At 68.0% G+C, this 449,137-nt stretch carries 454 protein-coding genes, 8 tRNA genes, 1 other RNA gene and 2 pseudogenes (2 of these 465 running past the window's edge); 210 read left to right on the top strand and 255 right to left on the bottom strand.

Annotation, left to right across the window (positions count from 1 at the left end; genetic code table 11):
* Positions 1-800, top strand: the 3' end of a protein-coding gene (gene uvrA, locus DOS48_RS27120) for an excinuclease ABC subunit UvrA (protein ID WP_127118694.1). 2,152 nt of this gene lie to the left of the window's left edge; the window shows 800 of its 2,952 coding nt (coding positions 2,153-2,952); the start codon falls outside the window, past its left edge; it ends in the stop codon at positions 798-800.
* A gap of 61 nt (positions 801-861) precedes the next feature.
* Here uvrA and DOS48_RS27115 read toward each other — a convergent pair whose 3' ends face one another.
* Positions 862-1,887: a response regulator gene (locus DOS48_RS27115; protein WP_127118693.1), complete on the bottom strand. Its 1,026-nt coding sequence runs from the start codon at positions 1,885-1,887 to the stop codon at positions 862-864.
* Positions 1,888-1,962: 75 nt separating this feature from the next.
* Positions 1,963-3,957, bottom strand: a complete 1,995-nt coding sequence (locus DOS48_RS27110; protein WP_127118692.1) for a helix-hairpin-helix domain-containing protein — start codon at positions 3,955-3,957, stop codon at positions 1,963-1,965.
* 112 nt (positions 3,958-4,069) lie between these two features.
* Here DOS48_RS27110 and larE point away from each other — a divergent pair, with 112 nt between their 5' ends.
* Together larE and DOS48_RS27100 are read left to right on the top strand one after the other, a co-directional pair.
* Complete coding sequence (gene larE / locus DOS48_RS27105) at positions 4,070-5,014, top strand: ATP-dependent sacrificial sulfur transferase LarE (RefSeq protein ID WP_127118691.1); 945 nt, start codon at positions 4,070-4,072, stop codon at positions 5,012-5,014.
* Positions 5,015-5,122: 108 nt separating this feature from the next.
* Positions 5,123-5,326, top strand: a complete 204-nt coding sequence (locus DOS48_RS27100) for a hypothetical protein (RefSeq protein ID WP_127118690.1) — start codon at positions 5,123-5,125, stop codon at positions 5,324-5,326.
* 95 nt (positions 5,327-5,421) lie between these two features.
* On the opposite strand, the gene DOS48_RS27095 is transcribed toward DOS48_RS27100, so the two are convergent.
* A complete protein-coding gene (locus DOS48_RS27095) occupies positions 5,422-6,606 on the bottom strand; it encodes a CBS domain-containing protein (protein WP_127118689.1) in 1,185 nt (394 codons plus the stop codon).
* A 99-nt stretch (positions 6,607-6,705) separates the two neighbouring features.
* Here DOS48_RS27095 and DOS48_RS27090 point away from each other — a divergent pair, with 99 nt between their 5' ends.
* Entirely contained in the window at positions 6,706-7,098 is a 393-nt protein-coding gene (locus DOS48_RS27090; RefSeq protein WP_127118688.1) for a cupin domain-containing protein, read from the top strand.
* Between the two features lie 15 nt (positions 7,099-7,113).
* Here the strand turns inward: DOS48_RS27090 and DOS48_RS27085 are convergent, their stop codons facing one another.
* Both DOS48_RS27085 and DOS48_RS27080 read right to left on the bottom strand, forming a co-directional pair.
* A complete protein-coding gene (locus DOS48_RS27085) occupies positions 7,114-7,917 on the bottom strand; it encodes a succinylglutamate desuccinylase/aspartoacylase family protein (protein WP_127118687.1) in 804 nt (267 codons plus the stop codon).
* An 82-nt stretch (positions 7,918-7,999) separates the two neighbouring features.
* The gene (locus DOS48_RS27080; protein WP_127118686.1) at positions 8,000-8,527 is read right to left on the bottom strand and encodes a DUF309 domain-containing protein; all 528 of its coding nucleotides are present in this window, start codon (positions 8,525-8,527) and stop codon (positions 8,000-8,002) included.
* A 138-nt stretch (positions 8,528-8,665) separates the two neighbouring features.
* Here DOS48_RS27080 and DOS48_RS27075 point away from each other — a divergent pair, with 138 nt between their 5' ends.
* From DOS48_RS27075 to DOS48_RS27045, 7 genes are all read left to right on the top strand, one after another.
* Positions 8,666-9,001, top strand: a complete 336-nt coding sequence (locus DOS48_RS27075; RefSeq protein ID WP_127118685.1) for a hypothetical protein — start codon at positions 8,666-8,668, stop codon at positions 8,999-9,001.
* A 63-nt stretch (positions 9,002-9,064) separates the two neighbouring features.
* Positions 9,065-9,982, top strand: a complete 918-nt coding sequence (locus DOS48_RS27070) for an EamA family transporter (protein ID WP_127118684.1) — start codon at positions 9,065-9,067, stop codon at positions 9,980-9,982.
* A 117-nt stretch (positions 9,983-10,099) separates the two neighbouring features.
* Positions 10,100-11,194, top strand: a complete 1,095-nt coding sequence (locus tag DOS48_RS27065; protein WP_127118683.1) for a HAMP domain-containing sensor histidine kinase — start codon at positions 10,100-10,102, stop codon at positions 11,192-11,194.
* Between the two features lie 30 nt (positions 11,195-11,224).
* A tRNA-Leu gene (locus DOS48_RS27060) sits at positions 11,225-11,308 on the top strand.
* 341 nt (positions 11,309-11,649) lie between these two features.
* Positions 11,650-13,305: a CTP synthase gene (locus tag DOS48_RS27055; protein WP_127118682.1), complete on the top strand. Its 1,656-nt coding sequence runs from the start codon at positions 11,650-11,652 to the stop codon at positions 13,303-13,305.
* Positions 13,306-14,223: a glutamine-hydrolyzing GMP synthase gene (gene guaA / locus DOS48_RS27050; protein WP_127118681.1), complete on the top strand. Its 918-nt coding sequence runs from the start codon at positions 13,306-13,308 to the stop codon at positions 14,221-14,223.
* A complete protein-coding gene (locus tag DOS48_RS27045; protein WP_127118680.1) occupies positions 14,223-14,609 on the top strand; it encodes a CTP synthetase in 387 nt (128 codons plus the stop codon). The genes guaA and DOS48_RS27045 overlap by 1 nt, the downstream gene beginning before the upstream one ends.
* 21 nt (positions 14,610-14,630) lie before the next feature.
* On the opposite strand, the gene htpX is transcribed toward DOS48_RS27045, so the two are convergent.
* Positions 14,631-15,500 carry a zinc metalloprotease HtpX gene (gene htpX, locus DOS48_RS27040; protein ID WP_127118679.1) on the bottom strand — a complete coding sequence of 290 codons (870 nt, stop codon included), beginning with the start codon at positions 15,498-15,500 and terminating at the stop codon, positions 14,631-14,633.
* A 108-nt stretch (positions 15,501-15,608) separates the two neighbouring features.
* On the opposite strand from htpX, the gene DOS48_RS27035 reads away from it, so the two are divergent.
* Positions 15,609-16,547 (top strand): NAD(P)-dependent oxidoreductase, encoded by a 939-nt coding sequence (locus tag DOS48_RS27035; protein ID WP_127118678.1) that lies wholly within the window; start codon positions 15,609-15,611, stop codon positions 16,545-16,547.
* A gap of 447 nt (positions 16,548-16,994) precedes the next feature.
* On the opposite strand, the gene flaJ is transcribed toward DOS48_RS27035, so the two are convergent.
* From flaJ to DOS48_RS26985, 10 genes and pseudogenes are all read right to left on the bottom strand, one after another.
* Complete coding sequence (flaJ, locus tag DOS48_RS27030) at positions 16,995-18,731, bottom strand: archaellar assembly protein FlaJ (protein ID WP_127118676.1); 1,737 nt, start codon at positions 18,729-18,731, stop codon at positions 16,995-16,997.
* Position 18,732: 1 nt separating this feature from the next.
* Entirely contained in the window at positions 18,733-20,406 is a 1,674-nt protein-coding gene (locus DOS48_RS27025; protein ID WP_127118675.1) for a type II/IV secretion system ATPase subunit, read from the bottom strand.
* A 71-nt stretch (positions 20,407-20,477) separates the two neighbouring features.
* Positions 20,478-21,226, bottom strand: a pseudogene (locus tag DOS48_RS27020) (ATPase domain-containing protein).
* A 1-nt stretch (position 21,227) separates the two neighbouring features.
* On the bottom strand, positions 21,228-21,719 hold the full coding sequence (locus tag DOS48_RS27015; RefSeq protein WP_127118674.1) for a flagellar protein G: 492 nt from the start codon (positions 21,717-21,719) through the stop codon (positions 21,228-21,230).
* Complete coding sequence (locus DOS48_RS27010) at positions 21,720-22,193, bottom strand: flagellin (protein WP_127118673.1); 474 nt, start codon at positions 22,191-22,193, stop codon at positions 21,720-21,722.
* Complete coding sequence (locus tag DOS48_RS27005) at positions 22,183-23,985, bottom strand: FlaD/FlaE family flagellar protein (RefSeq protein ID WP_127118672.1); 1,803 nt, start codon at positions 23,983-23,985, stop codon at positions 22,183-22,185. The genes DOS48_RS27010 and DOS48_RS27005 overlap by 11 nt, the downstream gene beginning before the upstream one ends.
* 115 nt (positions 23,986-24,100) lie before the next feature.
* Entirely contained in the window at positions 24,101-24,619 is a 519-nt protein-coding gene (locus DOS48_RS27000; protein ID WP_127118671.1) for a chemotaxis protein CheD, read from the bottom strand.
* Entirely contained in the window at positions 24,616-25,815 is a 1,200-nt protein-coding gene (locus DOS48_RS26995) for a chemotaxis protein CheC (RefSeq protein WP_127118670.1), read from the bottom strand. Before DOS48_RS26995 ends, DOS48_RS27000 begins: the two co-directional genes overlap by 4 nt.
* Complete coding sequence (cheY, locus tag DOS48_RS26990; protein WP_099256126.1) at positions 25,815-26,171, bottom strand: chemotaxis protein CheY; 357 nt, start codon at positions 26,169-26,171, stop codon at positions 25,815-25,817. Before cheY ends, DOS48_RS26995 begins: the two co-directional genes overlap by 1 nt.
* A 165-nt stretch (positions 26,172-26,336) precedes the next feature.
* Positions 26,337-28,670, bottom strand: coding sequence for a BGTF surface domain-containing protein (locus DOS48_RS26985; RefSeq protein WP_127118669.1), 2,334 nt, complete (start codon positions 28,668-28,670; stop codon positions 26,337-26,339).
* A 224-nt stretch (positions 28,671-28,894) separates the two neighbouring features.
* Between DOS48_RS26985 and DOS48_RS26980 the strand changes: the two genes are divergently transcribed.
* On the top strand, positions 28,895-29,362 hold the full coding sequence (locus tag DOS48_RS26980; RefSeq protein ID WP_127118668.1) for a zinc ribbon domain-containing protein: 468 nt from the start codon (positions 28,895-28,897) through the stop codon (positions 29,360-29,362).
* A gap of 76 nt (positions 29,363-29,438) precedes the next feature.
* Here the strand turns inward: DOS48_RS26980 and DOS48_RS26975 are convergent, their stop codons facing one another.
* The 4 genes from DOS48_RS26975 to DOS48_RS26960 form a co-directional block, all read right to left on the bottom strand.
* A complete protein-coding gene (locus tag DOS48_RS26975; protein WP_127118667.1) occupies positions 29,439-30,098 on the bottom strand; it encodes a hypothetical protein in 660 nt (219 codons plus the stop codon).
* 85 nt (positions 30,099-30,183) lie between these two features.
* Positions 30,184-30,885 carry an archaellin/type IV pilin N-terminal domain-containing protein gene (locus DOS48_RS26970; RefSeq protein ID WP_127118666.1) on the bottom strand — a complete coding sequence of 234 codons (702 nt, stop codon included), beginning with the start codon at positions 30,883-30,885 and terminating at the stop codon, positions 30,184-30,186.
* A gap of 2 nt (positions 30,886-30,887) precedes the next feature.
* Positions 30,888-31,484 carry an archaellin/type IV pilin N-terminal domain-containing protein gene (locus DOS48_RS26965; RefSeq protein WP_127118665.1) on the bottom strand — a complete coding sequence of 199 codons (597 nt, stop codon included), beginning with the start codon at positions 31,482-31,484 and terminating at the stop codon, positions 30,888-30,890.
* A 368-nt stretch (positions 31,485-31,852) separates the two neighbouring features.
* Positions 31,853-32,191 carry a hypothetical protein gene (locus DOS48_RS26960; RefSeq protein WP_127118664.1) on the bottom strand — a complete coding sequence of 113 codons (339 nt, stop codon included), beginning with the start codon at positions 32,189-32,191 and terminating at the stop codon, positions 31,853-31,855.
* Positions 32,192-32,375: 184 nt separating this feature from the next.
* On the opposite strand from DOS48_RS26960, the gene DOS48_RS26955 reads away from it, so the two are divergent.
* The gene (locus DOS48_RS26955) at positions 32,376-32,714 is read left to right on the top strand and encodes a helix-turn-helix domain-containing protein (RefSeq protein WP_127118663.1); all 339 of its coding nucleotides are present in this window, start codon (positions 32,376-32,378) and stop codon (positions 32,712-32,714) included.
* 39 nt (positions 32,715-32,753) lie between these two features.
* Here the strand turns inward: DOS48_RS26955 and DOS48_RS26950 are convergent, their stop codons facing one another.
* Positions 32,754-33,482: an ATPase domain-containing protein gene (locus DOS48_RS26950; RefSeq protein ID WP_127118662.1), complete on the bottom strand. Its 729-nt coding sequence runs from the start codon at positions 33,480-33,482 to the stop codon at positions 32,754-32,756.
* 144 nt (positions 33,483-33,626) lie between these two features.
* Between DOS48_RS26950 and DOS48_RS26945 the strand changes: the two genes are divergently transcribed.
* Positions 33,627-34,190, top strand: a complete 564-nt coding sequence (locus tag DOS48_RS26945; RefSeq protein ID WP_127118661.1) for a response regulator transcription factor — start codon at positions 33,627-33,629, stop codon at positions 34,188-34,190.
* Between the two features lie 20 nt (positions 34,191-34,210).
* On the opposite strand, the gene DOS48_RS26940 is transcribed toward DOS48_RS26945, so the two are convergent.
* The gene (locus DOS48_RS26940) at positions 34,211-35,632 is read right to left on the bottom strand and encodes a DHHA1 domain-containing protein (RefSeq protein ID WP_127118660.1); all 1,422 of its coding nucleotides are present in this window, start codon (positions 35,630-35,632) and stop codon (positions 34,211-34,213) included.
* Between the two features lie 154 nt (positions 35,633-35,786).
* Here DOS48_RS26940 and DOS48_RS26935 point away from each other — a divergent pair, with 154 nt between their 5' ends.
* The 3 genes from DOS48_RS26935 to DOS48_RS26925 all read left to right on the top strand — a co-directional run bounded on the left by DOS48_RS26935 (position 35,787) and on the right by DOS48_RS26925 (position 40,198).
* Complete coding sequence (locus DOS48_RS26935; protein ID WP_127118659.1) at positions 35,787-37,085, top strand: O-acetylhomoserine aminocarboxypropyltransferase/cysteine synthase family protein; 1,299 nt, start codon at positions 35,787-35,789, stop codon at positions 37,083-37,085.
* Between the two features lie 4 nt (positions 37,086-37,089).
* Positions 37,090-38,388, top strand: a complete 1,299-nt coding sequence (gene metX / locus DOS48_RS26930; RefSeq protein ID WP_127118658.1) for a homoserine O-acetyltransferase — start codon at positions 37,090-37,092, stop codon at positions 38,386-38,388.
* A 157-nt stretch (positions 38,389-38,545) separates the two neighbouring features.
* The gene (locus tag DOS48_RS26925) at positions 38,546-40,198 is read left to right on the top strand and encodes a long-chain fatty acid--CoA ligase (RefSeq protein WP_127118657.1); all 1,653 of its coding nucleotides are present in this window, start codon (positions 38,546-38,548) and stop codon (positions 40,196-40,198) included.
* A gap of 47 nt (positions 40,199-40,245) precedes the next feature.
* Here DOS48_RS26925 and DOS48_RS26920 read toward each other — a convergent pair whose 3' ends face one another.
* The gene (locus tag DOS48_RS26920; RefSeq protein WP_127118656.1) at positions 40,246-40,686 is read right to left on the bottom strand and encodes a DUF5807 family protein; all 441 of its coding nucleotides are present in this window, start codon (positions 40,684-40,686) and stop codon (positions 40,246-40,248) included.
* A 309-nt stretch (positions 40,687-40,995) separates the two neighbouring features.
* Here DOS48_RS26920 and DOS48_RS26915 point away from each other — a divergent pair, with 309 nt between their 5' ends.
* On the top strand, positions 40,996-43,443 hold the full coding sequence (locus DOS48_RS26915) for a DEAD/DEAH box helicase (protein WP_127118655.1): 2,448 nt from the start codon (positions 40,996-40,998) through the stop codon (positions 43,441-43,443).
* 31 nt (positions 43,444-43,474) lie between these two features.
* Here DOS48_RS26915 and DOS48_RS26910 read toward each other — a convergent pair whose 3' ends face one another.
* The 6 genes from DOS48_RS26910 to DOS48_RS26885 form a co-directional block, all read right to left on the bottom strand.
* Positions 43,475-44,587: a molybdopterin-dependent oxidoreductase gene (locus tag DOS48_RS26910; RefSeq protein ID WP_127118654.1), complete on the bottom strand. Its 1,113-nt coding sequence runs from the start codon at positions 44,585-44,587 to the stop codon at positions 43,475-43,477.
* Positions 44,588-44,620: 33 nt separating this feature from the next.
* On the bottom strand, positions 44,621-45,448 hold the full coding sequence (locus tag DOS48_RS26905; protein ID WP_127118918.1) for an MBL fold metallo-hydrolase: 828 nt from the start codon (positions 45,446-45,448) through the stop codon (positions 44,621-44,623).
* Positions 45,449-45,511: 63 nt separating this feature from the next.
* Entirely contained in the window at positions 45,512-46,015 is a 504-nt protein-coding gene (locus DOS48_RS26900; RefSeq protein ID WP_127118653.1) for a Tfx family DNA-binding protein, read from the bottom strand.
* A 179-nt stretch (positions 46,016-46,194) separates the two neighbouring features.
* Entirely contained in the window at positions 46,195-46,677 is a 483-nt protein-coding gene (locus tag DOS48_RS26895; RefSeq protein WP_127118652.1) for a TRAM domain-containing protein, read from the bottom strand.
* Between the two features lie 124 nt (positions 46,678-46,801).
* Positions 46,802-47,149, bottom strand: coding sequence for a hypothetical protein (locus tag DOS48_RS26890; RefSeq protein ID WP_127118651.1), 348 nt, complete (start codon positions 47,147-47,149; stop codon positions 46,802-46,804).
* A 74-nt stretch (positions 47,150-47,223) separates the two neighbouring features.
* Positions 47,224-49,086 (bottom strand): acetyl-CoA carboxylase biotin carboxylase subunit, encoded by a 1,863-nt coding sequence (locus tag DOS48_RS26885; RefSeq protein ID WP_127118650.1) that lies wholly within the window; start codon positions 49,084-49,086, stop codon positions 47,224-47,226.
* A gap of 140 nt (positions 49,087-49,226) precedes the next feature.
* Between DOS48_RS26885 and DOS48_RS26880 the strand changes: the two genes are divergently transcribed.
* Complete coding sequence (locus DOS48_RS26880; protein WP_127118649.1) at positions 49,227-49,496, top strand: hypothetical protein; 270 nt, start codon at positions 49,227-49,229, stop codon at positions 49,494-49,496.
* A gap of 142 nt (positions 49,497-49,638) precedes the next feature.
* Here the strand turns inward: DOS48_RS26880 and DOS48_RS26875 are convergent, their stop codons facing one another.
* The gene (locus DOS48_RS26875; protein WP_127118917.1) at positions 49,639-49,953 is read right to left on the bottom strand and encodes a hypothetical protein; all 315 of its coding nucleotides are present in this window, start codon (positions 49,951-49,953) and stop codon (positions 49,639-49,641) included.
* A gap of 5 nt (positions 49,954-49,958) precedes the next feature.
* Positions 49,959-51,503: an acyl-CoA carboxylase subunit beta gene (locus DOS48_RS26870; RefSeq protein WP_127118648.1), complete on the bottom strand. Its 1,545-nt coding sequence runs from the start codon at positions 51,501-51,503 to the stop codon at positions 49,959-49,961.
* 289 nt (positions 51,504-51,792) lie between these two features.
* Here DOS48_RS26870 and DOS48_RS26865 point away from each other — a divergent pair, with 289 nt between their 5' ends.
* The 5 genes from DOS48_RS26865 to DOS48_RS26845 all read left to right on the top strand — a co-directional run bounded on the left by DOS48_RS26865 (position 51,793) and on the right by DOS48_RS26845 (position 54,639).
* Positions 51,793-52,431, top strand: coding sequence for a 50S ribosomal protein L1 (locus DOS48_RS26865; RefSeq protein WP_008847380.1), 639 nt, complete (start codon positions 51,793-51,795; stop codon positions 52,429-52,431).
* Positions 52,428-53,471 (top strand): 50S ribosomal protein L10, encoded by a 1,044-nt coding sequence (locus DOS48_RS26860; protein WP_127118647.1) that lies wholly within the window; start codon positions 52,428-52,430, stop codon positions 53,469-53,471. Before DOS48_RS26865 ends, DOS48_RS26860 begins: the two co-directional genes overlap by 4 nt.
* A gap of 18 nt (positions 53,472-53,489) precedes the next feature.
* Positions 53,490-53,828 carry a 50S ribosomal protein P1 gene (gene rpl12p, locus DOS48_RS26855; protein ID WP_127118646.1) on the top strand — a complete coding sequence of 113 codons (339 nt, stop codon included), beginning with the start codon at positions 53,490-53,492 and terminating at the stop codon, positions 53,826-53,828.
* A gap of 116 nt (positions 53,829-53,944) precedes the next feature.
* Positions 53,945-54,136 (top strand): hypothetical protein, encoded by a 192-nt coding sequence (locus tag DOS48_RS26850; protein ID WP_127118645.1) that lies wholly within the window; start codon positions 53,945-53,947, stop codon positions 54,134-54,136.
* A gap of 269 nt (positions 54,137-54,405) precedes the next feature.
* On the top strand, positions 54,406-54,639 hold the full coding sequence (locus DOS48_RS26845) for a hypothetical protein (RefSeq protein ID WP_127118644.1): 234 nt from the start codon (positions 54,406-54,408) through the stop codon (positions 54,637-54,639).
* Positions 54,640-54,669: 30 nt separating this feature from the next.
* On the opposite strand, the gene DOS48_RS26840 is transcribed toward DOS48_RS26845, so the two are convergent.
* The 3 genes from DOS48_RS26840 to DOS48_RS26830 form a co-directional block, all read right to left on the bottom strand.
* Entirely contained in the window at positions 54,670-55,830 is a 1,161-nt protein-coding gene (locus DOS48_RS26840) for a DNA primase (RefSeq protein ID WP_127118643.1), read from the bottom strand.
* Between the two features lie 119 nt (positions 55,831-55,949).
* On the bottom strand, positions 55,950-56,618 hold the full coding sequence (locus DOS48_RS26835) for an HVO_2922 family protein (RefSeq protein WP_127118642.1): 669 nt from the start codon (positions 56,616-56,618) through the stop codon (positions 55,950-55,952).
* Positions 56,619-56,770: 152 nt separating this feature from the next.
* Positions 56,771-56,844: transfer RNA gene (locus tag DOS48_RS26830), tRNA-Val, on the bottom strand.
* A gap of 61 nt (positions 56,845-56,905) precedes the next feature.
* On the opposite strand from DOS48_RS26830, the gene DOS48_RS26825 reads away from it, so the two are divergent.
* From DOS48_RS26825 to DOS48_RS26815, 3 genes are read left to right on the top strand one after another with little or no spacing between them, the layout of a single operon-like run.
* A complete protein-coding gene (locus tag DOS48_RS26825; RefSeq protein WP_127118641.1) occupies positions 56,906-57,451 on the top strand; it encodes a DUF192 domain-containing protein in 546 nt (181 codons plus the stop codon).
* Positions 57,448-57,861 carry an SHOCT domain-containing protein gene (locus tag DOS48_RS26820; RefSeq protein ID WP_127118640.1) on the top strand — a complete coding sequence of 138 codons (414 nt, stop codon included), beginning with the start codon at positions 57,448-57,450 and terminating at the stop codon, positions 57,859-57,861. Before DOS48_RS26825 ends, DOS48_RS26820 begins: the two co-directional genes overlap by 4 nt.
* Before the next feature lie 57 nt (positions 57,862-57,918).
* Positions 57,919-58,599 (top strand): DUF4013 domain-containing protein, encoded by a 681-nt coding sequence (locus tag DOS48_RS26815; RefSeq protein ID WP_127118639.1) that lies wholly within the window; start codon positions 57,919-57,921, stop codon positions 58,597-58,599.
* A 28-nt stretch (positions 58,600-58,627) separates the two neighbouring features.
* Here the strand turns inward: DOS48_RS26815 and DOS48_RS26810 are convergent, their stop codons facing one another.
* The 4 genes from DOS48_RS26810 to DOS48_RS26795 all read right to left on the bottom strand — a co-directional run bounded on the left by DOS48_RS26810 (position 58,628) and on the right by DOS48_RS26795 (position 63,084).
* Positions 58,628-59,779, bottom strand: coding sequence for an ABC transporter ATP-binding protein (locus DOS48_RS26810; RefSeq protein WP_127118638.1), 1,152 nt, complete (start codon positions 59,777-59,779; stop codon positions 58,628-58,630).
* A 159-nt stretch (positions 59,780-59,938) separates the two neighbouring features.
* A complete protein-coding gene (locus DOS48_RS26805) occupies positions 59,939-60,880 on the bottom strand; it encodes a carbohydrate ABC transporter permease (protein WP_127118637.1) in 942 nt (313 codons plus the stop codon).
* Positions 60,877-61,896, bottom strand: a complete 1,020-nt coding sequence (locus DOS48_RS26800) for a carbohydrate ABC transporter permease (RefSeq protein WP_226929148.1) — start codon at positions 61,894-61,896, stop codon at positions 60,877-60,879. The genes DOS48_RS26805 and DOS48_RS26800 overlap by 4 nt, the downstream gene beginning before the upstream one ends.
* A 30-nt stretch (positions 61,897-61,926) precedes the next feature.
* Positions 61,927-63,084 (bottom strand): ABC transporter substrate-binding protein, encoded by a 1,158-nt coding sequence (locus DOS48_RS26795; protein ID WP_244629402.1) that lies wholly within the window; start codon positions 63,082-63,084, stop codon positions 61,927-61,929.
* Between the two features lie 404 nt (positions 63,085-63,488).
* On the opposite strand from DOS48_RS26795, the gene DOS48_RS26790 reads away from it, so the two are divergent.
* Positions 63,489-64,535, top strand: coding sequence for an AAA family ATPase (locus tag DOS48_RS26790; RefSeq protein ID WP_127118635.1), 1,047 nt, complete (start codon positions 63,489-63,491; stop codon positions 64,533-64,535).
* Between the two features lie 2 nt (positions 64,536-64,537).
* Positions 64,538-65,170 carry a protein sorting system archaetidylserine decarboxylase gene (locus DOS48_RS26785; protein ID WP_127118634.1) on the top strand — a complete coding sequence of 211 codons (633 nt, stop codon included), beginning with the start codon at positions 64,538-64,540 and terminating at the stop codon, positions 65,168-65,170.
* A gap of 49 nt (positions 65,171-65,219) precedes the next feature.
* Here the strand turns inward: DOS48_RS26785 and DOS48_RS26780 are convergent, their stop codons facing one another.
* Positions 65,220-65,903: a haloacid dehalogenase type II gene (locus DOS48_RS26780; protein ID WP_127118633.1), complete on the bottom strand. Its 684-nt coding sequence runs from the start codon at positions 65,901-65,903 to the stop codon at positions 65,220-65,222.
* Positions 65,904-65,995: 92 nt separating this feature from the next.
* On the bottom strand, positions 65,996-66,778 hold the full coding sequence (locus DOS48_RS26775; RefSeq protein ID WP_127118632.1) for a pirin family protein: 783 nt from the start codon (positions 66,776-66,778) through the stop codon (positions 65,996-65,998).
* A gap of 202 nt (positions 66,779-66,980) precedes the next feature.
* Between DOS48_RS26775 and sod the strand changes: the two genes are divergently transcribed.
* Positions 66,981-67,580: a superoxide dismutase gene (sod, locus tag DOS48_RS26770; protein WP_127118631.1), complete on the top strand. Its 600-nt coding sequence runs from the start codon at positions 66,981-66,983 to the stop codon at positions 67,578-67,580.
* A gap of 117 nt (positions 67,581-67,697) precedes the next feature.
* Here sod and DOS48_RS26765 read toward each other — a convergent pair whose 3' ends face one another.
* The 6 genes from DOS48_RS26765 to DOS48_RS26740 all read right to left on the bottom strand — a co-directional run bounded on the left by DOS48_RS26765 (position 67,698) and on the right by DOS48_RS26740 (position 76,243).
* Positions 67,698-68,666, bottom strand: a complete 969-nt coding sequence (locus tag DOS48_RS26765) for a helix-turn-helix domain-containing protein (protein ID WP_127118915.1) — start codon at positions 68,664-68,666, stop codon at positions 67,698-67,700.
* Between the two features lie 83 nt (positions 68,667-68,749).
* Positions 68,750-69,565, bottom strand: a complete 816-nt coding sequence (locus DOS48_RS26760) for a hypothetical protein (RefSeq protein ID WP_127118630.1) — start codon at positions 69,563-69,565, stop codon at positions 68,750-68,752.
* The gene (locus tag DOS48_RS26755; RefSeq protein ID WP_127118629.1) at positions 69,562-69,900 is read right to left on the bottom strand and encodes a hypothetical protein; all 339 of its coding nucleotides are present in this window, start codon (positions 69,898-69,900) and stop codon (positions 69,562-69,564) included. Before DOS48_RS26755 ends, DOS48_RS26760 begins: the two co-directional genes overlap by 4 nt.
* Positions 69,901-70,037: 137 nt before the next feature.
* A complete protein-coding gene (locus DOS48_RS26750) occupies positions 70,038-70,325 on the bottom strand; it encodes a hypothetical protein (RefSeq protein ID WP_127118628.1) in 288 nt (95 codons plus the stop codon).
* Positions 70,326-75,791 carry an LAGLIDADG family homing endonuclease gene (locus DOS48_RS26745; protein ID WP_127118627.1) on the bottom strand — a complete coding sequence of 1,822 codons (5,466 nt, stop codon included), beginning with the start codon at positions 75,789-75,791 and terminating at the stop codon, positions 70,326-70,328.
* Positions 75,792-75,880: 89 nt separating this feature from the next.
* Positions 75,881-76,243, bottom strand: a complete 363-nt coding sequence (locus tag DOS48_RS26740) for a TRAM domain-containing protein (protein ID WP_127118626.1) — start codon at positions 76,241-76,243, stop codon at positions 75,881-75,883.
* A 172-nt stretch (positions 76,244-76,415) separates the two neighbouring features.
* Here DOS48_RS26740 and DOS48_RS26735 point away from each other — a divergent pair, with 172 nt between their 5' ends.
* A complete protein-coding gene (locus DOS48_RS26735) occupies positions 76,416-78,758 on the top strand; it encodes a DEAD/DEAH box helicase (RefSeq protein ID WP_127118625.1) in 2,343 nt (780 codons plus the stop codon).
* A gap of 130 nt (positions 78,759-78,888) precedes the next feature.
* Entirely contained in the window at positions 78,889-79,653 is a 765-nt protein-coding gene (locus tag DOS48_RS26730; protein WP_193309442.1) for an endonuclease NucS domain-containing protein, read from the top strand.
* Positions 79,654-79,673: 20 nt separating this feature from the next.
* On the opposite strand, the gene DOS48_RS26725 is transcribed toward DOS48_RS26730, so the two are convergent.
* The 3 genes from DOS48_RS26725 to panB all read right to left on the bottom strand — a co-directional run bounded on the left by DOS48_RS26725 (position 79,674) and on the right by panB (position 83,764).
* Positions 79,674-80,660, bottom strand: a complete 987-nt coding sequence (locus DOS48_RS26725) for a tyrosine--tRNA ligase (RefSeq protein WP_127118624.1) — start codon at positions 80,658-80,660, stop codon at positions 79,674-79,676.
* A gap of 93 nt (positions 80,661-80,753) precedes the next feature.
* A complete protein-coding gene (locus tag DOS48_RS26720; RefSeq protein WP_127118623.1) occupies positions 80,754-82,802 on the bottom strand; it encodes a DUF460 domain-containing protein in 2,049 nt (682 codons plus the stop codon).
* A gap of 155 nt (positions 82,803-82,957) precedes the next feature.
* Positions 82,958-83,764 (bottom strand): 3-methyl-2-oxobutanoate hydroxymethyltransferase, encoded by an 807-nt coding sequence (gene panB / locus DOS48_RS26715; protein WP_127118622.1) that lies wholly within the window; start codon positions 83,762-83,764, stop codon positions 82,958-82,960.
* A gap of 118 nt (positions 83,765-83,882) precedes the next feature.
* Here panB and DOS48_RS26710 point away from each other — a divergent pair, with 118 nt between their 5' ends.
* Positions 83,883-84,281, top strand: coding sequence for a DUF5822 domain-containing protein (locus DOS48_RS26710; protein WP_127118621.1), 399 nt, complete (start codon positions 83,883-83,885; stop codon positions 84,279-84,281).
* Positions 84,282-84,295: 14 nt separating this feature from the next.
* Here DOS48_RS26710 and DOS48_RS26705 read toward each other — a convergent pair whose 3' ends face one another.
* The 10 genes from DOS48_RS26705 to DOS48_RS26660 form a co-directional block, all read right to left on the bottom strand.
* Positions 84,296-84,940, bottom strand: coding sequence for an HAD family hydrolase (locus DOS48_RS26705; protein WP_127118620.1), 645 nt, complete (start codon positions 84,938-84,940; stop codon positions 84,296-84,298).
* Entirely contained in the window at positions 84,937-86,097 is a 1,161-nt protein-coding gene (locus DOS48_RS26700; RefSeq protein WP_127118619.1) for an acyl-CoA dehydrogenase family protein, read from the bottom strand. The genes DOS48_RS26705 and DOS48_RS26700 overlap by 4 nt, the downstream gene beginning before the upstream one ends.
* A gap of 72 nt (positions 86,098-86,169) precedes the next feature.
* A complete protein-coding gene (locus DOS48_RS26695) occupies positions 86,170-87,153 on the bottom strand; it encodes an AIR synthase family protein (protein ID WP_127118618.1) in 984 nt (327 codons plus the stop codon).
* Entirely contained in the window at positions 87,150-88,460 is a 1,311-nt protein-coding gene (locus tag DOS48_RS26690; RefSeq protein WP_127118617.1) for an alanine--tRNA ligase-related protein, read from the bottom strand. Before DOS48_RS26690 ends, DOS48_RS26695 begins: the two co-directional genes overlap by 4 nt.
* 78 nt (positions 88,461-88,538) lie before the next feature.
* The gene (locus DOS48_RS26685) at positions 88,539-89,195 is read right to left on the bottom strand and encodes a hypothetical protein (protein WP_127118616.1); all 657 of its coding nucleotides are present in this window, start codon (positions 89,193-89,195) and stop codon (positions 88,539-88,541) included.
* Positions 89,192-90,088, bottom strand: a complete 897-nt coding sequence (locus DOS48_RS26680; protein WP_127118615.1) for a GAF domain-containing protein — start codon at positions 90,086-90,088, stop codon at positions 89,192-89,194. The genes DOS48_RS26685 and DOS48_RS26680 overlap by 4 nt, the downstream gene beginning before the upstream one ends.
* 229 nt (positions 90,089-90,317) lie before the next feature.
* Positions 90,318-90,518, bottom strand: coding sequence for a dodecin (locus tag DOS48_RS26675; protein WP_127118614.1), 201 nt, complete (start codon positions 90,516-90,518; stop codon positions 90,318-90,320).
* Positions 90,519-90,580: 62 nt separating this feature from the next.
* Positions 90,581-90,919, bottom strand: a complete 339-nt coding sequence (locus tag DOS48_RS26670; RefSeq protein WP_127118613.1) for a hypothetical protein — start codon at positions 90,917-90,919, stop codon at positions 90,581-90,583.
* Between the two features lie 134 nt (positions 90,920-91,053).
* Positions 91,054-91,299, bottom strand: coding sequence for a DUF5816 domain-containing protein (locus DOS48_RS26665; protein ID WP_127118612.1), 246 nt, complete (start codon positions 91,297-91,299; stop codon positions 91,054-91,056).
* Positions 91,300-91,352: 53 nt separating this feature from the next.
* The gene (locus DOS48_RS26660; protein WP_127118611.1) at positions 91,353-91,718 is read right to left on the bottom strand and encodes an iron-sulfur cluster assembly accessory protein; all 366 of its coding nucleotides are present in this window, start codon (positions 91,716-91,718) and stop codon (positions 91,353-91,355) included.
* Positions 91,719-91,901: 183 nt separating this feature from the next.
* On the opposite strand from DOS48_RS26660, the gene DOS48_RS26655 reads away from it, so the two are divergent.
* The gene (locus DOS48_RS26655; RefSeq protein WP_127118610.1) at positions 91,902-94,172 is read left to right on the top strand and encodes a glycoside hydrolase family 32 protein; all 2,271 of its coding nucleotides are present in this window, start codon (positions 91,902-91,904) and stop codon (positions 94,170-94,172) included.
* On the opposite strand, the gene DOS48_RS26650 is transcribed toward DOS48_RS26655, so the two are convergent.
* Positions 94,157-95,488, bottom strand: a complete 1,332-nt coding sequence (locus DOS48_RS26650) for a glycoside hydrolase family 68 protein (RefSeq protein ID WP_127118609.1) — start codon at positions 95,486-95,488, stop codon at positions 94,157-94,159. The two genes, DOS48_RS26655 and DOS48_RS26650, sit on opposite strands and share 16 nt — an antisense overlap.
* A 256-nt stretch (positions 95,489-95,744) precedes the next feature.
* Between DOS48_RS26650 and DOS48_RS26645 the strand changes: the two genes are divergently transcribed.
* Entirely contained in the window at positions 95,745-96,815 is a 1,071-nt protein-coding gene (locus tag DOS48_RS26645; protein ID WP_127118608.1) for a TrmB family transcriptional regulator, read from the top strand.
* A 120-nt stretch (positions 96,816-96,935) separates the two neighbouring features.
* Here the strand turns inward: DOS48_RS26645 and DOS48_RS26640 are convergent, their stop codons facing one another.
* The 4 genes from DOS48_RS26640 to DOS48_RS26625 are packed head-to-tail and all read right to left on the bottom strand — an operon-like array spanning position 96,936 to position 101,378.
* A complete protein-coding gene (locus tag DOS48_RS26640) occupies positions 96,936-98,063 on the bottom strand; it encodes an ABC transporter ATP-binding protein (protein WP_168654268.1) in 1,128 nt (375 codons plus the stop codon).
* 3 nt (positions 98,064-98,066) lie between these two features.
* Entirely contained in the window at positions 98,067-99,032 is a 966-nt protein-coding gene (locus DOS48_RS26635; RefSeq protein WP_127118607.1) for a carbohydrate ABC transporter permease, read from the bottom strand.
* Complete coding sequence (locus DOS48_RS26630; protein WP_210755421.1) at positions 99,029-99,967, bottom strand: carbohydrate ABC transporter permease; 939 nt, start codon at positions 99,965-99,967, stop codon at positions 99,029-99,031. The genes DOS48_RS26635 and DOS48_RS26630 overlap by 4 nt, the downstream gene beginning before the upstream one ends.
* A gap of 52 nt (positions 99,968-100,019) precedes the next feature.
* Positions 100,020-101,378: an extracellular solute-binding protein gene (locus DOS48_RS26625; protein ID WP_127118912.1), complete on the bottom strand. Its 1,359-nt coding sequence runs from the start codon at positions 101,376-101,378 to the stop codon at positions 100,020-100,022.
* A 282-nt stretch (positions 101,379-101,660) separates the two neighbouring features.
* On the opposite strand from DOS48_RS26625, the gene DOS48_RS26620 reads away from it, so the two are divergent.
* The 4 genes from DOS48_RS26620 to DOS48_RS26605 all read left to right on the top strand — a co-directional run bounded on the left by DOS48_RS26620 (position 101,661) and on the right by DOS48_RS26605 (position 105,295).
* A complete protein-coding gene (locus DOS48_RS26620; RefSeq protein ID WP_127118605.1) occupies positions 101,661-102,098 on the top strand; it encodes a hypothetical protein in 438 nt (145 codons plus the stop codon).
* A 51-nt stretch (positions 102,099-102,149) separates the two neighbouring features.
* Positions 102,150-102,944, top strand: coding sequence for a hypothetical protein (locus tag DOS48_RS26615; RefSeq protein ID WP_127118604.1), 795 nt, complete (start codon positions 102,150-102,152; stop codon positions 102,942-102,944).
* A 136-nt stretch (positions 102,945-103,080) separates the two neighbouring features.
* Positions 103,081-103,413, top strand: a complete 333-nt coding sequence (locus DOS48_RS26610; RefSeq protein WP_127118603.1) for a hypothetical protein — start codon at positions 103,081-103,083, stop codon at positions 103,411-103,413.
* Between the two features lie 97 nt (positions 103,414-103,510).
* A complete protein-coding gene (locus DOS48_RS26605) occupies positions 103,511-105,295 on the top strand; it encodes an alpha-glucosidase (RefSeq protein ID WP_127118602.1) in 1,785 nt (594 codons plus the stop codon).
* 46 nt (positions 105,296-105,341) lie between these two features.
* Here the strand turns inward: DOS48_RS26605 and DOS48_RS26600 are convergent, their stop codons facing one another.
* From DOS48_RS26600 to DOS48_RS26545, 12 genes are all read right to left on the bottom strand, one after another.
* The gene (locus DOS48_RS26600; RefSeq protein ID WP_127118601.1) at positions 105,342-106,529 is read right to left on the bottom strand and encodes a mechanosensitive ion channel family protein; all 1,188 of its coding nucleotides are present in this window, start codon (positions 106,527-106,529) and stop codon (positions 105,342-105,344) included.
* A 103-nt stretch (positions 106,530-106,632) separates the two neighbouring features.
* Complete coding sequence (locus tag DOS48_RS26595) at positions 106,633-107,406, bottom strand: HAD family hydrolase (protein WP_127118600.1); 774 nt, start codon at positions 107,404-107,406, stop codon at positions 106,633-106,635.
* Positions 107,403-108,197 (bottom strand): phosphonate ABC transporter, permease protein PhnE, encoded by a 795-nt coding sequence (gene phnE / locus DOS48_RS26590; protein ID WP_127118599.1) that lies wholly within the window; start codon positions 108,195-108,197, stop codon positions 107,403-107,405. The genes DOS48_RS26595 and phnE (DOS48_RS26590) overlap by 4 nt, the downstream gene beginning before the upstream one ends.
* Positions 108,197-108,997 (bottom strand): phosphonate ABC transporter, permease protein PhnE, encoded by an 801-nt coding sequence (gene phnE / locus DOS48_RS26585; RefSeq protein WP_127118598.1) that lies wholly within the window; start codon positions 108,995-108,997, stop codon positions 108,197-108,199. The genes phnE (DOS48_RS26590) and phnE (DOS48_RS26585) overlap by 1 nt, the downstream gene beginning before the upstream one ends.
* Positions 108,998-109,828 carry a phosphonate ABC transporter ATP-binding protein gene (gene phnC, locus DOS48_RS26580; RefSeq protein ID WP_127118597.1) on the bottom strand — a complete coding sequence of 277 codons (831 nt, stop codon included), beginning with the start codon at positions 109,826-109,828 and terminating at the stop codon, positions 108,998-109,000.
* Positions 109,829-111,058, bottom strand: a complete 1,230-nt coding sequence (phnD, locus tag DOS48_RS26575) for a phosphate/phosphite/phosphonate ABC transporter substrate-binding protein (protein ID WP_244629346.1) — start codon at positions 111,056-111,058, stop codon at positions 109,829-109,831.
* A 165-nt stretch (positions 111,059-111,223) separates the two neighbouring features.
* Positions 111,224-112,501, bottom strand: coding sequence for a histidinol dehydrogenase (hisD, locus tag DOS48_RS26570; protein ID WP_127118596.1), 1,278 nt, complete (start codon positions 112,499-112,501; stop codon positions 111,224-111,226).
* A gap of 71 nt (positions 112,502-112,572) precedes the next feature.
* Positions 112,573-112,782, bottom strand: a complete 210-nt coding sequence (locus tag DOS48_RS26565) for a hypothetical protein (protein ID WP_127118595.1) — start codon at positions 112,780-112,782, stop codon at positions 112,573-112,575.
* Positions 112,783-112,787: 5 nt separating this feature from the next.
* Positions 112,788-113,753, bottom strand: coding sequence for a phytoene/squalene synthase family protein (locus tag DOS48_RS26560; protein WP_127118594.1), 966 nt, complete (start codon positions 113,751-113,753; stop codon positions 112,788-112,790).
* A gap of 126 nt (positions 113,754-113,879) precedes the next feature.
* Positions 113,880-114,023, bottom strand: a complete 144-nt coding sequence (locus tag DOS48_RS26555) for an HVO_2523 family zinc finger protein (protein ID WP_168654267.1) — start codon at positions 114,021-114,023, stop codon at positions 113,880-113,882.
* A gap of 116 nt (positions 114,024-114,139) precedes the next feature.
* Positions 114,140-114,703, bottom strand: coding sequence for a hypothetical protein (locus tag DOS48_RS26550; protein ID WP_127118593.1), 564 nt, complete (start codon positions 114,701-114,703; stop codon positions 114,140-114,142).
* A 96-nt stretch (positions 114,704-114,799) separates the two neighbouring features.
* Entirely contained in the window at positions 114,800-115,375 is a 576-nt protein-coding gene (locus DOS48_RS26545; protein ID WP_127118592.1) for a cysteine hydrolase family protein, read from the bottom strand.
* Positions 115,376-115,673: 298 nt separating this feature from the next.
* On the opposite strand from DOS48_RS26545, the gene DOS48_RS26540 reads away from it, so the two are divergent.
* Positions 115,674-117,398, top strand: coding sequence for an Hvo_1808 family surface protein (locus tag DOS48_RS26540; RefSeq protein ID WP_127118591.1), 1,725 nt, complete (start codon positions 115,674-115,676; stop codon positions 117,396-117,398).
* Between the two features lie 102 nt (positions 117,399-117,500).
* Positions 117,501-118,667: a nicotinate phosphoribosyltransferase gene (locus DOS48_RS26535; protein WP_127118590.1), complete on the top strand. Its 1,167-nt coding sequence runs from the start codon at positions 117,501-117,503 to the stop codon at positions 118,665-118,667.
* A 30-nt stretch (positions 118,668-118,697) separates the two neighbouring features.
* On the opposite strand, the gene DOS48_RS26530 is transcribed toward DOS48_RS26535, so the two are convergent.
* Positions 118,698-120,272, bottom strand: a complete 1,575-nt coding sequence (locus DOS48_RS26530; protein WP_244629345.1) for an NAD(P)/FAD-dependent oxidoreductase — start codon at positions 120,270-120,272, stop codon at positions 118,698-118,700.
* Between the two features lie 103 nt (positions 120,273-120,375).
* On the opposite strand from DOS48_RS26530, the gene DOS48_RS26525 reads away from it, so the two are divergent.
* Positions 120,376-121,434 (top strand): Brp/Blh family beta-carotene 15,15'-dioxygenase, encoded by a 1,059-nt coding sequence (locus tag DOS48_RS26525; protein WP_127118589.1) that lies wholly within the window; start codon positions 120,376-120,378, stop codon positions 121,432-121,434.
* A gap of 63 nt (positions 121,435-121,497) precedes the next feature.
* Here DOS48_RS26525 and DOS48_RS26520 read toward each other — a convergent pair whose 3' ends face one another.
* Positions 121,498-122,100 carry a TIGR00296 family protein gene (locus DOS48_RS26520; RefSeq protein WP_127118588.1) on the bottom strand — a complete coding sequence of 201 codons (603 nt, stop codon included), beginning with the start codon at positions 122,098-122,100 and terminating at the stop codon, positions 121,498-121,500.
* A gap of 157 nt (positions 122,101-122,257) precedes the next feature.
* Between DOS48_RS26520 and rnpB the strand changes: the two genes are divergently transcribed.
* Positions 122,258-122,570: RNase P RNA component (rnpB, locus tag DOS48_RS26515), an RNA gene on the top strand.
* Between the two features lie 548 nt (positions 122,571-123,118).
* On the opposite strand, the gene DOS48_RS26510 is transcribed toward rnpB, so the two are convergent.
* From DOS48_RS26510 to DOS48_RS26500, 3 genes are all read right to left on the bottom strand, one after another.
* Positions 123,119-124,060 carry a CPBP family intramembrane glutamic endopeptidase gene (locus tag DOS48_RS26510; protein ID WP_127118587.1) on the bottom strand — a complete coding sequence of 314 codons (942 nt, stop codon included), beginning with the start codon at positions 124,058-124,060 and terminating at the stop codon, positions 123,119-123,121.
* Positions 124,061-124,128: 68 nt separating this feature from the next.
* A complete protein-coding gene (locus tag DOS48_RS26505; RefSeq protein WP_127118586.1) occupies positions 124,129-124,674 on the bottom strand; it encodes an NUDIX domain-containing protein in 546 nt (181 codons plus the stop codon).
* A gap of 54 nt (positions 124,675-124,728) precedes the next feature.
* On the bottom strand, positions 124,729-126,144 hold the full coding sequence (locus DOS48_RS26500; RefSeq protein ID WP_127118585.1) for a helix-hairpin-helix domain-containing protein: 1,416 nt from the start codon (positions 126,142-126,144) through the stop codon (positions 124,729-124,731).
* A 116-nt stretch (positions 126,145-126,260) separates the two neighbouring features.
* On the opposite strand from DOS48_RS26500, the gene DOS48_RS26495 reads away from it, so the two are divergent.
* The 4 genes from DOS48_RS26495 (at position 126,261) to DOS48_RS26480 (ending at position 130,568) form a co-directional block, all read left to right on the top strand.
* Positions 126,261-128,063, top strand: a complete 1,803-nt coding sequence (locus DOS48_RS26495) for a PAS domain S-box protein (RefSeq protein WP_127118584.1) — start codon at positions 126,261-126,263, stop codon at positions 128,061-128,063.
* A 77-nt stretch (positions 128,064-128,140) separates the two neighbouring features.
* A complete protein-coding gene (locus DOS48_RS26490) occupies positions 128,141-129,454 on the top strand; it encodes an MFS transporter (protein WP_127118583.1) in 1,314 nt (437 codons plus the stop codon).
* A 34-nt stretch (positions 129,455-129,488) separates the two neighbouring features.
* Positions 129,489-129,767 (top strand): zinc ribbon domain-containing protein, encoded by a 279-nt coding sequence (locus tag DOS48_RS26485; protein WP_127118582.1) that lies wholly within the window; start codon positions 129,489-129,491, stop codon positions 129,765-129,767.
* Between the two features lie 135 nt (positions 129,768-129,902).
* Positions 129,903-130,568 carry a phosphate ABC transporter permease gene (locus DOS48_RS26480; RefSeq protein WP_127118581.1) on the top strand — a complete coding sequence of 222 codons (666 nt, stop codon included), beginning with the start codon at positions 129,903-129,905 and terminating at the stop codon, positions 130,566-130,568.
* Between the two features lie 26 nt (positions 130,569-130,594).
* On the opposite strand, the gene DOS48_RS26475 is transcribed toward DOS48_RS26480, so the two are convergent.
* Positions 130,595-131,452 carry a 3-hydroxyacyl-CoA dehydrogenase family protein gene (locus tag DOS48_RS26475; protein ID WP_127118580.1) on the bottom strand — a complete coding sequence of 286 codons (858 nt, stop codon included), beginning with the start codon at positions 131,450-131,452 and terminating at the stop codon, positions 130,595-130,597.
* A gap of 233 nt (positions 131,453-131,685) precedes the next feature.
* Between DOS48_RS26475 and DOS48_RS26470 the strand changes: the two genes are divergently transcribed.
* The 3 genes from DOS48_RS26470 to DOS48_RS26460 all read left to right on the top strand — a co-directional run bounded on the left by DOS48_RS26470 (position 131,686) and on the right by DOS48_RS26460 (position 135,273).
* Complete coding sequence (locus tag DOS48_RS26470) at positions 131,686-132,489, top strand: class I fructose-bisphosphate aldolase (protein ID WP_127118579.1); 804 nt, start codon at positions 131,686-131,688, stop codon at positions 132,487-132,489.
* Positions 132,489-133,385, top strand: coding sequence for a class 1 fructose-bisphosphatase (locus DOS48_RS26465; protein ID WP_127118578.1), 897 nt, complete (start codon positions 132,489-132,491; stop codon positions 133,383-133,385). Before DOS48_RS26470 ends, DOS48_RS26465 begins: the two co-directional genes overlap by 1 nt.
* An 82-nt stretch (positions 133,386-133,467) precedes the next feature.
* Complete coding sequence (locus tag DOS48_RS26460; protein WP_127118577.1) at positions 133,468-135,273, top strand: acyl-CoA carboxylase subunit beta; 1,806 nt, start codon at positions 133,468-133,470, stop codon at positions 135,271-135,273.
* Here the strand turns inward: DOS48_RS26460 and DOS48_RS26455 are convergent.
* A complete protein-coding gene (locus DOS48_RS26455; protein WP_127118576.1) occupies positions 135,268-135,816 on the bottom strand; it encodes a DedA family protein in 549 nt (182 codons plus the stop codon). The genes DOS48_RS26460 and DOS48_RS26455 overlap by 6 nt on opposite strands.
* A gap of 159 nt (positions 135,817-135,975) precedes the next feature.
* Here DOS48_RS26455 and DOS48_RS26450 point away from each other — a divergent pair, with 159 nt between their 5' ends.
* Entirely contained in the window at positions 135,976-136,503 is a 528-nt protein-coding gene (locus DOS48_RS26450; protein ID WP_127118575.1) for a redoxin domain-containing protein, read from the top strand.
* Positions 136,504-136,653: 150 nt separating this feature from the next.
* Positions 136,654-137,754 (top strand): D-xylose 1-dehydrogenase Gfo6, encoded by a 1,101-nt coding sequence (gene gfo6, locus DOS48_RS26445; RefSeq protein WP_127118574.1) that lies wholly within the window; start codon positions 136,654-136,656, stop codon positions 137,752-137,754.
* A 34-nt stretch (positions 137,755-137,788) separates the two neighbouring features.
* On the opposite strand, the gene DOS48_RS26440 is transcribed toward gfo6, so the two are convergent.
* Entirely contained in the window at positions 137,789-138,622 is an 834-nt protein-coding gene (locus DOS48_RS26440) for an aldo/keto reductase (protein ID WP_127118573.1), read from the bottom strand.
* A 402-nt stretch (positions 138,623-139,024) separates the two neighbouring features.
* Positions 139,025-139,095, bottom strand: a tRNA-Gly gene (locus tag DOS48_RS26435).
* 307 nt (positions 139,096-139,402) lie between these two features.
* On the opposite strand from DOS48_RS26435, the gene DOS48_RS26430 reads away from it, so the two are divergent.
* From DOS48_RS26430 to secY, 25 genes are read left to right on the top strand one after another with little or no spacing between them, the layout of a single operon-like run.
* The gene (locus tag DOS48_RS26430; protein ID WP_127118572.1) at positions 139,403-140,269 is read left to right on the top strand and encodes a putative RNA uridine N3 methyltransferase; all 867 of its coding nucleotides are present in this window, start codon (positions 139,403-139,405) and stop codon (positions 140,267-140,269) included.
* A 4-nt stretch (positions 140,270-140,273) separates the two neighbouring features.
* Positions 140,274-141,290: a 50S ribosomal protein L3 gene (locus DOS48_RS26425; RefSeq protein WP_127118571.1), complete on the top strand. Its 1,017-nt coding sequence runs from the start codon at positions 140,274-140,276 to the stop codon at positions 141,288-141,290.
* 3 nt (positions 141,291-141,293) lie between these two features.
* Entirely contained in the window at positions 141,294-142,040 is a 747-nt protein-coding gene (gene rpl4p / locus DOS48_RS26420; RefSeq protein ID WP_127118570.1) for a 50S ribosomal protein L4, read from the top strand.
* Positions 142,037-142,291, top strand: a complete 255-nt coding sequence (locus tag DOS48_RS26415) for a 50S ribosomal protein L23 (protein WP_127118569.1) — start codon at positions 142,037-142,039, stop codon at positions 142,289-142,291. Before rpl4p ends, DOS48_RS26415 begins: the two co-directional genes overlap by 4 nt.
* Position 142,292: 1 nt before the next feature.
* Positions 142,293-143,015, top strand: coding sequence for a 50S ribosomal protein L2 (locus DOS48_RS26410; protein WP_004047227.1), 723 nt, complete (start codon positions 142,293-142,295; stop codon positions 143,013-143,015).
* Positions 143,012-143,437 (top strand): 30S ribosomal protein S19, encoded by a 426-nt coding sequence (locus DOS48_RS26405; RefSeq protein WP_127118568.1) that lies wholly within the window; start codon positions 143,012-143,014, stop codon positions 143,435-143,437. Before DOS48_RS26410 ends, DOS48_RS26405 begins: the two co-directional genes overlap by 4 nt.
* A gap of 3 nt (positions 143,438-143,440) precedes the next feature.
* Positions 143,441-143,905 carry a 50S ribosomal protein L22 gene (locus DOS48_RS26400; protein ID WP_127118567.1) on the top strand — a complete coding sequence of 155 codons (465 nt, stop codon included), beginning with the start codon at positions 143,441-143,443 and terminating at the stop codon, positions 143,903-143,905.
* On the top strand, positions 143,905-144,843 hold the full coding sequence (locus tag DOS48_RS26395) for a 30S ribosomal protein S3 (RefSeq protein ID WP_127118566.1): 939 nt from the start codon (positions 143,905-143,907) through the stop codon (positions 144,841-144,843). Before DOS48_RS26400 ends, DOS48_RS26395 begins: the two co-directional genes overlap by 1 nt.
* Positions 144,844-145,056, top strand: a complete 213-nt coding sequence (gene rpmC, locus DOS48_RS26390) for a 50S ribosomal protein L29 (RefSeq protein ID WP_127118565.1) — start codon at positions 144,844-144,846, stop codon at positions 145,054-145,056.
* A 2-nt stretch (positions 145,057-145,058) separates the two neighbouring features.
* Entirely contained in the window at positions 145,059-145,517 is a 459-nt protein-coding gene (locus tag DOS48_RS26385; protein ID WP_127118564.1) for a ribonuclease P protein component 1, read from the top strand.
* Entirely contained in the window at positions 145,508-145,852 is a 345-nt protein-coding gene (locus tag DOS48_RS26380) for a 30S ribosomal protein S17 (protein ID WP_127118563.1), read from the top strand. Before DOS48_RS26385 ends, DOS48_RS26380 begins: the two co-directional genes overlap by 10 nt.
* On the top strand, positions 145,852-146,250 hold the full coding sequence (locus tag DOS48_RS26375; protein ID WP_094521931.1) for a 50S ribosomal protein L14: 399 nt from the start codon (positions 145,852-145,854) through the stop codon (positions 146,248-146,250). The genes DOS48_RS26380 and DOS48_RS26375 overlap by 1 nt, the downstream gene beginning before the upstream one ends.
* 2 nt (positions 146,251-146,252) lie before the next feature.
* On the top strand, positions 146,253-146,609 hold the full coding sequence (rplX, locus tag DOS48_RS26370) for a 50S ribosomal protein L24 (protein ID WP_127118562.1): 357 nt from the start codon (positions 146,253-146,255) through the stop codon (positions 146,607-146,609).
* A complete protein-coding gene (locus tag DOS48_RS26365) occupies positions 146,606-147,325 on the top strand; it encodes a 30S ribosomal protein S4e (RefSeq protein WP_127118561.1) in 720 nt (239 codons plus the stop codon). The genes rplX and DOS48_RS26365 overlap by 4 nt, the downstream gene beginning before the upstream one ends.
* On the top strand, positions 147,318-147,842 hold the full coding sequence (locus DOS48_RS26360) for a 50S ribosomal protein L5 (RefSeq protein ID WP_127118560.1): 525 nt from the start codon (positions 147,318-147,320) through the stop codon (positions 147,840-147,842). The genes DOS48_RS26365 and DOS48_RS26360 overlap by 8 nt, the downstream gene beginning before the upstream one ends.
* Positions 147,839-148,012 carry a 30S ribosomal protein S14 gene (locus DOS48_RS26355; RefSeq protein WP_127118559.1) on the top strand — a complete coding sequence of 58 codons (174 nt, stop codon included), beginning with the start codon at positions 147,839-147,841 and terminating at the stop codon, positions 148,010-148,012. The genes DOS48_RS26360 and DOS48_RS26355 overlap by 4 nt, the downstream gene beginning before the upstream one ends.
* Before the next feature lie 2 nt (positions 148,013-148,014).
* Positions 148,015-148,407: a 30S ribosomal protein S8 gene (locus tag DOS48_RS26350; protein WP_004597419.1), complete on the top strand. Its 393-nt coding sequence runs from the start codon at positions 148,015-148,017 to the stop codon at positions 148,405-148,407.
* 2 nt (positions 148,408-148,409) lie between these two features.
* Positions 148,410-148,943, top strand: a complete 534-nt coding sequence (locus DOS48_RS26345; RefSeq protein ID WP_050025364.1) for a 50S ribosomal protein L6 — start codon at positions 148,410-148,412, stop codon at positions 148,941-148,943.
* Between the two features lie 3 nt (positions 148,944-148,946).
* Complete coding sequence (locus tag DOS48_RS26340; protein WP_127118558.1) at positions 148,947-149,657, top strand: 50S ribosomal protein L32e; 711 nt, start codon at positions 148,947-148,949, stop codon at positions 149,655-149,657.
* Entirely contained in the window at positions 149,650-150,111 is a 462-nt protein-coding gene (locus tag DOS48_RS26335) for a 50S ribosomal protein L19e (RefSeq protein WP_127118557.1), read from the top strand. Before DOS48_RS26340 ends, DOS48_RS26335 begins: the two co-directional genes overlap by 8 nt.
* Positions 150,111-150,668 (top strand): 50S ribosomal protein L18, encoded by a 558-nt coding sequence (locus DOS48_RS26330; protein ID WP_127118556.1) that lies wholly within the window; start codon positions 150,111-150,113, stop codon positions 150,666-150,668. Before DOS48_RS26335 ends, DOS48_RS26330 begins: the two co-directional genes overlap by 1 nt.
* Complete coding sequence (locus DOS48_RS26325) at positions 150,661-151,308, top strand: 30S ribosomal protein S5 (protein WP_127118555.1); 648 nt, start codon at positions 150,661-150,663, stop codon at positions 151,306-151,308. Before DOS48_RS26330 ends, DOS48_RS26325 begins: the two co-directional genes overlap by 8 nt.
* Positions 151,308-151,772 carry a 50S ribosomal protein L30 gene (locus DOS48_RS26320; RefSeq protein ID WP_127118554.1) on the top strand — a complete coding sequence of 155 codons (465 nt, stop codon included), beginning with the start codon at positions 151,308-151,310 and terminating at the stop codon, positions 151,770-151,772. Before DOS48_RS26325 ends, DOS48_RS26320 begins: the two co-directional genes overlap by 1 nt.
* Positions 151,769-152,266, top strand: a complete 498-nt coding sequence (locus tag DOS48_RS26315; protein WP_127118553.1) for an uL15m family ribosomal protein — start codon at positions 151,769-151,771, stop codon at positions 152,264-152,266. Before DOS48_RS26320 ends, DOS48_RS26315 begins: the two co-directional genes overlap by 4 nt.
* A 3-nt stretch (positions 152,267-152,269) precedes the next feature.
* Positions 152,270-153,748 (top strand): preprotein translocase subunit SecY, encoded by a 1,479-nt coding sequence (gene secY / locus DOS48_RS26310; RefSeq protein ID WP_127118552.1) that lies wholly within the window; start codon positions 152,270-152,272, stop codon positions 153,746-153,748.
* Positions 153,749-153,822: 74 nt separating this feature from the next.
* On the opposite strand, the gene DOS48_RS26305 is transcribed toward secY, so the two are convergent.
* The 4 genes from DOS48_RS26305 to DOS48_RS26290 form a co-directional block, all read right to left on the bottom strand.
* Entirely contained in the window at positions 153,823-155,166 is a 1,344-nt protein-coding gene (locus tag DOS48_RS26305; RefSeq protein ID WP_127118551.1) for a M20 family metallopeptidase, read from the bottom strand.
* A gap of 85 nt (positions 155,167-155,251) precedes the next feature.
* Entirely contained in the window at positions 155,252-155,686 is a 435-nt protein-coding gene (locus tag DOS48_RS26300) for a YeeE/YedE family protein (protein ID WP_127118910.1), read from the bottom strand.
* Positions 155,687-155,703: 17 nt separating this feature from the next.
* Entirely contained in the window at positions 155,704-156,228 is a 525-nt protein-coding gene (locus tag DOS48_RS26295) for a YeeE/YedE family protein (protein ID WP_127118550.1), read from the bottom strand.
* Between the two features lie 69 nt (positions 156,229-156,297).
* Positions 156,298-157,500 (bottom strand): MBL fold metallo-hydrolase, encoded by a 1,203-nt coding sequence (locus DOS48_RS26290; RefSeq protein WP_127118549.1) that lies wholly within the window; start codon positions 157,498-157,500, stop codon positions 156,298-156,300.
* A gap of 223 nt (positions 157,501-157,723) precedes the next feature.
* Between DOS48_RS26290 and DOS48_RS26285 the strand changes: the two genes are divergently transcribed.
* Together DOS48_RS26285 and DOS48_RS26280 are read left to right on the top strand one after the other, a co-directional pair.
* Entirely contained in the window at positions 157,724-157,978 is a 255-nt protein-coding gene (locus DOS48_RS26285) for a sulfurtransferase TusA family protein (RefSeq protein ID WP_127118548.1), read from the top strand.
* 1 nt (position 157,979) lies between these two features.
* Positions 157,980-158,567 carry a DsrE/DsrF/DrsH-like family protein gene (locus tag DOS48_RS26280; RefSeq protein ID WP_127118547.1) on the top strand — a complete coding sequence of 196 codons (588 nt, stop codon included), beginning with the start codon at positions 157,980-157,982 and terminating at the stop codon, positions 158,565-158,567.
* 6 nt (positions 158,568-158,573) lie between these two features.
* Here the strand turns inward: DOS48_RS26280 and DOS48_RS26275 are convergent, their stop codons facing one another.
* From DOS48_RS26275 to DOS48_RS26235, 9 genes are all read right to left on the bottom strand, one after another.
* Positions 158,574-159,578 carry a Gfo/Idh/MocA family protein gene (locus tag DOS48_RS26275; protein WP_127118546.1) on the bottom strand — a complete coding sequence of 335 codons (1,005 nt, stop codon included), beginning with the start codon at positions 159,576-159,578 and terminating at the stop codon, positions 158,574-158,576.
* A 130-nt stretch (positions 159,579-159,708) separates the two neighbouring features.
* Positions 159,709-160,389 carry a DUF1641 domain-containing protein gene (locus DOS48_RS26270; protein WP_127118545.1) on the bottom strand — a complete coding sequence of 227 codons (681 nt, stop codon included), beginning with the start codon at positions 160,387-160,389 and terminating at the stop codon, positions 159,709-159,711.
* Between the two features lies 1 nt (position 160,390).
* A complete protein-coding gene (locus tag DOS48_RS26265) occupies positions 160,391-161,536 on the bottom strand; it encodes an NAD(P)/FAD-dependent oxidoreductase (protein WP_127118544.1) in 1,146 nt (381 codons plus the stop codon).
* A 1-nt stretch (position 161,537) separates the two neighbouring features.
* A complete protein-coding gene (locus DOS48_RS26260; RefSeq protein ID WP_127118543.1) occupies positions 161,538-161,780 on the bottom strand; it encodes a sulfurtransferase TusA family protein in 243 nt (80 codons plus the stop codon).
* Between the two features lie 159 nt (positions 161,781-161,939).
* Positions 161,940-162,191, bottom strand: a complete 252-nt coding sequence (locus tag DOS48_RS26255; RefSeq protein ID WP_127118542.1) for a hypothetical protein — start codon at positions 162,189-162,191, stop codon at positions 161,940-161,942.
* Between the two features lie 74 nt (positions 162,192-162,265).
* Positions 162,266-162,481 carry a CbaC protein gene (locus DOS48_RS26250; RefSeq protein WP_127118541.1) on the bottom strand — a complete coding sequence of 72 codons (216 nt, stop codon included), beginning with the start codon at positions 162,479-162,481 and terminating at the stop codon, positions 162,266-162,268.
* Positions 162,478-164,268 carry a b(o/a)3-type cytochrome-c oxidase subunit 1 gene (locus DOS48_RS26245; protein WP_127118540.1) on the bottom strand — a complete coding sequence of 597 codons (1,791 nt, stop codon included), beginning with the start codon at positions 164,266-164,268 and terminating at the stop codon, positions 162,478-162,480. Before DOS48_RS26245 ends, DOS48_RS26250 begins: the two co-directional genes overlap by 4 nt.
* On the bottom strand, positions 164,265-164,780 hold the full coding sequence (locus tag DOS48_RS26240; protein WP_127118539.1) for a cytochrome c oxidase subunit II: 516 nt from the start codon (positions 164,778-164,780) through the stop codon (positions 164,265-164,267). Before DOS48_RS26240 ends, DOS48_RS26245 begins: the two co-directional genes overlap by 4 nt.
* Before the next feature lie 7 nt (positions 164,781-164,787).
* Entirely contained in the window at positions 164,788-164,964 is a 177-nt protein-coding gene (locus DOS48_RS26235) for a hypothetical protein (RefSeq protein ID WP_168654266.1), read from the bottom strand.
* A gap of 97 nt (positions 164,965-165,061) precedes the next feature.
* Between DOS48_RS26235 and DOS48_RS26230 the strand changes: the two genes are divergently transcribed.
* Together DOS48_RS26230 and DOS48_RS26225 are read left to right on the top strand one after the other, a co-directional pair.
* Positions 165,062-165,262, top strand: coding sequence for a hypothetical protein (locus tag DOS48_RS26230; protein WP_127118538.1), 201 nt, complete (start codon positions 165,062-165,064; stop codon positions 165,260-165,262).
* A gap of 123 nt (positions 165,263-165,385) precedes the next feature.
* On the top strand, positions 165,386-167,842 hold the full coding sequence (locus tag DOS48_RS26225; protein ID WP_127118537.1) for a heavy metal translocating P-type ATPase: 2,457 nt from the start codon (positions 165,386-165,388) through the stop codon (positions 167,840-167,842).
* Positions 167,843-167,914: 72 nt separating this feature from the next.
* Here the strand turns inward: DOS48_RS26225 and DOS48_RS26220 are convergent, their stop codons facing one another.
* The 4 genes from DOS48_RS26220 to DOS48_RS26205 form a co-directional block, all read right to left on the bottom strand.
* Complete coding sequence (locus DOS48_RS26220) at positions 167,915-168,157, bottom strand: SelT/SelW/SelH family protein (RefSeq protein ID WP_127118536.1); 243 nt, start codon at positions 168,155-168,157, stop codon at positions 167,915-167,917.
* Between the two features lie 91 nt (positions 168,158-168,248).
* Positions 168,249-169,652, bottom strand: a complete 1,404-nt coding sequence (locus DOS48_RS26215) for a heme o synthase (RefSeq protein WP_127118535.1) — start codon at positions 169,650-169,652, stop codon at positions 168,249-168,251.
* A gap of 89 nt (positions 169,653-169,741) precedes the next feature.
* Positions 169,742-170,194, bottom strand: a complete 453-nt coding sequence (locus DOS48_RS26210) for an adenylyltransferase/cytidyltransferase family protein (protein WP_193309383.1) — start codon at positions 170,192-170,194, stop codon at positions 169,742-169,744.
* Positions 170,191-170,712, bottom strand: coding sequence for a Mov34/MPN/PAD-1 family protein (locus DOS48_RS26205; RefSeq protein ID WP_127118533.1), 522 nt, complete (start codon positions 170,710-170,712; stop codon positions 170,191-170,193). The genes DOS48_RS26210 and DOS48_RS26205 overlap by 4 nt, the downstream gene beginning before the upstream one ends.
* A 164-nt stretch (positions 170,713-170,876) precedes the next feature.
* On the opposite strand from DOS48_RS26205, the gene DOS48_RS26200 reads away from it, so the two are divergent.
* A complete protein-coding gene (locus DOS48_RS26200) occupies positions 170,877-172,823 on the top strand; it encodes a DHH family phosphoesterase (protein WP_127118532.1) in 1,947 nt (648 codons plus the stop codon).
* Between the two features lie 20 nt (positions 172,824-172,843).
* On the opposite strand, the gene DOS48_RS26195 is transcribed toward DOS48_RS26200, so the two are convergent.
* Together DOS48_RS26195 and DOS48_RS26190 are read right to left on the bottom strand one after the other, a co-directional pair.
* Positions 172,844-174,451 (bottom strand): phospholipase D-like domain-containing protein, encoded by a 1,608-nt coding sequence (locus DOS48_RS26195; protein ID WP_127118909.1) that lies wholly within the window; start codon positions 174,449-174,451, stop codon positions 172,844-172,846.
* Between the two features lie 171 nt (positions 174,452-174,622).
* A complete protein-coding gene (locus DOS48_RS26190) occupies positions 174,623-176,047 on the bottom strand; it encodes a HEAT repeat domain-containing protein (protein ID WP_127118531.1) in 1,425 nt (474 codons plus the stop codon).
* 233 nt (positions 176,048-176,280) lie between these two features.
* Here DOS48_RS26190 and dpsA point away from each other — a divergent pair, with 233 nt between their 5' ends.
* Complete coding sequence (gene dpsA / locus DOS48_RS26185; protein ID WP_127118530.1) at positions 176,281-176,829, top strand: DNA starvation/stationary phase protection protein DpsA; 549 nt, start codon at positions 176,281-176,283, stop codon at positions 176,827-176,829.
* Positions 176,830-176,869: 40 nt separating this feature from the next.
* On the opposite strand, the gene DOS48_RS26180 is transcribed toward dpsA, so the two are convergent.
* A complete protein-coding gene (locus tag DOS48_RS26180) occupies positions 176,870-177,307 on the bottom strand; it encodes a DUF5809 family protein (protein ID WP_127118529.1) in 438 nt (145 codons plus the stop codon).
* Positions 177,308-177,404: 97 nt separating this feature from the next.
* A complete protein-coding gene (locus DOS48_RS26175; protein WP_127118528.1) occupies positions 177,405-177,896 on the bottom strand; it encodes a DUF5810 domain-containing protein in 492 nt (163 codons plus the stop codon).
* A gap of 213 nt (positions 177,897-178,109) precedes the next feature.
* Here DOS48_RS26175 and DOS48_RS26170 point away from each other — a divergent pair, with 213 nt between their 5' ends.
* From DOS48_RS26170 to DOS48_RS29570, 9 genes are all read left to right on the top strand, one after another.
* Positions 178,110-179,354, top strand: a complete 1,245-nt coding sequence (locus tag DOS48_RS26170; RefSeq protein WP_127118527.1) for a translation initiation factor IF-2 subunit gamma — start codon at positions 178,110-178,112, stop codon at positions 179,352-179,354.
* Between the two features lies 1 nt (position 179,355).
* Positions 179,356-179,781 carry a PIN domain-containing protein gene (locus DOS48_RS26165; RefSeq protein ID WP_210755384.1) on the top strand — a complete coding sequence of 142 codons (426 nt, stop codon included), beginning with the start codon at positions 179,356-179,358 and terminating at the stop codon, positions 179,779-179,781.
* A 22-nt stretch (positions 179,782-179,803) separates the two neighbouring features.
* Entirely contained in the window at positions 179,804-180,379 is a 576-nt protein-coding gene (locus tag DOS48_RS26160) for a DNA-directed RNA polymerase (RefSeq protein WP_127118525.1), read from the top strand.
* Positions 180,379-180,576, top strand: a complete 198-nt coding sequence (gene spt4 / locus DOS48_RS26155) for a transcription elongation factor subunit Spt4 (protein WP_127118524.1) — start codon at positions 180,379-180,381, stop codon at positions 180,574-180,576. The genes DOS48_RS26160 and spt4 overlap by 1 nt, the downstream gene beginning before the upstream one ends.
* A gap of 44 nt (positions 180,577-180,620) precedes the next feature.
* Complete coding sequence (locus tag DOS48_RS26150; RefSeq protein WP_127118523.1) at positions 180,621-181,202, top strand: GTP-dependent dephospho-CoA kinase family protein; 582 nt, start codon at positions 180,621-180,623, stop codon at positions 181,200-181,202.
* Between the two features lie 80 nt (positions 181,203-181,282).
* A complete protein-coding gene (locus DOS48_RS26145) occupies positions 181,283-181,591 on the top strand; it encodes a 30S ribosomal protein S24e (RefSeq protein WP_004047156.1) in 309 nt (102 codons plus the stop codon).
* 9 nt (positions 181,592-181,600) lie between these two features.
* On the top strand, positions 181,601-183,289 hold the full coding sequence (locus tag DOS48_RS26140; protein WP_127118522.1) for a bifunctional N(6)-L-threonylcarbamoyladenine synthase/serine/threonine protein kinase: 1,689 nt from the start codon (positions 181,601-181,603) through the stop codon (positions 183,287-183,289).
* 92 nt (positions 183,290-183,381) lie between these two features.
* Positions 183,382-183,672 (top strand): DUF5808 domain-containing protein, encoded by a 291-nt coding sequence (locus tag DOS48_RS26135; RefSeq protein ID WP_127118521.1) that lies wholly within the window; start codon positions 183,382-183,384, stop codon positions 183,670-183,672.
* Positions 183,673-183,790: 118 nt separating this feature from the next.
* Complete coding sequence (locus DOS48_RS29570; protein ID WP_004597316.1) at positions 183,791-183,925, top strand: hypothetical protein; 135 nt, start codon at positions 183,791-183,793, stop codon at positions 183,923-183,925.
* Between the two features lie 60 nt (positions 183,926-183,985).
* On the opposite strand, the gene DOS48_RS26130 is transcribed toward DOS48_RS29570, so the two are convergent.
* The 4 genes from DOS48_RS26130 to pyrH form a co-directional block, all read right to left on the bottom strand.
* A complete protein-coding gene (locus DOS48_RS26130) occupies positions 183,986-185,008 on the bottom strand; it encodes a sensor histidine kinase KdpD (protein WP_127118520.1) in 1,023 nt (340 codons plus the stop codon).
* Positions 185,009-185,085: 77 nt separating this feature from the next.
* Positions 185,086-185,274: a hypothetical protein gene (locus DOS48_RS26125; RefSeq protein ID WP_127118519.1), complete on the bottom strand. Its 189-nt coding sequence runs from the start codon at positions 185,272-185,274 to the stop codon at positions 185,086-185,088.
* On the bottom strand, positions 185,275-187,023 hold the full coding sequence (lysS, locus tag DOS48_RS26120; protein ID WP_127118518.1) for a lysine--tRNA ligase: 1,749 nt from the start codon (positions 187,021-187,023) through the stop codon (positions 185,275-185,277).
* Positions 187,020-187,745: a UMP kinase gene (pyrH, locus tag DOS48_RS26115; RefSeq protein ID WP_127118517.1), complete on the bottom strand. Its 726-nt coding sequence runs from the start codon at positions 187,743-187,745 to the stop codon at positions 187,020-187,022. The genes lysS and pyrH overlap by 4 nt, the downstream gene beginning before the upstream one ends.
* A gap of 114 nt (positions 187,746-187,859) precedes the next feature.
* Here pyrH and DOS48_RS26110 point away from each other — a divergent pair, with 114 nt between their 5' ends.
* From DOS48_RS26110 to DOS48_RS26095, 4 genes are all read left to right on the top strand, one after another.
* On the top strand, positions 187,860-188,702 hold the full coding sequence (locus tag DOS48_RS26110) for a molybdopterin synthase (protein ID WP_127118516.1): 843 nt from the start codon (positions 187,860-187,862) through the stop codon (positions 188,700-188,702).
* 324 nt (positions 188,703-189,026) lie between these two features.
* Positions 189,027-189,284, top strand: coding sequence for a hypothetical protein (locus tag DOS48_RS26105; protein ID WP_127118515.1), 258 nt, complete (start codon positions 189,027-189,029; stop codon positions 189,282-189,284).
* 254 nt (positions 189,285-189,538) lie between these two features.
* Positions 189,539-190,690, top strand: a complete 1,152-nt coding sequence (locus tag DOS48_RS26100) for a site-2 protease family protein (RefSeq protein WP_127118514.1) — start codon at positions 189,539-189,541, stop codon at positions 190,688-190,690.
* Positions 190,691-190,694: 4 nt separating this feature from the next.
* Complete coding sequence (locus tag DOS48_RS26095; protein ID WP_127118513.1) at positions 190,695-191,558, top strand: FkbM family methyltransferase; 864 nt, start codon at positions 190,695-190,697, stop codon at positions 191,556-191,558.
* A 31-nt stretch (positions 191,559-191,589) separates the two neighbouring features.
* Here DOS48_RS26095 and DOS48_RS26090 read toward each other — a convergent pair whose 3' ends face one another.
* The 3 genes from DOS48_RS26090 to DOS48_RS26080 all read right to left on the bottom strand — a co-directional run bounded on the left by DOS48_RS26090 (position 191,590) and on the right by DOS48_RS26080 (position 194,818).
* A complete protein-coding gene (locus DOS48_RS26090; RefSeq protein WP_127118512.1) occupies positions 191,590-193,263 on the bottom strand; it encodes an AarF/ABC1/UbiB kinase family protein in 1,674 nt (557 codons plus the stop codon).
* Between the two features lie 3 nt (positions 193,264-193,266).
* Positions 193,267-193,686: an Hsp20/alpha crystallin family protein gene (locus DOS48_RS26085; RefSeq protein WP_127118511.1), complete on the bottom strand. Its 420-nt coding sequence runs from the start codon at positions 193,684-193,686 to the stop codon at positions 193,267-193,269.
* 346 nt (positions 193,687-194,032) lie between these two features.
* On the bottom strand, positions 194,033-194,818 hold the full coding sequence (locus DOS48_RS26080; RefSeq protein WP_127118510.1) for an alpha/beta fold hydrolase: 786 nt from the start codon (positions 194,816-194,818) through the stop codon (positions 194,033-194,035).
* 224 nt (positions 194,819-195,042) lie between these two features.
* Here DOS48_RS26080 and DOS48_RS26075 point away from each other — a divergent pair, with 224 nt between their 5' ends.
* Positions 195,043-195,294: an Hsp20/alpha crystallin family protein gene (locus DOS48_RS26075; protein WP_127118509.1), complete on the top strand. Its 252-nt coding sequence runs from the start codon at positions 195,043-195,045 to the stop codon at positions 195,292-195,294.
* Complete coding sequence (locus tag DOS48_RS26070) at positions 195,291-197,558, top strand: CDC48 family AAA ATPase (protein ID WP_127118508.1); 2,268 nt, start codon at positions 195,291-195,293, stop codon at positions 197,556-197,558. The genes DOS48_RS26075 and DOS48_RS26070 overlap by 4 nt, the downstream gene beginning before the upstream one ends.
* Before the next feature lie 35 nt (positions 197,559-197,593).
* Here DOS48_RS26070 and DOS48_RS26065 read toward each other — a convergent pair whose 3' ends face one another.
* Positions 197,594-197,833, bottom strand: a complete 240-nt coding sequence (locus DOS48_RS26065; RefSeq protein ID WP_127118507.1) for a hypothetical protein — start codon at positions 197,831-197,833, stop codon at positions 197,594-197,596.
* Between the two features lie 425 nt (positions 197,834-198,258).
* Here DOS48_RS26065 and DOS48_RS26060 point away from each other — a divergent pair, with 425 nt between their 5' ends.
* Positions 198,259-201,405, top strand: coding sequence for an adenosylcobalamin-dependent ribonucleoside-diphosphate reductase (locus DOS48_RS26060; RefSeq protein WP_127118506.1), 3,147 nt, complete (start codon positions 198,259-198,261; stop codon positions 201,403-201,405).
* 158 nt (positions 201,406-201,563) lie between these two features.
* Here the strand turns inward: DOS48_RS26060 and glnA are convergent, their stop codons facing one another.
* A complete protein-coding gene (gene glnA / locus DOS48_RS26055) occupies positions 201,564-202,934 on the bottom strand; it encodes a type I glutamate--ammonia ligase (RefSeq protein WP_127118505.1) in 1,371 nt (456 codons plus the stop codon).
* Between the two features lie 126 nt (positions 202,935-203,060).
* Between glnA and lrp the strand changes: the two genes are divergently transcribed.
* Complete coding sequence (gene lrp / locus DOS48_RS26050) at positions 203,061-203,522, top strand: HTH-type transcriptional regulator Lrp (protein ID WP_127118504.1); 462 nt, start codon at positions 203,061-203,063, stop codon at positions 203,520-203,522.
* 5 nt (positions 203,523-203,527) lie between these two features.
* Here the strand turns inward: lrp and DOS48_RS26045 are convergent, their stop codons facing one another.
* Both DOS48_RS26045 and gap read right to left on the bottom strand, forming a co-directional pair.
* Entirely contained in the window at positions 203,528-204,748 is a 1,221-nt protein-coding gene (locus DOS48_RS26045; RefSeq protein ID WP_127118503.1) for a phosphoglycerate kinase, read from the bottom strand.
* Positions 204,749-204,838: 90 nt separating this feature from the next.
* Complete coding sequence (gene gap, locus DOS48_RS26040; RefSeq protein WP_127118502.1) at positions 204,839-205,891, bottom strand: type I glyceraldehyde-3-phosphate dehydrogenase; 1,053 nt, start codon at positions 205,889-205,891, stop codon at positions 204,839-204,841.
* A gap of 285 nt (positions 205,892-206,176) precedes the next feature.
* Here gap and DOS48_RS26035 point away from each other — a divergent pair, with 285 nt between their 5' ends.
* On the top strand, positions 206,177-206,554 hold the full coding sequence (locus DOS48_RS26035; protein ID WP_127118501.1) for an Hsp20/alpha crystallin family protein: 378 nt from the start codon (positions 206,177-206,179) through the stop codon (positions 206,552-206,554).
* A 12-nt stretch (positions 206,555-206,566) separates the two neighbouring features.
* On the opposite strand, the gene DOS48_RS26030 is transcribed toward DOS48_RS26035, so the two are convergent.
* A complete protein-coding gene (locus tag DOS48_RS26030) occupies positions 206,567-207,445 on the bottom strand; it encodes a RimK family alpha-L-glutamate ligase (protein ID WP_127118500.1) in 879 nt (292 codons plus the stop codon).
* 51 nt (positions 207,446-207,496) lie between these two features.
* Positions 207,497-207,784, bottom strand: a complete 288-nt coding sequence (gene eif1A / locus DOS48_RS26025) for a translation initiation factor eIF-1A (RefSeq protein ID WP_127118499.1) — start codon at positions 207,782-207,784, stop codon at positions 207,497-207,499.
* 117 nt (positions 207,785-207,901) lie between these two features.
* Here eif1A and DOS48_RS26020 point away from each other — a divergent pair, with 117 nt between their 5' ends.
* Together DOS48_RS26020 and DOS48_RS26015 are read left to right on the top strand one after the other, a co-directional pair.
* Positions 207,902-208,081 carry a hypothetical protein gene (locus tag DOS48_RS26020; protein WP_127118498.1) on the top strand — a complete coding sequence of 60 codons (180 nt, stop codon included), beginning with the start codon at positions 207,902-207,904 and terminating at the stop codon, positions 208,079-208,081.
* Positions 208,082-208,170: 89 nt separating this feature from the next.
* Positions 208,171-208,416 carry a hypothetical protein gene (locus tag DOS48_RS26015; RefSeq protein WP_127118497.1) on the top strand — a complete coding sequence of 82 codons (246 nt, stop codon included), beginning with the start codon at positions 208,171-208,173 and terminating at the stop codon, positions 208,414-208,416.
* A 21-nt stretch (positions 208,417-208,437) separates the two neighbouring features.
* On the opposite strand, the gene DOS48_RS26010 is transcribed toward DOS48_RS26015, so the two are convergent.
* Positions 208,438-210,108 carry a cryptochrome/photolyase family protein gene (locus tag DOS48_RS26010; protein WP_127118496.1) on the bottom strand — a complete coding sequence of 557 codons (1,671 nt, stop codon included), beginning with the start codon at positions 210,106-210,108 and terminating at the stop codon, positions 208,438-208,440.
* Positions 210,109-210,200: 92 nt separating this feature from the next.
* On the opposite strand from DOS48_RS26010, the gene DOS48_RS26005 reads away from it, so the two are divergent.
* The 3 genes from DOS48_RS26005 (at position 210,201) to DOS48_RS25995 (ending at position 212,016) form a co-directional block, all read left to right on the top strand.
* Positions 210,201-210,398, top strand: a complete 198-nt coding sequence (locus tag DOS48_RS26005) for a hypothetical protein (protein ID WP_127118495.1) — start codon at positions 210,201-210,203, stop codon at positions 210,396-210,398.
* 59 nt (positions 210,399-210,457) lie between these two features.
* The gene (locus DOS48_RS26000; protein ID WP_127118494.1) at positions 210,458-211,432 is read left to right on the top strand and encodes an aldo/keto reductase; all 975 of its coding nucleotides are present in this window, start codon (positions 210,458-210,460) and stop codon (positions 211,430-211,432) included.
* Positions 211,433-211,575: 143 nt separating this feature from the next.
* The gene (locus tag DOS48_RS25995) at positions 211,576-212,016 is read left to right on the top strand and encodes a hypothetical protein (protein ID WP_127118493.1); all 441 of its coding nucleotides are present in this window, start codon (positions 211,576-211,578) and stop codon (positions 212,014-212,016) included.
* A gap of 33 nt (positions 212,017-212,049) precedes the next feature.
* Here the strand turns inward: DOS48_RS25995 and DOS48_RS25990 are convergent, their stop codons facing one another.
* The 3 genes from DOS48_RS25990 to DOS48_RS25980 form a co-directional block, all read right to left on the bottom strand.
* Entirely contained in the window at positions 212,050-213,054 is a 1,005-nt protein-coding gene (locus DOS48_RS25990; protein ID WP_127118492.1) for a phosphatase PAP2 family protein, read from the bottom strand.
* 15 nt (positions 213,055-213,069) lie between these two features.
* Positions 213,070-214,353 (bottom strand): YihY/virulence factor BrkB family protein, encoded by a 1,284-nt coding sequence (locus tag DOS48_RS25985; RefSeq protein WP_127118491.1) that lies wholly within the window; start codon positions 214,351-214,353, stop codon positions 213,070-213,072.
* A gap of 61 nt (positions 214,354-214,414) precedes the next feature.
* Entirely contained in the window at positions 214,415-215,533 is a 1,119-nt protein-coding gene (locus tag DOS48_RS25980) for a tRNA (guanine(26)-N(2))-dimethyltransferase (RefSeq protein ID WP_127118490.1), read from the bottom strand.
* Positions 215,534-215,770: 237 nt separating this feature from the next.
* Here DOS48_RS25980 and DOS48_RS25975 point away from each other — a divergent pair, with 237 nt between their 5' ends.
* Positions 215,771-216,793, top strand: coding sequence for a DUF445 family protein (locus tag DOS48_RS25975; RefSeq protein WP_127118489.1), 1,023 nt, complete (start codon positions 215,771-215,773; stop codon positions 216,791-216,793).
* A gap of 101 nt (positions 216,794-216,894) precedes the next feature.
* On the opposite strand, the gene DOS48_RS25970 is transcribed toward DOS48_RS25975, so the two are convergent.
* Together DOS48_RS25970 and DOS48_RS25965 are read right to left on the bottom strand one after the other, a co-directional pair.
* Positions 216,895-217,602 carry a universal stress protein gene (locus DOS48_RS25970; RefSeq protein ID WP_127118488.1) on the bottom strand — a complete coding sequence of 236 codons (708 nt, stop codon included), beginning with the start codon at positions 217,600-217,602 and terminating at the stop codon, positions 216,895-216,897.
* 64 nt (positions 217,603-217,666) lie between these two features.
* Positions 217,667-218,428 (bottom strand): Lrp/AsnC family transcriptional regulator, encoded by a 762-nt coding sequence (locus tag DOS48_RS25965; RefSeq protein WP_127118487.1) that lies wholly within the window; start codon positions 218,426-218,428, stop codon positions 217,667-217,669.
* Between the two features lie 333 nt (positions 218,429-218,761).
* On the opposite strand from DOS48_RS25965, the gene DOS48_RS25960 reads away from it, so the two are divergent.
* The 8 genes from DOS48_RS25960 (at position 218,762) to DOS48_RS25925 (ending at position 224,378) form a co-directional block, all read left to right on the top strand.
* Positions 218,762-219,031 (top strand): hypothetical protein, encoded by a 270-nt coding sequence (locus DOS48_RS25960; protein ID WP_127118486.1) that lies wholly within the window; start codon positions 218,762-218,764, stop codon positions 219,029-219,031.
* Positions 219,028-219,294, top strand: a complete 267-nt coding sequence (locus tag DOS48_RS25955; protein WP_127118485.1) for a hypothetical protein — start codon at positions 219,028-219,030, stop codon at positions 219,292-219,294. Before DOS48_RS25960 ends, DOS48_RS25955 begins: the two co-directional genes overlap by 4 nt.
* A gap of 55 nt (positions 219,295-219,349) precedes the next feature.
* Positions 219,350-220,201, top strand: a complete 852-nt coding sequence (locus DOS48_RS25950) for an NAD(P)-dependent oxidoreductase (RefSeq protein ID WP_127118484.1) — start codon at positions 219,350-219,352, stop codon at positions 220,199-220,201.
* A 68-nt stretch (positions 220,202-220,269) separates the two neighbouring features.
* Positions 220,270-221,490 carry a pyridoxal-phosphate dependent enzyme gene (locus DOS48_RS25945; protein ID WP_127118483.1) on the top strand — a complete coding sequence of 407 codons (1,221 nt, stop codon included), beginning with the start codon at positions 220,270-220,272 and terminating at the stop codon, positions 221,488-221,490.
* Between the two features lie 124 nt (positions 221,491-221,614).
* Positions 221,615-222,085 carry a peptidylprolyl isomerase gene (locus tag DOS48_RS25940; protein WP_127118482.1) on the top strand — a complete coding sequence of 157 codons (471 nt, stop codon included), beginning with the start codon at positions 221,615-221,617 and terminating at the stop codon, positions 222,083-222,085.
* Between the two features lie 160 nt (positions 222,086-222,245).
* A complete protein-coding gene (locus DOS48_RS25935; protein ID WP_244629344.1) occupies positions 222,246-222,992 on the top strand; it encodes a hypothetical protein in 747 nt (248 codons plus the stop codon).
* Between the two features lie 173 nt (positions 222,993-223,165).
* Positions 223,166-224,179 (top strand): site-specific integrase, encoded by a 1,014-nt coding sequence (locus tag DOS48_RS25930; RefSeq protein WP_127118480.1) that lies wholly within the window; start codon positions 223,166-223,168, stop codon positions 224,177-224,179.
* Positions 224,180-224,219: 40 nt separating this feature from the next.
* Complete coding sequence (locus DOS48_RS25925; RefSeq protein ID WP_158283848.1) at positions 224,220-224,378, top strand: hypothetical protein; 159 nt, start codon at positions 224,220-224,222, stop codon at positions 224,376-224,378.
* Positions 224,379-224,439: 61 nt separating this feature from the next.
* On the opposite strand, the gene DOS48_RS25920 is transcribed toward DOS48_RS25925, so the two are convergent.
* The 8 genes from DOS48_RS25920 to DOS48_RS25885 form a co-directional block, all read right to left on the bottom strand.
* The gene (locus tag DOS48_RS25920) at positions 224,440-225,099 is read right to left on the bottom strand and encodes a hypothetical protein (protein ID WP_127118479.1); all 660 of its coding nucleotides are present in this window, start codon (positions 225,097-225,099) and stop codon (positions 224,440-224,442) included.
* Between the two features lie 810 nt (positions 225,100-225,909).
* Positions 225,910-226,242, bottom strand: coding sequence for a hypothetical protein (locus DOS48_RS25915; protein ID WP_127118477.1), 333 nt, complete (start codon positions 226,240-226,242; stop codon positions 225,910-225,912).
* A gap of 929 nt (positions 226,243-227,171) precedes the next feature.
* Positions 227,172-227,984 (bottom strand): uracil-DNA glycosylase family protein, encoded by an 813-nt coding sequence (locus DOS48_RS25910; protein ID WP_127118475.1) that lies wholly within the window; start codon positions 227,982-227,984, stop codon positions 227,172-227,174.
* A 135-nt stretch (positions 227,985-228,119) separates the two neighbouring features.
* On the bottom strand, positions 228,120-229,031 hold the full coding sequence (locus DOS48_RS29665) for a hypothetical protein (protein ID WP_127118474.1): 912 nt from the start codon (positions 229,029-229,031) through the stop codon (positions 228,120-228,122).
* Entirely contained in the window at positions 229,018-229,221 is a 204-nt protein-coding gene (locus tag DOS48_RS25900; protein WP_168654265.1) for a hypothetical protein, read from the bottom strand. The genes DOS48_RS29665 and DOS48_RS25900 overlap by 14 nt, the downstream gene beginning before the upstream one ends.
* 1,338 nt (positions 229,222-230,559) lie before the next feature.
* A complete protein-coding gene (locus tag DOS48_RS25895) occupies positions 230,560-232,266 on the bottom strand; it encodes a hypothetical protein (RefSeq protein WP_127118473.1) in 1,707 nt (568 codons plus the stop codon).
* A gap of 292 nt (positions 232,267-232,558) precedes the next feature.
* A complete protein-coding gene (locus DOS48_RS25890; RefSeq protein WP_127118472.1) occupies positions 232,559-234,067 on the bottom strand; it encodes a glycosyltransferase family 2 protein in 1,509 nt (502 codons plus the stop codon).
* Positions 234,068-234,474: 407 nt separating this feature from the next.
* Positions 234,475-234,549: transfer RNA gene (locus DOS48_RS25885), tRNA-Val, on the bottom strand.
* Between the two features lie 82 nt (positions 234,550-234,631).
* Between DOS48_RS25885 and DOS48_RS25880 the strand changes: the two genes are divergently transcribed.
* On the top strand, positions 234,632-235,144 hold the full coding sequence (locus DOS48_RS25880; RefSeq protein ID WP_127118471.1) for a hypothetical protein: 513 nt from the start codon (positions 234,632-234,634) through the stop codon (positions 235,142-235,144).
* Between the two features lie 4 nt (positions 235,145-235,148).
* On the opposite strand, the gene DOS48_RS25875 is transcribed toward DOS48_RS25880, so the two are convergent.
* The 5 genes from DOS48_RS25875 to phoU form a co-directional block, all read right to left on the bottom strand.
* Positions 235,149-235,427: a hypothetical protein gene (locus tag DOS48_RS25875; RefSeq protein ID WP_127118470.1), complete on the bottom strand. Its 279-nt coding sequence runs from the start codon at positions 235,425-235,427 to the stop codon at positions 235,149-235,151.
* 94 nt (positions 235,428-235,521) lie between these two features.
* The gene (locus DOS48_RS25870) at positions 235,522-236,055 is read right to left on the bottom strand and encodes a cob(I)yrinic acid a,c-diamide adenosyltransferase (RefSeq protein ID WP_127118469.1); all 534 of its coding nucleotides are present in this window, start codon (positions 236,053-236,055) and stop codon (positions 235,522-235,524) included.
* A complete protein-coding gene (locus DOS48_RS25865) occupies positions 236,052-236,291 on the bottom strand; it encodes a glutaredoxin family protein (protein WP_127118468.1) in 240 nt (79 codons plus the stop codon). Before DOS48_RS25865 ends, DOS48_RS25870 begins: the two co-directional genes overlap by 4 nt.
* Before the next feature lie 79 nt (positions 236,292-236,370).
* Positions 236,371-236,766: a thioesterase family protein gene (locus DOS48_RS25860; protein ID WP_127118467.1), complete on the bottom strand. Its 396-nt coding sequence runs from the start codon at positions 236,764-236,766 to the stop codon at positions 236,371-236,373.
* Between the two features lie 188 nt (positions 236,767-236,954).
* Positions 236,955-237,629 carry a phosphate signaling complex protein PhoU gene (phoU, locus tag DOS48_RS25855; protein ID WP_127118466.1) on the bottom strand — a complete coding sequence of 225 codons (675 nt, stop codon included), beginning with the start codon at positions 237,627-237,629 and terminating at the stop codon, positions 236,955-236,957.
* 135 nt (positions 237,630-237,764) lie between these two features.
* Here phoU and DOS48_RS25850 point away from each other — a divergent pair, with 135 nt between their 5' ends.
* Positions 237,765-238,154 (top strand): co-chaperone YbbN, encoded by a 390-nt coding sequence (locus tag DOS48_RS25850; RefSeq protein WP_127118465.1) that lies wholly within the window; start codon positions 237,765-237,767, stop codon positions 238,152-238,154.
* 116 nt (positions 238,155-238,270) lie between these two features.
* Here the strand turns inward: DOS48_RS25850 and DOS48_RS25845 are convergent, their stop codons facing one another.
* From DOS48_RS25845 to DOS48_RS25805, 9 genes are all read right to left on the bottom strand, one after another.
* Positions 238,271-238,537, bottom strand: a complete 267-nt coding sequence (locus DOS48_RS25845) for an elongation factor 1-beta (protein ID WP_127118464.1) — start codon at positions 238,535-238,537, stop codon at positions 238,271-238,273.
* A gap of 2 nt (positions 238,538-238,539) precedes the next feature.
* On the bottom strand, positions 238,540-238,719 hold the full coding sequence (locus DOS48_RS25840) for an HVO_2753 family zinc finger protein (RefSeq protein WP_004047107.1): 180 nt from the start codon (positions 238,717-238,719) through the stop codon (positions 238,540-238,542).
* 83 nt (positions 238,720-238,802) lie between these two features.
* The gene (locus tag DOS48_RS25835) at positions 238,803-240,038 is read right to left on the bottom strand and encodes a tripartite tricarboxylate transporter permease (protein ID WP_127118463.1); all 1,236 of its coding nucleotides are present in this window, start codon (positions 240,036-240,038) and stop codon (positions 238,803-238,805) included.
* Between the two features lie 114 nt (positions 240,039-240,152).
* The gene (locus DOS48_RS25830; RefSeq protein ID WP_127118462.1) at positions 240,153-240,347 is read right to left on the bottom strand and encodes a 30S ribosomal protein S17e; all 195 of its coding nucleotides are present in this window, start codon (positions 240,345-240,347) and stop codon (positions 240,153-240,155) included.
* Between the two features lie 74 nt (positions 240,348-240,421).
* Positions 240,422-241,081, bottom strand: coding sequence for a DUF447 domain-containing protein (locus DOS48_RS25825; RefSeq protein ID WP_127118461.1), 660 nt, complete (start codon positions 241,079-241,081; stop codon positions 240,422-240,424).
* Positions 241,078-242,106 (bottom strand): triphosphoribosyl-dephospho-CoA synthase, encoded by a 1,029-nt coding sequence (locus DOS48_RS25820; protein ID WP_127118460.1) that lies wholly within the window; start codon positions 242,104-242,106, stop codon positions 241,078-241,080. Before DOS48_RS25820 ends, DOS48_RS25825 begins: the two co-directional genes overlap by 4 nt.
* Entirely contained in the window at positions 242,103-242,933 is an 831-nt protein-coding gene (locus tag DOS48_RS25815) for a tRNA-dihydrouridine synthase (RefSeq protein WP_127118459.1), read from the bottom strand. Before DOS48_RS25815 ends, DOS48_RS25820 begins: the two co-directional genes overlap by 4 nt.
* Complete coding sequence (cofD, locus tag DOS48_RS25810; RefSeq protein WP_127118458.1) at positions 242,930-243,952, bottom strand: 2-phospho-L-lactate transferase; 1,023 nt, start codon at positions 243,950-243,952, stop codon at positions 242,930-242,932. The genes DOS48_RS25815 and cofD overlap by 4 nt, the downstream gene beginning before the upstream one ends.
* Before the next feature lie 109 nt (positions 243,953-244,061).
* Positions 244,062-244,955, bottom strand: coding sequence for an isoaspartyl peptidase/L-asparaginase (locus DOS48_RS25805; RefSeq protein WP_127118457.1), 894 nt, complete (start codon positions 244,953-244,955; stop codon positions 244,062-244,064).
* Between the two features lie 104 nt (positions 244,956-245,059).
* Between DOS48_RS25805 and DOS48_RS25800 the strand changes: the two genes are divergently transcribed.
* From DOS48_RS25800 to DOS48_RS25775, 6 genes are all read left to right on the top strand, one after another.
* Positions 245,060-246,616 carry an HTTM domain-containing protein gene (locus DOS48_RS25800; RefSeq protein ID WP_127118456.1) on the top strand — a complete coding sequence of 519 codons (1,557 nt, stop codon included), beginning with the start codon at positions 245,060-245,062 and terminating at the stop codon, positions 246,614-246,616.
* Between the two features lie 66 nt (positions 246,617-246,682).
* A complete protein-coding gene (locus DOS48_RS25795; RefSeq protein WP_127118455.1) occupies positions 246,683-247,660 on the top strand; it encodes a glycosyltransferase in 978 nt (325 codons plus the stop codon).
* 90 nt (positions 247,661-247,750) lie between these two features.
* A complete protein-coding gene (icd, locus tag DOS48_RS25790; RefSeq protein ID WP_127118454.1) occupies positions 247,751-249,013 on the top strand; it encodes an isocitrate dehydrogenase (NADP(+)) in 1,263 nt (420 codons plus the stop codon).
* Between the two features lie 353 nt (positions 249,014-249,366).
* Entirely contained in the window at positions 249,367-250,341 is a 975-nt protein-coding gene (locus DOS48_RS25785; RefSeq protein WP_127118453.1) for a TAXI family TRAP transporter solute-binding subunit, read from the top strand.
* Between the two features lie 93 nt (positions 250,342-250,434).
* On the top strand, positions 250,435-250,929 hold the full coding sequence (locus tag DOS48_RS25780; RefSeq protein ID WP_127118452.1) for a DUF1850 domain-containing protein: 495 nt from the start codon (positions 250,435-250,437) through the stop codon (positions 250,927-250,929).
* Complete coding sequence (locus DOS48_RS25775) at positions 250,926-253,736, top strand: TRAP transporter permease (protein WP_127118451.1); 2,811 nt, start codon at positions 250,926-250,928, stop codon at positions 253,734-253,736. Before DOS48_RS25780 ends, DOS48_RS25775 begins: the two co-directional genes overlap by 4 nt.
* A gap of 95 nt (positions 253,737-253,831) precedes the next feature.
* On the opposite strand, the gene DOS48_RS25770 is transcribed toward DOS48_RS25775, so the two are convergent.
* Entirely contained in the window at positions 253,832-254,245 is a 414-nt protein-coding gene (locus DOS48_RS25770) for an Lrp/AsnC family transcriptional regulator (protein WP_127118450.1), read from the bottom strand.
* Positions 254,246-254,341: 96 nt separating this feature from the next.
* On the opposite strand from DOS48_RS25770, the gene carA reads away from it, so the two are divergent.
* The gene (gene carA / locus DOS48_RS25765; protein ID WP_127118449.1) at positions 254,342-255,403 is read left to right on the top strand and encodes a glutamine-hydrolyzing carbamoyl-phosphate synthase small subunit; all 1,062 of its coding nucleotides are present in this window, start codon (positions 254,342-254,344) and stop codon (positions 255,401-255,403) included.
* A gap of 140 nt (positions 255,404-255,543) precedes the next feature.
* A complete protein-coding gene (gene surE / locus DOS48_RS25760; protein WP_127118448.1) occupies positions 255,544-256,440 on the top strand; it encodes a 5'/3'-nucleotidase SurE in 897 nt (298 codons plus the stop codon).
* 26 nt (positions 256,441-256,466) lie between these two features.
* Here surE and DOS48_RS25755 read toward each other — a convergent pair whose 3' ends face one another.
* Positions 256,467-256,706 (bottom strand): hypothetical protein, encoded by a 240-nt coding sequence (locus tag DOS48_RS25755; RefSeq protein ID WP_193309325.1) that lies wholly within the window; start codon positions 256,704-256,706, stop codon positions 256,467-256,469.
* A gap of 343 nt (positions 256,707-257,049) precedes the next feature.
* On the opposite strand from DOS48_RS25755, the gene DOS48_RS25750 reads away from it, so the two are divergent.
* A complete protein-coding gene (locus DOS48_RS25750) occupies positions 257,050-258,822 on the top strand; it encodes a glutamate--tRNA ligase (RefSeq protein ID WP_127118447.1) in 1,773 nt (590 codons plus the stop codon).
* A gap of 102 nt (positions 258,823-258,924) precedes the next feature.
* The gene (locus tag DOS48_RS25745; RefSeq protein WP_127118446.1) at positions 258,925-259,254 is read left to right on the top strand and encodes a ferredoxin family protein; all 330 of its coding nucleotides are present in this window, start codon (positions 258,925-258,927) and stop codon (positions 259,252-259,254) included.
* Between the two features lie 38 nt (positions 259,255-259,292).
* Here the strand turns inward: DOS48_RS25745 and tmcA are convergent, their stop codons facing one another.
* Positions 259,293-261,608, bottom strand: coding sequence for a tRNA(Met) cytidine acetyltransferase TmcA (gene tmcA, locus DOS48_RS25740; RefSeq protein WP_127118445.1), 2,316 nt, complete (start codon positions 261,606-261,608; stop codon positions 259,293-259,295).
* Positions 261,609-261,740: 132 nt separating this feature from the next.
* On the opposite strand from tmcA, the gene DOS48_RS25735 reads away from it, so the two are divergent.
* The gene (locus tag DOS48_RS25735; protein WP_127118444.1) at positions 261,741-262,187 is read left to right on the top strand and encodes a UPF0179 family protein; all 447 of its coding nucleotides are present in this window, start codon (positions 261,741-261,743) and stop codon (positions 262,185-262,187) included.
* A gap of 20 nt (positions 262,188-262,207) precedes the next feature.
* Here DOS48_RS25735 and DOS48_RS25730 read toward each other — a convergent pair whose 3' ends face one another.
* Positions 262,208-262,933, bottom strand: a complete 726-nt coding sequence (locus tag DOS48_RS25730) for a nucleoside phosphorylase (RefSeq protein WP_127118443.1) — start codon at positions 262,931-262,933, stop codon at positions 262,208-262,210.
* 177 nt (positions 262,934-263,110) lie between these two features.
* Here DOS48_RS25730 and DOS48_RS25725 point away from each other — a divergent pair, with 177 nt between their 5' ends.
* The 5 genes from DOS48_RS25725 to DOS48_RS25705 all read left to right on the top strand — a co-directional run bounded on the left by DOS48_RS25725 (position 263,111) and on the right by DOS48_RS25705 (position 268,480).
* Positions 263,111-263,308 (top strand): hypothetical protein, encoded by a 198-nt coding sequence (locus DOS48_RS25725; RefSeq protein ID WP_127118442.1) that lies wholly within the window; start codon positions 263,111-263,113, stop codon positions 263,306-263,308.
* Between the two features lie 76 nt (positions 263,309-263,384).
* On the top strand, positions 263,385-264,548 hold the full coding sequence (locus DOS48_RS25720) for a hypothetical protein (protein WP_127118441.1): 1,164 nt from the start codon (positions 263,385-263,387) through the stop codon (positions 264,546-264,548).
* 388 nt (positions 264,549-264,936) lie between these two features.
* Positions 264,937-266,484, top strand: coding sequence for a carboxypeptidase regulatory-like domain-containing protein (locus DOS48_RS25715; RefSeq protein ID WP_127118440.1), 1,548 nt, complete (start codon positions 264,937-264,939; stop codon positions 266,482-266,484).
* 62 nt (positions 266,485-266,546) lie between these two features.
* Complete coding sequence (hmgB, locus tag DOS48_RS25710; RefSeq protein WP_127118439.1) at positions 266,547-267,890, top strand: hydroxymethylglutaryl-CoA synthase; 1,344 nt, start codon at positions 266,547-266,549, stop codon at positions 267,888-267,890.
* A gap of 134 nt (positions 267,891-268,024) precedes the next feature.
* Positions 268,025-268,480, top strand: coding sequence for a 30S ribosomal protein S19e (locus tag DOS48_RS25705; protein ID WP_127118438.1), 456 nt, complete (start codon positions 268,025-268,027; stop codon positions 268,478-268,480).
* Between the two features lie 264 nt (positions 268,481-268,744).
* On the opposite strand, the gene ppc is transcribed toward DOS48_RS25705, so the two are convergent.
* Positions 268,745-271,447, bottom strand: coding sequence for a phosphoenolpyruvate carboxylase (gene ppc, locus DOS48_RS25700; protein ID WP_127118437.1), 2,703 nt, complete (start codon positions 271,445-271,447; stop codon positions 268,745-268,747).
* Between the two features lie 199 nt (positions 271,448-271,646).
* On the opposite strand from ppc, the gene DOS48_RS25695 reads away from it, so the two are divergent.
* Together DOS48_RS25695 and DOS48_RS25690 are read left to right on the top strand one after the other, a co-directional pair.
* Positions 271,647-272,489, top strand: coding sequence for a ubiquinol-cytochrome c reductase iron-sulfur subunit (locus DOS48_RS25695; RefSeq protein WP_127118436.1), 843 nt, complete (start codon positions 271,647-271,649; stop codon positions 272,487-272,489).
* 61 nt (positions 272,490-272,550) lie between these two features.
* Entirely contained in the window at positions 272,551-272,898 is a 348-nt protein-coding gene (locus DOS48_RS25690) for a hypothetical protein (RefSeq protein ID WP_127118435.1), read from the top strand.
* Here the strand turns inward: DOS48_RS25690 and DOS48_RS25685 are convergent, their stop codons facing one another.
* From DOS48_RS25685 to DOS48_RS25675, 3 genes and pseudogenes are all read right to left on the bottom strand, one after another.
* Complete coding sequence (locus DOS48_RS25685; RefSeq protein WP_127118434.1) at positions 272,899-273,330, bottom strand: hypothetical protein; 432 nt, start codon at positions 273,328-273,330, stop codon at positions 272,899-272,901.
* On the bottom strand, positions 273,327-274,340 hold the full coding sequence (locus DOS48_RS25680; protein ID WP_127118433.1) for a PGF-CTERM sorting domain-containing protein: 1,014 nt from the start codon (positions 274,338-274,340) through the stop codon (positions 273,327-273,329). Before DOS48_RS25680 ends, DOS48_RS25685 begins: the two co-directional genes overlap by 4 nt.
* A 70-nt stretch (positions 274,341-274,410) precedes the next feature.
* Positions 274,411-274,940: pseudogene (locus DOS48_RS25675) on the bottom strand (DUF5817 domain-containing protein).
* A 193-nt stretch (positions 274,941-275,133) separates the two neighbouring features.
* On the opposite strand from DOS48_RS25675, the gene trxA reads away from it, so the two are divergent.
* From trxA to DOS48_RS25660, 3 genes are read left to right on the top strand one after another with little or no spacing between them, the layout of a single operon-like run.
* Positions 275,134-275,475: a thioredoxin gene (trxA, locus tag DOS48_RS25670; protein ID WP_127118432.1), complete on the top strand. Its 342-nt coding sequence runs from the start codon at positions 275,134-275,136 to the stop codon at positions 275,473-275,475.
* Entirely contained in the window at positions 275,476-276,615 is a 1,140-nt protein-coding gene (locus tag DOS48_RS25665; protein ID WP_210755383.1) for an aminotransferase class V-fold PLP-dependent enzyme, read from the top strand. It begins immediately after the preceding gene.
* A gap of 45 nt (positions 276,616-276,660) precedes the next feature.
* Positions 276,661-277,230 (top strand): class I SAM-dependent methyltransferase, encoded by a 570-nt coding sequence (locus tag DOS48_RS25660; protein ID WP_127118431.1) that lies wholly within the window; start codon positions 276,661-276,663, stop codon positions 277,228-277,230.
* A gap of 68 nt (positions 277,231-277,298) precedes the next feature.
* Here the strand turns inward: DOS48_RS25660 and DOS48_RS25655 are convergent, their stop codons facing one another.
* Both DOS48_RS25655 and DOS48_RS25650 read right to left on the bottom strand, forming a co-directional pair.
* Positions 277,299-278,180: a homoserine kinase gene (locus tag DOS48_RS25655; RefSeq protein WP_127118430.1), complete on the bottom strand. Its 882-nt coding sequence runs from the start codon at positions 278,178-278,180 to the stop codon at positions 277,299-277,301.
* Positions 278,181-278,323: 143 nt separating this feature from the next.
* The gene (locus DOS48_RS25650) at positions 278,324-278,575 is read right to left on the bottom strand and encodes a hypothetical protein (RefSeq protein ID WP_127118429.1); all 252 of its coding nucleotides are present in this window, start codon (positions 278,573-278,575) and stop codon (positions 278,324-278,326) included.
* 178 nt (positions 278,576-278,753) lie between these two features.
* Between DOS48_RS25650 and DOS48_RS25645 the strand changes: the two genes are divergently transcribed.
* The 3 genes from DOS48_RS25645 (at position 278,754) to DOS48_RS25635 (ending at position 283,071) form a co-directional block, all read left to right on the top strand.
* Positions 278,754-280,031 carry a TIGR00341 family protein gene (locus tag DOS48_RS25645; protein ID WP_127118906.1) on the top strand — a complete coding sequence of 426 codons (1,278 nt, stop codon included), beginning with the start codon at positions 278,754-278,756 and terminating at the stop codon, positions 280,029-280,031.
* A 50-nt stretch (positions 280,032-280,081) separates the two neighbouring features.
* The gene (locus DOS48_RS25640; RefSeq protein ID WP_127118428.1) at positions 280,082-282,244 is read left to right on the top strand and encodes a formate/nitrite transporter family protein; all 2,163 of its coding nucleotides are present in this window, start codon (positions 280,082-280,084) and stop codon (positions 282,242-282,244) included.
* A gap of 68 nt (positions 282,245-282,312) precedes the next feature.
* Positions 282,313-283,071, top strand: coding sequence for an SIMPL domain-containing protein (locus tag DOS48_RS25635; RefSeq protein WP_127118427.1), 759 nt, complete (start codon positions 282,313-282,315; stop codon positions 283,069-283,071).
* Between the two features lie 54 nt (positions 283,072-283,125).
* On the opposite strand, the gene DOS48_RS25630 is transcribed toward DOS48_RS25635, so the two are convergent.
* On the bottom strand, positions 283,126-284,112 hold the full coding sequence (locus DOS48_RS25630) for a GTPase (RefSeq protein ID WP_127118426.1): 987 nt from the start codon (positions 284,110-284,112) through the stop codon (positions 283,126-283,128).
* Between the two features lie 227 nt (positions 284,113-284,339).
* Between DOS48_RS25630 and DOS48_RS25625 the strand changes: the two genes are divergently transcribed.
* The 3 genes from DOS48_RS25625 to DOS48_RS25615 all read left to right on the top strand — a co-directional run bounded on the left by DOS48_RS25625 (position 284,340) and on the right by DOS48_RS25615 (position 286,804).
* A complete protein-coding gene (locus tag DOS48_RS25625; protein ID WP_127118425.1) occupies positions 284,340-285,797 on the top strand; it encodes a Na+/H+ antiporter NhaC family protein in 1,458 nt (485 codons plus the stop codon).
* 69 nt (positions 285,798-285,866) lie between these two features.
* Positions 285,867-286,373 carry a DUF2240 family protein gene (locus DOS48_RS25620; protein WP_127118424.1) on the top strand — a complete coding sequence of 169 codons (507 nt, stop codon included), beginning with the start codon at positions 285,867-285,869 and terminating at the stop codon, positions 286,371-286,373.
* Positions 286,373-286,804 carry a hypothetical protein gene (locus DOS48_RS25615; protein WP_127118423.1) on the top strand — a complete coding sequence of 144 codons (432 nt, stop codon included), beginning with the start codon at positions 286,373-286,375 and terminating at the stop codon, positions 286,802-286,804. The genes DOS48_RS25620 and DOS48_RS25615 overlap by 1 nt, the downstream gene beginning before the upstream one ends.
* A gap of 13 nt (positions 286,805-286,817) precedes the next feature.
* On the opposite strand, the gene DOS48_RS25610 is transcribed toward DOS48_RS25615, so the two are convergent.
* Positions 286,818-288,740, bottom strand: a complete 1,923-nt coding sequence (locus DOS48_RS25610) for a methyl-accepting chemotaxis protein (protein WP_127118422.1) — start codon at positions 288,738-288,740, stop codon at positions 286,818-286,820.
* 211 nt (positions 288,741-288,951) lie between these two features.
* Between DOS48_RS25610 and DOS48_RS25605 the strand changes: the two genes are divergently transcribed.
* Together DOS48_RS25605 and DOS48_RS25600 are read left to right on the top strand one after the other, a co-directional pair.
* Entirely contained in the window at positions 288,952-290,244 is a 1,293-nt protein-coding gene (locus DOS48_RS25605; protein WP_127118421.1) for a DNA double-strand break repair nuclease NurA, read from the top strand.
* Positions 290,245-291,168: 924 nt separating this feature from the next.
* Entirely contained in the window at positions 291,169-292,251 is a 1,083-nt protein-coding gene (locus DOS48_RS25600) for a TrmB family transcriptional regulator (protein WP_127118420.1), read from the top strand.
* Here DOS48_RS25600 and DOS48_RS25595 read toward each other — a convergent pair.
* The 3 genes from DOS48_RS25595 to DOS48_RS25585 are packed head-to-tail and all read right to left on the bottom strand — an operon-like array spanning position 292,242 to position 297,539.
* Entirely contained in the window at positions 292,242-294,473 is a 2,232-nt protein-coding gene (locus DOS48_RS25595; protein WP_244629343.1) for a glycoside hydrolase family 3 N-terminal domain-containing protein, read from the bottom strand. The genes DOS48_RS25600 and DOS48_RS25595 overlap by 10 nt on opposite strands.
* A gap of 32 nt (positions 294,474-294,505) precedes the next feature.
* On the bottom strand, positions 294,506-296,212 hold the full coding sequence (locus tag DOS48_RS25590) for a CRTAC1 family protein (RefSeq protein WP_127118419.1): 1,707 nt from the start codon (positions 296,210-296,212) through the stop codon (positions 294,506-294,508).
* 1 nt (position 296,213) lies between these two features.
* Positions 296,214-297,539 (bottom strand): hypothetical protein, encoded by a 1,326-nt coding sequence (locus DOS48_RS25585; RefSeq protein ID WP_127118418.1) that lies wholly within the window; start codon positions 297,537-297,539, stop codon positions 296,214-296,216.
* A gap of 207 nt (positions 297,540-297,746) precedes the next feature.
* On the opposite strand from DOS48_RS25585, the gene DOS48_RS25580 reads away from it, so the two are divergent.
* The 7 genes from DOS48_RS25580 to DOS48_RS25550 are packed head-to-tail and all read left to right on the top strand — an operon-like array spanning position 297,747 to position 305,724.
* Complete coding sequence (locus tag DOS48_RS25580; RefSeq protein WP_127118417.1) at positions 297,747-299,513, top strand: ABC transporter substrate-binding protein; 1,767 nt, start codon at positions 297,747-297,749, stop codon at positions 299,511-299,513.
* Positions 299,514-299,534: 21 nt separating this feature from the next.
* Positions 299,535-300,539 carry an ABC transporter permease gene (locus DOS48_RS25575; protein ID WP_127118416.1) on the top strand — a complete coding sequence of 335 codons (1,005 nt, stop codon included), beginning with the start codon at positions 299,535-299,537 and terminating at the stop codon, positions 300,537-300,539.
* Entirely contained in the window at positions 300,526-301,542 is a 1,017-nt protein-coding gene (locus DOS48_RS25570; RefSeq protein WP_127118415.1) for an ABC transporter permease, read from the top strand. The genes DOS48_RS25575 and DOS48_RS25570 overlap by 14 nt, the downstream gene beginning before the upstream one ends.
* On the top strand, positions 301,543-302,634 hold the full coding sequence (locus DOS48_RS25565; protein ID WP_127118414.1) for an ABC transporter ATP-binding protein: 1,092 nt from the start codon (positions 301,543-301,545) through the stop codon (positions 302,632-302,634).
* A complete protein-coding gene (locus tag DOS48_RS25560) occupies positions 302,631-303,731 on the top strand; it encodes an oligopeptide/dipeptide ABC transporter ATP-binding protein (RefSeq protein WP_127118413.1) in 1,101 nt (366 codons plus the stop codon). Before DOS48_RS25565 ends, DOS48_RS25560 begins: the two co-directional genes overlap by 4 nt.
* 45 nt (positions 303,732-303,776) lie before the next feature.
* A complete protein-coding gene (locus tag DOS48_RS25555) occupies positions 303,777-304,706 on the top strand; it encodes an NAD(P)-dependent oxidoreductase (protein WP_127118412.1) in 930 nt (309 codons plus the stop codon).
* Between the two features lie 46 nt (positions 304,707-304,752).
* Positions 304,753-305,724, top strand: a complete 972-nt coding sequence (locus DOS48_RS25550) for an aldo/keto reductase (protein ID WP_127118411.1) — start codon at positions 304,753-304,755, stop codon at positions 305,722-305,724.
* A 38-nt stretch (positions 305,725-305,762) separates the two neighbouring features.
* Here DOS48_RS25550 and DOS48_RS25545 read toward each other — a convergent pair whose 3' ends face one another.
* The gene (locus tag DOS48_RS25545) at positions 305,763-306,860 is read right to left on the bottom strand and encodes a Gfo/Idh/MocA family protein (protein WP_244629342.1); all 1,098 of its coding nucleotides are present in this window, start codon (positions 306,858-306,860) and stop codon (positions 305,763-305,765) included.
* A gap of 91 nt (positions 306,861-306,951) precedes the next feature.
* Between DOS48_RS25545 and DOS48_RS25540 the strand changes: the two genes are divergently transcribed.
* Both DOS48_RS25540 and DOS48_RS25535 read left to right on the top strand, forming a co-directional pair.
* Positions 306,952-307,959, top strand: a complete 1,008-nt coding sequence (locus tag DOS48_RS25540) for an NAD-dependent epimerase/dehydratase family protein (RefSeq protein ID WP_127118410.1) — start codon at positions 306,952-306,954, stop codon at positions 307,957-307,959.
* 79 nt (positions 307,960-308,038) lie between these two features.
* Positions 308,039-308,770 carry a sugar phosphate isomerase/epimerase gene (locus DOS48_RS25535; protein WP_127118409.1) on the top strand — a complete coding sequence of 244 codons (732 nt, stop codon included), beginning with the start codon at positions 308,039-308,041 and terminating at the stop codon, positions 308,768-308,770.
* Positions 308,771-308,804: 34 nt separating this feature from the next.
* Here DOS48_RS25535 and DOS48_RS25530 read toward each other — a convergent pair whose 3' ends face one another.
* Positions 308,805-309,266 carry a universal stress protein gene (locus tag DOS48_RS25530; RefSeq protein WP_127118408.1) on the bottom strand — a complete coding sequence of 154 codons (462 nt, stop codon included), beginning with the start codon at positions 309,264-309,266 and terminating at the stop codon, positions 308,805-308,807.
* A gap of 114 nt (positions 309,267-309,380) precedes the next feature.
* Here DOS48_RS25530 and DOS48_RS25525 point away from each other — a divergent pair, with 114 nt between their 5' ends.
* Positions 309,381-309,608, top strand: coding sequence for a hypothetical protein (locus tag DOS48_RS25525; protein ID WP_127118407.1), 228 nt, complete (start codon positions 309,381-309,383; stop codon positions 309,606-309,608).
* Positions 309,609-309,622: 14 nt separating this feature from the next.
* On the opposite strand, the gene DOS48_RS25520 is transcribed toward DOS48_RS25525, so the two are convergent.
* From DOS48_RS25520 to DOS48_RS25485, 8 genes are all read right to left on the bottom strand, one after another.
* Positions 309,623-310,522: a hypothetical protein gene (locus DOS48_RS25520; protein ID WP_127118406.1), complete on the bottom strand. Its 900-nt coding sequence runs from the start codon at positions 310,520-310,522 to the stop codon at positions 309,623-309,625.
* A gap of 349 nt (positions 310,523-310,871) precedes the next feature.
* A complete protein-coding gene (locus DOS48_RS25515) occupies positions 310,872-312,827 on the bottom strand; it encodes an archaea-specific SMC-related protein (RefSeq protein WP_127118405.1) in 1,956 nt (651 codons plus the stop codon).
* Between the two features lie 135 nt (positions 312,828-312,962).
* Positions 312,963-313,589, bottom strand: coding sequence for a rod-determining factor RdfA (gene rdfA, locus DOS48_RS25510; protein WP_127118404.1), 627 nt, complete (start codon positions 313,587-313,589; stop codon positions 312,963-312,965).
* A gap of 607 nt (positions 313,590-314,196) precedes the next feature.
* Positions 314,197-314,361, bottom strand: coding sequence for a hypothetical protein (locus tag DOS48_RS25505; protein WP_158283847.1), 165 nt, complete (start codon positions 314,359-314,361; stop codon positions 314,197-314,199).
* 108 nt (positions 314,362-314,469) lie between these two features.
* Entirely contained in the window at positions 314,470-315,198 is a 729-nt protein-coding gene (locus DOS48_RS25500) for a CPBP family intramembrane glutamic endopeptidase (RefSeq protein WP_127118403.1), read from the bottom strand.
* A 78-nt stretch (positions 315,199-315,276) separates the two neighbouring features.
* On the bottom strand, positions 315,277-316,569 hold the full coding sequence (locus DOS48_RS25495; protein ID WP_127118402.1) for a glucose-6-phosphate isomerase: 1,293 nt from the start codon (positions 316,567-316,569) through the stop codon (positions 315,277-315,279).
* Between the two features lie 71 nt (positions 316,570-316,640).
* Complete coding sequence (locus DOS48_RS25490) at positions 316,641-317,552, bottom strand: acyltransferase (RefSeq protein WP_127118401.1); 912 nt, start codon at positions 317,550-317,552, stop codon at positions 316,641-316,643.
* Between the two features lie 65 nt (positions 317,553-317,617).
* Positions 317,618-317,806, bottom strand: coding sequence for a hypothetical protein (locus tag DOS48_RS25485; protein WP_127118400.1), 189 nt, complete (start codon positions 317,804-317,806; stop codon positions 317,618-317,620).
* 132 nt (positions 317,807-317,938) lie between these two features.
* Between DOS48_RS25485 and DOS48_RS25480 the strand changes: the two genes are divergently transcribed.
* Positions 317,939-319,012, top strand: coding sequence for an aldo/keto reductase (locus tag DOS48_RS25480; protein ID WP_127118399.1), 1,074 nt, complete (start codon positions 317,939-317,941; stop codon positions 319,010-319,012).
* Between the two features lie 285 nt (positions 319,013-319,297).
* Here the strand turns inward: DOS48_RS25480 and DOS48_RS25475 are convergent, their stop codons facing one another.
* From DOS48_RS25475 to DOS48_RS25455, 5 genes are all read right to left on the bottom strand, one after another.
* On the bottom strand, positions 319,298-320,239 hold the full coding sequence (locus tag DOS48_RS25475) for a TIGR03571 family LLM class oxidoreductase (protein ID WP_127118398.1): 942 nt from the start codon (positions 320,237-320,239) through the stop codon (positions 319,298-319,300).
* Between the two features lie 9 nt (positions 320,240-320,248).
* Positions 320,249-321,223 (bottom strand): hypothetical protein, encoded by a 975-nt coding sequence (locus DOS48_RS25470; RefSeq protein ID WP_210755382.1) that lies wholly within the window; start codon positions 321,221-321,223, stop codon positions 320,249-320,251.
* A gap of 115 nt (positions 321,224-321,338) precedes the next feature.
* Positions 321,339-322,181 (bottom strand): translation initiation factor eIF-2B, encoded by an 843-nt coding sequence (locus DOS48_RS25465; RefSeq protein ID WP_127118397.1) that lies wholly within the window; start codon positions 322,179-322,181, stop codon positions 321,339-321,341.
* A gap of 123 nt (positions 322,182-322,304) precedes the next feature.
* Complete coding sequence (locus DOS48_RS25460) at positions 322,305-322,661, bottom strand: RNA polymerase Rpb4 family protein (RefSeq protein WP_127118396.1); 357 nt, start codon at positions 322,659-322,661, stop codon at positions 322,305-322,307.
* Between the two features lie 6 nt (positions 322,662-322,667).
* Positions 322,668-322,961: a 50S ribosomal protein L21e gene (locus DOS48_RS25455; RefSeq protein ID WP_127118395.1), complete on the bottom strand. Its 294-nt coding sequence runs from the start codon at positions 322,959-322,961 to the stop codon at positions 322,668-322,670.
* Positions 322,962-323,168: 207 nt separating this feature from the next.
* On the opposite strand from DOS48_RS25455, the gene mptA reads away from it, so the two are divergent.
* A complete protein-coding gene (mptA, locus tag DOS48_RS25450) occupies positions 323,169-324,101 on the top strand; it encodes a GTP cyclohydrolase MptA (RefSeq protein ID WP_127118394.1) in 933 nt (310 codons plus the stop codon).
* Positions 324,102-324,182: 81 nt separating this feature from the next.
* Here the strand turns inward: mptA and DOS48_RS25445 are convergent, their stop codons facing one another.
* From DOS48_RS25445 to cheB, 12 genes are all read right to left on the bottom strand, one after another.
* On the bottom strand, positions 324,183-324,989 hold the full coding sequence (locus DOS48_RS25445; RefSeq protein WP_127118393.1) for a TrmB family transcriptional regulator: 807 nt from the start codon (positions 324,987-324,989) through the stop codon (positions 324,183-324,185).
* A gap of 141 nt (positions 324,990-325,130) precedes the next feature.
* Entirely contained in the window at positions 325,131-326,789 is a 1,659-nt protein-coding gene (locus tag DOS48_RS25440) for a DUF255 domain-containing protein (protein WP_127118392.1), read from the bottom strand.
* 147 nt (positions 326,790-326,936) lie between these two features.
* Positions 326,937-327,158: a hypothetical protein gene (locus DOS48_RS25435; protein WP_127118391.1), complete on the bottom strand. Its 222-nt coding sequence runs from the start codon at positions 327,156-327,158 to the stop codon at positions 326,937-326,939.
* Positions 327,159-327,362: 204 nt separating this feature from the next.
* Positions 327,363-328,469, bottom strand: coding sequence for a carbohydrate kinase family protein (locus DOS48_RS25430; protein ID WP_127118390.1), 1,107 nt, complete (start codon positions 328,467-328,469; stop codon positions 327,363-327,365).
* A complete protein-coding gene (locus DOS48_RS25425; protein WP_127118389.1) occupies positions 328,466-329,437 on the bottom strand; it encodes a ribose 1,5-bisphosphate isomerase in 972 nt (323 codons plus the stop codon). The genes DOS48_RS25430 and DOS48_RS25425 overlap by 4 nt, the downstream gene beginning before the upstream one ends.
* Positions 329,438-329,532: 95 nt before the next feature.
* On the bottom strand, positions 329,533-330,216 hold the full coding sequence (locus DOS48_RS25420) for a class II aldolase/adducin family protein (protein ID WP_127118388.1): 684 nt from the start codon (positions 330,214-330,216) through the stop codon (positions 329,533-329,535).
* Positions 330,213-330,926 (bottom strand): HAD family hydrolase, encoded by a 714-nt coding sequence (locus DOS48_RS25415; RefSeq protein WP_127118387.1) that lies wholly within the window; start codon positions 330,924-330,926, stop codon positions 330,213-330,215. The genes DOS48_RS25420 and DOS48_RS25415 overlap by 4 nt, the downstream gene beginning before the upstream one ends.
* Positions 330,927-330,989: 63 nt before the next feature.
* Positions 330,990-331,862, bottom strand: a complete 873-nt coding sequence (locus DOS48_RS25410; protein ID WP_127118386.1) for a CheF family chemotaxis protein — start codon at positions 331,860-331,862, stop codon at positions 330,990-330,992.
* On the bottom strand, positions 331,863-333,077 hold the full coding sequence (locus DOS48_RS25405; RefSeq protein ID WP_127118385.1) for a HEAT repeat domain-containing protein: 1,215 nt from the start codon (positions 333,075-333,077) through the stop codon (positions 331,863-331,865).
* A complete protein-coding gene (locus DOS48_RS25400) occupies positions 333,077-333,886 on the bottom strand; it encodes a protein-glutamate O-methyltransferase CheR (protein WP_127118384.1) in 810 nt (269 codons plus the stop codon). The genes DOS48_RS25405 and DOS48_RS25400 overlap by 1 nt, the downstream gene beginning before the upstream one ends.
* Positions 333,883-336,141: a chemotaxis protein CheA gene (locus DOS48_RS25395; RefSeq protein ID WP_127118383.1), complete on the bottom strand. Its 2,259-nt coding sequence runs from the start codon at positions 336,139-336,141 to the stop codon at positions 333,883-333,885. The genes DOS48_RS25400 and DOS48_RS25395 overlap by 4 nt, the downstream gene beginning before the upstream one ends.
* Entirely contained in the window at positions 336,141-337,250 is a 1,110-nt protein-coding gene (gene cheB, locus DOS48_RS25390; protein ID WP_193309276.1) for a chemotaxis-specific protein-glutamate methyltransferase CheB, read from the bottom strand. The genes DOS48_RS25395 and cheB overlap by 1 nt, the downstream gene beginning before the upstream one ends.
* 102 nt (positions 337,251-337,352) lie before the next feature.
* Here cheB and DOS48_RS25385 point away from each other — a divergent pair, with 102 nt between their 5' ends.
* The 4 genes from DOS48_RS25385 to DOS48_RS25370 all read left to right on the top strand — a co-directional run bounded on the left by DOS48_RS25385 (position 337,353) and on the right by DOS48_RS25370 (position 339,748).
* Positions 337,353-337,838 carry a chemotaxis protein CheW gene (locus DOS48_RS25385; protein ID WP_127118381.1) on the top strand — a complete coding sequence of 162 codons (486 nt, stop codon included), beginning with the start codon at positions 337,353-337,355 and terminating at the stop codon, positions 337,836-337,838.
* Between the two features lie 170 nt (positions 337,839-338,008).
* Positions 338,009-338,704: an RAD55 family ATPase gene (locus DOS48_RS25380; protein WP_127118380.1), complete on the top strand. Its 696-nt coding sequence runs from the start codon at positions 338,009-338,011 to the stop codon at positions 338,702-338,704.
* A complete protein-coding gene (locus tag DOS48_RS25375; RefSeq protein WP_127118379.1) occupies positions 338,704-339,096 on the top strand; it encodes a hypothetical protein in 393 nt (130 codons plus the stop codon). Before DOS48_RS25380 ends, DOS48_RS25375 begins: the two co-directional genes overlap by 1 nt.
* Positions 339,097-339,139: 43 nt before the next feature.
* Positions 339,140-339,748, top strand: coding sequence for a hypothetical protein (locus tag DOS48_RS25370; protein WP_127118378.1), 609 nt, complete (start codon positions 339,140-339,142; stop codon positions 339,746-339,748).
* Between the two features lie 21 nt (positions 339,749-339,769).
* Here the strand turns inward: DOS48_RS25370 and DOS48_RS25365 are convergent, their stop codons facing one another.
* Positions 339,770-340,372, bottom strand: coding sequence for a hypothetical protein (locus DOS48_RS25365; RefSeq protein ID WP_127118377.1), 603 nt, complete (start codon positions 340,370-340,372; stop codon positions 339,770-339,772).
* Positions 340,373-340,489: 117 nt separating this feature from the next.
* Between DOS48_RS25365 and glmM the strand changes: the two genes are divergently transcribed.
* Positions 340,490-341,851, top strand: a complete 1,362-nt coding sequence (gene glmM / locus DOS48_RS25360; RefSeq protein ID WP_127118376.1) for a phosphoglucosamine mutase — start codon at positions 340,490-340,492, stop codon at positions 341,849-341,851.
* Positions 341,852-341,876: 25 nt separating this feature from the next.
* On the opposite strand, the gene DOS48_RS25355 is transcribed toward glmM, so the two are convergent.
* The 4 genes from DOS48_RS25355 to hemC form a co-directional block, all read right to left on the bottom strand.
* Positions 341,877-342,275: a hypothetical protein gene (locus DOS48_RS25355; protein WP_127118902.1), complete on the bottom strand. Its 399-nt coding sequence runs from the start codon at positions 342,273-342,275 to the stop codon at positions 341,877-341,879.
* Positions 342,276-342,474: 199 nt separating this feature from the next.
* Positions 342,475-343,296, bottom strand: coding sequence for a uroporphyrinogen-III synthase (locus DOS48_RS25350; protein WP_127118375.1), 822 nt, complete (start codon positions 343,294-343,296; stop codon positions 342,475-342,477).
* Positions 343,293-344,090, bottom strand: coding sequence for a uroporphyrinogen-III C-methyltransferase (gene cobA, locus DOS48_RS25345; protein ID WP_127118374.1), 798 nt, complete (start codon positions 344,088-344,090; stop codon positions 343,293-343,295). Before cobA ends, DOS48_RS25350 begins: the two co-directional genes overlap by 4 nt.
* Positions 344,083-345,309, bottom strand: coding sequence for a hydroxymethylbilane synthase (hemC, locus tag DOS48_RS25340; RefSeq protein WP_127118373.1), 1,227 nt, complete (start codon positions 345,307-345,309; stop codon positions 344,083-344,085). The genes cobA and hemC overlap by 8 nt, the downstream gene beginning before the upstream one ends.
* Before the next feature lie 417 nt (positions 345,310-345,726).
* Here hemC and DOS48_RS25335 point away from each other — a divergent pair, with 417 nt between their 5' ends.
* From DOS48_RS25335 to DOS48_RS25320, 4 genes are all read left to right on the top strand, one after another.
* Positions 345,727-347,004 carry an aminotransferase class V-fold PLP-dependent enzyme gene (locus DOS48_RS25335; protein ID WP_127118372.1) on the top strand — a complete coding sequence of 426 codons (1,278 nt, stop codon included), beginning with the start codon at positions 345,727-345,729 and terminating at the stop codon, positions 347,002-347,004.
* Between the two features lie 226 nt (positions 347,005-347,230).
* Positions 347,231-347,776: a response regulator gene (locus tag DOS48_RS25330; RefSeq protein ID WP_127118371.1), complete on the top strand. Its 546-nt coding sequence runs from the start codon at positions 347,231-347,233 to the stop codon at positions 347,774-347,776.
* A 131-nt stretch (positions 347,777-347,907) separates the two neighbouring features.
* Positions 347,908-348,330 (top strand): Fe-S cluster assembly sulfur transfer protein SufU, encoded by a 423-nt coding sequence (gene sufU, locus DOS48_RS25325; RefSeq protein WP_127118370.1) that lies wholly within the window; start codon positions 347,908-347,910, stop codon positions 348,328-348,330.
* Positions 348,331-348,406: 76 nt separating this feature from the next.
* Positions 348,407-349,075: an Sjogren's syndrome/scleroderma autoantigen 1 family protein gene (locus DOS48_RS25320; protein WP_127118369.1), complete on the top strand. Its 669-nt coding sequence runs from the start codon at positions 348,407-348,409 to the stop codon at positions 349,073-349,075.
* A 3-nt stretch (positions 349,076-349,078) separates the two neighbouring features.
* On the opposite strand, the gene DOS48_RS25315 is transcribed toward DOS48_RS25320, so the two are convergent.
* Positions 349,079-349,672, bottom strand: coding sequence for a class I SAM-dependent methyltransferase (locus tag DOS48_RS25315; protein ID WP_127118368.1), 594 nt, complete (start codon positions 349,670-349,672; stop codon positions 349,079-349,081).
* Positions 349,673-350,004: 332 nt separating this feature from the next.
* On the opposite strand from DOS48_RS25315, the gene DOS48_RS25310 reads away from it, so the two are divergent.
* Both DOS48_RS25310 and rdfA (DOS48_RS25305) read left to right on the top strand, forming a co-directional pair.
* The gene (locus tag DOS48_RS25310) at positions 350,005-351,933 is read left to right on the top strand and encodes an archaea-specific SMC-related protein (protein ID WP_127118367.1); all 1,929 of its coding nucleotides are present in this window, start codon (positions 350,005-350,007) and stop codon (positions 351,931-351,933) included.
* A 191-nt stretch (positions 351,934-352,124) separates the two neighbouring features.
* A complete protein-coding gene (gene rdfA / locus DOS48_RS25305; RefSeq protein ID WP_127118366.1) occupies positions 352,125-352,751 on the top strand; it encodes a rod-determining factor RdfA in 627 nt (208 codons plus the stop codon).
* A 233-nt stretch (positions 352,752-352,984) separates the two neighbouring features.
* Here rdfA (DOS48_RS25305) and DOS48_RS25300 read toward each other — a convergent pair whose 3' ends face one another.
* Together DOS48_RS25300 and DOS48_RS25295 are read right to left on the bottom strand one after the other, a co-directional pair.
* Positions 352,985-354,634 carry a hypothetical protein gene (locus tag DOS48_RS25300; protein ID WP_127118365.1) on the bottom strand — a complete coding sequence of 550 codons (1,650 nt, stop codon included), beginning with the start codon at positions 354,632-354,634 and terminating at the stop codon, positions 352,985-352,987.
* A gap of 66 nt (positions 354,635-354,700) precedes the next feature.
* Positions 354,701-354,928, bottom strand: a complete 228-nt coding sequence (locus tag DOS48_RS25295; protein ID WP_127118364.1) for a hypothetical protein — start codon at positions 354,926-354,928, stop codon at positions 354,701-354,703.
* Positions 354,929-355,038: 110 nt separating this feature from the next.
* On the opposite strand from DOS48_RS25295, the gene DOS48_RS25290 reads away from it, so the two are divergent.
* Positions 355,039-355,260 (top strand): hypothetical protein, encoded by a 222-nt coding sequence (locus DOS48_RS25290; RefSeq protein ID WP_127118363.1) that lies wholly within the window; start codon positions 355,039-355,041, stop codon positions 355,258-355,260.
* A gap of 15 nt (positions 355,261-355,275) precedes the next feature.
* A complete protein-coding gene (locus DOS48_RS25285) occupies positions 355,276-355,491 on the top strand; it encodes a hypothetical protein (RefSeq protein ID WP_127118362.1) in 216 nt (71 codons plus the stop codon).
* Between the two features lie 127 nt (positions 355,492-355,618).
* On the opposite strand, the gene DOS48_RS25280 is transcribed toward DOS48_RS25285, so the two are convergent.
* Positions 355,619-355,693: transfer RNA gene (locus DOS48_RS25280), tRNA-Glu, on the bottom strand.
* Positions 355,694-355,813: 120 nt separating this feature from the next.
* Positions 355,814-356,878 (bottom strand): M42 family peptidase, encoded by a 1,065-nt coding sequence (locus DOS48_RS25275; protein WP_127118361.1) that lies wholly within the window; start codon positions 356,876-356,878, stop codon positions 355,814-355,816.
* Between the two features lie 114 nt (positions 356,879-356,992).
* On the opposite strand from DOS48_RS25275, the gene DOS48_RS25270 reads away from it, so the two are divergent.
* The gene (locus DOS48_RS25270; protein ID WP_127118360.1) at positions 356,993-358,027 is read left to right on the top strand and encodes a zinc-dependent metalloprotease; all 1,035 of its coding nucleotides are present in this window, start codon (positions 356,993-356,995) and stop codon (positions 358,025-358,027) included.
* A gap of 60 nt (positions 358,028-358,087) precedes the next feature.
* On the opposite strand, the gene DOS48_RS25265 is transcribed toward DOS48_RS25270, so the two are convergent.
* Positions 358,088-358,552 (bottom strand): OsmC family protein, encoded by a 465-nt coding sequence (locus DOS48_RS25265; RefSeq protein WP_127118359.1) that lies wholly within the window; start codon positions 358,550-358,552, stop codon positions 358,088-358,090.
* A 62-nt stretch (positions 358,553-358,614) separates the two neighbouring features.
* Positions 358,615-359,115, bottom strand: a complete 501-nt coding sequence (locus DOS48_RS25260; RefSeq protein WP_127118358.1) for an HPP family protein — start codon at positions 359,113-359,115, stop codon at positions 358,615-358,617.
* 139 nt (positions 359,116-359,254) lie between these two features.
* Between DOS48_RS25260 and DOS48_RS25255 the strand changes: the two genes are divergently transcribed.
* On the top strand, positions 359,255-359,524 hold the full coding sequence (locus tag DOS48_RS25255; RefSeq protein WP_127118357.1) for a hypothetical protein: 270 nt from the start codon (positions 359,255-359,257) through the stop codon (positions 359,522-359,524).
* A gap of 31 nt (positions 359,525-359,555) precedes the next feature.
* On the opposite strand, the gene DOS48_RS25250 is transcribed toward DOS48_RS25255, so the two are convergent.
* Positions 359,556-359,709, bottom strand: a tRNA-Met gene (locus DOS48_RS25250).
* Positions 359,710-359,897: 188 nt separating this feature from the next.
* Between DOS48_RS25250 and DOS48_RS25245 the strand changes: the two genes are divergently transcribed.
* Both DOS48_RS25245 and DOS48_RS25240 read left to right on the top strand, forming a co-directional pair.
* Positions 359,898-361,160 carry a hypothetical protein gene (locus DOS48_RS25245; RefSeq protein ID WP_127118356.1) on the top strand — a complete coding sequence of 421 codons (1,263 nt, stop codon included), beginning with the start codon at positions 359,898-359,900 and terminating at the stop codon, positions 361,158-361,160.
* A 76-nt stretch (positions 361,161-361,236) separates the two neighbouring features.
* Positions 361,237-362,457, top strand: a complete 1,221-nt coding sequence (locus DOS48_RS25240; protein ID WP_193309256.1) for a mechanosensitive ion channel family protein — start codon at positions 361,237-361,239, stop codon at positions 362,455-362,457.
* A 54-nt stretch (positions 362,458-362,511) separates the two neighbouring features.
* Here DOS48_RS25240 and DOS48_RS25235 read toward each other — a convergent pair whose 3' ends face one another.
* The 3 genes from DOS48_RS25235 to mutS form a co-directional block, all read right to left on the bottom strand.
* A complete protein-coding gene (locus tag DOS48_RS25235) occupies positions 362,512-363,030 on the bottom strand; it encodes a hypothetical protein (RefSeq protein ID WP_127118355.1) in 519 nt (172 codons plus the stop codon).
* A 144-nt stretch (positions 363,031-363,174) separates the two neighbouring features.
* The gene (gene mutL / locus DOS48_RS25230) at positions 363,175-364,926 is read right to left on the bottom strand and encodes a DNA mismatch repair endonuclease MutL (RefSeq protein ID WP_127118354.1); all 1,752 of its coding nucleotides are present in this window, start codon (positions 364,924-364,926) and stop codon (positions 363,175-363,177) included.
* A complete protein-coding gene (mutS, locus tag DOS48_RS25225; RefSeq protein ID WP_127118353.1) occupies positions 364,916-367,753 on the bottom strand; it encodes a DNA mismatch repair protein MutS in 2,838 nt (945 codons plus the stop codon). Before mutS ends, mutL begins: the two co-directional genes overlap by 11 nt.
* A 100-nt stretch (positions 367,754-367,853) precedes the next feature.
* Here mutS and DOS48_RS25220 point away from each other — a divergent pair, with 100 nt between their 5' ends.
* Both DOS48_RS25220 and DOS48_RS25215 read left to right on the top strand, forming a co-directional pair.
* Positions 367,854-368,579: a hypothetical protein gene (locus DOS48_RS25220; RefSeq protein WP_244629341.1), complete on the top strand. Its 726-nt coding sequence runs from the start codon at positions 367,854-367,856 to the stop codon at positions 368,577-368,579.
* A 57-nt stretch (positions 368,580-368,636) separates the two neighbouring features.
* Positions 368,637-369,176, top strand: a complete 540-nt coding sequence (locus DOS48_RS25215; protein WP_127118352.1) for a J domain-containing protein — start codon at positions 368,637-368,639, stop codon at positions 369,174-369,176.
* A 61-nt stretch (positions 369,177-369,237) separates the two neighbouring features.
* On the opposite strand, the gene DOS48_RS25210 is transcribed toward DOS48_RS25215, so the two are convergent.
* Entirely contained in the window at positions 369,238-369,927 is a 690-nt protein-coding gene (locus tag DOS48_RS25210; protein WP_127118351.1) for a molybdenum cofactor guanylyltransferase, read from the bottom strand.
* 165 nt (positions 369,928-370,092) lie between these two features.
* Between DOS48_RS25210 and pdxS the strand changes: the two genes are divergently transcribed.
* On the top strand, positions 370,093-371,001 hold the full coding sequence (gene pdxS, locus DOS48_RS25205) for a pyridoxal 5'-phosphate synthase lyase subunit PdxS (RefSeq protein WP_127118350.1): 909 nt from the start codon (positions 370,093-370,095) through the stop codon (positions 370,999-371,001).
* A gap of 806 nt (positions 371,002-371,807) precedes the next feature.
* Here pdxS and DOS48_RS25200 read toward each other — a convergent pair.
* From DOS48_RS25200 to DOS48_RS25160, 9 genes are all read right to left on the bottom strand, one after another.
* On the bottom strand, positions 371,808-372,584 hold the full coding sequence (locus tag DOS48_RS25200; RefSeq protein WP_127118349.1) for an IclR family transcriptional regulator: 777 nt from the start codon (positions 372,582-372,584) through the stop codon (positions 371,808-371,810).
* Positions 372,585-372,655: 71 nt separating this feature from the next.
* Positions 372,656-374,041, bottom strand: coding sequence for an MmgE/PrpD family protein (locus DOS48_RS25195; protein ID WP_127118348.1), 1,386 nt, complete (start codon positions 374,039-374,041; stop codon positions 372,656-372,658).
* Positions 374,042-374,104: 63 nt separating this feature from the next.
* On the bottom strand, positions 374,105-375,433 hold the full coding sequence (locus DOS48_RS25190; protein ID WP_127118347.1) for an MmgE/PrpD family protein: 1,329 nt from the start codon (positions 375,431-375,433) through the stop codon (positions 374,105-374,107).
* Positions 375,423-376,502, bottom strand: coding sequence for a branched-chain amino acid ABC transporter permease (locus tag DOS48_RS25185; protein WP_127118346.1), 1,080 nt, complete (start codon positions 376,500-376,502; stop codon positions 375,423-375,425). The genes DOS48_RS25190 and DOS48_RS25185 overlap by 11 nt, the downstream gene beginning before the upstream one ends.
* A complete protein-coding gene (locus DOS48_RS25180) occupies positions 376,495-377,466 on the bottom strand; it encodes a branched-chain amino acid ABC transporter permease (RefSeq protein WP_127118345.1) in 972 nt (323 codons plus the stop codon). The genes DOS48_RS25185 and DOS48_RS25180 overlap by 8 nt, the downstream gene beginning before the upstream one ends.
* Before the next feature lie 5 nt (positions 377,467-377,471).
* Complete coding sequence (locus DOS48_RS25175; RefSeq protein ID WP_127118344.1) at positions 377,472-378,794, bottom strand: ABC transporter substrate-binding protein; 1,323 nt, start codon at positions 378,792-378,794, stop codon at positions 377,472-377,474.
* Between the two features lie 140 nt (positions 378,795-378,934).
* Positions 378,935-380,590: an ATP-binding cassette domain-containing protein gene (locus DOS48_RS25170; RefSeq protein WP_127118343.1), complete on the bottom strand. Its 1,656-nt coding sequence runs from the start codon at positions 380,588-380,590 to the stop codon at positions 378,935-378,937.
* A gap of 121 nt (positions 380,591-380,711) precedes the next feature.
* Positions 380,712-381,479: an SDR family NAD(P)-dependent oxidoreductase gene (locus DOS48_RS25165; RefSeq protein WP_127118342.1), complete on the bottom strand. Its 768-nt coding sequence runs from the start codon at positions 381,477-381,479 to the stop codon at positions 380,712-380,714.
* Positions 381,476-382,930 (bottom strand): FAD-dependent oxidoreductase, encoded by a 1,455-nt coding sequence (locus DOS48_RS25160; protein ID WP_210755381.1) that lies wholly within the window; start codon positions 382,928-382,930, stop codon positions 381,476-381,478. Before DOS48_RS25160 ends, DOS48_RS25165 begins: the two co-directional genes overlap by 4 nt.
* Before the next feature lie 175 nt (positions 382,931-383,105).
* Between DOS48_RS25160 and DOS48_RS25155 the strand changes: the two genes are divergently transcribed.
* From DOS48_RS25155 to DOS48_RS25120, 8 genes are all read left to right on the top strand, one after another.
* The gene (locus DOS48_RS25155) at positions 383,106-383,483 is read left to right on the top strand and encodes a nuclear transport factor 2 family protein (RefSeq protein WP_127118341.1); all 378 of its coding nucleotides are present in this window, start codon (positions 383,106-383,108) and stop codon (positions 383,481-383,483) included.
* Positions 383,480-384,496, top strand: coding sequence for an LLM class flavin-dependent oxidoreductase (locus DOS48_RS25150; RefSeq protein WP_127118340.1), 1,017 nt, complete (start codon positions 383,480-383,482; stop codon positions 384,494-384,496). Before DOS48_RS25155 ends, DOS48_RS25150 begins: the two co-directional genes overlap by 4 nt.
* An 84-nt stretch (positions 384,497-384,580) precedes the next feature.
* Positions 384,581-385,246, top strand: a complete 666-nt coding sequence (locus DOS48_RS25145; protein WP_127118339.1) for an isochorismatase family protein — start codon at positions 384,581-384,583, stop codon at positions 385,244-385,246.
* Positions 385,243-386,637 (top strand): dihydroorotase family protein, encoded by a 1,395-nt coding sequence (locus DOS48_RS25140; RefSeq protein ID WP_127118338.1) that lies wholly within the window; start codon positions 385,243-385,245, stop codon positions 386,635-386,637. Before DOS48_RS25145 ends, DOS48_RS25140 begins: the two co-directional genes overlap by 4 nt.
* A 176-nt stretch (positions 386,638-386,813) precedes the next feature.
* Positions 386,814-388,097: a CaiB/BaiF CoA-transferase family protein gene (locus DOS48_RS25135; protein ID WP_127118337.1), complete on the top strand. Its 1,284-nt coding sequence runs from the start codon at positions 386,814-386,816 to the stop codon at positions 388,095-388,097.
* Complete coding sequence (locus DOS48_RS25130; RefSeq protein ID WP_127118336.1) at positions 388,094-389,038, top strand: hydroxymethylglutaryl-CoA lyase; 945 nt, start codon at positions 388,094-388,096, stop codon at positions 389,036-389,038. The genes DOS48_RS25135 and DOS48_RS25130 overlap by 4 nt, the downstream gene beginning before the upstream one ends.
* On the top strand, positions 389,035-390,348 hold the full coding sequence (locus DOS48_RS25125) for a 3-isopropylmalate dehydratase large subunit (RefSeq protein WP_127118335.1): 1,314 nt from the start codon (positions 389,035-389,037) through the stop codon (positions 390,346-390,348). The genes DOS48_RS25130 and DOS48_RS25125 overlap by 4 nt, the downstream gene beginning before the upstream one ends.
* Positions 390,345-390,872 carry a 3-isopropylmalate dehydratase small subunit gene (locus DOS48_RS25120; protein WP_127118334.1) on the top strand — a complete coding sequence of 176 codons (528 nt, stop codon included), beginning with the start codon at positions 390,345-390,347 and terminating at the stop codon, positions 390,870-390,872. The genes DOS48_RS25125 and DOS48_RS25120 overlap by 4 nt, the downstream gene beginning before the upstream one ends.
* 377 nt (positions 390,873-391,249) lie before the next feature.
* Here DOS48_RS25120 and DOS48_RS25115 read toward each other — a convergent pair whose 3' ends face one another.
* Positions 391,250-392,281: a hypothetical protein gene (locus tag DOS48_RS25115; RefSeq protein WP_127118333.1), complete on the bottom strand. Its 1,032-nt coding sequence runs from the start codon at positions 392,279-392,281 to the stop codon at positions 391,250-391,252.
* 339 nt (positions 392,282-392,620) lie between these two features.
* On the bottom strand, positions 392,621-392,827 hold the full coding sequence (locus DOS48_RS25110) for a hypothetical protein (protein WP_127118332.1): 207 nt from the start codon (positions 392,825-392,827) through the stop codon (positions 392,621-392,623).
* A gap of 266 nt (positions 392,828-393,093) precedes the next feature.
* Between DOS48_RS25110 and DOS48_RS25105 the strand changes: the two genes are divergently transcribed.
* From DOS48_RS25105 to DOS48_RS25095, 3 genes are read left to right on the top strand one after another with little or no spacing between them, the layout of a single operon-like run.
* On the top strand, positions 393,094-393,687 hold the full coding sequence (locus DOS48_RS25105; RefSeq protein ID WP_127118331.1) for a DJ-1/PfpI family protein: 594 nt from the start codon (positions 393,094-393,096) through the stop codon (positions 393,685-393,687).
* Between the two features lie 21 nt (positions 393,688-393,708).
* Entirely contained in the window at positions 393,709-394,494 is a 786-nt protein-coding gene (locus DOS48_RS25100; RefSeq protein WP_127118330.1) for a hypothetical protein, read from the top strand.
* Between the two features lie 59 nt (positions 394,495-394,553).
* Positions 394,554-394,979 (top strand): DoxX family protein, encoded by a 426-nt coding sequence (locus DOS48_RS25095; RefSeq protein WP_127118329.1) that lies wholly within the window; start codon positions 394,554-394,556, stop codon positions 394,977-394,979.
* A gap of 241 nt (positions 394,980-395,220) precedes the next feature.
* Here the strand turns inward: DOS48_RS25095 and DOS48_RS25090 are convergent, their stop codons facing one another.
* From DOS48_RS25090 to DOS48_RS25065, 6 genes are all read right to left on the bottom strand, one after another.
* A complete protein-coding gene (locus DOS48_RS25090; protein ID WP_127118328.1) occupies positions 395,221-397,719 on the bottom strand; it encodes a PAS domain S-box protein in 2,499 nt (832 codons plus the stop codon).
* 246 nt (positions 397,720-397,965) lie between these two features.
* Positions 397,966-399,042 carry a CNNM domain-containing protein gene (locus tag DOS48_RS25085; protein ID WP_127118327.1) on the bottom strand — a complete coding sequence of 359 codons (1,077 nt, stop codon included), beginning with the start codon at positions 399,040-399,042 and terminating at the stop codon, positions 397,966-397,968.
* 54 nt (positions 399,043-399,096) lie between these two features.
* Positions 399,097-400,419: a histidine--tRNA ligase gene (gene hisS / locus DOS48_RS25080; RefSeq protein WP_127118326.1), complete on the bottom strand. Its 1,323-nt coding sequence runs from the start codon at positions 400,417-400,419 to the stop codon at positions 399,097-399,099.
* Between the two features lie 56 nt (positions 400,420-400,475).
* Positions 400,476-400,931, bottom strand: coding sequence for a ferritin-like domain-containing protein (locus DOS48_RS25075; protein WP_127118325.1), 456 nt, complete (start codon positions 400,929-400,931; stop codon positions 400,476-400,478).
* 81 nt (positions 400,932-401,012) lie between these two features.
* Entirely contained in the window at positions 401,013-401,606 is a 594-nt protein-coding gene (locus tag DOS48_RS25070; RefSeq protein ID WP_127118324.1) for an asparagine synthase-related protein, read from the bottom strand.
* Positions 401,607-401,960, bottom strand: coding sequence for a DNA-binding protein (locus tag DOS48_RS25065; RefSeq protein WP_127118323.1), 354 nt, complete (start codon positions 401,958-401,960; stop codon positions 401,607-401,609).
* A gap of 123 nt (positions 401,961-402,083) precedes the next feature.
* On the opposite strand from DOS48_RS25065, the gene DOS48_RS25060 reads away from it, so the two are divergent.
* Entirely contained in the window at positions 402,084-403,190 is a 1,107-nt protein-coding gene (locus tag DOS48_RS25060) for a 60S ribosomal export protein NMD3 (RefSeq protein ID WP_127118322.1), read from the top strand.
* A gap of 69 nt (positions 403,191-403,259) precedes the next feature.
* Here DOS48_RS25060 and DOS48_RS25055 read toward each other — a convergent pair whose 3' ends face one another.
* From DOS48_RS25055 to DOS48_RS25045, 3 genes are all read right to left on the bottom strand, one after another.
* Complete coding sequence (locus DOS48_RS25055; RefSeq protein WP_127118321.1) at positions 403,260-403,451, bottom strand: UPF0175 family protein; 192 nt, start codon at positions 403,449-403,451, stop codon at positions 403,260-403,262.
* 385 nt (positions 403,452-403,836) lie between these two features.
* Positions 403,837-405,699, bottom strand: a complete 1,863-nt coding sequence (locus DOS48_RS25050; RefSeq protein WP_127118320.1) for a helicase C-terminal domain-containing protein — start codon at positions 405,697-405,699, stop codon at positions 403,837-403,839.
* Between the two features lie 69 nt (positions 405,700-405,768).
* A complete protein-coding gene (locus DOS48_RS25045) occupies positions 405,769-406,314 on the bottom strand; it encodes a hypothetical protein (RefSeq protein ID WP_127118319.1) in 546 nt (181 codons plus the stop codon).
* Positions 406,315-406,428: 114 nt separating this feature from the next.
* Between DOS48_RS25045 and DOS48_RS25040 the strand changes: the two genes are divergently transcribed.
* From DOS48_RS25040 to DOS48_RS29415, 3 genes are read left to right on the top strand one after another with little or no spacing between them, the layout of a single operon-like run.
* Positions 406,429-408,498, top strand: a complete 2,070-nt coding sequence (locus tag DOS48_RS25040) for a long-chain fatty acid--CoA ligase (protein ID WP_127118318.1) — start codon at positions 406,429-406,431, stop codon at positions 408,496-408,498.
* A gap of 52 nt (positions 408,499-408,550) precedes the next feature.
* Positions 408,551-409,153: a hypothetical protein gene (locus DOS48_RS29420; RefSeq protein ID WP_244629340.1), complete on the top strand. Its 603-nt coding sequence runs from the start codon at positions 408,551-408,553 to the stop codon at positions 409,151-409,153.
* A gap of 36 nt (positions 409,154-409,189) precedes the next feature.
* Positions 409,190-409,660, top strand: a complete 471-nt coding sequence (locus tag DOS48_RS29415; RefSeq protein ID WP_244629339.1) for a sensor histidine kinase KdpD — start codon at positions 409,190-409,192, stop codon at positions 409,658-409,660.
* Between the two features lie 40 nt (positions 409,661-409,700).
* Here DOS48_RS29415 and DOS48_RS25030 read toward each other — a convergent pair whose 3' ends face one another.
* The 5 genes from DOS48_RS25030 to sucC all read right to left on the bottom strand — a co-directional run bounded on the left by DOS48_RS25030 (position 409,701) and on the right by sucC (position 416,164).
* Positions 409,701-411,008: a tRNA (N(6)-L-threonylcarbamoyladenosine(37)-C(2))-methylthiotransferase gene (locus tag DOS48_RS25030; protein ID WP_127118317.1), complete on the bottom strand. Its 1,308-nt coding sequence runs from the start codon at positions 411,006-411,008 to the stop codon at positions 409,701-409,703.
* A gap of 57 nt (positions 411,009-411,065) precedes the next feature.
* Positions 411,066-411,395 (bottom strand): winged helix-turn-helix domain-containing protein, encoded by a 330-nt coding sequence (locus DOS48_RS25025; RefSeq protein WP_127118316.1) that lies wholly within the window; start codon positions 411,393-411,395, stop codon positions 411,066-411,068.
* 102 nt (positions 411,396-411,497) lie between these two features.
* A complete protein-coding gene (locus DOS48_RS25020; RefSeq protein WP_127118315.1) occupies positions 411,498-414,047 on the bottom strand; it encodes a GAF domain-containing protein in 2,550 nt (849 codons plus the stop codon).
* A gap of 105 nt (positions 414,048-414,152) precedes the next feature.
* Positions 414,153-415,022, bottom strand: coding sequence for a succinate--CoA ligase subunit alpha (sucD, locus tag DOS48_RS25015; protein ID WP_127118314.1), 870 nt, complete (start codon positions 415,020-415,022; stop codon positions 414,153-414,155).
* On the bottom strand, positions 415,019-416,164 hold the full coding sequence (gene sucC, locus DOS48_RS25010; protein WP_127118313.1) for an ADP-forming succinate--CoA ligase subunit beta: 1,146 nt from the start codon (positions 416,162-416,164) through the stop codon (positions 415,019-415,021). Before sucC ends, sucD begins: the two co-directional genes overlap by 4 nt.
* A 126-nt stretch (positions 416,165-416,290) precedes the next feature.
* On the opposite strand from sucC, the gene DOS48_RS25005 reads away from it, so the two are divergent.
* The gene (locus DOS48_RS25005) at positions 416,291-416,674 is read left to right on the top strand and encodes an ACT domain-containing protein (RefSeq protein ID WP_127118312.1); all 384 of its coding nucleotides are present in this window, start codon (positions 416,291-416,293) and stop codon (positions 416,672-416,674) included.
* A gap of 26 nt (positions 416,675-416,700) precedes the next feature.
* Here DOS48_RS25005 and DOS48_RS25000 read toward each other — a convergent pair whose 3' ends face one another.
* The 5 genes from DOS48_RS25000 to DOS48_RS24980 all read right to left on the bottom strand — a co-directional run bounded on the left by DOS48_RS25000 (position 416,701) and on the right by DOS48_RS24980 (position 421,525).
* On the bottom strand, positions 416,701-418,110 hold the full coding sequence (locus DOS48_RS25000; RefSeq protein WP_127118311.1) for a class II fumarate hydratase: 1,410 nt from the start codon (positions 418,108-418,110) through the stop codon (positions 416,701-416,703).
* 44 nt (positions 418,111-418,154) lie between these two features.
* A complete protein-coding gene (locus tag DOS48_RS24995) occupies positions 418,155-418,610 on the bottom strand; it encodes a hypothetical protein (RefSeq protein WP_127118310.1) in 456 nt (151 codons plus the stop codon).
* A 40-nt stretch (positions 418,611-418,650) separates the two neighbouring features.
* Positions 418,651-418,974, bottom strand: coding sequence for a BolA family protein (locus DOS48_RS24990; protein WP_127118309.1), 324 nt, complete (start codon positions 418,972-418,974; stop codon positions 418,651-418,653).
* A 98-nt stretch (positions 418,975-419,072) separates the two neighbouring features.
* Positions 419,073-420,074 (bottom strand): DUF4382 domain-containing protein, encoded by a 1,002-nt coding sequence (locus DOS48_RS24985; protein WP_127118308.1) that lies wholly within the window; start codon positions 420,072-420,074, stop codon positions 419,073-419,075.
* A gap of 125 nt (positions 420,075-420,199) precedes the next feature.
* Positions 420,200-421,525: a 5'-deoxyadenosine deaminase gene (locus DOS48_RS24980; RefSeq protein WP_127118307.1), complete on the bottom strand. Its 1,326-nt coding sequence runs from the start codon at positions 421,523-421,525 to the stop codon at positions 420,200-420,202.
* A 131-nt stretch (positions 421,526-421,656) separates the two neighbouring features.
* On the opposite strand from DOS48_RS24980, the gene DOS48_RS24975 reads away from it, so the two are divergent.
* Positions 421,657-422,292, top strand: a complete 636-nt coding sequence (locus DOS48_RS24975) for a non-canonical purine NTP pyrophosphatase (RefSeq protein ID WP_127118306.1) — start codon at positions 421,657-421,659, stop codon at positions 422,290-422,292.
* An 18-nt stretch (positions 422,293-422,310) separates the two neighbouring features.
* Here DOS48_RS24975 and DOS48_RS24970 read toward each other — a convergent pair whose 3' ends face one another.
* From DOS48_RS24970 to prs, 4 genes are all read right to left on the bottom strand, one after another.
* Positions 422,311-423,651, bottom strand: coding sequence for an aminotransferase class III-fold pyridoxal phosphate-dependent enzyme (locus DOS48_RS24970; protein ID WP_127118305.1), 1,341 nt, complete (start codon positions 423,649-423,651; stop codon positions 422,311-422,313).
* A 289-nt stretch (positions 423,652-423,940) separates the two neighbouring features.
* Positions 423,941-424,216, bottom strand: coding sequence for a PadR family transcriptional regulator (locus DOS48_RS24965; RefSeq protein ID WP_127118304.1), 276 nt, complete (start codon positions 424,214-424,216; stop codon positions 423,941-423,943).
* Between the two features lie 414 nt (positions 424,217-424,630).
* Entirely contained in the window at positions 424,631-424,777 is a 147-nt protein-coding gene (locus tag DOS48_RS24960) for a hypothetical protein (RefSeq protein WP_168654264.1), read from the bottom strand.
* A 141-nt stretch (positions 424,778-424,918) separates the two neighbouring features.
* A complete protein-coding gene (gene prs, locus DOS48_RS24955; RefSeq protein ID WP_127118303.1) occupies positions 424,919-425,773 on the bottom strand; it encodes a ribose-phosphate diphosphokinase in 855 nt (284 codons plus the stop codon).
* A gap of 147 nt (positions 425,774-425,920) precedes the next feature.
* Here prs and DOS48_RS24950 point away from each other — a divergent pair, with 147 nt between their 5' ends.
* On the top strand, positions 425,921-426,571 hold the full coding sequence (locus tag DOS48_RS24950) for an HVO_0476 family zinc finger protein (RefSeq protein WP_127118302.1): 651 nt from the start codon (positions 425,921-425,923) through the stop codon (positions 426,569-426,571).
* Between the two features lie 118 nt (positions 426,572-426,689).
* On the opposite strand, the gene fer is transcribed toward DOS48_RS24950, so the two are convergent.
* Positions 426,690-427,079, bottom strand: coding sequence for a ferredoxin Fer (gene fer / locus DOS48_RS24945; RefSeq protein ID WP_127118301.1), 390 nt, complete (start codon positions 427,077-427,079; stop codon positions 426,690-426,692).
* Positions 427,080-427,250: 171 nt separating this feature from the next.
* On the opposite strand from fer, the gene DOS48_RS24940 reads away from it, so the two are divergent.
* Both DOS48_RS24940 and DOS48_RS24935 read left to right on the top strand, forming a co-directional pair.
* A complete protein-coding gene (locus DOS48_RS24940) occupies positions 427,251-428,120 on the top strand; it encodes a CheF family chemotaxis protein (protein ID WP_127118300.1) in 870 nt (289 codons plus the stop codon).
* An 82-nt stretch (positions 428,121-428,202) separates the two neighbouring features.
* Positions 428,203-429,096, top strand: coding sequence for a hypothetical protein (locus DOS48_RS24935; protein WP_127118299.1), 894 nt, complete (start codon positions 428,203-428,205; stop codon positions 429,094-429,096).
* 30 nt (positions 429,097-429,126) lie between these two features.
* On the opposite strand, the gene DOS48_RS24930 is transcribed toward DOS48_RS24935, so the two are convergent.
* The 3 genes from DOS48_RS24930 to psmA form a co-directional block, all read right to left on the bottom strand.
* Complete coding sequence (locus DOS48_RS24930; RefSeq protein WP_127118298.1) at positions 429,127-429,669, bottom strand: hypothetical protein; 543 nt, start codon at positions 429,667-429,669, stop codon at positions 429,127-429,129.
* Positions 429,666-430,577 (bottom strand): MOSC domain-containing protein, encoded by a 912-nt coding sequence (locus tag DOS48_RS24925; RefSeq protein WP_127118297.1) that lies wholly within the window; start codon positions 430,575-430,577, stop codon positions 429,666-429,668. Before DOS48_RS24925 ends, DOS48_RS24930 begins: the two co-directional genes overlap by 4 nt.
* 127 nt (positions 430,578-430,704) lie before the next feature.
* Positions 430,705-431,463, bottom strand: coding sequence for an archaeal proteasome endopeptidase complex subunit alpha (psmA, locus tag DOS48_RS24920; RefSeq protein ID WP_127118296.1), 759 nt, complete (start codon positions 431,461-431,463; stop codon positions 430,705-430,707).
* Between the two features lie 211 nt (positions 431,464-431,674).
* Between psmA and DOS48_RS24915 the strand changes: the two genes are divergently transcribed.
* From DOS48_RS24915 to DOS48_RS24905, 3 genes are read left to right on the top strand one after another with little or no spacing between them, the layout of a single operon-like run.
* Complete coding sequence (locus DOS48_RS24915; protein ID WP_244629397.1) at positions 431,675-433,051, top strand: hypothetical protein; 1,377 nt, start codon at positions 431,675-431,677, stop codon at positions 433,049-433,051.
* A complete protein-coding gene (locus DOS48_RS24910) occupies positions 433,044-433,862 on the top strand; it encodes an ABC transporter ATP-binding protein (protein WP_127118294.1) in 819 nt (272 codons plus the stop codon). The genes DOS48_RS24915 and DOS48_RS24910 overlap by 8 nt, the downstream gene beginning before the upstream one ends.
* Positions 433,859-435,019, top strand: a complete 1,161-nt coding sequence (locus DOS48_RS24905; RefSeq protein ID WP_127118293.1) for an ABC transporter permease — start codon at positions 433,859-433,861, stop codon at positions 435,017-435,019. The genes DOS48_RS24910 and DOS48_RS24905 overlap by 4 nt, the downstream gene beginning before the upstream one ends.
* 27 nt (positions 435,020-435,046) lie before the next feature.
* Here the strand turns inward: DOS48_RS24905 and DOS48_RS24900 are convergent, their stop codons facing one another.
* The 4 genes from DOS48_RS24900 to DOS48_RS24885 all read right to left on the bottom strand — a co-directional run bounded on the left by DOS48_RS24900 (position 435,047) and on the right by DOS48_RS24885 (position 438,137).
* The gene (locus DOS48_RS24900; RefSeq protein WP_127118292.1) at positions 435,047-435,562 is read right to left on the bottom strand and encodes a dihydrofolate reductase; all 516 of its coding nucleotides are present in this window, start codon (positions 435,560-435,562) and stop codon (positions 435,047-435,049) included.
* A 4-nt stretch (positions 435,563-435,566) separates the two neighbouring features.
* On the bottom strand, positions 435,567-436,595 hold the full coding sequence (thyA, locus tag DOS48_RS24895; RefSeq protein ID WP_127118291.1) for a thymidylate synthase: 1,029 nt from the start codon (positions 436,593-436,595) through the stop codon (positions 435,567-435,569).
* Positions 436,596-437,284: 689 nt separating this feature from the next.
* Positions 437,285-437,355: transfer RNA gene (locus tag DOS48_RS24890), tRNA-Gly, on the bottom strand.
* 86 nt (positions 437,356-437,441) lie between these two features.
* Positions 437,442-438,137 carry an enoyl-CoA hydratase/isomerase family protein gene (locus DOS48_RS24885; RefSeq protein ID WP_127118290.1) on the bottom strand — a complete coding sequence of 232 codons (696 nt, stop codon included), beginning with the start codon at positions 438,135-438,137 and terminating at the stop codon, positions 437,442-437,444.
* A gap of 59 nt (positions 438,138-438,196) precedes the next feature.
* Here DOS48_RS24885 and DOS48_RS24880 point away from each other — a divergent pair, with 59 nt between their 5' ends.
* The 6 genes from DOS48_RS24880 to DOS48_RS24855 all read left to right on the top strand — a co-directional run bounded on the left by DOS48_RS24880 (position 438,197) and on the right by DOS48_RS24855 (position 442,006).
* Positions 438,197-438,862 (top strand): hypothetical protein, encoded by a 666-nt coding sequence (locus DOS48_RS24880; RefSeq protein WP_127118289.1) that lies wholly within the window; start codon positions 438,197-438,199, stop codon positions 438,860-438,862.
* Between the two features lie 94 nt (positions 438,863-438,956).
* Positions 438,957-439,028 (top strand) — tRNA-Thr (locus tag DOS48_RS24875).
* 92 nt (positions 439,029-439,120) lie between these two features.
* Complete coding sequence (locus tag DOS48_RS24870; protein ID WP_127118288.1) at positions 439,121-439,768, top strand: hypothetical protein; 648 nt, start codon at positions 439,121-439,123, stop codon at positions 439,766-439,768.
* Between the two features lie 25 nt (positions 439,769-439,793).
* On the top strand, positions 439,794-440,789 hold the full coding sequence (locus DOS48_RS24865; RefSeq protein ID WP_210755380.1) for an A/G-specific adenine glycosylase: 996 nt from the start codon (positions 439,794-439,796) through the stop codon (positions 440,787-440,789).
* A 169-nt stretch (positions 440,790-440,958) separates the two neighbouring features.
* Complete coding sequence (locus DOS48_RS24860) at positions 440,959-441,357, top strand: DUF5778 family protein (protein WP_127118287.1); 399 nt, start codon at positions 440,959-440,961, stop codon at positions 441,355-441,357.
* A gap of 22 nt (positions 441,358-441,379) precedes the next feature.
* On the top strand, positions 441,380-442,006 hold the full coding sequence (locus DOS48_RS24855) for a CocE/NonD family hydrolase (RefSeq protein WP_127118286.1): 627 nt from the start codon (positions 441,380-441,382) through the stop codon (positions 442,004-442,006).
* A 53-nt stretch (positions 442,007-442,059) separates the two neighbouring features.
* Here the strand turns inward: DOS48_RS24855 and DOS48_RS24850 are convergent, their stop codons facing one another.
* From DOS48_RS24850 to DOS48_RS24840, 3 genes are all read right to left on the bottom strand, one after another.
* Positions 442,060-443,607 carry an FAD-binding domain-containing protein gene (locus DOS48_RS24850; protein ID WP_394353607.1) on the bottom strand — a complete coding sequence of 516 codons (1,548 nt, stop codon included), beginning with the start codon at positions 443,605-443,607 and terminating at the stop codon, positions 442,060-442,062.
* A 232-nt stretch (positions 443,608-443,839) separates the two neighbouring features.
* Positions 443,840-444,397 carry a hypothetical protein gene (locus DOS48_RS24845; RefSeq protein ID WP_127118284.1) on the bottom strand — a complete coding sequence of 186 codons (558 nt, stop codon included), beginning with the start codon at positions 444,395-444,397 and terminating at the stop codon, positions 443,840-443,842.
* A gap of 4 nt (positions 444,398-444,401) precedes the next feature.
* Positions 444,402-444,731 carry a transcription factor S gene (locus DOS48_RS24840; protein ID WP_127118283.1) on the bottom strand — a complete coding sequence of 110 codons (330 nt, stop codon included), beginning with the start codon at positions 444,729-444,731 and terminating at the stop codon, positions 444,402-444,404.
* Between the two features lie 93 nt (positions 444,732-444,824).
* On the opposite strand from DOS48_RS24840, the gene DOS48_RS24835 reads away from it, so the two are divergent.
* Positions 444,825-445,820, top strand: coding sequence for an aldo/keto reductase (locus tag DOS48_RS24835; protein WP_127118282.1), 996 nt, complete (start codon positions 444,825-444,827; stop codon positions 445,818-445,820).
* Between the two features lie 12 nt (positions 445,821-445,832).
* Here the strand turns inward: DOS48_RS24835 and DOS48_RS24830 are convergent, their stop codons facing one another.
* Complete coding sequence (locus DOS48_RS24830; RefSeq protein ID WP_127118281.1) at positions 445,833-446,669, bottom strand: hypothetical protein; 837 nt, start codon at positions 446,667-446,669, stop codon at positions 445,833-445,835.
* Positions 446,670-446,769: 100 nt separating this feature from the next.
* Here DOS48_RS24830 and DOS48_RS24825 point away from each other — a divergent pair, with 100 nt between their 5' ends.
* On the top strand, positions 446,770-447,159 hold the full coding sequence (locus DOS48_RS24825; RefSeq protein WP_127118280.1) for a CopG family ribbon-helix-helix protein: 390 nt from the start codon (positions 446,770-446,772) through the stop codon (positions 447,157-447,159).
* Between the two features lie 41 nt (positions 447,160-447,200).
* Here the strand turns inward: DOS48_RS24825 and DOS48_RS24820 are convergent, their stop codons facing one another.
* From DOS48_RS24820 to DOS48_RS24810, 3 genes are all read right to left on the bottom strand, one after another.
* Positions 447,201-447,557 carry a hypothetical protein gene (locus DOS48_RS24820; protein WP_244629337.1) on the bottom strand — a complete coding sequence of 119 codons (357 nt, stop codon included), beginning with the start codon at positions 447,555-447,557 and terminating at the stop codon, positions 447,201-447,203.
* A 226-nt stretch (positions 447,558-447,783) separates the two neighbouring features.
* Complete coding sequence (locus DOS48_RS24815) at positions 447,784-448,149, bottom strand: winged helix-turn-helix domain-containing protein (protein WP_127118279.1); 366 nt, start codon at positions 448,147-448,149, stop codon at positions 447,784-447,786.
* A 203-nt stretch (positions 448,150-448,352) separates the two neighbouring features.
* Positions 448,353-449,137, bottom strand: the 3' portion of a protein-coding gene (locus tag DOS48_RS24810; RefSeq protein ID WP_127118278.1) for a sulfurtransferase. It continues 136 nt past the right edge of the window; the window shows 785 of its 921 coding nt (coding positions 137-921); its start codon lies beyond the right edge, outside the window; it ends in the stop codon at positions 448,353-448,355.

Raw genomic sequence — 449,137 nt, 5'->3', positions numbered from 1 at the left:
CGCCGCGCTCGAACCCCGCGACGTACACCGACGTGTTCGATTACGTCCGCGAACTGTTCGCGGAGACCAAACTCTCCAAGCGCCGCGGCTACGAGAAGGGTCGCTTCTCGTTCAACGTGAAGGGCGGGCGCTGCGAGGAGTGTGGCGGACAGGGGACCGTCAAAATCGAGATGAACTTCCTCTCTGACGTGTACGTCCCCTGCGAGCAGTGCGGCGGCGCGCGCTACAACGACGAGACGCTCGACGTCACGTATAAAGGTGCGACCATCTCCGACGTGCTCGATATGAGCGTCGACGAGGCGTACGACTTCTTCGAGAGCCACCGCGGGCTCCAGCGCCGCCTCAAGCTCTTAAAAGACGTTGGGCTCGGCTACATGGAGCTCGGCCAGCCCTCCACCACGCTCTCCGGCGGGGAGGCCCAGCGCGTCAAACTCGCCGAGGAACTGGGCAAACGGGCGACCGGCGACACGCTCTACCTCCTCGATGAGCCGACGACGGGGCTTCACAAGGAGGACGAGCGCAAGCTGATCGACGTCCTCCACCGCCTCGTCGACGCGGGCAACACGGTGGTCGTCATCGAACACGAGCTCGACTTAGTGAAAAACGCCGACCGCGTCATCGACCTCGGTCCCGAGGGCGGCGACGGCGGCGGCGACCTCGTCGCGACCGGCACCCCCGAAGCGGTCGCTCGCGACGACGACTCACACACCGGCCGCTACCTGCGCGACATGCTCCCGGACGTGGACTTGGAAGGCCCTCGCGACGACCGCCGGAAGCCCGCTGCCGCAGACGACGACTGAGTTCACCGGTCGCCGCCCGGCGTCTCGACCGCCCCGCCCGGTGTATCGACCGCCCTGCTCGTCACCGAACGGCCTTCTCGATCCGTTCGACGAGCGTCTCGTACTGTTTCGGGCCGACCTCTTTCTCGACGTAGTCGGTCACGTCGTCGAGGATCGCCTTCTTCGCTACCGTCTCGCTGCCCCGCCCGGTGTACAGGATAAAGGGGAGCGTCGGATGGCGGTCCCGGACGGCGCTGAGGAACTCGATGCCGTCCATCTCCGGCATCTTGTAGTCGCTGACGATACAGTCGATCCGCGCCGCGCGACGCGGGTCGGAGAGCCGTTCGAGCGCCGCAAGCGGGCTCTCAGCCTCGGTTATCGAGAGCCGGTCCGACTGTTCGCTTAAGAATACGCGGGTCATCTCGCGGCTCTGCTCGTCGTCGTCGACGAGCAGCACCTCGATGGCGCCGCTCCCGTCCGACACCGACCCGAGCGCGTCGACCGCGAGCAGGTCGGCGCGGAGGTACCGCCCGAAGAGGTTCAACAGGCGGAACGACGGGAACCGGACGCCGAGCCGCTCCGCCCGGTCCGCCGCGCTCAGGTACAGGACGACCGCCGGCGCGTCGGTCCCCGAGAGGCTGAACCGGGTGACATCGTCCCGGTGGACGGTGATCCGGTCGCCGCCGTCCGTCGGTTCGAACCGTATCTCCGTGGCCGAGACGGCGAGCCGGCAGGGCCGCCTGTCGTCGGTCTGGTCGTCCGCGCGCCGGTGGGCGACGGACACCGCCGCGTCGACGAGCAGCTGCCGGAAGAGCAGGCGCTGGAACTTCACGAGCGTCGCGGCGTCGGCCTGCACGGCGAGCGTCTCGCGCCGACCGCCGCTGTCGAACGCGAGCGTGACGGTCTCAGTCGAGTCGGCGGCGGCGGCCATCGAGACGTCCCGCACGATGTCGAAGACCTCGTCGACGTCGATCCGGCGCGTCACCTCCCCGGACCGGACGCGGATCTGTGCGGGCGTCATCGCGATGCGCCCGCGACTCGGCGCGCCGCTCGTCGAACGACTAAAATCGACGACGGCCCCGAACTCGGCGATGATCGAATCGGTCAACACCTAATAATTGACAGAATAGATAATAAGCGTACTGCTACGACCGGTTTTCGGCTCACCCGGACGCCCTCCGCCTCAGAACTTCTCTAACAGCGCCTCGTAGAAGTCGCTGTCGCGGTCGCCGGCGAGTTTCTCGACGATGAGCTCCGGCGTCGACCGCGCGAGGTGCCCCTTTCGCGGCGAGCGGTTCACCTCGAGTTCGCCGTCGACGAGCCCGGCCGCCTCGATGCCGTCGACGGCGACCGCGAAGTCGGCGGCGTCGCGGATCTCCCGCGCGAGGTGCGAGACGAAGACGGCGGTGGCGTCCTGTTCGTCGAGCGCTTCGAGGATCCCCGCGATGATCTTCGCCGAGGCGCCCGGCTCCGTGATCGATTCGAGTTCGTCGACCAACACGAGCCGCCCGTCCGCGCCCTCGACGAGGTCGCCGAAGTCCCGGAGCGTCGCCTCGAACGCGCCCGCGTCGAGGGTGCCCTGCGATTTCGCGTAGTAGTGGACCTCTTCGAACCGCTCGACGGTCGCCGACTTCGCGGGAACGGGCATCCCCATCTGCGCTAAGACGACCACGAGCGCGACCAGATCGAGCGTCGAGGTCTTCCCGCCGGAGTTAACGCCGGAGAGGAGCGTCGCGCCCGACACCCCGTAGTCGATCGGTTCGGCCTCGCTGAAGTCGACGTCGAGGAGCGGGGAGCGCCCGCCCTCGATCCGAAACCCGCCGCCTTCCGCCCCCGCCGCGTCCGGCCCGACCACGTCGGGCAGCACGCAGTCGAAGTCGCGGGCGAACCGCGCGACGGCGAGCTCCACGTCGAGTTCGAGGGCGTCCCGCACCAACTCCTCGACCGGCTCTCTGAGCGCGCCGAGGTCGGTCGCGAGCTCCGCTTTCAGGCGGGCGGCCCGCCGGTCGCGCGCCGCCGAAAGCTCCGTGCGGAGCCGCGACACCGCGGTCTCGTCGTGTTCGACCGGGAACGAGGGGTCGTCGCCGAAGACCCGCGCGGCCAGCTCCGCTTCGTCCGGTTCGAGCCGGAGCGCGTCGACTAGGTGTTCGCGGGCGCGCTCGATTGCGGCGTCGTACTCGTCCGCGAGCTCCCGGTCGAGCAGCGAGTCGACCCGCGCGCCCTGCTCGACGAGGGAGAGGAAGTCGGTCCCCTCGATGGTCACGTCGCGCTCGCGGATCGCGTCGCGCAGCCGGTCGTCGGCGACGGACTCCGCGGTCGACACCGCGGCGTCTAAGTCGTCGACGGCGGCCGTCAGCCGTTCGAGTTCCGCGTCGCCGACGATCGTCCCGTCGTCGTCGAGCCGGTCGAGCGCGCCTCGGAGCGCGTCGAGGTCGGCGGCCGGAGCGAGGTCCGCCGCCTCGTGGACCGCCGCCGCCGCCGCCAGCCGCTCGCGGTTCGCGGCGAAAAAGGCGAGCAGGCGCTCGGGGACGGTCTCGGCCGGGTTCTCAAGTGCGTCCGGCCGGACGTGCACGTCGCCGTCCACGTCGAGCCCGGCGAACGACTCGTCTAAGACGATCACGGTCGCGTACGACCGCGCCAGCTCGGAGACGTCGCGGGCATCGTCGACGGTCTCGACCGACAGCTCCGGCACCGCGGACTCCGCGCGGGCGAGCGTCTCGGCGTCGGCCGTCGCGAGACAGCGGTCGCGGACCCGGACTGTCTTCGGGTCGACGAGGGGTTCGACCCCGGCGAGCGCCTCCCGGACCGCGGGAGCGGGCTCGCGCTCGACCGCCGACTCGACGAACGCCTGCGCCTCCTCGATCCGCGAGGCCGCCGCACTCGGGTAGAACGTCTCCAGCCGCTTCGCGGCGTAGTCGGTGACGGTGCGCTCGCGCAGGAGATCGATCGCCGAGCGGTACACCTCGCGGGCGCGATCGGTCGCCAACACCCGCCCGTCGTCGCCGTGTCGCCGCCGGATCGCGCCGCGGGCGATGCGGGCGGCCCGCGCCTCGTTCACGCCCGGCGCGCGAGCGATCGCTGCCACGTCGCCGGATTCGACGGTCGCCACCGGGTCGTCGAGCTCGCGGAGCGACGCGGCCGTCTTCGCGCCGACGCCGGGGATCGCCTCTAACTCCATTCACTCGCGGGTATCGCGGCTACGCGCAAAAGGATAGGGGGTCGAAGGCGCCCCGAGATCCCGAACGGCCGCGGCCGACGCGCTTTTTCGCGCCGCCCACGAACCCGGTGGCATGAGTCAGCACCCCCTCGCCGCCGCCGACAGCGACCTCGCTCCGGAGACGGCGGCGAAAGCGGCGACCGCCCGCGACGCGCTCGCCGAGCGCGACGCCGTCCTCGTGGCGTTCTCGGGCGGCGTGGACTCCGCGGTCGTCGCGGCGCTCGCGTCCGACGTGCTCGGCGACGACGCGGTCGCCTGTACGGCCCGGAGCGAGACGCTGCCGGCCGCGGAGCTCGACGACGCGAAGCGGGTCGCCGACGAGATCGGGATCTCCCACGAGGTGGTCACCTTCTCCGAGCTCGACGACCCGAACTTCGTCGCCAACGACGGCGAACGCTGTTACCACTGCCGCACGATGCGGCTCGGTCGGATGTACGAGACGGCCGCGGAGCTGGGCATCGAGACGGTCTGTGACGGGACGAACGCCGACGATCCGGGCGAGGGCCACCGCCCCGGCCTCCGCGCGGTCGAGGAACTGGACGTGGTCTCGCCGCTCTTGGAGGCGGGACTCACCAAAGACGACGTGCGGGCCGTCGCCGACGCGTACGGGCTGTCGGTCGCGGATAAACCGTCGATGGCGTGTCTCTCCTCCCGAATCCCGACCGGACTGGAGGTGACGAAGGCGCGGCTGACGCGCGTCGAGAAGGCCGAGCGCGTGCTCCGCGAGTGGGGGTTCGAGGGGTTCCGCGTCCGCGACCACGACGGGCTCGCCCGCGTCGAGATCGCCCCCGACGAACTGGAGCGCGCGCTCGACCCGGCCTTCGCCGACGCGGTCCACGAACACCTCACCGACGTGGGGTTCGACTACGTGACCCTCGACATGGCCGGCTACCGCACCGGCAGCGTGAGCCCGGACGGCGAGAGCGAGGCCGAGGGCGCCGCGGAGGCCGAGGGCGACGACGCCCACGCCGGGTCCGACGACTCCGCTCCCGACCTCGGCCGCCAGTACCCGCGCTGAGCCGGCCGCGGTCGCCGGGCGCCCCTCGCGCCGCGCCCGTCAGCCCCCGTTATCACCGGAGAGAACCTGACGCGAACGCTTATCACCGCTGTTGGGAAATCGACACCTATGAGCGAGGCGCAGACGCTTGCGGTCATCGCTGGCGGCGTGGGCGGGTCTGTCGGCGCGTTCGTCGGCGTCTCCATCGGTGGCGACGCGTTCGGCGTGACGCTGACGACGCTCGTCGTCGCCACCCTCGTCGGCGTGGCGGTGATCGGAAGCGCGATCATCGCCGGCGACGTGGAGTTCTTCGCGAACGCCGACGGCGAGTGAGGCGGTCACGGCGGGTCACCGACGCCCGGTCCAGTGACTACGTAATGCCAATTTAGTGACTACGTAATGCCGATTCAGTGATTACTCACTGCCGGTCAGAACACGCCGGGGCCGCCGTCGGACTGCTGTCGCCGGCCGGTGATGATACTCGGCGTGCCGCCCGTCTGGATGATGTTGAACGCGGTCATCAGGTCCGACCGCGAGATGAGCCCGACCAGCTGCTCCTGCCGGTCGACCACCGGGAGCCGCCCGACGCCGTGTTCCTGCATCGTCTGTAGCGCGGTCATCGCGTCGGTCTCGGGGCCGACGCCGACCAACTGCGTCTCCATCACGTCGCTCACCTGGTAGGCGTCGCGCTCGACCTCTCTGATCGAGCGGGCGTCGGCCAGCGTCACCATCCCGACGAGGCTGTCGCCGTGGATCACGGGATAGCCGGTGTGACGCTCCTCGAACATCCGGTTCATCAGCGTCGCCACCGAGGTGTCTTCGGTGACGGTGTGGAGTTCCTCCCGAGGAGTCATCACGTCGGCGACGGTCACGTCCTCGAAGGCCGCTCTCAGCGTCGTCTGCTGGGCCTCGCCCGAGGCGGCGATGTACACGAAGAAGGCCAACACGATCAACAGCAGTTGGAACGTGAACACGCCGAGAAGCCCCATGAAGAAGGCGAACACCTTCCCGACCGCCGCGGCGCGCTGGGTCGCCTGCGCGTGCGGCTGGTTCCGCGCGAGGATCGCTCGGAGGACGCGCCCGCCGTCCATCGGGAACGCGGGCAGCATGTTGAACACCGCGAGGACGACGTTTAACAGCGCCAGGTAGCCGAAGACGAACAGCACGGCGTTCGCGCCGCTCGGCGCGAGTTGGAACACCACGTAACAGACGGCGCCGACCCCGACGCTGACGAGCGGGCCGGCGATCGCGATCCAGAACTCGTGTTTCCAGTCTTCGGGGAACTCGGCGAAGCTCGCGATCCCGCCGAGCAGCCACAGCGTGATCGATTCGATCTCGTAGCCGTACCGCATGGCGACGATCGAGTGGCCGAACTCGTGGAGGAGGACGCCGCCGAACAGCCCGAGGGCGGCCGCCAACCCGAGCGTCCACGGGGTGATACCCGCGCCGACCGCGGCGGGGTCGATGCCGGCGCCGAACGCGTCGTTCATCACCCCGGCGATCATGCCGACCTGCGAGCCGATGAGATAGGCGAAAAGCGGCAGTACGATCAGAAACGTCCAGTTGAGCCTGATCGGGATTCCCAGCGCCGTCCCGACCTTGATTCCACGCATAGCCGCGAGTTAGACGGGTGGCCGGTTAAACATCCGGGGGGAGACGACGGGCCGACTCGCCGCCGGCGTTTATAAGTCCCCGACGGCCGATCGGCCGGTATGCGCGACACCACCGACGACGCGGCGGCCCCGACGCCCGTCGTGAGACGCGGCGACGACGTCGACTACGCGGCGGTCGAGGCCGCTGCCGGGCTCACGAAGGGCGTCCTGCTCGACGAGTCCGACGGCGCCCCGAACTTCGCGATGCGCCGCTTCGAACTCGCGGCCGGCGCCGAGGTCCCGCGACACACGAACGCGGTCGAACACGAGCAGTACGTCCTCGCCGGCGAGTACGTCGTCGGCATCGGCGAGACGGAACACGTCGTCGAGCCCGGCGACGCGCTCCTCATCCCCGCCGGCGTCGAACACTGGTACCGGAACGAGGGCGACGAGGCCGGCGCGTTCATCTGTGCGGTGCCGAACGGCGACGACGACATCGAACTCGTCGAGTAGCCGGCTCGCCCGGCGTCACTCGATGGTGCCGACCCGGTCAGCGACGTAGCCGAACTGGTCGCGGTAGCCGTACGGCGAGAGCAGGACGGGGTAGAACGGCTCGTCCGCGCGGAGCTGTTCGTCGCCGGCGGCGGCGAAGGCCTCGCCGGCCTCGACGCGCTCGAAGTTGCGGGCGAACACCTCGTACGCCTCCGCATCCGGTTTGGGGATCCGGTCGCGGAGCCGGAACACCTCGACCGCCTCGCGTCCCCCGGCGTCGACGACGCCCTCCGCGCCCGGCGCCGGGAGGACGCCGGTCGCGGCCAGAAACGCCCGCGAGAGCCAGTACGCGTTGTCAGCGGCGCCGTCGGAGCCCTGCAGGCCGGCCTCCACTTCGAGGGTGTGCGGGTGTTCGATGAGCCGGCCCTCGGTGAACGCGTCGGTCTGGATCACGGTGTCGACCGGGAGGTGCGGGGCGACCGCGCGGGCGACCTCGTCCATGGAATCGACGACGGCGAACGGCTCGGCGTACGACTGCGTCGAGTGAATCGCCAGCGTCGAACAGCCGGCGAGCGCGTCGAGCAGGTCGGCGGCGAGCCGCTCCTCGTGGGCCGCCGCGTCCGGGTCGCCGGGGAACGCCCGGTTGAGGTCGGCGTCGAGGTAGCGAACGCCGGCGTCGAGCGCCGCCTCGTTGGCCACGATCAGCCGCACCGGGCGCTCGACGTCGGGGTCGGCATCGAGCAGGCGTCGGACCGCACGCGCGCCGCAGGGCTCGTCGCCGTGGATCCCGCCGACGACCGCGACCTCCGGCTCCCCGCTGCCCAGGTCGTATACGTCCATACGACCGACAGGGGCCGCGCTGATAAGTCGTGATCGGATCGCCGGCGCGGGCGCGCTCCGGACTCGACTCCGCCGCCGCGAGTCAGTGACCTTCGTCGATCCGCTCCGCGTACTCGTAATCCGCCGGGTACGCCTCCGGGCGAGCGCCGTCGATGGAAATCTTCCACCCGTCGATCGCGGCCGGGCCATCGCAGGCGGCTCGGAGCGTCTCGCGAACCTCCTCGAGGTCGACCCCGTAGAAGTCGTCGGGGAGCCCGCGGAGGTACGCCAGCGCGGTCTCGAAGAGCGACCGCATCCCGTCGTCGTTCCCGAAGTCGACGTGTTTGTACGCGCCCGCCGCGACCTGCACCATCCCGTGCAGGAACGCGCTCTCCGGGGTGCCGCTGCCGTAGTTGTACCACTCGTCTTCGAAGCAGTCGTGCGACTCGTGGTACTCGCCGGCGTTGAACAGCCGAACGCCGTGTTCCGTCGCCCGCCGAAGCGTGGCGTGTTCCCAGTACCCGCCGGCGAGCCGCGCGTCGTCTGGCGCCGACGCGTCGTCGGCCGCGTGCCACCCGGTCGGGTTCCCGAGCGGCGGGGCGACGCCGGGATCGCGGGTGTGATCGTCCATGCGCCAGTAACTGTCGGCGACGGTGCTAACACTTTCGTGCCGGCGTCGACCGGGCGGTCCCCGCCGACGCTCCCCTCGCCGATCGCACGCGCATGGAATCCGCACAGCGTTCATGAGTCTCGGGCGCGAATTACCGGTATGTTCGACAGCGACGAGATGCCCTGTCGCAACGTCGACGACGGGTCGAAACGCAAGGCCGGCGCGCTCCTCGCGATCGGACAGGGGCTCCTCACCGCGCTCCTGCCGGGGCTCAGCGTGCGCCTCACGCGGAAACTGCTGAGCAAAAACTTCGAGAACGCGGAGGCGCTCGAAGCGAAACCGGCGTACCGCCGACAGCTTCGCGCGCTCGGAATCGGCGCGGCCGCGGCCGGGATCGCCGGCTACGCGATGGAGGTCGCCAGCGAGAACGCGGCGGCCGAGGCGGCGGCCGCAGACGACGCCGACGAGCCGGACGCAGACGCCGCAGCCGCGTAACCGCCGACGCGTCGGTCGCCGGAACCGAACCCTTCTTTCCCCCGCCGGGCATCGAATCGCTCGATGGACGCCGGCCTCCCTGCCGCGATCGGCGCTGCGCTCGTCTGGGGGACCTACATCTTCGTGCTGAAGCGCTCGTTCTCCGGCTACCCGCCGGCCGGGCTGACGGTGCTCCTCAACGCCGCCGCGCTCGCGTGGTTCCTCCCCGTCACCGCCGCGACGATCGATTTCGCTCCCGCCGGGTCCGGTTCCGGACTCGCCGGCGTCGCCGCCGGAGTCTTACAAGCGGTGGCGACCGTCGACCCCGCCGCCGTCGGCGTCGTCGCCCTGACCGCGTCGGCGACCGCGGCCGCGTTCGTGCTGTTCCTCAAAGCGATCGAGGGGGGTGACGTCTCGTACGTGACGCCGATCAACAAGGTGATCCCGATGTTCGTGCTCCCGCTCGAGGTCCTGCTGCTCGGCGAGGTGCTCGCGCCGATACAGGTCGCGGGCGTCGTCGTCGCCACCGCCGCCGTGTACGTCGCGAACTACGAGCCGGGGAGCCTGCTCGCGCCGCTGTACGGCGCCGTCCGCTCTCGGCCCGCCCAGCTCGCGCTGTTGAGCGCGGCCTGTTACGCCGTCGGCGACCTCGGCAAGCGGGTGGCGCTCCAGGAGCTCGCGATCCCCGGCACCCTGTGGGTGCCCCTGCTGCTCGCGGGCGCCGGCCTCATCCTGCTGCCCGCCGCCGTTCGGAACCCGGCGAGCGTGACGCGCGGCGACCTCCCGAAGTTCCTCGCCGCGGGCGGGTTGGTCGCGCTCGGCGAGTACCTGACGACGGTCGCGTTCGCGGCGCTGCCGGCGAGCGTCGCCTCGCCCGTGATCAACACGCAGGCCATCGTCGCCGTCGTCCTCGGCGGGATCATCCTCGGCGAGCGCTACTTCCGGATCCGGCTCGTCGCCGCCCTCCTCGCGGTCGTCGGCGTGACGATGATCGCTTTATAAGATCGGAGCGAATCGCCGTCGGATCGCCGTCGGATCGTCGGCGGATCGTCGCCGGCTGTCCGTCCCCATCCCGATCTGACCCGCAAAACACGTCGCGATAGGGGTCGAAGGTGACGTATGGCCCGTGACGACGCCGTCCCGACATACGCCGAGTCGATCGTCGCTGCCCTCGGCGACGGTGCGTACGTCCTCGATACGGACCGGAACCGCGTGTTCGTCAACGACCGGCTCCGGGAGGTGACGGGGTTCGACGAGGCGGTCCTCCACGGCAAACACCCGGAGCGGATCGTCGCCGAGGGGCATTGGGACGAGGCGGCGGGCGACCGATTTCGCGCCGCCACAGAGCGCGTCCTCGCCGGCGAATCCGACGACGAGCGCGTCCAGTTGACGACGCGGCTCGCCGACGGATCGACGATCACGAGCGAGACGCGGCTCACGCCGTTGACCGCCGACGGGGTGAGAGACGGCAACGAGAAGGGAGCCGACGACGGGAACGACGCCGCACCCGGCGAGATCTGCGGCGTCATCGGCGTGATCCGCGACGTGACGGACCGCGTCGAGCGCGAACGCGAGCTGTCGCGGCTCAACGAGCGGCTGGAACGCCTCGCCGCGTTCCTCTCGCACGACCTGAAGAACCCGCTCTCCGTCGCCCGCGGGTACGTGGAGCTGACCCGCGACACCGGAGACGTGGACCGACTCGACCCCGCGGACGAGGCGCTCGAACGCATGGAGGCGCTGATAGACGAGGCGCTCGTGCTGGTCCGCGACCCCTCTGCGATCGACGTCACCCTCGAACCGGTCGACCTCGCCGCGCTCGCGACGAGCTGTTGGGAGTCGGGCGACGCCGGGACGCCGCCCGCGGACGCGACGCTCGTCGTCGAGGACGCCGGACCGGTCACCGCGGACCGCGCCCTGCTCCGGCGGGCGGTCGGAAATCTGCTGAAAAATGCGTTCGACCACGCGGGCGACGCGCCGACGATCCGGGTCGGCGTCGACGACCGCGGACTGTACGTCGCCGACGACGGGCCGGGAATCGCCGCCGCCGACCTGGACGAAATCACCGAGTTCGGCGTCTCGAAGGACGGCGGAACGGGGATCGGGCTCGCCATCGTCGACCGGGTCGCGGCCGCTCACGGCTGGGAACTCGTGGTCGACGAGTCCGACGCAGGGGGGTTCCGGGCGACGTTGGTCGGTGCGGAATCGACGACGTAAAGTCGCGGGGTGTCGAACTCCTGTCCGCGTGCGAGGGTAGCCAAGCCCGGAAACGGCGGCGGATTCAAGCTCCGCTCCTGTAGAGGTCCGTGGGTTCAAATCCCTCCCCTCGCATGAGCGCGTCCACAACGCGCGAATGCACACGAGAGGAGGATTCGAATCAGGGAGCGCCTCTGGCGCGACCGTGGTTCAAATCCCTCCCCTCGCATCGCCGGGGTCCACCCCCGTGATGCGGAAGACGCTCTCGGAGCGCTCTTCCCTCGCAAAATTCCTCGAACCCCCGAGCAGCGGCTATTGATACGCGGTATCGTCCAGCCGAACAGGTACGGACCACGGGTACTGCATTCATGCTCCGCCCACCGATCCCACCTCCCCGTTCCCCGTCAAAACGTCACGAACGTCCACTGAAACGGCGGGTCCGAAACGGTTTTGGAGGCCCCTGACGGACGGTCGATATGCCAACGGATCCCGACACCGGGTACGACCCCTCGCTGGGTCGGAAGTTCGTGTTCGTCACGGGCGGGGTGATGTCCGGGCTGGGCAAGGGTATCACCGCCGCCAGCACCGGTCGCCTCCTCGCGAACGCGGGCTTCGACGTCACCGCCGTAAAAGTAGACCCCTATCTCAACGTCGACGCCGGGACGATGAACCCGTACGAACACGGCGAGGTGTACGTCCTCAAAGACGGCGGCGAGGTCGACCTCGATTTGGGCAACTACGAGCGCTTCCTCGGCACCGACATGACGTTCGACCACAACGTCACCACGGGGAAGACCTACCAGCACGTCATCGAGCGCGAGCGCGCCGGCGACTACCTCGGGAAAACCGTCCAGATCATCCCGCACATCACCGACGACATCAAGCGGCGCATCCGGGAGGCCGCCGAGGGCAGCGACGTCTGTCTCATCGAAATCGGCGGGACGGTCGGCGACATCGAGTCGATGCCGTTCCTCGAAGCGCTCCGCCAGTTCGCCCACGAGGAGGACGACGAGGATATCCTCTTTACCCACGTCACCCTGGTCCCCTACTCGAAGAACGGCGAGCAGAAGACGAAGCCCACCCAGCACTCGGTGAAGGAGCTGCGGTCGATCGGGCTCCAGCCGGACATCTTAGTCGGCCGCTCTGAAGACCGGCTCGACCCCGAGACGAAAGAGAAGATTGCCCTGTTCTGTGACGTGCCCACGGACGCCGTCTTCTCGAACCCCGACGTGGAGGATATCTACCACGTCCCGCTGATGGTCGAAGACGAAGGACTCGACGAGTACGTGATGGAGCGGCTCGGGCTCGCCGACGAGGCGCTCCCGAAGGCCGAGCGCTCGACGGAGTGGCGCGAACTGGTCACCCGCGACCGCGATCGCGAAATCGACGTGGCGCTCGTGGGCAAGTACGCCCTCGAAGACGCCTACATGTCCATCCACGAGGCGCTGAAACACGCCGGGATCCAGACCGAGACCGAAGTGAACGTGCTGTGGGTCGACGCCGACGAGACCCGCGCCGAACACGAGGAGCGCCTCGCCGGCGCGGACGCCGTCGTCGTTCCCGGCGGGTTCGGCTCCCGCGGCACCGACGGGAAGATCGAGGCGATCCGGTACGCCCGCGAGAACGACGTGCCCTTCCTCGGGCTCTGCTTAGGCTTCCAGATGGCCGTCGTCGAACACGCGCGCAACGTCTTGGGACTGGAGGGCGCCCACTCCGCCGAGATCGACCCCGACACCCCCTACCCGGTCATCGACCTGCTCCCCGACCAGTACGAGACGGAAGATATGGGCGGGACGATGCGGCTCGGCGCCCACGAGACGGACATCAAACCCGACACGCTCGCGGCGCGGGTGTACGACGCCGACGCCTGCACCGAGCGCCACCGCCACCGCTACGAGGTGAACCCCGAGTACATCGACGACTTGGAGGCGGACGGGCTGACCTTCTCCGGGAAGGCCGACAACCGGATGGAGATCCTCGAACGCGAGAGCCACCCGTTCTTCTTCGGGACGCAGGCACACCCCGAGTTCCGGTCGCGGCCGGATCGCGCGAGTCCGCCGTTCGTCGCCCTCGTGGAGGCGGCGCTGGGATCGACGGACACAACCGAGCGGAACGCAGATGTGAGGCTATAGATGGTCGAGACGGACGAATTCATCGCGGAGGCGAAAGCGGAGATACAGGAGGCGATCGGCGACGCGAACGCCGTCATCGCCTTATCCGGCGGGGTCGACTCCTCGGTCGCGGCGACGCTCGCGTACGAGGCGGTCGGCGACCAGCTCACTCCGGTCTACGTGGACACGGGACTGATGCGGAAAGGGGAGACCGAAGAGATCCGCGACACGTTCGACTTCATGGAGTCGCTGCGAGTCATCGAAGCACAGAACCGTTTCTTCGACCGGCTCGCGGGCGTCACCGACCCCGAGGAGAAGCGCCACGTCATCGGCGAGGGGTTCATCGACGAGTTCGAGACGGTCGCGCGCGACGTCGGCGCCGACTTCCTCGTGCAGGGGACGATCTACCCCGACCGCATCGAGTCCGAGGGGAACATCAAATCACATCACAACGTCGGCGGACTCCCCGACGTGGTCGACTTCGAGGGGATCGTCGAACCCGTCCGCGACCTATATAAAGACGAAGTTCGCGAGGTCGCTCGCGCGCTCGGCTTGGAGGAGATCATCTCCGAGCGGATGCCGTTCCCCGGTCCCGGTCTCGCCGTCCGCATCGTCGGCGAGGTGACCCCCGAGAAGGCCGATGTCGCCCGCGAGGCGACGCACGTCGTCGAGGAGGAACTGGAGGAGTACGACCCGTGGCAGGCGTTCGCCGCGGTTCTCGGAAAGGCGACCGGGGTCAAAGGCGACAACCGCGTCCACGGCTGGGTCGTCGCTGTCCGCTCGGTCGAGAGCCGGGACGGGATGACCGCCAGAGCGCAGGAGCTCGACTGGAGCACGCTCCAGCGCATCCAGAGCCGGATCACCGGCGAGAACGAGAACGTCGCCCGCGTCGTCTACGACGTGACTCACAAACCGCCCGCGACGATCGAGTACGAGTGATGGCGGACTGCTCTGCTCGCGCCGACGGCGGTCATACTGAGGAGCGGCTCGCGCTCGTCGCGGGACCGGACGAACACGGCCTCGGCGAGGAACTCGCCGCGCTCGGCGTCGAGATACGCCGAATCGAGGGGCTCGTCACCGCCGACACGCTCTCCGAGTCGGGGATCGACGAGGCGACGTACCTCGTCCTCACGGACGTCGACGAGGCGACCGGGATTCCGGTCGCGAAGGAGGCGAACCCGGACGTTCTCGCGGTGACGTACGCGGACCGGTCGCTGCCGGAGTTCGTCGCCGGCGTCGCCGACCTCGCTATCGACCCGGCGCTGATGGGGCCCGAGACGGTCGCAGAAGAGTTGGTTGCTGACGACGCCGAGCGGACGGAATAGCGGCGTCGACGGGACGAGTTTTTAGGCGGTCTCCATCTCGCGTTCGAGCTCTTGGAGCCGGTCGATCCGCTTTTGCGTCGAGGGGTGCGTCGAGGCGATTCGCCCGACGAAGCCCGCCTTGACCGGGATGATGAAGAACGCGTTCATCTCGGCTTCCTCGCGCAGATCCTCTTTCGGGACCCGATCCATCCGCCCGTCGATCGTCATGAGCGCGGACGCGAGCGCGCCGGGTTTCCCCGTGATGAGCGCCGCCCCGCGGTCGGCGGAGTACTCGCGGTACCGCGAGAGCGCCCGGATCAGCAGGAACGAGACGATCCAGACGAGTATCGACACGACGATCGCGACGATGACTGGCGCGCCCTGACGGTTGTCGCCGCTGAACAGCCAGCCCCACCGAACGATGAAGAAGGCGATAGTCGAGAGGAACGAGGCGATGGTCATCACCATCACGTCGCGGTTCTTGACGTGGGCGAGCTCGTGGGCGAGCACGCCGTCGAGCTCGTCGTCGTCCAGCGCCCGAAGCAGACCGGTGGTGACGGCGACGGTCGCGTTCTTCTTGTTCCGGCCGGTCGCGAACGCGTTCGGCACCTGCGTGTCCGCGACGGCGACGGTCGGTTTCGGCAGGTCGGCCTGCTGGCTCAGCCGCTCGATCCGGCGGTGGAGGTCGGGGTGCTCTTCGGGGCTCACCTCGCGGGCGCCCATGCTTCGCAGGGCAAGTTTATCGCTGAAGAAGTACTGGGCGATCGAGAACCCGCCGAGCATGATCAGCGGGAAGAGGAAGTCGCCGAAGTACACGGTCAGCACGCCGACGAACACGACGTAGAGGGCGAAGAGGAGGAACATCGTGAACGCCATCCGTCCACGCAGTCCCCAGTCGGTCTTCCATTCCATACCCGTAAATTACTCCTCGGCGCGTTAAAGCCTGCCGGACCCCCGAACGCCCCGGAGTCGCCCGACGGCGACGGCAGCGCTTTTCACTCGCCCCGGCCACGCGCACCCATGGAGACTGTCCTCGTCACCGGCGGTCGCGGCGCCTCCGGGCGCTGGGTCGTCGACCGGCTCGCGGGCGACTACGAGGTCGTCGTCGTCGACTACGACCACCCCGGCCCGGACGCCGACCCGGCCCCACACGTCTCGTTCCGCGCGGCCGACCTCGCCGACCGCGGAGAGGCGCTTGACGTCGTCCACGCGGTCGACCCCGACGCGGTCGTTCACTGGGCGGCGATTCCCGTCGCCGGCACCCACCCCGACGGTCGCGTGTTCGAGACGAACGTCCACGCCGCGAAGAACGTCCTCGACGCCGCCGGACGCGCTGATGCCCGGATCGTCCAAGCCTCCAGCGACGGCGCGTACGGCTTCTTCTTCGCCGATCCGACGCCGTTCCCCGACGAACTGCCGATCACGGAAGCCCACCCCCTCGAACCCGAAGACCCGTACGGGCTCTCGAAGGTGACGGCGGAGGCCGCGGCGGGGGCCGTCGCCCGGCGCGAGGGCGTCCCGGCGGTGTCGATCCGGCCGTCGTGGATCCAGTATCCCGGCGCGTACGCCTGCCGGAGCGACGACTACGTCGGCGACCTCGACGCGGGCGCCGGCAACTTCTGGTCGTACGTCGACGCTCGCGACGTGGCGGACCTCGTCGCGGCCGCGCTCGCGGGCACGACGGGGACTGCCCCGGCGGTGGCTCCGGGTACCCACGAGGCCGTCAACTGCGTCGCCGCCGACAACGCGCTCGGACGGCCGCTCCTCGACCTGTTGCGCGAATCGTACGGCCTGATACCGGACGACTGCGCGGTCGATGAGGCGGCGATAGCGGACGGCGACGACCGGAGCGCCTACGCGACGCGAAAAGCCGAGCGGCTGTTCGACTGGGCGCCCGCCCGTTCGTGGCGCGAGGCGGCCGAAGAGGACGATTCCGAGCCGACGCTGTTCGATCGGTAGCCCGCGAGGGACGATTTATATTATATATCACAGTGCGGTGGCGCGCGCCTGTGAGCGGCCCGAAGGGCGCGAACAGCGCGCGCGAGGGACGCGGCGACCGGAGGGAGCCGCGAGGCTGGGGAGGCGTGAGGTGCGGTGCTGTGCGGGGCGGGCGGGACTCAAAGGGGCAGCCGCGAGGACGAAGCACACCGACGTAAGGACCGCAAGGAGCGAACGTAGTGAGCGACTGCGGACCGCAGCGAGGTGCGCGAGTCGTCGCGGCTGGGGCTTTGGCGGTGTTCAGGGTCGATCCGCCAACAACGATTTATAAACGAGCGGCTGGGGCTTTGGCGGTGTTCAGGGTCGATCTGCCAGCAACGATTTATAAACGAGCGGCTGGGGCTTCGGCGCCACCCCCGCCGCTCCGAACTCGATCAGGTATAACTGATCGACATCTCGACCCGACGCTCAAATCGACAGGATGGCGTTGACGAGCGTCCGCGTCGCGACGGCCGTCGCCGCGCCCAGCCACGTCAACAGCACGAAGTGAATGTACCCGTTCGCGGGGTTACCGCCGTCGATCCGCCGGATCATCTGCGAGGAGAGCGCGGCGTTGAAAAGCACCACCGTCAGAAGGAGGTACTCGATGAGCGGGATGTCGTACGCGCCGGGGTAGACGATCTGTCCGATATCCATCTCGTCGAGTTGGAAGTCGGCGGTCAGCTCCGCGAGGATGGCGACGATCTCCAGCCCGATGAAGAAGGCGAACGTCGCCGCCGCCGTGATCCCGTAGAGGAGCCCCACGAAGGTCATCGCCGCCTGGCGGCGCTGTTCGCGGAGCTGGTTGACGGCGTTCATGTTCTTCGAGATCAGCTCGCCGAGCATCTTGGGGTCGCCGCCCATCTGCCGCCCCACGAGGTACATCTCGGAGAACTTCTGGATGAGGTACGACCGCGTGTCGTACGTGAACTGCTCCCACGCCCCCTCGGTGCTGATTCGCATGTTGAGCCGCCGGTAGAGCCGCTCTATCGACGGCGAGAGGGCGCCGAAGTTCTTGTCCCGCAGGGTGGTCAACACGTCGGTCGTCGTCGACTGCTTCGCGCTCTCCGTCGCGCCGAGCGCACGGATAAACGAGGGGAACTCGTTGTCGCGGGAGGTGATGGCCTGCTCTGCGTTGCGGAGGACCACCCCCGTGATGAAAAGCGGCGAGATCGGGACCGCGAGGTACAGGGGCAGCCGCACGTCGTCGATGAAAAACAGGAGCCCCGGCAGCCCCGGTCCGTACCCGAACATGCCGGCGGCCGTGATCCCGATGATGAGAAACGAGAGCCCGCCGCCGATCCCGAGCGACGCCCACAGTTTCAGGTCGCCCGGAGCGCGCTCGTCCGGGTGAAACCAGATCGGGTCGTACGGCGAGGTCGCCCGTATCATCGCGTAGAACCCGAGCTGGACGAACACGAAGAGGACGATGACGGCCGCCACCGTCGCGGTCGGGTCGTTCCCCGTCAAGATCGGGAGGACGATGGCGAACACCAGCGCGAACGTCATCGAGAGGATCATCGACATGTACAGGTCCTTCATGACCTCCAGGTTCGACAGCGAGGACTCGTACAGCGTCTCGTACTTGGCCAGCATGACGTCCTGTTCGGAGACGAGGAACTCCTCTAAGGACTGTCCCGCCCCCATCGTGTAGCCGAGCCGGTCGAAGAAGTCGGCCATGGCGTCGGAGGGGACCTCCTCGGCGCGCCGGCGACACGCGTCGTCGAGGCTCTGGTTCCAGGTGTCGACGAGGTGGACGACGCGCCCGATCTCTTCGGCGGCGACGCCGTACTCCTCTTCTTTCGCCAGCGTCCGGAACACCTCCATGCGGTCGATGTTCGTCGTCGACAACACCGTCATGTGCGTCATGACCAGGTGCAGCTGGTTGTCGATCTTGGTCTCTAAACTGGAGAGATAGATCTTCGGGTAGATGACCGCAGAGACCAACACGAGCCCGCCGAACATCGGGACGGGAACCCGCGCCGCGAACGGCAGCGGAAGGACGAACAGGCCGACGACGCTCGCGGCGAAGATCAGGACCGACGGGATCAACACGAGCCCGATGTACTTCGTCTTCGAGATGTCGAGCTTCTCGTAGGACGCGAGGATCTCCGAAGTCAATTCGGCCGCGGTCGCCAGCCCGTTCCCGACCTCCTTTACCGCCATGCTATCTGACGTTCCGGTGCATATCGAAGGGCAGTCCCTCGACGCCGTCGCGCTGGAAGGAGTTGATCGCGTCGTTGACCTCGTGGTAGCCCAGGATGCCCTCCTGGATCATCCGTTCGATCAGCTCCGCGCGGAACTTGAGGTCGTCGTAGATGTCGCGGGTGTCCGCGTATCCCAACAGCGTCGCGATCTGTTCTTCCAACACGTAGGAGTTGTTCATCCCCTGGAAGACGATCTCGTCTTCGACGGGGTCCCAGCTGAACACCTCGCGGGTGACGACCCCCTCCATCTCCTTCGAGTACCCCTCGATCTCCTGGACGCTCGTCACCCGACGCAACACGTTATCGCCCTGTTTCACCCGGTTCTGGAACAGTGCCACGTCGGCGTTGTCCATGAACGTCTCCGGGACGTTGATCGGCTCGGAGGTGAACCGCTGGATCATCGAGACGATGTCGGACGCGTGGAACGTCAGCATGACCGGGTGCCCCGTCTGGGCCGCCTGGAACGCCATGCGCCCCTCGGCGCCACGAACCTCACCCACGATGATGTAGTCGGGACGCGACCGAAGCGCGGCGGCGACGAGGTCGAACATGTCGACGTCCGAGGAGCCCTCGCCGCCGCCCTCGCGGGTCAACAGCTGCTGCCAGGTGCTGTGGGGCGGGATGACCTCCGCGGTGTCCTCCGCGGTGTATATCTTCGAGTCGTCCGGGATGTACGACAGGATGGCGTTCAGCGTCGTCGTCTTCCCTGACGCCGTCTCCCCGACGACGAACACCGTCTGTTCGTTCTCCAGACAGAGCCAGAGGTACGCCGCCAACTCCGGTGAGAGCGTCCCCCAGTTGGTGATCTGGTTGATCGACAGCGGCACCTCCTCGCCCTGCCGGATCGTGAGCGAGGAGCCCTTCAGCGACACGTCGTCGGAGTAGATGATGTTGATACGCGACCCGTCGGGCAGCGTGGAGTCGACGATGGGGTCGGAGTCGGAGAGGGGGTCGCCGATCCGCTCGCCCATGTTGCGCAGCCAGTTGTCGAACTCCTTCGGCGTCCCGAAGTCGACGGTCGTCTCCAGCATGCCGTAGGTGCCGTGATCGACGTGGCACTCCTTGGGGCCGATGACGTGAATGTCCTCGTTGGCCGGGTCACGCATCACCGGCTCTAAGGGACCGAGCCCGACGATGTCCCGATTGAGCCGGTAGCGGATGTTCTCGTAGGTCTCCTCGGTGACCGACAGCTTCCCCATGTTGAGCAGCTTCGAGACGTTGCCGCGGAACCCCTGGTTTTGCCCGTCGATGTGGGTGACCTCCTCTAACAGCTCCTCGATGAGGTCGTCGTACTCCGCCTCGCTGTCGGGCGCGCTGTGTTGGCCGCTCACCCTGAGCAGCCGGTTTTTGACCTCGTTGAGGATCTCCGCCTGCGGGCCCGACACCTCCGGTTCGATGGCGTAGTACTTGGTGTCCTGGCCGAGGTCGCCGTAGATGTGGCTGTAAATCGGCCCGCCGACCGGGTAGATGACGTTCGGCCGGTTCGACTCGTACTCGCCTTTCGGCTCTTCGATGAAGAGCGGGAACTCCCCGGTGATCTGTTTGAACTCCCGCAGGTGTTCCCGGAGGTGCGGCCGGCGCATCGCCGCCTTGCGGAGTTCGTCCGACGGTTTGGCGGTTCCGTGTTCGGTCATCTGTCTGGCCGTCCCTCCTGTCGGATCGGTCGCGTCCCGACCGTCGGGACGACTGTACGTCGGCTCATGGGTTAGGCTACGCTACGGCTCTCGATGACAATTCCGGTTCCGGAACGGACCGAGAACCCGATCGTGTCGCCGACCTGCTCGCCCATCCCCGCGAACCGCTTCACGTTGACCTGGCGGCGGATGTCGTTGCCGACCTCGATCATCTCCAGTTCGAGGAAGACGTCCGCGATGGAGCGGAACGGCCCGATGGCGTCGTCGTCGACCGCCGAGGGGTCGACGGTCAACACCACGACCTTCCCCTGCGAGATGATCTCGCGGAAAAACGAGATGATCTCGAGGGCGGCCTGTCGCTCCTCGTTTTTCCGGACCAGCGCCTCGAACGTCGGGTCGTTCCGGAAGATGGCGTCGAAGGTGTCGAGGAAGACGACGTCGGAGTTCCACATCGCCTCCGCGTTCATCAGCCGTTTGAGAAGCTCCTTGCGCTCCCCGTCGGTGTCGGAGAAGGCCCCGCCCGAGTCGAAGTCGGCGTGGAGGAAGAGCAGCTTCTCTTTTAACAGCGGCTTCACGATGTCGTACTCGAGCGAGTGCATCTGGTCGATGAACCCGCGGACGGTGAGCTCGGTCGACATCATCGTCACCGACGCGCCCTCCTCGACCAGCCCGTAGGCGAACCGCTGGGAGATGGCGCTTTTCCCGGCCCCGTAGTCGCCTTCCATGAGCACGATGCTCCCGCGGGGGATCCCCCGCCGAGCTCTTTGTTCAGCCGGTCGCGCTCGCCCAACCCGAGCGAGAGGAGGTTGTCGTGTGGCATCTCAGGCGCCCTCCACGCGGAACTGGAACAGCTCCTCGTCGCCGTTGGCGGTGACGTACACGCGGTGATCGCCGTTTTCGAGCCCGCCGCTCGTCCCGTCGAGGGCGGTCACGTCGATCGTGAGCCGCAACACGTCGCCGCGGCTCCACGCCGCGCCGTCGTCCACGGAGACGAGTTCGCCGGTGGTCGCGCTCGGCCGGACGTACCGGCCGTCGAAGACGATGTCGAGATCCGAGCCGTCGGGCGCGAGCCGGTAGGTGCCGGTGTTTTTGATCAGGAGCGTCACGTTCTCCTCGCTCGCGTTGTACACCCCCGCGCTCGCGTCGGAGATGATCGTCACGTCGGTCCGGAGCTGCTCGGTCGCGTCCAACCCGGCGTCGTCGACGGCGGCGCTCACGCGGTCGACGCCCGTGGTTATCGTGCCGACAACGCCGGCGGCTATCACGAGACTCGCGATGAACAGGATCAGGTGTGAGATCGGGACGCTGGCCATTTACGTGGTCACCTCCGTCACCGTCGCCGCGTCGCGAACGCCGGACTCGACGACGAGGACGACACGCGTGCCGTCCCCGATGGTCGTCGCCGTGTCGCCCTGGGCGACCGTCACCTCGAGGGTCTCCCCGCCGAGCCACAGCGCGGTGTCGCCGTTGCCGTCGACGGTCGTGATGGCGTTCGAACCGCCCACGTCGACGTACTCGTTGCCCACGACGAGCGTCGCGTCGTCCGCGACGAGCCCCAGCGAGCCGTCGTTGGTGGCGGTGACGGTGAGCACATCATTCGTCGTGTCGTACGTCGCGTTCGAAACCGCGAACGCCGTGTTCTGGCGTTCGAGCGCGCGCTCGCCCATGCTGTGTTGCGCGTCGCCGACGCGGTCGAAACTGTTCGCCGCGACGGGGTAAAACGTCGTAAACGCGAAGAACATCCCCGCGACGATGATGGCCGTCGACGCCGAAACGCTAACGCCCATCGCCCCACCCTCCGTCGGCCGGGTCGGCGCGGTCGGAACGCGGGTTCGGGTCGTTCATCGGTCGTGAGGAGCCGCCGTTGCGCTCGCGGCCTTCGGCGCCGGCGTCCGCGCGGCCGTCCCGCCGTTCCCCGCGCCCGTCCCGTCGCTCTGTCTCGCCGTGCCCGTTCTCGCCCGGGCGCCGCCCGTCGCGGTCGTTCCGCTCTTCGCGCGGGGCGTGACCGCCGCGGCGGTCAGCCTGGCGGCGGTCGCGTCCACCGTGTCTGCCGCGGCCGCCAGCGTTGACCGGCGGCGGGCCGCCGCCGACCAGCGACCCCCCGGCGAGGTCGTCCCACCGGTCGAGGAGCAGGAGGTGGCCGCTCGTCCCGTTCAGCTGGGTCACGTATCGGAGGCTGCGCGTGTGGTGTTCGCGGACCAGGTGGTCGGTCCCCGGCCGGTCGACGAGGTTGCGGTCGATCGTGCCGAACCCGGAGAGGAAGTCCCGGAGCCGCGCGGCCGCGTCGGCGCCGACCCACTCGATGCGCTCGTAGTAGTTGATGGCGCGCACCGCGTCGGTGACGTCACTCTCGGAGACGAGGAACTCCAGCCACTCCATCACGAGGAGGTCCCCGACGTAGTCGCCGGGCAGCTCCGTGAGGTACGGCTTCCCCCGCGTGCCCGACAGGTCGTCTTCGCGGACGTACTCGAAGCCGCCGGCGTTCGCCTCTGCCGGGTCGCCGCCGGGCTGCTGGCCGCGCGAGCGGTCGGGCTCGGGTTCCGGCTCCGGCTCCGGCTCCGGCTCGTGGCCGTTCGCCGCCGGCTCGTCGACCGGTTCGTCGTCGAACCCCATCTCGTCGTCGAACGAGTCGCCGGCGTCGGCCGGCTCGTCGTCGAACGGGTCCGATTCGCCGCCGAGGTCCTCGTCGAACGAGTCGTCTCCGTCGTCGAACGGGTCCTCGTCTTGGGTCGCCTCCGTTTCGGCGCCGTCTTCGTCGGCCCAGTCGGCCTCCCCGGCGTCGTACTCCTCTTTCAGCTCGCTGAAGCTCTTTCCATCGTCGTTCATGTCGTCTCCGTCGTCCGCCGCCGCGGTTTCGGACGCGGCGTCGGCGGGGTCGCCGTCGTCCGTGTGGTCGTCGCCCGGTTCCTCGTCCAGCTCGCCGAACTCGTCGTCGTCCTCGAAGTCGTCGTCGAGCAGGTCGTCGTCGAAGAACCCGTCTGCGTCCGCGTTCGCGACGTCTTCGTCGAGGTCGTCGTCCGCGTCCGCGTCGCCCTCCTCGTCGTCGAAGAGGCCGAACGACCCCTCGCCGCCGCCGTCGACCCCGTCGAAACCGCTGGAGTCGTCGACGAACGGGTTGATTCCGCGGGTGACCATCTCGTAGATGTCGAGTAAGTTCCGCACGTCCTCCTCGATGTCGTCGACGGCGGCCGAGATCTCCTCGTTTTCCGACCGGACCGTCGAGACCGTCGACGAGAGCGACGCGACCTCGTTTTCTAAGTCGTCGAGTCGCTTCTCTAACTCGTCGGTGTCGGACCCGCCGCCGCCACCGCCGTCGTCGAACTCGTCGTCCCACTCGTCCATTCCGTCGAAGTCGTCGAAGCCGTCGCCACCGCCGCCGCCGCCTCCCATCCCACCGCCACCGCCGCCGCCTCCCATCCCACCGCCGAATGGGTCGTCGTCGCCGTCCATGCCTCCGGAGTCGTCGTCGGAGTCGCCATCGTCGAGGAACCTGTCGAGGACGCTCGCACCGACGAGCCCCAGTGTGGCGACTATCCATGCGGCCGTTGGAGCTCCCCACACCGGTAGTTCGAGGCCCATTATCGTGTACGACCCGCAGAACACACTTCAATTCACCCCTCAAAATATCAGTCGTGAGAAGGTAACCCGTGGTGCGTCGGCGGCGACGGCGCGTCGCTCCGCCCCGCGTCCGGTCTCACAGAACGCGTTCGAACCCGTCCGCCGCCCGCACGACCAAGCGACCGTCCGCCCGGAACCGGACGGTTCGGCCCACGCCGTCTCCGACGGCTCGCTCGACGACCGGGATCCCCGCCGCTTCGAGGTACTCCTCGGTGCGCTCGACGTTTCGCGGCCCGATCGCGTCCGTGATGTCGAGCATCTCCGCGCCCCCGGCGACGCGCGCTTCGAGCCGGCCGGGGTCCGCGCCCGCCGTCTCGAGTTCGGCGATGAGCGTCTCGATGCCGGTGTCGACGTACTTCCCCGGCCGTTCGATGCCGGTGTCCGTCTCGGCGCTGGTCGGCAACATTGCGTGGACCAGTCCGCGGACGCCCGTCGTCTGGTCGGCGAGCGCGACGGCGACGCAGGAGCCGAGCCCGCTCGTCGTCAGCGTCTCGCCGTCGGTCGCGACCGCCAGATCGCTGACGCCAACCTTGATCCGACCCCCGTCGAGGTCGCCGCCGAGCGCTCCTCCGCGGGACGACGGACGATGGGTCACGACTCCGAGAGGCGGTCGAGGGCCCTCGCTAACTCGCGCTCGTCAGGGAGCGCGTACACGTCACACCGGGTCTCGACGCCTTCCGTCTGGATCGCGGCGTCGATGACGAACCCGTAGTCCTGCCGCTGGCTCAGCTTGGCGACCAGCGGGCTGATCGTCGCCGACCCGATGTCGTGGACGAACTCCGGGGGCGAGTGGCTGATCGACGTGCCTAGCACGTTCGCCCACCCGTCGATGAACCCGCTCGTCATCACGTTGCCGAGCTCACAGAGCGCGTTCTCCGCCATCCCGCCGAGCGGCTCGTCCGGCTCGGTCGGCAGCATCGAAGCTGCGATCTTCGCCGCTGACTCCTCTTCGAACAGGATCGCCAGGTAGCCGCTCGGCTCCCCTTGGAGTTCGAAGACGGTCCCCGCGTACGGCTCGACGCCCACCTCGGCCGGCACGTCCGCGAGGGGCACGAACCGGAGCCGACTCACGTCGACGGTCGTCTCGAGGCCGGTCATCATCGCGATGTTGTCCGCGGCGTTCGCGGACCCGCGCTTCGCCAGCGACGCGAACGTCGACAGCGACTCGTACGGGACCGCCGTGCTGTCCGCGCCGCTCTTCCTCGCGCCCCCGTCTGCGCCCGGCGCCGCGGCCGGTGCGGTCTTGCCCACGACGAGGTCGCGGAACTGCCCGGAGTCCGGGAGCATATAAATGGAGAAGTCGAGATCCGTCGTCGTCGCGTCGAGCCGGCTCTCGAAGAGGAACACGCCGTCGCCAGCGAGCGCCCCGTCCGGGAGGACGGCGGCGCCATCGGCCTCAAAGTAGCGCGGCGGCGTCATGTCGATCCCCTTCCCGAGGTAGTTCGCCCACCCGTCGAGGAAGCCGCCCAGCGCGATGTTGCCGACCTCCGTCACCGCGCTCCGCCCCATCGACGCCCCGCCCGGAAGCAGCGAGAGCAGCGCCTCGACGTTGGCGGCGTCGAACGCGAGGACTGCCTCGCCTTCCAGCCCGCCGCGGAGGCCGATGCTCACGCCGATCGACTCCCGGCCGGCGAACGCCTCGGCGAGGTCCTCGCCGCTCGCGACGCTGGCGCCCGTGACCTCCACCGAGAGGTCCGTCCCCGTCAGGTCGGTGAGCGCGCCGGCGGCCTGCGCGGCCCCTCGCTCGGCCAGCCGATTACAGGCGCCGAGCGCCCGGACGTCGACCCGCATTATACCGCCGATCCGATGGCGTCGAGCACGTTCGGCTTCTGGAACGGCTTGGTGATGTACCCCTCAGCACCGGCCTTGATGGCCGCCTTCATCTTCTCTTCTTGTCCGACGCTGGTACACATGATCACCGTCGCCTCCGGGTTCTCTTCGAGGATCTCCGTCGTGGCCTCGATGCCGTCTCGGATCGGCATCACGATGTCCATCATCACGAGGTCGGGGCCGTGTTCGTCGTACATGTTCACCGCCTCCACGCCGTTTTCGGCCTCTCCGACGATCTCGAACTCCCCTTCGAGGATCTCACGGAGCAGGTTCCGCATGAACTCTGAGTCGTCTGCAATAAGCACGCGCGTTGCCATAGTTACCTGAAAGGCGGGACAGCGTTCACTTAATCACTCCCCCGCGGTTCTCACGGCTGAGAACCGACGGCGGGCGCCGCGTTCGGCTCACGACGCGACCGGGGCCGACGCCCGCGGAGCCACCGGACCGGGCGGCTGACGCCCGCGGAGCCATCGGACCGGGCGTCAGACCCAGTGACCGAGGAGGTACGTCGCGCCGACGAGGACCGTCCCCCCGAACGTCTCGCGAGTTCCGATACCGAAGGGGAGGAACGTCGCCGGCCCCTCCTCGTCCGGCGTCTCTCCGCCGTCTCCGGGAGCACCCGAGGTCGCACCCGTCTCCTCGCCGCCGTCGTCCGCGGCCTCTCCCGTCTCCTCGCCCGTGTCGGCGTCGCTCTCACCACTCTCGTCGGTCGACACGTCGCCGGACGAGTCACTCTCGCCGGACGAGCCGCTCTCGTCGAGCCGTGTCACCGCCGGATCGGCTCTCACGTTCAGGGTCCCGTTCACGCTGTCCCCGTCGATTGCGAGCGTGTACTCGTACTCGCCCGGCTCCAGATCGACTGCCGTCTCCGCGAACGTCTCGTTTTTCGTCCGCTGCGGACCGACCGTGACGTACCGCTCCTCGACTATCTCCCCGTCGTCGACGTCGAGGGTCAGCTGCTCTCGGTTCTCTAGCTGTCCGACGTTCTGGATCGCCGCGGAGAGGTTCGCGAGCGACTCGCCCCGCGTCACCGTCAGGTTCGTCGTCGTCGTCTCGTTTCGGAACCAGAGTTTCGCGGGGCTCGTGGCGTTTTCCACGACGAGGACCGGCCGACTGTCCTGTAGCGACTGCCCGCGATACAGCCGGTAGCTTGCTCTGGTTCCCGGCGCGACGCCGGCGAGACCGCTGTCAACTGAGAAGCTCTCGTTGGCCACCGTCAGTTCGGACTCTGTCCGATTCGGGGCGTCGTCGGTGTCGCGAACGACCGTCGCCGACAGCTCTGCCGAAGGGAGGATGGAGGTCGTCCCCGTAATGGTCCCGTTGCCCGCCTCGACGAGGATCGTGCGGTCGTCTGTCACGTGGTCGTACCGGAGGAACCGCTCTTTGATACTGAACGTCGCCTCGGCGCTGACCCGTCCGTCGTCTATGCCGTGGTACGGGTACTGCTCCCCGACTCGGTCGTCCGACGCGGGTGCCGGGTCGAACGCGGCCGGCGGCCCGCCGCCGTCGAACGCGTATCGCTCGCCTTCGGTTCCCTCCAGCGCGAACTCGACCGCGTACTCGTCGCCCGGCTCGGGGTCGTCGGTGAACGGCCCGCCGTCGCTCGTGTCGATGGCGAGGTAGAACCGGCTCGGCGCCCGGTCGACCTCGCCGCGTTCGAGTTCGGTTCCGTCCGCGAGGAAGACCCTCACGTCGTCTGCGTCGGCGTCCGACAGGTCGAACGTCGCCGCCCGATCGTTCCGCCCCGGATTCGTCTGACGGATCTCAAGCGAGACGCCCTCTTCGGCGGTAAGAAGCCTCTCCAGGGCGGTGTGGTTCATGCTCGTATCCGATTCGAGGGGCCCCTCCGACGCCGCGAAGTGTGACAGCGCACCCCAGATGCCCGTCGACTCGAAGCCGAGGACGACGCGGTCGCCCTTCGTCACCGCCGTCCGGTCGGTCCCGTACGTCCTGAGGTCCGCGAGGGTCTCCGTGTCGTCTCCCTCGCCGTCGGCGATCACGTCGCCGTCGGCGGTCGTGAACACCTCGACCTCGTCGTGGAAGGTCGGGCTCCGTAAGACGAGGTCGGACTCGGCGGCCACCTTGACGGGGTCGACGGCGCCGTTGTCCCGGACGATGAACGTGCCGTTGGTGACGGCGAGCCGGTACCGCTCGGGAGCGAGCGGTCGAGCGAGGCCCGCAGCGCCGGTCGCTATCGACCGCTCGTTGTGAAGGGCCGAGAGGTTCTCGGCGATCACCTCACCGTCGTTGTTTTTAAATGTGAGATCGCAGGTCACGTTGGCACAGCTGTCGACGTTGCTCTCGTCCGTGCCCATAAGCCGGGTGTTGATCACCGTCGACGAGCCGGTCACCTTCAGCACGTCGACGAACCCAACCGTTCCGCCCGAGTCGGTGAGGCGGTTGCCGCCGACCAGCATGTAGGCCGTGTCGTCCCCGGAGGCGTCGGCAACGTGTCTGATCTCTACCGGATCCCCCGCGGTCCCGGTAAACATGTCCCTGCTGAACCCACCGCTAATCTCTCGACTGACCGCCTCGCTCGCACCGGATTCCAATGCGGGGGTCACAATGTCGCCGGCGGTCGCCTCCCCGCCGGCCGCTGCGCCGTCGTCGTCGGCGACCGCGGCCGCGGCCGGGCCTGCGACCGCTCCGCCGAAGAGCGACAGCACCACGGCGAGTGCGACCAACACGACGCGAAGGGCGGCCAGCCGCGAGCGAAGCGTGGACTCGCGACGCGAAGCACCGCGTCCGCTGGAGGGCGCATCGGTCGTCGTTCGGGGGGGCCGCGCTGTGCCGTCCGGTGAATCTCTGGAGGTCATCGTGGTATCGGAGTCGTCGTAACGAGGCCCCACACCGCGGACGGCCCGTCGTTGTCGATAGTCCGGATCTCACCGACTAAAGCGTACCCTCCCAATTATCGCAGCGGAGAACGCCAACCGGACGCCGCGACCCGTGACCGAGCGAATCGGCAGACCGAACGCGGGTCGAACCGTCGGCACGGCTCCGAAGAGTTAAGTTCGGTCGCGGTGCCGTTTCGATGAGGATGAAGACCTGTCCCCGCTGCGACTCGTCGCTCGACGACGAGGATCGCTTCTGCGTCGAGTGCGGTGCCCCCCAGACGGAGGATGCGGCCGAAGAACTGGACGAGTACGTGCAGCGACAGGCACAGCAGGTGGCCGCGGAGTCGGGCGGCGGAGTCGGAGGCGGAATGGGCGGCGGCGAGTCCGGCAGCGAGGACGAGTCCGGCTTCGTTCCGACCGCACAACTCTCCGACCGCGAACAGCTCTGGCGACGCGGCTGTTACGTCGCCGGATACGGGACCATCGTCGTCGCGCTCACGCTGGTCCCGCAGATCGGCGCGTTTCCCCTGATTCTCGGCGGGATCGCGATCTTACCGCCGATCCGCCGGCTCACCGCGGAGCCGCTCGGGAGCCCGTTGAAACGCGAGGTGATGGCCGGTCTGTACGCGGTCTTCGTGCTGATCGGGGTCGTGCTGCTCGTACTCTTATAAGGGCCGCTCGACGAACTCCGAACGCATCGCTTTTCTCGGCGCTCTCGGCGCCCGCCAATCGATTTAAAAAGAGCCGTTATTCGATCCGGAAGCCGCCGGCGTCCTCGGCCGCGCGTACGAGGTCGCCGATGCTGTCGCTCGCCGTGAGCCCCTGGCTCGCCGCGAACCGCTTTATCGCCACCGGCGGCACGTCGACGGTCATCTCTGCCGCGACGAGCAGGAGGCCGAGCGCCTCGGGCGTCGGCGAATTCGGGCCGGCGTTCGACGCGAACCACGTCACGAGCGAGTCGAACGTCGCCGTCACGTCGTTCGACACCATCCGCTGGCGGGTGGTGTCCCCGTTGGCGTGGAGCGTCGCGTCGATGCCGTACGCGAACCCGTCGCCGTCGAAGGAGGAGGCCAGCCAGCGACTCACCGACTGCCGGTCGACTGCGGGCGCCGCCTGCCCGCCCTGCGCTTGGGGGCTGACGGGCTGAGCGCCCGCGGGCTGCGTGGACCCGCCGGCCTGCGGCTGCCCGCCGCCCGGCCCCGGTGGGCGTTGCTCGCCTGGATTCGTCGGGTCGGCCGGGGCGAATCCGCCCCCGTCGTCGGGCGCGGGGTCCGGCTGTGACCGGGGGACCTTCGGCCGGCCGTTCGTTCCGACGACGTAGCGGCCCTCCCCGATCTCGACGACATTCTCGTCGTCGGTGAAATCGAGCTCTTTCGGGTCGGCCGGCGGTGCGTCGTGGTCACTCATGCCGTGATTGTGGTGGCGCGATAAAATAGGTGTTCCGGGCGGCCGAGTCCGCCGGGGAAGTGGTTGGGGGGCTGTTCGAGGCTCGTTAGAGCCGGACCGCTTCGCCGTCGGTGGTGAAGAGGTCAGGTGCGTTCAGTTCGACGGATGTCGTCGCCGACGACGGCGAGACAATCTCGAGTGACGAGGTCTGACCCTCTCCGAACGCGTCGTCGGTTTGCAAGTGTGCGTAGTTGTACGAACCACCTTCATAGACGCTACCCTCTGCGATGCTCCCGAACGGCTCCGCACCGGGGTTCAAGACGATCGTGTAGTCCGTATCGTCGCTGAGCACGGCATTGCCGGAATCAACGAAATTACCTTCCGGATCTTGGACGGCGAACTCGCTCGCGTTAATTTGACTCGCGTTCGCGATCGATCCTCCACCATTAGCATTCGTATCGGTAAAGACAAGATTTGCTTGTCCGTTCGGCCCAACTGCTTGGAGTGTGGTCTCTGACAGGTCGATCTGAGAAGCACCGGCAGCGCCGGATACACTAATCTTGATAGCCTTCAGTTCACCCGTGGAGTTGTTGCCGACGATACCGACCTCGCTCGTCACGTCAATGCGTTCGGACACGAGGTCCGTACTCTCTTGACCGGTTGCCTCCGCCTGCGACTGGAGGAACCCGGCGGTGTTGATCAGGACGCCGGCGGCAATCGCCGCCACCAGCACCATCGCGATGAACACGATGAGCGTGCCGATACCCACCTGACCGCGGTCGTCGTGGTTGTTGATAAACTCGAACATTGTTACAGCCTCACCGAAGTCTGTTCATCCGTCAGCGTGGTCGGGACACGTAGTTCCGCGGTCGTGGTAGCGCCTGACGCCGTCGTGAATGTTATCTGGAGCCGGTCACCTCCCTCAAGATTTCCGTAGACACCAGTTGTCGTACTCGTATTGAGGTTTATGCCGACATCAGCGCGATCGCTGGCGTCTGTCAGAACGACATCTCCCGGACTCCCAGTGTAGATGTCGATTGTCGCGTTTGGAGCGTCAAGCTGGAAGTTCTCTTGTCCTTGCGTACCGATGAGCTCAACGGTCGTCTCGTTAAGATCGATGTTACCTGCTCCCGGTGACTGCGCCACCGTAATATTCAGCTGGTCGACAACTCGAGTGCCACTGGAATCGTCCGATACGTTACCAGACTGACTCACGATCTGCAGCCGGTCACTGACCTGACTTGTACTCTCTTCGCCCGTTGCCTCCGCCTGCGTCTGAAGGAACCCGGCGGTGTTGATCAGGACGCCGGCGGCGATCGCCGCCACCAGCACCATCGCGATGAACACGATGAGGGTCCCGATCCCCACTTGCCCGCGCTCTTCCTCGTCCAGTATTGTTTCGAACATTGTGTGTTGCGTTGGCCCCCGGCCTGCCCGGCGGGCGTTATCGCTAGGGAGTGGGATTTCCCTATTAAAGACTCCGTGCCGATTATTCGAACTGATAAACTGCCGCTGTCTAGCGATTTTGCGGTTATTTTTTGATTAGTAGTTTCTGGAACTATTAACGACGGGCGGATCAGGTTATCACGTCTGGATCTTACGGTACCCCGTCTATCGCGTCGGAATAGACGCGTTTTGGTGAGACAGTCGCGCCGCTCTCGCGTGCGATGACTAAACAATCCCTCCCAGTCACAGAACAACCCCTTCCAGTCACAGCCAATACAACGCACCGCGTTCCGTACCCGACGTTTCCCGATAGACGCCGCCCGGTTCCCTCAGCGGTCTTGGATGCGCGACAGCTCCGATTCGGGGATCACGAACTCCTTCGTCCCCGGTTCGTACACGGCGAGGCTCCCGGCGATGAGCGCCATCGACGTCGCCAGCAGGCCGGTGTTGACGAGCAGCAGCGCCTCCGGGTTCGCGAACGACGTCCGGAAGGCCGCGACGGGCGTCGCCACCGCGGCGAGGACGACCAGCGCGAACCCGGCCGCGAGATACACCATCGCTGTCCGCCCCGACGACCGGTACGCCGAGATCGCAAACGCGAGCAGCGTCGCGCTCGCGCCCGCCAACACGGTGGTCGTCACGAGATACAACGCCTCGATAAGCTCCATACGCTCTGTGACATGAGTTGCGGTATAAACCTACGGTGGTGGGTATCACCGCCGATAACACACCTCCGCTCTCGTCGGCGTCTGGCCTCCACAGACGCTCGGCGACGGCGTTTCACGCGGCGTCACTCGCGACGCCGGCCACCGGTACCCTTTTAAGACGCAATAATCAATAGCGATAATGTGAATGGTGGGGGACGATCTGATAACCGTACTCGGGAACAAGTACAACACGGACATCCTGACGGCGACCGGCGACCCGATGTCCGCACAAGACATCAGCGACGAGCTCGACGTCCCGATCGCGACGTGTTATCGCCGGATCAACGAACTTGAGGACGCGGAGCTGCTGGAGCTTCACGACCGGCCGCTCTCGGATGAACACCGCCGCGTGAAGGTGTACTGCCGGAAAGTCGACGGCGTCGAAGTCGACTTCCGTGACGGGCTCACCGTCGAAGTCGAAGAGCGCTCCGCGGTAAAGAACCGCCTCGACGACGTGTGGCGCGACCTCTCGTCGAGCAAATAACCACTCCCCCTGCCTGCGGGACCGTCCCCCGCTCTCAATTCAGAACGACGGCTCGTCGGACCGACCCATCATCGAGAAGCCGCCGGCCCGTTCGTGGACCGTAATGCCGCCCTCGCCGATCTCCATCGGGAAGATGTCGGTGTCGATGTCCTGTTTCCGCATCTTCGCCACCCAGACGTAGCGGTTGACGCCGGAGTCGGTGGGCGTCTGGATGAAGTAGATGTTCCCGTCGGTGAGGAAGTTCTCCAAGCCGACCTCGGTGTCGGGGAAGACGGCGCCCTGCTCGTTGATGAGCAGCGAGGTCAACCCGTTTGCCTTGAGGATGTCCGAGAACTTCAGGAGGTACGTTCGCTTCTCCTGTTCGGCGTCGAAAAAGAGCTGGAACATCGAAAGCGAGTCGAGCACGAGCCTGTCGAAGTCGCCGTCCTCGATGGTGTCGAGGAGCTTGTCGACCGCCGTCGAGAAGTCGGTCTCTCGCAGCATCTCGCGTTTGTCGAGGATCACGATGTCGCCGTCGTCGACGAGTTCGCCGAACCCCTCGAAGCCGATCGAGTCTGCCGCGCCCCGGATGTCCGCTTCGTCCTCCTCGAAGGAGACGTACACGCCGCGTTCGTCGTGTTCGGTGACGCCGTGGTAGAGATACTGGATCCCGAAAATACTCTTACCGGTACCGGGGTTACCGGAGACGAGGACCGTCGATCGCTCCGTGATGCCGCCGGTGAGGATCGAGTCGAGCCCCGCGACCCCCGTGGAGACGAGTTCTGACATTCGTGCCGTTGTTGGCAGCCGGAGTATATAAAAGACGACCCGATAGATCCACCGCGCGAACGGCGACAGGTTTATTGGTCGATACATCCCCCCTTCGTGTATGCCCGGTGAAGCGTGTCCCGTCGACTTCGACGGTGATCGGCGGTGAGCGATCCCTCCGTCCTCGTCGTCGAAGACGAGCCAGACATCGCCGCCCTGTACGCCGGCTTCCTCGAAGCGGACTACGACGTGGATCTGGCCAAGACCGCGGCCGACGCGATCGAACGCGTCGACGGCTCGGTCGACGTCGTGCTGCTCGACCGGCGACTCCCCGACGGGAGCGGCGACGAAGTCCTCGAACACATCCGCGAGGCCGGCCACGACTGCCGCGTCGCGATGGTGACGGCGGTCGAGCCCGACTTCGACATCATCCACATGGGGTTCGACCTGTACCTCACGAAGCCTGTCAGCCGCTCGAAGCTGCTGGCGGCGATCGAGACGCTGTTGACCCGCACGGAGTACGACGACCTCATCCAGGAGGCCGCGGCGTTAGCGAGCAAGCGCGCCGTGTTGAACGCGCAGAAACCGGCCGCGCAACGCGAGGGCAACGAGGCGTACACCGAACTCGTCGACCGCCTCGAACGCCTCGACGCCGACATCGACGAGCTCGGCGAGACGCTCTCCTCCGACGACTACCGCGCGATGTTCCGCGATCTGGGCGAAGCCTGAGTTAGGCGTCGGCCGCCCGGTCACGAGAGCTGTTCGCCGACGATCCGGTCGGCTGCTTCGAGGAACGCGTCGCGCTGGTCGCTCGGGATGGTCGCGCCCGCCGCCACGTCGTGGCCGCCGCCGTCGCCGCCGACCGCTTGACTCGCCTCGCGCATCACCCCCGAGAGGTCGAGTCCCTGTCGGACGAGAGTGTGAGAACCCCTCGAAGAGACTTTGAGCGCCTCGGCGCTCTCCTCTGCGAACGCGATCACGGGCTTCGAGCGGTCGACCGCCGGCGAGCCGACCGCCATCCCGGCGACGATGCCGACGATCGTCTCGCGGATCCGCGAGCCGGCGTCGAACCACTGGAGGTGTTGCTCGTGCGTGACGCCCTCGTTTTTCACCCACTGTAACCCCTCGGAGAGGTTCTTTCGGTGGTTCCGGAGGAGGCGGCGCGCCTCGGCCAAGGCGTCGCCGCGGTCGCCGAGGCACACCGCCAGCCCCACGTCGGCGCGCTCGTATCTGGCGGTGGCGTTGAGCAGCGTGGAGAACTCGCTCACGTCCCGTAACTCGGTGCCGGGCTCTTCGTCGACGAGGGTGTAAGCGGTGCCGACGAGCGCCTCGATCCGGTCCGCCGGGACGCCGGAGGCGACGGCGCGGCGCATCAGCCCCGAGGCGAGCACCTGCCGCTCCTCGTCGTCGAGGTCGACCCACCGCCGCCACTCGCCGTCGCGTTTCACGGTGACATCGAGGTCTGCGAGAAACGCGATCGCACCCGCCTCGTCGTTCGAGATTCCGGGAATCTTCACGTCGGAGGCGTACTCTAACAGCTTCGGGAGCGGGCGCGTCTGCCGGCCGTACAGGTTGAGGTCGGTGCGCGTCTCCAGTACCCCCGCGTCGACGCCGTCGGCGACGATCGCCTCGTTGGCGCCGACGAGCCCGCCATCTGTATCCTGCATGTCCCCGACCGCGCCGACGACCGCGAGCGCGGCGAGGTCGCGGTTGTCTCTGTCTGGGCCCTCCAGCGCGCGGGCGAGGACGTAGCTCGCGCCCGCACCGGACAGCTCGCTGGCCCCGTTTACCCCCTCCAGCAAGGGGTTGAGGTGGAACTCCGTGTCGCGGTCCGCCGGCTGGTGGTGGTCGGCGATCACGGGGACGAAGTCGCCGTCGGCTTCGTGGTCGGCGATCACGTCCAACTGTCCGGAGCCGAAGTCGGTGAACAGCACCACGTCGAACTCGCGGGCGGCGATGCCCGCGATCGACTCGGCGTCGAGCTGTTTCTCGAAGACCACCTCGTGGTCGATTCCGGCGCGCGCGAGCGCCGTCGAAGCGATTGCGCCGCTTGTGAGCCCGTCGGCGTCGATGTGGGACGCGAGCAACACGCGGTCCGCGGCGCGGAGCCGCTCGGCGCAGGCGCTCGCGCGCGCATCGAGTTCGGGCACGGGAGAGTCGGCGACTGCCATACGGGTCGTTGGCTTGCGACCGGGGATAAACTCACGCTTCGGCCGGTTCGCGAGGCGGTTTCCTCGCTGCGCGTCGCGTGCTACCGCCGCAGACTGAGGCATCACTTGCCGTAACTGAGGGTTATAGACGTTTGTAGATATATGCACTACACACATGACACGTGGGTTCAACACCCGGAGTCTCCACGCCGGCGCCGCCGCCGACCCGGCGACCGGGTCGCGCGCGACCCCGATCCACCAGACGACCTCGTTCACCTTCGACGACGCGGACACGGCGGCGGAGATGTACGCGCTCCGGACGGACGGCCACGTCTACTCGCGGATCTCGAACCCGACCGTGAGCGTCCTCGAAGACCGGCTCGCCGACCTCTCGGGGGGCGCCGACGCGGTCGCGACCGGCTCCGGCATGGCCGCGTTCGACGCCATCGTCACCGTCCTCGCGAGCGCGGGCGACAACATCGTCGCCAGCGCCGAGATGTACGGGGGCACCGCCGGCTACCTCACGAGCATCGCGTCCCGCCGCGGGATCGAGACCCGTCTCGTCGACACGCTCGACACCGAGGCGTACGCGGACGCCATAGACGACGACACCGCCTTCGTCCACGCCGAGACGCTCGCGAATCCTTCGCTCGTCACGCCCGACTTCGAGCGGCTCGCCGACATCGCGCACGACCGCGCCGTCCCGCTCGTCGTCGACAACACCTTCGCCACCCCGGCGCTCTGTCGGCCGTTCGAACACGGCGCCGACATCGTCTGGGAGTCGACGACGAAGTGGATCACGGGCAACGGGACGACCGTCGGCGGCGTCGTCGTCGACGGGGGCCAGTTCCCGTGGGACCACCCGGACGCCGACTACGACGAACTCGACGGGCAGTCGCCCGCGTATCCGATCGACTTCGTGGAGCAGTTCGGCGACGCCGCGTTCGCCAACGTTGCCCGTCATCGCGGGGTGCGGCCGACCGGCGGGCAGCAGTCGCCGTTCGACGCCTGGCAGACGCTCCAGGGGCTCAACACCCTCCCGCTCCGGATGGACCGCCACTGCGAGAACGCCCGACTTGTCGCCGAGTTCCTCCGCGACGACGACCGCGTCGACTGGGTGGCGTACCCCGGATTCACAGACCATCGCAGCCACGACAACGCGTCCGCGTACCTCGAAGCGTTCGGCGGGATGGTCACCTTCGGCGTCGAGGGGGGCTACGAGGTCGCCAAGACGTTCTGCGAGACCGTCGACCTCACCAGTTTCCTCGCGAACATCGGCGACGCGAAGACGCTCGTCATCCACCCGGCGTCGACGACCCACGCGCAGTTGGACGAAGCCCAACAGCGCTCCGCCGGGGTCCACCCGGAGATGCTCCGCCTCTCGGTCGGGATCGAAGACCCCGACGACGTGATAGCCGACCTCGACCGCGGGCTGGCGGCGGGCGAGCACACCGCGGTCGGCGGGGAGGTGTGACCGCATGAGCGCCGTCGAAACCGACCACGGCGTCGCCTCGCTCGGGGAGTTCACCTTCGAGTGCGGGCAGTCGGTCCCGGATCTCGAGGTCGCCTACGAGACCCACGGCGAGTTCGACGGCGACAACGTCGTCTTGGTCTGTCACGCGCTCACCGGCAGCCAGAACGTGGCCCGCTCTCCCGCGCCCGAGCGCGACGACGCCACCCGCGGCGCCGGGCAGGCCGGGCAGGCCCGCGCGTGGTGGGACGACATCGTGGGGCCGGGGAAGGCGATAGACACGACCGAGTACTACGTCGTCTGCGCGAACGTCCCCGGCTCCTGTTACGGCACGACGGGTCCGGCGAGCGAGCGGCCCGCCGACCTCGACCTCCCGTCCGAGCCCGACCACGACCGCTGGGGGACCGCGTTCCCGCCGGTGCAGGTCGAAGACTGGGCGCGCGCACAGCGCCGCCTCTTGGACCACCTCGGCGTGGGGCGGCTCCGCGCCGTCGTCGGCGGCAGCGTCGGGGGGATGAACGCCGTCGAGTGGGCGAAACGCTACCCGGACGACGTCGACCGCGTGGTCGCCATCGCGACCGCGGGGCGGCTCGACGCGCAGTGTCTCGCGCTCGACGCCGTCGCTCGACGGGCGATCCGTGCGGACGCCAACTGGAACGAGGGCCACTACTACGGCGAGGGGAAGCCGTCGCCCGACGAAGGGCTCGCCTTGGCCCGCCAGATCGGGCACATCATGTACCTCTCGAAGGCGTCGATGGAGCGGAAGTTCGGGCGGCGCTCGGCGGGCCGCGACTCGCTGACCCGCGAGGAGGGCGACCTCGGGCTCCCGCCGGAGCCGACGGCGGGCTTTTTCCCGTACCGCGAGGTCGAGTCGTACCTCGACTACCAGGCCGAGGGGTTCAGCGACCGGTTCGACGCCAACAGCTACCTCTACCTCACGCGGGCGATGGACGAGTACGACCTCGCCGCGGGCCACGGGAGCGACGCCGACGCGCTCGCCGCGTTCGAGGGCGAGGCGCTGTTGATGAGTTTCACGGCCGACTGGCACTTCACGGTCGAGCAGTCGGCGTCGCTGGCCGACGCGTTCCGCGTCGGCGACATCCCGGTCGCACACCACGTGATAGACTCCGACCACGGCCACGACGCGTTCCTCGTCGAACCCGAACACGTCGGGCCGCCGCTTCGTGACTTCCTCGCCGAGGGGACCTCGGGTCGCGCCGTCTCGGACGACGGCGGCGACGGGGACGACTCCGCGCGGCCGGAGCCCGACCACGCGCCCGTCCACGCGAGCCTTTTTAAGGGATAGCCGCTCGCGGCACCGCCGTTTATCAGGGAAACGCTGTCGGCGCGCGATTCGGGCGGTCTACTTATAAGCGGTCGCCTCACGTCCGGAGCGATTGCGACCGAACATCACGATCAACCATGATAACGTTCATAGTTCTCGACGCCGTGGTCTGTGAGGTATGCCCGGCGGACACTCCCAGACGCTCAAGCCGTTCTTGTGGCGCGCGAAACGACTGTACCCCGACACCGAAATCGTCTCCCGGACCCACGAGGGACGCACCCGGCACACGTACGCCGAGTACGGCGACCGGACCGCCCAGCTCGCGAACGCGCTCGACGCGTACGGCATCGAGCGCGGCGACAGGGTAGCGACGTTCTGCTGGAATCACACCCGTCACTTCGAGACGTACTTCGGCGTCCCGAACACCGGCGCACAACTGCACACGATCAACCCGCTCCTGCCCGACGAGCACATCCGGTACATCGTCGACGACGCGCAAGACGAGATCATCTTCGTCGACCCGTCGCTGGCAGAGAAGATCGCCGGCGCGGCCGAGGGCGCCGCGGAGTTCGACGGCGTCGACTTCGTCGCCATGGGCTCCGAGGGGATCGACGCGCTCGACGCCCCCGCCTACGAGGAGTTCATCGAGGGCCACTCGACCGACTACGACTGGCCCGACCTCGACAGCGACCAGCCCGCCGGCCTCTGTTACACCTCCGGCACGACGGGGAAGCCGAAGGGCGTCGAGTACACCCAATCGATGCTGTGGAGCCACACGATGGCCTCACAGACGCCACAGGGGATCCCGATGGAGGACTCCGACGTGGTCATGCCGGTCGTCCCCATGTTCCACGTCAACGCGTGGGGGATGCCATTCACCGCGACCGCCGCGGGCGCGAAACACGTCTACCCCGGCCCGTCGCCGGGCCCCGAAGATCTTGCGGCCCTGATCGAAGAGGAGGGCGTGACGATCTCCGCGGGCGTCCCGACCGTCTGGCTCGGCCTTCGCGAGTACATCTCCGCGGGCAACGACGTCGACCTCTCGTCGCTCGACACCGTGATCGTCGGCGGTGCGGCCGCCCCGCAGGCGATGATCGAGTGGTACGACGACCGGGGCGTCGAGGTGCTCCACGCGTGGGGGATGACCGAACTCTCGCCGATCGGCACCGTCTCGCACCTCAAGAGCGACCTGCGCGACGCCGACTACGAGACGCAGGTGAACAAGCGCTCGAAGCAGGGGCTCGTCGCCCCCGGACTGGAGTTCGAGGTCATCGACGAGGACGGCGAGGAGATCCCGTGGGACGGCGAGGCGTTCGGCGAACTCCGCGTCCGCGGCCCGTGGGTCACGAAGGAGTACTTCAAGCGCCCGGAGGCCAACGAGGAGGAGTTCGTCGACGGCTGGCTGAAGACCGGCGACGTGGTCACCGTCGACGAGGACGGCTACATGCAGCTCGTCGACCGGACGAAAGACGTGATCAAGTCGGGCGGCGAGTGGATCTCCAGCGTCGAGTTGGAGAACGCGATCATGGCCTACGACGGCGTCAGCGAGGCGGCCGTGGTCGGCGTCCCCCACGAGCGCTGGCAGGAGCGCCCCGTGGCGTTCGTCGTCGTGGCCGAGGGCGTCGACCGCGACGACCTCGTCGAGCAGATCGAGACCGGCCTCCGCGACGACTACCCGAAGTGGTGGGTGCCCGACGCGGTGGAGTTCATCGACGAGGTACCGAAGACCGCCACCGGGAAGTTCTCGAAGAAGGACCTCCGAGAGCAGTACGGCGACCAGTCGCTCGTCGAGGGCGCCGTGCCGGAAGACGACGCGCCAGACGCGGAGTAACGGCGGCGTAGCCCGGATTCGGCGGACTCAGTCGTCGCGGTCGTTTTTCAGTCGTCGCGGTCGCCGACGACCCACTTGTGCGAGTAGCTCTCCCCGCACGTGCAGTGCGCGTACGCGTGAACCACGTCGCCCTCGGCGTAGAGGCCGCCGACCTCCTCGTTTTGTGCCTCCGCGAACGCGAAGACGAACCGAACGTCGTGGTCGTCGTCGGGATCGTCCTCCGTGAACGGGCACGCCCCGGCGTCGAGCGAGCGAGCGATGTCGCCTTCGGCGCCCATCGCCGTCTTCGCGAACTCCATCGCGCCCATGCCGGTGCCGGCCTCGAACGCGGACCGCCCGGTCTCGCCGTCGAGGATCAGTCGGACGCCATCGTCGGTCTGGGTCCCGACCGTGCGGAGCCGAGAGTCGTCGTCGAGGTACGCGTCGCTCAGGTAGAAGACCACGTCCTCGAGCCGCTCGCCGGCGAGGAACTCGTCGAGGTTGCTCATGGCGGCCCGACGCGCGTGAGCGGTAAAAGGCGTACGAGTCGGAGTCGCCGCGGTTTCGGGAGCCGCGCTTACGGCCCGGAGCGGGGTGACCCATCCTAATTCGTGTAGAATCGGGGTAACGCTTAAGAGGGATTACTGAGATCCGTCTGCTGATGAGCGCCCAAACACCATCCGGAGACCGCCTCGCCGAGTGGGCGAAGCTGGTCGACGAAGACGTTCCGGAAGAGCTCCGAGAGGAGCGCTCCGCCGATCGATAACTTTCACCCCGCTTCGCGAAGCCTTTAGGCCGGCGGCGGCGTAGGCCCGCCGATGGCGACCGAGGCCGCCGGAATCGACCAACCCCTGCTCGTCGACGACTTCCTTCAGCGACGCCGCTACCAACTCCAACTGGCGGACGCCGCCGTCGACGAACACACCCTTGTCTGTCTGCCGACCGGCCTCGGCAAGACGACGGTCAGCCTGCTCGTTACCGCCGAACGGCTCCACGAGGCCGGCGGCAAGGCGCTCTTCTTAGCCCCCACCAAACCCCTCGTCCAGCAGCACGCCGACTTCTACCGCGAGGCGCTCTCGATACCGGACGACGACATCGTCGTGTTCACCGGCGACGTGAAGCCCGACGACCGCGCCGCGCTCTGGCAGGACGCCCGGATCGTGATCGCGACCCCGCAGGTCGTCGAGAACGACCTGGTCGGCAACCGGATCTCGCTTCGCGACGTGACCCACTGCACCTTCGACGAGTGTCACCGCGCGACCGGCGACTACGCGTACGTCTACATCGCCGAGCGATACCACGCCGACGCGGCCGACCCGCTCGTCACCGGGATGTCGGCCTCGCCCGGCGGCGACACCGAGGAGATCGAAACGGTCTGTGAGAACCTCGGGCTCGTCAACGTGGAGGTGATGACGGAGGCGGACGCCGACGTCGACGAGTACACCCACGACACCGAGGTCCAGTGGGAGCAGGTCACGCTCCCGGACGAGGTGCTCGACATCCGCGACGCGCTCAACGAGGTGATAACCGATCGGTTAGAGAAACTCAAGCAGTTGGGCGTGACGAACACGACGAACCCCGACCTCTCACAGAAGGACCTCAACAAGATGCGCGGGCAGCTGAAGAAGATGATGGACAACGACCAGTCGGAGGGGTACAAGGGGATGAGCACCCACGCCGAGGTGATGAAGCTCCGGCGCGCGACCGAACTGGTCGAGACCCAGTCGGTCGAGTCGGTCCGGCGCTACTTCGAGCGCCAGCGCGAGGCGGCCCGGTCGTCGGGGGCGTCGAAGGCGAGCCAGCGCATGGTCGCCGACCCGAAGGTCCGCGAGGCGATGCGGAAGGCGGAGTCGTTCGACGGGCTCCACCCGAAGTTCTCGAAGGCCCGAATCCTCCTCGCGGAGACGCTCGGGATCAACGACGGCGAGCGCGCGATCCTGTTCACCGAGTCCCGCGACACCGCCGAGGCGCTCGTGGAGTTCCTCTCCGCCAGTTTCGACGTGCGGAAGTTCGTCGGCCAGGGCGACAAGGAGGGCTCCGACGGGATGAGCCAGAAACAGCAACAGGAGACATTAGAGGAGTTCAAAGCCGGCGCGTTCGAGGTGCTCGTCTCCACGAGCGTCGCCGAGGAGGGGCTCGACGTCCCCGAAGTCGACCTCGTCTGTTTTTACGAGCCGGTCCCCACCGCGATCCGCTCGATCCAGCGCAAGGGGCGGACCGGCCGGCAGGCCGAGGGGAAAGTCGTCGTCCTGATGGCCGAAGACACCCGCGACGAGGCGTTCTTCTGGATCTCGCGGCGCCGCGAGAAGAAGATGGCCAGCCAGCTCACCGAACTGAAGGAGGCCACCGACGACATCGAAGAGACCGTCGGCGACGACGGGCAGGCCGGACTCGACGCGTTCGGCGGAGGCTCCGATGGCGACGACGGTTCGGAAGGCGACGAGAGCAGTGTGACCGCGGTCGGCGCGAGTGACGACGGTGCGACCGACGACAACACCGACGACGGACTCACCGACTTCGCTGCGGATGCCACAGGTGAGAACGACGCCGACAGCGAGGAAGACGACGACACCGAATCTGACGACGACGGCGTCGTCGCGACCGCCGGCGTCGACGACGGCGTCGAGATCGTCGTCGACCAGCGCGAACTCGACTCGTCGATCGCCAAGAGCCTCTCGACGCGAGAGGGGCTCGTCACCCGGCTGGAGACGCTCGCCGTCGGCGACTACGTCCTCTCTGACCGGGTCGCCGTCGAGCGTAAGTCCGCGGCGGACTTCGTCGACTCGATGCTCGACGCCGACCGATCGATGTTCGAGCAGGTCGGCGAACTCTCGCGAGCGTACGCCCGCCCCGTGATGGTCGTCGAGGGGACGAACCTCTACGGCCAGCGCGACATCGCCCCCAACGCTATTCGGGGCGCGCTCGCGTCGCTCGCGGTCGATTTCGACGTGAGCATCCTCCGCACCGAAGACGAGGACGACACCACTGAACTGCTCGCGACGATCGCCAAGCGCGAACAGGAGACGCGCGACCGCGAGGTGAGCGTCCACGGCGAGAAGACGACGAAGACCCGCGCGGAACAGCAGGAGTACGTCGTCTCCGCCATCGCCGACATCGGTCCCGTCACGTCGCGCACGCTGCTCGAACACTTCGGCACCGTCGAGGCCGTGATGACCGCGCCGGAAGACGACCTCTTGGAGGTCGACGGCGTCGGCCCGGTGACCGCCGAGCGCATCCGCGAGGTCGTCGGCAGCGAGTACGAGTGATCCCCCGCAGGACTCGACCCGCGCTCCCCGGTCAGTCGAACCCGCTTACCAGCGTGACGACCCACTGACCGAGGTCGTACTCCGACCTGACCTCGACGCGAGTCACCCACTTCACCCACTGAAACCCGCGGCGGTCGGGAGCGACCAACCGGGCGGGCGCGCCGTGCCCGTGGGCCAGCCGCTCGCCGCCGACGTGGGTCGCAAGTAGGGCGTCTTCGGCCTCCTCGATCGGGAGGCTCCAGCGGTAGCCGGTGACGGAGGTGAACCGGACGTAGGCGGGCTCTTGATCGGGATCATCGGCGGTCGCCCCGCCGGCCGCCGCCAACAGGTCACCGACGCGGACGCCGCTCCACTCTTGGACCGTGTACCAGCCGCTCGTGCAGTCGAGCAGCGCCTCCGTCTCGTGGCCGGCCGCGAGTTCGTCGGCGTCGAGTTCGAGGGGGTCGCTCACGAGGCCGTCGACCGCCAGCCGGTACTCGTCTCGGTCGATCGGGTCGGGGTCGTCGGCGACCCACGAGGTGATCGGGAAGGAGCCGTTACCCGTCCCCTCGCGCGGCTGTGACCCGGTGAAGCGCCGGTCGGCGCCGGGCGTGTCGAGCGCGCCGTTGATCGCCTGCTGGAGCCGATAGGTCGCGCCGCCGGCGGCGAGCAGGACGGTGTACCGGAGCGCGGTCCGCCGGCGCTCGAAGTCGACCCGCCGCGGGAGCCGAAATCGGGTCGCCGCGTGGGCGGCCATGAGCGGGACCAACGCGAGGCCGAACCCCACGTGGACGGAGAGGAGCGTCCAGTAGGACACCCGCACGTCGAGCCCGAACACCCACGCGACGCCGGTCGCGAGCGCGCCGACCGCGGCGACGAGCGTCAGGACGGACAGCGCGGTCGACCGCCGCCACAGACCGGGATCGGTGAGCCGGCGCCGGACGCGCATGAGTTTCCACGCGAGCAGGACGACGATTCCGACGCCGAGCGCGCGGTGGAGCCAGAACACCGGCCAGCCCTCGGGGACGCCCACGGTAAACGAGACCAACCCCGTCACGGCCTCGGCGAGGACGAACGCGAACAGCGACCAGTCGACGGCGCGCGGCGGCGGCGCTGCGCGGTCGAACCAATCGCGGAGCGCGCCGAACACGCGCCGAGTCCTCATCTCGAACGTGATACGTGCTACCGAGGCTTAAGGCTACAGCTCGTACGTCTCGCCGTCGACCGCGAGCGGCTCTTCGAACGCCTCCTCGGGCGGGTAGTAGTGCGCGAGGTGGACGAGTCGGGTTCGGTCGGCGTCGAGCTCGTCGGCGAGCGCGAGCGCCCCTTCTCGGGTCATGTGCTTCGTGCCAAAGGTGCGCGGGACGCCGTCCGGCCCCTCGTGGCGCCCGCCGATCGGGTGGTGTTCACAGAGCGCCGCCGGCACGATGGCGTCGGCGAGCAACAGGTCGGCGCCGGCGAGCGCCTCGCGGGACCGCTCCGGAACGTCGTAGCTCGTGTCGCCGGTGAGCGCGAGCGTCCCGCCCGTCTCGGGGTCTTCGATGACGACGCCGTAACACAGAAGCGGCGGGTGGTCGACGGGGACGAATCGTACCTTGAACCCGCACGTCTCGAACGGCTCGAACGGGGCGCGGGCGTGGACGCCGATCCGGTCTTCGAGGTAGTCGTACTTGGCGCGGATCGTCTCCGCGACGCTCTCGTCGGTTGCCGGATCCGTCTCCGACGGCGCGTGGACCGGGAGCCCGTCGACGAGCCGGTAGACGTTGCCGAGGCCGTCGAGGTGATCGAAGTGGATGTGCGTCACGAGGCCCGCGTCGGGCAGCGGAACGTCGTTGTCGAGGAACTGGCTCCGGAAGTCGGGGCTGAAATCGACGAGCAGCGACTCGCCGGTGCGCTCGTTGGCCACGTGGACGGAGAACCGCGAGCGCGACACGTCTCGCTCGCGCGCCGCGGCGCAGGTGTCGCAGTCGCAGCCGACCGTCGGCGTCCCGGTCGTGTCGCCGGTGCCGAGCAGGGTGACCCGCATCTCTGTTCGCACTCGACCGCCCATCGACTTAGCGTCCGTGGTCGGGACACCGGCCTCCCGGTCTCAGGGCCGCCGCACCCGAATCGTCCCCGCGGCGTCGACGGTCACGAACAGCCGGTCCCGGACCTCGCGACCGTGAACCGCGTCGCCGGCGCGCTCGCCGATCGTCTTCATCAGGTCCGGCGCCGTCTGGTTCACCTTCACGCCGGCCTCGTCACAGGCGTCGTACACGCGCTTCGGGGCGTCGTAGAGGTCGGTTCCCGCCTCGATCTCCACCCGGACCGGGGCGGCGAGCGCCTCCGCGAACGCCACCGTCTCGCGGGCGTTCGCCACGTTGCTGCGGGCGCTGGCCTCGACGCTGGAGACGTTCGCGCGCGACGTGCCGAGTCGGTCCGCGATGTCCGACTGCCTGAGCCCCCGCTCGCGGAGCGCCAGCACTTCGGCCTGTCGGCGGGTGAGCACGCTCTCGTCGGCATCGAACCCCGCACGCTCCAACAGCGTCGCGGCGTCGACGCCGTCGGGATCGGGAGCCGCATCGGCGCCGGTGGCTCCGTCGTCTGCGACCATACACCACCTCTGGGGACGCGCGCTCAAAAAACGGCGGTTTCGGTGTGGGACGCGACGGCGCAGAAAAGCGGAGACGCGACGGCGTACAAGGCGGGGGCACGACGGCGTACGAAGGCGGAGCCGCGGCGGATCGGTAGCGTTTGGACTGTCCGTGGGGTGGGGTCCGAGTCGCCGCGGCGCTACTTGCCCCAGAAGTTCTCTCGGCTTCCGAGCCGTTCGCGGTCTGGACGGTCGCGGCGCCGGCCGCCCTCGTCGTCCTCGTCTGCGTCGTCGCCGTCGGCGTCCCCATCGACGTCGCCGTCCGCGTCGTCCGCGTCCTCAGGGTCCTCGGGGAGCCGCTCGACGACTTCCTGGGCGGTCGCGTGGCTCGACTTCACGCGGTGGATCCGGACCTCGGCGCGGGCCGGGGGAAGCAGGCCGTCGACGAGGACGATGAAGCCGTCGTCGGTGCGCCCCACGCCGGCCCCGCTCTCGTGGATGTCGTCGACCTCGACGACGACCTGCTCGCCGGGCTGGACCGGCTGCTGTTTCAGTTCGTAGATGGGCATGTCGTAGTGGTTACACCACTCGGCACCGCCTTTGTTGCCGTAGTGTTGACACCCCATCCCCTGGATTCGCTCGTCGAAACTCGGGCAGTCGTCGGCGAGTGGACAGTCCGCCATACCGTAGGGGAGACCGGCCGCCGTTGTAAACGTTTTCGACTGGTCGGGAGGAAACCCCGGAGTTTGGGCGATTCATCCGGGTGAGCGGCGGCTACCCGGTTCCCCGCCGGTCGCGGCCGCCCGATTAGAGAAACTCCCTGACCTCCGAGTACCACATGTCGTGGTGGTCGACCGCGCCGACCGCGTCCGCCACGTCGACCGCGATCGCGTGCCAGCACCGCTCCGAGGGGTTGTCGGCGTTGAGGTTGTAGGTCGCGTCCGCGCAGGTGCACTCGCCGTCTTCGACGACGTACTCGTCGTCGTGACCGACGACGACCGTGAAGTCGCGGTAGCGTTTCACCCGGCCTTCGCCGACCGCCTCGATGGCGCGCGTCCCGCGGTCGCCGTGTTCGTCGACGAGGGCGGTGGCGATGGGGCCGGTCAACTCTCCGGCCGCCTCTATCGCCGCCTGCCAGTCGTCGACCGACTCCATGCCGTCCTGTTCTTCGGCGGTCGGTTAAACACCGTCGGTCAGACGGGTGGGATTATAAACGCTCTCGGGCGCCGCTACTCGAGGACGACCAGCGGGTCGCCCATGTCGACGCTGTCGCCCTCGCCGACGTGGACGCTCTCGACGGTCCCGCCGCGCTCGGCGACCACGTCGTTTTCCATCTTCATCGCTTCGAGGACGCAGACCACGTCGCCGGCGGCGACCTCGTCGCCCTCGTCGACGTCGACCGAGAGGATCGTTCCCTGCATCTCCGCGGTCACCGCCTCGCCGCCCTCGGCGATGTCGACGCCGTCGTCGGCATCGCCGTCGTCGGTCGCCTGCGGGGGGCGCTGGCCGCCGCCGTCGCCGCCGGCCTCCGGCACTTGGATCGCCGGCGCGCCGCGCTCTTCGAGCTCCACCTCGAAGCGCTTGCCGTTCACCTCGACGGTGAACTCGCGTTCCGACACCTCCTCGTCGTCGCTCCCGCTCGTCGACTCGGTGCCCCACTTCTCTTGGGCCTCCGTAATCTTCGCCTCGTCTAACTCCTCGTCCAGGTAGTTCGTCGTGTGCGTGCCGGCGACGAATCGCTCGTCGTCGAGCATCAGCCGGTGGAACGGGACGATGGTGACGACGCCGTCGAGTTCGTACTCCGCGAGCGCGCGCTTCGAGCGTGCGAGACACTCCTCGCGATCACTGCCCCACACGATCAGCTTCGCGATCATCGAGTCGTAGTCCGTCACGAGTTCGTCGCCCTGCCGGAGCGCGTCGTCGACGCGAACGCCGATCCCGCCCGGCGGGTCGTAGGTCTCTAGCCGCCCCTCGTTGGCAGGCTGGAAGTCGGCGGCCGCGTTCTCGGCGTTGATCCGGAACTCGATCGCGTGGCCGTCGAGTTCGACGTCGTTCTGCGCGACCGAGAGCCCCTCCCCGGCGGCGACTCGAAGCTGCTCTTTTACGATGTCGATCCCCGTCAGCTCCTCCGTGACGGTGTGTTCGACCTGAATTCGGGTGTTGACTTCGAGGAAGTAGAACGGCGTGTCGGGACCGAGCGGCTCCGCGGGGTCGCGTTCGACGTTCTCTTCGACGAGGAACTCCACCGTGCCGGCGTTGGTGTAGTCGGCGGCCGCGACGCCCCGACGGGCGGCCTCGCCGATCTTCTCGCGCAGTTCGTCGGAGAGCGCGGGCGAGGGCCCCTCCTCTATCACCTTCTGGTGGCGGCGCTGGAGCGAGCAGTCGCGCTCGCCGAGGTGGACTACGTCGCTCTCGTCGAGCGAGCCGTCGCCTTCGGGGTCGTCCGCGACGATCTGGACTTCGATGTGGCGCGGGTTCTGCAGGTAGCGTTCGAGGTAGACGGAGTCGTTCGAGAAGTACGCCTCGCCCTCGCGTCTCGCGGATTCGAGCGCTTCCTCGGCCTCGTCGGCGCTCTCGACGACCTTCATGCCGCGACCGCCGCCGCCGCCCTCTGCCTTGATGGCGACGGGGTAGCCGTGCTCGTCGCCGAACTCGGTCACCGCGCCGACCTCTGTGACCGGCTCCGTCGTCCCCGGAACGATGGGGACGTCGGCGTCGTCCATCACGCGCCGCGCGTGCGTCTTCTCGCCGAGTCGCTCCATCGCGTCGCTCGACGGGCCGACCCAGGTGATCCCGTCCGTCGACTCGACGCGGGCGGCGAAGTCGGCGTTCTCGGCGAGGAACCCGTATCCGGGGTGGATCGCGTCGGCGCCGGCCGCCTGCGCGGCCTCGACGACCGCCTCCCCGTCGAGATACGAGTCGGCCGCGCGGGCCGGTCCCACGTTGTAGGCCTCGTCCGCGTGTCGGACGTGACCCGCGTGTTTGTCCGCGTCGCTGTACACGGCGACGGTGTCGACACCCAGCTCCGCACAGGCGCGCATCACCCGAACCGCTATCTCCCCGCGGTTCGCGACCAGAACCTTGTCGAACATTCCTGCACGTTCCTTCCACCATAACCTACCTCATTCTATCGGTCCGCGACGACGATCGGTAACGACGATCGTCGTACTCCGTCGCTGCCGATCGCGAGGTCCCGAGACGATTAAGAGCCTGCCGACCGCCACGTTCGCACATGATATCGCCCGAGAACCCATACATGCTGCCGTCGGTGTTGGTCGCCGCCGTCGCGTATCTCGCCGTGACGCTTCTCACCGACGCCTCGCTGCTCGTCCGGATCGGGATCCTCGTCCTCCTCGCCGGCGTCCTCCCGGTTATGCTCAGCCTGCTTCTCGGCGGCGGTTCGGCCGAGGACGGGTACGAGGAGCCGCTCCAAGAGTCGGCCGCGGAAGACGGAGACGAGACGGCGGACGGCGGAGACACCAACGAATCACGCGGCGCGTGATCGCGGCCGGCGTTCCATCAGTTCGCCAACAGATTTATGCGTAACTGCCCGAATACTTCGGGTACACCCTACGGGGGTACGATGGAGACTGGCGCGCCGGCGGCCGCGGCGCACGGACTCCGGGGGAATGCGCGCGTCCGGTTCAGAACCGGTCGGCGCGACCGGCCGCGGTCCACGGGTCGGTCGGCGCGTTGACCGGGACCCGAACCGACCGATTCTGCAGCCGATCCACTCGACCGGCGAACGCCCAGCGCTCGCCCTCCCACGCCGGTTCGTCGCCTTCTGCCGCCGCCGCGGCCGCCGCGCGCTCGCCGTCTCGGAGGTGCGCCGCCACCGCGGCCGCGATGGCGGCCGCCTCCGCGTCGTCCGCGTCGTCCGGGATCGAGAGCCCGTCTACGGCGACGCCGTCGGCTCCTTCGTCGTCCGCCGTTCCGGCTGCTCGCTCGGGTGCCTCCATCGCCATCAGATCGGGATGTTTCCGTGCTTCTTCTCGGGCGCGTCCGAGCGCTTCCCTTTGAGCATCGTCAGGTCGTCGATCAGCCGCGCGCGGGTCTCCGCGGGCTCGATGACGTCGTCGACGAAGCCGCGGTCGGCGGCGCTGTACGGGTTCGCGAACTCCTCGCGGTACTCGTCGATGAGCTCCTGCCGGCGCGCGTCGGGGTCGTCGGCCTCGGCCAGTTCCTCGCGGTAGAGGACGTTGACCGCGCCTTTCGGCCCCATCACGGCGATCTCGGCGGTCGGCCACGCGTAGTTCACGTCGCCGCCGATGTGCTTCGAGGACATCACGCAGTAGGCGCCGCCGTACGCCTTCCGGGTGATGACGGTCAAGAGCGGCACCGTCGCCTCCGAGAACGCGTACAGCAGCTTCGCGCCGTGGCGGATGATCCCGTTGTGCTCCTGGTCGGTGCCGGGCATGAAGCCGGGTACGTCCTCGAAGGTGACGATGGGGATGTTGAACGCGTCACAGAAGCGGACGAACCGCGCGCCCTTCTGGCTCGACTCGATGTCGAGCGTGCCGGCGTTCACGCGGGGGTTGTTGGCGACGATACCGACCGAGTGGCCGTCGAGGCGGCCGAACCCGACGACGATGTTCTTCGCGAAGTCCTCCTGGACCTCGAAAAAGGACCCCTCGTCGACGACGCTGCCGATCACGTCTTTCATGTCGTACGGCTTCCGCGGGGCGTCGGGGACGATGTCGCCGAGGTCCTCGTCGGCCCGCTCCGGGTCGTCCCACGGCTCGACGCGCGGCGGGTCCTCCACGTTGTTGGCGGGGAGATACGAGAGCAGCCGCGCGATGTCGTCTAACGCGTCCTCCTCGCTCTCCTCCGCGAAGTGCGCGACACCCGAGGTCGACGAGTGCGTGACCGCCCCGCCGAGTTCTTCGAAACTCACCTCCTCGCCCGTGACGGTCTCGATGACGTCCGGGCCGGTGATGAACATGTGCGAGGTGTCCTTGACCATGAACGTGAAATCCGTAATCGCCGGGGAGTAGACGGCACCGCCGGCACACGGGCCCATGATCGCCGATATCTGGGGAACCACGCCGGACGCCTCGGTGTTTCGCCGGAAGATTTCCGCGAACCCGCCGAGGGAGGCGACGCCCTCCTGAATCCGAGCGCCCGCGGAGTCGTTCAGCCCGACGACGGGCGCGCCCACGTCCATCGCTTTGTCCATCACCTTACACACCTTCTCCGCGAACACCTCGCCGAGCGACCCGCCGAAGACGGTGAAGTCGTGCGCGAAGACGAACGTCTTCCGGCCGTTCACCTCGCCGTAGCCGGTGACGACCCCGTCGCCCGGTATCTGCTGTTCCTCGGTTCCGAACTTGTGGTTCCGGTGGGTGCGGAACCGGTCGAACTCGTGGAACGTCCCGTCGTCGAGGAAGTAGTCGATGCGCTCGCGCGCCGTCATCTTCCCCTTGTCGTGTTGGGACTCGATCCGCTCTTCGCCGCCGCCGAGCGCTGCCTCCTCGCGGCGCTCGCGGAGATTCTCGATACGGTCGTCCATCGTCACGCCGGACCACCCTGAGTCATTACCTCGTCGGTCGGAGAGTGGCATCAAAAGGGTTCCCCTATGCGACGTTTTCGCCTTCGACGCGTGTCGATACCGCGCGGTTCGGGTCGCCGTCGGCGCCCGGCGCGGCCCCCGCTCGACCGCCCGTACGCGCCCTGTCGCCGGTTCACACGCCGAACGGCGGTTCGACGCTTTTAAACCTCCGATGGACCACTCTCCGGTGAGACAGGCTTCGCCTGTTTCACTGACCCGTAGGAGCGACCTGCGTACTACGGAGGTGAAAATGGCAGACACAATACAAGAGGCCGTAACCCTCGCACTCGACGATGCGCCCGAGCGGAACTTCCGCGAGACCGTGGACATCGCTATCAACCTGCGAGATCTCGACCTCAACGATCCGTCGAACCGCATCGACGAGTCCGTCGTGCTGCCGGCTGGAACGGGGCAGGAGACACAGATTGTCGTCTTCGCGGAGGGCGAAACCGCCGTCCGCGCTCAGGAAGTTGCTGATCAAGTGCTTGACAGCGACGACCTCGAGGACCTCGGAGACGACGACGACCGCGCTAAGGATCTGGCCGGCGAGACCGACTTCTTCGTCGCAGAGGCCAACCTGATGCAGGACATCGGTCGGTACCTCGGTACCGTCCTCGGTCCGCGCGGGAAGATGCCTACCCCACTGCAGCCGGACGACGACATCGTCGACACAGTCAATCGGATGAAAAACACGGTGCAGCTCCGGTCGCGTGACCGGCGCACGTTCCACACTCGTGTCGGTGCCGAGGATATGGGCCCCGACGCGATCTCGGACAACATCGACGTCATCATCCGCCGACTCGAAGCGAGCCTCGAGAAGGGGCCGCTCAACATCGACGGGATCTACGTGAAGACCACGATGGGTCCCGCGAAGGAGGTGCCCGTATGAGCTCGGTTCGTCAAACCGAGACGATTCCGGAGTGGAAACAGGAGGAAGTCGACGAGCTCGTCGATTTCATCGAGTCGTTCAACTCCGTCGGGATCGTCGGCGTCGCCGGCATCCCGAGCCGTCAGCTTCAGGCCATGCGCCGCGAGCTGCACGGCTCCGCCGACGTTCGGATGAGCCGCAACACGCTCACCGTTCGCGCGCTCGAAGCCGTCAACGACGGCGTCGAGGACCTGACCCAGTACGTCTCTGGACAGGTCGCGCTCATCGGCACGAACGACAACCCCTTCGGCCTCTTCAAGCAGTTGGAGGCCTCGAAGACGCCCGCCCCGATCAACGCGGGCGAGGTCGCCCCCAACGCCGTCGTCATCCCCGAGGGTGACACGGGCGTCGACCCCGGCCCGTTCGTCGGCGAGCTCCAGACCGTCGGAGCCGCCGCGCGCATCCAGGACGGCTCGATCATGGTCACCGAGGACTCACAGGTCCTCGACGAGGGCGAAGTCGTCGACGACGACCTCGCCAACGTCCTGACCGAACTCGGCATCGAGCCGAAGGAAGTCGGGCTCGACCTCAAGGGCGTCTACTCCGAGGGCGTCCTGTTCGAGCCGGACGAGCTGGAAATCGACGTCGAGGAGTACGAGGCGGACCTCCGCTCGGCGGCCGCCGCCGCGCGGAACCTCTCCGTCAACGCCGCGTACCCGACCGCCGCCACCGCCGGGACCCTTCTCGCGAAGGCCTCCGGCGAGGCCAAGTCGGTCGGCCTGTTCGCGGAGATCGAGAGCCCGGACGTCGTGCCCGACCTCATCGGGAAGGCCGACGCCCAGCTCCGCGCGCTCGCGGCGCAGATCGACGACGACGAGGCGCTTCCCGAGGAGCTACAGGGCGTCGAAGCCGCCCCGGCTCCCGAGACGGACGACACCGAAACAGCAGAACAGGCGGAGGAAGAAGACGACACGGACGATGCTGAGGCAGCCGACGCCGACGACGCCGACGACGATGGCGACGACGACGGCGGCGAGGGTCTCGGCGCGATGTTCGGATAACACTACGAGGATACACCAATGGAATACGTTTACGCTGCGCTCATCCTGAACGAGACTGGCGAAGAGATCAACGAAGAAAACGTCACCGGCGTGCTCGAAGCCGCCGGCGTCGACGTCGAGGAATCCCGCGTCAAGGCGCTCGTCGCCGCGCTGGAAGACGTCGACATCGAAGAGGCCATCCAGACGGCCGCCGCGGCTCCCGCCGCCGGCGCCGCCGCGGGCGGCTCCGCTGACGCCGACGAGGCAGACGAGGCCGACGAGGCCGACGAGGCCGAGGAAGCCGCCGACGAGGCGGACGACGACGACGACGAAGACGAAGACGACGGCGGCGAGGGCCTCGGCGAGCTCTTCGGCTAACGCCGGGAACTCCCGACGCTCCGACCGCGTTAACCGACCCTCTCTTTATGAACTCGCTATCCGGAGTGATAACGCCGTCCGCGAATTTATATACGGATCTCGGGAACTGAACCGTGATGAAGATTGTCGACGGCGACAAAGTCGAGTGCGATCGGTGCGAGTCGGTGTTCCCCATCGAGAACGTCTCGCTGCTCGAAAAAGAGACGAACCGAGACTACGAGCGAGCCCTGTGCGACGACTGCCTCGGCGCCGTCGGGGTGCCGAAAGGGTACACGCTCCGCCGGGACATCACTCACCTCGCCGGGTGAGCCGGTCGGTCGTGCGGTACTCTAACACGCTCTCTCCGGTCGAGGGATAGTCCCCATTTGTCACCCGAACTCTCCCCGACCGTCTCCCGACCGCGGCGCCGTCCGCCTCGCGTGCGGGGCCCGCGCGACGCTCTTTTGCCCTCCGGGTGGGCCACTTTCCGCCGTCTGCGTGATCGACTCTCGACACGGCTCGTCTCGCTCGCGCACGGCTCACCGCCGCTGCCGCCCTCATCGAAGTCCTTTTTTAGCGGCGACGGGAACTCGCTGGCATGGAAATCGACGCGGAACTCCGCCGACAGATTCTGGTCTCGCTGTCGGCGGCCGCTGTCTTCGTCGTTGGGTTGGTCGGCGTCGGGACCGCGTTCGGTCGCGAACTGCCGAGCGCCGACGCGATCGAACTGACGAGCACCGGCGCCATCGCGCTGGTCGGACTGCTCACCGGATTCGTGCTGTTGATGGCGCTCGTCGGCGCGTACCTGATCCGCAAAGGCGACGACGCGTAACGACCCGCCTGCGGTCCTTTTTCCGTCCTGTCACTTGCCGTCCGCCGCCGCGTGCTGTTCCCGCCAGTCAGTCACGCTCTCGGCCTCCTCCACGCGCGTCTCGTAGTAGGCGAGCGGGTCGGCGGCGACCTGCATGTGGTCGTCTTCGTTGTGACAGATACCGTAGTTCGCGAGCGTCTCGCAGGTCGGCGGTGGGTACTGGCTGCCTCGGTCGTCGCTTAAGTACTCGGTCTGGTAGCGAATTCCTTCGGCGTCGAGGCTCGTGTCGGCACAGAACGCGACCACTTCGTCGGGCGACATCCCGATCCCGACGAGAAACGCCATCAGCGCGAACGACTCCGGCGGGGTCAGATCCGTCCCGCGCTCCGTCTTCGCGATCAGGTTCTGCATACAGGGCGGGAACAGGTCCGGCGCGACCACGTCGACGGGGCCCGAGTACGTCCGCTCGGAGAGCAGTCGCTTGAGATCCGCGACGCCGGACTCCAGCTCGGCCGCGATACCCTCGCCGGCCGCCAGTTCGAACGGGAGCCCCTCCCCGACTCGGTCTTCGATCGCGGCCTCGAGCGCGTCTAACAGCTCCTCGCGCGACACCCGGACCTCCCCGTCGGCGAGCGCGCGGTTGACGAGCCGCCACGACGGCCCCCACGACGGCGACGTGAGCCGGAGGTACGGCCCCACGCCGATCCAGTACTGATCCGGGTCGCGCCCGCTCTGTGATCCGGCTCCCGCCCCGGCCGGACCGCCGGCTCCCGCGCTCGGTCGAACCGGCTCCGCCCGCACCGCGTCAGCGAGGTCGAACTCGGCGAGCACGTCGTCGAGGTCGACGGTCGGCGTCGACATCGATCGCAGTTCGCCGTCCGTCGCGAGGTCCTCGCGGATCCGATGTATCGCCGTCGACGCCTCCGCCGCGGCGTACTTCTCGATGGCGGGCTGTGAGTCCAAAAGCGAGACCAGGATCCGCGCGATCGGGTACGAGAGCAGCTCGGCCTGCACGTCGTACGCCGACTCGGCGGGGAAGGCGCCGCTCTCGGAGACGATAGTCCCGTCGAGTAAGGCGCGTTCGACGCGTTCGCGTGCGCGCTTGACCGCCGGCGCGTCGGCCGCGACGAGCTCCGGCAGCGACACCGCGGCGTCCGCGACCGCCTCTCGGGCGGTCGCGAAGAACGGGTACTTGGCGTCGAGCGCGTCCATGTCCGGCCCGAGGTAGCAACGGGCGGCGAATAAGCGGTGCGGTCCGCGGCGAGGTTCCCGCCGCGCTGCTCGGCGCCCGATCGCCGCCGGCTTTGACGCGGCGTCGACGCGCCCGCCGCTTACTCCGTCGTCGCGTCGTCCGGGGACGACTCGTTGACGGCAGCGCCGACCGCGTTCGATTTCACGCTTTCGAGCCCCTGTTCCGCCTTCTGTTTGGAGGCGTACCCCTGCCCGCTGTCGGCGATGATGTTCCCGTTGTCGTGGGTGAGCCGCCAGCGGTGTTTCTCCGCCGCATCACGGAACAGCTCGAACGTCGCGTTGCTCCCCCCGTCGTCCGGCGCCTCCTCGTCGGCGTCGGCGTCGACCACGTGGGCGCCCGCCGCGTTTCGCTGGACGCTCTCGATTCCAGCCTTGGCGTCGCGCTTGTCGGAGTACCCCTCGCCGCCGTCGGCGATGATGTTCCCGTTGACGTGGGTGAGCCGCCACCGCCACTTGCCGGCGGTGTCCTCGTACAGTTCGAAGTCCGCCTTGCTCGCGTCGGCGTCGGCGTCGATTTCCCCCTCCGCCTCCGGCCACTCCATCTCGAGTTCGAAGCGTACCGCGTCGTCTTCGCGTTCGAGTTCGACTTCGACCGCCTGCTCCGCCGGCGGATCGACGGTCACCGTGCCGGCGTCGTCGACGGGAACCGGTTCCCCTCGGCCGAGCGCCGCTGCGATGCGCCGAAAGTAGGTCGCGAGCGCCTGTCGGCTCCGTGATTCCCGCGATTCGTGGACGGTTTCATCGACCATACGCAGCACCGTCACGGCGAGTGTACAAAACGCTGTGGCCGATTTCGGACAGATCGGACGCGCTTCGGGCGCAGCAGTCCGACAGGCGGTTCGAACCCGCCCTCAAACAGTCACAGCGGCGCCGCTCACGAATTGTTCGCGGCGCCGACAAGTGGGCTCGGGCGGGTTCGAACCGCCGACCTCAGCCTTGTAAAGGCCGCGTCATGACCAGCTAGACCACGAGCCCTCACGATTTCAAACCCGCCGGGAGCGGAAAACGGTTTCTTTCTGGCCCGCCAGAGTCGACTGTGAACCGCCGCTTGCTCGTCATCGTCGGCACACTCGCCGGTGTCTCCCTCCTGTCTGTCGCCGCGCTCGCGGCGAACCCGGCCCTGCTCGTCGCTGACTACGAGACGACGACGGTCGAGGTCGTCGACGGCGAGACGGGCGCCTCGCTCGCGACGGTCGAGGCACGGGTCGCAGACGGGTTCCGCAAGCAGTACGTCGGCCTCTCCGCGACCGACGAGTTGGCCGACGACGAGGGGATGCTGTTCGTCCACGACCGGTCCGCCGAGCGCGCCTACGTCATGCGCGGGATGTCGTTCGGACTCGATATCCTCTTCGTCGCGCCCAACGGCACCGTCACCCGAATCCACGAGGCGACGCCCGAACGGCGCCCGTACACCCGGTACACGGGCACCGGCCGGTACGTCCTCGAAGTGCCCCGCGGCTGGACCGAGCGACACGGCGTCACCCCCGGCGACCGGCTCCGATTCGACCGAATCGCCGCTGCGACCCGCGCGTCGGCCGCGACGAAACCGATTTCACCTTCGCAGGCGTCGACTCAGACATGACCGGTCTGCTCCGCCGGGTCGCGTGGAACGTTCGCCACCGCTGGCGGCGGATCTTCGTGGTCCTCGTCGTCGGCGCCGGCGTCGCCGCCCCCTTGGTAACCGGCCTCTGGTGGTCGCTGCCGCTCGTCTGGTTCTTCGGGCTGTTCGTCCTGTTGCCCGTCTTCCACACGCTGACGAAGCCGGTTCCTGACGCTGACGGCGACGACGCCGACGCGCCAGCCGACCCCGCCCTCCGCGCGCTCCGCGAGCGCTACGCTCGCGGCGAGATAGACGACGCGGAGTTCGAGCGCAAACTCGACCGGCTCCTGGCGACCGAAGACGCGGAGACGGTCGACCGCAGCAGCAGCGACGTCCTCGCCGAGCGCGTCCGCGACGGCCTCCGGCGCGAAGTCGAGCGCGTCCGAGAGTGACGCTGCGTTCAGACTCGACCGGCGCCGTTTTACGCCGCGCTGGCGAGAGTTGCTGACGTGTTCATCGACGCGCTCCGGTACCCGTTCGCCGACCGAACGCGACTGGACGGCACCGTGAAATGCCTCGCGGCGCTGCTGTTTTGCGGGACGCTCGTCCGGTTCGCGGCCCGCCTCTGGCCCGACTGGTCGCTCGTCGGGCCGCTCGTCGTCGCCGTCGGCCCGCTGTTCGCGTGGCTCGGGCTCCTCGGGGGCGTCCTCGCCGGTCGCGGCTTCCCTCGCGTGCGACGGCGCGCCACGCTTCGGCTCGCCGCTCGCGTCGCCGGCGTCGCCGTCGTCTACCTGCTCCCCGCAGTCGTCACCGTGGTCGGCGCCGGCTACGTGGTCGCGAGCGGGTCGGTTCCGAACGCGCTCGGCGGCGTCACTCTCGCGACGCTCGCGACCGCCGCCCTCCTCGTCACCGTCGCCTGCGGCTACCTCTTTCCGGCGGCGGCCGTCGTGAGCGTCCGAGACGGACTCCGAGCGGGCCTCAGCCGCGACGCGCTCCGCGGGACGGCGTCGAGCACGTACTTTCTCGCGTGGGTCGGCGCGACCGTCCTCGTCGTCGTCGCCTGGAGCGCGCTCGCGGCGACGGCCACGCGAAGCGTCGCCGCCCTGCTCGCGCTGAGCTGGTGCGCCTACGCGCACGTCGCGGCCGCGGCGCTGCTCGCCGACGGCGTCGATCGGACCGCCTACTGGTGACCGCTCGGAAAAAATCAGCGCGCGCCGCTCAGCCGAGGTCGACCTGGTCTGCGGCGTCTTCCATCGACCGATTGTGGAGCGCTTCACCGGTGATCCGGTCGAAGAGGTGGATCGCGTCCTCCGGCACGTGTGCGATCACCGTGTCGCCCTCGCTGACCCGCGTGAACCCGTCGATGGTCGCGACGAGCGGTTCGGCGCCTTCGGGGGTTGCGTCGGGGTCGAAGTGGAGGTACACCGTGTTCTCGTCGCCCATCGGCTCGACGACGTCGACCGTCATCTCGAACTCGTGCGCGTCGGTCTGCGTCTCGACGAGTTCGATCGCCTCCGGCCGGACCCCCATGACGAGGTCGGTCGTCTCGCCGAGGCTCGCCCGTACCTCGTCGCTGAGCGGGTACTCGAAGGCGTCGGCGTGCAGGCGGTCGCCGTCGAGCGACACGTCGAAGAAGTTCATCGAGGGCTCTCCGAGGAAGCTCGCGACGAACTGGTTCGCCGGCTCGTGGTAACACTTCAGCGGCGACGCGATCTGCTGGAGCTCCCCGCCGTCGAGGATGGCGATCCGGTCGCCCATCGTCATCGCCTCGGTCTGGTCGTGGGTGACGTACACCGTCGTCACGCCGAGGTCGTTCTGGAGCCGCTGGAGCTCCGTCCGCATCTCCGCGCGGAGCTTCGCGTCGAGGTTGCTGAGCGGCTCGTCCATCAGGAACACCTCGGGGTCGCGGACGATCGCCCGACCGAGGGCGACGCGCTGCTGTTGGCCTCCGGACAGGTCGCTCGGCTTGCGGTCGAGCAGCGGCGAAATACCGAGCATCTCGCCGGTCTCCGTCACCATCCGGGCGATCTCGTCGTCCGGCAGATCGGTCGACTCCTCCAGTCCGAACGACATGTTCTCTTGGACGCTCATATGCGGGTAGAGCGCGTACGACTGGAACACCATCGCGATGTCCCGGTCCTGCGATTTCACGTCGTTGATGACGCGGTCGCCGAGCGCGATCGTTCCGGACGTGATCGTTTCGAGCCCGGCTATCATCCGCAGCGTCGTGGACTTGCCACACCCTGACGGGCCGACGACGACGAGGAACTCCCCGTCGTCGATCGACATCGAGATGTCGTCGACGGCGACGACCTCCTCGTTGCCGTCCTGAAACGTCTTCGTTATCGAATCGAGTTCAAGCGTTGCCATATCTGTGAGTTGTGATCGCTGTCGAATCGTGGATTCCGCGCCGCACCGACCGTTTGCTCTGTTCCGTGTCGAAGACGCCCGGCGCCTGCACGGGGTTCTGTTCGTCGCTGCCGGGCGTTCGCACGCGGCTCGCGCCGGCTTCGGGCCGTGTCACGCGCGTCACGCCGCCACCCCCTCGGCGAACTCGTCGCCGAAGAGAATGTACACCGCGAGCGTCGGGAGCGCCGCGAAGAACGCCCCGGCCATCCGGAGCGCGAAGTCTTGGCCCTCCATCGAGGTCCCGAGTCCCGCGAGGATCAACACGACCGGAGCCGCGGCGCTCGACTCCGTCGAGACGAGAACCAGCGTGAACAGCAGGTCGTTCCAGATCTGGGTGAACTGGTAGATGAGCACCACGGCGAACATCGGACCCGAGAGCGGCAAGACGATCCGCCGGTAGACGCGGCGGAGCGACGCGCCGTCGAGGCGGGCCGACTCCATCATCTCGTCGCTCATCGTCTTGTAGTACGTCCGGAACAGGAGCGTACAGATCGGGATCCCGTACGCGACGTGGGTGATCACGAGCTCGACTATCCCGACATAGTCGTCGGGGATGCCGAGCGCCCAGACGAACGACAGTATCTCTCCGAGTTGGACCCACTGCGACCAGAACTGCGTCAGCGGAACCAACACCGCCTGGTACGGGATGAAGATCCCCGCGATGATGATCGCGAGGACCAACGCCTTGTACGACGGCTTCCAGTTCGGAATCGTCAGTCCGTACGCCGTGATGCTCCCGACGAGCGCCGAGATGATCGTGGCCGGAACGGCGTACAAGAGGCTGTTCCCCATCCCGCGCAGCAGGGCGTCGATCGCGGTCTGCCACTTTTCGAGCGTGAAGCCGGACCCGCCCGGCGGCGCGAACGGGGCCGTCTCGATTATCGCCGTCCCGGTCTTAAACGAGGTGACAAGTCCGGACTCGATGGGAACGAGGTAGAACGCCGCCGCAAGCGTCAACACGCCGTACAGCGAGGCTTCTCCGGCCGTCATCTCGCCGAGCGTCCGGCGCGCTCTGCTCACCGCCGCTGTCCCGCCGTCAGTTCGAAGTGCGTCGTCGCTCATAGGTTGTCCCTCCGGTACTCATACACGAGGTACGGGCCGATGACCGCCAGCGCCATCCCGAAGAGGACGATGGCGATGGCCGCGCCGTACGCCCACTCGAGGTTCGCGTACGCCTCCCGCACCATCTTCGTCGCGAGGATGTCGGCGCCGTTCGGCGGCCGATACCCGCCGACGAGCGAGTAGAGGAAGTCGAAGGCCTTCATGCCGAACACCATGAGCACGACGGCGGCGCTGATGGTCGCGCCTTTTAACTGCGGGATGATCACTCGCCAGTACATCTTCAGCGTCGACGCGCCGTCGACTTTGGCCGCCTCGTAGTGTTCGTCCGGAATCGCGCGGAGTCCGGCCAGGTACACGACCATCGCGTACCCCGAGAACTGCCACATCAACGCGAAGATGACGGCGTACAACACGATCGCCTGATTGCCGAGCCAGCTCACCGGTCCGAGTCCGAAGACCCCGATGACGCCGTTCGCGATCCCGTTGTTGAAGTTGTATATCCACAGCCAGAACTGTGCGGTCACGACGAACGAGAGGCTCATCGGCAGGAGGTAGATCGTCCGGAACGTGTTCTCGAACCGGATCCCCCTGTCTATCAAGATTGCGAGGATGAGGCCGATCGTGAGCGTTCCCACGGTGAACGCGATCAGCAGGATGAGCGTGTTGATCGCGGCGTCGATGAACCCGGAGTCCGCGAGCGCGCGAGTGTACATCCCGAAGTCGAGATTTGAGTAGTCGGGCGCGTTCGCGAATCCCTGGTAGTCGGTGAGCGAGATGAACAGGTTCCAGATGACCGCGCCGTACACGAAAAGCGCCATCAGCAGGAACGGCGGGAGCCAGAAGATCGACGACTCGACGAAGTCGCTGCCGAAGCGGCGATCGATCTCGCTTCCGATCCGGTCGACGACCCCCGAGTCCGCTCCCGGATCCGACGCTGCAGGAGCGTCCTCGCTCACGACGCCGCCGTCGGTTCGGGCGTCCTCGTCGCCTGCGGACGGGCTGATCGCACGGTGCAATCGACGGTAAAAATTGAACATCTGCGAGTCTCAGTTCGACATCGCGTCCAGGAACCCCTGCGTCGCCGCGCCGACGTTGTAGGGTCCGGTGAACTCCGACGAGATGACTTCGTTGAGCGCCGTCATCGTCTGTGAGGTGGCGCCGAGTCCGTGCTGGAGGTTCGGCGGGCGGTACTCCGCGTTCGCGAAGTCCTCTGCCGTCTCCTGCAGGTACGGACCGAACTCGTCCATGCTCACGTCGGTCCGGGTCGGGATCGACCCCTTGAACTGGTTGAACGCGATCTGTGCCTCTGCGCTGCCGACGAACTCTAACCAGGTCTTCGACGCCTCCGGCGTCGGGTTGTTGCTGGGGTAGAGGAACGAGTCGAAGTGGAGGGTGTACATCCCCTCGGTGCCGGGGAACGTCTTGAAGCCCCAGTCGTCCTCGTAGTTGAAGTCCTCGGCGTTCCGGAAGGCACCGGCCGCCCAGTTGCCTTGGTGGATGAAGGCGGCGTCGCCGTTGATGATCTTCTGGTTCGACTGCGTGAGGTTCAGCGAGGCGGCGTCGTCGCTGATGTGGTTTTCCAGCATCTCGGCCGTCGTCTCGAAGGCCGACCGGACCGCGCTCTCGTCGCCGTCGCCCGCGAGGAAGTCCATGTACGGCTGGTAGCCGTTCACGCCGAGCATCACGGCGGCCCACAGCTGGGTGGTCGTCCAAGTGCCGGACATCGCGTGCGTCATCGGCACGGCGTCGGTCTCGCTCGCGACGGTCTCGAAGGCGCCGATGAGCGCGGAGGGACTGTCCAGCGAGTCCACGTCGATGCCGGCGTCCTCGACGACGGAGACGTTATAAAAGAGGCAGTTCAGGCGGTGCGAGCCGAGCGGCACGGCGCGATAGCTCCCGCCCTGCTTGTGGAGGTCGACGGCCTCCTGGACCATCACGTCCTCGAAGCCGTTCTCCTCCCAGACGTCGTCGACCGTCCCGAGGGCCCCCTCGTACCGTTCGAGGTTCGGGCCCGGCCAGTTGGCGAACGAACCGGGCGCGTCGTTGCTCTGCAGCCGGTTCGCGACGACCGCGTCGAGGTTCGCGTTCCCGCCGCCGCCGATCGGATTCATTTCGAGGCCGGTGTCCGGGTACGCCTCGTTGAACGCCTCCTCTAGCGCGTCGGCCGCGGCGGCGCCGTCGCCACCGGTCCATCCGTGGAGCACTTCGACCGGCGCGGAACTCCCGCCGCCGCTTCCGTCGCTCCCGTCGCCGCCGTCGCCACCGTCACTTCCGTCGCCACCGTCGCTCCCGTCGCCGCCGTCGCCACCGCCGGAACATCCGGCGATCCCCACGGTTGCGAGCGCGCCGGTGCCGGCCACGTAGTGGCGGCGCGTCAAGCGGCTGTCGTCGGATCGATTGTCGTTTGCCATGTACAATGGTGATCTATTCTCCCGGTATTTAACAGTTGGTGTTCTTTTACTTCGATTGTTAATAATTCCTTTATGGCGACCGGATCGGCGCGGCTCGCGGTTTCCGCTCCGGGACCCTCCAGCGACGGAGCCAACCCGACCGTACAGGCGGTGACCGAACCGACCGATTCTTGACCGCGTGGGCCCGCAAATTCGGTATGGAGGGACCACTGTGGACCGACGCGCACGCGCCGACGCTCGCCGAGATTCGGCAAGACGAGGCGCGCGAGCGGTTAGAGCGCGCGGTCGACGAGCCGATGAACATCGTCGTCCAGGGCCCGTCCGGCGTCGGGAAGACGGCGGCGACGCGGGCGCTCACGCGGGCCGCCCACGCGGATCCCGAGAGCGACCTGATCGAGATCAACGTCGCCGACTTCTTCGGACGAACGAAAAAAGAGATCCGGACGGACCCCCGCTTCGAGGGCTTTCTCCAGGGCCGCAGTCGCATGGCCAAACGCGACATGATAAATCGCGTTTTAAAAGAGTCTGCGTCGTACGCGCCGATGTCGGGCGAGTACAAGACGGTGCTCTTGGACAACGCCGAGTCGATCCGCGAGGACTTCCAGCAGGCGCTCCGCCGCGTGATGGAACAGCACCACCGGACCACGCAGTTCGTGATCGCCACCCGGCAGCCCTCGAAGCTCATCGCGCCGATCCGGTCCCGGTGTTTTCCGGTTCGCGTCCGCGCGCCGACCACCGACGAGACGATCGACGTCCTCGAAACGATCTGCGAGCGCGAGGGCGTCGACTACGACGCCGACGGACTGGAGTTCGTCGCCAGCGCCGCCGCGGGCGACCTCCGAGCCGCGATCCTCTCGGCGCAGGCCACCGCCGTCGAGGGCGACGAGATAACGATGTCGACCGCCTACGAGACCCTCGGCGAGGTCGGCGACGACGACGCGATCCGCTCGGTGCTCGTCGACGCGCGTGCGGGCGACTTCGCCGACGCGCGGGGGACCCTCGACGACCTGCTCGACGAGGGGGGGTACGACGGCGAGGAGCTGCTCCGTGAGATCCTCCGGGTCGCTCGCTCGGGCTCCGAGTACGGGGGTGACGACCTCGCACGGCTCCACGTCCTCGCCGGCGAGGCCAGCCTCGACCTCGTCGACGGCCTCGACGACCGAACCCATCTGGTCCACCTGCTCGCGTCGTGGGCCGCGGGCCGCACCGATCTCCGACCGCCGCTCCGCGAGGCGGGGGCGTAACGATGGCTCGAAACCCACCGCTCGCGGCGGTCCTCCCGTTCGACGTCGTCGACGACGCGTGGCGGCTGGCGCTCGTGCCCGCACTCGCCGCCGGCGCGACGCTACCCCTCCTCCCGCCGGTCGGGATCGGCCTGCTGGCGCTCGCGTTCGGCGTGCTCTGGTTCCACCGCGACCCCGACCGCTCCACGCCAGACGCCGAGGGAACCGTCGTCGCGCCCGCGGACGGGACCGTGAGCGTCGTGCGCGAGGAGGGCGAGCGGCTTCGCGTCGGGATATTCATGAACGTCACCGACGTGCACGTGAACCGCGCGCCCCTCGCGGGCACCGTCCGCGAGGTTCGACACCGGCCCGGCGCGAACCGCCCCGCGTTCGACAAGGAGTCCGACCGGAACGAACAGGTCGTGATCGACTTCGGGGCGTACGAGCTGCTGGTCATCGCCGGCTGGTTCGCCCGGCGGATTCACCCCTCGGTCGAACCCGGCGACACCGTCGACCGCGGCGACCGCGTCGGCCACGTGTCGTTCGGGTCGCGGGCGGACGTCGTCCTCCCCGCGGACGTCGACGCGGACGACCTCCTCGTGAGCGAGGGCGACTCGACGCGCGCCGGCGAGACGATCATCGCCGAGCGCGACTGAGCCCGGCGGCGGCGCGTAGACGACCACTTCGGAGGTCGAGACGCCCGACTCAGACACCGAGCGCGTCGGCCAGCTCGTGGATCGACGCGACCGTGCGGTCCGGCTCCCCCGCGAACGGCTCCCACGGCGTTCCCTTTCTGTCGACGCGCACCGCCTGCATCCCCGCGTTCGACGCGCCCAGCACGTCGAACCACCCCGCGGTGACGTGGACGACCTCGTCGATCGGCGTCCCGGTTCTGGCGGCGCCGTGGCGGTACAGCGCCGCCGCCGGCTTGAACGTCTCCACCTCGTCGGCGCTTATCGTGTCGGCGACGAGGTCTCCGATCCCCGCGTGTTCGACCATCGAGTCGAGCATCTCGGGGTTCCCGTTCGAGAGCACGTACGGCTCGTACCCCCCGTCGCGCAGGCGCTCGACCCCCGACCGCACGTCGTCGAACACCTCCAGTTCGTGGTACACCGCGAGGATCTCGTCGCGCTCGGCGGCCGACAGGTCGACGTCGTGAGCCGCCAACGCGTACGTCAGCGCGTCGCGGTTCATCTCGTAGAAGGGCTGGTAGGCGTCGACCGCGTTCGCGACGAACGTGTAGGCCAGCGACCGCGACCGCCAGAGCCGCGACACCGGTCCGGGGTCGGCGACGCGGTCGGCGAGCGCCGCCTCGGCCGCCTCCACGTCGACGAGCGTGCTGTACGAGTCGAACGTCACGGTCCGAACGCGGTCCGGATCGAGTGGCATTCCGTCCTCCCCTTTGGCGGCCCGCGTTATCATCCCTCGCTCGCGGCCGACCGTCGCACCTCGGCGGGCGCTACAGCGCGAATCGGCGGGCGCTACAGCACGAACGGTCCCTGCTGTCGGATCGGCTCCCCGTGTGGCCGCCCGGAGACGGCGACGAACTGGAACTGCCCCCCGTCGCTCTCGACCGTCACGTCTCGCGCGTCCGCGTTCGGAAGTACGTCGCCCGCGCCGAACTCGCGGGTCGCGTTCGCGTCACCACCGGCGTCGGCGCCGCTCACTGCGCCGCTCCCCTCGACGCCGTAGAGGAACCCGGACCACCCGTCGGGGACCGACCACGTCCACGCGTCGGCGACCCGGACGTCGAGGTACTCCATCGGCGTGTGCAGTTCGATCGGCGACCCTTCGCCGACGACGGTCGTGAGGGTCGCCCCGTCGAGGTCGGCCGTGGGGAGTTCGTCGGCGCTCGCGTCGACGTAATCCGGGTCCGCCTCCTTCTCCTCGCGGGGTAGGTTCACCCAGAGTTGGAGTCCGTTGCACGCCGTCCCGTCGGCGGGGAACTCGGAGTGTCGGATCCCGCTTCCGGTCGTGATCCGCATCGCCTCGCCCTCGCGGGCCGTGTGTTCGACCCCGAGCGAGTCCGCGTGGTCCATACCCCCCTCGATCATGTACGAGACGATCTCGAACCCCTTGTGGGGGTGCATCGGGAACCCCCGATCCGGGTCGATGTAGAACCGCTCGAACAGCACGAACGGGTCGAGGTTGTCGGGGTAGGCGTTCGTCGGGAACGCTCGGTCGGAGTTCACGCCCGTTCCGTGCCGGACCGCCTCGCCGGAGCGCGGCTCGACGCCGCCCGCGGCGCGCTCGTCTGGTGTCATAACCGATCTGCTGTGTCTGGCACTGATAAGCGTCGCGTCGGCGGTAGCCGAGACCTGACAGCGTGAGTATGTTCGTATTGTTTAAAAAGACTTTACGAGTGTTTCGGGCGCTCCGTGTCGTTTATAAATATCACAGAATGCTTACTGAAAAACGCTACAGAGAACGCTCTTGACCGTCCCGTGCGTGAGGTGGAGTGTAGACATGAGTTACGAACTCGATCCGCTCCCGTACGAGTACGACGCGCTGGAACCGCATATCTCCGAGCAGGTGCTCGAATGGCACCACGACACCCATCATCAGGGGTACGTAAACGGCTGGAACGCGGCCGAGGAGACGCTCGAAGCGAACCGCGAGGAACACGACTTCTCCTCGTCGAGCGGTGCGATCCGGAACGTGACCCACAACTCGTCGGGGCACATCCTCCACGACCTGTTCTGGCAGAACATGAGCCCGGAGGGCGGCGACGAACCCTCCGGTGACCTCGCCGACCGAATCGAGGAGGACTTCGGCTCCTACGAGGCGTGGAAAGGCGAGTTCGAAGCGGCGGCCTCCGCGGCGAGCGGCTGGGCGCTGCTCGTGTACGACACGTTCTCGAACCAACTGCGCAACGTCGTGGTCGACAAACACGACCAGGGCGCGATCTGGGGCGGCCACCCGATCCTCGCGCTGGACGTGTGGGAACACTCCTACTACCACGACTACGGCCCGGCCCGCGGCGAGTTCGTCGACAACTTCTTCGAAGTCGTCGACTGGAACGAGCCCGCGACCCGCTACGAACAGGCCGTCGAACGCTTCGAGTAGCGACTCAGCCCGCGTCGGCCCGACGCTGACCGACTTCCCCGAGGTATTCTACTGTCCGCCGGGTCGCTCGGCCCGCCCGGCGGTCGCTCTCGTCGCGCGAGCGACGCCGCTCCCCATTTACTCCACCAGCGTCGTCTCGATCACGTCCACCGACTCGTCGACGACCACGCGGAGTTCGTCGCCGTCGCGGGGAAGCGAGAGCCGAACCCGAAGCGGGTCCTCGGAGACGACCGCGGTCCGCTCGTCGCTCACACACCAGTCGAACCCCCAGAACGGCTCGGTGTTCAGGTCAACGCCGCGCTCGGAGAAGAACAGCAGCGTCTCCGCGTGGTCGAGCAGCGTGACGCCCACCGTCGACCGCAGCCGGTAGTTACACCGCCCGCAGACGTGTTCGACGGCGACGTCGAGGTCCTCCTCGTCGGGGTCGCGGACGAGCGTCGTCTCGACCGCGCCGGTACACTCGGGACAGACCCCGTCGGCGGCCAGACAGTAGTGGTGGCGGACGTAGTGGTGGAACGCCTGCAGCAGTTCGTCGGTCGTGCGGTCGTCCAGCCCACCGGAGGGGAAGGGGTAGCTCACCTGGATCGTGCCGCAGTCGGCACACCCCACGGTGAGGGTGTCGTCGACGTACCAGCCGTGGAGGTCGCCGTCGCAGTCGTAACACGCGCCCTCGACCGGGAAGAACCCGACCTGCGTGCGCTCGGTGAGCGTCCCGGTGAAGATGGCGCTGACGACCTTCCGGCCGGGGTACCGGAACTCGTAGCCGTCGTCGCTCCGCTTGACGAAGTGGCCGGTGAGCTGCCGGAGGTGGTAGTTGAAGTTGGCGCTGTCGCCGATGTCGACCCGTTCGAAGAGGTCGGTGAAACTCACCGGGGCCTCGTCGGCGCCGAGTTCGAGGAGGGCCCGAAGGATGTCGACACGGGTGTCGTTGCCGAGGGTGGCGAACACCTCCGCCGGCAACACCTGCGACTCCGTTCGGAGAGCGGCCGTCAGGTCACCGTTGGTTTCGGGTTCTGCCTCGGTCTCCGCTCCCGCGTCGGCCTCGCTCTCCGCCTCCGCGCCGGCGGTCCGATCGAACTGACTCACACCGGAATCACGCGGCACGTCCGGATAAACCCCGTCGAACGGGACGACGCGCTCTTCCCCGACCGCCCGCCGAACGCGCTCCGTCAGCGCCCAGGCTTCCGGCACGGACGGAGTACCGCCGCGTCGACCACCGACTCCGGCGCCGTCCCCCCGCGATCGGCGATCCACGCGACCGCCTCCGTGCCGAGCACGACCGGCCGCTCGACCCTCGCGAGTCGAACCGCCGCCAGCGACCCCGCGAGCGCCGGCCCGGCGTACCCCCCGAGCCGCTCGCCGGCGTCCTCGGGGTCGCCGCCCGGAACCGCCCCCAGCGCCTCGCGAAAGGCCGGGTAGACCTCCCGAGCGAGCTCTCGGCGGGCGTCCCGGCGGCGATTCCGGAGGCGGTCTCGGAGTTCGAGGCGTCGCTCGCGGGCGTCGCGGGCGTCGGCGGCCCGTTCGCGGGCGCGCCGAAGCGCCTGCTCGGCGGCGACGCGCTCGCTCTGTGCGACCGACAGCTCCGCGGCCGCCGACTCCAACTCGCCGAGGGCGTCGTCCGTCTCCGCTCCGGTCTCGCGGCGCGCCTGCACCCGTCCGCGCAGCGCGGCGACTCGTTCTTTCAACCGCTCTTCCTCGCCGCTCGCGGCCGCGACCCGGCGTCTGGCCGCGTCGAGGTCGACGGCTTCGATCTCGATCGCCGCGATGGCGTCGCTGATATCGACGAGTTCGTCCCTCACTGACGACGACAGCCCGCGCGTCCGAGCCGCCGCGGCGAGTTCGCGTCCGAGGCTCGTGCGGGTCGGAACGCGACCGAGCACGGCGGCCGGATCGGGGACTGCCGGTTCGGTCTCGGTGGCGGCGCCGCCGCAGTCTGGCGCTTCGCTCGCGACGCTCTCGCCGGGCCGTTCGCGCTGCCCGCTCACAGATCTTCGCCTCGCATCGTCTCCGGGTCCGGGTGGTCGGTCCCGGCGGCGAAAGCGGCGTACGGCGTCGACTTCGCGTCGCGGTTCGCGTACGCGCTCGCCGCCTCACGGACCGGCTCGTCGAGCGTGGCGAACTCGTTGAACGGCTCGGTCCGCTCTATCTGTACGTCTCCGCCGTGCGACGCTCGCAGTCGGAGCGCGAGAAACGCGGCGTACACCGTGGCGTCGAGAAGTGCCGCCCGTCCGAACCGTCGCACGACGACTCCCTCGTGGCGGCGACACAGGTTCCGGAGCGCGGTGCGGGCCACCGCCGAGTACGTCACGACCAGCAGCACGGACGCGGCTGATCGGTTTCGCCACTTACCGGTTCCGGACCGGAACGTTTCAGTCGCGTGTAGCAAAGCCGCCTCAGTCGGTCTCGACGAACCTCGGCGTCGCAGTCGGTCGTCCGTGGCCGCGTCCGCGGGGCGGTTCAGACGCGCTCGACCTCGAAGGTCGGCCCGTCGTCACCCTCCGGATCGAGGCCGTTCACCGCGAGGAGGCGCTCGCGGGCCGCCGGCGTCGAGGGCGCGACGACGACCGTCCCGTCGACCGGCTCCTCGCCGACCGCGCGGAACACGTCGTCGTCGCCGTCGAACTCGGTCGCGTACGTCCGGAGGACCGCCGCCACCCGTCGCTCGGTGTCGGCGAGGTCGGCGTCGCCGGCCTCGAACGCGCGGAGCGCGTCCTCGACGTTCCGTATCGCTGAGATCCGGTCCATCTACGTCGTCCGGAGGTGGCCCTGCTTGGGCTCGTACACCTCGCCTTTCGTGCGGAGTTTTTCGATCTCCTGTTCGGCTTTCGACGAGTCCATCCCGATCTCGTCGGCGCGGTCGAGCACCTCCTCTATCGGCGCACCCTCCTCGAACTCCGACTCGATGTCCGCGATCAGCGTCTTGATGTTCTTGATGCGGTCGCGCTGGCTCTTCGAGGTGCCCGTCTCGACGACGTCGGCGTCGAACTGCCCCGTCTCCGGGTCGACGCCGATGTCTTTGAGACACGACTCGACGATGTCGGTCGCGCGGTCGGCGTCCTCGCGCTCGACGGTGTCCGAGAGCCGGACCCGCGCGCTCGCCTCCGAGAGTCGGACCATCGCTTCGAGTTTCCGGGCGGTGACTGGCACCGGGGCGTCCTCGTCGGCCCCCTTCGAGCGCAAGTCGACGTAGAACTCCTCTATCAGCTCTTTCGCCTCCTCCGTCATCGTCGGGTAACAGGAGCGTTTCGCGTGGGCGATGTACTTTCTGAGCAGTTCGGCGTCGATCTCCGGGGCGACCTCCTCGGTCACCTCCGCAACCTGCTCGGAGGTGAACTCCGAGGTCGCCAACTCCTCGCGTTGGGTGTTCAACTCGCCGGCGTAGTTCGTCTTGATGATGTGTTTCGCCAGCCGGGAGTCGTGTTCCGGGTCCGGACTGTCCGTCACCGTGAAGATCAGGTCGAACCGGGAGATGAGCGCGGGCTCTAAGTCGATCTGCTCGCCGATCGGCTCGTACTGATCGAACCGGCCGTACTTCGGGTTCGCGGCGCCGAGGAGCGAACACCGCGCCTTGAGGGTGGCGTTTATCCCCGCCTTCGAGACCGAGATCTTCTGCTGTTCGAGCCCCTCGTGCATCGCGGAGCGGTCGGAGGAGTTGTGCACGACGAGCCCGTTCGCAACGAAATTGTGCGTCTCCTCGACCGTCAGGTCGTACACCTTCGGTCGCTCCCCGTCCTCGATCCGCGCCAGTATCGACCGCAGTTCCGCCTTCACCGCGTCGACCTCCGCCGCGACGGCCTCGCGCAGGTCGTCGAGACGGTCCGTTTCGACGGTACCGGACAGCCATCGCGACACGGTCGCTTGGCTCACGTCGAGTCTCGGCGTCACGGCCGCCTGACTGACGCAGTATGCGTCGAGCGCCGCCGACAGTTCCGTCCGCGTTTCGCCGACTGGATCGCGATCAAGTAGTTCGCGAGCCCGCTCTTCGGCCGTCTCCACCGGCCCCCCGATGACGTCTGCGAGACGTTGCCGGAGCACCTCGCCGCGGTGTTCAGTCGACTCCGGTGGCACCGTCTCGACCGACTCGACCCGTCGCCACTTCACGTCGCCACGGACGAACTCGCGAAGGTCGTCGAGGTCGGTCTCCGCGACTCTGGTGAGAATCTCTCGGAGCCGCTCGGTCACCGCCCGACGGACCTCGTCGCTGTCGCCCCAGTTGCGAGAAATCCGCTGTTGTGACAGCGCCGTCCCCTCGGCAAGATCGGACTGCGAGACGTGGTATCGGTGCCGAAGCTCCGAGAGCGTCTCCCACGTCAACTCCTCGTTCAGCCGACGCCGGTCCTCGTCGGCCCTCTCTCGTCGCTCCTCGAACGCTGTGAGGACCCGGCCGGCGCGGTCAAGCGAGACGTTCGCGTCCCCGCGCTCGAAGTCGTGGTACGTGACCGCGTTGAGGCCGCACTCGCGCTGGTGAAGCCGGAGCGACTCGCGACACCGTGCGAGCACGCCGTCGATCGCCGGGATCACGTCGAGAATCGTGCGATCCCCATCGGCCGAATCGACGACGCGGTCGAGCGCCTCGGCCTTTCGTGTGGCCGTGAATCCGACGAAGCGCCGGAACGCCGCGAGCGAGTCGGCGTCGGTCACCGTGAGGTAGTACACGTCGCGACCGCCGTTTCGCTCGCTCCGCTGGAGCTGACTCGACACGCCGAACTGTAAGAGGAGGGTCCGCGTGCCGCGGAGCAGGTCTCGGCTCGCGGACGCTATCCGAACGTTGCCGGCCGACTCGTCGACGTGTCCCTCGCTGTCGGCGAGCGCTCGGACGAACGCGGCCTTCGCCGCACGCCCCCCGGCCGAAACGGGAGCCGGGAAGCACTTCTCGTCGTACCGACCGAGGTTCATTCCCGCGTCGAGAACGGCGTCGGCGTGTTCCTTTCCGGTGACGCGGACCGTTTCGGCGCCGCCCTCGCGCTTCTCGCTCGGCGGACGGACCGGAGCCGCGTCGAACGCCTCGCGCGCCGTGCGTTCGAAGTCGTCTAATAGTTCCTCGTCGGTGTTGGTGAACCGGACGCCGTAGACGCCCTCGTCGCGGTCGTAGTAGACGTTCCCGTCGCCGGAGAGGTACCCGAGGACGCTCGCCATCGCGGCGCTGACCTCCCCGTCGTCACCGACGACCTCGGCGGCGTCGGCGGTACCTCCCGTCGCCGCCACCGCTCCCGCGCCGTCCGCCGCCTTCGTCGGAATCTCTCTGGGGACGTACACCCAATCGCCCTCGTCGAGCGCGGCCGCCTCGCACTCGGCGCGCTCTCCGCCGTCAAGGACGAAGAACGGGTGGTCGGCCGTCGCGGTCAGCGACTCGCCGGTCTCCATCGTCACTCGGGTCAGCTTCGAGGGCGCGTCGTACTCGTGGACCGAACGCACGGGACGTTCGACCAGCCGCCCGTCCTCGTCCATCGACCAGACGTCGAGGTCGACGTCGCGGATCTTCCGGCCGTTCGAGAGATCTTCGATATCGCCACTTTGGGCGGCCTCTCTCGCCAGTTCGTCGATGCGCTCGACGCGTCCGTCCGCGAGCGAGACCAGGGAGTCACCGGTGACGCAGTCCATCTTGTCCAGCTCGTCGACTGCCGCGATCCCTTTATCAGCTAAGACGAGCGCGCCGGCTTCGAGCGACCACTGCTGGCCGTCGCCGAAGTCGTCGCGGACGGCCGCCGCAGTTAACCCCGCCGCGCTGCTGCCTTTCCCGGACGTGTAAACCGATCTGGGGGCGATGTTCTCGACGTACGAGATCATCTGTGAGTTGTGTGAGATGACCCCGTTCGAGACGTAGTTGTGTGTTCCCTCGACTTCGAGATCGTACACCCAATCGTCTTCGGGCTCAACCTGCTCGATGGATTCGATCTGATCCCACCGAATATCTCCCTCGGCGAGTCGACGGAGTGCGGCAATATCGCTCACGGTGGAGCCGCCGTCTGTCTTCGCGAGAGCGTCGCTTTGAGAGTTGACCGGAGAGTGGCACGCGTCCTCAAACGCGTCGATGATCCGACCGAGTGCGTCTCGGCTCGGATTACGGTTCCCGGCCTCGTAGTGTCGGTACGTGTTCCGCGGGACACCGCACTCGTACTGCGTTAGTCCGAGGGAGTCACGCAATCGACGAAGCGTCGGACCGACGTTCGGGATCACGTCTACGTTCGTGTTCTGATCGGTTTCGAGATGCTCCTCCGCTGCGGACTGTTTTCGGTCAGTAACGAACCCGATTTTGGTCACGTAGCGGTCGAACTGTGCGCCGCTGATACGGAGCCGGTAGCTTCCGTCGTGCCGCTCGTGCAACTGGGACGTAATGCCGTGTTGAAGCAGGAGTGACCGAACTCCTTCCAAGAGCACCTCGCTCATCGACGCGACGGTTATCTCGCCTTCCGACGCAGAGACGTGCCCTTCTCCCTCGATGAATCCCTTAACGAAAGCCGCGGTGATTTCGTCAGATGCGCCTGCGATGCTCGACGGGACCCGCTGCTCCGCGGAGCTTTTCAGTAGTGCTTCATCGATCTCGTCGAGGAAACTGACAAACTCGCCCGCGGAACACAGCAACTCTCGCGCACTCTTCCTGTCGTGCGGCTCTCGGGTAGTCGTTTCGAGGTTGAGGTCCTGGAGCGTGCTGCGGGCGTCATCGAGGACCCCCTCGTCGTTGTTCGTGATCGAAACGAATCCCGAGTGATCGTCGCGTTGCTCGACGTAGCCCTCGGCAACGATGTATCCGACGAGCCGGGAGCACGCTGGTGTCCAGCGTTCGGGAGCGTCGAGACGGACGGCGTTGTGCGACTGCGCCCTTCGGAAATCGATGTCGAGCGCGTCGTTGGCGTCTACCTCAAGCCGGGTGGGTGTCGCTACGAACTCGCCTGCTTCCAGCTCCTCGGCGCGGACCGGAGCGAACTGTCCGTCCCGCTGGGTGAACAGCGGGTGGGAAGGCGTCACGTCGAGTTCACGGCCCGACGCCGTCTCGACCCGATACATCTCTGCTGGCGCCTCTCTCTTCCAGACTTTCGTCGCGCGGGAGGCCCCGACAGTGCCGTCCGCCTGAAGTGCGGGGACTTCGAAGTCAACACTGTCCCAGACGCCGTCGTCGACTGGCTTCGGATCGTCGAGGTTCCGCTCAACTAGTTCGCGTATCGGAACCTCTCGGCCATCGTTGAGGACGACCTTTGTGTCGCCACTGAGACACTTACCCGTACCCGGATCACCGATGAGAAGCATGTGCAGGTCGCCCCGGATCCGCGACCCGTCGGGGAGGTGTTTGGTGACGCCGGAGAACAGCTGGAGGATCATCGCAAGCTTCTCCTCCTCGTAGCCGTAGATGGCGGGCGCGATGGAGCCGACCATCGCCTCGTAGATATCCTCGCGGTTGGAGAGCTCGATGATTTCGCGTTTGTCCGCCTCGGTGATGTCCATGTCCTCGAACTCCTCGTCCTCGATGGCGATGGAGACGCCGTCCATGTACAAATCGAAGATGGCGGACTTCTCGTTGCCCTGCTCGACCTGCTCGATGTGGAGGACCCCGACGCAGGTGACGTGGTCGCCGGGACTCACTTTGCCCGTGATGTCGTCGACGATATCCACGTCGATGTTCTGAGGCGTCTCGCCGCCGCGGAGCCCCTCGGGCGACTCCTGGATGCGGAGCTTCTGTGAGTCGACGAACTCGGACTGATCGAAGTTCACCCGGAAGGGTCCTTGTCGTTCACACCCCTGACACTCGTGGGGCTCCTGAAACCCGCCGTCGCTCTGGGGAATGTACGTCATCGTCCCGCAGCGCTGACACTCGAAGGCGGCTTCGGTCACCTTCGGTCGCACGTCGGTCGCCTTGCGAACGATTCCCTTGATCGAGACGAGTCGCCCGATGTGGTCGTCGTGGACCCGAATACCGCGGATGTCGATCCCCTCGGGGAGGTTTTCGATCCGAACGTGTGCGCGTCCGAGGCTCACGTCGGCGGGGAGGTCGTAGAGCCGCAGCGCCTCCTCGGCGTACTCGCGCATCTGGTCCGGCTTCGTCCGAAAGTCCTCTGCGAGGTCGCGGTCGAACTGGAACAGATCGTCGTAGTCGATGTACAGCGAGCGCTGCTCGTTCGGGTATCGCTGTGCGAGGGTGCCGATCGCCTCGCGGTAGTAGTTGCGGTAGAACTGAATGAACCGCTCCGTGAGGTCCTGATTCCCGGCCTGAGCCATTACGAAACCACTTCGACGCCACCACGTATGAACTTCATGCTCGGGGCGGAGGTGGACAACCCCGAGCGCTCAGATCCGTTCCGGCGCTCTCACGCGCGTCCCACGAACGTCGCGTCGGCGGAGGTGCGCCCCTCGTTGAACGAGAGCACCTTCGCGCGGATCACGTCGCCCGGTTCGAGGCCACCCGGCACGTCCTCGGTGAAGAGGACGAACCCCTCGACTTTCCCGACGGCGACCTCCTCGCCCGAGTGGTGGTCCGTGAGTTCGGTGACGCCGAACTCGTAGGTCTCGCCGATATCGACGGGCGGGTCGCGCTTTTGGGCCGCCTCGTGTGCGCGCTTCGATTTTCGCGCCTCGGCGGACGGGCCGCGCAGCCGACGTATCACCACCGCGACGACGAGCAGGGCGATCACGGCGGCAGCACCGACGACGACCGGTGACGACGGGAGCATACGGGGCGGTCGATCCGCGGTGACGTAAACGTCCGGGTTCGGTGGCGACGCTCTCGGCTCTCCGCGGTCGCGGGCGACCACATGAGAAACGCCTTTGCTCTGGAAGCCCCCGTCTTGACGTGATGCGAACGACTCTCGGTCGCCGTCGACTCTCCCGCGGGCGTGGTCCGGCGTGAAGGTCGCCGACGCGGTGCCGGCGTTCGCCGACGCCTTCGGGTTCGAGGAGTTCAATCGGATGCAACGCGAGGCGCTTCCGGGGCTCTTAGAGACCGACCACAACGTGGTCGCCTCGGCGCCGACGGCCTCGGGGAAGACCGCGCTCGCCGAACTGGCGATCTGCAAGACGCTCTCGGAGGGCGGCACGGCCCTCTTCGTCGCGCCCCTCCGCGCGCTCACCAACGAGAAGGAAAGCGAGTGGGAGCGATTCGAGGACCTCGGCTACTCGGTCTACGTCGTCTCCGGCGAGCGCGACTTAAATCCCCGCCGCGCCGAGCGCGCGGACGTGCTCGTGACGACGCCGGAGAAGGCGGACAGCGCGACGCGCAAACACGACTCCGGCCGGTACTCGTTTATCACCGACGTGGACTGCGTCGTCATCGACGAGGTCCACTTACTCGACAGCGAGAAGCGCGGCGCCGTCCTCGAAGTCACCGTCTCCCGACTGCGCCGGCTTCAGGACCCCCGCGTCGTCGCGCTGTCCGCGACGATGCCGAACGTCGGCGACGTCGCGGAGTGGCTTGACGCCCCCGCGGAGACGACCTACGAGTTCGGCGACGACTACCGCCCGGTCGACCTCGAAACGGGCGTGAAGACGTACTCGCACGGCTCGAACGCCTTCGCGGACAAGTACCGCCGACTCTACCGCGCGCTGGATCTGGCCGAGCCGCACGTCCGCGAGGACGGGCAGGCGCTCGTGTTCGTCTCCTCGCGACAGGACACGGTACAGGCCGCGAAGAAGGCCCGTGACGAGATCACGGACCGCGACATTCCGATCGATTCGCGGGGCGACTACGACTTCCACAACGAGGCGAAGGAACTCACCAACGACACCCTCCGGCAGTCCGTCACCGACGGCGTCGGCTTCCACCACGCCGGGTTAGGGAAGTCGGACCGCGACCGCGTGGAGGAGTGGTTTAAACAGGGGAAGATCAAGTTCCTCTTCTCGACGTCGACGCTCGCGTGGGGGGTGAACCTCCCCGCCCGCTGTGTGGTTATCCGCGACACGAAGTACCATGACCCGCTTGAGGGAGAAACTGACATCTCGCCGCTCGACGTGCTCCAGATGCTCGGGCGCGCCGGCCGCCCCGGCTACGACGACGTGGGATACGGCTGGGTCGTCTGTGACCGCGCCGACGCCGACACGTATCGGTCGCTTTTAAAAGAGGGGAAGCCGATCGAGTCGCGGCTCGCCGCGGAACTGGAGTCACACCTGAACGCGGAGATCGCGATGGGAACCATCCGCGGGCTCGAAGACGTGATGGAGTGGTTAGAGACCACCTTCTACTACGTCCGCGCCGAGTCGAAACCCGAGAAATACGACTTCGCCACCCTCCGTGACCGCGTCCGCGGCACCCTCGAATCGCTCGTCGACGACGGGTTCGTCGCGGCCGACGACGACCTCGCGATCGAGCCGACCGCGCTGGGACGGCTCGCCTCGAAGTACTACCTGCGACTCGACACCGCCCGCCGGTTTAAACGGCTCGCGGACCGGGAGACGCTGACCGTCGACTCGGTGTTGGCGACCGTCGCGGCCGCCGGCGAGTTCGACTCCGTCTCCGCGCGCGCGGCCGAGTCGGACGCGATCGACCGGATCCTCGACGATCGCGACACCGACTTGGCGGACGGCCACCGCAAGGTGTTCGCCATTCTCCGCGCCGGGATGGCCGACTCGATCCCCTCGGATCTGCGCTCGGACGCGTGGGTAATCCGCCAGAATGCGCTCCGCTTACTCGCCGCGCTCTCGGAGTTCCTCGACCGATTCGCCGGGCCGCGCGCAGCCAATCTCGCGTGTCGCGTCGAGGCCCGCGTCGAACACGGCGTCTCGCGGGAGGCGGTCGCGCTCACCGCGATCGACGGCGTCGGCTCCGGTCGCGCCGAACGCCTCGCGGACGCCGGGCTCACCTCCCCCGGCGACGTCGTTGACGCCGGCGCTGACGCGCTCGAAAACGCCGGCATGAGCGGGTCGGTCGCCGACCGGATCGTCGCCGCCGCGCGCGACTGCCCGCGGATCGATGTCGACTGGGGCGAGTTCCCCGACACCATCGCCGTCGGCGAAAACGAGATGTGCGAGGTCGCCGTGGCCGCGGTCTCTGGAAGCGCCCGCGCGGGGATCCGAGTCACCGTCAACGACGTGGAGATGTCGTCGACGACGACGTATCTCGACGGGGAGACGACGGTCCCCGTCGGCGTGTTCGGGCCGCCGGACGCCGACGAACTCGAGTTCGTCGTCGAGGTCGCGTTCCCGGACCTCCCGCTGATGCCCGTCAGGGCGACGCGGACGGTTCGGGTGGCGTAGGCCGCAGTCCGCCGAACCGGTTCTCGCGAACCGTCGGCGCCGACGAGCGGTCGTGACGCAGCGCCGCCCTGTATCCCATTTAAACCCCGGCTCCGACCGCTTAAGACCCATACTGGCCCCATCCGGCCGTATGCCCGAACGACTCCGTGTGTTCGCCGGCGACTGTCGAGTGACCGAACGCGGCGACCGCTCCCGGACCCACCGGGGGCGCGTCGTCGTCATCGTCAAACCCGACGACACCACGCTCGTCCACGACGCCGACGGCTACCAGCCGGTCGCGTGGCTCACGCGCCCCGAGAGCGTCGTCGTCGAAGGCGACGGGGACGGCTTCTCCGTGACCGCCCGCGACGGCTCGCGTCGGCTCCGCGTCGTCGCCGAGACGGCCACCGCGGACCGCGCGCTCCCGGTCACGGAGGCCGGTCTGCCGGTCGGGACGTGCCCTGACGACGGCGGGGTTTTGATTCGCTCGCGCGGCGACGTGGTCTGTCTCGACTGCGAGCAGCGGTGGGGGCTCCCGGCCGGCGCGAGCGTCACCGACGGAACCTGCGACGACTGCGGGCTCCCGAAGATTCGAATCGAGCGCGGCGAGCCGTTCCACCTCTGTCTCGACCCCGCCTGCGACCCCATGGCGACCGCGGTCAGCGACCGGTTCTCCCGCGTCTGGGACTGCCCGGACTGTGAGGGAGCGCTCACCGTCCAGTCTGCGCCCGGCCGCGTCTATCTCGCCTGCGAGAATCGTCCGGCGTGTGAGACGACCTTCTCGATTCCGTCCGGCGTCGTCGTCGACGAGTGCGACTGCGGGCTCCCCGTCTTCGAGACGGCCGCCGGCCGCGGCTGTCTGGACGGGACCTGTGAGTACGGGGGACACACAGCAGACGGGAAAATTAGCGGCTGAACGACGTATAACGCGGCTACCTACTCGGCCAACTGTTCGCGACCCGGCGCGATGAGCCGGTCGAGGTACTCGGCGAGCGCCCCCTTCGCGTCGGCGGGATGGAGCTCTCCGGACTCGAGATCGTCCTCTAACTCGTCGTACGCGCCGTACGCCAAGTCGCCGCCGTACTCCTCGGGGCGCTCGACGACCACGGTCTCGAACCGCGGGAACACGTGGTACTCGAACACCTGCAGGACGGGGTTCTCCCTCTCGCCGCCGTCGTCGGCCGGTTCGGGGTCGGCCGTCGGCGGACAGTACGCGTCGTTCACCTTCGATTCGATGTCTGCGCGGGAGTCCTCCATCGAGATGGTGACGCCCTCGCTGGAGGACATCTTCCCGCGACCCGTCCCCAAGTCGGCGATGAGCGGGGTGTGGAGGCTCGTCGGCGGCTCGCGATCGATGCTCGGCAGCACGTCGCGCGCGAGCATGTGGACCTTCCGCTGTTCCATCCCGCCGACCGCCAAGTCGACGCCGAGGTACGGGATGTCGAGCGCCTGCATCAGCGGGTACACCGCCTGCGACACCTTCACCGAGTCGCCGGAGGTGATCTCCGCCATCGCGCGCTCGGCTCTCGCGAGCGTCGTTTCGAGCTCTAACGAGTGGAGATCCAGCGTGTAGTCGTCGTCGAGTTGGAAGTCGGAGCCGAGAACGAACTGCGTGTTCGACTCGTCGAGCCCGTACGCGATGAACTGGTCGCGCATCCGCTCTGCGGTGTGGCGGATCTCCTCGAAGGAGCCCTTGTCGTTGAGGTAGGCGTGTACGTCGGCCAAGAGGACCGTCACCTCGAAGCCGGCCGCCTGGAGGTCGATGAGCTTGTTCGCGGTGAGCATGTGTCCGATGTGGAGAACCCCCGAGGGCTCGTAGCCGACGTACGCCCGCTTTCCGTCCGGGTCGTCGGCCAGCGCCTCGATCTCCTCCTCGGTGACCACCTCGGCCGCGTTCCGGGTGATCCGCTCGTAAGCGTCCATAGGCACGACTGCGCGGTTGTCGGACATATGACTTCTGGAAGCGTGCGCGCGGCCGGCGGCGGTGGCGGTCGCCCCGACACGCCGCCACCAGTCTTACTCCTCGGTCTCCGGGAGCGTTCGCCCCGCCCGGTGCTCCGAGATGATCCGGTCGAGGTGCTCCTGTTTCTCGGCCTTCCGGCGGCGCTCGGCGCGGCGCTCCCAGTCGTCGAGGGCGGCCACGACGGCCTCCTCGCTCGCGACCGCCAGCTCGTCGACCTCGCGCACGGGGACCGCGTCGGCCGGGAGCACCGGCACGTCGTGGTCGAAGAGGACCTGATCGGCCACCTCGGAGAGGTTTCCGTCGCGGATCACGGCGCGCGGCTCCGTCTCGGCCAGTCGCTCCGCGGTCCGCCGCCCGGCGCCGGAGGCGTCGCGCAAGTAGACCACGTCGCCGGCGACGAGCCCGTACTCTTCGTCTGCGGTTTCGATGGCGTCGAGCGTGAACTGCTCGACGACTTTCACGCTCACGAGCCCCCGGTCGTCGGCCACGTCGTCGAAGTTCGAGTGGTCGAGCCGCCACAGCTCCTTGAGCGTCTCTACCTTCGTTTCCAGCGTCTCGACGGTCTCTCTCGCCTCGTCGCGTTCGCGTTCGAGCCGGTCGGTCTCGCGTTCGAGCCGCGAGACGGCGCGACGGGTTCGCGCCTCGATCCGCTCTTCGCGTTTCGCCTCCTCTAACTCGCCTTCCAGTTCCGCGATCCGCTCGTCGCGCTCGTCGAGGTCGTCTTCGAGCGACTCCGCGTGCGACTCCAGCCGGTCGACGCGCTCGCGGAGTCGCCGAATCGTCTCCTCCTCTTCGGTCCGCTCGGGCTCCGTGGGGTCCGTCTCGTCGTCGCTCCCGCCGCCGTCGCCCCCGTCGCCGTCGTCGTCGTTCAGCGACTCGATCACGGCCTCGACGGACGACCCGCCGGCGACGACGCCGGCGATCACCGCCTCGCGGTCGAGCCGGGGCGGGGTCTTCGCGGCGATCCGTTCGAACTGGTCTTCGTGGTCGTCGTAGGCGTACAGCGCGGCCGCCAGCGCGTCGCGCTCGTGGTCGTTGTCGTAGTTCGCCTCGCGGGTTCGGTGGAGTTTTTCGTCCACCGGGAGGTCGGTCGTCGGCTTCCACCCGGCGGCGTCGAACGAGCGCCGGAACTTCTCGACGGTCTCCGGCATCGGCTCCACGTCGGCGGCGACGATGATCGGTCGGCCCTGCTCGACGATCCATTCAGTCACGTCGGCGGTGTCGGACGTTCGCGAGGAGTAGAGCGCGTGGACGGTCCCGTCGAGGCCGACGACTGCGGCCGCGGTGGTCGTCCCCGGATCGATCCCGACTATCACCCGGTCGCGCCGCTTGACGAGGGGCTCGTACTCGATCCCGTCGCGCCGCTCGCGCTCGACCTCGACGCGGACGTCGCCGGCCCGCGAGTTCGACACGGGGATGTCCTCGGGACGGGCCTCGACGGTGAACGTCGCGTTCGCGTAGCCGCCGTATTTTTCGGTCACGTCGCGCTCGAACGAGAGGTTCGCCTCCTTCAGCTTCGACTGGACCTGCCGGGTCCGCTTCCGGACGTTGCCGTGGATGCGCCGGGTGTACCGGTCCTGGCTCCATCCGCCCTTCCCGGTCGACCGCCCGCGGGACACCTTCACCCGCGTCTCGTCGGTGAACGCGGTCACCTCGTGGCCGACGTTGGCGGCCGCGAGCCGGGCGGACGCCTCCGCCTCCTTCATCGGCTCTTTCCCGTACGGGATGCCGTGTCTGGAGGCGACCCGCGAGAGGGGTTCGGGTCGCTCCGCGCCGGTCACCTGCACCAGTCGCGTGCCGTCGGGCAGCGACCGGAGGAAGCCGACGAGCTCCCCCTTGTCCGCCGCCAGCTCGTAGGCGTTGTCGGTGGCGACGTACAGCGGCTCGCGGTCGTCGATCAGCCGACAGAGCTTCCGGAACGACACCACGTCGCGGGTGATCCGCGCCATCGGGCCGTCGGCGTCGGGCGCGTCGGGGTCGTCCTCGTCGACGGGGTCTAAGATCACGAGGGCGTAGGAGGGGTCGTCGCCGCGAACGTCGCCGCTGTGGACGTCGACGCCGAACACCGGCCGGTCGCGGGCGCGGATGGTCCGGGTTGTCACGAGTTCACGTAGGCCGTTGGCGCGTATATACCCCACGCCGGGTGCGGCGATTTCGACGCGGGACCCGGTTCAGCTATCGCCGACCGAGCGGGCGGTTTCGCTCCGCGACCGCGACACGGTATATAAACCCCCGCGAGCGCGGGACTCCGATCGGCTCAGTACAGGTCTTCGAGGTCCGACTCGACGTGTGAGTGCTCCTCGGCCGGGAACTCGCCGCTCGTCACCGCGTCGCGGTACGCTTCGACCGCGTCGCGCATCTCGCCGCGCACGTCGCCGAACTGCCGGGAGAAGGGCGGCGACCACTCGCCCAGTCCGACCGCGTCGTTGATCACGAGGACCTGGCCGTCGCAGTCCGGGCCTGCACCGATACCGATCGTGGGGATGTCGAGCGCCTCCGTCACCGCCCCGGCGAGGTTCGCGGGAACGTGTTCTAAGACGAGCGCGAACGCGCCCGCTTCGGCGTGAGCGCCCGCGAGGTCGATTATCTCCTCTGCGGCCGCCTGATCAGTCCCCTGTCGTGTGTACCCGCCGACGCGGTTGACGTGTTGGGGGGTCAAGCCGAGGTGCGCCATCACCGGAATCCCGATCGCGGTCATCCGCTCGGTCATCTCGACGGTGTGTGGGCCGCTCTCGATTTTCACCGCGTCGGCATCGGCCTCTTTTAAAAGGCGTCCGGCGTTGCGCACCGATTCCGCCTCGTCGACGCCGAACGAGAGGAAGGGCATGTCGGCGACGACCAGCGCGTCCTCGGTCGCGCGGGCGACCGCGGCGGTCCGGCTGGCGACCTCCTCGAAGGTTACGGGCAGCGTCGAGTCGTAGCCGAGCGCGGTGTTGCCCATGCTATCGCCGACGAGCACCACGTCGATGTCGGCCTCGTCGATCACCGCCGCCGTCGGGGCGTCGTAGGCGGTCAACATCGTGATCGGATCGTCGCCCTCCCGCAGTCCCCGCGTCGTGGTCATATCTCGACTACAGCCGGGCGACCGGGTAAAATTGGCGGGATCAGGAAATCTGACCGGCACAGTGCTCTCCCGGTCGCGGACCGTCACCGATTTGCACGTTCGCCACGAACCGCTCGTCGTGCAACCCGTCGAGCGGGCCGAGTACGAGGGAATCGACTACGGCTGGGTGATGCAGACGACGTTCGTCCTCACCATCCTCGTGGGGGCGCCGGTCGTCGCCGTCCTCTCCGCGTTCGTCACCCTCGAATCGTGGTCGGCCCGCGCGGCCTTCGCGGTCAGAGTCGGCGCGCCGATCTGGTTTCTCACCGCCGTCGCCGTCGCGCTCTACGCGCGCCGGACCGACGCGGGCGACGGTAGTTCAACGGACGGAGACGCCGCCAGCCCCGACCTCGACGGCGGGGACGCCACCTCCGCCGACGACAACGTCGATAGCGACCCGACCGCCGCCGACACCGCCGTCGACGAGACCGAACCCACTGGTCCTACCGACAAATCCCCCCCGACAGAAGAGCCGTAATCCGCCGCCCGCCCTCAGCGCTCGTTCAGGTCCGTCGCCCACGCGAAGGGGACGCCCGCGCGCTCGGAGGCCACGGCGTCGCGCCGCGAGTCGCCGACGAACAGCGCGCGCTCAGGGTCGCTCCCGAGTCGATCGACCGCGGCGAGTACCGATTCCGGGTCCGGTTTATACGTCTCGACCGTGTCCCGCCCGACGATGGCGTCGGCGTCGAGCGCGTCGCCGAATCCGTGCGTCTCGATCGCAACCCGACACGCCTCCTCGCAGTTGAGCGAGCAGACGCCCGCGGGCGGCCCCGCCTCGTGGGCGCCGTCGATCAGTCGGCTCCCAAGCGGGAGCAGGACCGACTCGCGCGCGCCGGCCCGCTCGCGGTCGGCGATGGCGGCTTCGACCGGGTCGCTGACGCCGTACTCGTCGGCGGCCCCGAGTAACCCCCACAGCTCGTCGGTCGGCGGGATGATCGCGTGTTCGGCGTACACGTCGAGGACCGACTTCGCGGTGGCCTCCCAGTCGACCGCGAGCTCGACGAGGGTGCCGTCGAGGTCGTAGACGACGGCGTCGTACGCGCCCAGATCGATCGGCGGGTCCACGCTCGGCACGCCGCGGGCGGCGCGCTTCGGGGCGTCGCCGCCCGTCTCGGTCGCTCGGTCGTCGGTCGTCACTCGCCTAACACCCCCCGAGCGATGATCGTCTTCTGGATCTCCGTCGTCCCCTCGTATATCTCCGTGATCTTCGCGTCGCGGTAGAAGCGCTCGACGTCGAACTCGGTGGTGTAGCCGTACCCGCCGTGGATCTGGATCGCCTCGTTAGTCACCGACATCGCGGTCTCGCTGGCCCGGTACTTCGCCTTCGAGGCCGCGACGCGGTTGTCCTCGCCCGCCTCGGCCTGCCGGCAGGCCTCGCGGACCAGCAGGCGGGCCGCCGAGATGCCGGTCGCCATCTCCGCGAACTTGTGCCGGATCGACTGGATGTCGTCTATCGGGCCGCCGAACTGCTCGCGCTCCGCGGCGTACGCCTTTGCTTCGTCGAAGGCGGCCTGCGCCAGCCCGACCGCCTGCGCCGCGATACCGATGCGGCCGCCGGTGAGCGTCTGGAAGGCCGCCGAGAGTCCGGACCCCTCCTCGGTGAGCCGGTTCTCGGCCGGGATTCGGCAGTCGTCGAAACTGATCGCGGTCGTGTCCGAGGCCCGGAGTCCGAGCTTCTCCTCTTTTCTCCCCACCTCGAACCCCTCCGTGTCGGCCGGGACGAGGAACTGGGTGATCGACGCGTCGTCGTCGCCGTCGGTCTTCGCGAACACGACCGCGACCCCGCCGCGCTGCCCGTTCGTTATCCACTGCTTTTCGCCGTTGAGGACGTACTCGTCCGTCTCCGAGTCGTACTCGGCGGTCGTCGACATCGCCGCCGGGTTCGACCCGGCGTGCGGTTCGGAGAGACAGAACATCCCGACCGGTCGCCCCTCGTTCGCCATCGCCGGGAGCCAGCGCTCTCGCTGGGCCTCGCTCCCGAACTCGGCGATGCAGGACGCCGCGAGACAGTGGACGGAGAGCGCGGTCGCGACCGCCAGATGGCCGTACGCGAGCTCCTCGTTGACGACCGCGTACGTCGTCTCGTCGGCGCCGAAGCCGCCGTACGATTCGGGGACCGTCAGGCCGGTCACGCCGAGCTCGGCGAGCCCGTCCCACACGTCCTCCGGGAACGACTCGGCCTCGTCGGCCTCGCCGGCGCCGGGCCGGACCTCCTCGGCCGCGAACTCGCGAACGAGGTCGCGTATCGCCGTCTGTTCGTCGGTGAGCGCCGAGCCGACGCGCGTGCCAGTCATGCCACAGCGTTCACCGGCACAGGGAAAAAGTTGCGCGATCGGGGTGAGGGTCGGCGATCTCGCGACCGAACGCTACTCCCACAGCGGGTACAGCTCGTCTCGCGGCGCCTCGTCGATCCGGTCGCCGTCGAGGCGGACGCTCCCGGCGTCGCGCTCGTCGGCCGCCCGAACGTCGCCGATCACGGCCGCGTCGATGCCGGCGTCCGCCAGGGAATCGAGCGCGTCGTCGACGCGCTCTGGGGGTACCGCCGCGAGCAGCGCGCCGGAGCCGAACGTCGCCAGCGGGTCGACGCCGAGCGCGTCACAGCACGCCCGCGTTTCGGGTCGAACCGGGACGCGTTCGCGTTCGACCGCCAACTCGGTCCCGCTCGCGCTCGCGGTCTCGACGAGCGCAGTTAGCAGGCCGCCCTCGGTCGGGTCGTGCATGGCGGTCGCGGCGTCGCGCACGGCCGCCGCGTCGGGAACGACGCTCACGTCGTCGAGGAACGCGGCGGCCGCGTCGAGCGTCTCGGTCGCGACCCCCGCCTCGGCGCACGCCTCGCGGAAGTCGCTCGCGAGGATCGCGGTCGCCTCGATCCCGGCCCCCTTCGTGAGCAGGAGTCGGTCGCCCGGCTCGGCCCCGCCGCTCGACACGAAGCGGTCCGTCGTCCCGAGCGCGGTCATCGAACAGAGCGGCCTGTCGAGCGACGGCAACACCTCGGTGTGTCCGCCGACGATCGCAACGCCCAGATCACGGGCGGTCGCGTCCACCTGCTCGATGACGGTTCGGCGACGCGCAGCGTCGGCGTCGGGCAAAAAGAGCGTGTGCGTGAGCCATCGCGGGTCCGCCCCGCTCGCGGCCACGTCGTTGCAGGCGACGTGGACCGCCAGTTCGCCGACCGCGTCGGCCGCGAGCGACAGCGGGTCGGCGGCGACGACGAGCGTCCCGCTTGCGCCGGACAGATCGATCGCGGCCGCGTCCTCGCCGTAGGCCGCCCCCACCTCGACCGCGGCGTCGTCGGCCCCCGTCGCCGCGAGCACCTCCGCGAGCGCGTCGGGGCCGAGTTTTCCCGTCATCGCTCGCGAAGCCACGCCACGACGGCTTCCGGGTGGGCGTCGAGCCCGCCCCCCTGCGCGAACGTCGGACCGCCGCCACCGCCGCCGCCGAACTCGTCGGTGACCGCCTCGACGACCGCGCCGGCGTCCGGCCCGTCGCCCGCACCGGCCGCGTCGTCCGCCACCGCGGCGACCACGAACGGCGCGTCGCCGGTCCCGACGGCCGCGATCGCGTCCGGCGCGTCCGCCGCGGCGAGGACGCGCTGTGCCGGCTCGCGCAGGTCGTTCGGCGACGCGTCGTCGACCGTGCCGACGCCCCACGTCGCCCCGTCCGCGTCGACGACCGCGAACTCCCGCAGGCGCGCGGCGAGCAAGTCGGTCGTGACGGTCTGGAGGTCGGCTTCGAGGTCGTCGGCCCGTTCTCGGAGCCGGTCGACGGCGTCCGGGAGGTCCCCGATCCGGGCGTCGAGGGCCGTCGCCGCGGTGAGCGCCGCGTCGTGGACCGCCGCCTCGTGATCGATCGCGGTCGGGCCGACCGCGAACTCCACGCGGGTCACGCCTTCGCCGGGGTTCGACCGGTCGAGGACCGATATCGGGCCGATCTCGCTGGTGTTCCGCACGTGCGTCCCGCCGCAGGCGGCCACGTCCCACGGCGGCGCGCCCGCCCCGCCGGGACCGCCGGCTGCTCCGTCCGCCCCGCCGGGACCGCCGGCTGCTCCGTCCGCCCCGCGTGCCCCGTCGATCGTCACGACGCGGACCGCCTCGCTCCCGCTCATCGCCCCCTCCTCGGTCTTCGTATTAAAAGCGATCCCGTCGAGTGCGCGCGCCTCCGCCTCCGGCATCGTCTCCCACGACACGGGCAGCGAGTCCCAGACGGCGCGGTTGGCGAGCCGTTCGAGTTCGACGAGGTCGGCGTCGTCGAGCGGCTCCGCGGTCGTCAGGTCGACGCGGACCTTCGTCTCGGAGATGTCGAAGCCGGCGTAGCCGAGGTCCTCGCAGGTCCGGCGCGCCGCGCCGTACAACACGTGCGAGGCGGTGTGCGCGCGGGTGCAGTAGCGCCGGAACGCGTCGTCGACCATCGCCGAGACGGTCTCGCCGACCGCGGGGACGCCCCCGGACTCGTCGTCGAGGACGTGGACGACTCGCCCGTCGCGCTCGAACACGTCTGCCACGAGGGTGCCGTCTATCGTCCCTCGGTCCGCCGGCTGCCCGCCCGACTCGGCGTAGAAGTACGTCTCGTCGAGGACGACCGAGCGGTCGTCGACCGATTCGACCGTCGCCTCGAACGCGCGAACGTCGGGCTCCGCGGGAGCGCGTGACGCAGTCATACGCGAGTGGTGGTCGCGGTCGGATAAATAGGTGGGCGCCTCGCCGGTTGCGGCGGTTCTATCGGGTCGCGGCGTCGGCTACCACGACACCTCGATGGTGCCGTCGTTGTCCCCGAGGCCCGACACGTCGAGCGTCGCCTGCTTCCGCCCGGTCGACTCGACGTCGATGCGCGCGCTGAAGGAGGTTTCGAGCCCGACGACCGTGCTGTCGATGTCCGCCCCGATGTCGGCGCTCATGTCGATGGCGCAGACGCCGAGGGCCTTGCTGCGGCGCAGTTGGCTCAGGAAATTCGAGTTGAGGAACCGGTACACCGAGCGGGTGTCGTCCACTTCGCCCATGATCGTCGAACACAGCAGGATGCCCGCCCGAAGCGGCGCCTCCGTCTGCTGGGCCTCCGCGAAGAGCTCCGAGAAATCCATGCCGAGTCGGGTGAGGTCGCCGAGCTCCGCGACCGACTGGACGCCCTCGCCGCGGTCCGGCCCCTCGCAGGTGAGCATCGTGCTCCGGTCGTCGGCGCCGCGGATCGCGTTCTTCAGCGAGCGCTTGGTGGACCGGCCGCTGGACTCGGTCGCCAACACCACCGACTGCTCGTCTTCCGGCGCGGCGACGAGCCGGTAGAACACGGCTTCGAGGGCGTCGGAGTCGTCCGACGTGAGCAGGATGCTCGTGTTACCGGGGATGTCGTCTATCGCCAGCGAGTCGACGCCGAACGTCTGCCGACCGGCGAGACTCACGCTTCCACCTCCACGCCGCGGGCGTTCCGAAGGCTCTGTCTGAGTTCGAGAATCTCCATCGCCGTCGCGGCGTACTGCTGGAGGCTCTCGCGCTCCGCCGCCGAGTACTCCCGGCGCTCGTGGTCGATCACGCACACCTGCCCGATGACCTCGCCGTCTTTGTTCGTCATGTTCGCGCCGGCATACGAGACGATACCGAGGTTCTGTAGGGCGTCGTTGTTTGCGAACCGCTTGTCCTCGTTGATGTCCTCGACGACCATCACGTCCTCTTGGAGCATACTGTGGGTGCAGATCGTGTCCTCGCGGGTGATGCTGTCCCAGTCCGAGCCGGTACACGCGAGCACGTTCTCGACGTCCTTCTCGATGAGGCCGATGAACGACACCGCCACGTCGAAGCGGTCGGCGATGAGGTCGGTGAGCCGGGAGAAACTCTCTTCGATGGGGAGTTCGTCGACGTCGTACTCCGCCAACGCTTCGAGCCGCGAGCCCTCGGAGTCGGGGACGAGGAAGCCGACCTGTGCGCTGTGGGAGATCACGTCGTCGACGATGAAGCCGAGTCGATCGTGGGCGTCCGGGAGGTCCCTGTTGAGGTACTCGACTATCATCTCCTCGAAGGAGGCGGTGTCTATCTCGCTCGGCGAGACGCCGGTGAACAGGACGACCGGCGTGTGGGGGTCATCGCGTCGCAGGTGCCCGACGACGTCGAGACCCGTGCCGTCCGTGAGGTCGTACTCGGTGACCACGCAGTCGACCGCCTCCGACTCGATCCGATCGCCGGCCTCGGCGACGGTCGTCGCCGTGGTCGGTTCGAGGCCGTCTTCGCCCCGTATCGCCTCCGCCATCTCCTCGACACCCTCCTCTTTATCAACGCAAAGCACAGTTCGTGTACCCATACGGATCACAGCGCCGTTCCGCGCATAAGTGGGGGGTCCAAATTATCACGAGGCGTGACTGTAGTAAATCCCTGAAATGTTTGATTCCGTTTATCCGTCGTAATACGGGCGAAAGAGTGCTGCATCCGGGTGATACAGCGCGTCGATCAACGGGCGACGCTGCGTGACAGCGTCCGAGAATTACCGCCGTAAAACCGAGCGGGCCGCGTCGGTGCCCCCGGTGTCGCTCTCAGCCTTCGAGTTCGAACGCGACCTCGACTTCCGCCTGATACTCCCGGTCGGCCGCGCTGTCCAACTCGACGCCGAACTCCTGTACCTCGGCCCAGTAGACGTTCTCCAGCGTGTCCTCGGCGCGGTCGATCGCCTCGTCCGCGGCGGCGTCGAAACTCTCCTCGCTGGTCCCGATCAGCGTGATCTTTTTGAACACCATGTCACACGCTAGTTGGACACACGCTGATATAAAAGGCGGCGGTCACGCGACGCGAGGCGCGCTCAGGGGCTTCCCGGTGCGCCTTCCATGACGGCGAAGTCCTCGCCGTCGGCCTCGATGCCGATCACCGCCCAGTCGTACGGGGGTTTCGTCGAGACGAGCCGGTCCCTGAGGTCGCCCGCGCGATTGCGCCACGTCACGAAACACCGGAGGCGAGGCGTGTCCTCGGTCCCCGTCAGATACGGTTCGAGGTCGTCGGTCTCCATACACAACACGGTCACGAGCACGCGCCGCCACTTTCGTTCCGCGATGAACTCCTGTCCGCCCTCGGAGACGGTGTACCCGAGTTCGCGAAAGACGTCTCTGGCCTCCGTCGTCGGTGGAATGCTCGCAGTGGCCATCTACCTCACCGTTGGCCGGCTTCCGTGATAAAGTTTCTCACGATTTCGATTCGGCGCGATACCGCTGGCACACGCTCCGAACCGGCGTTGCTCGGGAGCGCTCACCCGACGCTGTGGCCCGGTTCGCCCAGCCGTCACTCGTGGGCGGCGTCCCACTCGTCGGGCTTCCGGAGGTTCCCGCACTCCGTACACTGGATCCGGCCCATCGTGTCCATCGCGGTGTCAAAGGAGTCGCAGTTGCCACACCGGAACCCCCACCGAGCCGACCCGTCCGCGTCGGCGAACACGACGTAAAAGGGCCCCTCTGCGCCCCGTTCGACCTTCGTGTGGTCGGTGTACACCTGCTCGCCGTCGCCCGTCGTCGAAGCGTCGAGACTCATGGCCGGTACTACCGCGCGGATCCGTTTAAAAGCGTGAGTCGGCGACGGGCGAACTACGTCCGGAACGACTCGCCGCAGCCGCACTCGGAGACGACGTTCGGATTCTCGACCTCGAAGCCGGCCGCCTGCAGGCCGTGTTCGTAGTCGAGTTTGCTCCCGCCGATGTAGTTCCGGCTCGCGGGGTCGACGAACACCCGCAGCCCGTGGTGTTCGACGACCAGGTCGTCTTCTTCCGGCTCCGTGTCGAACCGCATCCCGTACGAGAGGCCCGCGCAGCCGCCCTGCTGGACGAACAGCCGGAGCCCCGCCTCCGCCGTGTCGAGGCCCTCGCCCTCCAAAAGTGAGAGCGCCTCCGACGCGGCGTCCGGGGTCACCTCGATCGCCGGGTCGCTCCCAGTGTCGGCCGTTTCGGTACTCATGGGAACTCCTTCCGTTCGCACGGTAAAAACCCTGCCGGCGGACCGAAAGCGAATGTAACCGCGGACGGCAACGTTCGCTCGGACGACTCTCCGGGTCGCCCCGCCGGGTTCGCGACCGCCGCGAGACGAGCGCGCCGCAGCCGGGACGATACGGTTTTGCTTCGGTAGCGAGTGAACGCGGGTATGACCGATACGTCGATTCGCGTCGGGCTGTTAGTCGACGGCGACCCCACGGCCGAACAGCGCGCCGCCGAGGCGTGGATCGGCGCCCGCGACGGGGCGGCCGTCGAGGTCGTGTCGTTCGAGGCCCTCGCCGCGGGCCAGGCGCTCGCCCCGCCGGCGTCGCCGGAACCGGGCGACGCCGACGGCTCGCGGTCGCTCGGGGAGTCGTATCCGGGCGCCGGCGTCGGGGACGGTGCCGGGCGGTTCGACGTCCTCTGGTGGCACCGCGACCGCCCGCTCGGCGGCGCGAACCCCCTCGCCGACGCGGCGCCCGCGGTCGAGGCCTTCCTCGCGGCCGGCGGCGGCCTCTGTCTCAGCCTCTACGCGTTCGCGGCGGTCGACGCGCTCTCGGTCGAGTCCGTCCCGCCGGACCGCGTCGGCGACGACGCCCTCGGGGAGCCGACGGGAGTGCTCTGGCGCTCGCTGCACGCCGACCACCCCGCGCTCGACGCGCTCGACGGCCTTCGCCACCCCCTCCGGCGACGCGGGACGGTCCCCGGCGTCCGCTACGAGCGCGTGCTCCCCCGAGCGGGCGAGCCCCTCGCCTCGACGGTCCGCGGCGACACGGCGGTCCCGGAGGAGGTGACGGTCGTCTCGTGGCCCGCCGGCGACGGCGCCGTCCTCGGGGTCGGCGCGCCCGTGCTGTTCGCCGAGCCACCGACGGACGGTCACACCGAACACGACCCGCGCCTCGACGCGGCTCGGGACCGACTGTTCGCGGGGTGTCTCAGGAGCCTCGCGTCGCCCGAGGCGGTCCCGAGCCGTCCGGAGAGCGCCGACGACATGCGCCGGCTCCGCGAGCGCGTGGACGAGGCGGGCGAGGACGGTCCCGGCGGCCGGCCCGCGTACCACCTCACGGCGCCCGCGAACTGGCTGAACGATCCGAACGGGCTCATCAGGTGGAACGGGCGGTACCACGTCTTCTACCAGTACAACCCCGGCGGCCCGTACCACAACAGCATCCACTGGGGCCACGCCGTCAGCGACGACCTCGTCACGTGGCGCGACGAGCCGGTCGCGCTCGCCCCCTCTCCCGACGGCCCCGACCGCGACGGCTGCTGGTCCGGCTGTGCGGTCGACGACGACGGCACGGCGACGCTGCTGTACACGGGCGGGGCCGGCCGCGATCAGCTCCCCTGTCTCGCGACCACCGACGACCCCGGCCTCCGGTCGTGGGAGAAGTACGAGGGCAACCCCGTCATCGAGGCGCCGCCGGCCGACCTCGGCGTCCTGGAGACGGACGCCTGGCGCGCGGAGTTCCGCGACCACAACGTCTGGCGCGAGGACGGCACGTGGTACCACCTCGTCGGCACGGGGCTCTCCGACGGCGGGGGCGCCGCGCTGCTGTACACCGCCGACGACCTCCGCGAGTGGACCTACGAGGGTCCGCTCCTCACGGGCGGCCCGGACGCCGGCGCCGTCTGGGAGTGCCCCGAACTCCTCGACCTCGGCGACCGGCGGCTCTTCCACGTCTCCGACTACGAGAACGTCGTCTACTTCCTCGGCACCCTCGAAGACGGCGAACTCGTCGTCGACTCCGAGGGGCTGCTCGATCACGGCGACTTCTACGCGCCGCAGTCGCTCGACGACGGCGACCGGACGCTCACCTGGGGGTGGCTCCCCGAGGCCCGCGACGTGGCCGACCAGTGGGACGCCGGCTGGTCCGGCGCGCTGTCGCTCCCGCGGGTGATCGAACTGGGCGACGACGGGGGCCTCCGGCAGCGACCGGCCGAGGAAGTGACCGACCTCCGCACGGAGCAGATCGCCGACCACCGCGACGTGCGCCTCGACGCCGGCGACCGGCGTCGGCTCGACGCCGCCGGCGCGACGATCGAGATCGACGCGGAGATCGCCTTAGACGACGCCGAGGCGGTCGAACTGTCGGTGTTCGAGACGCCGGACCGCGCGGAGCACACGCCGATCCGCTACGAGCGCGACGGCACGCTGACCGTCGACCGGGCGCCGTCGAGCGGCGACTCCGAGTCGTTCACCGACCCGCAGTCGATGTCGGTCCCGCCGTACGACGAGCCGCTCTCGCTGCGGGTGTTCGTCGACCGGTCGGTCGTCGAGATATACGCGAACGGTCGGCACTGCCTGACGAGCCGGGTGTACCCGACCCGCGAGGACGCGGTCGACGTCTCTGCGGTCGCCGAGGGCGGGCGCGCGTCGCTCACCCGGCTGACCGCGTGGCGCCTCGACGGCCTGATGGAGCCGTCTCAGAACTCGCCGTAGTACCCCGCCGCGAGGCCGGTCCCCGCCTCGGCGACGCCCTCGTCGAAGTCGGCGGGGAGCTCTGACCCGTCAGCCGGCGGGAGCGACTCGTCCGGGGTCGGGACCCGCCACGCGTCGAGCGCTCCGAGCAGCCGAGTCCGGTCGCCGTCGACCGCCAACCGGAGGGTCGGCGCGAGCGTCCCGCCGAAGCGGTCCCGCTGTTCGGCCTCCGGCAGTTCGGCGACCGCGTCGAGCGAGTCGCCCGCGAAGTCGTGGTAGTTGAGGAAACTCTGTATCAGCACCTCCTCGTCGTGGGCGAACGTCATCCACGAGTACGCCTGGAACGGCGCGCTCGGCGGGTTCGTGGCGACGAGCCCCGAGCCGTTGAGCGGCCGGTACTCGCCCCCGAACGCGTCGGCGACGAACCCGTACAGCCCGTCGGGGCCCGTGACGCCCGGCGCGAACGTGTGGACGTGGCTACAGACGAACAGGTAGTAGCGACCGTCGGCGACGACGACGTGCGGCCGCTCTAACTCCTGGTTCACTTCGAGCGAGTCGAGGAGCGGCGGCCGAAGTTCCCACGACAGCGGGTCGCCGGACGGGGAGGCGGCGACGCCGATACAGCCGTTGAACGCCCGTCTCTCGGTCGTCTCGGCGTCGTCGCCCTCGCGTTCCGGCGCCGGGACGTTCGCCTCGAAGAGGAGGTGCGTCTCGCCGGTCGCGGGGTCCTCGAAGAACCACGGGTCGCGGAACGTGTAGGTCATTCCGCGCGACTGCGCCTCCGTCTCGTACCAGTCGCCGTCCGGCTCCAGCAGCGTCTCGTGGGTCCACGGGCCCGCGAGCTCGATCCCCTCGTCGGTCGCGGCGACCGTGCCGCCGTGCGCGACCGCGATCCGCTGGGTGTAGGTCAACTCGTCGGCGTCGTCGCGGCCGGCGGCCGTGTAGTAGAGGTAGAGATCGCCGTCGTCGTACAGCGCCGAGCCGGCCCACTGCCGCTGCCCGAGCGCGCCGCCGTCGAAGACCGCCCCGGCGTCGCGCCAGGTCTCGCCGTCGGCCGAGTAGAAACACCGGATCTCGGCCACGTCGTGGCGCGTCCCCGGAAGTAGGTCCGCGGGCGCGGTAAGCGAGAAGGCCAGCCGATACCCGTCCACGTCGGCGATCTCGCCGTGCCGGTCGCGCAGGAGCCACGTGTCCCAGACGTGTAACTCCGGGAACGGGTCGACCGTCGGCGGTCCCGCCGGCGGCGCGACGTTTCCGTGTCGACGCTCGATGGACGCGGCTTGGCCCCTGGTCCATCGCGACCGATGGGGGCCGTCGCCGCCGGACGTCTCGTGCATACGTTCTCTCCGCGACGAACCGAATAAAGCCTTTTCAGTCGGCGCCTCGGTGGCCGCCGCCCGCGGTTCGTCGCGGGTCCGTCACGGAAATAAAACATTTTACCATGGCCGTGGTAAAGTACATCATGATTAATCGATCTCCCGGTCGAGCCCGAGCGAGCGGTGGGCTCTCTGAGCGCTCCGTTTCGCTCTGCGCCGCCGGCAATCGTGACGGTGTGTCAATCACGTGTCGCCGTCCGGCCGGGGAGCGGTGAACATGGACCGGGCCGAACTCACCGAGACGCTGGAGGACGCCGGCCTCTCGCCGTACCAGGCCGACGCCTACGTCACCGTGCTCGAACTCGGCGCGGCGCCGGTGACGCGCGTCGCCGACGCCAGCGGCGTCCCCGACCCGCGGATCTACGACGTGTTACGCGACTTAGAGAGCGCCGGCTACATCGAGACGTACAAACAGGAGTCGCTGTACGCCCGCGCGAACGACCTCGACGAGATCACCGGCGACCTCCGGACGCGCGCGAGCCGGTTCACCGCGGCGACCGAGGAGATAGAGCGGCGCTGGAACGAGCCGTCCGTCGAGCAGTCGACCGTGAGCATCGTGACGCGGTTCGAGACGGTGATCAAAAACGCCGCCGAGTTCATCGGCGACGCCGAGACGCAGGTGAACGTTTCGCTCGGCATCGAGCACTTCGACCGGCTCCGCGGCGCGCTCAAGGCCGCCACCGAGCGCGGCGTCCGCGTCAACCTCTCGCTTCACACGCCCGACGGCGACCCCGCCGACCTCCCCGGTCCCGACGCGCTCGCCGAGGTCTGCTCCGAGGCGCGCCACCGCCGGCTCCCCTCGCCGTTCGTCGTCATCGTCGACCGGACGAAGACCTGCTTCGCGCCGCACGCGGGCTCGACCAACGAGTACGGCGTGCTCGTCGACGACCGCACCCACTCGTACGTGTTCCACTGGTACTTCCTGACGACGCAGTGGGACACGTGGGAGTCGATATACACCTCCCGCAGCGACGACCCGCCGATCGACTACATCGACATTCGGTACTGCGTCCGGGACGTCGCGCCGCTCCTCCGGGACGGGGCGAGCGTCAAACTCCGTATCGAGGGCACCGACACCCAGAGCGGGGCGGACCGCGTCGTCGAGGGGCTCCTCTCCGAGGTCATCGTCACCGGCGACGGCGCGGTCGACGCGGAGACCATCGCCAGCTACGGCGGGCAGGTCGGGCTCATCGTCGAGACCGCCGACGGCACCGTCGAAGTCGGGGGTTGGGGGGCGATGGTTGAGGCGGTCGAGGCCCACCAGATAACGGTCGAAGCGGTCGACTGAGGCGAGCGCCCGCCGGTCGACGCGTACGTCGCGTCGCGCCGCTCGCCGTCGCTCGTCGCGAGCCGCCGACAGAAGAAGGGATCCGCATCGCCCGCTCTCGCGAGCGCGTGACCGCGTTGGCTACTCCAGCGAGTGGGTGACCGCGTCGCCGCTCGCCCGGTCGAAGAGATGGACGTTCTCGCGATCCATCACGATCCGGATGTCGTCACCCTCCGCGATGTCGGTGTCGGGCGCGAGGTTGATGAGCAGCTGGCCCTCGCCGCGCCCCTCGGCGCTCGCCTCGACGTCGCGGTCGAACAGGAGGTAGGCGTTGACCTCCTTCCCCATCGGCTCGATGACGTCCACCACGGCGTCGAACGCCTTCGTCGGGGAGGCCGCCTTCCGGGCGTCCTCCTCTAAGAACACGTCTTCGGGCCGGATGCCGACCGTGATGTCTTGTCCCGGCGACACCCCGTGGTTCGCCGGGTCGAAGTCGACCTGCGCGTACTCCGAGTCGAAGCCGCCGTCGATGACCTCGCCCTCGATGAAGTTCATCGCGGGCGACCCGATGAAGCCGGCGACGAACAGGTTCGCCGGCTCGTTGTAGCACTCCAGGGGCGGCGCCACCTGCTGGAGGACGCCGCCGTTGATCACGGCGATGCGGTCGGACATCGTCATCGCCTGCGCCTGGTCGTGCGTGACGTAGATGATCGTCGTGTCGAGTTCGCGGTGGAGCCGCTGGAGCTGGGTGCGCATGTGGACCCGCAGCTCCGCGTCGAGGTTCGCCAGCGGCTCGTCCATCAGGAACACGTCCGGCTCCCGGACGATGGCGCGGGCGATGGCGACGCGCTGCCGCTGCCCGCCGGACATCTCCTTCGGCATCCGGTCCATCATCCCCTCCAACTGCACGACGTCGGCCGCCTCCTCGACGCGCCGGTCGATCTCCTCCTGGTCGTACTTCCGGAGCCGGAGCCCGAAGGAGATGTTCTCGTACACGTCCATGTGCGGGAACAGCGCGATGTTCTGGAACACCATCGAGATGCCCCGGTCTTTCGGCGGCAAGTCGGTGACGTCCCGGTCGCCGATGTTGATCGCTCCCTCGGTCGGCAGCGTGAGGCCGGCGATGGTCTCCATCGTCGTCGACTTCCCGCACCCCGACGGTCCGACGAAGGTGATGAACTCACCGTCGCGGATCTCGAGGTTCATGTCGTTGACGGCTGTTACGTCCTCGTACTGTTTCGTGATATCTTGCAGTGTTACGGATGCCATGGTTTACTCTTTGACCGCCCCCGCGGTCAGTCCGCTGACGATCTTCTCCTGTGCGACGATGACGAGTATCGCGACCGGCAGCACCGCGACGATACTGGCCGCCGCCATGAGGTTGAACAGCACCTCGAACTCGCCTTGGAAGCGTAAGATCCCCTCCAACATCGGGGCCCAGCTCCCCGGCCGCCCGTCGGTCATCAACGAGGAGAAGAAGTACTCGTTGTAGACGGTGATGAACGTCAACACGCCGGCGGTCGCCACGCCCGGCGCCGAGAGCGGCACGATGATCCGGAACAGCGCGCCGAGACGCGTCGTTCCCTCGACCCGAGCGGCGTCTTCGAGGCCGTCCGGGATCTGCGAGTAGAACGTCATCAGGATGAAGATCGACAGCGGCAGGTACAGCGCCGAGAGCGGAATGAAGATCGCGTACGGCGTGTTGTACAGCGATCCGTCCTGCATCAGCGGCCGTAGGATGTCGATGTTCTGATTGAACAGTCGGTTCAGCGGCACGAAGAAGGCCGCGGGCGGGAAAAACGAGGTGACGAGCACGCTGAGCAACAGCACGTTCTTCGCGCGGAACCGGAGCCGTCCGAAGACGTACCCGGCGAGGCTCGCGACGAACAGCACGATGACGGTCGCGACGACCGCGATCAGGAAGCTGTTGAAGATGTACCGGTGGAACGGCAACCGGGTGAATATCTCGATGAACGCGCCCGGATTGAACCCGCCGGGCGTGAGAACGCCGACGCTGCTGAGGTCGCTCCGCGGCGTCAGCGCCACCATCAGCAGCCAGTAGAACGGGAACAGCGTGGTGACGAGGAAGAATATCGTCGCCACGTAAAACGTCGCCCGGTAGGCGCGCTCGGGGTTCGAGATCATCTTCGCGGCCCACGCCTCGATCATGCCGCGGTCGAGGTCGGGCTCTTCCTCCTTCTCCATCGCCGCCAGGTCGGTTCGGTCTTGCTCGCTCATGTGACACCAGCCTCCGTGTCGCGCAGGCTAACCAGGTACAACAGAACCAAGACGCCGATGACGACGGCCGTCAGGAACGCGACCGCCGACGCGGTCGCCCAGCGTCGCGTGTTCTGTAACGCGGTGATGACCAGACAGCTCATCGACGGCACCGTCTGACAGCCCGCCGTCGCGTCGATGAGCCCGTAGATTCGCATCGCGTCCATCGTCCGGAACAGCATCGCCACGAGCAGCGCCGGCGCGATGAGCGGGAGCGTGATGTACTTGAACTGCTGCCACGGCGAGGCGCCGGAGACGCGGGCGACGTCGTAGAGCCCGCGGTCGATGCTCTGGAGCCCGGCGAGAATGAGCAGCGCCATGAACGCCGACGTCTTCCAGATGTCGGCCACCAACACGATGATAAACGAGTCGGTGGCGTTCGTCAGCGGGTTGTTCCCGAAGACGCCGATCCCCTGCATGAACTCCGCCGCGAAACCGACGGTCGGGTTGAACATGAGGTAGAAGATCATCGCCTGGATGACGATGGGAATGGCGTACGGGATGATGATCGCGACGCGAACCCAGCGTCGACCGTAGAACTCCTGATCGAGAACGATCGCCTGTCCGAAGCCGATCAGCGTCTCGAACAGCACGCTGAGGATCGCGAACGCGAGCGTCACGAAGAGCGCCTGCTGCAGTATCGGCGTCGCGAACGACGGGTCGAAGAACTGCTGTGGCAACAGCGCCTCGCCCGTCAGCAGCGCGGCGTAGTTGTCGAACCCGATGAACTCGCCGAACGGCGTCGGCGCGGCCGTCTGATCGGCCAGCAGCGAGAACGAGAACGTCCGCAACAGCGGGTAAAAGGCGATGACGGCCAAGAGCAGGAACGCCGGCGCTAACAGGACGTAGGCGAACGTCGCCTCGCTCTGGGTTTCGAGCCAGTTCAGCGGTCGCATGAGCAGCCGCGTGTCGGTGTCTTGTTTCGATGTCACGGTTGGCTACCGGGCGTTATTGACCTTCGTTCTCGATGTCGGCGAGCTCCGATTCGAGGTCCGCCATGGCGTCCTCGGGCGACTTCTCGCCGCGGTAGGCGTCGCTGATCTGGCCCGAGATGAGCGGCGACTCGTCGGGCCACGCCGTCGTCACCGGCCGCGGGACCGTGTTGTCGGCGGCGACGGCGAACGTGTCGAGGAAGTTCGCCAGGTCGCCCACCTGGTCCTCCGTGGCCGACTGCGTGACCGAGGCGACCGGCGGGAGGTTCCCGAGCTCCTCGAACACGGTCAGCATCACGGACTCGTTGGCGAACGCCTCCAGCACCGAGATGGCGTCGCCGAGGCGCTGGCTGTTCGGGTTGACCGTGAGGTGCCATCCGCCGAGCGCGTGGCTCGTTCCGCCGGTTCCCGCGTAGTTCCCTTCGCCCTCCTCGACGCCGTACGGCATCGGCATCACGTCGTAGTCCTCGCCCGCGGTGAACCCCTCGTCGAGGTTGATGTTGATGGCGTACGGCCAGTTGCGCATGAACGCCGCGTTGCCGCTCGTGAACGGCTCGCGCGAGGGCTCTTCGGTGAACTCCACGAGGTCGCTGTTGCTGATCTGCGGGATGTCCGGGTTGGCGTTCTCGGCGTCCGGCCCGTACATGAACGAGCGCATCATCCTGATGGTCTCGTAGAGGGGCTCCTCGTCGACCGTGATCGGCCGGTCGCCGACCGGCCCGAACAGGTTCTCGTGGTCGCCGAAGTACGCGCCGCCCATCGAGGTCATCATCTCGTTGAACGTACAACAGGAGGTGCCCTCGTAGTCGGCGCCCTGCGTGGTGAACCCGTAGTCCACGTCGCTCTGTTCGACGACGTCGGCGGCCACCTCGGCGAACTCGGTCCAGGTCATCGGCTCCGTGCTCCAGTTGGAGGTGTCGTAGCCGGCGTCCTCGACGAGGTCCTTTCGGTAGTGCATCACCGGGTAGTCGGGGAACACCGGGAGGCCGTACAGGTCGCCCGTCTGGGGGTGACTCGCGGTGCTGACCGCCGCGGAGAGGTAGTCGCTCTGGACGTAGTCTAACGTGTCAGAGGACAGCTCTTCGCTGAGGTTCACCAGCTGTTCGCGGACGATGAACGGAATCGTCCACCCGGAGTCCATCATGAAGATGTCGGGGCTCGACCGCCCGGCGTCCAGCGCCGACGTGAAGTCCGTCTGCCGCGCGCCCGTCTCGAAGTCGCCCGGAAGGAACTCGACGTCGATGTCCTCGCTGAGCCCGGCGTCGTACAGCGCTTGGACGACCGGCTCCTGCGCGTCGGCCCACTCGCCGTCCATCGACATCTGGATGGCCTGGCTGCCTCCGTCGCCGCCGCCCATACAGCCGGCGACGCCCATCGCGGCCCCCGTGCCCGCTGCGCCGAGGAACTTCCGTCTCGATACACCGCTCTCACCTGCCTCTTGGTCTGGACGAACCATTACAGGTGTGGTTAATTCTCATGATTAATATAACTAATGGGGACCACTCGGACTGTTGTAAATTTCTACTCGACGGCCGACGACGGTGAAAATCGCATTTATCGGCGGCACACGGGCTCTTATACGCGCTTTGTGCGAGTTGTGGTGTCGACGCCGCCGAACGACTTATGACTCTCCGGTTGAAACCGACGCGGACTAACGATGAGTGCATGGCACACGCGGTTCTTCGACTGGTTGGAGGGGATCTTCTTCGGCGGGATGGAGCTCTCCTTCCTCTCGTCGCCGGGGTTCGCGCTCGTGGTGGTCTTTCAGGACGTGTATCCCGACGCGGTGCCGATCGCCGGACTGCTCGCTATCGGCTTCGGGAGCCTCGCGCTCGCGGAGTTCCGCAACCGGACCGTCGACGTCGGCGCGTGGCCGCGCCGGAGCGAGCTGACCTCGATCCCGCTTCGCGTCGGCTACTTCAGCCTCCTGTTCCTCGTCTCGTCGATGGGCGTCGCCGCCGTCGTGATCGCCTCCGGCAACTGGTGGCTCACGCTGCTCGGCGCCGCGGTGCAGGTCGCGGGGCTCGCCGCGTTCCCCACCGCGTACAACCTCGTCTACGGGGAGCCGCTCGGCGACAGCGCGCTCCGCGCCTGACCGCCTGCCCGTGCCGGTGATTTATTGCGCCGCGGCCTCCCACTTATGTCGATGACTGGATTCGAGTCGCTTCGCCGAACCGCCGAGCGCCTCCGTCGTCCGGAGCACACCGGCGAAAACCGCTGTCTCCCGTGTACCGTCCTCAACACCGCTATCGTCGGCGTCGCCGCGATCGCGCTCTCTCGCCGGAGCCGCCCGCTCGGGGTGCTCGCGCTCGCGGTCGGTCTCGCGCTCGTCTCGCTGCGCGGGTACGTCGTGCCGGGGACGCCGCGGTTCGCGCCCGCGCTCGTCGACCCCCTCCCCGTCGCGTTCGGTCACGAGTCGCCCGCGGGCGTCGAGTCGGGCTCGCTCGCGGACGAGGGCGACCCCGAGGCCATGATGGAGGCGCTCGTCGAGGCCGGCGTCATCGTGCCGGACGGTGACCAGCTCTACCTCGACGACGACTTCCGGACCGCGTGGGAAGACCGGATGGCCGACCTCCGCGACCGCTCGGGCGAGGAGCTCGCCGTCCGCACGGCCGCCGCCTCGCACAGTTCGGTCGAGGGCGAGTTCCACGGCGAGCGGGTGCTGTTGGCCGGCGACCGAGACGCGTGGCTGAGCCCGGCGATCGCGATCGCCGAGACGGCGGCCGTCGAAGCGCTGGCCGACCGGGGTATCTCGCACGAGCTGCGGGTACAGGCGGCCGAGCCGCTGCGCACCTTCGCCCGCACCTGTCCGGTCTGTGCCGGCCGCGTCACCGACACGACCCTCCGGAACTGCTGTGGCGGTCCCGGCGGCGTCAGCGGCGACCCCGAACGCCCCGTCAGGGCCTGTGCCGAGTGCAACGCGGTCGTCTTCGCCGAGTAGCGATTCGAACCCCGCCGCTTCTCCTCCTTTATACTCCGTCTTCGCGCGTTTCCCATCCTCTCCGGTCCGTCCTCGCGTCCTCCCCGTCGACGGGCGCCGCCGACAGCTACAATCCGGTCCGGTCCTAGCGGATCGTATGGGTGTCGGTAGCACGGCCGAACTCGGCTTCCGGCTCGCGGTCGCCGCGGTCGTTATCGTCGGTCCGACCCTGCTCTACCTCGGGCTGTGGCGGTTCCTCTCGTGGCTCCGCGACGACGCGCTGATCGACCGGCTGGCGACCCGCGGCGCGGTCGAGGCGCCCCGTCCGGCGCCGGCCGACGTCCTCGCGTCGGCGACGGCCGCCCTCGACCGACGGCGCTGTCCGGCCTGCGGGACTCGCCTCGTCGCCGGCGCGTCACGCTGTCGGAACTGCCTCCGCGAGCCCGCAGACGAGACCGACTCCGGGGAGGGCGCCCCCCGCCGCGACTGACCGTCGATTTATCAGTCGGCGTCGCGCCCGACCCCATCGTTCCCGCAGCCGCGGCGGTCCCGCGTGGTTTTTTCACGCTCGTGAGCGGACGGCGCCTATGGAGTCCGACGGGGCGCCGGAGCGGCGGTGGTGGAAGGAGGCGGTGGTGTATCAGATATATCCGCGGAGCTTCAACGACACCGACGGCGACGGGGTCGGTGACATCCCCGGAATCACGGAGAAGGTCGACTACTTGGACGAGTTGGGGGTCGACGTGGTGTGGCTGTGCCCGGTGTACGACTCGCCGAACGCGGACAACGGCTACGACATCCGGGACTACCGCTCCGTGATGGACGAGTTCGGGACGCTGGCCGACTGGGCGGACCTGCGCGACGCGCTCCACGAGCGGGGCATCCGGCTCATCATGGACCTGGTGGTCAATCACACCTCCGACGAGCACGAGTGGTTCCGGCGCTCCCGCCGCCGAGAGGGAGCGTACGAGGACTACTACTGGTGGCGCGAGGGACGTGACGCGGCCGCGGTCGACTGGGGGTCGGACCGGGGACCGGACGGGGAGGTCCCGCCGAACGCCTGGCAGTCCTTCTTCGGCGGTCCGGCGTGGTCCTACGACGACCGCCGCGAGGAGTGGTACCTCCACCTGTTCGACCGCAAACAGCCGGACCTGAACTGGCGGAACCCCCGCGTCCGCGAGGCGGTGTTCGACCTCATGGACTGGTGGCTCGACCGGGGCATCGACGGGTTCCGAATGGACGTGATCAACCTCATCTCGAAGCCCGACGGGCTCCCGAACGACTTCGACGGCCCGTTCAACGGGGCGATGACCGGCGCGGCGAACGGGCCGCGCGTCCACGAGTACCTCGCGGAGATGAACGAGCGGGTGCTCGACCGCGACCTGCTCACCGTCGGCGAGATGGTCGGGTCGCCGCTGCCGATGGAGCACGCGCGACGGTACCTCGACCCCGACGAGGGCGGCCTCTCGATGCTGTTCCACTTCGAGCATATGCTGCTCGACCGCGGCGAGAGGGTCTGGGAGCGCGACGAGTGGACGCTCTCGGAGCTCAAGGCGGTGTTCAACCGATGGGACGAGGGGCTGAGCGAGACGGGGTGGAACGCGCTGTACCTCAACAACCACGACCAGCCCCGGATGGTGTCGCGGTTCGGCGACGACGGCGAGTACCGCCGCGAGAGCGCGACCCTGCTCGCGACGCTGCTCCACACGCTCCGCGGCACCCCGTACGTCTACCAGGGCGAGGAGCTGGGCATGACGAACTACCCGTTCGACTCGATGGACGAGCTCCGCGACGTCGACACCCTCAACCCGCTTCGGCAGGCCATCGAGGGCGGCGAGGTGGCGTCGTTCGACGCGGTCCGAGACGGGATTCGGGCGAACTCTCGCGACAACGCTCGCACGCCGATGCAGTGGTCGGCGGCCGAGCACGCCGACTTCACCGACGGAGAGCCGTGGATCGGCGTCAACCCCGACCACGACGAGGTCAACGCCGAACGGGAGCGCGCGGACGACGACTCGGTCTGGCGCTACTACCAGGATCTCATCGCCCTCCGCGAGGAACACGACGCGCTCGTGTACGGCGACTACGACCCCCTGTTCCCGGACGACGACGAGGTGTGGGTGTACACGCGGAGCCTCGACCTCGGCGACGACGGGGCGGGCGACAGCGCCGACGACACGGGGGTGCGGCTCCTCGTCGCGCTGAACGTCACCGGGGACGACCGCGAGGTGCGCCTCCCGCCGGGCGTCGCGAGCGACGAGGGCGCCCTGCTGATCGGGAACTACCGGACCGACGACGCGCTCCGGGAGTTCGCTGCCGGCGAGCTTCGACTCAGGCCCTGGGAGGCGCGGGTGTACCGCGTCGCGGCGTAACCCTGCTGGAGGATCGCTGACGGCGCCGCCGCCGAAATCGGTGGTCTCAGTTGCCGTCGCGCTCGGCCGCACTCTCGCCGTCGCGCTCGGCCGCACTCTCGCCGTTGCGCCCGGCCGCGGTCCCGCCGTCGACGGCCGCCTGCCCGGCTCCTCGCTCGTCCGGGACCTCGACGCTCGGGTCCGGGCCGGTCGTGACCGTCACGTCGCGTTTCGGGTACGGGATCTCGATGTCGGCGTCGTTCAGCGCTTTATATAACGCGCGGTTGAGTTCGTGCTGCGCGCGGCGGCGACGCGTCGGCCCGTTCACCCAACAGAGGATCTCGTACTGGAGCGCCGAGTCGCCGAACGACCGGAGCCGGGCTCGCGGCTTCGGGGAATCGAGGACGAGCGATTCGGCCTGCACCACCTCGATCGCGAGCGCCTCGAACGCGTCGATGTCCGTCCCGTAGGCGACGCCGATCGGGACCCGGACGCGACGACGACGCTGTGGCGCCGACTCGTTCGTCACCTTCGCGGCGTTGAGCGCGGCGTTCGGTACGGTCACCAACACCTCGTCGCGGGTGAGCAGCGTCGTCGAGCGCACGCCGACCTTGATGACGGTGCCGGCGGTGCCGTCGTCTAAGACGATGTAATCGCCGATCTTGTAGGTGTCGTCGAAGTACAGCGCGATCCCCCCGAAGAAGTTCGCGACGGTGTCTTTCGCGGCGAAGCCGACCGCGATGCCGGCGACGCCGGCCGCGCCGAGCAGCGGGGTGATCTCGATGCCCCACAGCCACAGCAGGGTCCCCGCGCTCCCCACGAGGACCGCGAGCGTCCAGACGTTCGAGAAGACGGGCGCGAAGTCGAAGCGGTTCCCCTCCTCGTTGACCGCGGCGACGAGCCGGTTCACGACGGCGTTGGCGGCGTGTGCCCACACGAGGATGATCACGGAAAGCGAGGGGCGACCGAAGATGTCGTCGAGCAGCTGCGGGTCGACGAGGACGGAGGCCCGGACCGTCGGCACCTGCGTGAGGACGTACACCCCGGCGAGCGCGGCGGTGACGACCAGCGGGGCGCGAAGCGACGCGATGATGATGTCGTCGTACTTCGACTCGGTGGTCGAGACGTAGCGGCGGGCGATTCGCAAGACGACGAACTCCATCCCCAGCGCGGCGACGACGGAGATGGCGAGGACCGCGACCGTCGCCTCGACCGCCGAGAACCCCTCGAACAACGCGGAAAGCGACGGTATCATTCCAGTACCGACGCCACGGCGGGAGATAACCGTTTCTGGCGGCGCGTGGCGGGCGCGGGACCGGAGCCGCGCGAGCGGGCAGGTGGGAGCCGCCGCGCCCGCTCTACTCGGACGAACCCGACGAGCGACCCCGGTCGGTCTGCGAGTCCGACGAGCCGGCGGGGTCTGATCGAGTTGCGGGCGCGTCGGAGGGCGAGGCGTCGGGGATGTCCAAGAGGTCCCGGAGGCTCTCGATCTCGACGGTCGGCTCCACGCTGAGGTCTCGGTCGGCGTTGTGGTCGCGCCGCAGGAACGCGCTGTCGATCCCGGCTCGCTCGGCGGCGAGCACGTCGGTCGCGCGGTCTCCGACGTAGATCCCGTCGGTCGCGTCGAGAGCGTTGAGGGCCTCCTCGAGGTAGTGCGGGTTCGGCTTGCGCCGCCGGAATCCGTCTGGGCCGGGGTCGCGGCCGCGGACGAACGCGAACGTGTCGAGCCGGAAGTGATCGACGACGAACTCGACGGTGGGGTGGTAGTTGTTGCTCACCAGCCCGAGCGTCGCGCGATCGGACAGCACGTCGAGGGCCTCGACGTCCCGGTGGAGGCGCCGCGCCCCGGCCGCCAACCGCTCGATTGCGCGTTCCGCGCTCCGCTCCTCGCGCGCCCGGAAGAGGGGTCTAGGGTCGACCGCCAGTTCCTCGCAGGCCGCGCGGAACGCTTCGTCGTACGCGTCACGTTCCAGCCGCTCGCGAAGTGCCGACGGTACGGTCAGACCACGGTCGTCGAGCACGTTGTCCAAGGCTCGCGAGCGGATCGCGGGGTCGATACCGGGGCTTTCCAACACGACGCCGTCCATGTCGAACAGCACCACGTCGTACGCGTCGGGTCTGAACGAACTCATCGAACCAGCCCCCGCGTGTACGCCGATAGGCTCTCGGTGACGACCACCACCCCGAGGATGACGATCAACACCATCGCGACCGACTGCCACGCGAAGGCGTTGACCGCGCGGAACAGCTCCACGCCGATGCCGCCGGCACCCACGAACCCGAGCACCGTCGAGTCGCGGATGTTGATGTCCCAGCGGTAAATCGACAGCCCGACCAGCGCGGGCTTGACTTGCGGGAGGATGCCGTAGAGCAACACTTGCGCCTGTGACGCGCCGGACGCGCGGACCGCCTCGACCTGACCGAAGTCTATCTCTTCGATCTCCTCTCCGAGCAGCTTCCCGAGGAAGCCGACAGAGCGGAACACGATGGCGACGGCGCCGGCGAGCGGACCCGATCCGAACAGCACGACGAAGAACAGGGCCCAGATGATGGTGTTGACCGACCGGCTTACCGTTACGATGAGCTTCCCGAGCCAGAATGTCGCGCCGTTCGGCGTGGTGTTCTCGGCCGCGAGCAACGCCACCGGGATCGCGAGCACGAAGGCGCCGAGCGTTCCGAGCGCGGCAATCTGGACCGTCTCGACCAGCGGCTGGACGATCTGAGTGGTGTACGCCACATCCGGCGGGTACATCCGAGTCAAAAGGTCGCTCACCTCTCGCGGGATCGTCTCCGGCCTGGCGACGCCGGTATCCATGAACCGCCACGAGGCGATCACGGTGACGGCGGCGGTCAGCAGGAGGACGAACCGGGCGATACGCCGCCGCCGGTCGAACCGCTGCCAGCTCGGTTGTTCGATCGCCATCAGTTGTACCTCCGTCTGACGACCGCGCTGACTCCCTCAGCCACGAGGACGACGGCGATGATCGCAAGCAGGATGGCCGTGACGTACTGGTAATCGTACCGGTTGAACGCGGTCAGGAGCACGGATCCGATCCCGCCGGCTCCGACGATGCCGATGATGGTCGAGGTGCGGATGTTGATGTCCCACCGGTACACCGAGAGCCCCGCGAACCGCGGGATTATCTGCGGTACCACCCCGTACAAGAGCGTCTGAATCGGTGAGGCGCCCGCGGCCCGCACCGCGTTGACCGACCCCATGTCGATGTCCTCTAGATCTTCGGCCAGGAGCTTCGAGAAGAAGCCGACCGTCTTGAACGTGATCGTGAGGATGCCCGCGAGCGGTCCGAACCCGATGGCCTTGACCGCGATGATGCCGACGATGATCGCGTTGAACGCCCGAGAGACGGAGATGAACCCCCTGTTGATCGCGTACAGCGGCTTCGGCGAGAGGTTCTCCGCGGCCATGAACGCGATCGGGACGCTGAGCAGGATTCCGGTGAGCGTCGACACCATCGCCATCGCGACGCTTTCGAGCATCTTGTCGAGAATCCGCTGGGCCTGTCGCGGGGTCGCCGAGGGCGGGAGGAAGTCGCCGACGAGCGACCCGGCGCTGCCGAGCCCCTGAGCGATCCGTGCAGGGTCGGCTCCGACCCCGACACCCGACCAGAGGAAGAATCCCACGACGCCGGCGTACACCGCCCACTTCACCCCCCGATTCGGGAAGACGGTTGGCCGCTCCCAAGTACGGTTGCCGGCGGCCATTCAGGTCTCCCCCGCGAGCGGACGGTCCACGTCCGACAGCGCGTCTCCGCCCGAGTCCGGCTTCGATCCCTGTTTGTCGGCGTTTTCGGGGATCGCTGCGCCCCGATACACTTGGTCTAGCCCCTGCTGGTCGAGCTCAGAGGGCGATCCCTCGAACACGAGCTCGCCGTCGTGGAGCCCGACGATCCGGTCGGCGTGCTCCATCGCGAGGTCGACCTCGTGGATGTTGATCAACACCGGCACTTCCCGTTCGGCGGCGATGTCTGTCAACAGCCGCATCACCGTGTCCGAGGTCTCTGGGTCCAGACTCGACGTCGGCTCGTCGACCAGCAGGATCTTCGGCTGCTGTATCACCGCCCGCGCGATGCCGACGCGCTGGCGCTGGCCGCCGGAAAGCTCGTCGACGCGTTTGTTCTCCATGTCGCCCAGCCCGACCCGGTCGAGGATGCGGTACGCCCGCTCGACGTCATCGGGGGGAAACGACCGCCGGAACGCCTGCCACGCGGAGACGTACCCCAGCCGCCCCGTGAGAACGTTCTCCATCACGGTCAGCCGCTCGACCAAGTTGTACTCCTGGAAGATCATGCCGATGTCGCGACGGGCCGACCGCAGCGCGTCGTCACCGAGCCCGGTCAACTCCGCGTCGTCGAGGTGGACCTGGCCGCCGCTCGGCTCGGTTAGCCGGTTGACACACCGGATAAACGTCGACTTCCCGGCTCCGCTCGGGCCGATCATCGCGACGGTCTCGCTGCCCTCGACCGACATCGTGACGCCCTGTAGCGCCTCGTCGCCGGTCGAGTACGTCTTCCGGAGGTCGGTGACTCGAAGCATTTACGATCCGAGCGCGCTCCGTTCGTACTCGACGCCGTTGTACCGCTGGATGATCATGATGTCCTTCCAGACCGTCTTGTAGTCGATCGGGACGAACTTGTTGTACCCCGTCCGCTTCTCGTAGGCCGTCCCCGAGAAGTCGGATTCGAGATACGCTCGCTCGATCCCCTCTTGAATCTCCGGCTTGAGGTTGTAGCGGTACGCGACGGGGCCGCTCGGGAACGGCGCCGACGCCCACACCACTTTGAAGTCGTCGAAGCTGAGGTCGCTCTGGGCCTCAACCGTGTCGACCATACACGTCGAACAGATTGGCCCGGCGTCGTAGTCGCCGGCCGCGATGCCGCGGGTGGTGTTGCCGTGACCGCCCGAGAAGTTGACCTTGTAGTCCTCTTCGGCCGTCACGTCGAAGTACTGGTCGAAGAGCGCCGAGGGGGCTTGGTGCCCGGAGTTCGAGGCGGGCTCGGAGTGGCCGACCTTCACCTCCTCGCGGGCGAAGTCGTCGACGCTCTGGATGTCGTCCGCGTCGGCGCGGGTGGTCGCGAACAGCCGGTATCCGAACTCTTCTTCCGGGGTAAGCCCGACCGCGAACGGCACCGCGCCGCCGAGGTTGACCGCGAACGCGGTCGTCCCGGTCGAGAAGTTCGCGATGTGGGCGCGCTCCGAGCGCATCGCCTCGACGGACGCCGCGTAACTGTCGACCTTACTGAACTCGACCGGCTTTCCGGTCTCCTCCTCGATCCGGTCGAAGACCACCTCGAAGTCCTCTTCGAACCGCCCTTGGACGTCCTCGCTCGGGCTCTCGGTGAACACCAGCGTGTCGGGATCCAACAGCTCGCTCTCGTCGCTGGGGGTCTCCTGGACCGGCTGACCGTGGGGGACCTCCTCGACCTCCCGGTTCCGCATATTCTCCAGGTCGGTCGTCGACCCGCGCTGGTAGCCAGCGTCGACCAGCGCCGACGACAGGTAGTTGTTCCCCTCCCACGTCGGTTCCGCGGGGTCGAACTCGCTGTTTTCGGCTAACATCGGGTCGCCGGACTCGCCGCTGCTGCCGTCGCTCCCGCTGGTGCTCGAACCGGTGCCGTCGCTCCCGTCGGAGCCGTCCGACCCGTCGCCCCCCGAGTTCGACCCGCCGGAACAGCCGGCGAGCCCGGTGAGGGCGGCCGCGCCGCCGGCGATGAGGAACTTCCGTCGCGAGTTCGATTCCTGCCGTCCGTCGGTGTTGTCCACCATTACGGCCCAAACAGGCGTGGTTGTGAGCAAGAAGGCTGCTATGAGCCCAATACGGCGGTCGATACCCGTCCAGACCGCAGCGTACCGGTATTGGTGTTTCCAAGGTAATATGTTTTCTCAATAAAGTATATACCTCCTATTGAGGCCGGACGGGGATACGAACGGCTACTCGAACCGCCGCCTGACGCTCTCGGCGTGGGCCTCTAACCCCTCGGCCTCGGCGAGGGTCGTGACGGTCTCCGAGAGGTCGTCGAGCGCGTCGCGGTCAAGCCGCTGGACCGTCGACGACCGGAGGAAGGTGTCGACGGAGAGCCCGCCGTAGCGTTTCGCGCCGCCGTTGGTCGGCAACACGTGGTTCGTCCCGGTCGCGTAGTCGCCGGCGGCGACCGGCGAGTACGGGCCGAGGAACACCGAGCCGGCGTTCGTGATCCGACTCAAGAGCGCCTCGCCGTCGGCGGCGACGATAGAGAGGTGTTCGGCCGCGTACTCCTCGGCGAATAACACGGCCTCCGGCATCGATCTGGCGTGGAGGACCCCCGAGGCGTCGTTGTCGAGGGCGGCCCGGATCGTCTCCTCGCGCTCGCGTCCGGCGGCCTGCGCCTCGACGGCCTCCGAAACTGCGTCGGCAAGGGTCTCGTCGTCCGTGACGGCGACCACGGAGGCGTTCGGGTCGTGTTCCGCCTGCGCGACGAGGTCGGCCGCGACGAGGTCGGGGTCCGCCGTCTCGTCGGCGAGGACGAGCACTTCGCTTGGGCCGGCGAGGAAGTCGATCTCCACGTCGCCCTGCACGACCGCCTTCGCGGCGGTGACCCACTTGTTGCCGGGGCCGACCACCTTCTGGGCGTTCGTCACGGTCTCCGTCCCGTACGCGAGCGCGGCGATCGCCTGTGCGCCCCCGACCTGATACACGGCGTCGGCGCCGGCCTCGTGGATCGCCGCGAGCGTGACCGGGTTCAGGTCCTCGGCCGGCGGCGTCGCGACCGAGACGTGGCCGACGCCCGCCACGGTCGCGGGGATCACGCCCATCAGCGCGCTGGAGGGGTACGCCGCCGAGCCGCCGGGCACGTACGCGCCGGCCCGGTCGAGCGGGCGGAACCGGCGCCCGAGTTCGCGGTCGCCGAACGTCTCTCGCCAGTCGTCGGGGCGCTGCCGCTCGTGGAAGGCTCGGATGTTCGCGGCCGCCTCGCGGATCGCGTCGAACACCGGGTCGTCCGCGTCGTCGAGATCGGCGTGTGCGCGCTCCGCGTCGTCCGTAACGTCGATGTTGCCGACCGTGACGCCGTCGAACTCCTCGGAGAACTCTCGCAGCGCCACGTCTCCCTCTTCGCGTACCCGGCCGACGATTTCGCTCACGTCGTCGCGGACCGCTCCCACGCCCGCGTCGCGGTCGAAGAACGCGCGGCGCTCGGCCGGGGAGAGGTCGGCGACGGTTCGTACGTCCATGCGGCCACTGGGAGCCGCGGTCAAAAGGGCGTTCCGACTCTCACTCGGTCGCTCCGGCCGCCCGAGGGCGACTACTCCATCGGGCGAATCCCCGTCACGTCGAGCGCCGCGAGCGCCACCAACCCGACCAACAGCGCGGCGGCGACGAAGAGGATCGGCGCCGAGAGCATCACGGCGACCTCGTACGGCGCGACGAGTCGCGTCGTGCCGCGGACGATGAACGACAGGAAGACCAGCCCGAACGCGGCGAACGCGAGGCCGACGAACCGAGACCTGTTCACGGCTCTCAGTCCGACTGGGCGGCTCCCGGCCCGTGTGGCCCGTGTTCACGCGGGTCGTGGGTTCCCCCGAAGTCGCCGCACATCTCGTGGAACACGGCTTCCGGATCCTGGTTCCACTGCCACTTCCAGCGGGTCCGGACGAGCAGCGACATCTTCCGGAGGAAGGAGAGCTCCGGCGTCGTCGACACCGTGTCGAACCCCAGGTCTCGGACCAGTCGGTGGTGGTCCGCGTACAGCACCGCCGAGAGCAACACGGCGAGTTGGCAGCCCTCCGGGAGGTACTTGATCCCGGCGACGCCCTCCTCGTACAGCTTCTCGGTCCGGGTCAGCTCCTCGCGTATCGCGGCCGCCACGTCGTCGTCGAACTCCAGCTCCAGGATCTGGCGCTCGCTCACGCCGTGCCGCCGGAGCGTCTCGAGCGGGAGGTACACCCGATCGCGCTCGACCACGTCCTCGCGGACGTCTCGGATGAAGTTCGTCATCTGGAACGCCTCGCCGAGTTTCGTCGCGTGGGGGAGCGCCTTCGCCTCGGCCTCGTCGTCGAGCTCCATGATCGCCGTCATCATCCGACCGACGGCGGCCGCGGAGCCGTCCATGTACGTCTCCAACTCGTCGTACGTCTCGTACCGGTCGGTGTCGATGTCGGACGCCATCGCGTCGACGAACGCGTTCACGTCCTCGTCGGGGATGCCGTGTTCCTCGCAGACCGCGGCGAACGCCTCCAACACCGGGTCGTCGGTCGTCGTCTCGCCGAGCGCGGCCCGTCGGAGCCGGTCGAGTTCCGCGCGCTGCTCGTCCGGCGGCGCGGTGTCTTCGGCGTCGACGACCTCGTCCGCGATCCGGAAGAACCCGTACAGCACGTACGTCGGGTGCCGGATCCGCTCCGGGAGCAGTCGGGTCGCAACGTGGAACGTCTTCCCCGTCTGGCGCTGGATCCGCTTTCCTCTGGCAACCTGCGTCTTCTCTACCATGCTGGCCTCTGGCAGTCGGTAGGGAGGATCGAGAGCGGGTCGCCGATCATAACATACGAGTCGAACCCCAAGAACATAACAGTTCGCACAACATAGTTTGGTATCCAACCGGCGGGCTCTCGACCATCAGTAAAACGTGTCACTGCAGTCGTACACGACGCCGTGTTCGGGGCACACGTACTTACAGTGGCGGTGATACATCGGCGTCTCGCACAGTGGGCAGGGCCGCCCGCCGACATCGCCGGCGGACGCGCCCTCGGCGTCGCTCATATAACCTCTACGAGCGCCGCCGTCATAACCGCTGTCCTCGGAGGCCCACAACGCGCCCGTTCGGAAACAATCGCGACGGCTATGGGTTAAGAACGACGGCTATAGGTTACATACGGTCACTCGTCGGCCAGCGAGTCGTACACCGACTGCGCGACCGTCTGCTCGCCGAACGGGAGCGTCACGACCCCGCCCCACTCCTCGTCGGTCAGCGCCGACACGGTCGCCTCGTCCAGTTCGACCCGCCTGACCTCGGTGCCGTCGAGCGTCATCGACACCACGAACCGCTCCGGCTCGTCGGTCGCGCCCGCGTCTTCCAACCCCGTCCGGAGCCCCTCGACGCCCGCCTCGCCGAGCGAGACGTACACGAGGTGTTCGTCGTCTTCCGTGATCACGCCCTGAACGCGGGCCAGATCGCCGGCGCCGAAGAGCCGCCGGTCGTCCTCGCCGTCGCGGAGCAGCCGCGCCTCGAACGGGGCGTCGGGGTCGACCGGGACCGAACCGCCCTGTTCGCCGTCGTCGCCCGCGCCGACGCTCGCGTCGCCGCTCACCGGGTTGTCGGGGCCGGTCCCGCCGGCCGCCGCGTCGTCGTCCGTCACCGAGGCGGCGCCGGCGAAGCCGACGACACCGACCGCCACCGCGGCCCCGACCCCGCCCAAGATGCCGCGCCGAGAGAGTTCCATACGCGTCTCGACCGCATCGCGGCTAAAAAGGCTTACACGCCGATTCACGCGGCTGATAACCGGCCGCGCGTCGCGGTCGTCCGCCGGTTTCCCCTCCTACGAGTCGAACGCGACGGCGTCGCGGGTCGTCGTCTCCCCGAACAGCCAGTCGGCGTGGTCGACGGCGTACTCCCGGTGGTCCTCGGTGATGTAGCCGAGCGCGTCCTCGACGACGACGGGCCGGTAGTCGCGGAGCCCCGCGCTGCCGGCCGTATGGAGCACGCAGACGTTCGCGAGCGTCCCGCAGATGAGCAGGTCGTTGATCCCGTGCGCGTCGAGATACCCCTCCAGATCCGTCCGGTAAAAGGCGTCGTAGGTGTGTTTCTCGACGACGTGGTCCGCCTCGCGCACGTCGAGGTCGGCGACGAGTTCGGCGTCCCACGACCCCTCGACGACGTGTTCGCCCCACCGCTCGAACTCGTCGTAGTAGTGGGCGTCGTCGAACTGCTCCGGCGGGTGGACGTCGCGGGTGTAGACGACGCTCGCGCCGGCCTCGCGGGCCCGGTCGACGAGCGCCGTGACCGGCTCGACGGCCGCCGCGCTCGGCTCGGCGTAGAGGCTCCCGTCGGGGTGACAGAAGCCGTTCTGCATGTCGACGACGATAACCGCGGTCTCGGTCGGATCATACGGCATGGGCGCCGGTAGGACCGCGAGACGCAAAAACTCCCGTCGCCGCGTCGGCGGACGGCGGCCGCTCCGCGACGAGGTCGCCGCGCGGTCAGGTCGGCCATTTATATATCGCCCGCTCGCCTCCACCGGACGTATATAAACGGCCGTCGCGGTCTGCCGGCGTCGCCGTCGACGCCCTCCACCCGGCAGGCGCACGTCGACGCCCTCCACCCGACAGGCGCACGTCGACGCACCCCACCCGACGGGTGCCCCACCGTTCCCCACCGACAAACTACTTACCGAGTCGACCGTAATCGGAGTTATGCGACGGGTCCTCGCCCTTTCGGTCGTCGCCGCCGTACTGCTCCTCGCGGTCGGCGCCGGCGCCGGCGCCGGCGCCGCCGTCGAGACCGCGCCAGCCAGCCCCACCGGGTCGGCCGCGATCCACGCCGGGGCGCCGACCAGCGCGACCCCCGCCGAGTGCGACGCCGGCGACGGCCCCGAGCTCGTCGGCTGCTGGAACGGGACCCACTACGAGGACGCGGTGGCCTTCGACCAGGCGGACGGGCTGACGCAGGCCGAACTCGCGGCGCTGACGGACCTGACGATGGCGCAGGTCGAGCACATCCGCGAGCGCCCCTTCCGCCGCGACGTGCCGGTCGAGACGGTGGCCCGGTCCGACTTCATGAACGACTCCGCCGCCGGCGGGTTCGGCGGCTCGGACCCCGAGTTCCAGCGCTGGAACGACCAGGTGTGGAAGGCGCTGTTCGTCGTCGGCGAGGCGGAGAACACCTCCGACGCCATCGGCGGTGTCTACGGTAGCGCGGTCTCCGGGTTCTACTCGCCGGCCCAAGACCGGATCGTGCTCGTCATCCCGGCGGACGAGGACCCCCAGATCGCCCCCTCCACGCTGGCACACGAACTGATCCACGCGATGCAAGACCAGTACCACGACCTCTCGCGGCCCCGCTACGCCGGCGAGACGCAGGACGGCGACCTCGCGATAAACGGGATCGTCGAGGGCGAGGCGGTACACGTCGAGGAGCGCTACGCCGCCCGCTGTGCGGACAACTGGACCTGTCCCGACCCGCCCGAGTCCGGCGGCGGGGGCGGTTCGGGGGCCGACTACAACTTCGGCATCCTCCAGACGATCCTCCAGCCGTACGGCGACGGCGCGCTCTACGTCCGCGAACTCGTCGCGGCCGACGGGTGGCGCGCGGTCAACGAGACGATGAACGACCCGCCGGGGTCGACCGCCGAGGTGATCCATCGCGACCCGGACTACGAGACCCGCGATATCGAGTTCGAGGACACCGCCACCGGCGGCTGGGAGACCTACCCCGACCAGGGTGTCGAGGGCGCCGACACCGCCGGCGAGGCGTCGATGTTCGTGATGTTCTGGTACCAGAGCTACGAGTACGGCTACTCGATCTTCGACCCGTCCGCGAGCGTCCGAGAAAACGTGCAGGTCCACACCCAGACCGACGAGCGCCTCGAGACGCGGTTCACCTACAACTACGAACACCCCGCGACCGCCGGCTGGGCCGACGACGAGCTGTACCCCTACCGAAACGGGGATCGCGACGGCTACGTCTGGGCGACGGAGTGGCAGACGACCGCGGACGCGACCGAGTTCCGCGAGGCGTACCTGCGGATGCTCACCGCCCACGGCGGCGACGAGTTCACCGCCGGCGAGGTGTACGAGATCCCCGACGGCGACTTCCGCGGGGCCTACGCCGTCGAGCGCACCGGGACTCGCGTGACGATCACGCACGCCCCCGCCCCCGACGGCGTCCGCGACCTCCGGCCGAACGCCGACCTCGCCGTCCCCACGACCTCCGACGGCGACGAGGCGGGCGACACCGACGGCGACGACGCGGACGGGGCAGACACCGACGACCCCGACATCGGGTCCGGCGACGACGGCGGCGACGACGCCGGCCCCGACGCCGGCACCGGCGACGGCACGCCCGGGTTCGGCGTCACGGCCGCGCTCGTCGCCCTCCTCGCGGTGGTGGCGTTGGGCGCGCGTCGCGTCCGGCCCTGACCGATCGGCGTCGTCGCCCGCTCTTTGACCGCCCTCTGCTCTCTCCTGTTCCACTCGGAAGACTCGGATGGCTTTTCTCCCCACGCGGTCGAACTGTCGGGTATGACGGAGTTCGACATCGTCGACGCGGCCGCGATCCGGGAGGGTCGGGCGACCGACGCGTACTTCGAGCGGACCGCGGCCGCCCTCGAACACGCGGGGCGGAACCCCCGCGTCGTCGCCGAGGTGACCGCAGATCAGTTCCCCGACGGCGACTTCGAACTGTTCGCCGGGCTGAAAGACGCGGTCGCGCTCTTGGAGGGCCGCGACGTCGACGTCGACGCGATCCCGGAGGGCCGCCTGTTCGACGGCGGCCCGGTGATGCGGATCGAGGGGCCGTACCTCGCGTTCGCGCGACTGGAGACCTCGCTGCTCGGATTCCTCTCGCACGCGTCCGGCGTCGCGACCGCCGGGCTGGACTGCCGCGTCACCGCGCCGGACACCCAACTGCTCTCGTTCGGGGCGCGTCACGTCCACCCGTCGATGACCGCGATGGTCGAGCGCTCGGCGCTCGTCGCCGGCTTCGACGGGTTCTCGCACGTCGCCGCCGGCGAGACGCTCGGCCGGGAGGCGTCGGGGACGATGCCGCACGCCCTCGCCATCTGCTTCGGTCGGGGCGAACAGGAGGCGGCGTGGCGCGCCTTCGACGCGGCCGCCGACGAATCGGTCCCCCGGATCGCCCTCTGTGACACCTACTCCGACGAGGTCGACGAGGTGTTGCGCGCGGTCGAGACGCTCGGCGACCGGCTCGACGGCGTCCGGCTCGACACCACGGGCTCGCGGCGCGGCGACTTCAGGCACATCATCCGGGAGGTGCGCTGGGAGCTGGACGTTCGGGGGCACGAGGACGTCGACGTGTACGTCTCCGGCGGTCTCGGTCCCGCCGACCTCCGTGAGCTGCGCGACGTCGTCGACGGGTTCGGCGTCGGCGGGTACGTCTCCAACGCCGAGCCGGTCGACTTCGCGCTCGACGTGGTTGAGGTCGACGGGGAGCCGGCCGCGAAGCGCGGCAAACTCTCCGGCACGAAGGCCGTCTACCGCACCGCGGACGGCGCGCACGCGGTCGGACTGGCGGGCCGCGCGGGCCCCGACGGCGCCGAGTCGCTCATGGAGCCGGTGATCCGCGACGGCGAGGTGGTCGCGGACGAGCCGTTCGACATCGACGCGGCCGCCGAGCGCGCGCTCGCCGACGCGGCGGCTGTCGGGTACGATTCGGAACCGACGGCGTGATTCGCCCGGCGCGGGGTCGCTCGCCAGCCGTCACCGCGACCGGGGCGGCGTCGCCGAGCCGGCCGGCTCCGACCCGGTCGGGTGTGCCGCGTCGAGCGTCAGCCCGTCGCCGCCGAGGGCTTCGGGGTAGTCCTCTCCGAGGGCGGTCGCCGCGTGCTCGCCGCTGATGAGACACATCGGCATCCCGATTCCCGGCCCCGTGAACGAGCCGACGTAGTAGAGGCCGTCGAGGCCGGCGCGGTGGCCGGGGCGGAGCGGCCCCGTCTGGAAGAGCGTGTGTGCGAGCCCCAGCGCCGTCCCCTGCGGGTCGCCGTAGCGGTCGGCGAAGTCGCTGACGCAGGCGGTCGTCTCGGAGACGATCCGGTCGCGGAGGTCGACGCCGGCGTGTTCGGCGAGGTCGGCCAACACCTTCTCGCGGTAGCGCTCGCGCACCGCCGGCCCGTCCTCTAAGCCGGGCGCGATGGGGACCAGCGCGACGACGGCGTGGTGGCCGTCGGGCGCGACCGTCTCGTCCGTCTCGGAGGCGACGGAGAGGTAGTAGGCGGGGTCGTCCGGCCAGCGCGGCTCCTCGAAGATGGCCTCGAAGTGGTCGGACCAGTCGGTCGGTAAGACGAGCGAGTGGTGCGCGAGCGGCCCCACGTCGCCCTCGACGCCGAGGTACAGCATGTACGCGGAGGGCGCGTAGGTGCGGTCGTCCCAGTAGCCAGGGTCGTGGTCGCGGTCGCTCGGGTCGAGCAGTTCCTGCTCGACGTACGCCGGGTTGGCGTTGCTGACGACGAGGTCCGTCCGTCGCGTCCCGGCGTCGGTCGTCAGGTCGAACGCCCCGGCTCGGCCGTCGATGGACCGCACCTCGACGCCCGTCTCTATCCTAACTCCCCGCTCGCGAGCGAGGGTCGCGAGCGCGTCGACCACCCCGGCGATGCCGCCCTCGGGGTAGAAGACGTTCATGTTCAGGTCGACGTGGCTCATGATGCTGTACAGCGCCGGCGTGTTGTACGGCGAGCCGCCGAGGAACACCAGCGTGTACTCCAACAGCTGTTTGAGCTTCGGATGGTCGACGTACCGCCCCACGTAGTCGTCCATGTTCCCGAACAGGCGGTATCGCGGGGCCAGCGGGAGGAGGTCGGTGTCGACGTAGTCGCGCAGCCGGTCGCGGCCCTCGTACACCACCCGGTCCATCGCGAGGTCGTAGTTGCGCTCGGCGCGGTCGAGGTACTCGGCGAGCGCGTCGCCGGCGCCGGGCTCGTAGGACTCGAACACCTCGTGGACGTTCTCGCGGTTCGGCGCGATGGTGGCGCGGTCCCCGTCCTTCCAGAACACTCGGTACTGGGGGTCGAGCCGCTCCAACTCGTAGTAGTCTTCGGGCTCTCGGTCGAAGTGCCCGAAGAAGCGCTCGAACACGTCCGGCATCAGGTACCACGACGGCCCCGAGTCGAACCGGAAGCCGTCACGTTCGATCACGCCGGCGTGGCCGCCGACGCGGTCGTGGCGTTCGAGCAGCTCCACCTCGCCTCCGGCGTCGGCGAGGTACGCGGCGGCCGCGAGGCCACCGAACCCCCCGCCGACGACGGTGATCGTCGGGTCGTCGCGAAGCTGGTCGGCCATATCCGATCGGTACGTGACCCCGACCCTTGGCAATTCGTGCCGTTCCCGGAGCGTGGGATCGCGCCCGGACGGATTTTGTTATCCCGTCCGTACGTCCGCTGTAATGTCCCTGACCGTTCAAAAGCGGCTGTGGCGGTCGGTCGGCGGGACGCGGACCCACCCGTCGATCGGGCTCTCGCGGGCGGCGCTCGCGGCGCTCATCGCCGGGTTCGGCGCGGTCGCGCTCGCCGGCGTGTCCGTTCCGATCGAGGCACAGATGATCGTCTACCTCGTGGGGATGATCGCCCTGAACCTCCCGCACGGCGGGTACGAACACTTCGAGAACCTCAGGCGGCGGCGACCGTCGTTCCGCTGGCGGTACGTCGCCGCGTACCTCGGCGGGATCGCCGGCTTCGTCGGCCTGTTCCTGATCGCCCCGGTCGCCGGCCTCGGTCTCGCGCTGGTCGTCGCGATGGCGAAGGGCGGAATCGGCGGGGTTCGCGTCCTCGAAGCGACCGTCGGCGTCCCGCACCTCCAGACGCGGCCGCAGCGAGCGCTCGCCGCCGCGGTCCGGGGCGGCGCCGTGATGCTCGTGCCGATGGTGTTCCACAGCGACACCTTCTACGCGTTTAGCACGCTCATGGTCGGCCTCGTCGACGCCGGCGCGCTCACGCGCGGCCCCACCGACACGGTTCGCGGGGTGATCCTCGCCGGCTACGCCGCCGCGCTCGTCGCGCACATCGCGCTGGGCTACGTCCGCGGCGGCGGTCGGGCGTGGCTCGTCGACGCCGGCGAGAGCGTCCTGCTGGCCGTGTACTTCGCCGTCGTCCCGGTGCTCGTCGCCGTCGGGCTCTACTTCCCGTTCTGGTACTCCGCCCGCCAGGTCGCGCGGACGGCGACGGTCGAGGCCGAGCCGGTCGGCGAGGACGACTGGGACCTCGTGGGGGGTGACTCCGTGTCGGCGGCCGCGCTGCGGGCGTGGGCGCTGATGGCGGTCGGCGCGCTCGCGACGTTCACCGTCGTCGCCGCGCTGTACGTCGCGTTCCCGAACCCCTTCGCGGGGTCGTCGCTGCTGCCCGGCGCGGTGGCGTTCTGGAGCGTCGCGATCAGCATCATCGCGCTTCCGCACGTCGTCGTCGGCGACCTGTTCGACGCCGACAGGGGAATCTGGTACGTCCCGTGACGTGCGGGCGGCTCGCCGCTCGTCGTCGGGCGGAGAAACGGGGTCGTCGTTGCGGTCGAGTCGTTACAGCTCTTCGACGGCGCCGCCGTCTGCGCGCTCGCGGAACACCTGTCCCTCGATGAGCGTCACCATCGTCTCCTCGTCTTCCCACGCGTTCGGCGCGAGCTTGGCCTTCCGGCAGGCGCGCGAGAGGAACTCGGCGCCGGACCAGTTGTTCTCGACGGGCACCGTCGGGTAGAGCCAGCCGTGCGAGTTCCCGCCGTCGACGGCGACGCCGTGGGTGCCGATCTGTAAGTCGGCGAGCGGGTCGTTGGTGAGGACCGTGTTCGAGACGATGAACACGGAGACGGTGATGTTGTCGAGCTCCTTCGGCTCGACCTCGGAGCCGCAGGAGTCGCCGGACGCGGCCTTGATGGCGGCCTCGACGATGGCGTGACCGAGCTGATCGGACGTCTCCCACGCGCCGGCGCAGCCGCGGAGCCGACCGCGTCCCCGTGTGGACTCCAGTCGCACGAATGCGCCGGTGCGGGCGTAAAACGCCTCCCGCATGCTACCGGGTTGTTCACGTTGTCCGTGTCGGACGAACGACTCGACCGCCTCCCGCGCGAGTTCGACCGCTCGTGCACCGTCGTCGTACGACAGCTGAACGGTCTGAGCCTCGGACATGATAGTCCCTTACGTTGCTGACGACTTGAACGCTTCCCTTGAGAATCCGACTGTTCGACCCCGTTCGACGGGGGGATCCGGACGGCCGACCGTCATGATCGACCCGGCCCCGCGAGTACCGAACGGCTTATTCGCGGGCGTTGGTAACACGCGGTCGGACAGAGGGAGCCCGACTCCCGTGCCCTCGGCATGAGGAAAGTCCCCCCACCGGCCGGACAGGCGACCGGGCACACGCCCGGAGTCGGAGACGGCTGGCTCTGGAACAGCAACGACACCCCCCACCCCGACCCGTGATTCGCGCGAACCGACCCGTAAGGGAAGGGAGCTAACCCGATGAGGATTGACGGGTGGGAACGGATGGAACGGCGAATCCTCGCCGGTGCAAGTTCGCGCCATAAGGTAGTCCGGCCACGGCGCGGACGCTGAGCCGAATGTCGGGACGAACCGAAGGGGGCTTACTCCCCTCAGTCCGCTTTCGTACTCGTGAGTCGTGGGTGTCGCTGACGACGTGTTTTTTATAAACCGCTACTCGTTGCTCGACGACTCTTCGGTGACCACCTCCAACGCCCCAGTCTCCGTTATACGTGATTGACGATTCGCCGATGAACACCCCCAACGCCCCAGCCGCTCGCTTATAAATAGTCGACCGCAAATCGAGAACAGACACTTCCAACGCCCCAGCCGCTCGCCTATAAACGGTCGACCGCAAATCGAGAACAGACACTTCCAAAGCCCCAGCCGCGACGACTCGCGCGACTCGCTGCGCTCCTCACCCGCTCACTTCGTTCGCGGTTTGCGGTGCTTGCGTCGTCGAGCGTCGTCCTCGCGGCTGCCCCTTTGCGTCCCACCCCGCACAGCACCGCAGCCTCGAACCTCCCCAGCCTCGTCAGTCGCCTCCGCTTCGCTCCGGCGACTGACTCCCTCGCGCGGTGCCGTTCGCGGTCGCCGACGGCGACCGCTCACGGGCACGCGCCACCGGCTCGTTCATCAAACTAACAGCGACAGCGCCGCGACCGGTTTATAATGGCACCAGCGACAGCGCCGCGGCCGCCTGTCCGGCCCCCTCCATCTCGGGACCGTACGTGATGGCGATGTAGCCGATGGTGAGGAGGAAGCTGTTGTACAGCCCGTGCATCACGGCGACGACCGGGAGGTTGTTCGTGTACTCGTACACCGCGCCGAAGATCAGGCTCGGGACGAAGAGGATGCTGATCGACGTGATCATCGCGCTCACGCCGCCGCTCAGCGAGACGATGTGCGCCGGCGCGAACACGGACGCGGTGAGCAGGATGGCGGGTATCGCGGAGAGGGTCTCCCGCGCCCGGCTCTGAATGACCCCGCGGAACAGGATCTCCTCGCACGGCCCCACGACGAGCAGCATGGCCACGATCATGATCGGGATGATGGACGGGTTCTGGAGCGTCATCTGCGCGCCCTGATTCTGTGCCGGCTGCGTTCCGGTCACCAGCGCCAGCGAACTAACGACGAAGACGGTGAATATCACCGCGACCGGCCCGACGACCGCGATCACGGTCTCGACGATGGTCGGCCGCCGGACCCCGAGGTACGCCACGATCTCCTCGCGACTCAGCCCGCGCCATCGCAGGTATCCGAGCCCGACGCCGAGGAACGCGACGATCTGCCCGACGACGAACGGCACGACGAAGGAGAGCAGGAGCGGCGGCTGCTGTCCCGTGACCTCCGAGACGAGGAAGACGCCGCCCCCGATGATCGCGGTGACGATGATGAGCCCGAGGATGCCCGCCACGCCCAGCCCGAAGGCGACGCCGACCGTCCGGAGCAGGGGGCGCTTCGACCCCTCGTCGGCCGGGTCGGCGCTGTCGACCGTCGCGTGTGCGGTGCCGGGCTCGCCGCCGTCTTCGATCGCGGCGTCTTCGTGCTCGTCGCGCGCTCGCCCGCCGTCACCGGCCCCGGTGTCGAACTCGGAGGGATCGCTCATTAGCCTCGGTAGGGGCCGATCGCAGAAATGCCTGTCCGTCGATCGGACGCGCCGGCGTCGACGCCGGTTCAGCGGTGGAGCAGTTCGTACCACAGCACGGCCGTCACGGTCCGGCCGTCGCGGAGCCCCTCGTCGACGACGGCTTCGAGCAGGTCGTCGTACGCCACCGTCTCGACCGCGATCGACTCGTTGTGGTCGAGGTCCTGCTCCGCGGTCGGCTCACACCCCGTCGCGAGGAAGTGGTGGTGGACCGAGTTCGCCAGCCCGTTCGTCGGCTCCACCGTCGTGAGTCGCTCGAAGGCGTCGGCCTCGTAGCCGGTCTCTTCGGCGAGTTCGCGCGCCGCGGCGCGTTCGAGGGCCGCCGCGTCCTCGGGTTCGACCGACCCCGCCGGGAGGGCGCGGTTGACCCGCCCGACCGCCTGCCGCCACTCGTCGATGACGACGACGTCGCCGTCGGGCGTCAGCGGGAGGACCACGACCGCCGGCGACTCGTCCACGTAGTGGTACCCGTCCGTCTCGCCGTCCGGGAAGCGCACCTCGTCGCGGCGCACCTCGAAGCCGGGGCAGCGGTAGTCGATGTCGGTGTCGAGCGTCTCCCACGCCAAGTCGTCCATGCCTCGGCGTCGGCGCTCGGCCACCTAAATCCCCCTATCGCGGCGAGCGTCCGGCTACGACCAGTCGCCGAGCGAGGCCTGCCCGTCGCCGGTGCGTCTGTCGGCCGCCGTCTCGTCGTCCTCATCGCTCTCGGCGCCGGTCGGCTCGCCGCCGATCCAGTCGGTGAGCTTCCCGCCGTCGCCGCCGGTGTCGACCGCGCCGCGACCGCCCTCGGCGTCGCGCCCCTCGCGTGCCCCGTCGCCCGGCTCGAACCCGCCGAGCGTCGCCTGATCGCTCTCGGCGAAGTCGAGCTTCGAGACGCGAACCCCGAGTTTGCGAACCCGGTCGCCGGCGAACTCGTCGAGGAGGTCCAGCGCCACCGACTCGACGAGGTCAGGGTCGTCGACGGGGCCGGGGAGGCTCCGAGCGCGGGTGTTCACCTCGTAGGGCGGCTCGACTGCCTTTATCCCGATCGTGCGATAGAGGCACCCCCGCTCGCGGGCGCGTCGGGCCACGTCGGCGGCCAGCGCGCGGACCGTCTCCCGCTTCGTCTCCTCGTCGGCCGTCGCCGACAGCGACGACTCCCGCGAGAGGCTCTTCGGGAGGCCGGTCGGGGTGACCGCCCGGTCGTCGTCGCCGCGAGCGCGGCGGTGGAGGTCGGGGCCGCGCTCGCCCAACTCCTCGGCGAGCCGGTCGGGGTCGGCCGCGGCGAGGTCGCCGGCGGTCTCGATGCCCATCTCCGCCAGCGTCCGCTCCGTCACCGGGCCGACGCCGTGGATGTCCGCGGTCGGCAGCGACGCGAGGAACGGCGCCACCTCGCCCGGCGGCACGACCACCAGCCCGTCCGGCTTGTCGGCGTCGCTCGCGACCTTCGCGGTCGACATGTTCGGGGCGACGCCGACGCTCGCGGGGACGCCGGCCTCGCGCTCGATGCGCTGTTTCACGTGTCTGGCGTACCCCTCGGCCAGCGTTCGGGCCGCCGCGGGGCCGCTCGCGGCGCTCGGCGGCGGGTCGTCGGGGTCGCCGGCGGCGTCCCACGCCGTCCGGTCGGTGACGTCGAGGTACGCCTCGTCGATGCTCACCTCGCGGACCACATCGGCGCAGTCGCGGAGGACCGCCTTCACGTCGCTCGCGACCTCCTTATAAAAGTCGAGGTCGACGGGGACGTACCGCCCGGCGTCGGCCGGGTCGGGCGCGTCCGGGTCGTCGGGGTCGGCGTCGGCGCGCCGCGGGAGCAGGTCGAGCGCCTCCGAGATGGGCATCGCGCTCTCGACGCCGAACGCGCGCGCCTCGTAACTCGCCGTCGCGACCGCGCCGATGGTCTCGCCCGCCTCGTAGCCCATGCCGACCACGACGGGTTCGCCCACGAGGTCGGGGCGACGCAGGCGCTCGCAGGAGGCGTAAAAACAGTCCATATCGACGTGGAACACGACGCGGTCGCTCCCCGCGTCGTCGTCCGCGTCGGTTCCGGGGAGCGTCCCGCCCGCCATCGCTCTGGGGTCCGCGCCGCGCGCCCTTAAGAATCAGCCACGACGACACCGCCGACGAAACTCAGGACTGATATTTTCGCCGGTATTCGTTTACCTGCCGAGCGACAGAAGAGATCATGGCTGAACGCATCGACGTGTTGCACGTCGACGACGACGCTTCCGTACTCGACCTCACGGAGGCCTACCTCGAACGGGAACTGGACGCGGTTGCAGTCACGAGCGTCACGACGCCGTCGGCCGCGCTGGAGGAACTCGACGACGACCGCTTCGAGTGTATCATCAGCGACTACGACATGCCCGAGATGGACGGGTTGGCGCTTTTCGAGCGGATCTGTGAGACCGACTGCTCGACCCCCTTCGTCCTCTACACCGGGAAAGGCTCCGAAGAGATCGCCAGCCAGGCGCTCAACGCGGGCGTCACCGGCTACTTCCAGAAGGGCGGTCCAGAGCAGCTGCGCCGGCTCGCGAACCGGGTCGGGCAGGCGGTCGAGGAGCACCGGACCCGCGAGATCGCCGACCGCTACTCGACCGTCATCGACGCGCTCGGGTATCCGGTCTACGTCGTCGACGAGACGGGCACCTTCGAGTTCGTCAACGAGCCGTTCGCGGAGTTGGCCGGCTACGACGTCGAGGAGATCGTCGGAAGCAAGCCCGGATTGATAAAGGGCGACGACGCGGTCCACGAGTCCGAAGACCGGCTCGGAACCATCCTCTCCCGTGACGGGCCGGACATCCAGCGGTTCCGCGTCGACATCGAGCCGAAGGAGGGCGACCCGATCCCCTGTCGCGACCACATGGCCGCGCTGCCGTACGAGGGCGAGGAGTTCGACGGCAGCGTCGGCATCCTGCGCGATGTCTCGGAGGACGTCGAGCAGCGCGAGGAGCTGGAGACGAAGACCCGCGCGCTCGACGAGGCCCCGGTGGGGATCACCATTACCGACCCGGAACTGCCGGACAACCCGATGGTGTACGTCAACGACCGGTTCGTCGAGATGACCGGCTACGACCGCGACTACGCGGTCGGCGTGAACTGCCGGTTCCTGCAGGGGCCGGACACCGACGAGGCCGCGGTCTCGACGCTTCGCGACGCCATCGCGGCGGAAGAGTCGACCAGCGTCGAACTGCTGAACTACCGCCAGGACGGCACCGAGTTCTGGAACCGCGTCAGCATCGCCCCCATCACCGACGCCGCCGGTCGGGTCACGGAGTGGGTCGGCTTCCAGGAGGATATCACGGAGTTTAAAACCCGCGAGGCGGCGCTCAAACGCCAGAACGAGCGACTCGACTCGTTCGCGTCCATCGTCTCGCACGACCTGCGAAACCCCCTCAACGTCGCGCAGGGGCGCGTCGAGCTCGCGGAGACGACGGCCGACGAGGACGCCGAGATCGACGAGCACCTCGACGCCACCGCCGCCGCGCTCGACCGGATCGAGTCCATCATCGACCACACCCTCACGCTCGCCAGAGAGGGGGAGACGGTCGGCGACACCGAGCCGGTCTCGCTCGCGACGGTCGCGACCGACAGCTGGGAGACGGTCGAGACCGGCGCCGCGACGCTCACGGTCGAGACCGACAGGGAGGTGTCGGCCGACCCGGACCGGCTGCGGAACCTGTTCGAGAACCTCGCGCGGAACGCCGTCGAACACGCCGGGCCGGACGTGACGATCCGGGTCGGCGACCTCGACGACGGGTTCTACGTCGCCGACGACGGGCCGGGGATCTCGGAGTCGGTCGCGGACGACCTCTTCGAGCCCGGACAGAGCAGCGCCGAGGGGAACACCGGCTTCGGGCTGGCGATCGTCCAGGAGATCGCCAGCGCCCACGGCTGGACCGTCGAGGCGACCGCGTCGGACGAGGGCGGCGCGCGCTTCGAGATCCGCGGGATCAAACGACACTACGCGCCGCTCCCGGAGCCGTAATCGCCGGTCCCGCGCGAAACCGGAACGATACCCCCCGTTCACAAACGCCTTTGCGGTCGCGGCCGAAGCGGGGATAGATGGGCCTCGTCTCCGGCGTCCTCGACACCGATCGGCGGGTCATCGTCCTCGCGCTCGCCCGGATGGTCGGCGCCGCCGGGAACTCCTTTCTCATCGTCGTGTTGCCGCTGTACATCGCGAGCGATCTGGTCGACATCGAGTCGCTCCTCGGGTCCGCCGTCGGCGTCGGCGCGGCCTCGGTGACGCTCACCGAACCGCTGCTCATCGGCGTCGTCCTCTCGCTTTTCGGGTTCCTCAACAGCCTTTCACAGCCCCTGACCGGGCGGCTCTCGGACCGGACCGGCGCCCGTCGCCCCTTCGTGCTAGCCGGCATCCTGCTCTTGGGGACCGCAAGCGGGCTGTACACCGTCGCGGACGCCTACTGGCAGCTGATCGCCCTTCGCGCGGCACAGGGGTTCGGCGCGGCGCTCATCATCCCGGCGACCGTCGCGCTGGTCAACGAGTACGCCGCGAGCGACGCGGACCGCGGGGGCAACTTCGGCGTGTACAACACCTTCCGGCTGATCGGGTTCGGCTTCGGCCCGGTTCTCGCCGGCCTCGTGGTCGATCGCGGACCGTACGACCTCTCGGCGGTCGGTCTCCCCGTCCTCGACGGGTTCGACGCCGCGTTCGTGGCGGCCTGTGCGGCCGCGTACCTCAGTTTCGTGCTCGTCTTCCTGCTCGTCCGGGACGCCGCCGAGTCGAGCGCGGCGAGCGACGACCTCTCGATCCGCGTCCGCGGGGACGGGCGACTGCTCGACCCGGTGTTCGCTCTGGGGCTGGCGACGGTCGCGATGGGGATCTGTATCGCGCTGTTCGCGACCCTCCAGACGCAGGTGAACGCCCGCCTCGATCAGGCGCCGGTGTGGTTCGGACTCCAGTTCGCGGCGGTCACCATCGCCAACGTCCTGTTTCAGGTGCCGGTCGGACAGGCGAGCGACCGGATCGGGCGTCGTCCGTTCCTCCTGGTCGGGTTCGTGCTGCTCGTCCCCACGACGCTCCTCCAGGGGATCGTCACCGACTCGGTGGTGATGACGCTCGTGCGGCTGGCACAGGGGATCGCCGTGGCGTGCGTGTTCGCGCCGTCGCTCGCGCTTGCTGGCGACCTCGCGCGGGAGGGCGAGTCCGGGACGACGCTGTCGGTGCTCACGATGGGGTTCGGCTTCGGCGTCGCGGTCGGGCCGCTGGCCTCCGGCTGGCTCTACGGGTTCGGCTTCGTCGTCCCGTTCGCGGCCGGCGCCGGCCTCGCGGTCGTCGCGCTCGTGACCGTCGTGACGCAGGTCCAAGAGACGCTGGAGACGGGCGGCGAGTCGGCGACGGCGACGGCGGACTGATATTTATAAGTCGCCGACGGTCGAACCGGCGGCCGTGTCCCGCGACCGCGTCCACTGCGTCGACTGCCGGGAGCCGATCCCGAGCGACGCGCGGATCTGTCCCCACTGTGAGGCCGTCCAGCCCTCGCCGCTCCTCGACGCCGGGGTCGTCGTCGCCGGCGTGTTCGCGTTCGTCTTCGGCGTGATCCTCGCGGTGATGACGCTCGGTACGACCCGCCTGCTCGGCCTCGTCCTGATCGTGCTCGGCTTCGGCCTCGCCGTCGGCGGCTACACTCGGTACCTCGACCGGCAGTCGGGCCGGCAGGGGCGCTGAGGCTCGCGCGGGCGTCGGTCGCCCTGCTCGACTCCCGTCGCCATCTGCCTCCCGTCGCTGCCACCTGCCTCCCGTCGCCGCCATCGCCCTCTCGTCTCGCGACCTTTTAAGTCGGCCCGCGCTCCACCTGCTGGCATGATCACGCCACTCTCGGCCGGGATCGTTCTCGCGGGACTGCTCCTCGCGTTCGTCGGGGCCGCGGTCTCCGTCTACGCCGTCACGCTGACCGGGGTCCTCGTCGGCGCCGGCGCCGGCTACGTCGCCGCTCCGAGCCTCGCCGGGCTGATCGCCGTCGACGGCCTCCTCCTCACCGGCGCGGCCGCCGCGCTCGGCGCCGCGGTGGGCGGGTTCCTCGCGTACGCCGGGCTCTCCTTCGCGGTCGTCGCCATCGGCGGACTGGTCGGCGGCTTCGCCGGTCGGTTCGCCGTCGGGCCGATGTACGCGGCCGACGCGACCGGTATCGAGGGGACGCTGCTCCTCGTCGGCGCGACGCTGGCCGGCGTCGCGGTCGGGGCGCTGTTCGGGTTCGTGTTGAGCCGGACGACGCTCGTCGTCTCGACGGCCTTTATCGGCGCGGCGTTCGCGTCGCGGTCGATCACCCCGGCCACGCTGGACGCGGCCACCGCACAGACGTCGGTCGAGCCGCTGCTGTTCGACGTGACCGCGCCCCTCTTTCTCGCCGTCTTCGTCCTCGGCGCGCTCTCGCAGGTCGGGCTGTTCCGGTTCGGCTACGTGACGAAACTGGTCGGGCTGCTCCCCGGCGCGCGCCGGTGGACCGCGGGCGACGAGAAGGACTCGTAACTCGCCGTGCCGGTGTTCGACGCGCTCTACTCGTACTCGTAGAACCCGCGGCCGGTTTTTTTCCCGAGGTCGCCCGCCTCTACCTTCCGTTTCAGGAGGTACGCCGGCTTGTACCGGTCGCCGAGTTCGTCGTACAGCGTCTCGCTGGCGTTGACCACCACGTCGAGGCCGATGTGGTCGGCGAGTTCCAGCGGCCCCATCGGGACGTTCGTCCCGAGTTTCATCCCCCGGTCGATATCTTCCTTGTCCGCGACGCCCTCGTCGTACGCCCGGACGCCCTCGTTTATCCACGGCATCAGAATTCGGTTCGTGACGAAGCCGGGCTTGTCGTCCGCCTCCCACGTCTCCTTGCCGAGGTCCTCGGCGAAGGCGTGCGCGAAGTCGACGACCGCGTCCGTCGTGTGTTCGCCCACGACGACCTCCACGCCGTCCATTATCGGGACCGGGTTCATGAAGTGGAGGCCGACCACGTCGCTCGCGCGGTCGGTGGCGCTCGCGACGGCCGTGATAGAGAGCGTCGAGGTGTTGGTCGCGAGGACCACGTCGTCGTCGGTCACCGCGTCGAGGTCGGCGAATATCTCTCGTTTCACCGCAAGATCTTCGACTGCGGCCTCGACGACCACGTCGGCTCCCGCGAGGGCGTCGAGGTCGGTGGTGCCCGTTATTCGGTCCCGGATCGCTTCCGGGGCGTCGTCGAGCCGCCCCTTCTCGTCGAGCCGGGCGAGGCTGTCGTCGATGCTGTCGAGCCCGCGCTCGACGTACTCGGGCTCGATGTCGCGCATGGTGACCTCGTAGCCGGCCGTCGCCGCGACCTGCGCGATCCCGTTGCCCATCGTCCCGGCGCCGACGACGCCCACGACGTCGATGTCTGCTAACGCTCGCATGCGGCACGCTGTCGCGCCGGGCGTGGTAAGTATTGCGGCTTCCTGCCCGAGACGACCACCCACGGGAGGCGCGTTCGTCCTGCGTGCCATAATTAACTATTTGAGTAGTAAGTATGTTCTCTCTCAATCTCCGTTAGAAACCGTCAAGACGCGCGGAACCGGCCGAATTCAATTCTTTACGCCCGCCCGTCCGACCATAGTGTTTTTTACCGATGTAACGGGAGTATGAATCGATGCTCCCACACGCCGCCGACAACATCTCGCGGGACGGTAAGTCGCTCATCTTGGCGTACGACCACGGGATCGAACACGGGCCGGTCGACTTCGAGCCGAATCCCGAGACGGCGGACCCCGAGCGGATCTTCGAACTCGCCACGCACGAGGCGGTCACCTCGCTGGCGGTCCAGAAGGGGCTCGCCGAGGCGTACTACCCCGACTACGAGGACGACGTCAACCTCCTTTTGAAACTCAACGGGACCTCGAACCTCTGGCGGGGCGAGCCGAACAGCGCGGTCAACTGCACGCCCGAGTACGCGGCCGAGTTGGGCGCCGACGCGATCGGATTCACGGTCTACGGCGGCTCGAACCACGAGATTGAGATGGCCGAGGAGTTCCGGACCGCACAGGAGGGCGCCCGCGAACACGACATGGGCGTCGTCATGTGGTCGTACCCCCGCGGGCAGGGCCTCCGCAACGACGGCAGCCCCGACGTGATCTCGTACGGCGCGCGCCTCGGCTTGGAGCTCGGCGCCGACGTGGTGAAGGTGAAGTACCCCGGCTCCGCCGAGGCGATGGGTCACGCCGTCGAGATGGCCGGTCCGGCGGACGTGGTGATGTCCGGCGGGACGATGCGCGACGACAAGGCGTTCCTCCGGAACGTCGCGAACGCCATCGACGCGGGCGCCACCGGCGTCGCTGTGGGGCGGAACGTGTTCCAGCGTGACGACCCCGAACGCATCCTCGACGCGCTGGAAGCCGTGATCTTCCAAGAGGTAGCGCCCGACGAGGCGCTGGCGATCGCCGAGAGCGACGACTGATGGCCGACCCTGCGTCGGACGGCGGCGCCGACTCGACCGTCGAGGCGGTCTTCGACGCGGTCGCGGCCACCGCCCCCGAGATCCGCGCCGCGCTCCCCGGTCGCCGCGTCGAGAGCGGGACGGAGAACGCCTCCGGCGAGTCCGTGCTGGCCGGCGACCTCTACGCCGACGAACTGCTCGGCGAGGCGATCACGGCGGTCGACGGCGTCGGCTCGTTCGTCAGCGAGGAGCGCGAGGCCGCCGTCGACGCCGGCGGCGCGGTCGGCGAGGGCGCGTACGCGGTCGCCATCGACCCGCTCGACGGCTCCTCGAACCTCCGGTCGAACAACGCGATGGGCACGGTCGTCGGCGTGTACGACGCCCCGCTTCCGGCGACCGGGCGCGACCTCGTCGCCGCCGGCTACGTCCTGTACGGCCCGATCACGACGATGGTCGTCGCCGACGCGTCCGGCGTCCGCGAGGAGGTGGTCGCGGGCGACGGCGAGGGCGTCGAGCGGTCCGTCGTCGAGGCCGACCTGCGACTCCCCGACGACCCGCTCGTCTACGGGTTCGGGGGGCGCGTCCCCGACTGGCCCGCCGACTTCACCGCCTACGCCCGCGAGATCGAGGACGAACTGAAACTCCGGTACGGCGGCGCCATGGTCGGCGACGTGAACCAGGTGCTCACCTACGGCGGCGTCTTCGCGTACCCCGCGCTGGTCGACGCGCCGGACGGGAAGCTCCGGCTCTCCTTCGAGGCGAACCCCATCGCGTACATCATCGAGCGGGCGGGCGGGACGGCGACCGACGGCGAACAACACATCCTCGACGTCGAGCCCGAGGGCGTCCACGACCGCGTGCCGCTGTACGTCGGCAACGAGGAACTGGTCGAACGGCTGCAGGCGGCGCTGGCGTAGCGCGGCGCGTCTTTTCGAGCCGCCGGGGCGACCGCGAACCCGCATGGAAAACTGTTTAGGATCTACCGCAAATCTTGCGTCCATGAAAGTCCACGTCGGCGCGGCGGCGACGCCCGAAGAGGCCGAAGCGATCGCGAAGTCGCTCGCCGAACATCTCGGCGTCGGCGTCGACGTTCACGTCGGCGAGCGCGCGGAGCCCGCCGCGAGCGCCGACCCGCCGGCGGTCGACTACCCGCTCGACGACGACCTCGGCCCGACGGACCGCGAGCGCGCGCTCCGGGAGGAGATCGACGACATCCTGGAGGGCGGTCCGGAGAAGTACCGCCAGCGACTCCCGGAGCAGGGCAAACTGTTCGTCCGCGACCGGCTCGACCTCTGGTTCGGCGGCGAGGGCGGCACGCGGGGGGCCGGCGACGCGAGCGCGACCGACGGCGACCCCGCGGGACTCCACTTCGAGGACGGGAAGTTCGCCGCCTTCGACGACTGGCACCCGAACGCTCCGACAGGCGACGAGGAGGACGCGGCCACCGACGACCGGCTCCCCGGCGACGGCCTGCTCACCGGCGCGGCCGAGTTCGAGGGTCGCGACGTTCACTTCATGGCCAACGACTTCACCGTGAAGGCGGGGTCGATGGCGGCGAAGGGCGTCGAGAAGTTCCTCCGGATGCAACAGCGCGCGCTGAAAACCGGGAAGCCGATCCTCTACCTGATGGACTCCTCGGGCGGTCGGATCGACCAGCAGACCGGCTTCTTCGCCAACCGCGAGGGGATCGGGAAGTACTACTACAACCACTCGATGCTCTCCGGCGCCGCCCCACAGATCTGCGTCTTGTACGGCCCCTGTATCGCCGGCGCCGCCTACACGCCCGTCTTCGCCGACTTCACCGTGATGGTCGAGGGGATGTCGGCGATGGCCATCGCCTCGCCGCGGATGGTGAAGATGGTCACCGGCGAGGAGATAGAGATGGACGACCTCGGCGGCCCGCGGGTCCACGCCGAGGAGTCCGGCTCCGCGGATCTCGTCGCCCGCGACGAGGAGCACGCCCGCGAACTCGTCGCCGACCTCGTCGGCTACCTCCCCGACAAGGCGGGCGAGAAGCCCCCGAAACGGGAGCCGAAGCCCCCGAAGTTCTCGCCCGAGGGGATCGACGAGCTGATCCCCGCCTCGCCGAACCGACCCTACGACGTCCGCGACCTCCTCGACCGGATCGCCGACGCGGAGTCCGTCTTCGAGCTGAAGGAGGGGTACGGCTCGGAGATCGTCACGGCGTTCTGTCGGATCGACGGCCGGCCTGTCGGCGTCGTCGCCAACGACCCCACGGTTCGCTCGGGCGCCATCTTCCCGGACGCGGCGGAGAAGGCGGCGGAGTTCATCTGGACCTGCGACGCCTACGAGATCCCCCTGTTGTACCTCTGTGACACGCCGGGGTTCATGGCGGGGTCGGGAGTCGAGAAGGACGCGATCTTAGAGAAGGGCAAGAAGATGATCTACGCCACCTCCTCGGCGACGGTCCCGAAACAGACCGTCGTCACCCGGAAGGCGTACGGCGCGGGCATCTACGCGATGGGCGGCCCCGCCTACGACCCCGAGAGCGTGATCGGGCTCCCGTCCGGCGAGATCGGTATCATGGGGCCGGAGGCCGCGATCAACGCCGTCTACGCCCGGAAGCTCGCCGCGATCGACGACCCCGAGGAGCGCGCCGAGACCGAGGCGCGCCTACGCGAGGAGTACCGCGAGGATATCGACATCCACCGGATGGCCAGCGAGGTCGTCATCGACGAGATCGTCGCGCCCTCTTCGCTCCGCGAGGAACTGGCCGCGCGCTTCGCGTTCTACGAGGATGTCGAGAAGGACCTCCCGGACAAGAAGCACGGCACGGTGTTATAAATACGCGACCGCGCCGGCGCCGAACGCGCCGAGGGCGTCACCGAACCCGAACACCACGGCGACGCCGACGGCGGCCAGCGCGCCGACGTAGGCCACGGACCCGACGAGCGACGCGGCGGCGAACCGCGGCGCGGAGACGGACGAGGCGTTCGCGGTTGGGACGGCGAGCCAGCCGCGGGTGCCGGGGACCGCGTTCGAGGCCGCCACCGCCGGCAGGCCCCATCGGTCGAACCAGCGCCCCACGCCCTCCAACTGCCCCTCGTCGACCGGGACCAGCCTGAGCGACGTGGGGTCCGCGTCGAACCGGCGCACCGCGACGAACACCACCGACTGGCCGACGGTCGCGCCGACCACCGCCGCGGCGAACACCGGCAGCACCGCGACCGCCTCGACGCCGACGGCGACCACGGCGGTGACGAACAGGGTCCGCGCCGGGAGCATCTTCCCGACGAGCGCGCCTTCGAGCGCGAAGACCGCGAAAATGGCGATCGCACCGTAGCTGTCGACGAGGGCGAGCGCCGTGGCGGCGTGAGAACCGAACACGACACCAGTCGGTCGTCGGGACGTAAAACTCTTACACCGTGAAATACGCTCGCAGGTGTCGTCCCGTCCGTTTAGCGCTTCGATCGGCGTTTCGGGTGCGCGGATACGCCGACGAGGCCGGGGGTGAGTATTTATCAGTGGCAACCAAACGTGTCACCCATGATCGATGTCGGCGTCACGGCTCCCGACTTCATCGCCCCCGCGGTCACCGCCGGGACCGCCGCGGAACTGGAGCTGTTCCGGCTCGTCGACCGCCACGATGCGGTCGTCTGCTGTTTCGCGCCCGCGAACTTCGTCCCGACCTGTACCGCGGCGCTCGCCGGTGTCCGCGACGCGGGCTGGCACGGCCGCGACGACCTCGCCGTCGTCGCCCTCACCGGCGACTCGCTGTACGCGGGGTTCGCGTACGCCGACCGGTTCGAATTCCCCTTCCCGATTGTCTCAGACTTCCACGGGACCGTCGCCGAGTCGTACGACCTCCTCGCCGAATCGTGGGAGGGTCACTCGCAGATACCGCGCCGGGCGGTCGTCGTGATCGGCGGCGACTGGACGGTGCGGTTCGCCGAGGCGACGATCGACGCGCTCGACCGCCCGGCGCCCTCGCCCGTCCAGAACGCCACCGCCGCACTTCGCGATATCGGCATCGACGTCGACCGCCCGCGAGTGGACTACGACGGGCCGTGGTGAGCGTTCGACGGCACCTCCGCGTGTCGTCGAGTCTCGCCTCGTCGGGGATTGCGTGCTCTGCATCGTCGATTTTTGCGCGTTTCGCGTCGCCGGGGTTCGGGCCGTCCGCGTCGCCGGGGTTATTTCACGTCCGCACGCGGACGGGCACGCATGGAAACCGCCCTGGCGGAGTACCTCGATGGGTTCACGCGCCGCGACTGGGAGACGCTGGACCGGGAGGCCGTCACCGACCCTGTGAGAGTCGCTGTCGTCGGCCTCGGCTGGTTCGCCCGCGAGTGGGCGCTGCCGGGAATCGCCCGGTCGGCGTACACCGAGGCGACCGTCGTCACCGACATCGACGCGGACGCGGTGGAGACGGTCGCCGCCGAACACGACGTGACCAAGGTGGATCCCGACGCGTTCAGATCGGGCGCCGTCGCGGACGCGTACGACGCGGTGTACGTCGCGACGCCGAACGCGACCCACCTTGGGTACGTTCGCGCGGCCGCAAAACAGGGGAAAGCGATTCTGTGCGAGAAGCCGCTGGAATCGACGCTGGACCGCGCTCGCCGCCTCGTGGATGTCTGTCGGGAGGCCGACGTGCCGCTGATGGTCGGCTACCGCATGCAGACCGACCCCGCCGTCCGCCGGCTCCGTGACCTCCGCTCGGCGGGCGTCGTCGGCGACGTGGTTCACGTCCACGCGACGATGTCCCAGACGATGCTCGGGGAGCTCGCCGGCGACACCGATCAGTGGCGGCTCGACCCCGAACTGTCCGGCGGCTGTGCGCTCATGGATCTGGGCGTCTACCCGATCAACACGACCCGATTCGTTCTCGACGAGGACCCGGTGCAGGTGTCGGGCCGGACCCGAACGCGCCACGAGGCGTTCGCGGGCGTCGACGAACACGCCAGTTTCCGGCTGGCGTTCCCCGACGGCGTCGACGCGCTGTGTACGGTGAGCCAGAACGCCGAGCACGCGAGCCGGCTGGAGGTCACCGGCACGGACGGGCGCCTGATCCTCGATCCGGCGTTCTACGAGCGCGAGGACAGGGGGTTCGCCGTCGTCCGCGACGGCACGCGCGTCGACGTCGACTTCGAGCAGGTCCACCAGATCGAAGCGGAGTTCGCCTACTTCGGCCACCAGCTTCTGGCCGGCGAACCGTTCCACCCGGACGGGGACCACGCGCTCACGGACGTGCGCGCTATCGACGGCATTTATCAGTCGGCCGAGACGGGGGAGCCCGTCGACCTCGATACGGATCGGTCGTAAGCGCAAGGCTCGCGGCCGGCGCGAGAGGCGTCGGCTACTGCTCGATCCCGTACACGTCGCTCGTCCAGTCGCGCGCCGGGGTGTCGTACACCGGTTCGTCGCGGTCGCGCCCGTCGAGTCGCCGCCGGTCGGCGGCGTCGAGCTCCCAGTCGAGGTCGGCGTTGGCCCGGACGTGTTCCGGGGTCGCCGACCGCGGTAACGCGACCACGTCGTTGTCGAGCGCCCACCGCAACACGACCTGCGCGGGGTGTTTGTCGTACGTCTCGGCGAGGTCGGCGACGACCTCGTCGTCGAACACCGCCGTCCGCGCGAGCGGGGCCGCGGCCTCGATCACGGTGTCCGACTCGTGGCAGTAGTCGACGAGATCCGGGCGCTGGAACCAGGGATGGTACTCGATCTGGTTGACCGCGATCGGCACGTCCGCGACGTGGTGCGCGCAGCTGAGTTGGTAGGCGCTAAAATTCGAGACGCCGACGTCGCGGACGAGCCCCCGGTCGTGGAGTTCGGCCATCGCCTGCAGCGTCTCGCGCAGCGAGATTGCCGGGTTCGGCCAGTGGATGAGGTATAAATCGAGATAGCCGGTGCCGAGTCGGTCGAGCGAGGCCTCACACGACTCGATCACCGACTCGTAGTTGAGGTTCTTCGCGAGCACCTTCGAGGTGAGAAACACCTCGTCGCGGTCGTACTCGGCGAGCGCCTCGCCGATCGCCGCCTCGTTGTGATACCCTTCGGCGGTGTCGATGTGGGCGTAGCCGGCGTCGAGCGCCGCACGGACGCTGTCTGCCGTGTGGTCGCCGAGGTCGTACGTCCCGAGTCCGAGCGCCGGCAACTCGGCGCCGCTCGGGAGCGTCTTGGTTGGAACGGTCATATCCAACCGGTTCGGCGGATCGCCGATTGAAACTACCGGTCGCGGAGAAGTGGCGGTCGGTTCGCTCGCCGGCGGCTCACGCTTTCATTTAAATGGATGAATCATACCGGCCGAGACTCCCGTGAGCAGCGAGAGACCTCTGGTCTCTCTGGCAGCCGGCGCGCAGCGCCGGCGACGCAGCGAGCGGGAAGCCGGGCGGCACACGACCGTAGGGAGGCACCGGCAGAGATTTGAACGCAGAATCAGACGTGCTCGCTCGCTTCGTCCGCTGCGCGCGACTGATAGCGTTCAAATCTCTCTCGGTGATTGCTTACGTTGTGTGAGAAAAGCACCGGCCGAGACTCCCCGCGAGCGCAGCGAGCGGGGAGTCAGGCCGGTGTATCTTCGAGCGTAGCGAGAAGATGCACCGGCCGAGATTTGAACTCGGGTTGCAACCATGGCAAGGTTGCGTGATACCACTACACTACCGGTGCGTGCTTCGCAATTTCACATAGCCCGAGTCGGAGGTATAAGCGTTCCGAACGACGCTCGACGACGCACCCTCGGCGCCGACCGGAACCGCCCGACCCGTCCCCCTTTTCGCCGCCATTTGCGTGTTGTGACGGCCGTGGGGCGGCCGCGTCGGCAGTACCCCCTTGCGACGGCCGACCGTGTGAACGCCTGTCTCGATCGAGAGCCGAAAACGCCCGCGAGACCCCGTGTGAACGCGCCACAGCCCGAAAGCGGGACCGCTATCCTTTTACGACGCCGTCTGAAATCGAGGGGTACAGTCTCGCCACGATGCGTACCGAAGACGGACTCACGATATGTATTCCGTCTTCGGTCGTCCGGGAAGCCGAAGACGACCGCGAGGCAACTCGCAAACTCGGCTACGTCGCCCGTGCGGCGGCGGTGTTCCGGGCGGATCGACTGGTCGTCTTCCCCGACGGGGAAGGCGAGCGGCGACGGGGCGGCGAGTACGTTCGGACCGTGCTGGGGTACGCCGCGACCCCTCCGGGGCTCCGAAAGGATCTCTGGGGGGAGCGCGACGAACTCCGGTACGCCGGCGTGCTCCCGCCGCTCCGCGTGCCGTGGCGGACCGGCTCGACCCCTAGCGGGGAAGAGTCGAAAACACAGGGACTCGTGACCGAGGTCGGACCTGAAGGCCGCGTCCGGGTCAATTCCCCGCTGCGGGAACACCCGATCTCCCTGCTCGTGCCCTCCGGAATGGAGGTCGAGCAGGGGGAGCGCGTCACCATCAGGGTCTCTTCGAGAGAACCGGTCCGCGCCCGCATCACCGGGAAGCCGGAGGACGGTTTCCAGGTCGTGGAAGCGGACCTGTCGGAAGCGCTCGCCGGCGACGGCTTGGCCGTCGCGACGTCGCGACACGGGGAGGAACTCTCCGTCTCGCGGCTCGGCGGCATCGTCTCGGACGCGCGGGAGGTCGGCGGCTACACCGTCGCCTTCGGCGCGCCCGAACGAGGGCTTCCGGAGATGCTCGGGCTTTCGCCCGACGACATTCGGGCGGCCGTTTCCGACGGCCGCTCGGTCGAACCCGATCCGGGGTTCGACCTCTGGCTGAATACGATCCCGGCACAGGCGAGCGAGGTCGTCCGAACGGAGGAGGCTCTGTTCGTGACTCTCGGCTCGCTCACACTCACGGAGTAAACACATGCCACAACCAAGCCGACCACGAAAAGGCTCGCTGGGCTACGGCCCGCGTACCCGCGCAGACCGAGAGGTCCCGCGCATTCGATCGTGGCCCGACGACGACGGAGCCCCAGCACTGCAGGGGTTCGCCGGCTACAAAGCCGGTATGACGCACGTCGTTATGGTCAACGACGAGGCGAACTCGCCGCGTGAGGGAATGGAAGAGTCCGTTCCCGTCACCGTCGTCGAGACGCCGCCGATGTACGCCGTCGCCCTGCGCGCCTACGAACAGACGCCGTACGGAAAGAAGCCGGTCGAAGAGGTATGGGCGACCGAGTTCCACGAGGAGCTCGACCGCGCGCTCGACCTCCCGGCGGAAGACACCTTCGAGGAAGACGCCGACGAACTGCGTGCGCTTTTAGACGAGGGCGCGGTCGACGACGTCCGCGTCATCACCCACACCGTCCCCTCGGAGCTCCAGAACGTTCCCAAGAAGAAGCCCGATGTCATGGAGACGCGCGTCGGCGGCGGCTCCCTCGAGGAGCGCGTCGACTTCGGACTCGATCTGGTCGCCGAGGGCGGCGCCCACGAGTTCGGTGACGTCTTCCGCGCCGGTCAGTACACCGACGTTTCGGGCATCACGAAAGGGAAAGGGACCCAAGGCCCCGTCAAGCGATGGGGCGTTCAAAAGCGGAAGGGCAAACACGCCCGCCAGGGATGGCGGCGCCGGATCGGCAACCTCGGTCCGTGGAACCCATCCCGCGTCCGCTCGACCGTTCCCCAGCAGGGGCAGACCGGCTACCACCAGCGCACCGAGCTCAACAAGCGCCTCATCGACTTCGGCGAGGGCGACGACGCCAGCGTCGACGGCGGCTTCGTCAACTACGGCGAGGTCGACGGCGACTACGCGCTCATCAAGGGCTCGCTGCCTGGTCCGGACAAGCGCCTGCTTCGCTTCCGCCCGGCCATCCGGCCGAACGACCAGCCGCGCCTCGACCCCGAGGTCCGGTACGTATCCACCGCATCCAACCAGGGATAATACATGAACGCAACAGTACACGACCTGGACGGCGGGGACGCGGGCAGCATCGAGCTGCCGGCGATCTTCGAGACCGCGTTCCGACCGGACCTCATCGGTCGGGCAGTCTCCGCCGCACAGGCTAACCGGAAACAGGCCTACGGTGCCGACGAGTTCGCTGGGCTGCGAACCCCCGCGGAGTCGTTCGGCTCCGGGCGCGGGCTCGCACACATCCCCCGCTCCGAGAACGTTGCCCGCCGCGTCCCGAGCGCCGTCTCGGGCCGCGCCGCGCACCCGCCGAAGGCCGAGAAAGACCAGACGAAGAGCCTCAACGACAAGGAGCGACAGCTCGCCATCCGGTCGGCCATCGCGGCCACCGCCGACGCCGAGCAAGTCGCCGAGCGCGGTCACGCGTTCGACGAGGACCTCGACCTCCCGCTCGTCGTGAGCGACGAGTTCGAGGACCTCAACAAGACCCAGGAGGCCCTGGGCGTGCTCGAAGCCGTCGGCGTCGACGCCGACATCGAGCGCGCCGAGGAGGGTCGCTCCGTCCGAGCCGGTCGCGGGAAGACCCGCGGTCGAAAGTACAGCCAGCCGAAGTCCGTCCTGGTCGTCACCAGCGAGGAGCCGTCCCGCGCCGCCCGAAACCTTTCGGGCGTCGACGTCGCGACCGCGCGAGAGGTCAACGCGGAAGACCTCGCGCCGGGCGCGCATCCGGGCCGACTCACGCTGTGGACCGAGAGCGCCATCGAAGAGGTGGCTGACCGATGAACTCCATCATCGAGCATCCGATAGTCACCGAGCAGGCGATGAACGAGATGGACTTTAAGAACAAGCTGCTGTTCCTCGTCGACATCGACGCGACCAAACCCGAGGTCCGCGAGGAAGTGCAGGACCGGTACGACGTCTCCGTCACCAACGTGAACACGCAGGTGACTCCGCAGGGAGCCAAGAAGGCGACTGTCACGCTCTCCGCGGACGACGACGCGACCGAGATCGCATCGCGCATCGGGGTGTTCTAAGATGGGACGACGAATCCAAGGACAGCGGCGTGGACGCGGCGGCCCGACGTTCCGGGCCCCCTCCCACCGCTACAAGGCGGAACTGTCGCACAAGAAGCTCGAAGACGTGGACACGATCACCGGCGAAATCGTCGGGATCGAACACGACCCCGCTCGCTCGGCTCCGCTCGCGGAGATCGAGTTCGAGGACGACGACCGTCGGCTCGTGCTCGCGCCGGAAGGCGTGCGCGTGGGCGAGACGATTCAGGTCGGCGTTTCGGCGGAGATCAAGCCGGGGAACACGCTCCCGCTGGCCGAGATCCCCGAGGGTGTCCCGGTCTGTAACGTCGAGAGTAACCGCGGCGACGGCGGGAAGTTTGCGCGCGCCTCCGGCGTGTCCGCGACGCTTCTCACCCACGACCGCGATGTCGCGGTCGTTCAGCTTCCCAGCGGCGAAGTGAAGCGCCTCGACCCGCAGTGCCGCGCCACGATCGGCGTGGTCGCCGGTGGCGGTCGGACGGAGAAACCCTTCGTCAAGGCCGGTAACAAACACCACAAGATGAAAGCGCGCGGGACCAAATACCCGCGCGTGCGCGGCGTCGCGATGAACGCCGTCGACCACCCCTTCGGTGGGGGCGGTCGCCAACACCCCGGCCAGCCGAAGTCGGTCTCGCGGGACGCCCCGCCGGGACGGAAGGTCGGTGACATCGCATCCAAGCGCACCGGACGAGGTGGCAACAAATGAGTTCAGATTACCGCACCGGCCGCGAGGGCAAGGAGTTCGCCTACCGCGGTCACTCGCTCGACGAGCTACAGGAGATGGACGTAGAGGAAGTCGCGGAACTGCTCCCCGCTCGCCAGCGGCGAAGCATCGTTCGCGGCCTCGGCACCGAACAGCAGAAGCTGCTGGAGACGGTCCGGAGCCGCGACAAGGAGACGACGGCGGACAACCCGATTCGAACGCACCTGCGCGATATGCCGGTGCTGCCGGAGTTCGTCGGCGTCACCTTCTCCGTGTACAACGGACACAGCTTCGAGCGCGTGCAGGTCGAACCCGAGATGATCGGTCATTACCTCGGTGAGTTCCACCTGACTCGAAGCACCGTCGAACACGGTCAGGCCGGCATCGGCGCGACCCGGTCCTCGAAGTTCGTGCCCCTCAAGTAATCCATGGGAATCAACTACAGCGTCGAGGCCGACCCGGAGACCACCGCCAAGGGGATGCTCCGCGATCGGCCCATCAGCGTGAAGGACAGCAAGGAGATCTCCCGAGAGATCAAAGGCGAAACCGTCGCCGACGCCGAGGAGTTCCTGCAGGAAGTCATCGACGAGGAGACCTCGGTGCCGATGCGCCAGCACAACGCCGGCGCGGGCCACCGCTCCGACATCGACGGCTGGGACGCGGGTCGCTACCCGGCGAAGGCTTCGAAGGACTTCCTCAAGCTCTTAGAGAACGTCAAGAACAACGCCATCGAACAGGGGTTCGACGGCGAGGAGATGATCATCAAACACGTCGCCCCTCACAAGGTCGGCGAACGACCCGGTCGGAACCCGCGAGCCGCGGGCGCGACCCAGTGGAATACCACCCTCGCCGATGTCGAACTCATCATCGAGGAGCCGGAGGCTGACGAATAATGGCTGACGAACACCAATTCATCGAGGACGGCCTGCGCCGTTCACAGATCAACGAGTTCTTCGCGGACGAGCTCGGCCGCGCCGGCTACGGCGGCATGGACGTCGCTCAGACGCCGATGGGCACGCAGATCGTCCTGAAGGCCGAAAAGCCCGGCATGGTGATCGGGAAGGGCGGGAAGAACATCCGCAAGATCACCACCGAGCTCGAGGACCGCTTCGACATGGACGACCCGCAGATCGACGTTCAGGAGGTCGACGAGCCCGACCTGAACGCGCAGATCGTCGCGGACCGTCTCGCGAACGCACTGGAACGCGGCTGGTACTTCCGGAAGGCCGGTCACACGACCATCGACCGGATCATGGACGCCGGCGCCCTCGGCGCCGAAATCGTCCTGAGCGGGAAGGTCACGGGTGCACGCTCGCGCGTCGAGAAGTTCAACCGCGGCTACATCAAACACAACGGCGAGCCCGCAGAGGAGGTCGTCGACCACGGCCAGGGCGTCGCGGTGATGAAGCTCGGGACGATCGGCGTCAACGTGAAGATCATCCCGCCGGGCGCACAGCTCCCGGACGACTTCGACATCCGCGAGGACGCCGAGGTCCCAGAAGTCGAGCAGGCGACCGTCGACGTCGGTGACGACGAGGGCGTCGAATCGCTCCTCGAAGAGGAGCCCGAGGAGGTGCCGGACGTCGGCGCCGACGAGGAGGTCGACGTGCCCGACGAGGACCCCGCCGACGTCATCGACGAGGAAGTCGTCGAAGAGGTCGTCGAGGAGACGCAGGACACGGCTGCGGACGCGACCGACGTTGCCGCCGAAGAGCCGGTCGGCGACGCCGACGCGGACGATGTCGACGAGCTCGACGAGGAGATCGAATCGGAGGCGGCCGACCTCGTCGCAGAGATGGAAGCGGCCGACGAAGACGAGGGGGACGAATAAATGGCGATCCTCTACACCGACGAGATCCGCGACATGACGGCAGCCGAGCGCCAGGTCGAACTGGAAGAGCTCGAAACCGAGCTGCTCAACTCGAAGGCGCAGCGGGCGGCCGGCGGAATGCCGGAGAGTCCCGGCCGCGTCAAGGAGATGAAAAAGACGATCGCGCGGATCAAGACGATCCAGCAGGAAGAAGGCGACTTCGACGACGAATAACGATGATCTCCCCCGACACACTCTCCCGGCACGAACTCGTCGGCCTCCCGGTTCGGGTGGCCGACGCCGCCAGCGACGCCCACGTGGGTATCGCCGGGCGCGTGCTGTCGGAGACGTTCGGGACCCTCGTGGTCCGAACCCCGTCGGGGGACAAACGCGTGCCCAAAGCGGGCGCGATGTTCGAGTTCGCGGTCGTCGATCGACCGACCACACGCACAGATGAAGCCGCCGGCGACGACCAGTCGTCGGGGTCTGCGTCCCAACTCGGGTCGGATACTACGGGGGTTCGCCCCCGTCAGTCTGGCCCGTCCGGATCCACAACCGTCGTCGCCGGTGACGACGCGGGTCCGGCGAGCCAACGCGGCGAGTGCAAAGACGTGGTCTACGCGACGGTGGATGGCGAGCGGTTACGGCATCGACCCGCCGAACGCACCGAACGAGGTGTCACACAATGGCGATAGGAATCGACGTACCCACGCCTCCGGAGCCAGACAACCCGGAGGATTACGACTACGAGAAGTGCCCCTTTTACGGGCAGCTCTCCGTCCGCGGCCAGACCCGTGAGGGAACGGTCGTGTCGACGGATATGGAAAAGACCGTCATCGTCGAGCGAGAATACGACGTGTTCGTACCGAAATACGATCGGTACATGAAGCGTCGGTCGCGCATCCCGGCTCACGTGCCGGGCGTGCTCGACTCGCTCGAAGTCGGTGACGAAGTAAAAATCGCGGAAACGCGACCGCTCTCGAAGACGAAGTCCCACGTCGTCGTCGAGAACCTGTCGGGTGATCTGTGATGGAGGCGCTCAAGGCCGACGTCACGCAAGGGCTCTCGAAGGGCTCGCTCATCACGTGCGCCGACAACACCGGCGCCCGTGAGCTGAAGGTTATCTCCGTGGCCGGCTACTCCGGCACGAAGAACCGTCACCCCAAGGCAGGTATCGGCGACAAGGTGACCGTCTCGGTCACCAAAGGGACCCCGGAGATGCGGCGGCAGGTGCTGGAGGCGGTCGTCGTCCGCCAGCGCAAGCCGATCCGCCGTCCGAGCGGGACCCGAGTAAAGTTCGAGGACAACGCGGCCGTCATCATCGACGACCTCGAGGAGCCGCGGGGCACGGAGATCAAAGGCCCCGTCGCTCGCGAGGTCGCCGAACGATTCGGGAGCATCGCCTCGACCGCGACGATGATCGTCTAACCATGACGAAACAGCCACGCAAACAGCGAAAACGGTCGGAGACCGCGCCGCTCCACGAGCGGCAGAGCCAGGTTCGAGCCACCCTCACGGACGACCTCCGTGCGGAGTACGGGCAGCGGAACGTCCGCGTCAACGCCGGCGACACCGTCGAGGTGCTTCGCGGCGACGCGGCCGGGACGGAGGCAGACGTTGTCGCCGTCGACCTGTCCGCGGAACGGATCACCGTCGAGGGCGTTACCGTCGAGAAGGCGGACGGAGAAGAGGTTCCCCGTCCGCTTCCGGCGAGCAACGTCCGGGTGACCGAACTGGACCTGGAAGACGAGCGCCGGGAGGCGCGGCTCCAGGAGGATAACGAATGACGCGACATCAGAAGCGACTGGCAGTACCGAACTCCTGGCCGGTCGAGCGGAAGACGAACACGTTCACCGTCAAGGCCGGCGCCGGCCCCCACGGTGAGGCGGGCGTTCCGCTCGTCGTCCTGCTGCGGGACGTGCTCGGCTACGTCGACTCGACCAAGGAGGCGCGCTACGCGCTGAACAACGACTCGATTCTCGTCAACGGTGACGCGGTTTCGGACGAGCAGCGTCCGATCGGGATGTTCGACATCCTGGCGTTCCCGGAGCGAGAGGAGTCCTTCCGCGTCTTCCCCGACGAGGGCGGTCGGCTCGCGCTGACCCCCGTCGACGAGGAGGCCGCCGGGAGCCGGCTCGGGAAGATCACGAACAAGTCCGTCGTCCCCGGTGGCGACGTGCAGCTGACGCTCCACGACGGGACGAACGTCCTCGTGGACGCGGACACCGAGTACGACACGAAAGACTCGATCGTCGTCGACAACGAGTCGAAGGAGATCGTCGCCCACTTCGAGTACGAAGAGGGCGCGCTCGTCACCGCCGTCGCCGGCCAGCACGCCGGCCGCATCGGCGAAGTGGCGGACATCGACGTGACGCTCGGTTCCGGCTCGAACACGGTCTTCGTCGGCGACGACGAGGACGGGTACGAGACGGTCGAGGAGTACCTCGTCGTCATCGACGAGAACTTCACCGGCGACGACGAGACGGGTGATTCGGATGAGTGAATCCGAAGCCGCCGCTCACGAGATGCGCGAGCCGTACCTCGAGAAGGTCGTCGTCCACATGGGCGTCGGACAGGGCGGTGAGCCGCTCGCGGACGCAGAAGAGATCATCGAGGAGATCACGGGCCAGCAGTCGGTCCGAACGACCTCGAAGCGCACCATCGCCGAGTTCGGGATCCGCAAGGGCGACCCGATCGGCGTCAAGGTGACGCTGCGCAGCGAGGACGCACACGAGTTCCTCGCGACCGCGCTCGACGTCGCTGACGTCTCGCGGAACCAGTTCGACGACACGGGGAACCTGAGCTTCGGAGTCGAAGACCACACCGACTTCCCGAGCCAGGAGTACGACCCGAACATCGGTATCTACGGCCTCGACGTGACGACGACCATCGTCCGTCCCGGCTACCGCGTGTCGAAGCGGGACAAGGCGACCGCCTCCATCCCGCAGAAACACCGGATGACCGCCGAGGACGCGGCTGCGTTCCTCGAAACGAACTTCGACGTTGAGGTAACGGAATGAGCGAAGCGAACAACGACACGGGCGAACACGCGTCGAACCGCACCGACTCCCGGCACACGTGCCGGCGGTGCGACCGCGAGCAGGGGCTCGTCGGCAAGTACGACATCAACCTCTGCCGGCAGTGTTTCCGCGAGGTCGCCCGAGACATGGGATTCGAGAAGTACAGCTGATCATGACGGGAAACGATCCATTCACCAACGCGCTGGCCGGCATGGACAACGCCGAGAGCGTTGGCCACCTGTCGTACACGGTTGAGCCCGCCTCCAACATCATCGGCTCCGTCCTCGAGGTCCTCTACGACCGCGGGTACGTCGACGGCTTCGAGTACGTCGACGACGGGAAAGCCGGGAAGTTCGAGGTCGAACTAAAAGGAGCGATCAACGAGTGTGGCGCCGTCAAGCCCCGCTACTCCGCGGGTGCAGACGAGTTCGAGAAGTGGGAGAAGCGATACCTCCCCGCCCGTGACTACGGGACGCTCATCGTCACGACGAGCCACGGCGTCATGAGCCACTACGAGGCCCGCGAAGCGGGCATCGGCGGCCAAGTGATCGCATACGTCTACTAACAATGAACAGAGTCGAAATCGAGATTCCGGACGACGTCTCCGCCGAGACCGACCACCTCGAACTCACCGTCGAGGGTCCCAACGGAAGCGTCACGCGACGCCTCTGGTACCCCGACGTCGAGGTCACGGTCGAAGACGGTGTCGTCGCGATCGCTTCCGAGAACGAGGACGCGAAGACGAACGCCACGGTTGGCACCTTCGAGAGCCACGTCGCCAACATGATCCACGGCGTCACCGACGGATGGGAGTACACGATGGAAGTGTACTACGCCCACTTCCCGATGCAGGTGACCGTGGAGGGCGACGAGGTCGTCATCGAGAACTTCCTCGGCGAGCGAGCACAGCGACGCACCCCGATCCGCGGGGACACGGACGTACAGATCGACGGCGAGACGGTCACGCTCACGGGCTCCGACAAGGAGGCCGTTGGGCAGACCGCCGCCGACATCGAACAGCTGACGAAGGTGACCGACAAGGACACGCGCGTCTTCCAAGACGGCGTGTACATCGTCGAGAAGCCCACCGGAGGTGCCTAACCAATGGCAGACGAACTGGAAGATATCAGCGGTGTCGGTCCCTCGAAGGCAGACGCCCTTCGCGAGGCCGGCTACGAGACGGTCGAAGACGTGAAGGCCGCCTCCCAGTCGGAGCTCTCCGAGGTCGACGGCGTCGGTAACGCGCTCGCAGCGCGAATCAAGGCCGACGTCGGCGGGCTGGAGGTCGACGAGGAGGCGGACGCGGAGATCGAAGACGAGACGGACGAGGAGGAAGAGGCCGACGAGGCCGACGCCGACGAGGACGTCGAGACGGAGCTTCGCCCCCGCGGTCACGCCGATAAGACGCCGGAACTGGACGACGATACCGCTCGCGCGCTCGCACAGAAGCACCGCGAGGGGAAACCGCAGTTCAACCGGCAGGACTACCACAAGAAAAAGCGCATCCCGACGTCGTGGCGCAAGCCGCGCGGCGGGCTCTCCAAGCAGCGCCGTCGGATGAAAGCGAAAGGTCCCGTCGTCGAGGCGGGCTTCCGCTCCCCGAAGGCGTCCCGCGACCTGCACCCGAGCGGCTTCGAGGAGGTCCGTGTGCACAACACGGACGACCTCGAGGGCGTTGACGGCGACAAACAGGCGGTTCGGATCGCCTCGAAGGTCGGCGGGCGCAAGCGCGAACTGATCGAAGACGAGGCGGAAGAGCGCGAGATTCGCGTGCTGAACCCGACCTACGTCGAAGTGGAGGTCGACGATGAGTGATCTGAAGGCACAGAAACGGCTCGCAGCGGACGAGCTCGACGTCGGCAAGGGCCGCGTCTGGCTCGACCCCGAGGCACAGGAGGAGATCGAGGACGCCATCACGCGCGAAGACGTCCGCGAACTCATCGACCAGGGCACGATCCAAGCGAAGGACGCGAAGACGAACTCCCGCGGTCGAGCCCGCGAGCGCGCCGAGAAGCGCTCGTACGGTCACCAGTCGGGCGCCGGTACCCGGAAGGGTAAGTCCGGTGCGCGGCAGAACACGAAAGACGACTGGAAGGCACGGATCCGCGCGCAGCGCGCCCGACTGAAGGCGCTCCGCGACGAGGAGGACGTGCTCGACGCCAGCGAATACCGCACGCTCTACAACAAGGCGAGCGGTGGCGAGTTCGAGGACGTCGCGCGACTGGAGGCGTACATCCAGACGCAGTACGGCTACGAGGTGACGGACTAATGGCGACAGGACCACGATACAAGGTGCCGATGCGGCGCCGCCGCGAGGTCCGGACGGATTACCACCAGAGGTTGCGCCTGTTGAAATCGGGCAAGCCTCGCCTGGTCGCTCGGGTGAGCAACGCTCACGTCAGGGCGCAGCTGGTAACTCCCGGATCCGAAGGCGACGAGACCCACGCGGCCGCCTCCAGCGAGGAGCTCGGCGAGTACGGCTGGGAGGCCCCTACGGGGAACCTTCCGAGCGCGTACCTCACCGGGTACCTCGCGGGCGCCCGCGCCGTCGACGCCGGCCTCGACGAGGCCGTCCTCGACATCGGGCTCAACACGGCGACGCCCGGCAACAAGACGTTCGCAGTACAGGAAGGAGCGATCGACGCCGGCCTCGAAATCCCGCACAACGACGACGTGCTGGCCGACTGGTCGCGTACGCGAGGCGAGCACATCGCCGCGTACGACGAGCAGCTCGACGAGCCGCTGTACGGCGGGGCGTTCGACGCCGTCGACTTACCCGAGCACTTCGACGACGTGCTCGCGACAATCCAGGAGGACCATGAGTAGACACAACGACGGCTGGGAACCGCGGACGCGACTCGGCCGCAAGGTGCAGAACGGCGACATCTCGTCGATGGAACAGGCACTCGACTCCGGCCTCCCGCTGAAGGAGGCGGAGATCGTCGACCAGCTCCTTCCGGGGCTCGAAGACGAAGTGCTGGACATCAACATGGTCCAGCGCATGACTGACTCCGGGCGCCGCGTGAAGTTCCGCTGTGTCGTCGCCGTGGGCAACCGCGACGGCTACCTCGGCTACGCGCAGGCCCGAGATGATCAGGTCGGCGGTGCCATCCAGAAGGCCATCGACGTCGCGAAGCTGAACATCATCGAGGTCGACCGCGGCTCCGGGTCCTGGGAGGACCAGCCCGGCGGCACGAACTCTCTCACCCGCAAGGCTGAGGGGAAGGCCGGCTCGGTCACCGTCGAGATTCAGCCCGCCCCGCAGGGGCTCGGGCTGGCGGCGGCAGAGACGGTCCGGAACATCTTGGAACTCGCCGGCGTCGAGGACGCCTGGACGAACTCCGACGGTAACACGCGGACGACGGTCAACCTCGCGAAGGCGACGTTCAACGCGCTGCAGAACGCGGCGCAGGCTCGCACGCCGCAGCACGCCCGCGAAGTCCACTACGACGAGGTGAGCGAGTGATGCAAGCGATCGTGCAACTCCGCGGCGATGTGAACCTCGAGTACGGCGTCGAAGACACGCTCGACATGCTGAACGTCGGGCGCGTCAACCACGCGACGTTCGTTCCCGAGACGGACTCGTACCGCGGCATGATCACCAAGGTGAACGACGTCGTCGCGTTCGGAGAGCCGAGCGTCGACGCTGTCGTGAACACCATCGCGCGACGCGGCGAGCCCCTCGAGGGCTCCGCCGACATCGACGACGCGTGGATCGCCGACAACACCGACTACGCCGACTTGGCGGCGCTGGCGGAGGCGCTCGTCGCCGAGGAGACGACCCTGCGCGAAGAGGGTCTCTCGCCGACGCTCCGCCTTCACGCCCCCCGCGGCGGTCACGAGGGCATCAAACACCCCGTGATCGAGGGCGGCGAACTCGGCAAACACAGCACGGAGGCCATCGACGGCCTCCTGGAGGCGATGCGATGACGGGGAAGAAACGCAGACAGCGCGGCTCCCGAACGCACGGCGGCGGCACGCACAAGAACCGGCGCGGCGCCGGTCACCGCGGCGGCCGCGGTGCGGCCGGTCGCGCGAAACACGAGTTCCACAACTACGGTCCGCTCGGCAAGTACGGGTTCAAACGCCCCGAAAGCGCGCAGACCGAGGTCCTCGAAGTGACCGTCCAGAAACTCGACGAGGACGCGGCGCTGTACGCCGCGGACGACCTCGCCGAGGAAGACGGCGACGCGTACGTCATCGACGCGCGCGACGTCGTCGAGGACGGCTACGAAGCCGACGTCGTGAAGGTGCTCGGCGGCGGGCAGGTTCGTCGCGAACTGCACGTCACCGCCGACGCGTTCACTGCCGGCGCGGTCGAACTCATCGAAGAGGCCGGCGGCGAGGCAGCGCTCTCGGAGCGCGCCGAGGAAGCCGCTGACGAACCGGAAAACACTTCAGACGACGAGGACGACGAGGCGTAACCAATGAGTTGGAAGGAGGTCGCCGAACCGGTACTCACGCGGATGCCCGTCGTGGAGCGGCCCGCGGGTCACGTTCCGTTTAAACGGAAGCTCACGTGGACGGCCGGTATCCTGGTCGTCTACTTCTTCCTGACGAACATCAACCCGTTCGGGTTGGCGGTCGGCCAGGGCTCCGACTTCTTCGGGCAGTTCCGGTCGGTGCTTGCCGGCTCGTCCGGATCGCTGCTGCAGGTCGGTATCGGACCGATCGTCACGGCGTCGATCGTCTTGCAGCTTCTCGGCGGCGCGAACCTGCTGGGGCTCGATACCGACGACCCGCGCGACCAGGTCCTCTATCAGGGCCTCCAGAAGCTTCTGGTGGTCATCGTCACCGCCCTGACGGCGGCCCCGATGGTGTTCACCGGTTCCTTCCTGCCCGCGAGTCCGGCCGTCGGACAGAGCCTCGGCATCGGGACGTTCGGCGTACAGACGCTGATATTCGTGCAGATCTTCATCGGCGGCGTCCTCCTCCTGTTCATGGACGAGATCGTGAGCAAGTGGGGCGTCGGCTCCGGCGTCGGGCTGTTCATCATCGCGTCGGTGAGCCAGCAGATCGTCGGCGGGTTCTTCAGCTTCTCGGCGCTCGGCGCGTCCGGGTTCTTCGCCAACTGGTACGGCATCATCGTCGGGAGCGTCCCGGTGTCGCTGTCGCCGTTCACGGCGGAGGGGCTCCAGAACCTGCTCTTCGACCCCGGTAACATCCTCGCGCTCTTCACCACGCTGTTCATCTTCGGGATCGTCGTGTACGCGGAGTCGGTCCGCGTCGAGATTCCGCTGTCACACGCACGGGTGAAAGGCGCTCGCGGGCGCTTCCCGGTGAAGCTCATCTACGCCTCCGTCCTGCCGATGATCCTCGTCCGGGCGCTGCAGGCGAACATCCAGTTCGTCGGGCAGCTCCTCTCCTCGCAGTGGGCGGGGATGCCGGGATGGCTCGGGACGTACAGCGACCAAGGACAGCCCATCTCCGGGCTGTTCTACTACTTGAACCCCATCCAGCGTCGTGAAGACTGGATGTGGTTCCTCGGCGAGATACCCGCGTCGGTCGATCCGTGGATGATCGCGGTTCGGCTCGGCATCGACCTGACGTTCATGGTCGTCGGCGGGGCCATCTTCGCCATCTTCTGGGTCGAGACCACCGGGATGGGCCCGGAGGCGACGGCGAAACAGATCCAGAACTCCGGGATGCAGATCCCCGGCTTCCGTCGCAACCCGCAGGTCGTCGAGAAGGTCATGGAGCGGTACATCCCGCAAGTGACCGTCATCGGCGGGGCCCTCGTCGGGCTCCTCGCCGTCATGGCGAACCTGCTCGGCACCATCGGTAACGTCTCCGGAACCGGGCTGCTGCTTGCGGTCTCTATCACGTACAAGCTGTACGAGGAGATCGCCGAAGAGCAGCTAATGGAGATGCATCCGATGATGCGCCAGATGTTCGGCAACGAGTAGGGTACGCTACACCCTCTCGGCGCTCCTCACCCTTTTATAAAACACGCCGACTTCCCAGCAGCGCGTCCGTTCCCTTATAAAAATGACTCCCACACCGCGGGGAGCCGAGCGTACACCGCCGCGTTCCGCGCCAGCGCCTCCACGGCCGTGTACTCGTCGACAGCGTGGGCGGTGTCGGTCCCGATCCCGAACTCGACGGTCGGCACGCCGGCGTGGCGAAACGTCTTCGCGTCGCCGCCGCCGGTCGCACTCCGCCGATAGATCCGGTCGCCGACGACGCCTTCGGCCGTCTTCGTGACGGCCTCAACCAGCGGGCTCTCGACCGGCTCGTGGCTCCCGACCGACCAGCTCACGTCGGCGATCGCGATCGCGGGGAACTCAGCGAGACACTCGCGGATGTCGGCGAGCACGTCCGCGGTGTCGACGCCGGCGGTGAGCCGGATGTCGAGGCGGGCGGTCGCCGAGTCGGGCACCGTGTTCACCGCGTCGCCGCCTTCGATCGTCCCGAGGTTCACGGTGGGGTGTTCGAAGAGGTCGCGGGCGGCGTCCGCACCGAGGGTCGGCTCGTAGAACGCGACGGACTCCTCGACGATCGGTCGCAGCGCCGTGTCGAGGGTGATGTCGCGGGCGGCGATCCGCGACCGCACTAGCGACGCCGCCTCCCACAGTCGGTCGATGGCGTTGTCGCCGCGCGACGGGCGCGACCCGTGCGCCGCGGTGCCGGTGGCGCGAAGCGTCAGCCAGATGCTCCCGCGGTCGGCCACGGTGACGGAGTAGCGGTCGCCCGCGGAGGTCGTCTCGCCGATGACGCATCCGTCGGGGGCGAGAGTGCCGAGCGCGTCGCGCTCGACGACGGTGTCGACGCCGGCGTCGCCGCCGGTCTCCTCGTCGCTCACGACCGCGAACGCGAGCGACACCGGCGGGTCGCGGTCGGCAGCGGCGAGCGCCTCCCCGGCCGCGAGCATCGCGGCGAGCGGGCCCTTCATGTCGGTCGCGCCCCGGCCGTAGAGGCGCTCGCCGTCGCGCTCGCCGAACGGGTCGTACGTCCACGCCTGGGCGTCCACGGGCACGGTGTCCACGTGGCCGTTGTACAGGAGCGTGCGGTCGGACTCACCCGGTAGCGTCGCGATCAGGTTCGGTTTCGCGGGGTCGGTCGTGACACGTTCGGTGGCGAAGCCGGCCGTCGAGAGCAGGTCCTCCGTGTACGCTATCGCCTCGCGCACGTCGCCCGGCGGATTCTGCGTGTCGATCGCGAGCAGCGAGGTCGCGATATCGACGACGCGTGACGTCGACACCGTCGGCCCGTCGCCGGCGACAACACGTCTCTCTCCGTCCGGCTCGGGCGACTGCTCGCTCGGGTCGTCGATTTCGTCGCTCGGGTCGTCCGCTCTCGGTGTGTCTGTCCTGTCGTGTGTCATAAGATGGGTCGGATTCGCTCGTCGATGGGTCGTATCGAAAACAGCCGGCGACGCGAGGCGAACCGCTGTCCGCCCGGCGTCCGTCTCAGTCGTCGCTCGGGGCCACCGTCGGCTCGTCGACGCTGCGGCTCCGCCACGCGCCCTGCGCGTACGCGCCGATGAACATCCCGCCGATCGCAAAGAGGATCGGCCAGTTGCCCACGCCGAGGCTGGCGTAGGCGGCGCCGGGACAGATGCCCGAGAGCCCCCAGCCGACGCCGAAGATGCTCCCGCCGATCAACACGTTGCGGTCGAACGACTTCAGCCGGCGGCCGTACGGCCGCCCGGTGAGGGGCGCGCTCCCGCGCAGTTTCGGGACGGTCCAGAACGCGAGGCCGGCGACGATCGACCCGCCGAACATCACGAACAGGAGCCCGAAGTCGTCGAAGGTCAGGAAGTCGATGACGACCTCCGGGCGTGCCATGTGGCTGAAGCCGAGGCCGAAGCCGAAGACGAGCCCCCCGGCGAGCACCAGCGGCATGAACAGGGGATGTCGGCTCACAGCCCCACCCCCAGCGCGGCGACCGCGTTCGCGGTGATGATGGCGACGACGAGGAACGTCGCCACGCCGACCAGCGAGGTTCGGGACACCGAGCCGACGCCGCAGATCCCGTGTCCGGAGGTACACCCCTTCCCGACCCGAGTCCCGATGCCGACGAAGATGCCGCCGACGAACAGCCGCCAGATGGACACGTCAGTGGTCCATCCGCTGCCGGCTATCGACCACGGGTCGCCCTGGTAGATTATCGCGTAGATCGCCGCACCACCGATGATCCCGAGGGTGAACACGACGCGCCAGTCACGAGACGGGCGGTACTGCGCGAACCGGGACTTCCCCGAGACGTACGAGAGCGTCGATTCGAGGAACGTGCTCGCACCGGCCGTGATCCCCGTCCCGAGGTAGATCATCACCGTCCCGAGCCCCACCAGGAGGCCGCCGATGGCGTATCGCGAGACCCCGTTCGGGAACAGCGCCTCGACGGTCTGGCTCCCCAGCAGGTCGGCGAAGACGGCGTCTATCACCGCCGCTCACCTCCCGGTCGGGCGCGCCCGGCAGTCCGAGGCCGCTCGTGGCGTGTCTTCACGATCGGATCAGTCGTCGCTCGTGAGCGCATCCTGGCTCGCGGCGCAGTTGTTCGGTCCGAGTTCGAGCGTGAACGCCTCGCTGTCGTCGACGACGTTCTGCCCGAGGTTCGTCGCGATGATGTCCTCGTAGTTGGCCGGCCGCGGGGGCATGTCCGCGAGGACGATGTCGACGAACTCGTCTTCGTCCGCGGAGAGCGCGTCCATCCGCTCGCGCAATTCGCCGACCGGTGCGGTGTAGGTGCCGTCTGCCGCCGGCTCCGCGGCGTCGCTGAAGTGCGCGCCGCCGACGAGCACGTCGTCGTCGAACGCGAGGACGCGGTTCTGTAGCGAGTCGTACAGCATGCGGGCCGCCTCGGGGGCGCCGTCGTCGCCCTCTTCGAGGTCGGGACGCGCGACGCTCTCGATGAAGAGCCCGTCGCCCGTCGCCAGCAGGCTGTCGCCGAGCAGGTAGGAGGTCATTCCGGTCGTGTGGCCGGGCGTGAACACCGTCTCGACGGTCGCGTCGCCCACGGCGAACTCGTCGCCGTCCTCGACCAGCGTGACCGCGTCGGTGTAGGTGACGCCGCGGTCGGCGGCGGCGGACGGGAGCATCGCTTCGACGCCCTCGTCGGCGAGCTCGCGGAGTCCGGAGATGTGGTCGGCGTGGACGTGGGTGTCGAAGGCGTACTTCAGGTCGACGCCCAGCTCCTCGGCGTCCGCGAGGTAGCGGTCGGTGAACGCGCGCAGGGGGTCGACGACCGCGGCCTCGTCGTCGTCATACAGGAGGTACCCGAGGCAGCCGCTGGAGGGGCGCTGGTACTGCACGAGCGTTCCCGGCCCGTCGTAGTCGGTCACCTCGTGGGCCTCGTAGATCGACGCCCAGCCGTTCATCCCGTCTTCGAGGTGGTCGACGTCGTAGCCGCGGTCGGCGAGCGCACCGGCGACGTACTCGCTGGCGCCACCCTTCGCACAGAGGACGGTGACGTGTTCGTCGTCGGGAACGCGGTCGAGGAGTGCCTCGTCGATCTCCTCGTCGAGGAAGTTGAAGTAGGGGACGTTGATCGACTCGACGTTCGGTCCGTCGATCTTCCACTCGTCGTAGTCGCTCGACATCCGCGAGTCGAGCAGCGTCACCGACTCCCCGGCGTCGATGCGGCTCTTGAGCGTTTCCGGGGCGATCGAGTCAACGTCCGAGTCCGGCGTCGGAAAGTCCATCTCGTCTGGGTCCATGTACAGTACCACGTAACGGGAGGAGCAACTTAAGGGTTTGTATAGTAATTCACTATACACACAATATCAATATCTCGCAGTAGATGGTAGAGTCTTTGTGCGCTCGCATGAGTGATAGGTGGGTGAGTGAATAGTTCAGTCTTTCAAGTCAACCACAAGCATCGACACACTTATACTGGCCGACCCAGTATTGTGTATTAGCCCCAACACGGGGGATCTACCAATGAGTACTGAAACCGCATCCGAGACGCTGGACGTGAAAGGACAGAACTGCCCGATGCCCGTCATCAAGACGAAAGGCGCGTTCGACGACCTTCCCGTCGGCGAGACGCTCGAAATCGTCTCCACCGACTCCGGAAGCATGAGCGACATCGGCGGCTGGGCGGAGTCGACCGAGGGCGCCGAGCTCGTCGACCAGCAGGAGGCGACCGAGGGCGGACAGGACGTGTACAAACACTACGTCCGGAAGACCGAGTGAGATGAGCACGGACACTCCGGCGTCGCCTCCCGACGACCTCGACCCCGAAGCCGTCGCCGACCTGCAGGCTCGCATCGAAGCGCTCGAAACCGAGGTGTCGGACCTCCAGTCGGAGGTCGACGATAGTGGCCCGCAGAAGATGGTGATCATCGCCACCAAGGGCACGCTCGACATGGCGTACCCGCCGCTCATCCTCGCGAGCACCGCCGCCGCGTTCGGTTACGACGTCACCCTCTTCCACACGTTCTGGGGACTTGAGATCCTCCACGAGGAGAACTCGAAGAACCTCCAGCTCAGCTCCGTGGGGAACCCGAACATGCCCGTCCCGAACGCGATCGCCGCGCTCCCCGGCATGGATCGGATGACCACGCGCATGATGCGCAACAAGATCGACGACAACGACGTCGCGTCGATCGAAGAACTCATCGAGACCTCGCTCGCCAGCGGCGTCGAGCTACAGGCGTGTCAGATGACGATCGACCTCCTCGGCTACGACGAGGACGACTTCTACGACGGCGTTACGACCGGCGTCGGCGCTGCCTCCGCGTTCCAAGACATGGTCGACGCGGACATCCAACTGCTCGTCTGACCCGGTTTATACGTCCTCGACCGCGACCGACTCATTTCTCTCGGCGCTCCGGTCTAACGCGTCGATAACTCGCATGTTCGCGACCGCCTCCGCCCCGTCCGTCAGGGGCGCCTCGCCGGCGGCGACTCGGTCGGCGAAATGCTCCACCTGCCGGCGGTACTGGTCGACCGGCTCGAACGTCTCGACGCCTCGCCGGCCGTCGATCCGGTAGGTGACCTCGACCGGCTCGTCCGCGGGAGCGTCGAACGCCTGCTCAACTACGATCCACCCGTTGGTCGCGTCGATCCGGTAGCGCTGGATCAACTGCGTGTCGAAGCCGGAGGCGACCCGAGCCGACCGCCCGTCGGCGTACTCCAAGACGCCCGCCAACTCGGTGTCGACCCCGACGCCGCGGGTGTCGTTCGTGTGCGCATACGCCCGGTCGGGCTCTCCGAGAACCGTCCTGACGAGCGAGATGGGGTAACACCCGACGTCCATCAGCGACCCGCCGCCGGGGCTGTCGTTCAGGCGCACGTCGCCGGGCCGGTCGTACAGCGGGAATCGGAAGGTGGCGGTCACCGTCCGAACGTCGGTGAGTTCGTGCTCGACCAGTTCGAGGACGCGTTCGGTCCGGGGGTGGTACCGATACATGAACCCCTCCATCAGCGTGACTCCGCGGTCCTCGCAGTGGGCGACCACCTCGCGGGCCTCCGCCGCGTCGACGGCCAAGGGCTTCTCACAGAGCACGTCGAGCCCCGCGTCGGCCGCCCGCCTCGTCCACTCGGCGTGGTGTTCGTTGGGGAGCGGAACGTACACCGCGTCGAGTCCGTCGTCTTCGAGCAGCGACTCGTACGCCCCGTAGCTGCGCGGAATCCCGTGTTCGGCGGCGAACCGCTCCGCGCGGGCGCCGTCACGAGAGGCGACGGCGCCGACCGCGTGCTGGCTCGCTCGAATCGCCGGAATGACGGCCTTCTTCGCGATGTTCGCCGTCCCGAGGACGCCGAACGTGAGTGTCTTGTCAGTCGGTGACATGTTCCTGCCGACGCTCGGGGTGATCAAAAAGTCGGGTGGTTCGCCGACGCGGGTTCCGTTCGTCCGCCTCGTGGTCGCGTTCGTCCGCCTCGTGGTCGCGCTCCTCGCGGTCGGTGCTGTCGATCCTCCCTTACGACTCGTCTCCGATGTCCGTTCGCGCTCTCCCGATCGCTTTCGAAATCGCGAGGACGTAGCCGAGCCCGTACTGGATCTCCGGGTCGCGAATGCCGCGCGCCAGCCCGAGCGCGCCCACCGGTTCCGGGTCGCTCCGTTGGGCGGCACCGACCCCGGAAAGCAGCGTCTTCAGCCCGTCGCGCGTGTCGTCGTCCGCGGCCGTGTCCGCCACCTCACCGAGCCCGGAGCCGGTCTTCGCCAGCGAGCGAACCATCTCGTCGTCGAGCGCGGCGGTGGCGAGCGACCCCACCTCGGCGAGTTCGGCGAGTTCGTCTAAGGTCCCGCTCCGCTGGAGCGTGATCAGCGTCTCCATCGCCGCCTGTAACTCCGTCCCGTTGCTTCCCACGGTCTCGGCGAGCGCGACGGTCTCGTCCGTCGCGAGGCCGTCCGCCGACTCCGCGAGCGTCGAGGCCGTGCCCGCGAGTTCGACGACCATCTCGTCCGTGAGCGCGTTCTCGCCGAGCGCGACCACGTCGAGGAACTCGTTGACCGCGCCGAGCCGGTCGACGAACGCCGCGACCGCCTCGGGGTTCTCGGCGACGATCGCTTCGAGCTCGTCGCGGTCCAGGTCCTCGGCGCTTCGCGGCTCCTCTTCCGACTCGTCGGGGCCTTCCGTCTCGGTGCTGTTGGCCGTCATCTCAGAGCAACCCCCGTGCGGTGAGCCAGTAGGACTCGTTGTACGCCAGCTTCGACCAGTGGAGCTTCTGTGACGGCGGCGCGGGCGACGGCGGGTTCTGGTAGTCGAACTCGACGAACGAGGCGGCGTCCATCCCGGTCTCGATGAAACAGAGCGTCTTCCCGTCGTAGGTCGCGGTCGCCGGCCGCCCGCGGATCTCGCTTTCGAGCCGCTGTGCCAGGACGCCCGCCTGGTAGTGGGCGACGCTGCCGGCCTTCGGGACGCCCGTCGTCGCGGCGTCGCCGAGCGCGTACACGTCGTCGGCCGCCTCGGCCTCCAAGGTGTGTTTGTCGACGTCGACCCACCCGCGGTCGCCGAGGTCGGCGTCCGCGACCACGTCGACCCCGCGGTGCGGGGGGATCGCGGCCAACAGGTCGTAGTCGAGTTCGGTCCCCTCCATCGAGGTGATCGTCTTCGCCTCCGGATCGACCGACTCGGCGTTGAAGAACGTCTCCGTGTTGATGTCCCGCTCCGCCATTATCGGGTCCGCCCACTCGCCGATGTGGGGGTTTCCGTGGACGCGGTTGATCGGGTACGTGTAGGTGATATCGATGTCGTCGCGGAGCCCGCGCTCGCGGAACCAGTCGTCCGCCATGAACGCGAACTCCAACGGCGCCGCCGGACACATGTGGGGCGTTCCGATGACGCTCACCACGAGGTGCCCCTCGGTCATCGAGAGCAGTTCGTCTCTGAGCGCGAGCGCGCCCTCCTCCGAGTAGTAGTCGTGGCCCCCCTCCGCGAGCCCCGGGATCTCGTCGGCGGCGAGCGTCGAGCCCGTGGCGACGACGAGGTAGTCGTAATCGAGCGGGCTGGCGGCGTCGCGGAGCGCGAGCGACTTCGCGTCCGCGTCGATATCGGTCACGCGGTCGATCGTGAGGTCGATCCGGTCGTCGACGAGGTCGGCGAGCGGTCGGCGGCCGTCGGCCGGCTCGCGCTGTCCGAACGGCACGTACAGCCACACGGGCTTGTACACGTGGTCCGGACCGTCGTTGAGGAGCGTCACCTCGACGTCGCCGTCGTCGATTTCCGGGGCGAGCCGCTCCGCGAGGTTGTTCGCGAGCACCGCCCCGCCGGTCCCCCCGCCGAGGATGGCGATTCGGTCCGTCATCTCACGCGACCTCCACGTAGAAGCCGTAGTGGTCGTCCGCCTCGTCGACTTCGAGCAGTTCGTTGTCGGTCTCGCCGACCCACTCTCTGACGTCGGTCAGCGACTGGTCGTTGTCACTTAAAAGGAGGATCACGTCTCCCGAGCCTGCGGACCGAACGCGACCGATGAGGTCCATCAGCGGTCCGGGGCAGGCGGCTCCGCGGGCGTCGACGGTATCCGTGGGTTCGATATCGGTGGTGGACATGCGTACAGTACACTCTTTCGGCCCCACGGATTTAATATTGTATGTTAATTCCAATATAAAGAACGAGTGCTGCGAATTTATATACTCTCTCGCCTGAGGCGCCTCTACGTCCGTTCTTCGCGCGTCTCAGCCGCTCCGCGAGCGCAGACGCCGGCGGCGCTACGGCTCTCGCTCCGGCGGCGCCGGGTTCACGAGCGGTGAGTCGTCGTTCGCGCACTCGGGTCGACCGCAGACGCCGGCGTCAGCGCCGGCCTTCGAAACGCCCGCATCGAGCGACTCGATGGTCCACGCGACGTCGTGGCCGGCCGCCGACTCGTGGTCGTCGACGGCGAGTCGCGCGTCTCGAAGCGTGTCGTGCGTCGTCGTCAACGAACAGTCGCAACACCGAACCGTGACGCGCGTCGTGCCCATGCTTCTGTCTTGTACCGAGAAGGCATAACTGGCGCGGTCGAGAGAACCGAAATCGCAGGAAAAGACGGCGGCCGTTACGCGGGCTTGTCGCGCTCGGGCTCGGTCCGCCACCCGCCTTTCAGCGTGATGATCCAAACCGTCAGCCCGGCGAGGATGAAGACCGCGGCCATATACGGGATCAGCGGGAGTTCGACCCCGACGAAGTCGAGGACGGTCCGCATCTCGTAGATGATCACGCCGAAGATGGCGAGCGTCACGAAGAGCCCGCCGCGGGTCACGTCCACGCTCATTTGACCACCTCGACGAGCGCGGCCGACGCGTCGCCGACCGCACCGATCGCGATCGTCGCGCTGTTCGCGAGCGCGTCGAACAGGGGCGTGAGCCACACCGGATACGTGCCGACGCCCGGTCCGAGCAGCCCGCCGCGGTTGATGATCGCGGCGATCGGGAGCGCGTACGCGAGCACGACGAGCGTGAGCGCGATGCCCACCCACAGACGGAGGTTATCCAGCACTTCCGGAGAGTCGGTCGGTCCGGACAGCGCCGGCGGCAGCGACTCGGCGAGCCCGGAGACCTTCGGGTTCCCCATCGTCAACAGGAGGTTCCCGATGAAGAGGATCGTCGAGACGAAAAGCAGCGTCCCGCCGATCGCGATCTGGATGTTGAGCTCCTCGAACCCGCCGAACATCGTCGCGTAGTCGAACCCGGAGTACTCCGGCTCCGCGGTCCGGCGCGGGACGCCCATGATCCCCTGTGCGTGCATCGCGTTCGACATCAGCGCCATCCCGATGAACCACACGACGACCTGCACCAAGCCGATGGTCCGGCTGTAGATCGGCTTGTTGGAGATCTGCGGCCAGATCCAGTAGGTCGCGGCCATGAACGTGAGCGCGACCGCGGTCCCCACGGTGAGGTGGAAGTGGCCCGGCACCCAGATGGTGTTGTGGATCATGTAGTTGATGTTCATCCCGGCGTTCACCATGCCGGAGAAGCCGCCGGCGGCGAACATCAGTCCCGCGAGCATCATGCCCGTGAACTCCGGTTTCCGCCACGGGAGATCGGTGAGCCAACCGAGGAGACCGCTACCGCCGCGCTGGCGGGCGCCGTACTCGACGCTCGCCACGACGGTGAAGGCGGTGAGCAGACTCGGGAGCAGGAGGAACATCGTGTTCGTCATCGAGATGAACTTGAACCCCTCCGCGATCCCCGGATCGAGGTACTGGTGGTGGATCCCGACGGGGGTCGAAAGCAGGAGGAACAGCACGAACACGACGCGCGCGAGCGGGTCGCTGAACAGCCGCCCGCCGGCGATCTTCGGCAGCACGGTGTACCACAGCATGTACGCCGGCATCAGCCAGAAGTACACGACCGGGTGACCGAAGAACCAGAACAGCGTCCGGGTCAGCGTCGGATTCACCTGATCGATGAAGCCGAGCGACCACGGCAGGAGGAAGAGGAGCACGGAGGCTGCCACCGCCGAGGACGCGATGTACCACATCGCCATCGTGGTCAACACCATGAACGTCTGCAGCGGGATGCGCTCGTCGGGGTGTTCGCGCCGCCACGCGAGGAACGTCCGGAACCAGTCGGCGCCGGCGATCCACGACCCGACGATGAACACGGCGAGCCCCGTGTAAAACAGCGGGTGCGCCTGCAGCGGCGCGTAGAACGTGTACAGGACGTCCGCGCTCATGTCGATCGAATCGACGAAGCCGGCGAGAATCGAGATGCCGGTCATCGTCATCCCGCCCGACATGATCAGGTACCACGTCCAGGTTATTTTGGTGTTCACGAGCGGTCGATCCAGGCTTCGAACGATGGCCCAGGTGAACAGGCCCACGAGGAAGAAGACGGTGAAGCTGATCACCAGGAACACCCCGTGAGCGGTCAACACGGTGTAGTAGTCGGTCGACGGGATGATCCGCGCCACGTCGGTCCGGTGGAGGGTCTGGATGATGCCGAAGATGGCACCCAAGATCAGCGCTAAGAAAGACCCGAGGAACGACGATCGGACGATGCGCGCCTCGTCGGGGAACTTGTCGACGAAGGACTGTTCGGCTTCGATGGCTTCGCTCATGCGTCCTCACCTCCGCTGTTCCGCGATTCGAACTCCGACTGGCTGACGACGTTCACTTTCCCTTCCATGACGTGGTGGCCGGCGCCGCAGTACTCGTTACAGAGGAGTCCGTACTCCTGTTCCCCGTCGACTTCGACGGTGATCTCGGCGACCTCGCCGGGGACCACCATCGTGTTCGCGTTCGTCCCGGCGACCTCGAAGCCGTGGATCACGTCCCGAGAGGTGACGTAGAACGTCACCGTGCTATCTTCGGGGACGACGATCGGATTCGGCTCGAATCCGAACTGGTAGGCGACGACGTACGCGGCGTAGTGATTCTCACCGACCTGTTCGACGCGCGGCTCGGAGAAGCGCTCGTCCTCGTCGAGCCCGCCGGCGTCGATCGGCTGCTCGCTGTCGGCGACCATCGCCACGCCCGGACCGACGGCGCCGTACGTGACCGAACCGATGAGCAGCAGGATGAGCAGAATCGATGCGGCGAGCCAGAGTTTTTCGTATGCGTGAATGTGCATCTCGATATTACCCCACGACGACCAGATCCCGGCCGAGGAACTCGATGTAGTAGATGTACACCCACGCGAGTACGAGGATCGCGAAGTATATCGCGATCAACGTGAGCGTCCCGATCGGGTCGAACTCTTCTGTGTCTCCGCCCACGTCCTCCGACGACGCGTGCGCGGTCTCGTTGCTTCCCATAGAGGTCGTTATTCGGTCGGAGGCATATAATTCACACCCGTTCTCGGAGCCTGAAAACACGGATCTTATATATGTTCGTGCGACCGTTGGTTACGCCATGAACTTCTCCATCCAGAAAGCGGTTCTCCTCGTGCTCGGCGGGCTCGTCCCCGCCGCGGTGTTCATCGCTGACCGAGCCGAACTGTACGTCGCGATCACGTTAGTGAACGTCCTGCTCATCTGGGCCAGCCTCCGGATCGCGACCGGCGGCAGTCTGCCGGGATTCAGCGGCGAGACGGCCGACCCCGAACAGGCGTAATCGAAGCGTGCACGGCTCCGGTCGACCGGCGACGCGCGGCCGGACCGACGACGAACCTCGACACGGCCGACGACCGGGCAGCACGTAGTGCGGTGCCGGCCGCCCGTGCGGACGCGATCACCCATGTCATCCTGTACACTCTGTGACCTGCCGACCGGGGACGACCCGCACACAGCCCCAGACGTCGACGGCGAGTTCTGCTGTCGCGGCTGTCTCGCCGTCTCGCGCTCGCTCGACGACGCCGAGGGGCTCGACGACGTCGAACAGCGCCGGCCGGCCGCCGAACCCGACGAAGCGTTCGACGGCGAGACGACGTTCCTGCACGTCGACGGCATGCACTGTGCGACCTGCGAGTCGTTCCTCGAAATGACCGCGGGCGAACAGCCCGGCGTCGCGGCCGCGGAGGCGAGCTACGCCACCGACACGATCCGGGTCGACTACGACCCCGACGCCGTCACGCCCGACGAACTCCCGGACCGGCTGTCGGTCGCCGGGTACACCGCCAGCAGCCGCGCCGACCCCGAGGGGTCGAGCGACGACGCCGTCGTGCGGTTCCTGATCGGCGGCGGCTTCTTCGGGATGATGGCGATGCTGTGGTACGTCGTCTTCCTGTATCCCACCTACTTCGGTTACGAGCCCTTCCTCGATCTGGGCGGCATCTCCGGACTGTACCTGTTCACGCAGGTGTGGGTGTTCGCCTCGATCGTCCTCTTTTATACGGGCTTCCCCATCTTGCGGGGGGCGTACGTGAGCCTCCGCGCCAGACAGCCCAACATGGATCTGTTGGTGTCGCTCGCGGCGGTGAGCTCCTACTCGTACAGCACCCTCGCGATGTTCCTCGGCCGGACCGACCTGTACTTCGACGTGACGATCGCGGTCATCCTCGTGGTCACCGCCGGCAACCACTACGAGTCGCTGATCAAGCGGCGAGCAACGGGCGCCCTCTCGGAGCTGACCACCGCGACCGACCGCGACGTCCGAACCGAGGCGGGCGAGACGATCGCCGCCGACGCCGTCGAGCCGGGCGATCGGCTGCTCGTGCGCCCCGGCGAGCGCGTCCCGTTCGACGGCACCGTCGTCGACGGGACGGCCGCCGTCGACGAGGCGCTCGTCACCGGCGAGTCGCTCCCGGCCACGAAACGCGAGGGCGACGCGGTCCGCGGCGGCACCGTCGTCACCGACGCGCCGGTCGTCGTTGAGGTCGGCGAGGACGCGGAGAGCACGCTCGACACGCTCGTGCGGCTGCTCTGGGAGATCCAAAGCTCGCGGTCGGGCATCCAGCGGCTCGTCGACAAGCTGGCGACGGTGTTCGTCCCGCTTGTCATCGCCGTCGCCGTCGTCGCCTCCGGAGCGACCCTCGCGCTCGGCGCCGCGCCCGTCGAAGCGGCGCTCGTGGGGCTCACGGTGCTCATCGTCTCGTGTCCCTGCGCGCTCGGGCTCGCGACGCCCCTCGCGGTCGCGGCCGGGATCCGCGACGCGGCGCAGCGGGGGATCGTGGTCGTCTCCGACGCCGTCTTCGAGGAGGCCACCGACGTGGACACGGTCGTCCTCGACAAGACCGGCACGCTCACCGACGGCGAGATGCGCCTTCTCGACACCCGGACCGACGGAACGGACCCGGAGACCGTCAGAAAGCGGGCCGCGGCGCTCGAACGCGCCTCGGTTCACCCGATCGCGGAGGCGATCGTCGCCGGGGTCTACGGAGACGAACCCGCGGCGGACGCGCCGGAGCGCGACCGCGCGGCGACCGACGGCGGGACGACGGCCGACGGCTCAGCACCGGTCGACGCCAACGCGGCGACCGGGGACGCCCCGACCGCCGGCCCCGACGACTCGCTCTCCGTCGCGGACGTGACGGTGACGGATAAGGGCGTCTCCGGGCGGATCGACGGCGACGAGGTCGTCGTCGGGCATCGCTCGCTGGTCGACGGCGAGGAGTGGACGGTCGCCGAATCGCTCGAAGGCGTCGGCACCGAGGCCCGTAACGCGGGTCGCGTCCCGGTGTACGTCGGCTGGAACGGGGTCGTCACGGGCGTCCTCGTCGTCGGCGACGAGGTCCGCGACGGCTGGGAGCCGGTCGTCACGGCCCTCGCCTCGGACGGGCGGCGCGTCGTCGTCCTCACCGGCGACTCCCCCGCGGCGGCCCAGCAGTTCGCGGACCATCCGGCCATCGACGAGACGTTCGCGGAGGTCCCGCCGGAGGCGAAAGCCGAGACGGTCCGCCGGCTGACCGCCACCGAGCGCGTCGCGATGGTCGGCGACGGGAGCAACGACGCCCCCGCGCTCGCCGCGGCCGACATCGGCATCTCCGTCGCCAGCGGGACAGACCTGGCCGCGGACGCCGCGGACGCCGTCCTGCTCGAAGACCGGCTCTCGGCGATCCCGGAACTGTTCGCGGTCACGCACGGCACGAACCGCCGCCTCAAGCAGAACCTCGGCTGGGCGTTCGTCTACAACGCGGTCGCCATCCCGATGGCGGTCTCCGGCGTCCTCAACCCGCTGTTCGCGGCGGTCGCGATGGCGGCGAGCAGCATCCTCGTGGTGTCGAACTCCGCGCGGCCCGTTTATAAGGAGTCGTGACGAGCCGCGTGTCGACTGCCTCAGTTTATAAATAGCGTCGAAAATCGCCGTCGTTCGGTCGCCGAGCGCCCGCTACGCCGCCGCGCCGACGTACGGCCTGACGGCGCGCACGATGGCGTCGACGTCGTACTCGTCTTCCGTCTTGTCGAAGACGACCTCGCCGTCGGCGCGAACGACGAACACGCCGTCGTCGCCGGTGACGAGCGCGACCTCGTCGACCTGCTCGCCGAACTGTTTGAGGATCGCCTCCGAGACGGCTTGCGCGCGATTCAACATGCCGCACGGGACGCAGTACTCGACTTCGACGCGTGTCATGTACCCCGTCGTACGCGGTGAACGGTATTTATACCGGGCGACTGGTGCGTTATCGAGGACGCGGGGGTCGGCCCCTCCGGACCGACCGGGCTCAGACCACCAGCGCGTCGAAGACGACGGCGAACAACAGGAGGCCGAGGTACGCGTTCGACGCGTGGAACGCGCGGAACGCCGCCGCCTCGGTCTGCTCGTAGTGGAGCCGAACGACGTACCAGAGGAAGACGGCGCCCACTGCGACGCCGACGACGGCGTAGAGCGCGCCCAGCGGCTCGGCGACCGCCGCGAGCGCGACCGCCGCCACGAGCGTCGCGCCGAGGTACCAGACGATGTGCCGGCGCGTCGTCGTCTCGCCGCGCACGACGGGCATCATCGGGAAGCCGCCGCGCTCGTAGTCGTCCTTGTAGGCCAACGCGAGGTTGTAGAAGTGCGCGGGCGTCCACAGGAAGATGACCAAGGCGAGCAGCAGCCCGCCGCCGCCGACCTCGCCGGTCACCGCGGCCCACCCGATGAGCGCCGGGAGCGCGCCCGCGGCGCCGCCGATGACCGTGTTCTGGACCGTGTTCGGCTTCAAGATGAGCGTGTACACGACGCTGTAGAACACGATGGCGACCAGTCCGAGCGCCGCCGTCAGCGGGTTCACGGTCCAGAACAACCCCAGCGAGACGACCGTGAGGAGGCCGCCGAACGCGAGCGCGTTGGGCACCGGCACGAGGTCGGTCGCCAGCGGGCGGTCGTTCGTGCGCTGCATCCGCTTGTCCACGTCGCGTTCGAGGACGTGGTTGAACGTGCCGGAGGCGCCGATGGAGAGCGCGCCGCCGACGAGCGTCGCGGCCACGACGGGCGGCGTGAACCCCCTGCCGCCCGCCAGCGCCATCGCGGCGGCGGCGACGAGACAGAGGAGCCACATCAGCCGCGGCTTCATGAGCCGGAAGTACGCCGCGGCCGTCGCCCGCAAGCGTGGGACCGTGGCCGTCGGCACGTCCGGATCCGGGGCGTCCTCGACCGGCGGGAGGTCGTCGGTTCCGGACTCGAAGTCGACCGGGGCGTCGTCCGGGTCGCCCGTCTCGGCCTCCAGCCACCACGCGAGCCCGGCGAGGACGGCCGCGAAGATGGCCACGCCGAGGAGGAGGTGAACGGAGCCGAGCGCGGCCGGGAGCCCGCCGACCGCGACGAGCGCGCCGACGCCCGCCTGTGCCGGGTACACGAGCAGCGCCCCGGTGAGTGCGGCTCGGATCCGGCGGCTCGCCCCGTCTCGCCACGCGAGCGCCGCGGACAGCGCGACGAGCGCGCCCACGACGACCGCGAGCAGCCGGTGACCGAGCGCTATCCACCCGTCGCTCTCGGTGGGCAGCGCGGTCCCGTCTCCGCAGGCCGGCCAGCCGGCGCAGGCCGTCGCCGCCTCGGTGAGCGAGGTCGTCGCGCCGACGACGATGAGCAGGTAGACGCCCATCGCCGCCGCCACGAGAACCGCGGGGAATCGATCGGGTATCGTCACTTGCTTTCCGTTAGGCACCGACCCATATAGGTTCCGCGCTTCGCCGTATTCCGCTCGTTCGCCTCGCGTCGCGGGGGGCGAACGACGCCTCACTCCGTCCGTCCTTCACCGTCGGTGCCGCGCCGTTTCAACACCCGATCGACGATGTCGCCGCTGGAGAGCAGCTCGTCTTCGTGGCGGGGTTCGCGGCCCGTGGCGCGCTCGACGCGACAGTCGATGCCGCGGTCGGCGAGCGCGTTCGCGATGTCGGTCTCGTCGTGGTGCTGGTCGAATCCCAACACGATCACGTCGGGGTCGATCCGCTCGATGGGAACGAACACGTCCTCGGGGTCGCCGAGGTGCGCTTCGTCGACCACGTCGAGGGCGGCGACCATGTCGCGGCGCTGCGCCCCGGCGAGGATGGGTGCGGGCTTGTGGGTGACGTTGGTGGGCCGAGCGACGATGGCGTGCAGCTCGTCGCCGTACGTCGCTGCGTCCGTCAGGTAGTGGACGTGGCCGGGGTGGAGCAGGTCGAAGGTCCCCTGCGCGACGACCCGCGTCATCGAAACCACGAGAGGAAGCCGCCGTCGTCCCGTCGCTCCTCGCCGATCTCACGGTCGATGTCTTCCTGCGTGAAATCGAAGAAGTGCTCGTCGGGAACCGCCACGTCGAGCACGTCGAGCGTCGTCTGATTCCCCTCGTTGTCGAAGGCCTTCCAGTCGCCCCACCCGTACGGGGCGCCGGCGATGATGTGGACCTGCCCCTGCCCGAACGTCGCGAGGTCGGCGTCGCTCGGCCGGAGCACGCCGTTCGGGTGGGAGTGAACCGAGCCGACCGACCGCATGTCGTTCGGCTTCATCTGGGTGCGGACGGTAGCGCTCGTCGGGTTCGACGTCGTCCCCGGAATGACGAGCACGTCGGTGATAACCTGTCCGTCCCGGTCGAGGCCGAGCGTCCGGGCGTCGTCCGTGCGGAGAAACCCCATGTACTCGTTGGGGTGGGTCTCCTCGCTCGCCTCGAGGACGAACTCCAATGTCTCTCGGGCGATCCCGAGGAGTTCGTCCGAGCGGAACAGTCGCATATTCGAGCGGAGGAACCGTCGCCCCATATGGATTCCGGACCGCGGGACCGACCGCGCCGGCACCGCCGCCCCGTCGGCGGTCCACGCCGTCCGTCGACACGGACCGTCTCCCGGCCGAGACCCAATAGAACAGGCTTAACATCGGCCGTTCCCGATACGATTTCATGAGCGAAAACACCGCCGGGGATTCCGGCACGCGGGGCGATTCGAGCCCCGAACCCGACGCCGACGCGGCGGAGGGGGCGGCCGCCGACCGGCCGACCGTCTACGATCTGGCACCGGACTGCACGCTCGAAGACGTCACCGTGGACGCGATGTACCACGCCGAGGTCAACGGCGTCGTCGACTACGGCATCTTCGTCGACGTCTCGGATGCGGTCTCGGGGCTCGTCCACGAGTCGAACCTCGACGGCAGTTACGACGTCGGCGACCGGCTGGTCGTCCGACTGACCGAGGTGAAGGAGAACGGCGACGTGGCGTTCGACGACGAGTCGCCCGGCGACTACCGCACCGAAACGATCGCCCACGAACCCACCGTCACGCGCGTTCACGGCCTCACGCCGGGCGACGAGGTCACCGTCGAGGGGGAGATAGTCCAGGCGAAACAGACCGGCGGCCCGACGATCTTCGCCGTCGCGGACGCGTCCGGCGTCGTCTCGTGTGCCGCCTTCGAGGAGGCCGGCGTTCGCGCGTACCCCGAAATCGAGGTCGGCGACATGGTCCACGTCAGCGGGGCGATCGAGACCCGCGAGAACGCCCTCCAACTCGAGGTCGACTCGCTGAAACGGCTCCCCACGGACCGGGCGACCGAGGCCCGCGACCGCTTCGAGGCGGCCCTCGACGAGCGCGCCGAACCCGCCGATGTCGACCCCCTCGTCGACTGGGACGCGTTCGAGCCGATCCACGACGACCTCCGGGAACTCGCCCGACTGCTCCGGCGCACCGTCCTCGCCGGCCGCCCCATCCGGGTTCGCCACCACGCCGACGGCGACGGGATGTGCGCCGCGATTCCGGTCCAACTCGCCTTGGAGAACTTCGTCTGTGACGTTCACGAGGACCCGGACGCCGCCCGCCACCTGTTCAAGCGGCTCCCGAGCAAGGCGCCGTACTACGAGATGGAAGACGTTACCCGCGACCTGAACTTCGCGCTGGAGGGTCGCGCGCGCCACGGCCAGAAGCTCCCCTTCCTCCTCATGCTCGACAACGGGTCGACCGAGGAGGACGTGCCCGCCTACGAGAACCTCGCGCACTACGACATTCCCATCGCGGCCGTCGACCACCACCACCCGGACCCCGAGGCGGTCGAGCCGCTGCTCGACGCCCACGTCAACCCGTACCTCCACGGCGAGGACTACCGGGTCACGACCGGGATGATGTGCGTCGAACTCGCCCGCCTGATCGACCCGTCGATCACCGAGGAGCTCGAACACGTCCCGGCGGTCGCCGGGCTCTCCGACCGCTCGAAGGCGGAGTCGATGGACGACTACATCGCGCTCGCGGCCGACGCCGGGTACGACGAGTCGGACCTGCTCGACATCGGCGACGCCCTCGATTACGCCGCCCACTGGCTGCGCTACTCTGAGGGCAAAACGCTCGTCAACGACGTGCTCAACGTTGGCTGTGAGGATACGGCCCGTCACGAGGAGCTCGTCGAGTTCCTCTCCGACCGCGCCGACCGCGACGTGCAGCGCCAACTCGACGCCGTCGACGACCACGTGGAACACGAGCGGCTCGCGTCCGGCGCACACCTCTACCGGATCGACCTCGACGAGTACGCCCACCGGTTCACCTACCCCGCTCCCGGCACGACGACCGGCGAACTCCACGACACTCGCGTCACGGAGACCGGCGACCCCGTCATCACCATCGGGTACGGCCCCGACTTCTGCGTGCTTCGGTCGGACGGGGTGCGGCTCGACATCCCGAACATGGTCACCGAACTCAACGAGGAGCTCCCGGAGGCCGGCGTCTCGGGCGGCGGCCACCTCGTCGTCGGCTCGATCAAGTTCGTGAAAGGGCGCCGAAGCGCCGTCATCGAGACGCTCGTCGAGAAGATGGCCGACGCGGAGATCGACGAGGCGCTCTCGTCGACGGCCGCCATCGACGACTAACGACCAGCAGGCCCGTCAGTTCACACGAACCGGACGCGCCTTCTCGCGACGATTCCCGCTCCCGCGAGCGCGACGCTCAGCCCGCCGAACAGTCCGACCGGGAGGTGGACGCCGCCGCCGCGCCAGTCGGCGGCGTACGCGCGGGCGTAGAACGACGCGACCGACTCGTTCTCGACGGCGACCAGCACCTCCCGGTTCTCCGTCGCCGCGCCCTCGTTCCAGTTGAGGCTCCCGACAACCGCGGTGTCGTCGACGACGACCCCCTTCGCGTGGATCTTCCCGAACCGACCCCGCGGCTGGGAGACGGTCACCGCTATCGGCTCGTCGGCGAGAGTCTCGACGAGCGCGCGGTTCTCCTCGCGGTCGTACCACGCGCCGGACACCAGCAGGTGGACGTCGACGCCGCGGTCGGCGGCCCGCCGGAGCGCGCGAACGAGCCGAGCGTTCGCCCCGCCCGTCCGCGGGACCACGGCCAGCACGCGGTCGTCGGCCGCGTCGATCCGTTCGACCAGGCGGTCAGCCGCGTTTCCGGGGGCGGTCAGAAGCGTCACGTCGGCGGTCGCCGCTGTCGGGGGATCGAACCGCGTCGGGTACGACTCGTTTGCCCTCCCCGACTCGTGGAACTCGGTGTCGTTTTTAAACGAGGACCACGACCGTGCGTCGGCGGCTGCCATGTCCGCCCGGAAGAGCGCGGCGAGGTCGTCCGCGACGGTCTCGTTGGCGGCTCGCGGGCCGGTGACGACCCCCCAGCCGCGGTTCGTCTGGCCGCCCGTTCCCGACGGCTTCCAGTTCTCCGTGAGGACGACCGCGCGGTCGTCTGCCACCGCGTACTTGGCGTGGTGGAACCGAAACCGCTCGGGGTCGGAATCGAGGACGCGAACCGTGACTCCGGCGGCCGCGACCCGGTCGAGGAGTCGCGCGCTCCGGGCGGAGAACCCACCGACGGGCGACCCCTCGACGAGCACCCGCACGTCGACGCCGCGGTCGGCGGCGCGAACGAGCAGGTCGGCGACCCGCTCCGACCCGAACGTGTAGCCGGCGAGCAACAGGCGGTCGTCGGCGCCGCGGAGCGGTTCGACCGGCGCGTCCGGACTGTCCGGCAGCACGAACGGGCGCACGGTCGCGTTCTCGGTGCGCATGGCCGTCCGCGGGGCGTACCCTCGCGGCCGCCACTCGCCCCACGCCGCGCGCCAGCGGTGTCCCTCGGGCGCACGGTCGTAGTCGACGACGGCCACCGCGGTCCCGTTCCGGCGGAGCGCGACCCGGTCGCCGGACGCCGACAGCGGGAAGTAGTCGTCGAGCGCGTAGAGCCTCGTCGCCCCGTAGGCCGCGCCCGCGGTCTCGTCGTCGAGCAGCGGGGTCGCGTTCGCGGGGTCCATCGCCAACGCGACGACGCCGCTCGCGTTCGCCGGGATCGCGGCCTCGTGATACCCGTCGGAGAGCGACCAGTTCCCGCGTTCGGGGAGCCTGACGACGAGGTACTCGCCGCGGTTCTGCGCGGCCGTGGGATTCGGGAACAGTTCGACGATCCACGGTCGCTCAGAGACGAGCGTCTGGTTTTGCGGGTCGCCGGTTGAGACCGTCACGCCGTCGTCTGTCACGTCACGGGCCGTATCCTGTACGCCCATCTCGGGGGCGCCTGCGGCCGCAACCGGCGGCGTCACAGCGAAGATGAGCAGTCCGAGTACAACGGCGACGGCGCTTGCGACCGAGTGATCCGGGGTATCAGTAACTGCGGACGACACGGGCGGCCTGCCCGCGGCATCGGGAAAAAACGGTCGGGCGAACGGTGGCCGTGGTCAGGCGGCGGCGGCCGCCTCGTCGAGCGCGCGTTCGGCCTTCTCTCCCTCGGTGGAGACGACGAACGAGTGTTCGTCGGCGTAGTCGGCGACCGTTTCGAGCGCCTCGCGCGTGCCGATCTGTCGGAGCGCCCACCCGGCGGCAGCGCGGACGTCGTCGGAGTCGTCCTCGGCGAGCGCATCGGCGAGGGGAGCAACGGCGCGGGTGTCGCCGATGAGTCCGAGCGCGCGAGCGGCGTGGGGCCGGACGAGGTCCTCGGTCTCGCTTCCGGGGTCGAGTTCGTTCGCGAGCGGCTGGACCGCCTCGCTCGCGCCGATCTCGCCGAGCGCTTTGAACACGACCTTCTGGAGCTGCGGGTTCGAGTCTTCACCGACGAACTCGACGAGCGTCTCCGTCGCCTCGTCGGCCGCCATCTTGCCGAGGATGCGGATCGCAAACTGGCTGCGCTTTTCGGCGCGGCCGAGCAGCTCCTCCAGGGAGGCCTCGGTTTTCCCGCGTTTGCCCATGCGCTCGAACGCTTCGAGGCAGTGCCGCTCCATGAAGTCGGACTGCAGCGAGTCGAGCGCGAGCAGGATCATGTCGACGTTCCCGCGCGCCTCGTGCTCCTTGAGCGCGGCCCACTCCACCGGGAAATCCTTGTAGTGGCCGAGCACGTCGTAGTAGCCCTGTGCGCGGAGCTGCTCGTGAGTTTCCAGATCGTCCCACTCTTCCGCGTCGTCGAGGCCCGCCTCGAGGTCGTCGGTCGCCTCGAGGAGCGCCGCGATCACCGCCGCGTCGTCGTCGGGGTCGAAGCCGGCGTCCGCGACCGCGCCGGCGACCGCTTCGAGCGCCTCCACGTATTCTTCGACGCTGTCGAGCGTCTCGCCGCCTTCGTCGGCCGCGTCCGCGTCGACGGTGTCTGGGTCGATGTCCGTCGCGTCGCTCTCGCCTTCGACCGCGTCTGCGGCCGCGTCGACGAACGCCACCACCGCGTCCGCGGCGTCGTCTCGCCCGGCGGCGGTCCACTCGGTGTCTTCGAGCGTCGACACGGCCGACTCGATCGCGTCGACCACGTCGTCGGCGTAGGGGCCGCGCGCCTCCTCGACGCCCTCGCGCAGCTCAGCCACGCGGTCTTTGAGGTCGCCGCGCGGGTCGTCGGCGTCCTCGTCGTCCTCGGCCGGTTCGGGGAGGTCGGCCTCCTCGATTCCCGACTCCGCGTCGTCGAGGAGCGCGTCGACGTCGTCGAGATCGGCCTCGGTCTCGGCGTCGTCGAGCCGGCCTGCGATCTCGTCGAGGTACTCGTTGAGGGATTCCTCGGTCGCTTCGTCGGGAAGCGTGGGCGCAGCCGCGTCCGTCGACTCGCCGGCGTCGCCCGCCTCCTCCGCGTCGTCCGCGGCGTCGGCCTCCTCGGAGGCCTCGGCCGGGTCGTCGTCGCCGTTGCTCATACACCACGAACTGCGCGCGTAGTCCATTAAGACGTTTCCCTTCGCGGGCGAAGCGGGCGCGGTCCCGGCCCGGCGACTCGGCAGTCGGGAGCGAGACGGCGGCGCTCGCGCTCGGTGACCTGCGGCTCCCTGCCGCCTGATATAAAAGCAGAAAAATTATTTTATAGATATTAAAAATAGGTTCTTATAGTGAGAACAGTTAAGTGGCGCGCGCGTGTACGTGGAAACAGGATATGAGTACGCAGAAGACAGCCCGACAGCGCTACGGCGACGTTCACGAAAGCGAAGCGCTCCGCATCCCCGAAGAGAAGGCCGAACAGCTCGTCGACGCGCTCAACAGCGACCTCGCGGCGACGTACGTCCTCTACCACCAGGTCAAAAAGCACCACTGGCTCGTCGAGGGTGCCGAGTTCCTCGGCATCCACGAGTACCTCGGCGAGGTCGCTGAGGACCTCGAAGCCGGCGCCGACGTGCTCGCCGAGCGCGCGCAAGCGCTCGGCGGCGTCCCGCTCTCCGGCGGCGCGAACTACGAGGAACACGCGCCGGTAAGCCCCGAGGACGCCGACGCCTACGACATCCGAACGTCGCTCGAAAACGATCTGGAAATCTTCGGCGACATCACCGAGCAGCTCCGCGAACACATCCAGCTCGCCAACAACCTCGGCGACTACAACACGGAAGAACAGCTCCGCGACATCCTCGAAGACGTCGAGGAACACGGCCACCACCTCGAACACTACCTCGAAGACGACACGCTCGTCACCCAGGGAACGATCGAGTAACCGCCACTCCGCGCGGAACTGCGGCCCTATTTATCAGCGACTATCGGCCGGACTCGTAGAACTCCTCGCGGTACACCCGTCCGAACGCGTTCCGGCGGAGGGTGCTGACGGCCGCGTCCGGTTCCTCCTGATACGTCGCCGCGATCACGGTGTCCGCGAACGGAACCGGGTGCCACGCGACGTTGTCGACGTTCTCCGACCCCATCCGTACCACGTCGTCTTCGTCGAACTCGCTTTCGGCGAGCCACTCGTCGAACTCGCTCCCCTCGCCGACGTGGACCGCGAGCAGTTCGGCGAACGTCGCGTCGCGCGCGGTTCGGATCACTTCCGGCGTCACTCGGTCGTCGTACTCGTCGCCGTCGAACGACATCGCCTTCGTCGCCTCGCGGACGACGACCTGCGCGACCGGACCGACCTCCTCGTACTGTTCGAGCGCCTCGGCGCGGGTCTCCGGCGCAAACGTGCCTTTGGTGTCCATACCGGCCGTTCGCCGTCGACTGAAAAGGGCGTTCCGCTCCGGCGACGGGGCGCCGTCGGCTCACGTGCCGTCGTCGCACTCGACGGGACGGAACGGATCAGGAGGCGTCGTCGGCGCCGTCGCTCGCGTCGGCTGACCGCCTCTCCGCGGCCGCCGTCTCGTCGTCCGGGTGCCCGTCGGTCTCTCCGTCGTCTTCCGCCGCATTCTGTGCCATCTCTCGGGCCGCACGCACCGCGGCCGCAACCTCCGGGTCGGCGTCGACGGCTCCGTCCACGAGGCCGGCGTCGCCGGGCGTCCCGTGTCCGGCGTGGCCGCGGCCGTGTCCCGCGTGGTCGTGTTCGCCCACGTCCACGTCGGGGCGACCCCGATTGACCGTATCCTCGAACACCTCGTGATACTCGGCGTCCGCGGCGTGGGGCGTCACCTCGGCGGCGAGCCCCGCCGGATCGCGGTCGCCCCAGTCCGGGGCGTGGTCGTCGAGCCACGCCTCGTGGTCGCCGCCGTGGAGCATCGCCGTGAACGCGAGGTGATGCGCGAGGTGTTCGCCGTCTCGCTGCGGGGTCTCACACACCGGACACGCGTATCCCATCTCGACTCGCGGTACGCGGGTGAGGCGTAAAGTCGCGTCGGACGACGTCGGTGGCCGCGCGTCTCTCCCGCCTCGGACGTTTAAATACCGATCCGTCGCGATCGCCGGGCGGGCGTCCGCCGTCGTCGACACCGCTGGCGCCACTATAACAGCAACTTTATCACTCGCACGGGGCGAATTTCCGGTAAGACTACTCCGTTAGGAGGTCCAACAGTGACTGAAGCCAACACACAACCGGAGGTGAACATCGGTCTCGTCGGTCACGTCGACCACGGGAAGACGACGCTCGTGCAGGCGTTGTCCGGCTCGTGGACCGACCAGCACAGCGAGGAAATGAAACGCGGCATCTCGATCCGGCTGGGGTACGCCGACGCGACGCTCCGTCGCTGTCCCGGTCTCGACGCGCCCGAGTGTTACACCGTCGACGAAGAGTGCGAAGACGGCTCCGCGAGCGAGCCCGTTCGGACGGTCTCGTTCGTCGACGCGCCGGGCCACGAGACGCTGATGGCGACGATGCTCTCCGGCGCCTCGATCATGGACGGGGCCGTGCTGGTCGTGAGCGCGACCGAGGACGTCCCGCAGGCCCAGACGGAAGAGCACTTGATGGCGCTCGATCTCATCGGCATCGAGAACATCGTCATCGCACAGAACAAAGTCGATCTGGTCAGCCGCGACCGCGCCGTCGACAACTACGAGCAGATCACGGAGTTCGTCGAGGGAACCGTCGCGGAGGACGCGCCGATCGTGCCCGTCTCCGCACAGCAGGAGGTCAACCTCGATCTCCTCATCGACGCGATCGAGACGGAGATTCCGACGCCCGACCGCGATCCGGGCGAGAGCGCACGCATGTACGCGGCCCGCTCGTTCGACATCAACCGGCCGGGCGCGACCGCGGCCGATCTGAAAGGCGGCGTCGTCGGCGGGTCGCTCGTCAGCGGCGAGCTGTCGGTCGGCGACGGCTTGGAGATCCGCCCCGGCCGCGAGGTCGACGAGGAGGGCCAGACGGAGTGGCGCCCCCTCGAAACCACGGTGCGTTCGCTACAGGCCGGCAGCAACGACGTCGACTCCGCACATCCCGGCGGGCTCCTCGGTATCGGGACCGGCCTCGACCCGAGTCTCACGAAAGGCGACGCGCTCGCGGGCCAGGTCGCCGGCGAGCCCGGCACGCTCCCGCCGACGCGCAACGAGTTCGAGATGCAGGTCGACCTGCTCGAACGCGTCGTCGGCAAGGAGGACGACGAGAGCGGCGAGAGCGACATCGAGGAGATATCTACCGGCGAGCCGCTGATGCTCACGGTCGGCACCGCGACGACGGTCGGCGCGGTGACGAGCGCGCGCGACGGCGAGTGCGAAGTGAGCCTCAAACGCCCGGTCTGTGCCGAGGAGGGCGCACAGATCGCCATCAACCGCCGTGTCGGCGCACGGTGGCGACTCATCGGCGTCGGGACGCTCTCCTGACGTGGTCGACGACGCCCACACCGACGGGCTCGCGGGTGGCGACGGCGTCCCCGTCGTCGCTCTTGACGCGAGCGCGCTGATGGCGCCGGTCGAAGCGGACCTCCGGCTGTTCGAGGAGCTCGATCGGCTCCTCGGCGACTCCACGGCCGTCGTCCCGGCGGCGGTCGTCTCAGAGCTCGACGGGCTCCAGGGCGGCAACGGGAAGGAGGCGACCGCGGCGAGCGTGGGTGCGGACCTCGCGGCGCGGGCGGAGACGGTGGCAACGGACGCATCGTACGCCGACGACGCGCTCGTCGAACTGGCGACCGAAGGCCGGGTCGACGGCGTCGTCACCAACGATCGACCGCTGGCGAACCGGGTGCTGGAGGCGGGCGCACCAGTAATCGGTTTAAGGGGTCGGAACACACTGGCGATAACGGAACCCTAGCGGACGCGGACAACCAACGAATATGTACAAACGAGTTCGACTCAAGGATACGGTCGAGGTACCGCCGAAACACCTGGCGGACGTCACCGACAAGCGGGTGAAAGCCCTGCTGCAGGACAAACTGGAAGGACGAATGGACGAAGACGTGGGGAGCGTCGTGAGTGTCATCGAGGTCCACGATATCGGCGACGGCGCGGTGTTACACAACCGCCCCGGCGTCTACTACGAGGCCGAGTTCGACGCGCTGACCTACGACCCCGACATGCAGGAAGTCGCCGACGGGACGGTCGTCGAGACCGTCGAGTTCGGCGCGTTCGTCGGAATCGGGCCGGTCGACGGCCTGCTGCACGTCTCACAGATCACCGACGAGTACCTCACGTTCGACGGGGCGAACCAGATGCTCGCCTCCTCGGATTCGGATAAGACCCTCGGCGTCGACGACGCCGTCAGGGTGCGCGTGGTGACGAAGAGCATCGACGAGCGCAACCCCCGCGACTCGAAGATCGGGCTCACCGCGAAGCAGCCGGGCCTCGGAAAACACGAGTGGTTGGAGGGACAGCGACAACACCGCGAACAGACCGGTGAGGAGGCCGACTGATGGCCGAGGACCGCCTGGCGTGTCGTGAGTGTCACCACGTCAACGACCCCGACTCACAGACCTGTGAACACTGCGGGTCTTCGTCGCTCACCGAGGACTGGGCGGGCTACGTCATCATCACCCGGCCCGAGGAAAGCGAAATCGCCGAGGAGATGAACGTCACGAAGGCCGGCTCGTACGCGCTGAAGGTCCGATAGCGGACGACCGTCCGACGATTAGCCGACTCAGATTCTCTCACTCAATGCTCACGCTCCCAGACTCGCTGCGCGACGCGTTCAAAGAGCCGCTCGGACTGGTGACGACCGACGCGGAGACCCTCCTCGCGGCCGCGGCGGAGACCCGCGCCGATCGGATCGCTCGCGACGCGCCGATCGTTGCCGTCGGCGACGTCGTCACGTACCATCTCCGTCAGGCCGGGCGCGTCCCGGATGTGGCCATCGTGGACGGAAAGACGGAGCGCGAGGCGGTCAGATCCGAGGTCGCCTCTACGATGGCCGAGGCCGACGTGCGTCGGGTCGAGGTGGAAAACGCCCCGGCGTCGCTCTCGGCGGCCCTGTTGTCCGCGCTCGCCGACGCGCTCTCTGCCGGCGAGCCGGTCATGATCGAGGTGACTGGCGAGGAGGACCTCGCCGCGCTGCCCGCGATCGTCGCCGCGCCCGACGGGGCGAGCGTCGTGTACGGACAGCCGGGCGAGGGGATGGTGCGCGTTCCGGTCACGCCGGACTCCCGCGCGGAGGCCCGGGAACTGTTCGAGGCGCTCGACGGCGATGTCGAAGCCGCCTACGACCTCCTCGGGCCGACTGCGGACGGCGACGGTCGGTAAGCGGCGGTTGACGGGGTTTTTGGCACCCCCGCTTCGAAATCCTTTTACAGCTTTCGAGGGGATATACGTTTAACTGAACTATGGACGTCGATATCATCTCCGAAGAGGAGAACCCCATGTTGCACCGCACGGACATCCGATTCGAGACGACCCACGAGGAGGCGACCCCCTCCCGTCTCTCCGTCCGCGACTCGCTCGCGGCCAAACTGGACAAAGCCTCCGAGGAGGTCGTCGTCCACGAACTGGACACGAAGTTCGGCATGCGCAAGACGGTCGGCTACGCGAAGGTGTACGACAGCGCGGAGGACGCGCTCGACGTCGAGCAGGAGTACATGCTCGAACGCAACAAGATCGGCGGCGAGGGCGACGCGGACGCCGAAGAAGCCTAATCGCGCCGAATGCGCGTTCTCGGCATCGAAGGGACCGCGTGGTGTGCGAGCGCCGCCCTGTACGATGCCGAGACCGACGCCGTTCTCATCGAATCTGACCCCTACGAGCCGGACAGCGGCGGCATTCATCCGCGAGAGGCCGCCGAACACATGTCCGAGGCGATCCCGGAAGTCGTCGACGCCGTCCTCACCGCGGCCGAGGCGGAACACGGCCCCGACGCGGTCGACGCCGTCGCCTTCTCGAAGGGTCCCGGGCTCGGTCCGTGTCTCCGCACCGTCGGCACCGCCGCCCGGTCGCTTGCGGGGGCGCTCGACGTGCCGCTCGTCGGCGTCAACCACATGGTGGCGCACTTGGAGATCGGACGCCACCGCTCCGGCTTCGAGAACCCGGTGTGTCTCAACGCCTCCGGCGCGAACGCGCATCTGCTCGGCTACCACGACGGCCGGTACCGCGTCCTCGGAGAGACGATGGACGCCGGCGTCGGCAACGCGATAGACAAGTTCACTCGCCACGTCGGCTGGGATCACCCCGGCGGCCCGAAAGTCGAGGCGGCCGCGAAGCGATACGCCGCCGAGTCTGCCAGTTCCGACGAGCCGGGCGACCTCTTAGACCTCCCCTACGTCGTCAAGGGGATGGACTTCTCCTTTTCGGGGATCAGCTCCGCCGCGAACGACGCGTTCGACGCCGACGTACCGGTCGAGAAGATCTGTTATTCGCTCCAAGAACACGTGTTCGCGATGCTGACGGAGGTCTCTGAGCGGGCCCTCTCGCTTACGGGCGCCGACGAACTCGTGTTGGGCGGCGGGGTCGCCCAGAACGACCGCCTCCGCGAGATGCTCTCGTCGATGTGCGCGGCTCGCGGCGCCGCGTTCCACGCCCCGGAACCGCGGTTTCTGCGCGACAACGCCGGGATGATCGCCGTGTTGGGCGCGAAAATGGCGCGCGCCGGCGACACCATCGCCGTCGCCGACTCCGCGATCGACCCGAACTTCCGCCCGGATCAGGTGCCCGTGACGTGGCGAGACGAGCGGTCCATCGCCCGCGCCCGCGCTCCCGGTGGCGACGACGCGACGGACGAAGACCGACGGGGCGCGGAGGCGACGGTGACGACGAGCGGCGAGGACGGCGACCGCCGCGTCGTCAAGCGCCGCGTGCCGAAGGCGTATCGACACCCCGAACTCGACCGGACGCTCAGGCGCGACCGAACCGTCGCGGAGGCCCGACTGACGAGCGAGGCGCGCCGGGCGGGCGTGCCGACGCCGCTCGTGGCGGACGCCGACGTGCCGAACGCGACGTTGACGCTCCAGCACGTCGGCGCCTGCGACCTCGCCGCCGCCCTCGACGACGGCGCCGACTCCGCGGCGGCGGTCGGGAGACAGCTCGCGCGGCTCCACGAGGCGGGGGTCGTCCACGGCGACCCGACGACGCGAAACGTGCGGGTGGGCGCAGACGCCGCGGGCGGCGCGGCGGCCGCATCGACCGACCGAACCGTCCTCATCGACTTCGGGCTCGCGTATCACACGGGGCACGTCGAAGACCACGCGATGGACCTTCACGTGTTCGAGGGGTCGATCCGCGCGACGGCGGCCGATCCGGCGCCGCTGATCGAGGCGTTTGAGGACGGTTACGCCGAGGTCGGAGCCAACGAGGTTCTCGACCGGCTCCGCGACATCGAGGGCCGCGGCCGCTATCGGTGACGAGCGGATTCTTGACCTGCGGCGCCGCCATCGCCCCCCGACCGACGGCGAGTTGCGCCACGCTTTATATGCCCGGCGAGTGATATACGCCTATGGCAGACAAACCGTCCTCGGGAGAGATTCTCGGAATCCCGTACAACTTCGAGCGGCCGAGCCTCGGCCGACTGCTCTCGTCGTACTGGCAGCCCGGCAAAGGGATGTTAGTCGAGAAGCCGTTCGGCATCGGCTACACCCTGAACCTCGCGAACTGGCGCTCCTGGATCGTCCTCGCGGTCGCCGGCGGGCTCTACTACCAGCAGACGCAGTCCGGTGACGTCGCCGACACGATCGACGACGACGACGCGAGCGACGAACCGGTCGAAGTGATCGTCGACGACGACTGACCCGTCGGCACCGACCGTACCGACGCCGGCGACCGGCCGACGGCCGGGGGTCGCTCCGATTTTCAGCGCCGATTTCGAGACGGATTCTTTTAAATATCAGCGTCTCCGATACGAGTTAATGAAAGTTCAGTTCGAGTGTTCGTGTTCGGAGGAGATCTCCGAGTTCACTCGTGGCGAGACGAGCCGCGGGGTCCACGTCGAGTGTGGGAACTGCGGTGCGGTGTACGCCGTGACGATCACGGAACTCGAGTAGCGTCGCGCGCCGATCCGGCCCGTCCCGCCGTTCTCGATCGACCGACGCGCCCCCGCCCGGTCATTCCCCTTCTTCGCCGCCGGCGCCGTCGGCGACGACCTCCGTCGTGGCCGTCTCGTCGCCGCCCGCACCGCGCCGGCCCGCGCTCGTGTCGCGTCCCACGCTTCGGTCGGCGCTCGTCGTCGACGGCGGGTCCTCGGCCGCGTCGAACCGGAGCCGGACGGTCGTCCCGTCGTCGCTCGTCTCGAAGCCGACGGTTCCGCCCTGCGTCTCACACATCCACTTGACGAGCCACAACCCGATGCTGCTCGCGTGTGAGAGCGGCGTCTCCTCTTCGGCGCGCAACACGGCCTGCTCGTCGTCGGGGATCCCAGGCCCGTTGTCGCGGACCTCCAGGCACGCGGTCGTCCCGTTCTCCGTAACGTGAGCGTCGACGCGCCGCACCGACTCGTCGTTGTGCGTGACGGCGTTCTCGAACACCTCCCGGATCGGGTACTTGATCGACGCGTCCGCGCGGACCCACGCCTCGGCGGGCGCGTCGATCGTGAGCGAGACGCCCGCCCGGTCGACGCCCGCGGCCGCGTCGCGGACCGAGTCGGCGAGGTTGACCCGCCCGGTCGGCGGCGCCGCCGACGTCTCCTCGATGACCCGCAGCTTCTCGCTTATCTCGACGACGTCGTCCGTCGTCTCGCGGATCGTCTGGAGGAACTCCTGGCTCCGGTCGTCGTCCACGCGGTCGTCGAGCAGGTCCGCGTATCCCTGAATGATGTTGAGGTCGTTCCGAACGTTGTGGCGAAACACCCGACTCAACACCTGTAACTGTTGGTTCGACGTGTCGAGTTCGCTCTGTGCGGCGACCGCGCGGCGCTCTTGATACGCCGTCGCGCCGTAGAGCGTGACCGACGACAGGGCGACGAACGCGACCCCGACCGCGGCCCGAACTGGCGTCCACGTCGCGAGCGATCCGGCCATCGACGCGAGTGCGAGGTCGGTCGCGACGACGAGCGCGGAGCCGAGACAGAAGTACCCGACAGCGAGACTGCGCGGGGGGCGACCGAAGACGGTGTCGGGTCCTAATTTCATTTATATATCATTAAACCACAGGCGAGCGGTGCTGTAACTAACGTATCCCCCCGTGCCGTCTTAAAATTTGACTCGGGCTACCACGACTTACAGTCGGGACAGACCCGGTCGCCGTCGTCGAGCCAGCGGCGCTCGGTGCGGTCGCCGCACCGCTCGCAGTCGGCGCCGCCCGCGGTCCACGTCGTCGTCACCGGGGTCGCGTCGGCGACGCGCTGCTCGTCGTCGGTACCCGCCTCGAACTCGTCGAGCGACCGGTCCTCTGTCATCTACGCCTCCCGGCGGAGCCGCGCCACGACGTACTCGCGTTCCAGTTCGCCGAGGAACTCGCCGAGCCGGGGCCCCTGCGTGTCGTCGAAGAAGAGGCGGTAGCCGGCGGCGAAGAAGTCGCTCACCTCCACGTCGTGTTCGCGCGCGGTCTCGTACATCGCCGACTGGATCGCCTCGCCGTCGTGGCCGGCGGCGACGAAGTCGGCGAGGTTGTCGAGGGCGGCCGCGACCGACTCGTCGAAGTCGGCGTCCGGCAGGTCGGTCTGGAGCCGATAGTCGTACTCGTTGCCGGTGCGTTCCGCCCAGTTGCGCGCCTTCTCGACGCGGGCCAGCGCGGCGTCGACGGTCGCGGCCGAGGCGTCCGCGGGGATGTGCCCCTCGTCGCGCGCGAGCTGTTCCCGGAACGCGGGGTCGTCGACCATCCCGAGGACGGCCGCGAAGGTGTACGGGAGCCGGACGGGCTTCTCCGCCGGCGGGTCGTCGGCACGCCCGACGACGAACGGGTACGCGCGCTCGGCGAAGGCGGTCAGCTCCTCGTCGTCGACCTCGCCGAAGTAGGCGCGCTCGAAGCGGTCGAAGCGGTCGACGAGCTGGTCGAGCCGCTCGATGTCCAGGTCGCGGGCCTTCTTCGGGTGGAGCGCGAAGAAGTACCGAAGCACCGCGGGTTCGAGCAGTTCGAGCAGCTCGGGGACGGTGACGATGTTGCCGGCCGACGACGAGAGCGGCTCCCCGTTGAGCGTGAACCACTCGTACACCATCGGCACCGGCGGCTCGGTCCCGAAGACGTTTCGCGCGATGTCGACGCCGGAGGGCCACGACCCCTCGGCGTGGTCTTTTCCAAACGGCTCGAAGTCGACGCCGAGCACGTCCCACTGGCCCGGCCACTCCAGCCGCCACGGGAGCTTCCCCTCGCGGAAGGTCGCGGTCCCCTCGTGGCCGCACCCGTCGATCGACTCGTCGCCGACCTCCATGTCGGTGCAGACGTACTCGACGGTCTCGCTGTCGGGGTCGACGCTCGTGACCGTCTCCGTGATCTTCCCGCACTCGGCACACACCGGGTTGAAGGGGACGTAGTCGCCGTCGACCTTGTCCTGGTACTGTGAGAGCACCTCCCGAACGCCGTCGAGATCTGAGAGGACCGTTCGGGTCACCTCGTCGAAGTCTCCGTCGGCGTACAGCTCCGTGTTCGAGACCATCTCGACCGGAATCGACAGCCGGTCGGCGTCGGCCTTGAGGAGGGCGGCGAAGTGGGCGGCGTACGACTCGCGCTCGCCGAACGGATCCGGGATCGCGGTGTACGGCTTCCCAAGGTTGCGGCCGAGCGCGCCCGCGTCCACCTCGCCGAGTCCGACGATCTCCCCGTCGGCGTTCGCCAGCTTTCGCGGGATCTTGCGGAGCGGGTCCTTGTCGTCGGAGGTGAACACCTGCCGGACCTCGTGGCCCCGGTCGCGAAGCACCGCAGCGACGAAGTAGCCGCGCATGATCTCGTTGAAGTTCCCGAGGTGCGCGACGCCCGACGGGGAGACGCCGCCTTTGATCACGATCGGTTCGTCGGGGTCGCGCGCCTCGATCTCGTCGGCCACCACGTCGGCCCAGAAGGCTCGGAACCGCTCGCCGCCGTCTCCGCCGCGCTCCTCGTCGGGATCCGGTGCGCCGCGGTCGCCCGCCCTCTCGGAGAGAATGTGCGGGGAGTCGTCGCGCGCGGCGTCGGTCGTCTCGCCGGCGTCGGTCGCGTCGTCGGCGCTCATGCGTCGCTCGCCTCCGCCCAGTCGGTCGGCTCGTCGCTTCCGGTCGGCACCACGTCGGTCCCCGTGTGGTCGCCGCGGAGGACCGCGTCGACGACGGCGCTCGGCTCCGTGCCGTCGAGGACGAGGGAACGGATCCCCGCCCGGTCGATCAGCTTCGCCGCGAGCAGGTCGACCGGCGCGGAGGCGCCGGCGTCCCGGCTCATCGGGAGGACGATGTCGACGAGCTCCGCCGGCGACATCGACTCGAACTGGGTCGCGCTCGGGTCGGCGTTGGGGTCCGCGTCGTACACGCCGTCCGCGCTCGTCGCGTACACGAGCAGATCCGCGTCCACGGACTCCGCGAAGGCGGCGGCGACCGCGTCGGTGGTCTGTCCGGGGGTTACACCCCCCATCACCGCCACCTCGCCGCGCCGGAGCGCGGCGGCCGCTCCGTCGTAGTCCGTCGCCGGCGAGATGTTCGCCTGCCCCTCGAGCGCGGCGATGAGGAGGCGGGCGTTGAGTCGGGTGGTCCCGATCCCGAGCTGGTCGAGTTCGACCTCGTTTGCCCCCAACTCGCGGGCCGTCTCGATATACTCGCGGGCGACGCCGCCACCGCCGACGACGACACCGACCTCACAGCCGTCGGCGGTGAGTCGCTCGATCGCCTCGGCGTACGCGGCCACCCTGCCGGGGTCCAGATCGGGCGCGAGCACGCTCCCGCCGATAGAAACGACGACTCTCATTACGGTCGAATATCCCTGTCGCGGTCTTAAGGATTATCAAGCGCACCGGGTCGGTGCCGCGTCCCGCCCGACGAGCCGGGAAACGCATAAGCCGCTCGCACCCCCCGTTCGGGTATGCAACCGATATCGATCGTCGGTCCGGGAGCCGCCGACCTCGCCGGGTCGCTCGCGGACCGCCTCGACGGGCGGGTGGCCGTCGTCGACGCCGCCGAACCGGAGGCGACCGACGGCGGGGTCGGCGTTCGCGACGAGAACTCGGAGCCCGGCACGACGCCCGACGCGAGCGCACACACGGCGATCGCTCTCGACGGGGACGGCTCGTGGACGGGGCGCGGACGCGTCGACGGCCTCGACGACCTCCTCGACGGCCTCGCACCCGACCACGAGTACCTCATCGCACTCGGCCAGTCCCGCCTCCGCGTCCCGACGGTCCTGCTCGGAGAGGACCTAAAAGAATCGGCCGTCCCCGGTCCGGTCATCGCCGCCGCCGACGCGCCCGCCGCGGTCGACGTCGAGGCGCTCCTCGCGGAGATAGACGCCGCGGAGCCGTGGATCACCCGCGAGACGCTCGTCGATCGGATGACGGACGGCGCGGACGCGGACCGCGCCGGCGCCATCGCGACGTTCACCGGACGTGTCCGGGCGCGCGACGCGCCCGACGACGACCGCACCACGCATCTCGCGTTCGAGAAGTACGAGGGGGTCGCCGCGGAGCGGATGGACGTCATCGCGGCCGAACTCACCGACCGAGCGGGCGTGTTCGACGTTCGGATGCACCACCGGACGGGGGTGATCGAGGCGGGCGAAGACATCGTGTTCGTCACCGTCCTCGCCGGACACCGCCGCGAGGCGTTCCGAGCCGTGGAAGACGGGATCGACCGGTTAAAAGACGAGGTGCCGATATTCAAAAAAGAGACCACAGAGGCGGCGGAGTTCTGGGTCCACCGGCAAGAGTAGCGCCTTCGGCGAGGCTCCTCGCGCCCGGCTCACGACCGATTTCTCTCCGCGCGCGGCCGCAGTTCCACTCGATCCCGGCCCGACAACGGGCAACATTCGCTCGTTTCCCGACTCGCTCGCTCCGACGCGGTTCGTCGAGGCGAGATCATATCGAAGGGCTCTCTAATGCTTATAAAATATCTAAGCGGTTCTGAAACGGTTGTGAACGATCCGTCTGACACCTTTTAGCGCCGTCGTCTCACCTGAAACGCCCTGAAAGGCGCTGAACGCCCCCCAACGGTCGTACCTTTATAACACCGTCCGGCAGCAAGCACTGGGTGTACCATGAGCGCGACTGCAACCCCCTCCACGACGACCGCACGCGACGACCTCAGCAAGGAAGAGCGGCTGAAGGCGTACCTGCTCGACCGCGCCGAGGACGGCGAGATGTACTTCAAAGGGAAGTTCATCTCCGAGGACGTCGACCTCTCGCCGAAAGAGATCGGCGCGCTGATGGTGAAGCTCCGCGATTCCGCCACGGAGCTCACCGTCGAGAAGTGGTCGTACACGGGCGCGACGACGTGGCGCGTTGAGCCCGCCTGACACGGATCGCACCGCCCGCTCCCACGCGTCCCCGAACGCACCGACCGCACAGAAACGTCACGGACGGCGTTTAACCCAGACCCTCTCCCCGTAAACCGCGCGGACCGGTCCCCCCGCTCTTTCACCGCCCAGACGCGGGTCTCCCCACCGCCAACAGCGCCCGCTCTCTCCGCTTTGACACGTTCCCCTCTCGGGTCACTGCCGCCGGCGGTCCCGACGCGGGGTTTATACTCGCCGACCAGTTACGACCGGTGATGCCAACACACGAGGGCGGGGAGCCGTCGTGCGGCCCCGACGTCCCGCGTCCGGAGCCGCTCCGGACGTTTTTCCGGGTCGACGAGATCCGACGAGACGGCGACCACGTCAGGTACGTCGGCGAGTCGTACATCCCGGAGCGTACGCTGTCGCGAAAGCTGATCCCGAAGTTCCGCGAGGCCGGCTACGACGTCGACGTGGAGGCGGTCGAGGGCGGCCACGTCGTCGTTGCGACCCCGTTTACCCAGGGGCGATCTGGAATCCCGTGGGTCAACGTCCTCATGTTCGCGGCGACGGTCATCTCTACGCTGTTCGTGGGTGCGTACGGCTGGTACTACATCGGGTGGGAGACGATCACCGCGAACCCGTTGACGCTGCTGCGGGCGTGGCCGTTCACGGCCGCCGTCCTCGGCGTGCTGATGACACACGAACTCGGCCACTACGTCGCCGGCCGGTACCACGGCGTCGACGTCTCGCTCCCCTACGTCATCCCGTTCGTCGTCCCCTTCGGGACGCTCGGCGCGATCATCCGCATGCGCGGCCGAATGCCCTCGCGAAAGGCCCTGTTCGACATCGGCGTCGCCGGGCCCATCGCCGGACTGGTCGCGACGGTCGTCGTCACGGCCATCGGCCTCTCGCTCGACCCGATTCGGATCCCGGCCGAGGTCACGAGCACGTCCGGGACGATGATCCGCTTCAACAACCCACCGCTCCTGGGGCTCATCGCCGACCTCCTCGGGCAACCGACGACGTACGACGATCCGGGACTCACCGCACACCCGGTGGTGATCGGCGGCTGGGTCGGGATGTTCTTCACTCTCCTCAACCTGCTGCCGGTCGGCCAACTCGACGGGGGCCACATGGTCCGCGCGATGCTCGGCCCGCGACAGGAGACCGTCGCGGCGCTGGTCCCCGGCGCCCTGCTGTCGATCGCCGCGTACCTCTACTTCTGGCGCGGGTTCGGCATCGACCAGTCGGTCGGGCTGTGGACGTTCTGGGGCGTGTTCTCGCTCGTGATCGCCTTCAACGGCCCCGCGAACCCCGTCGACGAGGAGCGAGTCGGGTGGGCGCGCGTCGCGGTCGGGCTCGCGACGTTCGCCGTCGGGGCCCTCTGTTTCCTCCTCGTTCCGATCGAAGTCGTCAGCGCCTGAGCCGATGATCTCGCTCCCCAATCGGATCGAACGGGCCGGGTTCCGCCTGCGCTATCGGCTCGCGGATCTGACGTACGCCGTCGGGATCGCAACGCCCAAACGCGGCGTCGCCGGGACGTACTGGAGCTACGAGCCGACCGATCCCCACGGGGACGATCCGGGGCTCGCCGCCCTCGAAGCGCTCCCGGCCGACGCGACGATCGTCGACGCCGGGGCGCACGTCGGCGAACACGCCATCCCGCTCGCGCTCGACACCGACCGGCACGTGATCGCCTTCGAGCCGAACGGCGAGAGCGCCGACCGACTCGCCCGCAACGCGCGGCGGAACGGCCTGAGAGTGACCGGCGGCGACCCCGCATCCGGCGGCGGCTCCGCCGACGCGATCGACCTCAGACGCGCCGGACTCGGCGACGCGACGGCGACGCTCTCGTTTTACCGGTCGACGTTCTCGAAGCTCTCGGCGTTCGACCGCGACCGCGCGACCCGATGGGGCGCCGAGGTCGCCGCCGTGGAGTCGGTGCCGATACTGCGACTCGACGACATCGTCCGAGGGAGCGACGGCGAGGACGACGCGACGGGGAAGCACGCGGCGGGCGACGACATCGCGGACGCCGTCCCGCCTCCCGACGCGATCAAGGTCGATGTCGAGGGCCACGAGGCGGCCGTCCTCCGGGGCGCAGCACAGACGATCGCGACGTACCGTCCGCTGCTGGTCATCGAGGTACACGACGAGGCCGGTGATCGCGACGGCGACACGCAGTCGGGAGGTGAGAGCCCACGGCCGAGCGAACGCGACCTCCACGAGTGGCTCGTCGAGCGCGGGTACACCGTCGAACCGGCCGAAGACGTCTGGATCTGTCGCGGGTGAGTTCCGTGGCGTCGCCCGCCTCCCGGCGCGGTCAGTCCTCGCGCCGCTTTTTCATCCCCTGTCTGGTGAACTGCGGGGTCGCGCGGAGCCCGCGGTTCTTCCGGAACGACCGGTAGAGCGCCACGGCGAGCGGCGCGGCGAGGAGGAGGACGACCGCCGCGAGCCGCCACGACTGCGCGAACGAGTAGAGGATCGTCGAGGAGAGCACCCCGACCGCGAGCAGCACCGAGTAGGCGATCCGCATCGCGAGTTTGTCGAGGACCTTCGAGCCGTCGTCGATCGTCACGTCGACGTGGAGGTCGCCGCGGTTCGCCCGCTGGAGGAACTCATCGGCCTTCGGCGGGACCGTGAACAGCGCTTCCGCGGTTCGCTGCGCCTGCCTCCCGGCGTCCTCGGCCAGGTCGCGCGCGGTCTGCTCGTAGTACCCCTCGTCTCTGAGGTAGTCCGTCGCGGTCGAGATGAAGTCGAACTCGGGGTCTAAGGTGACACAGACCCCCTCGACGACGGTGGCGACGCGCAACACCAGCGCGAGGTTCGGCGGGAGCCGGAGCGGGAACTCGTAGATGGTCGACTCCACCTGCTCGATGATCTGGTTCACCTGGTACTGCTCGATGTCCTCGCCGCTGGCGTCGGCGATGGCCAGCTCCATCACGTTCCCCATCACCTCCCGGTCGGCGTCCGGCGAGAGGGTTCCCATCGCGATCAGCGTGTCGAGGATGCCGTCGATGTCCTGCCGGGCGACCGCGACGTAGAAGTCGACGATCTTCTCCTGGATGAACGGGTCGACCCGGCCCGCCATCCCGAAGTCGTAGAATATCACCCGCCCGTCCTCGTCGACCGCGAGGTTTCCGGGGTGCGGGTCGGCGTGGAACACGCCGTCGTCGATGATCATCTGCAGGTACACGTCCTGGAGCGTCCCGGCGATCCGGGTCCGATCGATCCCCGCGTCGTCGAGGGCGTCGACGTCGCTGATCTTGGTTCCGGGGATGTACTCCATCGTGAGCACGCGCGGGCCGGACACCGCCTCGAAGGCGGTCGGAATCCGGATCCGGTCTTCCGCCGCGAAGTTGTCGCGGATCTCTTCGAGCATCCGGCGCTCGCGGGCGTAGTCCATCTCCTCGCGGATCGTCTTCGCGAACTCGTCGGCGAGGTTTTCGAGCGAGAACGCCCGCCCGCTGCCGGTGAACTGCCGGACGAGCGGGATCGACCAGCGGATCGTCCGGAGGTCGGCCTCGACCAGCGACTCGATCCCCGGCCGACGGATCTTCACCGCCACGTCGGTGCCCTCGTAGCGCGCGGTGTACACCTGCCCGAGGCTCGCGCCGCTTATCGGCTCTCTGTCGAACTCGTCGAAAATCTCGTCGACCGGCCCGAGGTCCTCCTCGATGACCGTCTGCGACTCCTCCCACGAGGCCGGCGGCACGTCGTCTTGGAGGCCCTCCAACACCTCGATGTACGCCGGCGGGAGGATGTCCGGTCGCGTCGAGAGGATCTGCCCGAGCTTGATGAAGGTGGGTCCGAGCGTGAGCAGGATGTCGAGGAGGACGGCGGCGCGCTCGCGCTGGGTCTCGGCGTCGACGTCGCGACCGCGGCCGAACAGGAAGTACCGCTTGCGGTCTCGCCAGTAGGCGACGATCAGCGGCGAGAACTGCCGCATGACCACGACGAACCGCCAGTATGCGCGGAAGTTGACCAGCGTAACCACCCGTCAGGCGTCGCCGGACTCGTCGGTCTCGTCGGGACCGTCGCCGCCGGTCTCGGTGCCGTCGTCGCCGGCCTTGTCGACCGGGATCGTTCGGGAGGTGCTTTCGGTTCGCTTGGGGATCGTCACTTCGAGGACCCCGCGGTCGATCTCGGCGTCGGCATCGCTCCCGTCCGCGTCGCTCGGGAGCGGGAGTTCCGCGTCGAGGAACAGCGGTCGGTCCTCGCGCACGTAACTGAACCCCTCGGGGATCGACTTCTCGCGGCGTCCCTCGATGACGATGCGGCCGTCCTCCGCGAGGACCTCGGTGGTCTCGGCGGTGGCACCGGGGAGGTCGACGACGAGGACGTAGCCCTCGTCGGATTCGAGCAGATCCGCAAACACCGCGTCCGGGAGGTCTCGGAGCGCATCGCGTAACGCTGACATATTCACCGGTACGGTCGCTGCGGCGAAAAAGGTGTGGAAAAGGGAGCCGTTCCCCTCCCGCCCGGTTCGGCCGTTGCCGCGTCTCGGCGAACGATTTAAATAGTGTCGTGTGGTACCACGTATCACGAGGTGAGTAGAGAGAACATCAACAACGGTTATCCACCGCAGTCGACGGCCACACACCGTATCGAGTTCTGTCCAGGCAGCTTCCAGACGCGGGCCGCGCGTCCCTCGCCGGACGCGACCCGCCAGACCGTTTCGTTCGTCGCATCGACTTACATCGCCTTCTTCACACCGACCTATACCGCCTACTTCGCACCAGACAGCACCGCGGACGCGAGCTCCGCTAGTTCGTCTCTGACGCCAGCCGCGAGCAGAACGCCGTCAGCGCCGCGTTGAACGCGGCCGGCTGTTCGAGCATCGCGAGGTGTGCGGCGCCTTCGATCACCGCGCGCTCGCAGTCGGGGATCCGGTCGGCGAGGTAGTCGTGATACTCCACGGGCGTGAGCGCGTCGTGTTCGCCCACGACCGCGAGCGACGGGACCGCGATATCGTCGAGCCGGTCGCGAACATCGAAGGTGTGACACGTCTCGAAGTCGCGTTCGGTGACCGCTCGTCCGCAGTCGCGCATCCCGGCGCGCGACAGGGCGACGTACTCCGACGGCGCGTCGTGGAACAGCCGGTCCGGCTGGTGGAGCATCTCGACCGCGCGGCCGAAGTCGGAGGCGAGCGCCTCGCGGAGCGCGTCCGCGACGGCGAGTTTCGCTCCCGTCCCGGCGAGAACGAGGCCGTCGAGCGGGAGGTCACGCGCCACGGCGACCCACAGGGCGACGGCGCCGCCCAGCGAGTTGCCACAGAGGACGGTCGCGCCCGTTTCCGCTGCCACGGCGGCCACGTCGTCCGCGTACGCGTCGAGCGTCTCGGGGCCGGCGGGCGTGTCGACGTCGTCGCTGTCGCCGTGTCCCGACAGATCGAGCGTGACTACCGGACACTGGTCGCTCAAGCGCGCTTGCGCCTTCCAGACGTCTTTGCTCCCGCCGCTCCCGTGCACGAAACAGATCGTCGGTCCGTCGCCGCCGCGGTCGGAAAACCGATAGGCCGTGTCGCGGTCGTGGTGGGTGACCCGCTTCATGCTCGTTCTCCCGCGCGGGAGTTTATAAACATCCGGCGGTGCGGCGGCGCTGCCACGAACGGGACGACCGACGGAAGACGCTCCCGTCACCGGACGGGGATCGCCGGACGGGTTCGGGGTCGTGGAGCCCCGAACCGCAACACTACCGATGCGCCTGTAACATCTCACGTCATGCGATTTTCAGCGATATATTTAAATACTCTCGCGCCTAACTTGTAGTTAGCATGGATATACAACAGACCCGTTCGACCGGCGATGAGGTGCTGTTTCGCCGGTACGAGTACGAGGACGGCTGGGTCGTCGCTGCCGATCTGGGTGCGGACACGGAGAACGTCTCCGTCGACACCGTCGGTACCACCGCTATCGTCGTGATCGAAGGGGACGGCGACCCCGTCGAGTCGGAGTTCGAACTGCCGGGCGCGGCCGACTCGGTCGCCGTCGAGAACGGCGTGGTCACCGTGGAGGGGAGCCGATGAAACTCACCGTCAGACCGCTGAAACAGAAGGACGCCGGGCGTCGCCTCGCGGCGATAGACCGCGTCGCGGCCGACGAGCTCGGGCTCTCCGGCGGCGACATCGTCCGCGTCGAGGGCGCCAACGGGGCCGCCATCGCGCGCGTCTGGCCCGGCTACCCCGAGGACGACGGGAGCGGCGTCGTCCGCATCGACGGCCGGCTCCGCCAGGAGGCGAACGTCGGCATCGACGACCGCGTGACCGTCGAGTCCGTCGACGTCTCGCGGGCGGAGTCGGTGACGATCGCTTTCCCGAGCCAACTCCGCGTCCGCGGGCAGATCGCCCCGTTCATCCGCGACAAGCTCTCCGGACAGCCCGTGACCGAGGGGCAGACGATCCGCACCTCGATGGGCTTCGGCCTGATGGGCGGTCAGTCGCAGGCGGTCCCGATGAAGGTCGCCTCGACGACCCCGTCGGGAACGGTCGTCATCACCGACGACACCGAGATTTCCATCTCCGAGGTGCCCGCCGAGGAGCTGACCGAGCGGAGCGCCCCCGGCGACGGCGCGGGCGACGGGCCTGACGTGGCCTACGAGGACATCGGCGGGCTCGACGGCGAACTCGAACAGGTCCGCGAGATGATCGAGCTCCCGATGCGGCATCCGGAGCTGTTCAAGCGGCTCGGCATCGACCCGCCGAAGGGCGTGCTCCTCCACGGCCCGCCGGGCACGGGGAAGACGCTGATCGCGAAGGCCGTCGCCAACGAGATCGACGCGAGCTTCCACACCATCTCCGGCCCGGAGATCATGTCGAAGTACTACGGCGAGTCCGAAGAGCAGCTCCGTGACGTGTTCGAGGAGGCCTCGGAGGAGGCGCCCTCGATCATCTTCATGGACGAGCTGGACTCGATCGCGGCCAAACGCGAGGAGGCCGGCGGCGACGTGGAGCGCCGCGTCGTGGCCCAGCTGCTCTCGCTGATGGACGGGCTCGAAGAGCGCGGCGAGGTCGTCGTCATCGGCGCGACCAACCGCGTCGACGCCATCGACCCCGCGCTCCGGCGCGGCGGCCGGTTCGACCGCGAGATCGAAGTCGGCGTCCCCGACCGCGACGGTCGCAAGGAGATCCTGCAGGTCCACACGCGGAACATGCCGCTCGTCGACGAGATCGACTTAGACGAGTACGCGGAGAACACCCACGGCTTCGTGGGTGCGGACTTAGAGTCGCTGGCGAAGGAGTCGGCGATGCACGCGCTGCGGCGCATCCGCCCCGAGATCGACTTAGAGAGCGACGAGATCGACGCTGACGTGTTGAACTCGATCCAGGTCACCGAAGACGACTTCAAACAGGCGCTAAAGGGGATCGAACCCTCCGCGCTCCGCGAGGTGTTCGTCGAGGTACCCGACGTGAGCTGGGACCAGGTCGGCGGCCTGGAGGGGACGAAAGAGCGGCTCCGCGAGACGATCCAGTGGCCCCTCGAGTACCCCGAGGTGTTCGAGGAGCTCGACATGCAGGCCGCCAAGGGCGTCCTCATGTACGGCCCGCCGGGCACGGGGAAGACGCTGCTCGCGAAGGCCGTCGCCAACGAGGCGGAGTCGAACTTCATCTCGATCAAGGGGCCGGAGCTGCTGAACAAGTTCGTGGGCGAGTCCGAGAAGGGCGTCCGCGAGGTGTTCAGTAAGGCCCGCGAGAACGCGCCGACGATCGTGTTCTTCGACGAGATAGATTCGATCGCCACCGAGCGCGGGAAGAACTCCGGCGACTCCGGCGTCGGCGAACGTGTCGTCTCCCAGCTGCTGACCGAGCTCGACGGGCTCGAATCGCTGGAGGACGTGGTCGTCATCGCGACGACGAACCGGCCGGACCTGATCGACTCGGCGCTGCTCCGCCCCGGCCGGCTCGACCGGCATGTCCACGTGCCCGTGCCGGACGAGGACGCGCGCCGGAAGATCCTGGAGGTGCACACGCGCGAGAAGCCGCTGGCGGACGACGTCGACCTCGACGCGATCGCCCGGAAGACCGAGGGCTACGTCGGCGCCGACATCGAGGCCGTCGCTCGCGAGGCATCGATGAACGCCTCGCGGGAGTTCATCGGCAGCGTCTCGCGAGAGGACGTGGGCGAGTCCGTCGGGAACGTCCGCGTGACGATGCAGCACTTCGAGGACGCCTTAGACGAGGTGAACCCGAGCGTCACTCCCGAGACGCGCGAGCGCTACGAGGAGATCGAAAAGCAGTTCCGGACGTCAGAGGTCGATCGTCGGGGCGACGAGCTCGGCCCCGCCTTCCAGTAGGGTCCGGATCGCAGCCGCGAGCCGCCGCGGTTTTTTTAAATAACGCCGAACGTCGTCAGCAGATAGAACGCCGCGACGAGGACGATACCGATCGTGACGAGCCGCCACGCCAGCTTCAACACGAACTTCCCGAGGACGATCACGACGGCGACGGCGAGGAGCGCGACGAGTAGCTGTCCGGGCTGGCTGGCGAGGAGGCCGGCCTGCAGCGGTACCGAGGCCGCGAGCGCGGCGAGCGAAGCAGTCATGTCACGGTTCACGGCGAGGCCGCTGATAAGCTTATGGGCCGCGTCTCGCGATCCGTTCTCGAACTCTGACAGTTTACCCGAGCGGAACGGGCGAAAGACCGACGATCGATCACCCGAATCCGCGCCCCGCGCGGCGGCGTCCTCGGACGACCGGACGGACGACGCCGGCTCGAACCCCCCTTCTGTTCCGGTGGGAAACGCCTCTGTTCTCGGGGTTTTCTCGGCTGCCGATCAGTTTCACTCCGGTCTGGCTACGCTTATGTGTACGGAGTCCGTCCGTTGGTGACGTACCGAAACTCCCGTCAGACGCGCGGCACAGCCGTTGTATAACGAAGCAAACAGATAGACGCCTGTCGGGTCTTCGTATCCGAACCTACAAGGGCCCGCCACGCCAGTACACCAACACTACAGATGACCCATATTGCACGTCAACCGAGCGGGGTGGCCGTCGAATGAGCAGCGACGGCGTCGCCGCCGACGAACTCGAACTGCCGATCAAACGAACCACGGGCGAGACGATGGAAGAGCGGCTCACCGCCAACGCCTACAACAACATCCTCCCCGCGCGCTACCTCCGGAAGAACGCGGACGGCGAGGCGATAGAGAACCCCGAGGAGCTGTTCGACCGCGTCGCGCGCAACGTCGCGCTCGCGGAGGCGGTCTTCGAGTCCGAAAAACAGGACGTCGAGATCACGGTCACGCCGGACCAGCTGAAGCCCGACCACCCGCGACGCGACGAACTCGCCGCGGAGGTCTTCGGTGCGGGTACGACCGTCGACGACGACGCGGAGACGACGCTCACCGCGCACAACGTCAACAAGTTCGCGTACGACACCGTCGTCCCCGAACTCCCCGAGTCCGTGCGCGACCACGTCGAGGCGACCGCGGACCGGTTCCGCGACGGGATGGAGCAGCTCTCCTTTATGCCGAACTCGCCGACCCTGATGAACGCGGGCGACGAGCTCCAGCAGCTCTCCGCCTGCTTCGTCGACTCTCCCGGCGACGACATCACGGACATCCACCAGACCGCCAAGGAGGCGGCCGAGGTGTTCCAGTCCGGCGGCGGCATGGGGTACGCGTTCTGGAAGCTCCGCCCCTACGGCGACTCCGTCGGCTCGACCGGCGGTATCGCCTCCGGCCCGATCACCTTCATGCGGACGTTCGACCAGATGTGCGAGACCATCGCGCAGGGCGGCGCGCGCCGCGGCGCACAGATGGGCGTCATGCGCGTCTCGCACCCCGATGTCATCCAGTTCATCCACTCGAAGAACAAAGACGTCTCCCTGGCCCACTCGCTGCGCCTGAACGACCCCGACGACTTTACGCACAACTCCTTCGCGGACGCCTTAGAGGAGGCGCGCGAGCTGATCGACGAGGACGGGAAAGTCCCCGAGCACCTCCGGAACGCGGTCGAGGGCCACCTCTCGAATTTCAACATCAGCGTCGGCGTCACCGACGACTTCATGGAGGCGCTGTACAACGACGAGGAGTTCACCTTCACGAACCCGCGCACGGAGGAGCCCCACGTCGCGACCCCCGAGACGAAAGAGATCTACGATATGTTCGGTCTCGGCGAGCACGTTGAGGTCGGCGAGGTCCTCTCGATCCCGGCACAGGAGCTCTGGGACGACATGATCGAGGGCGCCCACGAGAACGGCGAACCGGGCGTCATCTACCTCGAACGGGTGAACAAGGAGCACTCCTTCGACGTGGAAGAAAACCCGGACCACCGGATCCTCGCGACGAACCCGTGCGGCGAGCAGCCGCTCGAAGAGTACGAGGCCTGTAACCTCGGGCATATCAACCTCTCGACGCTCGCGGCGCAGGACGCACCGGACTGGCGCGTCTGGTCTGCGGAACACGCCGACGAGTACGACTCACAGGAGGCCGCGATGTCGGCGTTCTTAGAGGAGGCGATCGACTTCGAGGAGTTCGACGAGCGGATCGACTACGGCACCCGCTTCTTGGAGAACGTCGTGACGATGTCGGACTTCCCGGTCGAGAAGATCGAGGAGAAGGTCCGCGACATGCGGAAGATCGGGCTCGGCGTCATGGGGCTCGCACAGCTGTATATCCAGCTCGGCATCCAGTACGGGACCGAGCCGGGCAACGAGGTCGCCCGCCAGCTGATGACCCACATCAACCACGCGTCGAAACAGACCTCCCACGAGCTCGCCGAAGAGCGCGGGACGTTCAACGACTGGGAGGACTCGAAGTACGCGAATCCCACCGAGTACCGCGACTGGTTCGAACACTACACCGGGCTCGACGCCGACGAGTGGGCGGACGGCTTCCCGATCCGCAACCACAACACGACGACCATCGCGCCGACGGGCACGACGTCGATGATCGGCAACACCACCGGCGGCTGTGAGCCCATCTACAACGTCGCCTACTACAAGAACGTCTCCGACGACGTGCAGGGCGACGAGATGCTCGTCGAGTTCGACGACTACTTCCTCCGCACCTTAGAGGAGAACGACGTCGACGTCGACGCCGTCAAACAGGAGGCCCAAGACCAGATGGCGACCAACGAGTTCGACGGCGTGGACGGGTTAGAGACGGTCCCGGACGCCATCGGCGAACTGTTCGTCGTCACCGGCGATCTCTCTGGCAAGCAGCACGCGTCGGTCCAGTGTGCCTGTCAGGAGGGCGTCGACTCCGCCATCTCGAAGACGTGTAACTTCCCGAACGACGCCACCGCCGAGGAGATGGAAGAGGTGTACCGCTACATCTACGACCACGGCGGGAAGGGCGTCACCGTCTACCGCGACGGCACCCGCTCGAAGCAGGTGCTCACGACGCGCGCGAAGAACACGGAGTTCGCCGACGAGGCCGAGGCGGCCGAGACCATCGTCGAACAGATCGGCGAGGTGTTCGGCGGCATCGAGTCGTTCCTCGACAACGAGGACGTGCAGGCGCAGATCGACGCGGAGATTTCCGATCTGCTCGAAGCCAGCGAGCAGCCCCGGATCGACTACAGCGAACGCAGCCCGCGCCCCGACTCGCTGAGCGGCGTCACCCAGCGCGTCGAGACCGGTTACGGGAAGCTGTACGTCACCATCAACGAAGACGAGCACGGTCGGCCGTTCGAGCTGTTCGCGAACATCGGCCACTCCGGCGGCTACACCAACTCCTTCACCGAGGCGCTCGCGAAGGTTATCTCGACGGCGCTCCGCTCGGGGGTCGACCCCGAGGAGATCGTCGACGAGCTCCACGGCACCCGGAGCCCGAAGGTCGCGTGGGACAAAGGCGAGCAGATCCAGTCGATCCCGGACGCCATCGGCACCGCGCTCCGTCGCTACCTCGACGACGAGATAGACAAGGGCATCCCGCAACAGCAGAGCCTCGACGACGTCGAGGGCACGGCCGAACCGGCGAGCCAGACCGACGGCGGCGCGGTCGACGCCGACGCGGCGACCGACGCGCCGAGCGGTCCCGGCCCGGCGGCCAAGGACGACGCGGCCGGTGCGGACGACGCGACGCAGGAACTGATCGCGGCCGGCGAGTCACCCGAATGTCCCGAGTGCGGCGGGATGAACCTCTACTACTCCGAGGGCTGCAAGACGTGCGAGTCGTGCGGCTGGTCGGAGTGTTGAGGTAACGCGGCGTCACAGCAACTGCGGCAGTTCTTTTTATCGGTCGTCAACGCGGGTCGGTTCCCGTCGCGAGCGAGGGGTGCAACTACGCGGGTCGAGAAATCGCGAGCGAACCGAGCCGAGCCGCGACAGCCGAAAAAATCCGGGTCGTGCCGTCCTCAGAACGTCTCGAGGTAGCGGTCCTCTTCCCACTCCGAGACCTGGGTGAGGTACTCGCTGAACTCCTGCGACTTCGCCTCGGCGAACTTCTCCGAGGTGTGCGGACCGAGCGCTTCCTGCATGACTTCGTCGGCCTCCAACTCCTCGACGGCGGCGCCGAGGTTCGGCGGGAGCGTCTCGATGCCGTACTCCTGGCGCTTCTCGTCGTCGAACTCGTAGATGTCCTCGCGGACCGGGTCGCCGGGGTCGGCCTCGGTCTTGATCCCGTCGAGGCCGGCGGCGATGAGCGACGCCATCCCGAGGTACGGGTTACAGGACGGGTCGGGGCTGCGGACCTCGAAGCGGGCGGAGACGCCGGCGGCGTCCGGGACGCGGACGAGCGCCGAGCGGTTCGTGTCGGACCAGGCGACGTAGATGGGCGCCTCGTAGCCGGGCACCAGGCGCTTGTAGGAGTTCACGGTCGGATTCGTCACGGCCGTGAACGCGGGGGCGTGCTCTAAGATGCCGCCCATGAACTGGTAGGCCGTCTCGCTCAGGTTGAACTCGTCGGAGTCGTCGGCGAAGGCGTTGCCGTCCTCGTCGAAAAGCGAGATGTGGCTGTGCATCCCCGAGCCGTTGATGTCGGCGATCGGCTTGGGCATGAACGTCGCGTGGAGGTCGTGCTGCTCGGCGACCGCGCGGACGACCGCGCGGAACGTCGCGATGTTGTCCGCGGTCGTGAGCGCGTCGTCGTACTTGAAGTTGATCTCGTGTTGGCCCTCCGCGACCTCGTGGTGGGAGGCTTCGATCTCGAAGCCCATCTTTTCGAGCGTGAAGATGATCTCTTTGCGCACGTCGGACGCGAGGTCCTTCGGCGCCAGATCGAAGTAGCCACCGTTGTCGTGGGGGATGGTCGTCGCATTCCCGTCGTCGTCCTTCTCGAACAGGAAGAACTCCGGCTCGGGACCGATGGAGACGGTGTAGCCCATCTCCTCGGCCTCTTCGAGGACGCTTTTTAAGACCTGCCGCGGGCCGCCGACGAACGGCTCGCCTTCGGTGGTGACGATGTCACAGATGAGCCGCGCCGCCCCGCTGTCACCCTCCCCGTCGCTGCGCCACGGGAGCACCGCGAACGTGTCGGGGTCGGGGACGAGACGCATGTCCGACTCCTGGATGCGAACGAACCCCTCGATGGAGGAGCCGTCGAAGTAGATCCCCTCGGTGAACGCCTTCTCCGCCTGGTGGGCCGGCACGGAGACGTTCTTTACGACGCCGAGAATGTCGGTGAACTGGAGGCGAAGGAAGTCAACGTTTTTCTCCTCGATCTCGTCGAGTACTGCCTGTTCTTCGGCCGTGAGGCCGCCGTCTGGTTTCGCGTGTTCGTCCGTCATGTTCTGGACGTTTGTTTCCTTATCTGCCAGTATAAAGGCCTTATCGCTTGGTGCATGAACCGCCAGTCGCGCAAGAATGCTGGACGTTCGTAAAATTATAAACCCCTGACGGCGTGATTAGCTGTGATGACGTACGAAAACCTCGACGCGAAACTCGTCAACTCCCTTCTCAGCAACGGGCGGGCGAGCCTCAGAAGCCTCGGCGACGAACTCGACGTATCCGTGACGACGGTGTCGAACCACCTCCGCGATCTCGAAGACGAGGGCGTGATCCGCGGGTACACGCCCATCGTCGACTACGACAAACTCGGCTACGACGTGACCGCCGTCCTCCAGCTGAAAGTGGAGGGGAGCGCGCTCCCGGCCGTGACCGAAAAACTCCGCCAGGAGAAGCAGATGGTGAGCGTCTACGAGGTCACGGGCGACTACGACGTGATCGCGATCGGCAAGTTCACCGACACCGACGGGATGAACGACCAGATCAAGTCGATCCTCACCGACGCCGACATCCGCGAGTCGAACACGAGCGTCGTCCTCAACGCCGTCACCGAAAACGAGCAGTTCGACCTCGATTTAAACGAAGAGTAGTTCGCCTACCGATCTGCGGCCGCCGTCAACGCCTCGACCGCCGGCAGCGGCTCGCCCGTCAGCGCGCGGATGTACGCGCCGCCCGCGATGGAGACGTGCGAGAAGTCGGCCTCGTCTAGTCCGTACATCTCGATGGCCCGCGACGTGTCCCCGCCGCCGACGACCGAGAAACAGTCGGTCTCGGATATCGCTTCGAGGACGCCCACGGTCCCGTCGGCGAACCGTTCGTCCTCGAAGACGCCGAGCGCACCCTTCACGAACACGCCGTCGGACTCGCGGATGAGCGGCTCGTAGTCGGCGACCGTCGCCGAGCCGACGTCGAGGTACCCCTCGGTCTTCTCGTCGATGTCGTCGACGGCGACCTCCGCGCGCTCGCCGTCCGCCCCCGCGTACGCGAGGTCCGTCGCGAGGTGGATCGCGTCGCCGCGCTCGTCGAGCACCGACTCGATCAGCTCGCGGTTGCGCTCCCACTGCTCGTCGAACAGGTCCATCTCGCCAACGTCGTGGCCGACGGGGTGTCCCGCGGCGCGCAAGAAGAGCTCGCCCGCGACGCCGCCGAGCAGGAAGCGGTCGACCCGGTCGTCTAACGCGTCCATCACGCCGATCACGTCGGTCGCCTTCGTCCCGCCGACCACCATCGTCACCGGCCCGTCGAACTCGCGGGTCGCGATTGCGGTGTTCGCCTCGTACTCCGTCTCCATCACGCGGCCGGCGTAGGCGGGCAGCGCGAGCGGGAACCCGACCAGCGAGGCGTGCTTGCGGTGGGCCGCCGAGTAGGCGTCGTTGACGTACGCGTCGAAGTGCGGCGCGAGCGTCCGAACGAACTCGGTGTCCGCCTTCTCCTCCGGCGACTCCTCGGGGAGTTCGTCGTCGCACATCCGGGTGTTCTCCAGCAGGAGGACCTCGCCCGCGTCGAGCCCGTCGATCGCGGCGAGCGCCGCGTCGCCGTACGTGTCCTCGACGAACGCCACCTCGCGGTCGACGTGTCCGGCGAGGATGTCGGCGTGGCCCGCGAGCGACGTGAAGTCGTCGCGACCGGGGCGGCCCTGGTGGGCCATCAGCACGACGCGGTGGCCCGCCTCGGCGAGTTCGCGGACCGTCTCCGCGTGGCGCTCGAAGCGGCGGTTGTCTTGGGGCGTGCCGTCCTCTATCGGGGAGTTCAGGTCGAGTCGAACGAGGACGCGGCTCTCTGCTGGAACGTCGTCGATGGTGTCGAACGCGGCCATTGTGTGAGTGTCGTCGATGGAATATTTAAGGGGTGGCTCTCCGGGGAAACGTTGCCGCCGGGGGGCGATGTCGCGGAACGCGTCGACCGCTCAGGCCTCGTCCTGGACGTAGGCGGCCATGTCGAGCATCCGGTTCGAGAAGCCGTACTCGTTGTCGTACCAGGTGAGGATCTTCAGGAGCTTCCCGCCGGCGATGACGTTCGTCGACTCTAAGTCGACGTAACTGGAGAAGGGGAGGCCGACGATGTCGGAGGAGACGACCTCGTCGTCGGTGTACCCTAAGACGCCGGCGAGCGGGCCGGAGTCGGCGGCGTCACGGAAGGCCGAGTTCACGTCCTCCTCGGTGACGGTCTCGTCGAGCGTGACGACGAACTCGGTGAGCGAGCCGCTCGGAACGGGCACGCGCATCGCCATCCCGTCGATTTTGCCCTCGAGCTGCGGAAGCACCTTCTGTGCGGCGCCCGCGGCGCCGGTCGAGGTGGGCACGATGTTCTCGGCGGCCGCTCGACCGCGGCGCGTCTTCGCCTTCGGGCCGTCGATGAGCGTCTGCGAGCCGGTGTACGCATGGACGGTGGTGAGGGTGCCGGCGTCGATGCCGAACTCCTCGTCGAGCACCTTCGCGACCGGCGTGATGGAGTTGGTCGTACAGGAGGCGTTCGAGATCACGTCGTCGCCGTCGTACTCGTCGTGATTGACGCCGTACACGAGCTGTTTGACCGGCTCCTCGCCTTTCGGGGGCGCCGAGATGATCACGGTGTCCGCGCCGCCCTCGAGGTGTGCGCTCGCGTCCTCGCGGGTGCGGAAGACGCCCGTACACTCCAAGGCGACGTCGACGTCGAGGTCGCCCCACGGGAGGTCGGCGGGGTCCTGCACGTTGTACAGCGGGACGGCGGTGTCGCCGATCGTCAGCGTGTCGCCGTCGCGCTCGACGCCGTCGAGCCGGCCCATGACGGTGTCGTACTTCGCGAGATACGCCATGTCGTCGAAGTCCATCACGTCGTTGATGCCGACGAGTTCGATCCGGGGCGACTCCAACACCGCGCGGAACACGTTCCGTCCGATCCGTCCGAACCCGTTCAGCCCCACCCGTACGACCTCGTCGTCGCTCACGTCAGCACCGGCGTCTAGGTATGATTTACTCATATTCGAAAAAGGCGAGCCCAGATACTTAAATCCGACCGAGTTGGCGCGAGACGGTCACTATCGTTCGATTTTGTTACGATCGGTCTCGGCGCGTCTGTCCCCTCGGCGACCGATCCGGCTCGATCCACGACGCGAATCGGGCGGAGCTGTGAGCCGAGCGACGGGTGATCTGGAGATCGACCGACAGGCGCCGAACCCCGCACGCACAGCCCGTAAACCCTCCGAGCGCCGGCGAAGACGGACGTGGACAGAAGGCTTATCGGGGCCACCGCCGTCATGTGAACCATGGACAGAGACGACCGTGACGATCCGTTCGGTAACTTCTTCGAGGAGATCGAACGGATGATGAACGAGATGGCCAACGGGGAGCCCGGAAACGAGGACGCCGGCTTCGGTTCGGCGACGCACGTGGACGCGTACACGACCGAGGAGGGCGTGCGACTCGTTGCTGACCTCCCGGCCGTCTCGAAAGACGAACTCTCGCTGCAGTGCGACGGTGAGTCGCTTACCATCTCCGCGGCGTCCGACCGGCGCGAGTACGACGAGACCGTCAAACTCCCCGTCCCGGTCGACGAACACTCCGCCAACGCGACGTTCAACAACGGCGTGTTAGAGGTCACCTTCGACCGCGACGACGACTCCGCCTCGATCGACTTAGAGTAGCGTCGCGCCGGATTATCCTTCCTTCGCGGTTCGCTCGACGAGCGCCGCCAGCCGGTCGTAAAACCCCGGCTCGTACTTCGTCGCCGCGTCGATCGTCGGTCGCGCGTTGGTCTCGTTGACGACCAGCCGCCCGTCAGACGCCAGGATGTCGACGCCGAGGTAGTCGATGTCGAGGACCGCGGCCGCCCGCTCCGCCAGCGTTCGGGCGCGCTCCGGGAGGTCGACTCCGGTCGCGGTCGCGCCGCGGTGGACGTTGTGCTTCCAGCGTCCCGCCTCGACCGCGTCGGGGGAGAGCCGCCGTTCGACCGCGCCGGCGTACGCGCCGTCGACGACCATCGCGCGGTAGTCGCGCGCCTCCGGGAGAAACTCCTGGATCAGGTACGACTTGTCGCCGGTCGCGCGGTAGTCGTGGACGAGATTCAGGTAGTCGACGACGCCCAAAAGCGAGTCCAGGTCGGCCGCGGTCGCGACCCCGACGCCGCGAGTCGCGGAGTTCGGCTTGACCACCACCGGGTAGTCGAACGGGGCGACGGCCTCGGTGACGACCGCCTCGTCGACGGGGTTCGAGACGACCGTCGTCCGCGGCGTCGGGACGCCGGCCTCGTCGAGGGCGGCGAGCACGCCCGCCTTGTTTCGGGAGGTCAAGACGGCCTCTCGCCCGTTCACCCACGGGACCGAGAGCCGCCGGTCGACCACCGCGCCCTCCATGAGCCGGGAGGGGTAGACGAAGCCGGCGTCGAAACCGGCGAACTCGTCGGTCGAGTCGCCGCCCGAGACGCGAAGCGCCCGCTCTTTCGTCTGCACGTGGTCGACCGCGATGCCGCGCTCGGCGAGCGGCTCGCGCACCCGTTCGAAGGTCTCGGCGGCCGTCGTCATCGCGAGCCGGATCATACGCCCGTTCCGGGCCGTTCGGACTTAAAAACCGCGCGCCGTGACGCCCGCCTACTGCAGGTGGCCTTCCGCGCGAAGCTGTTCGGCCTCGCTCTTCTCGTAGCGCCACGTGATGTCGCCCTTCTCGTCTTGCCAGTCCCACGGCTCGACGAGGACGATGTCGTCTTCGCGGATCCAGACCCGCTTTTGCATCCGTCCGGGGATGCGCACGGTCCGCTCTGTCCCGTCCGCACAGCGCACTCGGACGCGGTTCGCGCCGAGCATCTCGACGACCTCGGCGAACACCTCGTCATCGTCGGGCATCCGGAGGTCGTTCCGACCGCCGTCTCCGTTGCTCATGCGTACGCGGTGATACGCGCTCGCTGAAATAAAAGGGCCGCTCTCCGTCCGGAAACGGCCTTTTAAACCTCAACGCCGAAACGGCCTTTTAACCCGCAACCGCCGTAATCGGTGCGTATGCGCGACACCCTCGGTTCCGAAGGCATCGCCGGCGTCGCGGTCGTGTTCGTCGCGGTCGGCATCCTGACCGTCCACGACCCGGTCGTCGGCGGCGGCGTCATGGTGCTTCTGGCCGGTCTCGCACTGATCGCGAAGGGCATCGCCGACTCGACGATGCGGGCGTTCGGCCTCAAATAACGCTCACGGGGACGTTTTCGGGCGTTTAACGTGCGCGACGGCGACGCGGCTCCCGAAAGAGTCATATTCACCGGCCGTCGCGAGCCGGTATGGCCGACGTACCCGCGGTTGTCGTCGAACTGTTCGAACTCCTCGCCGTCGTCGTCGGCGCCGGCGCCGCCTCGGCGATCGGCGTCACGCTCGAGCGCATCGGGCTCGATGCGGTCTCCGGCGGAGAGTTAGTCCTCGGCGCGTGGGCGGTCGGAATGGGCCTGCTCGCGCTGTACGTCGGGGTCGTCGCGCTCGGCTACGAGCAGGTGATTCCCCGCGTGCAGCGTCTCACGGCCGGCGAGTGATCGAGTTCCGTCGCCCCGCCGTCACAGCTCCCCGTTCGCCGCCAGCTCTCTGACCGCGGCCGCCCGCTCGCGGATCGCGGTCCACTCCTCCTCGTCTTTGTTGTCGACGTGTGAGTACATCAGTCCCATCCGGCCGGTGCCCCGGAGCGTCTCCTCGTTTTCCTTCAGGAAGTCCCAGTAGAGCGCGTTGAACGGGCACGCGCCCTCGCCCGTCGTCCGCGAGACCGCGTACGGACACGAGGCGCAGTGGTCGCTCATGCGGTTCACGTAGTTCCCCGACGACGCGTACGGCTTCGAGGAGAGCACGTCGGTCCCGAACGACCCCATCGCGACCACGTTCGGCGTCGTCACCCAGTGGTAGGCGTCGACGAAGCCGAGGTGGAACCACTCGTTCACTTCGCCCGGGTCGGCGCCGTAGATCAGCGCGAAGTTCGAAAGCACCATCAGTCGCTCGATGTGATGGGCGTAGCCGTACTCGCGGACGTGGTCGACGGCCTCGGAGAGACACCGCATCTCCGTGTCGCCGTCCCAGTAGGCGGGCGGGAGGTTCCGCGACTGCTCCAGCTGATTGGCCGACGCCAGCGCCGGCATCGCCTCGCGGTAGACGTGTCGCATGAACTCGCGCCAGCCGAGTATCTGCCTGATAAACCCCTCCACCGCGTTGAGCGGGACCGGAGCGGGCTCGCGGTCGGCCGCCGAGTCGGTGTCGTCCGGCGCGAAGGCGTCGAGCGTCGTCGCCGCGGCGCCGCTCGCGGCGTCCTCTGCCGGCTCGTACCCGCCCGGTTCGACGCCGCGCTCTTCGTACGCCGCCGTCGCCGCCCGAACGGGCTCGCGCGGGTCGAGGAGGCCGAGGTTGATAGCCGGCGAGAGCAGCGAGTGCGAGAGGAACGGCTCGCCCGTCACCATCGCGTCCTCGTACCGCCCGAACGACGGGAGCCGGTCGCGGACGAACGCGTCGAGCGCCGCCTGCGCCTCGTCCCGCGTGACCGGCCACGCGAACCCGTCGAGCGAGTCGTTACCCCACGTGTCGAACCGCTCGCGGACCCACGCGTGGGTCTCGCGGGTGAGCGCGTCCGGCTCGAAGCACGGCCGCTCCGGCGGCTCCCAGTCGTCCGGAGGCGTCTCCTGGTTCAGGTCGTCGTAGTTCCACTCGCCGCCGACCGGCTCGTCGCCGTCCATCAGCACGCCCGTCTCGCGGCGGACGTGGCGGTACCAGCTCTCCTGGCGGTAGCGTCTGTCGGCGCTCCCGTCGTCGTCGACGAGAGGCCCAGCCTCGTCCGTCTCGCCCGCCCAGTCGCGCCAGTCGGCCGGCGTCGTCCAGAACAGTTCGTTGTCCAGCAGTTCCAGCGAGCCGCCGCGGTCGGTGACGAGTTCCTGCAGCCGGTCGGCCGCCCCGTGGCTCGCGGGTCGCATGAGCCGGAGGCGTGCGTCGGGGCGCTCTGCGAGAAACTCGGCCACGCCCTCGCCGAACGAGTCGGCCTGAACGTACGTCACCTCGTGGCCGCGCTCCCGGAGCGTGTCGCGCGCGTGGCGCATCGCCGAGAACACGAGGGTCAACTTGTGGGCGTGGTACGGCTTCCGGTCGGCAAACTCGTGGGCCTCGATCAGTAACACCTCGTCGGCGTCGGCGACCGCGTCGAGGTCTGGGTTGAGCTGATCGCCAAGCAGCCAACACACGGATCTGTCGCTCATGGTTGCCGTAGGAGCGCCGCCACTGTATCTCTACGGGCCGGTCGTTACCGAAACCACGATCCTTTTTGTACGGCCTCGATGTGTGACCGGGTATGGATAACATCCTCACGAACTGGCTTCTCGGGTTGATCGCGGCCCTCCTTGCCGTCCTCGTGCTCGACTCCACCGGCCAGTCGTTCCTCGATCCGCTCTCTCCGGTCGCGAACGTGCTCGCGCTGGTGACGTTCCTCGCATTTATCATCCTGACGGGTGCGTTCCTGGTCTACACGGCGTCGTTCCGCGACCTGTAGGGACTCGCGCCGTTCGCCGGCGCGCGTAGTTTTTTACACTCGGTGTGTCTGCTCGCGGTATGGAGTACACGACGCTCGGCGACACCGGGACGACCGTCTCGAAACTCTGTCTCGGCTGTATGAGCTTCGGCGACCCGGACTGGCGCGAGTGGGTCCTCGACGAAGACGAAGGGAAGGCCATCGTCGAGCGCGCGCTCGAACTCGGTATCAACTTCTTCGACACCGCCAACATGTACTCGAACGGCGAGTCGGAGCGCGTCCTCGGAGAGGCGCTGGACGGCCATCGCGAGGAGAGCGTCGTCGCCACGAAGGCGTACTTCCAGATGGACGAGTCGGACCCCAACTCGGGCGGGCTCTCGCGGAAGGCCATCGAACAGGAACTGGAGAACAGCCTCGACCGGCTCGGGATGGAGACGATCGATCTGTATCAGATCCACCGCTGGGACGACCAGACGCCAATCGAGGAGACGCTCGCCGCGCTCGACGACGCGGTGCGGCGCGGGAAGGTTCGTCACATCGGGGCCTCGTCGATGTGGGCCCATCAGTTCGCGGCTGCGCTCCACGCCAGCGAGCGCGAGGGGTACGACCGGTTCGCCACCATGCAGAACCACTACAACCTCGCGTACCGCGAGGAGGAGCGCGAGATGCTCCCGCTCTGCGAGCGGGAAGGGATCGGCGTCATGCCATGGAGCCCGCTCGCGCGGGGGTACCTCACCCGCCCGCACGACGACGTGGACGCGACGCTCCGCGGGGAGACCGAAGAACACCTGTACGAACACCCGTACCAGGAGGGCGGCGGCCCCGCGGTCAACGAGCGCGTCGCGGAACTCGCCGACGAGAAGGGCGTGAAGATGGCCCAGATCGCGCTGGCGTGGCTGTTCCACAAGCCGTGGGTCGACACGCCCATCGTCGGTACGACCAGCGTCGAACACCTCGAAGACGCCGTCGAGGCGCTCGACATCGACCTGTCCGACTCGGATATCGAGTGGCTCGAAGCGCCGTACGAGCCGGTCCGCGTCTCGGGCCACGAGTAGCGTCGCCGTCGCGGATGATGCCGTCGCCGTCGAGATGACGCGCTCGCCGCCGCAGTCGGCCCGCTCCCCGGCGGATCGCTTATAAACGCACCGTCGCGGTCGGCACGGCAACCCTTTTCGGCCGGGACGCCAAACCGGGATTCATGGCAGACGACGACACCGACGCCGGCGACGAACAGGCCGACAGCGCCGCCGGAGCCGAGGGCGGCGACGACGGCGAAGAGAAATCCTTCCGCGAGCGCGTCGAGGAGATCCGCGAGCGTCGCGAGCAGGAGCGCGAGGAAGGCGACCGGCCCGACCCCGAGGAGATGATGGGCGGCGGCGGCCCGCCGGGGATGGGCGGTGGCGGCGGTGGCGGCAACCCCTTCGCGCAGATGATGTCCGGGATGATGGGCGGCGGCGGCGGTCCGGGCGGCGCCGGCGGCCCGCCGGGGATGGGCGGCGGTCCGGGCGGTCACGGCGAGGAACGCGGCGGACAGGCCGGCAACGAAGAGCTCGTCCGCGAGGTCCGACAGCTCCGCGACGAGGTCCGCGACGCGACCCGCCAGCTCCAGCGTATCGCGCAGGCGCTCGAAGACGACTGAACGGCGGCTCGCTCTCTTCTCGTTTTCCGCTACTTACGACGCGCCCAGCGACTCGACCCGGCTCGGGAGCGCCGGGAGCGCGACGACGGCGACGACGACGGCGGTCGTCGCGGCCAGCGTGACCGCGAGCGACTCCGAGGCCACGTACGCGCCCACCCAGAGCCCGCCGGTGACGACGAGGGCGGGAAGCGCGATCCGGATCGGGACTGCGGGTTCGTCGCCGTCGACGAACCGCCACCCGATCGCGCCGCCCGCGCCGGTGGCGATGCCGATGCCCGCCTCGACGACCTCGCCGGTGTGACCGCCCGCGACGGCGACCGCGAGCGCGCCGGCCGAGACGACCGCCGCCGACAGAAACGGCAGCGTCGGGTCGAGCGCGTCTGTCGCCCCGTCGCTCGCCTCGCCGGACCGTCCGAGCCGCGGGTCGCCGGCGAGCCACAGCGCGCCGAGGACGACCCCGACGCCCACGGCCAACCCCGCGAGCACGTCGACGAGGTAGTGGACCTCGATCACGACTCGGGAGGCCGCGACCGCGACGGCGACGGCCCCGGCCGCGAGGTACCGGCGTCCGGGGGTCCACGCGCGGTCGTAGACGAGCGCCAGCGCGAGGTACGCGGCCGCCGCGCCGGTCGCGTGGCCGCTCGGGAACCCGAAGCCGTCGGAGAGGACCTGTCCCTCGTACCACGCAGAGAGGAGCCCCGGCAGCCACGCCGGCACGTCAGCGGGGCCGACCGCGCCGGGCGGCCGGGGAACCGCGAACCACGCCTTTCCGAGCGCGGTGGCGGCGTACGCGCAGGTGACGGCGGCGATGGCGGTCGCCCCGGCCCGGCGCGGCGAGCCCGCCACCCGGCCGCCGCCGAACCAGTAGCCGACGGCCAGGAGGCCGAACAGGAACCACGGGTCGGCGAGGTGCGTCACGGCGGCGAAGACGACGACGACGGCCTCCGGGAGCGCGTCGACGAGGGCGATCTCGCCGACGCCGCGCTCCGCGGAGACGAGTCCCGGCGCGACGGGGCCAGCCGCAGCGGGGCCGCTCATGGACCGATCACGCGGTCAGTCGTCGCCACGGTCGCGGGCGTAGTCGAGCGCTTTGCCGGGCGTTTCGAGCAGGTTGAGGCCGACGCCGACGAGGATGAAGAGCGTGTACAGCCCGAGCGTCGAGAGCCCGAGGATGAGCATCGCGGCGATGGCGTAGAGCCCGTCGAGAAACGAGAAGGCCCCGAGAATCAGCACCGTCCCGTACAAGAGGACGAGGTACGGCCCCCACCCCCGAGCGTGACCGCGGCGCATCCGCGAGCGAACGTATCGCTTGAGTTCCGACTCGACGGCCGGCTTGTCGACGGTGCGTTCTTCGACGTCGTCCTCGAACGCGTCGAACTCTGTCCGCAGCCGCCTCACTTCCTCCTGTAGCGCCGCCACGTCCGGCGCCCCCGCCGGGCGCTCCTCGTCGCCGGCGTCGGCCGCGCCGTCCGACTCACCGTTCATACCCGTGGGTCGGCCGCGGTCGTGTTGTAACTGCCGGTCCGCGTCGTGGTCGCGGGCGACGGCGCCACCGCCCCGTCCCGACAGCACGACGTTGACCACGCCGCCGACCACGACGACGACGGCCGCGAGGTACAGCCACGTGACGAGGAGGAGGACGCCGCCGATCACTCCGTACACCTGGTACTGCCCGGCGCCCGCGGCGTACACTTGGAAGCCGGCCTGTAACAGCGTCCACCCGACGGCCGCGAAGACGGCTCCGGGAACCGCCTCGCGGACGCCGATGGTCAACTGCGGCACGAGGTAGTACATCGGGAAGAAGACGACGGCGAGGACGACCGGCAGCGCGAACACGCTCGCGGCCTCCACCAGCGGGACCGCGTCGGCGGCCGCGACGAACGCGCCGACGGCGACCATCACCCCGATACCGAGACCGACGCCGAGGACGACGGAGGCGGCGTTCGTGACCTGCTTGACGAACCCCGGCGCCTCTTCGACGCCGTACAGCTCGACGAACGCCGTGTCGAGCCCGCGGAACACCTTGAGCGTCGACCAGAGCAGCACCGCCACCCCGAGCAGGCTCGCGCCGGTCCGCCCGCCGGCGCTGGAGACGGCCGCGGCGACGGCCTCCTCGCCGGCCGGCGTCAGGAAGTCGCCGGTCGCGGCGACCAACTCCGCGGCTATCGACTCTCCGAACGCCACGCTGGCGACGACGACGAGCAGGAGCAGCGCGGGGATGAGCGAGACGAACGCGTAGTAGGCGATGGCGGCCGCGAGAAACGTCACGCGGCGGTCGAGCGCGGTGTCGACGACGCGGCGAGCGGTTCCGGCGGCGGTGGTCATGCGACGGGACACGGCCGCGGGTTCGAGCGACGGCGACAAAAGGGGGGCGGGTGACGCGGGTCGCTCGCGCGGCTCAGTCGTCGAGGACCGCCGCGCGCATCTCTGGGATCGACGCGCCGCTTTTGACCGCGGTCCCGCGGTAGTGCGCGCGGCTCGCCTCGTGGCCCGCGCCCCGGAGGCGCTCGACGAACTCGTCCATCCCGATGGCCGCCTCGCCCCACGCCTTGTACAGTCGGTGCTGGTCGTAGTGGGTGGGCGTGTCGAGTTCGCGGGCGACGGTTCCGAGCAGCTTCCGGGCGCGCTTCGCCTCCCCCATGTCGTCGGTGACGTGTCCGCGGACGGCGCGGGTGAAGTCGGGGTCTGCGACGGGGCCGAGCCAGAGCGGTCCGGCGGTGAGCACGCGGTCGCCGTCACAGACGGGACAGCGCTCGACGGGGTCCGCGATCAGCCCGCGGGTCGCCTCGCGCCAGAGGCAGTCCTCGCAGTGGTCGACGTAGCCGAGTTCGTCGATGCAGGCGTCGGCCGCCTGCGCGCCGGAGTCCAGTTCGAGGTAGGTCCGCGCGTAGTGTCGCGAGACGTGCGACACGATCGGTCGCGCCGCCTTGTCGTAGCGCGCGGCGGTCCGGACCAGCGCGGAGATCAGCGTCCGAAGCCCCATCTCGGGGTGGTAATCGGTGTTCCGCGGGACCGCGCCGTACTTGCGGATGCCGCTCTGTAAGTGGGCGCCACAGAGGGGGGCGGTGTCGGTCGCCGTGACGCAGACGAGGTTGCGCGCGTTCGCCAGCGCGGCGTCGGCGAAGGGGATCGGCGTCCCGTACGGGTCCAGGTCGACGACGTCGAAGACGTTCTCGTACAACAGCGCGTTGACGTCGCGGTGGACGGTGTCGCCGTCGAGGTCGTTCGCGGCGAGGTTCTCGGCGGCCAGTTCGACCGCGTCCGGGTCCACGTCCGCGCACGTCACGTCGTACCCCTCGGCGGCGGCGCGGACGCCCCGGACGCCGGAGGCCGCCATCGCGTCGAGATACGAGGCCGCTCGCGGCTCGCGGTCGCGGTACGCGCGCAGCACCGCGACGGTGATGTCGCGGTTCAGCTCTTGGGTGGGGTTAAAAAAGACGCCGCCGCCGGTGCCCTCGCTGGCGCCGTCGCGGGCCTCCGGAACGGAAACGGTGAGACCGCCCTCCTCGATGTCCATGCCTCGCGTTCGGTCATCCGCCACAAAAGCGGCCCGCTCCGCGCGCCGTACCGTGACGCCCCGAACCGGCGCCGTCCGCCTCGTCAATTGGGAACAAGCGCCGGCGACGCGAAGCGGGAGATTTAGCCCGTCAGCGCGGAAAGGGAAGGTACGAATGAGTTTCACGTGGAACAGACGAGACGATCGCGGAGACGGAGCGAGTCACGGACGCGTCGCGCTCGCGGAGGCGGATCGGCGATGGTAAGCCCCGCCCGCGTCGACGCGATCACCGACATCGCCTACGGTGCGCTGATCATCCTCTCGATCGTCCTCATCGCGACGCTCAACGCGAACAACATCGGCGTGGCGTTCGGGATCGGCGTGTTCGCCTCTTACGTCGTTCACGTCGTCTGGAAGATGGCCCGGTTCGACCCCGACTGGATGACCCGCGAGGTCGCCGATCAAGTCGGCAAAGAGGTGGAAAAGAGCGTGGGCGAGACGGTCAACAAGGAAGTCGAGAAGAGCGTGGGCGAGACGGTCAACAAGGAAGTCGAGAAGACGGTCGGTGACACGGTGAGCAAGGAGGTCGAAAAGAGCGTGGGCGAGACCGTGAGCAAGGAGGTGGAGAAGACGGTCGGCGATACGGTGAGCAAAGAGGTCGAGAAGAGCGTGGGCGAGACCGTGAGCAAAGAGGTGGAGAAGACGGTCGGCGACACGGTGAGCAAGGAGGTCGAAAAGAGCGTGGGCGAGACGGTCGAGAAGACCGTCGGCGAGAAGGTAGAGGAGACCGTCGGCGAGAAGGTAGAGGAGACCGTCGGTGAGAAGGTAGAGGAGACCGTCGGCGAGACGGTCGAGAAGACGGTCGGCGAAACAGTCGAGAAGACGGTCGAAGAGACGGTCGGCGAGAAAGTCGAAGAGACAGTCGGCGAGAAAGTCGAAGAGACAGTCGGCGAAACGGTCGAGAAGACGGTAGACGAGACGGTCGGCGAGAAAGTCGAGGAGACCGTCGGCGAAACGGTCGAGAAGACGGTTGAGGAGACGGTAGACGAGACGGTCGGCGAGAAAGTAGAAGAGACCGTCGAGGAGACAGTCGGCGAAACAGTCGAGAAGACGGTCGAGGAGACGGTCGGCGAAAAAGTCGAGGAGACGGTCGAGAAGACGGTAGACGAGAAGGTCGACGAGAAGGTAGAGGAGACCGTCGACAAGAAGGTCGAAGAGACGGTCGACGACAAGCAGACCGACGACAAGCAGACCGACGACAAGCAGACCGACGACGAGTAACCGCGAGAGCGCGGCCGCGTATCCCGAGACTCAGCCCGCCTGCGGTTCACTACCATCGATTCAGTTCGGAGCGTGTCGGCCCGCGTCTCGGCCGTCCGCGGTCAGTAGTCTCGGTTGACGACGATCACCGGGTCGCCGGTCTGATTCGCGATCCGGTCGGGGAGGGTTCCGAAGAGTCGGTCGCCCAGCCGCGACTCGGCCTCGTACATCACGACGGCGTCGTACTCGGCGGCGACCCTGAGAATCTCCTCGTCGTGTTCCTCGCCCTCCACGACCCGCGTGTCGACCTCGTCGGGGTCGAATCCGTCCGCGATCAGCTGTTCGCGCGTCTCCGTGACCACCGCTTCCCCCTGCTCGCGCCGCTCCTCGCCCTCGACGACGTGGAAGAGGGTGATCTGTCCGGTCGAGTCCTCACAGAGGATCCGGATGAACGTCGGCAGGCGGTCGACCTCGGCGACGTCCGGAAGCGGGACGAGGATCCGCTCGATGCCGTCGGTCGGGGCGGGGTCGAGTTCGGCCACGCAGTCCTCTTCGGCGGCCACCTCCTGGATGGCGGCCGCCCGGTCCTTGCCGAACACGAGTCGCGTCCGGACGGCGGCGCCCGCCTCGGCGAAGCGCTCGGCCACCTCGTCGAGCGTCGCCTGCGCGTCCGCGCCGAACTGGTCGCGCGCGGACGCCGCCGGCGTCTGCTCCGGGAGCCCGTAGTGACCGAGGAGCACCACCTCAAGCGACGAGAGGTCGTCCACGAGAACCGGCGACAACGGCTCGGGATCGGGAAGTTCGATCGGAACGAGGATCGTGTCTACCATACCGTACCGTTGGGCGTCCGGAACAATAAACGGCCGATCGACCGACCGGCTCGCCGCTTCGATCTTACGTCGACAGCGTCGCGGCGTCGTCCGCGAGGAACGCGTCGAGGACGGCCTCGTCGGACGACTCTTTCGGCAGCACGGTCACCACGTCGTTCGGTTGGATGGCCGTGTCGTCGACCGGGTGGATGATGGAGCCGTCGCGCTCGATGGACGTCACGACGGTCGTGCTCGGGAGGAGGCCCTCGGACCGGGCCGCCGCGGGCGACTGTCCCACGATCGGCGCGTCGTCGGTGACGCACACCTCGATCACGGCGCTCCCGTCCGCGAGGGTGACGGTGTCCGTGACGACCGACTTCCTGCTGTCGTCGCTGAGGAACCGCGAGTACGGCGTGTGTAGCTCGGACTGGAGCAGTTCCTCGTCCTCGATGCGGATGTCGAGTCCCGAGAGCGCGCGCGCAATCTCGCGGAGGTCGCTCGTCTCCTCGCCGACCGCGACCACCTGCAGGTCGCGGCGTCCCGCCATCAGCACGCGCACGTTGATGACGCCCGGAATCGACCGGGCCGCGAGCGCCAGCCGCTCGCGCTCGTCCGCCGGGACGGTGCACATAAAGACCGACGTGAGCCGCCCGTCGGCCTGCTCGAAGTCGACGATTGCGGTGTAGCCGCGGATCACGCCCGCCTCCTCTAACCGCTCGATCCGGTTGCGGACCGTCCCCGCGGACACGTTCATCTCCTCCGCGATCATCGGCGCGGAGGTGTTCCTCGCGTCCGACATCAGCGCGTGGACGATCTGTCGGTCTATCTCGTCGAGTCGGTGGCTCACGGTCGAGCGCCCCCGGGCGAGCCACGTCGTCGAGTCCTCGTCATGTCGCGTGGTAGCCGCCTGACGGTAATATGACTTACTCACGGCGAAGTTCGCCCGGTCGGAGCCGGCACACTCCGGCACCGTCGCGCTCAGCCCCCGTTCCGATTTTAACCGCTCAACGAGCAGAATAAATCTTTTAAGCGTTTTTCGAACCGTTTAAAACGATGCCTCCCAGTCGCTGAACGGTCTGAAACTCACCGTAGGCGTCGATAATCCGGCTGAAAACGCGTCAACGCTCTGCCCCTTATATGCAGTCGGCGCTCCGAGCGATGAGCGACGACGGTGTTCCACATGTCAAGCCAAACGTCCTCCTCGTCCGTTCGGACGCCACTTCGGATCGGGTCCAGCCTCTCGGCCGCCTGCCGAGACAAAGCCGTCGCGGGCGTTCGCGCCGCCGCGTTCTGGGCGGCGGTGCTCCTCCCGCTCGCGTACCTCCCCGCGGCGTACGGCCTGCTGGGATTCGACAACGGCTGGAGCACGCTCGCGCTCATCGCCGCACACGCGGCGTGCGTCGTCGTCGGTCACGAACACACCACCCCCGCTGACGCTTCAACCCAATGAGTACCACACACACCAGCGCGCAGACGACCGCACAGTCCAGCGAATCGACCACCGAAAAGGCAGACCGGCTCGCGGCGTTCCTCCGCGAGGAGGCCGCCGACGGCGAGACGTACCTCAAAGCGAAGTTTATCGCCGACGACGTGGACCTCTCGCCGAAGGAGATCGGCGCCCTGATAGTGCAGCTACAGGACTCGGTACAGGGTATCGAGATCGAAAAGTGGTCGTACACCGGCGCGACGACGTGGCGCGTCTCGCCGACGTAAGGTCGCCTCCCGCCGACACACCGACTTCTATACGTCGGCCCGCCGAACGGCCGGTATGGCACTTACGCCCCCCGATCTTTCGGGCTCGACGGCCTTCATCACGGGCACGACCCGCGGTATCGGCAAACAGCTCGCCCTCGCGCTCGCCGACTGCGGCTGTAACGTCGTCTCGACGGGCAAGACGACCGACGACGACGAGGCCGAACTCGACGGCACCATAGAGCAGACGGCCCGCGAGGTTCGCGACCGCGGCGTCGAGGCGCTCGCGCTCGAACTCGACCTCCGCGACGAGGACCGCGTTGAGGCGGTCGTCGAGGAGGCGATAGACCACTTCGGCGAGGTCGACATCGTCATCAACAACGCGAGCGCCATCCAACTGGCCAACGTCGCCGACCTGCCGGCGAACCGATTCGACCTGCTGACCGACGTGAACGTCCGGGGTACCCACCTCGTCGCACACGCGTTCGCCGACCACCTCGCCGAACTCGACGAGGCGTGGCTCCTGTCGAACTCGCCGCCGGTCGTGACCGACCGCTCTCCGGGGAAGGCGCCGTACGCGTGGTCCAAACTCGGGATGTCGTTTATCACGCTCTCGCTCGCCAAGGAGCTGAACAGCGCCGACGTCGGCTGTAACACCTTCTGGCCGGTGACCGCCATCGACACCCGCGCGACCCGGTACTTCGGGCTCGGCACCGAGGACGACTGGCGCACCCCGGAGATCGTCTCCGACGCGGCGCTCGAAATCCTCTCCCGCGACCCCGCGAGTTGCACGGGCAACAGCTTCTACGATGAGGACCTGCTCCGCGAGGCCGGCGTCACCGACTTCTCGGCGTACAACCTCACCGAGGGCGATCCGGCACCGATGTCGGCACAGATGTTCGACCCGGCGTTCGAACGCGAGGTCTGACGCGACTCCCGGTCCCCGGTGGCGCGAGGTATCGGGCAACCCTTTAGGCAAGGCCGCGATCGGCGGCCATGAACCGACTGACGTGTTACGACTGCGGCGAGACGTACCCGTTCGGCGACGCCGACCGCTGTTCCTGCGGCGAGCCGCTCTGGTTCGACATCGACGCTGCGGCCGTCTCCTGGCCCGACGCCGGCGCGAAATCCGGCGACGCGACCACCGGCGCAACTCCCGACGCGGTCGCCGGGCGGCGCGGCCTCTGGCGCTACGAGTCCGCCCTCCCCGCGACGACGCCCGTCGGCCTCGGCGCGGCGGCAGGCGGCACGCCCCTCCTGCGAGCCCCGGCGATCGAACCGTCGGACGGGCCGCGAATCCACCTCAAACTCGAGGGCACCAACCCGACCGGCAGTTTCAAAGACCGGGGAACGGCCGTCGGGCTCAGCCGCCTCGACGGCCCGGTCGGGACCGTCTCGCACGGGAACATGGCCCTGAGCGTCGCCGCGCACGCGGCGGCGGACGACCGCGAGGCGGTGATCCTCGTCGCCGAAGACACGCCCGACTCCCGGCTGGCGATGATCGCCCAGCACGACCCGCACCTGTTCAGGGTTCGCGGCGAGTACGGTCGGCTGTACTACGACACCCTCGAACACGATCTGGGCGTCGCCTTTCTGAACTCCGACAGCCCCCTGCGGGTCGCCGGACAGAAGACCGTCGCGTACGAGATCTGCGAGGCGTTCCGCCCGGCGGTCCCCGACGCGATCGTCCTACCCGTCAGCAGCGGCGGGCAGGCGAGCGGCGTCTGGAAGGCGCTTCGAGAGCTGCACGCGGCGGGGCTGATCGACGCCGTACCGCGGATCTACCTCGCGCAGGCCGCGCGCTGTGACCCGATCGCGCAGGCGTTCGAACGCGGCGCGACGAACGTCGACGCCGTTCGAGGCGAGCCGACGGCCGCCGTCTCGATCAACAACGCCGATCCGCCGAGCGGGAACCGGGCGCTGGCGGCGGCCCGCGACACCGACGGGGCGGTCGTGTCCGTCCCGGAGGAGGCGTTGCTGGCCGAGACGGATCGGCTCGCGGCCGACGCCGGGATATCGGTCGAACCGTCCTGCGCCGTGGCGACCGCGGCCGTCCGCGATCTCACGGCGGCCGGCGAACTCGCGCCCGACGAGGACGTCGCCGTGATCTTGACCGGGTCGGGGTACAAGTACGGGACGCCCGGCGACGACGACCCGGAGGTCGGCGAGATCGACCGAACTGACGTCCCTGACGCGGTTCGGGGCCTCGTTGGCTGAGTCGAGATGTACCGAGTACGGGGACGACGCGACCGCGTCCGGTGGCTGACGCGCCGCTATCGACGCTCGGTCTCTCGCCGTCCTCGTACGACGGCCTTTCCCCTGTGGCGCGTCTCCCCTCGGTATGTCGATAACCACAGGCGACTCTGTGACCCTCGAGTACACAGGGCGCCTCGACGATGGCACCGTGTTCGATACGTCCCGACGCTCCGTCGCGGAGGAGACGGGTCTCGCCGAAGCCCAACCCGACCGCGAGTACGCACCGCTGACGGTCGAGGTTGGTGACGAGCAGGTCATCCAGGGGATGGAGGAGGGGCTGATCGGCTTGGCGGCCGGCGAGGAAGAGACGCTGGAGATCCCGCCCGAGAAGGCCTACGGCGAGCCCAGCGACGACCAGATTCAGGCGTTCGACACCGCGGAACTCGAAGAGATGCTCGGCGGCCAGACGCCCGAGGAGGGCGCTTATCTAGAGGCGCAAAACGGGAGCCAGGGCGAAGTCGTCCACGTCGACGAGGATGTCGTCCGCGTCGATTTTAACCCCCGCCTCGCCGGCGAGACGCTGACGTTCGACGTCGAAATCCTCGAAGTCAACTGAGGCCCGACGGACTCGCCGATCGAGTAGGTCGGCGTTCGTGGCGTGTTCCGTATCTACTTATGCTGCTGCTCGGCGTATCGCTGTCATGCATTCGCGTCGCATCCATCTCTTCGTCGTGGTGTTGCTCGTCGTCCTCGCGGGTTGTGCCGGCGGCGGTGGTATGCCAAGCGCCGATGGCGCCGACTCCGCGGGCGGATCGGCCGAGACCGGCGACGGTGCGACCGGCGACGGAGCGACCGGCGACGGCGCGAGCGGCAGCGACGCGTTCGATCTGGGCGATCCCGAGCGCCTGCTCCGCGATGCGGGGAGTTTCACCGTCACGTGGTCGTACAGCGGTGTCGACGCGAGCGGGGCAGAGATCGAGGTCACCCGCGAGTTCTACGCCGACCTCGAGGCCGAGCGATCGTACACCCGTACTACGTCCGCAACCGACGGGCAGGCGGACGGCGGCAACATCGAGCAGTTCGTCGACGGCGGCGTGACGTACGTCCGCTTTGGGACCGGCGACGACGCGTTCGTGTCGTCACAGGAGGGGTCCTCGGAGGTGCTCGGCACCGCCATCGCGCTGTCTCAGGCCCGCGCGTACGGCGCCGACGACGATCTGGTGTCCGCCGGGACCGAGACGTTCGACGGTGTCACCGTGGATCGATACGAGCTGTCCGCCACCGACGAAGCGCTGATTCGGGCCGGATCGGTCTCCGCGCAAGGCGAACCCGGCAACTTCGAGGTGACGAACTTCGAGTACGCCGTCTTGGTCGACGAAAACGGCCTCTCGCGCCACGAATCGTGGCAGTTCTCCGGGCGAGCGGACGATCAAGAGGTGAGCGGCGCGTGGGAGTTCTCGCTCACCGGCGTCGGTTCGACCACGGTCGAGGAGCCCGACTGGGTAGACCAGGCAGGGGCCTAATCGGCCGACTCCGTCACTCCTTCAAGCGCGGCAGGAAAACGTATGGGTTGGGGCGGATTCGAACCGCCGACCTGCCCGCCGTCGCGCGAATCCGCACGCGCTCCGGCTACCGCACCGCAGGAGTGTGAACCTGCGGTATAACTCGCTTCACCGTACCGGGGTTCGACTCAACCATGTCCGAATCTCGAACACAAATGAAGCCGGAACGTGCGATTGAACGCTACCTGACCGACAAGAAACCCGAATGGGCTGACTCTACGTACTACAACAACGCCTCATCCCTTGGACTGTTCCTCGACTTCTGCGAGGGAATTGACCTCGACAACATCTGTGAGATAGACGGCTTCCACATCTCCGACTTCAAGAAACGGCGGCGAGAAGTTGGCGAGGTCAATGAAATGACCCTCTACAACGACCTCTGCTCACTCCGAAGCTTCCTCAAGTGGTCCAATTCGATGGGACTCATTGAGTCGTGGGTCGTGGAGAACATGGTCCTCAATGACCCCGACGAGAAGGTTCGCTCCGAGAAGATTGAACCGGAGATAGCTGACCAGATTCTCGAATACTTAGACGACTTTGAGTATGCAACGAGACGGCACGCCCTCTTTGCCCTCTTATGGGATACTGGTATGCGTCTCGGAAACGCTCGGTCGTTAGACGTTGACGACTACTATCCCGAAGAGAAATACATTGAGGTGTCTCACGATCCCGACGAAGGTACTCCACAGAAAAACAAGGAGCCTGCCGAACGAGAAGTAAATCTCCACGATTGGACGTGCGAAATCCTCGACGATTATCTACGGATGAATCACATCGAGGTGGAGGACGACTACGGTCGGAACCCTCTCTTCGCCTCAAAGTATGGTCGTATGGCGTTGTCTAATCTCCGGACACACATCCGCCGACTCACCCGTCCGTGCCACTACACCGGAGAGTGTCCCCACGATCGAGAAAAGTCAGAGTGTGTCGCCGTGCAGGAGTACAACAAGGCCGCGCAATGTCCCGGCTCTCACAAGCCCCACGCTATTCGGCGAGGAGCTATCACCCATTGGCTTAACGAAGGGCACCGGAAGGAGCTGATCAGCGACCGGATGAACGTCAGCATACCAACGCTGGACAAACACTACGACGCTCGGACTGAATCAGAGAAGCGAGACTTACGGCGAGAGATGTTCGATATGGAATAGCCTCACCGTCTTTTATAAACTCACGGTCCCTATTCTTTATGTGGATCTCACTCTCCGCCAGCTTGTCTTCCTTGAGCATGAAATGGAGAAGATAGTCAACTCAAAGGACCGAGACTCTGAGGGTCGAAGTTATGCATCCTCTGTGTTAGAACGTGTTGAGGAGGAGCTGCAACGAAAGGAAGGGCAGCACAATATATGAGAACTGATTCTGTTGAAATTCTCAGTAGCCAACACTTCGTAATATAGTATACTGTTAGGGTTTAAAAACAATCTACAGATATGTCTGGATCGTCTACAACTCCCACGTATTCGATCCAGATTGCTCTACTGGTGATTTTGCCACCCCTATTTTTAATACTCTCAACTAGCGAATCAAGTGAATATTCCTCATCTTCAGATTCAACAATGCGACCAAAATGTTTCGAGAACAGATTTACTGCTTCGTCTTCTCGATCAAAATCTCGCTCTACTATGTTTTCATGAGCTGAACTGGGACATTTCCAGAAAAAATCTTGGTTGAACCCACTCCCTGTTTCAGAGCTGTTCATAGGTGACTGACATTCAGAACACAACGGTTTATTAGGGACACTAATATCAACAAAATGACCATTATTTATCTTTGCTGTCCCCTTCCACAGGACACCTCTCAATTTAACACATCCCTCTATCTTGTCAACAGATTTTGATGAGTCTGATATGTATCTAATATGAGCAAGCCAGCCGAGAGATAGACCTAGCAAAAGCAAACCAATCCTTTCACCCCATACAGACACCAGATCGAGAGGGATAATCTCTAAAAGACCTGTTATAGCACTTGGGTAATATCTGACAATTTCTGGAATCCCAGCCAACGTCGAAATCATGAGGCTTAGAACACTTGCAACTGCAATAATCGCCGTGAGCAATATTTGTCGATCCACTTTCTAAACAGTTCTACTTGATAATATGTATATTTTAGGTTCCGATTCGAATGATTTGAGCCAACATTGTCCAGAATACCTTGAGGTATTGTTCAAAGAACAGATCTATATCTAATAGCCTTAGGTATTAGACGAGAGAGTCCGTTGTACGAAGCGGCCAATGAATCTCGGACTTATTCAGGACGTGGCTGTCATACTTGGACTGTCTGCTGCTGGTCTATTTGCTCATGAGTTAGTCCATTTTCTATTCGGGCGTATATTCGGAGGAAGTACGTTCTTCTCTCGATATTGGTTTAGGATCCCGACTCAGGTGGACTTTCGAACACCACACGAAATGAGTAATCGACAGGTCAAGGCAACTGCTGGAGGCGTTCTCATATTCCCATGTATCGCACTCCTTGGAGCGTACTTACACTCAATCCCGATTTTTGCTTTCGGTGCTGGAGGCATCGGAGTTAGCATGACTGACATGATGGGTTACCAGAACCCCGAGGCATGGAAAGATTTCACTGCGGGTGAGTCGGTAAATCGGAGGGATTTCGAGTAACAGCTGAGGGGTGGGATCGAGTTTCGGTGCATTGAGGCCGCCACATCTGAAAGACCTGGCAGATGGACAGCCAACCGACCTCCCAGATCGACTCAATGGTCCGTACCGTCGAGAGGATCATCGCCCAGAATGAAGCTGTTCTGAGCCAGTATGATGATGAATACACTCCCGCTTCAGAAGTATCAGTATCTGCTAATTCCGGCTCTCATGTGGTCGATCCAGAATCGGTAGACTTGTTCGAATGAGCTGAGGGTCAATCGTCCTCAGATTTCTTTTACCCAACCAATCTCGTCGCTTCGCTCTTCGAATCCTTCTGCTTCAAGCGTTGGGATAACCGAAGGCTCCATCAGACCGCTCGTAACGATCTCGGTAGCACCGTGATTCCGGCTTTCTTCGATGAACTCGTTGAGCGCGGCTTGCTTGAGATGCTCATACTTGGGGTTTGGAATGACCGTGAAATACTCGATAGTTCCTGGTTCTCCTTCGATAGCTCCCACCATGTCCCCGTCCACTCGAATTTCGAATCCAAGGACCCACTCTGTGAGATCAATATCGTCTTGTTCGACCTGCTGACGTCCGGCATTTTCGTCTGTCATTCGTGTTTGATCATAGTATCTACAGATATATAAGATTATTGATATAAAGAATTAAAGACCGGTCTTTGTCTTTGGACAGCCGATTTGGGAGGAACCTCTCCGGAGAATCAATCCTTTGAGGCGATGTAGTTTCAGCTGTATCTCGGCGTCAGAAATGAACTAAAAAATAATCGCTCCGCTCGCAGTCTCTACTTCTTCCGTTGAGACATACGTCGACGTTGCGCCTTCCCAGACCCACCAGGAGTCCCACGCAGTCGGCCACCAGCTGGTGACGACTGAATCTTATGAGAGTGAGAGTCTGACCCGCGTCCCTTGCCGACGTTACTCGTGTCGGGACTAATGCTTGGTTGCGAGGGTTGAGTCTGCTCAGTACGGTCAACCAGTCGCGCCTCGAAGTGAGACCCCTGATCGACCAATCGCACGTCGTATTCTACACCGACCTCTCCAGCAGGAACGAGGACGGTTTTACCAGCATGTTGCTGGTGAGCGATGGCGTTACCGCTGTTACTCATGCGGTCTACAGTTATCGTCTGTGTCTGGGGTGCCATCCGCTCACAGACAACACATGATAACTGTATAACTATTCGGGTAGCTTACAATTTGGCTGGATAACAGCTAATCTTGGAGGGGCAATATTGGTAGTGTATAGAATAGTTCAGGTTCTTATCAGTTTGGAGACGACTATGAGCTATTCCACGGAAAACGGCTTAGCCATGGTAGTTTGAATACGTCAACTATGATCTGGCGGTGATTCCGTGGCTCTCTGTAACCGGTTTTATCGGTCTTGTCACCGTAATAGAACTATGGCGAGCCAATCTGGAACACACCCGGCTCACAGACTCCAAATGAACAGGATCAGCAGGTTGTGGACTCAGCTTATTCTCGCTCTCGTCCATCAAACGTTGGGCGAAGAACTTCGCGTTGGCAAATTACAGCTCTTGTTCTATCATCTGGGTAATTATAGGCCAATACTGGCCTCGCACTTCATCCACCGAGTCGCCCGAGACGCCAGAAATATTCGTTACTCTACTTTTGAAATGGTTCTCAGAAAAATGATAAGATGGGACAACTGTACCTGAATATGTCTTTGAGTGGGTATCGGAGGCAAGGTTGACCGAATATGTCTTCCTATTATTAATCGCCTTTTTTAAATTGGGGACTGACACTCCAAAAAGGTCGTATACTTCTTTAACCATCTTATTTCCTCCAAACGGAACAATCACGTCAGGATTCAACCGGATTATCTCAGTAATAAGGTAATTCATACAGATTCTCTTCGCACGATCATTTAGATCAGAATGGCGACCTGTAGGCTCAGATTGTTCGTTCAAGATCCTAACGGGTAACCAAGAATCTCCATCATCGGGGACAGCCAACTTGTTGCACTTCAGCAAATTTGTGTAATAAACATGGTTTTTTTCTTGTAGCTCATTAGTAAATGGATGTAAGTGTGGGCTATTTTCTCCGAAACCATCCGATATCTTCTTCGTGAAAAATTCTGGAAATTTTGGAATTTCGGAAACTGATGGATTAGCACCGTCTTCCTGGTTCGCTGTTCCAGGAGATTCTCCAATCAGCATTACATCTACTTCACCACGATCGTCAAAAGTCCCAAGACCATAGAATGGCGAACGGCAACCCCGTTCATCCCTAACGGGACATTTTGAACAAGCACTTTCAAATCCTCCATTATCTGGATTCCATGAGTCATATATTTCTTCTATCGTTTCGGGAGTATCCATATGAATGACACAAAACCCATATTGATTATAATTTGTGGAATAATTATCAAATGATGTAACTCAAAGATTTTCAGTGTAACTAATCGGACCAATCTTTAGGAGATGACTATGGCCTACCCAACGGAAACTCTACAACTACGGTACTCCCCGACTCGCTCGGAACCAGTTCCGTGGACTTGCCCATGAGAGAGCCGCCCCTTCGATCAGAGCCTCTGGGGGATTCTCTTTACCCCCATCGTAGACGTCCCCCACAGGAAGATGAGCAAGCTGAGAAGCGAGATACTGTGATCCTTGCGTGTTCGGTCGTGGTGAACTCTCTTCGAGAATCTCATGAACCTTATCCGGCGCTTCTTTGACAACTTCCGGACTATGTTGAACTGTCATCGCTCCACCTGATCCGTCAGTCCGATACTGGTGATGTTTCTGGTAGGCGTTGACACAGTGGTCCAAGTGTCTCTCAAGCCCAGTCTCGAAGTACTCTGTCATCACCTTGTTGTCAGGATCGTCAATCCAGAAGTAGACGTGTTCATGCGGAGTACCAGCACTTTGAGTTGGCGCTGTCACGGCAACCCATTCGTATGAGAACCTGTCAAGTTGGTAGTCTACGGCTTCTCGAACCGAGCGATGAATACTCCCTCCATGTAGCATTTCGTTACATTCCCAGGGAGTGAGCCAGTTCCCTGCCTCGTCAATGGGTGAAAGCCGTCGGGATAGCATCGCTGTAGTCAGCCCATCGAACTCTGACTGAAAATGTCGGTCGGCATCGAGGATTCTCGGATAGAGACTATACCGATGGCGCTCGTACTTCGATGTACGATTATCAGAGTTCCATGAGGCTCGTTGAGTACGTAGGTACGCCTCTCGTGCTTCCTCAATGGATAGTGGCTCTCCGAACTCTGTGAGTGGGTCTGGTAGTCGTTCTACCTTGACCGATGATGGTGCGAGTGGTAACCTTCGACGTGCCGCGTGGTTTGGGTTTGACGGATCGCCTGGTTCGGTTTCGTGGTGTCCGCCATAGTCGTCTCGGCTACCGTCAGCTGTCAACACGAAGTAGCGGTATACCGTCTTCCTCGACTACCGGATGACCAGAGTGAGACGGTCTATGTTCTCCAAGAGGTACCGGGTCCAAGAACTCGGGTATGTCTGCTTTGATGGCTGGAATTTCATGATGAACTTCGAGTTCGTGGACTTTCTCACCATATTCTGCGTAGGCTGTCAGTCGTGAGAGATTCAACATCTCACCTCCAGGTTCCTTGAAATAATCTCGGTCGTCTTGAGTCCAAAAGTAACAGGACTGCTCATTATCTGATTCACCGATACAATATGGATTCTGCTCGTTAGATTTAGAAATCGACATAAGATCTGAAATTCAGCAGCTGTCGCTATTCCTTGTCGCCAGTTATCCGGCCAGCAAGTTCGTCAATTACAGCTCCGTAGGGTACTTCGTCAGTATTGTACATTGCAAGTCGCGCATCGTCGAGTGCGTCCTTTTCGGCATGGCTGACGCTGATAGTTGTTTCTCGCATAATAGATATAGGAGGCGGGATTTGTCTCTGTCCCCCTACACTACTATTAATGGTAAAGGGTTTATATACCCCTCTCCGGTGTCCGATGGGATTGAGTCGCAGTGTCATTCATGATTTGTTAATACTATAAAGTTTTTTAATATCTCCCATGCACTCTCATTCCTGAACCTCTGTATCCACAGAATTTGACTTATTGTGACCCGTATTTCTTGGCCTCAGACCGAAAATCTCTGAGAGAGAGTCACCTATCGACGCGCTCAACAGATCGACGAATGTTCCAACTGTAGTATAAGATATATGGTATGAATGTAGTAGCATAAGAAATATTAGTATTATTCCTGTTACTCTCGCAAGGCGAAACGCTCAGAAGACTCACACGACGTTTTCGTACGGAAATGAACAGAACCATTCGGACACCGGAGAGATTTGACTGCGATACTGCCAGCGGCCTTAGAAGCGCGCTGAATTATATGGCACTTCCTCGCCTTCCATCACGTACATCCGAGCAATCGCGTCTCGATCTTGTAGGTCAACACCCATCTTGTATTTGCGTATGGATTAATCGTACGTAACAACACATTGAGGGGGAGGGTTTGGGTTGACTGTTACTATTATGCTGTATCTGTTGCTGTGCTGTTGTTGTACGTACGTGTGCGGGCGCTGTTGTTGCGTTGCTGTGCTGTAGCGCGCGTTGTGTGCGGTCTGCTGTGCTGTATTACTATTACCATTACTATTACCCAATAAACTGTACAATCAAGCTCCGAACAGTACCCTGACTCAAAGGATCAGACCTACGAGAGATTGCATGTTACTAATTCACATTGATGAAACATGCGTGTATGACTGTCAACTGCGAACGAAGATGATCTGATGAGTATCTGCCAACATATCAGAATTATTTATATTATGTAAGTATGGTAGTTATGTCCTATAGTCAAAATCGGTGACGGACACGGAAGAGAATAGTGCCGACTCCATGCGTTACTACTCCGCGAACGACTATTTCTGAGGTTTCACGTATAAATATGGTACGTCAGAGTTCGATAACCCTACACCACGCGCCCGTATCGCGAGAACTCGTCAAGCCGCTTATTCGACCAATGATACGCGTTCCCGCGCCCGCCGCGACGATGAGTGACGTATCCCTCTTCGTCCAATTCCTTCATCAGCTTGCCCACCTGTCGATCTCCGACTGAGGTATCCGCGGCAATCTCGTCGTTCTTCCACTCACCATCGGGCCACTTCTCCGAGTTACGGATCGCGTTCACAACTTCGACCATCCCTTTAGACCACGTGTTGACCTCCAAGCGTTCGTCAGCTTCCACCCAATACGGAAGACGGGAGGTGTGAGCATACACTGTCGCTCCATGCTCGTCTTCACTCGGGGTCCGACCAAAGCGCATGATCGCTTGGAGGACTTCCTTCTCGACAACATCTCGGAAGAGTGCGTTCCCGTATCTACCGAAGTCCAAGTTCATACCCTTCGTGACGCGACCGTTCTCGTCCTCTTTTCGTGAAATTGCTACACCATCAATCGCTCCCCATCGAATGACTGCTTCTCCCTCAGGAGGATGTGGACTTCCGATGATCGCTCCAAGGCGAGTTTCTGCGAACTTATTACTCCCTTTGAGGTTCCCGTAATGCTCCGCGACCTCAATGTGTTGTTCTACCTCAGTCGATTCGTACTGTTCCTTCGCTTGTTTTGAGGTGATGACAGCTGGACGTGATCCTTCTTTCTCGTGGATGCTCTCCAAGAGTGCGCCGTCAGAATCGACATTGACGTGAGAGCCACTCTGATACGGCTTCGCTCCAGCGTTTGTCTGCTTTATTTTGAGACCGAGAACGTCTCGGAGGTATTCACGCTTCTTGTCGTCCGAACCTAAGACTTCTTCATGCTCTATCCAGTTCTCTCCAAGGGCCATCCGCCACTTCGAGATAGTAGGAGTTCCATCCAGAGCGACGACGCTCTCTGCGGCGTAGAATGGTGGAGGAATTAGAACAGTCCACTCGTCTTCGGGACTTCTGACTGCTACTCGACCGGAGCCGAGTTGGGCAGATTCCCACTCGTTCTCCAAGAGTTCAAACTCGATAGCGGCGTGGGTTAGAAGCGGAGCATGGGCGTGGAAGTTGGGACTCTGCTGGAGGACAACTCGTGTATCCCGGTGGGAATAGAATCCTAAGTCCTCCTTCCACTCGGAGACAACTTGCTCGTGTTCTTCGTTATCATGCCGACGATGGAGATCTTTCCAGTTCTTGAATGGGAGACCATCCTCACTTTTCAGGTAGTTACTCACCGCTCTTGTTGCGTCGTTATGAGTCGGCTCAAAGAAGTAAGAGTCACCAGGGAACTCGTCAATCGCGACATAGCGGTCTTCGAGATAGTCTCTATTGTGAGCTTGGAGGTAGTGGCCGATCAGTACGTCGTACTCTTCTGGATTGAACTCCCGCTTCTCCATGTACCTACAGGGGCCGTCAAGTTGGCAGGGGAGATCTCTCCCAAAGTACCGCTGTGCTTCTCTGTGAATTTCTGCTCCCGAAATGCCGGACTCATACAGCTCATTGACTCTCGCCTCAATGGGATGATCCTCTCCGATGGTTTCGCACTCATGTTGAAACGCCGGTAGTACGAGGTAGTCTAATCCTTGTTCCTCACACCACTTCTCGTACTGTCCGTACAATTCTCGCCGAGAAGTGAAGATTGTTAGTGGATTACCCGTACTCTCAGCCCACTCGACAGCATCGTAGCTCTTTCCCATCGCAGGGAGAGCTTCAACGAGGGTGGTTCCATCCTGGCTGAAGGCTCGGTGGATTGTTTCATTGAGGCGAGCCCGAACGTTGTCTATCGTCAGACTTGGAGACAGACTTAACGAAGGGATACCATTGAGTGAAACTCACTCTGATTAAACTCCGGCGACTCTGGTTGTGACACTATAGAGAACTATCACATATGGAATATATTTAATATAGATTACGGGCTGGGTACAGACCGAAGTCTCTCTTCGGGAGACCAACCACTGTGGATCTATTATTTATAAATACTATTATGGTTTAATCATCTTGATTAGTTGTTTTTTCAGTGGTCTCTCGCTGTCGAATGCGTTGAGCTCTCGTCCAACTGAAACTGTCTTTCAATATAACATCCAGTGTCCCTTTTGCTAATATAACATCCAGGAACTGTTTGTAGCCGATAACCGTTAGCGGGGCATACTTTACAAGCGACAGATCGTCATCTTCGATTAGGATAGCAAGTGTACAAAACAGTAATTGAAGGAGTGTGAACAGCACTAGTAATCCAATCAACTGGATTATGGCCCCAGAAAAGAGCATCCAAATAATGTAAGCGGAGATCACAAATCCTAACCCAGGAATAATAACCATTGAAAGTATTAAGTATGGTGCCATCACCACATGTAAGATTCCAAAATCGGTATTTTTGAAAATTTGCCAGTGTTTGAGGACTGTCTGTACATTTCCACGGAACCAGCGGATGCGTTGACGATATAAATCAAGCCATGTGTCTGGAACCTCTGTCTGGGCGACAGCATTACTACTGTGGTAGATTCTATGGCCTCCTTTGAGAATATCTATTGTGAGGTCAAAGTCTTCAGTAACGGTGTCTCCTGAATACCCACCAATCTCATTGACAAGCTTACGGTCAAACATGCCAAGGCAACCGGGGACCACTTTTACAAGCCCAAGCAAACTGAGCGCTCGCCGGAACATATTAATCCCGATTATGTACTCAAGAGCTTGTATTCGTGTTATGAATGAATCTGCATTTGCGACCTCTACATTGCCAGCGATCGCACCTGGGTTTGACGACGTTCTATAGGTACGTATGAGCTCTTTTACCGCCTTTGTATCAACAACAGAGTCAGCATCGATACAGACGATAAATTCAGAACTCGTCCGTTCCATACCGTAGTTGAGAGCAGAATGTTTCCCGGCGTTCTCTTTCTGAAGAATACGTATTCCGTCACTCTCGTAGTTAGCTGCCTCTTGATAGGTGTTATCGGTACTTCCATCGTCAATAACAACAATATCAAGCAATTCTGTTGGATACTCAATAGCCAAGAGAGATTCAATACACTCTCCAACATATCCCTCCTCGTTATATGCTGGTACAAGTACACATACACTGGGCCAATCCTCGATCGCGGTCTCTTCCTGCTGCTCTCGTAGTTGTTCATAAAGAGCAGCCGGGACGATTAACCAGTATGTCGCCAGGGACAACAGAAGCGCAATCAAAATTACCCAGTTTGCAATCGAGAGAGACAGATCAAATACATGTATGAAAATAAATGTGAGAATTACTGGAGCCAGAAAGACCACCAAGATCGGCACTCGGTTCAATCGATACAAGAATCTGTATTGGCGTATGATGCTCAAAAAACCAATTGAATAGATGAGGATTGACAACAGAATAATTGCCCCGCCTAACACCAGAATCGGAGTTGGGAGTAAGTACACAAGCACGCCAACAGCTCCGATGAGAATCGCTACCGCTAGCAATAACTCTCCTACAGACAATGATGTTCGAGTCAAAAGGTTACGCATTATTGATCACGATTCCTTTTGAATAGTATTGTACGTTCCTGGCTGGAGTTGATACGGCTCACGAAGTGAACGTATCTCTTTGAATAGTTAACTCCTCTGTCTTGTCATAAAATCCTCAATTTAATTTTAACATTTCAGTATATTAATATTTAATTCATGTTTTAGAATCAAGTGCGGGATACGTCTCCTCGGCCGTGTCTGACAAATAGAGCTTCAATAGGGCCTATATTTTATTTATCGATAGCAGGTGGTTATTTGTAATTGGATATACTACTTTTCGGTGAACCCCGCCACGTATGGCGATTTGGGACAAAAGTAGCCGGTGACTTAGTGAATTGCTGAGGGGGTGGAAGGGTATAGCCTCCCCGTCATGCGGTTTGCTACTTCACAAAAGCGCGCAGCGCGTATGGGTTGGGGCGGATTCGAACCGCCGACCTGCTCCGTGTGAAGGAGCCGTCATAACCTGGCTAGACCACCAACCCGCTCGCCTTCTGCTACCTGATGTCGGGACTTAAGGGTTACTTTGTCGCGGGGATTCATCAGCCGCGCGCTCCACGTCACGCTGTGACTCACGAACTCCGGTTCCTCGAACGAGCGCGTCAGGGCGTCACGAGCCTGCTGCACCTCCCGCTGTCGGCGGTCGGGCTCTACGCCGAACGGGAGACCCCCCGCGACCAGTACGCGCTCACGCTCCACGAGCCGTATCCGTCAGTCGAGGCCCAACTGCATCGACTGGGGTTCGTCCGCAACCTCGTCTCCTCGCTGAAGTTCCGCGACTACGCGATGCCCCCCGAGACGTCGGTCGCGAGTTGGGTCCGGTATCCGGAGGGGGCACTCGCCAGCGACTCACAGCTCCACCTCGCGCTCTTCGTCGGCCCAGACCGCACGACGACCGACGTGTACGCCCACTGGGAGCCCTCGTGGATCCGCCACCCGATCCGTCACTACCGGGCGACAGACGTCGACGCGGAAACCGGCATCGAGCGGACCCGCGCGCTGTTCGAACGGGAGGGGATCGAGTACGCCGTGGTCCCCGCCGACGGACGCGTCGCGCCCGAGGGCGCCTCCGAAAACTGAGTCGTTACTCCGCGGCGGCGTCGTGGCCGCGGTACTCCTTGACGCGCGCTCGGGCTGACGCCACCGCCTCGCGGGCCTCGCCCTCGGCGCGCTCTTCGAGCGCTTTTAAATCGGCCTGCAGCCGGTCGAGTCGCGACGGCTCCGGTTCCTCCGCTTCGGCTTCGATGCCGACCAGGTCCTTCACACGGGCCTCGATGGGCTCTAACTCCTCTTTGACGCCCGCCTTCGCGTGCTCGGCCGCTCGACCGAGGTAGTACCGCGCGTCTTCGAAGTGTTTGCTCATATCTGTCCTTTCACAGCCGACCGATATATCCTTTGTGGCGATAGGCCGGCAACAGAATGCTGCCTCGCCGCCCCCGCGTCAGTACGTCGGCGCGTCAGTACGTCGGCGACTCCTCGGGCTCGCCGTCGCGCGCGTTGGCGACGCGTCCGAGGGTAAAGAGCAGGTCGGAGAGCCGATTGATGTAGGTGACGACCGTCTCGTTTATCGGCTCCGAGCCGGCGAGTTCGACGACCCGGCGCTCGGCGCGGCGGGTCACCGTGCGCGCGTGGTGAAGCCCGGCCCCCGCCTCGCTGCCGCCGGGGAGGATAAACGACCGAAGCGGCTCCAACTCCTCGTCGAGCGCGTCGATCTGGTCTTCGAGGACCTCGACGTGGGCGGGTTCGACCGCGGGGTCGTCGGGGTCGGGGTCCGGGTTCGCGAGGTCGGCCTGCACGACGTGCAGGTGGTTCTGGACGGTGGCGAGCAGGTCGTCGAGGTCGTCGTGGCCGGTCGGGCGTATCGTCCCGATCAGCGCGTTCGCCTCGTCGACGGTCCCGTACGCCTCGATCCGCGGGCTCGACTTCGACACCCGGCTCATGTCTCGGAGGTCGGTGTCGCCCTCGTCGCCGCGTCCGGTGTAGATGGTCACGCGAGGCTCCGTTCGACGTACTCGACGATGTTCGCGCTCTCGGCCATGGTCACGCCGCGCGCTTCGTCCACCAGCACCGGGACGGCGCGCTGTCCGCTGACTCGCTTCACCTCGTCCCGCAAGGAGTGTACGCCGTCGACCCACTCCGTCTCGTACGCGACTCCAGCGTCGTCGAGCGCGTCCGAAACCGTCTCACAGTAGGGACACCCCTCCAGTGCGTACAACCGTACAGTCATACAGCACGTGTCGGCGCGCGTCGGCAAGAAGGTACGGTGTCGCCGACGCGGCGCGGCGACGACGCCCCGGTCTCCCCGCTCAGAGGTCGTGGAACGACTCGATGGCCGATCGGTGTTTCTCCGGAATCGGGACGGGATCGCCGCTCGCGTCGAGACTCACGAGCGTCGCCTCCGCCTCGGCGACGACCTCGCCGCCGGTGCGAATCTCGTGGTCCATCGTCACGCTGGACGTGCCGATGTTCGCTATCGATATCTCCACCGTAACGCTCCCGTCGGTCAGCTTGACGGGGCGCCGGAAGTCGATGGACACCGACGCCAACACCGTCGGTATCGTGGAGATGTCGTCGCCGAGCACGTCGCGGAAGTAGTTGGTGCGCGCCTGTTCGATGTACGTCGCGTACACGGCGTTGTTGACGTGGCCCATCGCGTCGATATCACGAAAGCGAACGTCGATCTCTGTAGTGTATGTGCTCACGGCGGGTGCTCGTCGGGACGCCGTATGTAGCCGTCGGGATCGTCCGGACGGCGATTCAGATCACACACACCGAATCGACCGAAGCGACCGGATCGATCGGATCGACCGAAGCGACCGGATCGATCGGATCGACCGAAGCGACCGGATCGACTACCGTCGGGTCGCCGCGGCGCCTCGCCGCGCGAGCGTCAGTACAACAGTTCGTCGTCGTTTTCGATCATGTACAGCGAGCGCGCCGCGATGTTGACCGCGTGGTCGCCGACGCGCTCCAGGTCGCGAATCGTGAGCAGCAGCCGGGAGACGTGCTGTAAGGTCTCCTCCGTGTCTCCCGTCTCGCGCAGTTCGTCGCGCTCGATGAGGTCGCGGACGACGAGGTCGCTCGCGGCTTCACAGGCGGCGTCGACCTCGTCGTCGGCCTCGGCGACCGCGAAGCAGCGGTCGGAGTCCGACTCGGCGTAGGCGGCCATCGCGTCGTCGAGCATCGTCAGCGTGTCGTCGCCGATACGCTGTACGTTGACGTCCGGGAACACCTCTCGGTCGGGCTGTTTGGCGTACTCGCCGAGGTTCGTCGCGAGGTCGGCGATGCGCTCCAGATCGGTGATGATCTTAAACGACGCGGCGATGAATCGCAGGTCGCCCGCGACCGGCTGCTGGAGCGCGATGAGGTCCGTACACTGCCCTTCCAACTCGAGGTACAGCTCGTTGATCTCGGCGTCGCCGGCGATAACTTTCTCGCCGAGTTCGCCGTCCTGCCGCTCCAAGGCGTTGAGTCCCATGCGGAGCTGGTCGGCGACGACCTCGCTCATATAAAGTACGTCGTCGCGGAGCCCCTCCAGTTTCGTTTGGTACTGTTCGCGTGGCATCGTGTTGGCGTATCTGCTTCACCGGACATATAAAAACACGTCGCCGGCCGAAGCGGCCCACGCGAGTTGGCGCCGCGCTCGCCGCGGCCGCGATCCGGTGCGAGCATTTATAATCGCCGGCCGACAATAATGTGTATGGATTCCAAGACTGCGCCAGGAGACGACGCGGACGCGAGCGGCGCTTCCGCGGAAGTCAACCGCCCGAAGCCCCTCGACGACGCGTCCGCCCTCGACGCGTTCGTCGCGGACGCGGAGGCCGCCGTGGTCGAGTTCTACACGGACGGCTGCGGTATCTGCGCGAGCATGGAGCCGGTTCTCGGCAACGTCGCCCGCGAGTTGGACGTGGCCGTGGCCACCGTGAACCCCCGCGACGACCCGCCGCTCGTCGAGCGGTTCGACGTGCGAAGCGTCCCGCTCTTCGTGTTGTTCGTCGACGGGGAGCCGGTCGCGCGCCGGGCGGAGGGGTTCATTCCGGGCGACGACCTCGGCGCGTGGATCACCGACTCCCTCGCCGACGCCGCGTAACACTCGTCTGTTCGCCGTTCGCCGGACGCCCCGCGGGGTGACCGACCACACGGCACGCTACCCGGACTCCTTCGTTCGAAAATCGCGTCTGCAGTCGGCGAAACGGTCGCCGGCGACTACAGTCGGCCGACGTTCTCGACGGCGACGGACTCGACGCCGTCGACGTCGTTGAACGCCTCTTCGACGGCCTCGGTGCCGCCCGCTCCGTCGGGGACGATGACGGTCGGGAGCAGCGCGACGAGCCCGAACGCGACGTCGTCGCGCTGGAACCCGCGAATCTTCGCGCCCTGCGGCAGCGACTCTTCGAGTCGGTCCTGGAGGTCGTCGAGGTCGATGTCGGGGCTGTCCGGCATGACCTTGATCTTCGCGGCGACGTCTCCCATTGTTAGGGCCCTCGGAAGCCGCAGTCGGGACACTCATAGAGGTTGCTCTGCTTCCGGCATTTCGCGCATCGGTGGATCGTCTCTCCGCAGTCGGGACAGGAGAACCGCGCTGCGTTCATTCCGGCCACCTGAATGCCACAGGAGACACACTGCCGGGTGCCCTGCGTTTCACTCTCGCTCATACAGCAAATCACCACCGCGCGACTTTTAACCGTTGTTCTTTGCCCCGCGTACTCCGTGGCCGATTGCGACGAGATACCGCGGCTCACCCCAGGATGAGCGGCCCGATCAACACGCCCATCAGGTGCACGCGTCGGGCGCCGACCCGCGGCGGGACGAGCCCCAGCGCGCCGGCGACGACGAATATCGCGACGCCGAACCAGCCCGCAAACAGCCAGGAGATCGTCACGAGCAGCCCCAACACGCCGATCGACAGCCGCGTGTAATCCGCGTTCCCGACGACGCGGAGGTACGTGTCGCCGACCAGCAACACGAGCGCGAACCCACACGCCGCGGCGGTCGCGGCCGCGACGAGGAGGATCGGGAGCGCGAAGGGGACCTCGGCGCGGTCGATCGCGACGGTCACGCCCGTTCGCGGCGTCCCGAGCGCGACGAGCGCGAACAGCGCGAAGATCGTGTTCGCCGTGTTCGCGCCGCTCGTGGCCACGACGAACCCGCGGTCCGACTCCTCTCGCGGGACCGCGGGCATCGCTGCGACCGCCGCGATCGCCGCGGAGACGCCCGGCACGTACCCGACCACCGCGCCCGCGAGCGACCCGCCACCCGCGCTCACGCCGAGCCCGCGGCGACTCATCGCGATCCGCGCGTCGGCCTGCGGCGGCACGCCCTCGCCCCCGAGGGCGTCGACGAGCACCGGCGCGCCGAACAGGCCGGCGAAAAGCGGCGCGAGGACGCCGCCGGCGTCGAGCGGGGCCGCGGGGTCGACGTCGAGGGTCGCCAGCCCGAGCGCGGCGCTCGCGAGGAAGGCGCAGCAGCCGGCGACCGCGGCCTCCTTCGACGACTCAGTGAGAACCAAGAACGCGACGACGACGCTCAAAACCAGCGGCAGGTGGTCGCTGACGACGGGGTACCCGCGGACCATGACGAACGTGATCGGCACCGCGAGCGGTACCGCGAGCGCGACGGCCACGCCCGACCCGACGGCCGACAGCCGGACCGCCTCGCGGCCTCGCCCGGCCACGACGAGCCGGTGTCCCGGCAGCGCCGCCACCGCGGTCGCGGCGTCGGGCACGCCGAGCGCGAGCGCGGGCACGATGTCGAGAAACGAGTGGACGACGCCCGCGCCGAGCATCGCGACCCCGACGAGCAGCGGGTCGCCGGGCGCGGAGGGGGCGAGACCGGCCAAAAGCAGCGCGAAGTTGTTGGCGTGGAGCCCCGGCACGAGCCCGCTCGCGGTGCCGAGGGCGACGCCGCCGAACAGACACGCCAGCGCGGCCGCCGCGAACCCCGGCTCCACGACCGGGCGGACCAGTGCGTCCATCGAGACGAGGTGGCCGCGGCTCCGCATTTAAACGTCGGGCGGCGCACCGCTGCGGGCGTGCGGGCGCGAACCCCGCGGCTCGGCGGCGACGAAACGAACCGGCAGAAACTGCGGTTACGCCTTCTGGGCCGCCTGCGACTTCTTCTGGGTGACGTAGCCGGCGATCCGGTTCCGGACGCCCTTCGACTCGACGGTCGTCAGCGTGGTGACGCTCTCCTTGTTCGTCTCGAAGTCCGTGTTGAACGAATCGGGGTACCGCTCAAGCAGGACGTTCCCGAGCTGCTTGATGTACTTGGGCTTGATGGCCATATCGAGCGATACCGCCGGCCCGAACTAAAAGGGTTCGTTACGCCGCGAGCGGCCCGCAGGCGCGTCCGCGACGGTCACGTCGTCTCGTCGCTGTCGCGTTCGGCCGTCCGCCCGTCGCTCGCTCGCTCTCGCCATCCCGTCGCCTCGTCGATCCGGGCGAACGCCTCGCGCTCGGCCGGGCCGCCACACCGCTCGACGACCTCCCCGAAGTATCGCAGTCGGTCCAGCAGCGCCGCCGTCTCGAACCCCGGCACGTCGAGCCGGGAGGCCGCCACCGTGGCGTCGACGACCGCGCCGAACCCGCGGTTCACCGTCGGCACCCGCTCGCTCACGACCGCGTGCTCGGCCGGGTCGAGCGCCCACGTCCGGATCGTGGTGTCGCCCTCGCGTTCGCTGTCGACCGCCTCGACGGTCACCTCGACCCACGCGTCGGCGGTCGGGAGCACGGGGTCGTCGACCTCGCGGACCGTCAGCGCGGCGTCGACGAACGTCCGGGGATCGCTCGTGAACTGGACGACGCCCTCGCCGCGCGCCTCGAAGTTCCGCCAGGTCCGCGTGCGCCCGTACGTCCGCGCGGTGACGGGATCACTCGGGCCGTCCGGAGCGTGGAGCCCGAGCGCCGCGACGTTCCACCGGTCGTTCGGCCCGAGCGTCGTCACGACGGACTCGGTGACGCCGCGGAGACCGACCGGCCAGCCGGGGAGCGTGAGAGCTCCGTCGTCGCGCTCGCTCACGGCGCCACCTCCGCCCCGCGCCGGAGGGCGACGTACAGCGCCGCACAGGTGATGTCCGCGGTGGTACCGGGGTTTATCCCCGTGTCGACGAAGTCGGCCGCCACCGACTCGGCGGCGTCGAGGTCGGCCTCGTGGACCGCGGCGTCGTCGATGGCTCCAACCCCGGACAGCGCCTCCACGCGCTCGTCCGGTCCCCCGAGCAACTCAGCCGCCCGCTCGCTGGCTTCGCGCGCGACCGCCGGGTCGTGCGTCGTCGCCACGAGCGTGTCCGGTTCGGCCGCGAGCAAGCCGAGGAACGCGCGGGCCGCCCGGTCGGTCAGCGGGCCCGCGTCGCGCTCGATCCACCCGGCCGCCCGGAACGTCCGCGGGAACCCCTCGACCCACTCTCGGGCGTTGCGGTCGGGGACGCGGTCGTCGGCGGTGGCCTCGCCGGACTCGTCGGGGTCGGCCGCGCTCGCCGGATCGGCCGACAGCGCCATCACGTCCCGGAGCGTCGCCCCTCGCTCGCGGAGCGCGGGGGCCGCGTCGCTTCCGCGCCGCACGTCGAGGTCGGCGGCGCCCGGCGGCGGTGCCTCGACCGCGACGCCGACGTGCTCGAAGGCGCGGTAGAAGTCGACGGCGTCCTCGACGGTCGTCGCCTCGGTCACCCTCTCGACGCGCTCCGGGGAGAGATCGTCGCCCGTCGCCCCGGCCTCGACGCTCGCGCGCACCAGCGGGGCGAGCAGGAGGAGACAGCCGAACTGGGCGTTCGTCCCCGCCCGCGCCGCCATCCCGGCGACGGCGCGCTCGAAGGCCCGACCGATCCGGGCCGCACCGTCGCGCTCGGCGGCCAGTTCCAGCCCCTCGCGGGCGCCGACCGCCCCGCCGAGGAACGTCTCGAAGCGGAGGTCCGCGAGGTCTCGGTTCCGGTCGACGTTACCGGGCTTCGGCGTCCCGGCCACTTCGAGTAAGAGCGCGAGGGTCGCGTCGTCGACGGCCCGCCGCCCGAGTTCCTCGGTCCCCGTCTGGGTCGAGTCGGAGGTCACGGCCGCGCCTCCGACCGGGGCCGGTCCGCCGGGGCTGGCAACGTCCCCTCGCGCCACGCGGCCACGGCGTCGGCGATCCGCGAGAGGGCCGCCGGGCGGTCGCTCGGCCGCCCGACGCTCACGGCGTCCGCGCCGTACGCGGCGTACTCGGCGACGGTCTCCGCCCCCCGGACCCCGTTGTTCGCTATCACCGTGAGCCCGTCCCGCGGTCGATCGGAACCGTCGGCCGCCCGCCCCGCAGTTATCGCCGAGACGACCGCCTCCGAGTCCATCGCGTCGACGTGGAGCCAGTCGGCGCCCGCATCGGCGACCGCGTCCGCGACGGCGACGAGGTCGACGCCGGGCACCTCGGCGCGCACCTTGACGCTCGTCGTCGCCCCCGTCTCGCTCGCGGCGGCCACGTACTCTCCGAGTCGGTCCGGGTCGCGGAGCAGCGACTCGCCGCAGCCGACCGCGCGGAGTTCGGGCTGTCGGCAGTGGGCGTTCACCTCGCAGATCGCGTCGCGCTCGGCACAGCGCGCCGCCGCCTCGCGGATCGAGGCGACGGTCGCGCTCCGGACGTTGACGCCGGGACGGACCGGGACCGCGGCGAGCCGGTCGAGCTGCCGGTCGATCCACGCGAGCGGCTCTTCGGGGAGGAACTCCGAGCGGTCGCGGGCGACGAGGTCGCGCGCGGCGGCCCGGCTGGCCGGGTCGAGCGCGATCCCCCCGAGCAGCGCGGCGTCGACGTGGGGGGCCGCGGCCCGCGCCCAGTCGGCGTCGGCCGCCCCGCTGAGGCTGGCGGCGACGAGGAACGGGGCCGGCTCCGCCCCCTCGGTCGGGGTCACTCCGTCACCCCCGCGTCGGAGCCCGTCACCGCGGCCAGCGCGCGCTCGCACGCCAGCGCGACGCGCTCGGCGTCGTCGGCGTCGTCGATACGCGTGTCGGTGCGTTCGACGTGGCGGTCGGGGAGGGCGGTCGGATCGTCGTCGTCGAGGACGAATGCGTCGGCGAACGGGTACGCCTCGGCGACGCCCGCGGTCGAGGGGTCGCGACCGACGCCGGCCATGAGGTCGGCGGCGGGCCCGGAGAACACCTCGTCGCCCACGAACGGCGAGACGGCGACGACGGGGGTCGCCGACAGCGCCGCCTCGACGCCCGGCAGCGCCAGCAGCGGGCCGATGCTCGTCACGGGGTTCGAGGGGCCGATCACGACGGGCGCGTCGAGCGCGGCCTCGACCGCCGGGGTCGGCGTCGCGGCCTCGGCGCCCCGGAACTCGACGTCGGCGACCGCCGGTTCGGCCCGGTGGGCGACCCAGAACTCCTGGAAGTGCATCGTGTCGCCGTCCGTCGTGTGTATCAGCGTCGCGACCGGGTCGTCGGACATCGGGAGGAGGTCGACGTCGAGGTCGAACGCGGCCGCGAGCGTCCGGATCGCCTCGGTCAGCGTGCGCCCCTCGTCGAGGAGGCTCGTCCGCGTGACGTGGACCGCGCGGTCGCGGTCGCCGATCTCCATGAACTCGCCGACGCCAGAGAAGCGCCGCCAGCGAGCGATCTCGCGTCCCGCGGTCTGCGCCTCGTCGTCGAGGTACCGGGGACCGGTTTCGGCGTCGACCGCGTCCGCGAGCCGCCGGAGTTCGTCGTGGGTCGCCGTCGTGTCGCCTTCGATCCCCCACCACAGGTCGCGGTCGAGGACGCCGCCGCCGGCGAACAGCACGGTGTCGACGTCGGGGCAGACGAGGTGGCCGCCGAGTTCGACGTCGTCGCCCGTGTTGGCGACGACCGCGATCTCCGAGGGGTCCCACACGCGGGTCGCCCCGTCGAGGAGTTTCGGCGTTCCCGTCCCGCCGGCGAGGAACGTAACCATACGCGGGCAAGGCGGCCGGCGGGTTTGTATCCTCGGCTCCGCGGGCGTCGGGGCGGCCCGGCGTGCCCCGAGCGGAGCTGCGTATCAATAACCGCCGCCGCGCCGCCGATTACTTATAAGCGATACTCGTCTGCATCGCGTCGGTGTTGAACGCGCCCCCGGCCTCGTCCGCTCCGAGAACGATGACGCCGGCGCCCGATCCGGTGATCTCCTCGAACTCGTCGATGGCTCGCTCGGCCGCCGCCTGCGCGTCCAGCCCGTCTTCGAGGTGTCCCACGGCCCGCCGCGAGAGCGTCACGCGGGCGATGTCCTCGCCGGCGCCCGTCGCGCTCGCGCCGCCCGCCTCGGTACAGAAGAAGCCCGAGCCAACCTGCGGCACGTCGCCGACGCGCCCAGCGAGCGCGAACGAGCGACCGCCCGTCGACGTCGCCGCGGCGAACGTCTCGCCGTCGGTCGCGACCGCGCCGACCGTGTCGTGATCGGGCGCGTCGCGCTCCGAGCGCCCGCCCGCCTGATCGCCGCCCGACCCGAACCGCGTCGCGAGCCAGTCGAGGTGCGCCCGCGGCCCGCCATCCGGCGGGTCCGCTTGCTCGTATCGCTCCCGCTTCTCGTCGGTGAGGAGGTCGACCCCGGTTTCGATCCCGAACTCGTCGGCGAGGGCGACGGCGTGGGAACCGGAAACGAGGACGTGCGGCGTCTCCGCGTGAACCACGCGCGCGACGCTGGCCGCGTGTTCCACGCCGGGCATCGAGCAGGCCGCCCCGACCTCGCGGTCGGCCGTCATCACGCCGGCGTCCGTGCGGACGACCCCGTCGGTCTGGACCGCGCCGCCGACGCCGGCGTTGAACCGCGGGTCCGATTCGAGCACGCCGAGCGCCGCCTCGACCGCGTCGAGGGGCGTGTCGGCGTCGACGCCGCACCGGGTCGCTTCGTCGAGCGTCGCCCGCCTGGCCTTCGGTTCGTCCGGGCGCCCGCCGGCGCCGCCGTGAGCGATGACGCGCATACGCCGACGTGTCGCGGCGCCCGGATAAGCGCGCGGAAAGCGGGCCCCTCGACCGCGTCGGTCCCCGAAAGAGGTATGCACGCCGCTCGGAGAGTCGTCACCACGTGACCGACCGCCGAGACGACGACGACGACGACGCGCGACCCCCGACAGCGTCGGCGTCGGCGGGCGCGGCCGACGGTTCGCGCGGACGCTCACCCGCGCTCGGTGCCGCGGTCCGACGCCGCCTCGGAATCGACGTGCGCGCGCTCGCCGTCGTCCGGATCGCGCTCGGCGTCCTCCTCCTCGTCGACCTCGCGCTGCGCTCCCGGAACCTGACCGCCTTTTATACCGACGCCGGCGTCCTCCCGCGCGCGCTGCTCGTCGAGTCGTACCCGCTCGCGGGAGCCTCGCTGTACGCGCGCTCGGGCGAGCCGTGGGCTGTCGCCGCGCTGTTCCTCCTCGCCGCGGTCGCCGCCGTCGCGCTCGCGGTCGGCTATCGGACGCGGGTCGCGGCCGCCGTCTCGTTCGTCCTCCTGGCGTCGCTGCAGGCGCGGAACCCGTTCGTGCTCAACGCCGGCGACACGCTCTTCTGGCAGCTGCTCGGGGTGGGCCTGCTGTGTCCGCTCGGCGCTCGGTGGTCGGTCGACGCGGTCCGGAACGCCCGGTCGACGACCGCGAGGAACCCGGAGGCGCGCCGGTTCGCCGGCCCTCGGTCGGCCCTGCTCCTGATCGTCGTCCTCGTCGTCTACGTCTCGAACGCGGTCGTGAAGCTCCGCGGCGAGGCGTGGCCCGCGGGCGAGGCGGTCGGGACCGTCTTCCGGCTCACGTACCTCCACGGCCCGCTCGGGGGGCTCGTCCCCAAGAGCCCGGCGCTGCTTACGGCCGCCACCTACGGCTGGCTCGCGCTCCTCCTCGCCTCCCCGCTGCTCGTCGCGGCCACCGGGCGCGTTCGGACGACGCTCGCCGGCGCCCTCGTCGCCGCTCACCTGTCGATGGCGCCCGCGCTGCAGATCGGCGTCTTCCCGCTGGTGTCGGCGACCGCGCTGGTGGCGTTCTTCCCGCCCCCCGTCTGGGACCGGATCGAAGCGGCGGCGGCGCCGGCCATCGAGCGGTGTCGGTCGACGGCCGAGCGCGGGCTCGCGTCGGCGGTCGGCGCCACGGCCGCGGCCCGCCCCGGTTTAAAAGCGCTCCCGGACCGAGCGACTCGCGGCCGGGTCCTCGACGCCGTCGCCGCGGTCCTCCTCGTCGCGCTGCTCGCGTGGACGGCCACGGGGCTCGGGCTCGTCGACGCGCCGGAGCCGGTCGCGGCGGTGTCGGACCCGGCCGAAAGCGACTGGGACATGTTCGCGCCGGAGCCGCCGTCGACCGACGCCCGCGTCCTCGCGACGGCGACGACCGCGGACGGCGACCGGATCGACGCGCTGTACGGCGACGCGGTCGCGGCGGACCGGCCCCCCTCCGACGCTCGGGGCTACCCCACCGCTCGCTGGCGGAAGCACGTCTCGCTGCTCGCGACGGCCGACGCCGAGCGCGTCGACGCGACCCTCGCGCACCTCTGTGATCGCGCGACAGGGCCCGCCGGCGCGGCGTCGTCGGTGACGCTCTCCGTCGTCGAATTCGACCCCGACACTCGCCGAGTGGTCGACCGCCGCGACCTCGGCGCGCGACGGTGTCGGTGACTCTCTCGGGCGAGCACGCCGCGCCGCCGACCGACACTTATCAACCCCCCGCCCGAATCGGTCGACGTGACTGCCACGGACCAGGATCGCCCGCCGATATCCGTCCTCCTCCCGACCGTGCGCTGGACCGGCGCCTGCGACGAGGTGGCCGGCCAACTCGGCGCGCGGGACGAACTGCTTGTCCTCTGTGACACCGACGACGACCCGGTCGCGGACCGCCGCGGGACGACGCCGGACGGCGTCCGGATCGTCCTCGCCGCCGAGCCCGAGGGCTGTTCCGGGAAGGCGAACGCCATCGCGGCGGGGATGGAGGCGGCCGCCCACGATCGTATCGTCTGGACGGACGACGACTTCGCGCACCCGGACGACTGGCTCGCGACGCTCAACGCCGACTACGAGCGACGCGGACCGACGACGGAAGTCCCCGTCTTCGTCGGAAAGGACCCGCTCTCCAGACTCTTCGAGCCTGCGTACGCGATCGGCGGGACCGCCGCGGTGTTCGCCGGCGGCATCGCCTGGGGCGGCGCGGTGGTCTTCGAGCGCGACGACCTCGCTCGCCCCGAATCGGTCTCCGACGCCGCCGCGGCCGCCGCCGGTCCGGAGGCGGCGCTCCTCGCCGACCTCAGGCGGACCGTCAGCGACGACGGGACGCTCACCGAGTACCTCGACGTGACGGCCGCAGACCGGACGCGGACCGTCCCCGCGGGCGGCTCGATCCGGGGCTCGGTCGAGCGGTTCGTCCGGTTCTTCCGGATCGTCCGGTTCCACGCCCCTCGCGCGGCCGCGTTCGACGTCGCCTTCGCCGTCTCGTCCGCCGTCCTGTGTCTGCTCGCGCCGGTGGTCGGGGCCGGGCTCGTCACCGCCATCGCGGCCGCCGTGTACGCCCGGTTCGGGGTTCGCCGGGCGACGTTCCTGCTCGCGTTCCCGTCGGTCCTCGTCTCGCCGCCGCTGCTCGCGTACGCGCTCGCTCGGCGGACCTTCGTCTGGGGTGGCCGCCGCTACCGATGGCGCTCGCTGTTCGACGTGGAAGTACTTCCCGTGTGATATCGCTGCTACCGGCGGATTCCCGTTGATACGGCGGCTACAAACAAAGCGGCAGGCACTTTACGCGGGTCCGTCAACGCACGGACGTTCATGAGCTACGATAAAGTCGACGTCCCCGACGACGGCGAGGCCATCACGCTCGCCGACGAGGAAACCGGCGAGCTGAACGTCCCCGAGAACCCGATCATCCCGATCATTCACGGCGACGGGATCGGTACCGACGTCGGACCGGCCGCACAGAAGGTACTCGACGCGGCCGCAGAGGCGACCGGCCGCTCCATCGCGTGGATGCGCGTCTACGCCGGCTCCAGCGCCCGCGAGATGTACGACGAGAACCTCCCCGAGGACACCGTCTCGGCCATCCGCGACCACCGCGTCGCGATCAAGGGCCCGCTGACGACCCCCGTCGGCGCCGGGTTCCGCTCGCTGAACGTCGCGCTCCGCAAGACGCTCGACCTGTACGCGAACGTCCGCCCGACCTACCACCTCGACGGCGTCCCGTCGCCCGTCAAAAACCCCGAGGCGATGGACATGATCACCTTCCGCGAGAACACGGAAGACGTGTACGCCGGCATCGAGTGGGAGGCCGGCACCGACGAGTCCGAGGAGGTACGCGACTTCTTAGAACAGGATATGGATGTCGCCGACGTGATCCACGACGGACCGGTCGGCATCGGCGTCAAACCCATCTCCGAGTTCGGCTCGAAGCGCCTCATCCGCGAGGCGGTCGACTACGCGCTCGCGAACGACCGCGACTCGGTCACGCTCGTCCACAAGGGGAACATCATGAAGTTCACCGAGGGCGCGTTCCGTGACTGGGGCTACGAGGTCGCAGAAGAGGAGTACGGCGACGACGTCATCACCGAAGACCAGCTCTGGGAGGAGCACGACGGCGAACAGCCCGAGGGCACGCTCGTCGTGAAAGACCGCATCGCGGACAACATGCTCCAGCAGCTGTTGACCCGCACCGACGAGTACTCCGTCATCGCGACGATGAACCTCAACGGCGACTACATGTCCGACGCCGCCGGCGCACAGATCGGCGGCCTCGGCATCGCACCCGGTATCAACCGCGGCCACGGTCGCTGTCTCGCCGAGCCGGTCCACGGCTCCGCGCCCAAGTACGCCGGCGAGGACAAGGTCAACCCCACCGCCATGATCCTCTCCGGCCGCGAGATGCTCGATTACCTCGGCTGGTCCGACGCCGCGGACCTCGTGCGCGACGCCGTCGAAGAGACCATCTCCTCGGGTCAGGTCACCTACGACCTCCACCGACAGATCGAGGGCGGCGAGAAGCTCGCGACCAGCGAGTTCGCCGACGCCGTCGTCGAGAACATCGAACAACTGTCGTAGACCGCCCTTCGAGCGCTCGGAAATCTTTCGTTTCCGAGAACGTCGACGACCTCGCCTGAGCGCGGTCTCCGACACGCTGGGTATTTTTCCGCGCCGTCTCCGGAGCCGTCTCTGACCCGATTCGCTCTGCCCCCAGACATGTCACCACTGCCCACTCGTCGGCCCGCCCGGCCGAGCGACCGTCCGGCGGATCGACCGTCGCGAGTTACTGTGAGCTCGACTATCGAGCGCGATTTCACACCTTTCGGTAAAATACGCACCTGTGTTTCGCAGTACCGTCTCGGTGGTCGATCACGAACGATCTTTTGTAATATCCTCAGGTATTTATGTTCGTACTCGCATTTGACTATCGTATGTCTTCACACCGAACACGACGGAAGTTCCTGAAAGCGACGGGCGTCGCTGGCGTGGCCGCACTGGCCGGCTGTAGCGGAAACGGCGGCGACGGCGGGGACGGCGGCGACGGTGGCGACTCGAACCGTCTGAGCTGGCACGCCGGCGGTACCGGCGGCACCTACTACCCGCTCTCGAACGAGTTCAAGACGGTCGTCGAGGCCAACACCGACTTCTCGCTCAACGTCCAGTCGACGGGCGCCAGCGTGGAGAACGTCGGGAGCCTCGCGGACGGCTCCGCCGACTTCGCGCTGATCCAGAACGACGTCGCCTCGTTCGCGAAGAACGGGACCGGCATCGACGCCTTCCAGGACGAACCGATCGAGAGCCTCCAGGGCGTCGCGACGCTGTACCCGGAGACCATCACGCTCGTCACGCTCGCCGAGAACGACATCTCCTCGGTCGGCGACCTCAGCGGCGCCACGATCAACACCGGCGACCTCGGCTCGGGGACGCAGGTCAACGCGAACCAGATCCTGGAGTCGCTCGGCATCTCCGACTACAGCGAGCAGAACGCCGGCTTCTCGCAGGCGTCCGAACAGCTCGCGAACGGCGACATCGACGCGGCCTTCGTCGTCGGCGGCTGGCCGGTCGGTGCCATCGAGGACCTCGCGAACACGAACGACATCCAGATCGTTCCGATCGCCGGCGACAACCGCGAGGCCGTCAAGTCCGACGCCTCCTGGTTCGCCAACGACACCATCCCGGCGGGCACGTACAGCGGCGTCGACGAGGCCGTCGAGACCGTCGCCGTGCAGGCGATGATCGCGACGAACGCCGACGTTCCGGCCGACACCGTCGAGACGGTCACGGCGGCCATCTTCGACAACGTGGGCGACCTCTCGATCAAGACCGACTTCATCACCGCCGACAGCGCGCAGGACGGGATGTCGATCGAACTGCACGAGGGCGCTGCGGCATACTTCGACGCCTAACTCACGCCGTCGTGAGCTGACTCGACCCGCCGTCTCGTCGCGGGTCGTTTCGCAACCGTTTCAAACTCGATCACACCACAATCACCCGAAACCATGGGTCACCTTTCTCGCTCGGTCGCGGGCGCCGCGCTCCTCGCAGCCGTGGTGCTCGTCGTCGGCGTGGCGGCGACGGCGCCGGCGGGAGACGTCCTCGTCGTCGAGGACACCGAGACGGGTGAACAGTACCTCTCGGAGCCGGTCGACTCCGGGAGCACCGTCGCGCTGGAGTACACCCACAGCGTCGAGAAGTCGCGCGTGTACGACGAGTACCGCGTCGACGGCGAGACGCTCGTGAACACGCGGATGGAGTTCGAGTCGTACGGGTGGGGGCTCCCCGCGCGCGTCAACGTCACGAACGTCAACGGGACCCTGGTGTACGACCCCGCGGAGCCGATCACGGAACTCGAACGCCTCTCTGTCTCGCCCGGCCGGATAGCCGGTCACACGCTGATCGTCGACGGGCGGGAACACGACCTCGTCGCGGTCAGCAACGGTAACGACGTCACGCTTCACATCGAACGACGCTCGATCCTTGAGATGACCCTATGACTACGACTCACCGAACCGACGGCGGCACCGACGACCCGAACGATGGCGGCCCGCGAGACCCCGGTGGGCCCGCCGCTCCCGGCACGGACGCGCCGCCGGACGACGAGGCCATCTCCCGCGAGGAGGCCGACGAACTGATAGACGAGATCGAGCGCCGCCGCTCGCTCCAGGGCGCCGCGGCGGTGGCGGTCGCGGCCATCGGCATCCTGTTTTCGGTGTTCCAGCTGTTCCTCGCCGCCCGCAGTTTCACCTTCACGGTGTGGCTGCCCACCGTCGAGATCGCCGGACTCTCGCTGTCGCCGGTGCGGGTGTCGCTCCAGCTCCTCCAGGCGAACGCGATCCACGTCTCCTTCGCGCTCGTGCTCACGTTCCTGCTGTTTCCGGGGAGCATGGGCGACGGGTTCGTCGCGAGGAACCTCGGCCGCGTCGTGCCGGGGCTCGCCCAGCGGCTCGGTTCGAACAGCCCGATCACGCGGCTGGCCGCCGGCGTCCGGTCGGTCTTCCGATGGGCGTTCCTCGATCCGGACCGCCAGCGGGTGACGCCGTTCGACCTCGTGTGTATCGCGGCGGCGATCCTGTCGGCGCTGTACTTCCTCACCGAGTTCGCGGAGATCCAGAACATGCGCGTCTTCGGGATCGACTCGGGGCGCCCGATTACCGAGGTGTACGCCTTCCTGCAGCCGCTCCTCGGCGGCGTGCCGTTCGTGAGCGAGTACTCGTACGCGATGGCGCTCGGCGCCATCGGCGTGTTGCTCGTCTTGGAGGCCACGCGTCGCACTCTCGGGGTCCCGCTGATGATCATCGTCGCCACGTTCATCGTCTACGCCCGGTGGGGGTACCTCATCAGCGGGAGCACGCCCTTCCTCGGGCTGCTCGCGATTCCGGAACTCACCTGGCCGGACATCGTGCAGAACCTCTGGTATAACACCGAAAACGGTGTCTTCGGGATACCGGTCACCGTCTCGGTGAGCTTCATCTACATCTTCATCCTCTTCGGCTCGTTCCTCGAGATGAGCGGGGCCGGCCAGTGGTTCATCGACCTCGCGTACGCGCTCACCGGGCGCCGCAAGGGCGGCCCGGCGAAAGCGAGCATCCTCGCCAGCGGCTTCATGGGGACCATCTCCGGCTCCTCGATCGCTAACACGGTCACGACCGGCGCGTTCACCATCCCGCTGATGAAGCGGTCGGGCTACTCGCCCGAGTTCTCCGGCGCCGTCGAGTCGTCCGCCTCCTCCGGTGGACAGATCCTCCCGCCCGTGATGGGCGCGGCCGCCTTCCTGATGGTGCAGTACACCGCGACGCCGTTCGCGGAGATCATCATCCTCTCGACGATTCCGGCGGTCGTCTTCTTCTTCGGCGTGTGGGTGATGGTTCACCTCAAGGCGGTCGAGCAGGACATCGGGGGCGTGGCCGCCGAGGACACGGTCGGCCTCGTCGAACACCTCAAATACGGCTGGTTCTACCTCGTTCCGATCGGGCTCCTCCTGTACTACCTCATCGTCGAGCGGCTCTCCGTCTCCCGGTCGGCGTGGTTCACGCTGGTGGCGCTCGTCGCGCTCATCGCCTTCATCGCCGCGTACAGCAAGGAGACGCGGCTCCGGCTCTTCGGCGTCCTCTCGGCCATCGTGGGCGTCGAACTGGCGAGTTACGTCGTCGCGGGCGTGCCCGTCCTCGGGCTCGTGACCGGCGCCGGCGGCGAGGGACTCTCACTCGTGGAGGCCGCGACCGCCGTCACGGCCGGCACCGAGTGGTACGTGATGTTGGCAGGCGTGGTGACGCTGCTCTCGCGGCCGAATCTGGACGCGTCGCTGCTCGAACTCAACCCCGAGATCCGCGAGACCGCGGAAGACCTCGGCGAGCGAACCGGGCGAGACCTGGGTGACAGCCAGCCGTTCAAGCTCGGAACCTTCGTCGTCAAATCGATGGACGAGGGCGCGCGAACCGCGGTTCCGGTCGTGATCGCGGTCGCGGCCGCGGGGATCATCCCCGGCGTCATCAGCGTCTCCGGCCTCGGACCGAACCTCACGTCGCTGCTGTTGGCGCTCTCCGGCGGCTCGAAGGTGATCATGCTGCTCGTGACGGCCATCGCGAGCATCATCCTCGGGATGGGGATGCCGACGACGGTCACCTACATCATCCTCATCTCGATGCTGGCGACGCCGCTCGTCCAGTTCGGGATTCCGCTGCTCGCCGCCCACCTCTACATCCTCTACTTCGGCGTCGTCGCCGACATCACGCCGCCGGTCGCGGTTGCGGCGTACGCGGCGAGCGGGGTTGCCAAATCCGATCCGTTCCAAACCGGCGTTCAGGCGTTCTCGCTGTCGCTAAACAAGGCGATCGTTCCCTTCGCGTTCGTGTTCGCGCCGGGGATCGTCCTGCTCAGAGAGATTCCGGGCATGACGGACGGCAAGCAGTATCAGGTGGTCGGCTTCTCCGACCTCGCCGAGCTGTCCTACTCGATCCCCGAGATACTCATTCCCGTCGTCGGGGTGTTCCTCGGGGTGATCGCGCTCGGCGCCACCGTCATCGGGACGCTGTACACCCGAGTCAGCCGACCCGCCCGAGCGGTGTTCGCGCTCAGCGCCCTGCTGTTGATGGCGCCGGGGATGCTCTCGGACCCCGTCTTCGACATCCTCGGGCTCCTCGGCGCCTCGGTCTCGGTCAACGCGCTCCTGTTGGATCTGGCCCTGCGCGGGATCGGATTCGTGCTGTTCGCGCTGTTCGCCCTCCGGAACCGGCGAGCGGCCGACCGCGACGGAGGCAGCGACGCGGGTGCGACCCTCGCCGGCGAGTCAGAGTCGGCGTAAGCGTCGCTCGCCGTGTTTCGTCCGCTGTGCGCTCATCGACTTCGCGGTTTTATTTAAATAGGACCAGCGCTCCTCGCGTCGGCACGCCGAGTCGCTCAGCCCAACCGCTCGTCCAGAATGAGCCGCGTCTTCGTCGATTTGACCTCGTCCATCTCGCGGGCCTGCGAGATGAGTTCGTTGACGGCGCGGGTGTCCACGGCGTCGACGACTAAGACCACGTCGTCCTCGCCGGACACCTGCCAGACGAAATCCACCTCCTCCCAGTCGACCATCCGCTCGCCGACGGCCGCGGTGTCGACGTTCATCTCCACCGAGATCTCGATCATCGCCTTCACGTTGCCGGTGCGGGTCGTGACGGTGAACCGCTCGATCACGCCCTCCTCCGTCATGCGGTCGACGCGGTTGCGCACCGTCCCCTCGGAGGTGCCGACGCGGTCCGCGATCTCCGTGTAGGGGGTTCGCGCGTCCCGCCGCAGTATCGAGAGGATCCGGCGATCGAGATCGTCCATACCTCTTCGTCTCGCTCCGCCGACTTACTCGTTACGAATATCGTAACGTATCTACGAACGACGCATTTATTACCCTATACACGTACGTTTCTCGTAATGTCGGACGCCTATATCGCGCTGGCTGACGGTCGCGTGCTCGAAGCGCGCGCTCGCTCGCCGGGGCGCACCCGCGGCGAACTGGTGTTTACGACCGCGTACACCGGCTACGAGGAGTCGCTTACCGACCCCTCCTACGCCGAACAGATCCTCACCTTCTCGTACCCGCTGATCGGGAACTACGGCGTCCGAACTGAACGGTTCGAGTCCGAGTCGGTCCAGCCCCGCGCGGCCATCGCCCGCGAGCTGACCGACGACGTGGCCGACTGGCTCGACGGCGAAGACGTGCCCGCGGTCGACCACGTCGACACCCGCGAAATCGTCACGACCGTCCGCGAGGAGGGCGCGATGGCCTGCGGGATCGCCGCCGGCCCCGACGTCACCCCCGAGGACGCGGTCGCGGAGATGGAGACGTGCGAGCCGATGAGCGACCACGTCGACATCGGCGCGCAGGTGTCGGTGTCCGAGCCGACCGTCCACGAGGGCGACGGCGTCGCCGACGTGGCGCTCATCGACTGCGGCGCCAAGGGCTCTATCATCACCTCGCTCACCGAGCGCGGCGCGGACGTCCACGTCCTGCCGTACGACGCCTCGCCCGAGGACGTGGCCGACATCGACCCCGACATCCTCTTCGTCTCGAACGGCCCCGGCGACCCGGAGAACTTCGTCGCGGCGCAGGCCGTCGTCGACGCCTTCGCCGGCGACCTGCCGATGGCCGGCATCTGTCTCGGCCAGCAGGTCATCACGAGCGCGCTCGGCGGTTCGACGGAGAAGATGATGTTCGGCCACCGCGGCGTCAACCAGCCGGTCAAGGACCTCCGCAGCGGCCAGGTCGTGATGACGACGCAGAACCACGGCTACACCGTCGCCGACACCGGCCCGCTTGAGGTGACGCAGGTGAACGTCAACGACGACACGGTCGAGGGCCTCGACAGCGCCGAACTCGACGTCATCACCCGCCAGTACCACCCCGAAGCAAACCCCGGCCCGCACGACTCCCTCGGCTTCTTCGACGAGGTGCTGGAGTTGGCGCGGTCCGCCCCGCCCGTCTCGGCCGACTGAGCGCCCGCCGACGGACTCCGCCCTCCGGCTGACCATCCGCGAGTACCACCCGGACGACGCCCGCGACCCCCGTTTTTCGCCGCTACCGTCGCTCGTCTGCGACCGGCGACGTTTTCTCCCGTCCGCTCGCAGTGTCGATCATGACGACGGAGATCCTCCTCACCAACGACGACGGTATCGACGCCGTCGGGATCCGGGCGCTGGCCGACGCGCTCGGTCGCGAGTACGACGTGACGGTGGTCGCCCCCAAGAGCAACCAGTCCGGTGTCGGCGGCGCGCGCTCGTGGTGGGACACGACCGTCGAGTACACGGAGACCGACGCGGGCTACGCGGTCGAGGGCACGCCCGCCGACTGCGTCGCCGTCGCGGAGGTGGCGCTCGGCCTCGACCCAGACGTGGTCGTCTCCGGCTGTAACCACGGCCCGAACATCGGCGCGCACATCCTCGGGCAGTCCGGCACGGTCGGCGCCGCGATGGAGGCGTCGTTCCTCGGGACCCCGGCGATCGCGGTGTCGCTGTACGACCGCGGGAACCTCCCCGTCCCGCCGACGCTCGACCACAGCGACTTCGCGGTCGCCGCGCGCGTCGTTGTCGACCTGATCGAGCGCGCGGAGCGCGGCGACGACGGCCTCGTCCTCCCCTTCGGGGCCGACGTGTTGAACGTCAACGTCCCCGCGGCCGGCGACGAGACGGCCGCCGACCCCACCTACCGGCTGACCGAGCCCGCGCGCGGCTTCGACGTCATCGAGTTCCACCCCGGCGACGCGCCGTCGGAACCCGAGAACGTCCCCGAGGGCTGGTCGGTCAACGAGCGGCGCGGCGAGATGGGCATGGAGCTCCGCGACCGCTTCTGGCGGGAGTTCCTCCGCGGCGACGTGGCCGACGACCCCGGCTCGGACCGGCTCGCGGTGATTGAGGGCGAAGTGAGCATCTCGCCGCTGTCGTCGTCCCGGTCGATCACCGGCGACCGCGCCGGCGAGGTGGTCACCGCTCCGGAGTCGGGCGCGTCCGCGAGTTCGCGGATCGAACAGGACTGACGCCGAGACAGCCGGTTACGCTCCGCTCACCGTCGCCGGTCCGGTCGGCGCGAACTGCCGGCGAACTCCGTTCCCAACCGACTGAGGTACCACACGACGACGAGCCCCAGCGCCGTTCCGGCGCCGAGCGCCGCGAGGAGTTCGAGCGGGGAGGGGTCGAACTGGAGCGAGATGAGCGGCGGCGACGTCGCCACGATGAGCAGAATAACGAGTTTTATTCGCCGGTTGCCGGCGTCGCGCTCCGATTCGGTTATCGGTCCTACCACGTCGACCCCCTCGTCTGCCGCGCCCGGCCGTCGGTCGCTCCCGTGTCCATAGCCGCACAACGGTTCGCCCCGATATCAACCCGGCGGAGCCGGCGCACGGCGGCCTCAGAGGTTGTCTTGCTAGCAGATCGCATATCTACGTTATCGAGCGGTAATAAGCCTCTCGACCGTTCACGGCGACGCGGCGGTCCTCGCGGCGTGAACGGTCTCGACGATTTAGGTGGGTCCGGCGCCACGGCTTCGATACCCCTACCCGCGGCCCCGCGGCGCTCGCGCCCCCGCGAGCCGCCTCCGCGACCGCCGTTCCGCGGCGTTTTTGAGCCGACCCCGACAACCGACCGGCATGGACGACGAACTCCGCGAGCGCGCCGAGGCGGCCGCCGAGACCGCCGCGCTGTTTAACGCGCTCAAACACGGCAACGACCCGGACGTGGGCGCCATCATGGGCCCGCTCATGGGCGAGAACCCCGACTTCCGACCGCACGGCGACGAGATCCCCGGCGTCGTCGCGCCGGTCGTGAACCGGGTCGCCGACATGGACGAAGCCGAGCGTCGCGACCGCCTCGGCGAACTCGCGCCCGACCGCCTCGCGGCGCTGGAGGCCGACGACGAGACGGACGACCACGTCCTCCCCGAGCTGCCGAACGCCGAGGACGGCGCAGTCGTGATGCGCGCCGCCCCGAACCCGAACGGTCCGTGGCACGTCGGCCACGCGCGCATGCCCGCCGTCATCGGGACGTACAAGGAGCGGTACGACGGCGAGCTCATCTGCCGGTTCGACGACACCGACCCGGAGACGAAACGACCCGATCTGGACGCGTACGACGCCATCTTGGAGGACATCGCGTACCTCGGCTTCGAGGCCGACCGCGTGCTGAAAGCCTCCGACCGGCTGGAGACGTACTACGACCACGCCCGCGACCTGATCGACCTCGGCGGCGCGTACACCTGCTCGTGTTCCGGCGAGACCTTCTCGTCGCTGAAAAACGACGCCGAGCCCTGTCCGCACCGCGAGAAGGACGCCGAGACGGTCCACGAGGAGTTCGCCGCGATGGTCGACGGGGAGTACGACTCCGGCGAGATGGTCCTCCGCGTGAAGACCGACATCGAGCACAAAAACCCCGCGCTGCGCGACTGGGTGGCCTTCCGAATGATCGACACGCCGCACCCGCGCGAGGCGGCCGCGGACTACCGCTGCTGGCCCATGCTCGACTTCCAGTCCGGCGTCGACGACCACCTCACGGGCGTCACCCACATCATCCGCGGCATCGACCTCCAGGACTCCGCGAAGCGCCAGCGGTTCGTCTACGACTACTTCGACTGGGAGTACCCCGAGGTCCTCCACTGGGGCCACGTGCAGGTCGACGAGTACGACGTGAAACTCTCGACGTCGACGATCAAAGGCCTCATCGAAGACGGCGAGTTGACGGGCTGGGACGACCCGCGCGCGCCGACGATTCGGTCCATGCGCCGCCGCGGAATCCAGGGACAGGCGCTCGTCGACTCGATGACGGCGCTGGGGATGTCCACCTCCGACGTCGATCTGGCGATGTCGTCGGTGTACGCGAACAACCGGGACATCGTCGACGACGAGGCCGACCGCTTCTTCCTCGTCCGCGACCGCGAGGACGACCCGGCGGTCGAACTACCGGTCGTCGACGGCGGAGCGCCCGCGCCCGCGGCCGGCCACCCGCCCTTCCACCCCGACTTCCCGGACCGCGGCGACCGGGAGGTGCCCGCCGGTCGGGTCGTCGTCGAGTCGTCCGACCGTCCGCCCGAGGGCGAACGCGTCTGGCTCAAGGGGTACGGCTGCGTGCGCGACGAGGGCGACGAACTGGTCTTCGTCGACGCCGACATCGACGTGGTCCGCGACGGCGACGTGGACGTGATCCACTGGGCGCCGGCCGACGAGGGGCTCGCGACCCGCCTGCGGACGGTCTCCGGCGACGTGGTCGGCTACGCCGAGCCCGCGATAGCCGACGTCGAGCCCGACACCGTCGTCCAGTTCGAGCGCGTCGGCTTCGCTCGCATCGACGCGTTCGACCCCGAGGCGACCGACGAGGACGACGGTCCGGACGGCTCCGAGGACCTGCTGGCGTACTACGCGCACCCGTAGGCGAACGCGGTCCGGCCGGCCGCGGCGTCGCGGCCGCCCTTTTACCGAGCGAATCCCGTCGTCGGGGAGTTTAAACCCGCGACCGGCGAAACGAGGGCAACGATGGCCATCGACTCGAACTTCGAACAGAACCGGGAACAGGTCGGCGAGGAGGACGGCGTCGCCGTCTGGGGGCCGGTCGAACCGCCCGAAAAGCAGGGGATCCGCGGCACGCACGTCGCGGTCGACTTCGACATCTGTCTCGCCGACGGCGCGTGCCTGGAGGACTGCCCGGTCGACGTGTTCGAGTGGGTCGACACGCCCGGCCACCCCGAGTCGGAGCGGAAAGCGAACCCCGCCGACGAGGACCAGTGTATCGACTGTATGCTCTGTGTCGACGTCTGTCCGGTCGACGCCATCGACGTCGACCCCGGCCGCGCGAACCGGTTATAAGCGCGCCGCCGGCCGCGTGACCTACTTATAAATCCCGCTCAGTCACCGCGAAACCGCTCCCGCTCGCGCCGGGCGAACTCGCTCCCGTACCGTTCGACGAGCGGCTCGTAGGCGTCGCCGAGCGCGCGCATACAGGCGGCCGTCGAGACGTAGCCGAGCTCCTCGGCGACCGACTCCCACGGGCGGCCCTGTAACACCTTCCGGACGAGCAGGCGCGCCTCGCGCCCGTCGAGCGCCGGAACGCCCTCGATCAGCGCCGCGAGCGCGAGGTCCCGGAACGCGCCGGGCGCGCTGTCGTACATCCCCGGGCCGAACGACGCGCCGACGACCGAGCGCCACTCCCGCCGGGTGAGATCGATCGGCACCTCGGCCGAGCAGGCGCGGAGCGCGCCGGCGACCACATCGGGGTCCACGTCCCGGTGGGCGTCCGAGAGCCCGTCGCGCTCGCGGTCGCGGAAGGCGGTCGCGTTGCGGTCGAGCAGCGCCCGGCCGGCCCCCTCGCCGACGGGCCGTACCATGATCGCGGAGTGTTCGCCGGAGGCGTCGTTGCGCGACGTCGAGAGGTGGACCGTCCGGTAGCCGGCCCGCCGCCAGAAGCGGAGCAGGCGCGGGGTGGCGCCGTACCCGACGGAGAAGTAGTCGACCGCGCCGGCCTCCTCGCCGCCTCGACCCCGACCGAACTCCCCGTGTATCTCGTCGAGCAGCCGCGAGCCGAACCCCTCGTCTCTGCAGGCGTGGTGGGTCGCTATCCGGACCGTCCGGAGCCCGCGCGGCTCGGCCGCGTCCACGTCGCGGAGCTGGCTCGTGAGCACGTCCGGGACCATGTTGCCGCGGACGCGCTCGCCCTCGTACATCTTCCGGCGGGTGTCGGCGTCGAGGCCGCCCTCGCGAGCGAGCATGGCGACCGCGACCACTCGTCCGTCGTCGACGAGGGCTCTCGCGGTGAGGTTCGGCGCGTCGAGCAGCCGCGCGAGGTCGTTCGGCTCGGTGCGGTAGTGGGCGGCGACGAGCAGCCCGAACGCCTCGCGGAGCAGCGCCTCGTCGGCGAGCAGGTCGTCCGGCGCGACCGCCCGATACGTCGCCGTCTCGACCGTGCTGTCCGCGACAGCCGCGTCCACCGCCGGCCGCGCGTCGAGTAAGAGCGCGCGCGACGCCCACGCCTCCACCGGGTCGTTCCGGGCGTACCGGATCGGCTCGTCGAGGCGGACCTCCCGGACCGCGAACCGGCTGTCGCGCAGGCGGGATTTAAACCGGATCGCGAACCCGCGACCGGCGCCCTCGTAGCCGTGCACCGTCGTGCAGAACGCGACGGCGGGTGCGTCGAGGTACCGCTCCAGCAGGCGCACGGGGAGCGCCGCCGCCTCGTCGACGAGCACCGCGTCCGGGGCCGCGGGCAGGTCGGCGGCCGCGGCGGGCGGCAGGTACCGAACGCAGCCGCCGTCGGGCGCGTCGATCCGGCGCCGCTCCGCGTCGACGCTCGCTCCGATCAGCTCCGACGCGCGCGCGAACAGTTCGGCCGCGTTGCGAAACGCCGGCGCCGTGACTACCACGTCCTTGCCGGCGAGCGCGAGCGAGCCGGCCGCGAGCCCCGCCGCGCTCGATTTGCCGCGCCCGCGATCAGCCTCGACGACGACCGCGTGTCCCGGCGTCGAGAGCGACTCGAAGGCCCTCACCGCCCGCACCTGGTCGCCCGTGAGACACGCGTCGTAGGCGGCGGGCGGGAACGTCGCGTTCGGGGGGTGAGGCGGCGACTCCGCCCTCGGCTCGCTCTCCGGCTCGGTTCCCGCCGCCTCCGCGTCGGGCGCTCGGCCGACGCCGCCGTCGCGCTCGACGCTCGGGTGCCCGTCGGCTCCGCCGAGCGAGACGACGGCGATCCCCGGATGCGACCGGAGGGTCCCGACGAAGCGCTCTCGGAACCGGCCGGTCACGTCCTCGATTGTAAACGGCGGCACCGCGAGCGAGTCGTCGAACCGGTCGCGAACCTCGGGCCACGCGTCGAGGTCGGGCGTCAACAGGACGAGGAGCCCGCCGCCGTCGACCGCGCCGACGGTCCGACCGAGCGCGTTCGGGACGAACTGCTCGTGGCAGTCGACGACGACGACCTCGCGGGTGCGACCGAGGAGATCGTCGGCGCTCCGCGGGCGGTGTTCCTCGAAGCGGAACCCCTCTCGCGTGGAGACGACCGACACCGCGGGCGAGTCGTCGGCGTCGCCCGCTCCGTCGTCGACGACGGCTTCGATCGCGTCGTAGGCCGCGTCGAAGCCGCGGTCGCGGTCGCCGGCGAACACGAGGACGCGTCGCTCGTTCGCCCGCTCGGCCGCCCGCTTCGCGTCTCGCGCCAGCGTCGCGATCATCTTTGGTCTCCGTTTCCGGGGCGCGCGGATGTGTCTTGCCCTCTCCGCGCCCCGACAGGGTCGGAGCGGCGCGTTGCGACGCGCTCCGCGCGAGGCGGGAGGCTTACGGCGGCGCGGAGCCTCACCCCGTCTATGACCACGGTCACGCTCATCGGAACGCGGCTCGCCGACACGGGCCGCGAGTTCGTCTATCAGGGAGAGTCGCCCGACTGTGAGGGGTGTCCCTACCGGAGTCAGTGTCTCAACCTCTCCGAGGGGACGCGGTACCGCGTGACGGGAATCCGCGAGAACGCGCAGACGCTCGACTGCGCCGTCCACGACGCCGGCGTCCGCGCGGTCGAAGTCGAGCCCGCGCCCGTCCCCGCGAACGTCCCGTCGCGGCAGGCGTACGCCGGCAGCAGGGTGTCGCTTGCGGGGCCGTGTCCTCACACCGAGTGCCCGAGCCACGGGTACTGCGTCCCCGACGGCGCCGACTTCGACGACGAGCGCGTGATCGACCAGGTGCTCGGCGAGCCGCCCCACGACACCTGCGCGCTCGACCGGGACCTGACGCTGGTGGAGTTCCGCGCCGAAGAGTAAGGAGGCGTCTCGACCGCCGCCTACAGGGCCGTGACCGCGTTCAGCGTGATCAAGATCGCGCGTTCGACGTTGTCTTTCGCCTTTTCCGGCAGTTCGTCATCGGAGTCTGCGCCCTTCTGTGAGCCCGCGACGAGGTTGCCGTCGACGGTGCAGATGGCGCCGGCGCGGAGCCCCTTGCGTCGCGCCAGCGAGAAGACGGTCGCGGCCTCCATCTCGATCGCGAGCAGGTTCGCGTCGTTCCAGTCGTCGACGTACGCGTCGCTCTCGTTGTAGAAGGCGTCGTCCGAGACGATCGGCCCGACGTGGATCTCCTCGCCGTTGTCCTCTGCGGCGCCGACGAGCTCGGTGAGCGCGTCGTAGTCCGGGACCGCGGGGTAGTTCGCCGACTCGTAGCGCTTGCTCGTCCCCTCCTCTTTGGCCGCGCCCGTCGCGACCACCATGTCGCCGACCTCCATGTCGGCCTGTAACGCGCCGCAGGTGCCACACCGGAGGAACGTCTCGACGCCGACACGCGAGAGCTCCTCCACCGCGATGGCGGCCGACGGGCAGCCGATCCCGGTCGAGCAGATGGTGAGGTCGGTGCCCTCGTAGCTCGCGTTGACGATCTTGTACTCGCGGTTCTGCGCGACGAGTTCGCTCTCGTCACACAGGTCGGCGATGCGGTCGACGCGGCCGGGGTCGCCCGGAATGATCGCGATTTCGTGGACGTCGCCCTCCTCGACCAGCAGGTGCGGCTGTTTCGCCATACGCGCCGAGACACCCGCCGCGCGCAAAAACGGACCGGTCGGCGGGCGGAGAGGGAGCCGCGAAGCCAATTTGATATCGCAGCATACGATTTATAAGCGGATTGTCGACCGATTCCGCCCGCTCTGCGCCGTCGCACCGATCGACCGGCTTATCGCCCGACGGCCGCAGATCCGGGTATGACCGACGCCGGTGGTTCGCCCTCGCTCGCCTCGACGGTCGGTGCGCTCGCCGTCACGTTCCTCATCGTCACGCCGGTCGCAGGAACGCTCCTCGGCTTCAACTGGACGCAAGCCGTGTTGCTCGGTGGCTTTGCCGGTTCCGTCGCCGTCGCGTCGGCGTGGCTGACGGCGCGGCGGGGCGCGGGCGACGCCTGAGCGCCCAGTCGCACGGTTATCGCGACTGAGACGCCGGGCGGAGGCTTTTATACGCGCCCGGACCCTCTACCGGGCAATGAACTTCAGTCGCGACCGTCGGGGCCAGTCGGTCGTGATCGGGACCGTGATCATCTTCGGCTTCCTGATCGCCGCGCTCTCGCTGTATCAGGTGCAGGTGGTCCCACAGCAGAACGGACAGGTCGAGTTTCAGCATTTTGGAGATGTCCAAAACGATCTCGTTGAGCTTAGGGCCGGGATTCTGCAAGCCGGCAGTACTGACCGGCCGCAGTACCAGACGGTTCGACTGGGTACCAGCTACTCGACCAGGGTTCTCGGCATAAATCCGCCAGACCCAGCCGGGACAATACAGACCGTTGAGGCCCCCCCAATCACTATCTCAAACGGCAGCGGGACACCTGAAGGGACAGTCACTATCCCCACTCGGTTCATCCAGTATCAGCCCGGGTACCACGAGATTGATCAATCGCCGATATGGTACGACGCCTCTGTGCTTTACGCCGACGGTAGCAACTCAGGCGGTGGACTCGCAGTAATCGAGGGCCAAGAGCTTGTTACTTCTGAAGGAAAGGTACAGATTGTGGCTCTCCAGAATGAGTTGTATAAAAGCGGGACTGGTCGAGTGACAATCGAACTCCGCCCAGCAGAGAATATTAGTGAGACGCTCCCTGAAGGCGACGATCTTACAGTTACGATTCCGACGCGGTTGAGTGAGAGCGACTGGGAGAGCAAAACCGATCTAACCGATAGCGCTGCTTATGATAGCGTTACGGACACAGGTGACAATCTTGGTATCGACGACTCGAACATCTACAACTTGACGCTCAGCACGTCTACTGCTAACCTGACTGTCGATACTGTTGGGGTACAGGAAGTACCAAGCGACCCGAAACAAAATGCGAACGCTGCAGTCGCTGATAGCAGCGGTGACGGTGGTAATGGGGGTGACACATACGATATTGTAAGTATCCAATCATCAGCAGCCGGAACGGGGAACAATATTGATGTAGAAGTGGATATCAGTACAACAGATAGCGCTGCAGAGGTCGAAGTAAGGTCTCTAAAAAATAATGTTCAGGAGGATAGTACCCGAGTGCCGGTTGAGAGTACACAACCACAGACAGTAACAGTAAAAGGAGCAAATCAAGCGGATGAAATCCAAGTTATTCTTTATTCGAGCGATGGGTCTATTGAGGCTCAGCAGAGTAACCCATACCCTTAGTATAGCAGCAACAGTGGTTTTTGATGTTGTAACTCCATAATAAATGTCAACACTGCCCAATTGTAATATCAGTTATAACACAAGGTATTATAGGGCAAATTTATTCAACTTAAACATCATATTGGTTCCACAATCGACATAAATCCTCCATCGACAACCACATGACGGTCGGATGAACGACTGTGTATGACAGAATTAGGCACCGGAGCCGTCGAATCTGTCTGGAAAGTTTAACTCGTGCTGGGCGCGTTTGCCCGCGATATACCGCAAGAAGCACGCGAAGAAAGTAAAACATCAATTATATTTATATTTGATATTTACTATTCGCACACGTAATACTGATACGCGACGATGGTTTACTTCGACGTAGCGACCCCCGTTCCCACCGATGTTCCCCACTCAGAGCCGTGCGCAGTCGAACACCGTCGGCGTGGTCACCCTCGTCGCGGTGTTTCTCGTCACTGCGACCGTGGTCGGCCTCGCGGTTGTCGACAACGTCGAAACCGACGACAGACCCCTGATGTCGGCCGAATTCGAGGCTAACGGAACGGACCTCACGCTGCGTCACGTGGGCGGTGACGCCGCCCCCAACGGTGAACTCACCGTGATCGTTGACGCCGATGGCACCACCACTCGTCTCGGACTCGGCCCCCCGGACGAACGGTTCGCGCTGGGGGACGAACGCGAGTTCGAGGATGTGCTCTCGCCGGGGACGACCACCGACGTCAAACTGGTCCATCTCCCCTCCGGAGCAATCCTCGACGAGGGGACGGTGCGGGCGACAGACGAGCCGGCCGAAACCGGCGCTATCGAGGGTACGGTCACGGGGGACGAGGCTGCGACGCTTAGGGGCTCTGGAGCCGCCTTTATTCTCCGCCGCTCGCTCGCTCCGATTGCGGGAGTCACGGTCACCATCGAGGGCTCGCAAAGCGTTACCGAAGCGACCACGACCGCCGACGGCGGCTACCGAGTCGATGGTCTCTCACCCGGCAGCTACGAGGTGTCTGCGACCGCGGCAGGGTTCGGTGTCGCGACAGCCACCGCCTCCGTCACAGCAAACGAGACGACGACCGTCGACCTCCAGCTTGACCCGCTCGAACCGGCTGCGTTCGACGTCGAAATCGCTGGCGTCGACGCGACGGCCGACGCGGGCGACCCGGTCGTAGTGAACGCGACGGTCGAGAACCTCGGCGACGAGCGGGGAACGGAGACGGTCGAACTTCGCGTCGGAGGAGAAGCGGTCGACTCGGCCGAGGTCGCGCTCGATCCCGGAGAGAATCGGACCGTTTCGCTGCGCTGGCAGACGCTCCCGACCGACGTGGGCGTGACCGAACTCACGGTCGCGAGCGAGGACGACACCGCGCGGGCGACTGTCGACGTGCGCGAGACCGATGCGGTCGCGTACCTCGACCGCGACGGCGACGGCGACGCCGAAGAAACCTACACCGCCGGGGACCTGGCGTTCCCGCGCGACGTCGAGGGGCATTTGGTCGTTTTCGACAACGCGGCGATCGGCGGCCCTGTGTCTATCGCCGCCGACCGCATCACCGTTGAGGACGGCGTTACGCTTGAGGCGGGATCGATCGACCTGACCGGCCGAGACCGCGTCTCGCTCGCGGGATCAACGCTCGACACATCATCGGGGGGAATCTTGGCGGATGCAGGCGATGTCACGGTACGGTCTGGCGGCGACATCAGCGCGGCTGGCGCTATCGTTAGGGCGACAGGAATCATCTTCACAGACGCAGGTGACATTACTTTTGAGGCCCAAAGTGATGTCGACGTAAGTGGAGGTTTCTTTGACGCGTCCGCTGGGGAGTTTCTCTTTTTCTCCCCTGATAACGGGAGTATCCGGATCGCAAGCGACAGTGGAACGGTCACGACGACCGACACCGAGTTCGAGCCTGAGCCAACGATCGAGTCGGGCGACGGATAGTTCCACAATCGACGTAAACACCCATCGACAAAACCATATGCCGGCCTGATGAACGACCGTGTATGACCGAAGTCGGCATCGACGCCGTCGAAATCTGGACCGGAAAGCTCAAACTCGACTTACCGGGCACGTTCGCGCCCGAGAAGGGCGACGACCCGGAAAAGTACACGAAGGGACTCGGACTCAACAACTCCTCGTTCCCGGACGTGTACGAGGATATCGTTACGATGGGCGCCAACGCCGCGAAGGGCCTGATGGACCGCAAGGGCCTCGAACCCGAGGATATCGGCCGCATCGACGTCGCCACCGAGTCGGCGTTCGACCACTCGAAGCCGGTGTCGACGTACATCGCCGGCTGCCTCGAACAGGTGTACGACGGCGACTTCACCCACGCCAACAAAGGCGAGCGCAAGTTCGCCTGTCTGGCGGGGACGCAGGCCATCGACGACGCGTACAACTGGATCCGCGCCGGGCGGAACCGCGACCGTCCCGCGCTCGTCATCACGACGGACACCGCGCTCTACGCCCGCGGCGACCCCGGCGAAGCGACGCAGGGCGCCGGTGCCGTCGCGATGCTGATCGACGAGGATCCGTCCGTCGTCGCGCTCTCGACGGACCAGGGCTACGGCTCGAAGGACGAGACGGACTTTTTAAAGCCCAACCAGCAGTTCCCGAGCGTCGACGGGAAACGCTCCGTGCAGGTGTATCTGTCCCGGATGCGCGAAGCCTTGGAGGACTACGAGTCCGTCACCGACGACATCGAACTCGACGACTTCGCGTACGCCCCGTTCCACACCCCGTTCCCCGGTATGGTCCGGAAGGCGGCGCTGCTGGCGTACCGACACGTCATCCGCGGCACGGAGCACGAAGACGACCTGGCCGAGGAGATCGGTCGCCAGCCCCGCGAGGCGGACTTCGCCGACCGCGAGGCGTACGAGGCGGCCATCAGCGACTACATGGACGAGCTGAAGACCACGGAGCAGTACCAGACGTGGTACGACACCGCCGTCGAGCCGACGCTCGGCCTCTCGCGTGAGGTCGGCAACTGGTACACGAGTTCCGTCCACATCGCCCGTATCAGCGCGCTGCGCGACGCTATCGCCCGCGACCGGTCGCTCGTCGACGACACGCTGCTCGTCGCCTCGTACGGCTCCGGTGCGCAGGCCGAGATCCACGCCGAGACGGTCCGTGAGGGGTGGCGCGCTGAGATCGAGGGGCTCGACATCGACGCCCAACTCGCCGAGCGCTACGACCTCACGTGGGAGGAGTACGAGGACGTCCACGACGTTCACGAGTACGACATGGACGTCGAGCGCGAAATCGAGGAGTTCACCCAGCCGGACGCGGAGTTCGTCTTCACCGGGTGGGGCCGGATGAACGAGCGGAAGTACGAGTACATCGAGTAGTCTATCGGTCGCGAATCGACGGCCGATTCTCCCGCGGGTTCCCTTCCTGTGAGTCCGCTGTCCCGTGAAAACCGGTCACACGACGCTTCTCGAATACGATGGGTTTAAACGACGTTAGGCTGAAAATCACTGCAATGGTAACCATCTACGACGTGCCGGCCGACGCCCTCATCGAGGCGGTCGCCGCGCGACTCGAAGACCGAATCGACGAGCCCGACTGGGTCGAGTTCGCCAAGAGCGGCGCCGGCAAGGAGCTCCCGCCGGAACAGGAAGACTTCTGGTACGTTCGCTCCGCGAGCCTCCTCCGGAAGGTCGCCCAGAACGAACCGATCGGCATCGAGCGACTCGCCACCGAGTACGGCTCGAAGAAGCGCGGCTCGAACCGCTACTCCGTCCGTCCCGGCGAACACGAGGGCGGCTCCCGCAACCTCATCCGCACGTCGCTGCAGGCGCTCGAAGACGACGGACTCGTGACGACCGCCGCCGGCGAGGGTCGCCGACTCTCCGACGAGGGCGAGGCGTTCCTCTCCGAGGTCGCCACCGAGGTCTTCGAGGACCTCGACCGGCCGGAACTCGAACGGTACGCGTAGATCCGCAGTTCGCTTTTCAGTCGTCGCTTCTCCGCGTGAGCCGCCGCTTTCCCCGAGCGGCTCCCCACTTTTCGGGTACGACGAAGAGGTAGCATCGCGTTCACCGTGTGCCCCGTCGCCCGACAATATACTGTATATCGCTATACCAAATCTACCATCGCGGCGAATTCTCGGTAGTGGTCGCTGTCGGAGGGGCCACGAGCGTCGCCGCCGGTCCGGAACGGGGTTACATTAAAAAAGCCGCCAGCCGCGTCGAGAGGCCGCCTATCCGGTGTTTTTCATCCCGGCGGCGATGCCGTTGACCGTGAGCCTGAGCGTTCGCTCCTCCGCGTCGGTTCGGTGGGTACGGCCGAGCAGGTCGGCCTGGAGCAGGTTCAGCGGGTCGACGTAGGGGTTTCGGCGATCGAGGCTCTCTTCGAGCCACTCGCGTCGGATCAGGTCGTCGCGGCCGCTGATCTCTAAGACCAGTTCGCGCCCGCGCTCGTACTCGCCGATCAGCTCGGGGAAGAACCGCTCGCGGAGGTCGTCGTCCGCGAGGTCGGCGTACTCGGCGGCGATCTCGGGCTCGGTGCGGGCCAACGCCAGCGCGGCGTTGTCGAGGGTGGTCCGGAAGAAGGGCCACTCCTCGTACATCTCTTTGAGCGTCTCTAAGCCCTCCTCCTCGCCGACCTCGTCAAGGTAGGCGTCGAGGCCGGACGGGAGCGAGTACCAGCCCGGCAGGATGAGCCGGGTCTGGGTCCACGAGAACACCCACGGGATCGCGCGCAGGTCCTCGACGGTGCGCTCGCCGGAGCGCGAGGCGGGTCGCGAGCCGAGGTTGAGGTCCTCGACGACGGAGATGGGCGTCGCCTGGCCGAAGTAATCGACGAACCCGTCGGTGTTCAACAGATTGCGGTACGTTTCGCGTGCGGCCGGCGCCATCGTCCGCATCGCGTCCACCCAGTCCTCGGGGACGACCTCGGTCGGCTCCTCGTTCGCCTCGTGGCGAGCGCGGATCTGCGCGTCGAGCATCTGCTCCAGCTCCCGCTCGGCGATCCGCGGGTTGGCGTACTTCTCGGCGATGGCCTCGCCCTGCTCGGTGAACTTCACCTGGCCCGTGACGGTCTCGTTGGGGAGCGCGAGCAGCGCCTCGTTCATCGGGCCGCCGCCCCGCGAGATGGAGCCGCCCCGCCCGTGGAACAGCCGCAGCGTGACCTCCTCTTCGCGGCAGAACTGCGCGATCCGGCGCTGGTTCTCGTACAGATCCCAGTTCGCGGCGAGGAAGCCGTTCTCCTTGTTTGAGTCGGAGTAGCCGAGCATCACTTCCTGGACTTCGCCCCGGATCGAGAGCGCGGTCGCGTACGCCTCGTTGTCGAACAGCTCGCCGAGGATTCGCTCGGCGCCGTTGAGCGCGGACTCGGTCTCTAACAGGGGAACGACGTCGAGCCCGCAGTGGTCCGGCAGCGAGACGACGCCGACCTGATCGGCCAGGAAGAGGACTTCGAGCACGTGGCTCGGCTCCTCAGTCATCGAGATACAGTAGGTGTCGATGGCCTGTGCGCCGTACTCGTCTTGCCACTCGGCGAACTCCTCGAACCGGCGTAACACCCGCTCGGTGGTCTCCGAGACCGCTCCCGGATCGTCGGCGTCGATGACGGGGTCGGTCTGGAGGATGGCCTCGGTGAGGAACTCCTGTCTGGCGTCCTCGTCCATCGCCCGGTAGTCGACGCCCTCGGTGGCGACCGCCTCGGCGACGGCCTCGGTGTGGTTCTCGCGGTGGTCACGGAGGTCTAACGAGGCGAGCGTGAACTCGAACGTGTCGACCTGTCGCCGGAGGGGCTCGACGAACGACTCGCGGACCGCGTCCTGCCCGTCGGCCGCGAGCGAGTCGGCGATCACGTTCAGGTCCCCGAGGAAGGCGTCGCCGTCGGGGTACTCGCCGGGTCGCACGTCGTCGACGCGGTCGAGTCGCTCCCGCATCAGCCGGAGCTTCTGCCGGTACGGCTCGTCCGGGTAGCGCTCGCGCGCCTCCTCGACGACCGTCGGGAACCGCTCGGCGTCCGACGCCAGCGAGTCGGCGAGCCGGTCGTCGACCGCGTAGCGGTCGCCGTCCTGGCTCAACACGGCGGAGAGCCGCTTACACTGGTCGCGGTACTTCTCGATGGCGACCTCGCGCTGTCTCGCCAGCGTCTCGTCGGTGACTTCGGGCGTGACGAACGGGTTGCCGTCGCGGTCGGAGCCGGCCCACGAGCGGAACTCGAAGAGCTTCGGGCACTCGACGTCGTCGTACTCCTGTGAGATGGTCTCCTCGAACTCCTCGTAGGCGTCGCCCACCACGTCGAAGAGCGTGTTCTCCAAGTACCACTGGACGTTTCGCGCCTCGTCTTCCGGCTCCGGGCTGCGCTGGCGCACCTGTCGCGTGCCCCAGAGGCTGGTCACCTCGGCGGTGACGTCGCGCCAGATCGCGTTGCGCTCGCGCGCCGTGAGGTTGCGCTCGTCGAGCGCCTCCAGGTGGTTCCCGATCGACCGGAGCTTCGCTTTCACCGTGGCTCGTCGGGCCTCGGTGGGGTGGGCGGTGAACGTCGGCTCGATGAGGACGTCGGCGAGCAGCTCTCGCAGCTCGTCGGCCTCGACCCCGGCGTCGGCGAACTCGCTTATCGTGGCGTCGAACGAGTCGTGGAGCGCGCCGTCCTCGTCGGCGTCCCGGATGGCGCGGACTCGCTCGCGCTCTTCGGCCAAGTTGATGAGTTCGAAGTAGGTCGTGAACGCGCGAGCGACGATCTCCTCGCGGTCCGTCGACAGCGTCTCGACGGACTCGTGAAGCTCGTCTCGGCTCGTCGCGTCGCCGCGCCGGTAGCCGATCGCCGCGTTGCGGAGGTCTTCGACCGTCTCGTACGCGTCGGTGGAGGCCTGTGCAGCGAGGACGTCTCCCACGAGCGCGCCGAGCTCTCGCACGTCTGTCCGCACGTCTCGGTTGTGCAACACCATACCACAGTTACAGCCGACCGGGCGGGTTAAAGGCGGTGTCCGAACGAACGTTTGCCTCAGTTTCGAGTAAACCTCTCGATCGATCGTTCGCGATTGGCGCGCCGGACGCGGTCAGCGCTCGAACCGCCCGTCGACCGATGGTTCCCGCGCCGCTGGAGGGTTCGTCACCCTTTTTACCGGGCCAACCCGAACGGCGTGTATGAGTGAGTCCGACAAGTATCCGGCCGAGTCCGGTCGGCGCCGCTTCGTGAAGGGCGTCGTCGGCGGCGCGGCCCTCGCGGGGGTCGGCGCGATGGGGTCGGCGACGGTGAACACGCTGACGACCTCCGGCGGTGTCGGCGGCGGGTCGACCGTCGCGATGTCCATCGCCAAGACGGGCGGTCCGGCGCCGCGCGGTCTCCCGCAGATCCCGATCGAAGTCACAGACGACGGGTTTATCCGCGGGATCTGGCCCGAAACGCAGACCATCACGCAGGAAGGACAGGAGATCCAGGTCGCACAAGAAGAGATCGGCGGCAAGACCTACTCCGGCGCGTGGTTCCAGTACTGCGGCGTCGAGTCACAGGAGAACATCTCCCCGGCCTTCGAGTCGGATAACCTGTTCCGCGCGGCCCCCGGCAAGTACGACTGGCAGGACGAGACGTACGAGGCGGGCGACCAGATACACGTCGACGACTTCGACGACTACGACGAGTGGGGCAACGGCATCGGCGACGACGGCGTCGGGAAGCCGGCGTCGGTCACGTGGCGGTCGCAGGACTCCGACACCACCCTGAACGCGATCGTCATCCGCTCGCCCCGAATCGAGGAGGCCGTCGAGAACTCCGACGACCCGTGGCTCGAGGCCTCCACCGATCAGGGGTTCATCGCGTACCTCAACGTCTGTACGCACTTCTGTTGTATCCCCGACTACAAGGTGCTGGAGGAGTCGGCCCGGTACGACGCCGAGAACGGGACCTACTGCGTCTGTCACCAGTCGGTGTACGACCCCTTTACCCTCGAAGAGTCCCTGTTCATCGCCCGGCCGCGCCCGGACGAGTAACCGCCGAAACCGCGCCCGCAGGGGCGCCGCGTTTTTCTCCCCGCTTTCCGTACGCGAGTGTATGAGCGACGACGAGGCCCCCGCAGACGAATCGACGACCGACGACGCCGTCGACGACGCGTTCGCCGCGGAGATCGACCGCGCCCGAGCGCTGCTCGACGGCGAGGACATCGAGGCGCTCCACGTCGGCGTCGTCCGCGACGGCGAGGTCGACACCACGTTCGCCCAACGGAGCCACGGCGACGCGGACGGCGAGGGGCTTCGGGCGCTCGCGCTCTTGGCCGCACACGTCAGGCTCGTCGCGGGCGAGGCGGGCGTCGACGCCTCGACGGTCGCGGGCGACGCGGCGACGCTCGCCGGTCAGGTCGAACAGATCCCGGCCAGCACCGACGACCTCCCGGACGAGTAGCTACGCGTCGCCGCCCCGTTCGCTCCGGCGGATCCGGTAGAGCTGGTGGGCGACGCCGGCCAGCGCGACGAGCAGCACGACGAGGTTGAACGCCGCGAGCGCGATGGGTTGGTACGCCGGGTCGAGCCACGTGCGAATCGCCCGGCCTGCTTGCGTGTAGAACCCCCAGCCGGCGATCAGCGCGAGCAGCAGCAGCGCCACCAGCCCCACGCGGTCGATGATACCGCGGAGGCGGTCGGTCGAGAGGGGCCGAAACCCGCCGTCGCTCGCGCTGTCCGATTCGGTCGCGTCACGGCCGGCGTCGGTCGAACTCGGCGTGTGACCGCCGGCGTCGTCGATGTCGGTGTCGCTCATGTGTTCGGTGGGTGTGGTGGGTTCGTCGGTGGTGTCGTCCTCGCGGTGCGACGCCGCTCGGTCGGGGTCGTCCGTCATCGCCGCCTCCGTGCCGCGAGCGCCGCGCCGACGAGCGCGACGAGCGCGACGACGGGGCCGAAGCCGGGCGTTCCGTCGCCGGTGCGGCTCGCGCCGTCCGCGCCGGCGTCGTCGGGGCCGTCGTCGACGGCGCCCTCGTCTCGGCTGAAATCCTCGACGGCGAACTCGACGTCCTCGACCGTCTCGTCCGCGCTGATCGTCTCGCGGGGGTTCAGGTTGGCGACGCCCTGCGTCTCGTCGATGAGGACGTCGTCGCTCCACAGCGCGGCGTCGACGTAGTAGTTGTAGTCCGCGGGCACCTCGACGGTCGTCGTCACGGTGTCGGTCCGGCCGGGCCGGACCTCGCTGACGGTGGCGCTCGCCTCGTCGGCGATGACGTTCGACTCCGCCTGCCGAACGAGGACGCGGAGGTCGAGCGACTCCGAGGCGTCGTCGCCGCGGTTCGTCACCGACAGCGACACCGACAGCGTCGCCGTCTCGTTGTCCGCCTCGCGCACGCTGACCGCGACGGTCGGCCAGACGTTGCTCTCCGTGAAGCCGACGCGGGAGTCGGCGTAGTCGGGGGTGAGCGCCTCGACGCCGCCGACTCGGGTCGTCTGGACCGCGCGGCGCTCGCCGTCGGCGAAGACGACCGTCTCGATCCGGTAGCCGCCAGCGCGCTCCACGTCGACGGTGCCGTTGACGGTGCGTTCGCCGCCGCCGTCGACGGTGCCGGCGTCGACCGTCGTCTCGTCGACGAGCAGTCCGGAGTCGACGCCGATGGCGCGGTGCCGGACCGTGACGTTCTCCACGGCCGGGCCCCGGTGTCGGAGGTCGACGCCGAGCCGGAGCGTCGCGGTCTCGCCGCGCACCTCGCCCGGCGAGACGACCGTGTCGACGATGCGGACGTCGCCGGACCGCTCGTTGACCTCGCGCGGGTCGACGATCGCGTCCGGCGCGGCGACGGCGCCGACCGCACCCGCGAGCAAGAGCGCGGCGGCGGCCGCTAGGAGGGCAGTTCGCGTGTCCATACGCGATCCGTGACAACGGTCGTATAAGTGCTTTGTCAGGGCGGGGCCACTGGCCGCTGGTTCGGGCGGGCTACAGCGCCCGGTAGCGGCCGCCCGACTCGGAGAGCTCTCCCCGGCGCGCGAGCCGCGTCAGTATCTCTCTGGCCGTCTCGGGGGGAACGCCGCGCTCGCTCGCGTGCGCGACGACGTTCGCCTCGGTCGGCTCGTCGACGGCCGTCACCGCGTCGCGGACGATCTCGGTCCGACTGCGCGTCCCCGACTGCCCCCCTCGGCGCGGGCGGCCGCCTCGTCGACCGCGTCGGCGTCGATCCCGGACGCTTCGAGGTACTCCCGGTCGTCGATCCCCGCCTCGTCGACGGCGCGTTCGAGGTCGGAGACGTGGTCGACCTCGGCGAACGCCTCGCTCTCGCCGCGCTTCTTCGCGAGCAGCGCCGCCCGCGCCTGCCGCGCCGCGTCCCGGTCTTCCGACTCGAAGAACCGCTTGAGCTTCGCCGTCCGGTGGGTCTTTCCGCAGCGGGGACATCGCGCGCTGTCGCTCGCCTGGGGGTCCGTGAGGAGCCACATCGCCGCACACTCGTTGCAGCCGACGACCGCGTACATGTCGCGAGGTTCGGCGGCGGCCGGTTTGAATCCTCGGCCCGCGCCGCCGCCGGTCGCGAGCGGGGCGTGAGCCCACCGCCGGCGGCCGAGCGTCCGGGACGGCGGTGCCCCCGAGTTTCCGGCACCGATTGCTGCATGGTATTGTGGAATCTATCCAAAACCATTATCCGCGTCGAGCGCGTACGACGAGCCGATGAGTTCAACCGACGCCGTCCCGACAGAACCGATCCACCTCGACGCCGCCGCCGACTTCGACGACTACATCGCCGACCACGACGTGCTTCTCGTCGACTTCTACGCCGACTGGTGCGGCCCGTGTCAGATGATGGAGCCCGCCATCGAGTCGGTCGCGAACGACACGGACGCGGCCGTGCTCAAGGTCGACGTCGACCAGCACCAGGCGCTCGCCGGCGAGTACGGTGTGCAGGGCATTCCGACGCTGCTCGTGTTCGCCGACGGCGAACTCGCGAACCGGATGGTCGGCGCGCAGATGGAGGACGCCCTCACCAGCGCGGTCGAGGCCCACACCGCCTGAATGACGGGGCCAGAGGCCGACGGCGGGATGACCCCGCGCGAACTCCGCGCGGACGTGCCGGCGCTCGGCGAGGCCGCGTATTTCAACTTCGGGGCGCACGGCCCGAGCCCCGAGTACGTCGTCGACGCCGCGTCCGAGCTCCTCGCCGACCACGAGTACGGCTCGGCGACGACTGACCCGTACACCCGCGCCTTCGAGACGTACGAGACGGTTCGCGAGCGGATCGCCGCGTTCGTCGGGGCCGAGACCAACGAGATCGCGCTCACCGAGAGCACGAGCGACGGCATCGGGCGCGTCGCCGGCGCGATCGACTGGGAGCCCGGCGACGTGGTCGTCCGGACCGATCTGGAACACCCGGCCGGCGTCCTCCCCTGGAAGCGGCTCGAAGACGAGGGCGTCGAGGTGCGCGTCGTAGAGACCGAGGACGGGCGCGTCGACCGCGACGAGTACGCCGAGGCGGTCGCCGACGCGCGGCTCGTCTGTTTCAGCGCCATCACGTGGACCCACGGGACGCGGCTCCCCGTCGCCGACCTCGTCGACGTCGCGAACGAGGCGGGCGCGTTCACGCTCGTCGACGCGGTCCAGTCGCCCGGCCAGGTCGCCGTGGACGTGGCGGCGTGGGGCGCCGACGCCGTGGCGATGGCCGGCCACAAGTGGACGCTCGGCCCGTGGGGCGCCGGGTTCCTCTACGTCGACGGCGAGGCCGCCGCCGAGCTGTCGCCGCGCGCGGTCGGGTACCGGAGCGTCACCGACCCGACCGGCGACGACATCGAGTTCAAGCCCGGCGCGAAGCGCTTCGAGGTCGGCACGACGACCCCGGCCGCCCACGTCGGGCTGGTCGAGGCGCTCGACGCCATCGACGCGGTCGGCATCGAGACGATCGAGGCCCGGATCGCGTCGCTCACGGACCGGCTCAAGGACGGCGTCCCCGACGAGCGCCTGCTGAGCCCCCGCGAGTACGAGTCCGGCCTCGTCACGATCGACGTCGACGACCCCGAGTCGACGGTCGATCGCCTCGCCGACGAGGGAATCGTCGTCCGCTCGCTGCCGCACCCGAACGGGGTCCGCGCGTCGGTCCACGCGGTCTCCACCGAGTCGGAGATCGACCGGCTCGTCGACGCGCTCGCCGCCGAGTGGTGAGCGCTCGATCGGACTCGTTTTAGTGACTCGCGTACAAGACCGCGCATGGGTTTTCACACGTTTGACGCCGAGAAGGCCGCAGAGCTCGAACGCCCCGACCGGTACCGATGGGTGTCCGCCGAGGAGCTTCTCGGCGCGTTGACCGCCGACGGCGACGACCGCGCCGCGGCGACGGTCGCCGACCTCGGCAGCGGCACCGGCTTTTATACCGACGCGGTCGCGCCGCACGTCGAGCGCGTCCACGGCGTCGACGTGCAAGCCGAGATGCACGCGTTCTACCGCGACAAGGGCGTCCCCGAGAACGTCGGCCTCGTCGAGAGCGACGTGTCCGACCTACCGTTCGCGGACGACGCCCTCGACGCCGCGTTCTCGACGATGACGTACCACGAGTTCGCGAGCGACGAGGCGCTCGCGGCGCTGGCGCGCGTGATTCGCCCCGGCGGGCGCCTCGCGCTCTTCGACTGGTCGGCCGCGGGCGACGGCGCGCACGGCCCGCCGGCCGACGAGCGGTTCGCCGCGAGCGACGCCGCCGACGCGCTGGAGGCGGCGGGGTTCGACGTACTCACCGCGTCCGAGCGCACAGAGACGTTCGCCGTGGTCGCCCGCGCGCCCTGACTCGCGCGTCGTCGCGCCGCGGACACGCCGGGCTACCTTTTTAAGCGAATCCGCACCGCCGCACGTCCTCACTCGTCCAGTATCGTCGACCCCGCACCGATCCGGCTCTGGTAGGCGCGGGCGTCGATGCCGGCCTCGCTGAAGGCGTCGAGCATCGCGGCGGCGACGCCGCGCTGCGCCTCCTCGCGACAGACGGCCAGGATCGCGGGGCCGGCGCCGCTGACGGTGACGCCCGTCGCGCCGGCTCCGAAGGCGGCCGAGCGCACCTCGTCGTACCCCGTTATCAGGCGGGCGCGCTCGGGGGTGACGACCGGGTCGCTCATGCCGGCGCCGACGAGGTCGGGGTCGGACCGACACATCCCGATCGCGAGCGTGGCGGCGTTGCCGACCGTCTCGACGAGGTCGCCCATCGCGGCCGTCTCGGGGACGACCCGGCGCGCGTCGCGCGTCGAGACGGCCACGTCGGGGAGACAGACCACGAGGGGGATCGAGGCGTCGACGGCGTGTGTGCCCTCGCTCGTCGTCACCGTGAACCCGCCGAGGATCGACGGGGCGACGTTGTCGGAGTGGGCGACCCCGGAGACGACCGCCTCGCCCTCGGCGGCGATGGGGACGAGTTCGGACCGGGAGAGCCCCCGGTCGTACAGTTTGTTGAGCGCGACGGCCGCGCCGGCGGCGCTGGCCGCCGAGGAGCCGAGTCCGGACGCCGGGCGGACGCCCTTATCAATGTGGATGCGGGCGGGGGCGTCGAGCGCGTCCACGACGGCGCCGACCGTGTTCTTCTCGGGGTCTTCGGGGATGTACTGCGCTCCGACGCCGGTGACCTCGATCGTCGTCTCCGCCGCCTTCTCGACGGTGACGACGTCCGCCGGTCGCGTGAGGGCCGCGCCGAACACGTCGAACCCGCTGCCGAGGTTCGCGCTCGTGGCGGGTGCCCGTACCGTTACCATGGCGGGGAGTTTCGCTCGGGGTGCAAAAAGAGGCGGGATCGAACACCGGGACGCGGGAACCGGCCCGCCGAGCGCGACGGCGGCGGCGCTCGGTCAGCGAGACACAGGTGAGAACAGCGAATCGAACGCGCGAGCGGTCCAGCTCAGTTACCGGCCATCGTCCACAGCAGGGAGCCGATCAGGACCATCGGGATCCCGATCAGGATGTACGTCTTCGGCATCGTCGTGTACGGGCCGGCGAGGAAGATCGTCCCGAACCCGGCGAAGATGGACGCGATCACCTTCTGGGATTTCAGGGGCACGGCCGCCAGAAGCGAGAGGGCGAACCCGAACAGTATGACGTGCCCGAGGTGGTAATCGAGCAGGAACGTGTCGATGAACAGCGGCGCGAGCATACTTGGCTAAGGCTCCGAGCGATTCGCGCATTAAAGTTCCGTTTCGCGCGGGACGACGCCCCGTCGCGGACCGTTCGCCGCGACCGAACCACCGCCCCGCGTACGGGCCGTCCGGCGGGCCACCGCATCTTTATAAGTTGCACCGGCGAGACCACCGACCGTGCGACTCGTTCAGGTCATGATTCCGGCGGGCAAGCGCGCGGCCGTGGTCCGCGCGCTCGACGACGAGGGGATCGACTACGTCGTCACCGACGAGACGAGCGGCCGCGAGTACACCGCGGTCGCGACGTTCCCGCTCCCGACCGCCGCCGTCGAGCCGGTCTTGGAACGGCTCCGCGAGGCGGGGATAAACGAGAACACCTACACCGTCATCGTCGCGGCCGAGACGGTGATCTCCCGGCGGTTCGAAGCGCTCGAAGACGCCTACGAGGAGGATGCGGAGGGCGGCGCGAACCGGATCTCGCGTGAGGAGCTACAGGCGAAGGCCGACGACCTCGCCTCGGGGCTCGGGACGTACGTGCTGATGACGGTGCTCTCGGCCGTGATCGCGACCGCCGGCCTGCTCCTCGACTCCCCGGCGACGGTGGTCGGCTCGATGGTGATCGCCCCGCTCATTGGGCCGGCGATGTCGGCCGCGGTCGGCACCGTCGTCGACGACGAGGCCATGTTCCGACGCGGCGTGCGGATGCAGGTGATCGGGGTCGTCGTCGCGGTCGCGGCCGCGACGCTGTTCGCGTTCGCGGTGCGCAACCTCGCGCTCGTCCCGCCCGGAACCGACCCGCTGGCGCTCGCCGAAGTCTCGGAGCGACTCGCCCCGAACGTCCTCGTCCTCGTCGTCGCCATCGGCGCCGGCGTCGCCGGGATCGTCTCGCTGATGACGGGCGTCTCCGCGACGCTCGTCGGCGTGATGATCGCGGTGGCGCTCATCCCGCCCGCGGCAGCCGTCGGCATCGGCATCGCCTTCTGGGTCCCCCGGCTCGTGTTGGGCGCGAGCGTGATCGTCGCCGTGAACGTCCTCTCTATCAACCTCTCCGCGCTGGTCGTCCTCTGGTACGAGGGGTACCGGCCGCGGCGCTGGTTCCGCGAGGACGACGCGCGCGCCGCGTTTATAAAACGCGTCGCGGTCCTCGCGGTCGCCATCGCCGTGCTGTCGCTCTTCCTCGGCGGCGTCACCTACGAGTCGTACGTCGCCTCGACCACCGAGGCCGACATCCGGACCGCCGCCGGCGACGAGCTCGCCGCGCTCGACCCCGACTTCGAGCTGCTCGAACTCCACGTCGACCGGCGGGGCACGCTCCCTCCGTTCGACACCGAGCGCGTCGTCGTCACCGTCGGCGCGCCACCCGGTAACGGCGGGATCGAGGGGGTCGCCGACGCGCTCGACCGGCGGATCGAAGCCGAAATCGGGGCGGAGACCGCCGTCGAGGTGCGACTCGTGACCGTCGACCGGGCCTGAGCGACCGCAAAGAGCAATTCCTTTTAAATCGCGCCGAGAGTGTACCGGCAGTGACCGACTCACCACCACCCGACGACTCGATGCGCGACGTCGTCGAGCGCTCGCGGAGCGGCGCGCCCGCGGTCGGCGAGGCCGTCCGGGACCGCTTCTCGTCCGACGAGGTGTTCCAGCGGATCATCGCCGCCGCAGACGAGGAGGTTACCTCCGGGAGCCGCGAGCTCTTCTTCAGCGGGCTCGCGGCGGGGCTGGCGATCACGATCACCTTCATGCTGTACGCCTCGCTGACGGCGGCGACCGACTCCCACCCGATACTGAGCGTGCTCCTCTACCCGCTCGGGTTCATCTACATCATCATCGGCGGCTACCAGCTGTACACAGAGAACACGCTGCCGCCGGTCGCGCTGACCTTAGAGCGGCTCGCGAGCCTCCCGACGCTCCTCCGGCACTGGTCTATCGTGCTCGCGGGCAACTTCGTCGGCGGCGGCCTCGGCGCGCTCGTGTTGTCGTACGGCGGCGTCTTCACCGGCGACACCGTCGCCGCGGCGAGGTACATCTCCGAGGGCGGCTTCGCCGTCGGCGCCGTCCCGCTCTTCTTCAAGGCGGCGATGGCCGGGCTGATCGTCGCGGGCGTCGTCTGGGTGAGCTTCGCCTCCACCGACTCCATGAGCCGGATGCTCGTGGTCTACCTCGCCTTCCTCGCGATTCCGCTCGGCGACCTGTTCCACGTGGTCGTCTCCTTCACCGAGGTGCTCTACCTGTTCTTCGAGTACAGTATTCCGCTGTACGGCGCGGAGATCAGCCTCTACTCCGGACTCGTCGGGTTCGTCCTCCCGGTCCTCCTCGGCAACACCATCGGCGGCATCGTCCTGGTGACGCTCGTGAACTACTTCCAGACCAGCGAGGAGCGCTTAGAGGAGGCGCGCTTCGAGGGGATGAACCGCCGGCTCACGGTGCCCGAGTGGGTCCTGGGCCGCGCCGCCGGGCGCTCGTACGTCCCGATCTTAGACGCCACCGAGGCGACGCTGTTCGCCAACGAGGGGTACCGCGTGATGGTGCCGATCACCAACCCGCGGACCGACGGCCCCATCGTCGACCTCGCGAGCCGGGTCGCGAGCGACCACGAGGACGGCCTCGTCCACATCGTCCACGTCGTGCAGGCGCCCGAGCGGATGTCGCTTGCGGCCGGGGCGGGCCGGATCGCCGACGTGTCCGAGGCGGGCATGTCCGGGCTCCGAGAGACCGCGGAAGCGTACGACATCGACGTCTCCACCTCGACCGTGGTCTCGCACCGCTCCTTCGAGGAGGTGTTCAACATGGCTCGCCGGACGCGCCCGGACGCCGTGTTGATGGGGTGGGGCGAAGACCAGCTCTGGAGCGCGGCCCGCGCCGAGCGACCGATCGACGAGCTGACGAACCAGCTCCCCTGCGACTTCCTCATCCTGAGCGAGAGCGACCTCGACACCTCGCGGGTCCTGATCCCCACCTCCGGGGGGCCCGACTCGACGCTCGGCGCGGAGGTCGCGAGCGTCCTCTCGCGGACCGCGGACGCGGAGGTGCGCCTGCTCCACGTCGTCGACGGGCCGGAGAACCGGGACGACGGCGAGCGGTTCCTCGCGGCGTGGGCCGACGAAAACGACCTCGCCGCCGCAGAGCGGGTCGTCGACGACACCGGCAACGTCGAAGGTGCCATCGCCAGGGAGGCCGCGGACAGCACGCTCGTCATCATCGGCGCGACGGAGAAGGGGCTGCTCTCGCGGCTCGTCTCCAACTCCCTGCACCTCGACGTGGTCCACGACGTGGAGTGCTCGCTGCTGCTCGCGGAGCGACCCAGCCGCCGGACGCTCAGGCAGCGACTCTTCGGCTCCGGGCGCCGGGTGTCCGGGCCGACGGACGGGGGCGTCGAGCGCGACCCCGACGCGTCGAACGGGGCGAAGATCGACCGGTCGGCCGACGAAGCCGCCGACGCGCTCGACGCGGGCGCGGACGGCGAGGCCGACGGCCACGAGGCCGACGCGGACGCCGGTCGCGAGACGAGCGACGACGAACCGGCCGACGATCTGCCCTCGGAGCCGGCGGTGATCACCGACCACGACGACCCCGAAGAGGGAGACGATCCCGAAGCGGAGGACGACCCCGACGAAGCGGGGGACGACCCGACCGACCCGGACACCGACGACGAGTCCGGTCACGGGGCGGACCGCGATCCTCGGTAAGCGGATAACACAAACGGTTCTTTGTGCTTTCTGTACGTTATATGCCGTCCCCAGACGTTGTGGCAGGTATGAACCGAAAACTGGTGACTGCCATCGGTGCCGTGTTACTCGTCGCGCTCGCGGGCTGTTCGGGGGCCGTCGGCTCGACCGACGCCGGCGGCGCCGGACCGGGCGACGAATCGGCGCTCGAACAGAACGTCGAGGTGACGGCGACCGGCGAGGCGACGGCCGAGCCGGACCGCGCGACGCTCAGGGTCGCGGTGACCGCCACCGGCGCGGACTCGGCGACGGTCCGCGACGAGTTGGCCAACCGCAACGACGCGCTCCGGAGGGCGCTCACCGAGTGGGGTCTCGACGAGGACGACATCCGGACCGACCGGTACGACGTGCGGGAGTCCTACGAGACGCGCGAGAACCCCAACCGCTCGCGCTACCAGGGCGTCCACAGTTACGCCATCACCGTCGACGACGTCGACGCGGTCGGCGAGGTCATCGACGTCGCCGTCGACGCCGGCGCCGACGAGGTCCGGCGGATCGAGTTCGGCCTGAGCGACGAGCGCGAACGGGAGGTCCGCGAGGCCGCCATCGAGAACGCGATGGCCAACGCCGAGGGCGACGCCACCGTGCTCGCGAACTCCAGCGGGCTGGACCTTTCCGGCGCGTACAGCGTCTCGACCGCCAACGCGGGCGTGCGCCCGTACCGGGTCTCCGACGCCGCCATGGCCGCCGAAAGCGGCGGTGCGGACGGCGCCGCCACCGGCATCGAGACCGGCGACGTGCGCGTGCGGGTCACGGTCAACGTGGTCTACGCGGCCACGCAGGCCTGAGAGACCGCCCCACGAACGACTTCCGTAAAACAGCGCCGGGTCGCCTCCGGCCGCTTACTCTTCGCCGTCGCGCGTCGGCAGGTCGGGCTCGAACGCGGCCGCCTCGACGGCCATGTCGAGGACGGCTTCGACGTTCTCGTCCTCGGTGACGCTCATCGTCGCGTCGACGGCCTTCGCTTTGACGGCCTCGAAACGGTCGTGTTTGTTCGCGACGGTGAGGAACGGGACCGCCTCGCCGAACAGCGCGCGGACCTCCTCGCGCAGTTCGAGTTGGACGTCGAGGGGGTAGCCGCAGTCGCCGGAGGGGTCCAAGACGAAGACGACCACGTCAGCGAGGTGTTCGAGGGCGCTGACCGCCTGTCGCTCGATGTCGTTGCGCTCGTCCTCCGGCCGGTCGAGCAGGCCCGGCGTGTCGACGATCTGGTACCGGACGTGGTCGCGCTCGAAGTGCCCGATTTGGACGTCTTTCGTGGTGAACGGGTACTCCGCGATCTGGTTCGAGGCGCGGGTGACGCGGTTGACGAACGACGACTTCCCGACGTTGGGGTAGCCGGCGATGACGATGGCGGGCTCGTCGGGGCGGATGTCCGGGAGCGTCTTCAACTGGTCGCGGGAGTCGCCGATGTACCGCAGATCCGACTCGATCTGGTCCATCACGTCGGCCATGCGCGCGAACGCCTGCTTGCGGTGTTTTCTGGCGGTGTCGACGTCGGAGCTACGCACTTTCGTCGTGTACTCGTCGCGGAGGCTCTCTATCTGCCGGCTGGCCCACATCACCTGTGAGAGCGCCTGTCGAAGCCGGTCGACGTCGACGATGGCGTCGGCGAGCTCGTAGTAGAACGGGTCCACGTCGAAGCCGAAGTCCGGCCACGACACGACGACGTTCTCTAGGTTGTCCGAGAGCACGTTGCCGGCGGTCCGCAGCATCGACTCCTGCGCCTCGTGTCCGCGCTTGGCGCGCCCCGCGCGCGCCGCCCGCGAGAACGCCTTGTCGACGAGTTCCTCCGAGCGGGGGGTCGTCGGGAGGCCCTCAAATATCATGTTGACCCCCCTTACCCACCGACGCGTATAAGACCGTCCGTTCGGCGATCCGCGCGACACGGCGGCACACGGTCGGACGCGCCGGATGGCGACGACACCGAATCCAAAGCCATCCCGCGCTCGCTGTCTCGTCCGACTTTCCCTCCTCGCGAACGACGATGATCGATTGTTATCTTCTTTGTGCATAATTCGGGCCATATTTATGTCTCTAAAGAATATTCTGCGGCGTGACCCGATCCTTCACGCCAACCACGTACGAGGACCTTGACCCGGACCGTCGCCCGAGTTTCGCCGCGGCGCTGATCCCCATCTTCGCCGTCGTGGCGTTCCTCGGCGTCGGCTCGGCCGTTCTCGGCTTAGACCCGCACCCGCCGCTCCTCTGGAGTATCGCGTTCGTCGGCGCCTTCGGCCTCTGGCTCGGCTACGACTGGGACGCGCTGTTCGACGGCATCGCCAACGGCCTGGTGATGGGCCTGCAGGCCATCCTGATCATCTTCACCATCTACGGGCTGATCGCGACGTGGGTCAGCGCCGGCACGATTCCCTCGCTGATGTACTACGGGTTGGAGGTCCTCTCGCCGACGACGTTCCTCCCGGCGGCCGCGGTCGTCGCCGCCGTCGTCGCGTTCGCCATCGGCTCGTCGTGGACCACCGTCGGTACCCTCGGCGTCGCCTTCGTCGGCATCGGCGCGGGGCTCGGCGTTCCCGCACCGATGACGGTCGGCGCCGTCCTCTCGGGGGCGTACGCCGGCGACAAGCAGTCGCCGCTCTCCGACACCACGAACCTCGCCGCCGGCGTCACCAACACCGACCTGTACGCGCACATCCGGCGGATGCGGGCCGGCACGCTGCTCGCCTTCGGGCTCGCGGTGCTCGGATTTCTCGCGCTCGGACTCCGCGCGAACGGCGCGATTCCGGCGGGTCGGATCGCCGACATCCAGGGCGCGCTCGGCGAGACGTACGCGATCACGCTGCTCGCCTTCGTCCCGCTCGTCGTCACCTTCGGGCTCGCGTTGCGCGGGTACGCCGCGCTCCCGACCCTCGTCGCCGGCGTGTTCGCCGGCGTCCTCACGACCCTGCTCGTCCAGGGAGTCGGCTTCGTCGCCGCGTGGGAGACGTTCATGTACGGCACCGCGCCGGAATCGGGCTCCGACCTGGTGAACGACCTGCTCGCGACGGGCGGGCTCACCGGCTCGGCGTGGACGATCACGGTCGTCGTCGCCGCGCTCGCGCTCGGCGGCATCTTGGAGCGCACCGGCGTGCTGGCGGTGATCGCCCACGAGTTCACCGCGGCCGTGCGGAGCCCCGGTGCGCTCGTCGCCGGCACCGGCGTCTCCGCGATCGTCATCAACGCGCTCACCGCTCAGCAGTACATGAGCATCGTCCTCCCGAGCGTCACGCTCCGGAACACCTACGACGAGTTCGGCCTCGACACCGACCAGTTGTCCCGCGCGGTCGAGGCCGCCGGGACGCCGACCGGCGCGCTGTTCCCGTGGCACGCCGGCGCCGTCTACATGGCGGGTGTCACCGGCGTCCCGACGCTGGAGTACGCCCCGTACTACCTGTTCGCGTTCCTCTCGCCGCTCGTGCTGTTCGCGATGGCGGCGACGGGGTACTCGCTTGACGCGACACCGGCCGCGGCCGCAGCGCCCGCCGCCGAGAAGCCGAACGCGACGAGCGACTGACGGGCGATCCACGAGCGACTGACGACCGGTCCGGTAGGTTTACCGCCGTCGACGCCTCCCGATTCGCACATGAGTCTTGAGGTCGCCGTCGCCGCGCCTTTTAAACAGCGCGCGACGGAGCAGTTGGGCGAAGGGGAGTTCGTCGTCGCGCTGTCGCTCGATCGGGAGTGGTTCTCTCCGGACCAGGCGAAGCGCCTCGTCGACGTCGCGGTCGGCCGCGGGCTCGTCGCCGAGGAGGACGGCGACCTCCGGGCGCAGTTCGACCCCGCGACGGTGACCGTCCCGGAGGGGTTCGTCCCGGACGAGTCCATCCTCCGCGAGCAGTCCACCTTCGAGACGGCGCTCGACGCCATCGTCGCCGCCGGCGTGGAGAAACAGCGCGCGGTGGCGGCGATAAACGAGCGCCAGCGCGCGCTGGCGATCAGCATCGAGGCCGCCGCCGTCCTCGTCGCGAAGACGCACGGCGCCGCGGTCGACCGGCTCGCCGCCGACGTTCGCGAGGAGCTGACGGCCGCACCCGACGCGACCGACCCCGGCGACGTGACCGACTCTACCGCCCCCTCGGAGGCCGAGTGATGGTCGCCGATAAACTGACCAGCGGCGTCCGGATCGGCCAACTGCTCGCCTCGGAGATCGCCGGCAACGAGGGGCGGCTGCGGGCGTTCTCGCTTTCCGACGCCGACCCCGAGGTCGAGCCGACCCCCGACGGCGCGTTCGCGTACGACGTGGTTCGGGACGGGGCCCTCGTCGCCGAGGCCTACGTCCAGCCGGACCGGCTCCAGCTCGAATTCGTCGCGGATCGCGACGCGCCCGACGGCGAGCAGGCGGCCGACGAACCCGACGCGCCCGCCCTCGTGGCCGCCGCAGCCGACGACGCCGGCCTCCGCGTCCGACCGAAGGCGGTCCACCCGCCGCGGACGCTGGTGTTCGTCGAGGACGGCGCGCAGGTAAAGCGGGCGCTCTCGGTGTTCGAAGCGCTCGTCGAGTCCGAGAAAAACGGCGAGTAACGCCGCTCGCCGGTCAGTTCGTCTCGGGCTTCCCGCCGTCGCCGACGGCCACGTCGCTCGCGCCCGTCGCAGAGCGGTCGCCGACCGACCCCCCAGACACGTCGAACTTCCGGAGCAGCGTTCCGAGCCGTTCGGTCCGTTCGGAGACCGAGCTGGCCTCGGCGGTCGCCTGCGACATCGCGTCGAGCTGCTCGTCGGCGGCCACGCCGACCTCGTCGGCCTCGTCGGCGGTCGATCGGCTGATCTCCGCGACCTCCTCGGCCATCGACACCGCCTCCTCGGTGCTGGCCGCCTGATCGTCGGTGGCCTTGCTGATCTCGCGGATGCCGTCGTCGGTCGCGCCCGCGTTGGCCGCCACGTTTTCGAACGCGTCGGCGGCGTCTTCGACCGCGTCGGCGCCGGCCTCCATGTGCTCTTCCGCGGTCCGGACCTCCTCGACGGTCGCCTGCGTCTGCGCCTGCGTGCCGGCGATGAGCTCCTCGATCTCCCCGGCGGCCTCCTGGGTCTCCTCGGCGAGCTGTTTGACCTCGTCGGCGACGACGGCGAACCCGTCGCTCCCGCCGCTTCCGCCGCCGGCGCGGGCGGCCTCGATGTTGGCGTTGAGCGCGAGCAGGTTCGTCTGCTCCGCGATGTCGCTGATGAGGTCGACGATCTCGCCGATGTCCTCCATCCGCTCGTCGAGGACGCGGACCTTCTCCGCCGTCTCGTCTATCGCGCCCTGCGACTCCCTGACGCTTTCCATCGCCTCCTCCGCGGTCGCTTCGCCCTCGTCGGCGATCGTCGCCGTCTGCTGGGCGGTGTCCGCGACGCTCTCCGTCGAGGACGCGACCTCCTCGATGGTCGCGGAGAGGTTGTTCATCTCCCCGGAGACCTGTTCGAGCATCTCGCGCTGGTCCGCGGCGCCCTCGGCTATCTCCTCTATCGACTGGCGCACGTCCTCGCTGCGCGCCTCGGCGGTGTCGACGCCGGCGACCGTCTTCTCGCTGGCCGCAGACACCTCGCCCGCGAACGACTGGACGTTCTGTACCGTCGTCTCGATGTCGTCGAGCATCGCGTTGAACGCGGCGCCGATCTGCTCCATGGCTTCGCTCTCGCTTTCGGCGTCCAGCCGCACGGTGAGGTCACCGTCGGCCGCGCGGTCCATCGCCGCGCTGTAGGCGTCGGCCTTCGCTTCGAGGTGGTCGTTCAGCGACTCGACCTCCTCGCGTCGCTTCTCGACTTCCGCCTTCGCCTCCTCAACATCCTGAATTTCCGCCTTCTGCTCGGCGACGAGGTCGAGCTGGCGCTGGGCCTCCTCGCGCGACTTCTCGATCGAGTACCAGTTGATCATGAGCGCGCCCACGAGCATGAGGACGAAGGCCGCGTGGATGCCGCCCCAGATGACCGGGTTCTCGATCGCCGCGGCGTGGTTGTAGACGAGGCTCGAATCGATCAGGCTGAACGCGCCGTGGCCGATGGCGACGTACGCGACCCCGACGGCGAACGGCACCCAGTCCTCGTACAAGGCGAGCACCGCGACGAACACGAAGAAACTGAAGTGCGCCTCGATGTACCCGCCGGAGAGTTTCACCAGCGCCATCGAGGCCGTCATCAGGCTGAACGCGGCGAGGATAGACCGATTCCGCCGGCCGAACCGAGACACGTTCGCCAAGGCGCTGGTCGCGATGATGACGCTGACGAACATCCCGAGCATCCACGCCGGCGTCGCGGGGATCTGCGCGCCGGTGAACGATTCGGTCCCGCTGTACAGCCCGAGCGCCACCAGGAACGGCACCTGTACCACGATGGCGATCAGAATGTTTCGGTGCCGACCGCCCCACATCTCCTCGGGCATCGACTTGCCGTCGGGGATGTACCTGACCACCTCCCGGATCTTCTGGCCGATGCCGGACGCCTCCGACGCGCCGGACGCAGCCCCTACCGTTGATTCCGTCATGGTTCGACATCGCGGTGGCTCATATAATAACACCGGCTCCAAATATTGCGTCTGATAGCCGCGAGCGTTCCGTTTTCCCGCGATCAGCGTGGTGTGTGACCGCGTCACGGCCCCGCGGTGTGGTCGTCTGCTCGCTCGACCACCTCGCTCCGGGGCGACGCGCGTTCAGCGAGCCGACGCGTTTTATACCGCTCCGGACCGCGATACGGCCGTGACACTCGATCCGATCCACGTCGAGAACATCGCGCAGCTCGCGTACGGTATCGCGAACGACGTGGACACGACCGATCACGACGACCTCGCAGAGCGGGTCTGGCACGACTGGCTCCCCGAGCTCCGCCGTGACGGCCGCGTCGTGATCGAGCCCGTCGGCGACCACGAGCGACGGGTCGCCCCCATCGACGACGCCGCGCTCACCGAGCGCCCGTTCGAGACGGTTCACGGGCTCGACTCGGGCACGATCAACCCGACGACGTTTAAAAATGGGCTCGTCGTCGACGTGGCCCACGCCGCGATGGCGAGCGAGCCGAGCGACCTGGACTTACACCGCGACCGCACCATCGTCGCGACCGTCCACGCCGGCGACTCGACGGCGAGCTTCGACGGCGACTGGCGGCGGCGCGACGACGGTCACACCCGCCAGCGCGTGCTGCACGCGCCCCGCGTCAACCGGTACGCCGAAGGAGTCGTCCACGCGCTCGCGCTCTACCTCGCCGAGGGAACCCACGCGCTCGACCACGCCGACCGGGTGGACGACCTGCTCGTCCTCGACGGCCCGATATACCCGAAGGAGCTGTTCACGTGGGAGGATCGCAACCCCGAACTCGGCGCGCTCGCCCGCGAGGCGAAACCCCGCGCCGTCGTCGAGAAGTACGTCCGCCTCGTCGAGCGGTTCGTCGAGCGCGACGTTCCCCTCGCCGGCTTCGTGAAGAACCCCTCCAGCGGCACGATCGTGCGCTCGCTGGCGAACAAGGGCGTCGAGCCGCCGTGGCCCGACGACACCGCGCTGTTCACCCGGCTCTTGGAGCGACGCGAGCCGCCGGACCGGGAGGCCGACGACCCGGCCGAGCAGCCCCGTACGCCCCGGCGCGGCGACCGCCTCGACGACGCGCTCACCTTCACGACGTGGTTCCACAGCCGCGGCGGCGCCGACGCGACGATGGCGGCCGACGGCGACGCGCTGGGGATCGACCGCGAGTTGGCCCCCGAACTGTACGAGCCCACCTTCGCGGTCGTGTACGACCCGCGGACCGACGTGACCTACAAGCTCGAAGCCCCGTACGCGTTCACGCGCGACGGCGAGACACGCGACCGGCTCACCCGGCAGCTGCTCGCCGAAGTCGCGACGACTCGCGGCCCGCCGGAAGCGGTCGCGAAGGCGGACGAACTGGCGCGCATCGCCGCCACCGAAAAGGCCGCGCTCCGCCGGAAGTTCGAAGAGCGGTTCGACAGCGACCAGCAGGCGACGTACGACGACCTCCGCTGGGACAAAGAGCGGTACTGAGACCGGCGACAGCCCCGGTCGCATCTCGCGACTCGGGAGACGACCGCGCTCGTCGCCGACCGCGCGTCGCGCTCGCTCGATCTAGTGAGGACGCTATCGCCGGGGTCGCGTGTCGGAGTCGTCGCCGTGTAGCATCGATATTTTACTCATTCTGATATGTATTCAAATCAGATGAGTCTTCGAACTTGCGATCGGCTTTTTGAGCCAAGAAGAATCAGATATATGCTGCATAAATTTAAATAAGTGTGTTATTTTGTTTGCTTCTACACATACTATGCCCTCAAATATGTTTTATTGCTGCTTTCTTTGACTACATTGGATGAACGATTTGATTCGGGTCGATCGGACCGAGTATCGGCTTAGAGTCACCATTCATCCGTATAACGCGTACAACCGACTTCGACGGTGCTGTCGGTTACTCGCCTATTTAAAACATATTTTTTCTAGTATAATATTGAAATAGTCGGGTGAATTTAATAACCGAACTCATCACGAACCGCGTTACTACAGCCGCCAACTCGACGAATCCGCGCGTCGCCGTTCGGAGTAAACATAACAGACGTACTGTTGTTATGGTTACGAGACACCGCTGCGACGTGCGAGGCGTTCTGTCTGCCGACCCAAACCGGCGAGGAGACCCGCGCTACCGGCGTGTCTCGGGCCTTGACTTTCTGTAGAATATATTTATTCGGTGTCTACATACTCATCGCTTCGTGTCGGATTTTGTGTTTGTCTACTACCGGCTATTTCTTTTTACCACTTTGAAGCCCTCTGGAGTCGCTTGAGCGCAGTTTACCGTTGAATACCATCACGTCAACTACTTTGTTAGTAGCCGGCTACTTCCTTCGATAGTTCATATACGAATTCATATGTGTTCTTGCGATAGTGCGATAGAAATTCATACGATGCGTCCGAGGCGTGTGTATGGACCGGGACACACTCAAACGGGCGCTGGAAAACGCCGACCTCACGGGGTACGAGGCCGATGCGTACCTGACGCTCGTCGACCACGGGCGTCTGCCGGCCGTCGACGTGGCCAAGAAGTCCAGCGTCCCGACCTCACAGGTGTACGAGACGCTTCGGTCGTTAGAGACCAAGGGGTTCGTCGAGACCATCGATCAAGACCGACTGCACGCGGAGCCGTCCGACCCGGTCGACATCCTCTCGCACCTGCGGGAGCGCGGCAACCTCTTTACCGACGCCGCCGAGGAACTCGAAGAGCGGTGGGAGCAGCCGGATCTCAAAGACCACCGCGTCGGGGTCGTCAAACACGCCGAAACGGTGTTAGAGCACGTCCGAACGCAGGTCCGCGAGGCCGACGTGGCCGTCGAGCTCGCCTTGACCGCAGACCAGTTCGAGTCGCTCCGAGCCGACCTGCAGGCGGCCGCCGACCGCGACGTGATCGTTCACGTCGCCGTCTACTACGAGCCAGACATCGCCGAGCGGAGCGCGGAGTGGGAGCTTTCGGGGCCGAACTTGGAGATGCGCGTCGTCAAGATTCCGGGGCCGTTCCTCGCCGTCCTCGACCGGAGCCGCACCTACTTCGCGCCGAACTCGCGCGCCGAGGAGAACTACGGCATTCTGATCCACGACAACATTCTCTCCTTTATCAACCACTGGTACTTTCAGACCTGCCTCTGGTACTCGTGGGAGCCGCTGTCGTCGAACCAGCAGCTGCCGAAGACGTACATCAGCCTGAAGGAGTTCATCCGCGACGTGAGCGCGCTGTACCACGCCGGCGCGAGCATCGCCGTGACCATCGACGGGCTCGACGTGGAGACGAGGGCCTTCCGAACCGTCACCGGCACGGTCACGAACGTCTACTACCCGGACATCTTCACGAACCACACCCCGTCGCTCGAACGGCTCTCGACGTACTCCATCGTGTGGCTGGACACGGGCTCCGAAGAGCTGTCCGTCGGCGGCTGGGGGGCCGTCTTCGAGGACCTCGAAGCGCAGAAGATAACGCTCGAAGCGATCGCCTTCGACGGCGACGCTCAGTTGTAGGTCGTTTCGACGCGCAGCTCGACCGTCTGCTCGCCGACGCGAACCGTGTACTCGCCGGCGTCCGTCTGGCGGACGCCGTCGTCGTCAACCCGGCCGAACGACGCCGCGTCGAGCTTGACCTCCACCGTGGTCGCTTCCCCGGCGTCGAGCGAGACGCGCTCGAAGCCGCGGAGCTCGCGGACCGGGGTCACCGTGGCGCTGGCGTGGTCGGTGACGTACACCTGGACGACCTCGGTGCCGGCTCGGTCGCTCACGTTCTCGACCGGGACCTGCAGGGTCGTCGTCTCGTGAGGGCCGATGGTCGAGGCGTCGAGCGTCGCCTCGCCGTACTCGAACTCGGCGTAGCTGAGTCCGTGTCCGAACTCGAAGAGGGGGTCGTACGACGAGGGGTGTTCGTCCTGCCCGATCGGTGTCGGGTGCGGGAAGTGGTTGAACCGGGTCGGCAGGTGGCCCTCGGATCTCGGAATCGAAATCGGGAGCCGGCCGCCGGGCTCGTTCTCGCCGAACAGCGTCTCGGCGACGGCCCGCCCGCCCATCGTTCCGGGGTAGTACGCCATGAGCAGCGCCGGCACGTGCTCGGCCATCCAGTCGAGGATGAGCGGCCGGCCGGTGACCAACACGCCGACGACGGGCGTCCCCGTCTCGTGGATGGCCTCAACGAGGTCGCGCTGCGCGTCGGGGAGCGCGAGCGAGTGGCGGTTGGGGAACTCGTCGGGTTCGGTGCCGGTGTCCACCGACGGGCCGAACTCGTGGAGGTACCACGGCTCGCCGACCGCGACGACGGCCACGTCGACGTCGGCGGCCGCCTCCACGGCTGCGTCGACGTCGAGCTCGTCGTTCATGGTCGCGCCCCGTTCGTAGACGACCTCGCCGTCCGTGACCGCGCCGATGCCGTCGCGCACCGTCACGATGTCCGTGCCCTCGGCGTCGGGGACGCTCCACCCGCCGAGCTGGTGGACCGGTTCGTCGGCGTTCGGGCCGGCGACCAACACGTCCTCGTCGCCGTCGAGCGGGAGCAGGTCGTCGTTCTTCAGGAGCGTCATCGACTCGCGGGCCGCGTCGAGCGACGCCTCGCGGTGCGGGTCCGCGCCGACGACGTCGCGCGCCTCGGTGAGGTCGACGAAGGCGTCTTCGAACAGGCCGAGACGGAACTTCTGTTCGAGGACGCGCCTGACGCTCTCGTCGACGGTCGCCTCGGCGAGCTCGCCCTCCTCGACTAAGGACACGAGATGCTCGGCGTGGTCGACCGCGTCCACGGACGCGATGTCGAGTCCCGCATCGCGCGTCTGTCGGACCGAGCCGCGGTGGTCCTCGGTTATCTTGTGGTCGCCGTGGAGCATCTGGACGCCGCTCCAGTCGGAGACGATGGTCCCGTCGAAGCCGAGCGTCCCCCGGAGCAGGTCGGTGAGGTACCGGCGCGAGCCGTGCGCCGGTTCGCCGTCGATGGCGTTGTAACACGGCATCACCGACTCGACGTCCTCGTCGAGCGCCTCGAAGAACGACGGGAGGAAGACGTTCCGCAGCACGTACTCGGACACCTCGACCGGCGCGGCGTCCTCGCCGCGCGCGGGCTCGCTGTACGCCGGGAAGTGCTTCGCCGTCGCGATGACCGAGTCTCGCTCCTCGATGCCGTCTCCCTGATACCCGCGTACCTTCCCCGCCGCCAGCTTCCCGCAGAGGTACGGGCTCTCGCCGAACGTCTCGAACGCGCGCCCCCACCGGGGGTCGCGGGCCACGTCACAGGTCGGCGAGTAGTTCTGGTGTGCGCCGGATCGCCGGACCTCGGTCGCGGTGACGGCGGCGGCCTGTTCCGCCCTGTCCGCGTCCCACGTCGCGCCGACGCCGAGCCCGTTCGGGAACGCCGTCCCCTCGGCCACGTAGGCGTGACCGTGGACGGCGTCGACGTTGAACAGCAGCGGAATCCCGAGGCGGGTCTCCGAGAGGGCGACCTCCTGGAGCCGGTTTACGTTCTCCACGATGTCGTCCAGCCGCATGTCGACCGCACCGCCCCACCCGAACGACGCGACGGCGCCGACCCCGTGTTCCCGGACCTCGTCGGCGACGTCGTCGACCGACTTGAACTCGCTGAGCTGCCCGGCCCACGTCCCGACGAGCTGCCCGGCCTTCTCTTCGAGTGTCATCCTCTCCAGAAGGTCGTCGACGCGCTTCGTGAGAGTGACAGTATCGTCTTTATATAGCGGCTGCTTGCTACTCGACTGCATACCGAAAGAAGACCGCTAAGGCGATTTATAATTTATGATGAGTCGGGATCGGCCGACCCCTCGGCCGCCGTGGACGACACCGCGACGATCCCGGACTCGGCTATCCGGAACCGCTGGTTCGCGTCGACGTCCTCGAACCGGCGTTCGGTGCCGTCGGGCCAGACGACGCGCAGCGACACCGTCTCCGCGTCGCCGACGCCGACGTGTTCGACCCGCGAGTCCTGCGAGAGGTAGTCCGTGTTGTCCGTCTGGTGGATCTTCTGTTCTCCCGTCTGCTCGCCGTCGGCCGTCACGGTCACCTCGGCGCCGAGCGCGGTCGCGCCGGCGTCGTCGACGACGCGGAACTGGACGCTGTTGCGGTCGCCGGTCCCGGCGTTGTCGTAGACGACGAACGGGTCGTCGTACGTCGCGACGACGAGCTCCTGTGCCCCGTCGCGGTCGTAATCGAGGGTGGCTAACCCCCGGCCGTCGGTCTCTCGCATCCCGTTTACCGTCTTGTTCACGCGCGTGAACGCGCCGTCGTCGCCGGCGGCGCTCCGGTTCGACTGGAACGCCATTGGGTAGGTGTAGACGGGGTCCTCCCGGTCGACTCTGATGACGTGTTGGGTCGTGTGGACCAGGTCGCGGTCGCCGTCGTTGTCGAAGTCGGTCATGCTCGCGGCCCACCCCCACCCGCCCCGGCGGACGCCGAGGCCGTCGGCCTGATCAGTGAACGTGCCGTCGCCCTGCCCGACGAGCAGCGTGTTCCCCTTCGTCCGGCTGGAGTGGATCACGAACTCCAAGAGCCGTTTCAGCCGGTCGTAGCGCTCGGGCTCCATGTTCGCCTGTAAATCCGGGAACCAGATGTTCGAGACGAACACGTCCGGCCGCCCGTCGCCCGTCACGTCGGCCACCTCGGAGGCCATCCCGTTCCGCGCCGTCGACCCGCCGAGCGACCGGCGCTCGAACGACCCGCCGCCGCGGTTGACGTAGAGCGTGTCGTCGTTGTAGTCATTGGCGACGTGGATGTCGGGGCGGCCGTCGCCGGTCAGGTCGGCGAAACTCGCCGCCAGGCTCCAGTGGTCGCCTCCGATGTCGTCCGTCCGGACGCGCTCGAACGACCCGTTGACGTTCTCGTAGAGGTAGTTCGGGTGCCCGTTGTCGGTGTCGACGGTCGTGTTGAGGTTGAAGTAGCCCGCCGGCTTCGACTCGCGCCAGGACCCCGACTGGTAGACGAACAGGTCCTGGTCGCCGTCGCCGTCGTAGTCGGCGGCCGTCGCGCCGAGCGGGTACGAGAGGGTCCCGATGCCGTAGTCGGTCGGCTCGAAGGTCCCCTCGTCGTTGTGGTACGCCCGGACCGTCCCGTCTTTGCCGAACAGAAGCAGGTCGGGCCAGCCGTCGCCCTCGACGTCGACGAACGCGGCGCTTTTGATCTCGCCGGGGACGCCCGGCAGCGCCTCCCGCCGTGTGAACGTCCCGCCGTCGTTGACGAACAGCGCCGGCTCCGCCCCGCCGGTGGCGAGGATGTCCGGCCACGAGTCGCGGTTCACGTCGGCGACGTAGACGCCCGAGTTCCCGCTGCCGACGCCGGTGCCGGTCGCCTCGTACGAGAGCCCCGACGCCGCCGTCGCGTCTTCGAACTGCAGTCGGGCCGGCTCCCGGCCCGCGTCGTCGCCGCCCGTCCCGAACGCGCCCCCCGCCGAACAGCCGGCGAGGACGAGGAGCAGGGCCACGAGGACGGCGCGTCCACCGTCCCGCATCTCAGATCACCGGGAGCGCGCGCTTCTCGCGCGGCGGCGCGAGGTAACTGCCGCGGCGGAGCGTCTCCAGGTAGTCGTCGATGCCGTGGGCGTCGGCCGCCACGTCGTGGTCGTACTCCTCCGGGTCCATCGCTTTCCGCGTCTCGACGAAGTCGGTCATCGACTTCTGGACCGAGTTGAACTGGAAGCCGGCCCCGTCGCGGACGGTGTCGGCGACCCCCTCGGTCCGGCGGAGGATCCGGGCCTCGAAGTCGTCGTCGCGTGCGCGAGCGACCTTCTGGGTGTGGCCGACGCGGTCGTACTCCTCGGCGTGGCGGTCGATGTTCTCGACGTCCGCCTCGGTGACGCCGCTGTCCCCGCCGAGCTTGTCGCCGGTCGTCCCGATGTCGTCCGGGTCGTGTGCCGGACAGAACATCTCCGCGGTCCGTTCCTCCTGACCTTGCTCGTACCAGCGGTCCAGATCGATCCGGAGCGTCGAGGAGGCGATGGTCGTCCCGCCGGCCATCGGTCCCTCGTCGATGGTGACGCGGTCCTCGCTCGGGAGGTTGTCGCGGAACCCGGATTTATACCCCATCGACAGCGGGGCGTTCTCCGGAATCCCCTCGTGGTCGAGCTTGTCCGCCGGCAGCCCCTTGCCGACGTAGCCGACGTGCCGGCCCGCCTTCGAGAAGACTCCCTCGAACGTCGACTCGACCGGCAGCCCGTTGAGTTCGTCGAGCCCGCCGAAAAGCGCCTCCTCCGCCGAGAGGAGGATGGAGCCGATGTCGCTCGTGAGGATCAACACCGCGTCGTAGTCGTCCGCGCGTGCGGGGTCCTCGCCGAGGGCCTCCAAGACCGACTCCGGCGTCGGGAGCCCCTCGGGCACGTCGCCGACCCGGTCGAAGTACGACGGCGCGTAGCCGAGCATAAACAGGAGCCCGCGGTGGAAACTCGCGCCGGCGTTCCCGCCAGTCCCCCACTGGAACGCCCGTTCGAGCAGTTGCAGGGACGCTTCGACGCCGGCTCGCTCGTCGTCGGTCGGCGGGGCCGACCCCTCGTAGGTGAGACCGATCGCCACGAGCTGTTGTGGCGGCACGGTGTTCCCGTGTGCGTCGCGCACCAGCCACTCTCCCCACCGGTGCTGGCCGGCCGGGACGGCCGACAGGTCGCCTCTGGGAAACGTCGGGCCGTCGGCGTCCGCCGCCGTCGTCTCGGCGGCGCCACCGACCTCACCGAGTTGGTCCTGCTCCGTTTCGAGGCACGCCGAAAGGGCGCTCGTCCCGCCGATGGCGACGGCGGCGCGGACGAAACTCCGGCGAGGAAGGTCCTGCGGCTTATCTGATCGCATTATTCATGATACCGAATCTCACGGGTTAATTCTTTTGTTGCGACCGATCTCCGGCGCGAGAGCGCGATCCCCCGTCTACGCTGCCCTCTCGTCTCGTCGTACAGGTGGCTGTGTCTGCGATGATAGACCATTTACCATAACATTTAATAATAGATGAGAGAACGATTTCACTGTTCAATGTCAGACCCTACCGACAACTATAGCGATATGATTAGCCGACGGCACTTCGTGACGCTCACCGGCGCGTCGGGTGCCGCAGCCCTCGCCGGCTGTACCGACAGCAGCGGCGGTGGCGGTGGCGACGGAAGCGACGGGAGCGACGGAAGCGACGGGAGCGACGGCACCGGTGGATCGGGCGTCGTCGACACGACCCTCGTCGGGGCGACCAACAACGGGGTTCCGACGAACATGCACGTGAACCCGATGGCGACCCAGAACTACGACTGGATCGCCGGGAACCACCTCTTCGAGCGCTTCGCCGCGTACAACTTCACGACGCAGGAGTTCGAACTTGCGGGCCTCTCCGACTGGTCGTTCGACGGGACGACCGTGACGCTCACGCTGCGCGACGACCTCGCGTGGGACACCGGCGACGACGTGACGGCCGGCGACGTCATCACGCAGTTCAAGCTGATGCAGAAGACGGGCGCCACGCTCTGGGACTACGTCGAGAGCGTCGAGCAGGGCGACGACGACAAGACGGTCGTGTTGAACCTGAGCGATCCGACGAACCCGCAGATCATCAAACACACGCTGGCGAACGGCGACCTCCGGATTCACGCGTATCAGCCGGTTTACGAGAAGTTCCTCGATCAGGAGGCCTCGGCCGTCCAGCAGTTCAAGTGGGAAGAAGACATCCACGGCAACGGCCCGTTCTCGTTCGAGTCGAAAAGCGATCAGGGCTGGACGCTGCGCCGCAACGAGAACTTCCACGCCGCCGACAACGTCAATTACAACACGTACGAGCTGCTCACCCGCACCGACAACACCGCGCTCCAGCAGGGACTGCTGGGCGGTGAACTCGACGTCGTCTCCAGTCTGTTTACCCCGCCGACCATCGTCGCCAACTTCCCGGACCGCGTCGAGGAGGTTCAGCTCCCGGCCAAGTGGGGGTACGGCGCCATTTTCAACCACGACGACGAGGACTTCGGCAAACGGAAGGTTCGACAGGCTATCGCACACGTGATCAACCGCCAGCAGGTCGCCGACAACTCGGGGCCGCGGACGAAAACCCCCGCACCGAAGGTCACCGGCATCCCGCCGGAAGACCAGGAGACGTGGCTCGGCGACGACCTCGACAGCTTCGAGGGGTACGGTCCGAACGCGTCCAACACAGAGAAGGCCGCCTCGCTGCTCCGCGAGGCCGGCTACACCAAGTCCGACGGCACGTGGCAAGACGGCGACGGCAACGCGCTCGGCGGCAGCTACATCACCCCGGCCGGCTGGACCGACTGGACGACGGCGACCAACACGGTCGTCGACCAGCTCAACTCCTTCGGGTTCGACTTCGAGATCAACTCGCTCCCGCAGGGCGACTACTTCGGCGCCTACATCGAGTCCAACTTCACGATGGGCGCCTTCTACTGGCTTCCCGGCGGCGCCCGCTCGTCGTTCCCGTACTTCCCGCTGCGCTGGCAGATGAAGATCCCGGACATCGACGGCGGCCACAACTTCCCCGAGGGCGAACACACCGTCCCCGCGATGGACGGCTCCGGCGAGATGACGCTCGACCCCCTCGAAGAGATCACCTCGGTCGCAACGTCGCAGGACGAGGCGGCCGTCGAAGAGACGGTCAAGCGCGTCGCGTGGCACCACAACCAGAACATCCCGGTGTTGAGCCTCGTCGCCAAGGTCGACCAGTCGTGGCTCACCGACGCCGAGTGGAACGTCGCCGGCGAAGACGACCCCGCTCGCGGCGTCAAGTGGCCCTCGCACTGGCTCCCGAAGCAGGGCAAGCTGGGCGCAAAGCAGTAATCACACGAGCTCGAATACGCAATGGTCAACTACTACGTGCGGCGGACCGCCAGAGTGTTCGTCACGGTCTTCCTCGTAGCGTCGCTGACGTTCGGGCTAGTTCGGCTCCTGCCCGGCGGTCCGTTCACGCTGCTGCGCGCGCAACTGCTGCGACAGGGGGTGCCGGCCGACGAGGTCGACGCGAGAATCGCGAACCTCCAGAACATCCGGCCCAACGAACCGCTGTGGCAGCAGTACATCGACTACATGCTCGCGCTGTTCCAGGGCAACCTCGGCGAGTCCATCTCGCTCGGTGAGCCCGTGGTGGCGGTGATAGCCAAGGCCGCGCCGTGGACCGTGTTCGTCGTGCTCGTCTCGACGATTCTGGTCTTCGTCATCGGCATCTTCATCGGGTCGCTGCAGGCGTACTGGGAGGGGAGCCGCTTCGACCAGCTGGTCACCGGCGTCTCCATCTCGCTGATGTCGCTCCCGTTCTACGTCGTCGCGGTCATCGCGCTGTACATCTTCGCCTACCAGCTCGGGTGGCTCCCGACGGCGGGCACGGTCAGCAACAGCGTCGAACGCAGCCTCGGGGTGCCGTTCCTCGTCAGCGCGCTGAAACACAGCATCCTGCCCATCGTCTCGTACACGCTGGGCGCCGCCGGCGGTCAGGCGCTCGCGATGCGCGGGAACAGCATCCAGGTACTGGGCAACGACTACGTACAGGTGGCGCGGCTCCGCGGGCTCTCCGACCGCCGTATCGCGACGCGATACGTCGCGCGGAACGCCATCCTCCCGATGTACACGGGGTTCCTGCTCCTGCTCGGCTTCCGTCTCGGCGGGACCGTCATCTTAGAGCAGATCTTCTCGTACACCGGGCTCGGCTACTACATGATCACGGCGCTCAACGCCAACGACTACCCGCTGATGATGGGGACGTTCCTCGTCATCACCGTGGCGCTCGTCGTGGGCGTGTTCATCGCCGACCTGACGTACAGCCGGATCGACCCGCGGATCAGCGCAGGTGAGTCAGATGAAGCCTACTGAAACGGAAACGACGAGCGTCGACTGGCGAAGCGACAGCGGTTCGTCGGCCGACGTCACGCGGAAAGAGCGGCTCAAAGAGATCTACGAGGCCCAGATACGGACGCCCGCCGTGATCGCGTGGTCCGACTGGCGGACGCGCTTCGGGCTGTTGATCATCGGCGTGTACATCCTGATGGGGCTCGTCGCGGTCCTCGGACTGTGGCGAGAGCCGTCGACGAGCCAGGCGCCCCGCTACCTCACGCTGTTCGAGAACATGAACTACCCGCTGGGGACGACGGCCTCGGGGACCGACCTGATGGCGCTCATCATCCACTCGACGCCGAGCATCCTCATCATGATCACCGCGGGCGCGGTCTGGGCGACGGTCATCGCGGTCATCATCGGCACGGTCGCCGGGTACAAGGGCGGCAGCGTCGACCGCGGGCTCATGTCCTTCTCGGACCTCGTGATGGCGATTCCGGGGCTGCCGCTCGTCATCATCCTCGCGGTGACGCTCAATCCCGAGAACCCGGTTCTGTTGGGCGTCATCATCAACATTAGCTACTGGGCCGGCCTCGGTCGGTCGCTCCGGTCGCAGGTGCTCACGATCCGGGAGAACAACTACGTCGAAGCCTCTCGGACGATGGGTATCAGCACGCCGCGCATCATCATCAAAGACGTCATCCCGAACCTGATGCCGTACGTGACGGTCAACTTCGTGTTCGCCGCGCGCTACGTCATGTTCGCGTCGGTCGGGCTCTACTTCCTCGGCGTGTTGCCCTACTCGACGCAAAACTGGGGGGTGACGCTCAACTTCGCGTACAGCGGCGGGGCGCTCTTCTCGTTGGAGGCCGCCCACTGGCTCTTGGCCCCGATGGCCGCGATCATGGGGCTCTCGCTCGGACTCATCCTGCTCGGACAGGGGTTAGACCGCGTGTTCAACCCCCGCGTCCGGACGCGGATGGCCGGCGAGTCGAAATCGACGGCCGAAGACGACGAAGACACTGTGACGGAGGTGCTGTAAATGGCGCAGAACACGACAATGGACAGAGAGTACGGCGACCCGTCGACGGCGACCGATCCGATAATCGAGATGCGAAACGCCAAAGTCACCTACGACAACGGCGAGTCGTACGTCTTAGACGACGTGAGCGTCTCGATAGAGCGCAACGAGGTCGTCGGCGTCGTCGGCGAGAGCGGGAGCGGGAAGTCGATGCTCGCCTCGGCGATGCTCGACGCGATTCCCGACCCCGGACGGCTCTCCGGTGAGGTGCTGTATCACCGCCCGGACGGGACGACCATCGACGTCTTAGAGCTCAGCGACGAGGAGCTGCGACAGTTCCGCTGGGAGGAGGTCGCAATGGTGTTCCAGGGTGCGATGAGCTCGTTCAACCCGACGATGAAGATCGGGGGGCACTTCAAGGAGACGCTGAAGGCCCACGACGCCCACGTCACCGAGGGGTTAGAGTTCGCCCGCGAGCTGCTCTCAGACCTGTATCTCGACCCGGACCGGGTGCTCGACTCGTACCCGCACGAGCTTTCGGGCGGGATGACCCAGCGGGCGCTCATCGCCCTCTCGCTCGTCCTCGAACCGGACGTGCTCGTGATGGACGAGCCGACGGCCGCGCTCGACCTGTTGATGCAGCGGTCCATCTTGATGCTCCTCCAGGAGCTACAGGAGAAGTACGACCTGACGATGGTGTTCATCACGCACGACCTGCCGCTGGTGGCCGCGCTGGCCGACCGGATGGCGGTGATGTACGCCTTCGACCTCATCGAGGTCGCGCCGCGCGACCAGCTCATCGGCAACTCGGGGCACCCGTACACGCGTGCGTTGCTCAACTCCACGCCGAACCTCGACGCGCCGCTCGAAGAGATGCGCGCCATCGAGGGGCAGAGCCCGGCGCCGATCAACGTGCCCTCGGGCTGTTCGTACGCCCCGCGCTGTCCGCTCGCGACCGAGGAGTGCCGCGACGTCGACCCCGACTTCTACGACACCGGGGCGGGCCACAGCACGGCCTGTCACCGCTGGGAGGAGGCGCGCGAGTCGATCACGCTCAACTTCGAGGCGAAGGACCCGACGGCCACCGGCGCCGGCTCGGAGGGCGATCGATGAGCCACCCCGACACGCGCGAGGCGGCGGCCACCGCCCAAGACGAGGAGCCGCTCGTCTCGCTCGACAACGTCGAGGTCCACTTCGAGAAAGAACAGGGGGTCTTCGAGTTCTTCGAGGAGCCGGACGTCGTGAGAGCCGTCGACGGCATCTCGCTCGACATCGAGGAGAACGACGTGATCGCCCTCGTCGGCGAGAGCGGGTGCGGGAAGTCCACCCTCGGCAAGACGAGCATCGGCCTCCAGCGCCCCACCGGCGGCTCCGTCCGCTACCGGGGACAGGACATCTGGGAGGCCAAAGACGGGCGCGGTGACGTCGACATCCCGTTCGACGAGATCCGGTCGTCGCTCCAGATCATCCACCAGGATCCCGGTAGCTCGCTGAATCCGAACCAGAAGATAGTCGAGATCCTCTCGCAACCGATCAAGCTGACGCACCCGGAGGTCGGTCTCAGCGAGCGGCGAGAGCGGATCTTCTCGCTGCTCGAACGCGTCGGGATGAACCCGGCGTCCGACTTCGCCGACCGGTATCCGCACCAGCTCAGCGGCGGCGAGAAACAGCGGGTCGCGCTCTCTCGCGCCCTGTTGATGAACCCCGACCTGATCCTCGCGGACGAGGCCATCAGCGCGCTCGACGTCTCGTTGCGCGTGGAGATGATGGACCTCATGCTGGATCTACAGGAGGATTTCAACACCTCCTTCGTGTTCATCTCGCACGACCTCTCGAACGCGCGGTACTTCGCCGAGCACGGCGACGGGCGCATCGGCGTGATGTACCTCGGCGAGCTCGTGGAGGTCGGCCCGGCCGAGGACCTCATCGAGAATCCGGGCCACCCGTACACGAACGTCCTCCGGTGGGCGACGCCGGACCTCGCGCTCGACTCCGCCGGCGCGAGCGAACCGCCCATGCGGAAAATCGACATCCCCGACCCGGTCAACCCGCCGAGCGGCTGTCGGTTCCACACGCGCTGTCCGGAGGCGCGCGAGGCGTGCCAGGCGGCCGCACCAGCGCTGCGCGGGCCGGAGGGGGGCCACAAGAGCGCCTGCTTCCGCGGCGATCCGGACCACGAGTACTGGGACAGCCCGGTCCTCGAAGACTGAGGGCCGCAACGCCACCTTTTTTTCCGTCGTCGTCGAGAAATTCGTATGGGATCAGACACAGCGACGCTCGTCGTCACCGGCGCGCTCGGCGGGGCCGGCCGATGGGTCGTCGACCGACTCGCGGCGGAATCGTTCGACATCGTCGCCGTCGACCGCGAACTGCCGGTCGGGACGCCCCCGGACGGCGTGGACTTCCGCGCCGTCGACCTCGTCGACGCCGGCGAGACCACCGACCTCATGCTCTCCGTCGACCCGGACGCGGTCGTCCACCTCGCCGCGATCCCGGACCCCCTGAACCACGCCGGGGAACGCGTCTACCGGAACAACGTGCTCAGCACGTACAACGTGTTGAACGCGGCCGGTCGGGTCGGCGCCGACGTGACGTGGACCTCCAGCGAGTCGGCCTACGGCTTCCCGTTCGCCGAGGAGGTACGGGCCCCGGACGCCCTGCCGGTCGAGGAGACGCATCCGCTCCGTCCCGCGGACCCGTACGGGCTCTCGAAGGTCACCGGGGAGGAGACCGCGAAGGCCGTCGTCCGGCGCGACGGCATCTCCGTCGTCTCGATCCGCCCGTCGTGGGTCCAGTACCCCGGCGAGTACTTCGTCACCGACCTCCGGGAGTCGTTCGACCTCGCGGCGCTGCGGGCGGACCCCGAGGGCGCGGTCGGCGGCGGCCCCGGCAACTACTGGTCGTACGTCGACGTTCGCGACCTCGCCGACCAGATCGCGAGGACCCTCGAAGTCGACATCGACGGCCACGAGGCCGTCCACTGTCACGCGGCGGAGAACTACCTCGGCGAGGACACGGCCGACCTGTTCGCGGCGCTTCTGGGGTCGGTCCCCGAACCGTGTTCGCTGTCGGGCGACGACGCCGCGTTCTCGATGGCGAAGTCGGCGGCGCTGCTCGACTGGGCGCCGAGCCACAGTTGGCGGAGCGAGTCGGCCGTCGACGGCCCCGACTTCGACGCGCCCTGACCGCGAGGTCGGTGGCTTTTTGCCGGCCGCCACGCGAGTCTTGCGTATGGAGTACACGACCTTAGGAGCGACCGGAACGGAAGTGAGTCGCATCGGTCTCGGCTGCATGAGTTTCGGCGACGAGGAGCCGTGGATGCTCGACGAGGCGGACTCCCGCGAGATCATCGACCGGGCGGTCGAGTTGGGGATCAACTTTTTCGATACGGCGAACGCGTACTCCGCCGGCGACAGCGAGGAGATCCTCGGCCGGGCGCTCGACGAGCGCGACCGGGCCGAGCAGGCCGTCGCCACGAAGGTGTTTTTCCCCGTCGAGGAGGGACCGAACCGAAGCGGGCTCTCGCGGAAGGCCATCGAACAGGAACTGGCCGACTCGCTGGACCGCCTCGGGATGGACGCCGTCGACCTCCTGCAGATCCACCGCTGGGACGACGAAACCCCGATCGAGGAGACGCTTCGGACGCTCGACGACGCGGTCCGTCGCGGCGAGGTCCGCAACATCGGCGCCTCCTCGATGTGGGCACACCAGCTCGCGCGGGCACAGGAGACGGCGCGCGCGAACGGGCTCGAACAGTTCGCGACGATGCAGAACCACTACCACCTGGCCTACCGCGAGGAGGAACGAGAGATGCTCCCGCTCTGTGAGAAGGAGAACATCGGCGTCATCCCGTGGGGGCCGCTCGGCCAGGGGTACCTCACCCGGCCGCTCGACGACCTGCAGTCGACCACCCGCGGCGACCCCGAGAACCACCACAACCCGACGCCCGAGTACGGCGCGGGCGGCGGGCGCGAGGTCAACGAGCGCCTCCAGGAACTGGCCGCCGACTACGGCGTCTCGATGGCCCAGTTGTCGCTGGCGTGGCTCCTCCACAAAGACTGGGTGACCGCGCCCATCGTCGGCACCACGAGCGTCGAACACCTCGAAGAGGCGGCCGAGGCGGTCGAAATCGACATCTCCGACTCCGACATGGCGTACCTCGAAGCGCCGTACGAGCCGCAGCCGATCATCGGACACGAGTAGGGGAGGTCGCCGCGCCGCCCGCCGCCCGCTTCGTCCGCTTACTCGTCGGTCGGTGACGGGGTGAGCCGACCCGACTCCACCATCGCCTCCAGCGGGTGGTCCGGCACGTCGACCGGAAAGTCGACGCGGCCGGTCCGCCGGACCGACTCGTACCCGCCGAAGATGACCTCCGTCGTGTTGAGCCCGGTCCGGCCGCTGATGGTCGGCTCGCGGCCCGCTTCGAGCGCGTCGACGACCTCGGTGGCCGCCCGGTCGTGGAACGCCGACCCGTATCGGTCCCCCTCGTCGCCGGTCGCGTGCATCGTCTCGCCGTCGACGTCGACGGTCCGGCGCTCGCCGCCGTGGCTGACCGCGAGCATCGGGCCGTCGTCGACGTCGATTCGGATCTCCCCGCCGGTGCCGCGAAGGACGAACGAGGCGTCGGCGATGTCGCTGCCCTCGCCGCCGGAGAGGACGCCGTAGACGCCGTTCTCGTATCGCCACTGCGCCCACATCTGGTTCTCCTGATGCGTGCCGAACCGCACGTCCTCGTCGCCGTACTCCAGTGCGGCCAGCACCCACTCGGCGCCCCGGTCGTCGTTGAACATCCCGGCCAGATCGATCGTGTGAGCGCCCGTGTCGTAGAAGTCGCCCCACGTAATCTCGACTCGTCGCAGGTCGCCTATCTCCCCCTCGTCGAGCAGTCGCTTGGCCTCCACGAACGGCTTCCCGAACCGCCGCTGTCGGTTGAACGTGAGCTGTACGTCGCGCCGCCAGCACTCCTGGACCATCGACTGAGCGTCGGTCCACGAGGTGGCCATCGGCTTCTCGCAGTGGATCGCGGTCACCGCGCCGCTCCGGGCGCAGTCGACCACCACGTCGTGGTGCACCGCCGGGGGTACCGCGACGGTGACGATGTCGGGAGCAAGCCCGGCGAGCAGCGCTTCGGCCGACTCGTAGACGGCCCCGTCCGGGAGTTCGAACGCGTCCGCGAACGCAGCGCCGTTTTCCGGGACGATGTCGGCGACGCCGACGAGTTCGCATCGGGGGTCGCTCTCGAACGCCTCCGCGTGTCGATACCCCATCGCGTACCCGTCGACGGACGGGTTCTCCGGGTCCGGTCCAGCGCCGATGACGGCAACGGTGTGTGTCGTCACGAGTTACGAATACCCATGATAAACCGGGGCAAAGTCCTTTCGAACGGGGAATGCCATACAGATATACCGCGGGCGTCCGTCGGCGTGGCATATGCAGGTACTCATCGTCGGCGGGACGGGGCTCATCAGCACGGCAATCACCCGACAGGCGGTCGCGGCCGGCCACGACGTGACGGTGTTCACCCGCGGCGAGACCGAGGCCGACCTCCCGGCGTCGGTCGACCGCCTGACGGGAGACCGCACGGACCGCGCCGCGCTGGAGCGCGCTCGCGACGAACTCGCGCTCGGCTGTGTGATCGACATGGTCGGGTTCGACCCCGCGGACGTCGAGACGGCCATCGACGTGTTCGCCGGCCGCGTCGACCAGTACGTCTTCTGTAGCACAGTCGACGTCTACCACCGGCCGGTCGCGACGATGCCGATCCGCGAGCGCGCCGCCCGCGCCCCCCCGGTGAGCGAGTACGGCGCGGAGAAGGCGGCCTGCGAGGACCGACTGTTCGAGGCCGCCCGGACGCGCGGCTTCCCGGCGACGATCATCCGCCCGTGGCACACCTACGGCGGCAGCGGGGGGCTCATCGACACGCTCTCCACCGAGACGTACGTCGACCGGCTCAGGAAGGGGAAGCCGATCGTGGTTCACGGTGACGGCACCTCGGTGTGGGGGCCGTGCCATCGCGACGATGTCGCCGGCGCGTTCGTCGCGGCGGTCGGCAATCAGGAGGCCGTCGGCGAGGCCTACCACGTGACGGCGACCGAGCCGATGACCTGGAACCAGTACCATCGGCGCGCCGCGAGGGCGCTGGACGCGCCGGAGCCGGACCTCGTCCACGTCCCCACCGACGCGCTCCGCGAGGCGCTTCCCGACCGGACGGCGCCGCTCGCCGACCACTTCCAGTTTTCGACGGTGTTCGACACGACGAAGGCCGAACGCGACCTCGGCTACCGACAGACCGTCTCTTGGGAAGAAGGGGTGTCCCGGACCGTCGCGCGGCTCGAGGCCGACGACGCGGTCACGGCGTGGGACGCGGACCCCGAGTACGACGCGGTCGTCTCGGCGTGGCGGGACGCGACGGCGGCGTTCGTCGACGACCTCGCCTGAGCGGCGGTTCGCCGACCGCCCGCTACCGCGGACGGCGACCAGTCGGATGAATTATGGTCCGGTGGGCTGATCGTCAGCTATGACGCAATTCGGCTTCCAGCTTTACAGTTTACGCGACGTCGACGACTCCCTCCCGGCGGTCCTCGACCGTGTCGGCGCCACGCCGTTTGCCGGCGTCGAGTTCGCCGGCCTCGACGACGCCGACCCGGCCGCGCTCGCGACGACGCTCGCGGACGCCGACCTGTCGTGTGCCGGGATGCACGTCGGCCTCGACGCCATCGAGGCCGACCCAGAGGGGGTCGCGGCGACCGCCCGCGAACTCGGCTGTCGCGACGTGGTGGTCCCGTGGCTCGACCCCGAACACTTCGCGTCGGTCACCGCGGTCGAGGCGGCCGCCGACCGACTCACCGCCGCGGCCGACGCGCTCGCGTCCCACGACATCCGCGTTCACTACCACAACCACGATCAGGAGTTCGTTGAACTCGACGGGCGACCCGCGCTGACACACCTCATCGAGGCGGCCGACGGCGTCGGCTTGGAACTGGACGTAGGGTGGGCCGGTGCGGCCGGCCAGGACCCGCTCGCGTACCTCTCGGCGCACGCGGACCGCATCTCGCTCGTCCATCTCAAAGACTACGACGCTGCGAGCGGCGAGACCGTCACCGTCGGTACCGGCGACCTCCCGTTGGCGCGAACCGTCGACGCGGTCTCCGAACACGGCGTCGAGTGGCTCATCTACGAGGCCGAAGACGGCGCCGACTCGTACGAGACGCTCGAACACGCGGCCGCCGTCGTCGACGACCACGCCTGACTCGGCGACTCCGGCTCGCGTCGGCTCCCGCCGCTCACTCCGCCAGTTTCGTCGTCGTGAAGCCGTCGAAGCCGAGAATGACCTGCTGTGCGGTGTCGCCGAAGACGGCCTTCCCGGTCGGCGACCGAGCGTTGCCGACGACGAACACGTGGTCGCAGCCGTACTCGTCGGCCGTCTCCAGTATCTGTTCGGCCTGGGCCGTCTCGGAGCCCACGCCGACGATTATCCGCACGTCGAGGTCCGCCTCGCCCGCCACGGACTCGACGAACGCCTGCGCGTCCTCGGCGGCTCCCTCGACGATAGTCGAGTGGTCGTACTCGACGTTCTCGATCCGCCCGACCGCCTCTAGGGTCTGTACGTCCTCCTCGTACTGGTCGTCGTCTAAGTGCCACAAGACCGCGAGGTCACCGTCGCTGCCCGCGGCACAACTCACCGCCTCGGCGAGCAGGTCACGATGTGCAGCCGACTCTCTGAGGCTCACGAGCCCACGTTCCATACTCGATGCAACTCCCTTCTGGATATAAAAATTACCGGCGCAGTCGGCGGCTCACGGCTGCCCGGTTTCGTCGGTGACCGAGACGTTAATGCCCGTCCGGGCAGAGCCACAGGTATGTCTCTCAGAGAGTCGTTCCTCGACGTGGTCTGCGAGCAGCGAAACCAGCTGCCGCTCATGCTGGCCGTCGTCATCGTGATGGGGGTCCTCCTCGGCTTCTCGCTTCTGTTCCTCGAACCCGGCACCGCCGCCTACGTCATCGCGCTGATCGACGCGATCTTGGTCGTCGGTGCGCTCGTCGTCTTCGGCGGCGCGTACTGGCTCTGCACGCGCCGAGCGATGTAAACTACCGCCGGTCGTCAGGCTCGCAGAAACGCCGCCGTCTCCTCGGCGAACGCCGCGATCTCGTCGTCTTCGTCGGTCGCGGCGACCGCTTCGAGCGCCTCGACGTACCCCTCGTCGCCGATGACCCCGAGCAGCCGGATCGCTCGCGCTCTGACGACGCTCGCGTCGGCGTCGAGCGCCGACACCGCGGTTTCTGCGACGGGCCGAACGGTCTCCGGCGACTCCTGTGCTCCCGCGTGGAGGGCGTCAAGCGCCGCCCCGCGAACGATCTCGTCGTCGGTGGCCGCTAACTCCCCGAGCGTCTCGACGTGGTCGCCGACGACGGCGGGCCGCTCCTCGGCGACGGCGACGACGACGTTCGACAGGAGTTGCCGAGCCCGGCGCCCGTACTCGCGTCCCTCCCGGTCGCGCTGTTGGATCGCCTCCTTCGTCTCTCGGTTCGCGGCGTGAGCGCCGAACGAGTCGGTGTCGGCCGTCGCTCGCGGCTCGCCGAGACGGTCGAGGAGGTCGCCGACGACCGGGGCGCAGTCCGCCGGTCGCGACCGGGCGACGCCGGCCAGGAGTTCGGCGCCCGCCAGTCGAAGGTCGGGGAGGGGAGCCCCCGTGAGCAGGGCGATGTCGTCGACAATATCGGCGAGCGCGCTCGCGTCGTCGTCGACGAGCGACTGGAGTGCGGAGGCGGCGGTCTGGACGACGCCCGCGTTGTCGTCGTGCAACGCGGCGCCGAGCGCCTCGACGAACGGTCGGATCTCGGCCGGGTCGTCCTCGGCGAGCGCCACGCAGACGTGTGCGCCCCGCTGCCGGACCAACGAGCGCTCCGATTCGAGCGCTGCACGGATCTCGTCCGTCGGTATCGTCTCGGGGGCCACGTCGTCGAGTACCACCGATTCGAGCGGTGAGTCGCTGCCGGGCATACGCCCCTGCTTCCGTATCGGAGATGAAATACGTACCGGTCATCGAGGCGTCGCCCCCTCGAACCCCGCGGCCTCGACCGGAACCGCTCCCGCGTCGCGACGGTGGCACACGGGCGCGCTGTTGGCGGTGTGCGCGTCGTCGGCCGCTATTTATATAGATAATTACCATATTTATTTTCTACTTTTAAATACTGAAAACACAACACGTAGCGGCGGTGTAATCATACGAAATCTGTTGTGTACGTGGTGTTGTACAATATTTCAAACTGGTCGCGTAAAACGCGTCAGCAAGACCCGGTGTCGAACGGTCGCCCGCTCAGGTCATAACAACTGTACGGGTGTTATGGGCTTAGATCTCGGTCACTCGTTCGTACCCGTCGTCGAGCGCGGCGGCGTCCTCGGGAAGCAGCGCGACGAGCAGGTACCCGGCGTAGTCGTCGAGGTAGTCGACGAGCGCGGCGATCCGCTCGGAGTCGATGGCTTCCAGCGAGTCGAGTAGGACGAACGGCACCGTCTCGTACACGTCGTGGGCGAGGTAGCCGGCGAGCGCGAAGATCAGTCCCGTCACTTCGCGCTCGCTCTCCGAGAGGTGATCGACCGTGTCCTCGTAGGCGGCACCCGACGCCGACGTGCGGACGACGTGGAGCTCGAACGCGTTCTCCGTGACCGTTCGCCGCCCGTCTCGCACGTCTCGCTGGACCCGCTCGATCCAGATCCGCTCTAAGTTCGCGTAGTCGAGGATCTGTAACACGCTGTCCATGTGCTCGTTGAACTCGTCTATCGCGGTCTGTTCGATGCGTTCGATCTTCGTCCGGAGCGACGCTATCTCGTCTGCGACCGCCTCGCGCTGACGTTCGATGTCGTCCTGCTCTGCGATCCGGGACTCTATCTGGCGGACGTTCTCGTCGACGCGCTCGAACTCGGTCTCTAAGGCTCCGAGTTCGTACTCGAGTTCGTTCGCCTCCGTGTGTAACTCGAGTACCGCGCCGTACTCGTCGCGCTCGCGCGCGTCCACGTCGGCCTGGAGCGATTCGATCTCCTCGGTCAGTCGCGCGCGGCGCTCCCGGAGCGTCGCGATCCGCTCTTCGGCCTGCTCCTGTTCGCGTGCCACCGTCTCCAAGCGCTCTTCGAGGCGGTCGCGCTCGCGTTTCGCCTCCTCGTACTCCGCCTTCTCCTCGCGGACCGACTCGATCTCGGCTTCGAGTTCGTTCGCCCGACTCACCGTCTCCTGGCTGCGGTCTCGCAACTGCGCGAGGGTGGCCTCGATCTGGGCCTCGTCGACGCTGCTGCCACAGGTCCAACAGGTCACCGCGTCGTCGCCGAGCAGCCGCCCGGTCACGTCGTCGGCGTCCGCGCCCTCGTTCGCGCCGGCCACCCCCTCGAACGCGCCCGTTCCGGTCTCGTCGAGCATCTCTTCGTTGAAACTGATAACGCTCTGCAGTTCGTTCACCTCGCTTTCGACGCGCTGGTGCTCCTTGCGGAGGCGGCGGATCTCGGCGTCGCGTTCGTCGACGGCCCCCTCGGGCACGTCGGGGAGGTCGGCCAGCGTCGCTTCGAGTTCCCGCTGGTCGCGAGCGGTCGCTTCCAGGCTCTCCTGTTCCGTCTCCAGTTCGTACCGGACATCGTCGAGCGTCGACCGCTTCGACCGGAGCCGTTCGAGCGTCTCGTCGAGCGCGGACGTCTCCTCGCGGCTCTCGTCGATGTCCGCGTCGGCGGCCGCGAGCTCCGCCTCCGTCGCTTCGAGGTCCTGTTTCGTCGCTTCGATCTGCGATTTCAGGTCCTTCCGTTCCGCTTCGAGCGCTGGGAGTTTCCCCTTCAGTTCGTCGAGTTCGTCGAGCTCCGACTGGAGGCCGTCCCGCTTCTCGACGAGCCGATCGATCTCGGCCTGAATCTCGTCGGTGTCGACGGGCCGCATGATGAGCTCCCTGAGGTCGGCGTCGACGGCCACGGCGCGGCGCGCCTCGTTCGATTCGAGCAGGAACGCGAACAGGTCCGCCACGTCGGGGTCGTCGAGATACGGGTCGCCGGCGGTCACGACGCCGCCCGCCTCTCGGCTGAGCCGCCGCGTGTACGTCTCGTCGCCGAGCGTGAGTTCGACCGCGGCCTCGTCGGCGTCGCCCCTGATCGAGGCGTTTCTGCTGCCGAGAACGGCCATCACCGCCTGGAGGAAGGAGGTTCGATTCGTGGCGTTTCGCCCGACGAGCAGCGTGACGCCGGGCGAAAACTCGACCGTCGTCTCCCGAATCCCGCCGACGTTCGTCGCTTGGAGCGTGGCGTGATCGCTTACCGGCTGTCCGAGTTCCATTGCACGAACGTGTTCTCGGTAAGGAAATAAGTCTTGAGGTGCCGCCGTTTTCGGTCGGTACCGCCCCTGCCTGACTCCCCCGCTGTCACCGCTTTGATCGCTGTCACTACCGTGCCCGTCGCGGCCGACGCGGGGTCACTCGCCGCAGTCACACCCTCCGCGTTCGAGCAGCGTCTCGACGTCGTACCGCGCGCCGCAGTCCTCACAGAGGACGTTGATCTCCGCGAACACGCGAAACTCGCCGAGCGTGACGTGGTCGCCGGTCCGCAGCTGTTCGAGTCGGCCTTCGGTGACCGTCTTGGTCCGCCCGCGCAGTCGCTGGATGTTCTCGCGTTCGACGACCGTCCGCGGCCGGTCGTCGGTGGCGTGTTCGGCCCCCCGGTGGCCTTTTAAATACGTTCGCACGGCTTGGTAGGTCACGAAGTCGTCTAACACCGCCTCGACGTCGACGCCCTCGCGTTCGAGCCGCCGGCGAGTCCGCGTCTCGTCGGCGCTCCCGACGTCGTCGTCCGTCAGCAGTCGGTAGGTGTTCTCCACCGCGCCGGCGAGTGGCTGCATCCCCGCGTCGGTCATCTTCGCTTCGAGCAGCCGGCGGTTGAAGTGGTCGGCGAGCGCGCGCAGGCTCAGCCTGTCGTCGCCGTCCGCGGTCCACCGGCGCTCCATCTCGGAACCGAGCCCCGTGAGCCCGTACTCGTCTATCAGCCGGGCCACCTTCGTCCGGCGACCGCCACCGCCGTCGCTCGCATCGCCTGTATCGGCCATGCGTTACGCACGGCCACCGGCATCAATAGTCTTCTGGGGCCGACCGGCGGACTCGCCTGCGGGCACCGTCGCTGTCAGACGGCGCTCCCATGATTAGCAAACTACTATTGCGTAGTTATATACTTGAATTTGATATGTACGCCAAAACCCGAGTTTGTCGGCTGCATCGAGACGTTGTACACCGATCGGTTGGAATCGCCGTGTTCTCCGTACTGGACTGGCGTTAAACTGAATTAAATGCAGTTTAAAAGCAATTAAAAAGCATACCGTGAGTTTCACGCGCCGTCACCGATCTCTACATATCCGTCATCGGTCCACGCGTCGATCGCTCACTCCCCGAGTCGGCCGCGAACGATTCGATCGAATATTCTCCCGTCTTAGCCGCCGTATTGCCACTGTACGGTTCTCCGTGGAGGCACTCACGTCTTCTCTCCTCTTTGCGGACTCGCGTCTGCGATCTACTCTCGAAATCGTTTCAACTATCTGTATTACTACTGCTCTTATATTGTTTCTTATGTATTTATTCGGCGCCTGATCTCGGTTCACCGATCGGATCATACGCTCCTCGGTCGGTCGCTGATCGACCGCAGCGTGTGGACTGCGCGGGTTACTGGAGCGCTCGCGCGACGACCGACTGGGCGACGACGACCGTGACGGTGACGACCGCCAATCTCGCTACGACGCCGAGATCGGTGAACGTCCGCACGGCGACGAGGACCACGAGCGCTAGTGCGGCGGTGGCGACGAGCGTCGACTTCTCGCGGGCGTTCATGGCGTGACTCGCACGAGTCGGCAGAAATAGCTCCCGGAACGCCGGCCGCCTAGGCGGGGAGTCGCGCTCCGAACGCCGCGGTGGCGCTCGACCGATAGCCCGCCGCCGCTACAGCGACTGTCTGAGGAGTTCGACGTAGATCACGGCGTTGTACATGCCGTGTGCGAGGCCGGGGACGAGCACGTTGTCCGTGTGCTCGTACAGCAGCCCGAGGACCGCGCCGAGCACGACGGCGACGGCGACGTACGCCCACCGCTCGCCCGGCGTCCCGGAGACCGCGACCAGGTGGACTAATCCGAACATCGCGCTCGCCATCAGGATCGACGGGACGGCGTTGAACGCCCGGCGGAGGCCGCCCTGGACGACCCCGCGGAACAGCGCCTCCTCGACCGGGCCGACCACGAGCAGCGACACGGCGACCATGAGCGCGTAGTAGGTCACCGGGTTGCCGTCGGGCACGACGGCTTGGTTCTGCCCGGTCGTGAGCCCGAGTTCGCCTAACACCACGAGCGCGCCGTACTGGAACGCGAACAGGCCGAGCCCGCCGACGAAGATTAGCGCCGCGTCGCGGGGGGTCGGTCGAGCGATCCGAACGAGGTTCCGCTGGTCGGAGATGGCCAGGTAGCCGACGATAGCGACCAGGAACCAGCCGAACTGCAGCAGGGTCTGTAGCACTTGCAGCCCGGTCGTCCCCTCGCTCACGAGGCCGAGCGACGTCGCTGCCCTGGCGGTCGGCAGAGTCAGCGCGCTCGCGACGAACAGCGCGAAAACGACCGCGAACGCCGCGCTCGTCACGCGGAGGATCTTGTTCACCGGTTCGGGGGGCGTCTCGCTCATCGTCGGCCGTACGGCTCGCGGGGGTTTATCGCCACCGGAAGGGGACGGGCGCAAGCCGCGGGCGACGCGCGAGACTCCCTACGAGCGCTCGATACGTAGTTCGCGCTTGTCGGCGACGGCGTCCGCCTCGCTGAACTCGCCGCCCCCGAGCAGTCCGCGCGCGGCCTTCTTCCCCCACTCGACCGCCGGCTGCGTGAACGTCGAGACGCTCGCGAGTTCGCCGTACAGGACGCAGGCCGCCTCCATGCCGTAGAGGAGTTCGCCGAGGCCGCGCTCGTCGATCCGGTCCAGTTCCACGCGCAGGTTCGGGACGCCCGCGGCCGCGAGGCTCGCCTCCGTCGCCTCGAACTCGGCGTCCAGGAGGTCGCCGAGCGACGAGCCGCCGAGGTACGAGAGCCCGTCGAGGTCGGTCTCCGGAATCGCCGTCTCGGCGCGCTCGGTCGGGCGGATCAGCGACACGAGTTTGTCCGGCGGGCCGGCGCGGTACAGCTGGAGCTGTGAGTGCTGGTCGGTCGCGCCGAGCGCCCGCGCCGGCGTCTGGCCGAGGCCGTCCTTCCCGAGGCTCTCGGCCCACAACTGAGCGAACCACTCCGCGAACGTCTCCAGCGACTCCGCGTACGGCATCACGGCGTTCGTGAGCGCGCCGCGCTCGGCGAGCGCGTACGTCGCCGCGCCGTAGGCGTACGCCGGCGTCTCGAACAGCGACCCCGACAGGCTCGCCATCCCGTCGCGCCCGCCCGCGAGGACGGCCTCGATGTCGTGGCCCTGCAGCGCCGGCACCGCGAGCCCGACCGTCGAGAGCGCGGAGAAGCGACCGGGCACCCCGTCCGGCACGTCGAGCGCGGGGAGGTCGTGGGCGTCGGCGAGCGCGCGGAGGTTCCCCGCTTCGCCGGTGGTGACGAGGGTCCGCTCGGTCCAGTCGACGCCCGCCTCGTCCATCGCCTCGCGGACGACGAGGAAGTTCGCGAGCGTCTCCGCGGTCGTCCCGGACTTGGAGACGACGTTGACGACGGTGTCGTCGAGCGGGAGCGAGTCGAGGAGCGCGTCGCTGGCGTCGGGGTCGACGTTGTCGAGGAAGTAGGCGTCCACGTCGCTTTCGAGGGCGTTCGCGAGCGTCGCCGCGCCGAGCGCGCTCCCGCCGATGCCGACCGTCAGGACGGCCTCGGGGCGGTCGAAGCGGTCGGTCGCCGCGCGGATCGCCGCCGCGTCGGTCGTCTCCGGAAGGTTCAGCGCCGCGTACCCGAACTCGTCGTCGGCCATCCCCGCGGCGATCCGGTCGTGTGCGTCCGCGACCCGGTCGTCGAGACGCTCAAGCGTCTCCTCCGTGAGTCCCGGTGTCGTGTCTAACGCGTTGCCGAGGTCGACGTGCATACAGCACGTGGGTGCGACCGGGACTTAAGAATGGGTCTCACGTCGGAGCGGCGGCGCAGCGCCCGTTCTCCCTACTGAGGCGGCTCGGGCGGCCGGAGGTCGCGCTGGAACTCGTCGAACGGCTCGACGTCGTCCGGGAGGTCGTACTCGATCTCGCGGTCGTCCTGTCGGTCGGGGAGCCGCCCGTCTTCGAGGTCGTCCGCGACCGTCTCCCATCCGGGCTTCACGCGGACGCTCCTGGCGGGCGAGCCGACGACGACGTGGTGGGCCGGCACGTCGCCCTGCACGACCGAGCGCGCGCCGACGACGCTGTTCTCGCCGACGCGACAGCCCGCCCGGACCATCGCGTCGTAGGTGACGCGGGCGTCGTCCTCGACTATCGTGTGGAAGTTCCGCACCTCGGTCTGGTCGACGAGGTCGTGGTCGTGGCTGTACAGGTGGACGCCGTCGGAGATGGACGCCCGGTCGCCGATCGTCAGCTTCCCTCGGTCGTCGAGGTGGACGCCGTCGTGGATGACGACGTTGTCCCCGACTTCGATGTTGTGCCCGTAGGTGACGGAGATTCCCTTAAAAAAGCGACAGTTGTCGCCGCACTCGGCAAAGAGGTGATTCCCGAGCATCTGGCGGAACCGGAGCGCGAAGTCGACGTTGTCGGCCATCGGCGTGGCGTCGAACTGGCGCCAGAGCCACTGGAGGTGTTTCGAGCGCTGGAACTGCTCCTCGTCCTTTTCGGCGTAGTACTCCGACTCCAGCGTCGCGTTACACGGGTCGTACCCCTGTAAGCGGACGCGCTCGGCTTTCGATACCGACTCGCCGTCCTGCCACGCCTCCCAGCGCTCTCGGTCGCCGTGGAGGTCGATCAGCGTGTCCCGGACGACTTCGCAGGTGTCCTCCTCCGAGGAGAGCCGCTCGTCCACCTCGTCGATGAATCCTCGGACCCCGGCCGCCGCGTCGTCGGGCAGGGACACGTGTCGCTTTGTCATCGCCCCTCTTTCGTCGCCGTCCCTCAAAGGGATTCGGTTGTGCGAACGCGACGCGCGGACGCCGGTCAGCGGAGTTCGGCGTTGACGAACAGGGCGACGATGACGCCGACGAACGACACGCCGACGGCCATGACGACGGCCGTGACGATTCCGGCGCTGCCGAACGATAACCACAGGGCGGTGACCGAGGCGACGGCGACGACCGCGAGCAGCGCAACGACGGCGTCGAGCCGCCGGCGGAGGGACTTCTCCATGCGAGCCACGAAGAGAGTCGGTCGTCAAAAATCCAACGGAGCGGTCGCCGTCGGACTGCCGATCACCGCTTCTGTTCTGCAACCGTGGGATCGACCGCGCCCGATAAGTGTCCCGACCGCTAATCACCGGGCATGCAGCACCGCGAACTCGGGAACTCCGGCGTCGAGGTCTCGGAGATCGGCTTCGGCGCGTGGGTCGTCGGCACGGACTGGTGGGGCGACCGCTCGGACGAACAGGCGATCGAGATGGTCGAGACGGCGCTCGACGCGGGCGTCACGTACGTCGACACCGGCGACGTGTACGGCCACGGCGACAGCGAGACGATCATCGGGAAAGCGATCGACGGCCGCCGCGACGAGGTGACGCTGTCGACGAAGATCGGCTACGACTTCTACGACAACCCGCAGGCGGGCCACGGCGAACTGCCGAAGGAGCTGAACCGCGAGTACCTCACCGAGGCGTTCGAGGCCTCGCTGGACCGGCTCGACACCGACTACGTCGACGTGCTCCAGCTCCACAACGCCAACGTCGACGAGGTCACCCCCGAGGTTCGGGACCTCCTCCGCGAGTGGAAGGCCGACGGTCGCGTCCGCGCGCTCGGCTGGGCGCTCGGCCCCTCCATCGGCTGGCTCGCCGAGGGCGACGCGACCGTCGAGTACGAGGAGTTCGACGCGGTCCAGACCGTGTTCAACGTCTTCGAGCAGGAGCCCGGCCGCCACTTCGTCGACACTATCCGCGAGTCCGGCGCCGACACCTCCGTCATCGCCCGCGTCCCGCACTCCTCCGGCCTCCTCAACGAGCAGGTGACGCCCGAAACCGTCCTCGAAGACGGCGACCACCGCTCGCACCGACCCAAAGAGTGGTACGAGACCGGCTGGGAGAAAGTCGAGGCGCTCCGGTTCCTCGAGTCACCCGACCACGCCGAGGGGACGCGCACGATGGCGCAGGCCGCGATCCGCTGGCTGCTCGCCCACGACGAGGTCGCCTCTGTCACGCCGACGTTCCGCGACGCCGACGACATCGCCGAGTGGAGCGCCGCGAGCGACGTGCCCGCCCTCTCCGACGCCGAGTACGAGCGCGTCGACGAGCTGTACGCGCGCAACTTCGACATCGACCGCGACGACGGGATGGACGTGCTCCGCACCTCCGTCGACGGCGACGACATCGAGGCCGCCGGCCTGGACAAACGCGCCGCGTCGTACTGAGCCGCCGACCCGCTCGTTTCTCTTCGAGACCGCCGGACTGCGGCGGGGTCTGCGACACGTACACAACTTTCACCGCGGTCGGTCGCGACGGGCGCGTACCGGCCGAACCGCCGACGCCGTCGCTCGCGATTTTTAAGTGGTGGCTCGGTGGAAAACCCTCATCACAAGGGGCTCAGTGGGGGTAACACGTCGTCATGGCCACCGTCTCCAGCGTGGCCGTCGGCGGGTATAAACCTCCCGCGATGGAGCGCTTGCGGCGACTGACCAAGCCGACCGCGCACCCTGTTACCACTCACCGGCGACCGACGTCGCGAACCGCTCCATCGCCGCCTCGGGGTCGTCGCCGCGCAGGCCGACGATGACGTGGTCGACGCCGACCGATTCGAGGCGCCCGAAGTAGTCGCGGAACCAGTCGGCGCCGGCGCGGTAGCCGAGGTGGAGCTGTTCGGGTTCGGCGGCCGGGTCGTCGGCGAACTCGACGCCGAGGGCGATACAGAACGGCTTTTCGCCGGCCAGTTCGCGCCACTCCGCGACGTAGCTCCGGAGCGTCTCGTCCGGGAGGTGATAGAACAGCCAGCCGTCGCCGTGGTCGGCGATCCACTCCGTCGACTGCCTGGCGTTCCCCGTCGGCAACACCGGGAGCGTCTCGGTCGTCGGCTTCGGGAGCACGTCGAGGTCGCCGTCGAGGTCGCCCCACTCGCCGTCGACTTCGGGGAACGACTCGCTCCAGCAGGCGCGCATCGCTGCGATCCGGTCGCGGACCATCTCGCCCCGGCGCTCGGGGTCGACGCCGAACGCCGGGTACTCCGGGTCGCGATCCCCGGACGCGACGCCGAGGACGACCCGCCCGTCGGAGAGGCGGTCGACGGTCGCCGCGGACTTCGCGAGGTGGATCGGGTGCCGGAGCGGGAGGACGACGCTCGACGTGCCGAGCGCGATCGTCTCGGTGCGGGCGGCCGCGTGCGAGAGCAGCGCCCACGGGTCGAACGCGCCGCCGGCGTCGCCGAACCGCGGCCAGTAGGTCGGCACGTCCCGCGCCCACAGCGCGTCGAAGCCGAGCGCCTCGGCGCGTTCCGCGAGGCGCAGCTCCTCGGTCGGATCCGGGGTCTCGCGCCGCACCCCAGTCAGGGGGAAGCCGAGGCCGACCGTGAGCCCGTCGCCGTCGAACAGCCGTCGGAAGCCGGCGTTGGCGTGCGGCCGACCGCGGTTCGCGTCGGGGCCCGTCATCGACTCCGGTCAGTTCCCGCCGGCGATCCGACTCGCGACCCGGTCGCGGTCGCGCCGAACCCGCTCCGTGATCGCGACCACCTGTGCCAACACGGGGTGACCGGGCCCGTCGACCGGCCCGTACAGGTACTGATAAAAGGAGCGACCGTCGTCGTCCCCGGATCCGGGTCCGGCCCCCGCGGGCCGCATCGGCGGGTCCCCGAGGCTCCGCTGGCGCTCCTCGGCGATCGCGTCACACTCGGGTTCGAGGTCGCCGAGCCGCTCCCACACGTCGATCGCCGCCCCCGTCCGGTCGCTTCGCACGCCGTCGAGGTGTTCGACGAGCCGTCGCCGCCGCCGGTCGACGCGCTCCAGATCGGTCTCGTACCGGGCGAGGGCGTCTTCCTCCGCCGCGATGGCGTCGGCCAGCGACGAGCGGGCGTCGGCCGCCCGCCGACTGCGCCGCACCAGCGCCGACTGCGCGCCGGGCGAAAGCGTGCCGTTCGAGGCCAACGCCGCGGTCGTGTCGGGGCCGAGTTCGGCGGCGAGGCTCTCCGCGACCGACTCGTCGTACTCCTCGCGGTAGTGGGGGACCGACATCACCGTGTCCCGGTACGACGCCAGCACCCGCCGGAGCCGGACGTCGCCGCCGGTCGCGTGCTCGCCGCCGAACGGTGCGCCCGTTCGGACCGTCGCCGCCGGCCCGTCGAGCGACGACACGGTCGCCGGGACGGGGGCCGTGTCGAGCCGAGCAACGGCGACGGCGAACTCCTCGAACGCCTCGCGCTCGTCGAGGACTCGCCGCCGCTCGCTCCGGCACGCCGCCTTGGCGTCCCGGACGTACGCCAGCGCGACGAACGCGGCGACGCCGACGAGCCCCACCGCGGCGAGTACGGCCGGATCGGTCGCGGCCGAGACGAGGTCACAGGACCAGCCGGCACACTCCGTCGCGGGCGCCGTGTCCCGCAGCCGGAGCGCCCCCGCCGACACCTGTCCTACGCTCATTGTATGCGCTAACACGGCACACGTACAAAGCGCTTGTGGCGAATCTCAGGGACGGACGCGACGGTTTCCCGAACGAGCCGGTGAGCCGGTTTCCGTGCACTCCGAGCCGGTCCGGCTACTCGACGACGCCGTCGTCGGTGATCACGGTGTCTATCATCCCGATCGGGGTCGCGTCGTAGCTCGGGTTCTCTATCGTCACGTCCTCGACGGGCTCGCGCATCACCTCGACCGCGTCGCGGAACTCGTTTTCGAACCGGAACTCCTCGATCTGTTTCGCGCCGGAGCCGACCGCCGTCACCGGGACGCCGAGTTCGCGGGCGGTGACGACGACCGGGAAGGTTCCGATGCGGTTGTAGTACGTCCCGCCGGTCATGCAGGTGATCCCGAGCATGACGCGGTCGCAGTCGCGGAGGGCGTAGCCCATCGCGCTGTCGACCACCATCCGGGCGTCGACGCGCGCCATCCCGGCGAGCGCGCGGACCGTCTTCCGTCCGAGGGTTCGCGGACGCGCCTCGGTGACGTACACCGTCAGGTGGGCGCCGTCGCGGGCGGCGTTCTCGATGGATTCGAGGACCGTCGTCGAGTAGTCGTGGACCAACAGCGTGTCGCCGTCGTCGATGTGTTCGGCGGCGTTGGCGGCCGCCTCGCCTTTCGCCGTCTCGATGTCGTCGGTGACGCGCTCGATGGTGTCTTCGAGCCGCTGTTTCCCGTCCTCGACGCTCGTCGCCTCGCCGACGATGGAGCGTTCGACCTCGCGCATGGCGTTGTGGAGCGCGGCGTGTGAGGGGTTCGACCGCCGCAACACCCCCGCGTTGTGTTCGAGGTCGCGCTCGAACTCGTCGACCGTCACGTACTCCCGTTCGAGCAGCTCCGTGAGCGACCGCGTCGCCTTCACAGCCACCGCCGAGGTGCTGTGGGTCCGCATCGCCCGGATCTCGGCGACCGTCTCGTCGATCATACCCCAACGGTCGTCGCCCCGACGCAAAGGGGTTCCGGGGTCCCGCCGAGCCGACGGCTCCGCGTCGAGCGCCTCGATCCGATGTGACGGAAAAACGCGAGCGAGTCGCCGGACGGCCCCGCCTCAGGCGTACTTCGCGACGATGTCGAGTACGTCGTCGAGTTCGTCGCCGTCGAGCGAGTAGCGCTCCTGTGCGAACACCGAGCGCAGTTCGGTTCGGTCCTCGGGGAGGAGGTCGGCGATCTTCACCGCGGTCGGCACGTCGATCTGGTCGAGTTCGGTCAGCTCCTCGACGAGTTCGCGGGACTCCTCGGCGTCGAGGTGGGCGAACCGGTTGACGTGTTCGATCGCGCGGGCGAGCTCGTAGCGGAGGTCACGGTCCTCGTCGTCCGCGCGCTCCGCCTCGATATCCACGAGGATCTCCTTCGCTTCGGAGGTGGTGACGTACTCCTCGTCGAGCTTCTCTTTGAATATCGTCATTGCGGTTCAGTTCTGCTGTGCGCTCATGTGGGCGGCGGCGACGATGAGCGTCTTCGCCTTCCCGCCGTCCGAGATTTCGACTTTGAACGCGGCGCCCTGCTTGCCGACCACCGTGCCGGTGCGGCCGTCGAAGCGGGGGTGGAAGCGACCCTTCTGGACGCTGGGGTCGATCTTGAGGTGGACCTGCGACCCCTCGTCGAACTCCTGGATCGCTCGCTGCGGCGGCGACGTGCCGCGGTCGCGGGGTTTATTCGAGAGCTTGTCGCGAGTCGCCTTCTGGGGGCCATTGGAACTCGGCATGGTCTTGCGCCTTCTTCCGCTGCCGCGGTTATAAATGGTGCGTTACGCCTCTCGACCGAGATCCGGTACCACACCGGCGCGGTCGGCTCGCGGCGTCGTCGCCCGGCCGTGAGCGACCCGATCGGCCCCGCAGTCGACCCGCGAAAGTACCCGACGCGACTCCCCCTTTCGAAAGGGATAATCCCCTGAAACCCTACGCTATTTGTAATGAGTCATCAGCTGCCAGACGTTCAGGCGTCGGCGCCGGACGTCTCTGTCGGGCTGTCGCAGGTGGGCGTCACCGGCGTCGAGAAACTCGTCAAACTCGCTCGCGGCGACAAACGCCCCATCGTCCTCATGGCCGAGTTCGAGGTGTTCGTCGATCTCCCCGGCGGCCGCAAGGGGATCGACATGTCGCGGAACCTCGCGACGGTCGACGAGATCCTCGAAGACATCACCCGCGAGGAGGCGTATCGCGTCGAAGACGTCTGTGGCGACGCCGCCGAGCGACTCTTAGAGAAACACGACTACACGACCACCGCCGAGGTGTCGATGTCGGCCGAGCTCGTCACCCGCGAGGACACGCCGGCGTCCGAAATCGAGACCCAGAGCACGGCGACCATCGTGGCCAGCGCCACGGCGACGGACGCGGGCACCCGCGAGGAGATCGGCGCCGAGGTCACCGGTATGACGGTCTGTCCCTGCTCGCAGGGGATGAGCGAGTCCCGCGCCCGCGACAAACTCGCCGAACTCGGCGTCGACGACGAGACGACGGAAGAGTTCTTAGACGCCGTCCCGCAGCCGGGCCACTCACAGCGCGGCCACGCGACGCTCACCGTCACCACCGACGGCCACCCCGACATCGACCTCCGCGACCTGATCGACGTCGCTCGCGACTCGATGAGCGCGCGGATCTACAACATGGCGAAGCGCCCGGACGAAGACCACATGACCTACGAGGCACACGCCGACGCGAAGTTCGTCGAGGACTGCGTCCGCGCGCTGGCCGAGGGCACCGTCGAGGAGTTCGATCACCTCCCGGACGACGCCGTGATCCACATGAAACAGTCGAACGACGAGTCGATCCACCAGCACAACGCCCACGCCGAGCGCGAGGTCACGATGGGCGACCTGCGAGACGAACTGAACGCCGAGCACTGAGGGCGGTACGGACCCGTCGACCGGTCGCGCGAGCGTCGCCCGGCCGGGCTGTTTGCTTTCGACACGGAGCGGCGAGCCGGCTCACCCGAACGTCAGCGGCTCGGCGTCCTCCCACTGCGGCTCGAACTGGTCTTTGACGCTCGCCGCGAACTCCGCGTCCTTCACGTCGATCATCGCGAACGGCTCGTCCCCGGAGAGGGGGTGTGGCACCTCGATGCACACCTCGACGCCGTCGAACACGGAGAAGGTCCCGTCGACGCCGGCGGTGGTGCGCACTTCGAACCCCGGCATGTCGGAGAGATCCGCGGTGTATCGGCGTCCGACGCTGCGCGGCAGCGCGTCCACGGTCCCCGGCGACAACAGCACGCGTATCTCGACGCCGCGGTCTAAGGCCGCCTCCAACTCGTCGGTCACCTGCTCGCCGATCGTCCCGAGGTCGAACCCGGTCGCGGGCGCGCCGGCGACGACGACCATCCGCCGCTCGGCGGCCGCGATACGCTCTAAGAGGAGGTCGGTGGCGTCCTCCGCGCCGACGGCCGCGGTCCAGAACTGCCCGTCGACCGGCTCGCCCGCGTCGAGCTCCGTCGAGAGGTCCTCGACGACGGCCTCGTACTGCTCCGCCTGCGTCTCTAACTCCGCCTTCTTCTCCTCTAACAGCCGGTCGAGGGCGGCGTCCGGCTCCACCGCGACGTACTTTTTCGGCCGGCTGGCGGCCTGGCTCCGAACGAGGTTGTGCTGTTCTAAACTGTTGAGCACGTCGTACACCCGGCCCATCGGGACCTCGCTCGCTCGCGAGAGGTCCTTCGCCGTGGTCGGCCCGGTCCGTAAGAGCGCGCGGTACGCGCGGGCCTCGTACTCGGACAGGCCCAGGTCGCGGAGAGATGCCATACCGGGGGATCCGCCGGCACCCGTATAAACACACCGCCGGTTTACACGCCTCGGCGGTGGACTCCCCGAGCCGTCGGTCGTTACCCGAAAAAATCGCCAGACGATGCCGACTGAGTGCGGCGAACTGCGACGACAACCCCGCTATTGGATCGTCGTCTCGACCCGCGTCATCAACTCGGCGGGTGTTTCTGCGGGCTCGGAGACGGCGTCTCCGGCGAGCACCACGGCCGAGCCCGCGGGGACCGACCGCGGCGCGGGCGCGTCCGCTCGGTGCGCGTTCGGCACGACGACCTTCTCGTGGTCGGCGACTCGCCACGCGGCGCGGTGCAGGTCGCTCCCCGGCTCGTCGCCGACGGCGACCACGGTGGTGCCGCGAAGCAGTCGGCCGACGAGGCTGCCGTACCCCGCGACCTGCACGCTCAGGCGCTCGGTCGCGCCGGCGAACGACTCGGCGGTCTCGCGGGCGACGGCCTCGTACCGCTCCTCGCCCGTCAGCGCCGCCAGATCGAGGAGCGCGGTCGCCATCTCGACGTTGCCGTCGAGCGGCCTGAACGGGCGATCCAGCAGTCCCGCGCCCGAACGCGGGCCGTCGACGAAGGAGCCGTCGACGTGCAGCCGATCGATCGCCCGGTCGGCGACCGCGCGGGCGACGGCGGCTCCCTCTCCGAGCACGCCCGCGGCGCGGGTGTACGCACCCACCACGCGAGCGGCGTCGGCCAACAGGTCCGTCTCGCCGTCCGCGTCGCTCCCGCGGTAGTGCGTCACCGCTCCGGAGTCGACGTCGATCAGATCGCGTTCCAACTCGCCGAGGATCCGCTCTGCGTACTCGCGGGCGCGCTCGGCGTCGGTGTAGGCGGCGACCGCGAGCAGGGCGTCGGCCGCGAGCGCGTTCCCGCCGGCGAAGACGGTGAGGTCCCGGCGCGGCGCGTCGAGGTCGTCGCGGTCCGCGGCGGCGGCCGCGTAGTAGGCCCTGCCGAGGCCCGGCCCGACGCTGCCGCCGACGCCGTAGCCGGTCCAGAGGTCGTCGGTAAGGAACGCCACCGCGTCGGTCGCCGGTTCGAGGTACGCCTCGTCGCCGGTGTAGAGGTAGGCGTTCGCGAACGCCCTCGTGACGGCCGCGTTCGTGTCGATCGACTTCTCGTAGGCCACGTCGCCCCAGTCCGGCGTCCCCGCAAATCGGAAGAACCCGCCCGCCACGTCGTCGGCGAGGTGGTCGCGGACCGCGTCGAGGGTCCGGAGGGCGCGGTCGCGGTCGCGCTTCAGCGCGAACTCGACGGTTCGGGGGAGCGGGAACTTCGCGTCGGTTCCCCACCCGGCGTTGTTCTCGTCGTACTTCACCTCGATCTGGCCGGCGAGGTGGCTCTCTACCGCGTCGGTCAGCGTCCCGCTCGGCGGGAGGTCGCCGTCGAGCGCGCGCGGGATCCGGCCCGCGGAGCGCCCCTTGTCGGCCCACATCTGCCGGACCGATTCGAGGACCTGGCGCATCCCGTCGACGTCGAGGTAGCCCGCGCCGGTGAGCAGTTCGCCCTCGGGCGTGAGGAAGGCGGTCGTCGGGAACCCGCCCATGTTGTACCGCTCGCGCACCCGTGGGTTGCGGTCGACGTCGACGCGGACGGGGACGAACCCCTCGTTGACGTTGGCGGCGATCCGCGGCTCCGCGTAGGTGATCGCGTCCATCTCGTGACACCCCTCACACCACGTGGCGGACAGCGAGAGCAGCACCGGGCAGCCCCGCTCGTCGGCCTCGGCGAAGGCGTCGGCGCCCCAGTCGCGCCACTCGACGTGCGTCTCGTCGGTCATACGTCGAGTGCGGCCGGCCGGAGGGTAAGCGCTTCGAGAGCGCGCGGCGGGCGAACAGCGACGACAGCGAGTGGAGAACGGCGTGGAGGGCGGGAGTCGACTGCGATGCGTTGGATTTTCGCCGGACTCAGCGCTTGTGCGCCGGACTCAGCGCTTGTGGTCGTGACCGAGCGCGAGCGCGAGAACGTTCGCGACCAGCAGGCCGACGAACAACAGCCCGGTGGTTCCCTCGAGTCCCATGTAGAGGAGGACGGGGTACGTCGCCGGGATGGCGATGGCCGCCCAGAAGGCGGCTGCTTTCACCGTGCCGGTCATCAGTCCGGCGACCTGTCGGCCGGACGAGAGGGGCGTGGAAGCGGGGGTTGACATGGACACCTCACCGTACGACTGGGGACCACATATAGCCCGCCGAGGGTTCGGACGATTTCACCACGTTTCTCGCCCGCCGCCGACGTTTTAAAACGTCCTCAAAAACCGTTTAATTGTTTATAAACTCGTTTTAGGCGTTCGTTCTGAACATCGACGATCGTCGGTCCGCAATCTGATCATCGACGATATCGCCCCGAGACCGGCTCACACTCGGATCTCGACCAGCAGGTCCGACTCGGGCGACTCGCCCATCATCGAGCGGACGCGGTCCCACGTCAGGTCCGCGCGGGCGGTCACCGTCTCCGCCGCGATCGCGCCGCAGGCGTTGCCGACGAGCAGCGGCACCTGGTAGTCGCGAGGGTCGTGTGAGAAGCCCCCGTCGCTGATCTCGGGGTCTCTGAGCGCGGCGCCGAGGAACCCGGCGGCGAACGCGTCGCCCGCGCCGACCGTGTCGACCGCGTCGACCTCGAACCCCGGATGCGAGACGTCGCCGTGCGGCGTCCGGACCGTCGCGCCCTCCGCGCCGAGTTTGATCGCGACGACGCGGTCGTCGGGCTCCCACGGGTCGATGTCGGTCGCGTCGGCGAGCGCGTCCGCCTCCCTGGCGTTCACGAACAGCAGATCCGTGGCGTGGAGCGCGGCCTCGAACGAACGGTCGCCGATGCGGCGCCCCGGATCGAAGCTCCGGGTCGTCTCCGCCTCGCCCGCGGCGGTCGCGAGCGCGGCCGCGGTCCCCGGCTGCTGGCCGGTGAGGTGGAGGTGGTCGGCCGCCGCCAGCGTGTCGCGGTCGAGTTCGGCCGCGGTGAACGACTCGTTTGCGCCGTCATTCGCCAGCATGAGCAGCTCTCCGCTCCCGTCGACTATCGCGTACTTCACCGACGTGGGCTCGTCGGCGTCGACGAGGACTTGCCCCGGATCGACGCCGGCGCTCGCGAGTTCGCGGAGCGCTAACGCTCCCGACTCGTCGCCGCCGACGCTCCCGTAGACGACCGACTGGCCGCCGAGGCCGACGAGCCCGACCGCGACGTTCGCGGCGCTGCCGCCGCCCGACTGTTCGAGCAGGTCGATCCGGGTCTCGCCGTCCGGCTCCGGGAGCTCGCCGACGTGGATCGTCACGTCCCAGTTGATGTGGCCGGCCGACACCACCTTCGGGACGCGGTCCGCGGCGTCCGGCTCGATGTCGGGGTCGTCGTCGGCCGGCTCCGGCTCCCGGTCTCGCTCCCCGTCGGTCTCCCACTCAGCGACCTCCTCGTCCCACTCAGCGACCTCCTCGTCCCAGTCGTCGGGGGGGTCACCGTCGCCACCGCTCATGGCTCGGCCCACGGCTCGGCGGCGCCCTCGCCGAACAGCTCGCGCATCAGCGTCACGATACTCTCCGGCGGGAACTGCCCGTGCTCGGTGACGATGGCGTCCATGTACCGCGGCGGCGTCACGTCGAACGCGGGGTTCTCGACGGCGATCTCGCCGACCTCCTCGCGGTCGGCGGCGGCTATCACCTCCGCCTCGTCGCGCATCTCGATCTCGACGGTGTGGCCCGTCAGCGTCTCCGGGTGGAGCTTGATCGTCTGGGCCGCGGTCATGATCGGGACGCCGCGCTCGCGGGCGTTGACCGCGAGCCCCGAGGTGCCGATCTTGTTGATGACGCCGCCGTCAGCGGCGATGGAGTCGGCGCCGACGACGACGTGGTCGACCTCGTCGAGGTACCGCCGCGCGGCGGAGTCGACGATCAGGGTGACCGGCACCCCGGCGTCGCGGAGCTGCTCGGCCGTGATGTGCCCCTGCTGGCGCGGGCGCGTCTCCTTGACGACCGCCGATATCGATTTCCCCTGCTCGACGGCCGCCTCGATACACGCCAGGGCGTCGGTCGAGTGACAGTGCGTCATCACCGTGTCGCCGTCGGCGAGGCGGTTCGCGCCGACCTGTCCCAAGTCGTCCTGTGCGCGATCTAACTGGTCAACGAACGCCTCGCTCGCGTCGACGACGCTGCGGCGCAGCTCCTCGACCGTCTCTCCCTCCATCCGCTGAAGCACGTACCGGAGGGCGTTCGGCAGCGAGACGGCCGTCGGTCGGGTCTCGCGGAGGGTCCGCCCGGCCGCGCGCATCGACGCGCGGAACGCCTCGGGGTCGCTTGCGGTCCCGTCGGCGGCCGCGGCCTCGCGGGCCTGCTCGGCGAGCGCTTCCGCGGCGGCGGCCGCGATGGTCGCCGCGCCGCGGATCTCCATCGTCGCGATCGATTCGGCGGTCTCTCGAACCGGGACCGCCGGCTCCGTCTCGGTCATACCAACCCAGTAGCCGCCGCGGTATTTATAAAACCGGGCGAGAGGCGGGCGATCGCGGGGTGCCGTCGCCGTGCCGGGCCGCCACCCGTCGTCGGTCAGTTCTCGTCGTCGCCCGGCTGTTGCCCGTAGCTCTCGAACCGCTCTTCGACGGTCGCCATCTGCTCGTCCGAGAGGACGTGCGGCTCGCCGACCGCCGACGACCGGAGGTAGAGCCGACAGATGTCCTCGACGTGGCGGGTGTTCTCGACGGCCGTCTCGACGTCCGGCCCGGTGACGACGAGCCCGTGATTGGCGAGGATCGCGGCGTCGGCGTCCGCCTCGCCCATCGCGGCCACGACGTTCGCGGCGAGTTCTTCGGTGCCGTACGGCGCGTAGTCGGCCAGCGGGACCTCCCGGCCCACGGCGGCGATCATGTAGTGAATCGGGGGGAGTTTCTGGTGGAGCGTCGCCATCGTGGTCGCCCACGGCGAGTGGGTGTGGACGATCGCGCCCGGCCGGTCGTGTTTATAAATACCCGTGTGCATCGGCACCTCGCTCGACGGCGCCATCCGCCCGGCGAGCCGTTCGCCGTCCAGCGAGACGACCGGCACGTCGGTCGCGTCGAAGGAGTCGTACGGGACGCCGGTGGGAGTCACGGCGACATGATCACCATCGCGGACGCTCAGGTTCCCGGTCCGGCCGGGCGTCAGGTCCGCGAGCGCCGGCGCGTACGCCACCACGGCCTCGCGGGCGTCGCGGAGGAGGTCCGGATCGGCGGGCGACGCGTCGTCGCGGGTCACGCCGCCACCTCCGTCAGCTCGGCGAACGCGTCGAGCCGGTAGTCCGGCTGCTGGTGGTCCGGGAGGTCCTCGCGGGCCGGCGTCTCGCCGTCGGCGACGAACAGCGCGGTGTCCATCCCGACCGCGTTCGCCCCGGCCACGTCGGCGTCGGCGTTGTCCCCGACCATGAGCGCCTCGCTCGGCCGGCGGTCGAACGCCGCGAGCGCGGTCGTGAAGGGGAGCGCGCTCGGCTTCTCTCTGCCCACCGCCTCGGAGGTGACAAGCCGGTCGATCCGGTCGTCGATCGCGAGCCGCGAGAGCTTCTGCAGCTGGACGCGCGTGGTGAGGTTGGTCACGACGGCGACTTCGACGCCCGCCGCGGCGAGTGAGTCGAAGACGCGCTCGACGCCGTCACAGAGCGACATCTCGCTCGCGTACCCCTCCCAGTAGGCGTCGCCGATCGCCAGCGCGTCGGCAGCGTCGTGTTCGTCGGCGTGACGCTCCAGTGCGCGCGAAAAGTAGATGTGGCGGCTGTGAGACGCGGCGGTCCCGCGCACCTCTCGTTTTGCCTCTCGTCGTGCGGTCGCGTACAGCTCGTCGAACGCCTCGCGGTCCATCTCGTACCCTCGCTCGCGGAACGCTTCGAGCGCGGCCCGCTTGCCCGCCTCGTTGCAGGGGGCGTACGGGTACAGGGTGTTATCGAGGTCAAAGCACACCGCCTCGTAGCTCATACGCGTCCTCGGTCGGGCCGCGACTTAAGCGTGATTCGACGGCTCCGGCGGCGTCTCGAACCGCTACTGTTCGTTCATCGCCTCGCTGGCGATGTTGCGGCCGCGGGAGTTGAGCGCCACCTCGCGGCGCACGCGCACCTCCTCGACCACTTCGAGTTCGACGAGCCGTTCGAACGTCTCCTCGACGGCGTCGACGTCCATCCCGAGGAACGACGGGATCTCGAACGGCGAGACCCCGGAGTACAGCGCCATCAACACCTCCCTGTCGCGGCTGGAGAGGTCGACGTTCGTCGACGAGCGCTCCTCTCCCTTCCGGAGCCACGCCTCGACGAACCGCATCCGGTTGGGGTCGCCGGCGAGGTGGGTCTCGATGCTCGTCCCCTCGTCGTCGGTGTGTGAGACCTCGATCACCGGCTTCTTGTCGCCGTTGACGGTGCGTTTCGCGGCGTCGAGCCCGCTGATGTCGTCGAGGTCGAACTTCACGAACGCGCCGCTTTCGAGGGCGGCGTTGAGCCCGTTCTCGTCGATCTTCACCCGCGCTTGCTCCCACTGGGTCTCCTGGACGACGCCGCCCTCGATCGCGGGGTGTTTCGCGGTCACGGTCCGCTGGTCGAGCAGCGCCCGGTAGACGTTGAGTTCGAACGACTCGTGGTCCGAGGCGGCCACGAGCAGCACCTGATCGCCGAGGTCGAAGCTGACGTAGTTCGACACGCGCGCGACCGACTGGTTGGCGTCGTGCCGCCCCCCGAGCCCTTGGAGCTTCGAGAGCGGAACCGTGCGCTTCCCGTCGTTGCCGGCCAGTATCAGCCGGCGGTTCGACAGGAGCACGCGGCCCGGCGTCCACGAGACGTCGCTCACCTTCCGCCCGTCGCGGACGGCGACCGCGAACCGCGCCTGCGTGTCGGCGACCTTGTACTCGCCGCTTCCGCCCGACATTTAGGGTCCCCCCGCCCGGAGCTTCGAAACCGCCGAGAACACCCGCTTCCGGACCGCGGAGCTGTCGTCGTCGGTGAACTCCTCTAAGCGATTGAGCGTCTCCTGGCCGCCGATCTGCCCGAGGACGAACACCGCCTTCGCGCGGGCGTCTTCGGGGTGTTCGGTGCCGAGTCGGTCTAACAGTCGGTCCTCGACTATCGGCCCGCCGAGGCTCTTGAGGCTGGTGGCCGCGAACTGTGCGGCCTGCGGATCCTCGTCGGCGAGCGCGTCGGCGAGCGCCTCGACGGCGAGCGCCGAGTCCGGCTCGGCGACCCGACCGAGGATCCACGCCGCGTTCCGGCGCTGGCGGTTCTGTTGGCCGTCGGTGAGGATCTCGACGAGCGGTTCGACGACGGTCTCGTCGTCGGCCTGTTTCAGCTCGGAGACGACCCGGTCGCGGACCGCGTGGCTCTGCTGGGTCGGGACGTTCGAGAGCAGTTCGATGATCGAGTACACCGCGGCGTTGCGCACCACCGCGCTCTCGTCGCCGAGCGCGCGGGCCAGCGGCTCGACCGGTTCCGGGTTGTTCGCCTTCCCGAGCGCGCCGGCGGCGATTCGCCGGAGCGACTCGTCGCTCTCTTCGAGCAGGCCGAGCAGCGGCGCGAGCGCCTGATCGGTGCCGACGTTCGCGAGGGCGTTGGCGGCCGACCGGCGGACCTTCAACTCGCCGTCGCTTTCGAGCCGCTCCGACAGTCCGGGCACCGCTCGCGGGTCGGCGAAGGTCCCGCAGGCCTGACACGCGCGGAGCCTGACGCGAGGGTCCTCGTCGGTCAGCGCCTCGATGAGGTGTTGGAGGCCGCTCGCGTCGTCGAGCCGCCCGAGCGCCTTGGCGGCGGCCATCCGGAGCTCCGGGCGGTCGGCCTGCAGCGCGCGGGCGAACTTCCGGGCGGTGACCCACTCGGCCTCCGACTGGCTCGTGCCCGTGAGCTCGGAGAGCAGCTGTTCGAGCGCGCCCTCGCCGACTTCGTCGAGGGCGTCGACCGCGGCCCCGCGGACCTCCGGGTCGTCGTCGCTGGTCGCAGCGCGCAAGAGCACGTCGATGGACGCCTGGTCGCTCGGGTCGGCGACCTCGCCGAGGAACTCGGCGCCGCGCTTCCGGACCGCGGGGCTGTCGCTGCCCATGGCGTCCCTGAGACGCTCGGCGTTCCCGTCTCGGGCGTGCTGGTACAGCGACATCAGACCCTCCGAAACACCCGCCGCCGCTTGTCTATCGGCTCGTATCTGTCCGAGCGGTCCGGGGGGACGCTCTCGGTCATCCCGAGGACGAGGACGCCGTCCTCGACGAGCGACGCCTCCAGCGTGTCGAAAAGCGCCCCCTTGTGGTCGACGTCGATGTAGATCAACAGGTTCCGACACAGCACCACGTCGAAGGGGTCGCGCGCGCCGTCCCGGATCAGGTCGTGCGTCTCGAAGGTCACGAGCCGCTGGACCGCCGGCCGGACCTGAAAGGTGTCCTCGTTGCGCTCCACGTAGCGGTCGGGGTCCGAGAGCGGCGCCAACTCCTCGGCGATGTCGGTCGTCCGAGTGGTGTGGTACGTGCCGGTTCGGGCGCTGTCGAGCGCCTCCTCGCTGATGTCCGAGCCGAGCACCTCGACGCGCGACTCGTCGATCTCGGGGTCGTCACAGGCCAGCATCGCGACGGAGTACGGCTCCCGACCGTCAGCCGACGGCGCCGACCAGACGCGGACTCGGCGCTGCTCGCTCGTTCGCTCGCGGAGCACGTCGCGGAGCACGTCCCACATCTCCGGGTTCCGGAAGAACTCCGTCACGTTGATCGTGAGCGCGTCCATCAGCGCCTCGCGCTCGTCGCTGTCCTCCCGGAGCAGGCGCTCGTACTCGGCGTGCGACTCGGTGTCGCGCCGCCGCATCCGAGCGGTGATCCGCCGGTCGAGGTACGACTCGTTGTAGTACCCCGGTTCGAACGGGACGGTGTCGTCGATCTGTCTGAGGACTCCCTCGAACGGGGTCTCGCTCTCGCCGCTCATAGGCTCACCACGTCGAGGACGGCAACGACGTCGCCGTCGCCGAGGACCGCCGTGCCGCTGAGCCCCGGCGTCCCCGACAACGGCCCGTCGAGCGGTTTCACGACGACCTCCTCCTGATCGAGTACGGCGTCGCAGTGGAGCGCGACCTGTCGCGTCTCCTCGCGGATCCGCACGAGCATCCCGTCGTCGGTCACGCCGCCGTCGGTGGTAGCCGACGCGGAAGCCGTCTCGGGGTCGCCCTCGCCGACCGCCGTCTCGTCGCTTCCGGCCCCCGCCTCCGCGACGGCGGCGCCCGCGTTCTCCAGCCGGTCTTCCAGCCGGATCACGGGGTAGAGATCCTCCTCGTGGCGGACGATCTCGTCGCCGTGGACCTCCTCGATGCCGTCCGCGCGGGCGACCTCGGCGATCGACTTGATCGGGATCCCGTACTCCGTCCCGCCCACGTCGACGAACATCACCTTCACGATGGCGACGGTGACGGGGAGCCGGAACCGGACCGTCGTCCCCTCGCCGGGGTCGCTCTCGACCGAGACGGAGCCGTCGAGGTCGCGGGCCGTCGTTCGGACCACGTCCATGCCGACGCCGCGCCCGGAGACGTCCGTCACCTCCTCCGCGGTGGAGAAGCCGGGGTGGAACACGAGGTCGTACACCTCGTCGTCCTCCATGGCCTCGACCGCCTCTCGGGTCTTGACGCCCTCGTCGACGGCCTTCTCGCGCAGTTGGTCGGGGTCGAGCCCGCCGCCGTCGTCCGCGACCTCGATGATCACGTGGTCGCGCTCGCGCTCGGCGGTGAGCCTGACGTGCCCGGTCGGCTCCTTCCCGGCGGCCTCGCGCGCTTCCGGCGACTCGATACCGTGGTCGACCGCGTTCCGCAGGACGTGGACGAGCGGGTCGCGCATCTCCGTGAGGATGGTGCGGTCGAGCTCCACGTCGTCGCCCTCGATGTCGAAGTCGATCCGCTTGTCGAGGTCCCGCGAGATGTCGCGAACGAGCCGCGGGAACGAGTCGGACACCTGCGAGAACGGGATGAGCCGCATGTCCATCGCGGTGTCCTGCAGGCTGGACGCGAGCTTGTCGAGTTCGTCCAACGCGTCCGACTGGGCGTTCAACTCCTCGAGCTCGCGTCGGAGCTTGATCCGACTCGTCACCAGCTGCTCGACGAGCCCGTACAGCTCGTCGACCTGATCGACGTCGACCCGGATCGATTTGATCTCGTCGCCGGACTTGGAGTCGGAGCCGGACTTGGGGTCGGAGCCGGTGTCGGACGCGCTGTCGTCCTCCTCTGTGGTCTCTGCCGCCGGTTCGTCGGTGTCGTCGTCTTCGGTATCGTCGGCGCCGGCGTCCTCGTCGGCTGCCGTCTCGCCCGCCTCGCTCGATGCCTCGACCGGCTCGGCCGATGCGTCCGTTTCGCCCGTCTCGGCCGATGCGTCCGTTTCGCCCGTCTCGGCCGGTGCGTCCGCCTCGCCGTCGGCGAACGCCGTCGCGATCGACTCGACCTGCGTGAGCGCGCCGAGCCCCTCCGCGACGACGTCGGGGTCGGAGTCGGCGACGAACACGTCGAACCCCTCGTCGTACTCCCCGTCTTCCAGCGACTCGGCGTCGGGAACGGTCACGTACCCGTCGAACTGCCCGTCGAGCGCCTGTAACACGAGCGCGGCGTCGACGCCCGCCATCGAACTCTCGCCGATCGTCACGTCGGCGTAGACGACCGGGGCGTCGAGGGACGCCGCTGCGTCCGGGAGATCGGTGACGGAAACGGCATCCTGTTCCTCCTCGGCTTCGCTTTCGTCGTCGTCGTTAGCGCCGTCGGAGTCGTCCAGTTCCCCGTCGTCGACCTCGCCGTCCGCGTCAGCGCCGTCGTCGGTACCGCCGCCGACGGTTCCGTGCTCCTCCATCTCGCGGAGACGGCCTTCGAGGTCCGAGGGGTCAGTCGAGATCTCGCCGGTGTCGGCTATCTCCGACACCATCGCCTCGACAGTGTCGACCCCCTCGAAGAGCAGGTCCATCAGCTCCGGCGTCACCTCGCGCTCGCCCTGTCGGACCGCGTCGAGCAAGTCTTCGAGGGCGTGTCCGAAGTCGGAGACGTCCTCGTACCCCATCGCCGCGGCGTTTCCTTTTAAGGTGTGTGCGACCCGGAACACGTCGTCCATCGCCTCGCTGTCCTCGGGGTCGGCTTCGAGGGCGAGGAGGGCGTTGTTCAGGTCCGTGATCCCGTCTTCGGCCTCGGCGACGAACGCGGCGCGGTGGGAGTCCATCAGGCCTCACCCCCGACGATCGCGGTGGCCACGTCGTCGAGATCGCACACGGTGCCGACACCGCCCGTCTCGACCGCGCGTTTCGGCATCCCGTAGATGACGCAGGTGTCCTCGCTCTGTGCGATGGTCCGCGCTCCCGCGTCGGCCATCGCGCGGATTCCGTCGGAGGCGTCGGCCCCCATCCCGGTCAACACGACGCCGACGAGCGGGCCGTCGACGACCTCGGCCGCCGACCGCATCGTCACGTCCGCGGCCGGCGTCACCGACTGCGAGTCGTCGTCGACGAGTTTGATCCGGAGCCGTCCCGCTCGGTAGCTGTCGATCCGCGTGTGGCTCCCGCCGCGGGCGACGAGCGCCTCGCCGGAGCCGATCCGGGCGCCGTCGCTCGCCTCGCGCACGTCGTACGCCGATGCTTCGTCCAGCCGGTCGGCGAACCGCGAGGTGAACGCTTCGGGCATATGTTGGACGATGACGATCCGACAGTCGGTCATCGGCAGCGCCGACATGACTCGTTCCACCGCGTTCGGCCCCCCGGTCGAGGCGGCGATGACGACCGTCAGCGGGCCGTCGACCTCGGAGGTCGCGGGGGACGCGGTGCCCGTCGACGCCGCCGACGCGGTCGTTTCCGGGCCCTTCCCGGCCGCCCGTTCGCGCCGGTCGCGGGTCGCCGCGGCGAGGTCGGCGTCGGCGACCGACCGGACGGCCTCGACGAGCCGGTCCGACTCGCGCGAGACGCCGGCCGAGACCTCGCCGCCGGGTTTCGAGAAGAAGTCGACGGCGCCGCGTTCGAGCGCCTCGAAGGTCACCTCGGCGCCCTCGGCGGTGTGCGCCGAGAGCATCAACACCGGCGTCGGGGTCTCGTCCATCAGCCGCTCGACGGCCTCTAATCCCCCCATGCCTGGCATTTCGACGTCCATCGTCACGACGTCCGGACGCGTCTCGTCTATCACCGACAGCGCCTCGGCGCCGTCCCCCGCCTCTCCGACGACCGCGACCCCCGCGTCGGTCAAGAGGTCGGAGATCAACCCTCGCATGAACGGCGAGTCGTCGACGACGACGACCCGCAACGCGTCGTCGCGACCACCGCGCCGGTCCGTCGTCCTGCTCATGTCCGAAAACGCGCCCAGACTCAGCATAAATGCACGGACCCGGTAATCACGGCTGATAATTCAGGGGACACGGTTATTGGCACCGTCACTGCAGTTGCTTCCATGGCAGCCATGGAAACGGAGGCCGAACCGACGAAGGTACTGGAGTTCGGGCTGGGCGACGGGACGTACTGTTTAGACATCGGCGTCATCGACGAGATCGTCGACGCCGGCGAGCTCACCCGTATCCCCAACTCCCCCGACCACGTCGAGGGCGTCATGGATCTGCGGGGTCGCACGACGACGATCGTCGACCCGAAGACGCTCTTCTCCATCGACGAGGAGGGGCCCCGCGAGCGAATCGTCGTGTTCGACGACGCCGAGATCGACGAGGGCGGCACCGTCGGCTGGATGGTCGACGAGGTGTTCCAGGTCCGCGACGTCGCGCCGGAAGACGTCGACCAGACGACGACCGTCAACGACGAGGGCGTCAACGGGATCGTCAAATCCGACGACCGGTTCGTGGTCTGGGTCTCCCCGGACGTCGACGACATCGACGACATCGAGGACCTCGACGCCGACCTCGGCGACGAGGGCGACGACGCGTAACTTGGTCGATCCGTCGCCGGTCCACCGCGGCGCTCCAGCCGGGCAGCCACGTCTCACTTCCGCTCTCTCGCCATTCCCCGAATCCCACTCTCTCGCTATCCCCCGAAACGGTTCTCAGCCGTGAGAACCGGGCGGCAAGGCTTATTGGGCGACCAACATTTTCTAGCCGTATGCGCGCCTCAAGCGGCGTCCCTGGGTTTGACGATCTCGTCGACGGCGGGTTCCCGGAGCATCGCCTCTACGTTGTGAGCGGTCCGCCGGGCAGCGGCAAAACGACGTTCTGTTCTCAGTTCGCCGCGGAGGGCGCCCGCAACGGCGAAGACGTGCTGTACATCAGCATGCACGAGACGAAGGAGGGGATCCGGCGCGACATGGGCGAGTACGACTTCGGGTTCGACCGGGCGCTCGACACCGACCGCGTCACCTTCCTCGATTCGTTCTCGTCCGACGGGCGCCGGTTCTTCGGGTTACCGGGCGAGCGACGGGACCACTCGGGCGTGACGAACCGGCTCACCGGCTTCATCAACTCTCGGGACATCGACCGCGTCGTCTTCGACTCGACGATGCTGTTGCGGTTCCTCCTCGACGACGACGAGGACACGATGATCCAGCTGCTCTCCTCGTTGAAGCGGACCGACGCGACCACGCTGCTCATCTCCGAGATGACCGATCCGAGCGCCTACTCGGAGGAACACTACCTCGCGCACGGCGTCGTCTTCATGCACAACTACCTCGAAGACGAGGGTATGACCCGCGGGATTCAGGTGTTGAAGATGCGCGGGACCGACGTCAACACGGACATTCAAGACGTCGAGTTCACCGACGGCGGGCTCCGAGTCGGCTCGGCCGCGACGGTGAGACAGTGATGTACGACCGAACGTTCGGCACGGAGTGGGACGACCTCACCCGCAAGGAGGCGGTCGACCGGGCGTTCGCGCTCGGCGTCGCCGACGGGGTGGGAAGCAGCCGCCCGACCGAACTGGAGCGGGTCTTGGACGCCTTCGAGAACGCCTACGACCGAAGCCTGATCGAACTCGCGTACGACGAGGGACGAACCGAGGCGCTCGAAGCCGCCGCGTCGGCCGACGCCGACAGCGCCGAGGAGGTCTGGAAGACGCTGGTCGACGGCGCCGGCTCGCCGCGCGGGGCGCCCATCTCGGCCGCGCTCCCCGGCGCGATAACAGAACTGACACTCACGCGACGGCCCCGCGAAGGCCCGCCGTCGTCGCTCGACTTCCCGTCGATGCTCCGGAAGTGATTCCTCGGAAGGGTTTTACCGTAAACCCACTCAACTCACACAAATGAGTATGCTTCCCGACGCTGTCCGTGACGCCGACAGCGTGCTCGTCACCGGGCCGCCGATGAGCGGGAAGTACGACCTGTTCAACCGCCTGCTCGCCGAGTGGTCGACGGCGCCGGTCATCATCTCCACCGGCCGCACCGCGGAGAAGGTCCGCGACGACTACGAGGCGATCACCGGCCGCGCCGGCGAGGACGCGGTCGTCGTCGACTGCGTGACACACGAGCAGGGCGACAAGCGCGACGACACGCCGACGACCAAGTACGTCGCCAGCGCGGGCAACCTCACCGACATCGGCATCAAGTTCACCGACATCGTCGAGTCGTCCGCCGGGCGCGACCGCGCCGTCGGCATCTACTCGCTCTCGCAGCTCCTGATGTACTGGGAGCCCGAACGCATCTACCGGTTCACCCGCGTGATGACCTCACAGACCTCCGGCGTCGGGTGGCCGTTCGTCGGCGTGGTCAACTCGACCGCTCACGACGAGCAGGTGGTCCACACGCTTCACGAGCCGTTCGACGTCATCGCCGAGACGCGCGTCGAAGGCGACGGCCGGGAGTTCCGCGTTCGCGGGCGGGTCGGCCAGCCCTCCGACTGGATCTCTTTTTAAGTAATCGTCCGGGTCGCCGGCTCACCCGACGAGTTCGAACTCGGCGCCGAGCGGCGGGCCGTCCTGGATGCCCCAGTAGACGAACCGGTACGTTCCGGAGCCGAGCGGCGGACACACGGTCAACTCCCGGTCGGGGACTGCCGACGCGATGGCCGCCTCTTCGAGGTCGATGGACCAGATGAACGCTCTCCCGGCGTCGAACGACTCCTCGGCGCTCGGGAGAGAGACGGCCTCGCCCGTGGGCGACCCTCGCACGTCGAGCCACCCCTCGCCCGTCCGGCGCTGGAACGAGTAGGCGTGTTTGCCGAGGATGGTCGCCGCCTCGTCGCCGGTGTTCCGGAGGACGAGCCGCATCGACTGGCCGTACGTCTCGGCGTTCCCCTCCGTCGCCAGTTCGAACCGCGTCCCCGCGGCGTCGACGACCGTCCCCTCGACCGGCTCCTCGAACGGCGGGGTGAGCCGGACGAACGCCTCGTCCTCGCAGGTCAGCGTCGCCGGGACGCCCTCCGGTCCCTGCGGCCCGTCACCCGCAGCGAAGTCGAGGCAGCCGGCGACGCCGACCGCGCCGGCGGCGCTGAGGGTCGCCGCGCTCGTCGTCAACAGATCGCGTCGCGTGCGCTCCATGCGACCCGTTGGGTCGCGCCGGGCTTGAACCGCACGCGTCGGCGCGGACCGTGACAGCGCGTCGCGCGCCCACCCCGGTCCGGAACCGCTTTCCCGTCGGCCGGCGGATGGCTGCGCATGGAGCTGTTCGGATCCAGCGGCATTCGCGGGGTCGCGCTCCGGTATCTCACGCCGGAACTCGTCCTCGAAATCGCGAAGGCCGCCGGAACGACCTGGGACGCCGACCGGGTCGCCGTCGCCCGAGACACTCGCACCACCGGCGAGCTGTTCGCCAACGCCGCCGCGAGCGGGCTCGCCGCGGTCGGCTGCGACGTCGACCGGCTCGGCGTGGTCCCCACGCCGGCGGTCGGCAACTACTGTGAGGCGACCAGCGTCCCGTGCGTGCTCGTCACCGCCTCGCACAACCCGCCGGAGTTCAACGGGATCAAACTCGTCGGCGCCGACGGCGTGGAACTGTCGACCGACGTGCTCGAACGCATCGAGCGGCGGGTCCTCGACGACGAGTACGACCACGCGAACTGGCAGAACGCGGGCGCGACGACCCGGATCGACGGCGCCGTCGACGACTACGTCGAGCAGCTGATCGACGCGGTCGACGCCGAATCGATCGCCGACGCCGACCTCACCGTGGCGGTCGACCCCGGCCACGGGGCCGCGTCGGTCTCGTCGCCGCGGATCTACCGCGAACTGGGCTGTGAGGTGGTGACCGTGAACGCGACGCCGGACGGCCACTTCCCCGGCCGCAACTCGGAGCCGGTCCCGGAGAACCTCGAAGCCCTGCGGCGGCTCGTCGCGACCACCGACGCGGACGTGGGGATCGCTCACGACGGCGACGCCGACCGGGCGGTGTTCGTCGACGAGACCGGCTCGTTCGTCGACGGCGACACCACGTTCGCGGCGATGGCTGACGCCTGTCTCTCGCCCGGCGACGCCGTCGTCAGCGCGGTGAACGTCTCACAGCGGCTCGTCGATATCTGCGACGCCAACGACGCCGACCTGGAACTGACGCCCATCGGCGCGACGAACATCATCACGCGGACCCGCGAACTCCACGAGGAGGGCGTCAACGTCCCCATCGCCGGCGAGGGGAACGGCGGGGTGTTCTTCCCGCCGTACCGGCTCTCGCGGGACGGCGCGTACATCGGCGCGCGCTTCCTCGAACTGCTCGCGGCGGCCGACGGCCCCGTCAGCGAGGCGGTCGCGCCCTACGCCGACTACCACTTCGTGCGGCGGAACGTCGAGTACGGGAGCGAGGACGAGCGCGACGACATGCTGTCGGCCGCGCGCGCCTACGTCGAGACCGCGGACGCGGCGCCGAACACCACGGACGGGTACCGGCTCGACTACGGGGACGCGTGGGTGCTCGTGCGGCCGTCCGGCACGGAGCCGAAGATCCGGATCTACGCCGAGTCCGCGGACGCCGACCGGGCCGAACAGCTCGCGACGGACATGTACGTCGCCGTCGAGAGCGGCCGATAAAGAGCACCGAAGCCGCCCGCTCGCCCTACTCCGGGGCGACGATTGCGGCCCGCTCGGCCGGGTGCTTCGCCCACCGTACCGCGGCCGCGTCGTCGTTGAACGGCTCGGTCTCGATACCCTCGATGTCGATCGTCTGTTCGAGGTAGCGCCGCTTGGGTCGCTCTGCGACCACCGCGAACCGCGAGACGCCGCGCTCTGCGGCCCCCCGCGCGGCGAGTCTGAGCGTCCGGCGAGCGGCGTCGGAGCAGGTGCGCGCCGTCCGCACGACGAGCACGACCGCCTCGACCCGTGGCTCGGCGATCAGCGTCCGCCAGCGGTCGAGCAGCGTGTCGCCGTCCGACGGCGAGAGCCGCGTCCCGTGCGGGAACTCGACGACGACCACGCCGTCGTCGACTCGGATCGTCCATCGTTCGCTCGGCTCCATGCTACTCCGTCGCATCCGTCCGCAAATAAGCACACGCATTTAAATATCAGGAGTGATACTCGGGGCGGCATCCGCAAACGAGATAATTACGGGTTTAAAATAGACTATACGGGCTCTTGTCGCCTCTCGCCACGTTCAATCCGCGAACGCCCTGAGCCGGTATCAGAATCTGTAACGTGTCTGAAACTGCAGAGCTCGACTACTCGTCGCTCCGGTCCGACTCGCTCGCCGCCCCGCCGGGCTTCGTCGCTCGCGCGTCTCCCGTCACCGCGTCGACCACCGCCCTCGCGAGCGCCTCGAAGTCGGCGTCGTCGGGCACCACGTCGACAGCGAGGCCGCTGTCGGCCGCCGTCTCCGCGGTCGGCGGACCGATCGCCCCGACGACCGCGTCGTTGAGACCGGCCACCGCCGCCTCGCGGACCCCGCGCTCGGCCGCGGCGTCGAGGAAGTGCGTCACCGTGAGCGACGAGGTGAACGCGGCGGCGTCGAGGGCGCCGGCGGCCGCCAGTTCCGCCGACTCGCCGGCCGTCTCCGGGCGCGTGAGCCGGTACAGCACCGTTTCGTGGACGTCCGCGCCGGCCTCCCGAAGCCCGTCTAAGAGCACGTCGCTCCCGTGGTCCGAGCGGGCCACCTCGACCCGGTCGCCGTCGACCCTCGCTTCGAGCGCCGCCACCAGCCCGGCCGAGGTGTACTCGTCGGGCACCACGTCGACCGCCCATCCCGCCTCGCGGGCCGCGGCGGCGGTGGACGGGCCGATGGCGACCAGCGTCGCGTCGCCCGGCGTCCACCCCGCCTCGGCCGCGAGCTCGACGCCCGTCTTGCTCGTGAAGACGACGTAGGGCGCCGCTTCGGGGACCGCTCCCGTCGACTCGACGGCGAGCATCGGGTCGGCGACCGGTTCGGCGCCGAGCGAGTCGAGGAGGCTCGTCGCGTCCGCGATCCGCTCGTCGTCGGGGCGGAAGGCGGCGACGCGGGGAGTGTCGCCGGCGCCGTCGCCCGCGCCGTCGGGCTCGTCGGTCACGGGGTCTCACCCCGCTCGGCGTCGTTTCCGAGGAACTCGGCGACCCGCTCGCGCGTCGCGGCCACGTCGCCGATCACGGTGATCGCGGGGGGTTCGATCTCCGCCTCGTCGCGCACGTCGACGATGGTGTCGAGGGTGCCGGTCGCGACGCGCATGTCGGGCCACGTCGCGCGCTCGACCAGCGCCACGGGGGTGTCGCCCGCGAGGCCGGCCTCGCGGAGTTCCGCGGTGTACGCCGGGAGTTTGCCGACGCCCATCAGCACGACGATGGTGCCGCCGGTCGCGGCGAGCGCGTCCCAGTCGACCGCCGACTCCTCTTTCGTCGGGTCCTCGTGGCCCGTGACGAACGAGACGGAGGACGCGTGATCGCGGTGGGTGACCGGGATTCCGGCGACTGCGGGGCCCGCGATAGCGGAGGTGACGCCGGGAACGATCTCGAAGGGGATCCCCGCCTCGGCGAGGTGTTCGGCCTCCTCGCCGCCGCGCCCGAAGACGAACGGGTCGCCGCCCTTGAGCCGGACGACCGAGTTCCCCTCGCGTGCCAGTTCGACGAGCCGCCGGTTCGTGTACTCCTGAGGCGTCCACTCGCCGCCCGCGCGTTTGCCCACGTCCTCGCGCTTCGCCTCCGGGATCCGTCCGAGTATCTCCGGGCCCGGAAGCTTGTCGTGGAGGACCACGTCCGCCGACTCGATCAGCTCGGCGGCTCGAACCGTCAGCAGGTCCGGGTCGCCGGGTCCGGAGCCGACGAGGTAGACGGTGCCGACCGCGTCGCCCGCGTCATCCCCCTCACGCATCGACCTCGGCCTCCTCGCGCGCGGCCTCGATCAGGTCGGCGGCGCCGCGGTCGGCCAAGTCCGCCGCGAACTCCTCGGCGGCCTTCGCGTGCGACCGGATCGGCAGATCGCGGGTGTCCGCCACCTCCTCGGTGCCGTCGGTCGAGAGCACGCGAACGCGGGTGTGGACGTGTTCGCCCTGGACGAGCGCCGAGACGCCGATCGGGGCGACACAGCCCCCGTTGAGTTCGCCGAGGATCGTGCGCTCGACGGTGACGGCGACGCGGGTCCGCGGGTGGTCGATGGCCGAGTGGACCGCCTCGACCACGTCCGGGTCGGTCGCGGTGACGGCGATGGCGCCCTGCCCGGCCGCCGGGACGAACTCCTCGCGCGGGAGGCGGGTCGTCTCCACGTCGTAGAACAGCTCCGAGCGCCGGAGGCCGGCCTCGGCGAGGACGATGGCGTCGTACTCCGTCTCGACCTTTCGTTCCATGGCCGATCGTTCGAGATCGGAGAGCGAGTCGAACCACTCCTCGACGGTGCGGTCGAACTCCTCGTCGACCTCGCTTTCCGCGTCGTCCGCGTCGTCTTCACCGTCCTCGCCGGCGTCGTCTCCGCCGTCCTCGTCGTCGCTGAGCGCGTCCCAGTTCGGCTCGTCGGCCTCGCCGCCCTCGTTTTCCCCGTCGTCGCCGCCCTTCGCTGCCGTCGCCGCGCTCGCTTCGCCCGACGCGATCAGCCGCCGCTCGTGTTCCGCCTGCAGTCGGGGCGCGAGCAGTTTCTCGATCCGGGTGTCGACGTTGCCGCGGAGCGGTTCGACGACCAGGTCCGGGCGCGCGGCCTTGATCTGGGCGGTCCGGCGGAGCGAGCCGGTTCCGACCACGGAGCCGGCCGGGAGGTCAGCGATCCCGAGGCCGTCGGGGTTGACGACCACGTCGCCGGAGGGGGCGCGCTCGGGGACGCCGGCGATCACCATGTCGGCTATCCCCTCGGTGGGTACGTCCTTCAGCGAGTGGACGGCCAGATCCGCGTCGCCGTCGCGGACCTCCTCGTCGAGCGCGTGGACGAACGCCCCCGTCTTGCCGAGGCGGTGGATCAGCTCGTCGGGGATCTGGTCGCCGCGGGTCTCGACGCGTCGAAGTTCGACGTCGCGTCGGCGGCTCGACAGGGCGTCGCGGACGGTTCCGGCCTGTCGGAGGGCCAGATCCGACCCGCGCGTGGCGAGCCTGAGGGTATCGGTCATACCCGAACTCGGGCCCCCGCGTTCAAAAGCGCACTAGTTCGGGCGTCGGGCCGGGAGGCGGGCGGACGGGAGCGTTCCGGGGCGATCGCTTATAAATGAACCGCGGTGGCGCGTGCCGGCGAGCGGCCGACGGGCCGCGAGTCGCACGCGCGAGGGCGTCGCGAACGAAGTGAGCGACGAGGCTGGGGAGGCGCGAGGTTGCGGAGGCGTGAGACTGGGGAGGATTGAGACTGGGGAGGCGCGAGAAGGCGCGAGGTTGAGGAGATGTGAGGCCGAGACGGCGCGCGGCTGCAGAGAACGACCCAGAGCGTTGCGGCGGCCTCCGCGCGCTCTATTTAAAAGCCGACCCGCGTCCGAGTCACCCGCAACACCCGCCGGACCGAAGGTGTGTTAGTGTTCGGGACCCAATCACGGACAATGGGAGTTCAGGAGCAGTACCCGTTCGACGTGGAGGCGCTCCGGGCCGATTTCCCGATCCTCGATCGGTCGGTCGGCGGCGATCCGGAGTCACCCGGCGAGGGCCCGAGCGACGACACGCCGCTCGTCTACCTCGACAACGCGGCGACCTCACAGACGCCGGACCCCGTCGTCGACACCATCTCCGACTACTACCGGAGTTACAACGCCAACGTCCACCGCGGGATCCACCAGTTGAGCCAGGAGGCCTCCGTGGCCTACGAGGAGGCACACGACACCGTCGCCGACTTCATCGGCGCCGCGGGCCGCGAGGAAGTCATCTTCACGAAGAACACGACCGAGGCGATGAACCTCGTCGCCTACGCGTGGGGGCTCGAAGAGCTCGGGCCGGGCGACAACGTCGTCCTCTCGCAGATGGAACACCACGCGTCGCTGGTGACGTGGCAGCAGATCGGCAAACGCACCGGCGCCGACGTGCGCTTCATCGACGTCACCGACGAGGGGCGGCTCGACATGGACCACGCCGCGAGCCTCATCGACGACGACACGCAGATGGTGTCGGTCGTCCACGTCTCGAACACGCTGGGCACGATCAACCCCCTCTCGGAACTGGCCGACCTCGCACACGACCACGACGCGTACGTCTTCGCCGACGGCGCGCAGTCGGTGCCGACTCGCCCGGTCGACGTAGAGGACCTCGGGGTCGACTTCCTCGCCTTCTCGGCACACAAGATGTGCGGTCCCACGGGCATCGGCGCGCTGTACGGTCGCGAGGAGATCCTCGACGACATGCAGCCGTACCTCTACGGCGGCGACATGATCCGGCGCGTCTCCTTCGAGGACTCCACGTGGGAGGACCTCCCGTGGAAGTTCGAGGCCGGGACGCCGTCGATCGCACAGGGGATCGCCTTTGCGGCCGCGATCGAGTACCTCGACGAGATCGGGATGGCGAACGTCCAGGCCCACGAGGACCTCCTCGTCGAGTACGCCTACGACGAGCTCTCGGCGATGGACGGCGTGGAGATATACGGCCCGCCGGGCGACGACCGCGGCGGGCTCGTCGCGTTCAACGTCGAGGGCGTCCACGCCCACGACCTGTCCAGTATCCTCAACGACTACGGCGTCGCGATCCGCGCCGGCGACCACTGCACGCAGCCGCTCCACGACGAACTCGGCGTCGCGGCCTCGGCGCGCGCCTCCTTCTATCTGTACAACACCATCGAAGAGGTCGACGCGCTCACCGAGGCCGTCGGCGCGGCGCGTGACCTGTTCGCCTGACGGCGCCTCGCGAGCCGCCCCCACCACTGTGGGGGGCGTTCGCTCACCCTCCGACCGGCATCGACGCGATGCGACAGAACGGCCGAAAAACACCGTAAGCGGCCGCCATACGCGGAACTAAAACGGGCTTAATTCGGGACGAACCGGACTGAGCGTCTTCCACTTATACGTGGGCGGGCCGCGTTTGTCGACTCAGCATGACAGACCCCTCTCGCGTCTCCAATCTATGACACAGTCAACACGATATCCGACCGCGTCCGCCGCACAGCCGGACTCAAGCACCGCCGCCGGTGACGACCCGACCGAGGGCGAGGGTCCCGTCGTCCTGCTCCACGTCGAGCCGGACGCGGAGTCGGCCGAGCTGCTGGCGGCGTTCGTCGAGCGGTTCGCCGACGGGGTGACGGTCCGGGCTGTCGACGGGATGGCGGCGGCGCTCGACGCGCTCGACGCCGGCGCCGCCGACTGTCTCGTGACCGAACAGCGGCTGCCGGACGGCTCCGGGGTCGAACTGGTCGAACGGCTCCGAGCGCGGGGCAGCGACCTGCCGGTCGCCTTCCACTCCACCTGCTGTGAGGCGGCGACCGAGGCGCGGGCGCTCGACGCCGGCGCCGACGCGTACTTCGTCAAACAGCCGGACCGCGGCCAGTACGAGTGCATCCTCGACTGGCTCCGCGGGCTCGGTAGCGACGTCGACCCGGACGCCCGCGCGACGACGGCCCACTCTTCGACCGGAACTGGCGCGGTCGCCGAATCGACCGATTCCGAGGAGTAGCCGGTCACGCGCCGGGTCCCGCTTTCACTCTGGCTCTTGTTTCCACTCCGCCTCTCGTCTCCACTTCGGCGCCCGCTCTCGCTTCGGTCGACGGAACCCTTTTGACTCACACAGGCGTATTTCGGGTCGATATGGGACTGGGCTCGGACATGTACCGACAGCAGATCCTGGACCACTACAAGAACCCGCGCAACTACGGGGAACTCGAGGATCCGGACTTCACGCACGTCGGCGAGAACCCCTCCTGTGGCGACACGATCCGCATGGAGGTCGCCCTCGACGACGCGGGCGAGACCATCGACTCGGTGCGGTTCACCGGCGACGGCTGCGCCATCTCGATGGCCTCGGCGAGTATGCTCTCCGAGCGACTCCACGGGATGGCCATCGAGGACCTCGACGCGCTCGACACGGACGACGTCACGGAGATGCTCGGCGTCGACATCTCCCCGATGCGCGTGAAATGCGCCGTCCTCGGCCGACAGGTCGCCCAGGACGGCTCGAAGATCCACCGCGGCGAACTCGACCCCGACGACCGCACGAAGACGGAAGAGTAGCGGCTCGCGCTCGTCCCGTGAGCGCCTTCCGTCCCGAGCCCACGGACTTTTGCTCGTGAACCACGTTCGTCCGCCCATGAGCGACGGGTTCGACAAAGAGGCCGAACGCGAGAAACTCCGCGAGAAGTTCGCAGATGACGAACAGAAGCGCGAACACACCCAGCGGATGTCCGAGCTACTCCTCCAGGGAGCGACGATGACGAACCGCCACTGCGACGACTGCGGCGACCCCATCTTCCGACACGACGGCCAGGAGTTCTGCCCGACGTGCCAGACGACCGGACAGCAGGGCGGTTCGGGAGAGACCGCGACGAGCGACGCACAGACCGCGACGCGGCCGGACGCCGATCCCACCCGAGCGAACGCCCACGCTGGCGAGCGGGAGGCGACCGACTCACCACCGGGCGCGGCCGAAAACGGCGCGGCACCGTCGACCGGCGAACAGGCGCCTCCCGCCGAGGGGGCCCGACCTTCGGCGGCACAGCCGGCCGACACCACCGCGGCGCGGCCCTCGGAGCCGACCACACCGAGGCCGTCGCAAACAGGCGCGGAGCCTGCGACCACACCCCAGACCGGGACCGAGACGACTGCGCAGCCGGGCGCGGTCGACGACGCCCGCGAGTCGCTGACGCGGACGCTGACGCGCTTCGCCCGCGCCGCCGAAGCGACCGACGACCCGCGTCGCGCACGCGACCACCTACGGGCGGCTCGCGAGGCCGCAGAGGCGCTGCGCGCGCTGGACTGACCGTCAGCGCTCGAACACGAGCCCGTAGTGGTACGGCGGCAGGTCGACCTCCGCTGCGAGTCGGAACGCACCGCTGCCTTCGACGGCCCGCCTCGTTTCGGCCGGCGAGAGCCGCAGGTCCGTGGGCGGCCCGCGCGGCTCCCCGTCGACGGTCGTCTCCTCACGCGGGCGATTGCGCCAGTTCACCACGGCGAACCGACCGTCGTCGGCGAGGACGGCGGCGACGCTCTCGACGAACGCGGCTCGGTCGGTAACGCCGTGGAACGCGTTCGCAAACAACGCGAAGTCCACGGGCTCCGGGAGGAGCTCCGGGAGCGCTCGCGCGTCCCCCTCGACGACGGTGACGTTGTCGACCTCCTGGGTCGTCGCCAGCGCGTCGAGTTCGCGGAGCAACCCGGCGTCGACATCGACGGCGTACACCGTCGCGGGGCCGGCGACCCGCGCCGCCGGCAGCGCGAAGTAGCCGTTGCCGCTGCCGATCTCGACGACGTGGTCCCCGGCCGCGAGCCCCAACCGACGGAGCGTGGCCCCCGGCGTTGGCCACACGCGCCCCCACCAGTCCCAATCCGGCTGTCCCGTGTTCTGAAATCGGCCCATAGACGCACCTGCGACGCCGATACGGGTATCGGTTCGGATCGGGGCGCGTCCGGGTTCCCGCGTGGACGGCGGAGCCCCGAGAGACGGTGTCGTCCTTCTTTCGGGACGGTCTCTCCGCCCCGATATAATTTAAATATATTTATAAATGTCTTAACTACCCATTTATCGTATACTACTTTCTGTTCTCGAATCGGTGCGAAACCCTCTCGACCGCCGAAGCCGCCGACCCAACCGAAACCGCGCCGCCCGCCGGCGACTCCGAGCGACGCGCGGCCGACCACTCGGCCGAAAGACAGATTTAACACCGTGAGTATCGTTCTCTCACCGAATTAATGGCTCAACTTCCGAAGCACTCCGTTCGCGTTGATGTCCGCAATATCGGCGGCATCGACGAGGCGTCGGTGACGCTCTCCGACGGCGTCTCGGTTCTCACCGGGCGGAACGCGACCAACCGGACCTCCTTCCTCCAAGCGCTGATGACCGGGTTGGGGAGCCGCCAGAGTTCCTTAAAAGGGGACGCCGAGGAGGGTGCGGTGACGCTTGAACTTGACGGTGAGACGTACACGCGAACGCTGCGGCGCCGGGGGGACACCGTCGCCTTCGACGGCGACCCGTACCTCGACGACCCGGAGCTGGCCGACCTGTTCGCGTTCCTGCTCGAAGACAACGAGGCGCGCAGGGCGGTGGCGCGCGGCGACGACCTCCGGGAGATCATCATGCGGCCGATCGACACCGACGCGATCGACGCCGAGATCCGCGAGTGCAAACAGCAGCGCGACGAGTTAGAGTCCGAGATCGACCGCCTCGACGGCCTCGAACACGACCTCCCGTCCCTCGAAGCGGACCGCCGCGAGACGGTCGCGGAGCTGGAGGCCGCCGAAGACGAACTGGAGGCGGTCCGCGAGGACCTCGACGACCTCGACGCGGGCGTCGACGAGAGCCGGACGCGCAAACAGGAGATGGAGGCGGCGTTTCAGAAGGTTCGAGACGCCCGCTCCGAGCTCGACGACCTCGAGTTCGACCTCGAGACGGAGCGCTCGACGCTTGAGGAGCTGCGCTCCGAACGCGACGAACTCCGGGAGACGGTCGACACGGCGGAGGCTCCCGACCGGAACCCGGACCGGCTCGCCGGCCGCATCGACGAACTGCGACGCCGGAAGCGCGCGCTCGACGACGACATCAACCAACTCGGCAGCGTCATCGGGTTCAACGAGGACATGGTGGAGGGGTCGGGCGTCGACATCGAGGGCGACGCGCCGAGCGACGACCCGACGGCCACGCTGACGGCGGGCGACCAGACGACCTGCTGGACCTGCGGGTCGGCGGTCGAGACCGATCAGATCGAGGCCACGCTCGACCGACTCCGAGAGCTCCGATCGGCCAAACTCGACGAGCGCAACGAGATCCGCGAGGAGATCGAGACGCTCACCGACGAGCAGTCCGCGATCCGGCAGGCGAAACGCGAGATCGAGCGAGCCGAGGAGCGTCTCGAATCGGTGGAAGCCGAGATCGAATCGACCGAGTCGCGGATCGACGACCTGGAGGCCCAGATCGAAGCGAAACGCGAGACGGTGGCGGAACGCGAGGAGGCCGCAGAGTCGATAGACGTCGACGGCTACGACGAGGCGCTGGAACTCCACCGCGAGGCGAACGGGATCGAACTCCGGATCGAGCGGCTCGAAGACGAGATCGACGACATCGACGCGGAGATCGAAGAGCGCGAGGCCGCACTCGAACGGCGCGAGGACCTGCGCGCGGAGCGCGAGCAGGTCACCGACCGGCTGACCGACCTGCGGACGCGAGTCGACCGCATCGAGGAGACCGCGGTCGAGGAGTTCAACGAGCACATGGCGACCGTCCTCGACATCTTGGAGTACGAGAACCTCGACCGCATCTGGATCGAGCGCCGGGAGACGGAGCGCCGCGAGGGCCGCCGCAAGGTCACCCGAACCCGCTTTGACCTGCACATCGTCCGGTCGTCGCCGGACGGGACGGCCTACGAGGACACGGTCGACCACCTCTCCGAGAGCGAGCGCGAGGTGACGGGGCTCGTGTTCGCGCTCGCGGGCTACCTCGTTCACGACGTCCACGAGACCGTGCCGTTCGTCTTACTCGACTCGCTGGAGGCCATCGACTCGGACCGGATCGCTCGCGTCGTCGACTACTTCCGGACCCACGCCGACTACCTCGTCGCCGCGCTGCTACCGGGCGACGCCGCCGCACTCCCCGACGAGCACGACTACGTCGAACAGATCGACTGACCGAACGAAGCCGCGTTTTACCCTCTCTCGCCGTCGATCGTCGTCGATTCGGCGCCTCTCACGTCGTGCGCACAATTACAAAATTATATGTGTAACTGTAGACGGTCCGTAACGTTCGGTGAGTCCCGTCGGTCTCGGCTCTCGCGTCGACACACCGATGTTTTTGTGACCCTTCGCGTCGAACTCCCGCCATGACCACGGAACCGAGCAGCGTGAACACGAAGGTGGCGCGGGTGATTCGAGCGTACGACCTCGACGGGATGGGCGCGAACTTGGAGGCGGCGTGGACCGGCGCGTCGGGCGAGCGCACGAGCCTGCGCGACCTCGCCGACGAGTTCAACGAGGCCGTGTTACGGGCGGCCCTCGGCGAGGCCGGCGTCTCGTCGGTCTCGGTCGACGTGTCGAGCACGTACGAGGCGATCCGCGGCGACTCCGGCTCCTCGGCGACGCGGGCGCGCCGACGCCTGGAGCGCGAGGGCGTCGACGTCGACGCGGTCACGGGTGACTTCGTCACCCACCAGGCGATCCACACGTACCTCACACAGGAGCGCGAGGCGAGCCTCCCCGACGCGAGCGACGACATCGCCGACAGGAAAGTCGAGACCGTCGAGAAGCTTCAGGGTCGGGTGTCGGCGGTTGCGGAGTCGGCGCTCACCGCGCTCGCGAACGCGGACGAGTTGGACCGCGGGGACTACGACGTCCTCGTCGACGTGCGGGCCGTCTGCCCGAACTGCGGGACCGACGCTCCGGTGGGCGAACTCATCCGCCAGGGGGGCTGCGGCTGCACGAGCGACCCGACATCCGACGACGGGGTGTGAGTCCGCCCTCGGCGTCAGAGGCGAGCCTCAACGTTGGCGAACCAACGCGCGAAGCGCTGCAGTCGCCCGCCCCGATGTCTCCGACCCGCGTCTCTGTCACTTCGTCGCACCGATTATCCGTGAGCGCCGTCCGATCGACGGCACTTGTATATTATATCAAACATATATGCGAAATTGATACTTTTAAAAGCGGCGGCACACACGATACGTCTCCGCTCCCGCACCTCCGCCCCCTACGCGAGCGCCTTCCGAAGCGCACGCTGCGCTCGGTAGAGGGTGTACGCGACGGAGAGTCCGACGAGGACGACCGCTGCGCCGGCGGCGGCGAGCACCGGACCCGACGCCGGGGGTTCCAGTTTGCGGTCCGTGCCGCAGTTCCCGCAGCCGTCGTCGCCGCAGTTCCCGCAGCCGGGGGCGTCCGTGGTGGCTTCGTCGCCGCCCGCGGACTGTGGCTTGTCGTCGCTCACGGACTGTGCTTCGTCGTCGCCCGTGGATCGTACCTCGCCGTCTCCCGATCCGTCGCTCTCGGCGTCGACCGTCTCGGCTGAACCGGTTGCGACCTCGATGGAGTCCGTCTGCTCGCCGATCGCTCCCGCCGTCTCACCGCTCGCCTCTGCCGGGTCGAGTTCCGGCTCGTCGGCCTCGTCGAACAGGTGCGGCGCGTGGCTCCGGAGCGCCGAGAGGCCGGCCTCGATCTCCGCCCGGTCCTGGTGGCCGACCGCGAACTCGGCGAGGCGGTCGACCATCGACCGCGCGCGTTCGGGGTGGTCGGTCTCCACGTAGCTGCGGGCTGCGTCGAACATCGCGCGACCGAGCCAGTGGGCGAAGACGGGGTTGTCGTACCGTGTTTCGAGCGCTTCGAGCCGTTCGAGGCGCTCCTCGCCGGCGGCGACGTCGCCGTCGAAGAACGACGCCCGCGCCGCGAAGAAGGTGGCCACCGCCGCCCACGTCGCGCTCGACGGCGTCGAGAGCCGCTCGTGGTGCTCGACGGTCTCGTCGGCCCAGTGATCGACTCGGCTGGGGTCGGCGTTCTCGAAGCCGGCCCGCGCCGCGTTCGCCGTCGCCACCGGGAGCCACCGGACGATCGACTCCTCCTGTGCCGGATACCGGTCCGCGAGCGCCTCGATCCGGCCGATCCGGTCTTCGATCGCCGCCACGTCCGCGTCTTTGGCGTCCGCGTTCGTGCGCCCGGCGAGGACGCCGGCGAGGCCCGCGGCGACCTCCCCGTCCGGGTGGGCGCCGAACAGGTCCTCGGCGCGTTCGACCCGGTCTGTCCCCTCGTCGCCGGGGTCGGTTCCGAGGTCGACGTCGCTCTCGGCGTCGCTGCCGGCGGGGCGCCCCAGGTACAGCTCGGCGCGGGCGTACGCCCGCAGCAGGGACGCGGCGATGTCCGGCTCCGGGTGGTCGTCGTACACCGATTCGAGCCGGTCCAGCAGCGCGCCGATCCGATCGCGTCGATCGGCTTTCCCGTTCGCGTGGATCGTCTCGGCCGTCGCTCGGGCCAGCGGCGCCGCGATCGCCGGCTCGGGGCGGCGGTGGTACAGCTCCGTGATCCGCTCCCGGTAGTCTTCGAGCCGGGCCGGGTCGATCGCGGTCTCGTAGAGGTCGTCGCGTCCCCGCACGCTCGTCGCGTTCGCCAAGGCGTTCGCGAGGTGGATGTCGGCGTCGTCGTCGTCACCGGCGCGATACAGGCGATCCAGCCGCGCGATCGCCTCTGCTTCGGCGTCGAACTCCCCGCGGCTTCCGTAGGCGTCGGCGAGCGCGACGAGGGCGTCGGTCAGTCGCGCGCGGTCGTCCGCGCTCAGCGCTTCGGGGTCCGTCGCGTCGAACGCCTCGACGCGCTGTTCGAGGTCGCCGACGGACCGAGTGTCACTAGAGACCATGTGTACTGGATCGGCGTTGGCCCGGACGGTGGTAAAGTCTCGCTTTCGGACGACCGGCCGCGGCGATCAGCTCACCCGCCACCGAATCACGAGCGCCGCGACGAACACCGTCGCGAACGTGACGCCGCCCGATATCAGCGCGCCGCGGACGCTCGACGCGCCCGTGGTGACGACGGTGACGGAAGCGCCACCGCCGGCGAGGGCCGCCCCGCCGGCGATGCCGCCGAAGCCGATACAACAGAGGCTGAGGAGGCCGACGACCGACAGCGATCCCAGCAGGCCGTCGCCGCTCATCGGTCGGCCCTCACACGTCCTGTGCGGATGAATCGCTCTTCGGGCGGCGCCGGTCGGCCGACGGCGGTCGACTCGGCGGCCCGCGGTCGCATCGACACGGAGGGAGCCATGTGCCCGCGTCGCTCGCCGGGGGCGAATACCTGCTGCGGTTTGGCGCATCGGTCGCCAGACCGACCGTCGCGTCGGCGGTTCCCGATTCGGCGTTTCGCGCGGCGCTCGTCGACGGCCGCCACAGCGGGCCAGTCGCCCGACGACGCCGCGAGACGCGCCGCGGCGTACGAACCGAATCGCGGCTGAACGGAACCGGAATACAAATACTCGTAAAGCGTTAATAGGTGGTATCTAAAATGACCGCAAACGACCGCTCCGACCGCGTCCCCAGCCAACCGGTCATCGTTCAGGAGAACACCCATCAAAACGAAATCCCCGAGAACATCGACTCGGACCTGTACTCGGCGGACTCACCGGAGAACTCGTACCACGAATTCACCATCGAACCCGACGACGACCTCGTCGAAGCGCTTCGCGAAAACGGCTACACCGTCGAGTTCAGAGACCGGTAGCGGCTCCGCTATTCCTTCGAGAACTACCGACGTAGGCGGAATCGCCGACACGGATCGTAGTGCTGGTGGGCGCGGAGCACCAGATAGAGCGTTCAGGCGAAAATCGGCAGAAGGCGTCGGATTAGGATGCTCCGGCTGGGATTCGAACCCAGGTCATCACCGTGAGAGGGTGATATGATTGGCCGGACTACACCACCAGAGCGCAGGTCCTTGTGACGCAACTACCGGTATGGCAGGATATTGTAAAACAGTTCCGTTTCGGCCCTGCCGTGCCCCGGTTTACCGTGGGGCGCCGATCCACTGTCGCCGCCGAGCGCGACGCTCAGACGTCGACGCCGAAGGGCGCCGCGTCGGCGGCGCCGTTGGCGATGGCGGCGAGGAGGTCGGCGAGGGCGTTCAGATCGCCGGTGTCTATCACTTCGACGGGCGTGTGCATGTACCGGTTCGGAATCGAGACGGTGAGCGAGGGGACGCCGCCGCGAGCCGTATAAAAGGCGTCGGCGTCGGTGCCGGTCCGCGTGCCCGCCGCCTGTAACTGCACGTCGATGCCGTCGCCGGTCGCGCTCTCGCGCGCGAGGTCGACGAGCGCCGGGTGGTTCGCGCTGCCGCGCCCGATAACGGGTCCGGCGCCGAGTTCGACCGGTCCCTGGCGTTCCCTGTCGACGTCCGGGTTGTCGGTGGCGTGTGTCACGTCGACGGCGACGAACGCGTCCACCGCGTCGAGGTCGACGCCCACCATCTGTGCGCCTTTTAACCCGACCTCCTCTTGGACCGTCGAGACGGCGTAGACGGTCGCGTCGACGTCGCGGTCGGCCGCGCGACGCAGGCCCTCCGCGGCCGCCCACGTACCGGCGCGGTTGTCGATTCCGCGGGCGGCGATCCGGTCGTCGACGAGCTCCTCCACTTCGGTCGAGAACGTGACGGGATCGCCGACCTCGACGTGTTCGCGCGCCGTCTCGGCGTCGGGCGCACCGATGTCGACAAACTGGCCGGAGATCTCCTCGTACTCGTCTTTTGCGGGGTCGCGCAGGTGGATCGCGGTCTGCCCGATCACGCCCTGTACCGGCTCGTCGGCGTGAACCGTGACGTGTTGGCCCTTCGAGACGGTCCGGTCGGAGCCGCCGATCCGCGCGATCCGGAGGAAGCCGTCGTCGAGCACGTCGCGGACGATGAAACCGATCTCGTCGGCGTGGCCCGTCAGCGCGACGGTCGGCGCGTCGGGGTCGCCCTCGTGAACGGCGACGGCGTTGCCGTAGGCGTCGACCGACACCTCGTCGGCGAACTCCCGGACGTACTCGGTCCAGACGCGCTGGCTCGGCGCTTCGAAGCCGGAGGGGCTGGCGGTCGAGAGCAGGTCATCGAGGAACGTGCGCTGGAAGTCGCGCATACCCACGACTGTTCGGCTGCAAGCAAGAAACCGCCGATACGACGCGGGTCGCTCGCCGGACGGGCCGACTCGGACCGACACAAGGGACTTGAGGTGGCGCGCCGTCTATCTGTCATGGATATCCTCCGAAGCCTCCGGACGGTCTCCGCGGCCAGCGGGCCCGGCGTCGTCGACTGGGACCGGGCCGCCGCGGCCGCCAAAGCGAGCACCGAACCCGGCTCGGTCGCGCTCACCGACGCCGAACGCGAGGGATACGCCGAGGACGTTCGCGACGCCCGCGATCGGCTCCGCGAGGTGGCTGGCGTCGACTTCGAGGTGCCCGACGCGATCGAGGTCCAGAACCGCCACCACTGGATCGACGCCAGCGTCGACACCTTCCGGAACGTGATGGCACCGATCGAGGCGGCGGCCGGCCGGGACGACGGCTCGGCAGTTCCCGCCGGCGCGCACACGCAGGGGTTCGCCCGCGACCTCTCGCGGGTCGCCAACACCGGCTCCATGGCGTTCACGCTCGGCTTCCTCGCGCGCAACGTCCTCGGCCAGTACGACCCCCTCCTCTTGGCCGACGAGCCCACGGTCGATCACGGGCTCTACTTCGTCCATCCGAACATCGTCGCGGCCGCGGCGTCGCTCGACGTCGACCTCCCGCGATTTAGGCGCTGGATCGCCTTCCACGAGGTGACGCACGCGGCGGAGTTCGGCGCGGCGCCGTGGCTCTCGGAGTACCTCGAATCGCGGGTGGAACGCGGCCTCGAAGGGTTCGACGAGGGGGGTCTCACCGGGGGGTCGATCCCCGTCGACGCGCTCGACACCGCGCCGTTCGCCGAACTGCAGGCCGCGATGACCGCGGTCGAGGGGTACGCCGAGGTGCTGATGGACCGCGCCTTCGACGGGGAGTACGCCGACCTCCGCCGGAAACTCGACGCTCGCAGAGAGGGCGGAGGCCCGGTCCAACGGGTCGCTCGCCGCCTGCTGGGGCTGGGGCTCAAACGCCAACAGTACGAGCAGGGCGCCGCATTCTTCCGTCACGTGGCCGACGCCCGCGGCATCGAGGGCGCGAGCGCGGTCTGGGAGCGCCCGGAGAACCTGCCGACGCGCGCCGAACTCGACGACCCCGAGGCGTGGTTGGTGCGCGTCGACCCGGCGTGATCGGAGCCGTCTCGCCGGCCGCGTGGCCGCCGACCGCCCGAGTCCGTTACGAGTACCCGATCAGGCCAGTTCGACCGCGACCGGCGTCTCGGCGCCGAGGTTATCGCTCACGGGACACCGCCGTTCGACCCGTGCGAGCCACTCCTCGCGGGTCGCGTCGTCGACCGGTTCGCCCGCCGCCGTCCGCAGGTCCGCCTCGACGTCCGCGCGGATCTCCTGGAAGCCGGCGCGGCTGTCGACGTCTGCGCCCTGGAACTTCGCCGGGTCGAGGTCGCCTTCGAGATCGACGGTCAGCGCCGCGATGTCGAGGTCCATCTCGCTCGCGACCACGCGCCCGACGATGCTCAGACAGCCGCCGAGCGAGCCGAGCAGGTACTCGACCGGGTTCGGGCCCTCGTCGGTCCCGCCCAACGCCTCCGGCTCGTCGACCACGAACTCGAAGTGGCGGGTCGCCACCTCCACCTGCATCCCCGGTCCGAGTTCCGTCTGTGCGTCGAAGGTCGCGGTCTGGTTTGCGTCGCTCATACGCGGATATTCACTCAGATAATTATTAATGATTGGGGAGAGTTCTCACACCCTGAGATCCGCTACGTCATCCGCTTGTCCCGAAACGCCCGGATGACGTCCTGTCGGGCGATGATGCCGACGACCCGCCCGTCGTCGTCGACGACCGGTACCCGGTTGATGTCCGGGTCGTCGTCGGCGAGTAAGTCGAGAACCGCGTCGACGCCGGCGTCGGGCGTCACCGTCGCCACGTCGGTGCTCATCACGTCGGAGAGCGGCTTGTCGGCGTTCCGGACCATGTCGACGCCCAGGTCGAGGTCGGCCCACGGCGGCTTCACCTGATACGTGAGCGTGTCGACGAACGGCGGCAGTCCGATCGGGATCCACAGCGTCTCGTCGTCGGGCTCGAACAGGTCGACGAGGTCGGACTCGGTGACGACCCCGACGAGCCGACCGTCGTCGTCGACGACCGGGAAGCCGCTGAAGTCGCAGCGCGCGAACTGCTTGAACGCGTCGGCCACGTCGTCGTCGGGGGCGACGGTCTGTACGTCGGGCTCCATCAGGTCGCGAGCGGTGAGTGTCATACCGGACGGTCACCGCGGGAGGTCGTAGTCGTTTCGGCGGTCCGTGCGACACGGCGGCACGCGCCGCCGACACGCTCCATCGACACGCAATCATGTTAACGGCCGAACAGTATATGTGGCCTCGCCGTGACGGCCGGGTATGGGCGATCGAGGGCCTCCGGACGGCGGGCCCGCGGGCGGCCCCGCCGCGAACGTCGACGAGCGACGGCTTCGCCGGGTCGGCGCGGCGCTGTGGACGCTCGTCTTCCTCTCGGTGACGGCGGTGATCCTCCTCTCGAACGGTCGCCTCGGGGCGCTCGACTGGCAAGCGGCGACGCTCGTCGCCGTGCGGACCTTCGTCGGCGTCGTCGCCTTCCTCGCGGTGTTCCCGCTCATCCTCTCGGCGCTGTCGATGCTCAGGCTTCGCTGACGAGTCGAGCGTCGTCGCGATAGACAGAAGATGGCCGGGGTGGGCTCCGAACCCACGATCTCCGCATGTCCCAGGTCCGAGGCTCGGCGGAGCCACGGGAAGGACGCGGACGCTTCCAAGGCGTCACCGCACCGAATCTCTGAACCCTATGAGTGCGGCGCTATGTCCAGCTAAGCCACCCGGCCTCACCTTTTCGTACCGCGATGATACTCTTTAACCTTCCCATCCATCGCAGGAATGTGAACTCGTGACAGCGTCGCGACCGGCGGGGCGTCTCGGCTCGGTCGGGCGGCGACTCGCGGTGTGACGGGGTCGCGACGGTCGCCGGCGCGGACCCCGCGGATTTATGGCCGACGGGGCGAATCTCGGGGATATGAGCCTTCCCGAACTGCTCGCGGGGACCGTCGGCGACGAGAGCGTCGTTGCCGACGTCACGCTCGGGGGCGACGACCGGCTTGCGGTCACGCCGACCCGGACGCTCGTCTATCGCGGCGACGGCCTCCTGTCGGACGAGTCGGTCGCGGAGTACCCTCACGACGTCGAGCGCATCGCGGTCTCGACGGGCCGCCGCAAGGCGAAACTCACCCTCGGGTACGGTCTCGACGGCGACGAGACGATATCGGTGCCCGCAAAGCGCATCGACGACGTGCTCCACCCGGTCCTCGCCGGCGTCCTCTCCGCCCGGAGCGTCACCGACCCCGGCGAGTCCGTCGTCCGCACGTTCCGCTTTTCCGAACTCACCCTCGTCGTCACCAGCGAGCGACTCGTCAAACACGTCGGGTCCGCGGTCTGGGACGAGGAGTTCGAGGAGTTCGCCTACGCGGACATCACGGACCTCGACTTCGAGGAGGGGACCGTCGCGACCGCGGTCGTGTTGGCCCACGGCGGGCGCTCCGAGCGGTTTAAAGCCCCTAACGAGTCGGCCCGCGCGGTCCGGGAGACTCTCATCGACGCCGTCTGCGCGTACCACGACGTCGACAGCCTCGAAGAGTTCCGCCTGACCGTCGCCGACGACGAGGAGGCCGACGCGACCGCCGGCGGCGGCGCAAGCACCACGGACTTCGGCGAAGGGCCCGACCCCCTCTCGGCGTCGCCGGTCGCCGACGCGGAGGCCGAGGCGGCGGCGGGCGCAGAGGACGCGCTGGGCGCGGACGACGCCTTCGGCACCGACGACGCGCCGGAGCCGGAGACGGCGGCGGACGCCGAGCCGAGCGACGCGAGCGGCGACGCGCCGGACCAAATCGACGCGCCGACCACCGGTTCGGCGTCGTCGAGCGGCGACCCGCTCGTCGAGGACGACCCCGCCGATCAGGGGGCCGACGCGGACCCGCTCGCGGCCGACCACCCCGCGGACGACCCCGACTCGACCGCCGGGGCCGATCCGCTCGCGGACGACTCGCTTGCGGATGACTCGCTCGCGGCGGACGCGTCGCGCCCCGCGGACGCAGACGCGGCGGACCCGCCCGAGGCCGACGCCTTCGACGGCTCGCCGTTCGAGAGCGCCGGCGTCGAGGGGGAGGACCTCGCCACCGAGGTTGCCGAACTCCGCCACACCGTCGAACAGCAGTCGGAGCGGCTCGACAGGCAGTCCGCGCTCATCGAACAGCTGATAGAAGAGCTCCGCCGCGGCCGCTGACCGGCGCGACGCGCCCGTTCTCCCAGACGATAGCCGTGGGGTGAGGTTTTTACGTACGAGGCGGAACCGTCAGGCAGTGACCACGAACCTCGGAACGCGGATCGACCTCCTGTTGGGGAGCGTCGCGAGCACGGAGGCCCGCATCGCCGTGACGGCCGGCATCCTGCTCGCGACGCTTGCCGTCGGCTGGCTGCTGCTGCCGCGCGGTGTCCGGGCGGCGGAGCGCGTCACGTCGCGCTGGGTGGTGCGGTTCCTCGACGACCGCGGCGAAACCTCGGTCGAGACGATGCGGGAGGCGGTCCCGGTGTCGTTCGCGTTGCGGCTGATCGTCGGCCTCTCGCAGCTCGCGCTGTTCGCGCTCGCGGCCGTCGCCGTCCTGACGCTCTGGGGGCAGTTCTCCGTCGTCGTCACGGTGCTGCCGGTCGCGGAGCGGGCCCTCACCGTCGGCGGGCAGGCGGGGCTCTCGCTTCTCCTCCTCGGCGCGGCGTACGTCGCGAGCAGCGTGTTAGACGAGTACGTCTCGGCGCTCTCGGCCGACAGCGACCGGATCACCGCCCACCAGGAACAGCTGCTCAGCCGGATCATGCAGGTGGCCGTCCTGATCCTCGCGGGGATAACCGTCCTCGGCATCTGGGGCGTCAACCTCGGCGGCCTGCTCGTCGGGGCCGGCTTCCTCGGCATCGTCCTCGGGATGGCGGCCCGTCAGACCCTCGGATCGCTCATCGCCGGGTTCGTGCTGATGTTCGCGCGCCCGTTCAAGATCGGCGACTGGGTCGAGATCGGCGACGAGGAGGGGTTCGTCACGGAGATCACGATCATGAACACCCACATGCGCAACTTCGACGGCGAGTACGTCGTCGTCCCCAACGACCTGGTCACCAACCAGGCGATCACGAACCGGAGCCGCGAGGGGCGCCTCCGGATCCACATGGAGGTCGGGATCGGCTACGACGACGACCCCGAGGCGGCGAGCGAGATCGCCGAGGACGTGCTCGCGGGGATCGACTCCGTGGCCAACAACCCGAAACCGTACGTGATCCCCTCGGGGTTCGGCGACTCCGCGATCCTGCTCGATCTCCGCTTTTGGATCGATCCCCCGACCCCGCAGGCCCGGTGGCGCTCGAAGGCGGCCGCGGTCGAGGAGATACAGGAGCGGTTCGCGGACGCCGGGATCTCCATCCCGTACCCCCAGCGGACCGTCTCGTATCACCCGGAGACGAACGAAGCGTCGGACACCGTTGAGCGCGTCGAGCGCTCGAAAGACGGGGACGGACGCCCGAGCGATCGCCCGGCCTAGGCGGGTCGCGAGTCGTCCGGGGCGTACTTCGGCGCGCTCGGCGGCCCGGCGCGCTCAGAGATCAGACACGCTGGTGTAGCCGCTCGGCAGATCCGTGCCTCGCCCGGCGAACAGCTGTTCGAACCGGCCGATCCGGTCGAGGATGTACCCGAGCGCCGCGACGAGCGAGTCCGCCCCGATAGAGAGGAGGTGGCGAGCGCCGCGAACCCGGTCGGTGTGGTAGAAGCTGGTCTCGCCTTCGGGCTCCGTGTTCCGTTCCGGCATCACTACCAGTTCCTGTCGGGTGGGGCCGTGGTGGAAGATCAGTACGTCGGTGAGCGTGCCGCGCCCGTAGGTGACCATGTCGTACCGCACGTCCCAGTCCGGCGGCGTCCGGTCGGCGAGCGCGTCCGTGTCGACGACGTTGCGCATCGTCGTCGCCGTGGAGACGGTCTCTAGGTCGACGCCCGCGCGACGCTTGAGCCAGTCGAGCAGCCGCGAAACGAGGTCGCGGAGCCCGGCCGGCGCCGAGAACCGCCCGCCAGCCCGCTCCTGCGGCAGCGACCCCCGCGTCGTCTCGATCGACTCGTCCATACCGTGACTCGCGCTCTCGGTATGCTAATAGGTATCGGTCGCTGCGGTCCGATCCGCCGACCCTGGTCCGTTACCGCCCGCCCCGCTACCGCCCGCCTCGCTACCGCCCGCCCCGCTACCGCCCGCCCCGCGGCCGCCCGCCCGCTACCGCTCGCGCCCGAACCCGGCCGCGAAGGTCGCCTCGTCGACCGCGAGGACCGTCGGCCGCCCGTGCGGGCAGGCGTAGGGGCGGTCGCACTCCCCGAGGCGGTCGAGGAGCGCGCGCAACTCGCCGTCGTCCAGCTCGCCGAACTCCCCCCGTCTCAGCGACGGGTGACAGGCCAGGTCCGCGAGCAGCGCCTCTCGCCCGCCCTGCGGCGACTCGCCGTTCCCGACCGCCGCGAGCGCGTCCCGGAACGCGTCGGCGTCGGCCGTCCGCCCGAACGGCGCCGGAACGGCCCGAAGCCGCAGGGTGCCGCCGCCGAACGGCGTCGTCTCGAAGCCGAGCGCGGCGAGGGCGTCGGCGTGTGCCTCCGCGGCCGCCGCCTCGTCGGCCGACAGCGACACCGTCGCCGGGGGGTCGAGTTCGGCGGTCGCTATCGGCTCGCCGTCGACGGCTCGGCCGAGTCGCTCGTAGTTGACGCGCTCGTGGGCGGCGTGGCCGTCGATCACGAGCAGCTCGTCGCCGGCCTCGACGAGGACGTAGAGGTCGCGGAACGTGCCGATCGGCTCGGCGTCCGCGAACGGCGTCGGGCGCTCGCCCTCCGCGCCGCCGACCGGGTCGAGCGCCCCGTCGAGCCCGGTGTCGACCTCGGCGGTCCGTCGGAGGTCGGCGCCGGTGAGCGCGTCGGCGACCACCGACGCGACGGCGTCGGCCACCGCGTCGGCGTCGCGGAGTCCGACCTCCCGCTTCGCCGGGTGAACGTTCGGGTCGACGCGGGCGGGCGGCAGCGACACGTCGACGGCCGCCACCGGCTCGCGCCCGGTCGGGAGCAGCCGGCCGTACCCCTCGCTGACCGCGGCGGCGAGGCGGTCGTTCCGGACCGGGCGCCCGTTCACCGAGACCCGAACGTGGTCCCGCGAGGCGCGCGTCACCGACGGGTACGCCAGCGCGCCGGTGACGGCTATCGAGGGCGGACCGCTTCCGGACTCGCCGCTCGCCCCGCCACCGTCGATGTCGGCGCTCGCCGCGAGCGTCGTCGAGCGGCTCGCGGTCTCGCGGTCGTACACGCCCAGGAGCGCCTCGGTGACGCCCGCGCCCGGCGTCGATAGGGTCTGCGAGCCGTCGTGGTCCAGCGTGAACGCCACCGTCGGGTTCGCGAGGGCGTAGTCCGCGACGAGTTTGGAGATCCGGGCGAACTCCGTCGCGGCCCCCGCGAGCGACTCCCGGCGCGCCGGCCGGGTCGCGAAGAGGTCCTCGACGACGACCGTGGTGCCGCGGGCGCGTCCGGCGTCCGTGACTGCCGGCTCGCCCGTCTCGGCGCCGGTCACCGTCCCGTCGACGGTCACCCGCGTCCCGACCGCGTCGCCGTCGTTGGTGACGAGTTCGAGTCGGGCCGCCTCGCTGATGGCGGCCAGCGCCTCGCCGCGGAAGCCGAGCGAGTCGACGCCGACCGGGTCGCCGTCGGGGGCGAGCTTGCTCGTCGCGTGGCGCTCCACGGCGAGGCGGGCGTCCTCGCGACTCATCCCGTGACCGTCGTCTGCCACGCGGACCCGCTCCGTCCCGTCGCCGTCGACCGCGACCCGGACCCGCGACGCCCCGGCGTCGAGCGCGTTGTCGAGCAGTTCGCCGACGACGCGGGCCGGTCGGGTCACCACCTCGCCGGCCGCGATGCGGTCGACGGTGGCCGGGTCGAGCCGGCGGACGGGGCTCGGCCTCTCCCCTCGCCCCTTCGCGTCCCGGTCGTCACTCGTCATCGGTGGCTCGCGACTGGAGGTCGTGGAGGGCGTTCAACGCCTCGATGGGCGTCATCCGGGCCAGGTCGAGCGCGCGCAGGTCGTCGGCCAGGTCGGTCGACGCGGCGGGCTCGTCACTCGACGCGGCGGCGTCGGTCGCCTCGCGGTCGGTCGCGGGCGGGTCGGCGGCCGACTCGTCGCCGCCCCGCTCCGCTTCGCGCGCCGAGTCGCCCGGCTCGCTCGCGTCCGCCTCTTCAGCGAGGAACTCCCGGAGCGAGGCGTCGCCGGCCGCGTCGTCCTCGTCCGGCCCCGTCGGGTCGGCGGCGGGCTCGGACCCACCGTCTGCCTCGTCGGCGACCAGTTCGCGGGAGCGCTCGACGACCGGCGCCGGCACGCCCGCGAGTTCGGCGACCTCGACGCCGTACGACGACGAGGAGGCGCCGGGGGCGACCCGGTGGAGGAACGTCACGTCGCCGTCTTCGCGGGTCGCGGTGAAGTGGAGGTTGAAGACGCAGTCGCGCTCGGCCGCGAGGTCGGTCAGGTCGTGGTAATGTGTGGCAAACAGCGCGGTCGCCGCGAGCTCGTCGTGAACGAACTCGGCGGCGGCGCGGGCGATGGCGCGCCCGTCGGTCGTCGCGGTGCCGCGGCCCACCTCGTCGAGGAGGACGAGCGAGTTCGGGCCGGCGTCGTGGAGGATCTCGGTCAGTTCGCTCATCTCTCGCATGAACGTCGACTGCCCGCCGGCGATGTCGTCCGAGGCGCCGACGCGGGTGAACAGGCGGTCGAAGACGGGCAGCGAGGCCGCCTGTGCGGGGACGAAGGAGCCGGTCTGCGCGAGCACGACCGCGAGCGCCACCGACCGCATGTACGTCGACTTCCCGCTCATGTTCGGCCCCGTGATGACGGCGATCGACCCCCGCGGGAGGTCGGCGTCGTTCGGGACGAACGACTCCTCGGTGCGCTCGACGACCGGATGGCGGCCCCCCTCGATCTCGACGCCGGCGTCCTCACCGGTCCGGACCGTCGGCCGAACGTAGTCGCGCTCGACCGCGACCGTCGAGAGCGACCGGAGCGCGTCGATCTCGGCTATCGCGTCTGCAAGGTCCTGAATCCGTTCCGTCTCGCCGGCGACGCGCTCGCGGACGTCGACGAACAGCTCGTACTCCGTGGCGTCCGCGCGCTCTGCGGCGCCGACGATCTCCTCTTCGCGCTCTTTTAATTCCGGAGTGTAGTAGCGCTCGCTGTTTTTCAAGGTCTGTCGGCGGCGGTAGTCGTCCGGAACGCGGTCGAGGTTGGCGTCGGTCACCTCGATGTAGTAGCCGTGGACCTGGTTGTGGCCGACCGAAAGCGAGTCGATACCGGTGCGCTCGCGCTCGGCGGCTTCCAGATCTGCGACCCACTCGCGGCCCTCTCGTTCGGTCGCGCGGAGCGCGTCGAGGTCGTCGTCGAACCCCTCGCGGATGACGCCGCCCTCGGTGATCTCCGGTGGGGGATTGACGGCAATCGCGTCGTCTATCAGCTCCCGAATCTCGGCGAGCTCGTCGAGGCGGTCGCGGAGGTCGCGGAGGTGGTCGGTGCGGGGGTAGCCGTCGGTCTCGTTGGCCGGCTCGCTCGTCCCACGCTCACCCTCGACCTCGTCTCCCTCCGCGAGTGTCGCTTTTAACTCCGGCACGACCGCGAGCGTCGCGTGCAGCGAGCGCAGGTCCCTCGCGTCGGCGCGCCCGCGGGAGATCCGACCGACGAGGCGTTCGAGGTCGTAGGCGGCCCCGAGCGCGTCGGCGAGTTTCTCGCGCACGACGGTGCGGTCGGCCAGTTCACCGACCGCGTCGTGGCGGCCCCGGATCGCATCGGCGTCGACGAGGGGGCGCCGCAGCCACCGTTCCAGACACCGCCGCCCGAGCGCGCAGCTCGTCTCGTCGAGCGCGTCGAACAGGGTGTCGCTCGCGCCCAACCCGCGGTTCTCGAACAGTTCGAGGCTGCGCTGGGCGGCCGCGTCGAGTCGCAGGCGGTCGCGAGGGTCGTACCGGCGGATCCGGGTGACGTACGAGAGCGGCCCGTCGTCGCCTTGGGTGTACTCCGCGTAGGCGAGGACCGCCCCGGCGGCTCGGAGTTCGGCGTCCCCGTCGAACCGGCGGTCGGGGGCGGGGAGATACGGCTCCAGTCGCTCGACCGCCGCGCGTCGCTCGAAGGCACCGGGGTCGTAGTCGTGGGTCGTCCAGCCGCGCTCGGCGTCCGCCGGCGCGAACTCGGGCGCGTCGGGGCCGGCGATGAGCTCCGCGGGGGCGATCCGGTCGAGTTCCTCGGCCACGTCGTCGCGGTCGCCGGCGGTGACGAGACACTCGCCGGTCGAGACGTCGACGGCGGCGAGGCCCACGGAACCCTCCGAGCCGGGGTCGCCCCTCGCCACCGCCGCCACGTAGTTGGTCGTCCCCGCCTCCAGCAGGTCGTCCTCCACGACGGTTCCGGGCGTGATCACCTCGGTGACGGCGCGGTCGACGAGGCCAGAGGCCTGATCCGCGTCCTCCACCTGGTCGCCGAGGGCGACGCGGTACCCCGCGTCGAGTAACGATTCGAGGTAGGGCGCGGCGTTGTCGATGGGGATGCCTGCCATCGGGTAGTCGCCGGTCGAGTCGGAGCGCTCCGTCAGCGTCACCTCGCAGACGCGGGCGACCGCCGCGGCCGCCTCGCAGAACGCCTCGTAGAAGTCGCCGACCTGGAACAACACGAGCGCGTCCTCGTGGGCCGCACACAGGTCGGCGTACTGCGAGAGCATCGGCGTCAGTTCTTCGCGGGCGGCGGCGATTCCCGGCGGGAGCCCGGCCACCGCCTCGCGGTCCGCAGTCGGCATACCACGAACCCGGTCGGCCGCGGTGATAAACGGTGCGGAGTCGGGGGGTGAACGCGCCCGAAGCCGGAGAACTAAGTCGCTCGCCGACACCTGTCAACGCATGTCACTTACAGCAGATCCGATAGCTCTGGCGGTGCTCCTGACGAACACCGTCGTCGGCGCCACGCTGGTGTTCGGCGCCTACAGCCTCAAAGACCGCGTCCTCGGCTGGATAAGCTGGCTCGGCGGCGCGATGGTCGGCGGGTTCGTCGGGTGGGTAGTCGTCCCCGAGGTGACGACGGCCCCGCTCGGCGGGGGCGAGCGGCTGGTCCTCGCCGGCGTCTCGGTGTTGGCCGGCACCATCCTCGGCCGCATTTTCATCCCACTGGCGGCCCGGTTTGCGGTGTCGATTGCGGCGTTCCTCTTCGCGACCCTCGCCGTCTTGGTGTTGACCGCCGGCGAGTCGCTCCTGCGGCGGTTCTACAATCCCCAGGCGACCGGGATCGACGCGGTCGCGGTCGACGCGGCGCTCCAGTCCTCGCTGCTCTCACAGCCCGAGTTCCAGCAGTTCCTCCTCGTCGCGCTCCTCGTCGGCGCCGTCGCCGGGCTCTTGGCGTCGCGCTTCTACGATCTCATGATCACCCTGTCGCTTCTGGGGCTCGGCGCCGGGCTCGTCGCCATGACCGTTCCCGTCTGGATGGCGGTCGCCGCCGGCGAGCCCGTGGCCTTCGTCCGGCAGGCGACGCTGTCGAACGGGACGTTCGCGGCGGTGTTCGTCCTCGGCGCCGCCGTGCAGGTCGTCCGCCACTCGGACGTCGAACTCGGCGAGGACGGGCTCTTCGCCTGACCGACGGCCGCGGGGGTGCGCCCGAGCGCTTACAACCTTGGCGCCCCAATAACGCGTGTGACGAATCGTTCGATCGTCGTCGGCATGGCAGCGACGTTCATCGGGTTGACGGCCCTCCTGCTCGTCGCGGGCGTCGTCGTCTCGCCCGTCCTGTTGGCGGTCGCCGTGCCGTTCGGGATCCTCTCGTACTTCCTCTGGTACCACGCCAGCGGACGGCTACAGGACCGAGTTCAACGGGAGGCCGCGCGGGCCGGCCCCGACGAGCGAGCGCGAGCCAGACAGCGGGCGCGAGCCGCCGAACACCGGCGCTCCGCCTACCGGTCGGCCGGCGCGACGGACGGCGGCTTCGGTGGCGGGGCGGCGGGCGCGCGCTCCGCCCGCGGTCCCGGCGGCGACCGTCGCGACCGCGCCCCGTCGACGAACGCGATGACCGACCGAGAGGCGTACGCGGCGCTCGGCCTCGATCCGACCGCCGACAGCGAGACGGTCCGGACGACCTATCGAAAGCAGGCGAAGCGGCTCCACCCGGACGGCGAGGAGGGCGACGAGGAGGCATTTAAAAAGCTGAACAAGGCGTACGAGCGGCTCTCGGACTGAGGGGCCTCGGGCTCTCGCCGCTCTCGTCGTTCTCGCCGGTTTCTCGCGGCGACCCCCTCGCTCACGAGTCGTCTCCGTCGTCGGCAACCGCCCGAATCGCGCGCTCCGCCGCCGCCAGTTCCTCCTGCGTGTTGACGTTGGTGAAGGTCCGGTCCGTGGTGCGTTCACGGATCGTCGCGTCGTCGACGACGGCGTACTCGAGGTCGGCTATCGGTGCCAGTATCTTCCGGTCGCCGCGGGCGAGCGCTCGCTCGCAGGCGGCCGCCATCGGCGCGGCCCGGTACACCGCCTGCGTCGTCTGAAACCAGCGGTCGTCGAGTTGCGGGATCGCGGCGTCACGGCCCGCGGCGTCGCCGGCGAGCGCCGCGAGAAACCCCGGATCGACGAACGGCATGTCGCAGGCGACGACGGCGACGTACTCGCCGGTCGCGGTCCGACAGGCGTTCCCGATGCCGGCGACCGGCCCCAGATCCGGCTCGTCGTCGAGCGCCCAGCGACGGGGGACGGAGAGCCCGTCGAGCGCGGCGTCTATCGCCGCCCGCTGGTCGGGTCGGCAGTTGACCACGAGCTCGTCGACGACCGGCTCGCCGCCCGCCGCGCGGTCCGCACCCGGCGGGACGGGGTCGTCGGCGCCGACGAGTCGGTCGGCGACGCGCCGGACGAGCGGGACGCCCGCGAGCGCGGCGACGGCCTTGTCGCGGTCGCCGAAGCGCGTCGACCGGCCTCCGGCGAGGATGGCTCCGGTTGTCACAGTCCGCTTTCGACGGCGAGCGACTTCGCGGTTGCGGTCGCCCCGAAACGCCGCACCGCGCCGGCGACGAAAACGGTCGTCTGAGTCCCCTGTGCCGGGTCAACGACGGCGCCGCGGCGTGGGTCAAAGCGACCCGTTAAGTGTCCGGCGACCCTTGCTTAGACCATGGCAGAGGCCACGGATTTAGAGGAGCTGAAGCGGGGGACCGACCTGGTCAAGCGCGGCTTCGCGCGGATGCAGAAAGGCGGCGTCATCATGGACGTCGTCAACCGCGAACAGGCCCGGATCGCGGAGGACGCCGGCGCGGTCGCCGTGATGGTGTTGGAACACGTCCCGGCCGACATCCGCAAGCGCGGCGGCGTCGCCCGGATGCCCGACCCCGAGCGCGTCCCCGAGGTCATCGACGAGGTGTCGATCCCGGTGATGGGGAAATCGCGTATCGGCCACCGCAAGGAGTCGGAGATCCTGGAGGCGCTCGGCGTCGACATGATCGACGAGTCGGAGGTGCTCACGCCCGCCGACGACGAGTACCACACCGACAAACGCGACTTCTCGTCGCCGTTCGTCTGCGGCGCCCGCAACCTTCCGGAGGCGCTCCGGCGCATCCGCGAGGGCGCGGCGATGATCCGGACGAAGGGCGAGGCCGGCACCGGCGACGTGAACCAGGCGGTCCAACACCAGCGCACCATCAAAAACCAGATCCGGACGCTCACCGGACTCAACTACGAGGAGCGCGAGAAGTGGGCCCGCGAACACGGCGCCCCCCGCGACCTGGTTCACGAGACCGCCGAGGCCGAGCGCCTCCCGGTCGTCAACTTCGCTGCCGGCGGCATCGCGACCCCCGCGGACGCCGCGCTGATGATGTACCACGGCTGTGATGGCATCTTCGTCGGCTCCGGCATCTTCGGCGCGGAGGACCCCGAAGCGATGGGCACCGCCATCGTCGAGGCCGTCAACAACTGGGACGACCCGGAGGAGCTCGCCCGCATCGCGAGCGGTACCGGCAAGGGGATGAAAGGGCAGTCGAACGAGGACATGCCCGAAGAGGAGAAACTGCAGAGCCGCGGCGTCTGAGCGCAACTCCTTTTAAATAACTCTCGCACCCTCTGCGGTCGCGTAGCCTCGGCTGGGTGCGTCGTCGTCTCGGGGGGCGGGTTTCGGCTTCCGTCCCGAGCGTTGCTCCCTCCGCGTAGCCATGCCGTCTGTACCGGCCCTCGGTAGACGCCGGAGCCCCCGTGCCGCGACTGTGACCGCGCCGAAACCGGCTCCGCCTCGGGTCGCTGCGCGGCTGCTGGGGCTGTCGAGTATATTTAAAAATACGAATACGATATTGAAACGACGCTATTTCAAGGATGTTATCTGCCGAATTATACGGTACCGACCGTACCTCCTCGATGGCTCGATGGAGTCAGCCGAGTGAGTAGAAATTCAGCCGTTAGGGTGCCCTAAAGTATTATTCTCCGGGTCTTGAAGCACTCTGTGTAATCGTCGCGGCGAGCGGTTCGATAGGTCGCCTCCGAGCGCCGGTCGCCGCTCTCGGATCGGTCGTACGCGTCTCGGTGCCTCGCTAGGGGCTTATGTGTGCTTTTAGCCCTTCTGGGCCAGATCTACTCCGCTCTTCGGGTTCTTGATCTCGAAATACATTGACTCGTAGTCATATATTTTTTCAATACTATATACAAATCTGGTAGGTCGGCGCGAACGGCGGGTCACACTCACCTCACCGCAACGAGCGTAGCGACATCGGTTTTCACCGACGCAGGTTGAGCAAATTCCATTACACTCGTATAGATGTAACAGCGTGCGCTTCGAGCACTCGACGCGACGGCGACGCCCGCAGATACACGCTGATCGAACGGTCGTTCTGTGCTCCCGAACGACTACGAGTACGTCGCTCGAATCCCGATGATCTGTGCGGACTGTGCCACCATCTCGGGGACCTCCTCGCGGTACCACGTCCCCTTCATCCGGGTCGTCGGTCCCGAGACGCTGATGGCGCCGAGGACGCGGTCGTCGTCCGCGGAGAGGATCGGCGCGCCCACCGCGCGCATCCCCACGGTTCGCTCCTCGTCGTTGAACGCGTACCCGCGCTCCGCGATCTCGTCGAGTTCGGCCCGGAGCGATTCGACCTCGGTCAGCGTGTCCGGCGTCTGCTCCGTGAAGCTGATCGCCTCCAGCACCTCGTCTAAGCGGTCGTCGGGGAGGTGCGCGAGGTACGCCTTCCCGACCGACGTGGCGTGGAGGTCGACGACGGTTCCGATGTGCGAGTCCGTCCGCACCGCCTGGTCGGCCAGCGACTGGTAGACGTAGATGCCGACGCCGTCGTCCTCGACCATCACCTGCGCGCGCTCCCCGACCGCCTCGACCAAGCTGTCCGTCTCGGGTTTGGCGACGTGGTACAGGTCGTGATGCTGGCGAGCCCGGTCGCCGAGCCCGAGGAACTGCAGCCCGAGCCGGTACTCGTCGCCGTCCTGCACGACGTACCCCAGACTCCGGAGCGTCTGGAGGTGGTTGTGGACCGTGCTCTTCGAAATCGGCAGCGACTCCGCCAACTCCGAGACGCCACACCCGCCGCGTTCGCCCAACTGTTCGATGATACTGAACGACCGTTCTGTCGCCCCGACCGACGCCGCGTTTGGTGTGTCGTCGCGTGCCATACGTACCCGATCGCTCGGGCGGGTAATGTATCTGTCGCGTCCGTTCTGCCTGCCAAAACGTTCGTTCTGTCTTACAGGCTGAGCGCGTCGACCGTCGACCGAACCGGTCGCTCCGCCACGGCGTCGAGGGCGTCGAGCGCCGCGTCGACGCGCTCGTCGTCGCCGGTCTCGCCCGTTCTGAGCCCGTGCGCCAGCAGCGTTCGGTTCCGCGCTCTGTACGCCGCCTCGGGCATCGGGTCTCGGTAGTCGCCGCGAGGGTAGTCGCGGGCGCCGCGCAGCGTGGTCCCGTCATCCAGTTCGACGGCGACGCTCGCGCCCCACGACTCGGGGAAGGCCGCCTCGTACCCGTCGTCGGCGCGCAGGTCGACGCGCGCGGCCACGCCCCTGACCGTCTCGTCGGCCAGCGCTTCGGGAGTGAAATGGTCGAGTTCGACGCCGCCCTGACAGAGGTACGTCGCCAGCACGTACGGCGCGGAGAACTTCCCGGCGGTCATCGTCTCCGGCGCGGCGTGTGCCATGTCGGTCGCGTTGGCGAACGTCCGGACCGTGATCGACTCGACGGCGCTCGGGTCCACGTCTCGCCCGTCTATCGCCTCGCGAAGCGCGTCGAGCGGCGGGTGGGTGTACCGACAGGAGGGGTAGGGTTTGACGTAGTGTTCCGCGACCGCCCACTCCTCGCCGAGCGTCTCGAACTGGCTGGTGAACCCCCCCGGAAGCAGCTCCTCGAAGGGGTCGTACACCGCCTCGATGGCCGCCTCCGAGCCCTCGACTCCCGCCATCGCCGTGAGCGCCGCGGTCACGCCGGCCTGCGCGGAAAAGCCCGCAGTGAAGTTCCGGGCCGTCGGCCCCTCGGCGTACGGGTCGTGCATCGAGACCACCGCGAGGTTCGCCGCGATCCGGAACGTCTCGCGCAGCTCCTCGTCGGTCGCGTCCAGACAGAGCGCGCTCGTCACCGCCGGCCCGACCGTCGTCCACGTCGAGTGCGGGTTCCGGACGAGCCACGGGATCGCGTCGTTCATCCGGGCTTTCATCGCGAATATTGCCCGTTCGAGGCGCACACAGACCTCGTAGGCCTTCGTACACGCGTCGACGAACGTCTCGCCGTCGACGTCGTTCGCCTCCGCGGCCGCGAGCCCCCCGGCGACGATCCCGGCACCGACGTGGCCGCCCGTGTTGTGCCCCTCCTCCACCTCCTGTGCGATGGCGGCCGCGGCGTTCGTCATGGCGGCCTGCGGCGGGGCGACTCGCCGGTCCGTCCCGAGGATCGTCGCCTCGCCCGCCGCGAACGACGCGCCCGTCGCGACCCCGGCGACGCCCGGCGCCGCCGACCCGGCCACGGCGGCCGCCAGCACGTCCGCGACCACCGCCCGCCCGTGTTCGCGAGCCGTCGCGTCGACGGGCGCCGCGAGGAAGTCGCCGACGGCTCGCTCCCACTCACGTGTGTGTGCTCGTGCCATACTCGGAGGACGCGCGTCGCGGACAAAAGCGTATGGGGCGACGGGGCCGAGAACGGTCGGACGCTACCGGCTCGCGAGCGTACAGAGGACGCGCGGCGGCGCCGGCGTCCTGGCGCGCTCCCAGAGCGTGGCCGCCCGGTCCGCCCCGATCACCGGCGCGACCAGGTCCCGGAACTTCGCTTCGAGCCGCGCCTCCTCGAAGGGGTTGTGTTCGCCCCCGCGCGGCGCGGCGACCTCGTGTGACCGTCGCCCGTCCGCGGTCTCGACCGTCACGCGGGCGCCCCGCTGTTCGGGGGCACGGGCGGCGAACTCGTCGTCGACGGCGACGGTCACGCGCTCGGCTAAGGCGATGGCCTCGGGCGTTATCGCCTCGTCCGTGAACGCGGGCGGCCCGGAGTCGCCGCGAAGCAGCGCCGTTGCGACCGCGAACGGGATCGAGAACTTCGCTTGCAGTTGGTTCCGCGGCCGCGGCTCCGTCAGCCGCGCGGCCGCCGGGTACGTCTCGACGCGGACCGACTCGACCGCGCTCGGGTCCACCTCGGCTTCGAGCGCCGCGACGGCGTCCAGCGCCGGGTGCGTGTACCGGCACGCGGCGTGGATCTTGAAGTACCCGTGTTCGATCTCCCACCGGTCGCCCAGCCCGGCGGTGAGGGCCGACTCGTCGACGTCGCCCGCGGCGGCGTGTTCGAGGTGCCGGGCGACCCCGTTCCGGAGGCCGCCGAACCCGGCTTCGGCCTGATCGGCGGCGACCAGCGCCGCGAGGTTGCTCATGCCCGCGTAGGCGTTCCGCACGGTCGCGCCCTCCGTCGCGGCCTCGAACCGGGTGTGTTGGGCGTAGTTCGCCGCGATCGCCATGGCCGACCGCGTCGTCTCCGGGTCGAGCTCGCGCGAGCGGGCCACCGCGGCCGCGCCGCCGACCGCCCCCCACACGCCGTGCGGGTGGTACCCAGACTGGAGCGTGCCGAGCGCGCGGGCGGTTCGGACGGCGACCTCGTACCCCGCGACGAACGAGCGCACGAACGCGTCGCTGTCGCCGTACCCGATCTCCGCGTCGGCCAAGAGCGCCGGCAACACGTGAATCGCGGGGTGGCCGGCGGCGAACCGGTGTCCCTCGTCGAGTTCGAGGACGGTCCCCGCCGCGCCGTTACACAGCGCCGCGAGCGGCGGGACCGTCTCGCCGCCGTCGGCGCCGATGACCGTCGCCCCGCCCGAGACGCCGTCGGTCCAGCGCCGCGCGAGCGCGCCGACCGCGTCGTCGGTCGACCCCGCGACGATCGCGCCGAGCGTGTCGGCGACGGTGAGCCCCACGCGGTCGCGGACCCGGTCTGGAATCGCGTCCGTCTCGAGCTCCGCGGCGAACGTCGCCAGCTCGCGGTCGGGCTCAGGCGGCATCGTCGTCCAAGAGGTCGGTGCGCGCCCGGAGCAGGTCGACGAACCGGGACGGCCACGAGATGACGCCCTTCGGGCTGTACAACACGATCGCGATGAGGATGGCCCCGTAGACGGCGTTGTTCAGTCCGGGAATCTCGAAGGACTGCCGGACGAACTCGCCGACCGGGATGACGATGAGCGACCCCACGATCGGCCCGAGGACGGTGCCGACCCCGCCGACGATGGCCGGCAGGAGAATCTCGACGTTGACGAGCAGGTCGAACACCGTCGAGGGGCGGATCGTGTTGAAGTACATCGCCCAGAACGCGCCGGGCCACGCGGTAAAGAAGGCGCTCACGGCGACGGCCAGCAGCTTGTACCGGTACGTCGGGACCCCGATGGCGGCCGCGGCCTGCTCCCGCTCGCGGATCGCGAACAGGTAGTAGCCGAGCTGCGACCGGTTGATCGCGAGCGACACGACGGTGACGACGGTCAGGAACCCGAGGATCAGGTAGTAGTACGGGAGGTCGCCGGTGAACTGGAACGCGGCCAGCCCCGGCCCGTCGGCGTACTCGCGCGCGAGCGGCCGGAAGAAGCCGCTCGCGCCGCCGAGCTGCGCGACGTTCGTGAACACGTAGCGTAACAGCTCCGCGAACGCCAGCGTCGCCAGCGCGAAGTAGTGGCCCTCCAGGTCGTATCGGAAGGTCAGCGCGCCGATTAGCAACCCGTACACCGCCGCGATGACGCTGCTGAGGAGCATCCCGACCCACGGGGAGATGCCGAAGGTCCCGGTGAGGATGATCGTCGTGTAGGCGCCGAGTCCGAAGAACGCGGCGTGCCCGAACGAGAACTGCCCGGTGTACCCGGACATGATGTTCCACGCCTGCGCGGTCGTCGCCCAGACGAGGGTGATGATGAGCATGTTCAGGCTGAGCCACCCCAGCGGCGCGACTCCGAACAGCGCGAGCTGCCGGAGGAACGGCACCGCGGCGAGCACGAGGAGGCTCACCGCGACCAACGCCGGGAGCGCGTACCACTCGTCTCGGAACGCGCCGTATCGATCGACGGCGCGGGAGAGCGCGTTACTCATCGGCGCTCCCTCCGAGCAGTCCTTCCGGTTTCACGAGCAACACGAGGATGAATGCGAGGAATATCACGATCTGGTAGGTGGAACCGCCCAAGTACGCTCCGCCGAACACTTGGATGAAGCCGATGATGAGCCCGCCGACGAACGCGCCGGGGAAGGAGCCGAGCCCCCCCAACACGACGACGACGAACGCGTTTATCAGGTACTGGTCGCCGAGCGCCGGCGTGAACGACTGGAAGAGGGGGATCACCCCTCCCGCGAGCCCGGCCAACGCGGCGCCGATCCCGAACGTGAGCGCGTCGATCCGCGGGACGTCGATCCCGACGTACTGCGCGCCGTCGCGGTTGTCGGCGGTCCCGCGGATCGCCCGGCCCAGCATCGTCCGCTGGAGGAACAGCCACGTTCCCGACAGCGCGATGAGTGCGATGACGAGCGCGTACAGCTGTCCCCGCGGCACGAACACGCCGGAGAGTTCGAGCGAGCCGAGGTCGAGCCCCAGCTGTCGGGGGTCAGAGCCGAAGATCATCTCGACGCCGCTGACGAGGATCAACAGGACGCCGAAGGTGACGATGAGCTGGTTCTCCTGTGGCGCGTCGATGATGGGCGCGATCGTCGACCGGTAGATACCGATGCCGACGGCGAAAAGCAGCACGACGGCGAAGGGGATCGCGAAGAACGGCGAGAGCCCCGTGGCGTCCGAAAACACGAGCACGGCGTACATCGCGACCACCATCAGCGCGCCGTGCGCGAAGTTGATCACGTCCATCACGCCGAAGATCATCGTCAGCCCCAGCGCGACGAGGCCGTATATCCCCCCGAGCAACACGGCGAACACGAAGTACTGCGCGAAGATCGTCGGAGACGGAAGCGAGAGCCCGAGAACGGCCGGCGCCGCGGTCGCGTCGAGCGCGCCGACGACGGCGGCCGCTTCCCGACCGCAGGCGTCAAGGAAAAACGAAGAGAGCATGTGGGTCAGAACTGCACGTCGGACTCAGCGAACTCCTCGGGTGCGATGACGCGGTCTCTGAGGTCCTGGACCTGGAACAGCGGGGCGAGCGAGTTCTCGTTTTCGCCGTTGTCGGCGAAGGTGATCGGCGGCATCGCCGCGATGTGATCCTCGACGGTGATCTCCCCTAACGCGTCGTTGATGTCGTCGGGGTCGGCCGACCCCGCCTCCTCTATCGCCGCGATGATGACCTGGGTCGCCGCGTAGGTCATCGCGACGTTCGCGTCGAAGCTGGTCTCGAACTCGGACTCGAAGCGCGACCGAACCTCGCCCGCGGCGTCGGAGGTCGGGTCGAGCGCGAAGTTGGTCGCGAACCCGCCCTCGACGGTGTCGCCCATCTCTTCGAGCGCGCTGACGTCGTTCATCGCCGCGTTCGAGCAGCCGGTGACGTACTTCGGCTGGTAGTTCTGGTTGTTCATCGCGTTGACCAGCTCGATCGTCTCCTGCCGGTAGGTTGTCGCGATCACCGCGTCGGGGTCGGCGTCCCGCAGCGTCGTGACCTGCGTGTCGGCGGTTTCACCGAAGCCGATGGCGGTCTCGGCGACGATCTCGATGTCGTTGGCCGGCAGTTCCTCACGGAGCGCGTCGCGCACCGACTGGCCGAAGCTGATGTCGATGTAGAACAGTCCCGCGGTCTCAATCTCCTCGCCGGCGTTCCGGATCGCGTCGGCGAGCAGGCGCGCGTGGTCGACCGCCATCTGGTTCGCCGGCGGCTGGGGTCGGTACGCGTAGTTCAGCTGCGTCTCCTGTAAAATCGAGTTGGCCACGGACACCGAGATGACGAACGGGACGCCCGCGCTCTCCGCGGTTCGGGTCGCCGCGCTCGTCACCGGCGAGGAGTAACAGCCGGTCAACACGCTCGCGCCCTCGTCGATGAGCTCCTGTGCGACCTCGCCGCCGAGCTCCTGTGCCCCCTCGTTGTCCCCGCTGACGACGCTGAGTTCCGCGCCGTCCAGCGACTCGATGCCGCCCGCCTCGTTTTTGATCATCGCCGCCAGTTTGACGGCCTGATCCATCCGCTCGCCGGTGTTGCTGAGCGATCCGCTCAGCGGGTGGTTCGAGCCGATGATCACCTCGTCGGGCGCGTCGCTCCCGTCGCTCCCGTCGCTGCTGCCGCTTCCATCGCCACCGTCGCTGCCGTCACTCCCGTCGCTGCCGTCGCCGCCACCACCGCCACCACCGCCACCACCGTTGCTGCTACAGCCGGCCAGCGCACCGGTGACGCCGGCGGCGCCGCTGTATTTAACGAACGAGCGTCTACTGACACGATCTGCGGGATTGTCTCCCATATACGTCTTGTGTGAGACGGGTGCACATATAGTTTGTTACGAAAGATTGTGATTAGTTCTGCGGCTCGCGGCGGTGACGAGCGTACCCGGTGAGCCGGGCGGCGACACGGACGACGAGTAGGGAACCGAGTCGGCGAGCGTCAGTCCAGTCCGAGGTACAGCTCCACGAGGTCGTCTTCGTCGGTCAGGTCGTCGGGCGTCCCCTCGAACTGGAGCTGCCCCTGCGCCAAGATGTAGACGTAGTCGGCGATCCGCAGCGCCTCGCGGACGTTCTGTTCGATGAGCACGACCTGTGCGCCGCTTTCGACGAGCCGCCGGGTCATCTCGAACACCTGGTCGATGAGGGAGGGGGCCAGCCCGCTCGACGGCTCGTCGAGGAGGTACACCTCCCCGCCGGTCATCATGGCGCGCCCGTAGCTGAGCATCATCTGCTGGCCGCCCGACAGCGACCGCCCCTTCTCGTCGAGTTTGCCTTCCAGCTCCGGGAACGCCGACAGGACCTCGTCGAACCGCTCTTCGCGGACGGTCCCGTCGTCGACGGTGTACCCGCCGAGAAGGAGGTTCTCACGGACGGTGAGGTTGCCGAAGATGCCGCCGTCCTGCGGGAGCATCGTGACCCCGCGGTGGACGTTCTCGGCCGGCCTGTTGCCGGTCAGGTCGGTGCCGCGGTGCTTGACCGTCCCCTCCCACGCCGGGACGACCCCGGCGAGCGTCTTCAAGAGCGTCGACTTCCCCGACCCGTTCGGCCCGAAGACGCAGGTGACGCCGTCCCGGCTCTCGACCGAGACTCCGTCGACGACGCGGTGGTTCCCGTAGCCGCTGACGAGGTTCTCGCCGACGAGCCACGACTCCCCGTCGGCCTCCGCCCCGACCTCGGAGAGCGCGGACGCGGCGCTCGCCGCGGCGCCCGTCGCCGCAGCCTCGGACGACGCGCCCGCACTCCCGGCGGCTACCGCGCCGCCGCCGGCGGCCGGCGTCGGGTCCGCGGCCGCGTCGTCGACGGCGGCGCTCCCCGTCTCCCCCTCCTCCTCGCCGATGAGCGTCTCCAGCGACGCGTCGTGGTCGGCCGCGCCCCCGAGGTACGCGTCGCGGACGCGCTCGTCGCTCGTCACCGACTCGAAGTCGCCCTCGACGAGGACCTGTCCCTGGTTGAACACGGTCACGCGGTCACAGACGTCCGCGATGACCCGCATGTCGTGTTCGATGATCACAAAGGTCGTGCCGCGGTCGTTGAGCGTCTCCAAGTGGTCGAGCAGGCGGTTCCGCAGCGAGGGGTTGACGCCCGCGGTGGGCTCGTCGAGCATCACGCAGGCCGGTTCGAGCATCAGGATGCGTCCGAGTTCGAGCAGTTTCTCCTGACCGCCGGAGACCCCGCCGGCCTCCTGGTCGGCGACGTGGTCGATCTCGAGGAGTTCGAGCAGTTCGTCGGCGCGCGAGCGCTTCTCGTCGGGGACCCGAACCCCGGAGCGGAGCCCTCCGGTGAACACGGCGAGCATGTTCTCCTTGACGGTGAGATCCTCGAAGGGCGACGGGATCTGAAAGGTCCGTGCGAGCCCGCGCCGCGCGATCTCGTCGGGCTTCCAGCCGGTCACGTCCTCCCCGTCGAACCTGACGGTGCCGCCGTCGGGGCGGTAAAAGCCCGTGACCGTGTTGAAAAACGTCGACTTTCCGGAGCCGTTCGGCCCCATGATGCCGTGGATCGTGTCCGCCTCGACGGTCACGGAGAGCTCGTCGTTCGCGACGAGGGAGCCGAATCGCTTGGTTAACCCCTCGGTCGCTAAAATCGGGCGAGTCATACCCGAACGTCACCGCACGTGCGAATAAACGTTTTCCCGCCAGTCAGTGACACACGGTTGACTGGTACTGACACGCTCCCGTCCCGCAGCGACGCGCCCGAACGCGGCCGGCGCGCCCCGCTCACTCCACCGTGGCCCGCCCGCCGTCGACGAGAATCGTCTCGCCCGTGACGAACGAGGCCTCGTCGCCCGCGAGGAACGTGACGACGCTCGCAACCTCCGTCGGCTCGCCGAGCCGGTCGAGCGCCGCGAGCCCGCGGAACCGCTCGCGCGCCGCGTCGTCTTCGGCGTACGGCGCGGTCATCGGGGTCTCGATGAACCCCGGCGCGACGGCGTTGGCGCGGACCCCGTCCGCGCCCAGTTCGGCGGCGAGCGCCCGCGTCAACCCCTCCAGTCCGGCCTTCGTCGAGGCGTAGCCAGCGCGCTCCGCCCCCCCGATCTGCCCGTAGATCGACGAGATGTTGACGATCGCGCCGCCGGTCTCGCGCAGGTGCGGCGCGGCCTCGCGGACGATCCGGAACGGCGCGGTGAGGTTGACATCCATCGAGCGCTCCCACGGCTCGCCGTCGTGGGTCTCGATCGGCTCGCGGGCGACGATCCCGGCCACGTTGACGACCACGTCGATGCGCCCGGTGTCGGCCGCGCGCTCGACCAGCGCCGCGACCGCCGCGGGGTCGGTCACGTCGGCGTCCACCGGCTCGAACTCCCCCGCGTGGTCCGTACAGGCCGCGACGGTCTCCGACTGGTCGAGGCGGTCGCCGCCGACCACCGTCGCGCCGCGCTCGGCGAAGCGGACCGCACAGGCGCGGCCGATACCCCGAGCCGTGCCGGTGACGAGCACGGTGTCGCCGGCGAACGACGGCTCCGGCGTCGTCTCGCTCGCCGTCACGATTGCTCGCTGAGCGACCGGGCGGCGTGTACGCCGGCCAGCCGTCCGAAGCCCATCGCCGTCGTGAGCCCGTTCCCGGAGAGGTAGCCGGCGGCCCCGTGGCCGCTGATGCCCGTCGCGGTGCCGCCGCCGGCGTAGAGGCCGTCGACGGTCGAGCCGTCCTCGCGGAGCACTCGCGCGTGCTCGTCGACGACGAGCCCTCCCTGCGTGTGGAACAGCGACCCGGTCACCTCGGTCCCGTAAAAGGGGGCCGAGAGGACGTTCCGGCCGTCCTCGCGGCCGACCTCGTCCGGCTCGCCCGCCTCGACGGCCGCGTTGTACGACTCGATTGCCTCGCGGGTCGCCTCCGGGTCGCAGCCGAGTTCGGCGGCGAGTTCCTCGACGGTGTCGGCGCTCGTGTACGAGCCGAGGTCGACGGCGCGGTCGAAGTCGTCGAACTCGCCCTGCAGGCGCTCGAAGATGCGCTCGTCGAATATCTCGTAGGCGACGCCGCCCTCCTGACGGACCACGTCGACCGCGAACTGCGAGTACCCCTTCGACTCGTTCCCGAAGCGCTCGCCGTCGGCGTTGACGAGGACGCCGCCGTTCATCACGACGGCGTATGTCGACAGCGCGCCCGTCCCGCTGACGACGGTCGCGTGCCCCTGGAAGGCGTCCATCGACGCGAGGGCGCCGCCGAGTTCGGCGCCCCAGCGGATCCCGTCCCCGGTGTTGCCGTCGGAGCCGTAGTAGAGCGCGTCGGCGATGTCGTCCTCGCAGTGCGCGCGGACCATCTCCCGGTTCCCCGCGAAGCCGTCGGTGGCGAGTATCACCCTGTCCGCCCGGATCGCCTCCTCGCGGACCGACCCGGCGACGACGCCCTCGACGGCGCCGTCCTTCGCGACCAGTTTGGTCACTGGCGTGTTCGTCAGCAGTTCCGCGTTCGCTCGCGCTTCGATCCGGTCGCGCATCTCGGCGACGAGGTTCTCGCCGTTGCGTCCCGGCGGCGCGTGCATCCGGTACTCGGAGTGTTTCGGGTATTTAAAGTCGTCAACGAGGTGCAACGAGATGTCCCAGTCGTCCACGAGCCAGTGGACCAGATCGACGCTGCTCTCACAGAGGTGTTCGACCAGCTCCGCGTCGGCCTCGTGGCCGTTCTTCTCCAAGATGTCTCGGGCCATGTCCGCCGGCTCCTCGTCGATCCCCGCCTCGCGCTGGAAGCGGGTGCCGGCCGCGGGGATCATCCCCGTCGACAGCGCGGCGTTGCCGCCGACCTCGGCGCTCTTCTCTAAGAGCGTGACCGTCAGGTCCTCGGCTTCGCAGGCCGCGAGCGTCGCCGTGAGCCCACACCCGCCGGCCCCCGCGACCAACACGTCGGTCTCGACGTCGAACTCGACCTCGTCGGTCGAGACGACCTCCGCGCTCGCGTCGTCTAACGTCCGCTGCTGCGGCTCCAAATCGGGCGACTCCATACCGTGACACTCGGAACCACGTCGCGTAAATCTACCGGTCGGCGGGGTGTCGCCGTTCGTGTGCCTACCGTGTTTCCCCGAGTCCGCGCCGCTGGCGACTGGTTTGGACGACCGCTGACCGGCATTTAAGTTCATGATGGTTCCATTTATATCTCTTTGGGTGTGTACAAGGACCATGGCCCGAACGCCACGCGAGACGGTCGAGGAGTTCTTCGAGCGGATGGGCGACCCGGACGAACGCGAGTCCGTCGGCGAGCTGTTCGCCGCCGACGCCGTGATCACGGTCCCCGGCGCACGGTTTTCGGGGCCCGAGGCAGCGGCCTCGTTCCTCGCCTTCCTCGAACCGCGATACGAGCGCGCCGGCAAGGCGTTCGGTCGCTGGACCGTCGCCGGGGGCCGCGTCGTCAGCCAGGGGACGCTCCACGGCGTCGACAACGACGGCGAGCCCTTCGAGGACGTTCGGTACGTCGACGTGTACGAGGTTAGCGAGGGCACCATCGACCGGCTCGACGTGTACAACGACCTCGCGGTCGAGGGGGTGGTCGAGCCGTGAGCGACGGAACCGACGAAGCCGACGCGACCCACTCCGAGCGCATCGGCGTCCTCTTCGCGCTTCGCGACGAGCCAGCCCTCGTCGCTCGCGCGGAGGAACTCGGCTACGAGAGCGCGTGGGCCGCGGAGGGACAGGGGAAGTCGGCGTTCGGCAAACTCGAACGCTGGGCGGTCCACACCGACCGGATCGGCCTCGCGACCGGCATCGTCAACGTGTTCTCGCGGACCCCGGCCGCCATCGCGCAGGCGGCGGCGACCCTCGACGCGCACTCCGGCGGGCGGGCGATCCTCGGGCTCGGCGTGGCACATCCGGGCGTCGTCGAGGGGTTCCACGGCGCCGACTTCGACCGCCCGCTGCCCCGGATGGACGAGTACATCGAACTGGTGCGCCGGTATCTGCGCGGCGACCCGGAGGGGTTCGACGGGAAGTTCTTCTCGCCGTCTCGGACCGCGTTCTGGGAGGCGTTCGAGCCGGAACGCGCGTCGATCCCCATTTATAACGGCGCGCTGGGGCCGGCCAACGTCCGACTCACCGGCCAGTTCGCCGACGGCTGGGTGCCGAATCTCTACCCGGACTCGCAGTTCGAGGAGGCGCTGACGTGGCTCGCCGACGGCGCGGCCCGCGCGGACAGAGACGTGGACGCCATCGACGTGGCGATGTACGTGCTGACCGCGGTCGACGAGGACCCCGAGCGCGCACGGCGGGCCGCGGCCGAACACGTCGCCTACTACCTGCGCGACATTCCGGGGTACTACGATCGCGCCGCCGAACAGGCGGGGTACGAGGAGGTCGTCGAGGCGGTCCGTGCGGCCCCCTCGCTCGAAGCCGGCGCCGACGCGGTCGCCGACGGGCTCCTCGACCACCTCGCGGTCGTCGGGACGCCGGCGGAGGCGCGCGCGCAGTTGGCCCACCTCCGCGAGATCGGCGTCGACCTCCCCATCGTCCGCGCGCCCGCCGGAAGCGACAGGGAGTGGGTCGAACGGACGCTGGCGGCGTTCGCGCCCTCGCGGTAGTCGCCGGCCCGCGGTCCGGCGGCGGTCCAGTTTCTCCCCACCCACAGAATTATGCGACTGCTCGACATACTGCCACTCGTTCACATGACTAAACGCATCTGGGAGGACCTGCTCACCGAGCGCGACAAGCAGGTCATCTCCGCGGCCGGATACGACCAGGAAGGCGCGTCCTCGTGGGAGTCCCGCGGGATGGGCACGAATCCGATGGTCCTGGTCATCGACATGCAGCGACTCGTCGTCGGCGCCGACGAGCCGATCCTCGACGCCGTCGAGGAGTATCGCACCGCGATGGGCGAAATCGCGTGGAACGCGATCGACCACATCGAGCCGTTCCTGACGTTCGCTCGCGAGCGAGACGTTCCCGTCACGTACACGCGAGTCGTCCCGTCGAGCTACGACGACCCCCAACACGAGGACCTCGACATCGTCGAGGCCGTCGCGCCCGAAGACGGTGAGACGGTGATAAACAAGTCGTACGCCTCCGCCTTCTACGGGACCGACCTCCTCTCGCGGCTGGTCCGGGGCGGGCACGACTCCGTGATCATCGTCGGCAACTCCACGAGCGGGTGCGTCCGCGCGACCGCGATCGACGCCCAACAGAACGGGTTCAACGTCGTCTTGCCACAGGAGTGTCTCTTCGACCGGATCGAGGCGAGCCACAAGATCGCCCTGATGGACCTGTGGATGAAGTACGCGGAGGTGCTCGAACGCGACGAGGTGGAGTCGTGGGTGGAGGGGATCGAGGCATGACGGACCACGACCTCGTCATCGCGAACGGCACCGTCGTCACGCCCGAACTCGGCGTCTTCGAGGCGGACGTGGCCGCCGACGGGGACACGATCTCGGCGATCGCGAGTCCGGGGACCCTCTCCGGCGACCGGGTGATAGACGCCGCGGGCAACCACGTCCTCCCCGGCGCCATCGACCCGCACACCCACCACGGGATCTATCGCGGCCTCGACGCCGACGCCGAGTCGGAGTCGCGTTCCGATCTGGTCGGCGGCGTCACGACCATCGGGAACTACTTCCGGCGGGGCGGCTCCTACGAGGAGATCATGGACGGCTACTTCGCCGAGGCGGAGCCGAACTACTACCACGACTACTTCTTCTCGTTGGGACTGCTCTCGTTCGAACACATCGACGAGATCCCGTACATCGTCGATGAGCTCGGTATTACGTCATTTAAATGGTATAAAAACTACAAGGACGTCGCCCCGGAGAAGTTCGGCACCGACTCGAAGATGCACGACGACTGGGCGGACGCGTTCATCCAGGAACTCGCCGCCCAGGACGCCCCTACGACGCTCGGCCACCACTCCGAGAACATGGAGATCACGAGCGCGCTCGGCGACAACCCGTACCTCGACTCCGCGGTCGACGACGACCAGGAGTACCGCGGCTACGACGTGTTGGTCGACCAGTTCCCGGACTACGCGGAGGCACAGAGCATGACCGCGAGCGGGTCGCTGGCCCGCCAACACGACTACGACGACAGCTTCTACGCGGTCCACGTCTCGGCGGGACGGACCGCCGACGAACTGGCGATGCTCCACGACGCGGGCTGGGAGATCACCGGCGAGACGTGTACGCACTACCTCTGTCTCACGACCGAGGAGTGTGACGAGCGCCACAACGTCAACCCGCCGGTCCGGTCGAAGGCGGACCAGGAGACCTTATGGAGCCGGGTCGCGGACGGGACCATCTCCTGTATCGGCACCGACCACTGCGCGAACCTGCGCGACGACAAGGTCGGCGAGGACGTGCCCGACAGCCTCCCCGGCTTCCCCTCGTCGGCGACGCTGCTCCCGCTCATGCTCTCCGAGGGCGTCCACGAGGGGCGTATCTCGCTGGAGCGCGCGGTCGAGGTGACATCGACGAACACCGCGAAAGCGTTCAATATATATCCGAAGAAGGGGTCGATTCAGGTCGGAAGTGACGCAGACCTCGCGGTCGTCGACCTCGACGAGACGAAGACGGTGACCCCCGAGCTGCTCCAGGGCGGCGCGGACTACTCCCCGTACGAGGGACGCGACGTGACCGGCTGGCCGACGCACACGGTCGTCCGCGGCCAGGTCGCCTACGAGAACGGCGAGGTGGTCGGCGAACGCGGCCACGGGACCCACATCGACCGCCCGATCTGACCGTCCCGGACCGATCGCCGTCGCCCGATCGCCCGGCTCAGGCCGGGACCGGGCGCGGGCGATCCACCACCCAACGAACACGGACACACGCACATGACACGACACAGCATTCGACCGACGACGAATCGACCGGCGCGCGCCGCACACGGCGCCGCCGAGACACTCACGAGGCGCCGATGAGTCGCGACGCGGCCACGGACGGCGGCGCAGACGACGACGCAGACGGTGAACGCGCCGACGCTACGAGCGACGACGATTCCGACACCTCCGCCGGCCCGCTCGACGGTCTCACCGTGGTCGAGGCCGGCTCGATGATCTCGATCGGAACGGTGGGGCGCCTGCTCGCGGACTTCGGCGCGGACGTGATCAAGGTCGAACACCCGGCGACCGGCGACCACCTGCGCCACTTCGGGCCGCAGAAGGAGGGCGTCGGGCTCTGGTGGAAGTACCTCGGGCGCAACAAGCAGTCGGTGACGCTCGACATCTCCACCGAGGAGGGGAAGGTCGTCTTCGAGGATCTGGTCGCCGACGCGGACGCGCTCATCGAGAACTTCCGGCCGGGCACCCTCGAACGGTGGGACCTCGGCTACGACCACCTCTCCGAGCTCAACCCCGGCCTCGTGATGCTCCGGCTGAGCGGGTTCGGGCAGACGGGGCCGTACAGCGACCGGCCCGGCTTCGGCACCCTCGCGGAGGCGATGTCCGGGTTCGCGTTCCTCAACGGCTACCCCGACCGGGAGCCGTTGCTGCCGCCGACCGGATTGGCAGACGGCATCGCGGCGATGTTCTCGACGATGGCGGTCGCGTTCGCGCTGTACAACCGCGACGCGAACGGCGGCTCCGGGCAGTACATCGACACGAGCCTCATCGAACCGATCTTCTCGCTCATCGGGCCGCAGCCGCTCCGATACCAGCAACTCGGCGAGATCGAAGAGCGGTCGGGGAACCGCTCCACCTCGTCCGCGCCGCGGAACGTCTACCAGACGGGCGACGGGCGGGCGGTCGCCATCTCGGCGAGCGCACAGCCGATCGCGATGCGGGTGTTCGACGCCATCGAGCGTCCCGATTTAAAAGACGACCCGCGCTTCGCGGACAACGAGAAGCGACTGGAGAACGTCGAGGAGCTCGACGCGGCCATCCAAGACTGGATGGACGACCACACCCGCGAGGAGGTCATCGACCGGTTCGAGGAGTACGAGGCGACCATCGCGCCGATCTACAACGTGGCCGACATCCTCGACGACGAGCACTATCAGGCGCGCGACGCGGTCGTGGAGATCCCCGACGACGAGATCGGGATCGGCGCGGTCCAAAACACCATCCCGCACCTCTCGGAGACGCCGGGATCGATCTCGCATCTCGGGCCGCCGCTCGGCGCGCACAACGAGGCGGTGTACGGCGAGCGGCTGTCGTACGACGAGGAGACGCTTGCCGAACTCGACGCGGAGGGCGTCATATGATCGAGTACCCCGAGGACGTGACAGTAGTCGAGATGCTCCCGCGTGACGGGTTCCAGCGGCTCGACGAGTTCGTCCCGACCGACGAGAAAGTCGAGATCATCGACGACCTCTCGAAGACCGGCGTCGACGAGATCGAGATCACCTCCTTCACGCACCCGAAGGCGGTCCCGACGCTACGGGACGCCGACGATGTCGCAAAGCGCATCGAGCGTCACGACGACGTGACCTACCGCGCGCTGGTGCCGAACGCGGTCGGGATGGAGCGAGCCATCGAGGCCGACGTCGACAAGGTGAACGCCCTCGTAACCGTGAGCGAGACGTACAGCGAGCACAACCAGAACATGACCGTCGAGGAGATTCTCGAAGGCGTCGAGGAGATAGTCGCAATGGCCGAGGGGACGGACATCGAGGTCGAGGCCGGGATGGGGACGAGCTTCTACTGTCCGTACGAGGGGAAGATTCCCATGGAAGACACGCTGTCGGTCGTCGACCGCGTCGTCGAGGCCGGCGTCGACGAGGTGACGCTCGCGACGACGATGGGGCTCGCCAATCCGGTCGAGATCGAGGCGATGTACACGGCGGTCTTCGACCGACACCCCGACCTTGACGCCGGACTCCACCTGCACGACACGAACGGGATGAGCCTCGCGAACACCCTCGTCGCGATGCAGTGCGGGGTCGACCGGTTCGACACCTCACACTGCGGGCTCGGCGGCGGCGTCGTCTTACCGGACGGGCTCGCCGGCGTCGGCAACACCCCGACGGAGGACCTCGTCCATCTGCTGAGTAGCATGGAAATCGGAACGAACGCGTCGTTCGAACGCGTCGAGTCGGTCGCACACGAGGTCGCCGACAGACTCGACTTGGGGGCGACGAGCCACGTCCTGATGGGCGGGACCGTCGACCGCGTGTTAACGACCGTCGCGGAGGACAACACATGACTGGAAAAACCATCTCGGAAAAACTGCTGTCGGAGAAATCGGGAACAGACGTACGCGCCGGCGACTACGTGGAGGCCGGCGTCGACGTGATGATGACCCACGACGTGACGGGGCCGTTGACGTTCGAGGTCTTCGAGGACGTGACGGGCGACGACGCCGAGCTCGTCGACCCGGACAACACCGTCATCACCATCGACCACCACGCGCCCGCGGACGGCGTCAAGGCCGCGAACAACCACAACATCGTCCGGGAGTTCGCCGCCGAGTACGGCGCCCAACAGTACGAGGTCGGCGACGGGATCTGTCACCAGGTCTTGGTCGAGGAGGGGTTCGTCGCGCCGGGCGATCTGGTGATCGGCGCGGACTCGCATTCGACCACCTTCGGCGGGGTCGGCGCCTTCGGGACCGGGGTCGGCTCGACCGACCTCGGGACGACGCTCGCGACCGGTGAACTGTGGTTCCGGGTGCCGGAGACGCTCCGGTTCGAGGTCGAGGGCGACCTCCCCGATGGGGTGTACGCGAAGGACCTCATCCTGAAGTTCATCGGCGACGTGGGGTTCGACGGCTGTACGTACATGACCGCCGAGTACGGCGGCTCGGCGGTGGAGGCGATGCCGATCCACGAGCGGCTCGTCCTCTCGAACATGGCCATCGAGATGGGCGGGAAGGCCGGCATCGTCGCGCCCGACGAGCGCACCGCCGACTTCCTCGAAGCGCAGACCGGCGAGCGACCCGACATCCCGGCGTACACCCAGCCCGACGACGACGCCGCATACGAGGCGGTCCACACCTACCGGGCCGAGTCGCTCTCGCCGCAGGTGTCGACGCCCTCGAACCCGGAGAACGCGGTCGATGTCGACGAGGTCGTCGGCACCGAAATCGACCAGCTGTTCGTGGGGACCTGCACGAACGGCCGGTACGAGGACATCCGGATCGTCGCGGACATCATCGAGGGCGAACGGCTCGCCCCGAACACGCGGATGGTCGTCGTCCCGGCCTCGAAATCCGTTTATAAACAGATGATGCACACCGGCGTCATGGAGACGTTCGTCGACGCCGGCGCCATCGTCCAGAGCGCGGGCTGCGGCTCCTGTTTCGGCACGCATCAGGGCGTCTTAGGCGACGGCGACGTCTGTCTCGCCACCGCGAACCGCAACTTCCCCGGCCGGGAGGGGTCGATGGAAAGCGAGGTGTACCTCGCGAGCCCCGCCACCGTCGGCGCGTCGGCGCTGTACGGCGAGATAACCGACCCGCGGGAGGTCGAGTTGAACCGGTACGACGACTACGTCCTCGGCGGGGTGGGCGCATGAGCGACACCGACGCCGACCGCGACATCGACACGACCGACCCCGGTCGGGCGTGGACGTTCGGGGACAACATCGACACCGACCAGATCATTCCGTCGCGGTTCCTGGTCTCCAGCGACCCGGCCGAGCTCGGCGAGAACGCCTTCAACGACCTCCGGCCGGAGTTCGCGCCGAACGTCGCCGCGGGCGATTTCGTCGTGGGCGGGCACAACTTCGGAAGCGGCTCCTCGCGCGAACACGCGCCCCTCTCGCTTCTGGGCGCCGGCGTCGACGGTATCGTCGCGCAGTCGTTCGCCCGTATCTTCTTCCGGAACGGGATCAACCTCGGGCTGCCCGTGTTGATCTGTCCGGACGCCGACCGGATCGACGACGGCGACGAGATCAGTCTCCGGCTCGACGAGGGCGCCGTGATCAACCACACCGCCGACGAGCGGTACGACGCCGACCCGCTGCCGGAGTTCCTGCAGTCGCTCGTCGACAGCGGCGGTCTCGAACCGTACACGCGAGCGAAACTCGGAACCGAGTGAGCGCGGGGCGGGTCGGGACCGGTCGGGTCGAAGCCGTGTCGCCTTCGCGTTCGACGCCGTCGGTTCGACGCGTCGTCGAACGCCACCGGTAAATAGGTAACACAACTGGTGTATCTGATAACATCCAATTATTTTTAAATTAAATCCCCAAGGACCCCTCGACTCGCACTCACAATCGATGGCGGCTCTGTCGAACTCCTCGACCGGTGAGACGCTCTCAGCGCTCTGCTGCATAGCGGGCGCGAGTCTCCTACTAAATTCCTCTCGGATTCGGTCAGGCCGGATCGCTCAGTACAGAGGACTCACCTGTCACCCCGAACCTTGGTTGCCAGTTATTCGTCAGATCACTTCACGAAACAACGAGTCAGTCTTGACAATTAATGATCGCCATCAGGCCGATCATCCACGATGTCGAATGATTCCGTCTCCACCGTCTCATCAACGTCTCCTTCAACAGTCATATCATATGAAACAGCTCTGACCGGGTCTCCGACGGTGAGATTTAGTCCACCGAGTTGGACACCAACCGAAGCGTAATTAGTACCGGCATCTGGCACTAGTTTCATCGAAATTATCCAATCATCAATTGTTAAGCTGTCAAGAGTTGCGCCCCATACCATAGGTTCATCAGAATTGCGACTTTTGTTCAGTGGCTCAACGGTAACGCCTTCGATTGTTCCGTACTCCTCAAGTAACGATATATCAATCTCGATTACTACCTCGTCAGCTTCTGGAGTCAGCCACTCAACGTAGATATCTTGTCGGCTCTCACGATCACGATAGGTGTTAATTGAATTCAGACACAGTGTTGGCGAGAGTAACTGAGGGTCTACGAGTGTGAACTCCCCGTCTAACGAAAGTGCGAAACCACACTTACTCCCGCTTTTATCACCGTGGAAACTGCCTTGGCGGAACTCCACGTGGTCATCGGGAGATTGAATGTCGTATTGGACTTCAGTCACTGCTTCGACATCTGTGAACTGGTATCCTGTCAACGCCAACGCGATCGGGTCTGCATCGGACGCATCTTCCGACGTACGAATCACGAGGTCAATAGTCCCGTCAGTGATATCCAACGTATCGACGTTGTTGTTGTAAGCCTCTGTAGGTCCATATCTCCCTTGTGTGGTTTCGACAGAGAGATCTTCTGTGTTTACTCCATACTGCTCTAACGGGGTAACGTCTATTCTGACGTTATGCTCCTGATTTTCCTCAGGTAATTGGCTTCCTGACAGGTCGAATATCTCAATAACTTGTTCGGTATCGAAGCCTACTCTAATGTTGTCTACAGTGACGGGCATACTCACCCGCGGCTCGTCCTGAGATTCTCTCTCCGAGAAATTCATACAGCCAGAACCGGCAGCAATGAGGGTGACAGATCCTGTAGCGATGAGATCTCGACGTTTCACGCGGAACCGGTGTCATCAGAGACGTATAGCCTTTCTGTGAACCTATTGTTCGATATTCTCCTTCAGGTCGTAGTGTCTCGGACTGATGGGATTCTAGCTGGTCAACTCGCAAGCGAATTCTACCGGATGATCCAGAATATAGCCGGAGAAAATAACACCGTTCAGGTGCTGACTACACGCTCTGTACCTCGCATCCAGTTCGCATCAGGCTCTCCGACTATCAACACCGCCTCAGTAGCCGATAACCCCCGCCAGTTCGATGGGGCACTCGTAGACTGTGAGACGCTTAGACCCCTCGGAAGTGCTGAACGGCCGGGATCGACGGGAGTGACCCACCGCTTAACGGAGCCCCGTGACGCCGACGACCAACAGTAACACGCCTAATCCGCGATACAACCAGATCGGAGCGATCGACCCGTCCGATCGGTCAGCCGTCGAGCGCCGCAGGGAGTCGAGACCCGCCGCGTGAACCCGCTCCGGAACGGCAACGTAGGCGAGACCGAGGATCCCGGCCGCGACGTATCCGACGTGCCACAGCATGCTCATGCGTTCCCGTTACCGGGCGGCCGTGTATAGTTCCTGATCGTTCCCCGTCGGGTCGAGAGCGTTCACGCAGTTGTATCAATATTCAGTATATTATTGGTTTCAAATATAACTGTGCCAAGCGCGGCGTCGGTCGCCCCGTCCGTCCCCTCCTCGTTCCAGCGATGCGCCGAATCGCTGGCTCTGCTCTACCTCAAACTTGCGGAACGATACCACCCACCAATACGATTATTGACCCGCGGGGCGTATGTCCGCGTGGTGTTGTGTACATGACAGGAAAACAGATACTGATGATCGTCGGCGACTTCGGCGAAGACTACGAGATCATGGTGCCGTTCCAGGCGCTCCAGGCGGTCGGCCACGAGGTCCACGCTGTCTGTCCGGAGCGAGGTGCCGGTGACACGGTCAAGACCGCCATCCACGACTTCCGCGGCGACCAGACGTACCTCGAAACCCGCGGCCACGACTTCGAGCTCACGCACGGGCTCGACGAGATCGACCCGGCGGACTACGACGCCTTGGTCGTCCCCGGCGGGCGCGCCCCCGAGTACCTCCGTGGGTACGAGGAAGTGCTCGACGCGGTACGGCACTTCTTCGAGGCGGACAAGCCGGTCGCGTCGATCTGTCACGGCCCGCAGATCCTCGCCGCGGCGGGCGTTCTCGACGGCTACGAACTCACCGCCTACCCCGCCGTCAGACCCGAGGTCGAAGCCGCGGGCTGCTCGTGGGTCGACGGCGTGACCACCGACGGGAACCTCGTCACCGGACAGGCGTGGCCCGACCACCCCGAGTGGATCGCGCAGTTCCTCGAACTGCTCGGTACGGAGATCGACCACGGCGCGCCGGCCGCGACCGCGGACTGACCACCCCGTGACATTTTTCAGATGACCGACCCGCGAGCCGTCGCCGTCAACGTCGCCGCCAACACGAACCAGCCCGGCTTCCGCGGTCCCGTGTACCCCGACGGCTCGTTCGCGTACGTGCCGATCCCCGAGTCCGCCGCCACGCTCCCTCGCGATCGGTTTCCGGTCGACGAGCCGCTGCCGACCTACGCCGACCTCGACCTCCCCTTCGCGGTGCCGGCCGACCTGCGCGAGACGCCGGTCCACCTCGACCCGGAGTTTCCCGGCGTTCACGGTCGCACCCGCGCGACCTACGGCGACCCCCACGGCGTGAAAGCCGGGCGCATCGCCGGCCTCGAACCGGGTGACTGGCTGTTATTCTACGCGACGCTGTCGCTGCGCCCGCACGGCTGGGGCGGTCCGGAGGCGGCGCCGGTCGCGGACGGCGGTTCGCCCCCCGACGCCGACCTCGCTCCCGACTGGGGCGCGTACCTGTTCGCGGGGATTCGGATCGACCGCCTCCTCGCCGTCGGCGAGGGCGCGGCCGCCGACTCGGCCGCGGTCGATCGGGCCGCGGCGGCCGACCTCGCCCCGACGAACGCCCACCTGAAGCGAGACCCGTTCGACGCGCGGGTCGTGGTCGCCGGCGACCCGGACGCGTCCGGGCCGTTCGAGCGCGTCGTCCCGCTGAGCGAGCCGGACGCCGGCGCGGACGCGAACCGCCTCGTCACCGAGCTGTCGAGCGACTCGGGGAAGGGGCCGTGGTGGCGGCGCCCCTTCGCGTTCGACGCCGACGCGACGGCGACGCTCTTGGACCGCATCGAGTGACCCCGCGTCGCGGGCCCCGCACACGCCGATTTATGTGCCGTGCTACCATACAGATACGCATGGCAGACGAAACAGCCGACGGGGGAGACGCGACAGCGAGCGACGACCACGCGGGACGCGGCGCGCCCTCGCGGATCGGCCGGGTGCTGCTCGGGGTCGGCCTCGCCGCACAGGCCTCCGAGGACTTCCGCGATATGGACGACACGATCGAATACGCCGAGTCCGCGGGGGTGCCCGCGCCCGACCTCGCCGCGCCGTTCGCCTCCGGGATGATGGTCGCGGCGGGCGTCGGCATCGCCTTCTGGAGGCTCCCGCGGATCGCGACCGGCGCGGCGGTCGCCTTCCTGACGGTGGTGACCGCGACGATGCACGACTTCTGGAACGCCGACGAGGACGACAAAAGCGGCGAGCGACTCGCCTTCTTCGGGAACCTCGCGATGCTCGGCGGGACCTTGGTGTTCCTGCGCGAGGCGTACAAGAAGTGACGGACGACGCGGCGCGCGGTCCAGCGCGGGGAGCCGGTCGGCCGGAGGCTGTCGGCTCTCCGAATCCCTCGTCGTCCGTGGCACGGTTCTGTCGAGATCGGCGGCGGCCGCGACGAACGGCGCGGTGAACCGCGGGCGCGCCCGTCGCCACCCGCTCATCAGCACCTGAGACTGTCCACTTCGGTCAGGCGACCGGGCTCGGTGTCAGGTAACGTCTCCACCGCCCGGCGGACGCAGCGGCCTACGTGTCCGCGAATTCGACGTTCGTGATCTCGAACCGCGCTCCGCCCTCGCTCCCGTCCGTCACGCGAACGTGCCAGTCGTGAGCAGCGACGATTTGTCTGACGATACTCAGTCCAAACCCGGTTCCGTTCGCCGACTGCGAGTGGCCGGCCTCGAAGACGGCGTCGCGCTCGCCGGGCGGAATTCCCGGACCGTCGTCCTCGACGTAGAACCCGTCGTCTAGCCCCCCGACCGTCACGGTCGCATCCGTCCGACCGTGTTCGACGGCGTTTCGGAACAGGTTCTCAAACACCTGCTTGAGGCGATCGCGGTCCGCCCACACCGTCTGATCGACAGCGGTGACTAACTGTCCTTGCTCCATCTCAACGTTCTCCCAGCACCCGTCGGCTATCGTCGCGAGGGCAACCGGCTGCGTGTCGGTCATCTCCTTGCCATCCCGAGCCAGCGTCAGGAGATCCTCGATTAGCGCCTCCATCCTGTCTAACGCCCCCCGGAGCCCGTCGAGATGGTCGCTCTCACACTCGTCGGCCACCAACTCGAGGTGCCCGGCGGCGACGTTCAGCGGGTTCCGCAGGTCGTGTGACACGACGCTGGTGAACTCTTCCAGTCTCTGCTGGCGTTCTATCCGCTCGGTGATGTCCTGAAACGTGCCGCGCACACCGACGATCTCGCCATCCTCACGCCAGGGCTCGCCGCGAGCGCGGACCCATCGCACCTCGTCGTCCGCCGTGACGATGCGCAACTCCAGGTCGAACGGCTCGCCGTCAGTCGTCACCCGCTCGACGGCATCCCGAATCGTCGCCTGATCCTCGGGGTGATAGAACCCGACTGCATCCCCGACTGTCGGCTCGAACTCCATGTCGACGCCGTGAATCCGATAGACTTCGTCGGTCCAGCGGAGCGACGCAGTTCGGCGGTCGATCTCCCAGCCACCGACATCTGCGACGGTCTGGGTCTGTGACAGGAACTTGTTGGCCTGCTCAAGCTCTCGGCTCTGCCGCTCGCGCGCCGTGATATCGCGGTACAGCCACAAGTTCGCCTCGCCTTCGGGCAGGGTGTAGGGCACGTAATCGCGTTCCAACACGCGGCCGTCCGTGAGGCGGAGCTCCTCGTTTTGGACCAGCTCCCGCCGTTCGAGTCGCTCCGCGATCCCCTCGATGAACGCCTCCGGCTCGGCGAACCGGTCTTTGAGATCTTCAGCCGCCTCGGCGCAGTCACAGTCCGTGAGCTCCTCGCCGCTGATCGGGACGCCAAGCGTCTCGCCCAAGCTGTCGTTCGCTACGAGCACGCCGCGTTCGGCGTCTTCGACGAGCACCCCCATCGGCAGATTTTCGACGATCGTTCGAAGGACGGTGTTCGTCTGTTCGAGTTCGCGCTCGCGCTCCTTCCGCTCGGTAATATCGCGCAGTATCCCGACCGACCCCTCGAACGACTCCCCTTCGTACGGCAAGACGCCCATGTGGTCCTCACAGGGGATCGGCTCACCGCGACTCGGCTGCACCTCGATCTCGAACTGCACGCTGTCGGGCCCGTCCGACGAGAGCAGCCGCCCGAGATTGGCTTCCGAACGGTCAACGGCCGCCGACGATTTGATAAGCGCCGGCGACGCTCCGGTGATCGCCTCGCGGTCGTACCCAACCATCTCGACGAACGCGTCGTTCACGTACTCGAACTCCCCCGTCTCGTCGAGCACGTAGACCGGGTCGTTGAGCGTCTCGACGAGCGTTCGAAACAGGGTGAGTTCGACCTCCTGCTCCTGTTGTGCGGAGCGGTCCCGGACCGAACAGATCAGCTCGCCGGTGTCCGTCTGGGCGACGGTGTGATCCTCGACGAAGGTCGTCCCGTCGGCCCGGAGCCCGGTCGTCTCCCCGCTCCAGTAGCCCTCCTCGGCGACCGTCGGCAAGATAACGTCCCGTGCGACCGCCGTGTCGCCGTCGGGGTAGATCAGTTCCCAGTGTTCCCCCTCCATCTCCTCGGGGTCGTACCCGTAGATGTCGGCGTAGGCCTGATTGACGTAGACGTACTCTCCGGCGTCGTCGAGGATGCTGATGCCCTCTTTGGCGGTTTCGATCGCTTTCCGCTGGCGCTTGCGATCCTTCTCCGCGCGATGTCGGTGGACGGCGTTTCGCAGTCGGTTCGCCAGGACGGTGTACTGGTCGGTTCCGCCCTTCTTCTGTAGGTAGTCCGTCACGCCCGCGGAGATGGCTTCGCCGGCGACCTCCTCGGACCCCTTGCCGGTAAACAGCACGAACGGCAGTTCGGGAGCCCTCTCGCGGACGGATCTGAGGAACTCGATACCGTTCTGACCGGGCATATCGTAATCGGAGATGACACAGTCGAAGTCGCCGTGAGAGAGGCGTTCCAGCCCCTCACTGGCGCTCGCCGCGGTCTCGACGGTGAAGCTCTCGTCCTCGCGTTTCAGAAACTCCGCAGTCAACGCAGCAAAATCCGGTTCGTCGTCAACGTGGAGGACGCTAATACTCTCCTGCCAACCCATGGCCGAAATTCATGGTAGTTAATAATAATACTGCGCCATCGTTCTCAGTCACGATACCCTCACGCGGCGTCTTTCACCAGCGTGGCGGCGTTAGTCGTGTTTTATTACGCATCCGACGGCCGCGTGACGGGCTATTGGTCCGTCGTCCGTCCGGTGTGAACCAACGCCGCCGGCTACACCCGCCGCGTTCCGCGCGCGCTCCACAAGCCGCCGGGTCAGAGCCGGCCCGCGCCACCGCGTTATCGCTTATAAATCGCCGGCGTCCAACGGGTCCTCGAGCTGTCCCATCACCGCCTCCATGGTGTCGGTCGCGGTGAGCAGCCCGACGACCGCCCCGTCCTCGATGACGAGGGCGAGCTCTTGGGACTCGGCCTGGAACTGGTCGTAGGCGTCGCTGACGCTCGCGTCCGCCGATATCGTCATCGGCGGGGCCGCGAGCTCCGCGAACGTCGTCTCCCCCTCCCGGAGCCGCTCGAAGTTTGAGACGATCGAGGGCGCATAGACGATCCCCTCGAACTCGGTCGCGTCGTCGCCGACGAGCGGGAAGCGGCTGTGTGGGGTGTCGCGGATGCGGTCGAGGTTCGCCTCGACCGACGCCGCCGTCGACAGCGAGATTATCTCGTCGGCCGGCGTCAGGATCTCCCGGACGGTGACGCCGTCGACGTCGAGCGCGTTGAGGACCTCCTCGCGGCGCTCCTCGGGGAGTTCGACCTCCTCCATCATCGAGCCGAGACGGGTGCGCAGCTCGGCGCGCGTCTCCAACACCTCCTCTTCGGCCTCGGTCCACGACCCGGTCATCTCGATGCCGAACAGCCGGAGCGTCGCCTTCGCGACCCAGTCGCCGACTTTTATCAGCGGCGAGATGAGCCACGCGAACCAGTACAGCGGCCGCGCGCCGTACCCGGCGACCTGCTTCGAGCGCTCGACGCCGAGGTACGTCGGCGTCTGCTCGCCGTGCGTCAGGTGGACCATGTTGATGAGGAAAAAGCCCAGGAGCGAGCCGGCGCCGGCGGACGCCAGCGCGGTGGTCTCGAACAGCGGCGCGAACAGTGCGGCGAGGCCGGGCTCCGCGACGATGCCGAGCGCGATGCTCGTCCCGGAGATCCACACCTGACAGGTGGTGAGGTAAAACTCCAGATCGTCGGTCATCTCCCAGGCGCGCCGTAGCCCCGGCGTGTCCATCTCCGACTCCGGGTACTGACGGAGCCGCGTCAGGGCGAACTCGACGGCGACGAAGAAGGCGTTGATCAGGATGAGACCGACGCCGGCGGCCACGCGGAGGGCGATCTCGCCTGACGCCATCGCTGTCGCGAGCGGGATCATCGTCTCACCGATCGTCGGTCGGAGGGAAAAATGATCGCGATGCGGGCCGGTGCGTTACTCGTAGTCGTCGTACGTGGGCAGCCCCGATTCGGGCGGGAACTCGTCGACCGGGACGGTCGTCTCGTCGCCGCTCGCCATGTCTTTAATCGTGTACTCGCCGTTCGCTAAGTCGCGCTCGCCGACCACCACGACCGTCTCGGCGTTGATCGAGTCGGCGTACCCCAACTGCGCGCCGAACGAGCGGCCGGAGACGTCCTGTTCGACGACCACGTCGTCGCCGAGCGCCCGGAGGTCGCCCGCGAGGTCGGCCGCCTCGCTCCGCGTGTCGCCCACGCTGAGCACGTAGTAGTCGGTCGTCAACTCCTCGTCGGGCCAGACGCCGGCGCGCTGACAGAGGAGTTTGAGGGTGGCGTGACCGGGTGCGACGCCGACCGCGGGGGTCGGCTGGCCGCCGAAGCTCTCGATGAGGTCGTCGTAGCGCCCGCCGCCGAAGACGGAGCGGGACACCTCGCCGGTGGAGTCGAAGCACTCGAAGACGACGCCGGTGTAGTAGTCGAGGCCGCGCGCGGTCGTCAGCGACACCTCACAGAACTCGCCCGCGCCGAAGTCGTCGGCCGCGGCGAGCACGTTCCGGAGGTTCTCGACCGCCGCCTCGACCGCGTCGCCGCCGGCCGCCGCGACCGCGTCGAGGTCGTCGACGGTCTCGACGCCCGAGATGAGGTCGTCGAACTCGCGGGCCGTCGGCCGATCGAGGCCGGCGTCCGAGAGGAGCCCGAGGTACTCGGCGTCGTCGACCTTCGCGCGCTTGTCGACCGCGCGGATCGCGGCCTCCGTGTCCACCGCGTCCGGGTCGTCGGCGAGCGCGCGGACGAGCCCGCCCAAGATGTCGCGGTGCGAGACGCGGAACTCGAAGTCGTCGGCCGTGAGGCCCAGGTCGGTCAGGGCGTCGGCGGCGACCGCCAGCACCTCGGCGTCGGCCTCGGGCGCCGACGAGCCGAACACGTCGATGTTCGTCTGATAGAACTCGCGGAAGCGGCCCTGCTGGACCTGTTCGTAGCGCCAGAACGGCCGCGTGGAGACCCACTTGATCGGCTTCGACAGCTCCTGCCCCTTCGCGACGACCATCCGGGCGACGGTCGGGGTGAGCTCCGGGGTGAGCGAGACGCCGCGGCCGCCCTTGTCGTCGAAGGCGTACAGCTCCTCAACTATCTCCTCGCCGGACTTGTCGACGTACATCTCCGTGCGCTCCAAGGCGGGGGTGGCGATCTCGCGGAAGCCGTGTCGGCTTGCGGCGTCCTCGATTGCGTCGGTCACCTCGCGGCGAGCGGACTGCTCGCCGGGGTAGAAGTCGCGGAATCCCTTGAGGCCGTCGTACATACGCGTCGGTTCGACGACCGCCCGCTTGAAAGCATCCTTTCGGGGCGGGGACGGCCCTATTCGCGCTGGTACTCCTTCTGGAACCCGCGGAACTCGGTCCGGTGGGCCTCCTCGTCAGAGAGTAAGGTCACGGCGAGGTCCTCGGTGACCGGGTCGTCGGCCTCGTCGGCCGCGTTCACGAGGTCGCGGTAGGTCGCGATCGCGTCCTCTTCGGCGTCGAGGACGCCGTTGATGACGGTGAGTACGTCGGTCGAGTCCTCCGGCGGCTGCAAGGAGTGCTGTCTGGCCGTGAACTCGGCCGAGCCCGGCGGCCGCGCGTCGAGCTGTTTGAGTCGCTGTCCGATCTGCTCTGCGTGGCCGAGTTCCTCCTGAATGTCCTGTTTCAGGCTCTCTTTGATCTCCTCGGCGCGGACGCCGTCGAGGACGATGGCGTTCGTCTGGTAGTTCATCACGGTCTCGATCTCGTCGGCGTACGCGGCTCGGAGCAGCTCGACGACTCGTTCAGATGACATACGCGGTCATACGGGTGGGGACCCGAAAGTCGTTCCGGCCGTCCCGGCCCGGTGAGAACTCACGCGCGGTCGAGTGCCCTGTCAGTCGGTCCGACCGTGGACGTACGTCTGGTGGTGGTCCGGAAACACCTCGTCGACGGTCGCCGCGTCGTGCGTGTCGGCGATGAGCGTCCGGAGTTCGTCCTCGTAGTCGGCCTTCGGCACCTCCTCGCTCGGCCCCTGCTGGACGTCGAACGTCTCCTCGACGAGCCGGTCGACGGCGTGGCGGCCGAACCCGGACAGCGGGGAGATGTAATCGATCTCGTGGCGGTCTTCGAGGCTCTGTGCCTGCGCGCGCGACACGCTCGGCACCCGGTCGTCGCGGCGCGTGCCGTCCGCGATGGCGTCGACGTCGCGCCCGCCGATCGTCTCCAAGGCGTGTTCGTGGACGTGCTGGATGCCGTTTCGCGGATAGCCGTCGGCGATCATCGTCTCGACGGCCTCCTCGGCGATGTCGCGGTCGAGCTCGACCCGTTCGAAGGGGAACCCGAGCTCGGACGCCGCCCGCTCCGCGTGTTTCCAGTCGTCGGTGAGCCCGAAGCTGCCGGTGACGCAGCGCACGTCGTAGAACCGATCGAGCAGGTGGGCGGCGAGCGAGGAGTCTTTTCCCCCGCTGTACAGCAGCGCGAGCTCCATCTATCGCCGCCGGATGTCGAAACTCTGCTGGTCGGGCTGGAGCTCTTTTAAGAGGTCCCGCATCTGGTCTTCGTCGATCTGGCCCTGCACGCGACCGCTCTGTGCGAGCGCCGCGACCTGCTTTTTGACCTTCTCGCCGAACTCCGGCTTCGACATCGCGACCGCGTTGAGCCGCTGGCGCGCGCCGTCCGTGAGGTACTGTTTGAGGACGGCTTCCTGTTGGGCTTCTGCGCGCTGTTGGGCCTCCTGTTGCGCCTCGGCGTTGGCCTCGCCGCCCTGCTTCTGCTCGCGAAGCTCCTCCATCTTCTGTTCTCGCAGCTCTTCGAGCCGTTCGTCGTCGGGGTTCCCGCTCATGAACGCCTGTTCTCGGTCCGGGCGAAAAACGATTTCGGAGGCTTCGGGCGCGAGGCGCCCGACTCACCTCCCCGCGGGGACGGTCCGGGCCGCTTAAACGCGTCCTCGGCGTAGCCGCGCTCAATGAGCGAGTCGCGGGAGTTCTGTCCCCGGTGTGGCGATACCGTCCCGGAGCGGCGCGAGCCGCTGCCCGGCGACCCCCGAGGGCGGGACGCGCTGCTGTGTGACGACTGCTACTTCGAGGACTTCGAGTTGGTCGACGCGCCCGACCGGATCGAGGTGCTGGTCTGTTCCGGCTGCGGCGCCGTCCGGCGCGGCGAGTCGTGGCGAGACGTGGGCGCGCGCGACTACACCGACGTCGCCGTCGACGAGGTCGCCGAGGCGCTCGGAGTCCACGTCGACGCCGAAGAGGTCGAGTGGGGCGTCGAGCCCGAACAGGTCGACCAGAACACCGTCCGGATGCACTGTCAGTTCTCGGGGGTCGTCCGCGGGACGCTCCGCTCGGCCGAGGTCATGGTCCCGGTCAAGATATCGCGGGGGACCTGTGACCGCTGCGGTCGCATCGCCGGCGGCTACTACGCCGGCATCGTCCAGGTCCGCGCCGACGAGCGCGCCCTGACGCCGGCCGAGCGCGCCGAGGCGCTCGACATCGCCGAGTCGTACGTCGCCGACCAGGAGTCCGACGGCGACCGCGAGGCGTTCATCACGGAGGTCAAAGAGACCGACGACGGGCCGGACATCAAGCTCTCCTCGAACCGGCTCGCACAGAACGTCGCGACGCGGATCACGGAGTCGCTCGGCGGGAGCTTCGAGTCGTACCCGACGCTCGTCACCGAGGACAGCGACGGCAACGAGGTGTACCGGGTGACGTTCGCGGTCCGGCTCCCGCGGTACGCCCCCGACGAGATAATCGACCCCGAGGACGGCGACGGTCCCGTGCTGGTCACGAGCGTCACCGACCGGCTCCGCGGCGTCCGCCTCGCGACCGGCGCGGAGTACGTCTCCGAGTTCGAGGACGCGGCCGCCCCGGACGCGACTCGGCTCGGCCGTCGCGACGACGCCGTGGAGACGACGGTGGTCACGGTCGAAGACGAGAACGCGATCCAGGTGCTCGACCCGGTCACCTACGAGGCGAAGACGGTCCCGAACCCCGACTTCGTCGACGACGACGCCGACGCGGTGCTGGCCTTCGAACACGCCGGGACGGTCCATCTCGTCCCGGAAGAATAGCCTCTGACGGCGAGCGCCGTCGCTACGGTATAAAAAACAACGCCGACAGCCACAGAACGCGGGTCGCCGTTAGTCGGCGTGGGCGGGCTGTTCCTCGCCGAGCGCGGCGGCGCGCTCCGAGTCGGTCACGTCGATGCCTCGGCGTTCTAACTGCTCGACGAACTCCGCTTCGCTGAGTCCGGCTTGTGCGGCGGCCTGAGAGAGTGTCAGTGTTCGCGCCCCGTACAGCGTCAGCGCGGTCGACAGCCCGTTCGTTGCCATACCTACCGTACCGACGTGAGGGTTTATGAAGGTTACTAATTGATTGAGGGTCATGATACACCTTATACGATATATATTGACGATCGTCCAGTCCGTGGTAATTTAACCCGTTCCAGTTGGGCGTGTGGCGAATACCGACCGACGTTCGTCACGCGCGGCTCGAATTCGGGGCGGTCGCGCCCGCAGGAGTTATTACGCTCTGCAGTTGTACCTGATATATGGACAGATCACAGCTGTTCGCGCTGTTCTTTGCCTTCATCATGGTCAGTTCCATGGTGCTGTGGGGAGTCTCGTTCGCGTTCCTGTAAGGACCGAACATAACGGACTCACACCTCCGGTCCGGGTCTTGGACCACCACCGCTTCGACCTCCACCGCCGACAATCCCTAGCCGTCGCCCCAGATATCGGAGAGCGGATGGTCCTTTCGTCGCGCCGCGTCCGTCTCCGAGCGCGTCTGTGTCGTCCCGCTGTCGGCGTTTGCGCTCGACTCACCCCCGCCGTGTCCGTCACGGCCGGGCGAGTCGCCGCGCGTCGGCCCGGTCCGGCTGCCGGCCCGCGACGGGCCGGACGGCTCGGCGTCGATGCCGGCGAGCGCGGCCGCGGGGTCGAAGTCGGGCAGCGTCGGCGTCGTCATGGCGTCTATCTGATCGCGGAACCACGGCGGGGTGTCGGCCGCCGCGCGATCGAACAGATCGAGGAGGGAGTCGTCGGCGAGGTACGTCGCGCCGTAGTCGTCGGGCGCACGGACGACGCGACCGCACGCTTGGATGACGGTCCGGAGGGCGGTCCGGTGATACCACGCCCACTGGTCGTCTTCGAGCCGGCGGGCGACCCGCGAGTCGTTGGTGTTGCGGTACGGCGCCTTACACACCACCTGCCAGCGGCAGAGGTCGTCGCGCAGGTCGAGCGCCTCCTCCATCTTCACCGAGATGAACACCTCCGGGTCCGCGCTCGCCTTCCAGGCCGCGAGCTCCGCGTCGCGGTTCGCGCGGTCGTGACGCCTGACGCGCGCGGCGACGCCGAACTGCCCGAGCAGCTCCGTGAGCCGTCCGGCGATGTCGTACGAGTGGGCGTGGACGAGCCCCTTCTCGTCCGGGTGTTCGGCCATCAGCCGGACGATGAGCCGGGCGATCTTCGGGACCGTCTCCTCGCGGTGTTCGTAGGTCATCGACCCCTGCGTCACGTCGTACAGCCGTCGGTTCGCGAGGGGGAACGTGTGGTCCACGTCGACGAGCGCGACGTTCGCGGGGTTGAGGCCGACCCCGCGACAGAACGCGTCCTTCGAGAGGATGGTGGCCGAAAGCAGCGCGAACTTGTTGCCGCGGTCCCACACCGTGTGTTGCAGGTAGCGGGCCGGGTCGAGCGGCTTGATGGCGAGCGCCGAGTTCTCGCCGTCGGGCTGGTCGACGACCCACGTGGTGGGCGACTGCGGGTCGCGGTAGTCCTCTAAGAACCAGCCGAGTTCGCTGATCAACTCTTGGAGCCGGTCGCGGCGCGCGACCTCCTCGCGGTCGAGTTCGGGCCGTCCCGTCAGCTCGTCTTTCGCTCGCTTCGCGGTGTCGCGGAGCGCGGCGACGAACCGGGCGGTGCGGTCGAGCGCGTCCTCCTCGGGTCCGGCGTCGGCGTTCACGTCGGGGACGCCGACCTCGTCCCAGACGGGCACGCGGTCGGGCGAGAGTTCGATCGTCGCGTACATCTCGGCCCACTCGGCGAGCCCGTGGGCCTCGTCTATCACGGTCACGTCGCGCTTCCGGAACACCTCGGAGCCGGCGGTCCGCATGAAGTAGGCTAACGTCATGGCGGCGTAGCGGTTCCCGGAGGCGATGGCGCGGTCGGAGAAGTACGGACAGCGGTGTCTCACCGAGCAGTCGAACCCCTGCTGGCGGACGCAGGGCGCGCGGTTGACCGGCGTGTCGTGTTCGCCGGGGAGGATACAGTCGTAGTTCGACTTCCCGCGGATCACCGCCAAATCGTCGAGCAGGTCGTCGGCCTCCACGTCGTCGATCTGTGACACCTGCGGGGTGGTGTAGTACGCGCCCGTCGCCTCGCTCGGGGCCGTCTCCTCGACGGTCGCCGCCGCGCCCATGATGGCCCGCGCGAGGAGCGACTTGCCGCTCCCGGTCGGCGCGCGCACCAACACCACGTCGTTGCCGGCGGCGTACGCGTCGCGGATGTCCGCGAGCGCCTGCTCCTGGGCCCCTCTGAAACTGGGGGCGGGGAATTCGGCGGGGATCCGGTCGGGGTCCACAGCGGTCCCTCGCCGTCTCTCGGGATTAAACCCTCGCCTCTCGGTCGATCCGTCGACCGAGCGTCGGCGTCACTCGGTCTGTGCCTCGTCGGCGTCCGCCCCGTCCTCGGCGCTCTCGTCGACGTTATCGGCCGTCTCGTCGTCGGAATCGCCGCGGTCCACGCCGAGAAGCCGGTCCGCGACCCCGCCGAGGGCCTGAAGCGCCGTGCTGACGTACAGGCCCGCGAGGAACACCACTCCGGCGACGACGCGGTCCCCCGCGACCCCCTGCGCTCCGTTCGCCGCCCCGTCGGCCGCACCGGCACCGTCGAAGCCGGTGAACGCGAACGCGAGCAGGTACACCCCGGCCGCGAGCGGGAGCGCGGCGACGGTCCGGCTGAACACCTTCAGGCGGTACCGCCCGTCCTCGTCGAACCGATTCGCGAAGCTCGTGAACGCGTAGACGGTGGCCCCGAGGAACCCGAACAGATACACGCCGGCGGGGATGACGGGTTCGGTGTCGAGGACCGTCGTCGACGAGAGGGCGACGCCGATCAGCGTCGCGACCAGCAGTCCCCAGTAGAAGAGCCTCCCGACCCGTGAGTCGTACCACGACGCCTGTTCCCGCTCGGTCATACTGCGTCGCCGTACGTATCACCGTACAATAAGTTTCCTGCCGAGGCGGCCCGGACGCGGAATGAACTCGAAACTACCCGATCGTTTATACTCTTTGGGTGGGTCGAAGCAGGTATGAACTGGCGAGAGGCGGAGCGGGAGTTCACCGACGACGTGGTCGCCCGAGAGACCCTCCCCCGGATGTTCGAGCGGTCCGCCGAGCGCAACGCGGACCGACTCGCCCAGCGGTATAAAGGCGGAATCTACGACCGGTCGCTCGTTTCGAGCGGCGTCCTTCCGGCCGCCGGTGCGGGCGAGTACGGCGACGTGACCTACGCCGAGATGCGCGACATCGTCCGGCGGCTCGCGGCCGGGTTCCGCGAACTCGGCGTCGAGGCCGACACCCGCGTGGCGCTGTACGCCCAGACCCGCATGGAGTGGGCTCAGACCGACTTCGCCGCGCTGGCCGCCGGCGCGACGGTCACGACCGTGTACGCCTCCTCGTCGCCCCGACAGGTCCGCTACCTGCTCGCGGACCCGGAAGCGACCGTCGTGGTCGCGGAGAACCGCGAACTGCTCGACGAGGTGCTCGAAGTCGTCGACGACCTCGACCACGAGCTCGACGCGGTCGTGACGTTCGACGATATCGACCCGGACGCGGTCGCGCGGCGGCTGGAGGGCGACGCGGGCGACGAGCCCTCGGCGCTGTCCGTCGACGACGTGTACACCCTCGGCGAGGTCCACGCGCTCGGCGACGAGACGCTCGACGTGGCGGCCTACGAGTCGTGGATCGACGCGGCCGAGATGACGGATCTTGCGAGTCTCATCTACACCTCCGGGACGACCGGCCAGCCGAAGGGCGTCCGCCTCACCCACGCGAACTTCCGCGAGAACGTCAACCAGTGTTACCGGCGGTTCGCCGACCATCCCGGCCGCGCCCCCGGCACGCCGGGCGTCAGCGCCGAGTCGACGACGCTCTCGTTCCTCCCCCTCGCGCACGTCTTCGAGCGGCTCGCCGGCCACTACATGATGTTCGCCGCCGGCGCGACGGTCTGTTACGCCGAGAGCCCCGACACGCTCAGAGAGGACTTTCAACTGGTCCGCCCGACGACGACGACGAGCGTCCCGCGCGTCTACGAGAAGCTGTACGACGCGATCCGCGAGCAGGCGAGCGAGTCGCCGGTCAAAGAGCGCATCTTCGAGTGGGCGGTCGGAGTCGGGCAAGCGCACCACGAGGCCGACGATCCGGGGGCCGTCCTCGACGCGAAACGCGCTATCGCGGACCGCCTCGTCTTCTCGTCGGTCCGCGAGGCGATCGGCGGCAACATCGAGTTTTTCATCTCCGGGGGCGGGTCGCTGTCGGCGGAGCTCTGCTCGCTGTACCACGCGATGGACCTGCCGATACTGGAGGGGTACGGGCTGACGGAGACCTCGCCGGTGATCTGCGTGAACCCGCCCGAGGAGCCGAAGGTCGGCACCGTTGGCACGCCGGTCCTCGACACCGAGGTCGCCATCGACGGGACGGTCGTCGGCGACGAGGTCGCGAACCTCCCCGGCGACGTGGGCGAACTGCTCGTTCGCGGGCCGCAGGTGACCGACGGCTACTGGAACCGCCCGGACGCGACGGCGGAGGCGTTCACCGAACCGGACCGACTTCCCGACGACGCCGTCGTCGCCGGCACGCCCCCGGACGAACGCGGCGGGGACCCGGACGACCCGTGGTTCAACACGGGCGACATCGTCCAACTCCGGCCGGACGGCTACGTCGCCTTCCGCGAGCGCGCAAAGCAGCTGCTCGTGCTCTCGACCGGCAAAAACGTCGCGCCCGGCCCGATCGAAGACCGGTTCGCCGCAAACGAGTTCGTCGAGCAGTGCGTCGTCCTCGGCGACGGGCGGAAGTTCGTCTCCGCGCTCATCGTCCCGAACTTCGAGAAGCTGGCGTCGTGGGCGGAGACGCGCGGTATCGACCTCGCCGACGAGCCTCGGTCGATCTGTCGTGACGACCGCGTCCGCGAGCGCATCGAGGCGGAGGTCGACCGCGTCAACGAGGAGTTCGAGTCGTACGAGCAGATCAAACAGTTCCGCCTCGTCGAAGAGGAGTTCAGCGAGGACAACGATCTTCTCACGCCCACGATGAAGAAGAAGCGCCGCAACATCTTAGACCGGTTCGCCGACGACGTGGAGATGATCTACGACGACGCGTAGGGGCCGGCCGGCGACGCAAACGGCTATACGTCGGGACGCGATACGGTTACTGATGATCCAACGGGTCGCTCCCTGCCACGGATTCGCCGCGCTGGGAGGGGTCTGTGTCGCGCTCGGCGCGGGCCACCTCGTCTTCGCCGGCGGGGGAGTCGCGACGCTGCTCGAGTTTGCGCTCGTGTTCCCGCTCGCCGCCGTCGGCGTATACACCGCCGTCGACGTCGCTCGATGGGACCTCTCTCGGGCCGGCGAGTGGCGGGCGGTACGCATCTGTGCCGCCGTGATCCTCTTTTTCTCCGTCCTCGCGGTCATCATCTGGACGATCTGGTGGCTCGAACACCACGCGTTCAAGTTCTCGTTTCTGGTCTCGTTCGCCGCGAGCCTCGGTGCGGCGGTCGGGTCGCGCGGCGGCCTGTACGTGGTCAAAGCGGACGAACAGCTCACCGAGGCGCAGGAGCTCACCACCCTCCTCTCTATCAGCGACCGGGTGTTGCGCCACAACATCCGGACCGAGCTCTCGGTCGCGCTCGGCACGCTCGACGGCATCGAAACCGTAGACGACGCGGACGAACTCGCGGAGCGGGCCGGGACGGCCCGGAGTCACTTAAAAGACCTCGCGGAGACGAGCGACCGGACGCGCCGGATCGCGTCGATCTAGCGGACGGACGCGCGGTACCCGCTCGCGCTCGCCGGCGTGGTCGACGAGCGCGTGGCGCAGCTGACCGCGAACCACCCCGACGCCGACATCCGGACAGCGGTCGCCGACGACTGCGTCGTCCAAGCGCACCCTGCGGTCCCGCTCGCGATAGAGGAGGCGCTCCGAAACGCGGTCGACCACACGCCCGACGACACCGCCGTCACGGTTCGGGTGTGGGAGGCCGCCGACGGGACGCGCTGCGTCGACATCGAAGACACCGGCCAGGGGATTCCCCCCAAAGAGCGGGAAGCCCTGGAAAACGTCGAGGAGACGCCCCTCGCACACACCGAGGGGCTCGGTCTGTGGATGATCTACTGGACCGTCACCCGCTCCGGCGGCACGGTCGAGTTCGCCGACAACGAGCCGACGGGCACCGTCGTTCGCATCCGGCTTCCGGACCAGCGCGACGCCGGCCCGATCAGTAGCGGCTCGGCGTCACCGACGGCCGGGTTCGCCGAGCGCGACTAACCCGCGGCGCCCGGACGCTCCGACGAAATTCGGCTCGCGCTCACGCGGAGGAGGGCGTCGACTCCGGCCGCTCGTCGCGCTCGGCGGTCGCGTCCGCGTCCGTCGGTTCGCCGAACGCGTAGACGGTGTTGTGGCCGGTTACCGTCACTTCGAGGAACTCTCCGACCTCGACCCCGCGGTCGGTCGCGTTCTGGACGATTATCTGGCGATACGCGCCGTCGCGACACTTCACGGAGTCGCCGGTGCCCTCCTCGACGACGAGCACCTCGAACGTCTCGCCGACCATCGCCTCGTACGCCTCGGCGACGACCTCCATCTTCAGTTCGGACATCGCCTTCGAGCGCTCCTTTTTAATTGTCCCGCCGAGCCCCTTCATCTCGGCCGCGTCGGTGCCGGGACGCTTCGAGAAGCGCGTGACGTTGATCTTCTCCGGTCGGACCTCAGCGAGCAGATCCATCGACCGCTCGTGGTCGGCGTCGGTCTCCGTCGGGAAGCCCACGATGAAGTCGGTCGAGAGCGTCCAGTGGTCGAGCCGGTCGTCGAACGTCGCGACGACCTCGCGGAACTTGTCGACGCGATGTTGGCGGCGCATCTCTTCGAGCACCTCGTCGGAGCCCGACTGGACCGGCGCGTGAATGAAGTCGTACAACTCCTCGTTTTCGGCGAACACGTCGGCCAACTCCTCGTGGATGCCGTGGATCCCGCCGGGGTTGGCCATCCCGAGCCGCACCCGGAACTCGCCGTCGATGTCGCAGATCCGGTCGAGCAGCTCCGGGAGCTTCCGGTCGCCGTCGTCCCAGCCGTAGACGCCGGTGTCCTGTCCGGTGACGCGGATCTCCTTGGCGCCGGCGTGGACCAGCGCCCGCGCCTTCTCGACGTTCTCCTCGACCGACGGCGAGTCGACGCGGCCGGTCGCGAACTTGGTGATACAGTACGAGCAGTTGCTCATACAGCCGCGCGCGATGGGAAGGATGCCGACGACGCCGTCGAGGACGGGTTCGGCGTCGGGGGTGACGGTGGGACACTCCCCGTTGAGGACGTGCGAGGCCACCTCGTCCCAGTGGAGAATCTCGGCGTCGACGCCGGCCTCGCGGAAGGTGTCGCCCTGCGCGAGGGCCATACAGCCGGTGACGACGAGGTCGGCCGTCTTCTCCTCTAGCTCCTCGGCGCGCCGGAGCATGTTCCGTTCCGTCTTCTCGACGACCGTACAGGTGTTGAGGATGGCAACGTCCGCGTCGTCGGGACCGTCCGCCGGGCGGTGACCGCCGTCACGGAGCGTCCGCTCTATCTCCCGGCTCTCGCCCCGGTTTGAACTGCAGCCGTACGTTTCGATGTGATACGTCGCCATCGAGTGGGCGTACTACCGGTCGCGCGGGCAAAAACGCGACGATTGGGGAGGGCGTCGTCAGTCCTCGGCGACCGCCGTCGCCGTCGTCGCCTCGGGGTCGGAGGTGGCCTCGGGGTCGGCGGCCGCGTCCGGTTCGGACTCGGTCGACCGCTCCGACTCGGGGACGACGGCGTACACGGAGCGCCGGGCGTCCGTGGGACAGAGCCCCTCTTCGACGAGACCGACATCGGTGAGTTTCTCGACCGCGAACCGGACGGTTCGGGTCGAGAGACGCGTCTCCTCGGCGAGGCCGGTCTGGTCGTATCGGCCCTCCTCTTCGAGGACGTAATAGACCAACTTGGCGCTCGGGGGGAGTGGTTCGAGCCGCTCGCGGGTACCGTCGTTCATATCACACGTACACGGTCGAATCGGTCATAACCGTGGCTCGGCTGTGCGCACTTCCCGCACGCCCACGGCTCATTTATATACTTCGCCAGGTCTGCGGCGCGCTCAGCCGTCGGTTCGGAACGCGAACCGCACACCGTCGTCGTCGGTCACCGTGAGCGTCCAGCCGTGTGCGGCCGCGATCTCCCGGACGATCGCGAGCCCGAAGCCCGTCCCGGACGGGTCACTCGAGATGCCGTACTCGACCGCCTCCTCGGGGTCCATCTCGAAACCGGGGCCGTCGTCGGCGACGTAGAAGCCGTCTGAGAGCGGGCCGACCGTGACCGTAGTGTGGTCGGCCGCCCCCGCGTCGGCGGCGGTCGCGCCGTGTTCGACGCTGTTGGTAAACAGGTTCTCCAAGAGCGTCCGCAGGCGCTCCGGGTCGGCCTCGACCGCGAGCGAGTCGTCGGGACGCCGCAACACCGCGTCCCCCGTGTCGACGGTCTGCCACGCCCTCGCGGCCGTCTCCGCGAGCGAGACCGGTTCCGGCTCGTCGACCGTCTGGCCGTGTCGCGCCAGCGCGAGCAGGTCCTCGATGAGCTCTTCCATCCGGTCGTGGGCGGCCGCGACCGCTTCGAGCTCCTCGCGCGCGCCCTCGTCGTCGACCTTCCCCTGCGCGAGGGCGAGCCGCCCGGCGGCGACGTTGAGCGGGTTCCGGAGGTCGTGAGAGACGAGGCCGGCGAACTTTTCGAGGCGGTCGATCTCCCGCTGTAACTCCGCGTCGCGCTCGCGGAGCTGCGCCGTGCGCTGCGCGTGGTCGAGCGCCACGGTCACGTTCGCGCCGAGGACCCGCGCCAACTGCACCGCCGTGTCGTCGAACACGCCCGGCTCCCGCGAGCCGAGCGGCATGATGCCGTGGTCGCCGAGCGGGACGATGAGCAGGCTCCGGTGCTCGCCGTAGCCGATGGCGGTCTCGACCTCGTTGAGGTCGTCGACGACGACCAGCTCGCCCGTCTCGAACGCCTCCCAGAGGCGCCCGCTTCCGGGGCCGTACGCGGGGCGCTCGCCGAGCGCGTCGGTCGCCTCCCGGCTGATCGCGGTCGGCAACAGCGTGTTCGTGTCGGGGTCGTACAGCCGGACCCCGCTGCTCGGGAACTCTAAGATGTCGATCGCGGCTCGGGTGGCGATCGACGCGATCTCCTCGCGGTCCTCGCCCCGGAGCATCTCCCGCGTCGTCTCGTGGAGCCGCCGGAGGGTCCGTGCGACCCGCTTCTGCTCGTCGATGTCGGCGTAGAGGGCGTAGACGATCGTCTCGTTCGGCTGTTCGACCGGGAGGACGTTGAGGATGAAGTTGCGGCGCCCGTCGGTCGTCTCCCGCTCAACCTCCCGCTGTAGCGGCTCCGCGGCGTCTATCACCGGGAGGGGGTCGACATCCTCGCTCCCCTCCGGAACGATCCCCTCGCGGATCGTCGCGTAGTCGAGGTCCGGCCCGGAGAGTCCGAACACCGCCTCGAACGCGTCGTTGACGGCGTCGAGCTTCGGCGTGTCCCCCGGCGACGAAACGGCCCTCGCCACCGGCAGCGGGAGGTCGTCGAAGAGCGCCGCCACCCGGTCTCGCTCGGTCCGCAGCGTGTTCTCCGTCTCGATCTGTTCGAGCGCGTCGGCCGCGTGCGCGGCCAGCAGCTCGGCGAACTCGACGTCGCTCCGGTCGAAGGCGGCGTACCCGTCGGAGACGGCCTGAAACGCGCCGTACGAACCGATCGGGACGCTGATCGCAGAGCGAATGTCGTCGCCGACCGGGTCGGCCAGCTCCTCGGCGCGACGCTGATCGTCCGCGGGGGCTGATGCCGCTTCCGTGGCCCTGCCCGCCGTCTCCCGTCCGGGGTCGTTCGGGTCTTCGAGCTCCTCCGGGTCAGACGGGTCGACGCTGAGGTTGTCGACGACGATGGTGCGCTCCTCGGCGACGGTGGCCCCGACGACGCCTTCGCCGACGTCGAACGTCCTGACCTCGTCTTCGCTGACGTTCTCCGAGCGCGCCGCAGGGATGAGTTGGTCGCCGTGGCGGCGGACAGAGACGCAGCGGTCGAACGACAGTATTCGCTCGGCGGCGGAGACGAGACGCGTTAACACGTCTTCCGCGTCTTCCGCCGCGGCCACGTCGGAGGCGAACTCGTGGATCGCGGTGACCTTCGCGTTCACCCCCCGGAGGTCGCGCTCGACGCGTTGCCGGTCGAGGGCGTTTTCGACGCTGTTCGCGAGCATCTCGAAGCGGTCGCGGCCGACGCCCTTCTGGAGGTAGTCGGTGACGCCCGCCGAGATCGCCTCGCTCGCGATCTCCTCGCTCCCGCGGCCGGTAAACAGCACGAATGGGAGTCCGGGGTCGACCGCCCGAACGTCTTCGAGGAGTTCGAGCCCGTCGCTTTCGGGCATGTTGTAGTCGCTGACGACACAGTCGACGCGCTGTTCGCGGACCACCGCGAGCGCGTCCGCCGGCGAGGTCCGCGTCACCGTCTCGACGCCGTCGACGAGGCGCTCGACGTGGGTGGCCGCGAGGTCGGCGGCGCCCGGTTCGTCGTCGACGAGCAGCACTCGCCGCGGGCCCCCGCCGGCCGGCTCCGATCCGCGGAAGGCGTCGAGCGCGGGAACGTCTCGGCCGTCCGCGGGATCGGGCTCCATGGGTCCCGAAGATGCTACGGACAATTCTACCTTTCGCCCCGATAGCAGAAACTGAGACCGCAGCGCCGGGGTCACACCCCGAACCGCGTCGGGGTTCGTGACCGCTTACAGGAAGTCTTCGACGTGGTCGGCGACCTCCTCGGGGGTGTCGCCGACGGGGACGCCCGCGTCGTTGAGCGCGTCGATCTTCGACTGTGCGGTGCCCGTGCCGGAGCCGGAGACGATGGCGCCTGCGTGGCCCATGCGCTTGCCCGGCGGGGCCGTGCGGCCGGCGATGAAGCCGGTGACCGGCGTGTCCATGTGCTCGCCGATGAAGCGGGCGGCCTGCTCTTCGTCCTCGCCGCCGATCTCGCCGCACATCACGACGGCGTCGGTGTCGGGGTCGGACTCGAACGCGTCGAGGGCGTCGATGAACGACGTGCCGATGATCGGGTCGCCGCCGATGCCGATGGCGGTCGTCTGACCGATGCCGCGCTCGGTGAGGTTGTCGACGACCTGGTAGGTGAGCGTGCCGGACCGGGAGACGAGGCCGACGTTCCCCTCGGAGAAGATGTTGCCGGGGAGGATGCCGAGTTTCGCCTCACCGGGCGTGATGATGCCGGGGCAGTTCGGGCCGAGGAGCCGGGTGTCGGTCTCGCTCAGGCGCTTGTTCACCTTCGCCATGTCCTGGGTCGGGATTCCCTCGGTGATCGCGACTGCCAGATCGAGATCCGTGTCCAGCGACTCGAAGATGGCGTCGCCGGCGAACGCCGGCGGCACGAAGATGACCGAGGCGTTCGCGTCCTCCGCCTCGACCGCCTCGTCGACGGTGTCGTAGACGGGCACGCCGTCGACCTCTTGGCCGCCCTTGCCGGGAACCGCGCCGGCGACGACGTTGGTCCCGTACTCCATCATCTGGCCGGCGTGGAACTTCCCTTCCCCGCCGGTGATACCCTGTACCACGACGCGCGTGTCGTCGTCGACGAAAATGCTCATTGGGTCACCTCATCAGCGTTCGCGACCGCACGCTGGACCGCATCCTCCAGCGTCTTCTCGACTTCCACGAGGTCCGTGTTCAGGATCTCCATGCCCTCCTTGGCGTTCGTGCCGGCGAGTCGGACGACCACCTTCTTCGGGATCTCGTCGAACTGCTCTAAGGCCTCGTTGATCCCCTTGGCGACCTCGTCGCCGCGGGTGATCCCGCCGAAGATGTTGAAGACGACGGCGTCGACGTTGTCGTCGGAAAACACCATGTCGAGCGCCTGCGTGACGCGCTCGGCCTTCGCGCCGCCGCCGATGTCGAGGAAGTTGGCGGGCGCGCCGCCGTAGTAGTCGACCAGATCGAGCGTCGTCATCACGAGTCCGGCGCCGTTGCCGATGATGCCGACGTTTCCGGAGAGGCGGACGTAGTCGAAGCCGTACTCGCCGGCCTTGCGTTCGAGGTCGTCCTCGTAGGACGCCTCGGCCATCTCGGCGAGGTCGGGCTGGCGGAACAGCGCGTCCTCGTCGATGTTCATCACGGCGTCCGCGGCGATCACGTCGCGGTCGCTCGTGATCATGACCGGGTTGACCTCGATCTCGGAGGCGTCGTTCTCCTCGTACAGATCGTAGAGCGTCGAGAGGATCGAGGCCACGTCGAGCGCGACGTCGGCGTCGACGCCGGCCTCGTAGACGACCTTCCGGGCCTGATACGGGTGGAGGCCGAACGCGGGGTCGACGTGTTCGCGCGCGATGGCGTCGGGGTTCTCCTCGGCGACCTCCTCGATGTTGACGCCGCCCTCGGTCGAGACCATCAGGACGGGCTTGCCCTCGCCGCGGTCCATCGTGACGCCGACGTACAGCTCGTCCACGAAGTCGACGCCCGCCTCGACGAGGACCTGATCGACGGTGTACCCTTTCAGATCCATCCCCAGGATCTCCTCGGCGTACTGCTCGGCCTCGTCGCGGTCGGTCGCGATCTTGATCCCGCCGGCCTTCCCGCGCCCCCCCACGTGGACCTGCGCTTTGATCGCGGCTGGATAGCCGATCTCGTCGACCGCGTCGAGCGCCTCGTCGACGGTCGTCGCGAGCCGGGAGTCCGGGACCGGGATCCCGGCGTCGGCGAAGATAGTCTTCGCTTGATGTTCGTGTAGTTTCATCCGTGTTGAATCGTGACCGACATCGGCTTAAATGGTGCCGATTCCGCGCCGACCGCCGCGGCGACGGGACGGTCAACGGGCCGGTCGTCGCTCGCTTATTTATCGGTCCGGCGGGTCCACCCACGCATGGATCCGAGCGAGTTCCTTCGAGACGGGCGCGTCAGCGTCTCCGACGAGACGTACGCCGTGTGCCTGACCGACCGCGAGTACCCCGACGCGTTCGCGACGGTTCGCGACGCGGACGAACCGACGGTGGTCGTCGATCAGCGGCGGGTCGACGACGCGACCGCGAGCAGCGTCGAACCGGGGTGGGCGCGGCTGACCTTCGAGATGGACCTCCCCTTCGAGCTCGTCGGGTTCTTGGGAGTGGTCGCGTCGGCGCTCGCCGAGGTCGATGTCTCCGTGTTCGTCATCTCCGCGTACGCGACCGACCACGTGTTCGTCAAGCGGACCGACCTGCCGGCCGCCGTCGAGCGGTTGGAAGAATTGGGCTGTGTCGTCGCCGACTGAACGGCGGTCGGGGCGACGCTCGGGGCTTACTCCTCGTCGCCGAGGATGACGCGGTGGGTCATCGCTTCGGGGTCGAGCACCTCGTCGGCCTCGTCTTCGGTGAGGTAGCCGGCCTCGACGGCGGCCTCCCGCACGCTCTTGTCCTCTTTTAAGGCCGTCTTCGCGACCTTCGACGCTTTGTCGTAGCCGATCGCGGGGTTCAGCGCGGTCGCGAGCGCCATCGACTGCTCGACGCGCGTCTCGCAGAACTCCTCGTTGGCCTCCAACTTCGCGACGAAGCGCTCGCCGAACGTCTCGGCGGCGTTCGAGAGCAGCTTGGCGGATTCGAGGAAGTTGTGCGCGATGACGGGTTTATAAAGGTTCAGGTCGATCTCGCCGCGGGCGGCGCCGGCCGATATCGCGGCGTCGTTGCCGACGACCTGCTTGTGGACCTGGTTCACGGTCTCGGCGACGACGGGGTTGATCTTGCCGGGCATGATCGAGGAGCCGGGCTGGTTCTCCGGCTGTTCGACCTCGCCGAGCCCGTTGCGCGGGCCGGAGGCGAGCAGCCGCAGGTCGTTGGCCATCTTGTTCATGCTGCCCGCGATGGTGCGGAGCGCCCCGTGTGCGTCCGCCATCGCGTCGTGGGCCGCCTGCGCCTCGAAGTGGTTGTCGGCCTCGCGGAACGTCGTCCCGGTCTCGTCGGAGATGTACTCCGCGGCCAGTTCCGGGAAGTCGGGGTGGGTGTTGAGCCCGGTGCCGACCGCGGTGCCGCCGAGCGCGAGCTCGCGGAGGTTCGACTGGGCGCGCTCGGCGCGTTCGATGCCCTTCGCGGCCTGCGTCCGGTAGCCGCTGAACTCCTGCCCGAGGCGGATCGGCGTCGCGTCCTGGAGGTGCGTGCGGCCCGTCTTGACGACGCCGTCGAACGCGGTCTCCTTCGCCTCTAACTCGGCGTGGAGCGTTTCGAGCGCGGGAACCAGATCCTTCTCGACGGCTTCGAGCGCGGCGACGTGCATCGCGGTCGGGATCACGTCGTTCGAGGACTGCCCGTAGTTGACGTGGTCGTTCGGGTGGACGACGCGGTCGCCGATCTCGGCGCCGGCGATCTCGGCGGCGCGGTTGGCGATGACCTCGTTGGCGTTCATGTTCGAGGAGGTGCCGGAGCCGGTCTGGAACACATCGACCGGGAACTGGTCGTCGTGATCGCCGGCGATCACCTCGTCCGCGGCGGCGACGATCGCCTCCGCGGTGTCGTCGTCGAGGAGGCCCAGATCGCGGTTGGCCTGCGCGGCCGCCTTCTTCACGACACCGAGCGCACGGACGAATCGCCGGCTCATGCCGATCCCCGAGATGGGGAAGTTCTCGACGGCGCGCTGAGTCTGTGCGCCCCAGTACGCCTCCGCCGGCACCTGCATCTCTCCGAGGCTGTCCTCCTCCGTGCGGTAGTCTTCGCTCATACGTGCGCGTTCCCACGAGACCGGGTAAAAACTACTGAAAGCGGTCAGTCGAACACGAACGCCAGCGTCAACAGCGCGCCGTTGATCCCGAGCGTTCCGGTGACGAGCAGTCCGAGCGGCGGCTCCTCGCCGGTGTGCGTCGCCACCAGCACGAAGGAGCCGACGCCGACGGCCGCGAGACCGACCGTCAGCACGACCTCTGACCAGCGGTTCCAGGAGTCGTCGAGCGCGGGTTCGACCCGCGCGAGCCACCAGTCGGTGTCCTGTTTGGCGCCGACGGTCGCGTCCTCGTCGCCCGCGGCCGGTCCGCGCCCGAGCAGTTCCCGCACCGCCGACCGACCGCCCGCAGCAAGCAGCGTCCCGACCGCGACGGCGGCGAGCCCGGCGAGGACGGCCGGCGGTGCGGCGCGGGCGTAGAGCGCGCCCCCGAACGCGAGGAACGCCAGCGCCGAGACTCCCGACAGGGTTCCACGGAGGGCGCGACGGAGGGCGGAGCGCACTGGTTCGTGGGGATCGGTGGGTGTCGTTTGCGGCGGGCGCCTACGCCTCGTCGACCGGGAACAATCCCGCGTCGCGGAGGTCCTCGTCGAGGCCACCGTCTCCGTGTTCCGCGTACTCCTCGGGCGTGTACGTCTTGATCTCTAGCGCGTGGACCGACCGGGTCATGTGGTCGCCGACCGCGTCGTACACGCGCTGGTGTTGGTCGACGAGCGACTGTCCCTCGAAGGCGGGCGAGACGACCCACGCCGCGAAGTGGGCGTCCTCGTCCTCGTCGTTGTGGACGCGCGGCGTCGTCACGCGGGCGACGGCGTCCGGAATCCCCGCTTCGATGAGATCGGCGATAGTCGACGGGTCGATGGTCATACGCGTCATCGGAGCCCCCTCGGCAAAAATCGACCGCATGGCCGACGCGGGTGGCCGATCCACTCGGCCGTGAACTAGTCTGCTGACGCCCGCCGCGATTAGCTCTCAGTTTCGTTTGTCGAGCCGTCGGTCTCGTTGCCGCCAGATCCGGTGTCGGTCTGATTACCGCCCGCGGTCGACTCGTCGCCGGTGCCGTCGCCGTCCTCGTCTTCCCCATCTTCGTCTTCGTCCTCTTCGTCCTCTTCCTCTCCAGTTTCATCGCCGACCTCGTTCACCTCGACGTCGCGTCCGGCGACACCGCTCCCGGAGATGACGGGTTTGAGGATGTAGCCGTTCTTCGGGCCGCGCTTGACGACGTTGATGTCGAACACGAAGCTCACCGGCTCCTCGGCCGTCACCTCGAAGCCGTTCGTGATCTGGAGCTTCTCGCTGGGGAGTTTGACCGCAACCGACTCGCCGTCGACGATCCCCTCGACCGTCGTGACCGAGAGTTCGATCTTCTCGTAGCTCCCGACCGGGATCTCGCCGTCGAACACGGCGATTGCGTCGTCTTCGATCACCTGCGTCAGGTCGACCGTCACGCCGTCGAGGCTGACGACGGTGAAGCCGCGGTCGGAGTCGTCCTCGCCCTCCTCGTCGTCCTCCGTGTCGCCGGCCGCGTCGTCGGTCTGGTTTGTGGAATCGGTCTCGTTCGTGGCATCGGCCTCCGCGGTTTCGTTGCCAGTCTCGTCGTCTGTTTCGTCACCCTCGTCGTCCTCACCGTCGCCACCGGATTCGAAGACCCGCGCCTCGTCGAGGGTAACGTCGAGCCGGTCGAAGTCGGCGATGTCGGCCGGGGCGTCGCTGATGAGCAGTCGGAAACTGCCGGTGGTACTCGCTAAGTCGTCGGAGCCATCGGAGCCGTCGGTCCCGTCCGAGTCGTCGGAGCCGTCGGAGCCGTCAGAGCCGTCCGACTGGCCAGTTCCGCTATCGCCGGCACACCCGGCGAGCATCGCTGCGCTCGCGCCCGCGCCGAGCGCGACGAACTCCCGCCGTCTGAACCCGTCGCCGCGGCCGTCCGGTGAACGCTCGTCGCTCGGCGTCTGTGATCGGTCTGTCATCGTGAACAGAGACACGGCGCCAAAGCGGATATATGTCGCCGACCTTCACCCCGGATTCATCCGGTTTAAGATGAGTTAGCGGCGCTCGCGCCGGCGTTTATATGCGATACAGAGTTACGAGCGCCTCACGGGCCGGCCGTCTCGATACCGGCTTCTTCGACCACGCGCTCCGCGTGGCGCGTCGCGCGCCCGCGGACCGCGTCGGCGTCGATCCCCACGTGCTCGCCGTCATCGTACCGCACCCGGCCGTCGACCATGGTGAACGTCACGTCGTCGCCGTGGGCGGCGTACACCAGATGCGAGAGCGGGTCGTGAAGCGGGGTGGCGCGCGTGCGGTCGGTCGTGAGTCCGATCACGTCCGCGCGCTGGCCCTCCCGTAGCGTCCCGAGGCGGTCGAAGCCGGCGGCGCGCGCACCGTTCGTCGTCGCCATCTCCAGCACGGTCGCGGCCGGGAGCCGGGTCGGGTCGCGGGCGTCGACCTTCCCGAGGAGGCTCGCCTGCCGCATCTCGGTAAAGGGGTCGAGCGTGTTGTTGCAGGGCGGCCCGTCGTTGCCGAGCGCGACCGTGATCCCGCGGTCGAGGTAGTCCTGCACCGGCGCGATGCCGCTGGCGAGCTTCATGTTCGAGGACGGGCAGTGGGTGACGACCGTGTCGGTCTCGGCAAGGACCTCCCGCTCCGCCTCGTCGGTGTGGACGCAGTGGGCGAGCGTCACGTCGGGGCCCGTGAGGCCGACCTCGTCGAGCCAGTGGACGTTCCGCATCCCCGTGTCCGTCTCGACGGCGGCGATCTCGTCCTCGTTCTCGCTCGCGTGGGTGTGGATCGTCACGCCGTCGTAGCGGTCGGCGAGGTCGCGGCAGCCCCGCAGGCACGCCTCCGAACAGGTGACGGCGAACCGCGGCGTCACCGCGTAGCGCACCCGACCGTCGGCGGCCCCGTGGTACTTCTCTATCAGGTCCTCGCTCTCCGCGAGCGCGGCGTCGGTGTCCTCCAACAGGCCCGCGGGCGACTCCTTGTCCATCAACACCTTCCCGAGCCGCGCGCGGATCCCCGTCTCGATGGCGGCCTCGAACGCCTCTCCCGCGTGGTTGACCGAGAGGTGATCGACGACGGTCGTCGTCCCCGATTCGAGACACTCCAGGTAGCCGAGCTCGGCGGCGGCGCGGGTCGCGTCGGCGTCCATCGCCGCTTCCATCGGCAACACGGCGTCGAACAGCCAGTCGAGTAAGGCGTCGTCGTCGGCGATCCCGCGGCCGAGCGACTGCACCGAGTGGATGTGACCGCCGATCTGTCCGGGGGCGACGAGGTCGCACTCGCGGCGCTCGTGACCGGGGTACTGCTCGCGGAGGGTCGCTGCGCTGCCGACCGCGGCGATTGTCTCGCCCTCGACGACGACGGCGCCCTCGGGGATGACGGTCTCGGAGTCGGCGATGACGGTTCCGGCGATCAGCATGTCCGTCCGTTCCTGACGGCCGATTCTTAAGAGGGTGTCCCTCGGAAGTCGGCGGCGGCCCACCGCCTCGGCCCCGACCACCGCCTCCCGCGACCGACGGCTATTCGTCCCGGCCGCTCCCAGTCTCACCCGTGCTCAGATACGTGACGACGAACCCCGGTAAGGTGCGCGAGGCGGAGCGCTACCTCCCGAACGACTCGATAGCGCGACTCGACTTCGACTACCCCGAGATACAGGCGACAGAGCTCGGGCCGATCGCGGCCCAAGGCGCCCGCGAGGCGTACCGCCACGCCGACGAGCCGGTCCTCGTCGACGACGCGGGGCTGTTCGTCGAGGGGCTCGACGGCTTCCCCGGCCCCTACTCCTCGTACGTCGAGGAGACGCTGGGGATCGAGCGCGTCCACGACATCGCCGCCGACCTCGACGACCGCCGCGCCGCGTTCCGCTGCGTCCTCGGCTACTGCGACGGCGACGACTTCGCGGCGAGCCCCGACCCCGTCGACCGGGGCGACCGGAACGCGGCCGCCGCGGCGGGTCCGGACGAAGGCGACCCCGAGGCGGCGCCCGACGCGCTCCCCGTCAAACTCTTCGAGGGATACGTCCCCGGGCGGATCGTCGCGCCCCGCGGGGAGGGCGGGTTCGGTTACGACCCCATCTTCGAACACGACGGCGAGACGCTCGCCGAGATGAGCACCGATCGGAAAAACGCGATCTCACACCGCGGCCGCGCGCTCGAAAAGTTCGCCGAGTGGTACGCGGACCGCTGAGAGGCGACCGGTGCGGTCTTAGGCCGCGTCGGCGACCGCCGCAGTGAGGATCTCACAGCCGAGTTCGATCTCGCGCTCGGTGACGTCGAGCGGCGGGAGCACTCGAAGCACGTCGTGTCCACAGGAGAGCGTGAGCAGCCCCCGACCGAACGCGTGTTTCATCGTCGCGTCCCGGCGCTCCTTCGAGTCGAACTCCATCGCCAGCAGCAGCCCTTTGCCTCGAACGTCCTCGACGCCGTCGAGGTCGGCGTCGCGCATCGTCTCTTTAAACTGCCGCCCCCTGATCGTGGCGTTGTCCAGTAAGTCGTTCTCGCGGATCGCATCGAGCGTGAGCGCTCCCTGCGCCGAGGCGATGATGTCTCCCGCGCCCCACGTCGAGGAGAGCCGACTCTTCTTCTCGGGGAACACGTCCGAACGGGAGATCGTCGCGCCGACGCGGAGCCCCTTCGCGCTCGTGATCACGTCGGGTTCGAGCGCGTAGTGGTCGGAGCCCCACATCTCGCCGGTTCGACCGACGCCCGACTGGATCTCGTCGGCGATCAGCGTGATGTCGTGTTCGTCGACTAAGGCGGCGATCTCGTCGGTGAACGCGTCGGAGGGGAAGCGGTAGCCGCCCTCCCCCTGAATCGGCTCCATGATGAGGTACGCCACGTCGTCGGGGTCGATGTGGCCCCGCTCGGGGTCCAGTTTCTCTCGGAGCCGCGAGACGCCGTCCGCGAAGAAGCCGCACGAACAGGTCGCCGGCGAACAGGTTCGGTCGTCACAGAACGGCGCGTCGTGGACGCCGCTGATCTCGGGGAAGTCACGCCGGTAGACCGACTTCGACCGGTTGAGCGAGAGCGCGCCGAGCGTCCGGCCGTGGAACGCCCCTTCGAAGGTGATCGCGTGTTTCGCGCCCCCGGAGTCGTCGTAGGCGATCTTGATCCCGTTCTCGACCGCCTCCGCGCCGGAGTTCGAGAGGAAGACGGTGTCCATGTCGTAGTGGGACGTAACGTCGGTGAGCCGCTCCATCAGTCCCGACGAGCCGGGGAGGCCGTCGCCGGGCGAGTCGCCGCCGGCGACGTAGAAGTCTTGTCCGGCGATTTTTAACGGATCGACCAGATCGAACTCCGCGAGCGGCTCCATCACTTTCGGGTTGTTGTACCCGAGCGGCGCGGCGGCGACGTGGCTCGTGAAGTCCATGAGGACGTTGCCGTCGACGTCGGTACAGAACGGCCCCTCCGCCGGCGCGGTGCGGTCCCAGACGAACTCGTACACGTACGTGCTCGGCGCGGCCGACTCGTGGTGGTACTCCACCCACTCGCGGGCCCGATCGCCCGGCAGGTCGGTCACGTCGGGGGTGGCGGTGTCGCGATCCATGCCGATCAGTGATGCTCGGGGCGAATAAAATCAAGGCGATCGGCGCACGGTTGGAGAAATCTCCAAGCAGCGTGGCGCTGTTCGAACGCGGCTACTCGGACCGCGCCGAAGTCGGACGAGGTGGGAAACGTCGGACAAGGTGAGGACAGTTGGAGGAGGTGAGGACAGTCGGAGACGCCGAAAAGCCGGACAAGCCGGGGGAGCCGTGACGGGCGAAGACGGCTCTGACGGTGGACGAAGGCGGAAAGCAGATGCTACCGGTGGACGGAGCGGCGGGCGAGCGAGCCGATCAGTGGTCGACGTACTGCGACTCCCACTCGGTCCGGGCGTCGATCTCGCGTCGGCCGCGGCGGGTCAGCGTGTAGTAGTTCGTGCGCCGGTCGCGTTGGCCCTTCTCGACGAGCCCCTTCTCGACGAGCGTGTCGAGGTTCGGGTAGAGCCGCCCGTGGTGGATCTCCTTTTCGTAGTACTCTTCGAGTTCCTCCTTGATGGCGAGGCCGTGAGGCTCGTCTAAGCCGGCAATCACGTAGAGCAGGTCACGCTGGAAACCCGTAAGGTCGTACATACAACGATCCACACATACTCAGCGTGAATAAATAAATACACCGTTATATGATGTGTTCATCGCGCGTCCGCTCGGCGTGACCCGCGTGTGCTACGGGATCCGTTGTGTCAGCAAAGCAACCTCCAGTCCGGTTTGACCGCGGTCACGGCGCGTCGAGTTCGCTTAGGATCGCTGACTGTTTCTGCCGTCTCGGTCGATTTCGACGAGAATCTGACGACCGTGTGACAACAGATCGGTCGGCGGGCGGACGCGGCGGCGTCACTCACCAAGTTGTGCGGTTTCGGAAAGAGGCACGCCCGACGCGGAAAAAAGCCGCGTCGGGCCTGCCGTTGGTCCCCGCTGACGCTTCGGCCCTCCAGACGAAGCGTCACCTGTTCGTATAGCACACCGATTGATAAAGTTAACGAGCGAGCGCTACATGTGTTCTTCTTCTAACACCCAGCCGAGCGCGCGCTTGTAGTGGACGAACAGCTCTTCGACGCCGCGGTGGCTCATCTCCTCGTCGTCGAGCTGCTCGCGCAGGAACTCGTACTGCTCGCGAATCTCGTCTTCGGAGCGCATGAGTGGATTACGGCCCGTGTCGGCATAGTGTTGTGGCCGACGCGCGTCGCCGTCGAGCCCGGAACGGGCTGTTTGCGTAGTCGGCTCAGCGGAATCGGTTCGGCGGAATCGACACCCTGTTGGACTCCCCGTCGTCCTCGCTCACGCGAGGGCGTCGGCGAGCACCGGGGCGACGCTGACGACGCTACAGCCGCGCTCGATGGTGTCGCTGCCGACGATTCGGTCGACGCCGGCCCCGCGGAGCTTCGTCACGGCGTTTGTCGCGAGCATCGGATGGACGCAGGCCGCGAGCACGCGCGCCGCGCCGCGGTCGTTCAACACCGCGACCGACTCGCTCATCGTCGACCCGGTCGCGACGATGTCGTCGACGACGACCACGTCCCGGTCCGCGACGGTCGCGTCCGAGGGCGACACCGTGACCGCGCCGGTATCGCGGTCGCGGTGCTTCTCGAAGTAGTCCGTCTCGCCCGTCCCGTACGCGTCCCGGACCGTCTCGGCGATGCCGACCGCGCCCTCGTCCGGCGCGAGGAACAGCGGCTCAGCGAGGTCGGCCGGCAGCGGCGCCGCGAGCACACCGGCGGCGTCGACCGTCTCGACCGGCACGTCGAAGAAGTCGGTGACGCCGGCCTCGTGGGGGTTCACGAGGACGACCCGATCGGTTCCGGTCGAGATGGCTCGCGCCATCGCGCGCGCCGAGACTGGCTCGCCCTCCCCGAACGAGTCGTCCTGTCGGGCGTAGCCCATGTAGGGAATCACCGTCGTCACGCGCTCCGCGCCGGCCTCGCGGACGGCGTCCTGCAGCTGGAGCAGTTCGACCCACGCCTCGTCGGAGTCGGTCGCGGCGACTATCGTCGCCTCGTCGCCGTCGAAGTCGGGAACCGCCGCGAGCGTCTCGCCGTCCGGGAACCGGTCGTATGTCGGCGTCGCCAGCGGCCGTCCCGTCTCCTCCGCGAGCGCGGCCGCGAGCAGCTGTGAGCTGGATCCGGGTACGATCATGGGCGTCCGTTTCCAAGACACCGATAAACCAGTTTCCTTACTCTCCCGGTCCGGGGCCCGGTCGCCCCTCCCAAGCCCCACGCGAGCGTGTGACGCACCGCGCCCACAGGGGCGGATATTTACGCGAGCGGCGGATACGACGCCGTAATGACCGAAACAGGAGACCGAGTCGGCCTCGCCTGCCCGTCGTGTTCACCGGGCGAGCCGACCGTCCACGAGGTGCTGCGGCCCGGCGGCCAAGCGACCGTTCGGTGTACCGACTGCGACCACACCTACAAAACCGAAATCCCGGAGGAGGACACCGTCGAACTGAAAGTCGTCGTCTCACAGGACGGCGAGTCGTTCACCACCCGCATGGACGTGCCCGCGGACACCTACGTGGAGACGGGCGAGGAGTTCGTCGTCGACTCCCCCGACGCGCTGATGCAGGTCCGCGTGACCGGCATCGAGGTCGGGCCGGAACAGCGCGTGGAGGAGGCCGACATCGAGACCGTCGAGACGCTGTGGACCCGCGCGGTCGACAACGTCTCCGTCCCGATCACGCTGCACCCGAAAGACGGGAACGCGGACGAGACGCGCTCGATCCGGGTGAACGTCCCCGGCGACTACGAGTTCACCGTCGGAGAGACCGTCGAGTTCGGCGAGGAGGAGTTCGCGGTTGAGGGGGTCCAGATCCGCGAGGACGCCCCGGAGTACCGCCACGAAAAGCTCGACCACGACGGCGACTTCGCGTACGCCAAAGACTGCAAGCGGGTGTACGGCCGCGACGAGAGTCTGACGGCGTGGTCGGCCTGGTAGGGGGCGGGGCTCTGCGCGGCGGCGCGGCTCGAAGCGTGGTTTGAAAAAACGGTGGCACCGATGGGGGTGACCACATCGAACACCGTCTGTGAAAACGACCAGCGTGGTCGAGTCGGCGTTAGATGACGCGGTTCTGCAGGTAGTCGAGGTGTTTCGCGTTGTAGACGATCTTGACCTCGTCGGTCGCCGGGCTACCGATGCAGGTGAGGCGGACGTTCTTCTCTTCGACTTCCTCGTCGGAGAGGATCTGCTGCATGTCCATCTCGATGTCGCCTTCCTTGACGATGGAGGCGCAGTTCGCACAGGCGCCGGCGCGGCACGAGAAGGGCCAGTCGTAGCCCTGCGCCTCGGCGGACTCCAGGATGTACTCGCCCTGGTTTACGTCGAGGCTCCCGTAGTCTTCCTCGTCGAGATCGGCGTCTGCGGCCGCCTCGAAGAGGTCGTCGTCGTCCATCGACCAGCCGTGGTCGTCGAGCACTTCGTAGTTGAGGTATTCTACTGTGGGCATCACCTGAGTGTTGGGCGCCCCCCTCATTAGGCTTTGCTGTTCACTCGCTTTCGGCACGGCGATCGAACCTGCTCGTGCCCGAACGCGTTCGGGAGCGCTCGTGTTGCTTCGTTATCACGAGTGATACGGCGTGAGTAACAGTAAATAGTCGAGGGCCGCTAGCACCGGTTGATGGAAGAGTCCGTCGTCGCCGATTTCGTCGGCCGCGTCCACACGACCGATCTGGCACGCGACGAACCGGTGACGGGCCGTGTCATCCTGAGCCAGCGTCGGCTGGTGCTCGTCGCCGACGCCGGCAAGACGACCGTCCCCCTCTCGAAGGTGTTCGACATCGTCGTCGGTAGCGTCCCCGACGACCTCCAATCGTTTTTCAGCGACAGCGTCACCATCGCCTATCAGCAGGACGGCGCCCGGCGCACGGCGCTCGTCGAGGGCGAGCCGGACGATATGGACCGGTTCACCAGACTGCTTTTTAAGGCGCTGTTGCGCGGCGTGACGGTCACGGTTCGCCACCCGGCGAAACTCGGCGGGCGCGTCACCGACGCGTCCGACCACACCGCGTCGATCAGCCTCTCGCCGGGGGCGATCGGCTTCTCCGGCTGCCCCGATCCCTTCAAAGTCGATCTCTCCACGGTCATCGACTACGAGCGCACCAGCCGCACGCTCGGCGGCACAAAGCGGCCCGCGCTCGTGTTCCGCCACGTTCCGGACACCCAGACGATGACGTCCATTGCGACCGTCCCCGACAAGCGCATCCTCAACGTCCTCGGCCGGTACATCAAACTGGAGTACGACGAGGTGATGGCGGACGTGGAGGCGTTCGATCCGACGGAAGAGCAGCTCGAGATCCTCGTGTCGATCTACTCCGCCGGCGGCGAGGCGAACATCGCCGACGTCGTCACCGGCGACGTCACCCAGACGGAGATGGTCTTGGAGACGCTCCGCGAGGAGCGGCTCGTCGTCGACGGCGAGTCCGGGGCCGCGCTCACGCGAAAGGGGCAGATGATCGTCACTTCCTACATGGAGTCGGTCAACTCCTGATCGGCAACGCCCCACGTCACCCGCCTCTCGCGCCGACTCACGCGGGGCAAGTTTCATACCGGTACGGCCGCATGTGTAGCACATGCCAGACGACCACCACGGGCGGTCGACGCGGCTCGACGCCGTGGTCCGCGAACGGGGGATCGACGCACCGGCCGGCGACGGGTCGGACGCGTCCGCGTCGACCTCCCGGTCGGGACCGCGAGTCGCCCGAGTGCCCGAGCCACACGTCCACGACACCTTCTCCGTGGATGGCATCGACACGAAGCGCCGAGAGGCGCTGTTGGAGGCGGTCCTCCGCGATCACGAGGGCGTGAGCGCCGCCTCGGCGACCGAGCGAAACGGCACCGTCGGCGTCCACCACGGCCCCTCGGTGTCCCGAGCCGACGTCCAAGACGTCTTAGAGGCGTGCGGACTCATCGTCGACCCGGCGGACCGTGCCTTCGAGATCCGCCGGGCCTCGCAGTTCGCCTCGGCCCGCGTCGCCGTCGCCGTGCTGTTCGGGCTGATGGTCGCGACGCCGTACATCGCGGTGCTGTACCCGACCCGGATCGAGTGGCTGTTCTACGACCCCGTCACGGTCGACTACCTGCAGTCGCTCCTCGACTCGCGGATGTCGACGCACTTCTTCGTCAACCTCGGCTCGCTGTCCGGCATCGCGTTCCTCGTCGCCTGCGGGCCGATGATCAAGCGGGCCGTCGCGAGTGCGACGGCCGGGCGGTTCACGAGCGAAAGCGTGTTCGTCGGCAGCGTCGTCGCCCTCTTCGGCTACAGCACGCTCGCCGCGTTCACCGCCTTCGAGGGGACCGTCCACTACGACCTCGTCGCGTACGCGGTCGTCGTCGTCACGCTCTGGAACCACTTCGGTGTCGGCGAGGTGACGCCCGACACCGCGAGCGTCGAGGAGTCGGCCGGCGACGGGTCGGCCGACGCCCCCGAGGAGGAGCCGGTTGCGATGACCGACGGCGGGCGCTGAGCGCGGGACTCGCGACTCGCGTCCGGTCTGTTACCCGATAACTGAGAGCCACCGCTCCGCGAACCAGGGGAAACACAGCGAGAGGAGCGTCGCGACGCCGGCCGCCCACGCGAGCCCGGTGGCGGCGCCGGCGGCACCGTTCGCCAGAGTGAGCCCCGTCACCGACTGCCCGACGTGGAGGCCGCCGAAGATCGCGAGCGCCAGCCCGGCGTTGAAGTAGGGGACCCGCGCCAGCAGCAGCGACGGCGAGAGCGTGACCCAGCCGGGAGTCGTCGTCGCGAGGGGTCGAATGAACCCGCCCCTGACGAGCGTCCCGACGAGCACCGCGGTGAGCCACGCGACGATGCCCGTCGCCTTCGCGTCGAACCATCCGGTCGCCGGGTACTCCATGACCGAAAACAGCACGGGCAGCGAGAACACCGACACCTCCGCGAACAACCGAGTGGTGTCGTGGAGAAAGACGCCGAAGCGGCTCTTCTCGACGCGGGTCAACTGTCCGTACCCGTACCAGATCTGTCGCTCCGTCGACCGGGCCGCCGCGTTCTCGCGGCCAGGTGTCCCCCGTCGTGTCATCGGTCGCCCCCCGTCGCGGTCGCGCCGTGCCGGCCGGACTCGGCGATGTCGACCGTCTCTTCGACGGTCACTCGATCGCCGACTGACAGCGACGCCCCCCACTCCGACTCCGGAACGGCGGTGTTCACCATCAGTCGGAACTCGTGGTCGAAGCGGTCGCTGTCGAGCCAGTCAGGGAGCGTCTCGCGGCGCTTCCTTATAAACGTCTCACGGAAGTCGTCGATCTCCGCGCCCGTGTCCGGGTGTCGCGAGGGGACGACACAGCGCTGGCAGGGATTGACGCCGAGCAGCGCCGTCCTCCCGACCGAGAGCCGGACGGCCTCACCGTGGTCGGCGAACAGGCGGTCCTCCCAGAACGCCGGGCAGTCGTCGAGCACGACGTTCGGTCGGAGCCGTCGCCGCATCTCGGTCGCGTCCGCCACCTCGTCGAACCACGAGGCGACCGTCTCCAGCGTCGCCCGCGAGACGACCGTGGGTCCCGGCGCCGCCCGGTCGTCGGGGAGGCCGCCGTCCGGTTCGCGAACGAGGTCGACCGCGTAGCCGAGGTACTCGCCGACCCACGCTTCCAACGCGTCGCCGTCCGCGGGCAGCGCGAAGGTGCGCTCGTCGGCGTCGGCGCCCGTCTCGGGACGCGCCGGTCGCGAGAGCGTCACCGCCGTCGGCGTCGCGTCCGTCGGCCCTGAGCGGTCGTACTCGGCGCGGAGCGCGTGGACCGCCGGCTCGCTCTTCCCGTTGACGTACCCGCCGTTGCCGCCGACGGAGGCGGCGTGGGGGTCGACCCCGGCCTCGACGAGCGCGTACGTGCGGTCGCCCCGGAGCGCCCCCTTCGGCCCGATCTCGGCGCGATCGACGACCGCGCCGTCGTTCGATTTCAACGGGTACGCGACGAGGTCCGCGATGCGTGCCATGGCCGTGGTTCGGCCGGCGTCGATAAAAGGGTCCGGACGGGGGAGGAAAGCGACGGCGACGGCGCGCCGAACGGCGACGGCGCGCGGAAGAAAGTCCGTGTGCGGGACGGACGGCCCGAGAGCGCGGTTACTCCTCGTCGTCCGCGTCTTCGTCGTCGTCTTCGACCGTCAGGCCGGCCGCCTCGAAGGACTCCGCGACCGCCTCCACGGGGAGGGTCTGGTAGCCCTCGTCGTCCGTGATCGTTGCGACGGCGAGGTCGGCCGGCTCGAACTCGTCTTCGTGGGCCGCGAGGGCGGCGATGCCGAGTTCGACCCCCGCGTCGAGCGAGAGGTCGTCGGTCCACTCCTCTTCGAGGTGTCCCTGGATGTCCTTTCTCCCGCCGCCGATGACGGTCGCCTTCCACTCGTTGGGCGTGCCCGAGGGGTCGGCGGCGAAGAGGCGCGGCTCGCCGTTCTCGATGCCGCCGATGAGCAGCGCGGCGCCGTAGGGTCGGGTGCCGCCCCGCTGGGTGTTCTCCTGGATGTGGTCGGTGACGAACTTCGTCAGCGTCTCGACGCCCACGGGCTCGCCGTAGCGGAGGCGGTTCCCCTGCGACTGGCGGCGCGCGAGGTCGATGAGCTGCCGGGCGTCGGCGACGTGGCCGGCGCTCGCGGTGCCGAGGTGGTCGTCGAGTTTGTGGAGCTTCTCGATGCTCTCGGCCTCCATCAGCGTCGAGGAGGCGCGAGACATCGCGACGAAGACGACGCCGTCGGCCGTTCTGATGCCGACGCTCGGCGCGCCGCGAGAGACCGCCTCGCGGGCGTACTCGACCTGGTAGATCCGGCCGTCCGGCGAGAACAGCGACGTGCCGCGGTCGTACGCCTGCTGATCGTTACCGCCCATCATCGCCCATCACCCGCTCTCGCGGTGTCGCACTGACTCATTACCCGGTATTACGCCGGACGGTTGAAAAAGCATCCGTAACCGGTACCGCCCGGCGGGATCCGGGAGGCTATCCGTCGTCGGTGAAGCCGTCGCCGGAGCCGTCGTCTCCGGAGCCGCCGCCGTCGGGATCGCTGGCGACGACGAATATATCCGGCGCGGTCCCCTAACAGGACTGATTGTGACTTCCACGAGAACGATTGCCGCGCTGTTGGCCCTGCTGGTGCTTCTGGGGGCCGTCGGCGCGGGCGCGGCGGTGCCCGACGCCCGAATCGCCATCGACGGCGTCGCCACGAGTTCGAGCGAGCCGGTCGTCGGCGAGCGGACGGCCCTGAACGTGAGCCTCTCCAACTCCGGCGGAAGCCCGTCGGCGGCCGACGTGACCAGCGTTCGGGTCTTCGACGCGGGCGACGCGGACGACGCGGACGACCGAGACGACGACATCCGCGACGAGGCGACCGCCGTCGGGGCGCTCTCCGCCGGCGACGCGACCGACGTGACGCTGTGGACCCGCTTCGACGAGCCGGGCGAACACCGCCTCACGGTCGAAGTCGTCGCCGAGCAGGAGGCCACCGACGGCGACGAGGAGGCCGACACCACCGTCCGCGTGACGCGCGACGTGATCGTCGACGTACAGCCGGCCGAGGTCGCGCTCGACGTTCGCACTCGGCCGCTCTCCCCGGCGGACCTCCAGAGCGAGGAGGACGACCAGAGCGCCGGCGGGATCAGCCTCAACGGCATCGACGGCCTCTTCGGCGGCGGTGGCGGGCTCCAGAACGCCGACGACGACGAGGAACTCGCCGCCGCGGCCGACTCGCCGGTCGAGGTGACCGTCGTCAACACGGGGACGGCCACCGCTGACCGCGTGAGCCTGACCGCCGTTGGCGTGCCGGTCGGCGCGGACGGCGAGGCCGAGCCGACTGTCGAGGTCGGCCCCTTCGTCGTCGAGGATGTCGCGCCCGGCGAGGAGCGGCGCGTGATCGTCGACCTCGGGCCGCTGGCGGAGCGCTCCGACGTGACGGTCACTGCCGCCTTCCGGTCCGAACTCGACGCTGCGGCCGGCGCGAGCGCGAACCGGTCGACGACGGCGACCCTCCGATACCCGACACGCGAGGGGCAGCCGACCGTCACCGACGCGACGGTACAGACGCTCGACGACGGCCGGGTCGTCGTCGACGCCAACCTCGGCAACGCGGGCACCGGCGAGCTAACCGGGGTCGTCGTCTCCGTCGCCGGCGCCGACGGGGTCGACCCGACGCCGACCGGACAGGCGTACTTCGTCGGCAGCGTGGGGGCAGGCGACTTCGTCGCCTTCGACGTGCGGACCACGGCGAACGCCTCCGTGGCCGACGAGATTCCGATCCAAATCGCGTACACCGAACGCGGCGTCCGGTACACCGAGACCACGACGGTCGCACTCCCCGACGCGTCCGACGGGAGCGACGGCGAATCCGGGGCGATCGGCACCTTCGGCACCGTCGGGATCATCGGCCTCGTCGGCGTCGCGGGGGTCGCAGTCGCCGGGACCGTGATCCGCCGGCGCGATGTATAGCGTCGAGCTTCGCGGCGTGACCAAGCGGTATCCGGGCGGGGGCGACGAGCCGGTGGTGGCGCTCGACGACGTGGACTTCGCGGTCGAACCGGGCGAGTTCGTCGCGGTCGTCGGCCCCAGCGGCTCCGGGAAGTCGACGCTGCTCAACGTGCTCGGCCTCCTCGACGATCCCACCGAGGGGTGGCGCCTGCTCGACGGCACCGACGTGACCGAGCTCACGGTCGGCGAGCGCACCGCGGCTCGCAAGGAGTCGATCGGCTTCGTGTTTCAGGACTTCCACCTCCTGCCGACGCTGACGGCGGTCGAGAACGTTGCGCTGCCGACGGCGTTCGATCCGGGCGACGCGACCGACCGGGCGACCGACCTGCTCCGGCGGTTCGGCCTCGGCGAGCGCCTCGACCACGAGCCCTCGGAACTGTCCGGCGGGCAGAAACAGCGCGTCGCCATCGCGCGGTCGCTTATAAATAATCCATCGGTGCTGCTCGCCGACGAGCCGACGGGGAACCTCGACACGGAGACCGGCGAGTCGATCCTCGCCGAGTTCGAGCGAGTGAAGTCGGAAGGGGTCGCCGTCATCGCCGTCACCCACGACCCGCTGGTCGAGGAGTACGCGGACCGCGTCGTCGAGCTCACCGACGGGGTGCTGGTCGGCGGCATCGCGGACTCGCCGACGCACGCGGGCGGCGACGCTCCGCCGGACCACGACGCCGACTCCCCGTCGGACCACGACGCCGACGCTCCACAAACGGGGGGGAGCGACTCGTCGGGTGAGGCAGACGCCGACTCGCCGCTCGCGCCGGAGGAACGATGAGCGGCGGCTGGCTCCGCGGCTGGCGGCCCGCCGCCTCGATGGCGGCGCGGAACCTCCGCCGGAATCGGATCCGGACCGTATTGGCCGTCCTCGGCGTCACGATCGGCGTCCTCGCCGTCGCGGCGCTCGGGATCTTCGGGAACGTCCTCGCGCTCGGCGCCGCCGACGCGATCGGCGACATCGGCACGCAGGTGGTTGTCTCGCCGAACGCGGACGCCGGCGTGGAGTCGCTCTCGACGGCCGACGTGACGGCCATCCGGCGCGCCGTCAGCGACCCGGCCGTCGGCGACCCGGCCGTCGTCCCGCTGTACTCGGACAACGCGGTCGTCGCGGGGACGAGTTCTCAGACGTTCGCGACGGTGTACGGCGTCGAGCAGCCGGGGCTCGCGTTCGCGGCCGCCGAGGGGTCGCTCCCCGACCGCCACCGGCGAGGCGTGATCGTCGGCGCGGACGTCGCCGCGGACATCGGCGTCGAGACGGGCGACGCGGTCGAGATCGCCGGCAGACAGGTCCGCGTCGTCGCCGTCCTCGCGGAGAGCGAGTCGTTCAGTCCGGTCGCGCCCGACAACGCCGTCTTCCTCCCGGAGTCGGCGTTCGCCGCCGACGGCTACGCCCAGGTGCTCGTGGTGGCCGACTCCGGGGAGACGGCGCGGGCGGCGGCCTCGGCGATCCGCGAGTCGGTGAACGCCCGCGAGGAGCGCGTCAGCCTGTTCGAGCTGGCGGCGATCGTCGACGAGATCAACGGCTTCTTCGATCTCTTAAGCACGTTCCTGCTCGGGCTCGGCGCCATCTCGCTCGTCGTCGCCGGCGTCTCGATCCTCAACGTCATGCTCATGAGCACCGTCGAACGCCGCCAGGAGATCGGCGTGATGCGCGCGGTCGGCGTGACGCGCCGCGACGTGTTGCGCGTGCTGCTCGCGGAGGCCGGCCTCATCGGTGCCGCGGGCGCGGTCGCCGGAACCGCGTTGACCGTCCTGCTCGTCGCCGGACTGGTGATATCGACGCCCGCCGTCGACGCCGCGCTCGTCTTAGATCCGACGAACGGCTACTACCTCCTCCTGGCGCTCGTGTTCGGCGTCGGCGTGGGGATAGTCAGCGGGGCGTACCCGGCCTGGCAGGCGGCGAACGAGCGACCGGTGGACGCGTTGCGAAGCTGAACCGCCGCCCGCGACGCCCCCGGCGCGTCAGTCGTCGATCCGCTCGTACGTGACGAAGGCGAGCCCGCCATCGGCCGCTTCTCGCGCCGTCTCCGTCCACGCGTCGGGGTCGCGGTCCGGAAAGCGCGTGTCGCCGTCGGGGCGCTCGGGGACCTCGGTCACCACCAGCCGGTCGGCGCGGTCGAGGAACTGCTCGTAGACGGTCGCTCCGCCGATGACGTACAGTTCGTCGACGCCGCGGTCGGCGGCGTCCGCCGTGGCGACGGCGACCGCCTCCTCGATGTCGTTCGCGACGACGGCGCCCTCGGGGAGGTCTCGCTCGCGCGTCGTCAACACGACGCTGGTGCGGTCGGGGAGGGGGCCGCCGAGTCGCTCGGCGATGTTCTCGTAGGTCGCGCGCCCGACGATCACCGGGTGGCCGGTCGTGAGCCGTTTAAAATGGGCGAGGTCGGCCGGGTAGTGCCACGGCATCCCGCCGTCGGCGCCGATGACGCCGTTCTCCGCGACCGCGGCGACGAGGACGACCTCGGGAGCGGACGCCATCGGCTCACTCCGCGACCGCGAACGAGATGCCGTCCGCGGAGTCGTAGTCGACGACCTCGATGTCGTCGTAGGTGAGTTGATCGAGCGGCACGTCGGCGATCTCGATCCGCGGTCGCTCGCGCGGCTCTCGGGAGAGCTGTTCGAGCAGGCCGGGGACGTGGTCGTAGCCGACCTCGCCGTCCGCCTCGTCGGGGGCGGTGCGTTCGACCCAGCTTTTCACGTCGAGGTAGTCGGCCTTGCTCTCGACGGTCGCGAGGCGGTCCTGCACGTATCGCAGGTTGTTCGCGTACCACTTCCCGCGCTCGCCGCGCCCGCAGTAGACGTGCGCGTCGACCACGGTGTGGCCGAACTCGCCGACCTCGAACCCCGTCCGCTGGGCGAGCGCGTTCGCGAGCAGGGCGTAGGCGGCGATGTTGAAGGGGACGCCGAGCGCGATGTCGCCCGACCGCTGCGTGAGGTGGAGGTTGAGCCGGCCGTCCTGGACGTTCACGACGAAGGTGTAGTGACAGGGCGGCAGCGTGGAGACCGCCGCGTTGGCGGGGTGCCACGCGTTCACGACCATCCGGCGCGAGTGCGGGTTCTCTTCGAGGGTGTCGAGGACGTACTGGATCTGATCGAAGGTCCGACGCTCGGTCCCGTCCGGGCCCTCCTCGACCGTCACCCAGCGATGCGCGTCTTCGGGCCACGTCTCACCGGGGAGCGCGTCGACCCCGTCCGGGACGGGGAACCGGCGCCAGAACCGGCCGTAGGCGGTGTCGAGCTTCCCCTCGTCGTCGGCCCACGCGTCCCAGATCTTCGTCTCCTCGCGGAGGTCGCGGATGTGCTCTTGCCCGGAGAGGTACCACAGCACCTCGTGGATCAGCGAGTTCCAGCGGTAGCCGTCCATCTTCTTGGTGGTGAGGAGCGGGAACCCCTCTGCGAGGTCGACGGTGTACTGCCCGCTGAACGTCGCGATCGTGTCGACGCCGGTTCGGTTCGGCTTGTACGTGCCCGTCGACAGGGTGTCGTCGACGAGGTCGAGGTACTGTTGCATGGGTGGGTCGGGTTCGCCGGTGTGGGTGCCGACGAGACGGGTCTACCTGTCTAAACGAACGGGCGAACCTAACCGTGACGGTCTGGCGTTTGGATCGGCGTGTGGGAGTCGCTGGGGAGCGGTTCGTTCGAGCAGGCGCTCACGGTCGCCATCACGTATCACTCGGAGATATCGCACTGGCGACGAACGCCTCCAAAGCCCCAGCCACGACGACTCGGAGGCCTTACTGTGCTCCTCGCTCGTTCGCTTCGCTCACTTGTTGCGGTGCTTATGGCGGTCGCCTTCGTCCTCGTGGCTGCCCCTTTGAGTCCCACCCCGCACCGCACAGCACCTCACACCTCCCCACCCTCGTCGGCCTCCCGTCGCTTCGCTCCGGTCGGCCGACTCCCTCGCACGCGCTCCTCGCGCCCGGTGGGCGCTCACAGGCGCGCGCCGACCACAAGATCTATTTATAAAAGGTCGATAGCGGCTCAGAAGGGAGCGATCCAAGGTAACTGAGTCCAAACCAGCGCTACGTACTGGTACAGCGAGCCCTCTCGGTGACTTCGTTCACGTCGTTCGAGAAAGGCACCGGCCGAGATTCCCGCGAGCAGCGAGAGACCTCCGGTCTCTCTGGCAGCCGGCGCGCAGCGCCGGCGACGCAGCGAGCGGGGAGTCAGGCCGGTGTATCTTCGAGCGTAGCGAGAAGATGCACCGGCCGAGATTTGAACTCGGGTTGCAACCATGGCAAGGTTGCGTGATACCACTACACTACCGGTGCGTGCTTCGCATTCATCGGTTGGGTGGAGGATTACTTAAACCTGTCACATCCGACCGACGGCGGACGGTCGACGGGACGGAATCGACTCACGCGCCCCGCATCGCCGCGATGTCGTCGGCGTGGGCCTCCACGAGGTCGGCGAACGCGCTCGCCTCCGCCGCCTCTTGAGCCTCCGCGTCGCGCCGGTCGCGGACCCGCCGCTTGGTGACTCGGAGGGCGTCCGGCGCGCCCTCCGCGACCGCGTCCGCGACCGTGCGGGGGTCGTCGACGATGCGGGAGACGAGCCCGGTCCGCAGCGCCGCCTCCGCGTCGAGCACCCGTCCCGAGAGCGCGAAGTCGAGCGCCTCGCCCTCGCCCATCACTCGCGGGAGGCGGGCCGTCCCGCCCCACGCGCCGAACAGGCCGAACTCGACGCCGGGCTCGCCGAACGTCGCCGCGGGCGTGGCGATCCGGAGGTCGGCCGCGAGCGCGAGTTCGACGCCCCCGCCGCGCGCTGGGCCGTCGATTCCGCAGACGACGACGGTCTCCGCGTCCGCGATGGCGGTCGCGGTGTGCTGGCCCGCGCGGGCGAACTCCGCGGGGTCGTCGAGGGCGGCGACGACGTCGAGGTCGGCGCCGGCACAGAACGCGTCGCCGGCGCCCCGCAGATACGTCACCGGCGCGTCGGCCTCGGCGACGGCGGTTCGGAGCGCCGAGAGGTCGTCGGGCCGGAGCGCGTTCCGGCTCGCGGGGCGGTCGATGGTCACGACGCGGACGCCGTCGTCGTCTCGGGTGCGAATCACGTCTGCGTATCCCGTTCGTTTCCAAAGGTCTTTGCCCCTTGATAGAGTACCGTTACGTAATGGACGATGCCGCGCGAGCGCGTGACGCCGCGTGTGAGGCGCTCGCCGACGTCGAGCCCGATCAGCTGCGTGAGGCCCTCGAAGACCGGATCGCGAACGCTGCCGTGACGCCCGGCGTTCTGACGCTCGTCACCGCCCGAGCGACGAACGCCCAGGTCGACGCCGACGAGGTGGTCGACCGGGCGGTCGGCGTCCAGCTCATCTACGAGGGGCTTCGACTCACGCGGTCGGTGGCTCACGCCGAACCGTGGGTGACCGCCCCGACGCGGGAGACGGACATCGACGCCGACATGGACGTGCTCGCCGCCGACGTGCTCGTCTCGCGCGGGTTCTCGCTTCTCGCGTGTACCGACGCCGCCGCGGCCGCGGTCGAGGTCGTCCGCGGGTTCGGCCGCGACCAGACGCTCCGAGATCGCGAGGGGACCGACCCCGCGGCGGCGACCGCCCTCGACCGGAACCTGGAGGTCGACGCCCTCGAACTGGCGGTCGTCGCCGGCACCGCGGCCGCCGACAGCGACCCGCCCGAGGAGCTGCTGCGTTACGCCCGCGAACTCGCGGCGGACTGCGACGGCGAGTTCCCTCCGGCCGGCAGCGCACTGCCGGAGGCGACCGCCGACCGCATCGCCGACATCTCCGACCGCGCCGTGAGCGCGACCGATCGGTGAGGTCGCCGGACGGCGCGGGGATGGTGTGTGGTCGCGTGACGAGACGCCCCCGAATCGAAACCACTAAAGTCGGCTCCCGACAACGACTGATTGCGCCTGGGTAGCTTAGCGGTAAAGCGCGTCCTTGGTAAGGACGAGACCCCGAGTTCAAATCTCGGCCTAGGCTCTTCTCCACCCTCTTGCGCTCGTAGACGCTTCCACGCGCTCGGCCCATCGCCGGCCGCAAACCCGATACCGCTCGCCCGCAATCTTCAGACAATGACGTTCGCCGACCTCTTCGACGCTGCCGCCGGGTACGAGACGGACAGCGACTCGATACGCGCGGCGCTGGCCGAGCGTCGCTCGACGCCACCGTCCGGCGACGACGACGAGGATGCCACCGACGAGCCGTCCCCCGTCGACCGCGAGCCGAGCCCCGCCCGCGTCGTCGCCGACGCCGACGTGCTCGCGGCGGACCTCCTCGTCGGCGGTCCGGCCCGCGAGGCGCTCGACACGCTGCGCTCGCACTCGTGGACGACGCTCGTCGCCACCGACCCGCTCCTCGACGACGCCGAGGCGGTCATCGCCGCCGTCGCCGCCCCCTCGCTGGCGGCCGACTGGCGGGAGGCGGTCGAGGCGTGGCGCGAGCCGGCGTCACAGCCGGTCGGCGACCACCCGGCGCTGGCGTCGGCGTATCACGGCGCCGCGATGCAGGTCGTGAGTCTCGACCCGTCGCTCACGGGCGCGCAGGCCGCGGCCGGGCTCCGCGACCGGCTGGCGGTGAGCGTCCGCGAACCGCGGGCGTTCGCGACCGTCTTCTCGCCGGCGAAGCTGTACCCGACCGCCGTCGGCGGCGAGTATCCGGGTCCCGACCGCGACCCGCGCTCGATGGCCCCGGTCGACACCGGCGGAGACCAGCACCGATAAACGACCGCCGGCCCGACCGCTGGTAATGACCGATACGGACGCGAGGCCGGAGCGACCCGCCGAGCGCGACGCGTCCCTTCGCACGGACGGCGGCACGGAGGGGATAGAAGACGGGGACGCCCCCGGCCTGCCGGCCGACCGCGACGCCGTCCGCGAGGCGCTGACCGCGTGGTACGCGGCCGACCACCGCGACTTTCCGTGGCGCCGCACCGACGACCCCTACGAGATTCTGATAAGCGAGGTGATGAGCCAACAGACCCAACTCGACCGAGTCGTCCCGGCGTGGGAGGCGTTCGTCGAGGAGTGGCCGACGACGGCCGACCTCGCGGCCGCTGACCGCGGCGACGTGGTCGCGTTCTGGTCGACTCACTCGCTCGGCTACAACAACCGCGCGAAATACCTCCACGAGGCGGCCGGTCAGATCGAAGCCGAGTACGACGGCGCGTTCCCCGACGCGCCCGACGAGTTGGAGGCGCTGATGGGCGTCGGCCCGTACACCGCCAACGCGGTGGCGTCGTTCGCGTTCAACAACGGCGACGCGGTGGTCGACACCAACGTCAAGCGCGTCCTGTACCGCGCCTTCGACGTCCCGGACGACGACGACGCCTTCGAGCGGGTCGCCTCCGCGATACTGCCCGACGGCGAGTCCCGAATCTGGAACAACGCGATCATGGAGCTCGGCGGCGTCGCCTGCGGGAAGAAACCGCGATGTGACGAGGCCGGCTGCCCGTGGCGCGAGTGGTGTCACGCGTACCAGACCGGCGATTTCACCGCCCCGGACGTGCCCACACAGCCGAGTTTCGAAGGGAGCAGGCGGCAGTTCCGCGGGCGGATCGTTCGGCTCCTCGGCGAACACGACGCGATGGAACTGGACGCGCTCGGCCACCGGATTCGCGTGGACTACGCGCCCGACGGCGAGCACGGCCGCGAGTGGCTCCGAGGTCTCCTCTCGGACCTGGCCGACGACGGCCTCGTCCAGACCGAGGAGGCGAACGGCGAACTAACGGCTCGGCTTCGGTAGGGCCGGCACGTGGTTCCCGACGCCCCGAGCCGTCTCTCAGATTCCACCCCGCGTCGCTCCGGACCCCACGCGTTCGCTTTTATAAACCGACTGCGCCGAACCGCCCGGCGAACGCGAGATGCCGGCGGGGAACCGTCATTCGTTTATAAATAGAGGTGCAACGTCGCGTATGAGCGAAACCGTCGACGCCGACCTCTACACGCGCACGAAGGCCTTACTGGAGCCCGGCGAGATCGAACTCGTCGGCTGTATCGTCCACACGACGCTCGGCGGCGACGAAGACTTGGAGATGCACGAACTGACGGTCGCGATCAACGAGGTCATCGCCGACCACGCCGACAAAGGCGAGGCGTACATCGAGGCCGGCAACGACGACACGAGCTTCTCGTCGAACCAGTTCCAGGGGCTCACGCTCGACGACGAGGCGTTCGTCTGGGAGTGCCAGCAGCTCCTCCGAGACGGCACCTTCGACCTGGTCTTCTACTACGAGGCCGGCGTCGACCAGGAGGCGCTTGCCGCGGACCTCGGCGCGCTCGACGGCGTCGACCGCGTGACGCAGGTCCCGTAACCGCCCACTTTCTTTTAAATACGTGAGCGAGACCGTCCTCGTCCCCGGCGGCAGAGACGTGCGCGCGACCCTCGACACCGCCGCGAGCGCCGGTGCGCGGAGCGATGCCGTCGTCGTCGCCTGCCCGCCGCATCCGCAACACGGGGGCCACCGCGGCGACGAGCGCCTGACCGCCCTCAGCGACGCGCTGACCGACCGCGACGTCGACTGTCTCCGCATCGATTACGGCGCCTGGGACGAGGGGTACGGCGAGAGCACCGACGCCGACAACGCGGTCGGCTGGGCGCGCGAGCGCTACGACCGCGTCGGGCTGTTCGGCTTCTCGTTCGGGGCGACGATCGCGCTCGTCGCGGCCGCCGCCCGCCCCGGCCTCGACGCCGTCTGTGCGCTCGCGCCGACCGCGCGGCTGGCCCCGGACGTCGACGCGGTCGCGTCCCTCGACGACCTCGTCGCACTCTCCGTGCCGACGCGCGTGCTGTACGCCACCCGCGACTCGACGGTCGACTGGGAGCCGGTGGTCGAGCGGGCGGCCGACCTCGGCGTCGAGACGACCCCCTTCGAGTCGGACCACTTCTTCGTCGGGCGAGCGGGAGACGCGGGCGAGGCGGCGGCGACGTTCCTCGCGGCGCGACTGCGCGCTGACCGGTAGCGCCCGGTCGGGTCAGCCGGCGTTTCGCGGCCGTCGCCGACGCGAGGGCTCACTTAAAAATCGTCGAGACCGGTCTGGGTGCCGGTCGGCTCTCGCTCGCCGTACTTGCTCGCGATGGCCTTCGCGCCGGCGAGCCCGCGCGAGAACGAGGCGCGCCTGGCGACCTCCTCGTCGGCGAGGCGGGCCGCGGCGGCCGCCTTCGGCCCCTCGTACCGCCGCCAGAACCGCTCTTTCGCCGCCTCGTACTCGACGACCGGACGGGGGTAGTCCGCGTCCGGCCCGTCGCCGATGACGACGCCGCAGTCGGCCTGGACGGCCGGCGGCGTCAGCTCCGGTCTGGGCAGGTGCTCCGGCGGGAGCCCCGTCAGTTCCGGGACCCACCGCCGGATCCACTCCCCGTCCGGGTCCTGGTCGCGCACCTGCTTCCGGGGGTTGTACAGTCGGAGGCTCGGCTTCCCGATCAGTCCCGCCTGCGACTGCCACTGGGTGTAGTTTATCGCCGCGTCCGAGTCGATGAGGTGGTGGTGATACCAGTCGGCGCCGATCCGCCAGGGCTGTTGGAGGAGGTGGAAGTACCCGCTGGCCGCCATCGCTCGCATCCGGAAGTTGAGCCACCCGGTCGCTTCGAGACAGCGCATCGCGGCGTCGATCATCGGGTACCCCGTCCGCCCCGCCTTCCACGCCGCCACCAGCGCCGGGTCGTAGGTGTCGCGGTTGAACCCCGCCAGCTCCGGGTTCACCGCGGTGTCGAGCCATCCGGGCCAGTCTTCGAGCTTCTGGTGGTAGTGGCGGTTCCAGAACAGCCGCGAGACGAACATGTCTCGCCCGCGGCCCGACGGGGCGTGCTCGTGGACGTACTGGTACACCTGTCGCGTCGAGAGACAGCCGAAGGTGAGATACGGGGACAGTCCGCTACACCCCTCGCGAGCGTCGAGCGGCGACGAGATGGAACCGGGATACTCGGCTATCCGCTCGACGAACGAGCGCAGCGTCTCGCGGGCGGCGGTCGTGCCCCCCTCGGGGACCGGCGACTTCGACGGGTCGGTGTCGTACTCGGCCTCGATTCCCTCGACGCTCACGCCCGTGTCGAGGTCGGTCAGGGCGGTCCCCTCGAAGGACGGGCGGTGCTGGTCGGCCTCGAACCACGCTTCCACGTGGTCGCTCCACCCGTCGCGGGGGCGTTCGACGCCCCGGCGGAGCCCGTCGCCGGAGACGAACCGAACGCCGAGGTCGGCCGCCGCCGCGTCGCGTTCGAGCCCGTAGCGCCCGGTCGGGCCCCGCGCGGCGAACACCGTCCAGCCGGCGTCGACGGCGGCCGCGAGGACCGCGGTCGGATCGCCGTGCGCGTACGTGAGCCGCGCGCGACCGCCGCTCGCGGTGTCGTAGCGGTCGCTCAGGTCGACGAGACACTCGTGGAGAAAGCGGACGCGGGCGTCACAGGCCAGCCCGTCGTCGCCGTAGAAGCCCGGATCGAACACGAAAAGCGGGAGCACGACGTCGGCGTGTTCCGTCGCCGCGGCGACGGCCGGCTGGTCGCGTATCCGGAGCTGATCGCGGTGCCAGACGACGGCGCCGGTCGGGTCGGAGGCAGACGGGTCCACGCCGGTCGGGTCGGCGTCGGATCCGCCGGCTCCCGTCACCCCTGTCGCCGACCCGCCATCGCGTTCCAGACACTCTCGGGGAGGAGGCACGCGCTCCGGCGTCGGTGGCTCAGCCTGCCCGTCGGTCACGACCCGAGATAGCCGGTCCACGAGCAAAAACCGTCGCATCAGGGGTGATCTCGGAGGTCCGTCTTCGCCTCCCGTCAGCGACGCGCGCCGCCCCGAGTCCCCGTCAGCCGAGGTCGTCGATCAGTTCCGCCGCCATGCGCCGGCCGCGAGCCGTGTCGTAACCGTCTCGCCGGAGGTGAGCCAGCGGCGCCACGTACGGGTTTCGCTCCCAGTGTGCCCACACCTCCGTGGAGCCGTCGGGCGCGGGGAACAGTCGGACGTGGACCTGCCAGTCGCCGAAGCGCCCCTCGGGGCGATGGACGAAACTGCCGACCTCGAAGACTCGCTCTTCGTCGCGGTCGTACGCGTGGAAGTACGCCCGGAAGAGTTCGGAGAAGCCGTGTTCGGGGAGTTGTTCTCGGGTCTCGCCGGGCGTCGTGGGCAGCGTTCCGGCGTACTCGTCCGCCGGCGGCGGCAGCACCCGGACGTGGTTCGGGACCCCGTCGTCCGGCAACAGCGCGAGGAGTTTCGCGAACGCGAGCCTGACGCGCCAGAACCCGACCGACTGGCCGACGAGAACGGCGAGGGGGACGGCGAGGAGAGAGACCGCGAGCAGGCGGACCGCCGCGGAGAGCGCCCGCGACCCTCGACACCGCCCACCGCGTGCGCTTCGGCCGGCCATGGGGTCAGTTGTACCCGCGCCAGCGGCGACCGCACTCCTTGCATTTAAAAAAGCGCGTCGGCGGCTCGTCGGCCGCGCCGGTCTGTTTGATCGTGTACCACGCCTCGCCGTGACCGCACTCCTCACAGACGACGTCGGTCGCGGTCGGCTTCCCCTCGAAGTTCGCGCCCTCCTCCGTCTCTATCACCTCGTCGCCGGTCTGTTCCGTCGTCGACTCGAACGCGGCCGCGAGCGACTCGTCGCGCTCGGTGGTGGCGCCGCAGTCGTCGTTTTGACACACCATCTCCCCGTCGCGAGAGACCATCATGGAGCCGCAGTCGTCACAGAACTGCATATATCAGGACGTACGCCGCCGAGCCGTTTATCTCCCGTGGCTCGCGGTTCCGGGTCCGGAACGCCCTTGTCGGTGCCTCGGCTGGTAGTGAGCATGAACCACCGAACGCTCGGCGACGTCGGCGCGGTCAGCGAGGTCGGCTACGGCTCGTGGCAGATCGGCAGCGACTGGGGCGACGTGAGCGAGGCGGAGGCGGTCGCCGCGGTCGCGGCCGCCCGCGAGGCCGGTATCGACTTCTTCGACACCGCCGACGTGTACGGCGACGGGCGCTCCGAACAGATCCTCGGCGACGTGCTCGACGCCGATATCGCCGCCGGCGACGTGACGGTGGCGACGAAGGCCGGGCGCCGACTCGACCCGCACGTCCCAGAAGCGTACTCCGAGACGAATCTCCGGCAGTTCGTGGACCGTTCGCGTGAGAACCTCGGGATGGAGACGCTAGATTTGGTCCAGCTTCACTGCCCGCCGACGGACGTGTACTACCGGCCGGAGACGTTCGACGCGCTCGACACGCTCGCCGCCGAGGACCGCATCGCGAACTACGGCGTCAGCGTCGAGCGCGTCGAAGAGGGGCTCAAGGCGCTCGAATACCCCGGCGTCCAATCGGTCCAGATAATCTTCAACCCCTTCCGGCAGCGCCCCGCGGACCGATTCCTCGACGCGGCCGCCGCCCGCGACGTGGGCGTGGTCTGTCGGGTGCCGCTCGCCTCGGGCCTGCTGACCGGCGCGCTCTCGCGGGACACCGCGTTCCCCGAGGACGACCACCGGAACTACAACCGCGACGGCGACGCCTTCGACGTGGGCGAGACGTTCGCCGGCGTCCCCTACGAGGTCGGCCTCGAAGCGGCCGACGCCCTCGCCGAGCGGGCCCCCGCGACCGACGAGGGGCTCTCGCTCCCGGAACTCTCGCTGCGCTGGATCCTCGACCACGACGCCGTCACGACGGTCATTCCCGGATCGACGACGCCGGAACACATTCGATCGAACGCGGCGGTGAGCGACCTCGCGCCCCTCGACGAGGCCGACCGCGATGCCGTCGACGACGTGTACGACGCGTCCGTTCGCGAGCACGTCCACCAGCGCTGGTGACGGCCGGGACGGTCAGAACACGCCCGTGACGAAGCCGACGCCCATGATCGTGAGGACGGCCGCCGAGACGACCGGTAAATACGGCGTGTACCGCTTGACCCGTTCCTCGTTGTACTCGTACCCCGCGATTAACAGCATCGTTAGCCCCACGATGCCAGCGATCACGGTGACCGCGTAGACGCTCATCAGCTCAAGACAGTAGTTCGACCCGGCACAGAGGGCGATTATCTCGAACTCCTCTTCGTGTGCGAACCCGAGCAGAAAGGCGAACCACGCGATGCCGAGCAGCCCTCGCTCGGCAACGTCGTCCTGCCTCTCGTGGCTCCGCGAGTGACCCCTGACGAACAGAAGTACACCCTTGACGCGAGCGCGGAGCCCGCCATCGCCCCGTGAACCATCGTGGCCCGCTCCGCCACTGTGGTCGTGCGCGCCGGCGGCTTCTGACTCGTGGCCATGATGCTCGTGGTCGTGAGCGTGCGTTTCGTCGTGCGTATCGTGGGAGTGGTCGTGGCGGTACTCCCGAATCCCGAGGGCGATAAGCAAGACGCCGGCGACCACGCTGACTGGCCCGCCGATTTGAACCCTACCAAGCACGGTGAGCGGCTCGTTGACCTGTGCGAGACTGAAGTACGATTTCGCGTAAAAGAACACACCGACCATCGCGATGCTACTGACGAGGTGGCCGACACCGAGGATGAGACTCGCCGCGAAGCCGTAGAACCACTTGTTCGTCTGGTCTAACGCATACGAGGCGGCGACGGGCCACCCGTGACCGGGTTCGGCGCCGTGGACGGCGCCGAGCGCGACCGCCCCGACCAGCAAGCCGACCGCGTCTCCAGGTATCGTCATACCTCAAAGTTGGCAAAAGCGCCGAATAACGGTTGTTAATACCCGATCGGGGGAACCGTAATACTCGGGACTCTTGTGTTCGGATGCCGAAGCGTCTCGTGTGCGAACGAGTTTCAATATCCCGGACGATGTCGTCGCGGAGTTCGACGAGGTCTGGCAAGAGGAGGGGTTAGACAACCGCTCGCGTGCTGCCCGCGAGGCTATTCAAGAGTACATCGAGTCGCACTCTCGCCTCGAGAAGCTCAGCGAGGACGTGATCGCACTCGTCGCCTTCGACTACCGACATCACGAGGTGATCGAAGATCTGCACGGCGTGCAACACGAGTACCAGGACGTGATCCTCAACACGAGCCACACCCACCAAGGGGAGTGGTGTCTGGAGTCGCTCTTCTGTCAGGGGTCCAGCCAGCGCGTCCGGGAACTGACCTACCAGCTCCGCAACTTCGACGGCGTGAACCGAGTGAAAATCATGGTGATACGCGACAGCTGAACGCCGTTCCCGTGCGCTCAGCCCGCCGTGATACCCGCGGCTCACTCGGACGGAGCGTTCAGGTACAGGTAGACCAAGACGACGATCAGGACGGCTTGCGCCGCCTTGTCAACGTAGTCGACGACGCCGTACTCCGTTTTCGCGACGATCCAGATGGGGAACTGCACGGCCGTGTACGGGACCCCGATCAGGTAGAGTAGCCGCCGCCGGTAGTCGCGGAAGAAGAGCGCGAGCGCGCCGGCGTAACCGACGCCCGCGAGCGCCACGGGAACCCGCCCTTCGACGACCCCCGCGTACACGTGTAGCACCCCCGTGACGAGGACCAACGCGACCGCCAGCCACTGGAGCTGCGTGAGTGAGCCGATCCGACTCGCCGAGTTGTTTTGTGAGTTCACCACAATATAAATGCGTGTGGGGTGCGGGATAAGTCCTGTCATTATTCGGCGAAATTCTCTACTTTAATGGTTTAAATACCTCATTTACTGGGTTGCTTGTGCTCGCTAGTTAGCGCTCAAGGGGCTGTAGAAATGTGTATCCTATACATTTATGTCATGGCTACCGTCTCACCGTGGGACGCCGCACCGCGCGGTCGACGCCGTCCGCGCACACCGACCGGCGCGTCGCCTACGACCCCTCTTCGTTCCACGTTCTCTCTTCGGTCCCGTCCCCGCCCAACCCGACGCCGCGCGCCGTGAGCTGCCCGTCCTCGCCGACGGAGACGGAGAACCGCTCGATGTTGCGTTCGTACCGGCTGCACTGCTCGCCGTCGCCGTTGACCACGATCTGTTCTTCGACGACCCCGATGTCGCTGAGGAGGTTCAGCCGCCGGTACACGGTGGAACTCGAGATGTCACACTCGGCGACCAGCTCCGCGACCGTCATCGGCTCGCTGAGCGTCGTGAGAATCTCTCGGGTCGTTTCGGCGCTGAGGGCGTTGAGGAGTCGCTCGATGGACGCCGGCTCCTCGTCACCGGTGTCGACTCTGCTCATCGGGCCGGACCCGCTATCCCCGGTCGACCTGTCGGTTCGCTCTGCGATGTGCCCCGGTGAGCCGCTTTGGAGTGGACGTGTCTCACTCGTGTAACTCACGAGCGTATCAGGTAGTGTGTACGCTTGTCGTAGGACAACTCGCGTGCTCGACTCGTCGCGGTGCACCGCTCTCGGCCCGGCTCGCGCCGGGCGCCCACCGGCCCTCAGTCGCCGACCTCGATGGGCACGCCGATCATGTTCCCCCACTCGGTCCACGAGCCGTCGTAGTTTCGCACGCGTTCGTACCCGAGTAGCTGTTCGAGGACGAACCACGTGACCGACGACCGCTCCCCGATCCGACAGTAGACGATCACGTCGTCGTCGGGGGCGAACCCGTACGACGCGTACACCTCCCGGAGATCCGCGGGCGACTTGAACCGCCCGTCGGGCCGGACGTTTTCGGCCCAGAAGACGTTCGTCGCTCCGGGGATGTGTCCGCCCCGCACGGCCCCCTCGTTGCTACCCGGCGGCTTCGTAATCTCCCCCCGGAACTCCTCGTGCAGCCGCACGTCGATCAGCTTCGTCTCGGTGTCGAGCGCCTCTCGCACCTCGTCGCGGTAGGCCCGGACTCCCGGATTCGCCGGCGGCGACAGCGTGCCGCCGTACGACACCGTCTGCGGGTCGACCGGGCCGGTCGCGGTCGGGTACTCGTAGTCCATCCAGTACTCGCGGCCGCCGTCCATGATCCGAACGTCGGGGTGTCCGTAGTACGTGAGCTGCCAGTACAGGTGGGCGGCGAACCAGTTCGAGTTGTCCCCGTAGACGACGACGGTCGTGTCCTCGGTGATCCCGCGCGAGCCGAGGAACGACTCCATCTCCGCCGGCCCGAGGATGTCGTGTGCCGCCGCCGACCGCAGGTCCGTTCGCCAGTCGACGCGGACCGCCCCCGGCACGTGACCCGTGTCGTAGAACGCGGTGTTGACGTCGACTTCGAGCAGTCGGAAGGCGG

This window comes from Halorubrum sp. PV6 (assembly GCF_003990725.2).
Classification (GTDB): Archaea; Halobacteriota; Halobacteria; order Halobacteriales; family Haloferacaceae; genus Halorubrum.
This window is presented reverse-complemented; position numbering and strand designations above follow the sequence as displayed.

Coding starts and splice junctions, on each gene's coding strand:
- DOS48_RS27110 (WP_127118692.1), bottom strand. CDS start 3,957: ATGGAGTTAGAGGCGATCCCCGGCGTCGGCGCGAAGACGGCCGCGTCG.
- larE (WP_127118691.1), top strand. CDS start 4,070: ATGAGTCAGCACCCCCTCGCCGCCGCCGACAGCGACCTCGCTCCGGAG.
- DOS48_RS27100 (WP_127118690.1), top strand. CDS start 5,123: ATGAGCGAGGCGCAGACGCTTGCGGTCATCGCTGGCGGCGTGGGCGGG.
- DOS48_RS27095 (WP_127118689.1), bottom strand. CDS start 6,606: ATGCGTGGAATCAAGGTCGGGACGGCGCTGGGAATCCCGATCAGGCTC.
- DOS48_RS27090 (WP_127118688.1), top strand. CDS start 6,706: ATGCGCGACACCACCGACGACGCGGCGGCCCCGACGCCCGTCGTGAGA.
- DOS48_RS27085 (WP_127118687.1), bottom strand. CDS start 7,917: ATGGACGTATACGACCTGGGCAGCGGGGAGCCGGAGGTCGCGGTCGTC.
- DOS48_RS27080 (WP_127118686.1), bottom strand. CDS start 8,527: ATGGACGATCACACCCGCGATCCCGGCGTCGCCCCGCCGCTCGGGAAC.
- DOS48_RS27075 (WP_127118685.1), top strand. CDS start 8,666: ATGTTCGACAGCGACGAGATGCCCTGTCGCAACGTCGACGACGGGTCG.
- DOS48_RS27070 (WP_127118684.1), top strand. CDS start 9,065: ATGGACGCCGGCCTCCCTGCCGCGATCGGCGCTGCGCTCGTCTGGGGG.
- DOS48_RS27065 (WP_127118683.1), top strand. CDS start 10,100: ATGGCCCGTGACGACGCCGTCCCGACATACGCCGAGTCGATCGTCGCT.
- DOS48_RS27055 (WP_127118682.1), top strand. CDS start 11,650: ATGCCAACGGATCCCGACACCGGGTACGACCCCTCGCTGGGTCGGAAG.
- guaA (WP_127118681.1), top strand. CDS start 13,306: ATGGTCGAGACGGACGAATTCATCGCGGAGGCGAAAGCGGAGATACAG.
- DOS48_RS27045 (WP_127118680.1), top strand. CDS start 14,223: ATGGCGGACTGCTCTGCTCGCGCCGACGGCGGTCATACTGAGGAGCGG.
- htpX (WP_127118679.1), bottom strand. CDS start 15,500: ATGGAATGGAAGACCGACTGGGGACTGCGTGGACGGATGGCGTTCACG.
- DOS48_RS27035 (WP_127118678.1), top strand. CDS start 15,609: ATGGAGACTGTCCTCGTCACCGGCGGTCGCGGCGCCTCCGGGCGCTGG.
- flaJ (WP_127118676.1), bottom strand. CDS start 18,731: ATGGCGGTAAAGGAGGTCGGGAACGGGCTGGCGACCGCGGCCGAATTG.
- DOS48_RS27025 (WP_127118675.1), bottom strand. CDS start 20,406: ATGACCGAACACGGAACCGCCAAACCGTCGGACGAACTCCGCAAGGCG.
- DOS48_RS27015 (WP_127118674.1), bottom strand. CDS start 21,719: ATGGCCAGCGTCCCGATCTCACACCTGATCCTGTTCATCGCGAGTCTC.
- DOS48_RS27010 (WP_127118673.1), bottom strand. CDS start 22,193: ATGGGCGTTAGCGTTTCGGCGTCGACGGCCATCATCGTCGCGGGGATG.
- DOS48_RS27005 (WP_127118672.1), bottom strand. CDS start 23,985: ATGGGCCTCGAACTACCGGTGTGGGGAGCTCCAACGGCCGCATGGATA.
- DOS48_RS26995 (WP_127118670.1), bottom strand. CDS start 25,815: ATGCGGGTCGACGTCCGGGCGCTCGGCGCCTGTAATCGGCTGGCCGAG.
- cheY (WP_099256126.1), bottom strand. CDS start 26,171: ATGGCAACGCGCGTGCTTATTGCAGACGACTCAGAGTTCATGCGGAAC.
- DOS48_RS26985 (WP_127118669.1), bottom strand. CDS start 28,670: ATGACCTCCAGAGATTCACCGGACGGCACAGCGCGGCCCCCCCGAACG.
- DOS48_RS26980 (WP_127118668.1), top strand. CDS start 28,895: ATGAAGACCTGTCCCCGCTGCGACTCGTCGCTCGACGACGAGGATCGC.
- DOS48_RS26975 (WP_127118667.1), bottom strand. CDS start 30,098: ATGAGTGACCACGACGCACCGCCGGCCGACCCGAAAGAGCTCGATTTC.
- DOS48_RS26970 (WP_127118666.1), bottom strand. CDS start 30,885: ATGTTCGAGTTTATCAACAACCACGACGACCGCGGTCAGGTGGGTATC.
- DOS48_RS26965 (WP_127118665.1), bottom strand. CDS start 31,484: ATGTTCGAAACAATACTGGACGAGGAAGAGCGCGGGCAAGTGGGGATC.
- DOS48_RS26960 (WP_127118664.1), bottom strand. CDS start 32,191: ATGGAGCTTATCGAGGCGTTGTATCTCGTGACGACCACCGTGTTGGCG.
- DOS48_RS26955 (WP_127118663.1), top strand. CDS start 32,376: ATGGTGGGGGACGATCTGATAACCGTACTCGGGAACAAGTACAACACG.
- DOS48_RS26950 (WP_127118662.1), bottom strand. CDS start 33,482: ATGTCAGAACTCGTCTCCACGGGGGTCGCGGGGCTCGACTCGATCCTC.
- DOS48_RS26940 (WP_127118660.1), bottom strand. CDS start 35,632: ATGGCAGTCGCCGACTCTCCCGTGCCCGAACTCGATGCGCGCGCGAGC.
- DOS48_RS26935 (WP_127118659.1), top strand. CDS start 35,787: ATGACACGTGGGTTCAACACCCGGAGTCTCCACGCCGGCGCCGCCGCC.
- metX (WP_127118658.1), top strand. CDS start 37,090: ATGAGCGCCGTCGAAACCGACCACGGCGTCGCCTCGCTCGGGGAGTTC.
- DOS48_RS26925 (WP_127118657.1), top strand. CDS start 38,546: ATGCCCGGCGGACACTCCCAGACGCTCAAGCCGTTCTTGTGGCGCGCG.
- DOS48_RS26920 (WP_127118656.1), bottom strand. CDS start 40,686: ATGAGCAACCTCGACGAGTTCCTCGCCGGCGAGCGGCTCGAGGACGTG.
- DOS48_RS26915 (WP_127118655.1), top strand. CDS start 40,996: ATGGCGACCGAGGCCGCCGGAATCGACCAACCCCTGCTCGTCGACGAC.
- DOS48_RS26910 (WP_127118654.1), bottom strand. CDS start 44,587: ATGAGGACTCGGCGCGTGTTCGGCGCGCTCCGCGATTGGTTCGACCGC.
- DOS48_RS26905 (WP_127118918.1), bottom strand. CDS start 45,448: ATGCGGGTCACCCTGCTCGGCACCGGCGACACGACCGGGACGCCGACG.
- DOS48_RS26900 (WP_127118653.1), bottom strand. CDS start 46,015: ATGGTCGCAGACGACGGAGCCACCGGCGCCGATGCGGCTCCCGATCCC.
- DOS48_RS26895 (WP_127118652.1), bottom strand. CDS start 46,677: ATGGCGGACTGTCCACTCGCCGACGACTGCCCGAGTTTCGACGAGCGA.
- DOS48_RS26890 (WP_127118651.1), bottom strand. CDS start 47,149: ATGGAGTCGGTCGACGACTGGCAGGCGGCGATAGAGGCGGCCGGAGAG.
- DOS48_RS26885 (WP_127118650.1), bottom strand. CDS start 49,086: ATGTTCGACAAGGTTCTGGTCGCGAACCGCGGGGAGATAGCGGTTCGG.
- DOS48_RS26880 (WP_127118649.1), top strand. CDS start 49,227: ATGATATCGCCCGAGAACCCATACATGCTGCCGTCGGTGTTGGTCGCC.
- DOS48_RS26875 (WP_127118917.1), bottom strand. CDS start 49,953: ATGGAGGCACCCGAGCGAGCAGCCGGAACGGCGGACGACGAAGGAGCC.
- DOS48_RS26870 (WP_127118648.1), bottom strand. CDS start 51,503: ATGGACGACCGTATCGAGAATCTCCGCGAGCGCCGCGAGGAGGCAGCG.
- DOS48_RS26865 (WP_008847380.1), top strand. CDS start 51,793: ATGGCAGACACAATACAAGAGGCCGTAACCCTCGCACTCGACGATGCG.
- DOS48_RS26860 (WP_127118647.1), top strand. CDS start 52,428: ATGAGCTCGGTTCGTCAAACCGAGACGATTCCGGAGTGGAAACAGGAG.
- rpl12p (WP_127118646.1), top strand. CDS start 53,490: ATGGAATACGTTTACGCTGCGCTCATCCTGAACGAGACTGGCGAAGAG.
- DOS48_RS26850 (WP_127118645.1), top strand. CDS start 53,945: ATGAAGATTGTCGACGGCGACAAAGTCGAGTGCGATCGGTGCGAGTCG.
- DOS48_RS26845 (WP_127118644.1), top strand. CDS start 54,406: ATGGAAATCGACGCGGAACTCCGCCGACAGATTCTGGTCTCGCTGTCG.
- DOS48_RS26840 (WP_127118643.1), bottom strand. CDS start 55,830: ATGGACGCGCTCGACGCCAAGTACCCGTTCTTCGCGACCGCCCGAGAG.
- DOS48_RS26835 (WP_127118642.1), bottom strand. CDS start 56,618: ATGGTCGATGAAACCGTCCACGAATCGCGGGAATCACGGAGCCGACAG.
- DOS48_RS26820 (WP_127118640.1), top strand. CDS start 57,448: ATGACCGGTCTGCTCCGCCGGGTCGCGTGGAACGTTCGCCACCGCTGG.
- DOS48_RS26810 (WP_127118638.1), bottom strand. CDS start 59,779: ATGGCAACGCTTGAACTCGATTCGATAACGAAGACGTTTCAGGACGGC.
- DOS48_RS26805 (WP_127118637.1), bottom strand. CDS start 60,880: ATGAGCGACGACGCACTTCGAACTGACGGCGGGACAGCGGCGGTGAGC.
- DOS48_RS26790 (WP_127118635.1), top strand. CDS start 63,489: ATGGAGGGACCACTGTGGACCGACGCGCACGCGCCGACGCTCGCCGAG.
- DOS48_RS26785 (WP_127118634.1), top strand. CDS start 64,538: ATGGCTCGAAACCCACCGCTCGCGGCGGTCCTCCCGTTCGACGTCGTC.
- DOS48_RS26780 (WP_127118633.1), bottom strand. CDS start 65,903: ATGCCACTCGATCCGGACCGCGTTCGGACCGTGACGTTCGACTCGTAC.
- DOS48_RS26775 (WP_127118632.1), bottom strand. CDS start 66,778: ATGACACCAGACGAGCGCGCCGCGGGCGGCGTCGAGCCGCGCTCCGGC.
- sod (WP_127118631.1), top strand. CDS start 66,981: ATGAGTTACGAACTCGATCCGCTCCCGTACGAGTACGACGCGCTGGAA.
- DOS48_RS26750 (WP_127118628.1), bottom strand. CDS start 70,325: ATGGACCGGATCTCAGCGATACGGAACGTCGAGGACGCGCTCCGCGCG.
- DOS48_RS26745 (WP_127118627.1), bottom strand. CDS start 75,791: ATGGCTCAGGCCGGGAATCAGGACCTCACGGAGCGGTTCATTCAGTTC.
- DOS48_RS26740 (WP_127118626.1), bottom strand. CDS start 76,243: ATGCTCCCGTCGTCACCGGTCGTCGTCGGTGCTGCCGCCGTGATCGCC.
- DOS48_RS26730 (WP_193309442.1), top strand. CDS start 78,889: ATGCCCGAACGACTCCGTGTGTTCGCCGGCGACTGTCGAGTGACCGAA.
- DOS48_RS26725 (WP_127118624.1), bottom strand. CDS start 80,660: ATGGACGCTTACGAGCGGATCACCCGGAACGCGGCCGAGGTGGTCACC.
- panB (WP_127118622.1), bottom strand. CDS start 83,764: ATGACCACGACGCGGGGACTGCGGGAGGGCGACGATCCGATCACGATG.
- DOS48_RS26700 (WP_127118619.1), bottom strand. CDS start 86,097: ATGACTGGCACGCGCGTCGGCTCGGCGCTCACCGACGAACAGACGGCG.
- DOS48_RS26695 (WP_127118618.1), bottom strand. CDS start 87,153: ATGACGGGAAAACTCGGCCCCGACGCGCTCGCGGAGGTGCTCGCGGCG.
- DOS48_RS26690 (WP_127118617.1), bottom strand. CDS start 88,460: ATGACTGCGTCACGCGCTCCCGCGGAGCCCGACGTTCGCGCGTTCGAG.
- DOS48_RS26680 (WP_127118615.1), bottom strand. CDS start 90,088: ATGGGTACACGAACTGTGCTTTGCGTTGATAAAGAGGAGGGTGTCGAG.
- DOS48_RS26675 (WP_127118614.1), bottom strand. CDS start 90,518: ATGGTGTTCAAAAAGATCACGCTGATCGGGACCAGCGAGGAGAGTTTC.
- DOS48_RS26670 (WP_127118613.1), bottom strand. CDS start 90,919: ATGGCCACTGCGAGCATTCCACCGACGACGGAGGCCAGAGACGTCTTT.
- DOS48_RS26665 (WP_127118612.1), bottom strand. CDS start 91,299: ATGAGTCTCGACGCTTCGACGACGGGCGACGGCGAGCAGGTGTACACC.
- DOS48_RS26660 (WP_127118611.1), bottom strand. CDS start 91,718: ATGAGTACCGAAACGGCCGACACTGGGAGCGACCCGGCGATCGAGGTG.
- DOS48_RS26655 (WP_127118610.1), top strand. CDS start 91,902: ATGACCGATACGTCGATTCGCGTCGGGCTGTTAGTCGACGGCGACCCC.
- DOS48_RS26650 (WP_127118609.1), bottom strand. CDS start 95,488: ATGCACGAGACGTCCGGCGGCGACGGCCCCCATCGGTCGCGATGGACC.
- DOS48_RS26645 (WP_127118608.1), top strand. CDS start 95,745: ATGGACCGGGCCGAACTCACCGAGACGCTGGAGGACGCCGGCCTCTCG.
- DOS48_RS26640 (WP_168654268.1), bottom strand. CDS start 98,063: ATGGCATCCGTAACACTGCAAGATATCACGAAACAGTACGAGGACGTA.
- DOS48_RS26635 (WP_127118607.1), bottom strand. CDS start 99,032: ATGAGCGAGCAAGACCGAACCGACCTGGCGGCGATGGAGAAGGAGGAA.
- DOS48_RS26630 (WP_210755421.1), bottom strand. CDS start 99,967: ATGCGACCGCTGAACTGGCTCGAAACCCAGAGCGAGGCGACGTTCGCC.
- DOS48_RS26625 (WP_127118912.1), bottom strand. CDS start 101,378: ATGGGCGTCGCCGGCTGTATGGGCGGCGGCGACGGAGGCAGCCAGGCC.
- DOS48_RS26620 (WP_127118605.1), top strand. CDS start 101,661: ATGAGTGCATGGCACACGCGGTTCTTCGACTGGTTGGAGGGGATCTTC.
- DOS48_RS26615 (WP_127118604.1), top strand. CDS start 102,150: ATGACTGGATTCGAGTCGCTTCGCCGAACCGCCGAGCGCCTCCGTCGT.
- DOS48_RS26610 (WP_127118603.1), top strand. CDS start 103,081: ATGGGTGTCGGTAGCACGGCCGAACTCGGCTTCCGGCTCGCGGTCGCC.
- DOS48_RS26605 (WP_127118602.1), top strand. CDS start 103,511: ATGGAGTCCGACGGGGCGCCGGAGCGGCGGTGGTGGAAGGAGGCGGTG.
- DOS48_RS26600 (WP_127118601.1), bottom strand. CDS start 106,529: ATGATACCGTCGCTTTCCGCGTTGTTCGAGGGGTTCTCGGCGGTCGAG.
- DOS48_RS26595 (WP_127118600.1), bottom strand. CDS start 107,406: ATGAGTTCGTTCAGACCCGACGCGTACGACGTGGTGCTGTTCGACATG.
- phnE (WP_127118599.1), bottom strand. CDS start 108,197: ATGGCGATCGAACAACCGAGCTGGCAGCGGTTCGACCGGCGGCGGCGT.
- phnE (WP_127118598.1), bottom strand. CDS start 108,997: ATGGCCGCCGGCAACCGTACTTGGGAGCGGCCAACCGTCTTCCCGAAT.
- phnC (WP_127118597.1), bottom strand. CDS start 109,828: ATGCTTCGAGTCACCGACCTCCGGAAGACGTACTCGACCGGCGACGAG.
- phnD (WP_244629346.1), bottom strand. CDS start 111,058: ATGGTGGACAACACCGACGGACGGCAGGAATCGAACTCGCGACGGAAG.
- hisD (WP_127118596.1), bottom strand. CDS start 112,501: ATGGACGTACGAACCGTCGCCGACCTCTCCCCGGCCGAGCGCCGCGCG.
- DOS48_RS26560 (WP_127118594.1), bottom strand. CDS start 113,753: ATGGTAGAGAAGACGCAGGTTGCCAGAGGAAAGCGGATCCAGCGCCAG.
- DOS48_RS26555 (WP_168654267.1), bottom strand. CDS start 114,023: ATGAGCGACGCCGAGGGCGCGTCCGCCGGCGATGTCGGCGGGCGGCCC.
- DOS48_RS26550 (WP_127118593.1), bottom strand. CDS start 114,703: ATGGAACTCTCTCGGCGCGGCATCTTGGGCGGGGTCGGGGCCGCGGTG.
- DOS48_RS26545 (WP_127118592.1), bottom strand. CDS start 115,375: ATGCCGTATGATCCGACCGAGACCGCGGTTATCGTCGTCGACATGCAG.
- DOS48_RS26540 (WP_127118591.1), top strand. CDS start 115,674: ATGCGACGGGTCCTCGCCCTTTCGGTCGTCGCCGCCGTACTGCTCCTC.
- DOS48_RS26535 (WP_127118590.1), top strand. CDS start 117,501: ATGACGGAGTTCGACATCGTCGACGCGGCCGCGATCCGGGAGGGTCGG.
- DOS48_RS26530 (WP_244629345.1), bottom strand. CDS start 120,272: ATGGCCGACCAGCTTCGCGACGACCCGACGATCACCGTCGTCGGCGGG.
- DOS48_RS26525 (WP_127118589.1), top strand. CDS start 120,376: ATGTCCCTGACCGTTCAAAAGCGGCTGTGGCGGTCGGTCGGCGGGACG.
- DOS48_RS26520 (WP_127118588.1), bottom strand. CDS start 122,100: ATGTCCGAGGCTCAGACCGTTCAGCTGTCGTACGACGACGGTGCACGA.
- DOS48_RS26510 (WP_127118587.1), bottom strand. CDS start 124,060: ATGAGCGATCCCTCCGAGTTCGACACCGGGGCCGGTGACGGCGGGCGA.
- DOS48_RS26505 (WP_127118586.1), bottom strand. CDS start 124,674: ATGGACGACTTGGCGTGGGAGACGCTCGACACCGACATCGACTACCGC.
- DOS48_RS26500 (WP_127118585.1), bottom strand. CDS start 126,144: ATGGCGGGCGGGACGCTCCCCGGAACCGACGCGGACGACGACGCGGGG.
- DOS48_RS26495 (WP_127118584.1), top strand. CDS start 126,261: ATGGCTGAACGCATCGACGTGTTGCACGTCGACGACGACGCTTCCGTA.
- DOS48_RS26490 (WP_127118583.1), top strand. CDS start 128,141: ATGGGCCTCGTCTCCGGCGTCCTCGACACCGATCGGCGGGTCATCGTC.
- DOS48_RS26480 (WP_127118581.1), top strand. CDS start 129,903: ATGATCACGCCACTCTCGGCCGGGATCGTTCTCGCGGGACTGCTCCTC.
- DOS48_RS26475 (WP_127118580.1), bottom strand. CDS start 131,452: ATGCGAGCGTTAGCAGACATCGACGTCGTGGGCGTCGTCGGCGCCGGG.
- DOS48_RS26470 (WP_127118579.1), top strand. CDS start 131,686: ATGCTCCCACACGCCGCCGACAACATCTCGCGGGACGGTAAGTCGCTC.
- DOS48_RS26465 (WP_127118578.1), top strand. CDS start 132,489: ATGGCCGACCCTGCGTCGGACGGCGGCGCCGACTCGACCGTCGAGGCG.
- DOS48_RS26460 (WP_127118577.1), top strand. CDS start 133,468: ATGAAAGTCCACGTCGGCGCGGCGGCGACGCCCGAAGAGGCCGAAGCG.
- DOS48_RS26450 (WP_127118575.1), top strand. CDS start 135,976: ATGATCGATGTCGGCGTCACGGCTCCCGACTTCATCGCCCCCGCGGTC.
- gfo6 (WP_127118574.1), top strand. CDS start 136,654: ATGGAAACCGCCCTGGCGGAGTACCTCGATGGGTTCACGCGCCGCGAC.
- DOS48_RS26440 (WP_127118573.1), bottom strand. CDS start 138,622: ATGACCGTTCCAACCAAGACGCTCCCGAGCGGCGCCGAGTTGCCGGCG.
- DOS48_RS26430 (WP_127118572.1), top strand. CDS start 139,403: ATGCGTACCGAAGACGGACTCACGATATGTATTCCGTCTTCGGTCGTC.
- DOS48_RS26425 (WP_127118571.1), top strand. CDS start 140,274: ATGCCACAACCAAGCCGACCACGAAAAGGCTCGCTGGGCTACGGCCCG.
- rpl4p (WP_127118570.1), top strand. CDS start 141,294: ATGAACGCAACAGTACACGACCTGGACGGCGGGGACGCGGGCAGCATC.
- DOS48_RS26415 (WP_127118569.1), top strand. CDS start 142,037: ATGAACTCCATCATCGAGCATCCGATAGTCACCGAGCAGGCGATGAAC.
- DOS48_RS26410 (WP_004047227.1), top strand. CDS start 142,293: ATGGGACGACGAATCCAAGGACAGCGGCGTGGACGCGGCGGCCCGACG.
- DOS48_RS26405 (WP_127118568.1), top strand. CDS start 143,012: ATGAGTTCAGATTACCGCACCGGCCGCGAGGGCAAGGAGTTCGCCTAC.
- DOS48_RS26400 (WP_127118567.1), top strand. CDS start 143,441: ATGGGAATCAACTACAGCGTCGAGGCCGACCCGGAGACCACCGCCAAG.
- DOS48_RS26395 (WP_127118566.1), top strand. CDS start 143,905: ATGGCTGACGAACACCAATTCATCGAGGACGGCCTGCGCCGTTCACAG.
- rpmC (WP_127118565.1), top strand. CDS start 144,844: ATGGCGATCCTCTACACCGACGAGATCCGCGACATGACGGCAGCCGAG.
- DOS48_RS26385 (WP_127118564.1), top strand. CDS start 145,059: ATGATCTCCCCCGACACACTCTCCCGGCACGAACTCGTCGGCCTCCCG.
- DOS48_RS26380 (WP_127118563.1), top strand. CDS start 145,508: ATGGCGATAGGAATCGACGTACCCACGCCTCCGGAGCCAGACAACCCG.
- DOS48_RS26375 (WP_094521931.1), top strand. CDS start 145,852: ATGGAGGCGCTCAAGGCCGACGTCACGCAAGGGCTCTCGAAGGGCTCG.
- rplX (WP_127118562.1), top strand. CDS start 146,253: ATGACGAAACAGCCACGCAAACAGCGAAAACGGTCGGAGACCGCGCCG.
- DOS48_RS26365 (WP_127118561.1), top strand. CDS start 146,606: ATGACGCGACATCAGAAGCGACTGGCAGTACCGAACTCCTGGCCGGTC.
- DOS48_RS26360 (WP_127118560.1), top strand. CDS start 147,318: ATGAGTGAATCCGAAGCCGCCGCTCACGAGATGCGCGAGCCGTACCTC.
- DOS48_RS26355 (WP_127118559.1), top strand. CDS start 147,839: ATGAGCGAAGCGAACAACGACACGGGCGAACACGCGTCGAACCGCACC.
- DOS48_RS26350 (WP_004597419.1), top strand. CDS start 148,015: ATGACGGGAAACGATCCATTCACCAACGCGCTGGCCGGCATGGACAAC.
- DOS48_RS26345 (WP_050025364.1), top strand. CDS start 148,410: ATGAACAGAGTCGAAATCGAGATTCCGGACGACGTCTCCGCCGAGACC.
- DOS48_RS26340 (WP_127118558.1), top strand. CDS start 148,947: ATGGCAGACGAACTGGAAGATATCAGCGGTGTCGGTCCCTCGAAGGCA.
- DOS48_RS26335 (WP_127118557.1), top strand. CDS start 149,650: ATGAGTGATCTGAAGGCACAGAAACGGCTCGCAGCGGACGAGCTCGAC.
- DOS48_RS26330 (WP_127118556.1), top strand. CDS start 150,111: ATGGCGACAGGACCACGATACAAGGTGCCGATGCGGCGCCGCCGCGAG.
- DOS48_RS26325 (WP_127118555.1), top strand. CDS start 150,661: ATGAGTAGACACAACGACGGCTGGGAACCGCGGACGCGACTCGGCCGC.
- DOS48_RS26320 (WP_127118554.1), top strand. CDS start 151,308: ATGCAAGCGATCGTGCAACTCCGCGGCGATGTGAACCTCGAGTACGGC.
- DOS48_RS26315 (WP_127118553.1), top strand. CDS start 151,769: ATGACGGGGAAGAAACGCAGACAGCGCGGCTCCCGAACGCACGGCGGC.
- secY (WP_127118552.1), top strand. CDS start 152,270: ATGAGTTGGAAGGAGGTCGCCGAACCGGTACTCACGCGGATGCCCGTC.
- DOS48_RS26305 (WP_127118551.1), bottom strand. CDS start 155,166: ATGACACACGACAGGACAGACACACCGAGAGCGGACGACCCGAGCGAC.
- DOS48_RS26300 (WP_127118910.1), bottom strand. CDS start 155,686: ATGCCGCTGGTGCTCGCCGGGGGGCTCGTCTTCGGCTTCGGCCTCGGC.
- DOS48_RS26290 (WP_127118549.1), bottom strand. CDS start 157,500: ATGGACCCAGACGAGATGGACTTTCCGACGCCGGACTCGGACGTTGAC.
- DOS48_RS26285 (WP_127118548.1), top strand. CDS start 157,724: ATGAGTACTGAAACCGCATCCGAGACGCTGGACGTGAAAGGACAGAAC.
- DOS48_RS26280 (WP_127118547.1), top strand. CDS start 157,980: ATGAGCACGGACACTCCGGCGTCGCCTCCCGACGACCTCGACCCCGAA.
- DOS48_RS26275 (WP_127118546.1), bottom strand. CDS start 159,578: ATGTCACCGACTGACAAGACACTCACGTTCGGCGTCCTCGGGACGGCG.
- DOS48_RS26270 (WP_127118545.1), bottom strand. CDS start 160,389: ATGACGGCCAACAGCACCGAGACGGAAGGCCCCGACGAGTCGGAAGAG.
- DOS48_RS26265 (WP_127118544.1), bottom strand. CDS start 161,536: ATGACGGACCGAATCGCCATCCTCGGCGGGGGGACCGGCGGGGCGGTG.
- DOS48_RS26260 (WP_127118543.1), bottom strand. CDS start 161,780: ATGTCCACCACCGATATCGAACCCACGGATACCGTCGACGCCCGCGGA.
- DOS48_RS26255 (WP_127118542.1), bottom strand. CDS start 162,191: ATGGGCACGACGCGCGTCACGGTTCGGTGTTGCGACTGTTCGTTGACG.
- DOS48_RS26250 (WP_127118541.1), bottom strand. CDS start 162,481: ATGAGCGTGGACGTGACCCGCGGCGGGCTCTTCGTGACGCTCGCCATC.
- DOS48_RS26245 (WP_127118540.1), bottom strand. CDS start 164,268: ATGAGCGAAGCCATCGAAGCCGAACAGTCCTTCGTCGACAAGTTCCCC.
- DOS48_RS26240 (WP_127118539.1), bottom strand. CDS start 164,780: ATGCACATTCACGCATACGAAAAACTCTGGCTCGCCGCATCGATTCTG.
- DOS48_RS26235 (WP_168654266.1), bottom strand. CDS start 164,964: ATGGGAAGCAACGAGACCGCGCACGCGTCGTCGGAGGACGTGGGCGGA.
- DOS48_RS26230 (WP_127118538.1), top strand. CDS start 165,062: ATGAACTTCTCCATCCAGAAAGCGGTTCTCCTCGTGCTCGGCGGGCTC.
- DOS48_RS26225 (WP_127118537.1), top strand. CDS start 165,386: ATGTCATCCTGTACACTCTGTGACCTGCCGACCGGGGACGACCCGCAC.
- DOS48_RS26220 (WP_127118536.1), bottom strand. CDS start 168,157: ATGACACGCGTCGAAGTCGAGTACTGCGTCCCGTGCGGCATGTTGAAT.
- DOS48_RS26210 (WP_193309383.1), bottom strand. CDS start 170,194: ATGACGCGGGTCGTCGCGCAGGGGACCTTCGACCTGCTCCACCCCGGC.
- DOS48_RS26205 (WP_127118533.1), bottom strand. CDS start 170,712: ATGCGACTGTTCCGCTCGGACGAACTCCTCGGGATCGCCCGAGAGACA.
- DOS48_RS26200 (WP_127118532.1), top strand. CDS start 170,877: ATGAGCGAAAACACCGCCGGGGATTCCGGCACGCGGGGCGATTCGAGC.
- DOS48_RS26195 (WP_127118909.1), bottom strand. CDS start 174,451: ATGGGCGTACAGGATACGGCCCGTGACGTGACAGACGACGGCGTGACG.
- DOS48_RS26190 (WP_127118531.1), bottom strand. CDS start 176,047: ATGAGCAACGGCGACGACGACCCGGCCGAGGCCTCCGAGGAGGCCGAC.
- dpsA (WP_127118530.1), top strand. CDS start 176,281: ATGAGTACGCAGAAGACAGCCCGACAGCGCTACGGCGACGTTCACGAA.
- DOS48_RS26180 (WP_127118529.1), bottom strand. CDS start 177,307: ATGGACACCAAAGGCACGTTTGCGCCGGAGACCCGCGCCGAGGCGCTC.
- DOS48_RS26175 (WP_127118528.1), bottom strand. CDS start 177,896: ATGGGATACGCGTGTCCGGTGTGTGAGACCCCGCAGCGAGACGGCGAA.
- DOS48_RS26160 (WP_127118525.1), top strand. CDS start 179,804: ATGTACAAACGAGTTCGACTCAAGGATACGGTCGAGGTACCGCCGAAA.
- spt4 (WP_127118524.1), top strand. CDS start 180,379: ATGGCCGAGGACCGCCTGGCGTGTCGTGAGTGTCACCACGTCAACGAC.
- DOS48_RS26150 (WP_127118523.1), top strand. CDS start 180,621: ATGCTCACGCTCCCAGACTCGCTGCGCGACGCGTTCAAAGAGCCGCTC.
- DOS48_RS26145 (WP_004047156.1), top strand. CDS start 181,283: ATGGACGTCGATATCATCTCCGAAGAGGAGAACCCCATGTTGCACCGC.
- DOS48_RS26140 (WP_127118522.1), top strand. CDS start 181,601: ATGCGCGTTCTCGGCATCGAAGGGACCGCGTGGTGTGCGAGCGCCGCC.
- DOS48_RS26135 (WP_127118521.1), top strand. CDS start 183,382: ATGGCAGACAAACCGTCCTCGGGAGAGATTCTCGGAATCCCGTACAAC.
- DOS48_RS29570 (WP_004597316.1), top strand. CDS start 183,791: ATGAAAGTTCAGTTCGAGTGTTCGTGTTCGGAGGAGATCTCCGAGTTC.
- DOS48_RS26130 (WP_127118520.1), bottom strand. CDS start 185,008: ATGAAATTAGGACCCGACACCGTCTTCGGTCGCCCCCCGCGCAGTCTC.
- DOS48_RS26125 (WP_127118519.1), bottom strand. CDS start 185,274: ATGACAGAGGACCGGTCGCTCGACGAGTTCGAGGCGGGTACCGACGAC.
- lysS (WP_127118518.1), bottom strand. CDS start 187,023: ATGAGCGCCGACGACGCGACCGACGCCGGCGAGACGACCGACGCCGCG.
- pyrH (WP_127118517.1), bottom strand. CDS start 187,745: ATGAGAGTCGTCGTTTCTATCGGCGGGAGCGTGCTCGCGCCCGATCTG.
- DOS48_RS26110 (WP_127118516.1), top strand. CDS start 187,860: ATGCAACCGATATCGATCGTCGGTCCGGGAGCCGCCGACCTCGCCGGG.
- DOS48_RS26105 (WP_127118515.1), top strand. CDS start 189,027: ATGAGCGCGACTGCAACCCCCTCCACGACGACCGCACGCGACGACCTC.
- DOS48_RS26100 (WP_127118514.1), top strand. CDS start 189,539: ATGCCAACACACGAGGGCGGGGAGCCGTCGTGCGGCCCCGACGTCCCG.
- DOS48_RS26095 (WP_127118513.1), top strand. CDS start 190,695: ATGATCTCGCTCCCCAATCGGATCGAACGGGCCGGGTTCCGCCTGCGC.
- DOS48_RS26085 (WP_127118511.1), bottom strand. CDS start 193,686: ATGTCAGCGTTACGCGATGCGCTCCGAGACCTCCCGGACGCGGTGTTT.
- DOS48_RS26080 (WP_127118510.1), bottom strand. CDS start 194,818: ATGAAGCGGGTCACCCACCACGACCGCGACACGGCCTATCGGTTTTCC.
- DOS48_RS26075 (WP_127118509.1), top strand. CDS start 195,043: ATGGATATACAACAGACCCGTTCGACCGGCGATGAGGTGCTGTTTCGC.
- DOS48_RS26070 (WP_127118508.1), top strand. CDS start 195,291: ATGAAACTCACCGTCAGACCGCTGAAACAGAAGGACGCCGGGCGTCGC.
- DOS48_RS26060 (WP_127118506.1), top strand. CDS start 198,259: ATGAGCAGCGACGGCGTCGCCGCCGACGAACTCGAACTGCCGATCAAA.
- glnA (WP_127118505.1), bottom strand. CDS start 202,934: ATGACGGACGAACACGCGAAACCAGACGGCGGCCTCACGGCCGAAGAA.
- lrp (WP_127118504.1), top strand. CDS start 203,061: ATGACGTACGAAAACCTCGACGCGAAACTCGTCAACTCCCTTCTCAGC.
- DOS48_RS26045 (WP_127118503.1), bottom strand. CDS start 204,748: ATGGCCGCGTTCGACACCATCGACGACGTTCCAGCAGAGAGCCGCGTC.
- gap (WP_127118502.1), bottom strand. CDS start 205,891: ATGAGTAAATCATACCTAGACGCCGGTGCTGACGTGAGCGACGACGAG.
- DOS48_RS26035 (WP_127118501.1), top strand. CDS start 206,177: ATGGACAGAGACGACCGTGACGATCCGTTCGGTAACTTCTTCGAGGAG.
- DOS48_RS26030 (WP_127118500.1), bottom strand. CDS start 207,445: ATGATCCGGCTCGCGATGACGACGGCCGCCGAGACCTTCGAACGGGTG.
- eif1A (WP_127118499.1), bottom strand. CDS start 207,784: ATGAGCAACGGAGACGGCGGTCGGAACGACCTCCGGATGCCCGACGAT.
- DOS48_RS26020 (WP_127118498.1), top strand. CDS start 207,902: ATGCGCGACACCCTCGGTTCCGAAGGCATCGCCGGCGTCGCGGTCGTG.
- DOS48_RS26015 (WP_127118497.1), top strand. CDS start 208,171: ATGGCCGACGTACCCGCGGTTGTCGTCGAACTGTTCGAACTCCTCGCC.
- DOS48_RS26010 (WP_127118496.1), bottom strand. CDS start 210,108: ATGAGCGACAGATCCGTGTGTTGGCTGCTTGGCGATCAGCTCAACCCA.
- DOS48_RS26005 (WP_127118495.1), top strand. CDS start 210,201: ATGGATAACATCCTCACGAACTGGCTTCTCGGGTTGATCGCGGCCCTC.
- DOS48_RS26000 (WP_127118494.1), top strand. CDS start 210,458: ATGGAGTACACGACGCTCGGCGACACCGGGACGACCGTCTCGAAACTC.
- DOS48_RS25995 (WP_127118493.1), top strand. CDS start 211,576: ATGGCAGACGACGACACCGACGCCGGCGACGAACAGGCCGACAGCGCC.
- DOS48_RS25990 (WP_127118492.1), bottom strand. CDS start 213,054: ATGAGCGGCCCCGCTGCGGCTGGCCCCGTCGCGCCGGGACTCGTCTCC.
- DOS48_RS25980 (WP_127118490.1), bottom strand. CDS start 215,533: ATGGACATCGAGGAGGGCGGTCTCACCGTTTCCGTTCCGGAGGCCCGC.
- DOS48_RS25975 (WP_127118489.1), top strand. CDS start 215,771: ATGGTAAGCCCCGCCCGCGTCGACGCGATCACCGACATCGCCTACGGT.
- DOS48_RS25970 (WP_127118488.1), bottom strand. CDS start 217,602: ATGGTAGACACGATCCTCGTTCCGATCGAACTTCCCGATCCCGAGCCG.
- DOS48_RS25960 (WP_127118486.1), top strand. CDS start 218,762: ATGTCAAGCCAAACGTCCTCCTCGTCCGTTCGGACGCCACTTCGGATC.
- DOS48_RS25955 (WP_127118485.1), top strand. CDS start 219,028: ATGAGTACCACACACACCAGCGCGCAGACGACCGCACAGTCCAGCGAA.
- DOS48_RS25950 (WP_127118484.1), top strand. CDS start 219,350: ATGGCACTTACGCCCCCCGATCTTTCGGGCTCGACGGCCTTCATCACG.
- DOS48_RS25945 (WP_127118483.1), top strand. CDS start 220,270: ATGAACCGACTGACGTGTTACGACTGCGGCGAGACGTACCCGTTCGGC.
- DOS48_RS25940 (WP_127118482.1), top strand. CDS start 221,615: ATGTCGATAACCACAGGCGACTCTGTGACCCTCGAGTACACAGGGCGC.
- DOS48_RS25935 (WP_244629344.1), top strand. CDS start 222,246: ATGCCAAGCGCCGATGGCGCCGACTCCGCGGGCGGATCGGCCGAGACC.
- DOS48_RS25930 (WP_127118480.1), top strand. CDS start 223,166: ATGTCCGAATCTCGAACACAAATGAAGCCGGAACGTGCGATTGAACGC.
- DOS48_RS25915 (WP_127118477.1), bottom strand. CDS start 226,242: ATGACAGACGAAAATGCCGGACGTCAGCAGGTCGAACAAGACGATATT.
- DOS48_RS25910 (WP_127118475.1), bottom strand. CDS start 227,984: ATGGATACTCCCGAAACGATAGAAGAAATATATGACTCATGGAATCCA.
- DOS48_RS25900 (WP_168654265.1), bottom strand. CDS start 229,221: ATGTTGAATCTCTCACGACTGACAGCCTACGCAGAATATGGTGAGAAA.
- DOS48_RS25895 (WP_127118473.1), bottom strand. CDS start 232,266: ATGGGAAAGAGCTACGATGCTGTCGAGTGGGCTGAGAGTACGGGTAAT.
- DOS48_RS25890 (WP_127118472.1), bottom strand. CDS start 234,067: ATGCGTAACCTTTTGACTCGAACATCATTGTCTGTAGGAGAGTTATTG.
- DOS48_RS25875 (WP_127118470.1), bottom strand. CDS start 235,427: ATGAGCAAACACTTCGAAGACGCGCGGTACTACCTCGGTCGAGCGGCC.
- DOS48_RS25865 (WP_127118468.1), bottom strand. CDS start 236,291: ATGACTGTACGGTTGTACGCACTGGAGGGGTGTCCCTACTGTGAGACG.
- phoU (WP_127118466.1), bottom strand. CDS start 237,629: ATGCCACGCGAACAGTACCAAACGAAACTGGAGGGGCTCCGCGACGAC.
- DOS48_RS25850 (WP_127118465.1), top strand. CDS start 237,765: ATGGATTCCAAGACTGCGCCAGGAGACGACGCGGACGCGAGCGGCGCT.
- DOS48_RS25845 (WP_127118464.1), bottom strand. CDS start 238,537: ATGGGAGACGTCGCCGCGAAGATCAAGGTCATGCCGGACAGCCCCGAC.
- DOS48_RS25840 (WP_004047107.1), bottom strand. CDS start 238,719: ATGAGCGAGAGTGAAACGCAGGGCACCCGGCAGTGTGTCTCCTGTGGC.
- DOS48_RS25835 (WP_127118463.1), bottom strand. CDS start 240,038: ATGGACGCACTGGTCCGCCCGGTCGTGGAGCCGGGGTTCGCGGCGGCC.
- DOS48_RS25830 (WP_127118462.1), bottom strand. CDS start 240,347: ATGGCCATCAAGCCCAAGTACATCAAGCAGCTCGGGAACGTCCTGCTT.
- cofD (WP_127118458.1), bottom strand. CDS start 243,952: ATGGTTACGTTCCTCGCCGGCGGGACGGGAACGCCGAAACTCCTCGAC.
- DOS48_RS25805 (WP_127118457.1), bottom strand. CDS start 244,955: ATGCGCGTCATCGCTCACGGCGGCGCCGGCGGGCGCCCGGACGAACCG.
- icd (WP_127118454.1), top strand. CDS start 247,751: ATGAGCTACGATAAAGTCGACGTCCCCGACGACGGCGAGGCCATCACG.
- DOS48_RS25785 (WP_127118453.1), top strand. CDS start 249,367: ATGTCTTCACACCGAACACGACGGAAGTTCCTGAAAGCGACGGGCGTC.
- DOS48_RS25780 (WP_127118452.1), top strand. CDS start 250,435: ATGGGTCACCTTTCTCGCTCGGTCGCGGGCGCCGCGCTCCTCGCAGCC.
- DOS48_RS25775 (WP_127118451.1), top strand. CDS start 250,926: ATGACTACGACTCACCGAACCGACGGCGGCACCGACGACCCGAACGAT.
- DOS48_RS25770 (WP_127118450.1), bottom strand. CDS start 254,245: ATGGACGATCTCGATCGCCGGATCCTCTCGATACTGCGGCGGGACGCG.
- carA (WP_127118449.1), top strand. CDS start 254,342: ATGTCGGACGCCTATATCGCGCTGGCTGACGGTCGCGTGCTCGAAGCG.
- surE (WP_127118448.1), top strand. CDS start 255,544: ATGACGACGGAGATCCTCCTCACCAACGACGACGGTATCGACGCCGTC.
- DOS48_RS25750 (WP_127118447.1), top strand. CDS start 257,050: ATGGACGACGAACTCCGCGAGCGCGCCGAGGCGGCCGCCGAGACCGCC.
- DOS48_RS25745 (WP_127118446.1), top strand. CDS start 258,925: ATGGCCATCGACTCGAACTTCGAACAGAACCGGGAACAGGTCGGCGAG.
- tmcA (WP_127118445.1), bottom strand. CDS start 261,608: ATGATCGCGACGCTGGCGCGAGACGCGAAGCGGGCGGCCGAGCGGGCG.
- DOS48_RS25735 (WP_127118444.1), top strand. CDS start 261,741: ATGACCACGGTCACGCTCATCGGAACGCGGCTCGCCGACACGGGCCGC.
- DOS48_RS25730 (WP_127118443.1), bottom strand. CDS start 262,933: ATGGCGAAACAGCCGCACCTGCTGGTCGAGGAGGGCGACGTCCACGAA.
- DOS48_RS25725 (WP_127118442.1), top strand. CDS start 263,111: ATGACCGACGCCGGTGGTTCGCCCTCGCTCGCCTCGACGGTCGGTGCG.
- DOS48_RS25720 (WP_127118441.1), top strand. CDS start 263,385: ATGAACTTCAGTCGCGACCGTCGGGGCCAGTCGGTCGTGATCGGGACC.
- DOS48_RS25715 (WP_127118440.1), top strand. CDS start 264,937: ATGTTCCCCACTCAGAGCCGTGCGCAGTCGAACACCGTCGGCGTGGTC.
- hmgB (WP_127118439.1), top strand. CDS start 266,547: ATGACCGAAGTCGGCATCGACGCCGTCGAAATCTGGACCGGAAAGCTC.
- DOS48_RS25705 (WP_127118438.1), top strand. CDS start 268,025: ATGGTAACCATCTACGACGTGCCGGCCGACGCCCTCATCGAGGCGGTC.
- ppc (WP_127118437.1), bottom strand. CDS start 271,447: ATGGTGTTGCACAACCGAGACGTGCGGACAGACGTGCGAGAGCTCGGC.
- DOS48_RS25695 (WP_127118436.1), top strand. CDS start 271,647: ATGAGTGAGTCCGACAAGTATCCGGCCGAGTCCGGTCGGCGCCGCTTC.
- DOS48_RS25690 (WP_127118435.1), top strand. CDS start 272,551: ATGAGCGACGACGAGGCCCCCGCAGACGAATCGACGACCGACGACGCC.
- DOS48_RS25685 (WP_127118434.1), bottom strand. CDS start 273,330: ATGACGGACGACCCCGACCGAGCGGCGTCGCACCGCGAGGACGACACC.
- DOS48_RS25680 (WP_127118433.1), bottom strand. CDS start 274,340: ATGGACACGCGAACTGCCCTCCTAGCGGCCGCCGCCGCGCTCTTGCTC.
- trxA (WP_127118432.1), top strand. CDS start 275,134: ATGAGTTCAACCGACGCCGTCCCGACAGAACCGATCCACCTCGACGCC.
- DOS48_RS25665 (WP_210755383.1), top strand. CDS start 275,476: ATGACGGGGCCAGAGGCCGACGGCGGGATGACCCCGCGCGAACTCCGC.
- DOS48_RS25660 (WP_127118431.1), top strand. CDS start 276,661: ATGGGTTTTCACACGTTTGACGCCGAGAAGGCCGCAGAGCTCGAACGC.
- DOS48_RS25655 (WP_127118430.1), bottom strand. CDS start 278,180: ATGGTAACGGTACGGGCACCCGCCACGAGCGCGAACCTCGGCAGCGGG.
- DOS48_RS25650 (WP_127118429.1), bottom strand. CDS start 278,575: ATGCTCGCGCCGCTGTTCATCGACACGTTCCTGCTCGATTACCACCTC.
- DOS48_RS25645 (WP_127118906.1), top strand. CDS start 278,754: ATGATTCCGGCGGGCAAGCGCGCGGCCGTGGTCCGCGCGCTCGACGAC.
- DOS48_RS25635 (WP_127118427.1), top strand. CDS start 282,313: ATGAACCGAAAACTGGTGACTGCCATCGGTGCCGTGTTACTCGTCGCG.
- DOS48_RS25630 (WP_127118426.1), bottom strand. CDS start 284,112: ATGATATTTGAGGGCCTCCCGACGACCCCCCGCTCGGAGGAACTCGTC.
- DOS48_RS25620 (WP_127118424.1), top strand. CDS start 285,867: ATGAGTCTTGAGGTCGCCGTCGCCGCGCCTTTTAAACAGCGCGCGACG.
- DOS48_RS25615 (WP_127118423.1), top strand. CDS start 286,373: ATGGTCGCCGATAAACTGACCAGCGGCGTCCGGATCGGCCAACTGCTC.
- DOS48_RS25610 (WP_127118422.1), bottom strand. CDS start 288,740: ATGACGGAATCAACGGTAGGGGCTGCGTCCGGCGCGTCGGAGGCGTCC.
- DOS48_RS25600 (WP_127118420.1), top strand. CDS start 291,169: ATGGACCGGGACACACTCAAACGGGCGCTGGAAAACGCCGACCTCACG.
- DOS48_RS25595 (WP_244629343.1), bottom strand. CDS start 294,473: ATGCAGTCGAGTAGCAAGCAGCCGCTATATAAAGACGATACTGTCACT.
- DOS48_RS25590 (WP_127118419.1), bottom strand. CDS start 296,212: ATGCGGGACGGTGGACGCGCCGTCCTCGTGGCCCTGCTCCTCGTCCTC.
- DOS48_RS25585 (WP_127118418.1), bottom strand. CDS start 297,539: ATGCGATCAGATAAGCCGCAGGACCTTCCTCGCCGGAGTTTCGTCCGC.
- DOS48_RS25580 (WP_127118417.1), top strand. CDS start 297,747: ATGATTAGCCGACGGCACTTCGTGACGCTCACCGGCGCGTCGGGTGCC.
- DOS48_RS25575 (WP_127118416.1), top strand. CDS start 299,535: ATGGTCAACTACTACGTGCGGCGGACCGCCAGAGTGTTCGTCACGGTC.
- DOS48_RS25570 (WP_127118415.1), top strand. CDS start 300,526: ATGAAGCCTACTGAAACGGAAACGACGAGCGTCGACTGGCGAAGCGAC.
- DOS48_RS25565 (WP_127118414.1), top strand. CDS start 301,543: ATGGCGCAGAACACGACAATGGACAGAGAGTACGGCGACCCGTCGACG.
- DOS48_RS25560 (WP_127118413.1), top strand. CDS start 302,631: ATGAGCCACCCCGACACGCGCGAGGCGGCGGCCACCGCCCAAGACGAG.
- DOS48_RS25555 (WP_127118412.1), top strand. CDS start 303,777: ATGGGATCAGACACAGCGACGCTCGTCGTCACCGGCGCGCTCGGCGGG.
- DOS48_RS25550 (WP_127118411.1), top strand. CDS start 304,753: ATGGAGTACACGACCTTAGGAGCGACCGGAACGGAAGTGAGTCGCATC.
- DOS48_RS25540 (WP_127118410.1), top strand. CDS start 306,952: ATGCAGGTACTCATCGTCGGCGGGACGGGGCTCATCAGCACGGCAATC.
- DOS48_RS25535 (WP_127118409.1), top strand. CDS start 308,039: ATGACGCAATTCGGCTTCCAGCTTTACAGTTTACGCGACGTCGACGAC.
- DOS48_RS25530 (WP_127118408.1), bottom strand. CDS start 309,266: ATGGAACGTGGGCTCGTGAGCCTCAGAGAGTCGGCTGCACATCGTGAC.
- DOS48_RS25525 (WP_127118407.1), top strand. CDS start 309,381: ATGTCTCTCAGAGAGTCGTTCCTCGACGTGGTCTGCGAGCAGCGAAAC.
- DOS48_RS25520 (WP_127118406.1), bottom strand. CDS start 310,522: ATGCCCGGCAGCGACTCACCGCTCGAATCGGTGGTACTCGACGACGTG.
- DOS48_RS25515 (WP_127118405.1), bottom strand. CDS start 312,827: ATGGAACTCGGACAGCCGGTAAGCGATCACGCCACGCTCCAAGCGACG.
- rdfA (WP_127118404.1), bottom strand. CDS start 313,589: ATGGCCGATACAGGCGATGCGAGCGACGGCGGTGGCGGTCGCCGGACG.
- DOS48_RS25505 (WP_158283847.1), bottom strand. CDS start 314,361: ATGAACGCCCGCGAGAAGTCGACGCTCGTCGCCACCGCCGCACTAGCG.
- DOS48_RS25500 (WP_127118403.1), bottom strand. CDS start 315,198: ATGAGCGAGACGCCCCCCGAACCGGTGAACAAGATCCTCCGCGTGACG.
- DOS48_RS25495 (WP_127118402.1), bottom strand. CDS start 316,569: ATGCACGTCGACCTCGGCAACGCGTTAGACACGACACCGGGACTCACG.
- DOS48_RS25490 (WP_127118401.1), bottom strand. CDS start 317,552: ATGACAAAGCGACACGTGTCCCTGCCCGACGACGCGGCGGCCGGGGTC.
- DOS48_RS25485 (WP_127118400.1), bottom strand. CDS start 317,806: ATGGAGAAGTCCCTCCGCCGGCGGCTCGACGCCGTCGTTGCGCTGCTC.
- DOS48_RS25480 (WP_127118399.1), top strand. CDS start 317,939: ATGCAGCACCGCGAACTCGGGAACTCCGGCGTCGAGGTCTCGGAGATC.
- DOS48_RS25475 (WP_127118398.1), bottom strand. CDS start 320,239: ATGACGGGCCCCGACGCGAACCGCGGTCGGCCGCACGCCAACGCCGGC.
- DOS48_RS25470 (WP_210755382.1), bottom strand. CDS start 321,223: ATGAGCGTAGGACAGGTGTCGGCGGGGGCGCTCCGGCTGCGGGACACG.
- DOS48_RS25465 (WP_127118397.1), bottom strand. CDS start 322,181: ATGATCGACGAGACGGTCGCCGAGATCCGGGCGATGCGGACCCACAGC.
- DOS48_RS25460 (WP_127118396.1), bottom strand. CDS start 322,661: ATGACGATATTCAAAGAGAAGCTCGACGAGGAGTACGTCACCACCTCC.
- DOS48_RS25455 (WP_127118395.1), bottom strand. CDS start 322,961: ATGCCGAGTTCCAATGGCCCCCAGAAGGCGACTCGCGACAAGCTCTCG.
- mptA (WP_127118394.1), top strand. CDS start 323,169: ATGAGTCATCAGCTGCCAGACGTTCAGGCGTCGGCGCCGGACGTCTCT.
- DOS48_RS25445 (WP_127118393.1), bottom strand. CDS start 324,989: ATGGCATCTCTCCGCGACCTGGGCCTGTCCGAGTACGAGGCCCGCGCG.
- DOS48_RS25440 (WP_127118392.1), bottom strand. CDS start 326,789: ATGACCGACGAGACGCACGTCGAGTGGCGCGACTGGGGCGCCGACGCC.
- DOS48_RS25435 (WP_127118391.1), bottom strand. CDS start 327,158: ATGTCAACCCCCGCTTCCACGCCCCTCTCGTCCGGCCGACAGGTCGCC.
- DOS48_RS25430 (WP_127118390.1), bottom strand. CDS start 328,469: ATGAGCGGTGGCGACGGTGACCCCCCCGACGACTGGGACGAGGAGGTC.
- DOS48_RS25425 (WP_127118389.1), bottom strand. CDS start 329,437: ATGACCGAGACGGAGCCGGCGGTCCCGGTTCGAGAGACCGCCGAATCG.
- DOS48_RS25415 (WP_127118387.1), bottom strand. CDS start 330,926: ATGAGCTACGAGGCGGTGTGCTTTGACCTCGATAACACCCTGTACCCG.
- DOS48_RS25410 (WP_127118386.1), bottom strand. CDS start 331,862: ATGTCGGGCGGAAGCGGCGAGTACAAGGTCGCCGACACGCAGGCGCGG.
- DOS48_RS25405 (WP_127118385.1), bottom strand. CDS start 333,077: ATGTCGCTGTACCAGCACGCCCGAGACGGGAACGCCGAGCGTCTCAGG.
- DOS48_RS25400 (WP_127118384.1), bottom strand. CDS start 333,886: ATGAGCGGCGAGAGCGAGACCCCGTTCGAGGGAGTCCTCAGACAGATC.
- DOS48_RS25395 (WP_127118383.1), bottom strand. CDS start 336,141: ATGGACTCCCACCGCGCCGCGTTCGTCGCCGAGGCCGAAGACGGGATC.
- cheB (WP_193309276.1), bottom strand. CDS start 337,250: ATGAGCAGGACGACGGACCGGCGCGGTGGTCGCGACGACGCGTTGCGG.
- DOS48_RS25385 (WP_127118381.1), top strand. CDS start 337,353: ATGGCAGCCATGGAAACGGAGGCCGAACCGACGAAGGTACTGGAGTTC.
- DOS48_RS25380 (WP_127118380.1), top strand. CDS start 338,009: ATGCGCGCCTCAAGCGGCGTCCCTGGGTTTGACGATCTCGTCGACGGC.
- DOS48_RS25375 (WP_127118379.1), top strand. CDS start 338,704: ATGTACGACCGAACGTTCGGCACGGAGTGGGACGACCTCACCCGCAAG.
- DOS48_RS25370 (WP_127118378.1), top strand. CDS start 339,140: ATGAGTATGCTTCCCGACGCTGTCCGTGACGCCGACAGCGTGCTCGTC.
- DOS48_RS25365 (WP_127118377.1), bottom strand. CDS start 340,372: ATGGAGCGCACGCGACGCGATCTGTTGACGACGAGCGCGGCGACCCTC.
- glmM (WP_127118376.1), top strand. CDS start 340,490: ATGGAGCTGTTCGGATCCAGCGGCATTCGCGGGGTCGCGCTCCGGTAT.
- DOS48_RS25355 (WP_127118902.1), bottom strand. CDS start 342,275: ATGGAGCCGAGCGAACGATGGACGATCCGAGTCGACGACGGCGTGGTC.
- cobA (WP_127118374.1), bottom strand. CDS start 344,090: ATGCGTGAGGGGGATGACGCGGGCGACGCGGTCGGCACCGTCTACCTC.
- hemC (WP_127118373.1), bottom strand. CDS start 345,309: ATGACCGATACCCTCAGGCTCGCCACGCGCGGGTCGGATCTGGCCCTC.
- DOS48_RS25335 (WP_127118372.1), top strand. CDS start 345,727: ATGGGAGTTCAGGAGCAGTACCCGTTCGACGTGGAGGCGCTCCGGGCC.
- DOS48_RS25330 (WP_127118371.1), top strand. CDS start 347,231: ATGACACAGTCAACACGATATCCGACCGCGTCCGCCGCACAGCCGGAC.
- sufU (WP_127118370.1), top strand. CDS start 347,908: ATGGGACTGGGCTCGGACATGTACCGACAGCAGATCCTGGACCACTAC.
- DOS48_RS25320 (WP_127118369.1), top strand. CDS start 348,407: ATGAGCGACGGGTTCGACAAAGAGGCCGAACGCGAGAAACTCCGCGAG.
- DOS48_RS25315 (WP_127118368.1), bottom strand. CDS start 349,672: ATGGGCCGATTTCAGAACACGGGACAGCCGGATTGGGACTGGTGGGGG.
- DOS48_RS25310 (WP_127118367.1), top strand. CDS start 350,005: ATGGCTCAACTTCCGAAGCACTCCGTTCGCGTTGATGTCCGCAATATC.
- rdfA (WP_127118366.1), top strand. CDS start 352,125: ATGACCACGGAACCGAGCAGCGTGAACACGAAGGTGGCGCGGGTGATT.
- DOS48_RS25300 (WP_127118365.1), bottom strand. CDS start 354,634: ATGGTCTCTAGTGACACTCGGTCCGTCGGCGACCTCGAACAGCGCGTC.
- DOS48_RS25295 (WP_127118364.1), bottom strand. CDS start 354,928: ATGAGCGGCGACGGCCTGCTGGGATCGCTGTCGGTCGTCGGCCTCCTC.
- DOS48_RS25285 (WP_127118362.1), top strand. CDS start 355,276: ATGACCGCAAACGACCGCTCCGACCGCGTCCCCAGCCAACCGGTCATC.
- DOS48_RS25275 (WP_127118361.1), bottom strand. CDS start 356,878: ATGCGCGACTTCCAGCGCACGTTCCTCGATGACCTGCTCTCGACCGCC.
- DOS48_RS25270 (WP_127118360.1), top strand. CDS start 356,993: ATGGATATCCTCCGAAGCCTCCGGACGGTCTCCGCGGCCAGCGGGCCC.
- DOS48_RS25265 (WP_127118359.1), bottom strand. CDS start 358,552: ATGAGCGACGCAAACCAGACCGCGACCTTCGACGCACAGACGGAACTC.
- DOS48_RS25260 (WP_127118358.1), bottom strand. CDS start 359,115: ATGACACTCACCGCTCGCGACCTGATGGAGCCCGACGTACAGACCGTC.
- DOS48_RS25255 (WP_127118357.1), top strand. CDS start 359,255: ATGGGCGATCGAGGGCCTCCGGACGGCGGGCCCGCGGGCGGCCCCGCC.
- DOS48_RS25245 (WP_127118356.1), top strand. CDS start 359,898: ATGAGCCTTCCCGAACTGCTCGCGGGGACCGTCGGCGACGAGAGCGTC.
- DOS48_RS25235 (WP_127118355.1), bottom strand. CDS start 363,030: ATGGACGAGTCGATCGAGACGACGCGGGGGTCGCTGCCGCAGGAGCGG.
- mutL (WP_127118354.1), bottom strand. CDS start 364,926: ATGACGAGTGACGACCGGGACGCGAAGGGGCGAGGGGAGAGGCCGAGC.
- mutS (WP_127118353.1), bottom strand. CDS start 367,753: ATGCCGACTGCGGACCGCGAGGCGGTGGCCGGGCTCCCGCCGGGAATC.
- DOS48_RS25220 (WP_244629341.1), top strand. CDS start 367,854: ATGTCACTTACAGCAGATCCGATAGCTCTGGCGGTGCTCCTGACGAAC.
- pdxS (WP_127118350.1), top strand. CDS start 370,093: ATGGCAGAGGCCACGGATTTAGAGGAGCTGAAGCGGGGGACCGACCTG.
- DOS48_RS25200 (WP_127118349.1), bottom strand. CDS start 372,584: ATGGCACGCGACGACACACCAAACGCGGCGTCGGTCGGGGCGACAGAA.
- DOS48_RS25195 (WP_127118348.1), bottom strand. CDS start 374,041: ATGGCACGAGCACACACACGTGAGTGGGAGCGAGCCGTCGGCGACTTC.
- DOS48_RS25190 (WP_127118347.1), bottom strand. CDS start 375,433: ATGCCGCCTGAGCCCGACCGCGAGCTGGCGACGTTCGCCGCGGAGCTC.
- DOS48_RS25185 (WP_127118346.1), bottom strand. CDS start 376,502: ATGAGTAACGCGCTCTCCCGCGCCGTCGATCGATACGGCGCGTTCCGA.
- DOS48_RS25180 (WP_127118345.1), bottom strand. CDS start 377,466: ATGCTCTCTTCGTTTTTCCTTGACGCCTGCGGTCGGGAAGCGGCCGCC.
- DOS48_RS25175 (WP_127118344.1), bottom strand. CDS start 378,794: ATGGGAGACAATCCCGCAGATCGTGTCAGTAGACGCTCGTTCGTTAAA.
- DOS48_RS25170 (WP_127118343.1), bottom strand. CDS start 380,590: ATGACTCGCCCGATTTTAGCGACCGAGGGGTTAACCAAGCGATTCGGC.
- DOS48_RS25160 (WP_210755381.1), bottom strand. CDS start 382,930: ATGGAGTCGCCCGATTTGGAGCCGCAGCAGCGGACGTTAGACGACGCG.
- DOS48_RS25155 (WP_127118341.1), top strand. CDS start 383,106: ATGGCCCGAACGCCACGCGAGACGGTCGAGGAGTTCTTCGAGCGGATG.
- DOS48_RS25145 (WP_127118339.1), top strand. CDS start 384,581: ATGACTAAACGCATCTGGGAGGACCTGCTCACCGAGCGCGACAAGCAG.
- DOS48_RS25140 (WP_127118338.1), top strand. CDS start 385,243: ATGACGGACCACGACCTCGTCATCGCGAACGGCACCGTCGTCACGCCC.
- DOS48_RS25135 (WP_127118337.1), top strand. CDS start 386,814: ATGAGTCGCGACGCGGCCACGGACGGCGGCGCAGACGACGACGCAGAC.
- DOS48_RS25130 (WP_127118336.1), top strand. CDS start 388,094: ATGATCGAGTACCCCGAGGACGTGACAGTAGTCGAGATGCTCCCGCGT.
- DOS48_RS25125 (WP_127118335.1), top strand. CDS start 389,035: ATGACTGGAAAAACCATCTCGGAAAAACTGCTGTCGGAGAAATCGGGA.
- DOS48_RS25120 (WP_127118334.1), top strand. CDS start 390,345: ATGAGCGACACCGACGCCGACCGCGACATCGACACGACCGACCCCGGT.
- DOS48_RS25110 (WP_127118332.1), bottom strand. CDS start 392,827: ATGAGCATGCTGTGGCACGTCGGATACGTCGCGGCCGGGATCCTCGGT.
- DOS48_RS25105 (WP_127118331.1), top strand. CDS start 393,094: ATGACAGGAAAACAGATACTGATGATCGTCGGCGACTTCGGCGAAGAC.
- DOS48_RS25100 (WP_127118330.1), top strand. CDS start 393,709: ATGACCGACCCGCGAGCCGTCGCCGTCAACGTCGCCGCCAACACGAAC.
- DOS48_RS25095 (WP_127118329.1), top strand. CDS start 394,554: ATGGCAGACGAAACAGCCGACGGGGGAGACGCGACAGCGAGCGACGAC.
- DOS48_RS25090 (WP_127118328.1), bottom strand. CDS start 397,719: ATGGGTTGGCAGGAGAGTATTAGCGTCCTCCACGTTGACGACGAACCG.
- DOS48_RS25085 (WP_127118327.1), bottom strand. CDS start 399,042: ATGATCCCGCTCGCGACAGCGATGGCGTCAGGCGAGATCGCCCTCCGC.
- hisS (WP_127118326.1), bottom strand. CDS start 400,419: ATGTACGACGGCCTCAAGGGATTCCGCGACTTCTACCCCGGCGAGCAG.
- DOS48_RS25075 (WP_127118325.1), bottom strand. CDS start 400,931: ATGTCATCTGAACGAGTCGTCGAGCTGCTCCGAGCCGCGTACGCCGAC.
- DOS48_RS25070 (WP_127118324.1), bottom strand. CDS start 401,606: ATGGAGCTCGCGCTGCTGTACAGCGGGGGAAAAGACTCCTCGCTCGCC.
- DOS48_RS25065 (WP_127118323.1), bottom strand. CDS start 401,960: ATGAGCGGGAACCCCGACGACGAACGGCTCGAAGAGCTGCGAGAACAG.
- DOS48_RS25060 (WP_127118322.1), top strand. CDS start 402,084: ATGAGCGAGTCGCGGGAGTTCTGTCCCCGGTGTGGCGATACCGTCCCG.
- DOS48_RS25055 (WP_127118321.1), bottom strand. CDS start 403,451: ATGGCAACGAACGGGCTGTCGACCGCGCTGACGCTGTACGGGGCGCGA.
- DOS48_RS25045 (WP_127118319.1), bottom strand. CDS start 406,314: ATGACCGAGCGGGAACAGGCGTCGTGGTACGACTCACGGGTCGGGAGG.
- DOS48_RS25040 (WP_127118318.1), top strand. CDS start 406,429: ATGAACTGGCGAGAGGCGGAGCGGGAGTTCACCGACGACGTGGTCGCC.
- DOS48_RS29420 (WP_244629340.1), top strand. CDS start 408,551: ATGATCCAACGGGTCGCTCCCTGCCACGGATTCGCCGCGCTGGGAGGG.
- DOS48_RS25030 (WP_127118317.1), bottom strand. CDS start 411,008: ATGGCGACGTATCACATCGAAACGTACGGCTGCAGTTCAAACCGGGGC.
- DOS48_RS25025 (WP_127118316.1), bottom strand. CDS start 411,395: ATGAACGACGGTACCCGCGAGCGGCTCGAACCACTCCCCCCGAGCGCC.
- DOS48_RS25020 (WP_127118315.1), bottom strand. CDS start 414,047: ATGGAGCCCGATCCCGCGGACGGCCGAGACGTTCCCGCGCTCGACGCC.
- sucD (WP_127118314.1), bottom strand. CDS start 415,022: ATGAGCATTTTCGTCGACGACGACACGCGCGTCGTGGTACAGGGTATC.
- sucC (WP_127118313.1), bottom strand. CDS start 416,164: ATGAAACTACACGAACATCAAGCGAAGACTATCTTCGCCGACGCCGGG.
- DOS48_RS25005 (WP_127118312.1), top strand. CDS start 416,291: ATGGATCCGAGCGAGTTCCTTCGAGACGGGCGCGTCAGCGTCTCCGAC.
- DOS48_RS25000 (WP_127118311.1), bottom strand. CDS start 418,110: ATGAGCGAAGACTACCGCACGGAGGAGGACAGCCTCGGAGAGATGCAG.
- DOS48_RS24990 (WP_127118309.1), bottom strand. CDS start 418,974: ATGACCATCGACCCGTCGACTATCGCCGATCTCATCGAAGCGGGGATT.
- DOS48_RS24985 (WP_127118308.1), bottom strand. CDS start 420,074: ATGACAGACCGATCACAGACGCCGAGCGACGAGCGTTCACCGGACGGC.
- DOS48_RS24980 (WP_127118307.1), bottom strand. CDS start 421,525: ATGCTGATCGCCGGAACCGTCATCGCCGACTCCGAGACCGTCATCCCC.
- DOS48_RS24970 (WP_127118305.1), bottom strand. CDS start 423,651: ATGGATCGCGACACCGCCACCCCCGACGTGACCGACCTGCCGGGCGAT.
- DOS48_RS24965 (WP_127118304.1), bottom strand. CDS start 424,216: ATGTACGACCTTACGGGTTTCCAGCGTGACCTGCTCTACGTGATTGCC.
- DOS48_RS24960 (WP_168654264.1), bottom strand. CDS start 424,777: ATGCGCTCCGAAGACGAGATTCGCGAGCAGTACGAGTTCCTGCGCGAG.
- prs (WP_127118303.1), bottom strand. CDS start 425,773: ATGATCGTACCCGGATCCAGCTCACAGCTGCTCGCGGCCGCGCTCGCG.
- DOS48_RS24950 (WP_127118302.1), top strand. CDS start 425,921: ATGACCGAAACAGGAGACCGAGTCGGCCTCGCCTGCCCGTCGTGTTCA.
- fer (WP_127118301.1), bottom strand. CDS start 427,079: ATGCCCACAGTAGAATACCTCAACTACGAAGTGCTCGACGACCACGGC.
- DOS48_RS24940 (WP_127118300.1), top strand. CDS start 427,251: ATGGAAGAGTCCGTCGTCGCCGATTTCGTCGGCCGCGTCCACACGACC.
- DOS48_RS24935 (WP_127118299.1), top strand. CDS start 428,203: ATGCCAGACGACCACCACGGGCGGTCGACGCGGCTCGACGCCGTGGTC.
- DOS48_RS24930 (WP_127118298.1), bottom strand. CDS start 429,669: ATGACACGACGGGGGACACCTGGCCGCGAGAACGCGGCGGCCCGGTCG.
- DOS48_RS24925 (WP_127118297.1), bottom strand. CDS start 430,577: ATGGCACGCATCGCGGACCTCGTCGCGTACCCGTTGAAATCGAACGAC.
- psmA (WP_127118296.1), bottom strand. CDS start 431,463: ATGATGGGCGGTAACGATCAGCAGGCGTACGACCGCGGCACGTCGCTG.
- DOS48_RS24910 (WP_127118294.1), top strand. CDS start 433,044: ATGTATAGCGTCGAGCTTCGCGGCGTGACCAAGCGGTATCCGGGCGGG.
- DOS48_RS24905 (WP_127118293.1), top strand. CDS start 433,859: ATGAGCGGCGGCTGGCTCCGCGGCTGGCGGCCCGCCGCCTCGATGGCG.
- DOS48_RS24900 (WP_127118292.1), bottom strand. CDS start 435,562: ATGGCGTCCGCTCCCGAGGTCGTCCTCGTCGCCGCGGTCGCGGAGAAC.
- thyA (WP_127118291.1), bottom strand. CDS start 436,595: ATGCAACAGTACCTCGACCTCGTCGACGACACCCTGTCGACGGGCACG.
- DOS48_RS24880 (WP_127118289.1), top strand. CDS start 438,197: ATGGACGATGCCGCGCGAGCGCGTGACGCCGCGTGTGAGGCGCTCGCC.
- DOS48_RS24870 (WP_127118288.1), top strand. CDS start 439,121: ATGACGTTCGCCGACCTCTTCGACGCTGCCGCCGGGTACGAGACGGAC.
- DOS48_RS24865 (WP_210755380.1), top strand. CDS start 439,794: ATGACCGATACGGACGCGAGGCCGGAGCGACCCGCCGAGCGCGACGCG.
- DOS48_RS24860 (WP_127118287.1), top strand. CDS start 440,959: ATGAGCGAAACCGTCGACGCCGACCTCTACACGCGCACGAAGGCCTTA.
- DOS48_RS24845 (WP_127118284.1), bottom strand. CDS start 444,397: ATGGCCGGCCGAAGCGCACGCGGTGGGCGGTGTCGAGGGTCGCGGGCG.
- DOS48_RS24840 (WP_127118283.1), bottom strand. CDS start 444,731: ATGCAGTTCTGTGACGACTGCGGCTCCATGATGGTCTCTCGCGACGGG.
- DOS48_RS24835 (WP_127118282.1), top strand. CDS start 444,825: ATGAACCACCGAACGCTCGGCGACGTCGGCGCGGTCAGCGAGGTCGGC.
- DOS48_RS24830 (WP_127118281.1), bottom strand. CDS start 446,669: ATGACGATACCTGGAGACGCGGTCGGCTTGCTGGTCGGGGCGGTCGCG.
- DOS48_RS24815 (WP_127118279.1), bottom strand. CDS start 448,149: ATGAGCAGAGTCGACACCGGTGACGAGGAGCCGGCGTCCATCGAGCGA.